Source organism: Pseudomonas sp. PME37.24/025 (assembly GCF_055556615.1).
Genome location: NZ_JBVHNK010000001.1, coordinates 230,686 through 685,199, shown reverse-complemented (window position 1 = coordinate 685,199; position 454,514 = coordinate 230,686). Strand labels below are relative to the sequence as shown.

432 protein-coding genes, 1 tRNA gene and 10 pseudogenes (1 of these 443 running past the window's edge) are annotated in these 454,514 nt (G+C 58.7%); 243 read left to right on the top strand and 200 right to left on the bottom strand.

The genetic code is table 11. From position 1 onward, the window contains the following. Positions 1-37 precede the first annotated feature (37 nt). From ACZ3HH_RS03070 to ACZ3HH_RS03055, 4 genes are all read left to right on the top strand, one after another. The gene (locus ACZ3HH_RS03070; RefSeq protein ID WP_123358313.1) at positions 38-517 is read left to right on the top strand and encodes a MarR family winged helix-turn-helix transcriptional regulator; all 480 of its coding nucleotides are present in this window, start codon (positions 38-40) and stop codon (positions 515-517) included. After that, complete coding sequence (locus ACZ3HH_RS03065; protein WP_465802691.1) at positions 507-1,976, top strand: efflux transporter outer membrane subunit; 1,470 nt, start codon at positions 507-509, stop codon at positions 1,974-1,976. The genes ACZ3HH_RS03070 and ACZ3HH_RS03065 overlap by 11 nt, the downstream gene beginning before the upstream one ends. A gap of 15 nt (positions 1,977-1,991) precedes the next feature. Continuing rightward, positions 1,992-3,194, top strand: a complete 1,203-nt coding sequence (locus tag ACZ3HH_RS03060) for an EmrA/EmrK family multidrug efflux transporter periplasmic adaptor subunit (protein ID WP_465802690.1) — start codon at positions 1,992-1,994, stop codon at positions 3,192-3,194. Positions 3,195-3,383: 189 nt separating this feature from the next. Next, positions 3,384-4,913: a DHA2 family efflux MFS transporter permease subunit gene (locus ACZ3HH_RS03055; RefSeq protein WP_465802689.1), complete on the top strand. Its 1,530-nt coding sequence runs from the start codon at positions 3,384-3,386 to the stop codon at positions 4,911-4,913. A 124-nt stretch (positions 4,914-5,037) separates the two neighbouring features. On the opposite strand, the gene lpxH is transcribed toward ACZ3HH_RS03055, so the two are convergent. Continuing rightward, complete coding sequence (gene lpxH, locus ACZ3HH_RS03050; protein ID WP_465802688.1) at positions 5,038-5,790, bottom strand: UDP-2,3-diacylglucosamine diphosphatase; 753 nt, start codon at positions 5,788-5,790, stop codon at positions 5,038-5,040. Further along, entirely contained in the window at positions 5,787-6,290 is a 504-nt protein-coding gene (locus ACZ3HH_RS03045) for a peptidylprolyl isomerase (RefSeq protein WP_465802687.1), read from the bottom strand. Before ACZ3HH_RS03045 ends, lpxH begins: the two co-directional genes overlap by 4 nt. Before the next feature lie 279 nt (positions 6,291-6,569). Here ACZ3HH_RS03045 and ACZ3HH_RS03040 point away from each other — a divergent pair, with 279 nt between their 5' ends. Next, complete coding sequence (locus ACZ3HH_RS03040) at positions 6,570-8,267, top strand: glutamine--tRNA ligase/YqeY domain fusion protein (RefSeq protein WP_465802686.1); 1,698 nt, start codon at positions 6,570-6,572, stop codon at positions 8,265-8,267. A gap of 24 nt (positions 8,268-8,291) precedes the next feature. Beyond that, positions 8,292-9,674 carry a cysteine--tRNA ligase gene (gene cysS, locus ACZ3HH_RS03035; RefSeq protein WP_465802685.1) on the top strand — a complete coding sequence of 461 codons (1,383 nt, stop codon included), beginning with the start codon at positions 8,292-8,294 and terminating at the stop codon, positions 9,672-9,674. A gap of 224 nt (positions 9,675-9,898) precedes the next feature. Here cysS and ACZ3HH_RS03030 read toward each other — a convergent pair whose 3' ends face one another. Next, positions 9,899-11,761 carry a sigma-54-dependent Fis family transcriptional regulator gene (locus tag ACZ3HH_RS03030; RefSeq protein WP_465802684.1) on the bottom strand — a complete coding sequence of 621 codons (1,863 nt, stop codon included), beginning with the start codon at positions 11,759-11,761 and terminating at the stop codon, positions 9,899-9,901. Between the two features lie 325 nt (positions 11,762-12,086). On the opposite strand from ACZ3HH_RS03030, the gene ACZ3HH_RS03025 reads away from it, so the two are divergent. From ACZ3HH_RS03025 to ACZ3HH_RS03000, 6 genes are read left to right on the top strand one after another with little or no spacing between them, the layout of a single operon-like run. After that, a complete protein-coding gene (locus ACZ3HH_RS03025) occupies positions 12,087-13,181 on the top strand; it encodes an ABC transporter ATP-binding protein (RefSeq protein WP_123358321.1) in 1,095 nt (364 codons plus the stop codon). Next, positions 13,181-14,278, top strand: coding sequence for an ABC transporter ATP-binding protein (locus ACZ3HH_RS03020; protein ID WP_465802683.1), 1,098 nt, complete (start codon positions 13,181-13,183; stop codon positions 14,276-14,278). Before ACZ3HH_RS03025 ends, ACZ3HH_RS03020 begins: the two co-directional genes overlap by 1 nt. Next, positions 14,275-15,141, top strand: coding sequence for a carbohydrate ABC transporter permease (locus ACZ3HH_RS03015; RefSeq protein WP_465802682.1), 867 nt, complete (start codon positions 14,275-14,277; stop codon positions 15,139-15,141). Before ACZ3HH_RS03020 ends, ACZ3HH_RS03015 begins: the two co-directional genes overlap by 4 nt. Before the next feature lie 8 nt (positions 15,142-15,149). Beyond that, a complete protein-coding gene (locus tag ACZ3HH_RS03010) occupies positions 15,150-15,950 on the top strand; it encodes a carbohydrate ABC transporter permease (RefSeq protein WP_465802681.1) in 801 nt (266 codons plus the stop codon). Between the two features lie 10 nt (positions 15,951-15,960). Beyond that, complete coding sequence (locus ACZ3HH_RS03005) at positions 15,961-16,233, top strand: DUF2160 domain-containing protein (RefSeq protein WP_032830117.1); 273 nt, start codon at positions 15,961-15,963, stop codon at positions 16,231-16,233. A gap of 47 nt (positions 16,234-16,280) precedes the next feature. After that, on the top strand, positions 16,281-18,023 hold the full coding sequence (locus ACZ3HH_RS03000; RefSeq protein WP_465802680.1) for an ABC transporter substrate-binding protein: 1,743 nt from the start codon (positions 16,281-16,283) through the stop codon (positions 18,021-18,023). Positions 18,024-18,222: 199 nt separating this feature from the next. Here ACZ3HH_RS03000 and ACZ3HH_RS02995 read toward each other — a convergent pair whose 3' ends face one another. The 4 genes from ACZ3HH_RS02995 to ACZ3HH_RS02980 form a co-directional block, all read right to left on the bottom strand. Further along, on the bottom strand, positions 18,223-18,537 hold the full coding sequence (locus ACZ3HH_RS02995) for a helix-turn-helix domain-containing protein (protein WP_465802679.1): 315 nt from the start codon (positions 18,535-18,537) through the stop codon (positions 18,223-18,225). Beyond that, complete coding sequence (locus ACZ3HH_RS02990) at positions 18,527-18,877, bottom strand: type II toxin-antitoxin system RelE/ParE family toxin (protein WP_095128979.1); 351 nt, start codon at positions 18,875-18,877, stop codon at positions 18,527-18,529. The genes ACZ3HH_RS02995 and ACZ3HH_RS02990 overlap by 11 nt, the downstream gene beginning before the upstream one ends. A gap of 230 nt (positions 18,878-19,107) precedes the next feature. Further along, on the bottom strand, positions 19,108-20,514 hold the full coding sequence (locus ACZ3HH_RS02985; RefSeq protein WP_465802678.1) for a heavy metal sensor histidine kinase: 1,407 nt from the start codon (positions 20,512-20,514) through the stop codon (positions 19,108-19,110). Beyond that, positions 20,511-21,185 (bottom strand): heavy metal response regulator transcription factor, encoded by a 675-nt coding sequence (locus ACZ3HH_RS02980; protein ID WP_465802677.1) that lies wholly within the window; start codon positions 21,183-21,185, stop codon positions 20,511-20,513. The genes ACZ3HH_RS02985 and ACZ3HH_RS02980 overlap by 4 nt, the downstream gene beginning before the upstream one ends. Positions 21,186-21,652: 467 nt before the next feature. On the opposite strand from ACZ3HH_RS02980, the gene ACZ3HH_RS02975 reads away from it, so the two are divergent. From ACZ3HH_RS02975 to ACZ3HH_RS02940, 8 genes are all read left to right on the top strand, one after another. Further along, positions 21,653-22,912: a TolC family protein gene (locus tag ACZ3HH_RS02975; RefSeq protein WP_465802676.1), complete on the top strand. Its 1,260-nt coding sequence runs from the start codon at positions 21,653-21,655 to the stop codon at positions 22,910-22,912. A gap of 49 nt (positions 22,913-22,961) precedes the next feature. Continuing rightward, positions 22,962-24,155 carry an efflux RND transporter periplasmic adaptor subunit gene (locus ACZ3HH_RS02970; RefSeq protein WP_465802675.1) on the top strand — a complete coding sequence of 398 codons (1,194 nt, stop codon included), beginning with the start codon at positions 22,962-22,964 and terminating at the stop codon, positions 24,153-24,155. 39 nt (positions 24,156-24,194) lie between these two features. Beyond that, a complete protein-coding gene (locus ACZ3HH_RS02965) occupies positions 24,195-27,347 on the top strand; it encodes an efflux RND transporter permease subunit (RefSeq protein ID WP_465802674.1) in 3,153 nt (1,050 codons plus the stop codon). A gap of 279 nt (positions 27,348-27,626) precedes the next feature. Beyond that, the gene (locus ACZ3HH_RS02960; RefSeq protein WP_460145349.1) at positions 27,627-27,827 is read left to right on the top strand and encodes a co-regulatory protein PtrA N-terminal domain-containing protein; all 201 of its coding nucleotides are present in this window, start codon (positions 27,627-27,629) and stop codon (positions 27,825-27,827) included. Positions 27,828-27,906: 79 nt separating this feature from the next. Beyond that, positions 27,907-28,239 (top strand): DUF2790 domain-containing protein, encoded by a 333-nt coding sequence (locus ACZ3HH_RS02955; protein ID WP_465802673.1) that lies wholly within the window; start codon positions 27,907-27,909, stop codon positions 28,237-28,239. A gap of 369 nt (positions 28,240-28,608) precedes the next feature. Continuing rightward, entirely contained in the window at positions 28,609-28,977 is a 369-nt protein-coding gene (locus ACZ3HH_RS02950) for a DUF6124 family protein (RefSeq protein WP_465802672.1), read from the top strand. 295 nt (positions 28,978-29,272) lie between these two features. Beyond that, positions 29,273-29,566, top strand: coding sequence for a type II toxin-antitoxin system TacA family antitoxin (locus tag ACZ3HH_RS02945; protein ID WP_223489909.1), 294 nt, complete (start codon positions 29,273-29,275; stop codon positions 29,564-29,566). Next, complete coding sequence (locus tag ACZ3HH_RS02940; RefSeq protein WP_465802671.1) at positions 29,524-30,045, top strand: hypothetical protein; 522 nt, start codon at positions 29,524-29,526, stop codon at positions 30,043-30,045. Before ACZ3HH_RS02945 ends, ACZ3HH_RS02940 begins: the two co-directional genes overlap by 43 nt. Before the next feature lie 197 nt (positions 30,046-30,242). On the opposite strand, the gene ACZ3HH_RS02935 is transcribed toward ACZ3HH_RS02940, so the two are convergent. The 15 genes from ACZ3HH_RS02935 to ACZ3HH_RS02865 form a co-directional block, all read right to left on the bottom strand. Then, positions 30,243-31,568 carry an OprD family porin gene (locus tag ACZ3HH_RS02935; protein ID WP_465802670.1) on the bottom strand — a complete coding sequence of 442 codons (1,326 nt, stop codon included), beginning with the start codon at positions 31,566-31,568 and terminating at the stop codon, positions 30,243-30,245. Between the two features lie 259 nt (positions 31,569-31,827). Continuing rightward, entirely contained in the window at positions 31,828-33,291 is a 1,464-nt protein-coding gene (gene nuoN / locus ACZ3HH_RS02930; RefSeq protein WP_465802669.1) for an NADH-quinone oxidoreductase subunit NuoN, read from the bottom strand. Positions 33,292-33,298: 7 nt separating this feature from the next. Beyond that, a complete protein-coding gene (gene nuoM, locus ACZ3HH_RS02925; RefSeq protein WP_465802668.1) occupies positions 33,299-34,831 on the bottom strand; it encodes an NADH-quinone oxidoreductase subunit M in 1,533 nt (510 codons plus the stop codon). Positions 34,832-34,870: 39 nt separating this feature from the next. Then, positions 34,871-36,724 (bottom strand): NADH-quinone oxidoreductase subunit L, encoded by a 1,854-nt coding sequence (gene nuoL, locus ACZ3HH_RS02920; protein WP_465802667.1) that lies wholly within the window; start codon positions 36,722-36,724, stop codon positions 34,871-34,873. Beyond that, the gene (nuoK, locus tag ACZ3HH_RS02915; protein ID WP_007946416.1) at positions 36,721-37,029 is read right to left on the bottom strand and encodes an NADH-quinone oxidoreductase subunit NuoK; all 309 of its coding nucleotides are present in this window, start codon (positions 37,027-37,029) and stop codon (positions 36,721-36,723) included. The genes nuoL and nuoK overlap by 4 nt, the downstream gene beginning before the upstream one ends. Before the next feature lie 2 nt (positions 37,030-37,031). Beyond that, the gene (gene nuoJ, locus ACZ3HH_RS02910) at positions 37,032-37,535 is read right to left on the bottom strand and encodes an NADH-quinone oxidoreductase subunit J (RefSeq protein WP_008014904.1); all 504 of its coding nucleotides are present in this window, start codon (positions 37,533-37,535) and stop codon (positions 37,032-37,034) included. 9 nt (positions 37,536-37,544) lie between these two features. Beyond that, on the bottom strand, positions 37,545-38,090 hold the full coding sequence (gene nuoI / locus ACZ3HH_RS02905) for an NADH-quinone oxidoreductase subunit NuoI (RefSeq protein ID WP_262117291.1): 546 nt from the start codon (positions 38,088-38,090) through the stop codon (positions 37,545-37,547). Between the two features lie 12 nt (positions 38,091-38,102). After that, the gene (nuoH, locus tag ACZ3HH_RS02900; RefSeq protein ID WP_258615899.1) at positions 38,103-39,110 is read right to left on the bottom strand and encodes an NADH-quinone oxidoreductase subunit NuoH; all 1,008 of its coding nucleotides are present in this window, start codon (positions 39,108-39,110) and stop codon (positions 38,103-38,105) included. Next, a complete protein-coding gene (nuoG, locus tag ACZ3HH_RS02895; RefSeq protein ID WP_465802666.1) occupies positions 39,107-41,821 on the bottom strand; it encodes an NADH-quinone oxidoreductase subunit NuoG in 2,715 nt (904 codons plus the stop codon). Before nuoG ends, nuoH begins: the two co-directional genes overlap by 4 nt. Before the next feature lie 137 nt (positions 41,822-41,958). Further along, positions 41,959-43,314, bottom strand: coding sequence for an NADH-quinone oxidoreductase subunit NuoF (gene nuoF / locus ACZ3HH_RS02890; RefSeq protein ID WP_465802665.1), 1,356 nt, complete (start codon positions 43,312-43,314; stop codon positions 41,959-41,961). Further along, the gene (gene nuoE / locus ACZ3HH_RS02885; RefSeq protein ID WP_367374938.1) at positions 43,311-43,808 is read right to left on the bottom strand and encodes an NADH-quinone oxidoreductase subunit NuoE; all 498 of its coding nucleotides are present in this window, start codon (positions 43,806-43,808) and stop codon (positions 43,311-43,313) included. Before nuoE ends, nuoF begins: the two co-directional genes overlap by 4 nt. Before the next feature lie 2 nt (positions 43,809-43,810). Then, complete coding sequence (gene nuoC / locus ACZ3HH_RS02880) at positions 43,811-45,595, bottom strand: NADH-quinone oxidoreductase subunit C/D (protein ID WP_123722022.1); 1,785 nt, start codon at positions 45,593-45,595, stop codon at positions 43,811-43,813. Positions 45,596-45,667: 72 nt separating this feature from the next. Continuing rightward, positions 45,668-46,342 carry a NuoB/complex I 20 kDa subunit family protein gene (locus ACZ3HH_RS02875; protein WP_008014893.1) on the bottom strand — a complete coding sequence of 225 codons (675 nt, stop codon included), beginning with the start codon at positions 46,340-46,342 and terminating at the stop codon, positions 45,668-45,670. Positions 46,343-46,352: 10 nt separating this feature from the next. Then, positions 46,353-46,766, bottom strand: coding sequence for an NADH-quinone oxidoreductase subunit A (locus ACZ3HH_RS02870; protein WP_007905050.1), 414 nt, complete (start codon positions 46,764-46,766; stop codon positions 46,353-46,355). 739 nt (positions 46,767-47,505) lie between these two features. Beyond that, positions 47,506-48,267, bottom strand: coding sequence for an SDR family NAD(P)-dependent oxidoreductase (locus ACZ3HH_RS02865; RefSeq protein WP_465802664.1), 762 nt, complete (start codon positions 48,265-48,267; stop codon positions 47,506-47,508). A gap of 396 nt (positions 48,268-48,663) precedes the next feature. Between ACZ3HH_RS02865 and ACZ3HH_RS02860 the strand changes: the two genes are divergently transcribed. The 10 genes from ACZ3HH_RS02860 to leuS all read left to right on the top strand — a co-directional run bounded on the left by ACZ3HH_RS02860 (position 48,664) and on the right by leuS (position 59,442). Further along, on the top strand, positions 48,664-49,902 hold the full coding sequence (locus ACZ3HH_RS02860; protein ID WP_465802663.1) for an aminotransferase class I/II-fold pyridoxal phosphate-dependent enzyme: 1,239 nt from the start codon (positions 48,664-48,666) through the stop codon (positions 49,900-49,902). Between the two features lie 9 nt (positions 49,903-49,911). After that, complete coding sequence (locus ACZ3HH_RS02855; RefSeq protein ID WP_465802662.1) at positions 49,912-50,739, top strand: HpcH/HpaI aldolase/citrate lyase family protein; 828 nt, start codon at positions 49,912-49,914, stop codon at positions 50,737-50,739. A 10-nt stretch (positions 50,740-50,749) separates the two neighbouring features. Continuing rightward, positions 50,750-51,274 (top strand): MaoC family dehydratase, encoded by a 525-nt coding sequence (locus ACZ3HH_RS02850; RefSeq protein WP_465802661.1) that lies wholly within the window; start codon positions 50,750-50,752, stop codon positions 51,272-51,274. Between the two features lie 217 nt (positions 51,275-51,491). Beyond that, a complete protein-coding gene (locus tag ACZ3HH_RS02845) occupies positions 51,492-51,644 on the top strand; it encodes a hypothetical protein (RefSeq protein ID WP_465802660.1) in 153 nt (50 codons plus the stop codon). Positions 51,645-51,687: 43 nt separating this feature from the next. Continuing rightward, entirely contained in the window at positions 51,688-52,677 is a 990-nt protein-coding gene (locus ACZ3HH_RS02840; RefSeq protein ID WP_465802659.1) for an ornithine cyclodeaminase family protein, read from the top strand. A gap of 60 nt (positions 52,678-52,737) precedes the next feature. Then, on the top strand, positions 52,738-53,715 hold the full coding sequence (locus ACZ3HH_RS02835) for a C-terminal binding protein (protein WP_465802658.1): 978 nt from the start codon (positions 52,738-52,740) through the stop codon (positions 53,713-53,715). Next, positions 53,708-54,451 carry a class II aldolase/adducin family protein gene (locus ACZ3HH_RS02830; protein ID WP_465802657.1) on the top strand — a complete coding sequence of 248 codons (744 nt, stop codon included), beginning with the start codon at positions 53,708-53,710 and terminating at the stop codon, positions 54,449-54,451. Before ACZ3HH_RS02835 ends, ACZ3HH_RS02830 begins: the two co-directional genes overlap by 8 nt. After that, positions 54,448-55,563: a pyridoxal phosphate-dependent aminotransferase gene (locus tag ACZ3HH_RS02825; protein WP_465802656.1), complete on the top strand. Its 1,116-nt coding sequence runs from the start codon at positions 54,448-54,450 to the stop codon at positions 55,561-55,563. The genes ACZ3HH_RS02830 and ACZ3HH_RS02825 overlap by 4 nt, the downstream gene beginning before the upstream one ends. Before the next feature lie 35 nt (positions 55,564-55,598). Continuing rightward, a complete protein-coding gene (locus ACZ3HH_RS02820; protein WP_465802655.1) occupies positions 55,599-56,768 on the top strand; it encodes an MFS transporter in 1,170 nt (389 codons plus the stop codon). Positions 56,769-56,850: 82 nt separating this feature from the next. Continuing rightward, positions 56,851-59,442, top strand: a complete 2,592-nt coding sequence (leuS, locus tag ACZ3HH_RS02815) for a leucine--tRNA ligase (protein ID WP_465802737.1) — start codon at positions 56,851-56,853, stop codon at positions 59,440-59,442. A 244-nt stretch (positions 59,443-59,686) separates the two neighbouring features. On the opposite strand, the gene aceA is transcribed toward leuS, so the two are convergent. The 9 genes from aceA to ACZ3HH_RS02770 form a co-directional block, all read right to left on the bottom strand. Then, positions 59,687-61,012, bottom strand: a complete 1,326-nt coding sequence (aceA, locus tag ACZ3HH_RS02810) for an isocitrate lyase (protein WP_007905048.1) — start codon at positions 61,010-61,012, stop codon at positions 59,687-59,689. A gap of 509 nt (positions 61,013-61,521) precedes the next feature. Beyond that, positions 61,522-62,283 (bottom strand): secretin N-terminal domain-containing protein, encoded by a 762-nt coding sequence (locus ACZ3HH_RS02805; protein ID WP_465802654.1) that lies wholly within the window; start codon positions 62,281-62,283, stop codon positions 61,522-61,524. 235 nt (positions 62,284-62,518) lie between these two features. Next, a complete protein-coding gene (locus ACZ3HH_RS02800) occupies positions 62,519-62,944 on the bottom strand; it encodes a GNAT family N-acetyltransferase (RefSeq protein WP_007905044.1) in 426 nt (141 codons plus the stop codon). Then, on the bottom strand, positions 62,937-64,106 hold the full coding sequence (locus ACZ3HH_RS02795; protein WP_465802653.1) for a ribosomal protein uL16 3-hydroxylase: 1,170 nt from the start codon (positions 64,104-64,106) through the stop codon (positions 62,937-62,939). Before ACZ3HH_RS02795 ends, ACZ3HH_RS02800 begins: the two co-directional genes overlap by 8 nt. A gap of 86 nt (positions 64,107-64,192) precedes the next feature. Then, positions 64,193-65,563, bottom strand: coding sequence for an adenylosuccinate lyase (purB, locus tag ACZ3HH_RS02790; RefSeq protein ID WP_050682723.1), 1,371 nt, complete (start codon positions 65,561-65,563; stop codon positions 64,193-64,195). Positions 65,564-65,690: 127 nt separating this feature from the next. Further along, positions 65,691-66,314, bottom strand: a complete 624-nt coding sequence (gene hflD, locus ACZ3HH_RS02785) for a high frequency lysogenization protein HflD (RefSeq protein WP_465802652.1) — start codon at positions 66,312-66,314, stop codon at positions 65,691-65,693. After that, on the bottom strand, positions 66,311-67,444 hold the full coding sequence (gene mnmA, locus ACZ3HH_RS02780; protein WP_201060924.1) for a tRNA 2-thiouridine(34) synthase MnmA: 1,134 nt from the start codon (positions 67,442-67,444) through the stop codon (positions 66,311-66,313). Before mnmA ends, hflD begins: the two co-directional genes overlap by 4 nt. Positions 67,445-67,503: 59 nt before the next feature. After that, entirely contained in the window at positions 67,504-67,950 is a 447-nt protein-coding gene (locus ACZ3HH_RS02775; RefSeq protein WP_038982519.1) for an NUDIX hydrolase, read from the bottom strand. A 231-nt stretch (positions 67,951-68,181) separates the two neighbouring features. Further along, positions 68,182-70,407 carry an NADP-dependent isocitrate dehydrogenase gene (locus tag ACZ3HH_RS02770; protein WP_465802651.1) on the bottom strand — a complete coding sequence of 742 codons (2,226 nt, stop codon included), beginning with the start codon at positions 70,405-70,407 and terminating at the stop codon, positions 68,182-68,184. Between the two features lie 493 nt (positions 70,408-70,900). Between ACZ3HH_RS02770 and icd the strand changes: the two genes are divergently transcribed. Beyond that, positions 70,901-72,157, top strand: a complete 1,257-nt coding sequence (gene icd, locus ACZ3HH_RS02765; RefSeq protein WP_123358348.1) for an NADP-dependent isocitrate dehydrogenase — start codon at positions 70,901-70,903, stop codon at positions 72,155-72,157. A 59-nt stretch (positions 72,158-72,216) separates the two neighbouring features. Here the strand turns inward: icd and ACZ3HH_RS02760 are convergent, their stop codons facing one another. Further along, positions 72,217-72,498 carry a cold shock domain-containing protein gene (locus tag ACZ3HH_RS02760; protein ID WP_465802650.1) on the bottom strand — a complete coding sequence of 94 codons (282 nt, stop codon included), beginning with the start codon at positions 72,496-72,498 and terminating at the stop codon, positions 72,217-72,219. 224 nt (positions 72,499-72,722) lie between these two features. Between ACZ3HH_RS02760 and clpS the strand changes: the two genes are divergently transcribed. Further along, a complete protein-coding gene (clpS, locus tag ACZ3HH_RS02755) occupies positions 72,723-73,106 on the top strand; it encodes an ATP-dependent Clp protease adapter ClpS (RefSeq protein ID WP_038982524.1) in 384 nt (127 codons plus the stop codon). Positions 73,107-73,136: 30 nt separating this feature from the next. Beyond that, positions 73,137-75,407, top strand: a complete 2,271-nt coding sequence (gene clpA, locus ACZ3HH_RS02750) for an ATP-dependent Clp protease ATP-binding subunit ClpA (RefSeq protein WP_038982525.1) — start codon at positions 73,137-73,139, stop codon at positions 75,405-75,407. Between the two features lie 231 nt (positions 75,408-75,638). Here the strand turns inward: clpA and infA are convergent, their stop codons facing one another. From infA to trxB, 4 genes are all read right to left on the bottom strand, one after another. Then, a complete protein-coding gene (infA, locus tag ACZ3HH_RS02745; RefSeq protein WP_002553999.1) occupies positions 75,639-75,857 on the bottom strand; it encodes a translation initiation factor IF-1 in 219 nt (72 codons plus the stop codon). 100 nt (positions 75,858-75,957) lie between these two features. After that, positions 75,958-76,665 (bottom strand): arginyltransferase, encoded by a 708-nt coding sequence (locus tag ACZ3HH_RS02740; protein WP_465802649.1) that lies wholly within the window; start codon positions 76,663-76,665, stop codon positions 75,958-75,960. A gap of 88 nt (positions 76,666-76,753) precedes the next feature. Further along, positions 76,754-77,434, bottom strand: coding sequence for a leucyl/phenylalanyl-tRNA--protein transferase (gene aat / locus ACZ3HH_RS02735; protein WP_201060921.1), 681 nt, complete (start codon positions 77,432-77,434; stop codon positions 76,754-76,756). Between the two features lie 68 nt (positions 77,435-77,502). Next, positions 77,503-78,462, bottom strand: coding sequence for a thioredoxin-disulfide reductase (gene trxB, locus ACZ3HH_RS02730; RefSeq protein ID WP_367374947.1), 960 nt, complete (start codon positions 78,460-78,462; stop codon positions 77,503-77,505). A 306-nt stretch (positions 78,463-78,768) separates the two neighbouring features. Between trxB and ACZ3HH_RS02725 the strand changes: the two genes are divergently transcribed. From ACZ3HH_RS02725 to cysG, 6 genes are all read left to right on the top strand, one after another. After that, the gene (locus ACZ3HH_RS02725) at positions 78,769-81,174 is read left to right on the top strand and encodes a DNA translocase FtsK (RefSeq protein WP_367374948.1); all 2,406 of its coding nucleotides are present in this window, start codon (positions 78,769-78,771) and stop codon (positions 81,172-81,174) included. Between the two features lie 68 nt (positions 81,175-81,242). Beyond that, positions 81,243-81,866, top strand: coding sequence for an outer membrane lipoprotein periplasmic chaperone LolA (lolA, locus tag ACZ3HH_RS02720; RefSeq protein ID WP_007904916.1), 624 nt, complete (start codon positions 81,243-81,245; stop codon positions 81,864-81,866). A gap of 173 nt (positions 81,867-82,039) precedes the next feature. Continuing rightward, a complete protein-coding gene (locus ACZ3HH_RS02715; RefSeq protein WP_460145366.1) occupies positions 82,040-83,362 on the top strand; it encodes a replication-associated recombination protein A in 1,323 nt (440 codons plus the stop codon). Further along, positions 83,362-83,736, top strand: coding sequence for a fluoride efflux transporter CrcB (gene crcB / locus ACZ3HH_RS02710; protein ID WP_465802648.1), 375 nt, complete (start codon positions 83,362-83,364; stop codon positions 83,734-83,736). Before ACZ3HH_RS02715 ends, crcB begins: the two co-directional genes overlap by 1 nt. Before the next feature lie 15 nt (positions 83,737-83,751). Further along, entirely contained in the window at positions 83,752-85,032 is a 1,281-nt protein-coding gene (serS, locus tag ACZ3HH_RS02705; RefSeq protein WP_050682726.1) for a serine--tRNA ligase, read from the top strand. Further along, the gene (cysG, locus tag ACZ3HH_RS02700; RefSeq protein WP_052967901.1) at positions 85,033-86,427 is read left to right on the top strand and encodes a siroheme synthase CysG; all 1,395 of its coding nucleotides are present in this window, start codon (positions 85,033-85,035) and stop codon (positions 86,425-86,427) included. It abuts the gene before it with no gap. Positions 86,428-86,557: 130 nt separating this feature from the next. Here cysG and ACZ3HH_RS02695 read toward each other — a convergent pair whose 3' ends face one another. The 9 genes from ACZ3HH_RS02695 to ACZ3HH_RS02655 form a co-directional block, all read right to left on the bottom strand. Next, positions 86,558-87,556, bottom strand: coding sequence for a glutathione S-transferase family protein (locus ACZ3HH_RS02695; RefSeq protein WP_465802647.1), 999 nt, complete (start codon positions 87,554-87,556; stop codon positions 86,558-86,560). A 90-nt stretch (positions 87,557-87,646) separates the two neighbouring features. Beyond that, positions 87,647-88,648 carry a glycosyl transferase family protein gene (locus ACZ3HH_RS02690; protein ID WP_465802645.1) on the bottom strand — a complete coding sequence of 334 codons (1,002 nt, stop codon included), beginning with the start codon at positions 88,646-88,648 and terminating at the stop codon, positions 87,647-87,649. Further along, complete coding sequence (locus tag ACZ3HH_RS02685; protein WP_095053183.1) at positions 88,645-88,980, bottom strand: TusE/DsrC/DsvC family sulfur relay protein; 336 nt, start codon at positions 88,978-88,980, stop codon at positions 88,645-88,647. Before ACZ3HH_RS02685 ends, ACZ3HH_RS02690 begins: the two co-directional genes overlap by 4 nt. Then, positions 88,977-89,270 (bottom strand): sulfurtransferase complex subunit TusB, encoded by a 294-nt coding sequence (gene tusB, locus ACZ3HH_RS02680; RefSeq protein ID WP_465802643.1) that lies wholly within the window; start codon positions 89,268-89,270, stop codon positions 88,977-88,979. Before tusB ends, ACZ3HH_RS02685 begins: the two co-directional genes overlap by 4 nt. Beyond that, positions 89,270-89,632 (bottom strand): sulfurtransferase complex subunit TusC, encoded by a 363-nt coding sequence (tusC, locus tag ACZ3HH_RS02675; protein ID WP_052967905.1) that lies wholly within the window; start codon positions 89,630-89,632, stop codon positions 89,270-89,272. The genes tusB and tusC overlap by 1 nt, the downstream gene beginning before the upstream one ends. A gap of 1 nt (position 89,633) precedes the next feature. Beyond that, entirely contained in the window at positions 89,634-90,026 is a 393-nt protein-coding gene (tusD, locus tag ACZ3HH_RS02670; RefSeq protein WP_064621317.1) for a sulfurtransferase complex subunit TusD, read from the bottom strand. A gap of 204 nt (positions 90,027-90,230) precedes the next feature. After that, on the bottom strand, positions 90,231-90,935 hold the full coding sequence (locus ACZ3HH_RS02665) for a YoaK family protein (protein ID WP_465802642.1): 705 nt from the start codon (positions 90,933-90,935) through the stop codon (positions 90,231-90,233). 28 nt (positions 90,936-90,963) lie between these two features. Continuing rightward, the gene (locus ACZ3HH_RS02660) at positions 90,964-91,293 is read right to left on the bottom strand and encodes a DUF6388 family protein (protein ID WP_123358359.1); all 330 of its coding nucleotides are present in this window, start codon (positions 91,291-91,293) and stop codon (positions 90,964-90,966) included. 2 nt (positions 91,294-91,295) lie between these two features. Then, positions 91,296-91,550, bottom strand: coding sequence for a hypothetical protein (locus ACZ3HH_RS02655; RefSeq protein ID WP_008008546.1), 255 nt, complete (start codon positions 91,548-91,550; stop codon positions 91,296-91,298). A 163-nt stretch (positions 91,551-91,713) separates the two neighbouring features. On the opposite strand from ACZ3HH_RS02655, the gene ACZ3HH_RS02650 reads away from it, so the two are divergent. Next, positions 91,714-92,064 carry a hypothetical protein gene (locus ACZ3HH_RS02650; RefSeq protein WP_007904889.1) on the top strand — a complete coding sequence of 117 codons (351 nt, stop codon included), beginning with the start codon at positions 91,714-91,716 and terminating at the stop codon, positions 92,062-92,064. A 148-nt stretch (positions 92,065-92,212) separates the two neighbouring features. On the opposite strand, the gene ACZ3HH_RS02645 is transcribed toward ACZ3HH_RS02650, so the two are convergent. Next, on the bottom strand, positions 92,213-92,635 hold the full coding sequence (locus tag ACZ3HH_RS02645; protein ID WP_465802641.1) for a GNAT family N-acetyltransferase: 423 nt from the start codon (positions 92,633-92,635) through the stop codon (positions 92,213-92,215). Between the two features lie 148 nt (positions 92,636-92,783). Between ACZ3HH_RS02645 and ACZ3HH_RS02640 the strand changes: the two genes are divergently transcribed. The 6 genes from ACZ3HH_RS02640 (at position 92,784) to ACZ3HH_RS02615 (ending at position 96,491) form a co-directional block, all read left to right on the top strand. After that, entirely contained in the window at positions 92,784-93,221 is a 438-nt protein-coding gene (locus ACZ3HH_RS02640; protein ID WP_048397272.1) for a hemerythrin domain-containing protein, read from the top strand. 176 nt (positions 93,222-93,397) lie between these two features. Further along, positions 93,398-93,898: a hypothetical protein gene (locus tag ACZ3HH_RS02635; RefSeq protein ID WP_465802638.1), complete on the top strand. Its 501-nt coding sequence runs from the start codon at positions 93,398-93,400 to the stop codon at positions 93,896-93,898. A 12-nt stretch (positions 93,899-93,910) separates the two neighbouring features. Next, positions 93,911-94,153, top strand: coding sequence for a hypothetical protein (locus ACZ3HH_RS02630; protein ID WP_019580101.1), 243 nt, complete (start codon positions 93,911-93,913; stop codon positions 94,151-94,153). 244 nt (positions 94,154-94,397) lie between these two features. Beyond that, positions 94,398-94,991, top strand: a complete 594-nt coding sequence (locus ACZ3HH_RS02625; RefSeq protein ID WP_465802637.1) for an NUDIX domain-containing protein — start codon at positions 94,398-94,400, stop codon at positions 94,989-94,991. Between the two features lie 136 nt (positions 94,992-95,127). Then, positions 95,128-95,667, top strand: a complete 540-nt coding sequence (locus ACZ3HH_RS02620; RefSeq protein WP_465802636.1) for a kinase inhibitor — start codon at positions 95,128-95,130, stop codon at positions 95,665-95,667. Between the two features lie 5 nt (positions 95,668-95,672). Beyond that, positions 95,673-96,491: a helix-turn-helix transcriptional regulator gene (locus tag ACZ3HH_RS02615; protein WP_465802634.1), complete on the top strand. Its 819-nt coding sequence runs from the start codon at positions 95,673-95,675 to the stop codon at positions 96,489-96,491. Positions 96,492-96,648: 157 nt separating this feature from the next. Here the strand turns inward: ACZ3HH_RS02615 and ACZ3HH_RS02610 are convergent, their stop codons facing one another. Then, complete coding sequence (locus ACZ3HH_RS02610) at positions 96,649-97,164, bottom strand: methylated-DNA--[protein]-cysteine S-methyltransferase (RefSeq protein WP_465802736.1); 516 nt, start codon at positions 97,162-97,164, stop codon at positions 96,649-96,651. Between the two features lie 151 nt (positions 97,165-97,315). Here ACZ3HH_RS02610 and ggt point away from each other — a divergent pair, with 151 nt between their 5' ends. The 3 genes from ggt (at position 97,316) to ACZ3HH_RS02595 (ending at position 100,850) form a co-directional block, all read left to right on the top strand. Next, complete coding sequence (gene ggt, locus ACZ3HH_RS02605; RefSeq protein ID WP_465802632.1) at positions 97,316-99,043, top strand: gamma-glutamyltransferase; 1,728 nt, start codon at positions 97,316-97,318, stop codon at positions 99,041-99,043. Between the two features lie 136 nt (positions 99,044-99,179). After that, positions 99,180-99,713 (top strand): cysteine hydrolase family protein, encoded by a 534-nt coding sequence (locus ACZ3HH_RS02600; protein WP_465802631.1) that lies wholly within the window; start codon positions 99,180-99,182, stop codon positions 99,711-99,713. Positions 99,714-99,827: 114 nt separating this feature from the next. Then, a complete protein-coding gene (locus ACZ3HH_RS02595; RefSeq protein ID WP_465802630.1) occupies positions 99,828-100,850 on the top strand; it encodes a helix-turn-helix transcriptional regulator in 1,023 nt (340 codons plus the stop codon). Positions 100,851-101,131: 281 nt separating this feature from the next. Here the strand turns inward: ACZ3HH_RS02595 and ACZ3HH_RS02590 are convergent, their stop codons facing one another. Beyond that, on the bottom strand, positions 101,132-101,488 hold the full coding sequence (locus ACZ3HH_RS02590; RefSeq protein ID WP_465802628.1) for a DUF6124 family protein: 357 nt from the start codon (positions 101,486-101,488) through the stop codon (positions 101,132-101,134). Positions 101,489-101,933: 445 nt separating this feature from the next. Between ACZ3HH_RS02590 and ACZ3HH_RS02585 the strand changes: the two genes are divergently transcribed. Both ACZ3HH_RS02585 and ACZ3HH_RS02580 read left to right on the top strand, forming a co-directional pair. Further along, positions 101,934-102,689 (top strand): zeta toxin family protein, encoded by a 756-nt coding sequence (locus ACZ3HH_RS02585; protein WP_465802626.1) that lies wholly within the window; start codon positions 101,934-101,936, stop codon positions 102,687-102,689. Beyond that, entirely contained in the window at positions 102,676-102,858 is a 183-nt protein-coding gene (locus tag ACZ3HH_RS02580; protein WP_008068377.1) for a hypothetical protein, read from the top strand. The genes ACZ3HH_RS02585 and ACZ3HH_RS02580 overlap by 14 nt, the downstream gene beginning before the upstream one ends. Before the next feature lie 84 nt (positions 102,859-102,942). Here ACZ3HH_RS02580 and ACZ3HH_RS02575 read toward each other — a convergent pair whose 3' ends face one another. After that, on the bottom strand, positions 102,943-103,533 hold the full coding sequence (locus ACZ3HH_RS02575; RefSeq protein ID WP_465802624.1) for a hypothetical protein: 591 nt from the start codon (positions 103,531-103,533) through the stop codon (positions 102,943-102,945). Between the two features lie 719 nt (positions 103,534-104,252). On the opposite strand from ACZ3HH_RS02575, the gene ACZ3HH_RS02570 reads away from it, so the two are divergent. The 5 genes from ACZ3HH_RS02570 to ACZ3HH_RS02550 all read left to right on the top strand — a co-directional run bounded on the left by ACZ3HH_RS02570 (position 104,253) and on the right by ACZ3HH_RS02550 (position 111,181). Beyond that, positions 104,253-106,121 carry an amidohydrolase gene (locus ACZ3HH_RS02570; RefSeq protein WP_465802623.1) on the top strand — a complete coding sequence of 623 codons (1,869 nt, stop codon included), beginning with the start codon at positions 104,253-104,255 and terminating at the stop codon, positions 106,119-106,121. 18 nt (positions 106,122-106,139) lie between these two features. After that, positions 106,140-107,882 (top strand): amidohydrolase, encoded by a 1,743-nt coding sequence (locus tag ACZ3HH_RS02565; RefSeq protein ID WP_465802621.1) that lies wholly within the window; start codon positions 106,140-106,142, stop codon positions 107,880-107,882. Positions 107,883-107,991: 109 nt separating this feature from the next. Next, a complete protein-coding gene (locus tag ACZ3HH_RS02560; RefSeq protein ID WP_465802619.1) occupies positions 107,992-108,732 on the top strand; it encodes a TorF family putative porin in 741 nt (246 codons plus the stop codon). Between the two features lie 220 nt (positions 108,733-108,952). After that, positions 108,953-110,365, top strand: a complete 1,413-nt coding sequence (locus ACZ3HH_RS02555) for a purine-cytosine permease family protein (protein ID WP_465802618.1) — start codon at positions 108,953-108,955, stop codon at positions 110,363-110,365. Between the two features lie 162 nt (positions 110,366-110,527). Further along, positions 110,528-111,181 carry a peroxiredoxin gene (locus ACZ3HH_RS02550; protein WP_038982589.1) on the top strand — a complete coding sequence of 218 codons (654 nt, stop codon included), beginning with the start codon at positions 110,528-110,530 and terminating at the stop codon, positions 111,179-111,181. A gap of 187 nt (positions 111,182-111,368) precedes the next feature. On the opposite strand, the gene ACZ3HH_RS02545 is transcribed toward ACZ3HH_RS02550, so the two are convergent. After that, on the bottom strand, positions 111,369-111,866 hold the full coding sequence (locus ACZ3HH_RS02545; protein WP_465802616.1) for a heme-degrading domain-containing protein: 498 nt from the start codon (positions 111,864-111,866) through the stop codon (positions 111,369-111,371). A gap of 10 nt (positions 111,867-111,876) precedes the next feature. Continuing rightward, entirely contained in the window at positions 111,877-112,878 is a 1,002-nt protein-coding gene (locus tag ACZ3HH_RS02540) for a LacI family DNA-binding transcriptional regulator (RefSeq protein WP_465802614.1), read from the bottom strand. A 200-nt stretch (positions 112,879-113,078) separates the two neighbouring features. On the opposite strand from ACZ3HH_RS02540, the gene ACZ3HH_RS02535 reads away from it, so the two are divergent. The 3 genes from ACZ3HH_RS02535 to ACZ3HH_RS02525 are packed head-to-tail and all read left to right on the top strand — an operon-like array spanning position 113,079 to position 116,636. After that, positions 113,079-114,245, top strand: a complete 1,167-nt coding sequence (locus ACZ3HH_RS02535) for a Gfo/Idh/MocA family protein (RefSeq protein WP_465802612.1) — start codon at positions 113,079-113,081, stop codon at positions 114,243-114,245. After that, positions 114,242-115,345 (top strand): sugar phosphate isomerase/epimerase family protein, encoded by a 1,104-nt coding sequence (locus tag ACZ3HH_RS02530; protein WP_465802611.1) that lies wholly within the window; start codon positions 114,242-114,244, stop codon positions 115,343-115,345. Before ACZ3HH_RS02535 ends, ACZ3HH_RS02530 begins: the two co-directional genes overlap by 4 nt. A 55-nt stretch (positions 115,346-115,400) precedes the next feature. Continuing rightward, on the top strand, positions 115,401-116,636 hold the full coding sequence (locus tag ACZ3HH_RS02525; protein ID WP_465802610.1) for a nucleoside permease: 1,236 nt from the start codon (positions 115,401-115,403) through the stop codon (positions 116,634-116,636). A 307-nt stretch (positions 116,637-116,943) separates the two neighbouring features. Here the strand turns inward: ACZ3HH_RS02525 and ACZ3HH_RS02520 are convergent, their stop codons facing one another. Further along, entirely contained in the window at positions 116,944-117,804 is an 861-nt protein-coding gene (locus ACZ3HH_RS02520) for a CAP domain-containing protein (RefSeq protein WP_465802608.1), read from the bottom strand. 251 nt (positions 117,805-118,055) lie between these two features. Here ACZ3HH_RS02520 and ACZ3HH_RS02515 point away from each other — a divergent pair, with 251 nt between their 5' ends. The 3 genes from ACZ3HH_RS02515 to ACZ3HH_RS02505 all read left to right on the top strand — a co-directional run bounded on the left by ACZ3HH_RS02515 (position 118,056) and on the right by ACZ3HH_RS02505 (position 120,535). Beyond that, the gene (locus tag ACZ3HH_RS02515; protein WP_465802607.1) at positions 118,056-118,868 is read left to right on the top strand and encodes an AraC family transcriptional regulator; all 813 of its coding nucleotides are present in this window, start codon (positions 118,056-118,058) and stop codon (positions 118,866-118,868) included. Between the two features lie 90 nt (positions 118,869-118,958). Then, the gene (locus ACZ3HH_RS02510; RefSeq protein ID WP_030130977.1) at positions 118,959-119,345 is read left to right on the top strand and encodes a cupin domain-containing protein; all 387 of its coding nucleotides are present in this window, start codon (positions 118,959-118,961) and stop codon (positions 119,343-119,345) included. A gap of 368 nt (positions 119,346-119,713) precedes the next feature. After that, a complete protein-coding gene (locus ACZ3HH_RS02505) occupies positions 119,714-120,535 on the top strand; it encodes a MinD/ParA family protein (protein ID WP_465802605.1) in 822 nt (273 codons plus the stop codon). A 201-nt stretch (positions 120,536-120,736) separates the two neighbouring features. On the opposite strand, the gene ACZ3HH_RS02500 is transcribed toward ACZ3HH_RS02505, so the two are convergent. From ACZ3HH_RS02500 to ACZ3HH_RS02490, 3 genes are all read right to left on the bottom strand, one after another. After that, complete coding sequence (locus ACZ3HH_RS02500) at positions 120,737-121,222, bottom strand: adenosine-specific kinase (RefSeq protein ID WP_465802603.1); 486 nt, start codon at positions 121,220-121,222, stop codon at positions 120,737-120,739. Between the two features lie 48 nt (positions 121,223-121,270). After that, positions 121,271-121,666, bottom strand: coding sequence for an SLATT domain-containing protein (locus ACZ3HH_RS02495; protein ID WP_465802735.1), 396 nt, complete (start codon positions 121,664-121,666; stop codon positions 121,271-121,273). Positions 121,667-121,831: 165 nt separating this feature from the next. Continuing rightward, positions 121,832-122,404 (bottom strand): thioesterase family protein, encoded by a 573-nt coding sequence (locus ACZ3HH_RS02490; protein ID WP_465802602.1) that lies wholly within the window; start codon positions 122,402-122,404, stop codon positions 121,832-121,834. Between the two features lie 111 nt (positions 122,405-122,515). On the opposite strand from ACZ3HH_RS02490, the gene ACZ3HH_RS02485 reads away from it, so the two are divergent. Continuing rightward, positions 122,516-123,481, top strand: a complete 966-nt coding sequence (locus tag ACZ3HH_RS02485; RefSeq protein WP_465802600.1) for a GlxA family transcriptional regulator — start codon at positions 122,516-122,518, stop codon at positions 123,479-123,481. A 111-nt stretch (positions 123,482-123,592) separates the two neighbouring features. After that, positions 123,593-124,225, top strand: a complete 633-nt coding sequence (gene yfcF / locus ACZ3HH_RS02480) for a glutathione transferase (protein ID WP_465802599.1) — start codon at positions 123,593-123,595, stop codon at positions 124,223-124,225. 17 nt (positions 124,226-124,242) lie between these two features. Here yfcF and ACZ3HH_RS02475 read toward each other — a convergent pair whose 3' ends face one another. Then, positions 124,243-124,713 (bottom strand): GNAT family N-acetyltransferase, encoded by a 471-nt coding sequence (locus ACZ3HH_RS02475; protein ID WP_465802597.1) that lies wholly within the window; start codon positions 124,711-124,713, stop codon positions 124,243-124,245. Positions 124,714-124,884: 171 nt separating this feature from the next. Continuing rightward, positions 124,885-125,682 (bottom strand): alpha/beta fold hydrolase, encoded by a 798-nt coding sequence (locus tag ACZ3HH_RS02470; RefSeq protein ID WP_465802595.1) that lies wholly within the window; start codon positions 125,680-125,682, stop codon positions 124,885-124,887. A 132-nt stretch (positions 125,683-125,814) separates the two neighbouring features. Here ACZ3HH_RS02470 and ACZ3HH_RS02465 point away from each other — a divergent pair, with 132 nt between their 5' ends. Then, entirely contained in the window at positions 125,815-126,204 is a 390-nt protein-coding gene (locus ACZ3HH_RS02465; protein WP_465802593.1) for a c-type cytochrome, read from the top strand. 158 nt (positions 126,205-126,362) lie between these two features. Here the strand turns inward: ACZ3HH_RS02465 and ACZ3HH_RS02460 are convergent, their stop codons facing one another. From ACZ3HH_RS02460 to ACZ3HH_RS02445, 4 genes are all read right to left on the bottom strand, one after another. Further along, complete coding sequence (locus ACZ3HH_RS02460; RefSeq protein WP_460145402.1) at positions 126,363-126,668, bottom strand: panthothenate synthetase; 306 nt, start codon at positions 126,666-126,668, stop codon at positions 126,363-126,365. A gap of 308 nt (positions 126,669-126,976) precedes the next feature. After that, positions 126,977-127,735 (bottom strand): sulfite exporter TauE/SafE family protein, encoded by a 759-nt coding sequence (locus tag ACZ3HH_RS02455; RefSeq protein WP_465802591.1) that lies wholly within the window; start codon positions 127,733-127,735, stop codon positions 126,977-126,979. Positions 127,736-127,870: 135 nt separating this feature from the next. After that, positions 127,871-128,146, bottom strand: a complete 276-nt coding sequence (locus tag ACZ3HH_RS02450; RefSeq protein ID WP_465802590.1) for a hypothetical protein — start codon at positions 128,144-128,146, stop codon at positions 127,871-127,873. Between the two features lie 107 nt (positions 128,147-128,253). Next, the gene (locus ACZ3HH_RS02445; protein ID WP_465802588.1) at positions 128,254-128,409 is read right to left on the bottom strand and encodes a DUF3077 domain-containing protein; all 156 of its coding nucleotides are present in this window, start codon (positions 128,407-128,409) and stop codon (positions 128,254-128,256) included. 106 nt (positions 128,410-128,515) lie between these two features. Between ACZ3HH_RS02445 and ACZ3HH_RS02440 the strand changes: the two genes are divergently transcribed. Further along, complete coding sequence (locus ACZ3HH_RS02440; RefSeq protein WP_465802586.1) at positions 128,516-129,445, top strand: LysR family transcriptional regulator; 930 nt, start codon at positions 128,516-128,518, stop codon at positions 129,443-129,445. 421 nt (positions 129,446-129,866) lie between these two features. Here ACZ3HH_RS02440 and ACZ3HH_RS02435 read toward each other — a convergent pair whose 3' ends face one another. From ACZ3HH_RS02435 to ACZ3HH_RS02420, 4 genes are all read right to left on the bottom strand, one after another. Next, the gene (locus ACZ3HH_RS02435) at positions 129,867-130,865 is read right to left on the bottom strand and encodes an NADP-dependent oxidoreductase (RefSeq protein ID WP_465802734.1); all 999 of its coding nucleotides are present in this window, start codon (positions 130,863-130,865) and stop codon (positions 129,867-129,869) included. 77 nt (positions 130,866-130,942) lie between these two features. Continuing rightward, a complete protein-coding gene (locus ACZ3HH_RS02430) occupies positions 130,943-131,803 on the bottom strand; it encodes an alpha/beta fold hydrolase (RefSeq protein WP_465802733.1) in 861 nt (286 codons plus the stop codon). Positions 131,804-131,894: 91 nt separating this feature from the next. Beyond that, complete coding sequence (locus tag ACZ3HH_RS02425; RefSeq protein WP_465802585.1) at positions 131,895-132,683, bottom strand: SDR family NAD(P)-dependent oxidoreductase; 789 nt, start codon at positions 132,681-132,683, stop codon at positions 131,895-131,897. A 69-nt stretch (positions 132,684-132,752) separates the two neighbouring features. Then, positions 132,753-133,853 carry an alkene reductase gene (locus tag ACZ3HH_RS02420; RefSeq protein WP_465802583.1) on the bottom strand — a complete coding sequence of 367 codons (1,101 nt, stop codon included), beginning with the start codon at positions 133,851-133,853 and terminating at the stop codon, positions 132,753-132,755. 148 nt (positions 133,854-134,001) lie between these two features. On the opposite strand from ACZ3HH_RS02420, the gene ACZ3HH_RS02415 reads away from it, so the two are divergent. The 3 genes from ACZ3HH_RS02415 (at position 134,002) to ACZ3HH_RS02405 (ending at position 137,059) form a co-directional block, all read left to right on the top strand. Beyond that, the gene (locus ACZ3HH_RS02415) at positions 134,002-134,589 is read left to right on the top strand and encodes a TetR/AcrR family transcriptional regulator (RefSeq protein WP_465802581.1); all 588 of its coding nucleotides are present in this window, start codon (positions 134,002-134,004) and stop codon (positions 134,587-134,589) included. A 909-nt stretch (positions 134,590-135,498) separates the two neighbouring features. Next, the gene (alaE, locus tag ACZ3HH_RS02410; protein WP_465802580.1) at positions 135,499-135,960 is read left to right on the top strand and encodes an L-alanine exporter AlaE; all 462 of its coding nucleotides are present in this window, start codon (positions 135,499-135,501) and stop codon (positions 135,958-135,960) included. Positions 135,961-136,342: 382 nt separating this feature from the next. Continuing rightward, positions 136,343-137,059 carry a class I SAM-dependent methyltransferase gene (locus tag ACZ3HH_RS02405; RefSeq protein WP_465802579.1) on the top strand — a complete coding sequence of 239 codons (717 nt, stop codon included), beginning with the start codon at positions 136,343-136,345 and terminating at the stop codon, positions 137,057-137,059. A gap of 114 nt (positions 137,060-137,173) precedes the next feature. Here ACZ3HH_RS02405 and ACZ3HH_RS02400 read toward each other — a convergent pair whose 3' ends face one another. Next, entirely contained in the window at positions 137,174-138,076 is a 903-nt protein-coding gene (locus ACZ3HH_RS02400) for a LysR family transcriptional regulator (protein ID WP_465802577.1), read from the bottom strand. A gap of 92 nt (positions 138,077-138,168) precedes the next feature. Between ACZ3HH_RS02400 and ACZ3HH_RS02395 the strand changes: the two genes are divergently transcribed. The 3 genes and pseudogenes from ACZ3HH_RS02395 (at position 138,169) to ACZ3HH_RS02385 (ending at position 140,322) form a co-directional block, all read left to right on the top strand. Next, a complete protein-coding gene (locus ACZ3HH_RS02395; RefSeq protein ID WP_465802576.1) occupies positions 138,169-139,176 on the top strand; it encodes an aldo/keto reductase in 1,008 nt (335 codons plus the stop codon). Positions 139,177-139,251: 75 nt separating this feature from the next. Beyond that, positions 139,252-139,509: pseudogene (locus tag ACZ3HH_RS02390) on the top strand (helix-turn-helix transcriptional regulator); the annotation flags it as partial. 117 nt (positions 139,510-139,626) lie between these two features. Next, a complete protein-coding gene (locus ACZ3HH_RS02385; RefSeq protein WP_465802574.1) occupies positions 139,627-140,322 on the top strand; it encodes a tRNA (adenine(22)-N(1))-methyltransferase in 696 nt (231 codons plus the stop codon). A 192-nt stretch (positions 140,323-140,514) separates the two neighbouring features. Here ACZ3HH_RS02385 and ACZ3HH_RS02380 read toward each other — a convergent pair whose 3' ends face one another. Together ACZ3HH_RS02380 and ACZ3HH_RS02375 are read right to left on the bottom strand one after the other, a co-directional pair. Next, positions 140,515-141,129, bottom strand: a complete 615-nt coding sequence (locus tag ACZ3HH_RS02380) for an alpha/beta fold hydrolase (RefSeq protein WP_465802732.1) — start codon at positions 141,127-141,129, stop codon at positions 140,515-140,517. A gap of 177 nt (positions 141,130-141,306) precedes the next feature. Then, positions 141,307-142,167 (bottom strand): LysR family transcriptional regulator, encoded by an 861-nt coding sequence (locus tag ACZ3HH_RS02375; RefSeq protein WP_465802572.1) that lies wholly within the window; start codon positions 142,165-142,167, stop codon positions 141,307-141,309. A gap of 191 nt (positions 142,168-142,358) precedes the next feature. On the opposite strand from ACZ3HH_RS02375, the gene ACZ3HH_RS02370 reads away from it, so the two are divergent. The 4 genes from ACZ3HH_RS02370 to ACZ3HH_RS02355 all read left to right on the top strand — a co-directional run bounded on the left by ACZ3HH_RS02370 (position 142,359) and on the right by ACZ3HH_RS02355 (position 146,307). Further along, on the top strand, positions 142,359-143,885 hold the full coding sequence (locus ACZ3HH_RS02370) for an MFS transporter (protein ID WP_465802571.1): 1,527 nt from the start codon (positions 142,359-142,361) through the stop codon (positions 143,883-143,885). Between the two features lie 124 nt (positions 143,886-144,009). Beyond that, positions 144,010-144,606 carry an eCIS core domain-containing protein gene (locus tag ACZ3HH_RS02365; protein ID WP_465802569.1) on the top strand — a complete coding sequence of 199 codons (597 nt, stop codon included), beginning with the start codon at positions 144,010-144,012 and terminating at the stop codon, positions 144,604-144,606. 159 nt (positions 144,607-144,765) lie between these two features. Further along, the gene (locus ACZ3HH_RS02360) at positions 144,766-145,602 is read left to right on the top strand and encodes an AraC family ligand binding domain-containing protein (protein WP_465802567.1); all 837 of its coding nucleotides are present in this window, start codon (positions 144,766-144,768) and stop codon (positions 145,600-145,602) included. A gap of 108 nt (positions 145,603-145,710) precedes the next feature. Further along, positions 145,711-146,307 (top strand): LysE family translocator, encoded by a 597-nt coding sequence (locus tag ACZ3HH_RS02355; protein WP_465802565.1) that lies wholly within the window; start codon positions 145,711-145,713, stop codon positions 146,305-146,307. A gap of 100 nt (positions 146,308-146,407) precedes the next feature. On the opposite strand, the gene ACZ3HH_RS02350 is transcribed toward ACZ3HH_RS02355, so the two are convergent. The 3 genes from ACZ3HH_RS02350 to ACZ3HH_RS02340 form a co-directional block, all read right to left on the bottom strand. After that, positions 146,408-146,968 carry a lipid-binding SYLF domain-containing protein gene (locus ACZ3HH_RS02350; RefSeq protein WP_465802564.1) on the bottom strand — a complete coding sequence of 187 codons (561 nt, stop codon included), beginning with the start codon at positions 146,966-146,968 and terminating at the stop codon, positions 146,408-146,410. Positions 146,969-147,436: 468 nt separating this feature from the next. Continuing rightward, positions 147,437-147,757, bottom strand: a complete 321-nt coding sequence (locus ACZ3HH_RS02345; protein ID WP_465802563.1) for an isochorismate lyase — start codon at positions 147,755-147,757, stop codon at positions 147,437-147,439. Positions 147,758-147,775: 18 nt separating this feature from the next. Then, positions 147,776-147,856: an epoxide hydrolase N-terminal domain-containing protein gene (locus ACZ3HH_RS02340; RefSeq protein ID WP_465802731.1), complete on the bottom strand. Its 81-nt coding sequence runs from the start codon at positions 147,854-147,856 to the stop codon at positions 147,776-147,778. 249 nt (positions 147,857-148,105) lie between these two features. Here ACZ3HH_RS02340 and ACZ3HH_RS02335 point away from each other — a divergent pair, with 249 nt between their 5' ends. From ACZ3HH_RS02335 to ACZ3HH_RS02325, 3 genes are all read left to right on the top strand, one after another. Further along, positions 148,106-148,501, top strand: coding sequence for a GFA family protein (locus tag ACZ3HH_RS02335; protein WP_465802562.1), 396 nt, complete (start codon positions 148,106-148,108; stop codon positions 148,499-148,501). 31 nt (positions 148,502-148,532) lie between these two features. Next, on the top strand, positions 148,533-149,687 hold the full coding sequence (locus tag ACZ3HH_RS02330; protein WP_465802560.1) for a winged helix-turn-helix domain-containing protein: 1,155 nt from the start codon (positions 148,533-148,535) through the stop codon (positions 149,685-149,687). A 172-nt stretch (positions 149,688-149,859) separates the two neighbouring features. Further along, positions 149,860-150,501, top strand: a complete 642-nt coding sequence (locus ACZ3HH_RS02325; RefSeq protein WP_052964729.1) for a LysE family translocator — start codon at positions 149,860-149,862, stop codon at positions 150,499-150,501. Positions 150,502-151,389: 888 nt separating this feature from the next. Here the strand turns inward: ACZ3HH_RS02325 and ACZ3HH_RS02320 are convergent. Beyond that, positions 151,390-151,767 (bottom strand): c-type cytochrome, encoded by a 378-nt coding sequence (locus tag ACZ3HH_RS02320; RefSeq protein ID WP_465802559.1) that lies wholly within the window; start codon positions 151,765-151,767, stop codon positions 151,390-151,392. Positions 151,768-151,896: 129 nt separating this feature from the next. Then, positions 151,897-152,481 carry a DUF6630 family protein gene (locus ACZ3HH_RS02315; protein WP_465802557.1) on the bottom strand — a complete coding sequence of 195 codons (585 nt, stop codon included), beginning with the start codon at positions 152,479-152,481 and terminating at the stop codon, positions 151,897-151,899. A gap of 262 nt (positions 152,482-152,743) precedes the next feature. Between ACZ3HH_RS02315 and ACZ3HH_RS02310 the strand changes: the two genes are divergently transcribed. Then, positions 152,744-153,073: a DHCW motif cupin fold protein gene (locus tag ACZ3HH_RS02310; RefSeq protein WP_465802556.1), complete on the top strand. Its 330-nt coding sequence runs from the start codon at positions 152,744-152,746 to the stop codon at positions 153,071-153,073. Positions 153,074-153,215: 142 nt separating this feature from the next. Then, positions 153,216-153,572, top strand: coding sequence for a VOC family protein (locus tag ACZ3HH_RS02305; RefSeq protein ID WP_465802730.1), 357 nt, complete (start codon positions 153,216-153,218; stop codon positions 153,570-153,572). A gap of 110 nt (positions 153,573-153,682) precedes the next feature. Here the strand turns inward: ACZ3HH_RS02305 and ACZ3HH_RS02300 are convergent, their stop codons facing one another. Both ACZ3HH_RS02300 and ACZ3HH_RS02295 read right to left on the bottom strand, forming a co-directional pair. Continuing rightward, entirely contained in the window at positions 153,683-154,105 is a 423-nt protein-coding gene (locus tag ACZ3HH_RS02300) for an MAPEG family protein (RefSeq protein ID WP_465802555.1), read from the bottom strand. An 80-nt stretch (positions 154,106-154,185) separates the two neighbouring features. Further along, positions 154,186-155,139, bottom strand: coding sequence for a diiron oxygenase (locus ACZ3HH_RS02295; protein WP_465802553.1), 954 nt, complete (start codon positions 155,137-155,139; stop codon positions 154,186-154,188). 198 nt (positions 155,140-155,337) lie between these two features. Between ACZ3HH_RS02295 and ACZ3HH_RS02290 the strand changes: the two genes are divergently transcribed. Continuing rightward, on the top strand, positions 155,338-156,294 hold the full coding sequence (locus ACZ3HH_RS02290) for an AraC family transcriptional regulator (RefSeq protein ID WP_465802551.1): 957 nt from the start codon (positions 155,338-155,340) through the stop codon (positions 156,292-156,294). 376 nt (positions 156,295-156,670) lie between these two features. Then, complete coding sequence (yiaY, locus tag ACZ3HH_RS02285; protein ID WP_008154762.1) at positions 156,671-157,819, top strand: L-threonine dehydrogenase; 1,149 nt, start codon at positions 156,671-156,673, stop codon at positions 157,817-157,819. Positions 157,820-157,914: 95 nt separating this feature from the next. Here the strand turns inward: yiaY and ACZ3HH_RS02280 are convergent. From ACZ3HH_RS02280 to ACZ3HH_RS02260, 5 genes and pseudogenes are all read right to left on the bottom strand, one after another. After that, a pseudogene (locus ACZ3HH_RS02280) lies at positions 157,915-158,010 on the bottom strand (isochorismate-pyruvate lyase); the annotation flags it as partial. 117 nt (positions 158,011-158,127) lie between these two features. Beyond that, complete coding sequence (locus tag ACZ3HH_RS02275; RefSeq protein ID WP_465802550.1) at positions 158,128-158,544, bottom strand: DUF6966 domain-containing protein; 417 nt, start codon at positions 158,542-158,544, stop codon at positions 158,128-158,130. Between the two features lie 1,419 nt (positions 158,545-159,963). Beyond that, positions 159,964-161,130, bottom strand: a complete 1,167-nt coding sequence (locus ACZ3HH_RS02270; RefSeq protein WP_465802549.1) for a PAS domain-containing sensor histidine kinase — start codon at positions 161,128-161,130, stop codon at positions 159,964-159,966. A 277-nt stretch (positions 161,131-161,407) separates the two neighbouring features. After that, positions 161,408-162,460, bottom strand: a complete 1,053-nt coding sequence (locus ACZ3HH_RS02265; RefSeq protein ID WP_465802729.1) for an alpha/beta hydrolase family protein — start codon at positions 162,458-162,460, stop codon at positions 161,408-161,410. 448 nt (positions 162,461-162,908) lie between these two features. Continuing rightward, positions 162,909-163,940, bottom strand: a complete 1,032-nt coding sequence (locus tag ACZ3HH_RS02260) for an IS110 family RNA-guided transposase (protein WP_465802548.1) — start codon at positions 163,938-163,940, stop codon at positions 162,909-162,911. A 209-nt stretch (positions 163,941-164,149) separates the two neighbouring features. On the opposite strand from ACZ3HH_RS02260, the gene ACZ3HH_RS02255 reads away from it, so the two are divergent. Continuing rightward, complete coding sequence (locus ACZ3HH_RS02255) at positions 164,150-165,508, top strand: MATE family efflux transporter (protein ID WP_465802547.1); 1,359 nt, start codon at positions 164,150-164,152, stop codon at positions 165,506-165,508. A 14-nt stretch (positions 165,509-165,522) separates the two neighbouring features. On the opposite strand, the gene ACZ3HH_RS02250 is transcribed toward ACZ3HH_RS02255, so the two are convergent. Continuing rightward, a complete protein-coding gene (locus ACZ3HH_RS02250) occupies positions 165,523-166,272 on the bottom strand; it encodes an SDR family oxidoreductase (protein ID WP_465802546.1) in 750 nt (249 codons plus the stop codon). 441 nt (positions 166,273-166,713) lie between these two features. Between ACZ3HH_RS02250 and ACZ3HH_RS02245 the strand changes: the two genes are divergently transcribed. The 10 genes and pseudogenes from ACZ3HH_RS02245 to ACZ3HH_RS02200 all read left to right on the top strand — a co-directional run. Beyond that, a complete protein-coding gene (locus tag ACZ3HH_RS02245; protein ID WP_465802545.1) occupies positions 166,714-167,505 on the top strand; it encodes a YfaP family protein in 792 nt (263 codons plus the stop codon). A 36-nt stretch (positions 167,506-167,541) separates the two neighbouring features. Beyond that, entirely contained in the window at positions 167,542-169,251 is a 1,710-nt protein-coding gene (locus tag ACZ3HH_RS02240; protein ID WP_465802544.1) for a DUF2138 domain-containing protein, read from the top strand. Further along, positions 169,248-169,886 carry a DUF1175 domain-containing protein gene (locus ACZ3HH_RS02235; protein ID WP_018925702.1) on the top strand — a complete coding sequence of 213 codons (639 nt, stop codon included), beginning with the start codon at positions 169,248-169,250 and terminating at the stop codon, positions 169,884-169,886. The genes ACZ3HH_RS02240 and ACZ3HH_RS02235 overlap by 4 nt, the downstream gene beginning before the upstream one ends. Next, positions 169,883-174,457 carry an alpha-2-macroglobulin family protein gene (locus ACZ3HH_RS02230; RefSeq protein ID WP_465802728.1) on the top strand — a complete coding sequence of 1,525 codons (4,575 nt, stop codon included), beginning with the start codon at positions 169,883-169,885 and terminating at the stop codon, positions 174,455-174,457. The genes ACZ3HH_RS02235 and ACZ3HH_RS02230 overlap by 4 nt, the downstream gene beginning before the upstream one ends. 1 nt (position 174,458) lies before the next feature. Further along, a complete protein-coding gene (locus ACZ3HH_RS02225) occupies positions 174,459-176,078 on the top strand; it encodes a DUF2300 domain-containing protein (RefSeq protein ID WP_465802542.1) in 1,620 nt (539 codons plus the stop codon). Positions 176,079-176,081: 3 nt separating this feature from the next. After that, on the top strand, positions 176,082-176,897 hold the full coding sequence (locus ACZ3HH_RS02220; protein WP_465802540.1) for a YfaP family protein: 816 nt from the start codon (positions 176,082-176,084) through the stop codon (positions 176,895-176,897). 115 nt (positions 176,898-177,012) lie between these two features. Then, positions 177,013-177,561 (top strand): SPFH domain-containing protein, encoded by a 549-nt coding sequence (locus tag ACZ3HH_RS02215; RefSeq protein WP_465802539.1) that lies wholly within the window; start codon positions 177,013-177,015, stop codon positions 177,559-177,561. 11 nt (positions 177,562-177,572) lie between these two features. Then, positions 177,573-178,208 (top strand): SPFH domain-containing protein, encoded by a 636-nt coding sequence (locus tag ACZ3HH_RS02210; protein ID WP_465802538.1) that lies wholly within the window; start codon positions 177,573-177,575, stop codon positions 178,206-178,208. Positions 178,209-178,323: 115 nt separating this feature from the next. Then, positions 178,324-178,869: a L,D-transpeptidase family protein gene (locus ACZ3HH_RS02205; RefSeq protein ID WP_465802536.1), complete on the top strand. Its 546-nt coding sequence runs from the start codon at positions 178,324-178,326 to the stop codon at positions 178,867-178,869. 198 nt (positions 178,870-179,067) lie between these two features. After that, positions 179,068-179,244, top strand: a pseudogene (locus tag ACZ3HH_RS02200) (PDDEXK nuclease domain-containing protein); the annotation flags it as partial. A gap of 164 nt (positions 179,245-179,408) precedes the next feature. Here the strand turns inward: ACZ3HH_RS02200 and ACZ3HH_RS02195 are convergent. From ACZ3HH_RS02195 to ACZ3HH_RS02170, 6 genes are all read right to left on the bottom strand, one after another. Further along, positions 179,409-180,347, bottom strand: coding sequence for an SdiA-regulated domain-containing protein (locus ACZ3HH_RS02195; protein WP_465802535.1), 939 nt, complete (start codon positions 180,345-180,347; stop codon positions 179,409-179,411). Further along, the gene (locus ACZ3HH_RS02190; protein ID WP_465802534.1) at positions 180,344-181,864 is read right to left on the bottom strand and encodes an ArnT family glycosyltransferase; all 1,521 of its coding nucleotides are present in this window, start codon (positions 181,862-181,864) and stop codon (positions 180,344-180,346) included. Before ACZ3HH_RS02190 ends, ACZ3HH_RS02195 begins: the two co-directional genes overlap by 4 nt. A gap of 3 nt (positions 181,865-181,867) precedes the next feature. Further along, on the bottom strand, positions 181,868-182,146 hold the full coding sequence (locus ACZ3HH_RS02185; protein WP_367375027.1) for a lipid-A-disaccharide synthase N-terminal domain-containing protein: 279 nt from the start codon (positions 182,144-182,146) through the stop codon (positions 181,868-181,870). After that, positions 182,143-182,883 carry a glycosyltransferase family 2 protein gene (locus ACZ3HH_RS02180; protein ID WP_465802531.1) on the bottom strand — a complete coding sequence of 247 codons (741 nt, stop codon included), beginning with the start codon at positions 182,881-182,883 and terminating at the stop codon, positions 182,143-182,145. Before ACZ3HH_RS02180 ends, ACZ3HH_RS02185 begins: the two co-directional genes overlap by 4 nt. Positions 182,884-182,932: 49 nt before the next feature. Next, positions 182,933-183,910 carry an NAD-dependent epimerase gene (locus ACZ3HH_RS02175; protein WP_465802530.1) on the bottom strand — a complete coding sequence of 326 codons (978 nt, stop codon included), beginning with the start codon at positions 183,908-183,910 and terminating at the stop codon, positions 182,933-182,935. Between the two features lie 274 nt (positions 183,911-184,184). Beyond that, on the bottom strand, positions 184,185-184,973 hold the full coding sequence (locus tag ACZ3HH_RS02170; RefSeq protein ID WP_465802529.1) for an alpha/beta hydrolase: 789 nt from the start codon (positions 184,971-184,973) through the stop codon (positions 184,185-184,187). 241 nt (positions 184,974-185,214) lie between these two features. Here ACZ3HH_RS02170 and ACZ3HH_RS02165 point away from each other — a divergent pair, with 241 nt between their 5' ends. Further along, positions 185,215-186,033 carry an aldo/keto reductase gene (locus ACZ3HH_RS02165; RefSeq protein WP_465802727.1) on the top strand — a complete coding sequence of 273 codons (819 nt, stop codon included), beginning with the start codon at positions 185,215-185,217 and terminating at the stop codon, positions 186,031-186,033. 236 nt (positions 186,034-186,269) lie between these two features. Here the strand turns inward: ACZ3HH_RS02165 and ACZ3HH_RS02160 are convergent, their stop codons facing one another. The 3 genes from ACZ3HH_RS02160 to ACZ3HH_RS02150 all read right to left on the bottom strand — a co-directional run bounded on the left by ACZ3HH_RS02160 (position 186,270) and on the right by ACZ3HH_RS02150 (position 191,305). After that, positions 186,270-188,090, bottom strand: coding sequence for a DAHL domain-containing protein (locus tag ACZ3HH_RS02160; RefSeq protein ID WP_465802527.1), 1,821 nt, complete (start codon positions 188,088-188,090; stop codon positions 186,270-186,272). A 164-nt stretch (positions 188,091-188,254) separates the two neighbouring features. After that, positions 188,255-190,081: an ATP-dependent zinc metalloprotease FtsH gene (ftsH, locus tag ACZ3HH_RS02155; protein ID WP_465802525.1), complete on the bottom strand. Its 1,827-nt coding sequence runs from the start codon at positions 190,079-190,081 to the stop codon at positions 188,255-188,257. A gap of 327 nt (positions 190,082-190,408) precedes the next feature. After that, positions 190,409-191,305 carry a DMT family transporter gene (locus ACZ3HH_RS02150; protein WP_465802523.1) on the bottom strand — a complete coding sequence of 299 codons (897 nt, stop codon included), beginning with the start codon at positions 191,303-191,305 and terminating at the stop codon, positions 190,409-190,411. Positions 191,306-191,393: 88 nt separating this feature from the next. Here ACZ3HH_RS02150 and ACZ3HH_RS02145 point away from each other — a divergent pair, with 88 nt between their 5' ends. After that, a complete protein-coding gene (locus ACZ3HH_RS02145; protein WP_465802522.1) occupies positions 191,394-192,725 on the top strand; it encodes an aminotransferase-like domain-containing protein in 1,332 nt (443 codons plus the stop codon). Here ACZ3HH_RS02145 and ACZ3HH_RS02140 read toward each other — a convergent pair. Next, entirely contained in the window at positions 192,716-193,594 is an 879-nt protein-coding gene (locus tag ACZ3HH_RS02140) for a LysR family transcriptional regulator (protein WP_465802520.1), read from the bottom strand. The genes ACZ3HH_RS02145 and ACZ3HH_RS02140 overlap by 10 nt on opposite strands. A gap of 119 nt (positions 193,595-193,713) precedes the next feature. On the opposite strand from ACZ3HH_RS02140, the gene ACZ3HH_RS02135 reads away from it, so the two are divergent. The 4 genes from ACZ3HH_RS02135 to ACZ3HH_RS02120 all read left to right on the top strand — a co-directional run bounded on the left by ACZ3HH_RS02135 (position 193,714) and on the right by ACZ3HH_RS02120 (position 197,181). After that, entirely contained in the window at positions 193,714-194,139 is a 426-nt protein-coding gene (locus tag ACZ3HH_RS02135) for a VOC family protein (protein ID WP_008013629.1), read from the top strand. Between the two features lie 113 nt (positions 194,140-194,252). Next, positions 194,253-195,512 (top strand): cation:dicarboxylate symporter family transporter, encoded by a 1,260-nt coding sequence (locus tag ACZ3HH_RS02130; RefSeq protein ID WP_465802518.1) that lies wholly within the window; start codon positions 194,253-194,255, stop codon positions 195,510-195,512. A 63-nt stretch (positions 195,513-195,575) separates the two neighbouring features. After that, the gene (locus tag ACZ3HH_RS02125; RefSeq protein ID WP_465802516.1) at positions 195,576-196,721 is read left to right on the top strand and encodes an alkene reductase; all 1,146 of its coding nucleotides are present in this window, start codon (positions 195,576-195,578) and stop codon (positions 196,719-196,721) included. A 79-nt stretch (positions 196,722-196,800) separates the two neighbouring features. After that, entirely contained in the window at positions 196,801-197,181 is a 381-nt protein-coding gene (locus tag ACZ3HH_RS02120; protein ID WP_465802514.1) for a nuclear transport factor 2 family protein, read from the top strand. A gap of 122 nt (positions 197,182-197,303) precedes the next feature. Here the strand turns inward: ACZ3HH_RS02120 and ACZ3HH_RS02115 are convergent, their stop codons facing one another. Beyond that, complete coding sequence (locus ACZ3HH_RS02115; RefSeq protein WP_465802513.1) at positions 197,304-197,993, bottom strand: hypothetical protein; 690 nt, start codon at positions 197,991-197,993, stop codon at positions 197,304-197,306. Positions 197,994-198,319: 326 nt separating this feature from the next. Between ACZ3HH_RS02115 and ACZ3HH_RS02110 the strand changes: the two genes are divergently transcribed. From ACZ3HH_RS02110 to mqo, 3 genes are all read left to right on the top strand, one after another. Beyond that, the gene (locus tag ACZ3HH_RS02110; protein WP_465802511.1) at positions 198,320-198,889 is read left to right on the top strand and encodes a YceI family protein; all 570 of its coding nucleotides are present in this window, start codon (positions 198,320-198,322) and stop codon (positions 198,887-198,889) included. A 60-nt stretch (positions 198,890-198,949) separates the two neighbouring features. Continuing rightward, positions 198,950-199,660 carry a GNAT family N-acetyltransferase gene (locus ACZ3HH_RS02105; protein ID WP_465802509.1) on the top strand — a complete coding sequence of 237 codons (711 nt, stop codon included), beginning with the start codon at positions 198,950-198,952 and terminating at the stop codon, positions 199,658-199,660. 317 nt (positions 199,661-199,977) lie between these two features. Beyond that, positions 199,978-201,624: a malate dehydrogenase (quinone) gene (mqo, locus tag ACZ3HH_RS02100; RefSeq protein ID WP_465802508.1), complete on the top strand. Its 1,647-nt coding sequence runs from the start codon at positions 199,978-199,980 to the stop codon at positions 201,622-201,624. Positions 201,625-201,919: 295 nt separating this feature from the next. Here mqo and ACZ3HH_RS02095 read toward each other — a convergent pair whose 3' ends face one another. Then, the gene (locus tag ACZ3HH_RS02095) at positions 201,920-202,282 is read right to left on the bottom strand and encodes a DUF6124 family protein (RefSeq protein ID WP_465802506.1); all 363 of its coding nucleotides are present in this window, start codon (positions 202,280-202,282) and stop codon (positions 201,920-201,922) included. Positions 202,283-202,954: 672 nt separating this feature from the next. Here ACZ3HH_RS02095 and ACZ3HH_RS02090 point away from each other — a divergent pair. Then, positions 202,955-203,422 (top strand): annotated as a pseudogene (locus ACZ3HH_RS02090) (IS66 family transposase); the annotation flags it as partial. Between the two features lie 576 nt (positions 203,423-203,998). Here ACZ3HH_RS02090 and ACZ3HH_RS02085 read toward each other — a convergent pair. Further along, complete coding sequence (locus ACZ3HH_RS02085; RefSeq protein WP_465802505.1) at positions 203,999-204,481, bottom strand: hypothetical protein; 483 nt, start codon at positions 204,479-204,481, stop codon at positions 203,999-204,001. A gap of 349 nt (positions 204,482-204,830) precedes the next feature. Between ACZ3HH_RS02085 and fabV the strand changes: the two genes are divergently transcribed. After that, entirely contained in the window at positions 204,831-206,027 is a 1,197-nt protein-coding gene (gene fabV / locus ACZ3HH_RS02080; protein WP_465802503.1) for an enoyl-ACP reductase FabV, read from the top strand. 226 nt (positions 206,028-206,253) lie between these two features. On the opposite strand, the gene ACZ3HH_RS02075 is transcribed toward fabV, so the two are convergent. Beyond that, a complete protein-coding gene (locus ACZ3HH_RS02075) occupies positions 206,254-207,681 on the bottom strand; it encodes a GGDEF domain-containing protein (RefSeq protein ID WP_465802501.1) in 1,428 nt (475 codons plus the stop codon). 102 nt (positions 207,682-207,783) lie between these two features. Between ACZ3HH_RS02075 and ACZ3HH_RS02070 the strand changes: the two genes are divergently transcribed. Further along, a complete protein-coding gene (locus tag ACZ3HH_RS02070) occupies positions 207,784-207,951 on the top strand; it encodes a hypothetical protein (protein ID WP_465802500.1) in 168 nt (55 codons plus the stop codon). Positions 207,952-208,314: 363 nt separating this feature from the next. On the opposite strand, the gene ACZ3HH_RS02065 is transcribed toward ACZ3HH_RS02070, so the two are convergent. From ACZ3HH_RS02065 to ACZ3HH_RS02050, 4 genes and pseudogenes are all read right to left on the bottom strand, one after another. Continuing rightward, positions 208,315-209,088, bottom strand: a complete 774-nt coding sequence (locus tag ACZ3HH_RS02065; protein ID WP_465802499.1) for a hypothetical protein — start codon at positions 209,086-209,088, stop codon at positions 208,315-208,317. 73 nt (positions 209,089-209,161) lie between these two features. Continuing rightward, positions 209,162-209,950, bottom strand: a complete 789-nt coding sequence (locus ACZ3HH_RS02060; RefSeq protein ID WP_465802498.1) for a nucleotidyltransferase domain-containing protein — start codon at positions 209,948-209,950, stop codon at positions 209,162-209,164. A gap of 39 nt (positions 209,951-209,989) precedes the next feature. After that, positions 209,990-210,592: pseudogene (locus tag ACZ3HH_RS02055) on the bottom strand (alpha/beta hydrolase family protein); the annotation flags it as partial. 220 nt (positions 210,593-210,812) lie between these two features. Further along, on the bottom strand, positions 210,813-211,697 hold the full coding sequence (locus ACZ3HH_RS02050; protein WP_465802497.1) for a LysR family transcriptional regulator: 885 nt from the start codon (positions 211,695-211,697) through the stop codon (positions 210,813-210,815). A gap of 107 nt (positions 211,698-211,804) precedes the next feature. Here ACZ3HH_RS02050 and ACZ3HH_RS02045 point away from each other — a divergent pair, with 107 nt between their 5' ends. Further along, positions 211,805-212,116 (top strand): muconolactone Delta-isomerase family protein, encoded by a 312-nt coding sequence (locus tag ACZ3HH_RS02045; protein WP_465802495.1) that lies wholly within the window; start codon positions 211,805-211,807, stop codon positions 212,114-212,116. A gap of 80 nt (positions 212,117-212,196) precedes the next feature. On the opposite strand, the pseudogene tnpC reads toward ACZ3HH_RS02045, so the two are convergent. Then, a pseudogene (gene tnpC / locus ACZ3HH_RS02040) lies at positions 212,197-212,930 on the bottom strand (IS66 family transposase); the annotation flags it as partial. On the opposite strand from tnpC, the pseudogene ACZ3HH_RS02035 reads away from it, so the two are divergent. Further along, a pseudogene (locus ACZ3HH_RS02035) lies at positions 212,930-213,066 on the top strand (DDE-type integrase/transposase/recombinase); the annotation flags it as partial. The pseudogenes tnpC and ACZ3HH_RS02035 sit on opposite strands and share 1 nt — an antisense overlap. 175 nt (positions 213,067-213,241) lie before the next feature. On the opposite strand, the gene ACZ3HH_RS02030 reads toward ACZ3HH_RS02035, so the two are convergent. Beyond that, positions 213,242-213,661: a DUF1330 domain-containing protein gene (locus ACZ3HH_RS02030; RefSeq protein ID WP_465802493.1), complete on the bottom strand. Its 420-nt coding sequence runs from the start codon at positions 213,659-213,661 to the stop codon at positions 213,242-213,244. Positions 213,662-213,893: 232 nt separating this feature from the next. Between ACZ3HH_RS02030 and ACZ3HH_RS02025 the strand changes: the two are divergent. Beyond that, positions 213,894-214,327 (top strand): annotated as a pseudogene (locus ACZ3HH_RS02025) (transposase); the annotation flags it as partial. A gap of 32 nt (positions 214,328-214,359) precedes the next feature. On the opposite strand, the gene ACZ3HH_RS02020 reads toward ACZ3HH_RS02025, so the two are convergent. Both ACZ3HH_RS02020 and ACZ3HH_RS02015 read right to left on the bottom strand, forming a co-directional pair. Then, on the bottom strand, positions 214,360-215,550 hold the full coding sequence (locus ACZ3HH_RS02020) for an MFS transporter (protein ID WP_465802492.1): 1,191 nt from the start codon (positions 215,548-215,550) through the stop codon (positions 214,360-214,362). Next, positions 215,547-216,740, bottom strand: coding sequence for a serine hydrolase domain-containing protein (locus tag ACZ3HH_RS02015; RefSeq protein WP_465802490.1), 1,194 nt, complete (start codon positions 216,738-216,740; stop codon positions 215,547-215,549). The genes ACZ3HH_RS02020 and ACZ3HH_RS02015 overlap by 4 nt, the downstream gene beginning before the upstream one ends. A 115-nt stretch (positions 216,741-216,855) precedes the next feature. On the opposite strand from ACZ3HH_RS02015, the gene ACZ3HH_RS02010 reads away from it, so the two are divergent. Continuing rightward, the gene (locus ACZ3HH_RS02010) at positions 216,856-217,773 is read left to right on the top strand and encodes a LysR family transcriptional regulator (protein ID WP_465802488.1); all 918 of its coding nucleotides are present in this window, start codon (positions 216,856-216,858) and stop codon (positions 217,771-217,773) included. Between the two features lie 132 nt (positions 217,774-217,905). On the opposite strand, the gene ACZ3HH_RS02005 is transcribed toward ACZ3HH_RS02010, so the two are convergent. After that, a complete protein-coding gene (locus tag ACZ3HH_RS02005) occupies positions 217,906-218,265 on the bottom strand; it encodes a hypothetical protein (protein WP_465802486.1) in 360 nt (119 codons plus the stop codon). A 421-nt stretch (positions 218,266-218,686) separates the two neighbouring features. Here ACZ3HH_RS02005 and ACZ3HH_RS02000 point away from each other — a divergent pair, with 421 nt between their 5' ends. Continuing rightward, the gene (locus ACZ3HH_RS02000) at positions 218,687-219,256 is read left to right on the top strand and encodes a DJ-1/PfpI family protein (protein ID WP_454248107.1); all 570 of its coding nucleotides are present in this window, start codon (positions 218,687-218,689) and stop codon (positions 219,254-219,256) included. A 208-nt stretch (positions 219,257-219,464) separates the two neighbouring features. On the opposite strand, the gene ACZ3HH_RS01995 is transcribed toward ACZ3HH_RS02000, so the two are convergent. Further along, positions 219,465-221,054 (bottom strand): winged helix-turn-helix domain-containing tetratricopeptide repeat protein, encoded by a 1,590-nt coding sequence (locus ACZ3HH_RS01995; protein ID WP_465802484.1) that lies wholly within the window; start codon positions 221,052-221,054, stop codon positions 219,465-219,467. Between the two features lie 245 nt (positions 221,055-221,299). On the opposite strand from ACZ3HH_RS01995, the gene ACZ3HH_RS01990 reads away from it, so the two are divergent. From ACZ3HH_RS01990 to ACZ3HH_RS01965, 6 genes are all read left to right on the top strand, one after another. Beyond that, positions 221,300-222,061: an SDR family oxidoreductase gene (locus ACZ3HH_RS01990; RefSeq protein ID WP_465802482.1), complete on the top strand. Its 762-nt coding sequence runs from the start codon at positions 221,300-221,302 to the stop codon at positions 222,059-222,061. Between the two features lie 82 nt (positions 222,062-222,143). Then, the gene (locus ACZ3HH_RS01985; RefSeq protein ID WP_367375070.1) at positions 222,144-222,557 is read left to right on the top strand and encodes a cupin domain-containing protein; all 414 of its coding nucleotides are present in this window, start codon (positions 222,144-222,146) and stop codon (positions 222,555-222,557) included. Positions 222,558-222,652: 95 nt separating this feature from the next. Next, positions 222,653-223,750, top strand: a complete 1,098-nt coding sequence (locus ACZ3HH_RS01980; protein ID WP_465802480.1) for an HlyD family secretion protein — start codon at positions 222,653-222,655, stop codon at positions 223,748-223,750. Continuing rightward, positions 223,747-225,342, top strand: a complete 1,596-nt coding sequence (locus ACZ3HH_RS01975) for a DHA2 family efflux MFS transporter permease subunit (RefSeq protein WP_465802478.1) — start codon at positions 223,747-223,749, stop codon at positions 225,340-225,342. Before ACZ3HH_RS01980 ends, ACZ3HH_RS01975 begins: the two co-directional genes overlap by 4 nt. 266 nt (positions 225,343-225,608) lie before the next feature. Further along, complete coding sequence (locus ACZ3HH_RS01970) at positions 225,609-226,373, top strand: tetratricopeptide repeat protein (RefSeq protein ID WP_465802476.1); 765 nt, start codon at positions 225,609-225,611, stop codon at positions 226,371-226,373. A 204-nt stretch (positions 226,374-226,577) separates the two neighbouring features. Further along, positions 226,578-226,799, top strand: coding sequence for a tyrosinase family protein (locus ACZ3HH_RS01965; RefSeq protein WP_465802474.1), 222 nt, complete (start codon positions 226,578-226,580; stop codon positions 226,797-226,799). Between the two features lie 6 nt (positions 226,800-226,805). On the opposite strand, the gene ACZ3HH_RS01960 is transcribed toward ACZ3HH_RS01965, so the two are convergent. Next, positions 226,806-227,699 carry a LysR substrate-binding domain-containing protein gene (locus ACZ3HH_RS01960; protein ID WP_465802473.1) on the bottom strand — a complete coding sequence of 298 codons (894 nt, stop codon included), beginning with the start codon at positions 227,697-227,699 and terminating at the stop codon, positions 226,806-226,808. 108 nt (positions 227,700-227,807) lie between these two features. On the opposite strand from ACZ3HH_RS01960, the gene ACZ3HH_RS01955 reads away from it, so the two are divergent. Further along, entirely contained in the window at positions 227,808-228,182 is a 375-nt protein-coding gene (locus ACZ3HH_RS01955) for a tautomerase family protein (RefSeq protein ID WP_465802472.1), read from the top strand. A 67-nt stretch (positions 228,183-228,249) separates the two neighbouring features. On the opposite strand, the gene ACZ3HH_RS01950 is transcribed toward ACZ3HH_RS01955, so the two are convergent. The 3 genes from ACZ3HH_RS01950 to ACZ3HH_RS01940 form a co-directional block, all read right to left on the bottom strand. Next, positions 228,250-228,483, bottom strand: a complete 234-nt coding sequence (locus tag ACZ3HH_RS01950; RefSeq protein ID WP_465802471.1) for a hypothetical protein — start codon at positions 228,481-228,483, stop codon at positions 228,250-228,252. Further along, positions 228,480-228,992, bottom strand: coding sequence for a type VI secretion system amidase effector protein Tae4 (locus ACZ3HH_RS01945; protein ID WP_465802470.1), 513 nt, complete (start codon positions 228,990-228,992; stop codon positions 228,480-228,482). The genes ACZ3HH_RS01950 and ACZ3HH_RS01945 overlap by 4 nt, the downstream gene beginning before the upstream one ends. Positions 228,993-229,169: 177 nt before the next feature. After that, positions 229,170-229,676: a P-loop nucleotide/nucleoside kinase family protein gene (locus ACZ3HH_RS01940; protein WP_465802468.1), complete on the bottom strand. Its 507-nt coding sequence runs from the start codon at positions 229,674-229,676 to the stop codon at positions 229,170-229,172. Positions 229,677-230,216: 540 nt separating this feature from the next. Here ACZ3HH_RS01940 and ACZ3HH_RS01935 point away from each other — a divergent pair. After that, positions 230,217-230,834 (top strand): LysE family translocator, encoded by a 618-nt coding sequence (locus ACZ3HH_RS01935; RefSeq protein ID WP_465802467.1) that lies wholly within the window; start codon positions 230,217-230,219, stop codon positions 230,832-230,834. A 97-nt stretch (positions 230,835-230,931) separates the two neighbouring features. On the opposite strand, the gene katG is transcribed toward ACZ3HH_RS01935, so the two are convergent. After that, positions 230,932-233,220, bottom strand: a complete 2,289-nt coding sequence (gene katG, locus ACZ3HH_RS01930) for a catalase/peroxidase HPI (protein WP_465802466.1) — start codon at positions 233,218-233,220, stop codon at positions 230,932-230,934. Positions 233,221-233,762: 542 nt separating this feature from the next. Here katG and ACZ3HH_RS01925 point away from each other — a divergent pair. Both ACZ3HH_RS01925 and ACZ3HH_RS01920 read left to right on the top strand, forming a co-directional pair. Next, a complete protein-coding gene (locus ACZ3HH_RS01925; RefSeq protein ID WP_465802465.1) occupies positions 233,763-234,134 on the top strand; it encodes a hypothetical protein in 372 nt (123 codons plus the stop codon). 3 nt (positions 234,135-234,137) lie between these two features. Further along, positions 234,138-234,320, top strand: coding sequence for a DUF1289 domain-containing protein (locus ACZ3HH_RS01920; RefSeq protein WP_465802464.1), 183 nt, complete (start codon positions 234,138-234,140; stop codon positions 234,318-234,320). A 141-nt stretch (positions 234,321-234,461) separates the two neighbouring features. Here the strand turns inward: ACZ3HH_RS01920 and ACZ3HH_RS01915 are convergent, their stop codons facing one another. Further along, positions 234,462-235,355 (bottom strand): LysR family transcriptional regulator, encoded by an 894-nt coding sequence (locus ACZ3HH_RS01915; RefSeq protein ID WP_465802462.1) that lies wholly within the window; start codon positions 235,353-235,355, stop codon positions 234,462-234,464. A gap of 128 nt (positions 235,356-235,483) precedes the next feature. Between ACZ3HH_RS01915 and ACZ3HH_RS01910 the strand changes: the two genes are divergently transcribed. The 3 genes from ACZ3HH_RS01910 (at position 235,484) to ACZ3HH_RS01900 (ending at position 238,923) form a co-directional block, all read left to right on the top strand. Continuing rightward, positions 235,484-236,905 (top strand): MFS transporter, encoded by a 1,422-nt coding sequence (locus ACZ3HH_RS01910; RefSeq protein ID WP_465802726.1) that lies wholly within the window; start codon positions 235,484-235,486, stop codon positions 236,903-236,905. An 84-nt stretch (positions 236,906-236,989) separates the two neighbouring features. Continuing rightward, the gene (locus tag ACZ3HH_RS01905) at positions 236,990-237,964 is read left to right on the top strand and encodes a quinone oxidoreductase family protein (RefSeq protein ID WP_465802461.1); all 975 of its coding nucleotides are present in this window, start codon (positions 236,990-236,992) and stop codon (positions 237,962-237,964) included. A 29-nt stretch (positions 237,965-237,993) separates the two neighbouring features. After that, positions 237,994-238,923, top strand: coding sequence for a LysR family transcriptional regulator (locus ACZ3HH_RS01900; protein WP_465802459.1), 930 nt, complete (start codon positions 237,994-237,996; stop codon positions 238,921-238,923). Between the two features lie 110 nt (positions 238,924-239,033). On the opposite strand, the gene ACZ3HH_RS01895 is transcribed toward ACZ3HH_RS01900, so the two are convergent. The 10 genes from ACZ3HH_RS01895 to ACZ3HH_RS01850 form a co-directional block, all read right to left on the bottom strand. Then, positions 239,034-240,497, bottom strand: coding sequence for a GDL motif peptide-associated radical SAM/SPASM maturase (locus ACZ3HH_RS01895; RefSeq protein WP_465802458.1), 1,464 nt, complete (start codon positions 240,495-240,497; stop codon positions 239,034-239,036). A 323-nt stretch (positions 240,498-240,820) separates the two neighbouring features. Beyond that, the gene (locus ACZ3HH_RS01890) at positions 240,821-241,402 is read right to left on the bottom strand and encodes a DUF1842 domain-containing protein (protein WP_465802456.1); all 582 of its coding nucleotides are present in this window, start codon (positions 241,400-241,402) and stop codon (positions 240,821-240,823) included. A 51-nt stretch (positions 241,403-241,453) separates the two neighbouring features. After that, positions 241,454-242,089, bottom strand: a complete 636-nt coding sequence (locus tag ACZ3HH_RS01885) for a DUF1842 domain-containing protein (RefSeq protein ID WP_465802455.1) — start codon at positions 242,087-242,089, stop codon at positions 241,454-241,456. A gap of 41 nt (positions 242,090-242,130) precedes the next feature. Continuing rightward, positions 242,131-242,319 (bottom strand): DUF1843 domain-containing protein, encoded by a 189-nt coding sequence (locus tag ACZ3HH_RS01880; protein WP_465802454.1) that lies wholly within the window; start codon positions 242,317-242,319, stop codon positions 242,131-242,133. 341 nt (positions 242,320-242,660) lie between these two features. Next, positions 242,661-244,226 (bottom strand): amino acid permease, encoded by a 1,566-nt coding sequence (locus ACZ3HH_RS01875; RefSeq protein ID WP_465802453.1) that lies wholly within the window; start codon positions 244,224-244,226, stop codon positions 242,661-242,663. A 157-nt stretch (positions 244,227-244,383) separates the two neighbouring features. Beyond that, entirely contained in the window at positions 244,384-245,544 is a 1,161-nt protein-coding gene (locus ACZ3HH_RS01870) for an iron-containing alcohol dehydrogenase (RefSeq protein ID WP_465802451.1), read from the bottom strand. Positions 245,545-245,547: 3 nt separating this feature from the next. Continuing rightward, a complete protein-coding gene (locus ACZ3HH_RS01865; RefSeq protein WP_465802450.1) occupies positions 245,548-246,939 on the bottom strand; it encodes an aldehyde dehydrogenase family protein in 1,392 nt (463 codons plus the stop codon). Positions 246,940-246,946: 7 nt separating this feature from the next. Continuing rightward, on the bottom strand, positions 246,947-248,320 hold the full coding sequence (locus ACZ3HH_RS01860) for a glutamine synthetase family protein (RefSeq protein ID WP_258615622.1): 1,374 nt from the start codon (positions 248,318-248,320) through the stop codon (positions 246,947-246,949). Between the two features lie 227 nt (positions 248,321-248,547). Continuing rightward, the gene (locus ACZ3HH_RS01855; protein ID WP_465802448.1) at positions 248,548-250,305 is read right to left on the bottom strand and encodes an L-lactate permease; all 1,758 of its coding nucleotides are present in this window, start codon (positions 250,303-250,305) and stop codon (positions 248,548-248,550) included. 444 nt (positions 250,306-250,749) lie between these two features. Beyond that, positions 250,750-251,688, bottom strand: coding sequence for a class I SAM-dependent methyltransferase (locus tag ACZ3HH_RS01850; protein ID WP_465802447.1), 939 nt, complete (start codon positions 251,686-251,688; stop codon positions 250,750-250,752). Between the two features lie 203 nt (positions 251,689-251,891). On the opposite strand from ACZ3HH_RS01850, the gene ACZ3HH_RS01845 reads away from it, so the two are divergent. Continuing rightward, positions 251,892-252,299 (top strand): response regulator, encoded by a 408-nt coding sequence (locus ACZ3HH_RS01845; protein WP_465802446.1) that lies wholly within the window; start codon positions 251,892-251,894, stop codon positions 252,297-252,299. Positions 252,300-252,420: 121 nt separating this feature from the next. After that, positions 252,421-253,089: an HAD-IA family hydrolase gene (locus ACZ3HH_RS01840; protein WP_465802445.1), complete on the top strand. Its 669-nt coding sequence runs from the start codon at positions 252,421-252,423 to the stop codon at positions 253,087-253,089. A 126-nt stretch (positions 253,090-253,215) separates the two neighbouring features. Here ACZ3HH_RS01840 and ACZ3HH_RS01835 read toward each other — a convergent pair whose 3' ends face one another. Further along, on the bottom strand, positions 253,216-253,875 hold the full coding sequence (locus tag ACZ3HH_RS01835) for a methyltransferase family protein (protein WP_465802443.1): 660 nt from the start codon (positions 253,873-253,875) through the stop codon (positions 253,216-253,218). A gap of 279 nt (positions 253,876-254,154) precedes the next feature. On the opposite strand from ACZ3HH_RS01835, the gene ACZ3HH_RS01830 reads away from it, so the two are divergent. Further along, positions 254,155-255,087 carry a pyridoxal-phosphate dependent enzyme gene (locus ACZ3HH_RS01830; RefSeq protein ID WP_465802441.1) on the top strand — a complete coding sequence of 311 codons (933 nt, stop codon included), beginning with the start codon at positions 254,155-254,157 and terminating at the stop codon, positions 255,085-255,087. Between the two features lie 69 nt (positions 255,088-255,156). Here ACZ3HH_RS01830 and ACZ3HH_RS01825 read toward each other — a convergent pair whose 3' ends face one another. The 5 genes from ACZ3HH_RS01825 to ACZ3HH_RS01805 form a co-directional block, all read right to left on the bottom strand. Beyond that, the gene (locus ACZ3HH_RS01825; RefSeq protein ID WP_008012177.1) at positions 255,157-255,453 is read right to left on the bottom strand and encodes a DUF2388 domain-containing protein; all 297 of its coding nucleotides are present in this window, start codon (positions 255,451-255,453) and stop codon (positions 255,157-255,159) included. A 138-nt stretch (positions 255,454-255,591) separates the two neighbouring features. Next, on the bottom strand, positions 255,592-255,963 hold the full coding sequence (locus tag ACZ3HH_RS01820) for a DUF2493 domain-containing protein (protein WP_465802439.1): 372 nt from the start codon (positions 255,961-255,963) through the stop codon (positions 255,592-255,594). Further along, positions 255,951-257,606, bottom strand: coding sequence for a Na/Pi cotransporter family protein (locus ACZ3HH_RS01815; protein ID WP_465802437.1), 1,656 nt, complete (start codon positions 257,604-257,606; stop codon positions 255,951-255,953). Before ACZ3HH_RS01815 ends, ACZ3HH_RS01820 begins: the two co-directional genes overlap by 13 nt. A gap of 135 nt (positions 257,607-257,741) precedes the next feature. After that, on the bottom strand, positions 257,742-260,462 hold the full coding sequence (gene mgtA / locus ACZ3HH_RS01810; RefSeq protein WP_465802435.1) for a magnesium-translocating P-type ATPase: 2,721 nt from the start codon (positions 260,460-260,462) through the stop codon (positions 257,742-257,744). 311 nt (positions 260,463-260,773) lie between these two features. Then, entirely contained in the window at positions 260,774-261,073 is a 300-nt protein-coding gene (locus tag ACZ3HH_RS01805; protein ID WP_465802433.1) for a hypothetical protein, read from the bottom strand. A 454-nt stretch (positions 261,074-261,527) separates the two neighbouring features. Here ACZ3HH_RS01805 and ACZ3HH_RS01800 point away from each other — a divergent pair, with 454 nt between their 5' ends. Together ACZ3HH_RS01800 and ACZ3HH_RS01795 are read left to right on the top strand one after the other, a co-directional pair. Next, entirely contained in the window at positions 261,528-262,631 is a 1,104-nt protein-coding gene (locus ACZ3HH_RS01800; protein WP_465802431.1) for an NAD(P)/FAD-dependent oxidoreductase, read from the top strand. A 149-nt stretch (positions 262,632-262,780) separates the two neighbouring features. Further along, a complete protein-coding gene (locus ACZ3HH_RS01795) occupies positions 262,781-263,287 on the top strand; it encodes a DinB family protein (protein ID WP_465802430.1) in 507 nt (168 codons plus the stop codon). 196 nt (positions 263,288-263,483) lie between these two features. On the opposite strand, the gene ACZ3HH_RS01790 is transcribed toward ACZ3HH_RS01795, so the two are convergent. Both ACZ3HH_RS01790 and ACZ3HH_RS01785 read right to left on the bottom strand, forming a co-directional pair. Next, positions 263,484-264,878, bottom strand: a complete 1,395-nt coding sequence (locus ACZ3HH_RS01790) for a sensor histidine kinase (RefSeq protein ID WP_465802428.1) — start codon at positions 264,876-264,878, stop codon at positions 263,484-263,486. Beyond that, positions 264,856-265,539, bottom strand: a complete 684-nt coding sequence (locus ACZ3HH_RS01785; protein ID WP_465802427.1) for a response regulator transcription factor — start codon at positions 265,537-265,539, stop codon at positions 264,856-264,858. The genes ACZ3HH_RS01790 and ACZ3HH_RS01785 overlap by 23 nt, the downstream gene beginning before the upstream one ends. Positions 265,540-265,699: 160 nt before the next feature. Here ACZ3HH_RS01785 and ACZ3HH_RS01780 point away from each other — a divergent pair, with 160 nt between their 5' ends. Beyond that, positions 265,700-266,023, top strand: a complete 324-nt coding sequence (locus ACZ3HH_RS01780) for a YdcA family protein (RefSeq protein ID WP_465802725.1) — start codon at positions 265,700-265,702, stop codon at positions 266,021-266,023. A gap of 105 nt (positions 266,024-266,128) precedes the next feature. Continuing rightward, positions 266,129-266,668 carry a hypothetical protein gene (locus ACZ3HH_RS01775; protein ID WP_465802425.1) on the top strand — a complete coding sequence of 180 codons (540 nt, stop codon included), beginning with the start codon at positions 266,129-266,131 and terminating at the stop codon, positions 266,666-266,668. Positions 266,669-266,867: 199 nt separating this feature from the next. Here the strand turns inward: ACZ3HH_RS01775 and ACZ3HH_RS01770 are convergent, their stop codons facing one another. Both ACZ3HH_RS01770 and ACZ3HH_RS01765 read right to left on the bottom strand, forming a co-directional pair. Then, positions 266,868-267,479 carry a glutathione S-transferase gene (locus ACZ3HH_RS01770; RefSeq protein WP_465802423.1) on the bottom strand — a complete coding sequence of 204 codons (612 nt, stop codon included), beginning with the start codon at positions 267,477-267,479 and terminating at the stop codon, positions 266,868-266,870. Positions 267,480-267,588: 109 nt separating this feature from the next. Continuing rightward, entirely contained in the window at positions 267,589-268,509 is a 921-nt protein-coding gene (locus ACZ3HH_RS01765) for a MurR/RpiR family transcriptional regulator (RefSeq protein ID WP_052966863.1), read from the bottom strand. Between the two features lie 311 nt (positions 268,510-268,820). Here ACZ3HH_RS01765 and ACZ3HH_RS01760 point away from each other — a divergent pair, with 311 nt between their 5' ends. The 14 genes from ACZ3HH_RS01760 (at position 268,821) to ACZ3HH_RS01695 (ending at position 287,148) form a co-directional block, all read left to right on the top strand. After that, positions 268,821-270,758, top strand: a complete 1,938-nt coding sequence (locus tag ACZ3HH_RS01760) for a bifunctional 5-dehydro-2-deoxygluconokinase/5-dehydro-2-deoxyphosphogluconate aldolase (RefSeq protein WP_465802421.1) — start codon at positions 268,821-268,823, stop codon at positions 270,756-270,758. Positions 270,759-270,960: 202 nt separating this feature from the next. Beyond that, positions 270,961-271,854: a myo-inosose-2 dehydratase gene (gene iolE, locus ACZ3HH_RS01755; protein WP_050681562.1), complete on the top strand. Its 894-nt coding sequence runs from the start codon at positions 270,961-270,963 to the stop codon at positions 271,852-271,854. Next, a complete protein-coding gene (gene iolB, locus ACZ3HH_RS01750) occupies positions 271,851-272,660 on the top strand; it encodes a 5-deoxy-glucuronate isomerase (RefSeq protein ID WP_465802419.1) in 810 nt (269 codons plus the stop codon). Before iolE ends, iolB begins: the two co-directional genes overlap by 4 nt. A 44-nt stretch (positions 272,661-272,704) precedes the next feature. Beyond that, positions 272,705-274,207, top strand: coding sequence for a CoA-acylating methylmalonate-semialdehyde dehydrogenase (locus tag ACZ3HH_RS01745; protein ID WP_465802418.1), 1,503 nt, complete (start codon positions 272,705-272,707; stop codon positions 274,205-274,207). A gap of 26 nt (positions 274,208-274,233) precedes the next feature. Then, positions 274,234-275,055, top strand: a complete 822-nt coding sequence (locus ACZ3HH_RS01740) for a TIM barrel protein (protein ID WP_465802416.1) — start codon at positions 274,234-274,236, stop codon at positions 275,053-275,055. Positions 275,056-275,202: 147 nt separating this feature from the next. After that, positions 275,203-277,134 carry a 3D-(3,5/4)-trihydroxycyclohexane-1,2-dione acylhydrolase (decyclizing) gene (gene iolD / locus ACZ3HH_RS01735; protein ID WP_465802414.1) on the top strand — a complete coding sequence of 644 codons (1,932 nt, stop codon included), beginning with the start codon at positions 275,203-275,205 and terminating at the stop codon, positions 277,132-277,134. Between the two features lie 31 nt (positions 277,135-277,165). Further along, entirely contained in the window at positions 277,166-278,191 is a 1,026-nt protein-coding gene (gene iolG / locus ACZ3HH_RS01730) for a bifunctional inositol 2-dehydrogenase/D-chiro-inositol 1-dehydrogenase (RefSeq protein ID WP_465802413.1), read from the top strand. Between the two features lie 143 nt (positions 278,192-278,334). After that, positions 278,335-279,195 carry a sugar phosphate isomerase/epimerase family protein gene (locus ACZ3HH_RS01725; RefSeq protein WP_465802412.1) on the top strand — a complete coding sequence of 287 codons (861 nt, stop codon included), beginning with the start codon at positions 278,335-278,337 and terminating at the stop codon, positions 279,193-279,195. Between the two features lie 212 nt (positions 279,196-279,407). Further along, the gene (locus ACZ3HH_RS01720; protein ID WP_465802410.1) at positions 279,408-280,460 is read left to right on the top strand and encodes a Gfo/Idh/MocA family protein; all 1,053 of its coding nucleotides are present in this window, start codon (positions 279,408-279,410) and stop codon (positions 280,458-280,460) included. Positions 280,461-280,827: 367 nt separating this feature from the next. Next, positions 280,828-281,754, top strand: coding sequence for a sugar ABC transporter substrate-binding protein (locus tag ACZ3HH_RS01715; protein WP_465802408.1), 927 nt, complete (start codon positions 280,828-280,830; stop codon positions 281,752-281,754). A 69-nt stretch (positions 281,755-281,823) separates the two neighbouring features. Beyond that, positions 281,824-283,389, top strand: a complete 1,566-nt coding sequence (locus tag ACZ3HH_RS01710) for a sugar ABC transporter ATP-binding protein (RefSeq protein ID WP_465802406.1) — start codon at positions 281,824-281,826, stop codon at positions 283,387-283,389. Between the two features lie 178 nt (positions 283,390-283,567). After that, positions 283,568-284,590, top strand: a complete 1,023-nt coding sequence (locus ACZ3HH_RS01705; protein WP_008012126.1) for an ABC transporter permease — start codon at positions 283,568-283,570, stop codon at positions 284,588-284,590. Between the two features lie 327 nt (positions 284,591-284,917). Continuing rightward, a complete protein-coding gene (locus ACZ3HH_RS01700; protein WP_007907888.1) occupies positions 284,918-285,322 on the top strand; it encodes a TraR/DksA family transcriptional regulator in 405 nt (134 codons plus the stop codon). A 221-nt stretch (positions 285,323-285,543) separates the two neighbouring features. After that, positions 285,544-287,148, top strand: coding sequence for a methyl-accepting chemotaxis protein (locus tag ACZ3HH_RS01695; RefSeq protein WP_465802405.1), 1,605 nt, complete (start codon positions 285,544-285,546; stop codon positions 287,146-287,148). An 88-nt stretch (positions 287,149-287,236) separates the two neighbouring features. Here ACZ3HH_RS01695 and ACZ3HH_RS01690 read toward each other — a convergent pair whose 3' ends face one another. After that, positions 287,237-287,476, bottom strand: coding sequence for a DUF2789 domain-containing protein (locus ACZ3HH_RS01690; protein WP_007907886.1), 240 nt, complete (start codon positions 287,474-287,476; stop codon positions 287,237-287,239). Between the two features lie 281 nt (positions 287,477-287,757). Between ACZ3HH_RS01690 and ACZ3HH_RS01685 the strand changes: the two genes are divergently transcribed. Both ACZ3HH_RS01685 and ACZ3HH_RS01680 read left to right on the top strand, forming a co-directional pair. Beyond that, the gene (locus ACZ3HH_RS01685; protein WP_465802403.1) at positions 287,758-288,390 is read left to right on the top strand and encodes a hypothetical protein; all 633 of its coding nucleotides are present in this window, start codon (positions 287,758-287,760) and stop codon (positions 288,388-288,390) included. After that, positions 288,383-288,961 (top strand): hypothetical protein, encoded by a 579-nt coding sequence (locus ACZ3HH_RS01680; RefSeq protein ID WP_465802402.1) that lies wholly within the window; start codon positions 288,383-288,385, stop codon positions 288,959-288,961. Before ACZ3HH_RS01685 ends, ACZ3HH_RS01680 begins: the two co-directional genes overlap by 8 nt. 157 nt (positions 288,962-289,118) lie before the next feature. Here ACZ3HH_RS01680 and ACZ3HH_RS01675 read toward each other — a convergent pair whose 3' ends face one another. Both ACZ3HH_RS01675 and ACZ3HH_RS01670 read right to left on the bottom strand, forming a co-directional pair. Beyond that, complete coding sequence (locus ACZ3HH_RS01675; RefSeq protein WP_465802400.1) at positions 289,119-289,349, bottom strand: hypothetical protein; 231 nt, start codon at positions 289,347-289,349, stop codon at positions 289,119-289,121. 157 nt (positions 289,350-289,506) lie between these two features. Next, on the bottom strand, positions 289,507-289,755 hold the full coding sequence (locus tag ACZ3HH_RS01670; RefSeq protein ID WP_465802724.1) for a hypothetical protein: 249 nt from the start codon (positions 289,753-289,755) through the stop codon (positions 289,507-289,509). A 410-nt stretch (positions 289,756-290,165) separates the two neighbouring features. On the opposite strand from ACZ3HH_RS01670, the gene ACZ3HH_RS01665 reads away from it, so the two are divergent. The 4 genes from ACZ3HH_RS01665 to ACZ3HH_RS01650 all read left to right on the top strand — a co-directional run bounded on the left by ACZ3HH_RS01665 (position 290,166) and on the right by ACZ3HH_RS01650 (position 292,658). After that, entirely contained in the window at positions 290,166-290,636 is a 471-nt protein-coding gene (locus tag ACZ3HH_RS01665) for a hypothetical protein (RefSeq protein WP_007907879.1), read from the top strand. Then, positions 290,636-290,839: a hypothetical protein gene (locus tag ACZ3HH_RS01660; RefSeq protein ID WP_030130591.1), complete on the top strand. Its 204-nt coding sequence runs from the start codon at positions 290,636-290,638 to the stop codon at positions 290,837-290,839. Before ACZ3HH_RS01665 ends, ACZ3HH_RS01660 begins: the two co-directional genes overlap by 1 nt. 119 nt (positions 290,840-290,958) lie before the next feature. Continuing rightward, positions 290,959-291,975, top strand: coding sequence for an ABC transporter substrate-binding protein (locus tag ACZ3HH_RS01655; RefSeq protein WP_465802397.1), 1,017 nt, complete (start codon positions 290,959-290,961; stop codon positions 291,973-291,975). Positions 291,976-292,220: 245 nt separating this feature from the next. After that, on the top strand, positions 292,221-292,658 hold the full coding sequence (locus ACZ3HH_RS01650) for a DUF3995 domain-containing protein (RefSeq protein ID WP_048397043.1): 438 nt from the start codon (positions 292,221-292,223) through the stop codon (positions 292,656-292,658). A gap of 125 nt (positions 292,659-292,783) precedes the next feature. Here ACZ3HH_RS01650 and ACZ3HH_RS01645 read toward each other — a convergent pair whose 3' ends face one another. From ACZ3HH_RS01645 to ACZ3HH_RS01615, 7 genes are all read right to left on the bottom strand, one after another. Continuing rightward, positions 292,784-293,146 carry a Na+/H+ antiporter subunit G gene (locus ACZ3HH_RS01645; RefSeq protein ID WP_465802395.1) on the bottom strand — a complete coding sequence of 121 codons (363 nt, stop codon included), beginning with the start codon at positions 293,144-293,146 and terminating at the stop codon, positions 292,784-292,786. Beyond that, positions 293,143-293,421: a K+/H+ antiporter subunit F gene (locus tag ACZ3HH_RS01640; RefSeq protein WP_008012107.1), complete on the bottom strand. Its 279-nt coding sequence runs from the start codon at positions 293,419-293,421 to the stop codon at positions 293,143-293,145. The genes ACZ3HH_RS01645 and ACZ3HH_RS01640 overlap by 4 nt, the downstream gene beginning before the upstream one ends. Continuing rightward, positions 293,418-293,906 (bottom strand): Na+/H+ antiporter subunit E, encoded by a 489-nt coding sequence (locus ACZ3HH_RS01635; RefSeq protein WP_258615581.1) that lies wholly within the window; start codon positions 293,904-293,906, stop codon positions 293,418-293,420. The genes ACZ3HH_RS01640 and ACZ3HH_RS01635 overlap by 4 nt, the downstream gene beginning before the upstream one ends. Continuing rightward, positions 293,903-295,588 (bottom strand): monovalent cation/H+ antiporter subunit D, encoded by a 1,686-nt coding sequence (locus tag ACZ3HH_RS01630; RefSeq protein ID WP_465802394.1) that lies wholly within the window; start codon positions 295,586-295,588, stop codon positions 293,903-293,905. The genes ACZ3HH_RS01635 and ACZ3HH_RS01630 overlap by 4 nt, the downstream gene beginning before the upstream one ends. Continuing rightward, entirely contained in the window at positions 295,585-295,929 is a 345-nt protein-coding gene (locus ACZ3HH_RS01625; RefSeq protein WP_008029186.1) for a Na+/H+ antiporter subunit C, read from the bottom strand. Before ACZ3HH_RS01625 ends, ACZ3HH_RS01630 begins: the two co-directional genes overlap by 4 nt. Next, positions 295,929-298,859 carry a monovalent cation/H+ antiporter subunit A gene (locus tag ACZ3HH_RS01620; protein WP_465802392.1) on the bottom strand — a complete coding sequence of 977 codons (2,931 nt, stop codon included), beginning with the start codon at positions 298,857-298,859 and terminating at the stop codon, positions 295,929-295,931. The genes ACZ3HH_RS01625 and ACZ3HH_RS01620 overlap by 1 nt, the downstream gene beginning before the upstream one ends. Positions 298,860-299,146: 287 nt before the next feature. Continuing rightward, positions 299,147-300,151: a DMT family transporter gene (locus ACZ3HH_RS01615; RefSeq protein ID WP_465802723.1), complete on the bottom strand. Its 1,005-nt coding sequence runs from the start codon at positions 300,149-300,151 to the stop codon at positions 299,147-299,149. Positions 300,152-300,166: 15 nt separating this feature from the next. Here ACZ3HH_RS01615 and ACZ3HH_RS01610 point away from each other — a divergent pair, with 15 nt between their 5' ends. The 12 genes from ACZ3HH_RS01610 (at position 300,167) to ACZ3HH_RS01555 (ending at position 312,282) form a co-directional block, all read left to right on the top strand. Then, entirely contained in the window at positions 300,167-300,730 is a 564-nt protein-coding gene (locus tag ACZ3HH_RS01610) for a helix-turn-helix domain-containing protein (protein ID WP_050681569.1), read from the top strand. A gap of 156 nt (positions 300,731-300,886) precedes the next feature. Beyond that, on the top strand, positions 300,887-302,089 hold the full coding sequence (locus ACZ3HH_RS01605) for an SfnB family sulfur acquisition oxidoreductase (protein WP_465802390.1): 1,203 nt from the start codon (positions 300,887-300,889) through the stop codon (positions 302,087-302,089). A 10-nt stretch (positions 302,090-302,099) separates the two neighbouring features. Further along, entirely contained in the window at positions 302,100-302,564 is a 465-nt protein-coding gene (locus tag ACZ3HH_RS01600) for an acyl-CoA dehydrogenase (RefSeq protein WP_465802388.1), read from the top strand. Further along, the gene (locus ACZ3HH_RS01595; RefSeq protein ID WP_465802387.1) at positions 302,564-303,976 is read left to right on the top strand and encodes an LLM class flavin-dependent oxidoreductase; all 1,413 of its coding nucleotides are present in this window, start codon (positions 302,564-302,566) and stop codon (positions 303,974-303,976) included. The genes ACZ3HH_RS01600 and ACZ3HH_RS01595 overlap by 1 nt, the downstream gene beginning before the upstream one ends. A gap of 238 nt (positions 303,977-304,214) precedes the next feature. Then, positions 304,215-305,120 carry an AMP-binding protein gene (locus ACZ3HH_RS01590; protein WP_465802385.1) on the top strand — a complete coding sequence of 302 codons (906 nt, stop codon included), beginning with the start codon at positions 304,215-304,217 and terminating at the stop codon, positions 305,118-305,120. Then, a complete protein-coding gene (locus ACZ3HH_RS01585; protein WP_465802384.1) occupies positions 305,117-305,893 on the top strand; it encodes an ABC transporter ATP-binding protein in 777 nt (258 codons plus the stop codon). The genes ACZ3HH_RS01590 and ACZ3HH_RS01585 overlap by 4 nt, the downstream gene beginning before the upstream one ends. Further along, positions 305,893-306,774 (top strand): branched-chain amino acid ABC transporter permease, encoded by an 882-nt coding sequence (locus ACZ3HH_RS01580; RefSeq protein WP_465802383.1) that lies wholly within the window; start codon positions 305,893-305,895, stop codon positions 306,772-306,774. Before ACZ3HH_RS01585 ends, ACZ3HH_RS01580 begins: the two co-directional genes overlap by 1 nt. 4 nt (positions 306,775-306,778) lie before the next feature. Beyond that, positions 306,779-307,828 (top strand): branched-chain amino acid ABC transporter permease, encoded by a 1,050-nt coding sequence (locus tag ACZ3HH_RS01575; RefSeq protein WP_465802381.1) that lies wholly within the window; start codon positions 306,779-306,781, stop codon positions 307,826-307,828. Between the two features lie 25 nt (positions 307,829-307,853). Then, a complete protein-coding gene (locus tag ACZ3HH_RS01570; RefSeq protein WP_465802380.1) occupies positions 307,854-309,194 on the top strand; it encodes an ABC transporter substrate-binding protein in 1,341 nt (446 codons plus the stop codon). 3 nt (positions 309,195-309,197) lie between these two features. Beyond that, the gene (locus ACZ3HH_RS01565) at positions 309,198-309,965 is read left to right on the top strand and encodes an ABC transporter ATP-binding protein (protein ID WP_465802379.1); all 768 of its coding nucleotides are present in this window, start codon (positions 309,198-309,200) and stop codon (positions 309,963-309,965) included. A gap of 14 nt (positions 309,966-309,979) precedes the next feature. Next, positions 309,980-311,407: an FAD/NAD(P)-binding protein gene (locus tag ACZ3HH_RS01560; protein ID WP_465802378.1), complete on the top strand. Its 1,428-nt coding sequence runs from the start codon at positions 309,980-309,982 to the stop codon at positions 311,405-311,407. Positions 311,408-311,922: 515 nt separating this feature from the next. Then, entirely contained in the window at positions 311,923-312,282 is a 360-nt protein-coding gene (locus tag ACZ3HH_RS01555) for a DUF6124 family protein (protein ID WP_465802377.1), read from the top strand. Positions 312,283-312,623: 341 nt separating this feature from the next. Here the strand turns inward: ACZ3HH_RS01555 and ppnN are convergent, their stop codons facing one another. Beyond that, entirely contained in the window at positions 312,624-313,997 is a 1,374-nt protein-coding gene (gene ppnN, locus ACZ3HH_RS01550) for a nucleotide 5'-monophosphate nucleosidase PpnN (protein ID WP_201121300.1), read from the bottom strand. Between the two features lie 227 nt (positions 313,998-314,224). On the opposite strand from ppnN, the gene ACZ3HH_RS01545 reads away from it, so the two are divergent. Then, positions 314,225-314,752 carry a DUF3087 family protein gene (locus tag ACZ3HH_RS01545; protein ID WP_465802376.1) on the top strand — a complete coding sequence of 176 codons (528 nt, stop codon included), beginning with the start codon at positions 314,225-314,227 and terminating at the stop codon, positions 314,750-314,752. Positions 314,753-314,902: 150 nt separating this feature from the next. Next, positions 314,903-316,480, top strand: a complete 1,578-nt coding sequence (locus ACZ3HH_RS01540; RefSeq protein ID WP_465802375.1) for a sensor domain-containing diguanylate cyclase — start codon at positions 314,903-314,905, stop codon at positions 316,478-316,480. Positions 316,481-316,495: 15 nt separating this feature from the next. On the opposite strand, the gene ACZ3HH_RS01535 is transcribed toward ACZ3HH_RS01540, so the two are convergent. After that, positions 316,496-316,879 carry a DUF2784 domain-containing protein gene (locus tag ACZ3HH_RS01535; protein WP_465802374.1) on the bottom strand — a complete coding sequence of 128 codons (384 nt, stop codon included), beginning with the start codon at positions 316,877-316,879 and terminating at the stop codon, positions 316,496-316,498. Positions 316,880-316,939: 60 nt separating this feature from the next. After that, positions 316,940-317,815 carry a 4-hydroxy-tetrahydrodipicolinate synthase gene (gene dapA, locus ACZ3HH_RS01530; protein WP_465802373.1) on the bottom strand — a complete coding sequence of 292 codons (876 nt, stop codon included), beginning with the start codon at positions 317,813-317,815 and terminating at the stop codon, positions 316,940-316,942. Between the two features lie 393 nt (positions 317,816-318,208). Here dapA and ACZ3HH_RS01525 point away from each other — a divergent pair, with 393 nt between their 5' ends. From ACZ3HH_RS01525 to ACZ3HH_RS01500, 6 genes are all read left to right on the top strand, one after another. Next, positions 318,209-318,907: an AzlC family ABC transporter permease gene (locus ACZ3HH_RS01525; protein ID WP_465802372.1), complete on the top strand. Its 699-nt coding sequence runs from the start codon at positions 318,209-318,211 to the stop codon at positions 318,905-318,907. Then, complete coding sequence (locus tag ACZ3HH_RS01520; RefSeq protein WP_162830927.1) at positions 318,907-319,218, top strand: AzlD domain-containing protein; 312 nt, start codon at positions 318,907-318,909, stop codon at positions 319,216-319,218. Before ACZ3HH_RS01525 ends, ACZ3HH_RS01520 begins: the two co-directional genes overlap by 1 nt. Positions 319,219-319,291: 73 nt before the next feature. Further along, on the top strand, positions 319,292-319,450 hold the full coding sequence (locus ACZ3HH_RS01515; protein ID WP_367375148.1) for a hypothetical protein: 159 nt from the start codon (positions 319,292-319,294) through the stop codon (positions 319,448-319,450). A gap of 338 nt (positions 319,451-319,788) precedes the next feature. Next, positions 319,789-320,736, top strand: coding sequence for an ABC transporter substrate-binding protein (locus tag ACZ3HH_RS01510; protein WP_465802371.1), 948 nt, complete (start codon positions 319,789-319,791; stop codon positions 320,734-320,736). A gap of 168 nt (positions 320,737-320,904) precedes the next feature. Then, entirely contained in the window at positions 320,905-321,804 is a 900-nt protein-coding gene (locus ACZ3HH_RS01505) for a polysaccharide deacetylase family protein (RefSeq protein WP_465802370.1), read from the top strand. Positions 321,805-321,938: 134 nt separating this feature from the next. Beyond that, positions 321,939-322,190, top strand: coding sequence for a DUF1652 domain-containing protein (locus ACZ3HH_RS01500; protein ID WP_465802369.1), 252 nt, complete (start codon positions 321,939-321,941; stop codon positions 322,188-322,190). Between the two features lies 1 nt (position 322,191). On the opposite strand, the gene ACZ3HH_RS01495 is transcribed toward ACZ3HH_RS01500, so the two are convergent. Then, positions 322,192-323,082: a LysR family transcriptional regulator gene (locus tag ACZ3HH_RS01495; RefSeq protein ID WP_460145550.1), complete on the bottom strand. Its 891-nt coding sequence runs from the start codon at positions 323,080-323,082 to the stop codon at positions 322,192-322,194. A gap of 129 nt (positions 323,083-323,211) precedes the next feature. Between ACZ3HH_RS01495 and ACZ3HH_RS01490 the strand changes: the two genes are divergently transcribed. From ACZ3HH_RS01490 to ACZ3HH_RS01455, 8 genes are all read left to right on the top strand, one after another. Further along, positions 323,212-324,372 (top strand): muconate cycloisomerase family protein, encoded by a 1,161-nt coding sequence (locus ACZ3HH_RS01490; RefSeq protein WP_465802368.1) that lies wholly within the window; start codon positions 323,212-323,214, stop codon positions 324,370-324,372. Positions 324,373-324,382: 10 nt separating this feature from the next. After that, positions 324,383-324,673, top strand: coding sequence for a muconolactone Delta-isomerase (gene catC / locus ACZ3HH_RS01485; RefSeq protein WP_465802367.1), 291 nt, complete (start codon positions 324,383-324,385; stop codon positions 324,671-324,673). A 55-nt stretch (positions 324,674-324,728) separates the two neighbouring features. Further along, entirely contained in the window at positions 324,729-325,658 is a 930-nt protein-coding gene (gene catA / locus ACZ3HH_RS01480) for a catechol 1,2-dioxygenase (RefSeq protein ID WP_465802366.1), read from the top strand. A 192-nt stretch (positions 325,659-325,850) separates the two neighbouring features. Beyond that, complete coding sequence (locus ACZ3HH_RS01475) at positions 325,851-326,810, top strand: AraC family transcriptional regulator (protein ID WP_465802365.1); 960 nt, start codon at positions 325,851-325,853, stop codon at positions 326,808-326,810. A gap of 276 nt (positions 326,811-327,086) precedes the next feature. Continuing rightward, entirely contained in the window at positions 327,087-328,451 is a 1,365-nt protein-coding gene (gene benA, locus ACZ3HH_RS01470; RefSeq protein WP_465802364.1) for a benzoate 1,2-dioxygenase large subunit, read from the top strand. Next, positions 328,448-328,936 (top strand): benzoate 1,2-dioxygenase small subunit, encoded by a 489-nt coding sequence (gene benB / locus ACZ3HH_RS01465; RefSeq protein ID WP_465802363.1) that lies wholly within the window; start codon positions 328,448-328,450, stop codon positions 328,934-328,936. Before benA ends, benB begins: the two co-directional genes overlap by 4 nt. A gap of 10 nt (positions 328,937-328,946) precedes the next feature. Beyond that, entirely contained in the window at positions 328,947-329,960 is a 1,014-nt protein-coding gene (gene benC / locus ACZ3HH_RS01460; RefSeq protein ID WP_465802361.1) for a benzoate 1,2-dioxygenase electron transfer component BenC, read from the top strand. Positions 329,961-330,152: 192 nt separating this feature from the next. Then, positions 330,153-330,926 (top strand): 1,6-dihydroxycyclohexa-2,4-diene-1-carboxylate dehydrogenase, encoded by a 774-nt coding sequence (locus tag ACZ3HH_RS01455; RefSeq protein ID WP_465802360.1) that lies wholly within the window; start codon positions 330,153-330,155, stop codon positions 330,924-330,926. Positions 330,927-330,970: 44 nt separating this feature from the next. On the opposite strand, the gene ACZ3HH_RS01450 is transcribed toward ACZ3HH_RS01455, so the two are convergent. Continuing rightward, entirely contained in the window at positions 330,971-331,333 is a 363-nt protein-coding gene (locus tag ACZ3HH_RS01450; RefSeq protein WP_465802358.1) for an NUDIX hydrolase, read from the bottom strand. Positions 331,334-331,554: 221 nt separating this feature from the next. Between ACZ3HH_RS01450 and ACZ3HH_RS01445 the strand changes: the two genes are divergently transcribed. Further along, positions 331,555-331,773 carry a DUF2188 domain-containing protein gene (locus ACZ3HH_RS01445; RefSeq protein WP_465802357.1) on the top strand — a complete coding sequence of 73 codons (219 nt, stop codon included), beginning with the start codon at positions 331,555-331,557 and terminating at the stop codon, positions 331,771-331,773. Positions 331,774-331,823: 50 nt separating this feature from the next. Here ACZ3HH_RS01445 and osmE read toward each other — a convergent pair whose 3' ends face one another. Further along, positions 331,824-332,183: an osmotically-inducible lipoprotein OsmE gene (gene osmE / locus ACZ3HH_RS01440; RefSeq protein WP_465802355.1), complete on the bottom strand. Its 360-nt coding sequence runs from the start codon at positions 332,181-332,183 to the stop codon at positions 331,824-331,826. Positions 332,184-332,194: 11 nt separating this feature from the next. Further along, positions 332,195-332,434 carry a hypothetical protein gene (locus ACZ3HH_RS01435; RefSeq protein WP_007895573.1) on the bottom strand — a complete coding sequence of 80 codons (240 nt, stop codon included), beginning with the start codon at positions 332,432-332,434 and terminating at the stop codon, positions 332,195-332,197. A gap of 91 nt (positions 332,435-332,525) precedes the next feature. On the opposite strand from ACZ3HH_RS01435, the gene ACZ3HH_RS01430 reads away from it, so the two are divergent. From ACZ3HH_RS01430 to ACZ3HH_RS01415, 4 genes are all read left to right on the top strand, one after another. Next, entirely contained in the window at positions 332,526-333,752 is a 1,227-nt protein-coding gene (locus ACZ3HH_RS01430) for an RtcB family protein (RefSeq protein ID WP_465802353.1), read from the top strand. Positions 333,753-333,850: 98 nt separating this feature from the next. Then, positions 333,851-334,087 (top strand): hypothetical protein, encoded by a 237-nt coding sequence (locus ACZ3HH_RS01425; RefSeq protein ID WP_038982782.1) that lies wholly within the window; start codon positions 333,851-333,853, stop codon positions 334,085-334,087. 76 nt (positions 334,088-334,163) lie between these two features. Continuing rightward, complete coding sequence (locus tag ACZ3HH_RS01420) at positions 334,164-334,499, top strand: hypothetical protein (RefSeq protein WP_465802352.1); 336 nt, start codon at positions 334,164-334,166, stop codon at positions 334,497-334,499. Between the two features lie 127 nt (positions 334,500-334,626). Next, a complete protein-coding gene (locus tag ACZ3HH_RS01415; RefSeq protein WP_465802351.1) occupies positions 334,627-334,857 on the top strand; it encodes a hypothetical protein in 231 nt (76 codons plus the stop codon). Positions 334,858-335,121: 264 nt separating this feature from the next. On the opposite strand, the gene ACZ3HH_RS01410 is transcribed toward ACZ3HH_RS01415, so the two are convergent. After that, complete coding sequence (locus tag ACZ3HH_RS01410) at positions 335,122-335,316, bottom strand: hypothetical protein (protein ID WP_465802349.1); 195 nt, start codon at positions 335,314-335,316, stop codon at positions 335,122-335,124. Between the two features lie 188 nt (positions 335,317-335,504). Between ACZ3HH_RS01410 and ACZ3HH_RS01405 the strand changes: the two genes are divergently transcribed. Together ACZ3HH_RS01405 and ACZ3HH_RS01400 are read left to right on the top strand one after the other, a co-directional pair. Further along, the gene (locus ACZ3HH_RS01405) at positions 335,505-335,699 is read left to right on the top strand and encodes a hypothetical protein (RefSeq protein ID WP_030130625.1); all 195 of its coding nucleotides are present in this window, start codon (positions 335,505-335,507) and stop codon (positions 335,697-335,699) included. A 730-nt stretch (positions 335,700-336,429) separates the two neighbouring features. Beyond that, positions 336,430-336,684, top strand: a complete 255-nt coding sequence (locus ACZ3HH_RS01400) for a hypothetical protein (protein ID WP_465802347.1) — start codon at positions 336,430-336,432, stop codon at positions 336,682-336,684. 141 nt (positions 336,685-336,825) lie between these two features. On the opposite strand, the gene ACZ3HH_RS01395 is transcribed toward ACZ3HH_RS01400, so the two are convergent. Both ACZ3HH_RS01395 and ACZ3HH_RS01390 read right to left on the bottom strand, forming a co-directional pair. Continuing rightward, positions 336,826-337,239 carry a CBS domain-containing protein gene (locus ACZ3HH_RS01395; RefSeq protein WP_465802346.1) on the bottom strand — a complete coding sequence of 138 codons (414 nt, stop codon included), beginning with the start codon at positions 337,237-337,239 and terminating at the stop codon, positions 336,826-336,828. A 140-nt stretch (positions 337,240-337,379) separates the two neighbouring features. Further along, positions 337,380-338,072, bottom strand: coding sequence for an SOS response-associated peptidase family protein (locus ACZ3HH_RS01390; RefSeq protein WP_465802344.1), 693 nt, complete (start codon positions 338,070-338,072; stop codon positions 337,380-337,382). A gap of 226 nt (positions 338,073-338,298) precedes the next feature. Here ACZ3HH_RS01390 and ACZ3HH_RS01385 point away from each other — a divergent pair, with 226 nt between their 5' ends. From ACZ3HH_RS01385 to ACZ3HH_RS01340, 10 genes are all read left to right on the top strand, one after another. Continuing rightward, a complete protein-coding gene (locus tag ACZ3HH_RS01385) occupies positions 338,299-338,742 on the top strand; it encodes a CopD family copper resistance protein (protein ID WP_465802342.1) in 444 nt (147 codons plus the stop codon). A gap of 117 nt (positions 338,743-338,859) precedes the next feature. After that, positions 338,860-340,206, top strand: coding sequence for an oxygen-independent coproporphyrinogen III oxidase (locus tag ACZ3HH_RS01380; RefSeq protein WP_465802340.1), 1,347 nt, complete (start codon positions 338,860-338,862; stop codon positions 340,204-340,206). A 22-nt stretch (positions 340,207-340,228) separates the two neighbouring features. Beyond that, positions 340,229-341,617: an oxygen-independent coproporphyrinogen III oxidase gene (gene hemN, locus ACZ3HH_RS01375; protein WP_465802338.1), complete on the top strand. Its 1,389-nt coding sequence runs from the start codon at positions 340,229-340,231 to the stop codon at positions 341,615-341,617. Positions 341,618-341,727: 110 nt separating this feature from the next. Further along, entirely contained in the window at positions 341,728-343,908 is a 2,181-nt protein-coding gene (gene nosR / locus ACZ3HH_RS01370; protein ID WP_465802337.1) for a transcriptional regulator NosR, read from the top strand. Positions 343,909-343,964: 56 nt separating this feature from the next. Beyond that, positions 343,965-345,884, top strand: a complete 1,920-nt coding sequence (gene nosZ, locus ACZ3HH_RS01365; protein WP_465802336.1) for a TAT-dependent nitrous-oxide reductase — start codon at positions 343,965-343,967, stop codon at positions 345,882-345,884. A gap of 27 nt (positions 345,885-345,911) precedes the next feature. Next, positions 345,912-347,204: a nitrous oxide reductase family maturation protein NosD gene (locus ACZ3HH_RS01360; RefSeq protein ID WP_465802334.1), complete on the top strand. Its 1,293-nt coding sequence runs from the start codon at positions 345,912-345,914 to the stop codon at positions 347,202-347,204. After that, entirely contained in the window at positions 347,201-348,124 is a 924-nt protein-coding gene (locus ACZ3HH_RS01355; RefSeq protein WP_465802332.1) for an ABC transporter ATP-binding protein, read from the top strand. Before ACZ3HH_RS01360 ends, ACZ3HH_RS01355 begins: the two co-directional genes overlap by 4 nt. Beyond that, entirely contained in the window at positions 348,121-348,951 is an 831-nt protein-coding gene (locus ACZ3HH_RS01350; protein WP_465802331.1) for an ABC transporter permease, read from the top strand. The genes ACZ3HH_RS01355 and ACZ3HH_RS01350 overlap by 4 nt, the downstream gene beginning before the upstream one ends. A 31-nt stretch (positions 348,952-348,982) precedes the next feature. Then, complete coding sequence (locus tag ACZ3HH_RS01345) at positions 348,983-349,510, top strand: nitrous oxide reductase accessory protein NosL (RefSeq protein ID WP_465802329.1); 528 nt, start codon at positions 348,983-348,985, stop codon at positions 349,508-349,510. A gap of 128 nt (positions 349,511-349,638) precedes the next feature. Further along, positions 349,639-350,382 (top strand): SDR family NAD(P)-dependent oxidoreductase, encoded by a 744-nt coding sequence (locus ACZ3HH_RS01340; protein ID WP_465802327.1) that lies wholly within the window; start codon positions 349,639-349,641, stop codon positions 350,380-350,382. An 896-nt stretch (positions 350,383-351,278) separates the two neighbouring features. Here the strand turns inward: ACZ3HH_RS01340 and ACZ3HH_RS01335 are convergent. From ACZ3HH_RS01335 to nirS, 11 genes are all read right to left on the bottom strand, one after another. Further along, positions 351,279-352,772 carry a cytochrome D1 domain-containing protein gene (locus ACZ3HH_RS01335; RefSeq protein ID WP_465802326.1) on the bottom strand — a complete coding sequence of 498 codons (1,494 nt, stop codon included), beginning with the start codon at positions 352,770-352,772 and terminating at the stop codon, positions 351,279-351,281. Beyond that, positions 352,769-353,608 (bottom strand): uroporphyrinogen-III C-methyltransferase, encoded by an 840-nt coding sequence (cobA, locus tag ACZ3HH_RS01330; RefSeq protein WP_465802324.1) that lies wholly within the window; start codon positions 353,606-353,608, stop codon positions 352,769-352,771. The genes ACZ3HH_RS01335 and cobA overlap by 4 nt, the downstream gene beginning before the upstream one ends. A 70-nt stretch (positions 353,609-353,678) precedes the next feature. Beyond that, entirely contained in the window at positions 353,679-354,857 is a 1,179-nt protein-coding gene (gene nirJ / locus ACZ3HH_RS01325; RefSeq protein WP_465802322.1) for a heme d1 biosynthesis radical SAM protein NirJ, read from the bottom strand. A 26-nt stretch (positions 354,858-354,883) separates the two neighbouring features. Further along, positions 354,884-355,387 (bottom strand): siroheme decarboxylase subunit beta, encoded by a 504-nt coding sequence (gene ahbB, locus ACZ3HH_RS01320; RefSeq protein WP_465802321.1) that lies wholly within the window; start codon positions 355,385-355,387, stop codon positions 354,884-354,886. Beyond that, on the bottom strand, positions 355,362-355,805 hold the full coding sequence (locus tag ACZ3HH_RS01315; protein ID WP_367375176.1) for an Lrp/AsnC family transcriptional regulator: 444 nt from the start codon (positions 355,803-355,805) through the stop codon (positions 355,362-355,364). Before ACZ3HH_RS01315 ends, ahbB (ACZ3HH_RS01320) begins: the two co-directional genes overlap by 26 nt. Next, on the bottom strand, positions 355,798-356,313 hold the full coding sequence (gene ahbB, locus ACZ3HH_RS01310) for a siroheme decarboxylase subunit beta (protein ID WP_465802318.1): 516 nt from the start codon (positions 356,311-356,313) through the stop codon (positions 355,798-355,800). Before ahbB (ACZ3HH_RS01310) ends, ACZ3HH_RS01315 begins: the two co-directional genes overlap by 8 nt. After that, positions 356,310-356,768: an Lrp/AsnC family transcriptional regulator gene (locus ACZ3HH_RS01305; RefSeq protein ID WP_465802316.1), complete on the bottom strand. Its 459-nt coding sequence runs from the start codon at positions 356,766-356,768 to the stop codon at positions 356,310-356,312. The genes ahbB (ACZ3HH_RS01310) and ACZ3HH_RS01305 overlap by 4 nt, the downstream gene beginning before the upstream one ends. Position 356,769: 1 nt before the next feature. Then, positions 356,770-357,948 (bottom strand): cytochrome D1 domain-containing protein, encoded by a 1,179-nt coding sequence (locus ACZ3HH_RS01300; RefSeq protein ID WP_465802315.1) that lies wholly within the window; start codon positions 357,946-357,948, stop codon positions 356,770-356,772. Continuing rightward, complete coding sequence (locus ACZ3HH_RS01295) at positions 357,945-358,271, bottom strand: c-type cytochrome (protein WP_465802313.1); 327 nt, start codon at positions 358,269-358,271, stop codon at positions 357,945-357,947. Before ACZ3HH_RS01295 ends, ACZ3HH_RS01300 begins: the two co-directional genes overlap by 4 nt. 16 nt (positions 358,272-358,287) lie before the next feature. Further along, positions 358,288-358,605 (bottom strand): c-type cytochrome, encoded by a 318-nt coding sequence (locus ACZ3HH_RS01290; RefSeq protein ID WP_460145589.1) that lies wholly within the window; start codon positions 358,603-358,605, stop codon positions 358,288-358,290. 24 nt (positions 358,606-358,629) lie between these two features. Continuing rightward, the gene (gene nirS / locus ACZ3HH_RS01285; RefSeq protein WP_465802311.1) at positions 358,630-360,312 is read right to left on the bottom strand and encodes a nitrite reductase; all 1,683 of its coding nucleotides are present in this window, start codon (positions 360,310-360,312) and stop codon (positions 358,630-358,632) included. 199 nt (positions 360,313-360,511) lie between these two features. Between nirS and ACZ3HH_RS01280 the strand changes: the two genes are divergently transcribed. From ACZ3HH_RS01280 to ACZ3HH_RS01255, 6 genes are all read left to right on the top strand, one after another. Then, positions 360,512-361,303 (top strand): CbbQ/NirQ/NorQ/GpvN family protein, encoded by a 792-nt coding sequence (locus ACZ3HH_RS01280; RefSeq protein ID WP_367375180.1) that lies wholly within the window; start codon positions 360,512-360,514, stop codon positions 361,301-361,303. Beyond that, positions 361,287-361,874: a cytochrome c oxidase subunit 3 gene (locus ACZ3HH_RS01275; RefSeq protein ID WP_465802309.1), complete on the top strand. Its 588-nt coding sequence runs from the start codon at positions 361,287-361,289 to the stop codon at positions 361,872-361,874. The genes ACZ3HH_RS01280 and ACZ3HH_RS01275 overlap by 17 nt, the downstream gene beginning before the upstream one ends. Positions 361,875-361,885: 11 nt before the next feature. After that, entirely contained in the window at positions 361,886-362,143 is a 258-nt protein-coding gene (locus ACZ3HH_RS01270; protein WP_465802307.1) for a cytochrome C oxidase subunit IV family protein, read from the top strand. A 262-nt stretch (positions 362,144-362,405) separates the two neighbouring features. Next, the gene (locus ACZ3HH_RS01265; protein WP_030130714.1) at positions 362,406-362,846 is read left to right on the top strand and encodes a c-type cytochrome; all 441 of its coding nucleotides are present in this window, start codon (positions 362,406-362,408) and stop codon (positions 362,844-362,846) included. Between the two features lie 3 nt (positions 362,847-362,849). Then, the gene (locus ACZ3HH_RS01260) at positions 362,850-364,277 is read left to right on the top strand and encodes a cbb3-type cytochrome c oxidase subunit I (protein ID WP_465802306.1); all 1,428 of its coding nucleotides are present in this window, start codon (positions 362,850-362,852) and stop codon (positions 364,275-364,277) included. 78 nt (positions 364,278-364,355) lie between these two features. Beyond that, the gene (locus tag ACZ3HH_RS01255) at positions 364,356-366,197 is read left to right on the top strand and encodes a nitric oxide reductase activation protein NorD (RefSeq protein ID WP_465802305.1); all 1,842 of its coding nucleotides are present in this window, start codon (positions 364,356-364,358) and stop codon (positions 366,195-366,197) included. A 23-nt stretch (positions 366,198-366,220) separates the two neighbouring features. On the opposite strand, the gene ACZ3HH_RS01250 is transcribed toward ACZ3HH_RS01255, so the two are convergent. Both ACZ3HH_RS01250 and ACZ3HH_RS01245 read right to left on the bottom strand, forming a co-directional pair. Then, entirely contained in the window at positions 366,221-366,421 is a 201-nt protein-coding gene (locus ACZ3HH_RS01250; RefSeq protein ID WP_123360743.1) for a protein DnrP, read from the bottom strand. Beyond that, a complete protein-coding gene (locus ACZ3HH_RS01245) occupies positions 366,418-367,101 on the bottom strand; it encodes a Crp/Fnr family transcriptional regulator (protein ID WP_008075049.1) in 684 nt (227 codons plus the stop codon). Before ACZ3HH_RS01245 ends, ACZ3HH_RS01250 begins: the two co-directional genes overlap by 4 nt. Positions 367,102-367,694: 593 nt before the next feature. Between ACZ3HH_RS01245 and ACZ3HH_RS01240 the strand changes: the two genes are divergently transcribed. Together ACZ3HH_RS01240 and ACZ3HH_RS01235 are read left to right on the top strand one after the other, a co-directional pair. Then, positions 367,695-368,885 (top strand): NnrS family protein, encoded by a 1,191-nt coding sequence (locus tag ACZ3HH_RS01240; RefSeq protein WP_465802303.1) that lies wholly within the window; start codon positions 367,695-367,697, stop codon positions 368,883-368,885. Between the two features lie 28 nt (positions 368,886-368,913). After that, complete coding sequence (locus ACZ3HH_RS01235; protein WP_367375187.1) at positions 368,914-369,351, top strand: hypothetical protein; 438 nt, start codon at positions 368,914-368,916, stop codon at positions 369,349-369,351. A gap of 75 nt (positions 369,352-369,426) precedes the next feature. Here ACZ3HH_RS01235 and ytfE read toward each other — a convergent pair whose 3' ends face one another. Continuing rightward, positions 369,427-370,101, bottom strand: a complete 675-nt coding sequence (gene ytfE / locus ACZ3HH_RS01230) for an iron-sulfur cluster repair protein YtfE (RefSeq protein ID WP_460145597.1) — start codon at positions 370,099-370,101, stop codon at positions 369,427-369,429. 154 nt (positions 370,102-370,255) lie between these two features. Between ytfE and norR the strand changes: the two genes are divergently transcribed. The 7 genes from norR to ubiT all read left to right on the top strand — a co-directional run bounded on the left by norR (position 370,256) and on the right by ubiT (position 377,100). Beyond that, positions 370,256-371,785, top strand: coding sequence for a nitric oxide reductase transcriptional regulator NorR (norR, locus tag ACZ3HH_RS01225; protein ID WP_465802301.1), 1,530 nt, complete (start codon positions 370,256-370,258; stop codon positions 371,783-371,785). A gap of 78 nt (positions 371,786-371,863) precedes the next feature. After that, positions 371,864-372,511 (top strand): pyridoxamine 5'-phosphate oxidase, encoded by a 648-nt coding sequence (gene pdxH / locus ACZ3HH_RS01220; protein WP_465802299.1) that lies wholly within the window; start codon positions 371,864-371,866, stop codon positions 372,509-372,511. Between the two features lie 229 nt (positions 372,512-372,740). Beyond that, the gene (gene moaB, locus ACZ3HH_RS01215) at positions 372,741-373,295 is read left to right on the top strand and encodes a molybdenum cofactor biosynthesis protein B (protein WP_008075064.1); all 555 of its coding nucleotides are present in this window, start codon (positions 372,741-372,743) and stop codon (positions 373,293-373,295) included. Further along, positions 373,292-374,527, top strand: a complete 1,236-nt coding sequence (locus ACZ3HH_RS01210; protein WP_465802297.1) for a molybdopterin molybdotransferase MoeA — start codon at positions 373,292-373,294, stop codon at positions 374,525-374,527. The genes moaB and ACZ3HH_RS01210 overlap by 4 nt, the downstream gene beginning before the upstream one ends. 212 nt (positions 374,528-374,739) lie before the next feature. Continuing rightward, positions 374,740-375,735 carry a ubiquinone anaerobic biosynthesis protein UbiU gene (gene ubiU / locus ACZ3HH_RS01205; protein WP_030130726.1) on the top strand — a complete coding sequence of 332 codons (996 nt, stop codon included), beginning with the start codon at positions 374,740-374,742 and terminating at the stop codon, positions 375,733-375,735. Between the two features lie 10 nt (positions 375,736-375,745). Beyond that, the gene (locus ACZ3HH_RS01200) at positions 375,746-376,636 is read left to right on the top strand and encodes a U32 family peptidase (protein WP_465802295.1); all 891 of its coding nucleotides are present in this window, start codon (positions 375,746-375,748) and stop codon (positions 376,634-376,636) included. Next, on the top strand, positions 376,630-377,100 hold the full coding sequence (ubiT, locus tag ACZ3HH_RS01195) for a ubiquinone anaerobic biosynthesis accessory factor UbiT (RefSeq protein ID WP_465802294.1): 471 nt from the start codon (positions 376,630-376,632) through the stop codon (positions 377,098-377,100). Before ACZ3HH_RS01200 ends, ubiT begins: the two co-directional genes overlap by 7 nt. Positions 377,101-377,984: 884 nt before the next feature. Here ubiT and ACZ3HH_RS01190 read toward each other — a convergent pair. The 4 genes from ACZ3HH_RS01190 to ACZ3HH_RS01175 all read right to left on the bottom strand — a co-directional run bounded on the left by ACZ3HH_RS01190 (position 377,985) and on the right by ACZ3HH_RS01175 (position 381,665). After that, a complete protein-coding gene (locus ACZ3HH_RS01190) occupies positions 377,985-378,383 on the bottom strand; it encodes a putative zinc-binding protein (RefSeq protein ID WP_465802292.1) in 399 nt (132 codons plus the stop codon). Between the two features lie 74 nt (positions 378,384-378,457). Further along, the gene (locus tag ACZ3HH_RS01185; protein ID WP_465802291.1) at positions 378,458-379,132 is read right to left on the bottom strand and encodes a Crp/Fnr family transcriptional regulator; all 675 of its coding nucleotides are present in this window, start codon (positions 379,130-379,132) and stop codon (positions 378,458-378,460) included. 86 nt (positions 379,133-379,218) lie between these two features. Next, positions 379,219-379,866, bottom strand: coding sequence for a two-component system response regulator NarL (gene narL / locus ACZ3HH_RS01180; RefSeq protein WP_465802289.1), 648 nt, complete (start codon positions 379,864-379,866; stop codon positions 379,219-379,221). Further along, on the bottom strand, positions 379,863-381,665 hold the full coding sequence (locus ACZ3HH_RS01175; RefSeq protein WP_465802287.1) for a HAMP domain-containing protein: 1,803 nt from the start codon (positions 381,663-381,665) through the stop codon (positions 379,863-379,865). The genes narL and ACZ3HH_RS01175 overlap by 4 nt, the downstream gene beginning before the upstream one ends. Positions 381,666-381,969: 304 nt before the next feature. On the opposite strand from ACZ3HH_RS01175, the gene ACZ3HH_RS01170 reads away from it, so the two are divergent. From ACZ3HH_RS01170 to ACZ3HH_RS01115, 12 genes are all read left to right on the top strand, one after another. Beyond that, positions 381,970-383,274 carry an MFS transporter gene (locus ACZ3HH_RS01170; RefSeq protein ID WP_465802286.1) on the top strand — a complete coding sequence of 435 codons (1,305 nt, stop codon included), beginning with the start codon at positions 381,970-381,972 and terminating at the stop codon, positions 383,272-383,274. Then, on the top strand, positions 383,252-384,649 hold the full coding sequence (locus tag ACZ3HH_RS01165) for a NarK family nitrate/nitrite MFS transporter (RefSeq protein WP_465802284.1): 1,398 nt from the start codon (positions 383,252-383,254) through the stop codon (positions 384,647-384,649). The genes ACZ3HH_RS01170 and ACZ3HH_RS01165 overlap by 23 nt, the downstream gene beginning before the upstream one ends. A gap of 69 nt (positions 384,650-384,718) precedes the next feature. Continuing rightward, positions 384,719-388,492 carry a nitrate reductase subunit alpha gene (locus ACZ3HH_RS01160; RefSeq protein ID WP_465802282.1) on the top strand — a complete coding sequence of 1,258 codons (3,774 nt, stop codon included), beginning with the start codon at positions 384,719-384,721 and terminating at the stop codon, positions 388,490-388,492. Between the two features lies 1 nt (position 388,493). After that, positions 388,494-390,032, top strand: a complete 1,539-nt coding sequence (narH, locus tag ACZ3HH_RS01155; RefSeq protein ID WP_038982852.1) for a nitrate reductase subunit beta — start codon at positions 388,494-388,496, stop codon at positions 390,030-390,032. Between the two features lie 2 nt (positions 390,033-390,034). Continuing rightward, the gene (narJ, locus tag ACZ3HH_RS01150) at positions 390,035-390,790 is read left to right on the top strand and encodes a nitrate reductase molybdenum cofactor assembly chaperone (protein WP_038982853.1); all 756 of its coding nucleotides are present in this window, start codon (positions 390,035-390,037) and stop codon (positions 390,788-390,790) included. Further along, positions 390,783-391,463, top strand: a complete 681-nt coding sequence (narI, locus tag ACZ3HH_RS01145) for a respiratory nitrate reductase subunit gamma (protein WP_465802279.1) — start codon at positions 390,783-390,785, stop codon at positions 391,461-391,463. Before narJ ends, narI begins: the two co-directional genes overlap by 8 nt. 10 nt (positions 391,464-391,473) lie before the next feature. Next, entirely contained in the window at positions 391,474-392,433 is a 960-nt protein-coding gene (locus tag ACZ3HH_RS01140; protein ID WP_465802278.1) for a peptidylprolyl isomerase, read from the top strand. Positions 392,434-392,458: 25 nt separating this feature from the next. Further along, positions 392,459-393,451, top strand: coding sequence for a GTP 3',8-cyclase MoaA (moaA, locus tag ACZ3HH_RS01135; RefSeq protein WP_465802276.1), 993 nt, complete (start codon positions 392,459-392,461; stop codon positions 393,449-393,451). Positions 393,452-393,898: 447 nt separating this feature from the next. Continuing rightward, entirely contained in the window at positions 393,899-394,258 is a 360-nt protein-coding gene (locus ACZ3HH_RS01130; RefSeq protein WP_465802274.1) for a DUF6124 family protein, read from the top strand. A gap of 413 nt (positions 394,259-394,671) precedes the next feature. Continuing rightward, on the top strand, positions 394,672-396,687 hold the full coding sequence (locus ACZ3HH_RS01125) for a ribonucleoside triphosphate reductase (protein WP_465802272.1): 2,016 nt from the start codon (positions 394,672-394,674) through the stop codon (positions 396,685-396,687). 32 nt (positions 396,688-396,719) lie between these two features. Then, the gene (gene nrdD / locus ACZ3HH_RS01120) at positions 396,720-396,887 is read left to right on the top strand and encodes an anaerobic ribonucleoside-triphosphate reductase (RefSeq protein WP_038982862.1); all 168 of its coding nucleotides are present in this window, start codon (positions 396,720-396,722) and stop codon (positions 396,885-396,887) included. Beyond that, a complete protein-coding gene (locus ACZ3HH_RS01115) occupies positions 396,884-397,579 on the top strand; it encodes an anaerobic ribonucleoside-triphosphate reductase activating protein (protein ID WP_367375205.1) in 696 nt (231 codons plus the stop codon). Before nrdD ends, ACZ3HH_RS01115 begins: the two co-directional genes overlap by 4 nt. A 16-nt stretch (positions 397,580-397,595) precedes the next feature. Here ACZ3HH_RS01115 and ACZ3HH_RS01110 read toward each other — a convergent pair whose 3' ends face one another. From ACZ3HH_RS01110 to ACZ3HH_RS01090, 5 genes are all read right to left on the bottom strand, one after another. Beyond that, positions 397,596-398,975 (bottom strand): 4Fe-4S binding protein, encoded by a 1,380-nt coding sequence (locus ACZ3HH_RS01110; protein ID WP_465802269.1) that lies wholly within the window; start codon positions 398,973-398,975, stop codon positions 397,596-397,598. Continuing rightward, on the bottom strand, positions 398,963-399,817 hold the full coding sequence (locus ACZ3HH_RS01105; protein ID WP_465802268.1) for an FTR1 family iron permease: 855 nt from the start codon (positions 399,815-399,817) through the stop codon (positions 398,963-398,965). The genes ACZ3HH_RS01110 and ACZ3HH_RS01105 overlap by 13 nt, the downstream gene beginning before the upstream one ends. A 21-nt stretch (positions 399,818-399,838) precedes the next feature. Beyond that, positions 399,839-400,171 (bottom strand): cupredoxin domain-containing protein, encoded by a 333-nt coding sequence (locus tag ACZ3HH_RS01100; RefSeq protein ID WP_465802267.1) that lies wholly within the window; start codon positions 400,169-400,171, stop codon positions 399,839-399,841. Beyond that, the gene (locus tag ACZ3HH_RS01095) at positions 400,172-400,702 is read right to left on the bottom strand and encodes an iron transporter (RefSeq protein WP_465802266.1); all 531 of its coding nucleotides are present in this window, start codon (positions 400,700-400,702) and stop codon (positions 400,172-400,174) included. It lies immediately after the preceding gene. 87 nt (positions 400,703-400,789) lie between these two features. Then, positions 400,790-401,149 (bottom strand): hypothetical protein, encoded by a 360-nt coding sequence (locus ACZ3HH_RS01090; protein ID WP_465802265.1) that lies wholly within the window; start codon positions 401,147-401,149, stop codon positions 400,790-400,792. A 158-nt stretch (positions 401,150-401,307) separates the two neighbouring features. On the opposite strand from ACZ3HH_RS01090, the gene ACZ3HH_RS01085 reads away from it, so the two are divergent. Beyond that, positions 401,308-401,544, top strand: coding sequence for a DUF3079 domain-containing protein (locus ACZ3HH_RS01085; protein WP_465802264.1), 237 nt, complete (start codon positions 401,308-401,310; stop codon positions 401,542-401,544). 77 nt (positions 401,545-401,621) lie between these two features. On the opposite strand, the gene ACZ3HH_RS01080 is transcribed toward ACZ3HH_RS01085, so the two are convergent. The 4 genes from ACZ3HH_RS01080 to ACZ3HH_RS01065 form a co-directional block, all read right to left on the bottom strand. Next, a complete protein-coding gene (locus ACZ3HH_RS01080; protein WP_465802263.1) occupies positions 401,622-402,296 on the bottom strand; it encodes a polysaccharide lyase family 7 protein in 675 nt (224 codons plus the stop codon). A 352-nt stretch (positions 402,297-402,648) separates the two neighbouring features. Beyond that, positions 402,649-403,194 (bottom strand): hypothetical protein, encoded by a 546-nt coding sequence (locus tag ACZ3HH_RS01075; RefSeq protein WP_465802262.1) that lies wholly within the window; start codon positions 403,192-403,194, stop codon positions 402,649-402,651. 102 nt (positions 403,195-403,296) lie between these two features. Further along, on the bottom strand, positions 403,297-404,088 hold the full coding sequence (locus ACZ3HH_RS01070) for an XRE family transcriptional regulator (protein WP_465802260.1): 792 nt from the start codon (positions 404,086-404,088) through the stop codon (positions 403,297-403,299). A 104-nt stretch (positions 404,089-404,192) separates the two neighbouring features. After that, on the bottom strand, positions 404,193-404,726 hold the full coding sequence (locus tag ACZ3HH_RS01065) for an HD domain-containing protein (protein ID WP_465802258.1): 534 nt from the start codon (positions 404,724-404,726) through the stop codon (positions 404,193-404,195). A gap of 296 nt (positions 404,727-405,022) precedes the next feature. On the opposite strand from ACZ3HH_RS01065, the gene ACZ3HH_RS01060 reads away from it, so the two are divergent. Beyond that, complete coding sequence (locus tag ACZ3HH_RS01060; protein WP_367375216.1) at positions 405,023-405,382, top strand: VOC family protein; 360 nt, start codon at positions 405,023-405,025, stop codon at positions 405,380-405,382. 161 nt (positions 405,383-405,543) lie between these two features. On the opposite strand, the gene ACZ3HH_RS01055 is transcribed toward ACZ3HH_RS01060, so the two are convergent. From ACZ3HH_RS01055 to ACZ3HH_RS01045, 3 genes and pseudogenes are all read right to left on the bottom strand, one after another. Further along, complete coding sequence (locus ACZ3HH_RS01055) at positions 405,544-405,744, bottom strand: hypothetical protein (protein WP_007895617.1); 201 nt, start codon at positions 405,742-405,744, stop codon at positions 405,544-405,546. A gap of 36 nt (positions 405,745-405,780) precedes the next feature. Further along, positions 405,781-405,867, bottom strand: a pseudogene (locus tag ACZ3HH_RS01050) (XRE family transcriptional regulator); the annotation flags it as partial. Between the two features lie 323 nt (positions 405,868-406,190). Further along, positions 406,191-407,231 carry a zinc-dependent alcohol dehydrogenase family protein gene (locus tag ACZ3HH_RS01045; RefSeq protein ID WP_465802256.1) on the bottom strand — a complete coding sequence of 347 codons (1,041 nt, stop codon included), beginning with the start codon at positions 407,229-407,231 and terminating at the stop codon, positions 406,191-406,193. A 191-nt stretch (positions 407,232-407,422) separates the two neighbouring features. Here ACZ3HH_RS01045 and ACZ3HH_RS01040 point away from each other — a divergent pair. Next, positions 407,423-408,140 (top strand): annotated as a pseudogene (locus ACZ3HH_RS01040) (substrate-binding domain-containing protein); the annotation flags it as partial. Here the strand turns inward: ACZ3HH_RS01040 and ACZ3HH_RS01035 are convergent. From ACZ3HH_RS01035 to ACZ3HH_RS01020, 4 genes are all read right to left on the bottom strand, one after another. Continuing rightward, positions 408,121-408,471: a hypothetical protein gene (locus ACZ3HH_RS01035; RefSeq protein ID WP_465802255.1), complete on the bottom strand. Its 351-nt coding sequence runs from the start codon at positions 408,469-408,471 to the stop codon at positions 408,121-408,123. The pseudogene ACZ3HH_RS01040 and the gene ACZ3HH_RS01035 overlap by 20 nt on opposite strands. Before the next feature lie 75 nt (positions 408,472-408,546). Continuing rightward, positions 408,547-409,050: an amidohydrolase family protein gene (locus tag ACZ3HH_RS01030; protein WP_465802253.1), complete on the bottom strand. Its 504-nt coding sequence runs from the start codon at positions 409,048-409,050 to the stop codon at positions 408,547-408,549. A gap of 144 nt (positions 409,051-409,194) precedes the next feature. Then, complete coding sequence (locus ACZ3HH_RS01025) at positions 409,195-410,403, bottom strand: alpha/beta fold hydrolase (RefSeq protein WP_465802252.1); 1,209 nt, start codon at positions 410,401-410,403, stop codon at positions 409,195-409,197. Positions 410,404-410,453: 50 nt separating this feature from the next. After that, entirely contained in the window at positions 410,454-411,377 is a 924-nt protein-coding gene (locus ACZ3HH_RS01020; protein WP_465802251.1) for a SphA family protein, read from the bottom strand. Positions 411,378-411,760: 383 nt separating this feature from the next. On the opposite strand from ACZ3HH_RS01020, the gene ACZ3HH_RS01015 reads away from it, so the two are divergent. Then, on the top strand, positions 411,761-412,672 hold the full coding sequence (locus tag ACZ3HH_RS01015) for a LysR family transcriptional regulator (protein WP_465802250.1): 912 nt from the start codon (positions 411,761-411,763) through the stop codon (positions 412,670-412,672). Between the two features lie 738 nt (positions 412,673-413,410). On the opposite strand, the gene ACZ3HH_RS01010 is transcribed toward ACZ3HH_RS01015, so the two are convergent. Next, positions 413,411-414,829, bottom strand: coding sequence for an IS1182 family transposase (locus ACZ3HH_RS01010; protein ID WP_465802248.1), 1,419 nt, complete (start codon positions 414,827-414,829; stop codon positions 413,411-413,413). Between the two features lie 619 nt (positions 414,830-415,448). Between ACZ3HH_RS01010 and ACZ3HH_RS01005 the strand changes: the two genes are divergently transcribed. Both ACZ3HH_RS01005 and ACZ3HH_RS01000 read left to right on the top strand, forming a co-directional pair. Next, positions 415,449-416,606 carry a response regulator gene (locus ACZ3HH_RS01005; protein ID WP_465802247.1) on the top strand — a complete coding sequence of 386 codons (1,158 nt, stop codon included), beginning with the start codon at positions 415,449-415,451 and terminating at the stop codon, positions 416,604-416,606. Between the two features lie 43 nt (positions 416,607-416,649). Further along, a complete protein-coding gene (locus ACZ3HH_RS01000) occupies positions 416,650-421,029 on the top strand; it encodes a response regulator (protein WP_465802246.1) in 4,380 nt (1,459 codons plus the stop codon). Positions 421,030-421,170: 141 nt separating this feature from the next. Here the strand turns inward: ACZ3HH_RS01000 and ACZ3HH_RS00995 are convergent, their stop codons facing one another. Together ACZ3HH_RS00995 and ACZ3HH_RS00990 are read right to left on the bottom strand one after the other, a co-directional pair. Further along, a complete protein-coding gene (locus tag ACZ3HH_RS00995) occupies positions 421,171-421,842 on the bottom strand; it encodes a hypothetical protein (RefSeq protein ID WP_465802244.1) in 672 nt (223 codons plus the stop codon). 701 nt (positions 421,843-422,543) lie between these two features. Continuing rightward, on the bottom strand, positions 422,544-423,239 hold the full coding sequence (locus ACZ3HH_RS00990; RefSeq protein ID WP_218433716.1) for a glutathione S-transferase N-terminal domain-containing protein: 696 nt from the start codon (positions 423,237-423,239) through the stop codon (positions 422,544-422,546). A gap of 99 nt (positions 423,240-423,338) precedes the next feature. On the opposite strand from ACZ3HH_RS00990, the gene ACZ3HH_RS00985 reads away from it, so the two are divergent. Continuing rightward, entirely contained in the window at positions 423,339-424,199 is an 861-nt protein-coding gene (locus tag ACZ3HH_RS00985; protein WP_465802242.1) for a LysR family transcriptional regulator, read from the top strand. Between the two features lie 189 nt (positions 424,200-424,388). Then, the gene (locus tag ACZ3HH_RS00980) at positions 424,389-424,598 is read left to right on the top strand and encodes a hypothetical protein (RefSeq protein ID WP_218433842.1); all 210 of its coding nucleotides are present in this window, start codon (positions 424,389-424,391) and stop codon (positions 424,596-424,598) included. 555 nt (positions 424,599-425,153) lie between these two features. Here the strand turns inward: ACZ3HH_RS00980 and ACZ3HH_RS00975 are convergent. Continuing rightward, complete coding sequence (locus ACZ3HH_RS00975) at positions 425,154-426,059, bottom strand: LysR family transcriptional regulator (protein WP_465802239.1); 906 nt, start codon at positions 426,057-426,059, stop codon at positions 425,154-425,156. Positions 426,060-426,153: 94 nt separating this feature from the next. Between ACZ3HH_RS00975 and ACZ3HH_RS00970 the strand changes: the two genes are divergently transcribed. Next, entirely contained in the window at positions 426,154-427,320 is a 1,167-nt protein-coding gene (locus ACZ3HH_RS00970; RefSeq protein WP_465802238.1) for an MFS transporter, read from the top strand. 285 nt (positions 427,321-427,605) lie between these two features. Here ACZ3HH_RS00970 and ACZ3HH_RS00965 read toward each other — a convergent pair. After that, positions 427,606-427,693, bottom strand: a tRNA-Ser gene (locus tag ACZ3HH_RS00965). 123 nt (positions 427,694-427,816) lie between these two features. Here ACZ3HH_RS00965 and ACZ3HH_RS00960 point away from each other — a divergent pair. Next, on the top strand, positions 427,817-428,488 hold the full coding sequence (locus ACZ3HH_RS00960) for a Bax inhibitor-1/YccA family protein (protein WP_034147218.1): 672 nt from the start codon (positions 427,817-427,819) through the stop codon (positions 428,486-428,488). A 95-nt stretch (positions 428,489-428,583) separates the two neighbouring features. On the opposite strand, the gene ACZ3HH_RS00955 is transcribed toward ACZ3HH_RS00960, so the two are convergent. Together ACZ3HH_RS00955 and ACZ3HH_RS00950 are read right to left on the bottom strand one after the other, a co-directional pair. Beyond that, positions 428,584-428,913, bottom strand: coding sequence for a YceK/YidQ family lipoprotein (locus ACZ3HH_RS00955; protein ID WP_460145670.1), 330 nt, complete (start codon positions 428,911-428,913; stop codon positions 428,584-428,586). A 57-nt stretch (positions 428,914-428,970) separates the two neighbouring features. Next, entirely contained in the window at positions 428,971-429,408 is a 438-nt protein-coding gene (locus ACZ3HH_RS00950) for an Lrp/AsnC family transcriptional regulator (RefSeq protein ID WP_008006559.1), read from the bottom strand. Between the two features lie 135 nt (positions 429,409-429,543). Between ACZ3HH_RS00950 and ACZ3HH_RS00945 the strand changes: the two genes are divergently transcribed. Then, a complete protein-coding gene (locus ACZ3HH_RS00945; RefSeq protein WP_465802237.1) occupies positions 429,544-430,437 on the top strand; it encodes a DMT family transporter in 894 nt (297 codons plus the stop codon). An 8-nt stretch (positions 430,438-430,445) separates the two neighbouring features. Here the strand turns inward: ACZ3HH_RS00945 and ACZ3HH_RS00940 are convergent, their stop codons facing one another. Together ACZ3HH_RS00940 and ACZ3HH_RS00935 are read right to left on the bottom strand one after the other, a co-directional pair. Next, the gene (locus tag ACZ3HH_RS00940; RefSeq protein WP_465802235.1) at positions 430,446-431,465 is read right to left on the bottom strand and encodes an FUSC family protein; all 1,020 of its coding nucleotides are present in this window, start codon (positions 431,463-431,465) and stop codon (positions 430,446-430,448) included. A 68-nt stretch (positions 431,466-431,533) separates the two neighbouring features. After that, positions 431,534-433,159, bottom strand: a complete 1,626-nt coding sequence (locus ACZ3HH_RS00935) for an NADP-dependent glyceraldehyde-3-phosphate dehydrogenase (protein WP_465802233.1) — start codon at positions 433,157-433,159, stop codon at positions 431,534-431,536. A gap of 215 nt (positions 433,160-433,374) precedes the next feature. Here ACZ3HH_RS00935 and ACZ3HH_RS00930 point away from each other — a divergent pair, with 215 nt between their 5' ends. The 7 genes from ACZ3HH_RS00930 to ACZ3HH_RS00900 all read left to right on the top strand — a co-directional run bounded on the left by ACZ3HH_RS00930 (position 433,375) and on the right by ACZ3HH_RS00900 (position 442,992). Continuing rightward, on the top strand, positions 433,375-434,262 hold the full coding sequence (locus tag ACZ3HH_RS00930; protein ID WP_465802232.1) for a Dyp-type peroxidase: 888 nt from the start codon (positions 433,375-433,377) through the stop codon (positions 434,260-434,262). A gap of 306 nt (positions 434,263-434,568) precedes the next feature. Further along, positions 434,569-435,186 carry a transcriptional repressor LexA gene (gene lexA / locus ACZ3HH_RS00925; RefSeq protein WP_465802230.1) on the top strand — a complete coding sequence of 206 codons (618 nt, stop codon included), beginning with the start codon at positions 434,569-434,571 and terminating at the stop codon, positions 435,184-435,186. Beyond that, positions 435,186-435,803 carry a translesion DNA synthesis-associated protein ImuA gene (gene imuA, locus ACZ3HH_RS00920; RefSeq protein WP_123722357.1) on the top strand — a complete coding sequence of 206 codons (618 nt, stop codon included), beginning with the start codon at positions 435,186-435,188 and terminating at the stop codon, positions 435,801-435,803. The genes lexA and imuA overlap by 1 nt, the downstream gene beginning before the upstream one ends. A gap of 7 nt (positions 435,804-435,810) precedes the next feature. Next, a complete protein-coding gene (locus ACZ3HH_RS00915; RefSeq protein ID WP_465802228.1) occupies positions 435,811-437,226 on the top strand; it encodes a Y-family DNA polymerase in 1,416 nt (471 codons plus the stop codon). Further along, positions 437,202-440,300, top strand: a complete 3,099-nt coding sequence (locus ACZ3HH_RS00910; RefSeq protein WP_465802226.1) for an error-prone DNA polymerase — start codon at positions 437,202-437,204, stop codon at positions 440,298-440,300. Before ACZ3HH_RS00915 ends, ACZ3HH_RS00910 begins: the two co-directional genes overlap by 25 nt. Before the next feature lie 131 nt (positions 440,301-440,431). After that, positions 440,432-442,543: a hybrid sensor histidine kinase/response regulator gene (locus tag ACZ3HH_RS00905; protein WP_465802224.1), complete on the top strand. Its 2,112-nt coding sequence runs from the start codon at positions 440,432-440,434 to the stop codon at positions 442,541-442,543. Between the two features lie 206 nt (positions 442,544-442,749). After that, positions 442,750-442,992: a hypothetical protein gene (locus tag ACZ3HH_RS00900; protein ID WP_465802222.1), complete on the top strand. Its 243-nt coding sequence runs from the start codon at positions 442,750-442,752 to the stop codon at positions 442,990-442,992. 261 nt (positions 442,993-443,253) lie between these two features. Here ACZ3HH_RS00900 and ACZ3HH_RS00895 read toward each other — a convergent pair whose 3' ends face one another. The 6 genes from ACZ3HH_RS00895 to ACZ3HH_RS00870 all read right to left on the bottom strand — a co-directional run bounded on the left by ACZ3HH_RS00895 (position 443,254) and on the right by ACZ3HH_RS00870 (position 449,817). After that, a complete protein-coding gene (locus ACZ3HH_RS00895; protein WP_465802722.1) occupies positions 443,254-444,297 on the bottom strand; it encodes an SMP-30/gluconolactonase/LRE family protein in 1,044 nt (347 codons plus the stop codon). A 38-nt stretch (positions 444,298-444,335) separates the two neighbouring features. Continuing rightward, positions 444,336-445,478, bottom strand: a complete 1,143-nt coding sequence (locus tag ACZ3HH_RS00890; protein ID WP_465802220.1) for a sterol desaturase/SRPBCC family protein — start codon at positions 445,476-445,478, stop codon at positions 444,336-444,338. A gap of 110 nt (positions 445,479-445,588) precedes the next feature. Next, positions 445,589-446,452, bottom strand: a complete 864-nt coding sequence (locus ACZ3HH_RS00885) for a LysR family transcriptional regulator (protein WP_007898206.1) — start codon at positions 446,450-446,452, stop codon at positions 445,589-445,591. Between the two features lie 123 nt (positions 446,453-446,575). Continuing rightward, positions 446,576-448,423: an amidohydrolase gene (locus tag ACZ3HH_RS00880; RefSeq protein ID WP_465802721.1), complete on the bottom strand. Its 1,848-nt coding sequence runs from the start codon at positions 448,421-448,423 to the stop codon at positions 446,576-446,578. Positions 448,424-448,727: 304 nt separating this feature from the next. Next, entirely contained in the window at positions 448,728-449,042 is a 315-nt protein-coding gene (locus ACZ3HH_RS00875; protein WP_123356684.1) for an SCP2 sterol-binding domain-containing protein, read from the bottom strand. A gap of 64 nt (positions 449,043-449,106) precedes the next feature. Then, positions 449,107-449,817, bottom strand: coding sequence for a histidine phosphatase family protein (locus ACZ3HH_RS00870; RefSeq protein WP_465802218.1), 711 nt, complete (start codon positions 449,815-449,817; stop codon positions 449,107-449,109). A gap of 202 nt (positions 449,818-450,019) precedes the next feature. Between ACZ3HH_RS00870 and sohB the strand changes: the two genes are divergently transcribed. After that, positions 450,020-451,042, top strand: coding sequence for a protease SohB (gene sohB / locus ACZ3HH_RS00865; protein ID WP_465802216.1), 1,023 nt, complete (start codon positions 450,020-450,022; stop codon positions 451,040-451,042). 191 nt (positions 451,043-451,233) lie between these two features. Next, positions 451,234-454,514: the 5' portion of a dermonecrotic toxin domain-containing protein gene (locus ACZ3HH_RS00860; RefSeq protein WP_465802215.1), read on the top strand. 661 nt of this gene lie beyond the right edge of the window; 3,281 of the gene's 3,942 nt are visible here — the first part of the coding sequence; it begins with the start codon at positions 451,234-451,236; the stop codon falls past the right edge of the window.

The following is a 454,514-nucleotide window of genomic DNA, read 5'->3' as shown; positions in this document are numbered from 1 at the left end:
CATACATTCTCTGCCTAGGCAGCTAATTGGTGGTCAGATGAAACATTTCTCCTCATACGATTTCCATAATTGCCATCTCGGCCTTTTGCTCGGGCGCGCCGCGCTGCTCAAGGACCGGATCATCGACACGCACATGGAACCCCACGGCATCACCGCCGCGCAGTTCAAAGTGCTGATCATCATGGCCCAGTTCGGCGTCGATACCCCGGCCGAGCTGTGCCGTCACCTGTCGCTGGACAGCGGTTCGATGACCCGCATGCTCGATCGTCTGGAACAGAAAGGTTTCCTCGCCCGCCAACGCTCCGAGGCTGACCGGCGTCAGGTTCAGTTGGTGCTGACCGAACAGGGCCAGCAGCTGACCGACCAGTTGCCGCAGATCGGCGCCGACGCCATGAATGAACTGGCCGGCGCCATCACCCCGGAAGAACTGAAAACCCTGGAACAAATCCTGAAGAAAATTCTGGTAGCCGCGGGTGACTCGATCACCCTGCTGCGGGTAGGTGGCCATGAACAGTAAAAGCCTGCGTAGCGGCCTGAGCCTGGTGCTGTTGGCCATGAGCCTCGCCGGTTGTGCCAGTTACAGCGGCCTGACCACCGAAGGCGTCAGCCTCGATGCGAAGAATCTCAAGGCCGGGCAATCCCTCAACGGCGTGACACTGTCGTCCGCCGCGTGGCCAAAAAGCGACTGGTGGAAAAGCCTTGGCGATCCGCAACTCGATGGCCTGATCCGCGAAGCCCTGCACGACAGCCCCGACATGCAAATCGCCGACGCCCGCGCCCATCAGGCCAGCGCCGCTGCCTATGCCGCCGACGCCGCGCGGATGCCGACCCTGGATGCCAGCGCCGGCGTCAGCCGTTCGCGTCTGGCTCGCGATCAGGACCCGAGCGGGCAGGGCGGTACCTATTCCACCGTGCGTAATCTCGGTGCGAGTTTCAATTACAACTTCGACCTTTGGGGCGGTCAGCGTGATGCCTGGGAAGCCGCATTGGGCCAGGCCCGTGCCGCCGAAGTCGATCAGCAGGCTGCGCAACTGACCTTGTCCGCCGACGTCGCCCGCGCTTACAGCGATTTGGGGCAGGCGCACATCATCCATGACCTGGCCAGCGAAGACCTCAAGCGCACCCAACAAATGCTCGACCTGAGTCAGCGTCGCCTGAGCTCGGGGATCGACAGCCAGTACCAGTTCCAGCAGACCGAAAGCCTGGAAGCCAGCGCCGAAGCCAGCCTGATCGACGCCGAGAAACGCCTGCAAAGCGCGAAAATCGCCTTGGCCGTGCTGCTGGGCAAAGGTCCGGATCGTGGTAACGAAATTGCCCGACCGAAAGTTCTTCAGGCAAGCGCCGTGGCTTTGCCGTCGGTGCTGCCGGCGGAATTGCTTGGTCGTCGTCCGGACTTGGTGGCGGCACGCTGGCGGGTTGAAGCCGCGAGCAAAAACATCGCGGCAGGCAAGACTCAGTTCTACCCCAACCTCAACCTGAGCGCGGCGGCGGGTGTCGAGTCGTTGCTGGGCGATGCGATGTTCGGTTCCGCCAGTCGCTTCTTTAACGTCGCGCCGACGATCTCGGTGCCGATTTTCGACGGCGGCCGTTTGCGGGCCGACCTCGATTCCCGCGACGCCGACTACGACCTCGCGGTGGCGCAGTACAACAAAAGCCTGGTGAAAGCCCTGGGCGATGTCAGCGACACCCTCAACCAATTGCGCGATATCGGCCGGCAAATCGGCGCCCAGCAGCACGCCACCGACATTGCCCAGGATTCTTACAACACCGTGGTCCAGCGCTACGGCTCCGGCATCGGTAATTACCTGGACGTGCTCAGCATCGAGCAGCAATTGCTCCAGGCCCAGCGTCAGCTGGCCAACCTGAATGCCGAGCAGATCGACTTGTCGATTCAACTGATGCAGGCGCTGGGCGGCGGCTTCCAGGGCGAAACCCTGACCGCAGCCAACGCAACCCCAGCCACGCAGCACAACTAATTCAAGGTACCCGTCATGGCCACTGTCGATACATCCCAAGCCCCTGACAACACTCAAGACACGAGCAATCCACGCAAACGCCAAGTGATGCTGTTTGTACTAACCATCGTGGTGATCCTCGCCGGACTCGGCGTCTGGGGTTATCACCAATTTTACGGTCGCTGGAACGAAAGCACCGACGACGCCTATGTGAACGGCAACGTGGTGGAAATCACCCCGCTGGTCACCGGGACCGTGGTCAGCATCGGTGCCGACGATGGCGATCTGGTCCACGAAGGCCAGGTGCTGGTCAACTTCGATCCGAACGACGCCGAAGTCGGTTTGCAAAGTGCCCAGGCCAATCTGGCCCGCACCGTGCGTCAGGTGCGCGGTTTGTACAGCAACGTCGACGGCATGAAAGCCCAGGTCAATGCACAGCAGGCCGAGGTGCAAAAGGCGCAAGACAACTTCAATCGGCGGAAAAACCTCGCCGCTGGCGGGGCGATCTCTCAGGAAGAGCTGTCCCACGCCCGCGATGACCTGACCTCGGCGCAAAACGCCCTGACCAATGCCAAACAACAGCTCATGACCACCAGCGCGCTGGTGGATGACACCGTGGTGTCGTCGCACCCGGACGTGATGTCCGCCGCCGCGCAATTGCGCCAGGCCTACCTGAACAATGCCCGCAGCACGTTGATCGCGCCGGTCACCGGTTATATCGCCAAACGCACTGTGCAACTCGGTCAGCGAGTTCAGCCGGGCACGGCGCTGATGGCGGTGATCCCGCTGGATCAGCTGTGGATCGACGCCAACTTCAAGGAAACCCAACTGCGTGACATGCGCATCGGTCAGCCGGTAGACATCGAGGCCGACCTCTACGGCAGCGACGTCAAATACAGCGGCACCATCGACAGCCTCGGCGCCGGGACTGGCAGCGCATTTGCATTGCTGCCGGCGCAGAACGCCACCGGTAACTGGATCAAGATCGTCCAGCGGGTGCCGGTGCGGATTCACATCAATGCCGAAGAGCTGGCCAAGCACCCATTGCGGGTCGGCCTGTCGACTCAGGTCGATGTGGACCTGCGCGACCAGAGCGGCCCGGTGCTGGCGCAACAGCCGCCGCAAAAGGCGTCGTTCAGCACCGGCATCTACGACCGTCAGTTGGCCGAGGCCGACGCGATGATCACCCAGCTGATCCACGACAACAGCGCCGCGGTCAGTAAAACCGTTCAACGCTGACACCGACCCTGGGAGCGAGCCTTTGTGGCGAGGGAGCTTGCTCCCGCTGGGTCGCGAAGCGACCCCAAAAGCTTTGCGACTGCTGCGCAGCCGAGCGGGAGCAAGCTCCCTCGCCACAAAGGCTCGCTCCCACAAGGTCAGCTGCGTCAGTAACAGGCGCTGCGCCAATCAGGTTTCAAAGGATTTGCGATGAGCAATAACGCGTCTTTCACGCCGCCCAGCCTGCTGCTCAGCACGATCGGCCTGTCGCTGGCGACCTTCATGCAGGTGCTCGACACCACCATCGCCAACGTGGCCTTGCCGACGATTTCCGGCAACCTGGGCGTGAGTTCGGAGCAGGGCACCTGGGTCATCACCTCGTTTGCCGTAAGCAACGCCATTGCGCTGCCGCTGACCGGTTGGCTCAGTCGGCGTTTCGGTGAGGTGAAGCTGTTTCTCTGGGCGACGATGCTGTTCGTGCTGGCCTCGTTTCTCTGCGGTATCTCGACCTCGATGCCTGAGCTGATCGGCTTTCGGGTGCTTCAAGGTCTGGTGGCCGGGCCGTTGTACCCGATGACGCAGACGCTGTTGATTGCCGTCTATCCGCCCGCCAGGCGAGGCATGGCCTTGGCGTTGCTGGCGATGGTCACGGTGGTGGCGCCGATTGCTGGGCCGATCCTCGGCGGCTGGATTACTGACAGCTACAGCTGGCCGTGGATTTTCTTTATCAACGTGCCGATCGGTGTTTTTGCGGTCATGGTCGTGCGCTCGCAGCTCAAGGCGCGGCCGGTGGTGACCAGTTACCAGCCGATGGATTACGTGGGTTTGATCACGTTGATCATTGGCGTCGGCGCGTTGCAGGTGATCCTCGACAAGGGCAATGACCTGGACTGGTTCGAGTCGAACTTCATCCTGATCGGCGCGGCTATTTCAGTGATTGCGCTGGCGGTGTTCGTGATCTGGGAAATGACCGACAAGCATCCGGTGGTCAATCTGCGGCTGTTCGCTTACCGTAATTTCCGCATCGGCACCATTGTGTTGGTGCTGGGTTACGCCGGGTTCTTCGGCATCAACCTGATCCTGCCGCAATGGCTGCAAACCCAGATGGGCTACACAGCCACTTGGGCCGGACTGGCGGTGGCACCGATCGGCATTTTGCCGGTGGTTTTGTCGCCGTTTGTCGGCAAGTACGCGCACAAATTCGACCTGCGCCTGCTGGCCGGTGGCGCGTTCCTGTGCATCGGTTTTAGTTGCTTCATGCGCGCCGGGTTTACCAACGAAGTGGACTTCCAGCACATCGCTTTGGTGCAGCTGTTCATGGGCATTGGCGTGGCGCTGTTCTTCATGCCGACCCTGAGCATTTTGATGTCGGATTTGCCACCGAGCCAGATTGCCGACGGCGCGGGGCTTGCGACCTTCCTGCGGACCTTGGGCGGTAGTTTTGCGGCATCGTTGACCACCTGGATCTGGATTCGCCGGGCCGATCAGCACCATGCGTATCTGAGTGAAAGCATTACCACCTATGAGCCGACGACCCGGGACGCCTTGAATGCGTTGGGCGGGGCGGGCAACCCAGCCTACGCGCAACTGGATCATGTGCTGACCAGCCAGGCGTACATGCTCTCCACCGTGGATTACTTCACGTTGCTGGGGTGGGCGTTCATGGGGTTGATTCTGCTGGTGTGGCTGGCGAAACCACCGTTTGCGGCGAAGGCGGGGCCTGCTGCTGCCGGTCATTGAGATAAACACAAACCCCTGTGGGAGCGGGCTTGCCCGCGATAGCGGAATCACATTCAACAACGTTGTTGACTGATCCATCGTCATCGCGGGCAAGCCCGCTCCCACAGGTTCTTGTGTTCGGCCGTTAGTTTGCGGGTGCGGCCAGCTGCGGCGGCGGGGTGAAGTCAAACGGCGCCAACGCAAACCCTTGCTCATCGACCTGCAACGCCCAACCCTGACGATCCCAATCCCCCAACACAATGCGTTTGGCCGCCTGCTCGCCAATCTGCAACTTGTGGATGGCGGGGCGATGGGTATGGCCGTGAATCAAGGTTTTCACGCCATATTGCTGCATGACCCGCGGCACTTCTTCTGGCGTGACATCGACAATGTCATTGGCCTTCATCCGCGTCTGTGCACGGCTTTCGCTGCGCAGCTTGCGCGCCAGTTTATGACGAGTGCGCAAGGGCAGATGCCGCAGAATGAACAGGGTGATCGGGTTGCGCAGGTAACGTCGCAGCTTCATATAGCCGACGTCACGGGTGCAGAGGCTGTCGCCGTGCATCAACAGCACTGGCTCGCCGTAAAACTGCACGACACTCGGGTCTTTCAACAACGTGCAACCGGCCTGTTTGCAGAAGGTCTGGCCAAGCATGAAGTCGCGATTGCCGTGCATCAGAAATATGGCCGTGCCGCTGTCGCTGAGTTCGCGCAGGGCCTGGCAGATGGAACGCTGGAACGGCGTCATGGCATCGTCGCCAATCCACGCCTCGAAAAAGTCGCCCAGAATGTACAACGCACTCGCTGAGCGGGCACGTCTAGCGAGCAAATCCAGAAACGCCCGGGTAATGTCCGGGCGCTCCTCTTCCAGATGCAAGTCTGAAATCAGCAGTATCACTCAATGATCTCGGCTTTCTCGATGATCACGTCTTCTGCTGGCACGTCCTGGTGGCCGGACTTCATGGTGGTGGAAACACCTTTGATCTTGTCGACTACGTCAGTGCCTTCGACTACTTTGGCGAATACGGCGTAGCCCCAACCCTGAGTGGTTTTACCACTGTGGTTGAGGAAGCTGTTGTCAGCCACGTTGATGAAGAACTGGGCGGAAGCCGAATGCGGCTCCATGGTGCGGGCCATGGCTACGCTGTACTTCACGTTCGGCAGGCCGTTGTCGGCTTCGTTCTGGATGCTTGGGCGCTTGTCTTTCTTTTCTTTCATGCCTGGCTCGAAACCGCCGCCCTGGATCATGAAGTTGCCGATGACGCGGTGGAAAACAGTGTTTTCGTAGTGACCGGCTTTAACGTACTCGATGAAGTTGGCCACGGTGATCGGGGCTTTCTCAGCGTTCAGCTCCAGGACGATGTCGCCATGGTTGGTGGTCAGTTTGACTTGGGTCATGATCATCACTCTTTATGAGGTAAAGCGTTTTCTATGAATTCGTGGGTTTCGGGGCGTTCAGGCCCTCAACCAGTCCGGCCAGTGTCGGCCAAGGCAGGCAGTTTAGCGTGCCGGGCGCGAATTTCGAGGCTGTTTTTCATTGCCAGCCGATTAAATGCAACCGATTGCCGGCCCGCTCTGTCAGCCACTTGACAGCATCGGCTATGATAAGCCCCTTTGATTTATAACAGCCGCTTTGATTTGGCCAACTGGCCGCGCACTTGTACGTTCAAGGATCCTATGAGCAAGCCCACTGTCGACCCTACCTCGAATTCCAAGACTGGCCCTGCCGTGCCGGTCAATTTCCTGCGCCCGATCATCCAGGCGGACCTGGACTCGGGTAAGCACACGCAGATCGTCACCCGTTTCCCGCCTGAGCCCAACGGCTACCTGCACATCGGTCACGCCAAGTCGATCTGTGTGAACTTCGGTCTGGCCCAGGAATTTGGCGGCGTCACGCACCTGCGTTTCGACGACACCAACCCGGCCAAGGAAGACCAGGAATACATCGACGCGATCGAAAGCGACGTCAAATGGCTGGGCTTCGAATGGTCCGGTGAAGTGCGCTATGCCTCGCAGTATTTCGACCAGTTGCACGACTGGGCGGTAGAGCTGATCAAGGCCGGCAAGGCTTACGTCGATGACCTGAGCCCTGAGCAAGCCAAGGAATACCGTGGCAGCCTGACCGAGCCGGGCAAGAACAGCCCGTTCCGTGACCGCTCCGTGGAAGAAAACCTCGACTGGTTCGCCCGCATGCGCGCTGGCGAGTTCCCGGACGGCGCACGCGTGCTGCGGGCCAAGATCGACATGGCCTCGCCGAACATGAACCTGCGCGACCCGATCATGTATCGCATCCGTCACGCGCATCACCACCAGACCGGCGACAAGTGGTGCATCTACCCGAACTACGACTTCACCCACGGTCAGTCGGACGCCATCGAAGGCATCACGCACTCGATCTGCACCCTGGAGTTCGAAAGCCACCGTCCGCTGTACGAATGGTTCCTCGAGAACCTACCCGTGCCGGCGCAGCCGCGTCAGTACGAATTCAGCCGTCTGAACCTGAACTACACCATCACCAGCAAGCGCAAGCTCAAGCAACTGGTCGATGAAAAGCACGTTCATGGCTGGGACGATCCGCGCATGTCCACGCTGTCGGGTTTCCGCCGCCGTGGCTACACGCCGAAATCGATCCGCAACTTCTGCGAAATGATCGGCACCAACCGTTCCGACGGCGTGGTCGATTTCGGCATGCTCGAATTCAGCATCCGTGACGACCTCGACCACAGCGCCCCGCGTGCCATGTGCGTGTTGCGTCCGTTGAAAGTCGTGATCACCAACTACCCGGAAGGCCAGGTCGAAAACCTCGAATTGGCGTGCCACCCGAAAGAAGACATGGGCGTGCGCGTTCTGCCGTTCGCCCGTGAGCTCTACATCGACCGTGAAGACTTCATGGAAGAGCCGCCAAAAGGCTACAAACGCCTGGAACCTGCTGGCGAAGTGCGTCTGCGCGGCAGCTACGTGATTCGCGCCGACGAAGCGATCAAGGACGCCGATGGCAACATCGTCGAACTGCGTTGCTCGTATGACCCGGAAACCCTGGGCAAGAACCCTGAAGGCCGCAAGGTCAAAGGCGTGGTGCACTGGGTGCCGGCCGCGGCCAGCGTCGAGTGTGAAGTGCGCCTGTACGATCGCCTGTTCCGTTCGGCCAACCCTGAGAAGGCCGAAGACAGCGCCAGTTTCCTGGACAACATCAACCCTGACTCGCTGCAAGTCCTCACCGGTTGTCGTGCCGAGCCTTCGCTTGGCAATGCACAGCCGGAAGACCGTTTCCAGTTCGAGCGCGAAGGTTACTTCGTCGCGGATATCAAGGACTCGAAACCCGGTCATCCGGTGTTCAACCGTACCGTGACCCTGCGCGATTCGTGGGGCCAGTGATTCAGCGTTAAGGAAGGAGCATTCGTGCTTACGATCTACAACACGCTCACCAAGAGCAAAGAAGTCTTCAAGCCCCTGGATGGCAATAAGGTGCGCATGTACGTCTGCGGGATGACCGTGTACGACTACTGCCACCTGGGCCATGGCCGCAGCATGGTCGCGTTCGATCTGGTGACCCGCTGGTTGCGGTTCAGCGGTTACGACCTGACCTACGTGCGCAACATCACCGACATCGACGACAAGATCATCAATCGCGCTCGTGAAAACGGCGAGTCGTTCGAAGCGCTGACCGAGCGCATGATCGCGGCGATGCACGAAGACGAAGCGCGCCTGAACATCCAGAAACCGGACATGGAACCGCGCGCCACCGGCCACATCGCCGGCATGCACGCGATGATCCAGACCCTGATCGACAAGGGCTACGCCTATGCACCGGGCAATGGCGACGTGTACTACCGCGTCGCCAAGTTCATGGGCTACGGCAAGCTGTCGCGCAAGAAGATCGAAGACCTGCGTATCGGCGCACGGATCGAAGTCGACGAGTCGAAACAGGACCCGTTGGACTTCGTGCTGTGGAAAGGCGCCAAGCCGGGCGAGCCGAGCTGGCCTTCGCCGTGGGGCGATGGTCGTCCGGGCTGGCACATCGAGTGCTCGGTGATGTCCACCTGCTGCCTCGGCGAGACGTTTGACATTCATGGCGGCGGCAGCGACCTCGAGTTCCCGCACCATGAAAACGAAATCGCCCAGAGCGAAGCGGCCACCGGCAAGACCTACGCCAACGCGTGGATGCATTGCGGCATGATTCGCATCAATGGCGAGAAGATGTCCAAGTCCTTGAACAACTTCTTCACCATTCGTGACGTGCTGGAAAAGTACCACCCGGAAGTCGTGCGTTACCTGCTGGTGTCCAGCCACTACCGTAGTGCGATCAACTATTCGGAAGACAACCTCAAGGACGCCAAAGGCGCGCTTGAGCGTTTCTACCACGCGTTGAAAGGCCTGCCGAACGTTCTACCTGCCGGTGGCGAAGCCTTTGTCGAGCGCTTCACTCAGGTGATGAACGACGACTTCGGCACGCCGGAAGCCTGTGCGGTGCTGTTCGAGATGGTCCGCGAGATCAACCGTCTGCGCGAGAGCGATCTCGATGCAGCGGCGGGTTTGGCGGCTCGTTTGAAAGAATTGGCCAGCGTGTTGGGTGTATTGCAACTCGAAGCCGATGACTTCCTGCAAGCCGGTGCCGAAGGGCGGGTTGATGCGGCCGAAGTCGAAGCGCTGATTGCCGCGCGTCTGGCAGCACGGGCCGGCAAGGACTGGGCCGAATCTGACCGCATCCGCGACCAGCTCACCGCCATGGGCGTGGTGCTGGAAGACGGCAAGGGCGGGACGACCTGGCGTCTGGCTGACTGATTGCTTGATTGGCTACGCCTTTCACAAAAACAGAAACCCGCCTTGTGCGGGTTTTTGTTTATGCGCAGGGTGTAAGTGCTGCGGTGCCCATGCTGGCGCCATCGCGGGCGAGCCCGCTCCCACAATGGCCGAGGTGAATTCCGATTCTGTATACGACACAAATCCCTGTGGGAGCGGGCTTGCCCGCGATGGTCTCAAGCCGAACACAATCCGTGTGGTCTTCGTCACTCAACCTGGCGCAATCGCTTGTAAAGGGTGTTGCGACTAACCCCAAGCCTGCGGGCTAAATGGGAAATATTCCCCCCAGCCGCCTGCAACTGCCGATTCAATTCCTCGGCATCATTCAAATCAACCACTATCGGCTCCGGCGAATCCACCGGCTCCATCTCCAGATCGACAAAAAAATCATCCGGCAAATGCTCCGGCCGCACGGGTTGTTCCTCGGCCATGGCCAGCGCCACCTGCATCACACTGCTGACCTGGCGCAAATTCCCCGGCCACGGATGACGACTGAACAGCTCCATCACTTCATGGCTCAAGCCAGCCCATTGGCTCGGTTCGCGGTGCTGTTCCCACAAACGCTTGAACAGCGCTTCCTTATCGCTGCGTTCGCGCAGCGGCGGCAGTTCCAGGGTCAAACCGCCGATGCGGTAGTACAAATCCTCACGAAACCGCCCCAGCTGAACCTGCTCGCGCAATGAGCGGTTAGTCGCTGAAATAATCCGAATGTCCACCGGGAACAACTCGCTGCTGCCCACCGGTTGCACGCAACGCTCCTGCAACACCCGCAACAGCCGGGCCTGGGTCGGTAGCGGCATGTCGCCGATTTCATCGAGGAACAGGGTGCCTTTATCGGCCTTGCGGATCAGCCCGATGCTGCCTTTCTGATTGGCACCGGTGAACGCACCTTTCTCATAGCCAAACAGCTCGGATTCCACCAGTTCGGCGGGGATCGCTGCACAGTTGACGGCAATGAACGGCTGTTTGCTGCGTGAACTGGCCTGATGCAGGGCTTTAACGAAAACTTCCTTGCCGACCCCGGTTTCCCCGTGGATTAACAGCGGAATGTCCTTTTCCAGCAAGCGTTCGGCCTGGCGCACGGCTTTTTCCACGCGGCTGTCGCCAAAATGCAGGGTATTGAGGCTGATCGCTATGGGAGCCGCCACGCGGGGTTCAGCACTCTTCGTTTCAGAACTCTTTATTTCAGAAAACAGCCTCGCCTGAATCGGCGCCTGTTTCGGCCGTTTCAACAGGCATTGAAAACGGTTACGCCCCGAGGCTTGCAGGGCAAACGGCAGGCCGTCCGGGTGGTTCAGCAGTTCCAGCAACGAGACTTTGAACAGGCTTTCGACGCTAACCCGTGACAGGCTGATGCCCAGCAGGTTGTCGGCCCGGCGATTGGCGGACAGCACCTGACCGGTTTCGTCGAAGATCAGTAACCCGGCCCATTGGCTGTCGAGGTTATTCAGCCCGGTGTTGAAGGTCAGCTGGAAATGCTGGCCATGGAACAGGTTGAGGATCAGCCGGTTCTCCACGGTCTGGCTCATCATTTTGACCATGCCCAGGGTGTGCGACGGCGGCAGATAGCTGTCGCTGGACACATCCAGTACCGCGATCACCTTGCGCTCGGCATCGAAAATCGGTGCGGCGGAACCGGTCATGAAGCGGTTGGCCTTGAGAAAATGTTCATCGTGCTCGATGTGCACCGCCTGCTCGCAGGCCAACGCGGTGCCGATCGCATTGGTCCCGCTGCAACGCTCAATCCAGCTGGCGCCGGCGCTGAAACCACGAGTCAGGCTCGGCTCGATGAAACGCTGGGTGCCCCAGGACGTCAGCACCTGGCCCTGATTGTCGGCGAGCATGATCAGGCAATTGGAGTTACTGAGGATGTTCTCGTAATACGGCAGGACTTCCTGATGGGTGGTCTGCACCAGTGAATGCTGGCTCTCCAGCAACTGGGCGATGCCATCGGCCGGCAACTGATCGAACGCCGGCGCGCTCTGATGATCGAGCCCGAACGCGCGGCAGCGAGACCAGGAGTCCTGGATGATGGCGTCGTGGGAGAGCGGCGGGGCAGGTGCGGCCATGGCATTCAGCCTCTGAATAATGCTTTTTATTGTTGTTATAGGTAGTTCCCTGTGGGAGCGAGCAGGCTCGCTCCCACAGGTTCCGCACGCTGGCATTGCTCCAGGAACGGTAAAAAGCATCCATAGAGTGTTGTTCACATTTGTTCATTGTCAATCTTTGAGCTGTTCAATTGTTCAGTCGTGGTTGTTCATTTCTGTTCAGCAACGAACGCTGTTTTCATCTCATTTGAAGGAATTTCAAGCCAGATCAACCGCTTGGGATTTCTGGCACGAATGTCGCTGTAGTGCTCCGGTCGCTTGACTCCAATAATAAAAAGGCCGAGCCATGTCACTAATCCTGGAGCACGTCAGCCGTACCGTCGAGGGTCAGACCTGGATCGACGATGCGTGCCTTAACTTCGAACCCGGATCGTTCAATGTTTTGCTCGGTCGCACGCTGTCCGGCAAAACCAGCCTCATGCGCCTGATGGCAGGTTTAGACAAGCCCGACAGCGGTCGCATCCTGATGAACGGCGTCGACGTCACCCAGCGCCCGGTGCGTTTGCGCAACGTGTCGATGGTCTATCAGCAGTTCATCAATTACCCGACCATGACGGTGTTCGAGAACATCGCCTCGCCGCTGCGTCAGTCCGGTGTTTCCAATGAGCTGATCCAGAGCAAAGTGCTGGAAACCGCGAAGATGCTGCGCATCGAGAAATTCCTCCAGCGCCATCCTTTGGAGCTCTCCGGCGGCCAGCAACAGCGCACGGCGATGGCCCGGGCGCTGGTCAAGGACGCCGAGCTGATTCTGTTCGACGAGCCGCTGGTCAACCTCGACTACAAGCTGCGCGAAGAGCTGCGCCAGGAAATGCGCGAGCTGTTCAAGGCCCGGCACACCATTGCGATTTATGCCACCACTGAGCCCAACGAAGCGTTAGCGCTGGGCGGCACCACGACCATTCTTCACGAAGGTCGGGTGATTCAGAGCGGCAAGTCATCCGAGGTTTATCACCAGCCGCAAACCGTGCTGGCGGCAGAGTTGTTCTCCGAGCCGCCGATCAACCTGATGCCGGGGCGTATCGCCGGCAACGAGGTCAGTTTCGCCAATTTTGTGCATTTCCCGTTGAACGTCGATCTGCGGCCAGTGGGCGAGGGCGAGTTCCGTTTCGGCGTGCGCCCCAGCCACATTTCGCTGGTGCCGAGCAATGACGATGACCTTGAGCTGGCGGTGACCGTCGAGGTGGCCGAGATCAGCGGTTCGGAAACCTTCCTGCACGTGCGCAACGAGTATTTCCTGCTGGTGCTGCACTTGCCGGGTGTTCATGAATACGACGTCGACGCGCCGATTCGCATCTATATCCCGACCCATAAACTGTTTGTGTTCGATATGCAGGGGCGGCTGGTTCAGGCGCCCGGTCGCCGCATTGCGAGGGTTGCCTGATGGCCGAAATCCGTTTGCAGAACCTTGCCCACAGCTACACTCCTACGCCGACCGGCCCCGAGGATTACGCGATCCGCGAGATGGACCATGTCTGGGAACAGGGCGGTGCTTATGCGCTGCTCGGGCCTTCGGGGTGCGGCAAGTCGACCTTGCTCAACATCATTTCCGGGTTGCTCAGCCCGTCTCAGGGCCAAGTGCTGTTCGACAGTAAAGTGGTCAACGAACTGACCCCGGAAAAGCGCAACATCGCTCAGGTTTTCCAGTTTCCGGTGGTCTACGACACCATGACGGTGTTCGATAACCTGGCCTTCCCGTTGCGCAATCAGGGCATGGCGGAAGCGAAAATTCACACCAAGGTGCAGGAAATCGCTGAAGTCCTCGACCTCCAGGCATTGCTGTACAAGAAGGCGCGCAACCTCACCGCCGATGAAAAACAGAAAGTCTCCATGGGCCGTGGGCTGGTGCGCGATGACGTGTCGGCGATCCTCTTCGATGAACCGCTGACAGTGATCGACCCGCACCTGAAGTGGAAGCTGCGACGCAAGCTCAAGCAGATCCATGAGCAGTTCAACATCACCATGGTCTACGTCACCCACGATCAGCTCGAAGCCTCGACCTTCGCTGACAAGATCGCGGTGATGTATGGCGGGCAGATCGTGCAGTTCGGTACGCCACGGGAATTGTTCGAGCGGCCGAGCCACACCTTTGTCGGTTATTTCATCGGCAGCCCGGGGATGAACCTGATCGAGGTTCAGCCGCAACCCGGCGGTGTCGGTTTTGCCGGAACCCACTTGCCGTTGTCCGACGCAATGCAGAAACGAATCGCCGAGTCCGAATGGAAAACCCTGAAAGTCGGCATCCGTCCTGAGTTCGTTCATGTGTGGGACGAGCCCTTTGATGACGCGATGCAGGCACAGGTCGTACACGTCGAAGACCTGGGCACCTACAAGATCATGACCCTGAACCTCGACGGCGCTGCGCTCAAAGTACGCCTGGCCGAAGATAAACCGGTGCCCGAAGGCACGGCGTACATCAGTTTTCCGGCGCAGTGGCTGATGGTCTATGCCGATGATTACCTGCTGGAGGTGCTGCCATGAACAAGGTGCAGAACAACAAGGCTTGGTGGCTGGTGTTGCCGGTGTTCCTGCTGGTGGCATTCAGTGCGGTGATCCCGATGATGACCGTGGTCAACTACTCGGTGCAGGACATCTTCGACCAGTCCAGCCGCTACTTCGTCGGTGCCGACTGGTACAGGCAGGTGCTGCTCGACCCACGGTTGCATGACTCGCTGCTGCGCCAGTTCATCTACTCCGGCTGCGTGTTGTTGATCGAAATCCCGTTGGGTATCGCCATTGCCTTGACCATGCCGACCAAGGGGCGGTGGTCGTCGGTGGTGCTGATCATTCTGGCGATTCCCTTGCTGATTCCGTGGAACGTAGTCGGCACCATCTGGCAGATTTTCGGCCGCGCGGACATTGGTCTGCTCGGCGCCAGCCTCAAGGCCATGGGCCTGAACTACAACTATGCATCCAACACCATGGACGCCTGGGTCACGGTGTTGGTGATGGACGTCTGGCACTGGACGTCGCTGGTGGCGCTGTTGTGTTTCTCCGGTTTACGGGCGATTCCGGACGTGTATTACCAGGCGGCGCGGATTGATCGGGCGTCGGCCTGGGCGGTTTTCCGACACATCCAGTTGCCCAAGCTCAAGAGCGTGCTGCTGATCGCGGTGATGCTGCGGTTCATGGACAGCTTCATGATCTACACCGAGCCGTTCGTACTGACGGGTGGCGGTCCGGGCAATGCCACGACCTTCTTGAGTCAGACGCTGACCCAAATGGCCGTAGGGCAATTCGACCTCGGCCCGGCGGCGGCTTTCTCGTTGGTGTACTTCCTGATCATCCTGTTGGTGTCGTGGCTGTTCTATACCGCCATGACTCACTCTGACGCCAATCGGTGAGGCCCGCCATGAGCAAGAGAAAGCTGATTCCACTGCTGATCTACATCCTGTTCCTGCTGGTGCCGATCTACTGGCTGCTGAACATGTCCTTCAAGAGCAACACCGAAATCCTCGGCGGTCTGACGCTGTTTCCCCAGGATTTCACCTTCGCCAACTACAAGGTGATCTTCACCGACCCGAGCTGGTACACCGGTTACCTCAACTCGCTGTATTACGTCAGTCTGAATACGGTGATTTCTCTGAGTGTGGCGTTGCCAGCGGCGTATGCGTTCTCGCGCTATCGTTTTCTCGGCGACAAGCACCTGTTCTTCTGGCTGCTGACTAACCGCATGGCGCCGCCGGCGGTTTTCCTGTTGCCATTTTTTCAGCTGTATTCCTCGATCGGGTTGTTCGATACCCACATCGCGGTGGCGTTGGCGCACTGTCTGTTTAACGTGCCGTTGGCGGTGTGGATTCTTGAGGGCTTCATGTCCGGCGTTCCCAAGGAAATTGACGAAACCGCCTACATCGACGGCTACAGTTCCCCCAAGTTCTTCGTGAAGATCTTCGTCCCGCTGATCGGCTCCGGGATCGGCGTCACGGCGTTTTTCTGCTTCATGTTTTCCTGGGTCGAGCTGCTGCTGGCGCGAACCCTGACTTCGGTGAACGCCAAACCCATCGCGGCGGTGATGACCCGCACGGTCTCGGCGTCCGGCATCGATTGGGGCGTGCTGGCGGCAGCGGGGGTTTTGACTATCCTGCCGGGCATGCTGGTGATCTGGTTTGTTCGCAACCATGTGGCCAAGGGCTTTGCCCTGGGTCGGGTATGAGGAACTGATGATGGAATGGATGAGTTGGACTGGCCCCACGGCGGCGTTCTTCAGCGTCATTGCCTTGATCCTGACGGGCATGACGACCTGGGAATTGCGTTCGCCGAGTATCCCTCGGCGTGGTTTTTTGCCGATTGCCACTACCCGTGGCGATCGGCTGTTTATCGGTCTTCTCGGCAGCGCCTACCTGCATTTGCTGGTAATCGGCGTCACCGACTGGAGCATCTGGGTAGCGTTCGCGTTGTCCCTGGTGTGGCTGTTGGCTGTGATGCGTTGGGGCTAGTCGAATCGCTCGGCAATGTTGCTCCGAAAATCAAACAGGAGGTCTCTATGTTCGACAAAAACAATAAGCTGCGACATAGCATTTCATTGGCAGCCATGCTGGCACTCAGCGGGTTGAGCGCTGCGGCCTGGGCTGATGCCTATGAAGACGCCGCGAAGAAATGGATTGGCAGCGAATTCAAGCCGTCCACCCTGACGGCCGATCAGCAGCTCGAAGAGCTGAAGTGGTTCATCAAGGCATCCGAGCCGTTTCGCGGGATGAGCATCAAGGTGGTTTCGGAAACCATCGCGACCCACGAATATGAATCCAAAACGCTGGCCAAAGCCTTTACCGAGATCACCGGGATCAAGCTGACCCACGACTTGCTGCAGGAAGGCGACGTGGTGGAAAAGCTGCAGACCCAGATGCAATCGGACAAGAACATCTATGACGGCTGGGTCAACGACTCGGACCTGATCGGTACGCACTTTCGCTACGGCAAGACCGAATCGATCACCGACCTGATGGCCAACGAAGGCAAGGCCTACACTTCGCCGACGCTGGACATCAAAGACTTCATCGGCATCTCGTTCACCACCGCGCCGGACGGCAAGGTCTATCAACTGCCCGACCAGCAATTCGCCAACCTCTACTGGTTCCGCGCCGACTGGTTCGAACGGGCGGATCTGAAAGCGAAATTCAAAGAAAAATACGGTTATGAATTGGGCGTACCGGTGAACTGGTCTGCCTATGAAGACATCGCCAAATTCTTCAGCGAAGACGTCAAGGAAATCGACGGCAAGCGTATCTACGGGCACATGGACTACGGCAAGAAAGACCCGTCCCTCGGCTGGCGCTTTACCGATGCCTGGTTCTCCATGGCCGGCGCTGGCGACAAGGGCATTCCCAACGGCTTGCCGGTGGACGAGTGGGGCATCCGTGTCGAAGACTGCCATCCAGTCGGTTCCAGCGTAACCCGCGGCGGCGACACCAACGGCCCGGCGGCGGTCTATGCCACCACCAAGTACGTCGACTGGCTGAAGAAATATGCGCCACCGGAAGCGGCGGGCATGACCTTCTCCGAGTCTGGGCCGGTGCCGTCCCAAGGCAACATCGCCCAGCAGATCTTCTGGTACACCGCGTTTACCGCCGACATGACCAAACCGGGCCTGCCGGTGATGAACGCCGACGGCACGCCGAAATGGCGCATGGCACCCTCGCCAAAAGGTCCGTACTGGGAGGAGGGCATGAAGCTCGGTTATCAGGACGCCGGTTCCTGGACCTTCCTCAAGTCCACGCCTGAAAAGCAAAAACTCGCGGCCTGGCTGTACGCGCAGTTCGTAACCTCGAAAACCGTATCGCTGAAGAAAACCATCGTCGGCCTGACACCGATCCGCGAGTCGGACATCAACTCGCAAGCCATGACCGACCTTGCGCCGAAACTCGGTGGTCTGGTGGAGTTCTATCGCAGCCCGGCCCGCGTGCAATGGACCCCGACCGGGACCAACGTGCCGGACTATCCGCGTTTGGCGCAACTGTGGTGGAGCCACATCGCCGAAGCGGCCAGTGGCGAGAAAACGCCACAACAGGCACTGGACGGTCTGGCCAAGGATCAGGATGCGATCATGACCCGTCTGGAACGCTCCAAGGTACAACCGACCTGCGGGCCGAAAATGAATCCGGAGCGGGATGCGCAGTACTGGTTCGATCAGCCGGGTGCGCCGAAAGCGAAACTGGCGAACGAGAAGCCTAAAGGCGAAACCGTGAGCTATGCCGAACTGCTGAAATCGTGGGAGGCGGCGCGTAAGTAAACAGCGAGACCGCGTGAGGCAAAACGGCACCGAAAGGTGCCGTTTTACTTTGTGCCAGTTCCACCGCCATCGCGGGCAAGCCCGCTCCCACAGTGGATAGGGGATGGTCATAAAATCTGCTACTAGCGCGAATCCTGTGGGAGCGGCGGTGCGGCGACCCGACTTGCCCGCGATGGCGTCATCGGACACAACAGTGGATTCAGGTCAGCGCCGCCAATTGCTCCACCGTCTCCGGAAAGCGCTCAACCAGCCGGATCAACGTTGTCGCCTGAGCATTAGGTTTCGCCCGTCCTTGTTCCCAGTTCTCCAGCGTCCGGGTATTCGTACGCAAATACATCGCGAATACCGAACGGGAAAGGTTGAGCTGTTGGCGTATGGCTACCACTTCCTCGGCAGTGATTGGTACCAGTTTTGGCAGTTTGACCTTGTGGCTCCGCAGCGTGACCTTACCTTGGCGCTCGTCGGCCAAGGCTTCGAGGCCCTCCATCAGTTCGGAAAAAATGTCACGTTTCATAGTGGGTTCTCGTATTGATTTCTCTATCCAGCGTTTGTCTGAAAAGTTTTTTCTGGGCAGGCGTCAGGTCGTCTTGCTCGTTTTTGCTGTACACCGTGAACAGCCAGAATTGATCGAAACCTGACCACCAGTAATAAATCACCCGTAATCCGCTGCGCTTGCCTTTGCCTCGTCGCTGGTCGGAGAAGCGGACTTTGCGCAAACCGCCCGTACCTTCCACGAGATCACCCGCTTCCGGGTTTTTCAGCAGCTCCAGTTGAAAGCTGCGAAACAGTTCGTCGTCCAGGTAGTCATTTCTGTGCTTTTGAAATGCGGGTAATTCGATAAAAAGAGCGTCCATGTTCTGTACGTTACCTGCGTATATTTCTATCACAAGAATCGAATAGGTCAAGGCTTCTGTTCCTGCCAATTCGGTCAAGTCATTACGTTAAAGTCGAATGCAGGATCGGGATGTAGGACGCGGCTGATTCACCCGCGAGGCGATTCTGGATATCGGGGAGGAGAGGGGGAGAAGCGGGCCAGCCTTATGACCTGAAACTTGCGCTTGCTCGGAGAGGTTCAAGACCGTATCTACATTGCATTTTCGTTTTTGGGGAACGCGAGTCTGAAGACGGTCATCGCACCGGGCAGGCTTTCAACTTCGGCCACCCCCTGATGCAAGCTCATGATCGAACGCACGATGGCCAGGCCCAGTCCGGTGCTGCCTTGTGAGCGGGAGCGGCTGCTGTCGACTCGGTAAAAACGATCGAATAGATGCGGCAGATGCTGCGCTTCGATGCCTGCGCCGGGGTTGCTGACCAGCAGTGAAACCTGCGTCGCGCCTTGTTCAATCTGCAACGAAACCGTTTGCCCGGCCGGGCAGTGGCGCAGGGCGTTAGACAGCAGGTTCGAGATCGCGCGTTGAATCATCAACCGGTCGCCCAGCACCCGAGCGCTGCCGACCACACTCAAATGAATCTGCTTGTCCTGCGCAGACAGGGAAAACAGGTCGGCGACTTTCAAGGCTTCCTCATGCAGTGCGACTGACTCGAATGGCGCAAGCGCCGCCGGGTGGCTGACCTGCGCCAGAAACAGCATGTCCGAGACAATTCGCGCGACCCGCTCCAGCTCCTCGGTGCAGGAAACCAGTACGTTCTTGTACTCCTCAGTCGTGCGTTCCCGGGACAGTGTCACCTGTGCCTTGCCCATCAAATTGTTGATCGGCGAGCGCAGTTCATGGGCCAGATCATCGGAGAACTGCGACAACTGTTGCACGCCGCTGTCGAGGCGGTGCAGCATGAAATTGATGCCTTGCGCCAGTTCGCTGAGTTCCTGTGGCATGTTCACCACCGAGAGTCGATGATCGAGGTCCTGTGTCGAAACCATCGCCGCCACTTTTCGAAACTCGCGCAGCGGCGTCAGCCCCCGCTGTACGGCGGCCCAGGCACTGAGACCGATGAAGATCAGCAGCAACGGCAAAGCAATCAGCGTCGAGCGCAGATAGGCGCTGAGCAAGGCCTGATTGTGGGCATCGTCCATCGACAGCAGCACCGGGACGCGGGTGCCGTCCTTGATGCGGATCAACCGAGAGACGGTCAGGTAGCGCTTGTCGTGATCGTCGGTGCTGCCGGAGAACGTCAGTTGTTCGTTGGCGACCAGCGCTGCCTTGCGTTCAAGACGCGGGTCGGCCATGCCGGAGCCGGATTTCAACAGCGGTGTGCGCAAGTTGGCGCGGTCATAAATCGTCAGGGTGAGGTTGTCATGGCCCATGACCTGATCGAGCAGAATGTGCGGCGCCGAACGAATTTCAGCGGAATCGGCGTACAGCGACAGGCTGTGTTCCACCTGTTCCATCTTCTGGGCCAGGCTGTCCCTGGATAACGCGTTCAGTTCATGGGTCAGGGCGAAATAGGCAAGGATCGCCAGAAACACCACCAGTAGCGCGCCGAGAATACTCACCGTCAGGCCGAGGCGCATCGACAGGCTGGCCGGCTTCATTCCCGCGCCTCCAGCACATAGCCGACACCGCGCAGGGTATGGATCAACTTGTTGTCGAACGGGTCGTCAATTTTCGCCCGCAAACGCCGGATCGACACTTCGACCACGTTGGTGTCGCAATCGAAGTTCATGTCCCACACCAGTGAAATGATCTGGGTGCGTGTGAGCACTTCCCCGGACTGGCGCATCAGCAGATGCAGCAGGGCGAACTCCTTGGTGGTCAGGTCGATGCGCTGCTCGCCGCGAAAGGCGCGATGGCGCCCAGGGTCGAGTTCCAGGTCGGCGACTTTGAGCACCTGCGGCACCGGGATGTTTTCGCTGCGCCGCATCAGGCTACGCACCCGTGCCAGCAATTCGGGGAACTCGAACGGTTTGACCAGATAATCATCGGCGCCCAGATCCAGACCACGAATCTTGTCGGCCAGACGCCCGCGCGCGGTGAGCATCATCACCCGGGTGGAGTGGGTGCGACGCAATTGTTCCAGGACTCCCCAGCCATCGAGCTCCGGCAGATTCACATCCAGAATCACCAAGTCATACGCCTGCTGTTGCGCCAGATGCAGTCCATCGGCACCGGTGGCCGCGTGGTCAACGATATAACCACTTTCCGTCAGTCCCTGATGCAAGTATTCGGCAGCTTTAAGCTCGTCCTCGACGACAAGGATTCGCATGATCTATCACCACTTTTATTCAATGGATATTTAATTAAGGTGGCCGGGAAAGTTGTTGTTTTTGTAGGGTCTTCCGGACGGTGTTTAATAGCGACTAGAGGTTGTGAGTTCCTGGTGTCCTACGGATATTTCCCTGTGTGATGGCGTGCAAGGTAAAGGCTGTAGTGGCTACAGAGTCAACTGAAATGCTGGGTCTTGAGCCCTGGGAATGGCGATCTGCGACAGCCCGTCGCAGCAGGCAAGCCCGACTGCCGAAGCGCCGCATTCAGACAAGTGCTGTTTGGCAGATAACTACCGTGTATTTGTTTCTATATATTGCTATGTCACCTTTCGCACTTCGCATCCTAGACTAAAACAACTTCCACAAATCGTGGATAACGGATTTGTAATGTTCCAGTCACCTTGCCGATAAGTTCAAAACCCTACCGTGGCGGCATCAAAGATTCTTGAATATAGGAAGTCTTCCATTGCCCGGTTTAAAAGAACTGACGGCGCGATCACGCCTGAAAAAAACAGCGAGGACAGTGACGGCCAGCGTTGTGTTACTGGCCGGCACGGGTCTTGTGCATGCATCGACCCTGACCCTCGATCAAGCCCTGCAAACGGCATTCGCCGGTAACCCGGATCTGGCGGCTGCGCAGTGGGAAATCGGCATCGCCGAGGGTGAGCGCAAACAGGCCGGTCTGATCCCCAACCCCGAAGTGTCGTGGGAGGCCGAAGACACCCGTCGCAATTCGCGAACCACCACGGTAATGCTCAGCCAGCCGATCGAACTGGGCGGCAAACGTGGCGCACGAATCGATGTCGCCAGCCGCGCGCAGGACGCCGCGGGGATCGAATGGGAGCGCAAGCGCAATGTCTTGCGCGCCGATGTGATTCAGGCGTTCAACAGCGCCCAGACCGCGCAACAACGCTTGCAGTTGTCGCGCCAGTCGCTGCAACTCGCCGAACACGGTTTGCGCGTTGCCCAAGGACGCATCAAGGCCGGTCAATCATCGCCAGTCGAAGGCACCCGTGCGCAAGTGCAACTCTCCGAAGTGCGTCTGGAATTGAGCCGCGCCGAACGCGATCAGGCCAACGCCTATCAGCAATTGGCGCAGGTCATGGGCTCACCGTTGCCAACCTCTACCACCGTGCAAGCGGCCACGCAAAGCATGCCTACCGTGCCACCGCCGACCCGATTGCTTGAGCGCCTGAACGAGACCGCCGAGCTGCGTCTGGCCAAATTGCAGATCGATCAGCGCGAAGCCTCATTGGGTGTGGAAAAGTCGCAACGCATTCCCGACCTGACCGTGAGCGTTGGCAGCCAATACAGTGAAACCGAGCGCGAGCGGGTCAACGTGGTCGGGCTGTCGATGCCGATTCCACTGTTCAATCGCAATCAGGGCAATGTGCTGGCAGCGGCGCGGCGCAGCGATCAGGCGCGGGATCTGCGCAACGCCACCGAGCTGCGTTTGCGCACGGAAATCCAGACCACCCTTGAGCAATGGCAGACCGCCAACGGCGAAGTAGAAGCGTTCAACCAGACCATCCTGCCCGCCGCGCAAAGTGCGGTCGACAGCGCCACGCGCGGCTTCGAAATGGGCAAGTTCGGATTCCTCGACGTGCTCGACGCCCAACGCACCCTGATCAGCGCGCGCAGCCAATACATCCAGGCCGTCAGCGAGACGACGGATGCGCGAGTACGCATCGAACGCATCTTCGGCGACCTCTCCGTCAGCCCTTGAATTTCATCTTTTAGATCACTGCGCGATGGCATGGCGCAGAGGAGTTTCCATGGAAAAAAAACTGTTCGTGGTTGCTGCGGCGACGTTGGCGCTGGGCATTGGGATTGGCTCGATGTGGCCGGGCAATGCGTCCATCGACGCTCACGCCGATGAAGCGGCGGAACACGCCGATCACGCTGAAGAAGGCGCAGCAGCCGACGGTGAACATACAGAAGAAGGGCACTTGGAGTTGAGCACCGAACAGATTACGGCGGCAGGCATTCAATTGACCGAAGCGCGGACGCAGAACATCAGCCTCGGCTTGCCGTTCCCCGGCGAAGTACGCTTTGACGAAGACCGCACCGCGCACGTGGTGCCTCGGGTACCCGGTGTGGTCGAGTCGGTGTCGGTCAATCTCGGGCAGTCGGTGAAGAAGGGCCAGTTGCTGGCGGTGATCGCCAGTCAGCAGATCTCCGATCAGCGCAGCGAACAGGCTGCCGCACAGCGTCGCCTGACCTTGGCGCGCACCACCTACGAACGCGAGAAAAAACTGTGGCAGGACAAGATCTCCGCCGAGCAGGATTTCCTTCAGGCACGTCAAGCATTGGAAGAAGCCGAAATTTCCCTGACCAATGCCCGGCAAAAAATCAGCGTGCTCAGTGGCAGCGTGGTCGCCACCGGCGGCAATCGCTATGAACTGCGCGCGCCGTTCGACGGCGTGGTGGTGGAGAAACACCTGACACCGGGGGAGGTGGTCGATGAATCCTCGGCGGCTTTTACGCTCTCCGACCTGTCGCGGGTGTGGGTGACGTTCGGCGTTTCGCCCAAGGATCTGAACAAGGTGCAAGTGGGCAAACCGGTCACCGTCAGCGCCCCGGAACTCAATGCCGAAGTCGTCGGCACCGTGGCCTACGTCGGCAGTTTGCTGGGTGAACAGACCCGCACTGCAACGGTTCGCGTGACCCTGGAAAATCCACAAGGCTCGTGGCGCCCCGGCTTGTTCGTCACCGCGCTGGTTGCTACCGACAGTCGCCAAGCCAAGGTCGCCATCCCCGAAACCGCGATCCAGACCGTCGAGGACAAACCCACGGTGTTCGTGCGCACCGACGACGGCTTCAAGGCGCAACCGGTGGAACTGGGCAGTCGTGCGGCCGGTTTGGTGGAAGTCACCCAAGGGCTGGAACCGGGCGTGCAAGTCGCCAGTGCCGGCAGCTTCGTCCTCAAATCGGAACTGGGCAAAGCCTCAGCTGAGCACTCTCACTGAAGACTCCCACTGATCCGTCCCCTCGACGAGAAGGTTCTCATGTTCGAACGCCTGATCCAGTTTGCCATCGAGCAGCGCATCATCGTGCTGCTCGCCGTTTTGCTTATGGCCGGCCTCGGCATCGCCAGTTATCAAAAACTGCCGATCGACGCCGTGCCCGACATCACCAACGTCCAGGTGCAAATCAATACCGGCGCCGCCGGGTTCTCGCCGCTGGAAACCGAGCAACGCATCACCTTCCCGATTGAAACCGCCATGGCCGGTTTGCCGGCGCTGGAGCAGACCCGTTCGCTGTCACGTTCGGGGCTGTCGCAGGTCACGGTGATCTTCAAGGACGGCACCGATCTGTTCTTCGCCCGGCAATTGGTCAACGAGCGTTTGCAGATCGCCAAGGAGCAATTGCCCGAGGGTGCGGAAGCGGTAATGGGGCCGATTTCCACAGGGCTTGGCGAGATTTTCCTGTGGACGGTGGAGGCGCAGGATGGTGTGCTCAAGGACGACGGCACGGCCTACACGCCGACCGATCTGCGGGTGATTCAAGACTGGATCATCAAGCCGCAATTGCGCAATGTGCCCGGTGTGGCCGAGATCAACACCATCGGCGGATTCGCCAAGGAATACCAGATTGCCCCCGACCCGAAACGGCTGGCGGCTTACAAACTGACCCTCACCGATCTGGTCACGGCGCTGGAGCGTAACAACGCCAACGTCGGCGCCGGTTACATCGAGCGCAGCGGCGAGCAGTTGCTGATTCGTGCGCCCGGCCAGGTGGCGAGCGTCGAGGACATCGCCAACATCGTCATGGCCAATGTCGACGGTACGCCGATCCGGATCAAGAACGTTGCGACCGTAGACATCGGCCACGAACTGCGTACCGGTGCCGCCACTGAAAACGGTCGTGAAGTGGTGCTCGGCACGGTGTTCATGCTGATTGGTGAAAACAGCCGCACGGTCTCCCAGGCATTGGCCAGCAAACTTGAGCAGATCAACCGCTCCCTGCCTAAAGGCGTGATCGCGGTTCCGGTGTATGACCGCACGCACCTGGTCGACAAAGCCATCGCCACGGTGAAGAAAAATCTGCTGGAAGGCGCGATTCTGGTCATCGCGATTCTGTTCCTGTTTCTAGGCAACATTCGCGCGGCGTTGATCACCGCCATGGTCATTCCGCTGTCGATGTTGTTCACCTTCACCGGCATGTTCACCAACAAAGTCAGCGCTAACCTGATGAGCCTCGGCGCGCTCGACTTCGGGATCATCGTCGACGGCGCGGTGGTAATCGTCGAAAACACCCTGCGGCGCCTGGCTCATGCGCAGCAGCATCACGGGCGATTGCTGAGCCGTTCCGAGCGTTTCCGCGAGGTATTTGCGGCGGCCAAAGAAGCGCGGCGGCCGCTGATTTTCGGCCAGTTGATCATCATGGTCGTGTACCTGCCGATCTTCGCCCTGAGTGGTGTCGAAGGGAAAATGTTCCACCCGATGGCCTTCACGGTGGTCATCGCGCTATTGGGCGCCATGCTGTTGTCGGTGACCTTCGTCCCGGCGGCCATCGCGCTGTTCGTCACCGGCAAAGTCAAAGAAGAAGAAGGCGTGGTCATGCGCGGCGCGCGTCGCGTTTATGCGCCGGCTCTGGCTTGGGTGATGTCCCATCGCGCAATGGCGGTGGGTGCGGCGTTGGCTGTGATTGTGCTCAGCGGCGTGCTCACCAGCCGCATGGGCAGCGAGTTTGTGCCGAGCCTCAGTGAGGGCGATTTTGCCCTGCAAGCGTTACGCGTGCCGGGCACCAGCCTGACCCAATCAGTGGACATGCAGCAGCGTCTGGAGACCTTGATCCTCAACAAGGTGCCGGAAGTCGAGCGAGTGTTCGCCCGCACCGGCACCGCCGAAATCGCCTCCGACCCGATGCCGCCGAACATCTCCGACAGCTACGTGATGCTCAAGCCGAAAGAGCAGTGGCCGGACCCTGGCAAGTCGCGCGAAACACTGATGGCTGAACTGCAACAAGCCGCCGCGATGCTGCCGGGCAGCAACTATGAACTGTCGCAGCCGATCCAGTTGCGCTTCAACGAACTGATCTCCGGCGTGCGCAGTGATGTAGCGGTCAAGGTGTTCGGCGATGACATGGACGTGCTCAACGCCACGGCGGCGAAGATCGCCGCCGCCCTGCAGAAGGTCAACGGCGCGTCCGAGGTCAAGGTCGAGCAAACCACCGGCCTGCCGGTGCTGACCATCAACATCGACCGCGACAAGGCGGCGCGTTACGGGCTCAACGTCGGCGACGTACAGGACACCATTGCGGTGGCGGTCGGCGGGCGTCAGGCGGGGACGTTGTACGAGGGGGATCGGCGTTTCGACATGGTGGTGCGATTGTCCGATGCCATGCGCAAGGATATTGAAGGTTTGTCGGCGCTGTTGATTCCGGTGCCGGCGCCACTGAATGGCGCTGCCGATCAGATTGGCTTCATCGCCCTCAACGACGTCGCCAGCCTCGATCTGGTTCTCGGGCCGAATCAGGTCAGCCGCGAAAACGGCAAGCGGCTGGTGATCGTCAGCGCCAACGTGCGCGGGCGGGATATTGGCTCCTTCGTTAAAGAGGCCGGTGAGGTGATCGAGCGCGATGTTCAGGTTCCGGCGGGTTACTGGACCAGTTGGGGCGGGCAGTTCGAGCAGTTGCAGGCGGCGGCCAAACGCTTGCAGATTGTGGTGCCGGTGGCTTTGTTGCTGGTATTCGGACTGCTATTCATGATGTTCAACAACCTCAAGGACGGCTTGTTGGTATTCACCGGGATTCCGTTTGCGTTGACCGGTGGCGTCATGGCGCTGTGGCTGCGGGATATTCCGCTGTCGATCTCGGCGGGCGTGGGGTTCATTGCGCTGTCGGGGGTGGCGGTGCTCAACGGGTTGGTGATGATCGCGTTCATCCGCAATTTGCGGGAGGAGGGGCGTTCACTCAGTGATGCGATCAACGAAGGCGCGCTGACTCGTCTGCGGCCGGTGTTGATGACGGCGCTGGTGGCGTCCCTGGGCTTTATTCCGATGGCACTGGCGACCGGCACTGGGGCGGAGGTACAACGTCCGTTGGCGACGGTGGTGATTGGCGGGATTCTGTCCTCGACCATCCTCACGTTGCTGATATTGCCCGCGCTGTACCAACTCGCCCATCGACGGGATGAGGAAGTAACTCCCACCCCCTAATCCAACTCTGTGAATACAACCCCTGTGGCGAGGGAGCTTGCTCCCGCTGGACTGCATAGCAGGCCCCGCTTTTCAGATGAAGAGCAAGGGCCGCTTCGCGCCCCAACGGGAGCAAGCTCCCTCGCCACAGGTATTTTTCAGTCTGCAGATTTTCTGAGTGATCAATACTCTGCAATGACTGCCCCTCCCACATAACGGATATGTAATCTCCACGCCACCGTCACGAAAGGTTCGGATTGTTACCTTGATCCCGTCAGTTAATTAAACGAGGAATCAAACATGAAACTTGCACAACTGAGTGCGTTTGCGGTGGCGTTGGTGATGTCTTCTGTGGTCTTGGCTGAAGGCGGCGGCGACCGGGCATTCGAAAAAATGATGGCGGCCAATGACCGGTCGGTAGAGAAATTTGTCGCCAAAGAGCAGGCGCGCGACCCCATCGTTGTGAATGAAAAGAAGGACGACAAGACCAAAGACCTGTAAGCGTGCCGCACTTGAACAAGCCCGTCATCGATTCCCGATGCCGGGCTTTTTTATGAGCCGGATTTTGAAGGAAGTGGATATGAAGTTCTTTAAGTGGATTACGTTTGCCGGGGTTATGGCGATGTCCCTGAATGTACTCGCTGAAGGTGGCGGTGACCGGACGTTCGAGAAAATGCTCAGTGCCAACACCAAAGCCATGGAGCAATACGCCGCCAACCAGGGCAAACCGGCACCGGTGGTGAAAGACTATGAATACGGGATGAAGCTGGATGTGGTGAAAGTGGTAAGCGTTGTGCGGCCGCAGGTGGCTTGCGCTGTGGTGCCCACCGCAATGACCTATGAGGATTCTCAGGGGCAACTCAACACCATCAAATACACCGTGGCAGGCGATTGCCGCCGACAGGGTGGGTGAGGGCACAGAGGGCACACCATCTACATTGCGTATTTCAATTCGGGATGTTTAACGGATGTGGCGCAAACACAGAACCTTCCCACAATGTTTTCAGGTTGTCCGTCGGACGTCCGCTCTCTAGCCTGTGTACGTCGCTGAAAATTCAGCGACCGGGCTTGGAAACCCCGGAGGTAAGAGAGCACAAAAGCGCCTTTCATAACGTATGCTTGCGCACCTTCATGGTGTGCACTCTGTTATGGCGGCTGTACGCGGGAGACCTTCGTGTCTGCCGGGTTGCTCTCTCCCGGGTTTCCAACCTGCGTACAGCTGCCACCCATTCGCTTGGAAACCGAATGGGCCAGCTGCAACTATCAAAGAGAGAAAAACATCATGAAAAAGCCAACACCCAACCCTCCCGAAACAGAAGCCGACGCAACGTCCCCCTACGCCTCCATCGACACCAAAAAACTCCACGAAGCCGCCGAACGTGCGCTCGATTACTACCTGAACCCTACCGCCCACGTCATGGCCACGCCCTACACCCCAAACCAGATGTATTTCGCCAATCCCAAAGCCGACACCGAATCCCTGCTGGCTAATGCCAGCGAGTCATTGTCCTCGGCCACGGTCATGCTCGGTGACTTCGCCGCGTTGCTGGAAGGCACTCATCGCAAGACTCTGTTGGGTATTGCGCAAGTGGTCATGTTGGGAGAGTTGGCGGTGAATCAGGCGTTGGATAACGTTGAGGTGACTGCCTAGGTGTTAAGCAATGTGGCGAGAGTTTTGTTTCTCGTCACATTTAGATTTGCGTCGACCGTATATCCGAAAGCTACACGCGTATATGCATTAGCTATACGGTCGGTATAGAATCGATTCCGACGCCGCCTTTATGGCTTCACACCTAAAACGTTAGATTTCACGTTAAGCAGCATGGCCCAAGTCTCTCCGGGCCACTCAAGGAGTCAAAAAAATGAAAAGCAAATACATGCTGATGTGCTAATGCCATAAGGAGGCTCCGGCTCCAACATCACCTACCCAGATGGGAAACAGAACAATGTCCACCACAGCCGAAAGCGTTGAAAAATCCAAACCCGTTCCAATCAACATGAGAGCGGACGAAAAGAAACGTAACCTGATCGATCTGGCAGCTGCCATGTCCGGTCGTGATCGCACAAGCTTTATCCTGGAAGCAGCGTGTCAAAAAGCTGAAGAAGTGATTCTGGATAAACGATTGTTCCTTCTCGACGACGTTGCATTTGACGCATTCGAACAGGCGATTGAAGCCAACCCGGCCCGAGGTAACGAATGCCTGCACCAACTGCTCGCACGTCCAAAGCGGTGGAGCTGACCGCACCCGAAAGACTTAACGATCGTCACGAGCTTGATGACTTCGATTCGGGTGAAGTGTCCATCGATCAATACCTGCAAAAGAAGGCACGAAAGGCGCAAGCCGCCAAACAGGCGGTTGTTTATGTCAGCTGCCGCAAAGCCACGTCGATCGTGATGGCTTATTACACTCTGTCGAGCGGTTCAGTAGCTCGTGCCAATGTCATGCCGAAAAGTCATCAACGCAATTCACCAAGCGTCCATCCAGTGACGCTGCTAGGGCGCATGGGAGTAACACGCGAAGCTCAGGGTGAGGGCTTCGCCATCGACTTGCTGCAGGATGCGATTGAGCGAGCCATCAACGCCTCCCAATCTATCGGCTCGAGCGCAATCATTGCCCACCCACTTAACGACCGTCTGTCAAATTTCTACATCAAGTACGCGGGATTTATTCCGTGCCCAGGCATTTCCCCTATTACCCTGATGCTGCCGCTGCGCTAGCACTCGATGTTGTCGCAATAGCGGGTTGATTATGCCGAGAGTGCAGCATGGGTACTGAGTCAGGTCGCGATCTACGGTAGCCTGCAGCTGGCAATCCTAGGGCCACAAAAAAGGCGCCCCGAAGGGCGCCAAAAGATTCACCTCTTACCAAAGGAGCAAGGAGCTTCTAAAGGTGAATTTGCATCAACCAAATGAAGTCAGAGAATCGCCAGCGGATACTCGACAATCACCCGTACCTCATCCAGATCCGACTCAAATGCCGTGGCGCGGGTTGTGGCCTGACGCAGGCGCAGCGACATGTCTTTCAGCGAGCCGCTCTGCACCACATATTTGACTTCGATGTCGCGCTCCCAGCGTTTCTGGTCGGTCAGCGGGTTGCCATCGGCATCGCGGCGCATGTACACGGAGTTGGCACTGGAATAGTCGGCGTCGGTGCCGCGGCCGTAACGGGTCATGAACGACAGCCCCGGAACGCCGTAGGTCGTCATGTCGAGGTCGTAGCGCACCATCCACGAACGTTCCTTGGGTGAGTTGAAGTCGCTGTACTGGATGGAGTTGTCGAGGAAGATCGAATCGGACTGGCGCAGATAATCGAAATCGTCATTGCCGTTGTTGCGCTGGTGCGACAGCGCTACGGAATGGGCGCCGAGTTTCACCCCGACCCGGCCACTCCAGATGTTGTTGTCGAACTTGCCGATCAACTGTTTGCCTTCGTCGACAGCCTTGTAATAGTTGAGGCCGCCAAACAGCGACAGGTCATCCGACAGCGGATACGTCCACGCGGTGCCGGCGTAATACTGATTCCAGGCATCCTTGAGGCGGCTGGAGTACAGGCTGAAACTGAGGTTTTTGTTCAGCGTGTAGTCGCCACCGAAGTAGCCGACCCATGGCGAATTGACCGGGCCGGCGTAGAAGGTCGCGAAGTTCTCGCGCATGTCGCTGGATACCGGTTGGCTCATCGCGTGCAACCGACCGCCCTGTACCGACAAGCCTTCGATACTGGTGTTGGTGGCCGTGACACCCCGGAAGCTTTCCGGCAACAGTCGGGAGTCGCCCGCCGCGACGACCGGGTTGGCGGGGAACACATCGCCAACCTTGATCACCGTATCAAAGGCACGCACTTTGGCGGCCCCGCCGACCTTGGAGTATTCGTCCCGGGCTTCGCCGTCACTGTTGACCGGCAGCACATCAAACGAACTGCGACCACCGTTGCGCCCGCCACCAGTGTCGAGTTTCAAGCCGATCATCGCAAATGCATCCACGCCGAACCCGACGGTGCCTTGGGTAAAGCCGGATTCGAACTTGCTGATGACTGCGTGGGACCAGGCCTCGGAATAACCATTGCCGGTGGGGCTGGACTGGCCGTTGCGGTGATCACGATTGAAGTAGAAGTTGCGGTTGAGCACCGTCAGGCTGCTGCCCTCGATAAACCCCTCAGCCTTATCTTCCGCAAACACCATGGACGGCCCGGCGCCGACAACCACCGCTAAAGCGGCCATCGACATTTTTGTGTTGTTAACCATCAATCACTCCTTGGGTTCGGCAGAACGTGAACGTGCTTCGGCGTGGTTTTATTGTTCGGCGGGCAAGGGCCCGCCGGCATGGTCGCCGGGTGACATCGTTGCAAGCTGCGGATAACGCCAAGGTGATGGGGGAATTACAATTTCGTCATGTGGGTGTGGCTGGCTTCAAAAGAGCAGGGCAGCAGTAACAAATCCCACAAACGCAAAAACGGCACCCGAAGGTGCCGTTTCTGTTTACTACCGAGTGTCGCTTAAGCGATCAACCCGCCAACCCCGACTGCTGAACCAGGTTCAGCAGCGGCTGTGGATACAGGCCGAGGAAGAACGCCAGTACGGCAATCGCCAGCAGCATCACGCCGCCTGCACGTTGCTCCCAGTGCAGCTGGGCATCGTGGCGACGCAGGTTCGGTTCCATCAGGTACAAGGTGACCATCACACGCAGGTAGTAGAAGACGCCGATGGCGCTGCCCAGTACCAGGGAGCCGACCAGCCACCATTGGTGCGATTCGACACCGGTAGCGATGATGTAGAACTTGCCGATGAAGCCCGCGGTCAGCGGGATACCGGCCAGGGACAGCATCATCACGGTCAGGACGGCGGTCAGGTACGGACGGCGCCAGAACAGGCCGCGGTATTCGTACAGGGCATCCGCGTCACGGCCGTTGTACGGCGAGGACATCAGGGTGATTACGCCGAACGCGCCGAGGCTGGTGATCACGTAGGTGACCAGGTACACGCCGATGGCTTCCAGGGCCAGGCCCTTGCTCGCCACCAGGGCGATCAGCAGGTAGCCGAAGTGGGCGATGGACGAGTAACCCAGCAGACGCTTGAGGTTGCTTTGGGTCAGTGCCAGCAGGTTACCGAACAGGATCGACGCGATGGCGATGATGGTCAGCACGTCGCTCAGCACACCACTGCTCGCCGCTGGCGAGATCTGGAACAGACGCACCATCACCGCGAACACAGCGACTTTCGACGCGGTGGCCAGGAACGCTGCCACCGGTGCCGGAGCACCTTCGTAAACGTCCGGGGTCCAGAGGTGGAACGGTACCAGCGACAACTTGAACGCCAGGCCGATCAGCATCATGCCCAGGCCCAGTTGAGCCAGAGAGCTTGGCAGACCGGTGGCCGCCAGGGCCTGACCGATGCCGTTGAAGCTCAGGCTGCCTGCGTCGGCGTAGAGCAGGGCCATGCCGAACAACAGGAACGCGGAACCGGCGGCCGACAGCACCATGTACTTGATACCGGCTTCCAGCGAGCGCTTGTTGAAGAAGGCATAAGCCACCAGACCGTAAACCGGTACCGAGAGCAGTTCCAGACCGACGAACAAGCCGGCCAGGTGCTGCGCGCTGACCAGTACCAGGCCACCGGCGGCGGCCATCAGGATCAGCAGGTAAAGTTCTTCACGGTTGCCCGGGTAACCCGAACCGCCATCGCCCAGGTAGGCGTGGGCGAGGGTGACACAAGCGAGGGTGGCGACCAGGATCAGCGCCATGTACAAGCAAGCGAAGGTGTCGATCTGCAGCAGTGGCGTCACGGCCAGCGGCGCGACTTTCAGGGCTGGCAGGATCGACAGCAGAGCCAGGTTCAGACCTGCCACCGACAGCAGGAAGGTCTGTGAGTGGTTGCGGCGCCATGCGATAGCCAGCATCACCACGATGATCGTGGCGCTGGTGATCAACAACGGCGCAAGCGCGATAAAGTGTTGAGTCGTGAATTCCATAGCGCTCTTACCGGGCCGAAGCGAGTTGAGTGAAGGCGGTGCCGAGCCACTGCTGCACGCCATGCATCGTCGCGGCAGAGGTATCGAGGAACGGCTGCGGGTACACGCCGATGTAGATCAGCAGCGCCGCAAGTCCAACCACCATGATCAGTTCGCGACCGTCCATGCCATGCAACACCGCGTCCGATTTCGACGGGCCGAAGTAGGCACGGTGGATCATGATCAGCGAGTAGACCGAACCGAACACCAGGCCGGACGTCGCAATCACAGTGATCCATGGGGCGCTGGCGAAGGTGCCGATCAGAATCAGGAACTCACCGACAAAGTTACCGGTCGCCGGCAAGCCTAGCGACGCGGCGGCGAAGAACAGGCTAAGGGCTGGCAGGTAGGCAATCTTCGACCACAGGCCACCCATCTCACGCATATCGCGGGTGTGGGTACGCTCGTACAGCTGACCGGAGAGGATAAAGAGTGCCGCCGCCGACAGGCCGTGCGCCAGCATCTGCATCACTGCGCCCTGCAGCGCCAGTTGGCTGCCGGAGTAGATGCCGATCAGCACGAAGCCCATGTGGGAAACGGACGAGAAGGCGATCAGACGCTTGATGTCGGTTTGCGCGAAGGCCAGGAACGCACCGTAGAAGATCCCGATCAGACCCAGGGTCATGGCGAACGGCGCGAACTCGGCCGAGGCATTCGGGAACAGCGGCAGGGCGAAACGCAGCAGGCCATACGCCGCAGTCTTCAACAAGATACCGGCCAGGTCCACGGAACCCGCGGTCGGTGCCTGGGCGTGAGCGTCAGGCAACCAGGAGTGGAACGGTACTACTGGCAGCTTGACCGCGAAGGCGATGAAGAAGCCGAGCATCAGAATGTACTCGGTGGTCATCGACATCTTGGTCTTCAACAGGTCGGCGTAGTTGAAGGTAATCACGCCGGTGTCGTTGAAGTTGACCAGGACCAGACCCAGGATCGCCACCAACATGATCAGGCCGGAAGCCTGAGTGAAGATGAAGAACTTGGTCGCTGCGTAGATCCGGGTTTTCTTGCCGTCCGAAGAACTGTGACCCCAGAGCGCGATGAGGAAGTACATCGGCACCAGCATCATTTCCCAGAAGAAGAAGAACATGAACAGGTCGAGGGCGAGGAAAACGCCGACGACGCCGCCCAGGATCCACATCAGGTTCAAGTGGAAGAAGCCCACGTGACGCTGGATCTCTTTCCACGAGCAGAGTACCGAGAGGACACCCAGCAGGCCGGTCAGCAGGATCATCAACAGCGACAGGCCGTCGAGGGCCAAGTGCACGTTGATGCCGAAGCGCTGGATCCAGACGTGTTTGAACTCAATCACCCAGGTCGGATCGGCGCCAGGCGCCGGAGCAAATGAATAGTCGCCATGGGCCCACAGCCAGAGGCCGAGAGCGAGTTCCAGGGACATGGTCAACAGCGCAATCCAGCGGGGGAGGGTAGCGCCGAAGCGCTCACCCATCCAGCACAGCAGGCCGCCGATGAAGGGGATCAGGATTAGCCAAGGCAGAATCATGACGGGCTCGTTTCCTTTCGCAAGTTCGCAAGGTTCATATCAGACCGCTACCAGCACGACGGCGCCGATTACCAGCACGGCACCAGCAGCCATCGAGGCGGCATACCAACGCAATTGACCGGTCTCGGTGCGGCTCAGGGCGGTGTGACCGCCTTTGGCCATACGCGGGATCAGACCGATAGTCTGGTCGAGCGGGTCTTTGCGCAGTACATGGCTGATCGCAAGGTAAGGCTTGACGAACAGTTTGTCGTAGATCCAGTCGAAGCCCCAGGCGGCGAACCACCAGGCCGAAAGGAAGCGGCCGACACCGCTGTTGGCGATGGCGGTGACGAAGCGGCGCTTGCCGAGGAACAGCAGCGCGGCCAGCAGGATACCGGACAGGGCGATGGCGCCCGAGGCGATTTCCAGACTGTGCTTGGCTTCGCCGCCGGCATGGCCGACGCTTTCTGGCAGCACACCGTGCAGCGGCGGAACGATCATCGCGCCGACGAACGTCGACAGTACGATCAGCACCGACAGTGGCAGCCAGTGAGCGATACCGTGACCGGCGTGCGCTTCGGTTTTCGCTTCACCGTGGAACGCGATGAAGATCAGGCGGAAGGTGTACAGCGAGGTCATGAAGGCGCCAACCAGACCTGCATAAAGCAGACCCTGGTTACCGCTGGCGAACGCTTCCCAGAGGATTTCGTCCTTGGAGTAGAAGCCCGCGGTCACCAGAGGCAAGGCCGCCAGGGCCGCGCCGCCGACGATGAAGCTGGCGTAGGCCAGTGGCAGTTTCTTCCACAGGCCGCCCATCTTGAAGATGTTCTGCTCGTGGTGGCAGGCAACGATCACCGCACCGGATGCAAGGAACAACAGCGCCTTGAAGAAGGCGTGGGTCATCAGGTGGAAGATCGCGCCGTCCCACGCACCTACGCCCAGGGCCAGGAACATGTAGCCGATCTGGCTCATGGTCGAGTAGGCGAGGATACGTTTGATGTCGGTCTGAACCAGTGCGGCAAAACCTGCCAGCACCAGCGTCACGCCACCGACAACACCCACCAGGTGCAGGATGTCCGGCGCCAGGGCGAACAGACCGTGGGTACGGGCGATCAGGTAGACACCGGCGGTTACCATGGTCGCGGCGTGGATCAGTGCCGAAACCGGAGTCGGGCCGGCCATCGCATCCGCCAGCCAGGTTTGCAGCGGCAGTTGCGCGGATTTACCGACAGCGCCGCCCAGCAGCATCAGGGTCGCCAGAACGATCCAGAAGTCACCGGCCTTGAAGTGCTCAGGCGCCTTGACCAGCAGTTCCTGAATGTTCAGCGTGCCCAACTGTTGGAACAGGATGAACAGGCCGATGGCCATGAACACGTCGCCGACGCGGGTCACGATGAAGGCTTTGAGTGCCGCATTACCGTTGTTGCGGTTGCTGTAGTAGAAACCGATCAACAGGTACGAGCACAGGCCCACGCCTTCCCAGCCGAAGTACACGAACAGCAGGTTATCGGCCAGGACCAGGAACAGCATGCTGGCGATAAACAGGTTGGTGTAGGCGAAGAAGCGCGAGTAACCGGCTTCACCGCGCATGTACCAGGACGCGAACAGGTGGATCAGGAAGCCGACGCCGACCACCACACCGAGCATGGTCAGGGACAGACCATCCAGGTACAGCGCGAAGTTAGGCGTGAAGCCTTCTACCGCCATCCACTGCCACAACACGTGGGTGTAGTGACCGCCTTCAGGTGGTGCAACGTTGAACTGCCAGATTATGTAAGCAGTGACGATTGCCGACAGGCCAATGGAGCCGACGCCGATCAGCGCCGAAAGGTTTTCCGACAAGCGACCGCGTGAGAACGCCAGCAGCAGGAAACCTATGAGAGGGAATACGAAAGTCAGATAGAGAAGGTTCATCCGCGCATCTCGCTGGCAGCGTCGATATCGAGAGTGTGGAAGCGGCGATACAGCTGCAACAGAATCGCCAGGCCAATACTGGCCTCGGCGGCTGCCAGGCTGATCACCAAGATGAACATGATCTGTCCATCCGGCTGCGCCCAGCGGCTACCGGCAACGATGAACGCCAACGCGGAGGCATTCATCATGACCTCCAGGCTCATCAGCACGAAGAGAATGTTGCGCCGGACCATCAGGCCGACCAGACCGAGGCAGAACAGGATGCCGGCAACCGCCAGACCATGCTCCATAGGGATAGCAGGCATCGTCATTGCTCCTTGGCTTCGTTGCGGCCCAAGTGGAACGCCGTGACGGCTGCGGCGAGCAGCAGCATCGAGGCGAGTTCGACCACCAGCAGATACGGACCGAACAGGCTGATGCCCACGGCCTTCGCGTCTACGGTGGTGTGGCCGATGGCCTGGCCGCTCTGATGGGCGAACAGCACATACAGCAGTTCAGCCAGCAGCAGGGCACCGAGTGCGACCGGGCCCAGCCAGATGCCGGGTTTGAGCCAGACGCGCTCTTGCTGAACCGAGGCGGGGCCCAGGTTCAGCATCATCACCACGAACACGAACAGCACCATGATGGCGCCGGCGTAGGCGATCACTTCCAGTACACCGGCAAACGGTGCGCCGAGGGCGAAGAACGTCATGGCCACGGCGATCAGCGAAATGATCAGGTAGAGCAGGGCGTGCACGGGGTTGGTGTTGGTGATCACGCGAAGCGTGGACACAACAGCGATACCCGATGCGAAATAGAAAGCGAATTCCATCTTTCTTCCTTAAGGCAGCAAGCTCTTCACGTTGATCGGCTGGGCTTCATTCTGCGCGGCGCCTTTCGGCTTACCGGCAATCGCCATACCTGCAACACGATAGAAGTTGTAATCAGGGTTTTTGCCGGGGCCGGAGATCAGCAGATCTTCTTTCTCGTACACCAGGTCCTGACGTTTGAACTCGGCCATTTCGAAATCCGGTGTCAGCTGGATCGCGGTGGTCGGGCAGGCTTCCTCGCAGAGGCCGCAGAAAATGCAGCGCGAGAAGTTGATACGGAAAAACTCCGGGTACCAGCGACCGTCTTCGGTTTCAGCTTTCTGCAGCGAGATGCAACCCACCGGGCACGCCACGGCGCACAGGTTGCAGGCTACACAACGTTCTTCGCCGTCGGGGTCGCGGGTCAGCACGATACGCCCACGGAAGCGCGGCGGCAGGTACACGGCTTCTTCCGGGTACTGCAGCGTGTCGCGCTTGCGGAAGGCATGGCCGAAGATCATCACCAGGCTGCGAAGCTGGGTGAAGAAGCCATGCACGATGTCAAAAATGTACTTCATGATTCTCTATCCTCACTGAGCCGCGACGGCGGGCGTGTTGAGCAACACGACCGCAGCGGTCACCAGCATGTTGACGAGGGTCAGCGGCAGGCAGAACTTCCAGCTGAAATCCATCACTTGGTCATACCGTGGGCGCGGAATCGAGGCGCGCAGCAGGATGAAGAACATGATGAAGAACGCGGTTTTCAGTGCAAACCAGATGAACGGGATCTGCGGCAGAATGCCGAACGGACCGTGCCAGCCACCGAAGAACAAGGTCACCAGCAGCGCTGAAATCAACACGATACCGATGTATTCGCCAACGAAGAACATGCCCCATTTCATGCCGGCGTATTCAATGTGGTAACCGTCGGCCAGTTCCTGTTCCGCTTCCGGCTGGTCGAACGGGTGACGGTGAGTCACGGCGACGCCAGCGATGAAGAAGGTCAGGAAGCCGAAGATCTGCGGAATGACGAACCACAGGTTCTGCGCCTGGTATTCAACGATGTCGCGCATGTTGAACGAGCCAACCTGGATCACGATGCCCATCAGCGACAGGCCCATGAACACTTCGTACGACACAGTTTGTGCCGAGGCCCGCAAGCTGCCCAGCAGGGCGAACTTGTTGTTACTCGACCAGCCGGCGAACAGCACCGCGTAGACCGACAGACCAGCCATGGCGAAAAAGAACAGGATGCCGATGTTGATGTCCGCCACGCCCCAGGTCGGGGTGATCGGGATGATCGCGAAGGCAATCAGCAAGGCGCTCATGGCCACGACCGGTGCCAACGTGAAGATCACTTTGTCGGCGAACGGCGGGGTCCAGTCTTCCTTGAAGAACATCTTGATCATGTCGGCCGCGATCTGGAACGCGCCGAACGGGCCGACGCGGTTCGGACCGTAACGGTCCTGCCAGAGGGCGAGCAGACGACGCTCGACCCAGCTCAGCAGCGCGCCGCACACCACGACGGCGAGCAGAATCACGATGGCCTTGAGGACCGCGATGATGATGTCGATCACTTCAGGAGTGAACCAGGTCATAGCGCTGCCTCCTGCAGACCGTCAACGGATTTGCCAAAGATTGCTGGCGGAATGCCGGCGATACCGGCCGGCAATGCGACCAGACCGGCACCCAGCTCTTCGTTGATGCGCAGCGGCAGACGCAAGGTCTGGCCGGCCACGTTCAGGCTCAGCAGGGCACCGTCATTGACGCCCAGGCGATCGGCTTCGGACTTGGCCAGCGACAGGTAAGCAGCTGGAATGCGTTCTTGAACCGGCGCGGCTTTGGAAGAGTTCTCTTCGCTGCCGAACAGGTGGAAGAACGGCACGACCTGCCAGGTGCCCGGAGCCGGGTTGAACGCGCGCGGAACACTGGCGAACCAGTTCAGCGAATCACCGGTGCTTTCGATCAGGCGAGTGCCCGGGTCGCCAGCGCGGATGTGACCACCGACTTCGTCCTGGAACTTGTTCCAGGCTTGCGGCGAGTTCCAGCCCGGAGACCAGGCGAATGGCACTTGCTGACGCGGTTCGACCGAGCCCGAGTAACCTTCCATGGAGAACGAGAACGCGGTGTCGTTGTCCTGGGAAGTACGCGGTTCGTGCACGCTGATGTCGGCGCGCATGGCGGTCCGACCGCTGTAACGCAGCGGTTCGCGAGCCAGTTTCAGGCCTTTGATGCGGAACGCGGCGGACGGTGCGGCATCGACGATGCGCGCCAGTTGCGGTTTGCTCGCAGCAACGGCAGCGGTGACGTGGTCCAGTTGGGTCCAGTCGATCGGCTGGTTCAGCAGGGTCGAACGCAGGGCATGCAGCCAGCGCCAGCCTTCGTGAACCAGAATGCTTGCGTCGAGGTAAGTCGGGTCGAAGACCTGGAAGAAACGCTGGGCGCGGCCTTCCTGGCTGACCAGCGTACCGTCGCCTTCAGCGAAGCTGGCCGCTGGCAGAACCAGGTGCGCGCGATCGCTGGTGGCGGTCTTCTGATGGTCCGCCACGATCACCACTTTCGCGGCGTTCAGGGCAGCATCGACAAGGGCTTTGTCGGTACGGGTGTACAGGTCGTTTTCCAGCACGACGATGGCGTCGGCTTTACCGTCGATCACCGCTTGCAGGGCTGCGTCGACCGAGTCACCACCGAGCATGGCCAGGCCGAGGCTGTTGGCCTCTGGCACGATCAGGCTGATGGAACCGTTCTTCTCGCGCAGCTTCAGGGCCTTGGCGATGTTCGCCGCAGCTTCGATCAACGCCTTGGAACCCAGCGAGGTGCCGGCAATGATCAATGGACGCTTGGCCGCGAGCAGGGCGTTGGCGATGCGCTGAGCCAGTTCGAGGGCTTCAGCGTCCAGACCTTCAACGGCCGGCGCGCTGGCATCGAGGGCGTGAGCCACGGCGAAACCGATGCGGGCCAGGTCGTCGGGAGCTGCGTGGACGCATTCTTCAGCCACGTCGTCGAGCTTGGTTTCAGCCAGGCTGGCGATGAACAGCGGGTTCAGCGCGTTCTGACCGATGTTCTTCACCGCGGCATCGAGCCACGGCTGAACGCGCATGGCGTCGGCCATGTCTTCGGCCTTGCCCTTGACCGATTGACGCAGGGCCAGGGCCATGCGCGCAGCAGTCTGGGTCAGGTCTTCGCCGAGGACGAAAACCGCATCGTGGTCTTCGATGTCGCGCATGTTCGGGATCGGCAGCGGGCTGTCTTTGAGCACCTGCACAACCAGGCGAATGCGCTCAAGCTCAGCGGCTTCGATACCGGAGTAGAAGTGCTCGGCGCCGACCAGTTCCAGCAACGCGTAGTTGCTTTCTAGGCTGGCGCGCGGCGAACCGATACCGACGATGTTGCGACCGCGCAGCAGGTCAGCGGCTTTATCCAGTGCTTCGTCGAGGCCCAGCTTGGCGCCGTTGGCCAGCAGTGGCTGACGCGGGCGGTCTTCGCGGTTGACGTAGCCGTAACCGAAACGGCCACGGTCGCACAGGAAGTACTGGTTCACCGAACCGTTGAAACGGTTTTCGATGCGACGCAGTTCGCCGTAACGCTCGCCCGGGGAAATGTTGCAACCGCTGGAGCAGCCATGGCAGATGCTCGGCGAGAACTGCATGTCCCACTTGCGGTTGTAGCGCTCGGAGTGAGTCTTGTCGGTGAACACACCGGTCGGGCAAACCTCGGTGAGGTTGCCGGAGAACTCGCTTTCGAGGGTGCCGTCTTCAACGCGACCGAAGTACACGTTGTCGTGAGCACCGAATACGCCGAGGTCGGTGCCGCCGGCGTAGTCTTTATAGAAGCGCACGCAGCGGTAGCAAGCGATGCAGCGGTTCATTTCGTGGGAAATGAACGGCCCCAGTTGCTGGTTCTGGTGAGTACGCTTGGTGAAGCGATAACGGCGCTCGTTGTGGCCGGTCATCACCGTCATGTCTTGCAGGTGGCAGTGACCGCCTTCCTCACAGACCGGGCAGTCGTGAGGGTGGTTGGTCATCAACCATTCAACGACGCTGGCGCGAAACACTTTCGCTTCTTCGTCGTCGATGGAGATCCAGCTGCCGTCGGTGGCGGGGGTCATGCAGGACATGACGATCCGACCACGCTTGTCGTTCTCGTCGGTGTACTGCTTGACCGCGCACTGGCGGCAAGCGCCAACGCTGCCAAGGGCTGGGTGCCAGCAGAAATAAGGGATATCGAGGCCTAGCGACAGACACGCCTGTAACAGGTTGTCTGCCCCATCGACTTCGAGCTCTTTGCCGTCTACGTGGATAGTGGCCATGGTTCAAAGTTCTTCGTTGGCCCGGTGTCAGCGGGCGTGGCTAATGGAATCTTGTTATTCGTCCGAATCCAAACAGCCTCGAAAGGCGTCATCGGACGAAAGGCGAACGGCACGGACCGTTCGCCTTTTTTAAAGCGTTAAGCGCCGACTACGATCGGCTTTGCCAGAGGCGGGACGACGGCGCTGGTGGGCGCGATGCCGGCTTCGAACTCTGGACGGAAGTATTTGATGGCGCTGCCCAACGGCTCCACGGCACCCGGTGCGTGTGCACAGAAGGTCTTGCCCGGGCCGAGGAAACCGACCAGACCCAGCAGGGTCTCGATATCGCCGGGCTGGCCTTCGCCGTTCTCGATGGCCATCAAGAGCTTGACGCTCCATGGCAAGCCATCGCGGCAAGGGGTGCAGAAGCCGCAGGATTCGCGAGCGAAGAACTGTTCCATGTTGCGCAGCAGGGACACCATGTTGACGCTGTCGTCCACCGCCATGGCCAGGCCGGTACCCATACGGGTGCCCACTTTGGCGATGCCGCCGGCATACATTTGTGCGTCCAGGTGTTCCGGCAACAGGAAGCCGGTACCGGCGCCGCCAGGCTGCCAGCACTTGAGCTTGTAACCGTCGCGCATGCCGCCCGCGTAGTCTTCGAACAACTCGCGACCGGTGACGCCGAACGGCAATTCCCACAGGCCCGGGTTCTTGACCTTGCCGGAGAAGCCCATGAGCTTGGTGCCCATGTCTTCGCTGCCTTCGCGGGCCAACGATTTGTACCAGTCCACGCCGTCGGCAATGATCGCCGGTACGTTGCACAGGGTTTCAACGTTGTTCACGCACGTTGGCTTGCCCCACACGCCCACAGCGGCAGGGAAGGGCGGTTTGGAGCGCGGGTTGGCGCGGCGGCCTTCGAGGGAGTTGATCAGTGCGGTTTCTTCACCGCAGATGTAACGCCCGGCACCGGTGTGGACGAACAGCTCGAAATCGAAGCCGCTGCCCAGGATGTTTTTACCCAGCAGGCCTGCTGCCTTGGCTTCTTCCACGGCACGGTTCAGGTGCTTGGCGGCGGTGGTGTATTCGCCACGCAGGAAGATGTAGCCACGGTAGGTTTTCAGCGCGCGAGCACTGATCAGCATGCCTTCGATCAGCAGATGGGGCAGTTGCTCCATCAGCATGCGGTCTTTCCAGGTGTTCGGCTCCATCTCATCCGCGTTGCACAGCAGGTAGCGGATGTTGATGGATTCATCCTTGGGCATCAGGCCCCACTTTACGCCCGTGGGGAAGCCTGCACCGCCGCGGCCCTTGAGGCCGGAGTCTTTCACGGTCTGGACGATGTCGTCCTGGGCCATGTCGGCGAAGGCCTTGCGCGCAGCGGCGTAACCATTCTTGGCCTGGTACTCGTCGAGCCATACGGCTTCGCCGTCGTCACGCAGACGCCAGGTGAGCGGGTGAGTCTCTGCGACACGCTTGATGCGGTTGGCAGGACCGAAGGAAGTCAGGGTCATACGTAGCCCTCGAGCAATTTGGCAACGCCGGCAGGCTGCACATCACCGAACGTGTCGTCGTCGATCATCAGCGCCGGCGCCTTGTCGCAGTTGCCGAGGCAGCAGACGGGCAGCAGGGTGAAACGACCGTCGGCGGTGGTCTGACCCAGGCCGATACCCAGCTTGCCCTGGATTTCGCTGACCACCGACTCGTGGCCGCCGATGTAGCAGACCATGCTGTCGCAGACGCGAATGATGTGACGGCCCACGGGCTGACGGAAGATCTGGCTGTAGAACGTTGCCACCCCTTCAACGTCGCTGGCCGGGATGCCAAGGATTTCGCCGATGGCGTAGAGCGCGCCGTCAGGCACCCAGCCACGTTCCTTCTGGACGATCTTCAGGGCTTCGATCGACGCCGCGCGCGGGTCTTCGTAGTGATGCAGCTCATGCTCGATGGCCGAGCGCTCGGTTTCGCTCAGGGCGAAACGGTCTGTCTGGATAAGCGGGCTGTTCATGCTTAGCGGTCCACGTCGGCCATAACGAAATCGATACTACCCAGGTACGCGATCAAGTCCGCGACCATGCTGCCTTTGATCACCGAAGGGATCTGCTGCAGGTGCGGGAAGCTTGGAGTACGAATCCGGGTGCGGTAGCTCATGGTGCCGCCATCGCTCGTCAGGTAATAACTGTTGATGCCCTTGGTCGCTTCGATCATCTGGAAGGATTCGTTGGCCGGCATGACCGGGCCCCACGAAACTTGCAGGAAGTGCGTGATTAGGGTCTCGATGTGTTGCAGCGTGCGCTCTTTTGGTGGCGGCGTGGTCAGCGGGTGATCCGCCTTGTACGGGCCTTCCGGCATGTTGCGCATGCACTGCTCGATGATCTTGAGGCTCTGGCGCATTTCTTCGACGCGAACGATGCAACGGTCGTAGGCATCGCCATTGGCCGCCAGCGGGATTTCGAATTCGAAGTTTTCGTAACCGGAGTAAGGGCGAGCCTTGCGCAGGTCGAAATCGCAACCGGTCGAACGCAGGCCGGCACCGGTGACGCCCCATTCCAGGGCTTCTTTGGTGTTGTAGGCGGCGACGCCGATGGTCCGGCCACGCAGGATGCTGTTGTCCAGTGCGGCTTTCTGGTATTCGTCCAGACGCTTTGGCATCCACTCGACGAAATCCTTGACCAGTTTTTCCCAGCCACGCGGCAGGTCGTGAGCGACGCCACCGATGCGGTACCAGGCCGGGTGCAGACGAAAACCGGTGATGGCTTCGATCACCGTGTACGCCTTCTGGCGGTCGGTGAAGGTGAAGAACACCGGGGTCATGGCGCCGACGTCCTGGATGTAAGTCCCCAGGAACAGCAAGTGGCTGGTGATCCGGAAGAACTCGGCCATCATGATGCGGATGACGTCGACCTTCTCGGGCACCTTGATGCCGGCCAGCTTCTCGACCGAGAGCACGTACGGCAGGTTGTTCATCACGCCGCCGAGGTAGTCGATACGGTCGGTGTACGGAATGAAGCTGTGCCAGGACTGACGCTCGGCCATCTTCTCGGCACCACGGTGGTGGTAACCGACGTCCGGCACGCAGTCGACGATCTCTTCGCCGTCCAGCTGCAGGATGATACGGAACGCACCGTGCGCCGAAGGGTGGTTGGGACCCAGGTTGAGGAACATGTAGTCCTCGTTCGGGCCGGAACGCTTCATGCCCCAGTCTTCAGGTTTGAAGCGCGCGGCTTCTTCCTCAAGCTGTTGCTTGGCCAGGGTCAGGCTGAACGGGTCAAACTCGGTGGCACGGGCCGGGAAGTCCTTGCGCAGCGGGTGACCTTCCCAGGTCGGCGGCATCATGATGCGGGTCAGGTGCGGGTGACCGGCAAAGTTGATGCCGTACATGTCCCACACTTCACGCTCGTACCAGTTGGCGTTGGGCCAGAGACCGGTAACGGTCGGCACGCTGAGGTCGCTCTCGGACAAGGCGACCTTGATCATTACGTCACTATTACGTTCGATCGACATCAAGTGATAGAACACAGTGAAGTCGGCGCCGCTTGGCAGCCCTTGACGCTTGGTGCGCAGACGCTCGTCCACGCCGTGCAGGTCATAGAGCATGACGTACGGCTTGGGCAGGTTGCGCAGGAAGGTCAGGACTTCGACGAGTTTGGCGCGGGCAACCCAAAGCACCGGCATGCCGGTGCGGGTTGGCTGGGCGGTGAACGCCTCCGGGCCAAAACGATTGTTCAGTTCGACGACCACATCCTGGTCGTCTGCCTTATAAGGCGGGATGTACAGAGCACTGCCTGTAGTCATGGTTATTTATCGCTTTCGGTCAACGTAAAGAATGAAGCCAGTTTCTCGTTTCTTTGTAAGAACAGATCTGGATCAGACTTCGTCGGGGCTGCGCAGGTTGGTTACCTGAATACGCTGTTCGCGGCGCTGTTCCTTTTGCGAAGGCATCTCGGCGCGGTAAACGCCTTGATCGCCAACGACCCAGGAAAGTGGGCGACGCTCCTGGCCAATCGACTCCTGCAACAGCATCAAGCCTTGCAGAAAAGCTTCAGGGCGGGGCGGGCAGCCAGGCACGTAGACGTCCACGGGCAGGAACTTGTCCACCCCTTGAACGACGGAGTAGATGTCGTACATGCCACCGGAGTTGGCGCACGAACCCATGGAGATGACCCATTTAGGCTCGAGCATTTGCTCGTAGAGACGCTGAATGATCGGCGCCATCTTGATGAAGCAGGTACCGGCGATAACCATGAAATCCGCCTGGCGCGGCGATGCCCGGATAACCTCGGCGCCAAAGCGCGCGATGTCGTGGGGCGCCGTGAAGGCGGTGGTCATTTCCACGTAGCAGCACGAAAGACCGAAGTTATACGGCCACAGGGAGTTCTTGCGCCCCCAGTTGATCGTGCCGTTAAGCACGTCTTCGAGCTTGCCCATGAAAATGTTTTTGTGGACTTGATCTTCTAACGGATCGGAAACGGTTTCCCGTTTGCCAATCGGATACTGCTCGTTAGGAGCATCGGGGTCGATCCTGGTGAGATTGTATTGCATTGCCAAAGCCTCATTGTTTCAGCTTCGCTTGCCGCTTACGACGAGCTTCCGGAGCCCAGTCAAGGGCGCCCACTCGGAATAGGTAGACAAGACCTGCCAACAGAATTGCTATGAAAACGAGAGCTTCGACGAATCCGGTCCAGCCGCTTTCGCGGACGGACACAGACCAGGCAAAGAGAAAAAGGGCTTCGATATCGAAGATCACGAAGAGCATCGCGACCAGATAGAATTTGGCTGAGAGCCGCAAGCGGGCGCCACCTGTAGGTAGCATGCCGGACTCGAACGGTTCGTTTTTGCTGCGGCCCCAGGCTTTTGACCCGAGGAGGCTGGATACGCCGAGCATGAAGGCGCAAAGGCCGCCGACACCCAGAAGGAAAATGGCAAAGCCCCAGTTGTGGGCCATGAGTCCGGTCGCTTCGGGCATGCTGGTAATCCTTAACAGAGAGCAAAGGTCTCTGAGCTTGAAAAGAAACAAAGCAGTGACGATATGTCGCAGCAATCAATCGCGGTGATTTTATGGCTAAACACCGAGCAAGTAAAATTCAGATAGCGAAATTATTTACAAGAATAAGGACATAGCGCGCCTCCAAAGCCCTGTAGCCCATGCCGCTCGGGCATTAGCGGGGGTTTTGTCAAATATGTTTTGTAGGGAATGTAACGAACATAGCTCTCGCTAAATGATAATCAATATTATTTGTCGCGGTTTTCAAACTGTTTAACGGGTGAGTGGCTGGGAAGTTGTCTTATATGCGTGTTACTGCAAGTAGCGAGCGTGGTCGTTTTACCTGATTTTCCGGGCCGTGAAACTGCTCTGGATCAATGTGTTTCGCAAAATTTTGTGGGTTGACGCGTTCCCTGTGGGAGCCGGGCTTGCCCGCGATGGCGGTGTGTCATACGCAGCAGATGTTGACTGACAGGTCGCCATCGCGGGCAAGCCCGGCTCTCACAGGGTTTCTTGGTGGCCGATAAATCGCAGGCAAAAAAACACCCCGAACCAGTCGGGGTGTCAGATGAGCGGCTTTGCGGTCGGCTCGTTGGATGAAGCTGCGAGGGAATCATTCGCCAAGTCTGAGAAAGACCAGTGGTGGCAGGTACCGCCGCGCTATGCCTCGTGCCAATAGGAATAAAATGCGTAAAGAGACTGCCGCGACTTTCCGGGCTCTCTAAATGCAGCTGTGACCCCCATCGATTACCAGATCGGCACCGGTCATCCAGGATGACTCATCAGATGCCAGCAGGATGGCAGCGCCTGCCATATCGGCAGGCAGTCCAGCGCGCTGCATGGGAATCTCCTTTTTTCTGTTCTGCCATACTTCTGGGGAGTCCCGCCACTGGTTGGCGTTACCACTGGTCGCGGTCAGCCCGGGTGAAATCGTGTTGACTCTGATCCCATAGGGTGCCAGTTCTACCGCGCAGCTTCGTGTAAGCATCGACAGCGCTGCTTTGCTTGCCTGATAAGCTGACATTCGGCTGACTGCCTTGAAGGCACTGACCGATGAAATGTTAATGATGCTGCCTCCCTGTTTGCGAGCGATGCAGTCTCTTGCAAAGCGTTGAGCCATAAAGAAGGGAAAACGGAGGTTGACTGCAAGGGTTTGTTCGTATTCGTCTTCGCTCAGCTCCAAAAATGGAGTGCGGGTTATGAATGCAGGATTATTGACGAGTATATCCACGGGGCCAATAGCTGCTTGCGCTTCTTCAAAGAGTGCGTCAGTGCTAGTGCTTGCGGCATCCATAAGGGTGAAGCCGGCTCGCTGACCAAGGTGTTCAGCTAATGCAATTACCGCACGAGCCCCAGCTTCATCGGTGCGGGCGGTAATGAAAACATCGGCGCCTTGGACAATGAAAGTTTCGGCTATAGCTCTTCCAATACCTGCCGATGCGCCTGTTATCAGAGCTCGTTTCCCTCTTAGTCTTCCATTCATGATGAGTTGATACTCCGTGGTGAGAGTTGGCTGGTCGTGTGCGTAAATGTGAATGTGGCGTAACGCTTGAATATAGAGGGGGCGTCGCTTTTTGCTAGCGTGAAGTATAATAATAGTATCTCTATTTGTTGCTTCATGTTGTGGGGCAGAGTTGGGGTTTTATTCCATGTTTGCGGAGCTCGGGCGCGATTATCTGTTGCGTTTTTAAGGTGTGCGGTAATTTTTCAGAAAGTTCCTACGGATCATTCATTTTAAAATGAACGATCTTTCTTAAGTGTTGGCGAAAATTGATTTTATGAGGTTGAAAGTGGGCTGCTGTTAGGTACATTCGGTAGCTAGATAGGTGGCATTGAAGTCGGTGCTGATCTGACTCTTCGTTCTATAGAGAGGTCATGTGTGTCTGAGCAAAAAAATAAGTATATAAATACCACCCGGTCCGTAGAGATTGGTAATCCCTCTTGGGCGCTTGCGCAAAATTCGGGGCTGACCGATTTGAGTATCACGCACGCTCAGCAGGGACGTATGCAGGATCAGAACGGTCATTTGTTCATGAATATGTGTTCTTGTTCATATTTGGGTCTTGAGGTCGATGAACGTCTGGCGCGACGTGCCGCAGATTATGTGTTGAGTTGCGGTACCGTGAATTTGCCCACCTCGCGTATCAGAATAAGGTTGAAAGAACTCGATGAGGTTGAAGACGCCTTATCGGCGCATTTCAATTGTCGAGCATTCACAGCGACTTCCTGCAGCGCAGGCATTGTCGCGTCTCTACCCCTGCTGGCAGCCGGTATGTTTACCGATGGCCAACGCCCGGTTTTGATCTTTGATAAACATGCCCATTTTGCATTGAATCAGGTCAAGGCTATCTGTGGTGATGAAACGCAGGTTGTCACTTGCAATCACAATGATGTCGATTTTATCGAGGACATGTGCAAGCGTCATCCTTTGGTCGCGTATGTTGCTGACGGTGCTTACAGTATGGGGGGAAGTGCGCCTATTGAGCGGCTGTTGGCTTTGCAGGACAAGTATGGGCTGTTTCTCTACTTCGATGACTCTCATTCATTGAGTGCTTATGGCGAGCGGGGTGAGGGTTATATTCGTACTTTTATGCCTGAGCTCAATCCACGGACCCTGCTGGTTTATTCACTGGCCAAGGCATTTGGCGCCAATGGTGGCGGTATATTCATGTCGGAGAAGGCCAACTATCAGAACGTTTTTCGCCGTTTTGGTGGGCCAATGTCCTATTCGCAATATGTAAATCCCGCCGCTATAGGCGCAGCCATGGCTTCCCTGGATATTCACAAGACCAGTGAGCTTGGCGCTTTGCAGCAGAAGCTTAGTGTCAATATTCATCTGTTCGATAGCTTGTTTGCGACTGAGCACGCGGGGTCGGGCCTACCGATTCGGGTTATTCCATTGGACAGTCCCGAGATGGCGATCGGCGTTTCCGAGGGTGTCTTCAAGCGTGGGTACTACACCTCTGCCGTATTCTTCCCCATCGTGGCCAGGAACAAATCCGGTTTGCGCGTGATGATGCGTGCAGACATGTCCCAAGAAGATGTCCGGAGCTTCTGCTCCGCTGTCCAGGCAGAGGTCGAAGAGGCCCGCCTGAACCTGAAACCTGTCCAGCGTTGAGAGGTTACGATGACCAATCCCACACCAAGAAGCTTGCTGTATTGCTCCGCGTTACACCCTGAGCAATACGCCAAGAATGCCCTGACGGATGTAATGGTGATTGATCTGGAGGACGGTGTTCCGCTCTCTGGGAAAGCTGAAGCCCGGTTGTGTGTCGAACAGTTCTATCGTTCCCGTGTTACGCAGCGTACAGCACTGCGTATCAATCCTCTGCGGGATAATCAAGGGTTGCTCGATCTGCTGCTGGTGCAGTCACTTGAACAGCGGCCCGAATTTATCGTCTTGGCAATGACCGAAGCAGCGGCCGAGATAGAGGTGGTGCGCGCCAATTTAAATCGCAATGGAGAAAGTCCGAAAATCCTGGTCACCGTCGAAACTCCGGCCTGTTTGCGGGATATTTACGCCATTGCATCCAGTGCCGACGGATTGATCTTTGGTTCCGCCGACTATGCGGCCAGCTTGGGGGTGCAGATCGGTGGCTGGAGCAACATGCTGCATGCACGTGGGAGCATCGTAGCGGCCGCAAGCGCCGCGGGTATTCCCGCGTTCGACACCGCTTACTTCAATCTCGACGACGAGGCGGGGCTGCTGAAGGAATGCCAGGACACCCGGGAATTGGGATTCAGTGGCAAGACCTCCATTCACCCAAGGCAGATTCCCATCATCAATGATGCATTCACTCCTTCCATCGCTGAATACGAACATGCCTTGGCAGTTGTGCAGGCTGCGCAGAGCAGTGGGGAAAAAATCACCAGGTTGAAGAACCTCATGGTGGGACCACCGTTCGTGAAGCAAGCCAGGAAAGTTATCCAGCGCGCCCAGGAACTGGGTCTTTAAGGGGAAAGATATGGAACCGATGATCCCTGCCCATGAACGGATCGGTGCTAATCGCTACCGTGAGTCTTATGGCCTGCATTACGAAGAGTTTGTGGTGGGTGATGTGTTCGAGCACCGCCCCGGCCGTACTGTGACTGAGCTTGATAACATCTGGCAGTCACTGGTGAACATGAACAACCACCCTGCACATATCGACGTTGCCTATGCACAGCGCACCGAATTCGAGAAGTTGCTGGTCAACAGCTCGGTGACGTTGTCGATTATCAGCGGCATGACGGTAGCGACAATGAGTGCCCGGGCGATCGCAAACTTGGGCTGGGACGAAATTCGTCTGCCAAATCCGGTTTACGTCGGAGACACTTTGTACGCAGAGAGTGAGGTTGTCTCCAAGCGTGAATCCCGATCGCGTCCGGGCCAGGGCATTGTCACCATCAAGGTGATTGGTCGTAAGCAGGATGGCACCCCCGTGATCACTTACCTGCGCACCTTTCTGGTTCCCAAGCAAGGGTATTCCCAGGACTACTCCGTCGGCTAGGCGTCTGTCTTCAGCGGTCTTACAGTCACAGAAAACACAATGGAACGATGCCATTAGCAAGCTGGCGGTGGTTACCGGTGGAAATTCGGGTATTGGCGAGGCGTGCGCCTGGCGCTTTATCAGGGAAGGGTTGAGTTAGCCGTCTGTGGACGCCGGGAAAGGCAGAACCGGGAGCTGTGCGAGCGCATTCGGGACGCCGGGGGACGAGCTCACGGGTATGCCGTCGATCTGCGTGATTCTCGCGCACTCGCTGAGTTTTTTCAGCAGATCGCCATGGATCATCCGCCAGTTGCTTGCCTGGTCGTTCGTCACCGGGATTGCGATGCCAGTGGATGGAGGCACTCAAGCATTAGTGCTGCCGGCTCGATGATGGCCGGTACCTTCGAAAAGCTTTGATAGAAAAAGGAAAAGCCATGCTGCTTCTTAATCGTGAAGACATCGGGCGTTGTGTCGATTTGCCAAAGCTTGTTCGCGCACTCGAAGCAGCTCACCGGGGTTTTGCATTCTCGGCTCCCGTGGTTCCGCAACGCTCGATCATCACTCACGAGCGACAAAAAGCATTCTCTTTGTTCATGCCGGCCTTTTTGCCCGCAAGCCAGACGCTGGGCGTCAAAGTGTCGTCGTTTCATCCCGGCAACGCTATACACGGATTATCGGCGATCAACGGTGTGGTCTTACTGATTGATATCGAAAGCGGGCGGTTGCTGGCGATGCTTGACAGTGCAGCCCTAACGGCGATTCGTACCAGTGCCATGAGTGCGCTGGCAACGGACAAGCTCTGCCTGCGGGTGCGACTCAATCTTGCGGTGATCGGTGCCGGGGCTCAGGCCGCAGCGCACGTCAAGGCGATGGCCGCTATCAGGGATCTGGGGCAGGTCAGGATATTTTCCCGCGGTCTAGCCCGAAGTGTCGCTTTGGCCGAGCGCCTGTCCATAGAGCTTTCGCTGCCGGTCGAGGCCGTGAACCGCATGGAGGAAGCACTGGCTGATGCGGACATTGTGTGCACTACGACGTCCCATGACAGTCCGTTGCCTTTGATAGGGGCGCATCAGCTCAAACCCGATGCCCATATCAATGCCATTGGTGGCAGTACGCTTCAGGCGTGCGAGATCGATCCCCGGTTACTGGGCAACGCTCAGGTTCATGTCGATCATTTGGACGCCGCATGCCGCGAGTCGGGCGAAATTTCTCAGGCGTTGGCGTTGTCGGTAATTGGTGTAAAGGACATCCGCGAAATCGGTGCTTTAGCCGTCGAACAGCCTTCGCCAGTAACGCATAAACAAGGTCTGAGTTATTTCCGCAGCGTCGGACACGCCAGTCAGGACATGGTGGTCGCTGCCTGCCTATATGACGCGGCCAGGACACGGAACATCGGCAAACACTGCGACTACCTCAGTGGCTGAGGACTGCCAGGCGCGAAATTTGAATTGGCAATGCTACTGCCAGGGAAAGAGGAGATGCTCATGAATATTCTGATGATCGATTCGCAGAGAGTGAATTATGTCGACCCTGGGGAGTATGTCCCGGGTTTGGAACATCAGCGATATAGCTTGGAGGTTACATCCCGGCCCTCGGATGAACAATTGGCCCGGGCCGACGGGATCATCGCCTTTCATTCGGTCGTCATCGACGCGCCATTGGTTGCCAGGATGCATCGATGTCGCGCGTTGGTAAAGGCAACCATTGGCCTTGATGATGTGGATGTCGAGGCTTTGAGCGCGAAAGGCATTCTCTGCTCCAACATCGGCTCTGTGGGGGCGGAGGAAGTTGCGGAGCACACCATGGCGTTGATCCTCTTTGCCCAGCGCAAGCTTCTCGACTATGCCAGGAACACCCGGCAGGGCGGCTGGAGCTGGCGAGCCCATACTGGCGAGGTCAAAGCCTGCGCAGATACGGTCCTGGGGTTAATCGGTTATGGCGCAACAGGGCGAGCATTGGCGCGCAGAGCGACGGCCATGGGTTACCGGATCTGTTTTTACGATCCTTGGGTCGAGAGCTGTGTCGAAGGTATTGCGCAGGGCGGCACGCTGGAGTACTTGCTCGATACGGCCGATGTCATATCGCTACATCTGCCTCTTAATCCGGACACTGGGCATTTGATGAACGATGCGCGATTTTCGCGGATGAAGCACGGTGCGACCCTGATCAATACCGCGCGAGGTGGCATCGTCGATACCAATGCTCTGCTTCGGGCCCTGCAGTCCGGGGTAGTGTCCATGGCGCTGCTGGATGTCGTGCAGGAGGAACCGGCACCTCCCCAGGCCCTGATCGAACATGAGCGTGTGTTATTGACGCCGCATGCCGCGTTTTACAGCGAACGCTCTCTGGCCGAATTGAAGGCCAATGCCCTGGAAACGATTCTGGGTCTGCTACAGGGGACAAATATTAAAACCGTGGTCAATCCCGATTGCGTATCGGGGGAGGCAAAGGGATATGCCTGAATTAAAACTGGCGGGACTTGAAACCTCACGATCCGGGTTGCCGGCCTGGTTCGACGTGGCGATTGGCAGCAGCATTCTTCAATACGGTCAGCGCTTGGCGGCGCGACAGCTGCTGGTCAATACACTAGGCAATATCGCTGTACGCAGCCGCTGCGCGTACTGGCAGCGCGAAGTGATCTACACCAAGCACCGCGGCGTCTCCCTGGAAGAGTGCGGTCTTGAACATCTGGCTGTGCTGGATATGCAATCCGATGAGCTTTTGCACGGTCATTTCAGACCCAGCCTGGGGCACCAGATGCACCGGGAAATCATGCGCTGTCGCGCTGATGTCAATGCCACGGTGCATCTTCATCCCAATGAAGTCATTTCCTTCTTCGCTGTCATGCAGTGGCGTGAGATGGAATACGTGTCGAACGACACGGCACTGGTGATGGGTAAGCCACCGTGCATCCTAGGCGAGGGTGTGAATGTCGAACTGGATGTCAGAGCCATTGGCCTCTGTGCCAATGACACCAACTGCATTGTCATGCCCGGTCATGGCATTACCTGTTTTGGCCGCGACCTGTCCGAGGCATTTCATCGTGCCGTGGCGTTCACTGCGGAAATCAGTCGATTGATTACCAGCCAATATTTGTCGGCGGCCACAGGGAAGTCGGTGGTGTATGCCAGCGACGAAGAGGTCAGGCAGATGTATGAGCTCGGCGAACAGGTGATCTACGGAGGGATGCACAAATGAAGTTTCACGAGCACATTTTGCATTCCGGATTATGGAAGGCGCCGGAACGCGATCTCTCGTCAGTGTTGCTGGATCTGAATGAAAATCAGTTTTTACATGAGTTTCTGGCGCGGTTCATTACCGCCGAACTGAAGCCAGGGGATCTGTTTACCTACCCCAATTATCAGCCGCTACTGAGCGCGTTGGCAAAGTACTGCAAGGTTTCGATCGACAGTTTGCTGCTGACCAATGGGGCGGATCAGGCAATCGATCTGGTAATACGTTCAGTGTTTTCGTCAGGGGATCGGGTGGTGGTTCCTTCTCCGGTTTTTTCCTTCTATTACCAGATGCTCGACGTCAATGGCGTTGTGCCGGTGATCGTGGGGTTCGAGAAACAAGCCCAAAGATTCGTGCTGTCGACCGAGGCCGTACTCGAATCATTGCATACCTGTCAGGGACTGATCCTGTGCAACCCCAACAATCCTCTGGGCGTACGAATCGATCCTGAGCAATTGAAAGTACTTGTCGACGCTTGTGTAAGGCAAGACAAGCCGATGATCGTTGACGAATGCTACTTTGAGTACCTGCAACACTCGTGTCTGGATACTTTCAGCGCAGTCAGGCAGTTGTTCGTCATTCGTTCGTTCTCCAAGTTTTTTGGTCTTGCCGGGTTGCGCCTGGGGTATGTGGTCACGCGACCGGAATCAATCCGTGAGCTGATGAAGGTCCGCGGACCCTGGGATGTAAATCATGTGGCGGTGAAGGCTGCGTTGTTCTGCTTGCAGAACCAGGAAGTATTGCAGCACGCTCACGATAAACTCGCGCAGATCAAGAGTGAAATAATTGAAGTCTGCCGGGCTAACGCGATCGTCGTATACGAAAGCGATACAAACTTTTTGCTGTTGCAGGATCAGCCCGATGGTCGTCTGGCCAGCGCTTTCGCTCAGGCCAAAATTCGCATCAGCGACTGTTCGCGGTACCCTCACAGCTTCGGCCTGCTTCACAATATGCTGCGTGTGGCCGTTCCTGCTTCGTCGGATCTCAAAAAATTCCTGAAGGCAATATTACTTGGGAGCGGCAGTGCTGCTGCCAGCGTTGCGTACTTGCGCAGCGTCGAGGTGAGCCTCAAGTGAGGAGATTGCTGAAAAGGATCGGTCTGGCGGCAGGGATGCGCAATATCGTTTTGCTCCGGTTGCTGTTCGTCATGGCAAATGCCTTGGGGCCTTTTGCGGCCTTGTTTTTTCAACGTCATTACCAGCTCGACAGTTCGGCGGTGGCCTTGGTGATCACGCTGATGTCGGCGTTCTATCTGGTGGGCAATCTGTTAGGCGGGGCGCTCGTCGGTCGTTACTCCTTCCGGGCGCTTTTGATCAGTACCTCGTCCTGTTCATCGGTGTTTTTGTTGTTCGCTGCCGTGTCCAGCTCATCGATCGCCTCCATTGCGATGGTGCTGTTGTTCATGCTGTGCGCGGGTCTGATCACGCCGGTATTCAGTGTCCTCACGTCCTTGGCGGCGGATGAAGGCAACCGCATCGCCTCCTTTGGCTATTTACATCTGGCCAGCAATCTTGGGGGCGCGCTGCTGTTCGTGATAGGTGGGTATTTGCTCGGCCTCGACAGTCACTACCTGATGCTTTTTGCGATGGTCGTGAGTGTGTTGTGCTTTTTGGCGAGTGTCGTTCTGGCACTGCCGGAGCGCCCGAGTGCTGTGCCTGAGGCCAGAAGGGCTTCCCTCGGCACGATGGTCGACGTGCCAAGGATCGTGATCGTTGCGGGCGCCATGTTCTTTGCGTTGTCGGTGCTGGATGCACAGCGTGAATATCAGCTGCCTCTATGGCTTGACATGGTGACGGCGGGCAAGGCCGCCAGCTTGTTCGGTGCTGTCGGTATCGTCAATGCCTTGCTGGTGATCTTGTTGACGCAACCATTGATAGCGTTGACGTCGCGTTTCGGGGCGCTTACCAATCTGTCCATGGCTGCGGTTTTTTACGGTATCGGATTTGGCGCCTACGCCTTTTTCGAGCAGATGATACTGATCTTGTCGTTTGTTTTCTTCTGGACGTTGGGTGAGATTCTCGGCATTACCTACATCACTGCGTTGATTTCTCAGAAAACCACATTGCAAACCCAGGCCAGTCTTTTTTCTCTTATTCCGACCGTGCTGGCGGGGGCGAGGATGGTATCCGTAGGGCTGGGCGCCTCGTTGATCGCCGGGGTCGGTTTCCAGCTGAGCTGGAGTCTCTACGGGCTGGTGGGCATCCTGTTTGGAGGCGGCTGTCTTTTGGTTGTGGCCAGGATGGCTGCAGCGCCCCGTGTTCCATCGCCAGACAGGAATTGAAGCATTAGACCGGCAACTTTTAAAGGAGTGTGAGCCGAGCGAATCATTTGTCGTTCAGCTCCAGCAATGTCAAGGAACCTCTATGCGACCGCAGTATGATCCAGCCTGGGTTGAAAGTACGGCGCAGGCCAAATGGCTTCAAGGTAATGTATTCAGGGCGGTCGAAGATGACAGTCGACCCAAGTTTTATGCCTGCTCCATGCTCCCTTATCCCTCGGGTAAGTTGCACATGGGGCACGTACGCAACTATACGATCAACGACATGTTGGCCCGTCATTTGCGCATGAAGGGATTCAATGTGCTAATGCCGATGGGCTGGGACGCTTTCGGTTTGCCGGCAGAGAATGCGGCCATGCAGTCGGGTGTTTCTCCCGCCGAGTGGACACGGCTGAACATTGCGGACATGAAGGCGCAAATGCAGCCGCTGGGACTGGCCTTCGATTGGTCGCGCGAGATTGCCACCTGCGACCCGCAGTATTACAAATGGAGTCAGTGGTTCTTCCTCAAGCTGCTGGAAAAGGGCGTGGCCTACAAAAAAAACCAGATAGTCAACTGGGATCCTGTCGACCAAACGGTGCTGGCCAATGAGCAAGTGATCGACGGTCGAGGCTGGCGCTCGGGGGCGCTGGTCGAGAAGCGGGAAATTCCCGGGTACTACCTGCGTATCACTCAATATGCCGATGAGTTGCTGTCTGCCATCGACTCACTGGATGGTTGGCCGGACATGGTTCGCACCATGCAGCGCAACTGGATAGGCAAGGCAAGCGGTGTTCGTCTTGCATTTACCCACCAGATCCGGGATGCGTCGGATCAACTGATCGATGCAGGCAAACTGTGGGTGTTCACAACCCGCGTGGATACGCTCATGGGGGTGTCCTTCTGTGCCATTTCTCCCGAGCATGTACTTTCCAGGCGTGCTCTGGAGCTCGATCCGAGCCTTGAGTCGCAGGTGCAGGCGTGTCGTCAAGCGACAGGCGCCGGTCAGGCCGTCAGCGCCCAAGTCAAGATCGGCGTTCCCTGCGGTTTGCACGTCGAGCACCCGTTGACCGGTAAGCGTGTCGCCCTTTGGATTACCAGTTACGTGCTCAGCGAATATGGTGAAGGCGCCTTGATGGCCGTGCCTGCCCACGATGAGCGTGACTTCGACTTTGCCAATCAATACGGATTGCCTGTTCGGCAGGTCATTGCTTGCGCCGATCAGGTGTATGACTTTCAAGTCTGGTCAGACAGCCATGCCAGTCGGGACGGTCATCTCATCAACTCCGGCGTCTACGATGGGCTGACAGTCGCACAGGCCACCCAGGCCATCGTCGCGGCGTTGGTTGAACGTGGGATGGGCGAGGAAACCACCACTTGGCGCCTGCGCGATTGGGGGATTTCACGACAACGTTACTGGGGGACGCCTATCCCCATTATTCTTTGTGAACATTGTGGCGACGTCCCGGTGCCTTACTCGGATCTACCCGTAGTGTTACCAACCGAATGCATTCCTGACGGCAGCGCAAACCCGTTGCTGGCGCATGACGGGTTTCGCCATGTGGCTTGCCCTTGCTGTGCGGCTCCGGCGCTACGGGAAACGGACACCCTGGACACCTTCGTCGACTCGAGCTGGTATTTCATGCGCTATTGCGATCCCGACAGTGATACCGCGATGGTCGGACCTGGCAGCCGATACTGGATGTCCATCGATCAATACATCGGCGGTATCGAGCACGCAGTGCTGCATTTGCTGTACGCCAGGTTCTGGACCCGGGCTATGCGGGATGAAGGGTTGGTGGCGTTCAGCGAACCGTTCAAGAACCTGTTCACCCAAGGCATGCTGTTGCGGGAAAGTTATTACCGCAACGCGGATGATGGCAGTCGGCGATGGTTTTATCCGGCGCAGGTGACGGTCGAGTGCGATGAAAAAAATCGACCGGTGAAGGCTACGGCGCTTGAGGACGGTTTGCCTGTCATCATTGGCGGCGTGGAAAAAATGTCGAAGTCGAAGAGCAACGTTGTCGAGCCGAAGGACATCATCGACAGGTTCGGCGCCGACACTGCCCGTTTGTTTACCATTTTCGCGGGACCTCCCGACCAGGACACGATCTGGAGCGACAGTGGGGTCGAGGGGGCTTATCGCTTCCTGCGCAGGCTATGGACGTTTGCCTGTGACAATCAGGCCCGGGACAGCAGGGACGATCGGGTTGAGGACGTTGCCGAATCCAGGCGCGTGCGCTTTGAGATGCATCGCTTGCTACGGCAGATCAACAACGATTACGAGCGGATGCAATACAACACAGTAGTGTCGGGTGCGATGAAGATGCTCAAGGTGCTGGAGGGGGGCAGGTCGGCCGGCCTCCAGGTGGCCCGCGAGGGGATGGCGATCCTGTTGCAAGTCCTGAATCCCGTGACGCCGCATATCACCCAGACACTCTGGTCGGAACTGGGGTTCCCGGGCGACATTTATGACAGTTCATGGCCTGTGCCGGACTATGAAGCCTTGAAACAGAATGAAGTAAGAATGATGGTGCAAGTCAACGGCAAGTTGCGTGGGGAAATCCTGATCCAGGCTGATGCCGATCACGACGTAATACGGATCCAGGCATTGGCTGATCCGGTGTTGCGCAGCTATCTCGAAGGCGCGAGCAGGATGATTGTGGTGCCCAACCGACTGGTTAACTTCGTTATCTGATTCTCGATCGCTTACTCCGCTGCCGCCCCTTGTAGGAGCTGGCTTGTCGGATCGCCGCACCGCAGCGAAGACGGCCTCTAACTTGCAGCGCCATAAAGACGCCTTCGCCGGCAAGCCGGCTCCTACAAGGGTGGGGTGAATTCCGGGCAAAAAAACACCCCGAACCAGTCGGGGCGTCAGATGAGCGGCTTTGCGGTTAGCTTTTTATTCGGTTCGCAAGGGCCGTTTGCTTAAGCGAAGCAGATCAGTGGAACTGTTCTTCTTCGGTCGAACCAGTCAGCGCGGTCACCGAGGACGTGCCACCTTGAATCACGGTGGTCATGTCGTCGAAGTAGCCGGTGCCCACTTCCTGCTGGTGAGCCACGAAGGTGTAACCCTTGGCGGCGTCAGCGAACTCTTGCTCTTGCAGCTTCACGTAGGCAGTCATGTCGTTGCGGGCGTAGTCGTGCGCCAGGTTGAACATGCTGTGCCACATGTTGTGAATGCCGGCCAGGGTGATGAACTGGTGCTTGTAACCCATGGCGGACAGTTCGCGCTGGAACTTGGCGATGGTCGCGTCGTCCAGGTTTTTCTTCCAGTTGAAGGAAGGCGAGCAGTTGTACGACAGCAGTTGGTCCGGGTATTCCTTTTTGATCGCTTCAGCGAAGCGACGAGCCTCGTCCAGATCCGGCTTGGCGGTTTCGCACCAGATCAGGTCGGCGAACGGCGCGTAGGCCAGGCCGCGAGCGATGGCCTGGTCGAGACCGGCGCGCACTTTGTAGAAGCCTTCCTGGGTACGTTCGCCAGTCACGAATGGCTGGTCGTACGGGTCGCAGTCGGAAGTCAGCAAGTCGGCTGCGTTAGCGTCGGTACGGGCCAGGATGATGGTCGGTGTACCGGCAACGTCAGCTGCCAGACGAGCAGCGGTCAGCTTCTGCACAGCTTCCTGGGTAGGAACCAGTACCTTGCCGCCCATGTGGCCGCATTTTTTCACGGAAGCCAGTTGGTCTTCGAAGTGAACGCCGGCGGCGCCTGCTTCGATCATGCTCTTCATCAGCTCGTAGGCGTTCAGAACGCCACCGAAACCGGCTTCGGCGTCAGCCACGATCGGAGCGAAGTAGTCGATGTAACCTTCGTCGCCCGGGTTCTTGCCGGCTTTCCACTGGATCTGGTCAGCGCGACGGAACGAGTTGTTGATGCGCTTGACCACGGTCGGAACCGAATCCACCGGGTACAGCGACTGATCCGGGTACATCGATTCGGCGGAGTTGTTGTCCGCAGCCACTTGCCAGCCCGACAGGTAGATCGCCTGGATACCAGCCTTGACTTGTTGCACAGCCTGGCCGCCGGTCAGGGCGCCCATGCAGTTGACGAAATCTTTCTCAGGACGGAAGGACGGCTTGGCACCCTGGGTTACCAGGTTCCAAAGCTTGTCGGCGCCCATTTTTGCAAAGGTGTGCTCAGGTTGAACCGAGCCACGCAGGCGGACGACGTCAGCAGCGGAGTAATTGCGTGTCACGCCTTTCCAGCGCGGGTTTTCAGCCCAATCTTTTTCGAGGGCTGCAATTTGCTGTTCGCGTGTCAGTGCCATGGGGATAAACCTCGTCGCGTCTTTAATCGAAAGTGGTTCTGGGTGGACAATTCCTGCGTGCCAAATACGCAATTCAAAGGGGCGTAAAAGGCTGCTCGCTGACCAGAAGCTTAGGTGGTCAAGTCGGGTTCGGCGGGGATGGCGACGGGATGAACGATGGGCTCGAGGGGAAGTGAGCAGGTAAGGGCGAACTGGCGAGCGCATTCGGGCGTCGTGGGCCTTGGTGCGAACTTCAGTGTGGAGCCGGGCTACCTATTACGCTTCCGTCCCTCGGGACAACTTCGTTCCAGTCGGCAACCTCGTCAAACACACCTTGTGGGCGGTACAGACACGAATCGGCTCGCGGGGTAGGTGCGAACAGCAACTCGAAAGCCCTTGCCAGGGCCTCTGATTAGCGGGAGCGAGGCCATCATGCCTTTGCTTTTTTGGCTCGTCAAACGTTTTGTAGTGCTTTTTTTCAAGCACTACATCTTTGGTCTAATACGACTAATCAGTCAGTTTTTGGTGCTTTAGTCCAACGTATCGACTTTCACTCGCAGAATCATGTCATCCCGGCCCTGAGTCGAGTAGCTGCGGGTCAGGCCCTGTTTGTCGGCCTGAGTCTGGCGATTTACGCCGGCCAGGGTGATCCACTCGCCCAGTCGACCGCTGACAGTTGTGTCGGTACTTTGCACGTTCACTACATCGGGACGTTCCTGGCTCATTCGGTCACGGTTAGTACTGATTGCCAGATGAACGATGTCGCCAGTGACGCTGGCAGTGACGTAGAAGCCTTGGGTGACATTGCGGTATTCGGTCTGGCTGCGCGGATCGCCGTAACTGTCGGTTTGGGTAGTGGTGAGCGGCACGCTTTGGCCGACCTGGATCAGCGCCGGTGTGCCTTCGCTGGCCTGAACCTGCTGGATACCGCCGTCACGGCTGTCGGTGCTGCGGTTGATGATGCGAGTCTGGCTCGGCTTGGCGCCATTCACCGAGTAACCCTGATCGCCCTGGAAGTTGTTTTCGTTGGTGTCGACGGTGATCAGCAAGCGCTTGGCGGCCACGTCGAGTTGGCTGATCAAGGCCTTAAGTTCGTCGATCTTGCGCTGTTCTGCGTTGACGATCAGCTGATTGCCATAGGCGCTGACCTGGCCGTCCTTGCCGATGAAATTCTGCGCCACCGGCAGCAGATCGTCGCTGGTGCGATAGTTCAGGGGCACGATCTCGGTGGCGGCCATGACCGAAATACTGCAGGTCAGCAGCAGCGTGGTGAGCAGGGTGCGTAGGGACATATCCGTTATCTCCGGCCTTCAAAGTCTTGATATTGCCAGTTTGTCGGCCCGTGGTGGGGCAAGTTGAATCGTAGACAGCAAAACGCCCCGGCATCGGTTGATGGCGGGGCGTTTTGTGGTGTTCCTGATGTGCATTTGTGGCGAGGGGGCTTGCCCCCGTTGGGTCGCGCAGCGGCCCCAAGATTTTTAGGGCTGCTGCGCAGCCCAACGGGGGCAAGCCCCCTCGCCACAGGCCTCAGGCGGAGTGACGCACCATGTCCACATGCGGAATCCCGGCTTCCAGGAATTCCTCACTGACCATGCTGAAACCCAAACGCTCATAGAACGCCGTGGCCTGCACTTGCGCGCTCAGCATCTGCTGCTTCAGTCCGCGTTCCTCGGCTTCACCGATCACCGCTTGCATCAGCGCATCGCCGACTTTCAAGCCGCGCCAGTCCTTCAGTACCGACACCCGGCCAATGTGACCATCTGGCAGCAGGCGGGCAGTGCCGATCGGGAAGTCGCCTTCAAAGGCCAGAAAGTGGACTGCCGTTGCGTCATCAGCATCCCATTCCAGCTCAGGCGGAACGGATTGCTCGGCGATGAACACCGTCTCACGAATGCGCCGGATCTCGGCGTTGTCCTTTTGCCAGTCTGCGACACGTACGTGAATTTTATTCATCAGCAAACCCCAGGCTGCCTTGCTTGACCAGCTCGCACAGCAGGCCGCGACCGTCTTCGTCGTTCAGCCACTCGCCAAGGTTGTCGGTGTGCAGGGCGTCGGCGGCGCAGATCATTTTCAGCAGCTCGCGCAGTTTGCCCGGCAGATAACGGCTCTGGCCGCTGGCGAACAGCAGAAGATCGTCATCGACTTCAGACCAGGCCATGCGCGCGCTCGGGTTGCGGATCAGCACCGCGCCTTGCTCAAGGCTGGCGAGGAAGTCTTCTTCTTCGACTTCTTCCGGGCCGACGACCAGCTCCGGGTAGCGCGGCTCGGTCATGTACTGGCCGAACCAGGTCAGCAGCAGGCGCTCATCGCTCATGTGCTCGGCCAGCAACGCTTTCAGGCGATCAAGGGCGTCGTGCTGAATCTGGTGCGGATCGACCGCCGGCAATGCGTCGGCATCGGTGTAGCGCTCTTCATCGGTCAGGAACTGGCTGAGGAAGTCGGTGAAGTGAGTCAGCACTTCAGAGGCGCTCGGGGCGCGGAAGCCGACCGAGTAGGTCATGCAGTCATCCACTGCAACGCCGCAATGGGCCAGGCGCGGCGGCAGGTAGAGCATGTCACCGGGTTCCAGGACCCACTCATCGGTGGCCTCGAAGTCGGCGAGGATGCGCAGGTCCGCGTGCGGCAGCAGCTTGCTCTCGGAATCGCACATCTGGCCGATTTTCCAGTTGCGCTTGCCGTGACCTTGCAGCAGGAACACGTCGTAGTTATCGAAGTGCGGACCCACGCTGCCACCCGGGGCAGCGAAGCTGATCATCACGTCGTCGACGCGCCAGCTCGGCAGGAAGCGGAAGTTTTCCAGCAGTTCGCTGACTTCCGGCACGAATTGGTCGACCGCTTGAACCAGCAGCGTCCAGTCGCGTTCCGGCAGTTTGCTGAATTCGTCTTCGGCGAACGGGCCGCGGCGCAATTCCCAAGGACGCTCGCCGTTCTCGATCACCAGGCGCGACTCAACTTCTTCTTCCAGCGCCAGGCCGGCCAGTTCATCGGCGTCGATCGGGCTTTCGAAATCAGGGATCGCCTGACGGATCAGCAGGGGTTTTTTCTGCCAGTAGTCACGCAGGAATTCGCGTGCCGTGATGCCGCCCAGAAGTTGAAGAGGAATGTCAGGATTCATGTGTAACCTATTGAAAAAAAGCACTTTTCAGACGGGAATAAAAACGCCCGGCGCTGCCGGGCGTCTCAAACGGGTAAAGCGGTCGATCAGATGCGTTTGGCTTGCGCTACAGCGTTGCCGATGTAGTTGGCCGGGGTGAGCAGTTTCAGCTCGGCCTTGGCGGCGGCTGGCATGTCCAGACCGTCGATGAAGGTCTGCAGCGCTTCAGGGCTGATGCCCTTGCCGCGAGTCAGCTCTTTCAATTTCTCGTACGGGTTTTCGATGTTGTAGCGGCGCATCACAGTCTGGATCGGCTCGGCCAACACTTCCCAGCACGCGTCCAGGTCAGCGGCAATCTTCTGCTGGTTGAGTTCCAGCTTGCTGATGCCTTTGAGGCTGGCCTCGTACGCGATCACGCTGTGGGCGAAACCGACACCGAGGTTGCGCAGCACGGTGGAGTCGGTCAGGTCACGCTGCCAGCGGGAGATCGGCAGCTTGCTCGCCAAGTGCTGGAACAGTGCGTTGGCGATACCCAGGTTGCCTTCGGAGTTTTCGAAGTCGATCGGGTTGACCTTGTGCGGCATGGTCGACGAACCGATTTCGCCAGCGATGGTGCGCTGTTTGAAATAACCCAGGGAGATGTAGCCCCAGATGTCACGGTCGAAGTCGATCAGGATGGTGTTGAAGCGCGCGATCGCGTCGAACAGCTCGGCGATATAGTCGTGCGGTTCGATCTGCGTGGTGTACGGGTTGAAGCCCAGGCCCAGCTCGTCTTCGATGAAGGCGCGGGCGTTGGCTTCCCAGTCGATCTCAGGGTAGGCCGACAGGTGAGCGTTGTAGTTGCCGACAGCGCCGTTGATTTTACCCAGCAGCGGAACGGCGGCGACTTGAGCGATTTGACGCTCCAGACGGTAAACCACGTTCGCCAGCTCTTTGCCCAGGGTGGTCGGCGAGGCCGGTTGACCGTGGGTACGCGACAGCATCGGCACGTCAGCGAAACGGATGGCCAATTCGCGGATGGCTTCGGCGGTTTGGCGCATCAGCGGCAGCATCACGTCATCACGGCCTTCGCGCAGCATCAGGGCGTGGGATAGGTTGTTGATGTCTTCGCTGGTGCAGGCAAAGTGGATGAACTCGCTGACGGCAGCCAGTTCTGGCAGCTTGGCCGCTTGCTCTTTGAGCAGGTACTCAATGGCTTTGACGTCGTGGTTGGTGGTGCGCTCGATCTCTTTGACACGCTCGGCGTGCTCCAGAGAGAAGTTTTCCGCCAGGGTGTTCAACACAGCGTTGGCTTCGGCGGAGAACGCCGGCACTTCGCTGATGGCAGGGTGAGCGGCCAGGCGCTGGAGCCAGCGCACTTCAACCAGAACGCGAGCACGGATCAGACCGTATTCGCTGAAAATTGGGCGCAGGGCCTGGGTTTTGCCGGCGTAGCGGCCGTCAACAGGGGAAACCGCAGTGAGCGAAGAGAGCTGCATGGGGTGTTCTCGGACAGTCGGGCAACGAAATGGGGCGCGTATCATACATGAAAAAATCCGCCGGTCCGTTGCCAACTGACCGGCGTATTACGCGTTACTGACTACAAAGCGGTATTGCGGGCGCGGTTCAGCTGCTGCGCATCAGCGGGTAAAGCTCTTTAAGCAATTTGCGCCGGCTAATCACCAACTGCCAGCGATGACCGCCCAGCTGCCGCCACAGGCGTGCCGAACGGATCCCGGCCAGCAACAGCGCGCGAATCTTCGAGGCATTGCTCGGTTGCTGCAGGTTGCGCATGTCGCCATGCACCTGAATCCGTTGGCGCAGGGTGCTCAGGGTGTCCTGATACAGCGCACCGCAGGCGGCGATTACGTTTTCATGAGCCGGGCCGAAGTGTTCGACCTGGGACTGGATCTGTGGCAAACGCTTGCCGATCACTTCCAGCATGTCTTCGCGCTTGGCCAATTGACGCTCCAGCCCCAGCATTGACAGGGCGTAGCGCAGCGGTTCGCGCTGAAGGGTGCTGGGGTCGCGCTCCAGGGCGCCGATCAATGCGCGGTAGCCTTCACGCAGATTGATGTCGTCACCGCCATAGACTTCCAGCGTGTCCTTGGGGTCGCGAATCAACAGGCTGCCGAGCATGCAGGTCAGGCCGGCTTCGTTGGTCTGGCCACTTTTGGCGATTCTGTCGACCAGTACGGCGGCGAGAAACACGCCGCCCAGGGCCGTCAGTTGCTCCTGAGTCGGGCTCATGAACGCTGACCCTTGCTGGTCCAGGGTTCGGCCACTTCGATCACGCCGCCGCCGAGGCAGATTTCGCCGTCGTAGAACACCACGGATTGGCCTGGGGTGACCGCGCGTTGCGGGTCATCGAAGGTCGCGCGGTAGCCGGTGGCAGTCTTTTCCAGCGTACAAGGCTGGTCGCTCTGGCGATAACGAACTTTGGCGGTCAGCTTGCGCGGCTCGGTCAAATCGATCGGGTTGACCCAATAGATGTCCGAGGCGAGCAAGGCGCGGGAGAACAAATAAGGGTGATCATTACCCTGGCCAACGATCAGCTCGTTGTGTTCCAGGTCCTTGATCAGCACGTACCACGGCTCGTCACCGGCGTCTTTCAAGCCGCCGATGCCCAGGCCCTGACGCTGGCCAATGGTGTGATACATCAAGCCGTGGTGACGGCCGATGACTTCGCCTTCGGTGGTCTTGATCTCGCCTGGCTGGGCCGGCAGGTATTGCTTGAGGAAGTCGCTGAAGCGGCGTTCGCCGATAAAGCAGATCCCTGTGGAATCCTTCTTCTTCGCGGTGGCCAGGTCGTGTTTCTCGGCAATCGCGCGCACTTCGGGTTTTTCCAGTTCGCCGACCGGGAACAGCGTCTTGGCGATCTGTTCGCCGCCGACGGCGTGCAGGAAGTAGCTCTGGTCCTTGTTCGGATCCAGGCCCTTGAGCAATTCGGTGCGACCATCGATGTCGCGGCGGCGCACGTAGTGGCCGGTGGCGATCAGGTCGGCGCCGAGCATCATGGCGTAGTCGAGGAACGCCTTGAACTTGATCTCGCGGTTGCAGAGGATGTCCGGGTTCGGCGTGCGACCGGCCTTGTATTCGGCCAGGAAATGCTCGAACACGTTGTCCCAGTACTCAGCGGCGAAGTTGGCGGTGTGCAGCTTGATGCCAATCTTGTCGCACACGGCCTGAGCGTCCGCCAGGTCATCCATGGCGGTGCAGTATTCCGTTCCATCGTCTTCTTCCCAGTTCTTCATGAACAGGCCTTCCACCTCATAGCCCTGCTCGATCAGCAGGAGAGCGGAAACGGAAGAGTCCACGCCGCCGGACATGCCGACAATGACGCGCTTCTTTTGTGTGTCAGAAGGGGCTGGATCACGCATAGGGATTCAATGAGTGTCTTGAAAAAGGACGCGATTCTAGCAGGCCGAAGCCCGCAAGGCTAAAGAGAAGGGCGGATCAGTTCGAGACCGAAGTGTTTGCCGTCCAGATAATCATCGATACAGCGGATGATCAGCTCACTGCGCCAGTTTGCGCGCTGTTGCAGCAGTTCGTCACGCGTCAGCCATTTTGCGCCGACGATACCGTCGTCCAGCTGATAGTCCGGATGGTGTTTGAGCGGTTTTGCGGTGAAGCAGACCCGTTGGTAGGTCACGCCGTTGCTCGGGGCGGTGTAGAGGTAAATGCCCACCACGCCAGTCGGCTCGACATCCCAGCCGGTTTCTTCGAGGGTTTCGCGTACGGCGGCCTCGATCAGGGTTTCGTCCGGGTCGAGGTGGCCGGCGGGTTGGTTGAGCACCGTTTGTCCGTGCTTGAGTTCTTCGACCATCAGGAAGCGACCATTGTCTTCGACGATGGTGGCGACGGTGATGTGGGGTAGCCAATCCATGAAGCTTCCTCGAATTTTGAATATTGAAACACGGTTCCTGTGGGAGCTGGCTTGTCGGATCGCCGCACCGCTGCGATGGCGGTGGGTCAGTCGAAAGCAATGTTGAATGATAAACCGCCATCGCAGGCAAGCCAGCTCCTACAGGGTCGGGTTCTGACAGATAAATATGTATGAATGCCAGAAACACAAACCCCGGCACATGGCCGGGGGTTGTGATGTTCCCTTACAACCTTAAACCAGCGCAGCGATCGCGGCGTTGAAGGTGTTGCTCGGGCGCATGGCCTTGCTGATCAGCTCGGCATTGGCGTGGTAGTAACCGCCGATGTCCACTGGCTTGCCCTGAACGGCGTTGAGCTCGGCAACGATGGTCGCTTCGTTCTCGGTCAGGGTTTTGGCCAGTTCGCCGAACTGCGCTTGCAGTGCAGTGTCTTCGGTCTGGGCGGCCAGGGCTTGAGCCCAGTACAGCGCCAGGTAGAAGTGGCTGCCGCGGTTGTCGATGTTGCCGACTTTGCGCGATGGCGACTTGTTGTTATCCAGGAACTGGCCAGTGGCCTGATCCAGGGTCTTGGCCAGCACCAGCGCTTTAGGGTTGTTGTAGGTGACACCCAAGTGCTCAAGGGAAGCGGCCAGGGCCAGGAACTCGCCCAGGGAATCCCAGCGCAGGAAGTTCTCTTCCAGCAGTTGCTGAACGTGCTTCGGTGCCGAACCGCCAGCGCCGGTTTCAAACAGACCACCGCCGTTCATCAGCGGAACGATCGACAGCATCTTGGCGCTGGTGCCCAGTTCCATGATCGGGAACAGGTCGGTCAGGTAGTCGCGCAATACGTTGCCGGTCACCGAAATGGTGTCCTTGCCTTCGCGAGTGCGGTCCAGGGTGAACTTCATCGCGTCGACAGGCGACATGATGCGGATGTCCAGGCCGGAAGTATCGTGATCCTTCAGGTACGCCTGAACTTTCTCGATCACTACGCCGTCGTGGGCGCGCATTGGGTCCAGCCAGAAAATGGCCGGCGTTGCGCTTGCACGGGCACGGTTGACGGCCAGTTTGACCCAATCCTGGATCGGTGCGTCTTTGGTCTGGCACATGCGGAAGATGTCGCCGGCTTCAACCGACTGTTCCAGCAGAGTGCGGCCAGCGCCGTCGGAAACCCGAACTACGCCGTTTGCCTTGATCTGGAAAGTCTTGTCGTGGGAGCCGTACTCTTCGGCTTTTTTCGCCATCAGGCCAACGTTCGGCACGCTGCCCATGGTGGTTGGATCAAAAGCGCCGTTAGCCTTGCAGTCTTCGATCACTGCCTGGTAGATGGTGGCGTAGCAGCGATCCGGGATCACAGCCTTGGTGTCGTGCAGCTGGCCGTCAGTACCCCACATTTTGCCGGAGTCACGGATCATCGCCGGCATCGAGGCGTCGACGATGACGTCGCTCGGCACGTGCAGGTTGGTGATGCCTTTGTCGGAGTTGACCATGGCCAACGACGGACGAACGGCGTAGACCGCCTGGATGTCCGCTTCGATCTGCGCTTGTTGCTCAGCCGGCAGGGCTTTGATACGAGCGTACAGGTCGCCGATGCCGTTGTTCAGGTTGAAGCCGATCTGTGCCAGCACGTCAGCGTGCTTGGCCAGTGCGTCTTTATAGAACTCGGCAACGATCTGGCCGAACATGATCGGGTCGGAGACCTTCATCATGGTGGCTTTCAGGTGAACCGACAGCAACACGCCTTTGGCTTTGGCGTCTTCGATCTCGGCTGCGATGAAGCTGCGCAGCGCTTTTTTGCTCAGAACGGCGCAATCGAGGATCTCACCGGCTTGCACGGTGGTTTTTTCTTTCAGGACGGTGGTGGTGCCGTCTTGAGCGATCAGTTCGATTTTTACGGCGTCAGCGGCGTCGATCAGGGCGGCTTTTTCGCTGCCGTAGAAATCGCCGGTGCTCATGTGAGCGACGTGGGACTTGGAGTCTTTGGCCCATGCGCCCATTTTGTGCGGGTGCTTGCGCGCGTAGTTCTTGACCGACAGCGGTGCACGACGATCGGAGTTGCCTTCGCGCAGAACCGGGTTCACGGCGCTGCCCTTGATCTTGTCGTAACGCGACTTGGCGAGCTTGTCGGCATCGCTGGTCACGGTTTCCGGGTAGTCCGGCAGTGCGAAGCCCTGGGCTTGCAGCTCTTTGATCGCGGCCTGCAGTTGCGGAACCGAAGCACTGATGTTCGGCAGCTTGATGATGTTGGCTTCAGGCGTAACGGCCAGGTCGCCCAGTTCGGCGAGGTGGTCGGCTACGGCTTTGTCACCCAATTGCTCGGGGAAGCTGGCCAGAATGCGCCCTGCAAGAGAGATATCGCGGGTTTCAACGGCGATATCAGCCGAGGCGGTGAAAGCCTCTACGATAGGCAACAGTGAATAGGTGGCGAGGGCTGGGGCTTCGTCGGTGAAGGTATAGATGATCTTCGAGCGGGTGGGCATATTCGGATTAACTCTCTCTTCTTTGCTAAAGCGTGCGCAGAAACTCGAGGGGCGCCGGGTAAGCGCGTTCGTTCAAAGTCATCCATGAGCCGAATGTCGAGGTTTCTTCGCGGTGATGTTGGGTGCATCAGTCGAGCGTCAAGCGGGTGGACTGCGGTAGCAATCCGGCTTATTCGGGCCCAACGTCTTGTGATAGAGCGGTCGGCCGTCGTGACTCTGTGGTCAGCGGCGGCATTATACATAGGTAGCTGGCAATCTGCCGATGGTTCATAGGCAACGTTTTTCGTCCATTGGTCTAAAGGTCGCAGGCCGGTGTGGGGCGTAGAGTCATTCGCCGTGCTTGAGTTTGGCGCTTTTCCCTTTGCTTTCAGGCTTGTACGTCGCGAACTGTGCAGCTTTGCGGCAGATGGGCGGAACATAGGGTTTGCGCGCCGATTTAACTGGGGTACGCTCGAACGCAGCCAGATGTTCAATCCAAACAATGGAGTACAGCATGGGATACAAGAAGATTCAGGTTCCAGCCGTCGGCGACAAAATCACCGTCAACGCGGACCATTCTCTCAATGTTCCTAACAACCCGATCATCCCCTTCATTGAAGGCGATGGTATTGGCGTTGATATCAGCCCGGTCATGATCAAGGTTGTCGATGCTGCTGTTAAGAAGGCTTACGGCGGCGAGCGCAAAATTTCCTGGATGGAAGTCTACGCCGGGGAGAAAGCGACTCAGGTTTACGATCAGGACACCTGGCTGCCTCAGGAAACCCTGGACGCGGTCAAAGATTACGTGGTTTCCATCAAGGGCCCTCTGACCACGCCGGTCGGTGGCGGCATTCGTTCGCTGAACGTGGCCCTGCGTCAGCAGCTCGACCTGTATGTCTGCCTGCGTCCGGTGCGCTGGTTCGAAGGCGTACCGAGCCCGGTCAAGAAGCCTGGCGACGTCGACATGACTATCTTCCGTGAAAACTCGGAAGACATTTATGCCGGTATCGAATGGAAAGCCGGTTCGCCGGAAGCGACCAAGGTCATCAAGTTCCTTAAAGAAGAAATGGGCGTCACCAAGATCCGTTTCGACGAAAACTGCGGTATCGGCATCAAGCCGGTTTCCCTGGAAGGCACCAAGCGTCTGGCGCGCAAGGCTCTGCAGTATGTGGTCGACAACGACCGCGACTCGCTGACCATCGTGCACAAAGGCAACATCATGAAGTTCACCGAAGGTGCCTTCAAGGAATGGGCCTACGAAGTGGCCGCTGAAGAATTCGGCGCGACCCTGCTCGACGGCGGTCCGTGGATGCAGTTCAAGAACCCGAAAACCGGCAAGAACGTCATCGTCAAGGACGCCATCGCCGACGCCATGCTCCAGCAGATCCTGCTGCGTCCGGCCGAGTACGATGTGATCGCGACCCTGAACCTCAACGGCGACTACCTCTCCGACGCCCTGGCGGCCGAAGTGGGCGGTATCGGTATCGCGCCGGGTGCCAACCTGTCCGACACCGTGGCCATGTTCGAAGCGACCCACGGGACTGCGCCGAAGTATGCCGGCAAGGACCAGGTCAACCCGGGTTCGTTGATCCTGTCCGCCGAGATGATGCTGCGTCACATGGGCTGGACCGAAGCGGCCGACCTGATCATCAAAGGCACCAACGGCGCGATTTCCGCGAAAACCGTGACCTATGACTTCGAACGTCTGATGGAGGGCGCGAAACTGCTGTCCTCTTCCGCGTTTGGTGATGCGTTGATCTCGCACATGTAAACCAGCTGACAAAAAAACCGCCTTCGGGCGGTTTTTTTATGACTGGATGACGAGCTGCGTCAGCTCGACACTGTCTCTTGCTGGGTGGCAGTGGCGCTCTGTTCGTTCGGGGAGGTGGCCGACGCGATATTTACTGCATGCAGCCCTTTGGGGCCCTGAACAATATCGAACCTAACGATTTGCCCAGCCTTGAGGGTTTTGTATCCGTCCATGTCAATGGCCGAGTAGTGGGCAAAGAAATCGATGTCCTTGCCATCCTCGTCACGACCTTCTCTGGCGTCGGTATTAATGAAACCGAACCCCTTGGCATTGTTGAACCATTTCACCTTACCGACAGCCATACCCATATCCCTCTGCAACAGACTCCATCACTGGAGTATCATCCAGTTAATCCGCAGTCTAATCTTGCAAATAGATTGACTCCGCGGACCTTTTTTACCCACTGTGGGCTCTATTGTTTGTAACACCGATTTTCCGATAGTCAAGGTGACCGGGCAGTCGGAGTTGAAAACGTTCATGAGCGCCCCCACCACTGTATTTGCACAACTGACGAACCTTTCTTTCCATGCATGCAATCAGCCAGATTCGACTAACATTCAATCAGGATCGCCCGGCTCTCCAAAAAGATCACCCGGAGGAACACGACGACGATTCCGCAGGCATTGCTGTTCAGGAGGCTAAGCCTGCTTTACAGGCGCCACCGATGTACAAGGTGGTTTTGTTCAATGATGACTACACACCGATGGATTTCGTCGTCGAAGTGCTCGAGGTGTTTTTTAACCTGAATCGCGAGCTGGCGACCAAGGTCATGCTGGCCGTCCACACAGAAGGACGGGCAGTATGTGGAGTGTTTACCCGCGACATCGCCGAGACCAAGGCCATGCAGGTCAACCAGTACGCCAGGGAAAGCCAGCATCCGCTACTCTGTGAAATCGAGAAGGACGGTTAATCGCCGACCACTTGGGTATGAGGTGAAGCTATGTTAAACCGCGAGCTCGAAGTCACCCTCAATCTTGCCTTCAAGGAGGCTCGCTCGAAGCGTCATGAATTCATGACCGTCGAGCACCTGCTGCTGGCCCTATTGGATAATGAGGCTGCCGCCACCGTTTTGCGTGCCTGCGGCGCAAACCTCGACAAACTCAAGCATGACCTGCAGGAGTTCATCGACTCCACCACGCCATTGATCCCTCTTCATGACGAGGATCGTGAAACCCAGCCAACCCTGGGCTTCCAGCGTGTACTGCAACGTGCTGTCTTTCACGTACAGAGCTCGGGCAAACGCGAAGTGACTGGCGCTAACGTGCTGGTCGCAATCTTCAGTGAGCAAGAGAGTCAGGCAGTGTTTCTGCTGAAACAGCAGAGCGTTGCGCGCATCGATGTCGTCAACTACATCGCCCATGGCATTTCCAAGGTTCCGGGGCATGGCGATCACTCTGAAGGTGAGCAAGATATGCAGGACGACGAGGGCGGTGAGTCTTCTTCTTCAGGCAATCCTCTGGATGCTTATGCCAGCAACCTCAATGAACTCGCGCGCCAGGGTCGTATCGATCCGTTGGTAGGCCGTGAGCTGGAAGTCGAGCGCGTCGCGCAGATCCTCGCGCGTCGTCGCAAAAACAATCCGCTGCTGGTGGGCGAGGCGGGCGTGGGTAAAACCGCGATTGCCGAAGGCCTGGCCAAACGCATTGTCGACAACCAGGTGCCGGATCTACTGGCCAACAGCGTGGTGTATTCCCTCGATCTGGGGGCCTTGCTGGCCGGGACCAAATACCGCGGCGATTTCGAGAAGCGTTTCAAGGCGTTGCTCAATGAGCTGAAAAAACGTCCGCAGGCGATCCTGTTCATCGACGAGATCCACACCATCATTGGTGCGGGCGCTGCGTCCGGTGGCGTCATGGATGCTTCAAACCTGCTCAAGCCATTGCTGTCTTCGGGCGATATTCGCTGCATCGGTTCGACTACGTTCCAGGAATTCCGTGGGATCTTCGAGAAGGACCGTGCTCTGGCTCGGCGCTTCCAGAAGGTCGATGTGTCGGAACCTTCGGTGGAAGACACCATTGGCATCCTGCGTGGCCTGAAAGGGCGTTTCGAAGCGCACCACAACATCGAATACAGCGATGAAGCCCTGCGCGCCGCCGCTGAACTGGCCTCACGTTACATCAATGACCGGCACATGCCGGACAAGGCGATTGACGTCATCGACGAGGCGGGCGCCTATCAGCGTCTGCAACCAATCGAGAAGCGCGTGAAACGCATCGAAGTGCCTCAGGTCGAGGACATTGTCGCGAAAATCGCGCGAATTCCGCCAAAGCACGTCACCAGTTCCGACAAAGAGCTGCTGCGTAACCTTGAGCGTGACCTGAAACTCACGGTATTTGGCCAGGATGCGGCGATCGACTCGCTGTCAACCGCGATCAAACTGTCCCGTGCCGGCCTCAAGTCGCCTGACAAGCCCGTCGGTTCGTTCCTGTTCGCAGGGCCGACCGGTGTTGGTAAAACCGAGGCCGCGCGGCAATTGGCCAAGGCGTTGGGAGTCGAACTGGTTCGCTTCGACATGTCCGAGTACATGGAGCGCCACACCGTATCGCGTCTGATCGGTGCGCCTCCAGGCTACGTCGGGTTCGATCAGGGCGGTCTGCTGACCGAAGCCATCACCAAGCAGCCTCACTGCGTGCTGCTGCTCGATGAAATCGAGAAGGCGCACCCGGAAGTCTTCAACCTGCTGTTGCAGGTCATGGACCACGGTACGCTGACCGATAACAACGGGCGCAAGGCGGACTTCCGTAACGTGATCGTCATCATGACGACCAACGCCGGTGCCGAGACCGCGGCGCGTGCTTCGATCGGTTTCACCTATCAGGACCACTCGTCCGATGCGATGGAAGTGATCAAGAAGAGCTTCACGCCGGAATTCCGTAACCGTCTGGACACCATTATCCAGTTTGGTCGCCTCAGCCATGAGGTCATCAAAAGCGTGGTGGACAAGTTCCTTACCGAACTTCAGGCGCAGCTGGAAGACAAGCGTGTGCTGCTGGAGGTCACCGACGCTGCTCGCAGCTGGCTGGCGGCCGGTGGTTACGACTCGGCAATGGGCGCTCGTCCAATGGCGCGTTTGATCCAGGACAAGATCAAGCGTCCACTGGCCGAAGAGATCCTCTTTGGCGAACTGGCCGAACATGGCGGTGTGGTACACATCGACATCAAGGACGGCGAGCTGACCTTCGAGTTCGAGACCACGGCTGAAATGGCCTGACGTTAAACCGCAACAAAGCAAAAAGGCGCCGATTGGCGCCTTTTTGCTGTCTGGTCGATTTCACGCAATAAACACAAAGGCGGCGGCACATTCAGCATCCAGGCAAGCAGACCCACCGCTATCGCGGGCAAGCCCGCTCCCACAGGATCTGTGCAACGGCTCGAAATGTGGTAGCTAACTCGCGCACAAACAAAAACGCCCGGCATAGCCGGGCGTTTTGTATTGACTTGATTAGCGAGCGCGGTAGGTAATGCGCCCTTTGCTCAAGTCATAGGGCGTCAGCTCGACGCGCACTTTGTCGCCGGTAAGAATACGGATGTAGTTCTTGCGCATCTTGCCGGAAATATGCGCGGTTACGACGTGCCCATTTTCCAACTCCACACGAAACATGGTGTTGGGCAGGGTGTCGACGACAGTGCCTTCCATTTCGAAGCTGTCTTCTTTCGACATGCAGTAAAGCCCTCGGTGTCCAATGAATGGCCCGGTGCAACTGCGCCAGGCAAAAGCGGCGTGCATTGTGCCCGAAAAATGGGGTTTAAGCCAAGGGGTTCTAGCTCAGGATGACCCAGCGCTGATTAATCAGCAGTTCGATAGGGCGATATTGGGTCTTGTAGCTCATTTTTTTGCAGTTTTTGATCCAGTAGCCGAGATAGACCGCTTCCAGCCCCAGGCGCCGGGCTTCGGCGATCTGCCAGAGAATCGCGTAACGCCCCAGGCTGCGACGCTCCTCGCCGGGCTCGTAGAAGGTGTAGACCGCCGACAAGCCGTTGGGCAGCAAGTCGGTGACGGCCACTGCCAGCAGTCGGCCTTCGAGACGAAATTCGTAGAAGCGGGAGAACGGCAGGTCACGCACCAGGAAGGTCGAAAACTGGTCGCGGCTCGGCGGATACATATCGCCATCGGCGTGACGTTGTTCGATGTAGCGCTGATACAGGTCGAAATACTCTTCGCTGAACTTTGGCCTGGCCGGACGCACCTGCAAGTCGGCGTTGCGTTTGAGAATGCGTTTCTGCTGACGGTTGGGGGTAAATTGCGCCACAGGGATGCGCGCCGGTACGCAGGCATTGCAATGCTGGCAATGGGGCCGGTAGAGATGATCGCCACTGCGACGAAAACCCATTTCCGACAGGTCTGCATAGACATGCACATCCATGGGCTGACTAGGGTCGAGGAACAGCGTGGTGGCCTGCTCCTCGGGCAGATAACTGCAAGAGTGGGGCTGAGTGGCATAGAACTTCAAACGCGCCAACTCGGTCATGATCAACCCTCGGGATAAGCTTTTTGATTAGGGGGCGTTCTCAATTCGTTTCCCCGCATTAAGTGTAAGCCACGCGCGCAAAAGTCGCTCAGCAAACCCAAGTGGCACGGCTGGGGTGATCCAGGTGCCGCGCAAGGTAGCCGGCAAATTCGCGGCGGGGAATCGCTCGGGCACCCAAACTGTGCAGATGATCGGTAGGCATCTGGCAGTCGATCAGCACAAAACCTGAGTCTTTCAGGTGTCGCACCAGTGTGGCGAAGCCATATTTGGAGGCGTTGTCGGCGCGGCTGAACATCGACTCGCCGAAAAACAACTGCCCCATCGCCAAGCCGTAGAGCCCGCCGACCAGCACGCCATCGTCCCAGACCTCCACCGAGTGGGCGTAACCACGCCTGTGCAGTTCGACGTAGGCGTCCTGCATCGCTTGGGTGATCCAGGTGCCGTCAGCGTACTCGCGCGGTGCGGCGCAGGCGCGGATGACCGCGGCAAAATCCCGATCGAAGGTCACTTGATAGCGCTGTTGGCGCAGCAGTTTGTTCAAGCTACGGGAGACATGCAGTTCGTCGGGAAACAGAACCGTGCGCGGATCCGGCGACCACCAGAGAATTGGCTGGCCCTCCGAAAACCACGGAAAGCAGCCGTGACGATAGGCTTGAATCAGGCGATCGGCGGACAAATCGCCACCCGCGGCCAGCAGCCCGTTGGGGTCGCGCATGGCTTTTTCCAGCGGCGGGAAGGTCAGGGTGTTGCGTTGTAACCAAGTCAGCATGGCATCCGGGCTTGCAGAAGGGGAGGGCGGTAGCGGGTCGTTGAACCCGCCTTGTAGGAGGTTAACCGTCAAACGGTGGGGATGTCATCGAGATACTTCTCGGCGTCCAGCGCGGCCATGCAGCCGGCCCCGGCGGACGTCACCGCCTGGCGGTAAACATGATCGGCCACATCACCGGCGGCGAACACGCCTTCGATGTCGGTGGCGGTGGCGTCGCCTTCGCTGCCACCCTTGACCAGCAGGTAGCCGTCACGCATTTTCAGCTGGCCCTGGAACAGGTCGGTGTTGGGCTTGTGGCCGATGGCGATGAATACGCCGGCCAGCGGCAATTCATTGGTTTCGCCCGTATGGCTGTGCCGCAGGCGGGCACCGGTCACGCCGCTGGCGTCGCCCAGTACTTCGTCCAGATTCTGGTTCCAGTGCAGGCGGATATTGCCGTTGGCGGCTTTTTCGAAGAGTTTGTCCTGGAGGATCTTCTCCGAGCGCAGTTTGTCGCGACGGTGAATCAGGTGGACTTCCTTGGCGATGTTCGACAGGTACAGCGCTTCTTCAACGGCCGTGTTACCTCCACCGATCACTGCGACCACCTGGTTGCGGTAGAAGAAACCATCGCAAGTGGCGCAGGCCGAAACCCCTTTGCCGGCAAAGGCTTCTTCCGATGGCAGCCCCAGGTATTGGGCCGAAGCGCCGGTGGCGATAATCAGCGCATCGCAGGTGTAGGTGCCGCTGTCGCCGATGAGCTCGAACGGGCGCTGTTGCAACTTGGCCGTATGGATGTGGTCGTAAACGATCTCTGTGTCGAAGCGTTCGGCGTGTTTTTGCATGCGTTCCATCAGTACCGGGCCGGTCAGGCCTTCGACGTCGCCGGGCCAGTTGTCGACTTCGACGGTGGTGGTCAGCTGGCCACCGGCCTGTATGCCGGTGATGACAACGGGTTTGAGGTTGGCGCGAGCGGCATAAACGGCTGCGCTGTAACCGGCAGGGCCGGAACCCAGAATGATCAGGCGGGAATGCTTCGCTTCAGTCATAAAAACACCTCATAAGCCTTTGTCACAAAAGAGAATGCATGCTCAAATTGGACCGCGCGTACTGTGCTGATGACTATGCTGCACCCAAGGGTCTCAAGCATGGCATCGGGTGAACAAACCCGTACAATGCTCGCTTGTAACAGTGTTTGTATCAAAAAAGCGGTGCGTGCCGTATTTCGAAAAACCGGGGCGCAGTGTTAAAAGTAGTCCCAGTTGCGCCTGTTAACTTTTTTACCTGCCTGGATTGGGCAGTTTTTATAGTCATTCAACAGATGGACGCGCCATGGGCGCAGGAAAAGAAGCGTTTTGAAGAAATCCACCGCAGCACCTAAAACAGTCGTCCCGCTCTGGCGCCAGCAATTGCACTACCGGCTCAAGGAAGGTGCATTGATCGCCATCGGCGCCTTGTGCCTGTTCCTGATGATGGCCTTGTTGACCTACGGCAAAGACGATCCGGGCTGGAGCCATAACAGCAAGATCGACGATGTGCAGAACTTCGGCGGGCCTGCCGGCTCTTACAGCGCCGACATCCTGTTCATGGTCCTGGGTTACTTCGCCTACATTTTCCCGTTGCTGCTGGCGATCAAGGCGTATCAGATCTTCCGCCAGCGCCACGAGCCGTGGCAGTGGAGCGGCTGGCTGTTCTCCTGGCGCCTGATCGGCCTGGTGTTTCTGGTGCTGTCGGGTGCAGCGCTGGCCCACATCCATTTCCACGCGGCGACCGGTCTGCCGGCCGGCGCGGGTGGCGCTTTGGGCGAAAGCCTCGGCGATCTGGCCAGGAACGCGCTGAACATCCAGGGCAGCACGTTGTTGTTCATCGCGCTGTTCCTGTTCGGCCTGACAGTGTTCACCGACCTGTCGTGGTTCAAGGTGATGGACGTCACCGGCAAGATCACCCTTGATCTGTTCGAACTGTTTCAGGGTGCGGCCAATCGCTGGTGGGCAGCCCGTATGGAACGCAAGCAACTGGTCGCTCAACTGCGTGAAGTCGACGATCGCGTGCATGACGTGGTCGCGCCGACCGTCACCGACAAACGCGAGCAGGCCAAGGTCAAGGAGCGCCTGATCGAGCGCGAGCAGGCCCTGAGCAAGCACATGTCCGAGCGCGAGAAACAGGTACCGCCGGTGATTGCCCCGGCTCCGCCCAAACCCGCGGCGCCCAGCAAGCGCGTCGAAAAAGAGAAACAGGCGCCGTTGTTCGTCGACAGCGCCGTGGAAGGCACCTTGCCGCCGATCTCGATTCTCGACCCTGCGGAAAAGAAACAACTCAATTATTCGCCTGAATCCCTGGCGGCCGTCGGCCACTTGCTGGAAATCAAGCTCAAGGAATTCGGTGTCGAAGTCTCGGTGGATTCGATTCATCCGGGCCCGGTCATTACCCGTTACGAAATCCAGCCTGCGGCCGGCGTCAAAGTCAGCCGCATCTCCAACCTGGCGAAAGACCTGGCCCGTTCCCTGGCCGTGACCAGTGTGCGTGTCGTGGAAGTGATTCCGGGCAAGACCACGGTCGGTATCGAGATCCCTAACGAAGACCGGCAGATCGTGCGCTTCTCCGAGGTCTTGTCGACCCCCGAGTACGATAACTTCAAGTCCCCGGTCACCTTGGCCCTGGGTCATGATATCGGCGGCAAACCAGTCATCACCGACCTGGCGAAAATGCCTCACTTGCTGGTAGCCGGTACGACCGGTTCCGGTAAGTCGGTGGGTGTGAACGCGATGATCCTGTCGATTCTGTTCAAGTCCGGCCCTGAAGACGCCAAACTGATCATGATCGACCCGAAAATGCTTGAGCTGTCGATCTACGAAGGTATTCCGCACCTGCTGTGCCCGGTGGTCACCGACATGAAGGACGCCGCCAACGCCTTGCGCTGGAGCGTCGCCGAGATGGAGCGGCGCTACAAACTGATGGCGAAGATGGGCGTGCGTAACCTGTCGGGCTTCAACGCCAAGGTCAAGGAAGCCCAGGACGCCGGCGAGCCGTTGAGCGATCCGCTGTACAAGCGCGAAAGCATCCACGACGAGGCGCCGTTGCTGCAAAAACTGCCGACCATCGTTGTGGTCGTCGACGAATTCGCCGACATGATGATGATCGTCGGCAAGAAGGTTGAAGAACTGATCGCCCGTATCGCCCAGAAGGCTCGTGCGGCCGGTATCCACTTGATCCTCGCGACCCAGCGTCCGTCGGTGGACGTGATCACCGGTCTGATCAAGGCGAACATTCCGACCCGTATGGCGTTCCAGGTATCGAGCAAGATCGATTCGCGGACCATCATCGACCAGGGCGGCGCCGAACAACTGCTGGGCCACGGTGATATGTTGTACATGCCGCCGGGCACCAGTCTGCCGATTCGTGTTCACGGCGCATTCGTGTCCGACGACGAGGTTCACCGGGTGGTTGAAGCCTGGAAACTGCGCGGCGCACCGGAATACAACGATGACATCCTCGCCGGTGTCGAAGAGGCCGGTAGTGGCTTTGAAAACGGCGGCGGTGGCGGTGACGATGATGCCGAAACCGATGCGCTCTACGACGAAGCGGTGCAATTCGTACTGGAAAGCCGTCGCGCGTCCATCTCCGCGGTTCAGCGCAAGCTGAAAATCGGCTACAACCGCGCGGCGCGCATGATCGAAGCCATGGAAATGGCCGGGGTCGTGACGTCCATGAACACCAACGGTTCGCGTGAAGTCCTGGCCCCTGGCCCGGTGCGCGACTGATCCGGTTTTGAAAGGGGCGGTGTCTTGAGACGCCGCCCGCACTCCCACGAATGTTTATGAGGACTCCCATGCGTCTTATCCGCATGCTGTTGCTGCCGGTACTGGCTTTGACCACGCTCTCGGCCCACGCCGATGACAAGGACGTGGCGCGTCTGACTCAACTGCTGGAAAAATCCCAGACCCTGACCGCGCGTTTCTCCCAGCTGACCCTCGATGGCAGCGGCACCCAGTTGCAGGAAACCGCCGGTCAAATGTCCTTGCAGCGCCCGGGCCTGTTCTACTGGCACACCGATGCGCCGCAAGAGCAGCTGATGGTGTCCGACGGCAAGAAGGTTTCTTTGTGGGATCCGGACCTGGAGCAGGTCACCATCAAGACCCTCGACCAGCGTCTGACCCAGACTCCGGCACTGCTGTTGTCCGGTGACGTGTCCAAGATCAGCCAGAGCTTCGACATCAGCGCCAAGGAAGCCGGTGGTGTGATCGACTTCACCTTGAAGCCGAAAACCAAAGACACCCTGTTCGACAGCCTGCGTCTGTCGTTCCGCAACGGTCTGGTCAATGACATGCAGCTGATTGATAGCGTCGGTCAGCGCACCAATATCCTGTTTACTGGCGTGAAAGCCAACGAGCCGATTCCTGCGTCCAAGTTCAAGTTCGACATCCCCAAGGGTGCCGACGTGATCCAGGAATAAAACGCAGGACCTGTGGGAGTGGGCTTGTGTGGCGAGGGAGCTTGCTCCCGCTGGGGCGCGAAGCGCCCCCAAAAATGGGACTGCTGCGCAGTCCAGCGGGAGCAAGCTCCCTCGCCACAGGATTTCGCCAGACTTGAGAACTGCGTAATAAAGCGAGGTTTCAACCGCACGTGATGGACCTGTTTCGCAGTGCCCCGATCGCTCAGCCTTTGGCCGCACGCCTGCGCGCGACCAATCTGGACGAGTACGTCGGTCAGGAACACCTGCTCGCTCGCGGCAAGCCTTTGCGCGAAGCGCTGGAGCAGGGTGCCCTGCATTCGATGATTTTCTGGGGGCCGCCGGGGGTGGGTAAAACCACGTTGGCGCGGCTGCTCGCGGAAGTCTCCGATGCGCATTTTGAAACGGTTTCGGCGGTACTGGCCGGCGTGAAGGAAATCCGCCAGGCGGTGGAAGTCGCCAAGCAACAGGCCGGGCAGTACGGTAAACGCACCATCCTGTTCGTCGATGAAGTGCATCGCTTCAACAAGTCCCAGCAGGATGCGTTCCTTCCGTACGTTGAAGACGGCACGCTGATTTTCATCGGCGCCACCACCGAAAACCCCTCGTTCGAACTCAATAACGCGCTCCTGTCCCGGGCTCGCGTCTATGTGCTCAAAAGCCTCGACGAAGCGGCCCTGCGCAAGCTGGTGCATCGCGCATTGAGCGAAGAGCGTGGGTTGGGCAAGCGGCAACTGACCCTCAGCGATGAAGGTTTCCAGATGCTGTTGTCCGCGGCCGATGGCGATGGCCGGCGCCTGCTCAACCTGCTGGAAAACGCCTCGGACCTGGCCGAAGACAACAGCGAAATCGGCGTCGATCTGCTGCAAAGCCTGCTCGGTGATACCCGTCGACGCTTCGACAAGGGCGGCGAAGCCTTCTACGACCAGATCTCCGCGCTGCATAAATCGGTGCGCGGTTCCAATCCCGATGGCGCGCTGTATTGGTTTGCGCGGATGATCGACGGCGGTTGCGACCCGCTGTACCTGGCTCGGCGCGTGGTGCGCATGGCCAGCGAAGACATTGGTAACGCCGACCCTCGCGCCCTGAGCCTGTGCTTGGCGGCGTGGGAAGTGCAGGAGCGCCTCGGCAGCCCCGAAGGTGAGTTGGCGGTGGCCCAGGCCATTACCTATCTGGCCTGCGCGCCGAAAAGCAATGCGGTGTACATGGGCTTCAAAGCCGCGATGCGCAGCGCCACCGAACACGGTTCGCTCGAAGTGCCGCTGCACTTGCGCAACGCGCCGACCAAGTTGATGAAGCAATTGGGTTATGGCGACGAATACCGCTATGCCCACGATGAACCGGATGCCTACGCCGCTGGCGAAGACTACTTCCCGGACGAGCTCGAACCGCAACGCTTTTATCAACCAGTGCCCCGTGGCCTGGAGCTGAAAATCGGCGAAAAGCTTAACCACCTCGCGCAGCTTGATCGTCTAAGCCCCCGACAGAGGAGAAAATAGTGATTCCATTGATCGTTGCCGTTTCTGTCGGCGGTGTCGCCGGTACGCTATTGCGCTTCGCCACCGGTAACTGGATCAACGCGAATTGGCCGCGGCACTTCTATACCGCGACGCTGGCCGTTAATATCGTGGGCTGTTTATTGATCGGCGTTCTATACGGCCTGTTTTTGATTCGCCCGGAGGTATCGTTTGCGGTACGCGCCGGGTTGATGGTCGGCTTCCTCGGGGGGCTGACGACTTTTTCATCCTTTTCACTGGATACGGTGCGCCTGCTGGAAACCGGGCAAGTGCCGCTGGCCCTGGGCTATGCGGCCATCAGCGTATTCGGCGGGCTGCTCGCTACCTGGGCTGGCCTGTCCTTGACCAAACTTTGATAACGAGAAACCGACATGCTCGATTCCAAACTGTTACGTAGCAACCTTCAGGACGTAGCGGACCGCCTGGCATCCCGTGGCTACACGCTGGATGTTGCGCGCATCGAAGCGCTGGAAGAACAGCGCAAGACCGTCCAGACCCGTACCGAGGCACTGCAGGCTGAACGTAACGCGCGCTCCAAGTCCATCGGTCAGGCCAAGCAGCGCGGCGAAGACATCGCGCCGTTGATGGCGGACGTCGAGCGCATGGCGGGTGAATTGAGCGCCGGTAAAGTCGAGCTGGACGCGATTCAGACCGAGCTGGATTCGATCCTGCTGGGCATCCCGAACCTGCCGCACGAATCAGTGCCGGTCGGCGATGACGAAGAGGGCAACGTTGAAGTGCGCCGCTGGGGCACGCCTAAAGCTTTCGATTTCCCGGTTCAGGACCACGTGGCCCTGGGCGAGAAGTTCGGCTGGCTGGACTTCGAAACCGCCGCCAAGCTGTCCGGTGCCCGTTTCGCCCTGTTGCGCGGCCCGATTGCCCGTCTGCACCGTGCGCTGGCGCAGTTCATGATCAACCTGCACATCAACGAACACGGTTACGAAGAGGCTTACACCCCGTACCTGGTGCAGGCGCCTGCATTGCAGGGTACCGGCCAGCTGCCGAAGTTCGAAGAAGACCTGTTCAAGATCAGCCGCGAAGGCGAAGCCGATCTGTACCTGATCCCGACCGCTGAAGTGTCGCTGACCAACATCGTCGCTGGCGAGATCGTCGATTCGAAACTGCTGCCAATCAAGTTCGTGGCCCACACGCCGTGCTTCCGCAGCGAGGCCGGTGCATCGGGTCGCGACACTCGCGGCATGATCCGTCAGCACCAGTTCGACAAGGTCGAGATGGTCCAGATCGTTGAGCCATCGACCTCGATGGAAGCGCTGGAAGGCCTGACTGCCAACGCCGAAAAAGTCCTGCAACTGCTGGAACTGCCGTATCGCACCCTGGCGCTGTGCACGGGCGACATGGGCTTCAGCGCGGTCAAGACTTACGACCTGGAAGTGTGGATTCCGAGCCAGGACAAGTATCGCGAGATTTCGTCGTGCTCCAACTGTGGCGATTTCCAGGCCCGCCGCATGCAAGCGCGTTTCCGCAATCCGGAAACCGGCAAGCCTGAGCTGGTTCACACCCTGAACGGTTCCGGCCTGGCGGTCGGTCGTACCCTGGTGGCGGTACTCGAGAACTACCAGCAGGCCGACGGTTCGATCCGTGTGCCTGAGGTGCTCAAACCGTACATGGGTGGCCTTGAGGTCATCGGTTAAATGGACTATCTGCCGCTGTTTCATAACCTTCGCGGCAGTCGTGTATTGGTCGTCGGCGGAGGGGAGATTGCCTTGCGCAAATCCCGCCTGCTGGCCGAAGCCGGTGCGCTGCTGCGGGTGGTCGCGCCTGAAATCGAACCGCAACTGCGCGAGCTAGTGGTCGGCAGCGGTGGCGAGTGCCTGTTGCGTGGCTACGCCGAAACGGATCTGGACGGTTGCGGGCTGATCATTGCCGCCACCGACGACGAGCCGCTGAACGCGCAAGTCTCCGCCGATGCTCATCGGCGTTGCGTGCCGGTCAACGTGGTGGACGCGCCGGCCCTGTGCAGCGTGATCTTCCCGGCAATCGTCGACCGTTCCCCATTGATCATTGCGGTGTCCAGCGGCGGCGATGCGCCGGTGCTGGCGCGGTTGATTCGCGCCAAGCTGGAAACCTGGATTCCTTCCACCTACGGTCAACTGGCCGGTCTGGCGGCGCGTTTCCGCACTCAGGTCAAAGGCCTGTTTCCGGATGTGCAGCAGCGCCGGGCGTTCTGGGAGGATGTATTCCAGGGGCCGATTGCCGACCGGCAACTGGCCGGGCAGGGCGCCGAAGCCGAGCGCTTGATGCTGGCGAAAATCAATGGCGAAGCCCCTGTCGCTACCGGCGAAGTTTATCTGGTGGGCGCCGGGCCGGGTGACCCCGACCTGTTGACCTTCCGCGCCTTGCGTCTGATGCAGCAAGCCGACGTGGTGCTGTATGACCGTCTGGTGGCGCCGGCGATTCTGGATTTGTGCCGTCGCGATGCCGAGCGGGTCTACGTCGGCAAGCGCCGCGCCGATCACGCCGTGCCTCAGGAACAGATCAACCAGCATCTGGTGGATCTGGCCAAGGCCGGCAAGCGCGTGGTGCGGTTGAAGGGCGGCGATCCGTTTATTTTCGGGCGCGGTGGTGAAGAGATCGAAGAGCTGGCGGCCCATGGCATTCCGTTCCAGGTCGTACCGGGCATCACCGCCGCCAGCGGTTGCGCGGCGTATGCGGGGATTCCGCTGACTCACCGCGATTACGCGCAGTCGGTGCGGTTCGTCACTGGGCACCTCAAGGACGGTTCCACCGATTTGCCGTGGGCCGACTTGGTCGCGCCGGCGCAAACCCTGGTGTTTTACATGGGGTTGGTCGGCCTGCCGATCATCTGCGAGCAGTTGATCAAACACGGTCGCGCGGCCGATACCCCGGCGGCGTTGATCCAGCAGGGCACCACGGTCAATCAGCGGGTATTTACCGGTACTTTGGCTGACCTTCCACGGCTGGTGGCGGAGCATGAAGTACATGCGCCGACGCTGGTGATCGTTGGGGAAGTGGTGCAATTGCGCGAGAAACTGGCATGGTTTGAAGGGGCTCAGGCGCAGGTCTAGAGACCGAGTCGCCCTCATCGCGGGCAAGCCCGCTCCCACAGGTTTTTGGTGAAGCTGCAATCTTTGGCATCACACAAATCCCTGTGGGAGCGGGCTTGCCCGCGATGAGGCCCTCAAAGCCTGTACGAATTCAGATCCTGCGCCAAACCCCTTTCCCATTTAACCGCGCCCGATCATGCGCCACAGTGAAGTCCTGCGCCGGCCCTTTAGGTACGATCCCGGTCGGATTGATGGTCTTGTGGCTACCGTAGTAGTGATTCTTGATGTGCTCAAAACTCACCGTCTCGGCTATCCCCGGCCACTGATAAATCTCCCGTAGCCAGTTCGACAGATTCGGATAATCGGCAATTCGCCGCAGGTTGCACTTGAAGTGCCCGAAGTACACCGCATCGAAACGAATCATCGTAGTGAACAGCCGAATATCCGCTTCCGTCAGGTATTCACCCGTCAGGTACCGGTTCGCGCCCAGCAATTGCTCCAGCCGATCCAGCTCGCTAAACAGTTCGTCGAACGCTTCTTCATAAGCCTGCTGCGATGTAGCAAACCCGGCGCGATAGACGCCGTTATTCACCGCTGGATAAATCCGCTCGTTCAGCGCATCGATCTCGGCCTGCAATGGCGCCGGGTAGAAATCCAGGTCATTGCCGGTCAACTCATCAAAAGCGCTGTTGAACATGCGGATGATCTCCGCCGATTCATTATTGACGATGCGATTTGTCTGTTTGTCCCAGAGCACCGGCACAGTGACGCGGCCGGTGTAGTCGGCGGTATCGGCGGTGTAGCGCTGGTGCATGAAATTGAAGTGATCGAGCTTGTCGCCGGTCGAGCCCAGGTTTTTATCGAAGGTCCAGCCGTTTTCCAGCATCAGCCAACTGACCACCGACACATCGATAAGATTTTCCAGGCCTTTGAGCTTACGCAGGATCAACGTGCGATGAGCCCACGGGCAGGCGAGGGATACGTAGAGGTGATAGCGACCGGCCTCAGCGGCAAAACCACCGACACCGGTCGAGCCTGGCTTGCCGTCGGCGGTCAACCAGTTGCGACGCTGTGCCTGTTCACGCTGGAACGTACCGTCCTTGCTTTCGTACCACTGATCTTGCCAGCGGCCTTCGACTAACAAACCCATGTTCAAAACTCCTCAACCGATAAGCGTTGGAGAGGAGTCTATGCGCATAGGTTCGAACAAAAAGCGCAAAGGTTGGGCGTTTATGATCGGTTAAATCGATCGGTCCCTTGCATCCCAATACTGCTGGGCGGTTTCGAACGCTTGCTCGCGGGTCTGGCCGAGGCCGCGCAACGCCAGGGCCATGGTCGAGATCAACGCCATCTGTGGATAGCTGTCGACTACATCGCCACGCCATACGGCTTTCAAATGCTCGGGATCAAGGCTCGCCGGTTTGACGTGGCGCTGGGTCGACAGCTGTGGCCATTCTTCATCCCAGCTTTCGCCGCCGGTGGTGCCATACAGGTGACTGTCGGCGTCCGGATTGATTTCAATCTCGCCGCCATCGCCCTTGATCACGATTGCGGTATCGCCCAGCAAGCCGCTGGCCTCGCGATGCACGGCCTGATAGCCGGGGTGGAAAATGCTTTGCAGGCCGCAGCGAGCGCCCAGCGGGTTGAGAATCCGTGCAAGGGAATGGATCGGCGAGCGCAGGCCCAAGGTGTTGCGCAGGTCGATCATTCGCTGAAGTGGCGGGGCCCAGTCCACCAATGGCATGAACGCCAGACCGCCCTGATCGAGCGCAGCGCCGGCCTGCTGCCAGTTGCGGCACAGTGGAATGTTCAGCGTCTCGAGCAGTTGTTCGCTGTACAGCCGACCGGCCGTGTGCGCGCCGCCGCCATGCATGAAGATGCGCACGCCGTTCTGCGCCAGGCACTTGGCCGCCAGCAGATACCATGGCAGGTGACGCTTCTTGCCGGCATACGTCGGCCAGTCCAGATCAACCGCCAGCGCCGGTGGATTCAGGCGTTCACGCAAGGCTTCGGTGAACCCGGCCATTTCCTCGGCGCTTTCTTCCTTATGCCGCAACAGCATCAGGAAGGCGCCGAGCTGGGTGTCCTCGACCTTGTCGTCGAACACCATGCCCATGGCCTCGCGGGCTTCTTCGCGAGTCAGGTCGCGGGCGCCGCGTTTGCCTTTGCCAAGGATCCGCACGAACTGGGCGAACGGGTGCTCGGCGGGCGTTTCGAGGGTCAGTGCTGGATAGTCGGTCATAAGCAATTCGTCGGTTTGGGCAGGCCCGCCAGTTTCGCGGCGAGTTTGGCAGGGGTGCCTTTGAACAGTCGGTTCAGGTGCAGGCTGTTGCCCTTGTCGGGGCCGAGTTTCAATGCGGTGTATTTGATCAGCGGACGGGTGGCCGGGGACAACTGGAATTCGTCGTAGAAACGGCGCAGCAGTTCGAGGATCTCCCAGTGTTCCGGGCTCAACTCGATGTCTTCGGCAGCGGCGAGGGCGGCGGCCACCTCGGCAGACCAGTCGCTCAGTTCGACCAGGAAACCGTCCTTGTCCAGTTCAATGGCGCGGGCGCCGACCGTCAGGGATTTCATAGCCAGCTGTTGACCTTGTCGTAGTGAATCGACAGCTCGACGAAGGCCGGGTAATCGATGGCCTTGGCCCAATCCGGGACTTGCAGAGCCCGTGCTTGAGCATCTTCGGCCAGCACGAACAGTTTCAGGCTGCGAGCATGCAGCGTGCGCAATGGTGCGGTGCCTGGCTGCAAGGCATAAGCCGCATCGCCACTCAGCAGCAGCGCATCGTTGGCGCCGATCACGCGCAGGCAACTGCTCAGGCGGTCGTCGCCGAAAGGGGAATGAGACAACACATGCAAAGTCGACATCAGAGGGTGATCACTTGGTCGTAACGGTCAATAAGGGCGGTGATTTCCTGGGCGGCCAACACCTGGGCTTCTTCAAGCGACAGACCTTTTGGGTCCAGACCACGGGCCGCGGCGCTTTCACCGCACACGAACAGGTCTTCGACACCAAACATCGGCAAGGCTTGCAGGTTGGCGCTCAGGTCTTTCTGTTGCAACGCCTTGGCGTCCTGTTTCGCGGCGAGCTGGAACACGCCGTCATCGAGGAACAGCAGGCCGATCGGCAGATCGAAGGCGCCACCGGCCAGCACGATGTCCAGCGCTTCCCGCGCATTCGGCCCGGACCACGGCGCCTGACGGCTGATAATCAGCAAGGATTTAGCCATCTCACGCGCCTCCGAAACAGATCAAACGGTCAGCGTCCTGCACCGCGTCATGCAACTGGCCGAGGCCGGACAATTCCCATGGCGCGCCCACCGCTACCGCTTCACGCTGATAACGCTGGGCTTCTTCCTCGTTCAACACCCCGCGGCGCAGGGCGGCGGCGATGCAGACCACGCCATCGAGTTGATGCTCGCTGACAAAGTTGCGCCATTGCTTGGGCAAATCCTGCTCGTCCTGAGGCGTGACCACGCTGCCGGATGCGTTGTAGACGCCATCCTGATAGAAAAACAGCCGGACAATCTCATGCCCGCCGGCCAGCGCGGCCTGGGCGAACAACAAGGCACGGCGCGAGGAGGGCGCATGGGCGGCGGAAAACAGCGCAATGGCAAACTTCATGACGGACTCGATCAGCAAAACTGCGGCCATGATAAAGCTTTATCGGCGGGGCGGCGAAGGGCGTTTACTCGTAGACCGAGTCGCCGCCATCGCGGGCAAGCCCGCTTCCACAGGTTATGTAGCGAAGCTGCAACCTTTGGCATCACACAAGTCCTTGTGGGAGCGGGCTTGCCCGCGATGAGGTCCGAACAGTCAATACAAGATTCAGCGCGGCATATACCCCAACTGCCAACGCCGCGGAATCTTCAACGACAGCAACCCCAGCACCCCGGCCAGCAGCCCGCTGACAAACAGGGCCTTGAGCCCAAGATGTTGTTCCAACAGCGCTCCAAGCACCGCGCCAGCAAACATCCCTGCCCACGGAATCAATTGCACCCGCCAGCCATTGCGCCGCTCGCCAAGCATCCACCGCCCCAGCCCACGACCAAACCGAGACAACGCGCCGGTGACGTAGGTCAGCCCGACCGGCAGGCCGTTCACTTCTTCCACGGCAGCATTGAGCATGCCCATGGCGATGATCGCCGCCAGCAGCGCCGGCAATTGCGTCTCGTAGGGCCAGGCTGCAGCGCCGCAGAGCAGGGTGGCGATGCACAGCAGCAACGGCAACGCTCGTCGGCCACCGAAACGGCTGACGACAATGCCCAAGGCGTTGCCGGCGACAAATGTGGCCACGAGGATTACCAGGCGCAGGGTCAGCCCGAGGTCGCCATCGCTGATCGCCACGGCCAGACGGGTGGTGTTGCCGCTCATGAAGGACACGAAGTCACCGCTGGCCATGAAGCCGATGGCATCGGTCATGCCGGCGAGCACCGACAAACCGGCGACCATCGACAGGCCGATGCGTCCGCGCCATTTATGGGTATGCAAATGGCCCGGTGTGGCCCGGGTACTTAAGGGCGAAGGCAGCATCGACGAAAGCTTCCTTGAGCAGCGATGATTATTTGGTTAACCCATATAACTCGCAATACTCCAGCCAGTCCATGCCGGCCATCTCCGCGACCTCCTTATGCACCTCCAGGCGTTGGGCCTGGTAATCCTCAGGTGTGGCGGCAGTCAGTTGCAGCGTCAGCTCCCAGGCAAACAAACCCAGGCGCTCAGCCTCGGCTTCGAACGCTTCATGCAAGCGCTCGTCGCGGTACTGCGCGACTGTCACGCCCTTGGCTTGGGCCAACAGTGGATTCAGGTTATCCAGTTCGATGCGCAGTTCAGGACGCTCATCGAGAAATCTTTTCAGCGCCTGCTCGTGTTGCTGTTCGGTTGCCGCCATGGTCACTCCTTAGAAGACTGCTTTTTGCTCGCCTTGGCGGCCGCGGCCAGACACTCCAGAGCAAATTGCTCGGGGTAGGTCATCTGGATGGGCGTGGTTTCGCCTTTGACGGTTCTTTCGCCATCAAGAATGTAGCGAATCCGCTTGTCGGTGACGCCAATTCGCTTGGCGATCCAGGAAGGCGTCTGACCGATCTGGCTGATCAGCTTGTCGGCGTATTCAGCGGTCGGTTTGTAATATTCGGCGTTGGGTGTCATGACCTTTCCAGAAAAATGCGCCCGGAAAAAATGGGCGATGCGGCGTTAATGGCGCGACAGGGTGCGCGAATCGTCGCGCGGTGTCGCGGTATAAATGAAGTAAAGCAGAACGATACGCCGCGCCGCGGTGATACAGTCCGCTTTTTCTTGATGAGCGAACGCAATGCGAATTCTGATGGTGGCGCTGGCCGCAACCTTGCTGGCGGGCTGCGCCGGATCGGCGATGAATGACGCCCGCACCAAAACCCCGTACAAAACCCTGACCTCGGACAAACCGGAAAAAGTCGTCGCCCAGTGCGTGCAATTTGCCTGGCAGGACGAAGCGGTATTCGGCGTCGATGCGGGCGCGTATTTGCAGCCCGGCAAGAAGGGTGGCTCGACGGTCTACACCCGTTCGGCCGAGTCCTTCGTGGACGTGACCACCGATGCCTCGGGCACAGCATTGAGCTACTACGCGCAGCACGATGATTTTGTCGCCAAGCGCCGTTTGGCGGCGTTGGCTACCTGTTTGTAAGCAGGCACCTCGTGCACCGGGTTGTTGGGCAGATGCAGTTTCTGTGGGAGCGAGCTTGCTCGCGATGGCGGTTTGTCATTCGACATTGATATCGACTGACCCACCGCTATCGCGAGCAAGCTCGCTCCCACAGGGTTTTGCGTTTTAATCAGCCCAAACGCTTCTGGAAAAAGAAGCGCTTGTGGCCCGGCGGGTAATCGGCAATGTGCCCCAACTCGCTGTAGCCGTGCTTCTTGTAAAACTCCGGCGCCTGGAAGTCGAAGGTGTCCAGCCAGATCCCCACGCATTCCTTTTCCCGCGCCAGGTCTTCGGCCATCTGCATCAGTTTCGAGCCCATCCCTTGTCCCCGGGCCAGCTCCGGGACTGACAACAACTCAATGAAAAACCACTGGTAAAACACTCGGCCATAAAGCCCGCCGAGAATCTCGTCGCTGTCATTGCGTACCAGCAAAGCAATCTGCTCCGACACCGTGGCCCCGGCCTTTGCGGCGTTGTAGGCGCGCAGCGGTGTAAGGATCGCTTCGCGCTCCTCCTGAGTGGCATTTTTCGACAATTCGATTCGCAGAGTCATAGGCAACACATCCTTATGGCAGTGAACACGGAGCCTATCCCGGTTGCGGCGATTGTTCTATCCCCCCAAAGCCCAAGGAACCCCCGGGGCTCCGGGAATGTCTAGCGTGAACAGCATCGTTGTTGAAAGCAGTCATTGAGGGCAACCCGTGAACATTTTTGAAGCCTTGCGCGAAAGCCACGACCGTCAGCGCCGCTATGCCGATGCACTGATTCAAACCAGTGGCGACACCCCGGAACGGGTCGAGGCTTACAAACGGCTCAAATCCGAGCTTCAGGCCCACGCAACCGCTGAAGAACGCCATTTCTACATGCCGCTGATGGAGTTCGACAACGGCGTGGATCTTAGCCGCCACGCCATCTCCGAACACCACGAAATGGACGAGATGATGGAAGCGCTGGATGCCACCGAAATGTCCAGTCCGTCCTGGTTGGCAACGGCGAAAAAACTCTCGGAGAAGGTCCATCACCACCTCAAAGAGGAGGAGCAGAAGTTCTTCCAGATGGCCGGCAAGTTACTCGACGACCAACAGAAAGAAACCCTCGCCGGGCAGTATCAGAAAGAATACAAGGCGCAACTTTCCTGAGGATGAAAGCGCCGCAATGCTGTTCACTCAAGAGCGTCTTGAGTCAGTAAGAGCTTGTGGCGAGGGAGCTTGCTCCGTAAGCGCCCGGCCAACACGCCTTGCCAGCAAGGTGAAATGATTTGAATCCAATGCGCTCCTTGTAGAGAATCGCCATCTTTGCCTCGAAAGGATGCGCGATGAAGTTCGAAGGGACTTACCAATACATGGGCAATCACGGGATCGTCTTCAACGTCTCGCAGATCACCCTCACCGACAGCGAACGCGGACGCCTGCGCGAGCTGCATTTTGGCGAGGCGAAAAGCGCCCACTATGAGGTCAACAGCAAGGTCGTCGAGGTGTACGACAAGATGCAGGCCAAGAGCCTGCCGTGCCTGATGATGATCGGCATCTCCAAGCCACTGACCCGGCAACAGGGCGATACCCTCAATGCCCAACGCACCAAGGTCGCCAACCTTGCCGCCTCCGCCTTCGGTGGCGCTGCCGGTACTGTGGGCGGTTTAGCCGGACCTGCAGGCAGTGTCGCCGCAGGTACTGTTGTAACGGCGGGTGTGCGCTCGTACGTCAATGACGCTCTGCCCACCTACCATGCTGGCGACGTAATCGTCAGCATCCAGGCGCAGGTCAATGGTGGGATTGGCCCACAGCGCTCTTCCGAATCCCTGATCATCAAGACCTGAGTGGGGCTGCACATGTCCGAAATTACCCAGACGGTCATCGTCGTGGCGCTGGCCTTTCTACTTGATCGGTTTCTTAAGCCGTACCCGCTGCGCAAGTGGCTAGGGGTGACGCTGGTGGTGGCAGGCGCAATCGGCTGCGTTGCAGTGAGCCAGACCCAGTTGCTGGGCTTTGACTTGGGATTGATGTCGGTCCTTGCCGTGCCGGTGGGCGCGGGGCTGTTCGTGACCAGGCGGCGGTTCGAGCAGATTGGCTGAAGGTCAGGAAGGTGTGTTGGCCGGACGGATACCTTGCTCCCGCTTGAGTGCGTAGCGCTCACAAAAATCGCAATGGTTGTCAGATTTTTGGGGCCGCTACGCAGCCCAGCGGGAGCAAGCTCCCTCGCCACAGGTTTCTCTGACTCCAGATTCTCTTAAATGAACAAGCATTGCAGCAGTCGCCGGGCTTTTCTGTTTTCGCCTAACATGGACGCTTTCTGACGAACATAAGGATGGGATTGTCATGTCGAATACAGCCGAGCGGGTCAACATCATCGAGTCCCAGGTGCTGTCCCACGACTGGTATCTGCTGAAAAAAATCACTTTCGATTACTTGCGCAACAACGGCGACTGGCAGCGTCAGACTCGCGAAGTCTATGATCGCGGCAACGGCGCGGCGATTCTGCTGTTCAATCGCGAGAAGAAAACCGTCGTACTGACCCGCCAGTTTCGCTTGCCGGTGTTCGTCAACGGCCACGATGGATTGCTGATTGAAGTGGCGGCGGGGCTGCTGGAAGGCGTTGCGCCCGAAGAGCGCATTCGTGCTGAGGCCGAAGAAGAAACCGGCTATCGCGTCCACCATGTGCAGAAGGTTTTCGAGGCTTACATGAGCCCCGGTTCGGTGACTGAAAAGCTGCATTTCTTCATGGCTGAGTACGACGCCTCTTCGAAGGTCAGTGATGGCGGCGGGCTGGAGGAAGAAACCGAAGAACTGGAAGTGCTGGAGTGGGCGTTCGACGACGCGCTGGCGGCGTTCTATCGTGGGGAGATCTGCGATGCCAAGACCATCATGCTGCTGCAGTATGCAGCGATGAAGGATGTCTTCGGAGCGGTTTGAGCCGGTGCGGTTTTACAATTGCAGTTCATCTGATTCGAGAGAGCGTTCAGGCACAATGGTCGAGCATTTCGGCACAGTAACCAGCCTTCGCGCTCTCTAGACTCGTACCTCACGCCAACACTCAGATGAGGTCACGATGAACATCAGAATAATCCTATCCGCATTGTCCATGGGGGTCGTCCTCACGGGGCACGCTGCCGACTTCTCGCTGACGAGCCAGGATATTGCCGAGAACCGCCCGCTGACCAGTCGCGAAGTGTTCCAGGGCTTCGGTTGCGAAGGGGGTAATACTTCTCCCGAACTTTCCTGGCGCAACGCCCCGGCGGGCACCAAAAGTTACGCGGTCACCGTCTACGATCCTGATGCGCCGACCGGCAGCGGCTGGTGGCATTGGACGGTGGTCAACTTACCCGCTTCAACCAGCAGCTTGCCAAGCGGGGTCGGCTCGAACCTGCCTGCCGGTGCAGTACAAGGGCGAACCGATTATGGCCAACCGGGATTTGGCGGAGCTTGCCCTCCTGTAGGGGATAAGCCGCATCGCTATCAATTCACCGTATGGGCGTTGAAAGTCGATAAGCTACCCCTCGACAACCAGGCCAGCGGAGCCCTGGTGGGCTATATGCTCAATGCCAACGCCTTGGCCAAAGCGACCATTACTTCAACTTACGGACGTTAAGAACGATGCGCCCTTGTTTCGGCATACAGCACCGGGAAAATATTATCGATGCGTGTGTCATACGGGCGCGACAGCCCCATACATTGCAACGGGTGTCGATATTCGCTACCGCGTTGTGTCGAGTGCGGCAGGGGGAAAAACTGCTGCAATGGGATGACCGGGAAATGCGTGCAGGGCCGCAACATCTGATTCTGATGCCGGCCGGGCGCGAGCTTGGCATCTCAAATTTCCCCGGCCTTCACGGTCACTACATCGCTGATGTGGTGACCTTTCCCGGTTCGACACTGCGTAATTTCAGCAGCCGATATGGCCAGCAGATCATGAGTCATCGCCGTGCCCCGAAGTCAGATCTATGTGTCCCTCTGGACAGGCATACAACACAGGCATGGGATCAGTTATTGGCCTCCATCAATGCGAACGCGCCGGATGCATTACGCACCCATTATGGGGAAGCGGTTCTGCTGAGCCTGTGCCTCGGCGGTCAGGCTGGGCCGCTGCTGATGGATCGCAACGATCCACTGTGCGAACGGGTGCAGCAGCTGGTGATGGGCAGCCCGGAAAGAGACTGGACTGTTGCGCACGTTGCACAACACCTGAACCTTGGCGAGTCGACTTTGCGTCGCCAACTGGCCAATGAAGGGGGCAGTTTCAGGAATATTTTGGAAAGTGTTCGACTGGCTACGGCGCTGCAATGGTTGCAAACCACGTCTCGCCCCATCGGTGAAATTGCCGGTGCCAGCGGTTACGCCTCGGCCTCACGTTTTGCAGTGCGCTTTCGCTCACACTATGGCTTGTCGCCACGGGAATTGCGGGCGGCGATTTAGGTAAGTCCTGTGGAATGTTCCCTGTCTTTTTGAAACTGCGAGTTCTGTGGCGAGCGAGCTTGCTCGCGTTGGGCGTGAAACGCCCCCTTGTCGAAGATTTTGCCAGCGCTACGCACTGGAACGGGAGCAAGCTCCCTCGCCACAAGGGCTCATTAGCTCAAAATAAATCACCCATGCTGCCGGCCCCGTGGCACTCGTACCCTTCGAGCGTCAGCAACCGCTCTTTCGCCTCAAGCCCACCGGCAAACCCCGTCAGTTTCCCCGACGCACCGATTACCCGATGACACGGCGCGATAATCGAAATCGGATTCTTGCCATTAGCTGCCCCCACCGCCCGAACCGCGCTGGGATTGCCGATCTGCCGGGCAATCTCGCTGTAGCTGCGAGTCTCGCCAAACGGAATCGTAAGTAGCGCCTGCCACACCTTTTGCTGAAATTCCGTCCCGGCAAAATCCAGTTCCAGCTCGAAACGGTTACGCGTGCCGGCGAAGTATTCCTGCAGTTGCTGTGCGGTGCGCACCAGGATCGGGTTGTCCGCCGCTTCAGTCATCGGCCCCAGTCTTACCCGGCCCGGTTTGTCGTTTTCCCAGAGGATGGCCGCCAGTCGGGCGCCTTTCGCCACCAGTTTCAATTCGCCGACCGGAGACGCCAGGGTGGTGAAGGTGTAGGACATGCCGACGGACTCCGTAAAAGTGCTGAACAGGGGGCCCAGCATACTGCCTCGTCGGGGAGGCGCAATACGCAATCCCAGCCATACTTGCCTACTGCTCTTGAACCGTTCCCTCTGTTTTTGACAGAGCCTAAAAACAAAAAGAGACCGACTCATGAAGTTCGAACCTTTTACCAAATCGCTCGTGGCAACCACATTGGCGCTGAGTTGCCTGACGGCCCACGCGGCCTCCGTCGCCCCGGTCGCGGCCGAAAACGGCATGGTCGTCACCGCCCAGCATCTGGCCAGCCACGTCGGCGTCGATGTGCTCAAGAATGGTGGCAACGCCGTCGACGCCGCCGTAGCGGTAGGTTATGCGCTGGCGGTGGTGTACCCCGCGGCGGGTAACCTGGGCGGTGGCGGTTTCATGACGATTCAATTGGCGGACGGGCGCAAGACCTTCCTCGACTTCCGTGAAAAAGCCCCGCTGGCCGCGACCCCCGATATGTACCTCGACAAAGCAGGCAACGTCGTCCCGGACCTGAGTACCCGCGGCCATCTTGCCGTTGGCGTGCCGGGCACCGTTTCGGGTATGGAACTGGCCCTGAAAAAATACGGTACCAAACCTCGCAAGGAAGTGATCGCCCCGGCGATCAAGCTTGCCGAAGACGGTTTTGTGCTGGAGCAGGGCGATGTCGACTTGCTGGAGTACGCCACCGACGTCTTCAAGAAAGACATGCGCGACTCGGGCTCGATCTTCCTGAACAACGGTGAGCCGATGCAGGTCGGCCAGAAACTCGTACAAAAAGACTTGAGCAAAACCCTGCGGGAAATTTCCGAAAAGGGCGCCGACGGTTTCTATAAAGGCTGGGTGGCCGACGCCATTGTCACCTCCAGTCAGGCCAACAAGGGCATCATCACCCAGGCCGACCTCGACAAATACCAGACCCGCGAACTGGCGCCGATCGAGTGCGATTACCGTGGCTATCATGTGGTCTCGGCGCCACCGCCAAGCTCCGGTGGCGTGGTGATCTGCGAGATCATGAATATTCTCGACGGCTACCCGATGAAAGACCTGGGCTTCCGCTCGGCTCAGGCGATGCACTACCAGATCGAAGCGATGCGCCACGCGTATGTGGACCGCAACAGCTACCTCGGCGACCCGGACTTCGTGAAAAATCCGATCGCCCATTTGCTGGATAAAAACTACGCGACCAAAATCCGCGAAGTCATCGACCCGCAGAAAGCCGGCGTATCCCGCGAGATTAAACCCGGCGTAGCGCCCCACGAAGGCAGCAATACCACCCATTACTCGATCGTCGACAAATGGGGCAACGCGGTGTCGGTGACCTACACCCTCAACGACTGGTTCGGCGCTGGCGTGATGGCGAGCAAAACCGGGGTCATCCTCAACGATGAAATGGACGACTTCACCTCGAAAATCGGCGTGCCGAACATGTACGGTCTGGTGCAGGGCGAAGCCAACGCCATCGCCCCCGGCAAAGCGCCGCTGTCGTCCATGAGCCCGACCATCGTCACCAAGGACGGTAAAGTCGTCATGGTTGTCGGCACTCCCGGGGGCAGTCGCATCATCACCGCAACCCTGCTGACCATCCTCAACGTGATCGACTACGGCATGAACATCCAGGAAGCGGTGGATGCGCCGCGTTTCCACCAGCAATGGCTGCCGGAAGAAACCAACCTGGAGAACTTCGCCACCAGCCCGGACACCAAGAAGATGCTCGAAAGCTGGGGGCACAAATTTGCCGGGCCGCAGGACCCCAACCATATCGCAGCTATTCTGGTAGGTGCGCCTTCGCTGGAAGGCAAGCCTGTGGGCAAAAACCGCTTCTATGGAGCGAACGATCCACGGCGTAATACCGGGTTGTCACTCGGTTACTAAAACAGGCGATCAGCGGCCACCTGAACTCCCCGGGTGGCCCTGATTCCCGATCCTCGAACGCAGCCTCGATAGCTGCTACAGACCAGAAAGGGAGTTGTAATCCATCGTTCTACCGACCTCTCTAAGGAAGGAAGCCATGAGCACCGCACTCCTGATCATTGATGTCCAACGCGCGCTGTGCACCGGCGAGTATGAATGCTTCGACATCAAGCGCGTCATCGACACCATCAACGATCTCAGCACCAAAGCCCGGGCCGCCGACATCCCGGTCATCCTGATCCAGCACGAAGAAGAGGGCGACCTGCTGCAATACGGCGGCGAAGGCTGGCAACTGGCCGACAGTCTGAAGACTTCACCCCAAGACCTGCGGCTGCGCAAAACCACCCCGGATTCGTTCTACCAGACCCACTTGCATGAACATCTGCAAGAACTGGAGGCCGACCGCCTGATCATCTGCGGTCTGCAAACCGACTACTGCATCAACGCCACCGTTCGTCAGGCGCATCAATTGGGCTACGACGTCGTGCTGGTGGCCGACGCCCATTCCACCATCGACAACGGCACGATGAGCGCCGAAGACATCATCGCCGAACATAACAAGGATCTGGCGCACCTGACCGGCTCCGTGGCACGGATCGATGTTATGCCGGCCAGTGAAATCAATCTCTGAAAACCACGCCAGCCCCGTGGCGAGCGAGCTTGCGCGCCTGGGGCTGGACGCAATCGCTGCGCCTATGGCATGGTCAAAAAAATAATACGCCATGCAGCGAGCAGGATCAGAACGATGGAGGAGGGTGATGAGGTCGGCGCCAAGGCGTCGATGGCAACGCTGCAAGCGTTCAACCTTTGCGTATTGCACCTGGGGCGTCTTGCCCGAGATCGCGGTGCATCGCAGTTCATTGCAGACGGCCTGCAGGCATTTAGCCAACTGGTGCCCTTCGCTTCGGCCTGGTGGGGCGAGATGTCTGCGTCAGGCGTCGATGTATCGCCCAGAAGCTGGATGCACGGGCGAATCAATCTACCCGAGTCGTTCGCCGCCGAGTGGCACACGTGTGCGCGCAACGACCAGTTCTCCCATGACACCTTGAGTCGACCCGGGGAGGTCTTGCGCGACAGCGGTTTCAACGACCCCAATGAAGAAGTGAACACGTTCGCTCGGCGCCACGACCTCTACTACCTGATGTGCATCACCTTCGAGTTACCCGAAAGCGGCTTGATGTTCTTTGTCTGTCTCTACCGGGGCATTGATGCCTCGGCTTTCAACGACAACGAGGCCGATCTGTTTTCGGCCTTCTGCGACCATCTGTTGCAGCTGTGGCGATTCCAGGTGCAGGACATGATCCGCTCCGACACGGGCAACGGGGCGTCTGACTTTGGCGTCGCGCGCATGGACGGCAGCTTGCTGTACGTGGGGGCAACGCTGTGTGCAGCCATCGAACGGGAATTACCCGGCTGGAACGGTTCAATGCTTCCCGCGCAGGTGATCGCGCAACTGCAAAAGGCACCCTGCGTCATGCGCCTGGGCCGCTGCGCCCTGACACTGAGCCCTAACGCCGAGCACGTCATCCTGTCGCTCGAAGCCCAGTCGCGCGGGGCGATGCTTGCGCCACGCGAGCGAACGGCAGCCATGCTGTTTGCCGCCGGCCATTCCTACAAGGAGATTGCCAAAATCCTGGAGTTGAGTCCTGCGACAGTGCGCACCTATCTGCGCAACTGCTATCTGCAACTGGGCGTGAAGAGCAAGGTGGAACTGGGTTCTGTGCTGCGTTCCGCGACTTCGCTCGCGGATACGACGCGCCGCGATTAAATCCGCCTACAACGCGTCCCCCTGTAGGAGCGAGGCTTGCCCGCGAAGAACGATAACGCGGTGTGCCAGACCTGACGCCTTCGCGGGCAAGCCTTAATGCCAGTCAGTGAAGTATCTGAACACTGCAATCCTTGTGGGAGCGAGCCTGCTCGCGATAGCGTCGGGTCAGCCAATATTGATGCTGAATGTACCGCCGTCATCGCGAGCAGGCTCGCTCCCACACGTTGCGCACCTTAACTGACTGGCATTAGGGCAAGCCTCGGGGAATGGAGTTCACATTTCTAAGGGGTATCGATTTTATCCAGCACCCGGTTCGCGGTGATCTCCGCCACCATGATGCTGTTTGAAATGCCCAGCAGGGCGTAGCGCGATTCACCCTCCAGATGATCCACCAACTGATGGACCATCACATCGACCGAGGCCAGCGTCTCGACCAAAAAAACCGCCAGGGTTTCGGTTGTGGCTTCTGGGTTCACTAAAAGCATCGTGCAGGGTGTACGCGCGGTGGCTTTGATGTCGGCATTCGATGGGAAGTGGAAGTTGAGGGCGCGTTCGGCGGCCTCATTGAGTTTTTTTGAATCGGCTTCGTACGGGGAGGCCGGATCGGTGTCCGGTGGGTTCGGTGTAACCTTGAACATATTCAATTCTCCAACACTGTGGAGCCGTCACCGAATCGCTGCTAAACGAAGGTGGCAGCTATACGCAGGTTAGCAGACCGGTGGAGACGAATCCGGCGCGCCCGAGGGCGCCCTGCGCACAGCTACCATAAAGTGCAGGCATGAAATGACCTGACTGTCTGGATGCAAATGCGCTTCGTCACCACGGGCTGCTAAACCCGATCACTGATGAGCAGTGACACGAGTCAAGTTACCGAGTGACCGCAAAGCGCACAAGCCGGCGGATTCTGGTGCAGCCGTAGGCAACGGCGCAAGGTTTTGTAGCTTTCAGGATGTAACTTTGAGGTCACTTAAACAAGGAGCCTCGGGCGATGTTGAATCCTCTTGTGCGCGAGTCGTACAGACAGGCTGATGGTCTAGAGGCGATCTAAGTGTTAGGTTGAGCCAAACGAATTGCGAGCTTCAAATGACCCCCGAAGAAAAAGCGACAGAAGAGGTTGCCTTTGAGTTTGCTCGGGCCAATAGGGCTTCTCTTGCAAGGGCAATTGCTGACACCAGCATCTTTGCACCAGAGGATTTCCCTATAACGGTTTTTATGGCCGGGTCGCCCGGGGCTGGGAAAACGGAGATTTCCAAGGCCTTCGTTGAATTTTTTGAAGAGGGTGATGAAGAATATGAGGCTCAACGGGTGCTTCGCATAGATCCTGATGACTTCAGGACCTTGATCCCAGGATACACGGGTTGTAATTCTTATCTGTTTCAGAGGGCGGTTACAAAAATTCTCGAAAAGGTGTTGGATCGAGCTTTTGAGAAACGAATTTCGTTCATTCTTGACGGGACGATGGCAAATATAGATGTCGCAAGACGCAATATTGACAGGGTCTTGGGTAACCGAAGGTTCGCCCAGATTATGTACGTTTATCAGAGGCCAGAATTGGCCTGGCAGTTCGTAAGGGCTAGGGAGATAACTGAAGGCCGCAACATTCCCATGGATGAGTTCGTCAGACAGTATCTGGCAGCTAGAAGGAACATTGTCGACATCAGACAATCCTATGGGGAGCATCTGGTCGTGAATTTACTTATCAAAAATACTGATGGGACTGATGCCGCGTACGCAGGTGATGTGACCGTCGACCAGATTGACGACCTGATACCTGAGACCTATGATCATCTTGAGCTTATCGAGCTCTTAACCGAGGCAGAGAAAAATGAGTGCAGCTAAGACCGGAAAATCCAGTCCTTTGGCTGAATTTTTCTGCAAGGCTTCCCCCGAGACCAAGCGGGACGTATTTATAGTGGCGATGTCTAAAGCGATCGCCTCTCAGCGTGATGTGCTGGATAAGGCGGAAGCTATCAAGATGGCGCGAAAAACCGAGAAGGCTTCTGCCTAAGACGAATGTGTCATTAACGAAAAAGCCCAGCTATCCGCTGGGCTTTTTCGTTTCTGGGGATTCGTACAGGCGAGAAGGGTCAGACTAAGCTTCGGCCAGCAGCTTCGCGAGGAAGGGAAACTCTCTACAACAGACCTCATCGATCTGCTTGCGGACGTGATCATGTGTTGAGCTATCGTGCGTAGTGACGCAGAGGTAGTAATTTTGACCTTCGTGCTTCGCAAAAATGAGCCATTCGCCTGTTATGGCCTGTGCTTCGGCGAGACGTTGTCGGTTTCCGCTAACGATATCATTTACGAGTGCAGGTACGTCTTCGGCAGTGAGAAAGCGCTCTTCACCAGCTTCCTCTGCTTCTCGAATTTTTTGCTCGAAAAATGGAATGCCATATATGTTTAAGCCCCTTTGGACATTGTGGGCCAGTGATCCTATCCCATCTTGCATGTAGTGTTTATGCCAAAGACCTTTCAGTGGAGGATGGCGGTTTTGGATCGGAGCTTTCAATTGGCCTGGCTGTCCTGCCTCTAGCTCCTCGATTTCCCTAATGACCTTCGCAGGGTTTTGATAGCCAGACAGGGACCCGCCAAGCAGGTGAAGAGCGAGCAGGGAGCTATAACGATGGGGCGCAGCTTTATCAAGTCCGATAGATTTCACAAAGTCTTTAAGATTCACTTCCATGCTGTGCTCTGTCATCGCTTGTGTCCCTAGTAGCGCTAATCGTGTGTTTCAACCTAGCACACAAGCAATGGTGCTCAGAAAAAACACCGTACAAATATCGATAGAGGCAAAGCCAACCCGCAGGGCTTTTTTGCAACTGGATGCCCGTCTAGTTGCTAGGGGCGGCTGGTCATCGACCACACGCAATACGACGCCCCGGCTGCCGGCTGGATCAAATCCCTCACGGCCACCGCCCAAGGCCTCATCGCCGAGCCCCAACAGATCGATGCGCCCTTTGCCGAGCAGTCGCCAAGGGTAGCTAAAAAAAAATATCTGCCTCGTTCTACTTCCCAGATGCCGCCAACAACCCCGTGCCCGGCGTCTACGACCTGCGCCACGTCGGCTTCCTCTGCGCCCAACCACCCTCAGTAAAAGGCTTACGCCTGATCGAGCTGACCGATGGCGAGCAAGGCGTCATCGTGTTCAGCGACGTGTCAGGCCATATCAATGTTGACTGTACCGCCGCCTTTGCGAGCAGGCTCGCTCCCACAGGTTCCGCGCCTTAACAGACGACTTGGCGAGAATCACCAGATCGGATCCCTGTCATTTAATGACCTCACCCCTCCTCATTTGTAGAGGTCCATCCGACGCCTGCGCCCTATAGGGTATGCCTGCATATCAGAGGCTTGCGGCCGTCTGTTCGGGCCACTTCCAAAACTATAAAAACAGAGGTGAGGCAGTTGAAATTTTCCAGGCTGTTTATCGCCGTTGCGTCGACAACGGCATTTTCCTGCATGGCGCTGGTGGGGTGTCAGACCCAGGGTTCGACACCGGCTGACATGGTGATGCGCAACGGCTATGTCTACACCGTCGATGGCAAGAACTCCGTGCAGCAGGCAATCGCCGTCACAGGCGGGAAGATCGTCTATGTCGGCAGCGATGAAGGCGTTGCTTCGTACATCGGCACGCAGACACAGCTGATCGATCTGGCGGGGCGCATGTTGATGCCCGGCTTCGTCGATGCGCACATGCATCCGGGGGACGGCGGTCGCGCCATGACGTTGTGCGACCTGAAATATCAGACGATGACCCGCAAGGTTTTCCAGGAAACCATTCAGGCGTGTCTGGATGCCGACAAGGGCAAGGGCCCGGATGTCTGGCTTGAAGTGGGCAGTTGGGACCGCATGGGCATGACCGGGCTCGATGGCGATCCGGACAAGTCGACGCTCGATGCACTCAAGACCGATCGCCCGATTCAGGTCCGTTCCACCGACTTCCATACCGTGCTGACAAACTCCCGTGGCTTGGCGGTCGCGGGTATCAACAAGCACACGGCCAATCCGGGCGATGGCAAGTACGTGCGCGACAGCGCCGGCAACCCGACCGGTATTTGCGAAGACGGTGCCGCCGATGCCATGGCCGCCGTGGTGCCGCCCGCCACCGACGCAGAAAAACTCAAGCAGACCCGCGCGGCGCTCGACGCCATGCGCCAGCAAGGCATCACCAGTTTCTTCGATGCCTTGTCGGGACCTGAAAATGGCAAAGCGTTTACCACCCTGCAACAGTCGGGCGAGCTGACCGCACGGGCCTTGCTGGCGATCAAGCTCGACCCTGCCGCCGCCGCTGCAGACCCGGCGAAAACCATTGCCGAGGCCAAGGCATTGGCCAACACCTACGACCAGGGCGAAGCCAAAGTCGCGCCGGGTGTGAGCATGCGCCACGTTAAATTGTTCATGGACGGCATCATCAACGCTCCAGCGGATACCGGGGCAATGTTGACGCCGTACCTGCGCAATGCCGGCACCGATGTCGCGCCGAAGTGGACGCCTGGCAAGAATACCGGTGAGCTGTACTTCCCGCCGCAAGTGCTCAATCCGCTGCTGTTGCAAGCGGTGCAGGCCGGTCTCGATCCGCACCTTCACGCCACCGGGGACCGAGCGGTGCGTGACTCGTTGAACGGTATCGAATACGTGCGCCAGCAACTGCCGGGCAATGGTTTTCGTCCGGCCATTACTCACGCCGAATCGGTGGACCCCGCCGACTATGCACGCTTCAAGGCGCTCGATGTGACCGCCAACATGTCCTTCCAGTGGGCTCAGCAGGCGCCGTCCACGGTTGACGGCACCAGCGATCATCTCGGGCCTGCGCGTTTTGCCCGCATGGAACCATCGGGCAGCATCAGCCGCGCTGGCGGCCGGGTTGCTTATGGCAGCGACTGGCCTGTCGACCCGCTTGATGAATTCCTGGCGCTGAAGATTGGGGTCACCCGTTCAGGCGATCCGCTGAACCCGCACAGCTACGGCCCCAAGTATGCGGGCAGGTTGAATACCGATCCGGCGCTGTCGCGCACTGACGTGCTGCGCACCATCACCATGAATGCCGCCGAGCAACTGAAACTGGACGCTGTCGTCGGTTCGGTCGAGGTCGGAAAATTCGCCGACTTGATCGTGTTGGACAAGAACTTCATGCAGGTGCCAGAGGATGAGCTGGGCCGAAACGACGTGCTGCTGACGGTGGTCGGCGGCAAGGTCGTGTGGGCCAAGGCGCCGTTCGTTGGACTTGATCCGAAGGCGTTGTCACAAGCGTCCACATCCCGAACCGCCCAATAAAAACAAGAGAGTGTTCCGATGCAACGATTCATTCCCAACCTGTTGGCCGCAGCCCTGGCCCTTTCCTCGGTGCAGGCCATGGCCGCCGCTGATCTTGTGCTGTTCAACGGCAAGGTCTTTACCGCCGAACCCGGTCAAGCACTGGTTCAGGCCGTGGCGGTGCAAGATGGCAAGATTCTAAAAGTGGGCAGCAATGCCGAGATCAACGCCCTGGCTGATGCCCAGACACAACGCATTGATCTGGCGGGCAAAGTGCTGATGCCTGGAATGATTGATACCCATAGCCACCCGGTCGTTGCGGCCTTCAACAGCCAGGGGGCCAACCTGCTGGATGAAGTAAAGCCGTTGCCGGAACTCGAACAATGGGTGATCGAGCAAGATAAGGCGGGGCGAGCACGGGCCGGTGACGTGATCAGCATTGCCGGGGTGAGTTCGGCCTATTGGGAGAAAAGCCGCGAGCTCGGTCAGCGCTTCAATCAGGGACGCTGGGCGGATCAACCGGTGGTCCTCAGCGGGATTGACGGGCATACCGGTTGGGCCAACAACGCGATGCTCAAGCGTCTGAAGATCGACGCGGCATTGGTAAAAGGTCTGTCGGAACAGGACCGCAGCTTCGTGGGGCACGCAGCGGACTTCACTCCCAACGGTTTGTTCGCCGAGTCGCGCTGGGACAAGGTGCGCAGTCAGATCCCCGCGCCCGGCAACGAGCTCATGCTCAAGGCTGCCCGCGAGGCGGTGAAGGTCAATAATCAATATGGCGTTACCGCCTGGATGGACGCGGCAGCGAATGCCGGAAGTGGTGATTCGCTGTTCGATTTCCGGGCCACCGAGCAGAGTTACGGTGTTCTACCGCTTTACCGTGAACTGGCAGAGAAGGGCGAGCTCAATGCCCACGTCGCGGCTCTGCTGCTGGCCAACCCAAAAAGCCGGCCGGCCGATCTGGAAGTGCTGGCCAAGGTGATGAAGAAATTCGAAGGCGTGCCCAATCTCAGCTTCCCTGGCATCAAGGTCTTCGCTGACGGCGTTCTGGAGTTTCCGGGGCAGACGGCAGCGGTGATCGTTCCGTTCACCAACAGTCACAAAAACGGTCAGTTGCTGATTGACCCGGCACACTTCGGTGAATTGGTGGTGGCGGCGGAGAAGCGTGACTGGATTGTGCACACGCATGCGGTCGGCGACCGTGCCGTACGTGAGTCACTCAATGGCATTGAATACGCGCGCAAACTCAACCCGGCACCGATGGCCCACAGCATTACTCACTTGCAACTGGTCAATCCAAAGGAATTCCCGCGCTTCAAGCAACTGGGCGTGATCGCTTCCATGCAGCTGCTGTGGGCTACCGGCGAGTCTTACACGGTGGAGTTGGTCAAACCGTATATCAGCGCGTTCGCTTACGGTTATCAGTATCCCGCCAGGTCCCTGCATAACGCCGGTGCGGTCATCGCCGGTGGCAGTGACTGGCCGGTGTCCAGCCCCAATCCGTGGAATGCCATCGCTCAGGCCAGCACCCGCAAAGGGCCGCTGGGTGTGTTGAATGCCAATGAAAGCATTGATCGCCAGACCATGTTCTACGCCTACACCCTCAATGCCGCCAAAGTCCTGCGGCTGGAGCAACAGATTGGTTCGCTGGCGCCTGGCAAACAGGCCGATCTGATCATCCTCGACCGCGATGTGTTCAAGGTCAGCGATGACGAGCTGTTCGACACCAAGGTCCTGAAGACCTTCTTCGCTGGCAAGCAGGTTTACGCCCCCGCGTCCTGACGACTACCCGCCGGCAGCACCAAAAAATGCTCCTGCTCCTCGCATGGCGAGGGGCTGGGCAACGCTACGCCCGAAATCACCCGCTGATCCATAAAAATAAGAGACTTGTATGAACGTACGCTCAGCATTGACCCTTGCCAGCCTTGTATTGGCTCCCCTGACCAGCCAGGCACTGACACTTGACGACAACTTCAGCCTGGACATGACCCTGGGCGTTGTCAGTGACTACCGCACGCGTGGCATTTCGCAAACCCTGGGGGATCCGGCGGTTCAGGCCGGCGCCACGCTGGTGCACAGCAGCGGCTTGTACGTTGGCGCCTGGACCTCGAATGTCGATTTCGGCGGCCCATACAAGACTCGGCAGGAACTCGAGTACTACGCGGGATTCTATTGGCAGGCGACCGAGGCAATCAGTCTCGATCTGGGGTACCTCAAGTACGACTATCCAAAGGAAGGCCAATTCAACATGAGTGAGGTCTACGCCATCCTTGACGTTTATGGCGTGAAGCTCGGCGCCAACTACTCAAACGATACGCCGAACTTCTTTGGCGAGGACCAGGACACCCTCTACACCTACCTCAGCTACAAAATCGAATTGCCGGCCGAGATCGGCCTGGACCTGCGCGTGGGTCGCAACGATGTCAAAGACCCGGCTTTCTGGTCCGCCAACGGTGAAAGCCGTGATGCCTACACCGAATGGGAAGCCAAATTGACCCGTGATTTCGTGGGCGTGACCTGGGGCCTCAGCTACATTGATACCGACCTGTCGAAAAGCGAATGCGCGAGCTGGTACGGCTATGACGATCTATGCACTGCCACCGTGGTAGCCAGTGCCAGCAAGGCCTTCTAAGCGCTAAAACCCTGCCAGTCAGTTAACAGAAACCCAGGGTCAAGCGATCCATTGTGGCGAGGGAGCTTGCTCCCGCTGGGCTGCGAAGCGGCCCCAAAATTCTGACAACAATGCGATTTTGCGACTGCTGCGCAGTCGAGCGCGAGCAAGCTCGCTCGCCACAAAACAGTGTTCGACTTGAAACCCTTTACCCGTCTGCCCCTCAGAAGAGAACACCGTAATGACCAAGGTCAGCGATAGTCAGCAGCGAAGTCCCCTGATCGAGACACGTTCGATCGATTACATTCCCGAGGCCGAGCGCCATGGCAGCCTCTACAGCCAGTTCACCCTGTGGCTCGGCGCCAACATGCAGATCACCGCGATCGTCACCGGCGCTTTGGCCGTGGTGCTGGGTGGCGATGTGTTCTGGTCACTGATGGGTTTGCTGATCGGCCAGTTGCTTGGCGGTGCGGTAGTTGCCCTGCATGCGGCACAAGGGCCGAAGCTTGGGCTGCCGCAGATGATCTCCAGTCGCGTGCAGTTCGGCGTCTATGGGGCGGCGATCCCGATTGTGCTGGTGTGCCTGATGTACCTTGGCTTCAGCGCTACCGGCGCGGTACTGTCGGGGCAGGCCATTGCCCAGCTGATCGATGTCAGCGACAGTGCCGGCATTCTTATTTTCGCCTCCTGCATCGCGTTTCTGACGATCTTCGGCTATCGGGTCATCCATTTGGTCGGTCGGGTGGCCAGCGTGCTGGGCATCATTGCCTTCGTCTATCTGTTTACCCGATTGATGACGCTCAACGACATCGGTCTATTGCTGGAAAATCGCCATTTCGGCTGGAGCACTTTCCTGCTGGCGGTGTCCCTTTCCGCGTCCTGGCAGATCGCGTTCGGCCCTTATGTGGCCGACTACTCACGCTACCTGCCGAGCAAGACTTCGTCCTGGAAGACGTTCACCGCCGTAGGCCTGGGGACGGTGCTGGGCGCCCAGGCGTCCATGGTGCTGGGAGTGTTCGCCGCTGCGTTGGCGGGCACGAGTTTTCGCGGTCATGAAGTCGCCACCATCGTTGGGCTGGGCAGTAGCGGGGTGATCGCCTCCCTGCTGTATTTGAGCGTGGTGTTCGGCAAGGTCACGGTGTCGACCCTCAACGCCTATGGCAGCTTCATGTGCGTGGCCACCATCATCAGTGGCTTCCGTCGTGGCTTCGAGATATCCGCCGGCAAACGCATGCTGTTTGTGCTGGCGATTGTCGGCGCGTCCACCGCGCTTGCATTGCTGGGGCAGCACTCGTTTCTCACGACGTTCAAATACTTCATTCTGTTTTTGTTGACCTTCTTCACGCCGTGGAGCGCGATCAACCTGGTGGATTATTACTTCATCAACAAAGAGCGTTATGACATTCCCGCGTTGTCCGACCCGGCCGGGCGTTATGGCCGCTGGAATGTGTTGGGGATCAGCGTGTATGTCCTCGGTGTGCTGGTTCAGCTGCCTTTTGTCGACACTCACTTCTATTCCGGACCGATGGTCGCGCAGCTTGGCGGTGTCGATATTTCCTGGATCGTCGGGCTGGTGGTGCCGGGCATTCTCTACTACTGGGTGGCCAGGACAACCGGGCTTGCCGTGTCGGTCGAAGGTAACTCGAAGGCTTGAATTCCCTGTCGTTCAAGGGCTGCAGAATGGGCGCGGCGATAACTACCTTGTGTTCAAGCGTCTCCTATACTGATCCGCGTTGACAGGTTCAACGCAGATCCTGAAGGCCGTTGGCACAGCAGCCAGCGGCGTCCCTGTGACTCAACAGTAAGGAGAACGAACATGGCAATCCGTATTGGCGACGAAGCACCGGACTTTACCGTCGAAAGCACCGAAGGCCCGCTGCATTTCCACGAGTGGATCGGCGACAAGTGGGCGATCCTGTTTTCGCACCCCAAGGACTTCACCCCGGTGTGCACCACTGAGCTTGGCTACATGGCAGGGCTCAAGCCGGAGTTCGATAAACGCAACACCAAGATCGTCGGTCTCAGCGTCGACCCTGTCAGTAACCATCAGACCTGGGCCAAAGACATCGAAGAGACCCAGGGGCATGCGGTCAACTATCCGATGATCGGGGACGAGAACCTGGTGGTGGCGAAGCTCTACGACATGATTCATCCGAATGCCAGTGGCGGCGCACGGACTGCCGTGGACAACGCCACGGTGCGTTCAGTGTTCATCATCGGCCCGGACAAAAAGGTCAAGGCGATGCTGATCTACCCGATGAGTGCCGGGCGCAACTTCGATGAAGTGCTGCGTCTGCTCGATTCTTTGCAGTTGAACGCCAAGCACACCGTCGCCACCCCGGTGAACTGGCGTCCGGGCGAGGACGTGATCATTCCCACTTCGGTCTCCGACGAGGATGCCCGGAAGAAATATCCGGATGGCTTCAAAACGGTGAAACCTTATTTGCGCACGGTGGCGCAACCGAAGTAACCGATCCGTCCAGTCAGTCAAGCGTGATACTGAACTTGTGGCGAGGGAGCTTGCTCCCGCTGGACTGCGAAGCAGTCCCCCTCTTTTTGGGGGTAAGGGGGGCCGCTTCGCGACCCAGCGGGAGCAAGCTCCCTCGCCACAGGTTACTCATCGCTTGTTCTATCTCTTAACTGACTGGCACTAGAGGCTACTCGCCCTCAAGCGCGAGTTCGCTCGGGTCGACCCCACACATCTGGGCCAATACCTGAACCACCAGGGCATGATCCTCACGCTGGGGCAGCCCTGAAACGGTGACGGCGCCAATGCACCCCACGCCCTTGACTGACACCGGGAAGCTGCCGCCATGATCGGCGTAATCACGCAGCGGCAACCCCATCAAAGCCTCGAGTGAATTGCCCTGAAGCTTAAAGGACAGGCCTACGCGATACGAACTGAGTTCCATCAGTTCTACGACATTTCGCTTGCGTCGTGCCCAGTCGGCATTGCTGGCGGAGGTTCCTGGCATCGAGTAGAAGAACACGGTGTCCCGCGCCAGCCTGACCTCAATCGTGGCGCACACGCCTTGCTCCTCGCAGGCGGTTTTCAAACGGGTGCCCAAGTCCCAGGCTGTCGCTTTGTCGAAGCGCTCAAACTTCAGGGTTTCTTCCTGGAGCGCGATACGTTGCAGGTCGATTTTGATGTCCATGATTTCTCCCTCATCCCTTTCGGGCGGTCGTACTGTTACGCACGGTTAATGTGAACGGCAGCACCACATGGCGGTCCGGGATGGGCTTTTTTTCAATGAGGGCGATCAGCATTTCAACGGCTTTTTGGCCAAAGATTTCGGCGGGTTGTGCAATGGTCGTCAATGCTGGATCACAGTAGGCCGCGAACGGAATGTCATCGAAACCGACCAACGAAATATCGTCGGGTACCCGCAAACCCTGTTGTTTGATGCGCTTCAATGCACCGATCGCCATTTCATCGTTTTCGCAAAAGAACGCGGTCGGACGGTCGGGCAGTTCCAGCAGCATTCCCGCGCCATCAAAACCGGCCTGCAACGTGAAGTCCCCGTGGCAGATCAATTGCGGATCCGACTCGATACCGGCCTGATGCAATGCATCTTGATAACCGGCCACACGGTCGCGTGTGAGCGGGCTGCTTTTCGGGCCTTTGATCAGGCCGATCCGACGATGGCCCAGATCGATCAGATGCTTCGTCATGGCCTTGGCCGCTGCCCGGTTGTCGAGGCTGATCGTCGGATGCCGCCCGCCTTGAATCACCTCGCAGGCGTTGACCAAGGGCAGTGACTCGCCGTGGGGGGAGGGCGATTCAAAAGGGTCGTAGGCGCGCAACTGAATCACGCCGTCGGCCTGGTGGGCGTACACCAGCGCGGCAAATTCCCGTTCGATTTCCTCGCGGCCCTGGGTGTCGCACAGCAGCAGGCGGTAACCGGCCGCCTGCGCGGCCTGTTGGGCACCGCTGATCACCCGTGCGAAAAACGTGTTGGCGATGGCCGGGACCAGAATCACCAGATTGCCGGTCCTGCGCGAACGAAACTGCACAGCCATGAGGTTCGGCCGGTAGCCGGCCTGTTCCACGGCTGCGTTGACCTTGTCCCGGGTTTCGGGGAGTACGCGCTCGGGTGACTTCAGCGTTCTGGACACGGTGGCCACCGAGACGCCGGCCAGCCGGGCTACTTCACGGATATTGGACAAGACAACCTCGTTATCGAACCGGCAGATGTAAACGTGGCCGGCGAGCTTACCGCAGTCCGGCCGTGCGCTGAAATGACCTTCATTTTTAATCCCGGGTTTGACACCTGAAGTAACTGAGCCTAAATTTCCGGCATGATGTAACCGGTTACATCATAGTCAAACCTGAGCGTTAATCTGCCCCGAACAAGAGAAAATTCGCGATGAATGTTGCAACGGCAAAAATAAGAATGGGGTTTGTCGGGGGGGGCGAGGGTGCCTTCATCGGCAAAGCCCACCGCCAGGCCGCCGGCCTCGATGGTCGTTTTGAACTGGTGTGCGGTGCATTCAGCCGAGACGCCCGCAACAATCAGGACACCGGCGCCGCGCTGGGATTGTCCGCCTCACGCTGCTACGGCGACTGGCAGCAGATGCTGGATAGCGAGCGCGCACTGCCTGCCGACCAGCGCATGGAGCTGTTGGTCATCGTCACGCCCAATCACTTGCACGCGCCGATCGCCAGCCAGGCACTGAGCGCGGGTTTTCATGTGTTCAGCGAAAAGCCCGCGGCACTCAATCTGTCCGAACTGCTGGCGCTCAAGGCAGTAGTGAAAAGCAGCGACCGCCTCTATGGACTGGCCCACACGTATCTGGGTTATCCAATGGTCTGGCAGGCGCGCGCGATGGTGCGTACCGGCGTGATCGGCGCTGTGCGCAAGGTCATCGTCGAATACCCGCAGGGCTGGCTGAGCCGGGATGTGGCCGGGCAGGGCAACAAGCAGGCGAGTTGGCGCGATCAGCCCGAGCAGTCCGGACTGGGCGGCTGCATTGGCGACATCGGCACCCATGCCTTTTCACTGGCTGAATTCGTCGCGGACCAACCCATCGAACAGGTGTGCGCAACCTTGGGTTCGCACATTGCCGGACGGCAACTGGACGATGACGCGGCGATGCTGTTCAAGATGGCCGCCGGGACCAGCGGGGTGTTGATCGCCAGCCAGGTCTGCGCCGGCGAAGAGAACCCGTTGAAGATCCGCGTCTATGGCGACAAGGGCGGGCTGGAGTGGCGTCAGGAAGAGCCTGCAAGCCTGATCCATCGTTCCCTTGATCAACCGTTGAGCATCCTTCGTTCCGGTGTCGGCCAGCCCTGGTTGTGCGAGGCCGCCAGTCAGCGCATGCGTTTGCCTGCCGGGCATCCCGAAGGTTATCTCGAGGCCATGGCCAATCTCTATGGCGATTTCGCCACCGCGATCCGCAGCAACGTCGAAGGCAACGATGCCCCCGGCGTGCCGGGCATCGACGTCGGGTTGCGTGGCATGGCGTTCATCGAAGCGGTGGTCGCTAATCATCGCGGCGACGCGAAGTGGACCGAACTGGTCTGCAACCCATGAATCCGGAGAACCCTCCCGTGAACCACACCTCCCCAACACCGGCAGGCCTGCGCGGCCCGGGTATTTTTCTCGCGCAGTTCATGTCCGTCGAAGCGCCCTTTGACACGCTCGCCAACATTGCTCATTGGGCTGCAGCGCAGGGTTACAAAGCCATTCAATTGCCGACCCTGGGCACGCAATACATCGACCTGGCGCGCGCCGCCGACAGTCAGGATTATTGTGATGAATTGAAAGCCGTCTGCGCCCAGGCAGGTGTCGAAATCAGTGAGCTGTCGACGCATCTGCAGGGCCAACTGGTGGCGGTGCATCCGGCGTTCGATACGTTGTTCGATGACTTCGCCCCCGCGCATTTGCGCGGCCAACCTCAGGCACGAACCGAGTGGGCCATCGATCAGTTGAAGCTCGCCGCCCGCGCCAGCCAACGGTTGGGGCTGAAGGCGCACGCGACGTTTTCCGGTGCGCTGTTGTGGCCCTATGTCTACCCGTGGCCGCAACGCCCGAGCGGTCTGGTCGAGCAGGGGTTTGCCGAACTGGCCAAGCGCTGGTTGCCGATCCTCGATTGTTTCGAGCAAGCCGGTGTTGACCTCTGCTACGAGATCCATCCCGGCGAAGACCTGCACGACGGCGCCTCGTTCGAGCGTTTCCTTGAGGCCGTCGATCACCATCCGCGCGCCGCGATTCTCTACGACCCGAGCCATCTGCTGCTTCAGCAAATGGACTATCTGGGCTTCATCGATCGCTACCACGAGCGCATCCGTATGTTCCACGTCAAGGACGCCGAGTTCCGGCCCGACGCCCGTTCGGGTGTCTACGGCGGCTATCAAGGCTGGGTCGAGCGGCCTGGCCGCTTCCGTTCCTTGGGTGATGGGCAGATTGATTTCAAATCGATTTTCAGCAAATTGACGCAGTACGACTTTGCCGGCTGGGCGGTTCTGGAATGGGAGTGTTGCCTGAAGGATTCGGAGCAGGGCGCCGCAGAAGGAGCGGCTTTCATCCAGCAGCACATGATCAGCAAAACCCGAAAGGCATTCGATGATTTCGCCAGTGTGACCTCCGACGAGCGTTTCAATCGACGGCTATTGGGTTTGCCCGACGCCTGAATAACCTGTTTGCCCCTTTCTCCCAAAAAAGAAAAACAATAAGACGGTGACTGATATGACCACGATGACTGCGCGATTAAGCGTAATGATGTTCTTGCAGTTCTTTATCTGGGGCGGATGGTTCGTGACCCTCGGCACCTTCCTCTCCAGTAATCTTGGGGCCAGCGGCGGGCAGATCGGCATGGCGTTTTCGACGCAGTCCTGGGGCGCGATCATCGCGCCCTTTGTGATCGGTTTGATTGCCGACCGCTACTTCAATGCCGACCGCATCCTTGCGGTGTTGCATCTGATCGGCGCGGTGCTGCTGTTGCAACTCTATCGAGCGCCTGACTTCAGCGCGTTTTACCCGTTCGTGCTGGCCTACATGATGATCTACATGCCGACGCTGGCGTTGGTGAATTCGGTGGCGTTCCGGCAGATGCGCGACCCGGCCCTGGAGTTCTCGCGGATCAGAGTGTGGGGCACCATTGGCTGGATCGTGGCGGGCGTGGTGATCAGCTTTGTGTTTGCCTGGGATTCGCAACAAGCGATCTCATCCGGTGGCTTGCGCAACACGTTTCTGATGTCGGCCATCGCCTCCCTCGTGCTAGGGATCTACAGCTTCAGCCTGCCGCGCACCGCGCCGCTCAAACCTGAGCCGGGCAGTGTCGGCTTAAAGCAAATGCTGGGGCTGGACGCCTTGGGTTTGTTGAAGGACCGCAGTTACCTGGTGTTCTTCATCGCCTCCATTTTGATCTGCATTCCATTGGCGTTTTATTACCAGAATGCCAACCCGTTTCTGGCGGAAATCGGCGTGACCAATCCAACCGCCAAGATGGCGATCGGGCAAGTCTCGGAAGTGCTGTTTATGTTGCTCCTGCCGCTGTTCATTCAGCGTTTCGGCATCAAGATCGCGCTGTTGGTGGGGATGCTGGCGTGGGCGTTGCGCTATCTGCTGTTCGCCTACGGCAACAACGGGGACCTCGCCTTCATGTTGTTCACCGGCATTGCCTTGCATGGCATCTGCTACGACTTCTTCTTTGTTTCGGGGCAGATCTACACCGATGCCAAAGCGTCGGAGCGTTTCAGAAGCTCCGCGCAAGGGTTGATCACGCTCGCGACGTACGGCTTGGGCATGCTGATTGGCTTTTGGGTGGCCGGGACGGTGACCGATCACTATGCGTCGGCTGAGAGCCATGACTGGAAAAGCATCTGGCTGTTCCCGGCAGGGTTCGCGTTGGTGATATTTTTCTGTTTCTCGCTGGCCTTCAAAGGGCGGCAACGCGTGGCCGCGCCGTCAGTATTTGAATAATGCCCCGAGTCTGAAGAACACCGTCGGAACCTGTGGGAGCGGGCTTGCTCGCGAAAGCGATGTGTCAGGCGACATCAATGTCGACTGTGCCGCCGTCTTCGCGGGCAAGCCCGCTCCCACAGTGGTCGGTGTTGTTTGCAAAATTTGTGTACGTCGCCAATCCTTTTGTGGGAGCGGGCTTGCCCGCGATGGCGGTGTGTCAGGTGACATCAATGTCGACTATGCCGCTGCCTTCGCGAGCAAGCCTGCTCCCACAGGGCTTGCGATTAACCGACTGGCATTTCAGGGGTTATGGAACGCGCTTCACTCAAGGCGCACCAAACAGCATCGTCCAATAAACACCCTCGTCGCTGCGCGAATCGGCGGCATAGGCCGCGCCCACGTGGGTAAACATCGGATTCATCAGGTTGGCGCAATGCCCGGGGCTGGCCAGCCAGCCGGCCATCGCTTTGTTCGGTGAGCTTTGCCCGGCGGCGATGTTTTCGCCAATCTGCCGGCCTCGATAGCCGGCGGCTTTGGCCCGATCCAATGGCATATCACCGTCAGGATCGCGGTGGGCGAAGTAATTGCCGTAGGCCATTGCCTTGCTGTGTCCTTGCGCGGCGGCCCCCAGGGCTGCATTCCAGGTCAACGGTCGTGCGGCGGCAAAGCGTTGGCGCCCGCACAGGCGCGGCCTGGCCCGTGCCGCATTGACCTGTGCCAGCAACGCCTTGCCTGCTTCTCGCGAATCACCGACACGTCCGTCGAGCACCGGTTGCGCCAGCACCACCTGCCATTCGCTACGGGAACGAGTGACGCCGATATCGGCGAACTGGGTATCGAGCAGCGCCCCGCAATAGTCGCTCTCAAGCATGTCAAACGCCTCATCGGCATCTTGCGCGCCGACCACGCGAATGGTGCGCACCGTCACCGCTTGATAGCCCTTAGCTTTCAGGGCGCTCCGCAAACCACCGCCATAGCCGACCGGTAACGCCAGGTTCGATTTCAGCGACAACGGCCGCAACGGCTTGACCGCACGCCCCGCACAGCGATCGGGATCGGCGCGGTAGTCGTTGATGACTTCCACCAGTTGCCGCTCCCCACTGGCATGGGCGGGGCAGGCGAGTAGCGGGAGCAAAGGCATCAGGCACAGAGAGATAAAGCGACAGCGGCGGACGATTGGGCGCATGAACGGACAGCTCTGATGAGATGATGACGATAGGGGGCAGGAACGAGCAATGACCGTAGGAGCGCTTCGTTGGGTGAGCTTCTTTTACGGCACGGCTAAGACTGCGGGTCTGAAGACTGGTTCACGAGGGGAAGAGACAAATTTAACGGCGCCGCCGTGGGGGCTGATTCAGGCTTGCACGGGTCAGCCCGCCGAGGACATCGGACACGCTGGCTGGTACCGTACTGACATCATTCAAGAGGTACAGGGACATGACGAAAACCAGGGGCGACAAGGATTGGGTAAAGCGCTCGGCTCAGCCGTTGAAGATGGAGCGTATCGAAGCCTTTTTTGGCGGCCATGGGTTTACGCCGCATCGCCACGACACGTACGCCATCGGACGAACGCTGTCGGGTGTTCAAAGTTTCCAGTACCGCAACACCAAGCGTCACAGCCTGCCCGGGAAAACCGTCGTATTGCATCCGGACGAGGTGCATGACGGTGAAGCCGGTACCGAAGCGGGTTTTCATTATCGGATGATCTACATCGAACCCGCTTTGATTCAGCAAGTATTAGGCGGCAAGCCCTTGCCCTTCATCGAGGGTGGTATATCCAGCGACCCACGGCTTTATGCCGCGACCCAGGTGCTGCTGCAAAACCTCGACGCTTGCATCGAACCCCTGGAAGAAGACGATGCCATTTACGATCTCGCGCAGGCGCTGGATGTGAACTCGGGGCAACGCGGGCGGCGCAAGTCGTTTGATTTCGCAGCGGCCGAACGCGCGCGTGCGCTGATTCATGAGTCGCTGGATCGAGTCATTACCCTGGAGGAGTTAGCGCAGGCCAGTGGTCGAGACCGCTGGAGCCTGAGCCGTGATTTTCGTGCGCTGTACGGTACGAGCCCCTATCGATACATGACGCAACGACGTCTCGATCTGGCAAGGGCACTGATGTTCGGGGGCCACTCGATGGCGGAGGCCGCCGTCTCCGCAGGCTTTTTCGATCAAAGCCACATGACGCGTCAGTTCACCCAGACCTACGGCGTCTCACCCGGTCGATGGATGAAAAGACTGGGCCTTGTTTAAGGGCGTTCGACTTGCACAATCATGCAATACGCAGCGCTGCCCATCTCCTAAAGTCAGACCTCGATAACTTGGCTAGTGAGGACGACTCAAATGCATTCCCAACCCGGCGTGACGACCTGCACCGCGATTAACTTTGCCGAAAAGTTTGCTTTGTTCAGCGAGCAATGGGCGCCCAAGGTCATTGCCGAAATGAACGACTACCAGTTCAAGGTGGTGAAAATCGAAGGCGACTTTGTCTGGCATTCCCACGCCGACACCGATGAAACCTTCATCGTCCTCGAAGGCGAGCTTCGCATTGATCTTCGAGAGGGCGCCGTGGTGGTCAGGCAGGGAGAAATGTACGTCGTCCCCAAGGGCGTCGAACACAAGCCTTATGCTGAGCGAGAGGTGAAGATGTTACTGATCGAGCCGCGTGGCGTGCTGAATACCGGCGATCAGGAAGGAGAAAGAACCGCAATCAATGATGTCTGGATTTAGACGCTTCAGTATTTTCTCCATTTTTGTATGGGTGAGCAGGGCTCAGGCGCCTTTAACGACAAAATAGCTGCCGAACAGGTTGCTGTAGAAGGACAGGTGTTCGCCCATGATCTGGCCCAGCGAAGTGCATCATCGATGAGGGCTTTGAGGCTCTATCGGTACATCTGCCAGCGATCGTTCAGGAGCGCAGTGTCATTCTCTGAGTCAATGAATTAGCGGCGTTTTCGTTGAAAAAGTTCGATGGCAGGTGGCGAAGTGCCTCTCGTCGGAAGACAACGCGGCTATTTCGCACTTTTCAGCTATTCTTGCGGCATCTGGACGGTGGCCATGACGTACTGGCACACGATGCGCAAGGAAGGGAAGACAAAATGGATGATGTGCATTGCGTGCAAGTTATCGCTGTGACTGGCGGTAAAGGTGGCGTGGGCAAGACAACGGTGGCGGTTAACCTTTCGTTGGCGCTGGCAAAAATGGGGCGGCGCGTCGTATTGCTGGACGCCGATCTGGGCCTGGCGAATATCGATATTCTGTTGGGGCTGACCCCGCGCTACACACTGGCCGATGTCATTGAAGGGCGTTGCGAGCTGTCCGAGGCATTGTTGCCAGGGCCTGGAGGCATTCGTGTTGTCCCGGCCTCTTCGGGCTTGCAGAGCATGATTCATCTGGAGCCGGCGCAATACCGTGCGCTGATCCAGTCCTTTAGCGATATTGGCGATAAGCTGGATGTGCTGGTGATCGATACGGCCGCCGGTATCGGTGGCTCAGTGGTCAACTTCATCCGCGCGGCGCAGGAAGTGATGGTGGTCGTGTGCGATGAACCCACCTCAATCAGCGGCGCCTACGGGCTGATCAAACTGCTCAACCTGAGCTACGGTTTGCACCGTTTTCGGGTGTTGGTCAACATGACGGGCAGTCCGTCGGAAGGCCGCAATCTGTTTGCCAGGCTGGAAAAGATTACCGACATGTTCCTGGATGTCTCGCTGCAATACGTCGGCGCGATACCCAACGATGAATGTGCGCACAAAGCCGTGCAGAAGGGGCGTGCAGTGCTTGAAGCCTTTCCCCGTTCCAAATGCGCTCAAGCCTTCCAGGCCCTGGCTCACAACGTCGACACCTGGCCTTTGCCGACTCATCCGAGAGGGCATGTGGAGTTTTTTGTTGAGCAACTCGTGCAGAATTCTGGCAGGTGAGTCTCAAGGCCTTGTAATGTTGTTCACTTAAGCGCTCATCAGTCATACCTGCCTTGTGGCGAGCGAGCTTGCTCCGGGCGGCGTTCCGACGTTGGGCTGCGCAGCGGCCCCAAAAATCTGACAACTATTGCCGATTTTTGTGAGTGCTATGCATTCAAGCGGGAGCAAGCTCCCTCGCCACAGGTTTCTCACTGACTCAAATCACAACTTGTAGCCGATCTGCCGCAACAAATTCTTGCGCCACAAAATATCTTCATCACCTTCAATGTCTTTGGCGCAGAAGCCATCCACCACGCCCAAAATCCCGCGCCCCTGTTCCGTCTCAGCAACAATCACCTCAGTTGGATTGGCCGTTGCACAAAAAATACGGCACACCTCTGGAACCATTTTGACGGCGTTCAACACGTTCAGCGGATAGAAACCGTCGCCCAGGAAAATGATGAAGCTATGGCCCGCGGCAATGGCTTGCGCATTTTTCTGCGCAAGTTCGATCATGGCGGTATCGGTGCCGGACCATCGCACCAGGCATTTGCCGGAGGCTTCACAAAAGGCCACGCCAAACTGGATACCTGGCACGGCGTTGACCAACGCTTCGTGGATGTCCTCGACGGACTTGATGAAGTGCGTCTGGCCCAAAATGAAGTTCGTCGCTTGCGGCTTGTCGATTTTCAACGTGATGAGTTGCATTTCAAACGCCTCCTTTCACGATGCTGCAAACCAGAGTCTGGCCTCTAATCAAGCCGGGACGGTGTCTTGCTCTGCTGGCGGTGTCTCTGTGTGGACGCGAACATCCCCCAGTTTTCTTATTGTCGACTTGGGCAAGGTCGGCGCATCAAGAAGAATCGAATCAATGCGCTTGCGGAGGTCAAAAACGATTGGGCCCAGGATAGCCTCGTCCTTGCCGCTGGCGATTTCGTCCTGAATCTCACGCGATATCGCCCCGAGTTTCTCGGCGGTGTCTTTGTGCCCCGCAGCCCGGGTGTCAAAGTTCAGGAAGGTCTGAACCGAACTCAACACCAGGGTCAGGAGTGACAGGACGCCGGCTACGTATTGGAGCCATACGGGCGAGGAATCACTGATTGAGCCAAAGACGCTGGCGCTGACGATCGCTGACAGCACAACGCAGGGGATACCCAGTTTTCAGCTGAACTTCTCGAAATCCCGGGCACTGATTTCATGTTCAATCTGCAACCGAACGATCATGCGATTCCATTTGGTCAGTAGCTCGAGCCGGCTCATGGTTGCAGTCCTTGGCAGGGGGATTCAGAGGAATATTAGCTTCTATTTGGCCGCCTGTTAGGGTTCGCAGACAGGATGAAGCTGAGGCGCCAGGCCTTCTTCCTCTCGCAGCTGGCGGCTCATGTCGTCGCAGCTCTGCGACCAGGCTGTCAGCCACGGCGACATCTCGGGTGACCGTTCAGCCAATCCCAGCTCCCGGACAAACTCGGCAGGTGAGACCGTGCCTTTGGCCCCGCGGAACAGCCCCCGCATGATGACGACGCCGATCACGCGTCCTTTGCTCACGAAGCGGTGTTCCATAAAGCTCCATTTATCGTCCCAGCCGAGTATTCGGGTATGAATCTCAAACGATTCGAACAGCTTCAGCTCCCGCCGAAACTTGCCCCAGATATCCCCAACAATCGGCACAGCTCTATGGCGCAGGGCCACTCGATAGGCACCGCTGCGCAGGACGAAGTCCATGCGGCCTATGTCGGCCATGGTGAAATAACGGCCATTGGTGACGTGCCGGTTGAGGTCGAGGTCGAGCGGCCAGACGCGCATGCGGATGACGGTAGTGGCCAGCCCATCAACCGGCTTGCGCCATGGGCGACGAAACAGCATGAGGAACAGTCGAAACCAGAGATTCATAAATACGCCGAGGGCTGAGTAGAGCGGTGCACTTTAGGGCGCAGAAATCGGATAAGGTAGGTGCACAAATGACTTTTTTCATGCGAAAAGCGCAATCCGGATCATTCATTCATGCACGTTACTCTGTTACTGGCTGATCAATGTTCCGCTGCCAGCGCCACCTTGGCGCTGGAGGTGCTCAGTGCCGCCAACCTGTTCGCCGACACCACCAGCGCGCCATTTGATGTGGTTGTCGCCTCATTGGATGGCGGTGATGTCGCCGCGTGGGGCGGGCAGACGCTACGCGTAGACCGATCCATCGCCGAAATCTGCCGAACCGATCTGGTGGTAATCCCGGGGTTCCTCTTCACCCTGAAGGATGCCTTGCCTGCATTTGCAGGTTATGGGCCGTGGCTGCGCCAACAGCATGCGCAAGGTGCCGTTGTGGCTTCAATGTGTACGGCGACGTTCATGCTGGCCGAGGCGAGAATGCTGGACGGTATTCGTGCCACCACGCACTGGGCCTTTGCCGATCTTTTTCGCCGTCGGTATTGCGCGGTCTGTCTGGAGGAGGCGCAGATCCTCTGTGAGGACAATCGCGTCATCACCTGCGGGGGCGCGAGTGCAGCCATGGATCTTTTGCTGCACCTCATCCGTCGGTTCGCTTCACTGGAGCTGGCGCAGAAGTGTGGCAAATACTTGCTGGTCGACAACGTGCGCAGCGAACAATCGGTCTATGTCATGTGGTCACTGCCGAAGAACCATGGGGATGGCGATATCCTGCGCGTTCAAGATTGGTTGGAGGATAACTTCCATCAGCCACTGTTGATCAATGACGTGGCCCAGCGATTCGGGTTCGGCGTCAGGAACTTCAAAAGGCGTTTCAAGGAAGCCACTGGGTACACGCCGCTGACCTACCTGCAAGCGCTACGAGTGGAGAGGGCAAAGCAGCTTCTTGAATCAACACGAATGACGCTGGACAGCATCACTTACAAAGTCGGTTACGAGGATGGCAATTCCTTTCGCAGGCTTTTTCGGCAACGAGTGGGCCTGCTTCCAGCGGCTTACCGGAAGAAGTTTCAACCGGGTGCGAGCTGAGCTGCTGTCAATCGCAGGTATTCCGTTCAGGAATGCCCCCATAAAAATCATGCATTTTCTTTATGGTATTGGATCTCGTAGCGTGTCTGCTCACCATATGGAGATGACCCCGTGAATGACTCCCGCCTGCGCCTGTACGTTGATGCTCAATTCACCAGCCCCTATGCCATGTCGGTTTTCGTGGCCCTTCGCGAAAAGGGCATCGAATTCGAACTGAGCCCGCTGGATCTCGACGCGCTCGAAAACCAGTCAGAAGACTATGCCAGCCTTTCACTGACCCAGCGCGTACCGACGCTGGTGCATGGCGACTTTGCCTTGTCTGAATCGTCGGCGATCACTGAATACCTGGAAGACGTTTTCCCCCAGACGCCGGTCTACCCACAAGACTTGATGCTGCGTGCGAAGGCACGACAAGTCCAGGCGTGGCTGCGCAGTGACCTGCTGCCCATTCGGCAGGAACGATCCACGCTGGTGGTGTTTTATGGCCTCAAATCAGCGCCCTTGTCGCCCGTTGCCGAGTCGGCCGCGCGCAAGCTGATCGGTGCCGCACAAGCGTTGCTGGCTGACGGCCGCGAATACTTGTTCGGGCAATGGTCGATCGCCGATGTGGACCTGGCCTTGATGCTCAACCGGCTGATACTCAACGGCGACGCCGTGCCCCCCGCGCTGGTGGAATACGCGCAGCGTCAATGGCAGCGGCCTGCGGTGCAGGAGTGGGTCAAACTGCAGCGTCCTGCGCTGTAGTCGGCGTACGCGTTGTTTTAAGTCGCAGGAGCGACTGGACGAACATAGTAATTGTCGAACTCGCCGCTTTCGACGAATTGGAAGCCATGACGGATGTAAAACCGATTCGAAGCGCTCTCTTTGAGAGCGCCTACCCTGATAGGGCGCGCGGCGGCGTCCGCTTCTTTGAAAATCTGCATGAGGACTGCAGAACCTACTCCTGATCCCTGAGCATTCGGTCTCACATACAAGTGCTCAAGCAGCAGTTCTTTCAGGTGATGCCTCACCACAACAAAACCGATCCGCTCACCGGCCACCTCGATGTGACGCGTGTTGCGGGAATCAAAACCGTTGAGAAAGCGCTCACGGGCACGCACCGGATCAAATCGCCCAATGCGTTCCAGACTTTCGCGCATGGCCTCAATTCGAATGGCCACAAGATTGTCCAAATCGCTTTGTTGAGCCGCGACCAGGATGACGGGAGGATTTTGATCAGGTATGACGGGCATCGTCTGCGCTCTAATTATCATCACGGGGAATCAGTATAGAGCGCCAGATACGTCGCTTCCGGTTTGGTTTCAGAGTCGATTCAGCATAGCGAAAAACGTCCGATACAGGGCTACCCCCAACGCGTGTCTCGGCGTTGAAGCCCGGGATGTATAAGAAATGCATGGCTCACATCAACTGCGCTCAATAAATTGCACGATGACCTGATTGACGATCTCCGGATGCGTAATCGGCCCCATATGACCGAGCCCCTCGAGCTCCACCACTTCAACGTTCGGCAGTGTGCCGGTCAGCAGCCGCGCCACTGCCCGTGACGATGCCGGTGAGTCCTTGCCGACCATGAAAAGCACCGGCAGGTTGAGCGAACGGAAGGCTAGCAACGGCGTCGGCTCGTTCAGCAGCGCGTGAGCCCAGCCCTGCACATTGGCCACCGCGGCGGCGATGGAGGGTTTGCGTTGTTCCGGGGTTTGCGCCCAGGCCCCGGCACCCATCCAGTAGTCAATGAAGTGCTGGGCCGCTGCGTCGAGGTTACCCGCCTCAAGTGCCAGCCCGGCGTTTGCGACGACTTCACGGATAGCGTCCGCTTCATTGGGTGGAGGCGATGCGGCGTCGAGCAGGGCAAACAATGTTGGCTCATACAACGCCATGGCGCGCACCCGGCCGGGGTTCTGCAACGCCGCGATCAACGCCACTGCCCCGCCATAAGAGTGACCGACCAGAATGAGCGGTTCGCCGGCGCGGGCGAGCACCGGCTCGGCGAAGCGCGCTTCTTCACTGAGGGTGACGATTCGATCGGTGGGCCACGCCGGGCTCTTGCCGGCGCCAAACGAATCGAGCGCCAGGACCCGAAACTTTGCGGCCAGGTGATCTTGCAGTCCACGCCACTGCACCGAGTGACTCGCATTGGCGTGAAAGCAGACAACGCCCGGGCCCACGCCAGCGTCCCGATAAAAGGGTTCGACGGGTTTCATACTGGCTCTCCTGCAACGACGTTAAAGGGAGAAGAGAGTTATAGATTAACTTCAAGGCTTCGGTGTAGCAGCCAGTCATGATGAAATAGCCGCCCGTTTTTGCTGCCTGCAACACCTGATTTGGAGCGCTACATGAAAAACGCCGTCGTACTCATTTTCACCTTGATGCTCAATGCCGGGTTCATCAGCCTGCAAGCAGAAGCGGCGGGGGATGCTGAAGCCGGTCAGAAGCTATTTAACCGTATCTGCGGCGGCTGTCATCAAGTAGGGACTTCGGCACGGGGTTCTTTTGGGCCGCAGCTCAATGCCATCTTCGGGCGCTCTGCGGGAAGCACGACGGACTATCAGTACTCAACCGCGATGAAATCATCAGGCATCATCTGGACCCGCGAAACACTCACCGCCTATATCGAAGCGCCAAAAGAAGTAGTCCCCGGAACTCGGATGATTTTCTGGGGGCTCAGCGATCCGGAGAAGATCGAAAACCTGTTGGCCTACCTTCAGACATTTCAGCCGCAATAATCTGTGTTTTTGGAATGCCGTGTGGCGAGCGAGCTTGCTCGCGCTGGGCTGCGTAGCGGCCCCAAAATACGACAGCCATTTGTCGATTTTTGTAAGTGCTACGCACTCAAGCGGGAACAAACGCCCTCGCCACAGGTTTCTCACTCATTGATCGCACCTCACGCCCATGCTTTACCGAGCTCCTCCAGACCCGCGTCTTGCAGGTTCTGCGCACTCATGACCACACGCAGTTTGCAGTTGGCCTGAAAGTTGAGAAAGAAGGGTTCGGCATAGCCGGGAATTTCGGAAGGGTCTTCTATATCGATCAGAAAAATTCCACTTCGCATTCCATCCTGCTCAGTGAAATAAGTTGCCTCCGGCTTAATGGTTTCCAGCACGCGGTTCATGATTTCGCCGATTTTCCCGGACCTGACAAGTGCGTTGAAAGGTTCATGGGGAAACTCGACCATCAGTAGCATTTTCATTATTCGATACTCTGTTGAGGTGGCGTGCTCCTTACCCGGATCCTTACTCCTGACGATGATGCCGCAAGCCGTGCATTCAGCCGTGCCAGCGGTGGTGTGTGGTTAAGAATAGCGAAGGGATCGAGGTTGCCGGGGCAGAGTTACGGACGGTTATTCTCCCCTGTTTCGAGTTCGCAGCTCCTCGCAATCCGTCTTGAACGCTTAGACGGAACTCCGTCTGCGGGCTGATGAATTTTCCAGGAGTCCTTCCTATGAAATGCATGAAAAAACCCGGCTGATGAGGCGTGACTATCGATGCTTCCTCAGGTTTACAGGAACAGGTCGTAGGACAATTTGCTGATCAGAATCCCCAGCAACACCAGGAACAGAGCCCGGACAAAGGGCACGCCTTTATGAACCGCCAGCCAGGTGCCGGTCAGTGCGCCCAGGATGTTGAATACCGCCATGGGGATTGCGATCAGGTAGAGCACGTTACCTGTGGGAATGAAGAATATCAGCGCCGCTACGTTGGTCGCGATGTTCACTAGCTTGGCCGACGCCGAGGCATGAAGGAAGTCGAAGGCAAAGCAGCGGATAAACAGGAAGATCAGGAAGCTGCCAGTGCCGGGACCGAACAGTCCGTCGTAAAAACCGATGGCACCGCCGATGACGATCGCCAGCAGTTTTTCCTGGGTGCCGATGCGCATGGGTTTGTGCAGGGCGCCGAAGTCCTTTTTCCAGAAGGTGTAGATCGCCATCAGCACGATCAACACCAGCACCGCCGGCCGGATCATCGACTGGGGCACGAACGACACCGTGGCCGCCCCGAAGAATGCCATGACAAAGGCCGCACAGGCGGCCGGGATCACCAGGCCCCAGTCGATCACCACCTTGCGCACGAAGGACCGAGCCGCGAATGCGGTGCCGCACGCTGCCGCAACCTTATTGGTACCTAACAGCGCCGCCGGTTGCGCCGTGGGTAGCACGTTGAACAGCGCGGGTATCTGGATCAGTCCGCCGCCGCCCACCGCTGCATCGATCAGGCCGGCGGCGAAGGCGAATACACAAAGGATGACAATATCGACCATGAAATCAGGCTCTGACGATGAAAGGGTGGTGAGGGTCCGGTGGTTTCTACGTGTTTCATAGCGCTCAAATCAGGGGCAGTTGGTCGCACCCTGCCGCCTCCCGTAAAGCCTCAATTGAGTCGTCGAGAGATTGGGTCAATCGTTCTGCTCCTTAATCAAAGTGAACCAGACCACGCCAACGCCACGGATCTTTGCCATATTTCGGGCAAAGCGCCCATCGGCGCTGCAGCGCATTCCGCGAAGCTCGTGCCCAAACTGCAGCGATAACAGCTCGATATTTCGTTGATCGACGAAAATTTTGTTATCGGCAAGCACCAACGCCTTAATTGCAATTCCCGCCTCACGCATGTCGCGAGTCAGGGCATTGAAGGCTGCCAGCTTTGCAGAAAACTCTTCGGTGAGAATGCTCAACGGCTCAGCCCCATCTTGAGTTTGGCCGCACTGGCGCCATGGGAAGTGACCCCCATGGAGATCAGGATGCTCCGAAAGCGCGGGGCTCATATCAGGGTTAATGGATGTTAAATCCCGGCTTCATCCTTCGCTTGAACAGGTCTTGGCGTAACCGCCTTCACCCCATCATCAATCACCGCCTTACCCATTGCCGTTAAATCATGCGCTGCCAAGGCATGTCGGTCGGTGTCTCTTGCGAAAGATGCGTCTGCTTGCTCGGTCATCTTTTGTTCCTGTTACTTACATCCTTGTGAGTTGAGCGGGAAGGTTAACGGAAGCGCTTTTTTTGTGTTGCAATGCCACGTTGTGAAAAGTGCAATGAGGTGGTCAGTGGCATTGAATATGTTGGGAGAACTTGAAGCCTTTGCGACGGTGGCGCGCAAGCGCAGCTTCGTCGCGGCGGCACGTACGCTGGGGCGCTCCCCCAGTGCGCTGACCCGTGCCGTTCAAGCCCTGGAGGAAAGTGTCGGGGTCAAGTTATTCAATCGCTCGTCCAATGTCGTGAGCTTGACTGAAGCGGGGGAGCGCTTGATGCCTCACGCTTACAAAATGCTGGATCTGCAACGTGAGGCGGATGAAGACTTGGCCGGTCTCAGCGGCCTGGCCTGCGGCTGGATCCGCTTTTCCGCCCCCGAGTTTCTCGGACACGGGGTATTGCCCCGATTGATCGCGCAGTACAGCGAGCGTTATCCAGACGTGAACGTCGATGTGATCTTCACCGATGAGACCATCGACCCGGTCAAGGGCAAGCTGGACTTCTCGATTCGCGGCGCGTTTGCGCAATCCAGTGACCTGATCGGCTATCCGCTCTGGAATTATTCACGCTACCTGTATGCCAGCCCCGGGTATCTGGAGCGGCGCGGGATACCCGATTCCATTGAGGCGCTGGAGGCGCACTCGCTGATCCTGCATACGGCGCCGCGGATTCTCAAGGAGTGGAATTTTCGCAGTGAAGAGCAGGCCATCAGCTTTCGGGTTCATCCAAAGTTTCGTTTCAGCTCCGGTTTGGCGGTATTCCAGGCGGCCCTGGCGGGCGTCGGGATCGCCCGTCTGGCGGACTGGATGGCGGAGCCCGAAGTGCAAGCGGGGCGCCTGCTGCGGGTCTGTCCCGAGTACAAGCTCACCTCCAGCGGCGGTGATAGCCCGCAGATGCACGCGGTGTACCCGGCCGGGAATCTACCGCTGCGGGTGAAGTCGTTGTTGGAGGTGATCCGTGGCTTTGGCGACAGCCTTGATCGAAAGCATGCGGTGACGTTTTAGGTGGCTGGACGCTGTCCCTCAATCAGCATCCTTGGTGCCGAATATGGATAGCTTCGCGATGACTTCGAAAAATGCATCCGAACGCACCCAGTAGTGTCGGTGGCGATCATGACGGATCAAGAACCTCGTGCAGCCATTGATAACTTACATACGCCGTCGAACGTCTTGGTAGCTATTACGAGGACCCCACCATGCGCAACTACCCCCTGCAATACCTGTTCAACGGCGAACCCGTACCACTCCTCATTACTGCTCAAGCATCAAGCTACGCCAAATGATTGTCTGCGGTTCTACAGGCGTGACATTCGGTTGCAGCTGTTCCTTCTTACTGGGGTTTTGCGGGGCCGGCTCAATTGGTTCCGGTGGCGGATTCTGATGCTTGGCAGGATGCGCTTTGTCTACTGGCATTTTATGTAAGTACTTATTTGATCTTGACGGTGACCTTGCCTTTTGATCTGCCCTGTTCAACATACCTCAAAGCATCTGCCGTTAATTCAAAGGAAAAGGATCGGTCAATGACCGGTTTGATAACGCCTGCTTCGATGAGCGTGGTGATTTCTTGTAGTTGCGTGCCATTTGCACGCATAAACAAAAATGAATAGCCGACACCCTGCTTGCGTGCCTTTCTTCGAATACCGCTGCTCAACAGGCGCATGATTTGCCTCAACCCCCAGGACAATCCTTGCTCTTGGGCGAACTGCGCCGTCGGCGGTCCCGAAATGGAAATGAGCTGGCCGCCAGGCTTCAGAACCTTGAGCGATTTCTCCAGTACATCGGCGCCCAGGCTGTTCAATACCACGTCATAATCGTGCAACTCGCTTTCGAAGTTCTGCTGTTTGTAATCGATGACCACGTCCGCCCCCAGTGCCTTCACCCACTCGACATTCGGGGTGCTCGTGGTGGTCGCAACAAAGGCTCCGAGGTGTTTGGCGAGTTGGATGGCAATGGTGCCGACACCGCCGGATCCGGCGTGAATCAATATCTTCTGGCCCTTTTTCAAGTGACCGGTTTCAACCAGCGCCTGCCAGGCCGTCAGAGCGACCAAGGGGATGGAAGCGGCTTCAGCCATGTTGATATTTGAGGGTTTCAGCGCGAGCACGTTTTCGTTCACAGCAATCAGTTCAGCAAAAGTCCCGATCCGTTCCTCAGGCGGGCGTGCATAGACTTCGTCTCCTGGCTTGAATCGCTTCACCGCCGAGCCTGTCCGAACCACGATCCCGGCCAGATCATTGCCCAGCACCAGCGGAAATGAATAGGGCAGGATCAGTTTGAATTCGCCAGTGCGGATCTTCGAGTCCAACTGGTTCACGCTTGCGGCATGCACTTGAACCAGGACGTCATGGACACCTACCGAAGGGTCGGGCACTTCGCCTATATGCCCATTCTGCTTGCCGTAGCGATCGATAAAAAATGCCTTCATGATGGTGCTGCTCTCGTCAGTTCGAATGAGGGAGGGAAGGGTTCCCTGCAAAGTTGATGCGATAAAACTCATTGCTGTCAGGCGTCGAGGAACGCCAAAGCCTTTGCCACAAAATCAGCATGATGTTGGAAAATTCCGCCGTGCCCCGCATCTTCGTAAATGATCAATTGCGCATTGGGAATGCGGTTCGCCAGCGCGATCGAGTTGACTGTGGGCACCATGATGTCTTTGTCCCCATTGGCTATCAGTGTCGGGATTTGCAGGCGGCCGAGGTCTTGTGGCGCCTGTTTGCCCCACGCGGTGATGGCTCTCAACTGCCGTAGAAAAGCGGTGGGCGTTGGGCCCTTGTCTCGATCTTTCTGGCGTTCTTTCAGACGTTTCAAAAACTCCGATGCGGCTTGGCGGCCGTTGGCCGTCGAGGTAAAGAACAGGTAGAACTTGGGATCTCGCAGCGTCAGCAAGCCTTTGATCATCAATGGCCATGCCACCGACCCGACCCTGTCGATACCTGCGCCACCGGCAGGTCCGGTCCCGGCGAGAATCATTCTGCGCACCAGTCCGGGAGCCTTCAGGGCGATGTCCTGAGCGACGAATCCGCCGAGTGAAAAACCGAGCAGGTCGACCTTGTCAAAACCCAGCGCACGAATCAGGCCAATTGCATCGTTAGCCATTTCATCGACGGTCAGTGGCGCGGTTCCACCCGAGCCACCGATGCCGCGGAAGTCGGTGGCGATGACACGCCGCGTTTTTGCCAGCCCGTCGATGATCCTGGGATCAAAGTTGTCCAGCACCGCGCCCCAATGATTGAACACAACCAGCGGCACCTCAGTCTTGGGTCCCATGTCACGATAGACGAATGGAGTCCCGTCAACCGTGATCGATTGGTTCGCGGCGTTGACGAACGGCGCCTGCGATCCAAAGCGTTTTTTTGTATCCATGAGGGTGATTTTCACTCCGTACAGATTGCGCGCACTCGACGCACTTGCATTCGCTCCTGCATCGAGGCGAAGCCGGCCTGCTACAAAAAGGTCACGCCTGGGCTTTGTATCGTTGCGCAACGGCGGACTGCCTTATCTGCGACAGCAGGCCCTGACGCGCTGTTTGAAGGGCATCCCAGCGCTCTCCTTCATGCAGCGGCGGAATGGTCACCGGCTCGCGACGATCGAAGCCGACCAATGCGGCATCGACCAGATCACCCACTTCCATGATTTCGCTCAAGGTATTGATGTCGATGCCGGCGCGATCCCAGATCTCTGTGCGGGTGGCTGCAGGCAGTACGGCTTGCACGTAAACGCCTTGGGGTGAAAGTTCCAGACTCAGCCCTTGGGAAAGGAACAGCACAAACGCCTTGGTCGCTCCGTATACCGACATGCCGAATTCCGGAGCCAGACCGACCACCGAGCCGATATTGATAATCGCGCCGTCACCCGCTTTGGCCAGGCGTGGGGCGATGGCACTGGCGAGCCGCACCAGCGCCGTGGTGTTAAGGGCGACCAGGTGCGCGACACTGTCGGTGCTCTGGTCGATGAAATTGCCGGACTGCGCCGCACCGGCGTTATTGACGAGAATGCCAATACGAGCGTCATCGCGCAGGCGTGCTTCGACGGTCGTCAAGTCGCTGAGTCGGGTCAAGTCAGCCTGAAGCACATCAATGGCGACGTTGTATTCGCTGCGCAACTTCGCTGCCAGTGTTTCCAGACGTACATTGTCACGGGCGACCAGGACCAGATCGTGCCCGCGTTGGGCAAAGCGTTCGGCGTAAACCGCGCCTATTCCGGTGGAGGCGCCAGTGATGAGAACGGTAGGGCGAGTGTTCATGGGGGGTTATCTCTTTTTCAAGGACATCGATAGGATTGATGTGCGACGGGTAGCACGTTCGCGTCATGCTCAATTCGCAGCAGCGCTCGATTCAGCGATCGTCGGGTAGTCGATGTAACCCGCTGCCCCACCGCCATAGAGGGTGGCGGGATTGAAGGCAGACAACGGCGCACCGATCTGGAGGCGCTCCACCAGGTCGGGGTTGCCAATGAAGGGACGACCGAAGGCGATCAGATCGGCCTGGTCTTCGGCGAGCCGCGAAGTCGCCAGATCCACGTCATAGCCGTTGTTGGCGATGTAGGTGTTTTTGAAGCGCTGGCGCAAGGCTCCGAAATCGAACGGTGCCACGTCACGCGGCCCGCCAGTCGCGCCTTCGACCACGTGCAGGTAAACAATGTCGAGGGCGTTGAGCTGGTCAACGATGTAATCGCACTGCGCCTGCGGATCACTGCTCGATACCCCGTTGGCCGGCGAGACGGGCGAGAGGCGAATGCCTGTGCGATCCGCACCGATCTCGCCTATGACAGCCGCTGTCACTTCCAGCAACAGGCGCGCACGATTTTCGATTGAGCCGCCGTAGGCATCGGTGCGCACGTTGGCGCCGTCCTTGATGAATTGGTCCAGCAAATAGCCATTCGCGCCGTGAATCTCTACGCCATCAAAACCTGCGGCAATAGCATTTGCCGACGCTTGACGGAAATCGTTGACGATCCCGGGCAGTTCGCTGATGTTCAGCGCTCGCGGCTCGGAAACGTCCACAAAGCTATTGTTGACGAACACTTTGGTCGCGGGCCGGAGTGCAGAGGGTGCCACTGGAGCTGCACCGTTTTCTTGTAGATCAACGTGTGAAACGCGGCCGACATGCCACAGCTGCAGGAAAATTTTTCCGCCTTTTGCATGCACGGCATCGGTCACGCTGCGCCAGCCGTCAATCTGCGCCTGCGTGTAAATCCCGGGAGTGTCCTGATAGCCCTGGCCCTGCCGGGAAATCTGCGAGGCTTCGCAAATCAGCAGACCTGCGGAGGCACGTTGGCTGTAATAGGTGGCAGCGAACTCGCTTGGCACGAAGCCTTCGCCTGCACGGTTGCGCGTCAGCGGGGCGAGGACGATTCGGTTCGATAGCGTCAGGGAGCCCAGCGTGTAGGGGGTGAACAGATTCTGGTCGGTCATGTGGTGTTTCTTCCGTGCCCGTTGAGGAATAGCGCTGTTGTCCGGGATTAGGATGATGATCGAAATCTAAACTGTCAATGAATTTGATTACGTCCAACATCTATGTATCATGGACGCATGATTTCCAAGCGCAAACGAGGTATTGCACGTGAGAGTGACCAAGGCCCAGGCACAGGCCAATCGCGAGCACATTGTCGAGACGGCCTCTGTATTGTTTCGTGAGCGAGGTTTTGACGGTGTAGGCGTGGCGGACCTCATGGCGGCTGCCGGATTCACCCACGGAGGTTTCTACAAACATTTCGGCTCGAAGGCTGATTTGATGGCTGAAGCCTCCGCCAACAGCCTTTCCCGATCGCTAGCCAGTGCTGAAGCGCTCGATATTCAGGGGTTTATCGATTTGTATGTGTCGAGGGATCACCGGGACGGGCGCGGCAGCGGTTGCACGATGGCTGCTTTGAGTGGCGACGCTGCGCGCCAGCCTTATGAGCTGAAGGCGGCGTTTGCCGAAGGCATCGAGCGCACGCTGCAAACGCTGGGAGAAAAGTATCCGTCGGGGCCAGATGCGGCACCTGGGGACGCGAGAGTGAAGATGATCGACATGCTGGCGCATGCTGTCGGCGCAATCGTGTTATCGCGTGCTTGTCCGGATGACTCGTCTCTGGCCGATGAAATACTCGAGGTTTGCCACGCTCAGATGACTGCCTCATTGTCTGTGCAGTCAGCCAGTGAACCGTAGGGTGAGGGATAGACGGGAGATTTCAAGGTGTGCCTGTTTCAGTGTCGTCACGACTTTGGTGCACACGTGCGCCGGTACACTCAGCATGCGAAGGCCAGGTGTTTCATCGGCACTCTCCATTCAGTTCACGTGTGGTGCGCACCAGATCCGGAAGTCTTTTTCAGTATTCCCTGGCGATAGTCGGGCACGCCTGCGCCGCATTAAAACTGATTTAAATCAGAGTTCAGTGTGAGAAAATTGCAAATTGCAGGCATTAGAGGGTGATTTGCGCCACAAGATAGAAGCTATCTTGAAGTTCTTGGTGAGTTTTATGATTTTCGGTAAATATCATCGTTTGGACTATAAGCGCTTCGCGATACTTGATCTCAGTTAAAATCAAGCAAACGGCGAGTGCTATTCGATACGGGCGCTAAGGGCCAAGGCGGAACAGGGGGAGTGAGGGGTAGACGACGCTATCTCCCATAGACTAGAGTACTGTCGTATCAGAGAGCATTGCTGCCATGGAGGCATTTGTGTGTATACGTCTTAACTCCCGCCAAAAACTTTACTCTGTTCCGCTCGTGCGTCCAGGTGTCAGATACTATTGCGCATGATCTCTAATTAAAAATAAACTTCTTGGTTTGACTATCTAAATACTCGACCGTGAACATGGAATTTTAAGTGCTACGACCGATGGAACAGTTCATTGCTTGTTGTTGCGCGTAATTTAAAGCCTGTGACGTTATAGCGAGGCTCGCTCTGCTGAGGGCGCTGGCGGAATATTGTTTTATGTTTAACGTGGCGTCCGGCACCATTTGACTACTAAAAATAACCTCTTATATATTTTGCCAATCAAAAAATTGAGCAGCATAGTGATCATAAAATCTCTCATTGCTGACCCCGTCACTCCAATTTAACCCATGATCAACTATGCCTTCTACCAACAATGATTTATCTATAAAGCAAAACGCCCAGTCTCTAAAAAATTTTTGGGCCGATACCTTCGCGCTAAATACGTTTTGCTACTTAATCTCCATACCTATCGAACTAGGTTTCGCGCAGATGACACTTGGCACACACCTGAGTGCTAGGCTCGTAGGGCTTTTCATTATCACCAGCACTGCTCGCCCCTTCGGTATATGGCGCGACTATGTCTTTAAAAAATTCAAGATTTCCGACAGGGATAAAGGTATAAAACCTTACCTTGTCGATACCTTGGCCTATCTCTCATTTGAGCTACCACTCTACATAATAAACATGAGCATAAGCGGTGCTACCTTAATGCAAGCCATCAAGGCTGCCTTGATATTTTGTATTATTGCAGGTTTTGTTGGCAGGCCTTACGGAATTTATAGAGCACTCATTAGAAAAAAACTATTTAACCTGAGTTGAGAACGCCAAATGGATATTGACTCAATAGTTCACATCATTACTTCATAGAAAAATCCAAGAGAAAACATTGTAAGTGACTTCGGTCGCACGACCATATTCTCATCTGGCCTCGGATCGTACGGGGATAGAGAGACTGATCGTGCATGGCACACTGTATATCCAGTCTCTGCGCACTCACTGAGTGAGTATTTTTGATCGACTGTTGCCTGTTGTGAGTGCCGCCATCTATCCGAAACTGACTGTCGCTACAAAGCGGAATCAGTCTGAAGGTGAGAGATTGTTTGAGCCGCACATTCCTTATGGGAATGTAGTGTATAAAATTAATGAATTGTTATTATGACTGCGTGTGGCGTAGCGTGATGTGAGGACATGGAGAACTGCCTTGAATTCATCCCCTCTCAATACTGCTGAAAAGTTTGATACCTCTCGAGCCAATGAGTACGGACGACAGAGCCGTATCGCACTAGCCGGATATGACGCCTGTCACGACCTGACTGCATGCATGCTGGCGGCAAGCCTTGGCAATTCAAGCTCGACAAAAATACTGGTAGTTGGCGCTGGCGGTACTGCACAGGAAATTATTGCTATGGCCAAACTTGAGCCGGGTTGGCGCTTCACTGCTGTTGATCCATCTGAGCCGATGCTGGAGGCAGCGAAGCAGCAGTTAGAGGCAAACAATTTACTTGAAAGGACGGCCATGCATCTTGGGCATGTTGAAGACCTGGCTGCAGACGCCTCATATGACGCAGCCACTTTGATCGGGGTACTCCATCATCTCGATGGCGATGATACCAAGCGGGAAATTTTACGATCCATTCGAGCTCATCTAAAGCCGGGTGCGCCGCTGATTGTCGCGGGGAATCAATACGCTTATGCCAGCCAGCCGTTACTGCTTGCTGCCTGGGGGCAACGGTGGCGGCAGCATGGAGTCAACCCGGATGAAGTGAAGGTCAAGCTTGGGAAAATCCTTCAAGGCGCTGACCCACCACATTCCGAGGCGGCGGTTCAAAAACTTTTGCATGACGCCGGATTCGGAGGCGCTACTCGTTTCTTCAGCAGCCTGTTCTGGAGTGCCTGGTTGACGTGTAAAACGGGTTGAGCCTGGAAGCGGGTGGCTGCTTCTGGCCGATTGTTGTTCGATCCGAAGGGCCGCTTTCGACTGTGGATTCAACCCGAAGCAGTCATCGAGACTGCCAGTCGCGATGGTTCTGAATCAGGTTCGCAAATCGCCCGCTCTGATGAATTCGATGAGGGCGTTCAAGGCCGGCGGCACATGGCGTCGGCTGGAGTAATAAAGAAAGAATCGGCTTGGCGGTGCTTTCCATTCCTGGAGTATTTCTCTGAGATGCCCTTTGCGGATTTCGTCACGCGCCAGCTCCTCGTAGACATAGGCAATCCCAGCGCCATCTTTCGCCGCCTGGATCATCAGCGCATCGTCTTCCAGAATGAGCGGGCCTGTGACGGATAACCGTATCGGTTGACCGTCTGCTTGATACTCCCAGGCGTAAAGTTTGCCACTGGGAAAACGCCTGGCAATGCACGCGTGCTCGAGCAAGTCGCGGGGGGCGTGCGCGATCCCTTTTTCGGCCAGGTAGGCATCAGCAGCGACGGTCACGAACGATTGAGGGGCGCCGACAGGGACTGCAATCATGTCGCCGGCCAGGCTTTCACCAAAGCGGACTCCAGCGTCAAATCCGCCGTTCACGATATCGGTCAATCCATCGTCGGTGATCAGGTCCAACTGAATACGTGGATACCTGGCCACGAAGGGCGCGAGCACTTTCGCAAAAACGATACGAGCCGCCGGACGCGCCACGTTGAGACGGAGTTTGCCTGCGGGCACTTCCTGCATCGAGGTCAATTGCGCCAATACATCGGCAACCTGGTGCAGCGTCGGTACCAGCGTTGCCAATAGCTGTTGGCCGGCCTCGGTAGGGGTCACGCTACGAGTGGTTCGGTTCAGCAGCCTGATGCCCAGGCGTGCTTCCAACGCTCGCAACGCGTGACTCAACGCGGAAGCCGAAACACCACGCTCGTCGGCCGCCTTGCGGAAGCTGCGATGGCGAGCGACGGCGGCAAAGGCATCGAGTTCAGAGAGATCGGGGTGATTACTCATGAATGTCGTTCAGTAGTTCAAATACGATTACCCATCTTATCGCCATCAGATCTCTCCCGGATACTTCTCACATCATTTGTGGAGAGATCGCTATGCAAAAGAATCGTCTTGGATCGTCGGATTTTCTGATTTCGCCTATTGGCTTGGGGACGTGGGCAATCGCCGGCACCGGCTGGGAGTACAGTTGGGGAGCGCAGGATGACAAGGACAGCCTGGGCGCACTTGAATATGCCGTCGAACGCGGCGTGAACTGGATTGATACCGCTGCGGTTTATGGCTTGGGCCATGCGGAGCAATTAGTGGGGCAATTGCTGCGTCGGGTGCCGGTCTCTCGGCGTCCTTTGGTGTTCACCAAAGGCAGCTTGGTCTGGGACCCGGTCACGAAGCAGATTTCGCACTCCCTGGCCCCCCAATCTTTGCTCGCCGAGATCGACGCAAGCTTGCGCAGGCTCCAAGTCGAGACTGTCGATCTGTATCAGATCCACTGGCCTGCCTTTCCTGCCGATGCAAGCAGTGAAGGTATTGAAATGGCGCTTTCGGCTTTGGCCGCCGCGCGCGATCAAGGAAAAATTCGCGCGATCGGCGTATCGAATTTCGATGTCGCTCAACTCAAGCGGGCGCAGGCGGTGACAGAGATCGTTTCGCTTCAGCCGCCGTACTCCGCCTTGATGCGGGACATCGAGAAAGACGTCCTGCCATTCTGCGAGCAGGCCGGGTTGGGTGTCCTTGCCTATTCCACACTTCAATCGGGGCTACTTTCCGGCAGCATGACACGCGAACGCATCTCGCAACTGCCCGAAGACGATTGGCGCAAGGCCCGAAGTGCTGATTTCCAGGAGCCCCGTTTGAGTGCGAACCTGACATTGGTTGACGTCATGGCACGCATTGGAGAAAGGCACGGGGTCAGCGCTGCGGCGGTCGCCATCGCCTGGGTACTTCGCCAACCGGTAGTGACGGGCGCCATTGTCGGAGCCCGCCACCCAGCACAAGTAGACGGACTGATTGCAGCCTCGGCGTTGCGCCTTAGCGCCGCAGAAATCGACGAAATTCGACCGTTCCTGCCGTCGGGCATGGGAACAAATGTCCCTGGTGCCGCCTGACACTGTTGAACAGAGGTGAGCGTTCGCCGGCCAGTCTTGTTGTTCATGAGTCCGATCATCGGCTGGTCGAATAACGCCCGGTTCGGGGGCGTGTCGCGCTCATCGCTGGAGTCGCGCTTTCGCAAAGTGCGAGGCTGCAGCGTGCATGAGGAGATCCTGCGCTTCAAACTGGCGGCAGCGACCAACGGGCTGGAAAACACCGATTCAGCGATTGCAGACATTGCGCACAACTGCGGCTTCAAATCTGCGCAGTATCTGCACACTGTGTGCCGCCGCGAGTTTGGCTGTACCCCCCGTGAATACCAGCAGGGCGCCAACGTAGCGATCCAGTAATCGTTGGGCCGAGTCATCGCCTGGTCGCGTAAATTTGAAATGCACGGCGTTGCTCGACAGAATCTCCCCCTGATCCGGCCAAAGGTGCCGGATTCGTGGTGAAAAAAGGAACTGCAGTTGAACGAACAGACATTGTCCATGCGCCTGGAGCGCGTGGCGGCGCATATACCAGCAGACGCACGCCTGGCCGATATAGGCTCGGATCACGGCTACCTGCCGGTGGCGTTGATGCGCCGTGGCGCCATCGCTGCGGCAGTGGCCGGCGAGGTGGCATTGACCCCGTTCCGCTCGGCCGAACGCACCGTGCGCGAGAACGGTCTGGAGCGGCGAATCACCGTGCGCCAGGCCAATGGCCTGGCGGCGATCGAGCCAGGAGACGGGGTCACGGCGATCAGCATCTGTGGCATGGGCGGTGAGACGATTCGCGACATCCTCGACAGCGGCAAGGCGCGCCTGAACGGCCAGGAGCGCCTGATCCTGCAGCCCAACGGTGGCGAGCAGCCACTGCGCCAATGGCTGATGGAAAATGGCTACCGCATACTCTGCGAAGAGCTGCTGCGGGAAAATCGCTTCTACTACGAAATCATCGTCGCCGAGCGCGCCGAGCCGGTGATGTATACCGCCGAGGAACTGTACTTCGGCCCGCTGCAGATGCAGGCACGCAGCCCGGCGTTCCTGTCCAAGTGGCAGCGCATGCTGCGCCATAAGCAGCAGACCCTGGCCAACTTCGCCCGGGCGCGGCAGACGGTGCCCGAAGAGAAGGTGCAAGATATCGCCCAACAAGCCCGGTGGATCAGCGAGCTGCTGGCTTGAGCTCACGGTGTTAGACGCTTTAGAGACCCCCAAAACCGATAAACCAGGGAAGCGTAGTCCCCGGCCATGGTAAAGAGAGGGTAGTAGGACACCACCGGTTTGCCACCAGTCTGTCCACCGACTGCTTTGTGATCGATTGCTGCCTGTCACGAAGGGGCTGCAACCGGCCCGCAGTGGCAACAAGTGCTCCGCTCACCAGCAGGCCAGATGTCTCTCGATCAACCTTGCCACTTCAACTGCGTGAGTAAAGCCCAGACTGTGATCGGCGCCAGGGAAAACGTGTAGTTCAGCGCGGGGTAACAGTTGAGCAAGGCGCTGGCCGACGCGAACGGGGCTGATCAGATCAGAATCTCCCCAGAGGAGCAGGACTGGCATACGCAACTCGACCAACCGGAGCGTGAGGTCGGTGTGGTCGTCGAGAAACCAACTCGGCAGTGTCTGGTTGGCGGCAGCAAAATCCGGGCGCCAGTCATGCGCGCCCAGAGCAGACATATCCACCCCGCCAGAGGTGACGGTCAGCGTCAGGTGCGTGATCAGCTCAGGGCGTTCAAGCGCTGCAAGCACAGCGACTATCCCGCCCATGGACTGCGCCACCAGCGCTGTGGGCCGGTCGATCTCGGCAAGCACGCGTGCCACCAGATCATCCATGCCGGTCACGCTAGGCAAGGGCGGAGTGTCTCCAAAGCCGGGCCAGCCGATATGGACCTGCTGCGCCGGGTGGGCCAGGCGCTCGGCAACCGGAAGCCAAAACCGGGTGTTACCCGATGCTCCGGGCAGGAAGAGGAGTTTGGCGGGGGAGGCGATCACAGGTTCGGTCCTTGAAGGTGGGATTGAAAGAGTCAGCAGGAGGGCAAAATGGATGCCGCAAGGTTCGATGACCACTTCGGAACGAGAGCCGCCGGTAGTGAAGGGCAGTTCGCGATCCAAAGCAACCATTCGCCAATCAACAGGGCACTTACCCTGGAATGCCAATGGCAGTTTGTTCTAGATCGATGGCGACTCAGACATCTCCACCAGCAGTTGCCCAAATGCATGGGCAGCAGGCGTCTTTCCAGTGACACTCCATATCAGTCGGAAATCAGCGTCCAGTAGCCGTGGCAGGCCATATTGCCCGTCAATCACCACCATGCCGGGCTCTAGATCTCCCAGCGGTAGCGCGGTGACGGCAAGCCCCGCCAATACCGCCGCCCGCAGCCCTTGTTGACTTGGAGAGGTAAAGGCAACTCGCCAATCCACGGTGGAACTTTCTAATGCCTCTACGGCCACCTGGCGGTGAACGCAGGGCGCTGGTGCAAACGCCAGCGGCAAAGGAGCCTCGCCGGTAAAGTCGAAATTCTGCGCTGCGGCCCAGACAAACCGGGTTTCGCGCAGCACGGTACCGCCGACCTGACTGCCCGGCAATGCCATAACCACGGCCAGATCGAGCCCATCGGCATCGACCTGCGCGCGCAGATCGAGGTAGGTGCCGACGGTTACATCCAGACGTACTGCGGGAAATTGTCTGGCGAACCGAGTCAGTAACGGCGGCAGGCCATCGCCGATAAAGTTTTCTGGCACACCGAAGCGCACGGTCCCGGATACCGATGACGCTCCGAAACGCCGGGAGAGGGCGTCTTGCGCTTTGAGGACGTGTTCGGCATGGCGCAGAAAATCTTCGCCATCTTCTGTCAGCGTCAAACGTCGGGTGGTGCGCACCAGCAGGGTGGTGCCGGCCTGTTCTTCCAGACGCCGGATCTGATGACTGATCGCTGACTGGCTCAAGTGCAGCCGCTCTGCGGCACGAGTGAAACTACCGGTCTCCTTGATCGCGACAAAAGCCCGCAACAGAGCTGGGTCGAAGTCCATTTAGTCAACTCATGATGAATATTAATAAAACTTACGAAATTAAATCATTTCTGTCATTTTTTAATTACTTCCAGAATGCGGCCGGTCACTTGGAGTTATGTCTGGTGACGCTGGTGAGGCTATCGCGCCAACTCCTTTGAGGGGGCAGAGCCGTCTTGCCAGTGCCCATCAACTTGATCTGGAAGGTCTCGATGCCGTTCTCTTCTTCGCAAAAGGATGTTTTCACAATAGTCGCCGTTTGCTTGGCCTCGCTGATGTTCGGCCTGGAAATCTCAAGTGTGCCGGCAATCCTGCCCACGCTTGAATCGGTTCTGCACAGCGATTTCAAAGATATGCAGTGGATCATGAATGCCTACACCATCGCCTGCACCACGGTGCTGATGGCCATCGGCACACTGGCGGATCGGTATGGGCGCAAGCGAGTGTTTATCATTAGCCTGGTACTTTTCGGCATTACCTCTCTGAGCTGTGGATGGGCGCAAAGCACCAGCGTGTTGATCGCAAGCCGATTTCTGCAAGGTATGTCCGGTGGTGCCATGCTGATTTGTCAGGTGGCAGTGCTGTCTCACCGATTCCAGTCGGGAGCTGCGCGCGGCAAAGCGTTCAGTGCCTGGGGGATCGTGTTCGGCATCGGTTTGGGGTTCGGTCCGATTATCGGCGCAGCTATCGCGGCATTGTCGAGTTGGGAATGGGTGTTCCTGGTGCATGCGCCCATTGCCGTACTTGCGCTGGTGCTGGTGCTCGTCGGTGTCGATGAATCACGTGATCCGCAGCGCCGCAGGCTGGATGTGTTGGGTATTATTTCGTTATCGCTGGCAGTGTTAGGCCTTTCCTGGTTCATCACTCAGGGAGCAGGGGAGGGTTTCTCCAGCGGTTCGGCCATCATCAGCCTGATTGTGGCGATGGTCAGCTTCATTGTCTTTGTCATCGCCCAGCGGCGCTATGTCGATCCCATGTTCGACTTCTCTGTATTTCGCATCCGCCGTTTCTCGGGTGCCTTGCTAGGGTCGGCAGGCATGAACTTCAGCTTCTGGCCCTTCATGATCTACCTGCCTCTGTACTTTCAAAATAGCCTGGGCTACGCCAGTATCGGCACCGGTCTGGCGCTACTGGCGTATACGCTGCCGACGCTGTTTATCCCGCCGTTGGGCGAACGCTTGGCATTGCGTTATCGACCTGATGTGGTGATTCCCGCTGGCTTGTTCACCATAGGTCTGGGGTTCCTCCTGATGAAATGGGGCAGCAGTGTCACGCATGCCAGCTGGCTGACGATGCTTCCTGGCTGCCTGATCGCCGGGATCGGACTGGGGCTGACCAATACGCCTGTCACCAACACCACCACTGGATCGGTGCCCAGTGAGCGTGCTGGCATGGCATCGGGCATCGATATCAGCGCTCGTATGATCAGCCTTGCAATCAATATCGCGCTGATGGGATTCATCCTGGTGGAAGGCATCCTGTCTTCCCTGCGCAACCAGTTATCTGGCGCGCCCGATGATGTGCAACTGAGGTTGCTGGCACAAAATATTTCATCCGGCAACTCTGCCCTGTTGGCGCAGACCGGACAGGGGGCTACAATTCCGGTCGATGTCGCCAACGCAGCTTTGGCACACGGGTTTGGCTGGGTGATGGTGTATGGCGGTATTGCTGCGTGGGTGTTAGTGGCGGCGAGTTGGGTGGTCTTTCGTTCAAGCAAAGCCGTGCATTCTCAGCAGTGAGCAGGTGGTCTGTCGCTTCCTGCGATTATCTTGGGGGCCTTGGTTCGGGACTACGCTAAAGCTACGCGGGTCGTCGATCAACTGTGACCCACCGTTTGCGCTGCATCCGTCCCTGGAGCGCCCAATGCCGCCCATCACCACGCGCCTGGTGGCGCTGTTTGTTCTTTGCCTGACGCTTGAAGTGCCAGCCCAGAACAGCACCTGTCCAGCGGGTGAGAAACAAGTGTGCCTGGACGGCTGCATCTGCTTGCCAGATGTGGGGCCGCTGCTCGGCCCCCTGCCTGATGGCCTCCACCAGATCGCGGCACCTGCCCTGGTGCTGTGGCTGACCCAAGCCCGCGCTGAAGCAGCCAGCGCCGGCATCCAACCCGTTCCACCGCACATCCGCGAACAACTGCTGCGCTGGTACGCCCCCAGCGTTCTCGATGCCGCGCACTACAAAGTGAGCGACGACGGCCAATTCAACGCCGCGACTGCCATGCTGCAAAACCCCGATGTCGGTGCCGTGACGCTGATCGACATCATCCTCTTCCGGGACGCTCAAACCGCAGAGCAGAACATCGCGCTCTGGGCTCACGAATTAAAGCATGTGCAGCAGTATCAGGAGTGGGGGGTAGAAGGATTTGCCCAGCGGTATACACAAGACTTCAATGCTGTGGAGGCACCGGCTTATGCCATACAGGCTGAGGTCAGGCGGTTGGTGCGGGAAGGGACTCACTGAAGGGTAGCGAAGCTTCCTGTCATTACAGGTAGAAAGCAGTGGTTTTATGGAATCGTGTTAACAACCAATCTGCACAAATCTTCTAAACGTTCTTTCCATTGCGCGGTAATTTGTTCGTCCGCACAGATCAACGCTGAACCATTACCGATGGAGCCTTCCGTGGATAGACGCAACTGGATTGAGCTGGCCCAGGACGCCGATACCGGGATTGAATCGATTCGTGCCCATTTTCAGGGGCATGCCTACGATCCGCATTGGCATGACAGTTTTCTGGTGGGGGTCACCGAGCAGGGCGTGCAGCAGTTCAATTGCCGGCGCGTTCGCCACCTCAGTACGCCGGGCAAGGTATTCATGCTGGAGCCAGGGGAGATCCACGATGGGCATGCGCCGACCGAGGAGGGGTTTACCTATTCCATGCTCTACCTCGATCCGCACTGGCTGGAGCGGGAGTTGCACGCGTTGTTCGAGCACGCGCCGGCCAACAGTCAGCCGGGTTTTGCCGACACCCTGAGCCAGGATCCGCGCCTGGCCACTGCCATTTTTCAAGCCTTCCACGCACTCCATGAGGGCGACTTGCGCATTGTGCGCCAGAGCGCCATCGACACCTTGTTGGGGGCGCTCACTTGCCACCTTGATTGGCGCAAGCGTCAGGCCTTTGATCCGCGCCTGCCGTGGGTGGCCCAGGTCGCGCGTGACTATTTGCATGCCCATGTCTATGACGACATCGGGCTGGATGATCTGGCCCAAGCCTGTGGAGTTGATCGCTTTCGTCTGACGCGGGCCTTCAAGGCAGCCTTTGGGCTGGCGCCTCATGCTTATTTGATCCAGCTGCGCCTGGCCAAGGCACGGCAGCTGCTGGCGCGGGGCGAGTCGCCGGCGCAGGTGGCCAGTGCTCTCGGGTTCGCCGATCAGAGCCATATGGGGCGCTGGTTTCGCCGTGCCTACCAGCTCACGCCAGCGGATTACCGCAAGCGCTGCTCAAACCTTCCAGACTGAATTCCGCTGATTCGCGACCATGGTTTCCTATTCGATCAAGGAGTCCATGCCATGTCTTTTTCGCTGTTCTTTTCTGCCCCTTCGCTGCGCCTTCAGGGAGTCTGAGTCATGGAGTCGTTGCTGCCTTTCCTCCTGTTTGCGTTCGTTGCCTCGATCACCCCGGGGCCGACCAATATTCTGGTATTGAGCCACAGTTCGCGGCGGGGGCTGGGTGCCACGCTGCCTATTATTTTTGGCGCATGTGTGGCGGCGGCGCTGATTGTGTTTGCAGTCGGGCTCGGCGTGGGCGAAACGCTGCTGCGGTTTCCGCGTGTGCAGCAGGCGATGGCCTGGGCCGGTGTGCTCTGGTTGAGTTGGCTGGCCTGGCAGATCTTTCAAAGCGCGCCGCCATCCCTGGACCCGACCACCCCGCGCGACGAGAGTCTCAGCGTGTTCGGTGCCGCCACTCTGCAATTGGTCAACCCCAAAGTCTGGATGATGGCGGTGGCGGTGGTCAGCGTATTTGTCGGTGGCGGCGACAAGACGCTGCGACTGGTGGTGTTGTCGCTGATGTTTCTGTTGGTCTCCGTGCCGTGCATGACCCTGTGGGCGTTACTCGGCGTGGGTAGTGCCCGGGCTTTTGGTTCGCCACAGGCGTTCAAACGCATGAACACTGCACTGGCTTTTTTGCTGCTGGTGTCGGCCTGGTTGACGGTGCTGGTATAGGTCGTTGACTGGGCAGAGCGCTTTAATCAGTAGCTGGACTGCGCATGGCTTCAAGAGGGCGCATTTATGGACTGGCGCATCCATGCGCCAAACACCGGTTTTAGCGTTTGATCAGGGAAATCTTGGTTCCTTCGATGCTGATCCCGGCCATTAATCCCTGCTGGTCGAAAATGAACGCGTAGGCATCGTCCTTCACTGTCGTGCTGGACAGATTCTTCGCCACCCCTTCATCAACCATAACAACGGTGGGTCCTACGCCGATTTCCCAACCCTTGGTTTTACGTACATAGTCCACGGCTTTGTCGGTCATCAGGAAAACCGCATAGCCATATGACTGGGCGCCTGCCTGCAGCCCCCAGGACCCGGTTACGGAGTTGTAATAATTCTCTACTTTCTTGCCCTTCAACAGTACGCCTTCGCCATAGCTGCCGCCAAACACAAGGCCCGCCTTGATGATTTTCGGGAAGACTAGAATCGCTTTGGCGTTGTGCGAAATGCTTTCAGCAAATGGCGTGGACTTGTAGAGCGTTTGCAGCGCTTGCCGAGAGTCGACATCCAGATCCTCGGCGGTTGCCGCACCCGCCGTGTTCAAGAAGCTGGCCGATGCCAGTGAAGCTGTCGCAAGGACGATCGATAGGAAGAACCGCATTGACTGAGTCATTTTAGTACTCCGATACGGGAACATTGGATGTAAGCAGCAGTCAGCACCTGCCCCTCGGCAGAATCCGAGCCTGCTGAGATTTATCCGGCGCACCCTAAAGTATGTGAGCTACTGACTTCGCCCTTGAATGCAGCAGGCCAAAGGCCTTTGCTCATTGGCGACGTCATCACCTGCTTTGACCTCTGTGTATCAGCCGGGTTCGTCGTCAGAAACTATTGTTAGTTCTGTGGAGTGTCGAAAGCAGCGGAGAGGTGCACTGTTTTATTGAGGAAACGACCAAGCTCCTAAAAGCCGCCCCAGGCAACTGTTAACAAAACGGACACCTGACAAGACGCTCGTTTTCACTTATCGAAATCGAAAGGCCAAGCCGATAATCGTGCTCTGTCTCTTCTTGCCGGGATATAAGTTCGATCAAGAAACCACGCCGTTCGAGTACTTTTGCCGAGCCGACATTTCCCGCGTTCAGAATCAGGTTTCGGATTGATGAGCCGTCCAGTGTTTCATCTCTTCGGCAATGAAGTGGTTCACCAAGTCGCTGTACATCTTCTCGATTGCATCCGGGCTCAAGCCCTCGGTCTCGGCCCACTCGCGACGTGTCGCCAGCATCGCCTTGAAACGCTCTGGCGCACGCACCAGAGTCGCTGATGTCTTGAACTTCGAGGCAGCCAGCACGTAATGAAAACGCTTGCCCAACAGCTTGATAACGACCTGATCAAGGGCGTCGATTTCGCGTCGGATGTCCTCCATGCATTCACACTCTGCGGGCTGCAACCGATTGATAACTTCCATGTAAGGGACTCCGGTTGGCTAACCATGGGTCATGAGCAACGGTAAAACGTTCGGAGTCGCAGAGCGAACCCGGATGAAGTGGATGTCGACGCCATTCATGGTGGTCGCGCAATAGGCCAAGACACCTTCTTTTGCTTGTCAGTTTAGAGTCAAAAATTGTTTTGCTTTGCGAGAAAGTCCTTTCGATACCGAGTGACCGCTTTTGGCTGTGGATTCAACCGGTCGCGAAGGGCTGCAATCGACCCAAAGCTGCCCTTGTCCATCTGAGGTACCTGAAGTTTTGGTAAAACACTCTTTCAACAGGTACTGTATTTATGTACAGTGCTTGTTTCGTTTTGAGAGAAAGCCATGCTTAAAGGTAGTTGCTGCTGCGGAGCAGTGAAGTTCTTGGTGTCGAGTCCTCCAACAATGATGGGAACATGTCACTGCTCTCGTTGCAGAAAGGTCGGAGCAAGTACCTTCGTCTTCGTAAAGCGCTCATCGTTCGAGCTGATTTCCGGCTCGGATTCCATCACCACCTTCAAGCCTGAAGGACCTTATAAGTACAACCGTTGCTTCTGTTCGCACTGCGGAACAGCATTGGGCGAGGTGACGTCAACCGCCGAGTCGTTTCCCGTGGCTGCGAACTGCATCGATGAGGCATTGACCATCACCAATCTCTTCCATGAGTTCGTCAAGGAAAAGCCAAGCTGGTACGACATCTGCGACAGCGCCAAGCAGTTTCCGGAACATCCACACCAATAAGACGGTGCGCGCACCCGACCAAGGCTTGAACGTGGCAACTCAATCTAATCCAACTTATTGGCGGCGACTGGCTCTGGATCATCAAGGACTAGGTTCGAGCAAGGCATTTGGCCATGGTCTTGAGGGCACGCTCCGCGCGATAGAGCATTTAGGTTATGTGCAAATCGACACGCTGTCTGTCGTTGAGAGAGCACATCATCACATCCTATGGAGTCGCGTGCCCGGGTATTCCTTGGACTATCTCAACCAGCTGACGTGTGCTGGGCGGGTTTTTGAGTATTGGTTTCACGCTGCCGCTTATCTGCCGATACAAGACTACCGTTTTGCATTGCCGCGCATGCTGTCTTTTCGGCGTGGTGAGAGCCCCTATTTCAGGAATGTCGACGCCAAGTTGATGACGGAAATCCTGGACCGGGTGCGAGGTGAAGGCATGCTGCGCACACGCGACCTCAGAGAGTGCGGCAAAGGCAAGGGTTCATGGTGGGACCATGGGCCTGGCCGACGCGCGCTTGACAAGTTGTTCATGCAGGGCGATTTGATGATCCGCGAGCGCAGGGGCATGGAAAAACTCTATGTGTTGCCTGAGCAATTGTTGCCAGATGGCCTGGATCTTCGAGAACCGTCAGCCGGTGAGATGGCTGCCTATCTGCTTGACAACACAGTCCGTGCCCATGGTGTCGTCACCTGGAAGCAGCTGATGCACTTGCGCACCGGACAACCATTGCGCAATGCAATGCGAGAGCTATTGCAGGCCCGTGTGGAGACAGGCGAATTGGCCCGCGTGAATGATCCAGCGATGCCCGACGCCTATGTCATCGTACAGGAGGGCGCGGGGTGTGATGCTAAAGCCAGTGCGAAAGTCCATCTGCTCTCGCCGTTCGACAACGCTGTGATCCATCGAGAACGCTTGGCGCAATTATTCGGTTTTGACTACCGGCTCGAAAGCTACGCTCCTGCGGCTAAACGGGTATACGGCTATTTTTGTCTGCCGGTCCTTTGGCAAGGAAATTTTGTTGGTCGAGTCGACTGCAAAGCTGACCGAGCTGCAAATCGCTTTGAGGTCATCAGCCTGCATGTGGAGAGTCGTGCAATGCCTGCCGCGCGGCTTCCAGCATTGCTGAATGACGCATTAAACAAGCTTGCCAGCTTCTGTGGCTGCGCTTATGTGCCGCGCGACTTTAGATGAAGGGCTCTGATTGTTTTACCTCGGGAGTGCCACGGACAGCTTTTGGCCGATTGCTGTCGGTGGGCAAGGAACGCTTTCAATCCAATTACCGTCTGGGAAGCCGAGCACCACTTAACTTGTTGTCCCGCTCGTTCCTGTAACATGCCAGCCCCCACCACCACGAGCTTTGAAAATGGATTCTCACTCGATTCTGACGTTTACATTGGTCGCCGCGATTGCCATTGCCAGCCCAGGGCCTGCGACCTTGATGGCGATCAACAATAGCCTGGCCCATGGGCAGCGCAGCGCCATATGGTCATCGCTCGGCAACGCCAGTGGCCTGTTCTGCCTGTCGTCCGCTGCCATGCTGGGGCTGGGGGCGCTGCTTGCCAGTTCCGAATGGCTGTTCAACGCGGTGAAGTTCATCGGCGCCGGTTATTTGTTCTACCTGGGCATCAGGCAATTGTTCAAAAAGGGCCCGATGCTCCCGGACGGGATTCAGGACGACTTGAAGGAAAGCCGGCCGACTCGTTCCAAACTGTACAAAGCGGCCTTCCTGACGGCGGTGACCAACCCCAAGGCGACGATGTTCTTCACCGCGTTGTTCCCGCAGTTCATCGATCAGAGTGCGGCATTGCTGCCGCAATTTCTGATCCTCACCTCGATCTTCATGGCATTGTCGGTGTCGTCCCTGAGCCTCTATGCCGCGCTCGCCTCGCGGGCCAAGGGTGTGCTAACCCGGCCTGCGCTGTCCCGTTGGGTCAGCCGGGTGGTGGGCTCGACATTCATCGGTTTCGGTGCTGCTATCCTGACCATGCGGCGGCAGGCGGCGTAGGGGAGTCGGGCTTGTAACTCCGGTAACAGGGAAGGCTGATAGGGCGAGAATGGTACGTCTTGAGCCGAGTCGAAGATGGCACACTTCAAGCCGTGGCCACGTCACCAAACGCCCTGAATGAAAAGAGCCCGCGCCACTGATGCCCATCTCACCGAATGGCGTTGATGGATCGTCAATACAACGTGTGCTCACTTAACCCCGAATGCTGGAATGCCCCGGTTAAAAAGTGATTCGATTCGATCGGGTCTTTTCGCCGAAAGCTGCCGATCATCCAGGGCAGCTTCCGACCCCAATGCTGCGGTCAGATCCCGTGGATGCGGACAAATAGCCCAAACGCCTACGGCATTCCCAGGCTGGTGTTTGAGAGGGTAACCTGAGCACCTTTCCATCTGTGTAGTACCGACATGGACATCAATCTACTGACCGAATCCATGCTTGGCCGCTGCCGTGCTCCCTCGGGTGTCTGGCAATGCAAAAGTCATCCCTTGGCTCGTACTGCTCCATGCAAACGCTGTGATCCTGGCACAGTTCATCTTCGTCGATCAGGATGCGATCCCAATCGAAGTCAGGGTTCTTGGAAATGGCGTAACTAGGGTAAGGACAAATCATCCCAGGCAGCCTTGAGCACGCGTTGACGACCTCTCATGCCCAAGCACTGTACCGCCTCGCAGATAACTAAGATAAATGGCTGAACACGATCGTCCGCTTCTGGCCGTTACTTGCCTGTCACGACCGCAGCCGACTGCTGCTGGATGCGAAGTGTATTAATCCGAGATTGTTCATTAGCGATGTGCCCGCGAGAGGTCGACTGGCTCATCGGCATTGCCCCACAAGCCCTCAAACCTGAAATGGCTTTTAGATTTCTGTGCCTGCCTCTCATCTCAAAAATCATCGACTTTTTGAAATCACACCACCCATGTATTGATTTAAATCGCGCAGATCTTTAATACTCCATGAGTACGGCGATAGCTTTACACCATTCTCTCGCAAAGTTTTTGGAATCAAGTCTCCATTTGGACGAAGTATTATCGATGATACAATTACGCCCGGATAATCATTTAATCGTTTTTTGAACGCGGATGTTGTTAGATCAGGTGTGGGAGGATTGCTTTTATTAGCCAATGGTCCTGTTGCTTTGAGATCTATTCCGTGACACATGATGCATCGCTGTAAATAGAGATTTTTTCCATTAATATTATCCGCGAAGGATAGTGATGTTTGAACTAGCGATAAAATTCCTAGCGAAGCGATGAATAATATTTTCATTGTTTTGTCTTCCTTGATGGGATCATACAGAAATGAATTGTTTGTTTTCTACTGCGCTATTTGCAGATGGGAGCAAGATGCCGCCCCTTCTTTGGTCCCCATCGAAAATCCCGACTTTGTTTTTTAAAGTTAGAAGTTATCCAGACTGACGTTAATGCCTGCGCGTTGGGCCAGTTCAATGATTTCTTCCACCCGTCCCGAGTCAACGATAAAACCGTCGTAATTTTCACCTCCTGAGTCCAGGTGAAGGTACCGCTTACCGAACCGAGTCAGCCATCTATCAAAGTCGTTAAGCACTTCAGACATCGATGAGGTGCCGTTATGCATGTAGGCGTAAGGTTCCTTCAGGCCTATGGCCTTTGTCAGATAGGGAGCCAGATACTCAAACCCGTCGTACCCTTTCCAATCGACACTTAGCAGAACGAGGTATTGAAGTTTCTGTCCCCTTGCATCATCAAGTAATCCATCTGAAAGGGCAGTACAGGCGCCTTCCCCCAAAGCGTGTTTACGCATGATGCGCCTGATAAGCCTGGTGCTTTCGTTTTCCGGAGCGAATGCCAACAGTGCTTGGGCAAGAGCCTTAAGGGCCTGCGCCTGCTTTGGATCTTGTGAGCCAGGCCGAAGCTCTTTCATGATCGCTGTAGTGCTGAGGTTGGTTTCATCGGGTGGAGGCATGGTAAAGCGTCCACCAAACAACCGATCAAAAATACCCATTTCATTCCCTTTTGTTAATCCCTTGCGGGAAATCCATCTGCTGTTTTTTACTAGCGGCAGTTGCTGTTTTCCGGCCTGTATCGCGGTAAAGCTTACTGCTCACAGATGAGGCCTGTCGATCGACTGCTTTTGGCCGAGAGCTTTCTCTGGCTTTCACGCTTGAGCGGGCGCCTGTATCTCATAAATGCGGGGCATCTGTGTCTATCGAAAGGATCACTGGATGGGTACGGTCCACAGACACCCTTTCATTGATGAGGCAACTATGTACCTGACCGCTGTTCCCTTTGGTACGACCGATTGGTCGACTGTCGAACCACTGGAGTATGTTGGACAGACGGGTACCGCCTATTGGCGAACCTGCCAGTTTGGTTCGACGCGTGTGCGGATGGTTGAATACAGTCCTGGCTATCTGGCCGATCACTGGTGCTGGAGAGGTCATATCCTGTTGTGCCTGGAAGGCGAGTTGCACACGGAGTTGGAGGATGGTCGTCAGTTCACACTCACCGCGGGGATGAGCTATCAGGTGGGCAGCAACGCTGAGGGGCATCGATCTTTCAGTACTACGGGTGCCAAGTTGTTCATAGTGGATTAACGCTGGAATTGACCGCTGTCGACCCTTAGCAGTCGCTCGTCAATTCCTGCAATGAACATAGACGGTAATAGCCACGCGCATGAACACATGTATGGCCGAATGCCCTAAACTCGCTTCCTCCCAATCAGCCAAGGAAGCGTCAATGGGCATTCGAGGAAAAGACCGTCAGATCGATAACATCGAGTTCAATGTCGTCGACATAGCTCGAAGCAAGGCCTTTTACGGAAGCGTATTCGACTGGAGTTTCGTCGACTACGGCCCGACTTATAGCGAGTTCAGCGACGGTCGTATGACAGGTGGATTCACTACAGGAGAACCTGTGCGGACGGGCGGGCCATTGATCATCCTCTACGCGGAAGATCTAGAGCGTACTGAGCTCAGGCTCAAGGCAGCAGGCGCTACGATTAGTCGTGAAGTTTTCTCGTTCCCAGGTGGGCGCCGTTTCCACTTCATCGACCCTGATGGCTATGAGCTAGCGGTGTGGTCGGCCTCTACATAATTTCGAGGCAGAGAAACCAACGTTACAACAGCAATGCTTGAGAAGGGCAGCGATCTGTTCGCCATTACAGATACGGTCAAGCATCGTTGTTGCTTTGTAATGTCTGCTTCTCATACGCCATAACTAGCGGCTATAACAATGAGCGCGAGAAAACAGACCAACTGAACGAAAAAGAAGGTAAACCGAACCGCCACGAACGTATTGGTTTGCACATGGGATACGTGAATCAGAGACTGACACACGCGGGCAATCAGGACGATTACGGACAAGTAGCTCACTGCAGGGCCGTCGACACCAAGAGTTGAAATCACCAACACAATGGCGCTAAAGACAGGCAGATTTTCCACACAGTTCGCGTGTGCTCTTATCCCACGCCGATACCAATCCTCGCCTTCGAGCTGATCGCATCGGAAAGAGGCAATCGGAACATTCGAGAACAAGATTCTGACCCAGCGATACACCCCGACGGTTGCCATCAACAGCAGCAAAGTCCAGGTCGCAAATCCAAGCAACATCCACATCGGTATTGTCATGGCTGCCGGCCTCGATAAATCATTTTCAGCACGTCATTCCACAGCCGCGCGGCCGACGCACGGTCGGCCGCCCCAGTCGATCAATTGCCCATGATTGGCGCCAGTGCGGTCTGAATCGTGGACATCTGTGCGGGTGTTGTCATGTGCGCAAGCAGCCGGCCAAAGTGTGGATGCTCCACGCCCGAGACTATGTATTGCCAGCGGTAGGCGCTCAGCACGCAGGCGTTGATTTGTGCTGTCTCATCGACACTGAATGATCGTGAAACATTGCGAATAAAGTAGTCGGCATCGGATACCGATTGTGCCTGCAGGATTCCATCGACGGCCGCCACCAGTGCAATCAGATCGTTCACTGCCTGGTCGCGCTCGGTTGGCGAGAGTTTCGCGTGCTCAGCTTTCCACTCCAGTTCATCGAGTACGACGTGCCGGCTTTCGTCCTTCCAGTGAAACTTGAAAACATCCTTGAAGAGTGGGCACAACTCCTCACGCGGGGCGATGCTTTGTACGTAGTGCGCCTGAACAAACAGCTCGATATGACAGGTCAGCGCGAGCACCGACCAGGTGCTGGCCGCCAGCACCGAGCGCGCCACATCGTTTGGATCGGCAACTTGACGATATCCCGCTGGCAATTGCGAACCTATCATCGTCTCCATGCGCCGGAACAGCTCCTGGTGCTTGATCTCGTCGTTAGAAAAGCGCACCAGCGCTTCGAGTGCGAGCTGATCGTCAAAGACATGGGCTCGACCTTGATCGAGCATTTTGGCGCTGATAAAACGCTCGACCAAGCCAAAGATATACGCATAGGTCCGGCCCTGAATCTGACTGAGCAGGCGCGCCTCGTCCGCGGCGAGAAAGGTCAGGCGGTCGATCCGCGATAGTCCGTCGGGCAAGAATTTGCGCGAGAAGTCGAAACTCCGGTCCTGTAGCAAATCACGATCGATCTGCCATTCTGCTTTCTTCGATGATCTGACAAGTTGAGCGTAACGGTCGGCATTGTCCGAATCAGAGCGGGGTAGGGTAGCAACGGTGTTCATATCGATCTCCTGCTTGCCTGGTCGAGTTGGAATGGGGCAATACGGTTAACGTCGGAGCCAATGACCAGCGGTGAAGCCTCTGGGGACAGTCTCGATCACGGAGTCCACGTTGGTGCTAATCTGGGCCTCGCAGTTCAGGCGGTGAATGACCAGTCCGCCTGATTACTTGCTCCGGACTCCGGAACGGAGGGCTGGCAATTGTTGGATGCGTTTTCTGATGTGTTGCGTGTGATTCGGCTGTCTGGAGGGGTCTTCCTCGAGGCGGAATTCACTGCGCCCTGGTGCATCAAGGGAAGAATCTCTGCGGACGATTGCAAACCGTTCCTGGCGGCACCTCGACATATCATTGCGTCGCATTTTGTCGCCGCGGGGCATATGCAATTGCAAGTCGACGGTGGTGCCGCCATTGACGTGCGGGCAGGCGAACTGGTTCTGCTTCCTCACAATGACGCTCATTCTTTTGGCAGCGACCTGAGCATTGCACCCATGTCGGCGGGCGAAGTTATTCAGCCGCCAGAAGTCGGCGCTATTTCACGAATCAAGTACGGCGGGGGCGGCGAGGTCACGCAGCTATTGTGCGGATTCCTGGGCTCTGAAACTCCCTTCAGTCCGTTGCTTTCGTCGCTGCCATCCGTATTGAAATTAGACTTGCGCGCGACAGCTTCGGGAGCCTGGATTGAAAGCTCCTTCCGTTTCGCTGTCAGTGAGATTGCGGCGGGGCGCCTCGGCTCGACAACGGTCATCGCCAAGCTCTCCGAATTGCTATTCGTCGAAGCCGTCAGCCAGTATGTCGCGAGCCTCCCCGCTGAGCGGCGCGGGTGGCTGGCGGGTTTGCGAGATCCACATATCGGGCGCGCACTGGCGCTGCTCCATGCTCGTCCAACCGAGGGCTGGACTGCAGAAGCCCTGGCGCTTGAAGTGGGCATGTCGCGCTCGGTATTCGCGGAACGATTCACGGCATTGGTCGGACAGCCACCGATGCAATACCTGACGCTCTGGCGTATGCACGTGGCGGCTCAACAGCTGCGCGAAGGTCGCGGTAATGTGGCGCAAATCGGCTTTGCGGTTGGCTACGAATCCGAAGCCGCGTTCAGTCGCGCATTCAAACGCCAGTTCGGCACATCCCCCGGCACTTGGCGCAGACAATCAGCGTGAGGTGGGTCCGGTGCTGATGGACACTCTGATCAAGCCAGGCAGCAAAAGTCTCATCACGGCCAATTCATCTACCCAGTCTCGCGACGGCCTTGTCGGGGCGCATTACCTCCCAGTACTAAAGGAGGTGCCAATGAAAGCTAAAGGACCATTCCAGTCTGGCGTCATGGGTTTAGGCTCAATCCCACGATCAAAAGATACCGGCTGCATTGGCCCATCCATCACTGCATCTTAAAACACTGTTCGCCTGAACACTTGATGCAGCACCGTCTGCCGCTGAACTTTGTCAATGATGACAATCAGACGAGCCTCACAGCCTGCGATATGAGTAGAAAACCTCACCTGATTTCCGGGTTTCCAGAATAAAAGAGGATTTATCATGAGCAGCACCTTCTTCATTCCATCCGTGAACATGATGGGCATTGGCAGTCTCGACGAAGCGATGCTCGCCATCCGCAAATATGGTTTCCGTAAAGCCTTGATTGTCACTGATGCAGGCCTGGCCAAAGCCGGCGTCGCCGCCAAGGTAGCCAGCCTTCTGGCCCGGCAGGACATCAACTCCACCCTGTTTGATGGCGCCAAACCGAATCCGACGGTCAGCAATGTCGAGAAAGGCCTCGAGCTGCTTGGCCGTAGCGATTGTGATTTCATTATTTCCCTGGGCGGCGGCTCACCCCATGACTGCGCCAAGGGCATTGCCCTGTGCGCCACCAACGGCGGACACATCAGTGATTACGAAGGCGTGGATCAATCCGCCAAGCCACAGATGCCGTTGATTGCGATCAATACCACCGCCGGCACGGCGAGTGAAATGACCCGTTTCTGCATCATTACCGACGAAGTCCGGCACGTTAAAATGGCCATCGTCGACCGTAACGTCACCCCACTGTTGTCGGTCAACGATCCTTCGCTGATGGCAGGCATGCCCAAAGGCCTGACCGCCGCCACCGGCATGGACGCGCTGACCCACGCTATCGAAGCCTACGTGTCGACTGCGGCAACGCCGATCACCGATGCCTGTGCACTCAAGGCCGTGGAATTGATCTCGGCCAACCTGCGCACTGCCGTTGCCCAGGGTGACGACATGACCGCCCGAGAAAACATGGCCTACGCGCAATTTCTTGCCGGCATGGCCTTCAACAATGCTTCGCTGGGCTATGTCCACGCCATGGCGCACCAACTGGGTGGGTTCTACGACCTGCCTCACGGCGTCTGTAATGCGATCCTGCTGCCCCATGTCGCCAGCTTCAACGCCAGCGTATGCCCGGCCCGGTTTAAAGACATCGCCAACGCAATGGGTGTCGACACCCAACATCTGGATGCGGAAAAAGGCGCCGCCGCGGCCATCACCGCCATCCGTAAACTGTCTTCGGATGTCGGTATTCCGAGCGGCCTCGCCGAACTGGGCGCCAAGGCCGACGATATCCCGATCCTGGCAACCAATGCCATGAAGGATGCCTGCGGCTTCACCAATCCGCGTCCTGCCAATCAGGACGAGATCGAGCAGATTTTCCATACCGCGATGTAACCGATGTGAAGTGACGCCAGCCAGCTCAAAAGCCCCGCCTTCGGTTGAAGTGCGGGGTTTTTTGCAGCCAGCACGTAATGAAAACGCTTGCCCTACAGCTTGATAACAATCTGATCAAGGGCATCGATTTCGCGTCGGATGTCCTCCATGCCTGCACACTCTGCGGGCTGCAACTGATTGATGACTTCCATGTAAGTAGCTACGTTTGCTAAAAAAGATCGTGGGCCTTCGGAAGAGGTATTGGTGGGTTATCTTCCGGCAGATCGGCGAACACTGAGTCGATCGCCAGTGACGGATTCTTTTTGCATTCAGTCTTGAGCACGTTTAATCGCATTGGCGAGCGTCGCGGCTTCGCCTCTTAGTGAATCGAACTTTTCGTTTAGCTCAACATGACCAGGTTTCCAGGCAAAAACACCATCGACGCTTCTTTGGCCAAGAATGAGGTCATTGAGCGAGCCCATCCCACCGTAGGCTGACAGCAGATATTCAATCCCGTAGTAATCAGAGTTCAGCAAGTGTGCTCTTGCTTTACGCATCCACTGGCTCCAGTGAGTGGCGCCATCGCTTTCAAGCACGACGGCGAGCTGATCGAGCACGCAAATCAGCTGTTCGGTCTTTGGTCCCATTTTTGAAATCACCCAAACTGAGGAACGATGGATTTGCCCAGATAATTGACTGCCGACACGTACTGTCGGCCATTGAGGCTGACCAACCTCGCGTGGCACTCGACACGCACTGTCGCGTGTCTGCTTTCGACCGCCCCTTGCGGCTTACTGCCGACTCGCGGGGATTAACGGACAAAAATCTCCGTTTTCTGCGTCCTCCCCGACTGGTGCGCTGTCGGCTGGACGGCACATTGTTACCAAAACAGCAGTAGACTATTACAAATTATGAGCTGGTTATCCACTGGCATACTTGGTATTTTTAAAAATTATTCATCAACTTTGAATCTGGATAATTAAGGGTTTTAATAAACTAATTATGCTGTAAGCGCTTAATATCTAAATTACAAATATATTGCTATAAATCAACAATCTGCTGTGCAGTCGCTCTAATAAAGCTTGCGTTTAAAAAATGCGCTCCTAAAGCTATATTGTGGAAGACAAAAATAAGCAATATTTTTTACAATTTGTTTTTTGTTGCATTTATGAAATTTATAATCAAAAAACCATGACAAACTTTGCAGAGATATCACTTCAATATCCTCGATGCTGGAGGTTCGATATAAATAATCGAATCCTATTCGATGGAGTCAATAAAATACACTTAACAAATATTGAGAGCATAATTGTAAGGAATATGCTCCTCAAGGAGGAGCGCGTAATCAGTAGGGCAGAGCTAATTAGTAGTATTGGGAGAGAGCCTGGCCTCTATCGTGGCCTGGAGATGAGTTTGAGCAGACTGCAAATAAAGTTCAAGAAAAGCGCTGGAGGAAGGTATCTCTTTCGCTCAGTCAGAAATCGTGGCTACTGCCTCACTCAAACCATACGTATTAATGGGGAGCCGTCTCGGGAATTTACGTGAGGTAAACGGCAATACACCCCTCGCATGGTCATATGGCTGATGATGACTAACGAACTTATGGATTTAGGGGGGGCGCAAGTTTACTTTTTACGATTGGCCTTGCGCTTTGATACTGGCGTAGCGGCTTTGAAAAAAACTGTCGCATAACTTTTGAGTTATGCGACGACTAATTCGGGCCTGACGGTAGTGGCTTTACGATGTCGCGTGAGACTGTCGCACGTACTCAATTATCTGCGACATGAGATGCACAGATGTGGCATTGAGAAAGAAGGGAGGTAAATCCGATACGCTCGGTTCCCACTCAGGGTAAAAATCTGGAGTCGCAGCGAAGCACGCTGACGAGTTTAGTCTGTCACAACTGACCGAAAATGGCCGCTTCTGGCCGATTTCTGACTGTCGTGACCGGCAGAGACCGACCCTTAGCGGACGTCATTGGCGAACATCTGCGAATGGTTGTCAGGGAGATTTTTTACACGGCAAAAGTAAGCACTCTTGTCTCTTCAGTATCCTCAATTAACGCAGCGACTTGCTCTTTTGGATGTGGGGAAAGATCGGGGTATTCATTTGCTAGGTATTCGGTAACCGTATCTTCATCCCAGGGACCGAGCGAAGTCATGTAGTCAGCGAGGAAAGGTTGCAGTGAATGTCGTTCCGCTCGTTAGAGAAGACGTTACAGCCACTTCGCCGTAGTGCGCCCTTGCGATCTCACGAACAATGAACAGGCCCAGCCCGACACTTCTAAGTTCAGCATTGTCATGACTGCCACGGATCATCGGTTCGAACAGGTCCTTGAGCAACTCCAGTGGTATGGGTGTGCCAAGGTTGTGCACTGCAATAATGACAGCTTGCTCTTCGAAGCTCGAAGAAACGGTGACTTCGCTATCGGCAGCACCGTAGGCTACTGCATTGGCGACCAGGTTGCCGATGAGCTGATACAGCCGATCACTGTCGGCAGTAAAGTCACCTTGTCCATAACGCAGGTGGATCAACTCATGCCCGGGGAAAGCCAGACCCAGCTCGTCTAGGCAGTCGGTGACCAGTTCGTGTAGATCGACTGGTTTGGGCAGGACCGCGATACCTCGCCCGACCTGCGTCAAGGTGAAATCCAGCAGATCGGCCACCAGACGCTGTGCGCGCTCTGCCGAGTGGGCGATGTGGCCAAGTATTTGTGCTTGTTTAGTATCCATCTCCCTGCGGCCCAGCAGTTCCGTTGCCATTTTTATCGCCGACAAAGGGTTGCGCAGGTCATGACTGACAATCCCGATAAGTTGCTCGGCGAACAGGGCCCTGTCTTCAGCCGCGGCGTAAGTAATGCGCAGTTTGTCTTGGGTAATATCCATTACCCGCTGATCCTTGAGGTGTTTTGCCAAATGTCTTTCGGCAAGCATTCGGGCATTGAGTAGTTCGCGCTCGTACCTTTGCCGATCTTCGACTTTGAACAGCGTCATTTCATGAAATATGCCAGCAGAATTCTCACAGCAGATGGCGCTGAGCATCATCGGAATTGAATGTCCGTTGTAGTGAACGAGATCGAACTTGACATCAGCGATCACGCCCTGGATTTGCATAAGGGGCGTCCAGTACATCCGATGAAACGTCCTCCCTTCAAGGCTCATCAGGTCTTGGATGTGACGACCGAGCAGCTCTGTCCTGCGGTAGCCAATCCAGCGGCAGAAGGTGAGGTTGACCTGTGCGATCTGGCCATTTTCTGCGGTAAGCAGTAAGCCACAATCAGCTTCGTCGAAGAGAATTTCAGAACCGGGCAGCGAGTCGTCATCTGTGGGCATTTGTATTCACTGACCAATGGGGCCGATATCTGGAAAATTATAGACACCACTCGCGCAAGGACCCTGAAAATGTACCCTTTTCGTAGTGATTGGCTTCGACATTCGGGGGGCTTCACCCGCTGTGAATGACCGTTTATGGCCGAAAGCAGCTGTTTGCGACCGACCGTTTCCGACCCAGAGCGCTCATCCCCGGCCAACCCATCTGACAGATCGCGCGGGCGCTGAAACTGCTCCCGCGGGTTTTTTGTTGAGCTGCGGCAGTTCTCGTACCACGAGTTTACAAACTGTCTTCTTTGTAGATAGATGACTGAAGAAACTCGTCGATCAGCGATGTAACCTGCTGTTGGATCACCTCTCGTGGGCGAGCGCCGTCGCCATCCCGGCAAATGATGCCATCGCCTGGTACGTCTTCTTCGAGCAGTACCTCCGCGCCAGGTTTGCACACCGACAAGAAGCTGAAATGGCTGGCGTCGCTGATTTCGACGTAACGGCTTGACGCCGCAGGCAGGCGTTTGGCCAGGTTGGCAGACTCCAACTCAGCGGGAAGCTCGCGCGACGGCACACCGGCAGCGATCACCAGCGCTGGTACCGGCAGCGCGGCCAGGCTTTCATCAGTCAGGCCCCGTGAAAGGCCCAGGTCCAATGTAACCACAGCAGTGACGCGTTTATCGCGCAAATCGGCGGTCAACGCAGCCTTTGATTTTGAGGTGCTTGCAGGGTTTATCTTTCCATAGACGGTGCAACTTGATAACTGCGGGTGGGCTTTGCAGTCATGGGCGAAGCGGTCTGGATCGAAACGAGCACCGGCGATCTCCAGGGCGGTCCAGCCGCCGACTGAATGGCCCACTACTGCAATTCGGCCATTGGCGACCGAACCGAATTTTTCAGGTTGAGTCGTGACCGTATCAATGGCTCGGCGCAAATCAACGGGCCGCTGCCATAACTGCGCCGCGGCTTGAGGGCTACGGTCATGGGTCGTGGTGCCAGGGTGATTGATTGCGGCGACGATGTAACCCCGATGGGCCAGAGCACTGGCAAGCCAGATCTGGTTGCTCCAGTTCCCCCTGTATCCATGGGAGAGCACCAGCAATGGATGCTTGCCCGCAGCGGGCGGCGCGTTACGAACGGCAGAAGCACCGACAAACACCGCATCATCGCCGATCAATTGCGTGGCTGCGGTAGTTGCACTGGGGTACCAAACGACCATCTCCAGTGAACGGTCATTGTGCGAGTCCGGCAGTGTGGAAGATTGGAAGCCGACAGGGTTCTCGTCAGCGAGTGCGAGAGTAGTCAGGCAGGTCAACAACAGGGCGGCGAAAGCTATTTTCAATGTCATTTCTTCCTTGATTGGACAAGTGCATAGCAACCTGAACCCGCCGTTAGGCGCATCCACCTTCGTACGGAGTCGAAGCTGATGTGGCTGCATATAAGCACGGACATTAAAGCCCACATTCAAACCGCCGCGCATCACTTTCATCGTTTACTCTGTTCGCGGTCTTTAGCGAGAAGGTTGAACGTCCGTATATGGACTCCTCCTCATTGCAAGCCTCCGTTGCTTTGGCGCCCGTGCCGACTGCACACGTATATTCGGCCTCTGACTGCGGCATCGTTTCGATGCAGGGCCATGATGGGCTATTCGCGCGTCGGCTCCCGATCGCTTTTACGTGCTTTATGCACCTGGACGTTAAAGGGTTTTGCCGACGCCGGTTCGACCGGTTTGCCATTGCTCGGGTTGCTTCGCAATCGTGGTGTATGGGGCTTCTTCCGGGATGAATGGGTCAGGCCGCTGCCCGATCCGGTTGGTAATCAGTACCGTTGCGCAGCATCGCCCAAGCCATGCGTGCAGTTTTGTTCGCCAAAGCGATAGCGGCGACATTGGGATGTGAGCGCTCGGCTAAACGGACAGCCCACTGGCTGAGCCGGTCATCTTTAAATTTGGCCGTGCGTAATGCCGATCGTGCACCATGGATCATCAGCGTTCGCAGATAAGCATCGCCACGTTTGCTGATGCCCAGCAGTCGATCCTTGCCGCCGGAGCTGTGTTGCCTCGGCGTCAGCCCTAACGAGGCGGCCAACTGCCGGCCATTGGCAAACTGTCGGGCATCACCAATGGCAGCAACGAGTGCGGTGGCTATCATCGGGCCGACCCCGCGCAGCTGCTGCAAACGAACGGCCGTTGGTTCACTTGCCGCGATTGCCGATATCTCGCTGTCGAGTTCGCCCACGCGTTCATCCAGTGTGCGAAGGTCGCCCCACAAGCCATCCAGCAGACGACGAAAACGTACCGTCAAACCGTTATCCGCCTCTTCCAACCAGCACGGTATGGCGCGACGCAGCATCAGTAACTCCTTCGGAGCAACGAGGCCGTACTCGGCGATCAGCCCACGAATCTGATTGGCTTTGGCCGTCCGCTGTTCGATTAAGCCGGCCCGGATGCGATGCGTCGCCTGGATATCCTGTTGTTCGATGGTCTTGACGGCGACGAAGCGCATGCTGGGGCGGCTCATCGCTTCGCAGATTGCCTCGGCATCGTTGGCGTCGTTCTTGTTGCTCTTGACGTACGGTTTGACGAACTGCGGCGCAATCAGCCTCACCCGAAATCCACGTGCTTGTAGTTGCCGCGCCCAATGGTGCGCACCGCTACAACTTTCCATGCCGATCTCACAGCCGGGTTCGATCTTCTCCAGCACCGTTTGCAGCCAGCGTTCGCGAGACAGACGCTGCCGCCAGACTGGCTGCTCATGACGATCCACGCCGTGGATCTGAAACACGTTCTTGGCCAAGTCGACCCCAATGCGCATAAGCTTCATGTGTGGACTCCTTCTCACGGTTGACTGCGGTTCGCACCTTCAGTCTGGCACTCAAGATGCCGAAGTGAGGAGGAGTCCATCCCATTGCTTTTGGGCCCGAAAGCAGACATTACTGCTGCTCCCCAAATCCGCAAAATAGGAGCGCGTTATTCCCAGTTCCGTAGCGTAGAATTTCCCAAACGCCAGTCCCCACCCGAGACGGAACCTCAATGCAAACCCCCACCACCCAACACCCCCTCTGGCAAACCTACCTCCTATTCCTGGCCCCCATGGTCCTCTCCAATTTCCTCCAATCCATGTCGGGCACGATCAACAGCATCTACATCGGCCAATTGCTCGGCACCCAAGCCTTGGCGGCTGTCTCGGGCATGTTCCCCGTGGTGTTCTTCTTCATCGCCCTGGTCATCGGCCTCGGTGCGGGCGCCGGGGTGTTGATCGGTCAAGCCTGGGGCGCTCGCGAGTTGCATTTGGTGAAGGCGATTGCTGGTTCGACGTTGCTGTTGGGGGCGATGATCGGGTTGGTGGCGGCGGTGTTGGGCAGTGTGTTTGCCCGGCCGGCGTTGCAGGGTTTGGGCACGCCGGTGGATGTACTGGACGATGCGGTGGCGTATGCGCATGTGATGATGTGGATCTTGCCGTCGCTGTTGGTGTTTGTGTTGTTCACGCAGTTGCTGCGTGGGGTGAGCGATACGGTGTCGCCGTTGTTGGCGCTGGTGGTGTCGACGTGCGTCGGACTGGCGCTGACGCCGGCGTTGATTCTCGGGTGGTTGGGGTTGCCGCCGATGGGGATTCAGAGTGCGGCGTGGGCGGGGTTGGCGGGTAACTTGTCGGCGATGGGGTGGCTGGCGTGGCGGTTGATTCGCAAGGGGCATCCGTTGGCGCCGGATCGGGAAATGTTTGCGTCGATGCGGCTGGACCTGGAGATCCTCGGCAAGGTGTTGCGCATCGGGCTGCCGACCGGGTTGCAGATGGTTGTGTTGTCGGTGTCGGAGCTGGTGATTCTGGCGCTGGTGAATCAGCACGGTTCCCAGGCGACGGCGGCGTATGGGGCGGTGACGCAGATCGTCAATTACGTGCAGTTCCCGGCGCTGTCGATTGCGATCACGGCGTCGATCCTCGGCGCGCAGGCCATCGGGGCCGGGCGCATCGAGCGCATGGGGCCGATTTTGCGCACGGGACTTTTGATCAACGTGTGCCTGACCGGTGGTTTGGTGGTGTTGGGTTACCTGCTGTCGCACTGGTTGCTGGGATTGTTCCTCACGGATGATTCCACGCGGGCGATGGCAGAACACCTGCTGCACATCATGCTCTGGAGCCTGCTGGTGTTTGGCTTTCAGGCGATCGTTGGCGGCATCATGCGCGCCAGCGGCACGGTGCTGGTGCCGATGGCAGTTTCGATCGTTTGCGTGGTCGGAGTGCAGTTGCCGGTGGCGTATCTGCTGGATGCGCGTTTTGGGCTGCAAGGTGTCTGGATGGCGTTTCCGGTGGCTTATCTGGGCATGCTGATGCTGCAGACGCTGTATTACAAAATGGTCTGGCAGCATCAGAAGATTGAACGGTTGGTGTAGGCCTCGTTTGAGTATCAAGCGCTGCTCTTGAGCCAGGTTTCGAAGCGCGTCGGCCCGATGATGGGGTGTTCTCCCGGCGTCAGCGAATGGTCATCGATTGGCGCACCGAAGTAGGGGACCGTGTCGTCCGCTTGGGCCTGGCGCGGGTCGTTGGTGTGTTGCAAAAACAGGCGCACGAACTCTACCAGCGGCCAGCGCTCTGGCCCGGCCACTTCCAGGGTCTGGTTGCTCGGCGCTTGCACGGCGACCTTCGCCAACGCCATCGCGACATCGACCGCGGCGATCGGTTGCAGCTCGGCGGAAGTCAGGCGCACGGTGTCGCCTTCCTGAACGCCCGAGTGCGAAATCGCCCCGATGAACTCGAAGAACTGCGTGGCCCGCAGGATGGTGTAGGGGATGCCTGAGTCTTTGATGAGTTTTTCCTGCGCCATTTTCGCCCGGAAGTAACCGCTGTCGAGCATGCGCTCGGTGGCCACCACCGACAGGGCGACATGGTGTTTGACGCCGGCGGTTATCTCGGCGGCAAGCAGGTTACGCCCGCAGGTTTCGAAGAACTCGAGCACGGCAGCGTCGTCGAAGGAGGGCGAGTTGGCCACGTCGACCACCACGTCGGCGCCTTGCAAGGCGTTTTGCAATCCTTCGCCGGTGAGGGCGTTGACGCCGGTGCTTGGTGACGCGGCCAGGGTTTCATGCCCCAGGTCTTGCAGGTTTTTGCACAGGTGTCTGCCGATCAGCCCGGTACCGCCAATGACGACGATTTTCATGACGAGTCTCCCGATGCGTGCGCAGAGGGTTGCGGTGGCTTGGAATCCTGCAACCATTAAAGACCCGGAATGCGCGAGAGGGTGGCGGGAGCGACGATCGGGTTATCGGGAAAAAAGCGCGGCTGGTTCACAAAAAGATCGGAAAACTGCACTGCTGGCAATGTTATATTGCCGGCCTGTGGCGTAATGCCAGTCAGTTTAGATGCGCAACTTGTGGGAGCGAGCCTGCTCGCGATAGCGGCGGTACATTCAGCATCAATGTTGGCTGACCCGCCGCTATCGCGAGCAGGCTCGCTCCCACAGGGGCTGCGGTGTTCAAGTCTTTAATTGACTGGCATTGGGCGTCTGGCTCTATCATTTTTTTGAAGGCCCAGCAGTCAGATCAAATAACGCGCCGAGGATTGGGCGCCAGGTTTCGTTATGCATGGCAGGAGGCGTTACATGCGTTGTGTTCTTTCACTGCTGATCACGCTGGTCTGCGCCCAAGTGGCATGGGCCGAGCCCACGGCCGAAATGTCGGAACCGGTGGGCGGCTGGCGCTATCACGGCCTGCTGGACCGCAGTGAAAATCCTCGAGTCGCCTATCCCACGCCGCCCATCGATCGGGGCGTGCAGCGCAATCGCACAATGATCGAAGGCCAACTCAAGGCCCTCGGCACGCTCCGACCGCCGCACAGCCTGGCGGTCAACGGCAATCCCCTGAATTTGTACACCGACGACCAAGGACGTTTTGCCCGGCCGTATGCGTTCGGCGCCGGGTCCAACAGCGTCGAAGTGCGCAGTTCCGAGGGCAAGTCGCTCAAGCGCGTTCAATTCTATGAAGCCAACAACCTGCGCACGCCGGCGCGAATTCGCGTGGTGCTGGGCTGGGACGATCCCAAGGCCGAACTCGATCTGCACATCATTACCCCCGACGGCCAGCATGCGTTCTGGGCTAGCCCGGCGATGAGCAACGGCGGCGGCCTCGATCCGGACGGGGTCGATGGTCCCGGCCCGGAAATGTTCACCATGACGGCGCCGATGCATGGCACTTATCTGGTTTATGTGAACTATTGGGGCAACTTCGGCAGCGGCGGCTATAACTTCGATGAGACCAGCAACCAGAACGAGGTGATCACCTCGCAAATCAATCTGGTGCTCAACGAAAACACCGTCGACGAAAAACGCGAGACCTTCATCGTGCCTTTGCGGGCGATCGGCGACCTGCTGCTGGTCAAGACTTTCAACTATTAAACATCCCGCACCACGGATGAACTGGGTTTTGTGAACATGAGTGATAACACTGTTTCCCCGGCCGTTTCCCCAGCCGCCAACACTTCCCGTCGCTGGCCGGCGCTGGTAATCGGGCTGTGCCTGGTGGCCGGCGTGGCAGGCGGGTTGGGGTGGTTCCTGAACAAACCCAAGGCTCCGCCTGCGGAACTGGCCAGTGACAAACTGGGCATGAGCCGCCCGGACGGTTTGCTCGAAACCCACTCCCTGAGCCAGTTGCCCAAGGATCTGCTGGCGGTGCCGTTTCTCAAGGAAACCCTGACCGAAGATTTCGTCTTCTATTACGAAGCTCACGCTGACCGTCTCGGCTTGATCGGCAGTCTGCGGCGGATCATTTACGAGCATGACCTGAAGTTGCAGGACAGCCTGATCGAGCAACTGTTCGATCAACCGGCGGATGTGGCGCTGTGGCGCGGGGCGGATGGGCGTCTCAAGGATTTTCTGTTGGTGATGGATCGCGGCGGGCTGGCCAAGGTGCTGGAGCCGCTGGCGAAAGTGGCGCTGGATGATACGCAGCTGACCAAGTTGGGTGACGTGAAAGTCGGCGCCGACGACGTTGCGCTTTATCAGCTCAACTACAACGCCAGCAAGTCATTGGTGTTCGCTTCCCATGGCGACAAACTGGTGGTGTTGTCCAATCCGGCCAAGCTCTACGATCCGGAAAACGGCGCCTCGGAGGACACCGGCAGCGTTTCGACCAAAGCCATCGCCGCACTGCTCAACGGCGACAAACTGTTCCCCGAAGCCTTCGGCCTGCCACCGCGTACGCCTGAGGTGAAACAGCGCCTCTCGGTCAATTCCAGCGTTCTGGCCATGGGTTACCAGCGCTTCATCCCAAACTTCGCCGGCCTGCGTTTCGACATGGACGACAAGGGCTGGCACAGCTTCCTCGCGATGGACGAACTGGACAACCAGCCCGACTTCGATTTCAAACCGATCTGGCAAGCCATGCCGATGGGCGCCAGCGCCTGCGTCGCCTTGCCACTGGCTGCCGAACAGCAGAAACCGCTGCTGGTGAAACTCGGTGCCGAAGAAGCCGTGGCCCAGGCATTGACCGAACACATGGCCGGTGCCGCCGGCTTGTGCTGGTACGCCGATTCGCGGCTGTACACGCCGCTGCTGGTGGCCAGCCTGAATGACGATGACAGCGCCAAACTCGACGGCGACTTGGGCAACCTGTTCGGCTCGATGGTCGGCGCCTATGAAGGCAACGTCGCCGATCACGCGTTCCCGGTGGTCGAGAAACAGGAAGGCCAGACCCATCAGTGGCAGCGCCAGGTCAGCTCCAACTTCGGCCCTTACAAGGCCAAAGATGCCGAGCAACCGGACGCGATCACCGGCAAAGCCTTTATGCGCGTAAGCCTGGCGCGTCACGGTTCGACGCTGCTGTTCTCCCTCGACGACAAGCTCGTCGACAAAGCGCTGGGCACCCTCGACAAACGCTTCCCGCCGCTGGCTGACGTGCTGCCGAAAGACCTGCTGATGCCGATCTATTTCGGCCCGGATTCCATGGCGCAACTGATGCAACAGGAAACCCTCGACAGCCTGCCTCAGGACATGGAGCCGGTGTTCTACAACGCTGCGCAAACCTACCTGATCCCGAAATTGCGCACCCTCGGCGGCTATGGCAAATACGCCCTGACCTTGCCCAAAGGCAGCGAGCCCGACGGCCACTGGCAGTGGCTGCCGCTGGAGTGGAAAGCCCTGTGACCGCACTCATCCGAGGCCTCGGCCTGTTGGCGTTGCTGCTGGGGACTCGCACCTTTGCCAGCGAAGCCGCAGCGCTCGACCCGCAGCAGTCCCAGGTATTCCGCGCCTGGTTCGTGCGCATCGCCCAGGAACAACTGACCCAAGGCCCGAGCCCGCGCTGGTATCAGCAGGACTGCGCCGGGCTGGTGCGGTTCGCCGCCAACGAAGCGCTGAAAGTCCATGACGACAAATGGCTGCGCAGCAATGGTCTGTCCAATCGCTATCTGCCGCCGGAACTGCAATTGAGCGACGCCCAACGCGGCCTCGCCCAGCAATGGCAGCAGGGCGGCGGCAAGGTCGGGCCCTACGTCAACGCGATCAAACTGATTCAGTTCAACAGTCATCTGGTCGGCCGCGATCTGGCCCAGGCCCGGCCCGGCGACTTGATGTTTTTCGATCAGGGCGACGACCAGCATCTGATGATCTGGATGGGCCGCTTCATCGCCTATCACACCGGCACTACCACCCCCACTGACAACGGCATGCGCTCCGCAAGCCTGCAACAACTCATGACATGGAAGGACACCCGATGGATACCCGACGCAGCCAACCCCAACTTCATCGGCGTCTATCGACTGAACTTCCTCTCCCAATGATCGGTGCCCGCATGCTGCGCATTTGCTCACGTATTCCATTGTTGTTGGCGTTGGTGCTGCCCTTGTCGGCGGTGAATGCCGAAGACACCGTCGAGCCGAGCGGCTACACGCCGGTGGCCGGTGAAAGCTTTTTCCTGTTGGCCGACAGCAGTTTCGCCAGCGACGAACAGGCGATGGTTCGCCTCGAAGCCCCCGGCCGCGATTACCGCCGGTTCCGCATGGAGCCTTACGGCGGCGCGGACATTCGCGTGTATCGCATTGACAAGCCACTGGACTTCCTCAAGCGCCAGAAGAACCTGCACCGCGTGGTCAGCGACGGCCAGTTCAAGGGCGAAGGCCTGTCGAACACCCTCGCGTACCTGTGGGATAACTGGTACCGCAAATCCCGTCGAGTAATGCAGCGGGCGTTTTCCTACGAGTCGCGTAAACAAGTCACCGAGGAAGTGCCGGAACTGAAGATGGGCACCGCCATCGCCGCGCCAACGCCTTACGACGCTCAGCCGCAGTTCGCATTGATTCCGGGCCTGCCGGTGGTCAGTCAATTCCGTTATCCGCTGTGGCAAGCCAAACCGATCCAGCCGCCTGAGGGCGTGAACCTGGCCGGTTCTTCCAGCGAGTTCGTCAGTGTCTCGCCGGGCAACGTGTACATCCCGTTGGGCAACCTGAAACCGGGGCTGTATCTGGTGGAGGCGCTGATCGGCAAGTACCGTGCGACCACCATGGTTTTCGTCTCCAACACCGTGGCCGTGAGCAAGATTGCCGGCGATGAATTGCTGGTGTGGGCCGCGCGCAAACACGAAGGCAGTTCGGTGCCCAAGGTCAATGTGCTGTGGACCGACGGCCTGGGCGTGATGAGCAGCGGTGCTACTGACGCCGACGGTTTGCTGCGTCTGAAACACGTCAGCCCGGAGCGTTCGTTCGTGATTGGCGAGGACGAAGAGGGCGGGGTGTTCGTCTCCGAGAACTTCTATTACGACAGCGAAATCTACGACACCAAACTCTATGCGTTCACCGACCGACCGCTGTATCGGCCGGGCGATTGGGTGTCGCTGAAAATCGTTGGTCGCGAGTTCAAGAATGCGCGGGATTCCGTGGCACCGACCGCTGCCGACGTCAATGTGACTGTGCTTGATGCCACTGGCACTGCACTGCAATCGTTGGCGTTGAAGCTTGATTCCAAGGCCGGCACTCAGGGCCGTTTCCAGTTGCCGGACAACGCAGTGGCGGGCGGTTATGAGCTGCGTTTCAGCTACAAGGATCAGGCCTACAGCAGCGCCTTCCGTGTCGCTGAATACATCAAGCCGCACTTCGAGATTTCCCTGAACCTGGCCAAGCAAGACTACCGCACCGGCGAACCGGTGAAGGGCAGTCTGGTGTTGTTGTACCCGGACGGCAAACCGGTGGCCAACGCCAAGTTGAGCCTGAGCCTGCGCGCCCAACAATTGTCGATGGTCGATAACGAGCTGCAATACCTCGGGCAATTTCCGGTGGAGCTGACCAGTGCCGAGCTGACCACCGACGCCAAGGGCAACGCGAGCCTCGACCTGCCCGCCGCCGAGAAACCGAGCCGCTACATGCTTACCGTGTTCGCCAGCGATGGCGCGGCGTATCGGGTCAAGACCACCAAGGAAATCCTCATCGACCGTGGCGCCGCCAGTTTCCGCTTGAGCGCACCGCAGCGGTTCAGCGCAGTGGGCGGCAAGGTTGCATTCAGCTATGCCAACGAAGGTGGCAGCGAGCAGAGCAAAGCGGTCAACCCGAGCAGCTACAGCTGGGTGCGACTCGAAGATCAAACCACTGGCGAAGGCAAACTCGCCGCCAAAGATAAAGGCTTCACCCTGACCTTCGACCGTCCGGGCACTTACAACCTGACGCTGAAGGATGATCACGGCCGCGTGCTTGGCGCGACCGGTCATTCGGTCACCGGCGATGGCGTCAAAGCCGTGCCCGGCACCGTGGAAATCGTCCTCGATAAACCCGAGTACAAGGCCGGCGACGAAGCCCTCGCATTGATCACTTTCCCCGAGCCGATTATCGATGCGTTGTTGTCGCTTGAGCGTGACAAGGTCGAGGCCACGGCGCTGCTGTCCAAAGGCAGCGACTGGCTGAAGATGGAAAAAATCAGCGACACCCAATACCGCGCGCGCATCGCGGTGAAGGATAACTTCGCACCGAACCTGACCTTCTCCGTGCTCTACACCAAGGGCGGTCAGTACAGCTTCCAGAACGCCGGCATCAAGGTGGTTGCGCCGCAGATCGACGTGGCAATCACCACCGATAAAGAGGCGTATCAGCCGGGCGATACCGTGTCGGTTGACCTGACCACCCAGTTCGCCGGCAAGCCGATTCCGGCGCACCTGACGGTCAGCGTGGTCGACGAAATGGTCTACGCGCTGCAACCGGAAGTCGCGCCGACCATCGACCAGTTCTTCTATCACCCACGCCGCAACAACGTGCGCACCAGCGCCAGTTTGTCGTTCATCAGCTACGACGTGGCATTGCCGGGCAGCCCGGGTGCACCGGGCAAAGCCAACCGCAGCGAGCGCGGCGTCAAAGTGCTGGAGCGACCACGTCGCGAAGACGTCGACACCGCCGCGTGGGAGCCTGAACTGGTGACTGACGCCAACGGTAAAACCCGCTTCACTTTCAAGATGCCGGACTCGCTGACCCGCTGGCGCATTACCGCCCGGGCCATTGCCGATGACGGCCAGGTCGGGCAGAAGAAGCAGTTCGTGCGTTCGGAAAAACCGCTGTACCTGAAGTGGAGCGGCCCGACCAAATTCCGCAACAGCGACAAACCGGATCTCGGCGTGTTCGCTTTCAGCCAGGCCGAGAAACCGGTCAAGGCTGAGCTGGTGATTCATTACGCCGGTGCCGAGCAACGGGTGCCGGTCACGTTGAACAACGGCATCAACTACATCGCCTTGCCAGCGTTCACAGTGGCCAATGGCGAGTGGACCGCCGAGCTGGTGCAGGACGGCAAAACCGCTGATGCCCTGGCCGTGCGCCTGACCGCGACCGGCGAAGGCTGGCAGGTGACTCAGAGCCAAAGCCTGGACGTGGCCAGCGGTGATACGCCGTTGACCTTGCCGGCAGACGCCACGGATATTCGCCTGCGTCTGGATGACAGCCCGCAAGCGCTGTTCCGTTCGGCGCTTGATGATCTGCTGAGCTATCCGTACGGCGGCGTCGAACAGACTGCCAGCCGTTTGCTGCCGCTGAGCATCGCTTATCCGACCTTGTCGTCGAACCCGCAGATCCGCGATCGCTTGCGTTTGATCATGCAGAACAGCCGCCTGCGCCTGGTGCAAATGGCCGGCCCGTCGGCGAGCTTCACTTGGTGGGGCTACGACGGTGAACCGGACGCGTTCCTCACCGCGTACGCCTATTACGCCGACTGGCACGCCAGCAAAGCGCTGGAACTGAGCCTGCCGCCGGAGCATTGGCAGCGGGTGCTGGAGGTGTATGCCAAGCAGTCGCAGAACACGCCGCTGTTGCAGCGGGCGTTGATTCTGTCGTTTGCCAAACAGATGCAATTGCCAGTGAACACGCTGCTCAGCGGTTTGATCGACGACTTGGTGAAAGCCGGCGCAGGCAATGCGGCGAGCATGATGGACGATGGCGAAGAAAGCCTGGTCATGAGCGATCCGGATTCGGCATTGGGGCTGGCCAGCGCTCGAGTGCTGACCGCATCGTTGGCGCGTCAGGCCAAGGTTAATCTGCCGGAGGCTTTCAATCGTCAATTGGACGCTGCGCAACAACAAGTGGCGGTCAGCTCGCAACCGTTTGTCGAAGCGCTGAACCTGTCGCTGCAAGCTTTCGATCAGGCGCATGCGCAAGCGTTGTTGCAACGCTTGTTGCCGCAGCAATCGACCCTGGAACGCGCCTTGGCGCTGACCTGGCTGCAACGCAGCATCGAACAGGCATCGCCCACTATCGCACTTGCGCCGGGTGAAGGCTGGAAGAAAAGGTACGGTGATAGCGGTGAGATGTATTGGACGTGGCAGGGTGCTGCGCCCGTGCCGGCAGTGTTGTCGCTGACCGGGGAGCAAGAGCGTCCGCTTCGCGCCGCGTTGAGCTTCCAGAGCAAGCAACCGCCAGTGGACCCGATGGCCGTGACCATCACTCGTCGCCTATCGCGTCTGGTGCCGGGTGACGAAGCGTTCGAATTCAAACTCGAAGCGGTCGGCAGCAAACCATTGTCCAGCGACAGCCTGTACCTGGACGAAGTGATCATCACCAGCAAGGCTGCGAAACCGCTGCGCTACGGCATGCTCGAAGTGCCGCTGCCACCGGGTGCGGATGTCGAGCGCACTACGTGGGGCATCAAGCTGATGGGCAAGGCCGGCACCGAGCCGACTTCGCTGGAGAAGGCCCGTTTCGAACCGGGGCAACTGGCTTACGCTATCCCGGTGGATGCCCTGAGCGGTGAATTGCGCCTGCGTCATCTGGTGCGCTTCTCGCAAAAAGGTCAGTTCAACCTGCCGCCGGTGCGTTTCACTCAGGTCTATGCGCCACAGCATCAGGCTCAGGAACAGAAACCGGCACTCGGTCAGATCACGGTCCACTGACATGACCCGGCGTCTGGTCTGGTGGCTGCTGTGTTTGATCCCTGCGCTGGCGACAGCGCAGGACGAGCCGTTGCGCCTGGGCTTCAAGGGTGAATTGCTTTCGTTGAACCGGGCGCAGGTGATCTCGCGTGAGCCATTGTCTGCTGATGTGCAGACGCCGCTGGGTAGTTTGTGGAAGCTGTTTGTCTACGGCTGGCTGGTGGACACCGGCGCGCGTGAACCGGCTTATGAGTGTCGCGGGCAATCGAAGGACGAAGTGTATTGCTGCACGGCGGGCGGCAGGATTGAGCGCGATCAGGCGTTGGTGAAATCTTGCGGGTTGTATTTCGAACCTGCGCGTCTGGGCATTGCTGGCGCTGATTGGCGCGAGTATTGGCAGGCGAGACAAGCGCCCGCGTGGTTGCTGGATTTGCCGTCGTTGCAACCGCAGACCCGGGTTTCGGTGGCTGAGTTGTTGAAGGCATTAGCCGTGATGCCGGCGCAGGATCAGGCGCGGCGGGTGTTGCTGGATGTGGTGTTGAATGCTGCTGATGGCAATGTCGTGGGTGAACTCGGTGGTCGGTTGCGGGTGAAAACCTGGAGCTGGCTGGGGGATCAGGATCCTTCGTCGCGTCAGGGCGGATTCGCTGGCTGGACGGCGGATGGCACGCCGATCTGGGCCGGTGGGCGCGGCACCAGTCAAATGGTCTTGCGCAATTACGGTCAGGCACTGGCGACGGTGCTGCCCTCGTCATGGCCAGCCGAGGCGGGGAAGTGCGTCGAGGTCGGCCTGTTTGCGCGTTATCCGCTGAAACGCGTGCTGTCGGGGGATCGTGTGTTAGCGCCCGGGCCCTTGCAAGGTGACTATCGCGTCGAGTTCGCCAACGGCAATCAACTCGATATCCATAGCGACGGCGAGTTGTTCTTGCTCAAGGACAAACTCGTCGCACGCCTGGACCGCGAGGAATACGTTGCCCGCGTCCTGCAGCGCGAAGCCAGACCCGAACCTGCCGAAGCCGCCAAAGCCCTGAGCGTTGCGATTCGTACCTACCTGCTGCAAAACGCTACCCGGAACGGCGACTGCCTGAGCATCGACGACAGCAGCAGCCGACAGCGCGTCGCCCCACGCCCGGCCGCGACCGAATCACGCAACATCGCCGCGTGGACCAGCGACCTGGTGCTCGCCGGCAGCAACGTCACCTATCACTCCGATCAACCGGCGCCGGACAAACTCTCCTGGCAGCAAGCCGTCGAACAGGCCAACGCCGGTCAACGCTATGACGCGATTCTGCTGCACGCCTACCCGCGCGCCAGCCTCAGCCGCTGGGACAACCCCGTCGCTTCCTGCGACGCATTGCCCGCCGCGCAAGACTGGCTGCAAAAGCAACGCCGCGGCTGGCGACCACGGCTGGAAAGCGAAGTTGGTTACAACGAAGTCAACACTTTCGCCGTCTGCCGCCTGGCTTTCGGCCGTCCTTTTGTCGACCGCGAACGCCAGCGCATTTACGTGCGCGGCGTGCTGTCGCTGCAAGACCGCCTCGACCTGACTCACGAATACCTGCACCTGGCCTTCGAAGCACACCCCAACGGCCAGGATGAAACCTACATCGAAGGGCTCGCCCGCCACCTCTTGCTGGAATAGGCCATGAAACTCCGTTACCCACAGGTCCTCCTGTTCCTTTGTTCTTTTTGCGTATGGCCGACCACGTTCGCCGCCGATAGTGCGGTCAAACTCGACACGCCCGTCGGTGGCTGGCGCACGGGCGCGCCCGAAGGCGAAGGCGAAAAATTTCGTCAGACGGTCAATTACCCGGCGTCGTCGGTCAACACACCGGTGGGGCAGGCCAATACCGCTCGTATCACCGGCCAGATCAAATCCACGCCCAAGGGCAATGAGCCCGGCAAGCTGATCGTCAACGGCGTCAGCATGCCGCTGAAAATCGACCCTGCCGGCCGCTACGATCGCCCGTTCTCATTCCCCAACGGCAGCAACAGCGTTGAGGTCCGCAGCCCCGATGGTCAACAACGCCACCGCACCCAGTTCCTCAACACCAGCGGCGGCGCCACCCCGGCCAAGTTGCGCGTGCTGCTGGCCTGGGACAGCGACGGTACCGACCTCGACCTGCACCTCGTCACGCCTGACGGTGGCCATATCTGGTACGGCGACCGCGTCGCGGCCAACGGCGGCGCACTCGACGTCGACGTCACCACCGGCTACGGCCCGGAAATCTTCGCCATGCCGGCGCCGATCAAGGGGCAATACCTCGTGTACGTGAACTACTACGGTGGCGGGTATCGCAGTGATGAGGAAGGGCAGGAAGAGGCTGTTCAGCCCCTGACCACTGCGCAGATTACGGTGATTACGGAGGAGGGGACGCCTGATGAAAAGATGGAGACGTTCCTGGTGCCGATGCGGGCGGTGGGGGAGTTGACGTTGGTTAAGGGGTTTAGTTATCCGTGATGGGGTAATTGTGACAGCAGTGCTGACACTATTTGGCATTTGTCGCAGCGCGCCTGCGACAAATCAAATTAGTTTGCATTATCTTGCTGTCCACGACTAAGTGCAGGGGTGGGAAGTGGTTGTTAAGTCTGGTTGCGTCAAGCGAATCGTTTTTTTATTGTTGGCGGCTTTAGTTGTTTTTGTCGCTAGCGAGTCGTTTTATACCATCAATGAACAAGATCGCGGTATCGTCCTGCGTAACGGAAAATTTTTGACCGAAGCCCAACCTGGGTTGGGTTGGAAGATTCCGCTTGTGGATGAAGTGACCAGTATTTCAATGCAAAGAAATCTCACCGGTTGGGGCGCTTTTCAAGCAAGAACTGAAGATTTGGATTTGATGGAGTTGGAGATTTCTATTGTTTGGCGCGTAGCGCCAGGCGAAGTTTTGAAAATGTATAAAAAATACACCACTCTCGAAGCCGTTGAAAATACCTTGCTTATACCTAAGGTGACGGAGCAAGCCAGGCTGGTAGTGTCTCATTACAGCACAGAACAGGCACTGAAAAATCGGCAGGCGTTTATTCGCAGTTTTTCTGCTGCGATCAGGGGGGCTATTGACGGGCCTGTCATAATTGAAAGTGTAGATGTTGGAAACGTGCACATGAAAAGCATACATATTGAATAGGGTGGCGGTGCATGCAAACTGCAAAAACAAAGAATCAAAGGCTATTTGCAATGCGTCGTACGATGTGTTTGATCGTCTCGTGGTTAGGCGGGGTGATGGCAGTGTGTCTATTTGCAGGTTTGTCTTTTTATACTGTCAATGAAAGGGAGTTGGGCCTGGTTTTGCGTAATGGCAAGATTCTTTCTGAAGTAGGGCCTGGGCTGGGGTGGAAGCTTCCGATTGTCGATAAAGTGTTCCGAATCTCAAGTCAGAATAATATTTTTCATATTGCAGATGTCCATAACTATACGTCAGATCTTCATGAGTTTAATGCTGATGTATCAGTTGTCTGGCATGTGGCGCCGGGCAAGATGTCGGATATATACACTCAATACAATGACCTTCAATCGGTCGAGCTGGCACTTATAAAGCCCCGCGTCACTGGGCAGATCGGGCTTGTTATGTCGCACTATAAAGGTAGTCAGATGTTCGACAGTCCTGACCAGTTTATAAAAGATTCTTGCGCAGCAATTAAAATGGCGGTAGGCGAGTTAGTGGTCATTGATAGCGTGAATTTTGAAAAATTGATTTTAACAGACCTGGATCGATCAGCTTCTTCCGAAGAAGCGGCCGTCGAGGCAGCCGCACCCGAAGCCGTCAGAAGATAACTGAGTGGCGAGTTATTCAAGTTTGGCTTTTTTCTGAGTTTCTTCTTTTATCCAAAAGGCAGAGAAGGGCACCCCCTAACTGGCTGATCACCGCCGTTTCTTGACAGGATTGGACATGCTAAAACGCTTAACGCTTTCTGGGTTATTTCTACTGGTAATGGCATTTGGGTATACGACCATCATGGGCCGCTTGGGCGGAGGTCCTGCTCCAGCGTTGGAACTTGATCAGCCAAACAAACAAGCTGATTTGATAACCGTCAATAAGCAGGAAAGGCGGATGTTCCTATGGCGGGAAGGTGTGGTACTGGCCGAATATCGTATAGCGCTTGGAGCTGCCGCGAATGACGGCGCAAAGCAACGAGAGGGGGATGAGAAAACACCTGAAGGACGTTATTTCATCGATTGGCGCAATCCCAAATCGATGGCGTATCTTAGCTTGCACATTTCATATCCGAATCCAGAGGACGAAGCATCGGCTCGTCATAAGGGGTATTCGCCAGGCGGCAACATCATGATTCATGGTCTGCCCAATGGATGGGGGTGGCTTGAACCGCTTCATCATCTGTGGGACTGGACCGATGGTTGCATTGCAGTAACCAATAGCGAAATGCGAAAAATCTGGACGTTGGTGCCTGACAGGACACCGATTGAAATCAGATAGGAGCGGACACTGTTTTACGCCGAAACACTTCGTGATTTTTATTATTTCAAGGTGAGGAGTACTAGAGAGCGTCGCCTACTGAACAGGAACGCCTTCACGTGAATGACCTCAGCGCTACTGCGCCGTCCGTTGGTGCAAGCTTTAACGAAATCACGCAACTGATCATCACTGCCCGGCAGCGAGCGGTGCAGGCAGTCATCGAGCCGGGAGCTCGAGCGCCAGTTCAAAGCCGCTCTGTTTGAGCGTAGCGTCATCAATCCCGCAAAAGTCTCATCGTTGATGAGGCAAACACATCCCGAAGCCTTGAGCGTGTTCAAGGACACCTACATGGTCGAATTTCTCGACTTGGCGCAAGGTCATGTCGAGGCTGAGCTGAAGAGTAAACCAGTGGTTATATATGAGGGTGTTCTTGCGGGCCTCATCGCGGGCAAGCCCGCTCCCACAGGTATCTGCTTTCACCAAAAGATTTGTGAACGACACTGATCACTGTGGGAGCGGGCTTGCCCGCGATGAGGCCGGCCCATCCAACACAAAACCCATTAACGCTTCTGCTGACTCTCCACCACAGCGGCCTTCGATTTGCTGAACCGGTAGAACAGGTTGGGCTCGCTCACAATGTAAAGCTCGCCGTCGGCATCCATGGTCATGCCTTCGGCTTGCGGTATGTTTTTTTCGAGGTCATCCGTCAGGCCAAGCAGTGAGCGGATGCTGACGAAATTACCTTTCTCGTCGAGTTCGGTCACGTTGTCGGACTGCTCGCTCAGTATCAGCAAGTGACCGGTCCGCGGATCGTAGTAACCCTCGGAAAGATCCATGCCGAAGACGCTGCGGTCGATCCAGTTCGTCAAATCCTTGATGCGCACCTGCAACGAGCCGTCGATGGACGCGAGCATGCCCGTGACCGAATACAGCTGCCGCGGATCGCGTTCCTTGATCGCGAAGACACGATCATTGACCGGATCATACGTCACGCCTTCAAAGCCCTTGTTGTGTTCGCTCAGGTTGATCTCGATGGCGAGAAACGGTGCATTTTCCACATGGATGGGGCCAGGGGTACTCGGCAAAGTGACGACGTACAGTCGCTGCATTATTTCATCAGCGATCACCACTCGCCCCTTACTCAAGTAAGCAATGCCTTCGGTGTCCTGGAACCCGATCAGCGGATAACGTTCGAGCAGATCGCCGTTACGGCTCAGCGCGACAATCGCTATGGAAGAACTATTGGTGATCCCCAACAGACGATCCCGGTCCGGGTCATAAGTAATGCCGGACAAATCGGTGACGCTTGCAATAGGCTTGGCCTGGATCACGGCTTTATAGTCCGGCAACCAGATGTTTTTGTCCGGCGCCTGATTGCCGTGCCAGCGGTTTTGCCAGTGCGCATACAGCTGCTGGTGGACCATGAAATGTGCGGAAACCATGTAGGCGCCAAGCAGTACAACAATGAAAAATATCCCTGTTCTCCATCTTTTGCTCATGACTTTTCCTTGTCCCAGCTGAAGCGATAGACCTTGGACGGCTGTCCGGGATGGCAACGTCCGTTATCGGCATCAACGCCTACAATCGACCACTGCGCACGAGACGTTTCGCCCAGCGCATGGGCAGCTTCAGGATTGAAACACTGGCTCAACACTGCGCCCGGGACCAAGGCGTACGCCTCACGGTGGTCACGCAGCCACTGCGCCGCTTGTTCGACCGAGGAGTTTCTAACGCCGAAATGCACGATCGGCTGTCGGGCGAATAACCAGTGGCCCTCGCGCCAGTTGACCAACACCAGGTCGGCGCCGTGGGTCATGGTCGCTGCCTGCGCCATGATCGCTTCATGGGGGTTGGGACCGTCCTTGATCGGCTCGACGAAACCGCGGGCAAACCATAGAACAAACCAGGTCACCATCAGCCCCTGGAATATTCGCCGACCGCGTGGGCGTTTGCCGAACCAGCGCTTGAGCAGCCAGGGAATCAGCGGCGCCGCCACCAGCACCAGCCCTGGCAGCGCCGGATAGATGTACAACTTGCGCTTGCCGCTGCTCAGGCAGAAGAACAGCACCACCAGCACGACCCAGCCCAGTAGCACCAGCACTCGACCGTCGTGTTTGCGCAGTTGTCTGCGCCAGGCCGGCACCAGCCACGGCAGGGCCAGAACCAATGGCAGCCAATATTGCGGGATCACGTGGACGAAGAAATACCAGAACGGTTCGCGGTGGTCCCACGCGGCGGCATAGCGTCCCGCCGTCTGGCGCAGCAGGATTTCTCGCGCATAGGCGACTTCTTGCGCAGTGCCATTGAGCACAATGGAAAGCGCCAGGGGCAGCAGCCAGATTGCGATGGCGCCGAGCGCGACCAGCAAGCCGAGGAACCACTTGCGCTTCTCGCCGGGCATGGCCACTACACCGGACCAGTTTTTGCGCACCGCGTAGGCATACGGAATCAGCATCAGGACCGGGACGAAGCCGACCCCTTTGGTAATCACGCCAATGCCCATGGCGGCGCAGCCCACATAGAACCAGCGCCAGGCCGGGCCGAGCAGCAGGTGCCGCGCCAGCCCGTACAGGCCCAGCGACGTGAACAGAATCAACAGGCTGTCGATCTGCCCGGTTCGCAGGATGCTGTAAGTCTGATACGTGGCCAGGTACAAGAGCGCCGCCGTCCGACCGATGCGCTGATTCCATAGCCTGCGACCCAGATCGTAGACCACCGCCGTGACCGTCGCGGCCGACAAAAGCCCCGGAATATAAAGGGCGAGGGCGGGCAGGCCGGTGAGCCACGCGAAGAACGCCACCGTCCACATAAAGATCGGTGGCTTATCGCCGTATATCTCTGCGGCGCGGTGGGGGATGAACCACGCGCCGTTGTGCAGCATTTCCAGCGCCACGCCGAGGAAGCGTTCCTCGTCGACATTCTGCGGTTGACGCAGCCCCAGCCCGGCGCCGATCAATAGCAAGGCAAGCAGCATCAGGCCCAGGCATTCGATCCCGGGCGACAGGGTTTTGCGCATGGCTCAGTCCTTTAAATGTCTGCTGCGGGCAATCAATTGCAAGTTGCGCAAATAGACGATGGAGCCAAAGGCCTGACCGACAATGAAGACCGGGTCTTCGCGGTAAATGGCATAAGCGAATAGCAGGGTGCTGCCGACGATACTCAGGTACCAGAAGCTCACCGGGATCACGCTGCGTTTCTTGTATTCGCTGTACAGCCACTGCAAGACGAAGCGACCGGTAAAGGCGATCTGGCCACCGAAGCCGATCACCAGCCACAGGGTTTCGCGGGAGAGGTTCATCCTTCGATCTCCTGTGCGTTGGTGTTCAACCGGGTGCGCTTGATCAGCCACCAAACGCCGAACAGGTCGAGAATGCCCACCAGGGCGCGGTCGATGTTGCCGTATTTGGACACCCCGGCCGTGCGGGGGCGGTGATTGACCGGATGGACGATCATGCGGCCGTTGTGACGCTGGATCAGCGCGGGAATGAACCGATGCATATGGTCGAAGTACGGCAAGCGCAAAAACGCCGCACGCTCGATCAGTTTTAGCCCGCAGCCGGTGTCCGGGGTGGCGTCGTTAAGCAGGCGACTGCGCAGGCCGTTGGCGAAACGCGAAGCCCAGCGCTTGCTCGCGGTGTCGCGGCGGTTGACCCGGTGCCCGGCCACCAACTGGACGTCGACCAGACCCTGTTCACCACGCACCAGCGCCAACATCCCGGGGATGTCCGCGGGGTCGTTTTGACCGTCGCCATCGAGTGTCGCCAGCCATTGTCCTTGAGCCGCGAGCGCCGCATGGTAGAGCGAGGTACTTTGCCCCAGCGAACGCTCATGACGCAGGATGCGCAATGTGCTCAGGCCGTTGTTTTTCATCTGCCGCAGTTCATGCAAGGTGGAATCGGTACTGCCGTCGTCCACGACAATGATTTCGTAGGCCTCATCGGCCAATGCGGTACGGATTTCCTCAAGTAAAGGTTTGAGGTTGTTCGCTTCGTTTTTTGCTGGAATCAACACAGATACAAAAATTTCTTGGCTCATAGAGTCCTCCCCCTTGCTCCTTGGTCTTTTATTATCAAGGGCTTACGTTTCATATCTGATAGAAGTGGCGATACCATTTCACAAATTCCGTCACGCCTGTTTCAACCGTCACCTGAGGGCTGAAATCGACCCACTCGGCCAATGCCGAAATATCGGCCCAGGTCTTGACCACGTCGCCTGCCTGTAGCGGCAGAAAATTGCGCTGGGCTTTGATGCCCAGTGCCGCTTCCAGGCAATCGACGAACTCCAGCAGCGGCACCGGTTGGCCACGGCCTATGTTGAAGATTCGGTTTGCGCCATCACCGGGCTCGCTCGGTACCGGTGGTTTTGAGCGCAGGCGAGCGATGCTTTCGACGATGTCGTCGATGTAAGTGAAGTCGCGCGACATCTGGCCATGGTTATAGATGTCGATCGGCAAGCCTTTAAGGATCGCCTCGGTAAACTTGAACAGCGCCATGTCGGGGCGCCCCCAAGGCCCGTAAACGGTAAAAAAGCGCAAGCCGCTGGCCTTCAGGCCATAAAGGTGGCAGTAGCTGTGCGCCAACAGTTCATTGGCTCGTTTAGTGGCGGCATACAGCGAAATGGGATGATCGACGGCGTCTTCGACGCTGAACGGCATTTTGCGGTTGGTGCCGTACACCGAGCTGCTCGAGGCATAGATCAGATGCGCGGGGCGGTGGTGCCGGCAGGCTTCCAGAATGTTCAGGAAACCCACCAGATTCGACTGCGCATAGACGTCCGGGTTATCCAGCGAATAGCGAACGCCCGCCTGGGCCGCCAAGTGCACAACCTCGGTGAAAGCATGGTCTTTGAACAACGCCATCAAGGCCGGTTTGTCGACGATGTCCAGGTGCTGGAAACGAAAGCCCGGCAAGGATTCCAGCTCCTTGAGCCGCGCATGTTTGAGTTCCACGCTGTAGTAGTCGTTGAGATTGTCGATACCGACCACTTCAAGGCCTTCGCGACACAAACGCTTGACGGTGTGATACCCGATGAAACCGGCGGCGCCCGTGACCAGAACCGTCATGAGGCCTGCGCCTGTGCGCGACCAATCCCCGCCCTCTGCAAAGGAGGCCTTTGCATAACAATCACCCCAGAGTGTGTGTTGATCAGCTTATTTTTTTGGGTTGATACCACTGTAGGCTCCATGCCTTGCTCCGTTGTTGATCCCAAGCCTGCGCGGTGCTCATGGGCGCAGTGCCTGCAGCCGTATACCGTGCCTGCTCATATGTAAAAAAAATGTTAAGCGTTGATGTCGATTTTGTGACCGTCCCCAGCTGCGCCTGTCGTCCTGCGGGCCCTCACAACGCGGCGCCCAGGAGTTTCAAGTACTGGGAACTCCCGGATATCGAATTGTGGCCTGTGCCCGGTATGACCTGCATAGAGGCCACGCCCTTGGCGAAATGTGTGTAGAGCCGCTCCGTGCTTGAGCGCGGTATGACTTCATCGTGCTCGGCGGCAATCAACAGCGTTGGGACCGTGATGTGAGAGGCGTATTTCCAGGATTCGAACTTGTCGCGAAGCAGCCACTTCACCGGGAAGCCGCGGAACTGGCGGGCAGCGAGGTCTTCAAGGCTGTTGTAGGGCGTGATCAGGATCAGCCGCGAGGCCGGGCGTTGACTGGCGAGGCGCACGGCAACGCCCGAACCCAGACTGCGCCCGACCACGGCGATAGAGGGATGGGTGTTGTAGACCATGTCGAACAAGGTCATGGCATCGCGCTGAATCGCTTCTTCGGACGGCGACCCGGAACTGCCACCGTAGCCTCGGTAATGCAGCAAATAGATCGCATGATCCGCAAAGGCCTGCGAAAACCCGGGCAGGCTGCGGGAAACGTCCTCGGCATTGCCGCCGAAGTAGATCAACGCCTTCGGGCCGTCGTGCGGCCTGACGGTCACCAGCACCTGCGCATCGGCGACTTGCAGCGTCAGCAGCGTTTCGGGCGCATCGATGGCGCGTGGTTGCGGGTAGTAAATGAGGGCGCGTTGAAACACGAACAGTGCGACGCAGAGCAGCAGGTACGCAATTGCAATGAAAGCGAAGAGAAACACCAGGGTTCGCGACATTCGGCTAAGTTTAGTGGACGACATTGACTGCTTTGGGCCTTGAGACAGCTATTGCTTGAGTGCCGCCAGAGTGTAGTACAGCAATTTCAGCTGTACAGGAGAGGTGCCAATGCCCGTCAGTCAAGCTGACTGGCATCGGTATTTGCCTATGATTGTTTTCACGCGCAGAAAACTGCTCACGCGGGCTGCCGGTGTTTCGGCAGTCTTCACCTTCGATCCGGCCTTTGCCGCATCGGCGTCGTCGACGGAAACAGGAGGCAAGAACATGCTGACCCGAGCCATTCCTTCCAGCAACGAGCCGTTACCCATGGTCGGGTTGGGCACGTATCGCGGCTTTGATGTCGCGCCTTCCGACGCCGCCTACAAGCAACTGCCCGCCGTGCTCATCGCGTTGTTTGAGAAGGGCGGTACGGTGATCGACAGCTCGCCCATGTACGGTCGCGCCGAGCAGACGACCGGTGAGTTGCTGTCGATCCATCGGCCTCGTTCGCCTGCGTTTCTGGCCACCAAGGTCTGGACTCAGGGGCGTGAAGAAGGCATCGCGCAGATGGAGCAGTCGTTCAAGCTGTTGCAGACCGACCGTATCGATCTGATGCAGATTCACAACCTGCTGGACTGGAAAACCCACCTGCCCACGCTGCGCCAATGGAAGGCAGAAGGGCGTATCCGCTACATCGGCATCACCCATTACACGGCGTCGGCCTATGACGAGGTGGAGGCTGTGTTGAAAGCCGAGCCGCTGGATTTTTTGCAGATCAACTATGCCCTGGACGACCGCGGCGTCGAGAAACGAATCCTGCCGCTGTGTCGCGAACGCGGTGTGGCGGTGATCTGCAATCGGCCTTTCGGTGGCGGCAGTTTGCTCGCGCGATTGAAAGGCAAACCGTTGCCGGGATGGGCTGCGCAAGTGGGGGTCAACAGTTGGGCGCAACTGGCGCTCAAGTTCCTGCTGGCTCATCCGGCGGTGACCTGCGTCATCCCCGGCACCAGCAACCCGCGCTACATGACGGAAAATGCCGGTGCGGGTTTCGGCCCGATGCTCACGGATGCGCAGCGTCAACAGTTGATGGCTCTGATTGGTTAGTCATGTTGGCGGGGCGATTAATGATAGTGAGTAAAACCACAATCCCTGTGGGAGCGGGCTTGTGTGGCGAGGGGGCTTGCCCCCGTTGGGTCGCGAAGCGGCCCCAAAACCTGCAATCGCGGTGTATCAGGTACACCGCATACAATGGTTTTACGACTGCTACGCAGCCGAACGGGGCGATGCGGCGTTCCGACAAGCCCCCTCGCCACACAAGCCCGCTCCCACAGGTTCTGCGCTTAATTGACTGACATTCCAGCGGTCGGCAATACGTCAGCAGTCTCCAGCGGTATCTCCAGCGTGAAAACTGCGCCATGACCCGGTCCATCGCTGTGGACGCGAAGATGCCCGTTCATCTCTACCGCCGCGAGCGCGCAACTGTGCAGGCCAAAACCATGACCTTCCTTGCGCGTGGTGAAGCCGTGATTAAAGATGCGAGTCATGTTCTCGGCAGCGATGCCTTCGCCCTGATCCTCTACGCTGAGGCGCAGCGTTGCGTTATCGATAATCTTGACGCCCAGCGTCATATGGCGTTGGCGGTCGCTGACCTTGGACATTGCATATTTGGCATTGCTGATCAGGTTGATCAGGATCAACAGCAGTCGGTGTTTGTCGCCAATGATCGTCGGCGTGTCCTGGTAATCCTTGGTGACTACGACATGGTGCCGACTCAAGGCGCCGGAATTCATGCGTAACGCATCCTCGAACAGATCGACGATGTTCAATGGTTCGACCAGCCTGGCGGCGCCAGCATAGGCCTGTTGAGTGGCAACGATGTCCTTGATGTGATCGATGCTTTTGGTGAGTTGTGACAGTTCGTCAACGATGCTCGATTGCTCGGCCGCGATGGAGTCGACCAACTGATTGAGGTAAAGGGGAAGCAATTTGCCCTTTTCATCGAACGTGATGAACTGCCCCAGGTCTTCTGCATGCTCGTTCATCATTTTCACCGCTTTACCCAGGCCAAGGGTTTTACTGGCCGCCAATTTGCGGGTAATCAAGTCTGCCGAGACGTTAACGCTGTTCAGCACATTGCCGACGTTGTGCAGCACGTTGGTCGCGATCTCCGCCATGCCGGCCATCCGCGCGGCTTCCACCAGTTCGCGCTCGGCTTCCAGCAGTTCGCGGGTGCGTTCCTCGACGCGTTGTTCCAGCCGTTCGTTTGCCGTTTGCAACTCATTGTTCATCTTGTTGATCAGGGCATAACTGCGAATCAGGCGGGCGGCCAGGTACAACAACAGCAGCGCCATGATGCCGGCGCATATTCCCAGGTAAAGGTGATATTGGCGGTCTGTCGCGCCGGTGCGCCGTTGTTTCTCGTTCAATAATTCGGTGATGCTGTCCAACTGCCGTCCGACCGGAATCACACTGATGCGATCAAGCAGATCATTGACGATGGGCTGCTCTTGAACGATGGCGTTCACGGCGTCTACCAAGGCAGTGAAAGGCGGACGTCGTTCAGGCGTCAGTTGATTGATGTACTCATTCAGAAATTTCAGATGTCCGGATATTTCCTCAGCCCTTTCGGTGGAGACATAGAGGGCGTATTCAAGGGTGTCCAACGTTAGATCGAACACCACTGAGGCCGCCACAGCATCCACCTTCGGGCGTTTGTCGTCGAAATCTTCCAGCAACACCCGAATGTTGTCTTCCAGCTCAGGCAGGGCCTCGAATGATATTCGCAAAGCCGTGTTGTGCTGTTTGAATTGCTCAACCAACCGGGTTTTGTTTTCTACCGCATCCAGATAACCCTGGCGTCGAGTTTGCCAAAGGGTCGAGAGGGGACCGGTCGCATTGAGGTTGTCGAGCTGCACCCATCGCTGTTCTGCTTCAGCGGGCGCCCCCAGAAACAAATTGTCGTTCAGGCCGATTTTGGCTCTCAGAATCTTCACGTTCCAATTGGCATCGAACTGCTTGAGTTGGCGAACGAAGTCGCGGGACTCGAAGTAGGTCGATGTGTCGTAGGAATAAGATTTGATCAGCAAAAATATCAGTACGCTGAAAAGGGTAAGCGCAATGGTGCCCAGGGCAGTCCACTTGTAATGATTGGAAAGCTTCATTGCGGCATTCCTCCCTGGGCCATCCTGAGAGAGAGGTTTTGCCAACGGTTAATGATTTCCATTTTTGCGCTCCCTGCAAAATGGCGATAATCACCACATTGTTTGTAAGCCTAGCGTTGTTGGCGAACAGTGTCGGAAAAAACACTGAACGGGGATCAGTGCCGTCACGGTCGCGGTAATGCCGGCGGTGGCTTCAACGGCAGCAGAGGCGGGAATTCCTCGGGGGTGAGGGTTTCCTTTTCCAGCAACAGGCGGGCTCCCTCATCCAGGTCGGCCCGGCGACTCTCCAGCAACGCCTTGGCCCGTTGGTAGGCTTCATCGAGCAGGGCGCGAATACCCAGGTCGATTTCCCGGGCGGTCTGTTCCGAATAATCCTTCTCGCCCACCGTGGCCATGCGGTCTCCCAGGTACGTCGCGTTTTGCCGCTCCAGCACCGATTGTCCGAGTTCGGCGCTCATGCCGAACCGGGTGATCAATTGGCGGGCGATATCAGTCGCGCGGCCCAGATCATCGGCGGCCCCGGTGGAGATCTGGCCATAGACAAGGTCCTCGGCGGCGCGCCCGGCCATCAGCACGACAATCCGGTCCTTGAGGGTCTGGCAACTGATCAGGAAATGATCCTCGGTCGGTCGCTGCAGGGTATAGCCGAGCGAGCCGATGGCGCGGGGCACGATCGACACTTTATGCACTGGATCCATCGCCGGCAGCGTGCTGGCGGCCAGGGCATGCCCCATTTCGTGATAGGCCACGACCCGGCGCTCGTCGGGATCGAGCAGGCTGCTCTTGCGTTCGAGCCCCGCGATGAGGCGTTCTACCGCCGCGGTGAAATCGTTCAGGCTGACCGCTTCGGCGCCGCGTCGGGTGGCGACAATGGCCGCTTCGTTAACCAGATTGGCCAGGTCGGCGCCGGTGAAACCAGTGGTGATCTCGGCGATACGCGCGCCATCGAGCCCTGGCTCCACAGTGATTTTCTGCAGATGAACCTTGAGGATCGCCTCCCGCCCTTTGCGATCGGGGCGGTCGATCAGAATCTGCCGGTCGAAGCGCCCGGCCCGCAACAACGCCGGGTCGAGGACCTCTGGCCGGTTGGTCGCGGCCAGCAACACAACGCCCTCACGAGGATCGAAGCCATCCAGCTCGGCCAGTAACTGGTTAAGGGTCTGTTCTTTTTCGTCATTGCCGCCCAACGTACCGACGCCGCGCATCTTGCCCAGCGCGTCGAGTTCATCGATGAAGATGATGCAGGGCGCCGCCTGCCGTGCCTGTTCGAACAGGTCGCGTACCCGGGCCGCACCGACCCCGACGAACATCTCGACGAACTCGGACCCCGAGATCGAGAAAAAAGGCACACCGGCTTCACCGGCGATGGCTTTGGCCACCAGCGTCTTGCCGGTGCCTGGCGGGCCGACCAGCAAGGTGCCCTTGGGAATGTGCGCGCCCAGGCGTGCGTATCGCTCCTTGTTCTTGAGAAACGAGACGATTTCCACCAGCTCGGCCTTGGCTTCGTCGATACCGGCGACATCGGCGAAGGTCACGCCGGTGTCACGTTCGACAAACACCTTGGCCCGGGACTTACCGACATTCATAAGCCCGCCAAGCCCTTGTTTGTCTGCCATCCCGCGAAACAGGAAATTCCAGAACACCATGATCAGGACAAACGGCAACAACCAGCCCAACAGGCTGTTCATAAAGGTGTTTTCGGTGGTTCCGGTAAAACCGACGCCCGATTGAGAGAGTTCTGTCGCCAGCGCCGGATCGACCCGCACGGTGGAGAACCGATCACGTCCGTCGATGGGCTCTTGCAACTTTCCGCTGATCTGGTCCTTATCGACCCGCAAATCACTGACTTTTTGCTCGTTCAACAGTTGCAGAAATTGGCTGTACGGGAGGGGCTGCACGGACTGGCGCTCGCCAAAGAATATCTGCATGAGGCTCAGCACGATAAAAGCGATCGCGAAGTAGGACAGGTTCCACTGGTCGTTCTTTTTCATGGCCTTGGCTCAGAGTGGGAACGCAGGGTCGTTCATACCGAGCCGCGCCCGTCTAATGCCGGTCAGTTAAGCACTTGAACACCGCAACCCCTGTGGGAGCGAGCCTGCTCGCGATAGCGGCGGGTCAGTCAACATTGATGCTAAATGTACCGCCGTCATCGCGAGCAGGCTCGCTCCCACAGGTTTGCGCACCTCAACTGACAGGCATTAGCCGCGCCCGCCCGGTTATTTGGTTAGACCACGACCAAAAAGCCCCGTGCCGGCTTCCCGACAAGGGGCTTCTTCGGCAGCGAAATGCTCAACAGTCGGTTTCTGACGGCGAGCCGTCTATTTCGAGAACTTGCGCGCACCGACCACGCAAAGGATCACCGCAACAGTCACACCCAACATGCCAAGGCTGACGTGCTCATGCAGCAATGTGGCCGCCAGTGCCAGGCCAAAAAACGGCTGTAGCAGCTGAAGCTGACCGACGGCGGCAATCCCGCCCTGGGCCAGCCCGCGGTACCAGAACACGAAGCCGAGAAACATGCTGAACAGCGAGACATACGCCAGGCTGAACCATGCGGTCGGGGTGATGCCCGAGAGCGACGGCGGGGCCAGGAACCAGGTCAGCGGAATCATGATGGGCAACGACAGCACCAGGGCCCAGGAAATCACCTGCCAGCCGCCCAGTGTTCTTGAAAGCTTCGCACCTTCTGCATAGCCCAGCCCGCAGGCGAGGATGGCCAGCAACATCAGGATGTCCCCCGCCGGAGAAGCGGTCAGGCCTTGAGAGACGGCAAACCCCACCACCAGCAGGCTTCCCAATACCGAGAAAAACCAGAAAACCGGCCGGGGACGCTCGCCACCGCGCCAGACCCCGAAGGCTGCCGTGGCCAATGGCAACAGGCCAACGAAGACGATGGAATGCGCAGACGTCACATATTGCAGCGCCAGCGCCGTCAGCAGCGGAAACCCGAATACAACGCCGAGCGCCACGATTGCCAGGGAGAGAAGCTGACGCTTGGCCGGTCGCTTTTCATTGAAAAGCAGCAGCATGCACAACGCCAAAATGGCAGCGATGCTGGCCCGGGCAACCGTCAAAAAGACCGGGTCAAATTCCAGAACAGCCATCCGTGTTGCGGGCAGCGAGCCGCTGAAGATGAGCACGCCAATGAACCCGTTGAGCCATCCGCTCGCGGCTTTTTCCGTGGTGTGGGTTTGCAGATTCGATGTGCCTTCCATTGAGGACTCCAATTATGCAGGTTGCATGGGAGGCATCGTATGGACGAAACTCAATACAATCAAAATATTGTCATGGATACACTTGCACATGCCTCGTTCACGCTACAAATCACTGGTGGATGAATTTGCGGCGGATATCCGTTCTGGACGATTGTTGCCGGGCACACGCTTGCCGACGCACCGTCAGTTGGCGGCAACCGAAGGGCTGGCTCTGGTGACGGCAACCCGCGTCTACGCGGAGCTGGAAGCCATGGGGCTGGTTAGCGGGGAAGCGGGGCGGGGGACATTTGTCAGGGAAACCTCGTGGTCACCCAACCAGGCTATCGATCAGCATGCCGTTGCCGCTGGCATGACGGACCTGAACTTCAACTATCCGGCGCTTCCCGGGCAGGCAGAACTGCTGCGAAATGCCCTGCGCCAGCTCGCATCGGCCGGCGATCTGGAGTCGCTGCTGCGCTATCAGCCACACGCGGGGCGCCCGCATGAACGCGCCTCTGTGGCGCGCCATCTGCGGGTCCGAGGTTTGACGGTCGAGGCGGAGCAGGTGCTGATCGTCAACGGTGCTCAGCAAGGGTTGGCTGTGACCCTGATGGCGCTGTTGCAACCCGGTGACGTGATTGCGGCGGATGCGTTGACCTACTCAGGATTCAAGGTGCTGGCCGACTCCCTGCACCTTGAAATCGTGCCCATTCCAGTGCTCGATCACGGCCCTGATCTGGAGGCGCTGGAAAACCTGTGCCGGCATAGACGCGTGCGGGCCGTGTACACAATGCCGACTCTGCACAACCCGCTGGGGTGGGTGATGAGTGCCGATCAACGCGACTATCTGGTGACGATTGCGCGCCGGCATGGGCTGCTGATCATTGAGGACGCCGCTTACGCCTTCCTGGCGGAAAATCCCCCCGCGCCGCTGGCGGTACTCGCCCCCGAGAGGACGATTTACGTGTCAGGCCTCTCCAAAAGTGTGGCCACTGGACTGCGCGTCGGCTTCGTCGTCGCCCCCCTTCAACACGTGCCCGCGCTGGAGCGCACGATCAAAGCGACCACCTGGAATACCCCAGGCGTGATGACGGCGATCGCCACTACATGGCTCGACGACGGCACCGTCATGCAACTGGAAGCTGAAAAGCGCCAGGACGCGCAAGCGAGACAAGTCGTGGCCGGCGAGGTACTGGCGGGGCTGCGCTGCATTCGCCATCCATCGTCGTATTTTCTTTGGTTGCCGTTGTCGGAAGACGCAAGGGCTGACCAGATCGCCATGGCGTTGATGCGGGAAAACGTCTCGGTTTCCACCGCCGAACCGTTTGCCACTTCGGCCAACGTTCCGCATGCGTTTCGCCTGGCGTTGGGCTCTGTGGAGATGGGCGCATTGCGCGAGGCGCTGGAAAAAGTGAAGTGGATGATTGGGGCTTATTCGTAACCGCTCTGAACCTGCTCAACGATCAGTTGGGCCAGTACCCGTACCGGCTCGGTAAAACTTTGCCGAGCTCGATGGACGAGGCCGATATCACGATGGAAGGTGTGTTGCCCCAGATCCAGCGCGCGCACCCCGGCGGGCCAGTCCTGATGGGTCGCCGTCTGCGGCACCAGCGCTACACCGACGCCATTTTCGACCAGCTTGATAATGGCCTCCAGTTCATCCAGCTCGCACACTTCACGCAAGGTGAAATGCATCTGTCGCAAGAAACGATCGACCTGCCTGCCGCCGAACGATGATCGGTCATAGCGAATGAAGGGTTGGCTGGAAAGCAGTGCCGACCAGTCTTCTCCGGGCACATCACGCGGAACGATCAGCCGGTAGGGCTCAAGTGCCAGAGTTGTCCAGCGCAGATCGCTTTGCAGCGAGAAGGGCGGACGGATGATAGCTGCCATGTCGATCTCGCCGGCATCCACCAGATTGACCAACTCCATCGACAGACCCGGGATCACACGGGTTCGGCATTGCGGACATTGTTGGTGAAATTTGGCGAGCGCATCCGGTAAGTACGAGCGCTGCACGGAAGCAATGGCGCCGATGTTCACCAGCACGCTGGCCGGCAGCCCAACCGTGGTGGACCCCAGATTGTCATAAAGGCGAAGCAGCTCCTGCGCCTGCAGAAGTATCTGATGCCCCATTCTGTTCAGGTGAGCCGAGCGGCCCTTGCGGTCGAAAATCTGGAAACCCAGCTCGGCCTCCAGACGCTGCATCTGGGCGCTCACGGCGGCCTGCGTCAACCCGATCCTGTTGCCGGCAGCGGCAAAGGTGCCTTCCCGTGCGACGGCGATAAGTGTTTTCAGTTCTTTGATCATTCACAAATATTAATTGTGTTTCTAAGAAATATATATTGATTTTTTTGCTTGGTCTGTGGCTCTACGATTGGCTCCGTAATCAAAAACAAAACCGATAAAACACCTTGATTGGAGTTCCGATGAGCCTTTCTCCTTTTCACCTGGCGATCCCTGTTTATGACCTCGCGGCGGCACGCACCTTTTACGGTGAAGTGTTCGGGCTGCAAGAGGGTCGCTCCAGTACGCAGTGGGTCGACTTTGATTTCTACGGTCACCAACTGGTTATCCATGAACACCCAAAAACTGCTTCTCAGGAGAGCGTGCATAGCAATCCGGTAGACGGGCACGACGTCCCCGTTCCGCACTTCGGCATCATCCTGGAGTGGCAGCAGTGGGAAGCCCTGGCCGAGCGGCTGAAGTCCTTTGGTACCGAGTTTGTGATTGAACCCTACATTCGATTCAAGGGGCAGGTCGGCGAACAAGCCACGATGTTCCTGTTCGATCCGTGTGGCAACGCACTTGAGTTCAAGGCGTTCAAGGATATGAGCCAGCTCTTCGCCAAGTAATAAAAGCAATGGCACAACCTTGTTGTGCCATTCGATTTCAAATGAGCTGGAAGCTCATGACTCTAGCAACTGCCATGTAACGCAGTCCTTTCATTCCAACAAGAAGGCTAGACATGAAACGTATCCCTTTGGTTTGGCAAATAGTTGCCGGGCTGTTGCTTGGCGTGCTCGTCGGTTGGTACTTCAATACACACCCGCAATATCAAGGCTGGATCAGTTCTGAAATCCTCAAACCCCTTGGCGATATCTTCATCAAAATGATGAAGATGGTCGTGGTTCCCATTGTGTTCTGTTGCATGATCCTGGGGATTGCCGGCGGCGGTGATAACAAGTCTTTTGGGCGCATGGGCATCAAGTCGCTGGGGTACTTCTTCGCGATTACCGGCCTGGCCATTGTGATGGGGTTATGTTTCGCCAATATCTTCGAGCCCGGCACGGGCACTGATATTTCGGGCATTTCCCACAGCACCGCTTCGGTCAACATGGAGCCTTCGAAGGGCGCTCTCGTCATCCTGCAGAACATCGTTCCCGATAACGTTTTTGTCGCGATGTCGGAAGCGAAGTTGCTCTCGGTGCTGTTCTTCGCCGTGCTGTTTGGCCTGGCATTGAACTCACTCCCCAGAGAAAAAAGCGCACCAGTGGTGGCGGTGGTTCAAGGCATCTCTGATGCCATGTTCAAGGTCGTCAGTATTGTCATGGCTTATGCGCCGATTGGGGTATTCGGCATGATCGGCGCTACCGTGGCGACCTTCGGTTTTGCCTCGCTATTGCCTTTGCTCAAGTTGATCGGTGTGGTTTACCTGGCTCTGATTGTCTTTGCGCTGGTGGTGCTGGGCGGTATTTGCTACTTGATTGGCGAGAATATTTTCAAACTGATCAAGTATTTCCGTAATGAGCTGATTCTGGCGTTCTCCAGCGCCGCATCGGCGTCGGTCATGCCACAGCTGATGAGCAAGCTGGAACACTATGGCGTGCCGCGCCGTATCGTCAGTTTTGTGGTGCCGGTGGGGTATGCATTCAACCTGGATGGCGCGTCGATCTTCCTCGGCGTAGCAACGATTTTTGTCGCGCAACTCTATGGGATCGACCTGTCGCTGTCCCAGCAGATACTGCTGGTGGTGACGATGGTGCTGACGTCCAAAGGGGCTGCCGGCGTTCCCGGCTTCGCCATCATCATTCTGTCCGCCACCCTGGCGTCTGCCGGCCTTCCACTGGAAGGGGTCGCGCTGATTGCCGGCATCTTCCGGATTATCGACAGCGGCACCACCACTCTGAACGTGCTGGGTAATGCGATTGCACCCTTGGTCATCGCCAAGTGGGAAAAGGTCAGCATTGAGCCTTCAGGGGGGGCTCGGGTGGTGCAGAAAACCTAGCCATGAAGAGCCGTCGGCCAACCCTGGGCGATGGCTCTGGCCTTTTTTTATTCGAGGTAAAACATGACCGATAACAGCCTGAGAACCGATCTTTTTTCTGCGTACCGAATGGGCGCATTCGATGTCCCCAACCGTATTGTCATGGCGCCAGTCACCCGTAGCCGCATGGGTGAAGACGGTGTGCCTGACGAACTGCATGCCACTTACTACGCCCAGCGGACCAGCGCCGGACTGCTTATCAGCGAGGCCACCAATATTTCCGCCCAGGGTCGCGGCTATGCCATGACCCCTGGTATCTGGACGCCAGAGCAGGTGGCTGGCTGGAAGAAGGTGACCGATGCCGTCCATGCCGCGGGCGGTCGAATCGTTTGCCAGCTGTGGCATGTGGGGCGCTTCTCCCACGTAGACCTGCAACCGGATGGCGCACTTCCGGTGGCGCCATCGGCGATCAAAGCCCAAGGCACCACCTACACCGCCAACGGCGTGGTTGAAGTGTCCATGCCCCGCGCTCTGGAGACATCGGAGATCCCGGGCATCATCGAGCAGTACAAGCACGCAGCCGAATGTGCAAAACGCGCAGGCTTCGACGGCGTTGAAGTTCACTCTGCCAACAGCTATCTGCTAGACCAGTTCTTGCGCGATTCCACCAATCAGCGCACCGACCAATACGGCGGTTCCATCGAGAACCGGACTCGGTTGACCCTCGAAGTCACCGAAGCCGTGGTCGCGATCTGGGGCAGCGACCGGGTTGGTATCCGCCTCTCGCCGGTGACGCCGGACGCGGGCAATACACCGCCCGACAGCAACGTCATGGCCACCTACGGCTATCTGATCAAGCGACTGAACGCGTTACAACTGGCTTATCTGCATATCGTCGAAGGGGCCACCGCCACATCTCGCGATGTACCGGAAGGCATTGACCTGGACGCGCTACGGGCGTTGTTCGACGGCCCGTACATTGGCAACAACGGTTATGACCTTGATCTGGCCGTTTCGCGGCGCGCGCAAGGCAAGGTCGATGCCGTCGCATTCGGCCGACCTTTTATCGCCAACCCGGATCTGGTCGAGCGTCTGCGCTTTGGCTTCGAGTTGGTCGTTGCACCCCGTGAGGCTTACTACGGCGGTGGGGCAGAGGGTTACACCGACTGGCCCACTCTGGGAAACGCTGAAATACGCGGCCTGATCCCCGAAACAGCGCCGGTTGAATGATTGCAGGCCGGCGCCTTGCAACAGCGCATGAGTGCGAAAAAAACCAATTCCGTGTCAGTTACTTATCAGGAGTCATGCAATGAGCAGTCTTACTTACGTTCAGGAATACAACGCGATTGTCGAGGTGCTTAACCAGTACAACGAAGGTGGCGCGAAGGCCGATAGCGCACTGATGAAGCCCGCCTTCAACGAGCAGGCCACCATGTTTGGTGTCGATGGCGACAAGCTCGTCGGCGGCGCGATCCAGAATCTCTATGACGTCATCGACACCGCGTTCCGTCCGTCCCCGGAAGCCAAAGCCGCCATCGTGCGCATCGACATCGTCGGCACGGCTGCCAGTGCGCGGGTCGATACCGACAACGTCTCGGGGTTCCGCTTCACCGACTTCTTCAACCTGCTGAAGGTAGAAGGCAAGTGGACCATCGTCAGCAAGATTTACCATACCCATCCGAGCGTCTGATCCCTCGGATGTCGTGGGTCGGTGGTTGTGCATCGTCTGCTCAAGCTACCGATTGAACAAACCAGGGAGGTCTTCGACATCGAGGACTTTCCAGCAACCGGTAAAGAACCCTTTCTCCACACCTAGCGCATTACAATCTCACTGAATTTGACGGTAAGCACCTCATCATTCCCATCCCGAAACACCAGCTTGATCGCCGGCGTTTTGCTTAGCTTGCTGTTGCTCTGCTGGAAGGTCAGCGTAACGCGTGTGGATACGTTGCGAATCAGGGGGAAGCGTAGCCAGGCGTCGTCCTCGACCTGGCCCACCCGAATCGACTCGAACTTGAGTGGACCGCCGGACTCGTCGAATAGCTGGGTGTTGTTGTCGAAGCGAAAGATGCGGTCCACATTCAGGTTGGTCAGTTCAAAAGTGCAGGTGGGCAAACGGCCGATATTTTCGCAGCCTTCCAGTTCGATGCGAATGTTGTCCAGCACTTCCATACGTTTGCCCAGCAGATTGTTGCCTTCGTTTTCGACGATCTTCGCTTGCAGTTTGGCGAACTCGAAAGAAGGCTTGGCGTATTCAGTGCCCAGGGTGAAAAAGCCGAAAGACAAGCCGGCAACCATGAAAAACTGTAATGCGCCACGGAGCATCGGCGTGAAGTTACGAATCTGCCAGCCGATTGAAACGGCCCCCAGAAACAAAAATGTACTCACCAGCAACACCACGTTTTTCCAGCTGATGAAGCTGAAACCGAACACGCTGGGGTCCGGCACGGCATAAGTGATCAACGCCCACATGGCGCCCAGCACGACACTGAGGCCTGCCATGCCGCGGGTGATCAATGAAGTGAATCTCTGAGTGCGGGTAAGCGGTATTGCTGAATCTTGCTGGGATATCACAGTGCTGAATCCTTGTTCCGTAGCTGATCGTCCATCCTTGAAGGCGACTGTCAGGCTGTAGCGATAGAAAACCTTGAAAAATCCAGGTTCGGGCCTGATTGTGGCGGGATGCCATTATCCAGTAATGGCGCTGTGGGTAAAGGCGTGCCGGCACGGCTGCGCTGGAATAACCATCGAATATTTGCTTAAGTCCACCTATCGCTGGCACACCTGTACCGCGCTTGAACCCCAAGGCGCTTCAACCAGAGAATCCCATGACCCCTCGATTCACGCGTTTCGCCGCATTGCTCGCCATCCTCACACTCGGCACTTTGCCCTGCGCCCATGCCGTCGAATACACCCAGGTCAACACCACCGCCAGCAAGATCTCTTTCACCTATAACCAATTCGGCTCCAGGGCGTACGGCACCTTCGGCAAGTTCGACGCCACGCTTGATTTCGACACGGCGAACCCCGCCGCGGCCCACGCCAGGCTGACCATCGACCTTGCCAGCATCGACGCCGGGGGCAGCGATGCCAACAGCGAACTGCAAAAGCCTGCCTGGTTCAACACGGCGGACTATCCGGTGGCGACCTTTGAATCAACCGGGGTGAAAGCACTGGGCGACCATCGCTACTTGATCACCGGCAACCTCACGCTCAGGGGCATGACGCGCGAGTTGCAGGTGAAGGTGCAGTTGAAGCCGGAAAAAGCCATCGGCATCTTTGATGGCGACATCGTTGTTAAACGCAGGGACTTCAAGATCGGAGAAGGGGAGTGGGGTGACACGGTTGTCTCCAACGACATCAACATCCGCTTCCGCATCGTCGCACCCGAACGGTGATTTTCCTGTGAGGGGCCCGATCTGTGACAATAGCGGGCTTAACCCGGAGTCAGAAACTCAATGCCCCAGCTCACCCACTTTGCCACCCCGTGCCCCGAGCCCATCAACAGCCAGATTCTGCAGATGGTCGTCGACAATTTAACCGACATCAGCATGGTGGGCATCGCGCCGAGCAACCCGTTGTACAACGTCTATCAATACACGGTGGGCTACGAAGTTCATCTCTACCTCGAAGCGCTCAGCGGCGCCAAAGGCATTGCGGTCGAACTGATCGTTGCAACGGATGACGAAGACCCCGAGACAGTCGTCGGCTTTCTGCTGTACCTGCCGGTCAAGGACGATCCCGAAGCGTGCGGCGTGGCGTATATGGCGGTGCAGGCCAGCCATCGGCGGCGGGGTGTCGCCCGGGCGATGCTGCAAGACATGCTCGGTCGCTACCCGCATGCCGAACTGACCTGCACGGTCGCCAAGGTGCCCTGGTTCGAGTCGATGGGCTTCCAGGTGCTGGGCGTGCGCGGCACTCAGGTGCTGATGAACACCCGTGATCACGGCACCGAAGGCTTGATGGGCTTACTGGATGTCACATCGATCTACAGTTCTCTGGAGGTGCGGCAGATACATACGTATCTGCTGCAGAAACACGGCAAGCGGGCGATGATCGATGCAGAGAAGCAGCGCGACCGGCACCTCGACCAGATGACGCGCAATGCCAAGGCGTTTGTGCTGGATCGTTTGAGCAAAGACGCCGATCGCGGACCCCGTCCCGTCTAGACTGTTGAGTCCTTTCGGGCTCGCAGGCTGGCCGAGGCGTGATATTCTGTCGCATTAACTTGGTTTGACTTATTCGGTTCGTACGTCCACAGACGTCCGACAGAATCAATGTCGCTCAAAGTAGCTGAGCCAATAATGATAAAAATCAGTACGCGAGGGACATATAACTGAGGTCGATGGAGTCACGTCGGCCTTGTGTGCCCACCTTCAAATCCTTGTAAGTGTAGGAACCCACGGCACGCTGCCTGCGTACCCGTACTCTTGGGTTGCTCATGTTGAGGATTGGGGGCGGATGGCGTTTATCATAGGTGCTACAGATGTTTAAGAAACTGAACACGGCCCTGCTGGGGCTGGCTTTGTCGATGGGGATCACGTCCGTTCACGCGGAAGAGGCAAAGAAAGTCGATGTGCTGCTCATTGGCGGCGGCATCATGAGTGCAACGCTGGGTGTCTGGCTCAATGAGCTGGAACCTGGTCTGTCGATGGAAATGGTCGAGCGCCTCGACGGCGTCGCCCAGGAAAGCTCCAACGGCTGGAACAACGCCGGTACCGGTCACTCCGCCCTGGCCGAGTTGAACTACACCCCGGAAGACGACAAGGGCAACGTCCAGATCGCGAAAGCCGTTGAAATCAACGAAGCCTTCCAGATCTCCCGTCAGTTCTGGGCCTGGCAAGTTCAGCAAGGCGTGCTGAAGAACCCGCGTTCGTTCATCAACTCCACTCCGCACATGAGCTTTGTGTGGGGCGATGACAACATCAAGTTCCTGAAGAAGCGCTACGAAGCCCTGCAAGCGAGCCCGCTGTTCGCCGGCATGCAGTACTCCGAAGATCCTGCTGTGATCAAGAAGTGGGTTCCGCTGATGATGGAAGGGCGTGACCCGAACCAGAAAGTCGCGGCCACCTGGAGCCCGCTCGGCACCGACATGAACTTCGGCGAGATCACCCGCCAGTTCGTCGCGCACCTGCAAACAACGCCGAAGTTCGACTTGAAACTGTCTAGCGAAGTGCAAGACATCACCAAGAACGCAGACGGCAGCTGGCGCGTCAGCTACAAAAACCTGAAAGACGGCACCAAAACCGAAACCGACGCCAAGTTCGTCTTCATCGGCGCGGGCGGCGGTGCACTGCACCTGCTGCAGAAGTCCGGCATTCCTGAAGCCCAGGAATACGCAGGCTTCCCGGTTGGCGGCTCGTTCCTCGTGACCGAAAACCCGACCATCGCCGAACAACACCTGGCCAAGGCCTACGGCAAAGCCTCCGTTGGCGCACCGCCAATGTCGGTTCCGCACCTGGACACCCGTGTTCTGGACGGCAAGCGCGTCATCCTGTTTGGCCCATTCGCGACCTTCAGCACCAAGTTCCTGAAAGAAGGCTCGTACCTGGACCTGCTGACCACCACGACCACGCACAACGTGTGGCCAATGACCAAGGTCGGCATCAAGGAATACCCGCTGGTCGAGTACCTTGCAGGCCAACTGATGCTGTCTGACGAAGACCGCATGAACGCCCTGAAAGAATACTTCCCGAACGCCAAAGCCGAAGACTGGCGCCTGTGGCAAGCCGGCCAACGCGTGCAAATCATCAAGCGTGATGAAGCTGCCGGTGGCGTGCTGAAGCTGGGCACCGAGATTGTTGCTTCTGCTGACGGCACTATTGCTGGTCTGCTGGGCGCATCGCCGGGCGCATCGACTGCCGCACCGATCATGTTGACCGTGCTGCAGAAAGTGTTCAAGGACAAGGTTGCGACCCCAGCCTGGCAGGAAAAGCTGCATCAGATCGTGCCGAGCTATGGCACTCAGCTGAACAGCAATCCTGCGAAAGTTGCGGAGGAGTGGGCTTACACCGCCAAGGTGCTGGAGCTGACTCCGCCGCCGGTGATTGGTCAGGTGGCGGCTCCGGCTGCTGCTCCGGCTGCTCCGGCCAAGGCGCCGAAGGCTAATGCTGCGACTGATATGGCTTTGTAAGTAGAAGCGTAATCGGAAAGCCCACTGATCGGTGACGGTCAGTGGGCTTTTTTGTGCGTGGGATTCAGTGCAGATGATTCGCGAGAGTCGCCAAAAAGAGATGCTTTTGTGGCGAGGGAGCTTGCTCCCGTTGGGCTGCGGAGCAGCCCCAGCGCGTGATCGACCGTTTGTTGGCCATGTCACCGCTGGCGCTTTTGAAGGGGGATTTGAGGGTGAAGCTGGATGCGCGCCCTTCGCATTGTAACTATCAAAGCCCTTTACCGAGGGGCAAACCTCTCGGTAAAGGGCTGAGTGATTACTTGGGTGGAACGAAGTTATCCAGCATTCGATTCACCGCCAGTTCCGCCAGCATGATGACCTGCTGAAGCGCCAGCAGGGTATTGCGGTGGGTGCCCTCCACCAATGCAGCAATGTCACTGGCCATGACACTGGCCGAGGCCAGGTTCTCACACGTTTGAACCAGCAAGGCTTCATGGCCGACATCCGGCGCAACCATGTACATGGTGCTGGGTTTGCGCGGGGTGTTGTTTATGACCGCTGCCGGGTTGAGGTAGAAATTGAGGGCGCGCTCGGCGGCTTCGTGGAATTTTTTTGAATCGTCAGATTCGTACGGGGATGCCGGATCAGTGTCTGGCGGGTTGGGTGTTACTTTGAACATAGATAAAACTCCTACTGCAGATTTTAAGGAGCCATCACCCTCGCTACCAAACGAAGGGTGGCGGCCATACGCGGGTTGGTAGACCGGCTGCAATAGGAAACCCGGCGCTCACAATGGAGCCCCACGCATGACCACCATATAAAGCCGAGTCCCAAAAAAGAGACTGCATAAGGTGTTGCCATACAGCTATTACAGACGGGCTACCAAACCCGATCACTGTTTTTCAGTGACAGGGAAACGATATAGCCCGCCCCACAGCCGCACAAGCCGGCGGATTCTGTCTTAACCGTAGGTAACGGCGCAAGGTCTTGTAGCCTTCGGGACGTAACACCGAGTGTCTTTAAACACACATCGTTAAACGTGTGAGCGCTTTCAAAAAAACGAGGAAGCGTCTGACATTTTTAGGGTTGTGTTGCGGCGCCGCCGCACCTGTCTTTGAAATACAAAACGCCCGATGCGGTGCATCGGGCGTTGGGGTGAAACAGGTGTAAACCTATTTCAGGACTAGACACAGGGGGTGAATCGCTCGCAGATCCACCTTGATCGATTTGGCGCGCACGATTCGGCGGAGCCTCTGATGGTTTCTGCTGCGAAACTGGCCTAGACATGGCATTGCCCAATGAGTCTGAGGGCAAGTATTTTATGCAGCATTCAGACCTGGAGCCGGATTTACGCCGCCGAATACGGCAAGAAAAAGCCGCACCGGTGATGGATATGCTGCACGTTTGGATGATCGCCCGGCGCGATCTTGTGCCTGAAGGCTCAGCCATCAGCAGAGCACTGGATTACAGCCTGAAACGCTGGGCAGCGCTGTCGCGCTACCTCGATGACGGCGCCGTACCCATTGATAATGACTGGGCAGAAAATCAGATCCGGCCATGGGTTCTTGGACGCAAGAACTGGCTCTGCGCAGGGTCGCTGCGCAACGGGAAACGGGCTGCGGCGATCATGAGCTTGATTCAGTCTGCGCGGCTTAACGGGCATGATCCGTATGTCTATTCGAAGGACGTGCTCACGCGGCTGCCGACGCAGCGGGCGAGTGAAATAGATCAGTTGCTGCCGCATCAGTGGAGTGAATCACGCTCGAACTGGACTGGTGATTGCAGCGTCTCGAATAGGGCTGCACCAAGCGATGGGTGACAGCAGGAATACAATGATAAGGAACGCCACCTGGGACAGGTAGAACGGCTCCAGCCACTGCTGCTTCAATGCGACGTAAAAAGTGTTATGAGCTACGTCGACCAAGATGATCGCTGCCGTAAGCACAATTCCGGCTCTTGGCTTGAGGAACAGGAGCAGAGCTGCGAGCGGGTCAAAAAATGTAAGCCCCCCCCAGAAAATACGGCTCACCAAATAAGCGCTAGGTCCGTATCCGTAGTCCCAGAGCAAACCATGTAAAGCATCTGCACGGATGTGATTAGCGGTGGCGACAAAAAGGCAACACGCAAACAAAACTCTGACGGCGAATGACAACCTTGGCATAGCTTTATCTACAGTCGTGATCTAAGCCCTGCATCATAGCGGGATCGACCAACGATACCAGCTGTTGCTAATTGAGAAGGCGTGATGGCCAACCGCTTACTTTCACTTTGACCTGGTGTGCCGGTCAGGTGGTGAGGGCGTATTTCATCACAGGCGGGGACTTACTCGTAGAGTCCCTAAGCGGATTCCACAACACATAGGCAAAGATGTTTTAGCTGGCCGTCCGGATATTTTTCACATGTCTCGGTCTTTCGTTACATGCCATACAAAACATTGCGCAAGACTACTAGGGGTGCCTTTGGCGTTTTCCTTGATCCATGAACTAATAATCTGCTCTTCATCAGACTTCGCCCCACCACTCCGCAGGGTTAGAAAATGATGGTTAACTGGACTTTCTGAATAAAACAAAAATGCAGGATCAGCATTGTCTGGAGCTACATACAAAATCGTCCAGCTAAGGCTTTTGAATGATTGTAAAATTTCAACATTGTCGACGTTTAACTGATGCCCTAATTCGATGCGCAACTTGGATGCCTCAGATGAATTTAAATGTCGATCAATACCATCACGGGGTGATTTAGTCCATGCGTTCAGTGTAGAGAACAAGCACAGAGTTGCAATTATGAAAATAATAATATTTGGCGTGTGCGTTGTATTAATTTTCTTTGTGGCGATGCCAAGTCGGTGTTCCGTACCAAGAACTATGAGCGAGGTCATTAGGAGTCCTCCTGTATGTGAGGCGCCCCATACATTTTTATTTGAGGCTCTAGTTTGCCCCCCCACTCAGAGTAGCTTGAGTATAGGCAACTCCGCCTGAATCGACCCTGACTCCATAGACTCATCTGAATGACCGTTTTTGGCCGATTGCTGTCCGTCGGGAGGGGCTAAAATCGACCCAAGGCGGTCGGTAAGAGTCAACGTAAGCGAGCGAGGTACCGCACATAAGGGGCCGGACGTGGGGAGGCCGCTGTCGCAGAAGATCATTCACCGTGACGCTTCAGCTTTCCAGGCGTCTACGACTTTTATAGCCAGTTGGCTCTCTACATCTTGGAAGAGGGAGATCTTTATGATTATCAAACCGCGCGTTCGTGGCTTTGTCTGTGTAACTACCCATCCCACTGGTTGCGAAGCCAACGTCAAGAATCAGATCGACTACGTTACCGCAAAAGGATTGATCACCGGAGGGCCAAAGAGCGTACTCGTGATCGGTGCATCGACCGGATACGGACTTGCTGCGCGGATAACGGCAGCTTTTGGTTGTGGCGCCAGCACTCTCGGTGTGTTTTTCGAACGTGAAGGCGATGAGGGCAAGCTCGGCACCGCCGGCTGGTACAACACAGCGGCCTTTCACACGTTTGCCGAGTCCGACGGCCTCTACGCCAAGAGCATCAACGGCGATGCTTTTTCCGATGAGATCAAACAGAAGACTATCGACGTTATCAAGCGCGACTTCGGGAAGGTCGACCTGGTTGTTTACAGTCTTGCCGCACCGCGCCGGACACACCCTAAGACGGGTGAAGTATTCAGTTCTACCCTCAAGCCGCTCGACAAGGCCGTGACCTTGCGGGGTCTGGATACTGATAAGGAAGTGGTCAAGGACACCACGCTACAACCCGCGACCCAAAGCGAAATCGATGGCACGGTGGCCGTGATGGGCGGCGAAGACTGGCAGATGTGGATCGATGCCCTGCACGAAGCGGGTGTTTTGGCTGATGGGGCGAAAACGACCGCGTTCACTTACCTGGGCGAAAAACTGACTCATGACATCTACTGGAATGGCTCCATTGGTGCGGCCAAGAAGGACCTGGATCAGAAAGTCCTTGGTATCCGTAAACGGTTGGCTGTGCTGGGGGGCGATGCGCGGGTCTCGGTATTGAAAGCGGTGGTTACCCAGGCAAGTTCAGCTATTCCGATCATGCCGCTGTATCTGTCATTGTTGTTTAAAGTCATGAAAGCGCAGGGCACACACGAGGGGTGTATCGAGCAGGTCTACGCGCTCTACAAAGACAGCTTGTACGGCCATTCTCCAGTTATGGATCAAGAGGGTCGCCTGCGCGCGGACTACAAGGAGCTGGCTCCCGAAATCCAGAATCGCGTCAAGCAACTCTGGGATCAGGTCAGCAATGACAACCTTTATGAACTTACTGACTTTGTCGGTTACAAGACGGAGTTCCTGCGTCTCTTCGGTTTCGGGATCGAAGGGGTGGACTACGAGGCTGAGGTCGATCCGGACGTCAAGATCTCCAACCTGGTTCAGGCTTAGGTCGCAAGTGTGGAAAGCTGCCTCGACGCCTCTGAGGCAGCTGCTGTCGTGGAGGGCTGTAAATGGATGTCTGCTTCTGGCCGATCTCTGCCTGTCATGAAGGGCAGCTATCGACCCTATGGGGACATTGAGACTGAGCGGCGGCGCTTGCCTATGCCCACCAGAAAACCATAATGCCCAATGCTGTGGCGCAATGCCGACGCTTTCAGAGACTTCGAGATGATGGTCAGGGCAGAGGTTGGAGGCTGGTTTTGATGGTAGTGACCACACGGTTACGACCTTCGTGTTTAGCGTGATATAGGCGTTGATCGGCTGCACGCAGAATTGCCTCGATGGTGTCGCCGTCGCGGCCAAATTGCGATACGCCGATGCTCACTGTGACCACGGTTAACCGCTGCAGGCCATGAAAAGAATTATTTGCCACGGTGCTTCGCAGACGCTCGGCAATTACGTGCGCGCCTTCAAGTGAAGTCTGAGGTAGCAGTATCATGAATTCTTCCCCGCCTACTCGGGCTACGCCGTCATACGGCCGGATGGAATCGAGGCATTTCTCCACGAAACTCTTCAGGATGTCATCGCCAACCTGATGCCCGAAGCGATCATTGATGGACTTGAAATTATCCAGATCGAGTGCCAACACGGAGAACGGCTCACCGCCGCGCTTGGTCCGGCCAATTTCGACTTCGACCCGCTCCATGAACCGACGCCGATTATCAGCGCCAGTCAATGGATCGGTCGCCGCAAGGTGCCCGAGTTCTTGATTGGTGCGCTGGAGCTCCTGCAGGGCGCTCTCGGTATACGCCATCGCTTCGGCAAGACGCACCATCAACTCCTCTTGGCTGTAAATCTTCGAGAACGACCGCGTGGTGAGGAACGCTTGCACTACCCCATAGCTCAACATGAAGAATCCGCCAGCGAAGATCGCATGAGCGAGCCACCACATGTGGTTCCACGGACGGGCAAGGATGAAGGCAAGAGATGACAGCGCGAACGCAGTGACCGAGATGACAAAAATCATCATCAGCGGCGAACGGATACGACGCAGCAGGAGCATTGCCACGGTCAACGTGGAAAGAACGAGGGCACCACCTTCCATCGAGAGGCGCACCGCGAGGTTACCGGCGATCGGCGAATTTGCGACGTACGCCACTGCCACGTCAACCAGCAGGAACAGTCCTATCCAGGTCAGCCACGGGCGGGACTTCATTCGTTGGTCCGCGGCATCAGGTGGGCGGTGGTACGACAGCATTCCGACTAACAGCAGAGTCGCCATGACCAGTCGAGAGGCCGGACCGTAAAGCAGGAAGAGCCAGATATTGTGGTGTGCGAGCCCGGTGAACGCACCATGCAACGCGTAGATCAGCACAAAACCGAGAAAGCCAAGCGTCATCCAGCGCAGCAGCGGGTCTCCCGATGACTGATAGCAGCGCCACGTTACGTACGTCACAAACAAGCCTTCCAAGGTGGCTGCCGTGATCGCAATGATATGGAACAGATGGTTCTCGAATATAAGGGTAGGGTCTTGAAAGACGTATAAGTAGCCAATCAAAAAGGCCGGAACAAACGCAAATCCGACGAGCAGCAGGTAGGCGTAAACCTTGACCATGACGCGAACGGCTTCAGGTGGCTCGCCGCTGGCGATGAGATTGCTCATGGTTCCCTCCAAGTTCAAATCCATTTAGCCAACACCGGTCCGGTGTTGGCTCCAAAGCCACCTACATGCCAACGGTCCCTCGCATCATTACGCAGATATGGGATGGAACCGATCTATGGCATTTCAATTTTAGACTCCCTACCAATTTCTGCTGCAGAAGCAGGTAAAAATGTTCACGCGAGCGCACAAACTAATAACGAATGTCTCGTTATTCTCATCGGCCAAGGGTTAGCTGTCCTTTCTCAAAATCAGGTGGACACCATGGTTTGACTAGCGGAGTTAGCTAGATGACTTTGCCGGACGCATACAGGTAATTGCCCCAGTTTCGCTAGACATAGGAAGATGTCTGATGGGGCAGCTTTGGGTTGTGGATTTCGGTCAGTCGTGAGAGGCAGGAATTGGCCGTTTTCTGCCTGTCGCGAAGGGCTGCAATCGACCAATATAGATAGTCCGCTCGAAATGGCGGTGAATCCACCGCCACCCGGCTACTCAGCAGCCGCTAGCTACCACTACCGGCCTGCACAACTGATTCTGAATGACATCTTCAACGATGTATGGCGCCAAAACTGGTGCTTCTGTTTTTGGAAGTTTCGGAGCCACAAGTTGACGGTCGATATGCGCTTTACGCATCAGTCATCCGAAACACTGGCTAGGTTGTGCGGCCAACTTCTGGAGTTTCTCCGCCAGTGCTTCGCGCTCGGCTTTTGGCGTAACGGGATCGAACATTTGATACTGGCGATCGCACCACAAGTTCACTTGACGAAGCCAGAAAGCCTGCAATGCCGGCTCTGTGTCCAGCCGACCCAGCAGGTACGCCAATTGCTGCCATCCCGGTAGCAACTGAAGTATCGCTTGGCGCCGCGCCGTTGGCAGGTCGGGCCAGTCTCGATCTAATTTAGCGCCCAATCTTGCCTTCAACGAAGTCCAAGGCTGTTTGTTAAATTGAGCGGTCGCGGCGAAAAACACTTTGTCCGACGGATCATCAAGCGCGGCGAACAACTCCTGCAATTGGTCATCCCTAAGTAGGCGCACGGCCGCTTGCCGCACGGTGGAGTACATAGAACGCAGCGCTGCTGTGTACCACGGTTGTGGGGGGTCAATATTTAGCTCCGCTGCCAAGCCAAGAATGCCAAGCCAGTCCCGCTTCGTTGTGGGCATATCTTGGTTCAGTTGCTCAGTGAGGACGACATGTGTATCGACTTTGCTATGTGGGGCAGCCCAGCGAGCTAAACCTCGGATCGAGGGTGAGATATCTATCAAAGCCTTGCGCAATACCGGCTTCGGATCATCGAGCAACGGGAGCAGCGCGCGCAGCACGCAAACTCGGACTTTACCACCGGGTCGTGTCAAGGCTTCAAGCAGTAACAGCCGAGCTTGCGCAACCGGCAGTTCCTGGCAAGTGGACACGGCTATCGCTTCAGTCCTTTCTGCGCACTTGTGTCGATTGCACTTTGGATGGATTACTCGGAGAGGTTGCCAGTCATCCCCAGGTGTCTTTCAACACAGAGCGGAACAATTCCGACAGTAACGGCTCGACTTCTTTGCGATCGCTACGGGTAGGCTTGATGGCATCCAGTCGATGCAGCTCACGCTCAATGAACTGCTGGATAGGCAAAATCTGTGGCGATAGCCCCATTTCTGGAGACGCGCGTTTGATTGCAAGTAAGTCATCGATAGCCTGCTGCAATTCGGACTCTCCATCGATGACTTCGCGCAATTTGTCAAATTCGATGGGGGCCGGTTTATCAAACTGTTCCAGCCATCGAACCGATAATAACGGGCGCAATACGTAAAAATATTTTTTCAATGGTACTTGAGGGCCCTGCAAATACCCCCTGTAGTTGGTTTTGGCCATGCTGCGATAATGGTAAATACCACTTTCAACTGAGTACACCAGCGGCAGTAATTCCTTTGCCCGCTCGTGAAAGGATCCGGAGTGCTCATAGATGATGGTGGACTGCACCCACTCGACAAAGCCTGGATTGGACTTCCAGAATAGCCTCAGTGCCTTGCGTAGATCCCAACCATTTATGTCCATGTCGTCAATGATCGGATACTCAACGACATCGCGTTGTTCTTCAAGCCCGACAGAGAGATACCACTCAGGATTATTGACGTAGATGAAACGGGCGTCGTAATCGCTGTTGGGAGAGGCGAATCCCCAAGCACGACTGCCAGATTCAACGGCTAGAAGAACCTTCACGTCATGTTCGTCTTCAGCACGGCGAAGGCGGTCTCGAACTTCTTCCTGCACAGCTTTAGAAACCATGGGTCAACTCTTATCAGATGATATTTTAGTCGCACGCTACTCAGTCAGGCCCCGTGAAAGGCCCAGGTCCAATGTAACCACCGCAGTGACGCGTTTATCGCGCAAATCGGCGGTCAACGCAGCCTTTGATTTTGAGGTGCTTGCAGGGTTTATCTTTCCATAGACGGTGCAACTTGATAACTGCGGGTGGGCTTTGCAGTCATGGGCGAAGCGGTCTGGATCGAAACGAGCACCGGCGATCTCCAGGGCGGTCCAGCCGCCGAGTGAATGGCCCACTACTGTAATTCGGTTATTGGCGACCAAGCCGAATTTTTCAGGTTGAGTCGTGACCGTATCAATGGCTCGGCGCAAATCAACGGGCCGCAGCCATAACTGCGTCGCTGCTTGAGGGCTACGGTCGTGGGTCGTGGTGCCAGGGTGATTGATTGCGGCGGGAACGGCAGAAGCACCGACAAACACCGCATCATCGCCGATCAATTGCGTGGCTGCGGCAGTTGCACTGGGGTACCAAACGACCATCTCCAATGAGCGGTCATTGTGCGAGTCCGCCAGTGTGGAAGATTGGAAGCCGACAGGGTTCTCGTCAGCGAGTGCGAGAGTCGTCAGGCAGGTCAACAATAGGGCGCCGAAAGCTATTTTCAATGTCATTTCTTCCTTGATTGGACGTAAGCGCCCGCGGAACACACCTTGCATAGTTAAACGGTCGCCCATTTATGCGGCAGTAACTCTGTAATAGCTTAGCCAGGATGCCTTCGGCGGGCGCTTACGGCAAAACGGCCAATGCGTGCGTTTGGCTCCAACACGCAGGCACGCATGTCCTCATGTGGAGATGGAGTTGAATCTAGTCCTTGCAGAATTAATGCTAGGCCGCCAAGAGCGCTTGCCGGAGCGTCGCGACAAGCGGCTTGGGGTCGTCCTTGCGCCAGATGGCATAGACCCTGACCCGTGAAGGAAACCAGGGCAGCTCGCGAAATATGACGCTATCTGCAAGAAAATTCCGAAGACTCGCCTGGACAAAGGTAATGCCCAAACCTGAGGCCACCAGCCGCAAGGCTGCCAGCAGGTCATCCGCCTCTACCTTGATGTCAGGCAAGAAACCGCAAGCGGAGCATTTCTCAAGAAAACGCTGGCGGGCCGCAGGATTTTTTGACCGGGCCAAGGCAACCCAACGCTCCCTGTTCAAGTCTTTAGGAGCAATGATCGCTTGCGTGGCCATAACATGTTTTTTTCCCAGAACAAGCAGTAGCGCTTCGCTTGAAACCTCCATGGACTCTATGTCTGCGCTCTCAGGAACTGAATAAACCAGCCCGAAATCGAGCGATCTACCGAGCAGGGCCTCGGATTGTTCTGAGGAGCCCATGGGACGGAGTTCGAAGGTAGCAGCCTGATGGCCTGATTGCAGACCCGCAAGGGCACGCGGTAATACATTGGAGTGCATGGCCGCTTCGACATAACCCACGGCAATATGGCCTGTCTCACCAAGAGCAATACTGCGCGCCGCTGCTTCGACTTCAGATGCATGGGCGACCAGGCTGCGCGCCTCCTGAAGGAAAAGACGTCCTTCGTCAGTCAGGCGCATGCGCTGACGTGCGCGTTCGAATAACCTCAGACCAAGCTGCGCTTCAAGCTGAATGATTTGCCGACTCAAAGGCGACTGCGAGATATGTAGACGGCTGGCGGCTTGACCGACATTTTCAGTTTCAGCGACAGCGATAAACGCAACAAGCAATCGAAGATCTAAGGTCATGTGAATCGGGTCTCAAGTCATGTAGAACGCGTCTTGGACCAGAATAGTATTTTTTGCAATTATCCGTGAACTGTTTAAACGACGAACGCCTTGAAGGGGATATATATATGCAGTTCATCACGCTTTCGCGTCGAGTCTCGGAGCGTTTTTCCGATGCGGATTTTGCGCCTCATCTCGAAGCCGAAGCTCAGCGTGCCAGGGCTCTCTATCTGGAGGGATTTATCCGCAACATCTGGCACCGTGGTGACATGGGTGGCGCCTGTCTACTGGTTGAAGCCGAAAACGAGACTGCCGTTCGGGAAAAGCTGGCAACGCTTCCACTGGTAAATTCCGGGATGCTGGAAGTTACTTCTGTTGTACCGTTGAAACCTTATGGTGGATTTGGCCCAAGAATCCAGTATCCGCTCTTCGTCCGATAATATTTAGTACAGCGCCCAAGGAGGCACTCGATGCAATTCGTCAAACTAGGGTATGCGTCCGGGCCTCCCGTCTTGCGTCACTAAACCGGTTGCCACCTATGCGGCGGCAGCTGCGCAATATCACTTGCCCGTTGCGTCGGTAGGCGGCCGTTGAACCGCGCCGACAGGATCAAACTCATGATCGCCGCCGCCCGTTTTCCGCTGCGCAGGGAACCTGCAAAGAGTCAGTTTTTTCGCCCGAGTGCCCACGGCCGAATCTGGTTCTTGGCCCAATTATTGTCAACGGGCAAGACCCCGTCATCGAGGTAGCGCGATAGCGCCGTCCAGCGTTTCAGGCTGTAGTCCAACGCTTTGCTGATAGTCGAACCATCGTGCACAAGATCACGCTGGGCGATCATCCAAGCATGTAGCGCCCCCATCACCGGCACCGCTTTACTTGCCGTATTCGGCTGCGTAAATCCGGCTCCAGGTCGCGGACTTCACCCTCAATTTCATACAGCAACTGAATGTAACGCAGGGCCTGCTCGGCGAGCTGGCTCTTGTTGGTGGCGCGTAGTTCGAAAAACTTGCGCCGCGCATGGGCCATGCAGCCGATCTCGGTGACGCCGAGTTCGAAGCTGGCTTTGTAACCGCCCAAATCATCACACACCCACTTGGCCTTCCAGTCTTGCAGGAAGTTGCGAGCATGCTCACTGGCGCGGCTGGGGCTGAAGTCGTAGACGGCAGCTGATGTTTCGCAGAATTGGCTGGTGGCGTAGGCCCAGACATAAGAACGGTGGGTTTTCTTCGAGCCTGGCGCGAGCATCTGCACCGGTACCGGCACCCAATCAGGTGTGGTGCGGCGACATCGCCTACATTCGGGCCCAGGGGAAATGGCATTATCTGGCTGTCGTGCTGGATCTTTGCGCGCGCCGGATGGTGGGCTAGGCATTGTCGGAAAGCCGGACGCCTAGTTGGTTATCAAGGCACTGGATATGGCCTACGAGCTGGCGCCAGCTCGGGCCGAAGAAAAACTTAACGTCGTGTCCGGGATTAGTTGACCACTACAGGTATCTCGCTGGCAAACCAGCGGTGACGGTCTTTGACCTCCCCCTCAAATCGAGGTGTAATCGAGTTGCGCATACTTTAACGCCCACGCATCAGGACAACTTGGCTCACACCAGCCTTGTTTCGAATAGCCGTCGCGCGCGTATAAGTGGAGGACTTGTACCATTCCTCCGCAATGTCCAAGGACGGAAACTCAATAATCGCAGCTCTATCCAAGGACGGAACGCCCTCAATTAGGCGCATATCATTACGACTAACCGCAGATATCACGCGACCTTGATATGGCTTTAGAGACGGAAGGACTAAGGATGCGTACTCCGTATACGCATCTGGATTGTTTACCTGAATAAAGAACACCGCATATCCAGGCTTGTTGGGGCTGGCCATTTCGGGTTGCGTCTGTCCCGACGCAATGCTAGCCGCGAGAGATGTCAAAGTAACAAACGCTAGAACTCCGCTGGCGATCATACGACGGGGACTCGACTTAGTCATTTTCATACTGACGTTCCTTTTCTGCTAAGTTGCAATCACAGTCAGCATTGCAGAAAACGGCGATACAATCTAAGACTGATATGGACACATTTAAGACCCTATGAGCATCACATGGATTTTAAGTTTCACTTTGACCTGGTGTGCCAATGACTGCTTTTGGCCGATTCTGTTGAAAAAGTAGCTCCCCTATCTGGCCTGCGGCAAAATATCTGCATTGGCCAGCAGGGAAGCACGCAGCATGATGGGACAGTTATCGAGTGGGCAGGATCGGCTGTTTACTCGTTGAACCTTGAAGATCACATTCCAGCCAATCACCTTCTGCGCAGCATTGATCGGTGTCTCGATCTGAGCGACCTGCACCATTACCTCGCCGATTTTTATAGCCCGACCGGGCGTCCGTCGATTGACCCTGAACTGATGATTCGCATGCTGATCGTGGGCTATTGCTACGGCATTCGCTCAGAGCGGCGGTTGTGCGAAGAGGCCCATTTGAACCTGGCGTATCGCTGGTTCTGCCGGTTAAGCCTTGAAGATGAAGTCCCCAATCACTCGACCTTTTCCAAAAATAGACACGGCCGTTTTCGGGACAGCGATCTCTTTCGCTGGCTGTTCAATAAAGTGCTACGTCGTTGCATGGACGCAGGCTTGGTCAAAGGTGAAGGCTTTGCCGTGGTTCGCCGCTGCCTGCTACCACATCAGCACATTCAAATTGCATCGGATTTCAGCCCCTGCACCACGGGAAACCCGCGCAGCTTGGCCGACCACGTCACCACCAGCGTGGTCACCAACAGCACCAGTAGTGCAGGAGGGAATGCTTCTACACCGAGTCGGTCGAGTAGCAGACCTCCCACTATGCCCCCACCAGCAATTGCGGTGTTCCAAGCAGTCACGAGCATGGATTGTGCGACATCTGACGCATCGCCAGCAGTTTGGGCCAATGCCGTTTGAAACAACGTTGCGGCGCCGCCAAAGGCTAATCCCCACGCGCCAATCGCTCCGAAAACGGCAACGGGTTCGGTGGCTGCTATACCCAGCACCATCGCTGAAATCCCAAACAATGCGGTACTCGCCAGGGTCAGCGCGCGCAGATACTGGTCGATTAACACCCCAACAATCCAGATGCCCAGCAGCGATGTGATTCCGAAGACCAGCAGTACTACATCCGTCTGCGCCCCCAGGCCGGCCACTTGCAGAAACGGGGCGATGTAGGTGTAGAGAATGTTGTGCGCAAGGACGAACGCCAGTACCACGAAGAGCACGGGGCGAATGCCCGGCAGTGTGAATACATGGCGCAGCGACAGACGTTTTTCTTCAGCCTTTCCGGCGAAGTCAGGCACGTTGAAGCGCACCCATGCCATCAGCAGCACGGCCAGCAGGCTCATGATGCCGAAGCACATGCGCCATCCCAGGACGTTGCCCAGAAAGGTTCCGGCCGGGATGCCCAACGAGAGCGCCAGTGGTGTGCCCACCATCGCAATCGCGATGGCGCGGCCTTTGCGGTGTTCGGGCACCAGGCGCGCGGCATAGCCGGCCAATAACGCCCACAACAGCCCCGCCGCAACGCCGGCCAGAAAGCGCGCCGCGATCGTCAACGTGAAGCTGGTCGAAAACGTCGTGACCGTGTTGGCAATGGCAAAGCCGGCGATGGCAGCGAGTAGCAAGGGACGGCGACGACATCCTTGTGTGGCCGCCGTTAACGGCATGGCGGCCATTAGCGATCCTATGGCATAGGCGGTGACGGTTTGACCGACCCACGCCTCGGAGACGGCCAGCCCCTGTGCCATCTGCGGCAGCAGACCAGCCGGTAGTGCCTCGGTAAGGATGGTGATGAAGGCGGCCATTGCCAGCGCCAACAAGGGTGCATAAGGCATGTGATCCTGCACTTCCGAGTTCATTGGCCTAGCTCCGCGACGCCGTATACCGCGTCCCGCAGGTCGGTTACGAACCGTCCCGACATGCCCTCGTACAACGTGTTGGTGAAGGCGACGACACTCAGCTTCTGCTGTCGATCCACACACCACGAATGGCCATAGGCGCCACCCCAACGCCAGGTGCCTGGCGACTCGGGGGTGACCGCCAAGGCCGGATCGCGCAGTACCGAGAACCCCAGACCAAAGCCGAACCCCGGTGCAGCGGGCAGTTCCCGGCCGCCGGTTTGATCGCGTGCCATCTCCTCGACGAGTGCAGTGGACAGCAGCTCACCGCCGCCGCGACGCAATGTTTCAAGGAGGCGCAGGAAGTCCTCGGCTGTTCCGGCCATGCCGGCACCACCTGACGCAAACGCCTGCGGGTTGAAGATGCGGGCGGGGCTGAACGGGATGCCGATCGCCCCCTCGAACGGCGAAACGATTTCGCCTTCGGCCAGCGCGTGGGGCTCGGGAGTCGCACTGACGTAGGCGGTAGGCACGCGCGATGGGTCCAACGCGGCAAAGCCGGTATCGGTCATGTGCAGCGGATCAGTCACGAGCTGGCGCACCGCATCAGCCAGTTGCTCGCCCTGCACCCGCTGAATCACCGCCCCTAGTACATCGGTTGCCACCGAATAGCCCCAGGCCGTGCCGGGCTCGTACAGCAGCGGCACGCTGGCGATGCGGCTCAGGTTCTCGGTGAGGCTGACGGTGGACGCATCCATACCGTCCGAGACACCGGCCTGTGCATAGGGGCCATGCGCATCGGCTTCGAAAAAGCGATAGCCAAGCCCCGCCGTGTGACTAAGCAAATGCCGCACCGTGATGCGGGCAGCACGTCCATCAGCCAACCGTGGCCGAAACTCGGGCAACCACCGCTCAACGCTGTCATCCAGACCGAGACGGCCTTGCGCTACCAACACCAGGGCCGCCGTCGAGACAATAGGTTTGCTGACCGATGCCAAGCGAAACACCGCCTCTACGCTCATCGGCAACCGCTTCTCGCGGTCGGCCCAGCCGGCCGCCTGGCGATGGACCAACTCGCCATCGCGGGCCACCAATACTACCGCGCCAACCAGTCGCTGCTGCTCCAGCGCTTGCTGGACCGTTGCTTCAATGCGCGCGGACAACTGACGTGAAAGCGTGCCCGTGGATAAAGCGATTTCGGGGAGGGTCATGCGCAGTTCCTTCTGAGAGTGGAGAGCCCCGCCACGATAGAAAGTCTAGGATTAAAGAAAAACTGGGGTAGAGTTCCATTTTATGCGGAGTAGAACGTCCGCAATGGAGGGCAGCTTGGACAGCTTGAATGGCTTTGTGGTGTTTGTGCAGGTCGCTGAAAATCGCAGTTTCGTTGCGGCCGGCCGAATGCTGGGGGTCTCGGCGTCGGCCATCGGCAAGAGTGTGGCGCGGCTGGAAGAGAAGCTCGGTGTACGCCTGTTTCACCGCAGCACGCGCAGCGTCACGCCGACTGCCGAAGGCATGCTGTTTCTGGAGCGCAGCCGTCGGATTCTGGCAGAAATCGAGGCGGCTCAACTGGAACTGTCGCAAGCCAGCGTCGCTCCACGTGGACGCTTGAGGGTCAGCCTGCCCGTGGTCAGTTCGCTGGTACATCCGGTGCTCGGCGACTTTATGCGTGAGTACCCGGCCATTGAATTGGACCTAGACTTCAGCGACCGCCTGGTCGATGTGATCGAGGAAGGTTTCGACGTCGTGGTCAGAACCGGCGCGCCTACGGATTCGCGTTTATCGGCGCGTAAGCTCGGTTCATTCCGTTCGTTGCTGGTCGCCTCGCCGGACTACCTGACAGCGCGTGGTACGCCAAAAGTACCAACCGATCTGCTGCAACACAGCTGCCTGCACTACCGTTTCCCCAATAGCGGCAAGCTGGAAACCTGGGCCTTGCGTCGTACCGCTGAGGAGCCCGAGTTAGCCTTGCCCATTTCGATGATCTGCAACACCATCGAAACCCGTTTGTGCTTTGCCTTGCGGGGGCTGGGCATCGCCTACCTGCCGGAGTTCTCAGTCAGGCAGGCGCTCGCCGAGGGGCAGCTGTGGACAGTTTTGCCAGAGCACACAGAGCGCAATGGCGAGTTCCATTTGCTCTGGCCTGCCAGTAAACACTCCTCTCCCAAGGTGCGGGTATTCGTCGACTTCCTCTGTGCCCGGGTATTTCCGGGGAGAAAGGGGACGGATTTATTTTCACTACTCTAAACGTCCGCTATTGGGCCGATTTCTGCCTGTCGCGAAGGCCCGCAATCGACCCGGAGGTGTCAGCAACCAGCGTCAGTACGGAAGCCGGGGCTCGCGCCCTATTCTCCACTGAGAGCCATCGCGTTCTTCCGGCTACCACACCAAGATGGGAAATATATCGCGCCGCGTACTCACGACATAAGACTCCAATCCATTTTTCTCAGGAAAGATTTTCAAGATCATTTTCGTACTGAAAGTGATGGTGAAAATCCCAAAATTATCAATTGAAAAACTTTCTACATCGAGGTTTAGAAAGTCGAAAAGTAAAGGGCTGGTAGCAGCGTCTTCACCATGCCCCCACCTGCATACCCTATTGATATCACAAACGAATGGGCACTGAATTAACACGCTAGCCATATCACCAAAAAGCAGGATCTGCGAACCGATCCCGACAGTTACACCTGTTAGCGCGGAAGGAATCATTTCGGCCAAATCTGAATCATTTATCATCATGCCGTGCTCTTTTCATACAGGTGGTTATTGAAGAATAATAGGCCTGAATCGGCTCTCATTTGGTAGGCCGATCATATCTCCATTTGTTAGGGCTGCCACCCAGGCTGACCGTCCGATTCTGGCGGAAGCGGCTCGGGCGAACGTCTGCTTCTGGCCGATTGCTGCCGATCACGAGGGGCTGCTATCGACCGAGGCTGTGTGAAAACGTTTTTCAGTGCGACAGGTACTTAAAACCGGACTGGAAATCGCGCTTCTACGCGAAATCCACATCTGCCTGACGTGCCGATAAATTTCAGATTTAACGTAGACGCGCACACTTCAATGTTGGCGAAGCGTTTTTACACACTCTGGACCCGAAGCATCCGTTGAGATCTATTTGTTATCGCTTTATGTTGGTCGTTTTCATGGAGGATTCTGACTGATGGCACGCGTGGGCTTGATACTGACACCCGGTTTTGCGGACTGGGAATACGCTTTCATTGCAGGGACCGCGTCCCCGTTTTACGGGATCGACGTCAGGTTTTTCGCCTCTGCTACGGGGCAGTTCCGCTCGCAGGGGGGGCTGGCTGTAACTGTGGATAGCAACTTGCAACAATGCCTGGACTGGAAACCGGACGTTGTTGTCGTCATCGGCGGAATGATCTGGGAGCATGCAGATGCACCGGACATTCGGGACTTTCTTCATGCTAGTCGTTCAAGTGGAGCGACAATTGCCGGTATCTGCGGGGGAACGCTGGCACTTGCGAGGGCCGGGCTTCTCGACACGGTTCCTCATACCTCGAACAGCGCTGACTTCTTACAACAGAATGTCGTAGGTTATGAAGGGCGCACGCTTTATCGAAACAGTCCAGTAGCTGTGATTGCAGACCGCATCATAACTGCTCCAGGCCCTGCGCCCGTTAGCTTCACCTGCGCAGTGTTCGAAGCTGCCGGGCTATCTTCAGAGATCATTTCTCAGTTCAGGTCAATGTTGGCAGCGGAACACGGGTGAATCGGGTATTGGATCAGGTCGATCCGCAGGAGTAGGTGAGGGCGTTGTTTCAACGTGATGTGTAGCAAGAAGCTCTGTCCCATTTAGGTGGGGCGGGGCTTTTTTATTTTTAGATCGAAAGATCAAAATATCGCAGCCTTCGGCAGCTCCTACGGTAGGAACTCCCGCGTCGTCTTTAGCAAGCAATCCGCAGTTCACCGAACCGCAGTCACTCCGGCAACCCAGCCAGCCGCAACCCATCAGCAAACCGCGCAAGATCCTCAGGACGCTGGATTGGCAACCAGTCCTTCAGGTTGGAAACACGCAAGGACGGATCCAGCTCATGCAAACGCTGCATCGCCTGCTTCGCTTTGTCCATGCGTCCGCTGAGCGCATGACTGGCCGCGATCAGGGCAACCGATGCCAGGAGGCAGGGCAGGTTCCCCAGCGCCTTTTCCGCCCAGGCAGCAGCGGCATCGAAGCGCCCGGCGACGAAGTGGGCGAGCGCCATCCCGACCTGCATTCTGAACATTTCCGGATCCAGCGGGCTCAAGCGAACGGCATGGGTCAGATGCTCGATGGCGGCGTCTGTTTCACCGCGCAGTGCGCGCAGGATACCGCCGAGGAACCAGGCGGGGGCGAGGTTGGGGTTGAGCAGGCGTGCCCTGTCGAGCAGGGCAATGCCGCCATCGACATCGCCGGCGAGATGGGCAAGTGCATGTCCGCCTCGGGTCAGCGCCACCGCATCATCCCGGCCGAGTTCTACCGCCAGACGCGCAAGTCGTGCGCCCTCGGCGATTTCTCGAGGCCGATCGGTCATCCAGCCATTCAATTTGCGCCAGAAGTGGCACCAGGCTGCCATGCCGTAGGCCGATGCGAACTCCGGATCGAGCTCGATGGCCTTGTAGAACAATGGCAGCGCTTGCTCGATGGCTTCGCGGGTGCCGTTGTGCAGTTTCGGCATTCCGCGCAGGTAATAGTCGTAAGCGTCCAGGCTCTCTGTCGGTTTGCGCTTGGCACGCTCGATTTCCGCCCGTTCCAGCTGCGGCGCTATGGCGCCGACGACACTCTCGGCGATTTGATCTTGCAACTCGAAGATGTCGTGGAGCATGCCTTCGAAGCGTTCGGCCCAGATATGCGTCCCGGTCGTCGCATCGATGAGCTGCCCGGTGATGCGTACCTTGTTCCCGGACTTGCGCACGCTACCTTCCAGCACGTAGCGCACGCCGAGTGTCTGGCCGACGCCTTGGACGTCCACGTCCCGACCCTTGTAGGTGAAGCTTGAGTTGTGGGCGATGACGAACAGCCAGCGAATACGCGACAGGGCGGCGATGATGTCCTCCACCATGCCGTCGGCGAAATATTCCTGCTCCGGATCGCCGCTCAGGTTTTGGAAGGGCAGGACAGTAATGGAGGGTTTGTCCGGCAGGACGAGGGTGGGCGGAGGTGTTTGCGTCAGGTCCACGGGTGTGGGTTCTTCGATGTCAGGCTGTCGCGTTTCCCCGACCTCATCCACCTTGATCTCGCCGACGAAGCGGTAGCCCTTGCGGGGAACCGTGCGCACCAGGCGCTGCTCCTCGCCGGTATCGCCGATGGCCTTGCGCACCGCGTTGATGTGGCTGGTGATCGTCGATTCCGAGACGATCCGACCGCTCCACACGGCGTTGAGCAGGTCGTCCTTGCTGACGACGCGATCGCGGTTGCTGACGAGCTGCAGCAATAGATCGAAGACCTGCGGCCCGACAGCCACGACTTGCCCGCGTAAGGTCAGTTCCCGGCGCTGCTGATCGAGCACGTAGTCTTCAAACACGAATGGCAAGGTGAGAAATCCCCAGGTCGAGCGCCCCCGACTCCGTGTCCGAGCAGGCGATTAGTAAGTGGTATCGAATAATACGACAGCGTGTAATCCGCTGCACCGTCCAGCAAGGGATGCCAGTCGTTGGACGAAAAACCAAGCTTCCTTGAAGGCAAACCCAAGGCCGGCACAAGGACTTGCCTGACACGCGCTGGCACTCTCGATCTACATCGACGGCAATGGTTGCCGTCGAGAAGCGGAGAGAAACCATGAAGATCGTCGTCATTGGAGGCACCGGCCTCATCGGATCGAAACTTGTGAATATCCTCCGCGAGCGCGGCCATGAAGCGCTCGCAGCCGCCCCCAGCACGGGCGTGAATAGCATCACCCGCGAGGGCCTGGCCCAGGCGATGGATGGCGCCGATATCGTCGTCGACGTGGCGAACGCGCCTTCGTGGGAAGACCAGGCCGTTCTCGATTTCTTCGAAACGTCGAGCCGTAACCTGCTGGCTGCCGAGGCGGCTGCTGGGGTTCGTCATCACGTTGCCCTGTCGATCGTCGGCAGTGAACGGCTCCCCGAGAATGGCTATTTCCGGGCCAAGGTCGCGCAGGAAAACCTCATCAAGGCGTCCGGCATTCCTTACACCATTCTGCGTGCCACGCAGTTCTTCGAGTTTGTCGGCGGCATTGCGCAGGCGGCCACCGTCGGCGAGGAGATTTGCCTGTCGCCGGCACTGATCCAGCCGATGGCGTCCGATGACGTGGTGGCGGCGCTCGCCGAGGTCACGCTGGCAGCACCGGTCAATGGCACGGTCGAAGTCGCCGGTCCCGAGGCCATGCCGCTCGACGAACTGGTCAGGCGCTTCCTGCGGGCCACCCAGGACACGCGCAAGGTTGTGCCGGACGTACACGCGCGCTACTTCGGTTCGGTGCTCGACGATCAATCGCTGACGCCCGGCAAGAACCCGCGCCTGGGCGCAATCCGCTTCGGGGACTGGCTCGGTCAGTCGACGGCCCAAGCGGCACGCTGAGGTTACCCAAGACACATCAGGAAAGCGTCGGCCTGGTAACGGGCCGCGCGTTCACAAAATCTACGCACCAAGGAGCATTGCCATGTTTACCCGATATCTCTTGGCCGCTGCCTTTGCAGTGCTGTCGATCAGCGCAGCGTCGGCCGCCGAGCCGCCCGCAGGCAAGGTGACGGTCGTGTTCGACCGCCCAATTCCCAACATCCCTGGCAAGAGCATGAAGGGCGTGGTGGTCGAGTACGGGCCGGGCGCCGCGTCGCCGTCCCACACCCATCCGAAAACCGCCTTCATCTATGCAACGGTGCTTGAGGGCTCGTTTCGCATCAAAGTCAAAGGCGAGCCGGAAAAAATCTACAACGTCGGCGAAAACTTCGTAGAGGAGCCGGGCTCCGTGCACGAAGTCAGCGCCAACGCCAGCGACACACAACCCGCACGCCTGTTGGCCGTGTTCGTCCTCGACACCGATGAAAAGACGCTCGTTACCCCTATCAAAAAGTGAGCCGATCACGCGCTCGTGAATGCTCGACAGCCCGGCGGCAGGCCACTACCGCCCGTGGCTGCTGTAGTCCCAGGCTTTGAACAGGAAACAAGAACATGAACGCGCTTCAGGACAAGGCCGCCATTGCCACCGGCGCAAGCGCCGAGATCCCTGTCATGGTGGTGCGGCAAAGCAAGAGAAAGATGATCGGCATCCTGCTGTGCATCGGCGCCGTGGTGGTCTTGGCTGGCGGATGGGCCCTGGCGCTTTCGAGCGGTGCGACCTCCACCGATAACGCTTATGTGCGCGGCGACCTCACCTCGCTCGCCGCCAAGGTTGCCGGCTATGTCACGGCGGTAGAAGTGGAGGACAACCAGACCGTCCGGGCGGGTGACGTCCTGTTCCGGATTGACGATCGGGACTATCGCGCACGGCTTGCGCAGGCAGCGGCCAATGTCAGCGCTGCCGAGGCTCGCCTGACCCATGTCGATGCCGAAACCCAGCTTCAGCGTGCCCTGATTCGACAGGCCGAAGCCCAGCGACGCTCGGCCTCCGCGCAGATGAATCTGGCGACCAAGACTGATGAGCGCAGTCGCAAACTTATCGTCAGCAACGCGGTCAGCCAGGCCCTCGTCGACGAAACCGGCACCGCACGATCCAGAGCCGAGGCGACGGTCTCGGCCGCTTCGGCAACGGTCGAGGCTCAACAGCAACGCATCGCCGTCCTTGTGGCCCAGCGAGAAGCTGCCGTTGCTGCTGTGGCGCAGGCACAGGCCGCGCGCGATCTGGCCCAGATCGATCTCGACAGCACCGTGGTACACGCGCCTGTTGATGGTGTTATCGGTAACCGTCAGGTCCGCGTCGGCCGGTTCGTTACGCCGGGTGTTTCGTTACTCGATATCGTGCCAGTCAATGATGTGTGGGTCGTGGCGAACTTCAAGGAAACCCAGCTCGAGAATATCCGCCCCGGTCAGCGCGTGCGCATCACAGTCGACGGTTATCCAGACAGTACACTTGAAGGCGTGGTCGACAGTTTTGCACCGGGGAGTGGGTCGGCGTTCAGCTTGCTGCCCACAGACAACGCAACAGGAAACTTTGTGCGTGTCGTGCAGCGGGTTCCGGTAAAGATCCGGCTTGCCCACAACCCGTTGCCGGGCCGCATCGTCCCTGGCCTGTCTGCGCGTGTCGAGGTTGTGCAAGGAGGCGGCTCATGAACACGGTCGCCAGCGCCACGCGGAGCAATGCCAGCACTACGACCGGTGTCCTGCTCATTGCCGGCGTCGTGCTTGCCACGCTGACGGAAGCGATCGCCAGCACCGTTCTGTCGCTCGGACGCAGCGACATCATCGGCGATACCTATGCAACGCCTGATGAGTTTGCCTGGCTGGATATCGGCTACATTGCGCTCAAGCTGATCGGGTTCATGACCGCCCCTTGGCTGATAAACCGTTTCGCTGCGCGTCATGTGATCATCAGCTCGACCCTGGTCATGGGCCTGGCGTGCGGCATTGCCGCCATCACCGCTCGGCTGGATCTGCTGGTTGCACTTCGGATGATTCAGGGCTTCGCCGGTGGCACTCTGCTGGTCGGGGGCCAGGCGCTCATATTTCGCGCTTATCCGCAGTCCCGTCAGCCAATCCTCCAGGCCCTGTTTGCCATGGGCTCCGTTGTCGCGCCCGCAACGCTCGCCCCGGCGCTTCAAGGGTGGTTGATCGACAGCCAATCCTGGACATGGATCTTCTTCAGCGTTGTGCCGATTGCCTTGGCGGCTGCCGGACTTGTGCTGATCGCAGACGGCCCAATACCCGCCAAAGTCCGGCGCCGTCCGTTTGACTGGATCGGCTTCTCGCTGATCTCTACCACCTTGTTCTGTTTCACCTACGTTCTCAGCCAGGGCAGCCGATGGGACTGGTTCGAGGAGCCTCGCATCCTGTGGCTAAGCGTGATCGGCGCCGCTGCTTTGCTGGCATTTCTCGGCCAACAAGTGTTGGCCAAAGGGCAGGGGATGCTCGACTTCAGCCTGTTCAAATCGAGCGATTTTTCCTTCGCCTTTATCGTCAGTTTTGTCGCCGGCGCCGCCTTGTTCGGCAGCGCGTTCCTGATTCCGGCGTTCGCCCTGTCGGTCCTCGGGTTCACGCCTACCGATGCCGGTCAGCTACTGTTGCCCAGTGGCGCGTTTTTTGTCGGCGCGCTGCTCATATCGGCTTGGCTCATGCAGGCCCGCGGCGTTGCGCCGTTCGCCACCGTACCCTTTGGAATCCTGATGATCATGGTTGCGATGTGGATGCTGTCCGGCTCGACCAGCGAAAGCGGCGCAGACGACATGATGGCGGCTATCCTGTTGCGCGGGTTGGGGCTTGGCTTCCTGTTTCTATCGATCACGCTGATTGCTTTCAGCCACCTCAACAGCCGAAACCTCGCTAGCGGAATAGGCCTTTTCAATACGGGTCGCCAGCTAGGTGGCCTTATTGGCGTCGCAGGGCTCCAGACACTGATAGACCATAACGTCGTCACCAATGCCGTGGTCCTCGGCGCCAACGTCACCCCAGGCGGGGCTGCGGTCATCGAGCGGATGATGACCACGACAGCCATGCTGAGCGCGAAAGGAATGGATACAGCGGCCGCTGGCCGGGCAGCGATGAGCCTTCTGGGCCGGTCAGTGACAGGTCAGTCCACGGTGATTGCCTTCGACACAGCATTCATCGCCGTGGCCCTGCTTTTTGTAATCGCTGCCCCCATTCTGGTCGGCATCAAAATCGGCTTCTCGCGATACGAGAAAGTGCGTGCTTCGCGAGCAGTAGCGTGAGACATCCCCGGCGGTCAATAGTAAGACAGGTTGGTGATCTGAAAAAGCGACTGGCTGCTATTGGCCGCTTTCTGCCCTGCGTGAAGTGCAGCAACAGATCATGCTTAGATGTTGGGGTGGTAAAAAATGATACTGGTTGCGACGGCCGCTGCAGCAGGAACTTCAGGGTATAGGCCAGGTCAATAGCGGCCCTGTATCGCAAGTGCCGAGCAGCGTTGTGGTCTGTTTTACGGCAGTGCCGTCCGAGTTCAGTCGAGTCCCCCCTGATGCCAACCAAGAGTTTTCTGCCGGGCCTCATCCTGGTGTTCTGCGCCGTCGCGTCGTTTTGTTCTGTCGCTGCGGAGCGAAGAGCGCCCGCGCAAAGCAACAGCGCATCAACCACCCTGATCGAAACAGCCTCGCGGCAGTATGAAAATGGCCAACTGGACCAGGCCGCTGCCACGCTGGAGCGTGCCCTGCATATCCAGCCGAACAATCCTGCGACTCTGCATTACCTAGGTGTGTTGCGTCTTCAGCAGGGGCAGTACCAGCAGGCTGAAACCTTGGCGGTGCGCTCGAACATGCGGGTTGGTCGCAACGTCGAGTTGCGCAACCGCAACTTCCAATTGATCCAGGCGGCGCAGCAGGGCCAGTCTTCGGGGGCCCCACCCAATGCCAAAGAGGATCTGGTCGCAGTACAGAAGGGGCTGGAAGAGGAGACCCAAAGGCGCCGCGAAGCGGAAATGGCGGTTGTTGAGCAATCCACTCCAGACACTGGGCGCGACGCTGGCAACTTCGCTAGCGCAGAGACAGATCGGGTTTCGGATGCACCGACGGCTGGCAGAGCCGGGCTCGAAGGAAAATTGCAAATGACTAATGTCGAGCCAGAGCGGGCGTACGCTGAGGTTGAGATTCCCCGCGGCCTTATGCCGCCTCCGGGCAAATGCCGAATTTGGTTTCCTGATCGTCCGCCGGGGCATCAGCCTGCACCCGGCAAATGCAAGAAGCTGCGATATCGGGTTCCCTCAGGAGCCTACCTGGTGCGCGGTTGAGTTTCTGAATGTCGACAGCCGATTGCAACCATTGGTGACGGGTAGCAATCGACCCAAAAAACAGGCGATCAGAAAATCTGGACCCGAGAAATTCAGTCATCTGGTCGGATGAGTACCTTGGACCGTTCGTGAATGGGACGTGGCGGGTGCGATTGACGGGTAATGGCCGCACCATGGAACTGGATGGGGTAAACGAACGACCCAGTGTTCTTTCTACATCATTGCAATGTCGATCGGCTCTGGGCTGCATGGCAAGCGAAGCATCCCGACGCAGCATACGTACCTGCGGGAAATGCCCCGGATACGCTCAAGTTCCATCGGATTGATGACCCGATGTACAGCCCTTTCCCGGAAAAGGTGACACCTCGAGATGTCCTGAATTACACCCAGTATTACAAGTACGACACCTTGGGTGATTTGCTTTAGGCCGCGTCAAATGGGGGCGCCGCCAGTGATACTGAACGCCTGCTCTTCCAGACTGGTCTGTATCAACGCAGCCAATTGTCGGGTGGCAGGCGTCAGGTGTTCTGCTCCACGGTAAAGCACATAGCCGAGAGTAGGCAGCGTGGGTAAGCCGGCAATGACGGCGAGATGTCCTGGCAGCCCAATGCGGGTTCGCAACGTGAGGCCCAAACCGGCGGCAACGGCCGCCCAGATTCCACCAACACTGGGGCTGGTCAGCGCGATTCGCCAGGGAATCCGCGCCTCATCCAGTGCCTGGGTTGCCGCGCTGCGCAACACGCAAGGGGCGTCGAACATGATCAATGGCAGGGGAGAATCTACATCGCAGTTGAGCGATGGCATGTCACGAGACCCAATCCAGTGCATCTGTGTTTCACCCAGGCGTGTGGCATAAGGGGACTTATGCCCTGTGTCCCAAGTCAGGGCCAGGTCCAGGCCACCGTTGTCGATCAACGCAAGCAATTCGGTATTACGTGCAATCCTGACTTCGAGGCTCACCCTCGGGTACATCTTGACGTAGCGTCGCAGAATGTCGCTGAGAAAGTGTTCGCCAAAGTCTTCCTGCAGCCCGAGGCGTACCGTTGCGGCGGTCTGGCTTTCGTGCAGGGTCTGGAAAATGCTGTCGTTCATTTCAAGTAGTTGGCGGGCATGGCTGAGCAGGGACTCACCCACCGGCGTCAACACCAGCCCTCGACCGGATTTGGACAGCACTGGCGCGCCTATCTGTTCCTCAAGCTTCTTGAGTTGTGCGCTCACGGCAGACGTCGAGCGGTTGAGCCGATCCGCCGCTTTGGCAAAGCTGTTGAACTCCACACCGGTCACAAAAGTACGCAGCACATCAAGATCGAAGGTCGGACGGCGCATCGAGTCATCCACTAATTCAGGACTATGGCCGCCATTAAATCGGATATTCGGAATTATCGCGACTTGATAGTTTTCGCCTGTCAGTGGGTTTTTCAGGAGTAGACCGTTATGCCATTTGCACGTATTTCATTGCACCGGGGAAAGTCGGCCGAGTATTTACAGGCCCTCTCACAGGGGCTGCACGACGCGTTGGTAGAAAGCTTCGAAGTGCCGATGGCCGACCGGTTCCAGGTCATTCACCAACATGAAGTGGGCGAACTGATATTTGATCCCGGCTACCTGGGCGGTCCGCGCAGCCATGACTTTGTGCTGATCGCGATTACTGCCGGTCGCCCTCGAGACATCGAGACGAAACAGCGTTTCTATCGCAACCTGGTCGAGAGACTGAGTCGAGCGCCAGGCATCGACTCTGAGGACGTCATGGTGGTGATTACCACTACCGCGGCAGATGAATGGTCGTTTGGGGGCGGACGGGGCAACTAGTTTTCTATCAGGTGGGCAACGACTCCGAGGAGGGCGGACGTCTACCACCACCGGCGAAGTTGTTCATTCAAACACGTGCCCTGCGCAGATATCGCCGATACAAAACAACACCCATAACAACAGAAAACAACCCAACCCCCGCATTACCCAAAAGCCAAATTGAAAAGTTCCGACTTTGATCCGCATCACCTTCGTAGAACGGCCCAAAGTAATCAGACACTGCCACGAATATCAAATTAAACGTCCCGACGGCCAAGGCAACGATAAGGATGACGAACAATATCCCTTTAACAATTTTCATACGACCTTCCAAAACCATATTTCCTTCGACTCGTGGTAGTCGGAGAAACTGCCCTCAATGGAAAACCCCAACTGAATACGAGGGTAGCTCAGCCAGTCCGTTAGTCTACGCCCGTTCCATAGGTCGATATGATCGCCGCTGCGATTGCCGATGGTCTCGTTTCCTCGGCGCCAGAAGTCCTTGAAGAAAATGATGCCTTGCTGCCCTTCAAGTTCATCATCGAAGTCCTTCGGATTTATCTTTTTGACGGCGTGCAGGCCGAGAATTTTGGCTTGGCTTAACGCCTGCGCTATTTCTTCTGCTGCCAATACATGCCCTTCGCTCTTGGGGTGCTGCCAACAGTGGCGGACACCCTTGAGTTTGTCGAGATCGGCACCAGCCCGGCGTAGTGCCACGCCAAGGTTGATAGCACACTGATCGCTGAAATTTTTGGCGCCGTTGGTTCTGCACGGAGCGGCGTCTCCAAATATTTCTGGGTGGCTTTTCCATAACTTGTCGAATGTGAGCATCCTGCCTTCTCCCTGTGGCCCTTTAACCCTGACGGCTAGCCTAGCAGAGGGGCCATATTGGCTGATAGAGACCTCTCAGAGGTCCATGGGGAAATCGGAAGGTTCCTACCCCCACGAAGTACGCCAATCGTAAGCGTCTGCTGATCACACCTTGCTACGTCGGGCTTTTAGCTGGCGCTACTCCCCGGATAAAAATCGTCTAGTGATCATTGCCACTGCCTCCGTCGGAGACGTCAGGGCTGTGTCTATATTAAACGGAGCGTTATCCCATGCCTCATACTCATGATCCAATACAGACTGCCAGGTGGGTGGAGTCAACCCGGGAATATCAATCTTCCTGGTTTCTACCCGTCGCTGGTGTTCATGTTTATCAGAGCAAATCACCTGGATATTCACTAATGGAGCACCCGCGCGTGTGGCGATTTCGCCCCACGCCCTTCGGCTTTCGATTACTGGGTTAACACAGTCAACTATGACCGTGCTGCCAAAACGAAGATTGCTCAGAGCAAGCTCATTAGCGACCATGTAACCGCTCCGTCCCACATCTTGTGCAAGAGCACCGGAATTTCGGATAGCTTGCTCAATCGTATCGATCCGCAGATACACGGCACTTGTTCTGGTGGCAAGATCACTTGCGATAGTCGTTTTTCCGGTACCCGGAAGGCCGCTGAAGACAATGAGCATTCTATTTCCTTCGGTTAGTGAGTTAACCCAGTCTAGGCGGTTGGCAGTTATGCGGCAGCACCTATGTGGTCGGGGAGGCGGCGTCGTGCTGATACGGTTTTTACATTGTTATCTGCATCTGTAATGGCATCAGCCTGCGGCTCACAATGACAGCACGGTCGGCAGTTGCGGTAGCCACTGCACCGCAAACTCATTACGTAGGAGGCCCCATGGGCAAGATGGCAATTTTCCTGGGTGGATTTCTGGTGTTGACCATTTTGATTGGCGCGCTTGCCACGATTTCTCCGGTGTAAGGAGAGGTGAGTTGCTCGTATTCCAGCGAGTTGCGCAGCGAAAAGCCCCGTCTCATTTTTAGGTGAGGTGGGGCTTTTTCTTTTTGAAGATCAAGCGCGGTCCGAGCGTGAAATGACTGCTCCTGGCGTAAAAACACAACTACGCCGAAAAGCCCTGTATCGAATTATTATTTCGTTGTACGTTGAGTCCGCGGGCGGCCTTGATCTGAAAGACCGTCCTTAGCTACAACACTCGCAAGGAATGCAGATGATCGATGGTCCCGCCGTTTTGACAGTCTTTCTGGTTTACCTGGCCGGTGTCGTTATTCCAGGGCCAAATTTCGTTGCAGTAGTCCACAAAGCGGTGGCGGCTACGCGGTCAGAAGCTTTGGCCTTGGTAGCAGGCATCGTATTGGTCAATTTATTCTGGGCCACCTGTGCAATCGCAGGTATCGGCGTTGTGTTTGCTGCGTTCCCTTGGGCGGCGCTGATCGTAAAAGTTCTGGGGGCAGCCTATCTGATATGGTTTGGATTCCAACTGCTGCTCAAGGCCGGGAAGAGCGCGCTTGCTCCCTGTAACAATGCTGTCGTCGGAAACTTCCGGCAGTCATTCATTCAGGGGGTCGTCACGAACATTGGCAACCCTAAATCCATGGCCTTCTATGCCGCTATTTTCTCAGCAGCAGCCCCCACCCATGTTTCACCAGGCACGTTTTTGTCGATGCTGGCGGTCGTAGTGGTGGTTTCGATGACTTGGTATGGAGTGGTGGCAATCGCTCTTTCGCAACCTGAGATCGCTTCAGCGTATCGAAGGAGGAAAAAAGCTATCGATCGACTGTGCGGCGGTTTGATTTTGTCTCTGGGGATTCGGCAGCTGGTGCAATAAGTCCACGATTGAGTATCTATCCTGGCCGATAGATCAGCAAAAAGCACAACGCCTCCACATAGGGAGGCGTTGCGGGTTTTCAGCAGTACCGTTCGCGTTATCTAAGATCAAACCGATCCAGATTCATCACCTTGACCCAAGCCGCAACGAAGTCTTTCACAAACTTCTCCTTCGCATCGTCGCAGGCATAAACCTCAGCCAGCGCCCTCAACTGCGCGTTCGAGCCAAACACCAGATCAACACGCGTACCCGTCCATTTAAGGTTGCCGGTTTTCCGATCGCGGCCTTCAAACTCTTCATTGGCATCCGACACCGGTTTCCATTCCACGCTCATATCGAGCAGGTTTTTGAAGAAGTCGTTGGTCAACGCTTCTGGCTGTTTCGTGAAGACGCCATGCTGGGTTTGTCCGACATTGGTATTGAGCACGCGCATCCCACCAATGAGGGCGGTCATTTCTGGCGCGGTGAGTGTCAGCAGTTGTGCCTTGTCGATCAGTAAGGCCTCGGCCGGTACGCTGTAGCGGGTTTTGAGGTAGTTACGGAAGCCATCGGCGGCGGGTTCGAGGAACCCGAAGGATTCGACGTCCGTTTGTTCTTGCGAGGCGTCCATCCGTCCCGGTGTGAAAGGCACCGTCACGGTCTGGCCGGCATTTTTCGCTGCTTGTTCGACACCGGCGCAACCGGCCAGCACGATCAGGTCTGCCAGCGAGATTTTTTTGCCGCCGCTGTTGAACTCGTTCTGGATGCTCTCGAGTTTCGCCAGTACGCTCGCCAGTTTCTCAGGTTGGTTGGCCTGCCAGGATTTCTGCGGGGCCAGGCGCAGGCGTCCGCCGTTGGCACCGCCGCGTTTGTCAGAGCCGCGGAAGGTGGAGGCCGCCGCCCACGCAGTTGATACAAGCTGCGAGACAGTCAGGCCCGAGGCGAGGAGTTTGCTCTTGAGTGCGGCGACGTCGCTGTCGTTGACCAGGGTATGGTCGACTTCCGGAATCGGGTCTTGCCACAGCAGTTCTTCGTTGGGCATTTCCGGGCCGAGGTAGCGGGAGAGGGGGCCCATGTCGCGGTGGAGGAGCTTGAACCAGGCGCGGGCGAATGCGTCGGCCAACTGGTCCGGGTTCGCCAGGAAGCGCCGTGAAATCGGCTCATAGATCGGGTCGAATCGCAGGGACAGGTCCGTGGTCAGCATGGTCGGATTACGCCGCTTCGACGGGTCGTGAGCATCCGGAATAATGCCCGCGCCAGCGCCGCCTTTCGCCGTCCACTGGTTGGCACCCGCCGGGCTCTTGGTCAGTTCCCACTCGAAACCGAACAGGTTTTCCAGGTAGTTGTTGCTCCACTTGGTGGGCGTGGTGGTCCAGGTCACTTCCAGGCCGCTGGTGATGGTGTCGCCGCCCTTGCCGCTGCCGAAGGTGCTCTTCCAGCCCAGACCCTGAGCTTCGAGGCCAGCGGCTTCGGGCTCGGCGCCGACGTTGTCGGCAGGGCCGGCACCGTGGGTCTTGCCGAAGGCGTGGCCACCGGCGATCAGCGCCACGGTTTCTTCGTCATTCATTGCCATGCGCCCGAAGGTCTCGCGGATGTCCACCGCCGCAGCGACTGGGTCCGGGTTGCCTTCCGGGCCTTCCGGGTTGACGTAAATCAGGCCCATTTGCACCGCGGCGAGCGGGGTCTCCAGGTTGCGTCCTCCTTCGGTGCGGCTGTCCTCATTTTCCCCCGGCTCAGCAACGAGTGGGCCTTCGCCGGGTTCTTGAGTGGGTTCTTTTTTGTCTTTTTCGTATCGGGTGTCGCCGCCCAGCCACTTGTTTTCCGAGCCCCAGTAGACGGCCTCATCCGGTTCCCAAACGTCTGGCCGACCGCCGGAAAAGCCGAAGGTCTTGAAGCCCATGGATTCCAGCGCGACGTTACCAGTGAGGACGATCAGGTCGGCCCAGGAGATGTTGCGACCATACTTTTGCTTGATCGGCCAAAGCAGCCGGCGCGCCTTGTCGAGGCTGACGTTGTCCGGCCAACTGTTGAGCGGTGCGAAGCGCTGCTGACCGGAGCCGGCACCGCCACGACCGTCACCGGTGCGGTACGTGCCGGCGGCGTGCCAGGACATGCGAATAAACAGCGGCCCATAGTGACCGAAGTCTGCCGGCCACCAGTCTTGCGAATCGGTCATCAGCGCGCGCAGGTCTTGCTTGAGCGCCTGAAAGTCGAGGTTTTTGAACGCTTCGGCGTAGTTGTAGCCCTCATCCGTGGGGTCGGACAGCCGCGAATTCTGGTGCAGGATCTTCAGGTTCAGTTGGTTCGGCCACCAATCGCGGTTCGTCGTACCACCGCCCGCGGCGGCGTGATTGAACGGGCATTTCGATTCATTTGCCATGTGTGCGCTACCTTTGGTCGTATTCATCCGGCTATCCGGCCCGGGGTGGGCGCGCAATAGCGACGAGCGAAATCAATGACATAGGCTGCAGGGCCAGCAGTTCGATCAATTGATCGTCGTGGTCACACGGGAAGTCTGGAGAGCAGCAATCGAGTTGCCAGCACGGTGGCCCACGGCAAGCCTAGTACGCTTCTGACTCATTCGTATCTTTTATCAAGTCTCAACCGGCCAGCTTACGCCGACGCTGCAATAAGGTTAGACGCCTATAAAGCAGTCAGCTAATAGGTGGAATATTGGGGGGTGATAGGCATTTTCTTTATCTGGCCCCTCGCAATATTCATCATCGGTGCTTCCAGGGCTGGGATTTGCAGTATGTGTTCGGGCCTCATCGCGGGCAAGCCACGCTCCCACAGGTTTTGTGTCGTTTGCATGATCGTGTTTCAACACAAAACCTGTGGGAGCGTGGCTTGCCCGCGATGACTGCAGCACAGGCACAGCAGCTCTTGGATCAGCCCGGTATCGTATGATGAGTCTTTTCCATCGACGCCCACCCCAAGGACCCTTCCCCGATGTCTCTAAACAAACGCGATCAGGCCCACATCGAACGCCGCCTGGTCGCCACCCTGACCGAGGCGTGTGAAACAGCCAAAGCGGGAATAGTCGGGTTCTGCTGGCTGACCCACGAAGTCGATTACGCGGTCTTTCCTTCCAGCCTGCGGGTGATCTGGGTCTTCGATACGCAGGCCAACAAGGATCAGGCGCTGGCGAGCGGGCAGGGCGGGCGCATGGTCGAACTGACGGCCGTGGCGTTAAGCGAGGCGGACGTTCACGTCAGCCCGGTAGCAGCCCATGTGCAGTTTGATTCTGAAGAACAATGTCAGCGCGCCAATGCCGGCAACTGGCAGCAACGCCTGGCGCCCAAGCGCTCGACACGGGGTTGAAACGTGGCCAAGGATATCGAAAATCCGTGTGTTTCCATTTGCCAGCTGAATGGTGAACTGTGTGTCAGTTGTGGCCGCACCAAGGACGACATCAGAAAATGGAAACGCATGAAGCGCCCGGAAAAAATGGCGGCGGCGCAACGTGCGAGTTTGCGGTTGAAGGGGCTTCAGAAGAGGAAGGTTTGAGGGTAATGCCCATCAGTTCGCAGGCTCCGCCAAAAGATCGCAGCCTGCGGATTTGCGTACGACGTCGATTTAACGGGGGTACCCGGTCGGCGTAGGCGCTGCCGCAGGCTGCGATCTTGGCGATCCACCGTCCTGGAAACCCTAGGGCTGCGCGCACACCTCCCGAACACATTCACGCAGCCATCGATGTGCTGAGTCGGCATCCATGCGTGGGTGCCAGAGCATCGAAATGGTGATCGGCGGCAGCTCGAACGGAAGGTTAAAACTGTGCAGGCCGGCGAGCAGGTTTCGGGTGTGTCGGGCGGGCACGGTGGCGATCAGGTCGCAGGCGCGAGCCAATGCCAGCGCGGCGGAGAAACCGCCGACAATGGTGGTGATCTCGCGCTCCAGTCCCAGCCCTTTCAAGGCTTCATCCATAGGCCCTTTATCGAGCCCGCGACGTGAGACCAGGATGTGCTTGCCAGTGGCATAACGGGAAGCGGTGACCTCGCCCTGGCTCAGCGGATGCCCCGTGCGCACGACGCCGATGAAACGATCTTCGAACAACGCACGGGTGCGCACTTCCGGGCTCGTCGTGCCGCCGACCACACCGGTTTCCAGGTCGACGGAACCGTCGCGAAGCGCGGCGCTATCCTTGTTCAGCTTCTGCACAAAGTGCAGGCGCACGCCGGGTGCTTGATCACCAACGCGGGCAATCAGCGCCGGGCCGAAGTTTTCGACGAAACCGTCGCTGGTGCGCAGCGTGAACGTTCGCACCAATTGCTTGAGGTCGAGCTGTTCGGCGGGGCGCAAAACGGCTTCGGCGTCTTGCACCAATCGACTGACCTGTTCGCGCAGTTCGAGTGCTCGGGGCGTCGGCACCAGCCCGCGTCCGGCTCGGACCAGCAGCGGGTCGCCCGTCGTTTCACGCAATCGCGCCAACGCCCGGCTCATGGCCGACGGGCTCAGGCGCAGTCGTTGGGCGGCGCGTGCAACGCTGCCTTCGGCGAGCAGCACATCCAGGGTAATCAGCAAATTCAGGTCGGGAGTCGTCATGCTTCAACGTTAGCACGGCGTGGGGATGACATGGCGTCAAACGCAACTATCAAGTGCAAGTGGTGCGCCTTCCGCCATATCACGGGCGGGCATACGCTGCTGATCTACCTTTCAGATGTGGCCAAACCATGAAACTCATCACCCAATCAGGCTCGGTTCGCTGGGCGCTCGCGAGCCTTTCGCTGTCGATGTTGATGCCCTCACTCGACACCAGTATCGCCAACGCGGGTTTGCCGACGTTGGCCCAAGCGTTCGAGGCTTCCTTTCAGGAGGTGCAATGGATTGTTCTGGCGTATCTGCTGGCGATCACCACGCTGATTGTCAGCGTCGGACGACTCGGTGACCTCGTCGGCCGTCGGCGTTTGCTGCTGGCGGGCATCGGCATTTTTACCCTGTCATCGCTGGCGTGCGGTGTCGCGCCGTCGCTTTGGTGGCTGGTCGGCGCCCGGGCGGTGCAGGGGCTCGGGGCGGCAATCATGCTGGCGCTGACCATGGCGTTTGTCGGTGAGACAGTGCCGAAAGCGCAGACCGGCAGCGCCATGGGATTGCTCGGCACGATGTCGGCGATCGGCACCACGCTGGGACCGTCGTTGGGTGGGATGTTGATTTCCGGCGTTGGCTGGCAGGCGATTTTTCTGCTCAACGTGCCGCTGGGTGTTCTGAATATCTGGCTCGCGTATCGCTATTTGCCGGCGGATCTTCAGCGGTCGAAAGCGCAGCGGGTGGGTTTCGACAAAGCAGGCACGTTGCTGCTGGCGTTGACGCTCGGGGCGTATGCGTTGGCCATGACAATCGGGCACGGTGATTTGGGGCCGCTCAATATTGCGCTGCTGCTGACGGCTGTTGTCGGCGCCGGGATTTTCATATTTGTTGAGGCCAGGGTTGCCTCGCCATTGATTAGATTGGCGCTGTTCCGGGAGCCGGGATTGAGCGCAAGCCTGGCCATGAGCACGCTCGTTTCGACGGTGATGATGGCGACGCTGGTGGTCGGGCCGTTTTATCTTTCGGGTGCGCTTGGCCTCGGCACGGCGTTTGTTGGCCTTGCCTTGTCGGTCGGCCCATTGGTGGCCGCACTGACCGGTGTGCCGGCCGGTCGGCTGGTGGACCGTTTTGGCACTCGGCGCATGACCTTCGTCGGGCTCGTCGCGATGGCGCTTGGTACAGGGGCTTTATCCATGATGCCGACGGGTTTCGGCCTCCTCGGTTACCTCGCGCCCATCGCGGTGATCACGGCCAGCTACGCGTTGTTCCAAGCGGCCAATAACACCGCGATCATGACCGACATCCGCCCGGACCAGCGCGGCGTGATTGCCGGCCTGCTCAGCCTGTCGCGCAATCTCGGCCTGATCACCGGAGCCTCGGTCATGGGCGCGGTGTTTGCCTTTGCCTCGGCGACGGCAGACATCACCTCGGCATCTCCCGCCGCCATCGCCAACGGTATGCGGATAACGTTTGCCGTCGCTGTAGCCTTGATCGTCCTGGCCCTTGTTGTCGCGCTGGCGCAGCGAGTTTCACACTGCTGCACTGCATGCAGTAATGAACTGCAGTGAAGGTGTATTGTTCACCTGAAATCGAATGCCGATACTTCCCGCACATTGCGCAGATGGGCTGCGCTGAAGTGAAGGAGTCAGGCAATGGTTTCTGTCGTTCGTATCGCACACACCGGCGCACCTGAGGTGATGACCATCGAGCAAGTGCCGGCGCGTGAGCCGGGGCCGGGTGAAGTCTGGCTGGAACAGGAAGCGATTGGCGTCAACTTCCTCGATGTGAGTCAGCGCAAGGGCGCCGTACCGCTGCCATTGCCGTCGGGTCTGGGCCTTGAAGGGGCGGGTCGGGTTGCCGCCATCGGCGCGGGAGTGAGCAACGTCAAGGTGGGTGATCGGGTGGCCTACGCAACAGGGCCTATCGGCGCTTACGCCAGTGCGCGGCTGTTTCCGGCTGATCGGCTGGTGCAGATTCCCGACGCGTTGACGGCTGAAGAGGCCGCCGCGGTGTTGTTCAAAGGCATTACCGCGCAGTACCTGTTGAAGACGACTTATCCGGTCGGCCCCGGCACCACCCTGGTGCTGTATGGCGTAGCGGGCGGCCTCGGGCAGATCATGGCGACGTGGGCCAAACACTTGGGAGCCTTTGTCATCGGCATTGTGTCCCGGGCCGAGAGTGTCGAGACAGCCAAGGCGCTGGGCTGCGATGCGGTGCTGGTGTTCAATGCCCAGACACTGGCCGCGGATGTGGCGAAGATCACCGACGGCAAGAAAGCCGATGTGATCTACGATCCCATCGGGCGGGTGTCGTTCGAAGCGTCGCTCGACTGCTTGCGGCCGCGTGGGTTGATGGTGTCTTTCGGGGCATCCTCCGGTGCGCCGACAGCGGTCGAAGTGGGCACGCTCAATGCCAAGGGCTCGTTGTTCCTGACCCGTCCTTCACTCGCCGCGCACACCACGGATATCGCCGAATACCGGCAACGGGCCGAGGATGTACTGGCCGCGGTCGAGGCGGGCATAATCAAGCCCGGCATCTGGGGCCGCTATGCATTGGCCGATGTGGCCAAGGCTCATGCCGATCTGGAAGGTGGCCAATCTCGCGGAGCGATCGTCCTCAAGCCCTGATCGTCTGTTACCTGAAAAAAGAGTGTTTTGTGAACCCACTGGACAGCCGCCACATCGATGAAATTGCAGCGCTTCTCGCGGTCGCCTCGGCGCATTCGTTCGTGGCTGCCGGACGGTTGCTGCAACGCCATCCGACGGTGATTTCAAAGCGCCTGGCGGCCATGGAAAAGCGCCTGGGCGTGCGGCTGATGGAGCGTACGACGCGACAAGTGCGGTTGACCGATGCCGGCAGCCGCCTCGTCGAACGCCTGCGCTCCGCCACGGGGTTGATCATCGAGGCCGAGCAGGAAGCGTCACTGGGCGCGGCGCAGGTTCGTGGCGTCCTGCGCCTGGCTTTTCCCGCCGCGATGGGGCGCTTGTGGCTGGCTTCGATGTTGCCGGAATTTCTGGCAGCTCATCCACTGGTCTCCGTCGAGGTGGATTACAGCGACCGCGTCGTCGACATCATTGGTGAAGGATTCGATGCGGCGATTCGTATTGGCGAATTGAACGACAACCGCCTGGTCGCGAAGAAGCTCAGCGATCATCGCCGCATTCTCTGCGCTTCACCGAGCTACATAGAACAGCATGGTTTACCGGCCAGTCCGAAAGAACTGACCGAGCACAACTGCCTGGGCTTTACCGGACTTGCGGCGTTTCCTGAATGGCGCTTGTCCAAGGGCGATCGGCAGGAAAGAGTCATCACCAGGGGAACCTTGACCTCGAACGACGGCGAAGCGTTGCTCGCCGCGGCCAAGGCCGGCGTCGGTATTTTGGGCGCTGGTGAGTGGCTGATGAGTCGGGAAATCGCCAACGGCCAGATGGTTCGCGTTCTGCCGGAGTGGGATCTGGATGCTCAGGGCGGGATCTATCTGGTGCGAGCATCCGCCGCTTTTACGCCGGCAACGCTCATGGCATTCAAGGAATGGTTGGAGGCCAGATTTGCAGAAGGGCCGCCTTGGCAAATGCCCGTCAGTTAAGCGTTGACGGCCCCAAAAGATCGCAGCACGCACCGAAGGTCACTGTCTTCGATTCGCCAATACAAAAAACGCCACTCCCCGAGTGGCGTTTTTTATGGGCGTGACGAAGGTCACATCAAGGTATTTTGCGGCATCCCCAGCAGCCCGGTCAGGGTGTTGATAATCGCTTGTTGCCGCGCACGGTCTGTCTGGTGCACGGCTTCAGCGGCGGCGACATCGGCATCACAGTGAGGGCAGGTCACTTCGTGTGCATGGATGTACTGCAAGCAACCGCGACACAGCGCCAGCTGCGGTGGAATACGTCCTTCGTCCGGTGATTTCTGGCTCTGGTTTGCCCAGGCCAGTTTGATCACCTGGCCGCTGTCACTGACGCTGCTGACCTTCTCGCCGGTGTCGATGCGTTCGGTGATCAGATCAAAACGTCCGACGGCGAAGGAAGTCTTTGCCGCGTCTTCGAGTTTGACGATGCGCTCGCGCAGCCCGCGTTTTTGCAGGTCCAGCGCGCGGTAATGGCAGTACGGGTTGTTGCCGGGTTTGCCGAGCAGGGAGTGCGACGTCCAGGTGCAGCCGCCACGGCAGACATCGTTGTAGTAACAGCTTCGACAGTAACCCCACAGGTCTTCGACGCCGCGCAGTCGGCCAAAGTGCATGCCTTCGCTGTAGTGCCAGATATCGTGCAGGCTCATAGTGCGTACGTTGCCGCCCGAAAACCCCACCGTTGCCAATGACGGGCAACCCTTGACGGTGCCGTCAGCCTCCAGCGCCAGCACGGTCTGGCCGGCGGCGCAGCCGCTCCAATGCACGCGCTCGTCGCCGAAACCACGCCACATGTGTTCATAAGGACCGTAGTAACCAATGTTGTTGCCCACGTTCATCAGCAGGCCGCGATCGACACCTTCGCGATACAGACGCGCCAGCAACGGCATCACTTCCAGCAGTTGATAAGGCTGCAATAACAGCTCCGGGTGATCGACGGCATTGCCCATGGCGACCGTCAACTGGATCTGCCAGTGAGTGGCGCCGAGGCCGATGATCAGATCCATCAACTCGGGCAGATCGGGCAACGTGGCCGCGCCGATTTGCGTGTTGACGCTTACCGCAAGCCCGGACTGTTTGGCGCGTCGCAGGGTATCCACCGCCTTATCGAACGAGCCCGGAACATTGCGCACTGCGTCATGCAGCGGGGCCAATCCATCCAGTGAAACACCGACGCCATTGAGCCCGGCATCCACCGCTGCCTGCATTTTTGCGGGCGTCAGGTTGCGTCCACCGGTTTGTATGGCGCAGTACATGCCGTGATCGTGGATGGCCTTGATCAGTTGCGTCCAGTCCTTGCGCAAATAGGCTTCACCGCCAATCAGGGTGATTTCGCGAGTGCCAAGAGCCGCCAGGGAATCGATGACGTCCAGGCATTCCCGGGTGTTCAATTCGTCGGGTCGTCGATGGCCGGCGCGTGAGCCGCAATGCAGGCATTTGAGATCGCAGGCCAGGGTGATTTCCCAGACCACATGCACGGGCACGTAGCGTTTGAGGTCGGTTTCACTGAGGTAGCGGGCAGGGCGACTGTCTGACATGGAAAATCCTTGCGCACAACGCGTGCGCGGCACGAATCCATCGAAGTGTTCGCGCCGTCCTTGGGGCAGTGGCGCGACCGGATTTACCTTTGTTATTGAAATGAGCCGAGGCTCTGGGCGCGACCCCTGTGGGAGCGGTGTGGCGAGGGGGCTTGCCCCCGTTGGGGCGCGAAGCACCCCTAAAATCAGTCGCTGCGATCTTGAATTAGAAAGCGGTGACTGGTTTACGACTGCTACGCAGTCGAACGGGGGCAAGCCCCCTCGCCACACAAGCCCGCTCCCACATGGATTGTGCTTGCCTGACTGGCATTGCCGGGTGCGGGTTAGCGAGCCTCCAGCCGGGCGATTTCAACGTTCAACTGATCCAGTGCATTACGCAGTGCACCGCTGTGGGCCAGTTGCTGTTCACCCTGGCTGACCACGGCTTTCAGTTGCGCCAGGTCACCGCTGGTTTGCGCTTGCTGGACCGCGACGGCGTAGAGCGGCACCGCATGGTGCGGATGCTCTGGGCGCACAATAACGGGGGCCTGGCTGACGGCGGCGTGTCTTACGGTAGTCCAGTGGTCCTGATCGAAGTATTTGTAATCGACAAAACCGCTGGCCCAATCGGCGCCTAAAATGCCCCGTAGGTCGAAGGTCTGGGCGATCTGGCTGTAAGGGCCGCTTGGGCTGCCATCCAGGGAGAGGAGGATATGGTTTTCCGCCTCGGGGATCAGTTTGGCCTCGGAGTAGCTACCCCATACACGGGCACGGAAGTTGAGTGGAGGGTAAGTACTTTGATAAATGCTGGCCATTCCGCTGACTTTCTTGTTTACGGTATCCACCAGCAGATCCAGGGTTAAAACCGGTGCGCCCAGTAGATGATTACTGACATTCAGGCGGGTATGAAAAAGTCCGATTGACATGGTGCTACTCCCTTATTTTGTATTCAGGACAATTCGGCATGTTTCGTGGGGTCAGCGGCGTTCCTGCCGGCTGATTTCGCCCTTGGCCGTTTCAAGCGCACTCTGCAGTTGGGGTTGCTGATCCAGTTGTTGTTGGGCCAGGCGCGACAGGTTTTTCATCTGGGCCAGGTCACCGCTGGCAATGGCACTTTGAATCGGTGCGGCGTACAACGGCATGATCGGTGGATATGCTGGAATGACCGGGCCGGGCTCCAAAGGCACTGATTTATAAGCGTTGGAGGGTACCGACTCGACAAGATGGGCGGGGGCATTGACCTGGACCCACCGCTGACCATTGAAGTACTCGTAATTGGCGACGCCTTCTTTCCAGTCGCTACCGACCACCAGATGCAACTTGAAATTCACGATGGAATTCGAGCCCGGGCCACCGTTATTGCCTTGGGCGGTGATCAGGATCTTGCTGACACCGGGTTTCATAACCGTCAGGTAGGTGTATTCGCCCCAGACATCGGAGTGCACATCCAGCGGCGGGTTGGTGGCCTGAGTAATTGCGGCAGTGCCGCTGACCGTTTGCTCAGGGGTAAAAACCAGAAGATTGAGTGCCAGACTTTGTGCGCCCGGTGCCGAAGTACCAATCCGGTAGCAGAGCGGGAACAAGCCGACAGGTTGCTGATTAGAACCAGACATAATTATTGCCTCCATTGCAATAAGGGGAGCGGAAATAGCTGTTAGTGCTTTTCCAGGCGTGCGACTTCCTTAGCCAATTGCTCGTAAGCGTTACTTAGCTCTTTGTTTTCTGGTGTGGATGCATCGCGTTGTTTCAATAGTGTCTTCATTTCCGGCAGGCTGCCTGCCTTGATCGCGTCTTGGATGGCCACCCCATAGGGGGGCATGCTATGGCGAATTGAACTGCTCATAACGATTCCTTCCGTGGTGTTTACGGGCACTGCTGTCATCAGCAGTTTTTGCAGTTAAGCAGGCGCGGATAAATATGCAATGGACAATGGAGGAGTAATTTTTAATATTATTTTATTAATCGCGATGGGTTAGGAGAGGGTATGTTCAATATTAAGAATGGCGATTAGAGAAGAGGTGTTCAATGACTTCTTCATAAGTATTAAGTTATTTATCGCCATTATTCGTACTTGATTAATTAGAGGCGCTAAGCCAAATAGTGCCGAAACCAGGCCAGTGTTCGGTCCCAGGCAAACCAAAAAAAGCGGGGCGCTCAGCGCCCCGCTGCTCATGGCTATGGCAATCAGCTTCCAACCTGTTTATTCAACGCCTCTTCCGCCGCTGCGATTTCTGCCTGACGCTTGATGATCATTTCGCCCACGGGCGGGCCCTGGAAGCGTCGGGCTTCAAAGGCGAACCAGACGATTGCCGTCAGAATCAGAAAACCAAGCGTGATGTACAGCGCCCAATCGTTCGGTGGCTGGATGCCGATGACAAAGATCAGCACCATCGAGAGGATCGAGAGAATGGCGAACAACGAGTACAACCCGCGCCCCATGTTCCATGGCCCCATATGTGGCCACTTCGGGGTCCCGTAGGTAAACAGGCCCAGCACGATGGGAATGATGAAAGAGAAGAACAGGAAGATCACCGTGCAGGAGACCACGATCGTGTAAACCGGCGTTTCGCCGATCGATACCAGGGACGATCCCCAGACGAACAGCACCGCGAGCGTGGCACCGGTCCAGATCGCCGCCACAGGGCTGCGATGGGTCGGTGAGACTGAGGCTAATGCTTTCGAGAAGGGCAGGCCGCCGTCACGGGAAAACGCGAAGATCATGCGTGAAACCGAGGTCACGGTCGCCAGCCCGCAGAGCACCTGCGAGATGAAAATCGCCAGGTAAAGCGCCATCTTGATCGCCGGGTTCACCTGAGTGTCCATCGCCCAGAAGAACACATTCCAACCGTGCTTCGCCGCTTCGTCCATGCTCGGCAACATCAGTACAAACGAGCAGAGCATGACCCAGCCGAACAGCAGCGACCAGGCCACCGAGCTGACCATCCCGACCGGTACCGACACGGATGCCTGATGGGTTTCTTCGGAGGTATGCGCCGAGGCGTCATAGCCGGTGATGGTGTAGATCGGCAAGAGCAGGCCGAGCATGAAAATCCAGCCGTTCGACACCTGTGGCCAGACGTTGCCGCCGGCCTCGCCGGAATAGTTACCGAAGGTCACCAACCGGACGAACTCATAGCTGGGTGCGGCGATCAGGCAGACGATGGTCAGCGCGAGCGCCGTGGCGAAGATCAGGTAGCCCGAGAAGTCGGTGAGTTTTGCGGTCAGGCCGATGCCGAAATGGTTACACAAAGCCTGGAGGCCAGTCAGGATAGCCAGGAAAGTGATCCGTGTGGTGATGGTGTCTTCCATGCCGAGAGCCGGTCCGAAGGCACCGAAAAAGAAGTAATAAGTGCCGACGTTGATCGCGCCGAGCACCGTAATCAGCCCCAGCAGATTGAACCAGGCCGTCAGCCAGCCGGTGAAGCGGTTACCGAGAATCGAGCCCCAGTGATAGAGGCCGCCAGCGGTGGGGTAGGCCGAGGAAATCTGTGCCATGGCCATGGCGAAAACTCCGGAGATCAGGCAACCGAGTGGCCAGCCGATGCCGATTGCCGCACCGCCCGCACCCGAGGTGCCCTGTGCCAGCGAGTTGATGCCACCCGAGAGAATGCAAATGATCGAAAAGGAAATGGCAAAGTTGGAGAAAACGCCCATGCGTCGCGAGAGTTGCTGGGCATAGCCCATGCTGTGCAACACCTTGAGGTCGTCGTCTTGTGGCGCGGTGGCGCCGGGTTGGCTTACTGGACTCATAGCGTGTGCTCTTGTTCAGGTTTTGATCCACATCCATCCGCGTGGTGCGTTGCCGAATGGGTTTGTCTTCAACCCCCTGTCGTACTGCTCCTGCCTCTAACGGTTGAAACCCATCCAGGTTGCGTGCTCACACGTTGGCCATGGACAGACGCTTGCTCTAGAGACGGCCGTGAAACGCCGCGTCGAAAATTTCTGCCGCGCCCGTTCGTGTCAATGGCAACGGGTTACCGCTGGCGCAGGGGTCGACAATCGCCATGTCCGCGATTAGATCGGCCTGCTTGTCATCCACCCCCAGTTCAAACAGCGTATGCGGTACGCCGATGTCTTTGCGCAGCTTGAGGACGAAGGCCAGAAAGCTGTCGAAGCCCGGGGAGGGCAGACGCAAATAAGCCGCCAGACGGGTGATACGTTCCTCGATGGCCGGGCGATTGAACTTCAGCACATAGGGCATGAAGGTGGCATTGGTCATGCCGTGGTGGGTGTCGTACAGGGATCCCACCGGATGCGAAAGCGCATGAATTGCGCCCAGACCTTTCTGGAAAGCGGTAGCGCCCATCGCGGCGGCCGCGAGCATTTGTGCACGCGCGTCGAGGTCGGAGGGGGTGTGTACGGCGCGTACCAGGGCGTTGGCCACCAGGCGCATGCCTTCCACCGCAATGCCTTCGGCCATCGGATGAAAACCGGGAGCGCAGTACGATTCCAGACAATGGGCAAACGCATCCATGCCGGTGCCGGCGGTGACTTTTGCCGGCATGCCGATGGTGAGGGCCGGATCGCTGATGACCACCCGTGGCATCATCTTCGGGTGAAAAATGATGCGTTTGGTGTGCGTGCGCTCGTCGATGATCACCGCTGCACGGCCGACTTCGGAGCCGGTACCTGCGGTGGTCGGCACCGCAATGACCGGGGCGATGCTGCTTTCGTCGGCGCGTGTCCAGTAGTCGCCGATGTCTTCGAAATCCCAAACCGGTCGGGTCTGACCGCTCATGAACGCGATGAGTTTGCCCATATCCAGACCGCTGCCACCGCCGAAGGCGACCACGCCATCGTGATTGCCGGCGCGCCAGGCGTCGAGCCCACCCGCCAGGTTGGCTTCAATGGGGTTGGGCTTGAGGTCGCAAAACAGTGCTACACCGAGGCCGGCAGCGCGCAACGATTCCAGCGCCGCCGTGGTGATCGGGGCACGCGCCAGGCCACTGTCGGTGACCAGCAACGGTCGCTGGATCCCTTGGCTGCGGCAGACCTCGGCCAGTTCGGCGATGCGGCCGACGCCAAAGCGGATGCTCGTGGGGTAGTTCCAGTTCGCGGTCAGGCTCATGGCTCAGATCTCGTGGCGCAGATGGAAGGATTTCGCGCGGGTCAGGTGTTCATAGCCAAGGCGCGACAGCGTTACGCCGCGCCCGCTGTTTTTCACCCCGGTCCAGGCCAGGGCCGGGTCCAGATAATCGCAGCGGTTCATGAATACGGTGCCGGTGGCGATCTCGTCGCCGATGCGTTCGGCGGCGGCGAGGTCTTGCGTCCAGATGGAAGCGCTGAGCCCGAACTCACTGTCGTTCATCAACGCGATGGCTTCGTCGTCGCTGGCCACCGGCATGATGCCGACCACCGGGCCAAAGCTTTCTCCGCGCATCACCGACATTTGGTGGGTGACGTCCACCAATACCTGCGGCGCGAGGTAGGCGCTGCCCGGTGCGTCGGCAGGAAAGTCCTTTGGATCGATCAACGCCCTGGCCCCTTTTGCCAGTGCATCGGCGATCTGTCCGCGAACGAATTCAGCAGCGCTCGGCGTGACCAGCGGGCCGAGGGTGGTGGCTTCGTCCAGCGGATTGCCGAGTACGTATTGGCGGGTCAAGGCGACGAAGCGCTCGACAAAGGCCGGGTAAATTTTCTCATCGACATAGATACGTTCGACGGCGCAACAGCTTTGCCCGGAGTTGAAGAAACTGCCGTCCACCAGGTTTTCCACCGCATGCTCAAGGTTGGCATCTGCCCGGACGTAGGCGGGGTCTTTGCCGCCGAGCTCCAGGCCTATGCCGAGGAAACCTCCGACGGCTGCGTGTTCCATGTCCTTGCCAGCGTCGACCGAACCGGTGAAGTTCACCTGCTGCACGCGTCCTGAAGCGATGATCGCGGCGGTCTGCTGATGATCGAGCAGCAAGTTGTGGAACAGGCCTTCGGGCAGATTGGCGCGGCGCAAGGCCTCGGCGAAACGTTCGCCAACCAGCAGCGTTTGTGACGCGTGTTTGAGGATGACGCTGTTGCCGGCCATCAGCGCCGGAATGATCGTATTCACCGCCGTCAGGTAGGGATAATTCCAGGGTGCGACGACCAGCACCGTACCCAGCGGTTCCCGTTTGATACAGCGCCGAAAACCGGCGATGGGCGTAGGTTCAATCGCTGCCAATGCCTCAGGCGCAATGGCGATCATGTGCCGCGCACGTTCTTCGAAACCGCGCAGTTCGCCGGCGCCGAAGCGTATCGGGCGGCCCATCTGCCAGGCCAGTTCCGGCACGATCTCGGCCTTCATCGCCAACATCGCGTCCACGGCGGCGCTGCAAAACGCGGCGCGTTCACTCAGTGGCCGGCGCTTCCATTGCGCCTGGGCGGTTGCGGCCGCCTCCAGTGCCTGGTCGAGCTGCGCTGCATCGGCACGGCGGCGTTCGGCGTAGACCCGGCCATCGACCGGGGAGATGAGTTGAACGATCTCTGTCATGGCGTGCTCAATAGCGCTCGAAGCCGCGCTGCAGTTCCCAGTCGGTGATTCGCCGGTCGTACTCTTTCTGTTCCCACTCAGCGGTATGCACGTAGTGGTCGATCACTTCATCACCGAACGCCTCGCGCAACATGCTCGACGCCTTGAGCGCGGCGCAGGCCTCGCGCAGGGTTTTCGACACTTCAGGCAAGTGCTCGTCAACGTAGGCATCGCCTTCGAAAGGCGGCGCCAGGCTGAGTTTTTCGTCGATACCGGCAAGGCCCGCAGCGATCAGAGCGGCGAAGGCCAAATAGGGGTTGAGGTCGGCACCGCCGATGCGGCATTCGATGCGAATGGCTTTGCTGCCTTCCGCGCATAACCGAAAGCCTGCGGTGCGATTATCCCGGCTCCATACGGCCCGCGTCGGGGCAAAGGTGCCGGCCTGAAAGCGCTTGTACGAATTGATGTAGGGCGCGAGAAAGCAGGTGATGTCGTTGGCGTATTTGAGCTGCCCGGCCACCCAGGAGCGCATTAGTTTCGACATGCCGAACTCGGCCTTGGGGTCAAAGAAAAGTGATTTTTTACCATTCTTGTCCCACAGCGAATTGTGCACATGGCTGCTGGAACCGGCGGCGTCATAGCGCCACTTGGCCATGAACGTGATCGCTTTGCCTTGCAGTTGCGCGATCTCTTTGCAGGCGTGTTTGATGATCACGTGGTGATCGGCCATGGTCAGCGCATCGGCATAACGGATGTTGATCTCTTCCTGACCCGGCCCCCATTCACCCTTGGAGTTTTCCACCGGAATGCCGCAGGCCTGCAAATGTTTGCGAATCGCCCGCAGGACTGGCTCCTCGCGGGTGGTCTGCAGGATGTTGTAATCCTCGATGTAATGGCCGGCCGTCTTCGGCTTGTGGTAGTTGCGCTCGTGGATCGCCTCATAGCTCTCGTCGAACAGATAAAACTCCAGCTCCGAGGCGAACATGCCGGTATAGCCGCGCTCGCGCAGGCGCTCGACCTGTTTTTTCAGGATCGCCCGCGGGCTGTGCGGCAGATCCCTTCTGTGGTGATGATCGAGCACGTCGCAGAGCACCAGCGCCGTGCATTCCAGCCAAGGCACGCGACGCAAGGTGGCCATGTCGGGTTTCAGGACAAAGTCGCCATAGCCTTTGCTCCAACTGGCCGCGGCATAACCCGGCACCGGTTCCATGTCGATGTCGTCGGCCAGCAGGTAATTGCAGCAGTGGGTTTCTTCGTGGCCGCTGTCGATGAAAAATTCGACCTGGAATCGCTTGCCAACCAGTCGTCCTTGCATGTCGACCATGCAGACCAACACGGTATCGATCTCGCCTGCGGCAGCGGCGCGCTTGAGTGCATCAAAGCTGAGGAGGGGCTCGGTCATCACGTCAATCCTGCGTGAAAGGTTTGGGCCTGTCTGAAATAGCTGTTGCAGACGCTCTCCAGAACAAACCAAAACCTGCAGAATCGAGCATCGTGAGCAATGAGCTGCTGAAAGCTTAGCCTACTGTTGCTATGCGCAAGTTTCGGCCTGATGTGAACGGCGGTTATCTGGCCTGAACCATGGCCCGGTTGGCGAACCCGGGCCATGGCCAACAGCAGTCGCCTCTATTAATGTCCGCCCACCACCATATGGCTGAACGGCGCCACATACGCCTGCAACGTCACCAGCCCGCCGACCAGAATCGCCAGCACCACGGAGTGGAAAAACACGTAGCGCAGGATTTCACCTTCATGGCCGTACCAACGGGTGGCGGTGGACGCGACCACGATCGACTGGGCGTCGACCATCTTGCCCATGACCCCACCGGAACTGTTGGCCGCGGCCATCAATACCGGACTCAGGCCCAATTGCTCGGCGGTTACCCGTTGCAAGCCGCCGAACAGCACGTTGGAGGCCGTGTCCGAGCCGGTCAGGGCAACGCCCAGCCAGCCGAGCAAGGTGCCGAACATGGGGTAGAAAATGCCCGTTGCGGCGAAGGCCAGACCCATCGTGGCGTCGAGGCCCGAGTAGCGAGTGATAAAACCCAAAGCGAGCATGGCCACAATCGTGATGAGCGAGTAACGCACCACCCATAGCGTTCGCACGTATTGGTGCAGCAGCTGCGGGATCGAATAACCCATCAGCAGCCCGCCGAGGATCGCCGCCAGCAAGATGCCGCTGCCGGTGCTGGTGAGCCAGGTGAACTTGTAGATCGCGTCCTCTTTTTTAGGCGTGGGTACCACGGGCGGGACCTTCTCAATCTGTTGGTGAATCGTGGCGAAGGTCAAGGTCGGGGCAAAGATCGGGTTGGCCTCACGCATCGGCTTGCCTTGGGGATCGAGCTTGGCCGAGTGGGTTTGCGGATCCATGACCGGGCGGGTGTCGAACAGGTTTTTGAAGCTTTGAGTGCCCCAGGCAAAGACGAAGACCGTGAGGATAATCCACGGCATCCATGCGCGCATGACGGCGGGTTTGGCGTCGCGGGCAAAGGTCGCGCTGGGTTTCTCGTCCGGGTCCGCCTCCACCGTGGAGTTGTCGGCCCGGCCTGACAACGCGGCAGAGGTATGCACAGTGGCCGGCTTCCAGACCTTGAGGAAACCGGTCAGGCAGGCCATGGAAATCAGCGCGGCGATTACATCCACCAGCATCGGCCCGTGGTAGTTGGAGACGAGGAACTGAGGTACGGCGAAACTCACCCCGGCAATCAGAATCGGCGGCCAGATTTCCAGCATCTTGCGCCAGCCGGCGAAGGCCCAGATCAGCCAGAACGGTACGATCACCGAGAAAAACGGCAGCTGCCGGCCGACCATCATCGACAGCTCCATTTCATCCAGCCCGGTCACTTTGGCCAAGGTGATGATGGGCGTGCCCAGGGCGCCGAACGCCACGGGCGCGGTATTGGCGATCAACGCCAGGCCAGATGCGGCCAGGGGTGAAAAGCCCAGCCCGATCAGAATGGCCCCGGTCACCGCCACGGGGGTACCGAAACCGGCGGCCCCTTCGAAGAAAGCACCGAAGCAAAAGGCAATCAGCAGCAGTTGTAAACGTCGATCGTCAGTGATGCGCGCCAGGGAATCCTGCAGCACTTTGAACGAGCCGTTCTCGGTAGTCAGCCGGTGCAGGAAGATGATGTTAAGCACGATCCAGCCAATCGGCAGCATACCGTTGGCGGCGCCGTAGAGCGCAGCCGAGCCTGCCATGTCCGCCGGCATGCCGAAGGCGAAGATCGCAATCAGCAAGGCCGAGCCCAAAGCCAACAACGCCGCCAGATGCGCCTTGATGTGGAAAAACGCCAGGGAGACCAGCATCACCACCACCGGCACCGCCGCCATGATGGTTGATAGCAACGGGTTGCCGAAGGGGTCGTAGATTTGCTGCCAGACCATGTTCCACCTCTGCTTTTTATTGTTGGTAGCGCAGCCCCCCGTGGGGGAAGGTGGTTTGTAGTATAGGTGGCGTTACGCTGCTGTCTTGGCTGGGGGTGTCTCACTCGGAATGAGCTGTTTTGCAGTCAGCATAAAAAACGAGAAAGCCCGGTCGGATGCCGGGCTTTAAATGGTTTGTGGAATTCTTACAGACAAAAAAAGAGCCTCGAAGCTCTTTGATGGGGAGGAAGTAGAGCCCAGAGGCTCAAGATGCGCATGAAACAAGTGGTGAGCTTATTGGGGTTCAGTTCACTCACCACCCACGCAACGGCTTAAACCTCCAACCGCTACGTATGACCATCGTAAGAATCCGGTGGCTGGCACTCAAGTACCATTAGTCTAATCCTCCCGGCCAGCCTGGCTGCTGTTGAATCAAAGTCAAAAGATCGCAGCCTGCGGCAGCTCCTAACCCTGCCTGAACACCAACGCCTTCAACCCGCACTCAACATCGGCATCGGGAAACTCCGGCGGATTTTCCAACCGCTGCTCAAACCGCAGGCTCGGCGCTTCGCGGGTGACGCCATCGATGAGAAAGTCCGCACCGAAAGCCGGATCGTTCATGCAGGCCAGCACCGAGCCCTGAGGGCTGAGCAGTTCCGGCAGGCGGCGCAGCACGCGCTGATAGTCCTTGGTCAGCAGAAAACTGCCTTTCTGAAAGGACGGCGGGTCGATAATGACCAGGTCGTATGGACCCTTGCCGATCACCTTGCCCCAGGACTTGAACAGGTCATGGCCGAGAAAACTGACCTTGCTCAGGTCATGGCCGTTGAGCCGGTGATTGTCGCGGCCACGGCTCAGGGCCGGGCTGGACATGTCCAGATTGACCACATGCAACGCGCCCCCCTCGATGGCCGCTACCGAGAAGCCGCAGGTGTAGGCGAACAGATTCAACACGCGTTTGCCCTGGGCATTGGCCCGCACCCAATCGCGGCCGTAGCGCATGTCGAGGAACAGGCCGGTGTTCTGTTTGCGGCCCAGGTCCACGCGATACTGCAGGCCGCCCTCGGTGATTGTCATCTCGTCGATCGGCTCCCCGAGCAGCCATTCGGTGGTGCTTTGCAGCAGATAGCGATGTTGCAGCAGCAAGGTCTGCGCGCCGGATTGTTTCCACTCCGGCATCTGAGTGATCTTCATCAGCAACCGCTTCAAATCCTCCAGCTGCGCAGGGTCTGGTTCCTTGAACAGCGAGACCAGCACCACGCCCTGCAGCCAGTCGACAGTCAATTGCTCCAGCCCCGGCCAGCAGCGGCCACGGCCGTGGAACAGACGACGGGTTTCTGCGGGCGCAGCCGCAAGCGCAGTCAGTAAATGGTCGTGGAGGACGGAGAGGGCATCTGGGTTCATCGGGTAAAGTCGGCCATGCATGGGGGGGCGGCATTTTAACCACAATTATGCGCTGACAAACGGTCGTATTTGTCAGCCTGGACGGCGAACGTCCACGTCAGGTGTATCAAAAATGAATTTTCCGCGAAGTCCGCTGCTCATACCTGTAGGTGGCGGATTTGAGCCCGCGCAAATCATTTACGTAATCAGGGAGTGGCACAGTCATGGGTCCAGTATCAGCGGCGGGCGCGCACTTGTCTGACGGATTGATTCTTGTGGTTGAGGATGACCCGTTGATCCTGGAGTTTCTTTGCGAAATTCTTCAGGAGGAGGGCTTTGCGGTTGAAGCACAGGTCAGCGCGGACGCCGCGTCGCAGTTTCTGGAGCAGCATGCGCCGGAGGTTGGACTGTTGCTGACGGACATCACCATGCCGGGCAAGCTCAATGGCGCAGACCTGGCCAATCAGTTCGGCGACCGTTGGCCGGACAAACCGATCATGATCATGTCCGGCTTCGAAACCCCGAAGAGCTCCGGGGTCAAACATCGGGTTGCGTTCATCAAGAAGCCTTGGGCGGTGGGGCAGTTGCTCGATTGTGTGCAAAGTGCTTTGCATTCAAACCGGACCGTGTAGGAGCTGGCGCAGGCTGCGATCTTTTGGAAGAACGAAGATCAAAAGATCGCAGCCTGCGGCAGCTCCTACGCGGGTGATGTACATTGCCTGACAACATTCGCCTGGTTCTGGAAATCGTCCTTTGTCAGTTCAAGCATCCGTGTTCAATACCTCGTACCGTGCCTTTCTGTTCGATATGGACGGAACTGTGCTCAATTCCATCGCTGCCGCCGAGCGGATCTGGACCACTTGGGCCTTGCGCCACGGCGTCGATGTCGAAACCTTCCTGCCGACCATCCACGGCGTTCGCGCCATCGACACCATTACCCGTCTGGCCTTGCCCGGGGTGGACGCTGAAGCTGAAGCCGCGTGGATCACCGAGGCGGAAATCGAGGATGTGGAAGGGATTGTCGAGGTGGCTGGCGCGGCGAGTTTCCTCAAGTCGCTGCCCGCCAACCAATGGGCCATCGTCACCTCCGCGCCACGGGCGCTGGCCCTGCGCCGAATGGCGGCGGCAGGCATTCCCGAACCTGGCGTGATGGTGACGGCCGAAGACGTCAGTGCCGGTAAACCCGACCCTGCGGGCTATCGGCTGGCCGCTCATCGGTTAGGGGTCGAGCCCGTCGATTGCCTGATCTTCGAAGATGCCGCCGTCGGTATTCGCGCAGGCGAAGCGGCGGGTGCCCACGTCATGGTTATCACCGCGACCCATGTTCATCCGCTTCAGACCCCGCATGCGACCCTGGCCAGCTACGACTTGGTCGAGGCCCGTACGGACGCCGATGGCCGAATCTGCCTGCATTCTTTCTGATCGACCGCGTCCCCTGTGGGAGCTGGGCTTGCCCGCGATGGCGTCGGCACAGACAACATAAATCCCTTGGCAGACCGCAGCGGCCCCATCGCGAGCAAGCTCGGCTCCCACTATGATTGATGTGAGTCAGTAAACCCCGGGGATCAACCGCCAAGTCCTGCTGCAATAAGCCTCGTATTCACTGCCAAACTGCGTGCGTAATAGCGCTTCTTCGGAGCGAATGCGAGCGATCAGCGGGATCAACATCAGCGCCACCAGCAGCAACCCGACCCCGGAACGAAAGGCCAGCGCCCAACCCACGCCATTGATCAGCAGTCCCAGATAGCTGGGGTTGCGCAAGGTCCGATAAATCCCGTCGGTGACCAGACGGTGCCCCGGCTGAATCGCCACCAGGCCGCTGAAGCGTTTGCCCAGCACAAACACCGGCCACATCCGCAGTGCGCCGCCGCCGATGAACAGCAACGCGCCCAGCCAACGCACACCCTCGCCACCGAAGGTCCAGAAGTCGATCCGGTCGGTGTAGGCCGGCAGATACCCACTCAACAATCCGAGCACCCCGAAGACCGGCAACACCCAACGATTGGCCTTGTCTTCACGCTCGCCGGAGCTCAGGTTGCCCTCGCTGAACAAAGACAAGATCGCCATCACCACGGTTGCCAGGGCAATGACCACCAGCGGCGGATGCGAGAAAAAAACTGTCAACCCGCCCAGCCCGAACACCGCAAGCGCGAGGTAGGCAAGGGTGCTGACGAGGGTGAAAAACGCGAGTTTGGCCGAGATTTTCATGACTGACTTCGCAAAGGATATGTAGGCGCTGCCGAAGGCTCGGGCCGCGTTCGGACGATCTTTTGACTTTGACCCTATCAATATCGCTCAAAAATCAAAAGATCGCAGCCTGCGGCAGCTCCTGCGCGGTTGTTCGGTCATTCGACGCAGTGCCGTGTGATCGCCAGGACGGTAGCCGGGGGGCTGGGTGAACTAAGCTTTGGATAAGGACGATTCTATCTATTGACTCCCGGCACGTTGCAAATCTCGACGAGCCGGGAGCGCCACAAGGAGCACACGATGCTTCACATCAGAACGCCCCTGATTCTGCACCCGGGCCTGTCGACCCCGGCCCGGCGAATCTGGCTCAAGCTGGAAAACCTGCAACCCAGCGGCTCGTTCAAACTGCGCGGCATGGGGCTGCTGTGCAGTCAGGCAGCGGAGCAGGGCAAGCGCAAAGTGGTCTGTCCTTCCGGTGGTAACGCTGGGTTGGCCACCGCCGTGGCCGCCGCCAGCCTTGGGCTTAAAGCTTGCATCGTGGTACCGAACACCACCCCGCAAACCACCCGCGACAGGATCAGGAAAACCGGTGCCGAAGTGATCGTCCACGGCAAGGTCTGGGACGAAGCCAATCAACGGGCGAAAGAACTCGCAAAGGGTGCGGACACCGAATACGTGCCAGCCTTCGATCATCCGGTGCTGTGGGAAGGGCACAGCACGATGGTCGATGAAATCCTCGAGGACTGTCCTCAGGTCGATGTGTTGGTGACGTCGGTGGGCGGCGGCGGTTTGCTGGCGGGCCTGCTCACTGGATTGATCCGTCATCAGCGCATGGATTGTCGAATCGTTGCTTGCGAAACCCAGGGCGCAGCGTCTTTCGCGGCCGCCGTGAGTGCAGGTCACCCGGTCAGATTGCCGCGCATCGATACCGTCGCCACGTCACTTGGCGCTGCGCAAGTTGCGGCCTGGCCGGTGCAGCACATCCTCGACTTTGCGCACGAATGCGTGGTGCTCAGCGATGATGAGGCGATCATGGGTGTGGTTCGTTACGCCAACGACCTGCGTCAGTTGGTCGAGCCGGCGTGCGGCGTTTCATTGGCGATAGCGTACCTGGACCATCCAGCGATTGCCGAGGCCCATGATGTGGTGATTGTGGTGTGCGGCGGTGTCAGCATCAGCGCGCAATTAGTCGCCGGCTGGGCGCGCCTGTCCGCGGGGGCGCAAGCAACCTAGGGCCCGAACACTATCTGGTGTTGCGAGCCCCACGGCTGACTTTTACAGGTTTTAGCGACCGATTGGACCTTATTGAGCGAGGATCGCTTTTGCCAAGTCCTCATCGCTTGCCTTGAGGTCGGGATGATTTTGTCGAATTTCCTTCAACACCGACTCCAGATAAACGCCGCGAATCGTACCGCCACTCGCCACGAAGCTAGAGGCATCATCCCGTGCTGGAATCACGATTTTGTCATCCTTGAACGTCGAGTACAGCGATGCGGAGACCCCAGCCGAAGTGGCGACATCTTTTGCATCTACATCGGCCATGGCCGAACCAACGGGCAAACAAAGCACTAGTGAAGATATGAGCAACAGACGGCGCATGACGGCGTCCTCCGAAAGCGTAAAGGAAGTAACACATAATTTAGGATGCCTGACGGTGCTCAGGAGTTCCCTGCCGATTCGATATATGCACAGGCATCCGCTCAGAACCGCACGGTTGCTCCGGTCGTCAGCCATTGATCATGCTCGCCCGTCAGATCGCGTTGACATCGAAACCGATAAGGTTTGCAAACCGGCCGCCCGGGCTTGGGCGACCAGTTCTTCGGTGTCTTCGCCGCCGGGCAGGGCGATCACTACGTCCGGTCGGCTGTCGAGCAGCATGAAGTGGTTGCGCAGGCGTTCGGCTGACTTGCCGTGCCGCTGCCAATTGGGTGGGTAGCGCACGATGTCGGCGCCTTGTTCCCTGGCCCACTCTTCTATTTCGCCGCCCAGAAAGCGGTTACCGCCATGAATCAGCACGTGCACCGGGTGCATGCGCTGGAAGGCGTCGAGTACTCGTCGGCACAGACGTTTATCGGCGTAATGACGCCCGGCACAGATCAGCAGGCGCATGACGGGTTTTCCTTTACCGGGACGATGTTCTCGATCGATCGCTCACCGGCACGTTCGAGCAGCGGATACGCCAGCGCGGCGATGTGGTGATGCATGCGTCGGTAGTCACGCAGCACCCGCTGGAAAATATCGCCGGATTCCGCCCAGGTATTTTTGTCTTCCTGCAACTGGCGAAAGTGCTCGTGGCTGGCTTCTGCTTCGAGTCTTCTGACAGTCTCTTTGCGTTGGATCAATTGGTGCGCGGTGGCGATGTCTTCGCGCAGGAACACGGTGATCGCCAGGCTCAAACTTTCAAGCAGGGCATCGTGCAGCGGGGCGATGTTGCCCAGTTCGAAGGCCGAGAACTGTTCACCCCGGCGCAAGCGGCGCATGGCCAACTGCGCGAGGCTGCTGGAAAGAATGTCCGCGGCATGTTCGAGGTTGATCACGAACGTGAGGATTTCCTGGGAGCGGTCGGCGTCGCTGTCACTGATGCCTTCCTTGCCGATGTCGGCCAGATAAGCCCGAATCGCCGCGCTGAGCAGGTCCAGGGATTGATCGATGCGCCGCACTTCATCGGCGCAGGCCGGTAGCGATGTGTGGAACAACTGGAGCATCCGGCCGAGCATGGCCGAGAGCATGTCTGCCATGCGCAAGGCTTCGCGGGCGGCATTCGACAAGCCGATGTTGGCCACTTCCAGACCGGCCTCATCCAGGTACTGCGGCATGCCAGGGTCGACATCTCGCTCAGGCGCCGGCAGCCATCGGGTGAGGGCATTGGCGAGCACATCGGTCAGGCCGATGAACACCAACCCCAGCAGCAGATTGAAACCGGTGTGCAGGCACACCACCAGCGTCGAGGGCGAGAGCGGCGCCTGAGCGAGCAATCCGGCAAACGGTAAGACCGCCAGGGCACCGCCCGCCCGCACCAGCAGATTGCCCAGCGGCAGGCGTCGGCCGACACTCGAACCGGCATTGATGACCGAAGGCAGCGCACCGCCGATGTTCACCCCCAATACCAGCGCGACAATCGTGCTGGCCGAGAGCATGCCGGTCGCGGCCAACGAGACGATCAGCAGCACCACGGCCACGCTGGAGTGGCAGAGCCAGGTGAGGATCAGCGCCACTAGCAGTGCAATCAGCAGGTCGCCATCGAGGCTCTGCATGATGAGCTGGAAGATTGGCGTGCTTTCGACTTCCGCCAGCGTCGAACCGAGCATGTGCAGGGCCAGCAGCATCAGCCCCAGGCCGATCAGCGCGCAACCGACGCTTTCGTAGCGCGAGTCATCACGCAGTCGAAAGACGATCAGCCCCGCCAGCAACACAATGGGTGTGAGCATCGACACATCGGCGCTGAGCAGTTGCACCACCAGGGTTGAACCAATGTTGGCGCCGAGCATCACCGCCAATGCCGGCGCCAGTCCCAGCGTCCCGGCAGCGGTAAACGAAGTCGCCATCAGGCTGACGGCAGTGCTGCTTTGCAGGACGCCGGTGATGCCGATGCCGGACAGCAAAGCCATCCAGCGGTTATTCAGGTTGTGGCCCAGCCACTGACGCAATGGCGTGCCGAAGCCGCGCAACAGCGCCGAAGAAATCATATGAGTGCCCCACAGCAACAGGGCGATGGAGCCTGCGAGGTTGATCAGTAGAGTAGTTCCCGACATGAGGACTCTCCCTTTTTGCATACTGCATTTATTGACGGCCCGGGAGCCGGAGGGATGGTGCGGTAAACACGAAACCTGTGGGAGCGGTGTTCAATCCATTAGGACTTGCCCACTCACCACAGGGCGTTCAGGCCATCAGAACCATTGCTTGAAGCGACGGATGTAGAGGGTTTTCATGACCTGCGCGAACACGCAGTAGCTGAGCAACGTACCCACCAGCCATGGGAAGTACGCCCACGGCAGCGGTTGCAGACCGACCAGCGTGCCCAGTGGCGAGAACGGAATGTAGATGCCCAGCACCATCACCAGCCCGGTCATCAGGATCACCGGCAACGCGGCGGTGCTCTGGAAGAACGGGATTTTCTGGGTGCGCAGCATATGCACCACCAAGGTCTGGGACAGCAGCCCTTCAATAAACCAGCCAGACTGGAACAGGCCCTGCATTTCCACGCTGTTGGCGGCGAACACGTACCACATCAGGGCGAAGGTGGTGATGTCGAAGACCGACGAGGTCGGCCCGATCCACAGCATGAAACGGCCGATGTTCTTCGCATCCCACTTGCGCGGCTTGCGCAGGAATTCCTTGTCCATCTTGTCCCACGGCAGCGCCAGCTGAGAGAGGTCGTACATGAGGTTTTGCAGCAGCAAGTGGATCGACAGCATCGGCAGGAACGGAATGAATGCACTGGCCACCAGCACCGAGAACACGTTGCCGAAGTTGGAACTGGCGGTCATGTTCAGGTACTTCATGATATTGCCGAAGGTTTCGCGGCCCTTGAGCACGCCTTCTTCGAGCACCATCAGGCTCTTTTCCAGGAGGATGATGTCGGCCGATTCCTTGGCGATGTCGGTGCCGCTGTCGACCGAGATGCCGACGTCGGCATCGCGCAGGGCAGGGGCGTCGTTGATGCCGTCACCGAGGAAGCCCACGGTGTGACCGTTGGCCTGCAACGCCTTGAGCACCCGGGATTTCTGCAGTGGCGTCAGCTTGGCGAACACCGTGCGTTCCTCGACCCGCACCTTGAGGGTGGCATCATCCATATTCTCGATGTCTTGGCCGAGCAGCGGCGTGCCGGGTTCCAGGCCGACTTCGCGGCAGATCTTGCAGGTCACCACGGCGTTGTCGCCGGTCAGCACCTTGACGGTCACGCCCATATCGCGCAGCGCGGCAATCGCCGGGCCGGCGGTTTCCTTCGGTGGATCGAGGAAGGTCAGGAAACCGCGAATCACCAGCTCGCGTTCGTCAGTGGTTGCGTACTGGTTTTTTGTCTGTGCCTTCGGGATCTCGCGGGTAGCGACCAACAACACCCGGAAACCGTCCTGGTTGTACTCAAAGGCCCGCGCCAGCAGCGCATGGCGACGTTGATCATCCAACGCCACGATCGTGCCGTTTTCATTGACGTGGCTGGCGATGGTCAGCATTTCCTCGACCGCGCCTTTGCACACCATCAGGTGATCGTCGCGGGTGTCCTTGACGATGATCGACAGGCGTCGACGCACGAAGTCGAACGGCAGTTCATCGACCTTGATGTAGGCGAACGGCACGCGGAATGTCGCGTTGCGATTGGCGAACTGCACCACCGCCTGATCCATCAGGTTTTTCAGGCCGCTCTGGTGATGGCTGTTGAGCCAGGCCAGCTCCAGCAGCGAATCGTCGCGTTGACCATTGATGTCGACGTGGTGCTCAAGAATGATCTTGTCCTGGGTCAGGGTGCCGGTCTTGTCGGTGCACAGCACGTCCATCGAACCGAAGTTCTGAATCGCATTGAGGCGCTTGACCACCACTTTGCGCTTGGCCATGGCCATGGCGCCTTTGGCCAGGTTGGCGCTGACAATCATCGGCAGCATTTCCGGGGTCAGGCCGACCGCCACTGCCAGTGCAAACAGGAGCGCATCGCTCCAGTCACCTTTGGAGAAGCCGTTGAGCAGGAATACGATCGGCACCATGACCAGCATGAAACGGATCAGCAGCCAGCTGACGCTGTTCACCCCACGGTCGAACGCGGTTTGCACCCGCGAGCCGACAATGGCTTTGGCCAGTGAGCCGAAGTAGGTGCGCGAACCGGTAGCGACCACCACCGCTTTGGCGGTACCGCTGACCACGTTGGTGCCCATGAAGCAGATGTTCGACAGGTCGAGCAGGTTGGATTGATCGGCTGCGCTGCCGGTCGCTGACTTCTGCGCCACGTCCCCCAGCGTGTCGTACTTCTCGACGGGCAAGGCTTCGCCGGTCAGCACGGCCTGACTGATGAACAGGTCGCGGGATTCGATCAGGCGGATGTCCGCCGGGATCATGTCGCCAGCGCTGAGCTGCACGATGTCGCCGGCCACCAGTTCGCGCATAGGCACTTCGCGCAGCACTGGCGGGCGGTCCTTTTGCTGGCGACGCAGGACGGTGGCAGTGGTGCGCACCATAGCCTTGAGGGTTTCGGCGGACTTGGCCGAGCGGTATTCCTGCCAGAACCGCAACAGGCTGCTCAGGCTGACCATGGTCATGATGATAATGACCTTGGTCAGGTCGGCGTCGTCGCCTTCACCCTGGCTGATCGGCAGCCAGTAGTCGGTGAAAAAACTGATGCCTGCCAGGGTCAGCAGTACATAGATGAAGGGATTGTTCAGGGCTTTGAGCAGTTGGACGATGGCGTGAGGCGGCTTGTCGTGGGCGACTTCGTTGTGACCCCCGCGAGCCAGACGGCCTTCAGCTTCGAGCTCGGTCAAACCGTCAGCGGTGGCGTTGAGGTTGGTGAGGGTTACGGCCAGGCCGTTTTGCGCTTCCCGGGCGGCACGCATCGACAGCTTGGCGTTGTCGCTGGAGGCGCCCCGGGTGGTTTTCTTTGCGGTGTTTACAAGGGTCATTGCTGTGCTCCTGCCGCAGGCTTGCGGCACGACACACAGGTACTCAGCTAATCAAAGACGAGCGCACGTATGTCGAGCCGCAAATAAGCGATCGAGTCGGATGATTGTGTTTTGATGTTTTAACGTTCGCTGTCCATCAACTAACACGTGACAGGCAGCGAACCGACTACTGGCTTCGTCCATAACTAATTCCAATAAAACTTGTTTTTAACAGGCAATAAGAAGTTGTCGGATTTCGTTTTAAGAAAGCCGTTCAGGAAGGACTTTGGAAGCTCCTTGAAATCAAAAGCTCCTTAAAATAAAAAGCGCCTTCAAATCAATTGAAAGTGCGCGCCCCGGTACAGGCCGAGCATCAGGCTCGCCTGCTGGAAGAGGCGCGCGATGCGCCGACTCGGTGGGTCCTGGCTTTCGTCGAAGCTCCAGCGTTGCTGAAGCCGGCCCGTTGTCGGGCAGACGCGCCAGTTGGCACGAGGTTGTGCCTTGGCGTGGGCAGAAGGGGCGGAAAACGGGGCGCTGGGCCGAGTCGTCAACAGACGCTCACGGCAACGCTTGACCCGCATGGTCGATGCAAAGGCGCGTACGCCTGGCATTACAGTGGTTTTGAAGTTCATAACATGCCTCTGGGCCGGACTGATTCCGGTGAGGCAAGTTACGGTGGAGCCTCAGGCTCTAGCGCAGCTCACCCGACCGAAAAGTCGAGTCCCGTCATTGTCTGGGTTATGTGCCAGATCCTGCATCTCTGCAGTCATCCGACAGCGACTAGATACTGTGTCCATTGGATTCTTTTGTGAGTTGATAAAAGGCCGTTGTTACCGGCCCGGGCAATGTACTGAGCGAGGCGAGTCAAGTCAATCGTAAAAGTGCACTTAATGGCCGGTTAAACGGGGTTCGGTTATTGAAGTATGCAGTGGTTCAGCTAATTGACAGTTAGTTGTCGTTTTGATGACTGTTGGATGGAACGGACCGCATGCAACCCGTGATGGGATCTTCGTGGTCATGCTGGCGATAATCTCCAGCGTGGTCGATTATCGGGAGCAAGGGATGGGTTGAATGTGTGGAGGGCAGGTGAGCGTCGATATCGAATGCGTGGTGGTCGGGGCCGGTGTGGTCGGGCTGGCGGTGGCCAGGGCGCTGGCCCGGACCGGGCGAGAAGTGATTCTGGTCGAGGCGGGCGAGGGGATTGGCGTGGGCATCAGTTCGCGCAACTCGGAAGTGATCCACGCCGGCATCTATTACCCGAGTGGCAGTCTCAAGGCGCAGTTGTGCGTGGAGGGCAGGCAACGGCTGTACGCCTTCTGCGATGAGCGCGGCGTCGATTACCAGCGTCTCGGCAAGCTGATCGTGGCCACCGATGACCACCAACGCCATGCCTTGCAGGCATTGCTGGAGCAGGGCCGGCGCAACGGTGTCGATGACCTGCAATGGCTGGATGCCGGGCAGGCGCAGGCGTTTGAACCGGCATTGTCCTGCGTCGCCGCGCTCTGGTCGCCGTCCACCGGCATCGTCGATTCCCATGCCCTGATGCTGGCGCTTCAGGCAGATGCTGAAGCGTGCGGGACTTCGATAGCCTTTCACACACCATTGGAATCGGCCCGTTGCACCGGGCACGGTTTCGAGCTGCACATGGGCGGCGCTCAGCCGATGACGTTGAGCTGTCGTCAGTTGATCAACTGCGCGGGATTGTCCGCGCCTGACGTGGCGAGCCGGATCGAAGGCTTGCCAGCGCAGCACGTGCCCAAGGCCTGGCTGTGCAAGGGCAGCTATTTCAGTTTCAGCGGACCGGCACCGTTCCGGCATCTGGTTTACCCGGCACCGGAAAGCGCCGGGCTGGGTGTGCACATGACCCTGGACCTGGGCGGTCAGGCGCGTTTCGGGCCGGATGTCGAATGGGTCGAGCACGTCGATTATCGCGTCGATTCCCGCCGCAGCGAAAGTTTCTATCAGGCGATCCGGCGTTACTGGCCGGCGTTGCCCGATGACAGCCTGCAACCGGCCTACAGCGGCATTCGCCCGAAAATAAGCGGGCCGAGCGAGCCGGCCAGCGACTTCGTTATCAGCGGTCCGGATGTGCATGGTGTGCAGGGATTGGTCAACTTGTTCGGCATCGAATCTCCGGGGTTGACCAGTTGCCTGGCGCTGGCCGACCGGGTGGTGCAGCGTTTGTCTTGATTTAATTCGCGACGACATCCTGTAACCGCCGGCGCTATGTGGGAGCGGCTACAAGGTCGCGTAGGGCGTGACCGATGATCAGTGTCTGCGATGCCATTCACCGCGAGGGCTATTCTTGGCAATGCGCCCATCCTCATGGGAGACCTCTGATGATCAACGTACGCACTGCCCGCATGCTCGCCGATTACAGGCGCTGGGCCGATCAGCGACTCTTCGACAGCCTCATGGCGCTGCCACCGGAAGAGCTCAACCGCAAACGGGTGTCGGTGTTCCACAACATCATTGGCACCTTGAACCACATCTACGTGGTGGACTGCATCTGGCAAGCGCATCTGGAGGGCCGAGGGCACGACTTCAAAACCTCCCATGACCTGCTCCATACCGAACTCCCCGAGCTGCGAATGGCGCAACAGGAGATCGATCAATGGTTCTGTGGATGGACCTCGGCACAGACCGACGACTCGCTGGATAAACCCATCGAATTCACCTCCGTCTCGGGGGAAAGCGGGATCATGAGCGCCGGCGCGATGCTGTTGCATGTGGTCAACCACGCCAGTTATCACCGAGGCTGGGTGGTCCAGATGTACGTCGAGATTCCGGCCCTGCCGCCGATCACTGATCTGCCGGTGTTTCTGCGCGAAGTGCCGGAGTACTGAATCGAGTTTCCCGGCCCAAGCAAATCCCCTGTGGGAGCGACCTGTGGTGAGGGGGCTTGCCCCCGTTGGGCTGCGAAGCAGCCCCAAAATCTCTGATGTACCAAAGATCTTGTGAGTGCTGCGCACTCAAACGGGGGCAAGCCCCCGCGCCACAAGCCCGCTCCCACAGGTTATGTGTCAGTTCAGGAGATTTGGGTCAGGCCTGAGGAATCAAATTCTGCCGGCAATCGAGTACCAACAGCGCGCCACCCAATTCGCTGCTGCCGACTTCCAGCGTAAACCCATGCAGGCTGACAATCGCCGCGACGATCGACAGGCCCAGTCCGAAACCGCTTTGCGGGTTACCGCCCTCGGCGCGATAGAAACGCTGAAACACCGCCTCACGTTCGGCCAGCGCAATGCCGGGGCCGGAGTCGAGTACTTCGATTCGTGTATGCCCGGCGTCATTCATCCCACGTAAAATCACCTTGCCACCCGGCGGCGTGAACTTGATCGAGTTGCTCAGCAAATTCGCCACGGCTTCGAACAGCAGCGCCCGGTCGCCGTTGAGTTGGGGCAGGGACTCGGGCAGTTGCAGTTCAAAGGTCAGTTCGCCTTCTTCCGCCAGCGGCAGATAAAAGTCATGCAACTCTTGCAGCAACGGCACCGGGTCCAGTTGCACGAAACCCGAACGGCGCTGGCGATCCTCCAGCTCGGAAATTCGCAACAGTCCACGAAAACGCGCCATCAAGGTATCGGCTTCGCCGAGTACCGAATCCAGTTGCACGGCCAGTGGCGAACCGTCATCGGCCTGCTGCTGAATCCGGTACAGCTGCGCCCGCAGGCGCGTCAGGGGTGTGCGCAGGTCATGGGCGATGTTGTCGCACACGCCCTTGACCTCGTTCATCAAGCGCTCGATGCGTTCGAGCATGGCGTTGACGATGGCGGCGAGCATGTCCAGCTCGTCACGGCGGTTGGACAGCGGCAGGCGTCGGGTCAGGTCTCCTGCGACGATAGCTTCGGCACTGGCCTGGATTGCCCGGATCCGCCGCAGCGGTCGCCGTCTCAATAAATGCCAGCCGGCGATGCCGGGCAGAATGGTCAGCGACACGCCCCACAGCAGCGCGTGCAGGATGATCCGGGTCACGGCAAACAGCGAACCGTTGTCCCGCACCAGCATCAGCCAGCGCCCGTCGAGGGTCCGGGTCGCCACGGCGTCGCAACTGTCGGCGGGCAGGGTCGGGTCGTCGGCATCGACGCAGTCGCTGAGGATGTGAATCTTGCCGTCCAGCGGCAGGCCTTGGGGGATCTGGCGCAAGGGGCCGCTGAGGTAGCGCTGCTGGTCATCGAACAGGCCATAGGCATCGATGCCGCGAATGTCGAAGGTCACGCTGGCGGCGAGGGCGTCCTCCAGTTGTTCGCCCTGGAAGCGTGAAAACAGATGCTGACGTTGCATCAGCGAATGCTTGGCCAGGGTGTCCAGGTAGCTGGACACCTCGTAATACATGACCCCCATGAGAATCCCGCTCCAGGCCACGAACAGCGAACTGTAGAGCGCCAGCAAGCGGCTGCTGGAGGAGCGCCAGCCTTTAGAGGGGTTCAGCAATGACATAACCCGAGCCTCGCACCGTCCGAATCAGTGGGACTTTACCTGGCGGGTCGATCTTTTTGCGCAGACGGCCGATGTGCACGTCGATCAGGTTGGTGCCAGGGTCGAAGTGATAACCCCAGACCTCTTCGAAAATCATCATCCTCGACAGAATTTGCCCGGTGTTGCGCATCAGAAATTCCAGCAACTTGTACTCGGTGGGCAACAGCGTCAGCAACTGGCCGTCGCGGCTGGCTTCGTGGCTGATCAGGTTCAGCTCCAGATCGGCCACGCACAATGTGGTGGCCTGGGCGGTCACGGTGTTTTGCCGGCGCAGCAAGACTTCGACCCGGGCGGCCATTTCATCGGTGGCGAATGGTTTGGTCAGGTAATCGTCGCCGCCGGCGCGCAGGCCGCGAACCCGTTCATCGACATCGGAGAGGGCGCTGATCATCAGGATCGGCGTGGCCACGCCCATGGTGCGCAGGGTGGTGACAATCGCCAGACCATCGAGCTCCGGCAGCATGCGATCGAGGGTGATCAGGTCGTAGTCACCGCTGACCGCGCGCGCAAGACCTTCACGGCCATTGTCGACCCAATCCACGTCGAGGCCGTGGCTACTCAGTTCGGCGACGATTTCCCGGGCGGTCACAGCGTCGTCTTCGATGGTCAAGATGCGGGTCATAGGGCTTGCCTGATAATCGGTTCAATACAAAGTGGGCTCATTTTGCCAAGAATTACGCGCGGCTTTTTAAATTAACTTTCATGTTGCCTCGTGAGCCTGGCTGGAACGTTGATATCATCCGGCCATAACTCTAAAGGGAAGCTGCACTGTGCGCACTTTAATGGTTCGTGGCTGGATGCCGATGTTTTTGCTGTTGTTGTGCATGTTCGGCTCCTCCGCCTGGGCTGCCAACACGCCATGTTCGGGGAAGAAGGGCGGCATCGATCGTTGCGACGGCGATCTGTTCCTGTGCAATGACGGCTCCATCAGTGGTTCGAAGAAAAGTTGCTCGGCGATGTTTGGCAGTAAAGACCAAGCGCGACCGCAGACGCTGCTGCAGGATGCCGATGGCTGCGCCTGCGGCACCGGTACGTTTTGCACCGGGCCAAGAGGCGGGGTGTATTGCCTGACACCCAGCGGCAACAAGAGTTACAAGCGCAAGTAATTCGTTTGCGTTTTGCTTTTAGAGCGCCGACGCAGCGAGAATCGTTCCCGCAGCAGCACATCCGCTCCCACTTCTAATTTGGTGTTGCCTGACAGGAGAAATACCTTGAACAAAAAGGAAAGCAAACGGCAACTGGTGGCGATGCTCGAAAGCGGGCATTCGAAGACCGAAATTTTCAAGACGCTGTCCGGCGGGGAGGTCAAGGATCGGGTGCTGGCATACTGGATAGGTGCTTATGCTGACCCCGCGCTGTGTCAGCGGCACTCCGGCAAGATCAAGACATTACTTTTCCTGACGATTGCTCAAGCGTTGCTCGGTGCAGTCCTCGGGTTCTTCCTCGGCTCGATGATCGGGCCAGGTGCCGCCGTGTTTTTCACTCTGTTTGCCGCCGTGGTGCCGCTGCTGTTCGCCTGGGGTTTTTATAAGAACGCTGCGCAGGCCTATACGATTTACGTGATTCTGTCCCTGAGCCAGTTTCCGCGAATGTTCCAGGGGTTTGAGGAGGATCCGCTGCTGACGCTCGTCGGTGCCGGGATCACCTTGGGCATGGTGTTTTTTGTCGCTTACCTCAAAACGCTGTTGTTCCCGGATCTGGGGTTTCTGGGTTCGAAGAAAGTCAAAGGGCACTACGTGTTTTCCAGCTGATAACCGAAGCCGAGCGCGGGGCGGATCGGTTTAGAGGTGGTGCGTGAACCTGATTTGAAGAAAATGGCCTGAGGACGCTATCGCGAGCAGGCTCGCTCCCACAGGGGTTCTGTGTCGGATACAGAAATATGCGGCCGATGGAGATCAAATTGTGGGAACGAGCCTGCTCGCGATGGGATCGGTACTGTCGACGCAATTCTCAATCGATCGGCGTACCGACAAACACCTCAAGCCCCTCGGCATACGCCGTGAACGCGCTGATCCGCGGAAACTGCGCAGCCTCCACCTGATCCGGCACCACCAGGTTGGTAAAGCTCCAGGCCACCGCCAGGGTTATCCCGTCTTGCGCAATCGAACCGTCGGTCTTCAGCGGCTGTTTTTCCAACTCTCGCTCCAGCGCCGAATACGCCGCGGCCAATTGCCCTTCGACCCGTTCCACCCAGGGCGCGTACTGAATCTGCGCTGGTCGCAGGTTGCGTTCGTAGTAAAGCTGCACCGACTTTTCGCACGCTGCCAACGCCAGGCCGATCAGCCGCAGCGAGCGCAGGCGTTGCTCCAGATTGTTGGGTATCAGGCTTTTACCCGGCGCGGCCAGAGCCTCCAGGTAGTCGATGATCAGCGTCGAATCCATCAACACCTCGCCATCATCCAGCACCAGTGTCGGCGCCTTCACCACCGGGTTGATCTGCTGGAACTGCTCGAAGTTTCTGAACACCGAAACCGACTCGTGCTCCAGCGGTATGCCCAGGCATTTGGCGGAAATGGCGACGCGCCGCACGTAGGGCGAATCCAGCATGCCGATCAGTTTCATTGAGCCTCTCCTTCAGACAGTCCTTGGGGATGGACAACCTTAGCTGAGGTTCAGCGACCTGCAAACGGCTTCGCGCTAATCCTCAAAGGCTATCGCTAATCCTCGAAGGCTAATCCTCAAAGCCTACCTGCTCATGAATCTCATCGACCTTCAATTCCAGCCGATAAGCCACGGCGATAAACAGCGCCTGGCACAGGCACAAAGTCGCACTCAACGAGCGGAAGGCAAACGAACTGCCCTCGTTGACCAGCAGCACGGTGTTGGCGCGCTTGGCCAACGGCGAGAGGTTGCTGTCGGTGATGATCAGGGTTTTCGCCTGATTGTGCTGGGCGATGCGCAGGCAGTGCTGGGTTTCCTTGCCGTAGGGCGTGAAGCTGATAGCGATCACCAGGTCATTGGCGCGCACGCTGCGCATCTGCTCGCGGTAACTGCCGCCAAGGCCCGACACTAAGTGGATGCGCTTGTTGGTGTGTTGCAGGTTGTAGACCAGGTAATCGGCCACCGCGAACGAGCGGCGCACCCCGACCACGTAGATGTTGTCGGCATTCACCACCAAATCTACGGCTTTATCGAAGGCTTGATCATCGAGTTCCAGCCCCAGCCGTTCGATGCCCGACAGGGTGGCGTTGATGCATTCGCGCGCCAGATCGCCGCCGCTGGCCTTCTGCGACTTGTTGGCGATCATGCTGCGGATGCGTTGCTGGTAGTTCTGCACCGGTGTGGTTTTGTGGGTGTAGGCCTCGCGGAACAGCGCCTGCATTTCGCTGAAACCACTGAAGCCGAAACGTTGGGAAAACCGCACGATGGCCGACGGGTGCACTTCGCATTCACGGGCGATGTCGCTGATGCGGTCGACCATGATCCGGTCGCTCTGCTGGCTCATGTAGCTGGCGATGCGTTTGAGCTGGCGCGGCAGGCTTTCGTATTCATCGGTGATCAGCTGCAACAAACGCTCGGCATTGATCGGAGGGCTGGCGAGATCGCTGTCGGGCGTACTCTCGGTCGTAGCCGGCTGATCGGTGCGGGACATAAGGAATCCTTCTGGCTTGTGCTTATAGAGATGACAGGTCGCGTCATCCCCTGACAATAGGTTGGCTGTGCGCAGTCTACAGGGTAGGCCGGAATAAAATCTTGAGCTTGCGCCCGCCTCGGGGTCTGCTGAAACGATGCACTGTGTCTGGAACGCTTGTGTGAAAGTTTATTGGAAAAAATATTCCACGTAAAAAATATTTAGAATAATTATTGATTGTTCGGTCCCGGTCGTTTTAGTCTGCATCCACCAAGAGTGTTCGGCGCCTTCATCGCCCCGAACGCAGGCTGATAAAAATAACAGGAGCCAGCATGGGCCAGACTCGTTTTGCCAGTGGGCGTCAATTGGATCTGATTTGCCTGGGGCGCCTTGGCGTCGACCTCTATGCGCAGCAAGTCGGGGCGCGGCTGGAGGATGTGAGCAGCTTCGCCAAATACCTCGGCGGTTCGTCCGCCAACATCGCCTTCGGCACCGCTCGGCTGGGCCTGAAATCGGCGATGCTGAGCCGGGTAGGGGACGACCATATGGGCCGCTTCCTCGTTGAATCCCTGACCCGCGAAGGCTGTGACGTCAGCGGCATCAAGGTCGATCCGGAACGCCTGACCGCCATGGTCCTGCTGGGCCTCAAGGATCGTGAAACCTTTCCTTTGGTCTTCTACCGCGAAAACTGCGCCGACATGGCGTTGCGGGCTGAAGACATCAGCGAATCTTTCATTGCCTCCAGCAAAGCCTTGCTGATCACCGGCACCCATTTCTCCACCGACGGCGTCTACAAGGCGAGCATCCAGGCGCTGGATTACGCCGAGAAGCACAACGTCAAACGGGTGCTGGACATCGACTATCGCCCGGTGCTCTGGGGCCTGGCCGGCAAGGCGGACGGCGAAACCCGGTTCGTCGCCGATCAGAACGTCAGCCAGCACGTGCAGAAAATTCTCCCCCGTTTCGATCTGATCGTTGGCACTGAAGAAGAGTTTTTGATCGCCGGTGGTTCCGAGGATTTGCTCACCGCGTTGCGCAACGTCCGGCAACTGAGCGCGGCGACATTAGTGGTCAAGCTCGGCCCGCAAGGTTGCACGGTGATTCACGGGGCGATCCCGGCGCATCTCGAAGATGGAGCGATCTATCCCGGCGTGCGCGTCGAAGTGCTGAATGTGCTGGGCGCCGGCGATGCCTTCATGTCGGGTTTCCTCAGCGGTTGGCTGGAGGACGCCAGCGACGAACGCTGCTGCCAGTTGGCCAATGCCTGCGGCGGGTTGGTGGTGTCGCGCCATGCCTGCGCTCCGGCGATGCCGACCCGCGCCGAACTCGACTATCTATTCAACAGCCCGGTGCCGATCACCCGGCCGGATCAGGACGCCGTGTTGCAGCGTCTGCATCAAGTCAGCGTGCCGCGCAAACAGTGGAAGCAACTGTTCATCTTCGCCTTCGACCATCGCGGGCAACTGGTAGAGCTGGCCCACAAGGGCGGGCGCGACCTGAGCGCTATCTGCGAACTCAAACAACTCTTTATCAAAGCCGTGGAGCGGGTCGAAGCGGATTTGCGTGAGCAGGGCGTCGACGCCGATGTCGGCTTGCTGGCGGATCAACGCTTCGGTCAGGACTCGCTGAACGCTGCCACCGGTCGCGGCTGGTGGGTGGCACGGCCGGTGGAAGTGCAGGGTTCGCGGCCATTGGCGTTCGAGCACGGGCGCTCGATCGGCAGCAACCTGATCGCCTGGCCGCATGAGCAGATCATCAAATGCCTGGTGCAATTCCATCCCGACGACGAGCCGCTGCTGCGTCTGGAGCAGGAGGCGCAGATCAAAGGTTTGTATCAGGCCTCCCAGGTCAGCGGTCATGAACTGCTGCTGGAAATCATTCCGCCCAAGGATCACCCGTCGACGCATCCAGACGTGCTGTATCGCGCGCTCAAACGCCTCTACAACCTGGGCATCTACCCGGCGTGGTGGAAGATCGAAGCGCAAAGCGCCGAGGAATGGAAACAGCTCGACGAACTGATTCAAGAACGCGATCCGTATTGCCGTGGCGTGGTGCTGCTGGGCCTGAACGCCCCGGCGGCGGCGTTGGCCGAAGGGTTTCAGCAAGCCAGCCAGAGCCAGACCTGCCGAGGTTTTGCCGTAGGCCGGACGATTTTCCAGGAACCTAGCCGCGCGTGGATGGCCGGTGAAATCGACGACGAAACGCTGATCCGCCAGGTGCAGGGCACGTTCGTCGAATTGATCGACGCCTGGCGCACGGCCCGCGCTTGAACAAACTGGCTGATTGATCGGGCTTTTGTGGCGAGGGAGCTTGCTCCCGCTGGACTGCGAAGCAGTCCCAAATCAACCGGCCCGGTGTATCAGGTAAACCGCATTTACAGGTTTGCGACTGCTTCGCAGCCGAGCGGGAGCAAGCTCCCTCGCCACAGGTGATCGGTTGAACATTTTAGTAAAAACAATAAAAGGTGCAGCCATGCCCGCTATCCGAATTGGCATCAACCCGATCTCCTGGAGCAACGACGACTTGCCGTCCCTCGGTGGCGAGACGCCGTTGAGCACCGCCCTCAGCGAAGGCAAGGAAATCGGCTACGAAGGCTTCGAACTCAACGGCAAATTCCCCAAGGATGCCAAAGGCGTCGGCGACGTGCTGCGGCCCTACGACCTGGCGCTGGTCTCCGGCTGGTATTCCAGCCGTCTGGCCCGCCGTTCCGTGGCCGAGGAAATCGACGCCATCGCCAGCCATGTCGAGCTGCTGGCGAAGAATGGCGCCAAGGTGCTGGTCTATGGCGAAGTCGCTGACTCGATTCAAGGCCAGCGCATTCCCTTGGTCGAGCGCCCGCGTTTCCACACCGAGCAGGCCTGGCAGGAATACGCCGACAAACTCACCGAACTGGCACGCTTCACCCTGTCCCAGGGCGTACGTTTGGCGTATCACCACCACATGGGCGCCTATGTCGAATCCCCGGCGGACATCGACAAACTGATGGCGTTGACCGGCAGTGAAGTCGGCCTGCTGTTCGATTCGGGCCACTGCTACATGGGCGGCGGTGAACCCTTGCAGGTGCTGCGCAAACACATCGAACGCATCTGCCACGTGCATTTCAAGGACGTGCGCAAACCGGTGGTGCAACTGGCGCGCAACAACCTGTGGAGCTTCCCGGACTGCATCATCAACGGCACCTTCACCGTGCCCGGTGATGGCGACATCGACTTCGGCGCCTTGCTCGACGTGCTGCTGGGCGCCGATTACCACGGCTGGCTGGTGGTCGAGGCCGAACAGGATCCGGCGGTGGCACCGAGTTACGTCTATGCCAAAAAAGGCTACGACACCTTACGTGCTCTGCTCAACGAGAGGACCGCGCGATGAGCCTGTTGGTCAAAAGCAATGCACGCGGGCGAACCATGGTTGAGTTGGGGCAAGGGGAGCTGGAATACGTCGGTTTCGCCGCTTACCGCCTGAGCCTCGGCGAAACCCTGCCGGTGTCGGCCGGTGATAAAGAACTGTGTCTGGTGCTGCTCAGCGGTCGGGTCAGCATCAAAGGCGAAGCGCCGGGGCAGGGTGCGTTCGATTGGGACAACATCGGTGATCGCCAATCGGTGTTTGAAGACAAATCGCCGTTCGCCGCGTACTTGCCACCGGGCAGTCAGGCGCAAGTGATGGCATTGAGCGACGTGCAAATCGCCGTTTGCGCCGCACCCGGTTCGACCGCCGAAAACCTCGGTCCACGGCTGATCAAGCCCGACAGCATGAAACGCAGCGTGCGCGGCAAGGGCGCCAACACCCGTTACGTCTGCGACATCCTGCCAGACACCGAGCCAGCCCATTCGCTGTTGGTGGTGGAAGTGCGTACGCCGTCCGGGCACTCGTCGAGCTACCCGCCGCACAAGCACGACACCGACGACCTGCCGCACCAGAGCTTTCTCGAAGAAACCTATTACCACCAGATCAACCCGCCTCAAGGGTTCGTATTCCAGCGGGTCTACACCGACGATCGCAGCATTGATCAGGCCATGGCCGTGGAAAACAGCGACCTGGTGGTCGTGCCCAAGGGCTATCACCCGGTCAGCGTGCCCTACGGCTACGAGTCGTATTACCTGAACGTGATGGCCGGCCCGAAACGCGTCTGGCAGTTCCATAACGATCCGCAGCACAGCTGGTTGCTGGATCTTTGAATTGAAAAGCCTGAATTCCCACATTCGAACGGAGAACAAGAACAATGAGCGACGCCCAGGTAATAGGCCATTACATCGACGGTCAGGTACAAGACAGCGGCAGCGAGCGGTTCAGCAATGTCTTCAATCCGGCCACCGGTAGCGTTCAGGCGCGAGTCGGGCTGGCCAGTCAGAAAACCGTGGACGATGCCGTCGCCTCAGCCCTGAAGGCGTTCCCGGCGTGGTCCGAGCAATCGTCCCTGCGCCGTTCGCGGGTGATGTTCAAGTTCAAGGAACTGCTCGACCGTCATTACAACGAACTGGCGGAAATCATCAGCCGCGAACACGGCAAGGTGTTCTCGGACGCCAAGGGCGAAGTGACTCGCGGCATCGAAATCGTCGAGTACGCCTGCGGTGCGCCGAACCTGCTGAAAACCGAGTTCAGCGACAACATTGGCGGCGGCATCGACAACTGGAACCTGCGCCAGCCGTTGGGCGTTTGTGCCGGCGTAACCCCGTTCAACTTCCCGGTGATGGTGCCGCTGTGGATGATTCCGATCGCGCTGGTCACCGGTAACTGCTTCATCCTCAAACCCTCAGAACGCGACCCGTCGGCCAGTTTGTTGATGGCGAAATTATTGACCGAAGCCGGGTTGCCGGACGGTGTGTTCAACGTGGTTCAGGGTGACAAGACCGCGGTCGACGCCTTGCTGCAACACCCGGACATCGAGGCGATTTCCTTTGTCGGTTCGACGCCGATTGCCGAATACATCCACCAGCAAGCGACCTCCCGCGGCAAACGCGTACAGGCGCTGGGCGGGGCGAAGAACCACATGATCGTCATGCCCGATGCCGATCTGGATCAAGCGGCGGATGCCTTGATCGGCGCCGCATACGGTTCGGCCGGTGAGCGCTGCATGGCGATTTCGATTGCCGTGGCCGTCGGTGATGTCGGCGACCAACTGATTGCCAAACTGCTGCCGCGCATCGATCAACTGAAAGTCGGCAACGGCATGCAGAGTGACAGCGACATGGGGCCGCTGGTGACCGCCGAGCACAAAGCCAAGGTCGAAGGCTTTATCGGCGAAGGCGTGGCCCAAGGCGCGCAGCTGATTGTCGACGGGCGCAACTTCAAGGTGCCGGGCGCCGAGAACGGCTTCTTCGTCGGTGCGACGCTGTTCGATAACGTCACGACCGAGATGAGCATTTACCAGCAAGAGATTTTCGGCCCGGTGCTGGGCATCGTGCGCGTGCCGGATTTCGCCAGCGCCGTGGCGCTGATCAACGCTCATGAGTTCGGCAACGGCGTGTCGTGTTTTACCAGCGACGGCGGCATTGCTCGCTCGTTTGCCCGCAACATCAAGGTTGGCATGGTCGGCATCAACGTGCCGATTCCGGTACCGATGGCCTGGCACTCGTTCGGCGGCTGGAAGCGCTCGCTGTTCGGTGATCACCACGCTTACGGTGAAGAAGGCATTCGCTTCTACAGCCGCTACAAAAGCGTGATGCAGCGCTGGCCTGACAGCATCGCCAAGGGCCCTGAATTCAGCATGCCGACTGCCAAATAATTCACTTGTGCGGAGAACAACAAAAAATGAGCAAACCCCTGCGTTTCGCCCTGAACCGTATGGTCGCCCCACGTTTGTCCCTGCCCGCGTTCATCGAGTTGGCGGTGACCCTCAAGGCCGATGCCATCGAGATTCGCAACGACCTCAAGGGCGTCGAGATCGAGGACGGCACCGCGCCCGAACACGTCCGTGAGCTGTGCGCGGCCAAAGGCATCACCGTGCTGTCGATCAACGCGCTGTATCCGTTCGATGTCTGGAATGACGAGCGCCGTGCACACGCGCTGAAACTCGCCGCTTATGCCCGTGATTGCGGCGCGCAGGGTTTGGTCATGTGCCCGTTGAACGACCGTGCTGATCCACGTACCGAGGCACAACGTGCTGCTGGGTTGCGCACGGCGCTGAGTGAACTGGCGCCGATCCTGCGTGATCACGGCATCCTCGGTTTCATCGAGCCGCTGGGTTTCGAAGAATGCTCGCTGCGGCGCAAACGCACCGCAGTCGATGCAATCAAGGCCATCGGTGGGCTGGATGTGTTCCGTCTGGTGCATGACACCTTTCACCATCACCTGGCCAGCGAACATGAGTTCTTCCCCGAGCTGACCGGGCTGGTGCACATTTCCGGCGTCGAAGATGCCGAGGCGCCGCTGGCGACTATCCGCGACGGCCACCGGGTGCTGGTGGGCGAGGGCGACATCCTCGGCAACGCGGCGCAGATCGAAACCTTGCTCGCTACTGGCTATAGCGGTTACTTGTCGTTCGAACCGTTCGCCGACAGCGTCCATGGCCTGGCGGATATCCAGACGGCGATTGGCGCGAGCATGGATCACCTGCAGAAATCCCTGGCCTGACAACGTTTTCGGGCTGATGGAGATCAACTGTGGGAGCGAGCCTGCTCGCGATGAGGGCGGCACATTCAACATTGATAGCGCCTGATTAACCGCAATCGCGAGCAGGCTCGCTCCCACAGGGTTTCTTCACGTATTGAAGGATCGGACATGACCACAACAAGACTGACCATGGCCCAGGCCCTGGTGAAATTCCTCGATAACCAGTACATCGAGGTCGATGGGGTTCAGAGCAAATTCGTCGCCGGGATCTTTACCATTTTCGGCCACGGCAATGTGCTGGGTCTGGGGCAAGCCCTGGAGCAGGACAGCGGCGACCTGATCGTTCATCAGGGGCGCAACGAGCAAGGCATGGCCCACGCCGCCATCGGTTTTGCCAAGCAACACTTGCGGCGCAAGATCTACGCCTGTTCTTCATCGGTGGGCCCGGGTGCGGCGAACATGCTGACCGCTGCCGCGACGGCCACCGCCAACCGTATTCCCTTGCTGCTGTTGCCCGGCGACGTTTATGCGTGCCGCCAACCGGACCCGGTGCTGCAACAGATCGAGCAGTTCCACGACCTGAGCATCAGCACCAACGATGCGTTCAAGGCCGTGAGTAAATATTGGGACCGGATCAACCGTCCCGAGCAACTGATGACCGCGGCGATCCACGCCATGCGCGTGCTCACCGACCCCGCCGAAACCGGCGCGGTGACCCTGGCCTTGCCGCAAGACGTACAGGCCGAGGCTTACGACTATCCCGATTACTTCCTGCAAAAACGCGTGCACCGCATCGAGCGCCGCCCGGCCACCGAAGCGATGCTCGGTGATGCTGTGGCCCTGTTCAAAGGCAAGCGCAAGCCGCTGATCATCTGCGGCGGTGGGGTCAGATACTCGGGCGCCAACGCGGTATTGCAAGCCTTTGCCGAGCGCTTCGATATTCCCTTCGCCGAAACCCAGGCCGGCAAAAGCGCGGTGGTGTCCAGCCATCCGCTGAACGTCGGCGGCATCGGTGAAACCGGTTGTCTGGCCGCGAATCTGTTGGCCAAGGATGCTGATTTGATCATCGGCGTCGGCACTCGCTACAGCGATTTCACCACCGCGTCGAAATCCTTGTTCAAACACCCGGACGTGCAATTCCTTAACCTCAATATCAGCCCTTGCGATGCCCTGAAACTCGACGGCGTACAGCTGCTGGCGGACGCCAAAGCCGGCTTGAGCGCCCTGGCCGATGTGCTGGGCGATTATCGATCCAGCTGGGGCGATCAAACCCGCCAAGCCAAGGCGCAGCTGGATGAGGAAGTGGATCGCATCTATCAGGTCGAGTACCAGACCCAGGATTTCGTCCCGGAAATCAACGACCACATGGACCCGGCGGTGCTGCGCGAATTTATCGAACTGACTGGTTCCTGCCTGACCCAGAGCCGGGTACTCGGGGTGCTCAATGAAACCCTGGCCGATGACGCCGTGATCGTCGCCGCCGCCGGCAGTCTGCCCGGTGACTTGCAGCGCAGTTGGCGCAGCAAGGGCGTGAACACCTATCACGTCGAGTACGGATATTCCTGCATGGGTTACGAGGTCAACGCTGCGCTGGGCGTGAAACTCGCCGAGCCTGAGCGCGAGGTCTACGCACTGGTGGGTGACGGCTCCTACATGATGCTGCACTCGGAACTGGCGACCTCGATCCAGGAGCGACGCAAGATCAACGTGGTGCTGCTGGACAACATGACCTTCGGCTGCATCAACAACCTGCAAATGGAACACGGCATGGACAGCTTCGGCACCGAGTTCCGTTTCCGTAATCCGCAAACAGGCAAGCTCGATGGCGGCTTCGTGCCGGTGGATTTCGCCATGAGCGCGGCGGCTTACGGCTGCAAGACTTACAAAGTGAACACCGTTGAAGAGTTGCAAGCTGCGTTGGCGGATGCGCGGTTGCAGACGGTGTCGACGCTGATCGACATCAAGGTCCTGCCCAAAACCATGATTCACAAATACCTGTCGTGGTGGCGGGTCGGCGTTGCGCAAGTCTCCACCAGCGCCCGCACCGATGCGGTGGCCAAGACCCTCAACGAACGACTGGCCAAGGCCCGTCAATACTGATTGCCCTGAACGAACCCACAGGAGTGTTTATATGTCTTTGCTTTCCAATTCGTTGCGGATCGGCGTCATCGGCACCGGGGCCATCGGCCAGGACCATATCCGTCGTTGCAGCCAGACCTTGCTCAATAGCCAGGTCGTCGCGGTCACCGACATCAATCTGCAGCAAGCGGCCAAGGTCGTTTCCGATCTGAAACTGACTGCCGAGGTCTATCCCGACGGTCATGCGCTGATCAAGGCACCGGAAGTCGAAGCGATCCTCGTGACCTCCTGGGGCCCGAGCCACGAAGAGTTCGTGCTGGCCGCGATTGCCGCCGGCAAACCGGTGTTTTGCGAGAAGCCGCTGGCGGTCACCGCCGAAGGCTGCCGCAAGATCGTCGAGGCTGAAGTGGCCCACGGCAAACGGCTGGTGCAGGTCGGTTTCATGCGCCCGTACGATGAAGGGTATCGGGCGTTGAAAGCAGTGATCGACAGCGGCCAGATCGGCGAACCGTTGATGCTGCATTGCGCCCACCGCAACCCGACCGTGGGTGAAAACTACAAGACCGACATGGCGATCACCGACACGCTGATCCATGAGCTGGACGTGTTGCGCTGGTTGCTCGACGACGATTATGTGTCGGTGCAAGTGGTGTTCCCGCGCAAGACCAGCAAGGCCCACGCCCATTTGAAAGACCCGCAGATCGTGCTGCTGGAAACCGCCAAGGGCACGCGCATCGATGTGGAAGTGTTCGTCAACTGCCAGTACGGCTACGACATCCAGTGCGAAGTGGTGGGGGAGACCGGCATCGCCAAACTGCCGGAACCGTCGCAGGTACAAATGCGCAGCGGAGCGAAATTGTCCAATGCGATTCTGATGGACTGGAAGGACCGTTTCATCGCCGCGTATGACGTCGAATTGCAGGCGTTTATTGATGGTGTGCGGGCCGGGCAGGTCGGTGGGCCGTCGGCGTGGGATGGTTTCGCCGCCGCCGTCGCTGCGGATGCCTGCATCGAGGCACAGAACAGCGGGGCGATCGTCAAAGTCGGCCTGCCAGACCGCCCCCGCTTCTACGGCTAACCCCGATCCCCTGTGGGAGCGAGCCTGCTCGCGATTGCGATCTGACAGTCACATTGATGTTGGATGTGCTGTCGTCATCGTGAGCAGGCTCGCTCCCACAGGAGTGGTAAGGCTAAGGACCTGGTTAAGGAAAACAAAAAAACATGCGCATCGCACTAGACCCCTACATGTACCGCAACCTGTCCCTGGGCAAGATGGTCGACAAGGTCGCCGAGCTCGGTTACGAACACATTGAGCTGTCGCCCCGGGAAGATTTCCTGCCGTTCTATAAAGCCCCACGGGTCGACAAGGCGCGGATCAAGGAATTTCGCAAAGCCCTGAGCGATACCGGGGTCAAACTCTCTTCCTTATTACCGATGTACCACTGGGCCGCCGCCGACGAAGGTTTGCGTGTGGCCGCCGTGCGTAACTGGAAGCGCGCGATCCAGATTGCCGTGGAGATGGACTGCGAACGGGTCAACACCGAGTTCACCGGCCAGTCGGACAACCCGCTGGTGTGCGAAAACCAGTTCATGCGTTCCATGGACGAGCTGATCCCCGAGTTCGAACGCGAAGGCATCAAGCTCGATATCCAGGCTCACCCTTATGATTTCTGCGAGCGCAACAACGAGTCCGTGGACATCATTCGCGGGCTGGACCGGGACTGGATTAACTACCTCTATGCTGCGCCGCACACGTTTTTCTATGACGACGGTGTCGGTGATATCGCCTCGATGCTCAAGTACGCCGGCTCAAAGCTGAGCCACCTGATCATCGCCGACACCTACAACCACAAGGCTTCCTCGGGCTTGCGCTACATCGTCAACCCGCCGGGCGTCACCGCCACCGTGCACCAGCATCTGGACATCGGCCAGGGCGAGGTCGACTGGGAAGCGTTTTTCGGCACCCTGCGCGAGATCAAGTTCGATGGCATCGCAACGGTGTCGGTATTCGCCTGGGAGGACCGACCGGATGAGTCCAATCGGATGATGCTCGAACGCGTCAAAAACGAACTCTGCCGCTGACCAACCTACACAAAACCTGTGGGAGCGGGCTTGTGTGGCGAGGGGGCTTGCCCCCGTTGGGGCGCGAAGCACCCCTAAAACCAATCACCGCGATCTTGAATTTAGAAAGCAGTGACTGGTTTTACGACTGCTTCGCAGTCGAACGGGGGCAAGCCCCCTCGCCACACAAGCCCGCTCCCACAGGGGCCGCGTTCTATAAGGAGAATACTTTCATGCGTATCGGACTTGTCGGTTACGGCCATGGTGGCCGGTTTTTCCATGCTCCACTGATCAGCAGTTTGCCGGGTGCAGCTTTCGTCGGTGTGGTCACCCGTTCCGCCGAGCGCCGGCAGTTGCTAGCCACGGAACATCCCGGTGTGCCGGCCTTCGACAGCATTGGCCAACTGGTCGAAGCCGGGGTCGATGTGTTGGTGATCTCCACGCCGCTCAAAGGTCGCCCGGCGCTGGTGCTCGACGCCATCGAACACAATGTGGCGGTGGTCAGCGACAAGCCGTTCGCTGCTGATGCGCAACAGGCGCAAACCCTGATCACCATGGCCGAGCGCCAAGGCGTGCAACTGAGCGTCTACCAGAACCGGCGCTGGGACTCGGACTTTCTCACCGTGCGCAAACTCATCGAGTCCGGTGCGCTGGGTCAGGTCACCCGTTTCGAATCGCGGATCGAGCGCTATTCGCCACAGTCGGTGAACAACGGCAGCGGCGGCGGTTTTCTGCGCGATCTGGGCAGCCATCTGGTGGATCAGGCGCTCCTGCTGTTCGGCCCCGTCACCCGGGTTTATGCCGAACTGGATTACCTCGAAAAAGGCCAACCCTTCGACAACGGCTTCTTTATGTCCCTGACCCATGCCAACGGTGTGATCTCGCACCTGGGCGGCAGTTGCCTGCAAAACACCCCCGGCCCGCGCTTTCGCGTGACCGGCACCCAGGGCTGCTACAGCGTCGACGGTCTGGACGGGCAGGAGGCGTCGACCCTTGCCGGGCTCACACCGAAATCCGAAGGCGAGCGCTGGGGCGTCGAAGAGCACCGGCGCTGGGGCTGGTTCGAGCAGGGCGAGGTGCGAGAGCGGGTGCCGTCCGAGCGTGGCTGCTGGAACCAGTTCTATTTGCAGCTACAAACTGCATTACAGAGCGGTGGCCCACTGCCGGTCGACGCCCGTGATGCACTGGCGACCACCCGCGTGCTAGACGCTGCGCGGCTCAGCTTCGAGCGGCATCAAGTGGTGGCACTGAGCCCGTTCGAGAGCCATGGAATAAAATCAGAATAAAATTCTAAAATGAGTTGATATAGAAATTATTTTCCAATAAAGTCATTTCCAGGTTGCCGACTATCAACGTCCGATCACGCTCAAGCAGGCCTTGAACGGGTGAAGGACGCACCAAAAACAAGAAACAAAAGCCAGGTACCGTCGATGAAAACCTTCAACTCTGCTCTGCATGCTTTACGTTCCGCGTTGCACCTCTCTCGCGACCTGCCTCGCGTCTCGTTTCATTCCTTCTTTCGCTTGCTTTGCGTCGAACGCAACGGCGCCCTGGTCTGCTGTATTCCGGGTGCACCGATTGTCCGCTTGCCCACTCACTGAAATCGTCACCCCTTATCCATAAAACCAACAAGAATGTGGAGAAAGACTTTTCATGAAGACCAAGATCCGTTTCGCCTCGCTGGCCTTGTCCCTGATGTTCGCCAGCGGCGCCGCACTCGCTGACATGAAGATCGGTGTCAGCATGTCGCAGTTCGATGACACCTGGCTGACCTACCTGCGCGAATCCATGGACACCAAAGCCAAGTCCTATCCCGATGGCGTCAAGCTGCAGTTCGAAGACGCCCGCAGCGACGTGGTCAGGCAGTTGAGCCAGGTAGAAAGCTTCATCAGCCAGAAGGTCGACGCCATTGTGGTCAACCCGGTGGATACCGCCGCCACCAAAAAAATCACTGAAGCAGCGGTCAAGGCCGGTATTCCACTGGTGTATGTCAATCGTCGTCCCGATGACATGAACCTGCCCAAAGGCGTGGTCACTGTCGCTTCCAACGATCTGGAGGCCGGCCAGATGCAGATGCAGTACCTGGCCGAAAAAATGGGCGGCAAGGGCGACATCGTGATTCTGCTCGGTGATTTGGCCAACAACTCCACCACCAACCGCACCAAGGGCGTAAAAGAGGTGCTGACCAAATACCCGAACATCAAGATCGAGCAAGAGCAGTCCGGCATCTGGTCGCGGGACAAGGGCATGACCCTGGTCAACGACTGGCTGACCCAGGGCCGCAAATTCGACGCGGTGGTCTCTAACAACGACGAGATGGCGATTGGCGCGGCAATGGCCCTGCAACAGGCTGGCGTCGCCAAAGGCAGTGTGCTGATCGCCGGTGTCGACGGTACGCCCGACGGTTTGAACGCGGTGAAGAAGGGTTCTCTGCTGGTCTCGGTGTTCCAGGATGCCAAGGGGCAGGCGGACGGTTCGATCGACACGGCGGTGAAAATGGCCAGGAACGAACCGGTCGAGTCGGCCGTGTGGGTGCCGTATCGCTTGATCACGCTGCAAAACGTCGACACCTTCAAATAGCCCGTCCGTTCGATAACAACAATAAGCACGCAAGGTTGCCACGCGACCTTGCTGATGGAGTACCTGATCATGTTCGCTTCAGCGACTGCTTCGAGCACCCCGTTAGTGGGTATCCAGCCAACTGCAACACCTGTCGATGAGCCGTACCTGCTGGAGATCATCAACGTCAGCAAGGGTTTTCCCGGTGTGGTGGCCTTGTCCGACGTACAACTTCGGGTGCGTCCCGGTTCCGTGCTGGCGCTGATGGGCGAAAACGGTGCCGGCAAATCCACCCTGATGAAAATCATCGCCGGCATCTACCAGCCGGACGCCGGCGAGTTGCGCCTGCGGGGCAAGCCGGTGGTCTTTGAAACACCCCTGGCTGCCCTCCAGGCCGGGATCGCAATGATCCACCAGGAACTCAACCTGATGCCGCACATGAGCATCGCCGAGAACATCTGGATCGGCCGCGAGCAGCTCAACGGCCTGCACATGATCGACCATCGCGAGATGCACCGTTGCACCGCCAAACTGCTGGAGCGTCTGCGGATCAATCTCGACCCGGAAGAGCAGGTGGGCAACCTGAGCATCGCCGAACGGCAGATGGTCGAGATCGCCAAGGCTGTGTCCTATGACTCCGACGTCCTGATCATGGACGAGCCAACCTCGGCCATCACCGATAAAGAAGTCGCGCATCTGTTCTCGATCATTGCCGACCTCAAGAGCCAGGGCAAAGGCATCATCTACATCACCCACAAAATGAACGAAGTGTTCAGCATCGCCGATGAAGTGGCAGTGTTCCGTGACGGCGCCTACATCGGCCTGCAGCGGGCCGACAGCATGGACGGCGACAGCCTGATTTCGATGATGGTCGGCCGCGAGCTGAGCCAGTTGTTCCCGGTGCGCGAGAAGCCGATCGGCGATCTGTTGCTGTCGGTACGCGACCTCAAGCTGGACGGCATTTTCAAAGGCGTCTCCTTCGACCTGCATGCCGGTGAGATCCTTGGCATCGCCGGGTTGATGGGCTCGGGGCGGACCAATGTCGCCGAAGCGATTTTCGGCATCACCCCAAGCGACGGTGGCGAAATCCGCCTCGACGGGGAAGTGGTGCGCATCAGCGATCCGCACATGGCGATCGAGAAGGGCTTCGCGCTGTTGACCGAAGATCGCAAACTCAGCGGCCTGTTCCCGTGCCTGTCGGTGCTGGAGAACATGGAAATGGCCGTCTTGCCGCATTACGTCGGCAACGGCTTCATCCAGCAGAAAGCCCTGCGGGTGTTGTGTGAAGACATGTGCAAGAAGCTGCGGGTGAAAACCCCTTCGCTGGAGCAATGCATTGACACGCTGTCCGGCGGTAATCAACAGAAGGCCTTGCTGGCGCGCTGGCTGATGACCAATCCGCGCATCCTGATTCTCGACGAGCCGACCCGGGGCATCGATGTTGGTGCCAAGGCCGAGATCTACCGGCTTATTTCCTACCTCGCCAGCGAAGGCATGGCGGTGATCATGATTTCCTCGGAACTGCCGGAAGTGCTGGGCATGAGCGATCGGGTCATGGTCATGCATGAGGGCGACCTGATGGGCACCCTCGACCGCAGCGAAGCGACCCAGGAACGGGTAATGCAACTGGCCTCGGGCATGTCCCAGCGTCATTAAATCAAGGGTGAACACAGTTCAAGGGTGAAAGGGGATTGTGTGGCGAGGGAGCTTGCTCCCGCTGGGCTGCGAAGCGGCCCTAAAAGAATGGGACTGCTGCGCAGTCCAGCGGGAGCAAGCTCCCTCGCCACAAGCAAGCTCCCTCGCCACATGGATTTCATTTGAAGGGTGAGTGGTTATGAACGCGATACTGGAAAACAAGCCTGCGGTGGCACCGGTCAAGAGTCGTCGGCGCTTTCCGACCGAGTTGAGTATCTTCCTGGTGCTGATCGGCATCGGCCTGGTCTTCGAAATGTTCGGCTGGATCGTGCGGGACCAGAGCTTCCTGATGAACTCTCAGCGTCTGGTGCTGATGATCCTGCAAGTGTCGATCATCGGCCTGCTGGCGATCGGGGTGACCCAGGTCATCATCACCACCGGTATCGACCTGTCTTCCGGTTCGGTGCTGGCGCTGTCGGCGATGATTGCCGCCAGCCTGGCCCAGACCTCGGACTTTGCCCGTGCGGTGTTTCCGTCCCTGACTGACTTGCCGGTGTGGATTCCGGTGATCGTCGGGCTTGGGGTGGGATTGCTGGCGGGTGCGATCAACGGCAGCATCATTGCGATCACCGGGATTCCACCGTTCATTGCCACCCTTGGCATGATGGTCTCGGCCCGCGGCCTGGCGCGCTACTACACCGAAGGTCAGCCGGTGAGCATGCTCTCGGATTCCTACACGGCCATCGGACACGGCGCGATGCCGGTGATCATCTTTCTGGTGGTGGCGGTGATCTTTCACATCGCCCTGCGCTACACCAAGTACGGCAAGTACACCTACGCCATCGGCGGCAACATGCAGGCGGCGCGCACCTCCGGGATCAACGTCAAGCGGCATTTGGTGATCGTCTACAGCATTGCCGGTTTGCTTGCAGGCCTCGCCGGGGTGGTGGCGTCGGCGCGGGCCGCGACCGGGCAGGCCGGGATGGGCATGTCTTATGAACTGGATGCGATTGCCGCAGCCGTGATCGGCGGCACCAGCCTGGCCGGTGGCGTAGGGCGGATCACCGGCACCGTGATTGGCGCGTTGATCCTCGGGGTCATGGCCAGCGGCTTTACCTTTGTCGGTGTTGATGCTTATATTCAAGACATCATCAAGGGGCTGATTATTGTGGTGGCGGTGGTCATCGACCAGTACCGCAACAAGCGCAAACTCAAGCGCTGAAGCCGGACTAAACGCGAAAATGCGCCACGCCTGACCCGCGTGGCGCAGCCGTTTGTCTTCTATATACAGCCGCTGGACTGAATTTCTTGTTATAAACGCACTCCGATAAGCGCCTCAAAGCCTACCCTGGCGCACTTTCAGGGCTTTGTCGGACAGATTTGCTGTCTTTTCAGTTGCTGAGGCCTCAAGTCGGCCTTAGACTGCCGCCCCTCGTAAATTGAGTGCCGGGTGGCGCTTGGAATAAACGGCGCCTTTCCAATGACCGCTTCAGGTTCAACGGATCGCTCCCTAATTCGCCTTAATGCACGTTTTTTTATAGAGATATCAATGACAAAGGACAAGTTGCTGGCCATGCCGGCGGATGACTACATGAATGCCGAGCAACATGCTTTTTTCTCCGAGCTGTTGCAGAACATGAAAGTCGAAACCCATGAGCGCATCGAACAGAATCGCATCGCCATCGAGAGCCTGGACACTCCGGCCGATCCGGCTGACGCGGCTTCCGTCGAAGAAGAGCGCACCTGGCTGGTAAACGCGATCGATCGCGACCAGCGCATGCTGCCTCAGTTGGAACAGGCCCTGGAACGTATCAAGGAAGACAGCTTTGGCTGGTGCGACGATAGCGGCGAGGCCATCGGCCTGAAACGCCTGCTGATCAGCCCGACCACCAAGTACTGCATCGAAGCTCAAGAGCGTCACGAACAGATCGACAAGCACCAGCGTCAGGCCTGATTCAGCAGCGCCCCCATCGCGGGCAAGCCCGCTCCCACAGGTTCAACACGGACCTTGTGGGAGCGGGCTTGCCCGCGATGCTTTTCGACGTCTGTGAAAACACCCGCGCACTTCTATTGATCTGCTTCAACCCCCCCCCACTACTAACGGACCATAGATAATGGCTTTGTAGTGGCGTTTAATGCGATCACAACAACTAGAAGACGCGTGGGGTGACGAAGATGACGAGGGACGGATCTCTGGTTGAGGCAATGCCTGCACCAGTACTTTTGCCGAAAAACCTTTGGCTGACGCCGACCCTGCAAAGCATCGCCCTGATGCTGTTGCTGTGCGGCATGGCATTGGCTGGCTGGTCGCTTTACCTTGGCCTGCCATTGGCCGTGCTGATTATCTGGCTGCCGCGCCTGCGCTCGCGCACTCTGCCTGAGGCAACCGCTGCGGACAGCACCAGCGCCATCGCCGGATTGACTCGCGACCTCTCTTACACCACCAGTCATAACGCTTTGTCAGCCGCCGGCGTGGCCTATTCGGTCAAGCAACTGGCGGACAAACTGCAATCGCAACTCAACGCCGCGGCGCAGATTGTCAGCAGCGCTGAAGTGATGATCGCCACCGAACACGCTACATCGAAACTCAGTCGGGAAGCCTTGAGCGCAGCCAGTGAAGCCCATCAGAGCAGCGCGGCCGGGCGCACGGAACTGGTCGAGTCCATTGCGCGCATGCATCAACTCAGTCAGCGCGCCAGCAGCAGCCGCGAGTTGATCGAAGCCCTGAGCCTGCGCAGTGACGATATCCAGCGGGTAACGCTGGTGATCCAGTCCATCGCCAGCCAGACCAATCTGTTGGCGCTGAACGCGGCCATCGAAGCGGCGCGGGCCGGTGAGCACGGTCGCGGTTTTGCGGTGGTGGCCGATGAGGTGCGGGGGCTGGCCGCGCGCACGGCGACGGCGACCGGTGAAGTCGGGGAGATGGTCGCCGACATTCAACAACGCACGGCGCAAGTGGTGGAACAGATTCGTCAACTGGCGAGCGATCTGAACACTGGCGTCGCGCAAGTCGAGCACACTGGACAGCACCTGGAAAACATCGCGCGCCTGGCCGCCGGCGTCGAAAGGCAGGTCGGGGAAATCGCTCAGGGCGCAGACACCAACCGCGAACAACTTGACAGTCTGTTCCACGCTATCGAACAGATGCGCAGCGATCTGGCGATCAGCGACCAGCAGACTCAGCGGCTCGCCCAGGCAGCGGTGCAGATGGAAGGGCAGGCCGAAACCATCAGCGAACGCCTCGCCGCAGTCGGACTGGATGATTATCACCAGCGGATTTACGACCTGGCCCGCGAAGGTGCGAGTCAGATCGCGGCACGCTTCGAAGCGGATATCGATCAGGGCCGGATCAGCCTCGATGACCTGTTTGATCGCAACTACCAAACGATCCCCAACACCAGCCCGGCCAAATACCAGACCCGCTTCGACCGCTACACCGATCAGGTATTGCCGGCGATTCAGGAACCGTTGTTGCCGCGCCATGAAGGCCTGGTGTTCGCCATCGCCTGCACACAGCAGGGTTATGTGCCCACCCATAACACCGTGTTCAGCAAACCGCTGACCGGTGATGTGCAGGTCGATACCCTGCAAAACCGCACCAAGCGCAAATTCGCCGACCGCACCGGGATCCGCTGCGGCAGCCATCAACAGGCCGTGTTGTTGCAGACTTACACCCGCGACACCGGTGAACTGATGCACGACCTGTCGGTGCCGATCATGCTCAAGGGCCGGCATTGGGGTGGTTTGCGTCTGGGTTACAAGCCGGAAAGTCCTCGCTGAGAGCTCGGGCAATTGTTGCCGGTCTTGCAACGAAGCTGTGCAGGGCCGTTAGCGCTGAAATGCCCGACAGCCTGCATTGAACCCCGGGCTAGTGGATCTGGTGCATGCGCAGGTTCAGGTCGTCGACCACATGCGCCCAATCGGCGTCTTCACGCAGTTGTTCCTTGAGGAAGCCGGCTTGTTGCGGGGTCCAGAACTCGGCATCGATGAGTTTCTTGTCGTCAGCCAAGGGTGAATGACGGGCAATGAAATCGTCGATGGCCTTCTCGCTGGAGTCCAGGCCGAGCTGGTCGAACAAGCCTTTCAAATCATGTGTGGGTGAATCCATCTTCATCTCCTTGCTGATAATCTGTCGCGCCAAGAGTTCGATAGGGGTTTAGCAGCTTTTTCCGGATTCGCCACCAATGATAGCGATGAGCTATTGCCTGTCGTTGTTCCAGCGATTACGATGCCGCGCGTTTTTGGCGTCACCAAGCAGCCCTTCAAAGTGTCCGTACATGGATGTTGTCGTCCCCGGCTTCAGCGCTTTGCGGTGCTGATCTGCCCATCCGTTGCGTGATCTCTTTCGAACCGATCCTCCCTCGATCCCGCATGAAAAGGATGTATGCAGTGAAGCGTCTTGTTTATCTGATGGCCATTGCACTTGGCCTGTCGTTGACCGGTTGTGTGTCTTTCACGCCGCTGGGTCCCATTGGCGAGCCCTTGAAGCCCGCGTCTTCCACCCTCGATCGTAGCGCCGAGATCAGTGAGGTGGTGATTTCCGCCCCCGATCTGGACGACAAGGTACGTGTCGCCGGCAGCCGACAACTGACCGAGCAGGTCAGCGCCTATGTCGATAAAAGCGACTACTTCAAGCGAATCGTGGTGTTCCCGGCCAAGGCTGGCGAAGACGACGTGGTGCTCAAGTTCAACCTGACCTCACTGGCAGGCAAACGTACCGTGCACCCGGCTTACATCCCCGGCGCGCTGGTAACGCTGACTATCTGGATTTGGGTTGATGGGCCGATTTACGTCGACAAATACGACCTTGCCGGCGAACTGATCATAGAAGACCGTCAGGGCAAGCAACTGGCCAGGTCGGTCGAGCAGGTCAAGCTCGACAAAAATGTCGGCTTGTGGAACGCCGACTACCTCAATCCGCGTCTGGGGGGTTCCCAGTTGCGCGATCTGATCGCCCATTTGCTGGCCAGTGCCACCCCTCAACTGCGTACTCCGTCAAAGGAACTGGCTGCACATGAATAAGTACCTACTGGTTTTGCTGCTTTTGGTCAGCAGCACCCTGACTGGCTGCATTTCTTACTCCCAACATGAGTTGGCGCCGTTGGACCAATGGCCGCCAGCGCAGGCCAGGCAGGACAAGCCCAGTGCTTATCTGCACGTGACCATCCAGCAGCAGTTCAACGGCGAACTGTCGGGTGGCGTCGGCAATACGGCGCTGGTGGAACAGAACATGCTGGAAACCTTCAAGGAGTCCGGGCAGTTCAAGAACGTGACCACAGACAAGGTCGACTCGAGCCTGTACGTGACGAGTACTTTGACCAATAACGAGCAGGGGAATGTCGCGAGTGCCTGGCTGACGGGCTTCACGCTCTTCGTGATCCCGACAACGTTCAGCAACACCTTCACGCTGGAAACAGTGTTCAAGGATCGGGAAGGCAACGTGTTGGGCAAAATCGTCAAGCAGGAGAGCACTCGTACCTGGATGCAGGTTTTGCTGATTGTCGGCTTGCCGTTCAATGAACGTGGGGACACGGTGCTCAAACACCTGACCCAAAGCACGCTGGATGAAGCGGTCAAGCGCAAGCTGATCTGACCGATTATCGAGATAAAAGGCGTGCTATCTGTGCAAGGCTGGCACGCCGCAGACACTTCAGGCCGGGATGTAGGCTGTTCACGCCTGACTCGCTGCGCTGGCGGCCATGAACATCGCGCTGGCTCCCGCTAGTACCTGAACGTCGTCGACACCCGTCTCAGGCTTTCAATGCCCCTTCATCGACGGCAAGCTTCAGGGCTTTCGCGGCTTCCTGGGCGGCGAGCGCCGCGACATCCGCGGTCTTGAACCAGCGATCCTTTTCGACCTGGTGATACGTCACAGTGGTCAACGGCGGTTTGGCGCGCATGATAATGACTGCCTGGAATTCGCCTTCGACCTCTCTGGCTTCGCCCCGGATAAAAAATTCACCGATATCAAATTCCGTCACGTAGCAGTCTTCCCTTGGAAATAGTTGTTGTGTTGAATGCCGTCCGCCCTGGGGACGGGTTTCATTGGTCGGGCAGTATGGCAGTAGTTGCCTGCCGGCGGCTGAGTTAAGTCGCCGGCATGACGAAACGTCTATGGAAGTGAATGCGGCAGGTGCCTCAGCTGTGTGCCTCGAGTGAACGGGCAAGGGCGCAGGCTTCGTTATGATTGCCGCGGAAACCTCTTACACGTCCGGTGGATATTTCCCTGATGTGGAAAAAGGCGTTGCCGGCCAATACCACCCGAAAACGCGGGAGCAGACGCTCTTCAGGCAGGAAGTCCTGCTGGCGGAGCCCCATCGAATGCAGAGGTGACGAGCCGTTTGTGTGCCGTGTGTGAGGCTGGGCAAAGTGAGTCAGTGTGCACATATGAAGTCCTTTTCGTGGTTTTACCGACGTGTGTACGTTGTTATGGGTAGTCTCGGTGAGCATGGCTGCTCTAGAATCGCCATCAATGGTTGGCGATTGATGCCCATCTAAAGCAATTTTTTACTGGCGATATGTCGGAAAAGTGCTTTTTTTAAAGAGATTTTTCCCTAAAGTTGGTAATCCGGTTTTCTCTGGCCGTCAGAAGGGCGTTTTCCTTCAACATCTGACGACCGCCAGGCAAGACGACGTGAGGGATGTTCCAGTAATCTTCTCAAACCTCGCGATGAATGAGCCCTCTGCTCATTCCAGGATTCGACCCGGGTCATTTGGCTACACCTCGGCATTGCCGCTTTTTTCTGCTGTGCGCGTTTCCCGCGTACGGCATCATTTTCAGATGTGGGGATGTTTCCTTGGCAGTAAGTAATCTCGATATGCATGCTTTGTTCGTACTGGGTGATTTGCGCGCAAAGCTGGTTAAACAGTTTCAGTCACGTTTCGTCTACATCACCGAACAGAACGCCGAAGGCATTTACATTGCCGAACTCGACACTGAATCAGCGCTGGTGGTGGATGACAAACCAGGGCTTAAACTCAAGGTCGGCGATCATTTCAGCGCCTCAGTACTGCCCAGTCGCGAAGGCGGCAAGCTGGACATCAAGTTCCGCGAAATCAAGCTGACGGTGTACGGGCTGGGGGATTACGCGTTCGTGACCACCGCAGACGGCCACGGCATTGTGTTCAAGGAAGGTCATAGCGTGGTGATGGTGTTCGCGGCCCATCAACAATTGCAGGAAGGCCTGACCAAGACCCTGAAAGCCGTGACCGCCAAGGCTGCCAAGTGGCGTAAAGGTGAACTGGTGACCTTCAAGGCCAGCGAGTAATGACCCTGACCCGCGCCGATTTCCACGAACAGAACCAGGCCAGTGCCCACGCCGAGGCGCAGCGCTTGTTGGCGCAAAAGGCCGTTCTACAGGGAACCTGGCTGAGTTGGGTGGCGTCACAGATCTACCTGTTGCGTCCGGCGGCGTACGCCAGCATGGTCAGAAGAGAGCTTGCGCGCTTGCAGGAACCTTCCGAAAATTAATCCTCGCCCCTCGAAAGCAGGAACCTCAACTACAGTCAGATGACTGAGTATTCAGAGGCTTGCGGTCTTCTTTGTCAGGCCATCCTGCTATTGCTGTGAACAGCACGAGGTGCAAAAGCATGAAGGGATTTCGACGGTTACTGGCCGCTACCCTGGCCACGTTCGGTTTATTGGCTTCACCCGTTCCGGTGTTCGCTGCCCAGGCGCCGATTCACTTCGCCGACCTGAACTGGGAAAGCGGCAGCCTGATCACCGATATCCTGCGGATCATCGTCGAGAAGGGCTATGGCTTGCCGACCGACACCTTGCCGGGGACGACGATTACTCTGGAGACCGCATTGGCCAACAATGACATTCAGGTCATTGGCGAAGAATGGGCCGGTCGCAGTCCGGTCTGGGTCAAGGCTGAGGCCGAGGGCAAAGTCGCGGCCCTGGGCGATACGGTCAAGGGTGCCACCGAGGGCTGGTGGGTGCCGGAGTATGTGATCAAGGGCGACCCGGCCAAGGGCATCAAGCCGCTGGCGCCGGATCTGCGCAGTATCAGTGATCTGCCACGCTACAAAGACGTGTTCAAAGACCCGGAAACCCCAGGCAAGGGGCGTTTTCTCAACAGCCCGATCGGCTGGACGTCGGAGGTGGTCAACAAGCAGAAGCTCAAGGCGTATGGGCTGGACGACAGCTACGTGAACTTTCGCAGTGGTTCGGGGGCGGCGCTGGACGCAGAAATCAGTTCGTCGATTCGTCGCGGCAAGCCGGTCCTGTTCTATTACTGGTCGCCGACGCCATTGCTCGGTCGTTTCAAGCTGATTCAGCTGCAAGAGCCACCGTTCGACGCCGAAGCCTGGAAAACCCTGACCGACGCCGACAACCCCAATCCAAAACCGACTCGCTCGCTGCCCTCGAAGCTGTCCATCGGCGTGTCCACGCCATTTCAGAAACAATACCCGCAGATTGTCGAGTTCTTCACCAAGGTCGATTTGCCGATCGATGCGTTGAACAAGGCCCTGGCTGACATGAGCGAAAAACACACCCCGCCACGTCAAGCGGCGCAGGCATTCATGAAGGCGCACCCGGACGTGTGGCAGGCCTGGGTGCCGAAGGATGTGGCAGACAAAGTCTCTGCCGCCCTGAAATAAACCGATTTATGTACGCCCGGGAATTCTCGGATGTACATAAACCCCGTAGGAGCTGCCGCAGGCTGCGATCTTTTGACCTGGCTTGAAAAAAAAAAAAGATCAAAAGATCGCAGCCTGCGGCAGCTCCTACGGGGGGAGCGCTTTTAATCGCGTTTGCAGCAGAGCTACCGTCTATAGCGAATACCCTTACAAAAACGCGCAAGGAAGTTCATCCTGCTGCGACATTTCACGCTGGATCTCTGAATATGAGCCTTTTGGTCGCGCAATGGATTGCTGCAATCTTTTTATTGATCAGCCTGGTGCATCTGTACTGGGCGGCAGGTGGCAAGTGGGGGAGCGAGGCGGCGGTGCCGCGCGTGCCCGGGGAGGGCGGTGAGGCATCAAGGCCCGCGTTCAAGCCGTCGGGCTTTGCCACGTTGCTGGTGGCGGTGGGTTTACTGCTGATCGCGATGCTGGTGTGCCTGCGGGTCGGGCTGTATCTGCCCACGGTGCATCATTGGTCGCTGCAATGGGTGATCAGCGCGATCGCGATGCTGATGTTCGCCCGGGCGATAGGCGATTCGAATTTGGTGGGGTTCTTCAAGCAGGAGAAGGGCTCAAGGTTTGCCCGGCTGGATACGTGGGCGTATTCGCCGTTGTGTGTGGTGTTGGGGGCCGGATTGTTGGCAGTGGCCTGGATCTGAGCGTACCTGACTATCGCCATCGCGAGCAGGCTCGCTCCCACATTGGATCTTCAGTGTTCGCAAAACCCCTGTGGGAGCGAGCCTGCTCGCGATGAGGCCAGCCCAATCAACAAAAACTTCTGAACTTAACTCCCGGGTTCCGTGCGCCGACTACTCACTTCCGCCGGCACATCATCCCCCGCCATGCGCTTGCGAAACAGCGCCGCCCGGGCCAGCAGCAGCGTGGTCACCGGTACGGTGATGGACAGCAGAACCGGGATCAGCCAGGCATGCAGCACCGGCGTCGAGTTGAGCGCCGAAAAGTAAATGATCGAAGCCAATGCCACGCACCACGCGCCCAAGGTCGAGGCCAGCGCCGGCGGGTGCATGCGCTGGAAATAATCCTTCATCCGCAGCAGCCCGACCGCGCCGATCAGCGTAAACAGGCTGCTCAGCACCAACAAAATCGCCACCGCAATTTCCACCCACAGAGACAGTTCAGGCCTCATTCGATCACCTCGCCACGCAGCAGGAATTTGGCCAGGGCAAACGAGCCGACGAAGCCGAACAGGGCGATCAGCAGCGCCGCCTCGAAGTAAGTGTCACTGGCATAACGAATGCCCAGCGCAAGCATCATCAGCATGGCGATGATGTACAGGTAATCGAGGGCCAGAACCCGATCCTGGGCCGACGGGCCCTTGAACAGCCGGATCAGGGTCAGAATCATCGCCATTGAAAAGATGAACAGACTCAGCAGGATCGCGTTCGACAGCAATGCGCTCATTCGAAGATCTCCATCAAGGGGCGCTCGTAGGTCGTCTTGAAGTGCTGGATGAATTGGCTTTCGTCATCCAGATCGAAGACGTGCAGCAACAGAATGCTGCGATCCAGCGCCAGTTCCGACCAGACCGTGCCGGGGACCACCGTGCAGATCATCGACAGCGCCGCCAGGCCGTTGGCATCGCGCAAGTCCAGCGGCACTTTGATGAACCGCGAGCGAGGCGCACGACGGCCCGCGTTGAGCACGCCCCAGGCCACGGCGAGGTTGGACACGAGCACGTCGCGTCCGACCAGCAAGAACAAACGCAGGATTACCCCGGGACGACGAATGCGGATCGGCAGCGGCCGCAGCTTGCGCATCATCAACGGTGCGCAGAATCCCAGCATGGCGCCCAGCAGGAGATTGCCGGGGCTCATCGACAGGTTCAACACCAGCCACAGCAACCACAACGCCAAAGACAGCCAAGGTGCAGGAAACAGACGCTTCATGGTTGCACCTCCAGCAGCGCTGTCGTGGCTTGCGGGCCTGGAATTACACGGGTGTCGAGTACCGCCATCACGTATTGCTGCGGGTTGTTCAATGCATCGGCCGCCGCTTGGGTGTAGCGCAGCAGCGGTTCAGCCTTGAACGTCAGCGCAATGCTCAACCCCAGCAGAATGACGATCGGCACGCATTCCAAGCGGCGCAGCAAGGGCGATGGGCGCTCTTGCGGGGTCCAGAAACGCTGGATGCCCAAACGCGAAAAAGCGATCAGCGAGGCCAGCCCGGACAGAATCAACAGGACGAGCAAACCCCATGCACCATTCGATATCGGTTCGTCGCTGCCATTGCCCAGACCCAGCGGATTGAGCAGGGCGCTGAGCAGGCTGAGTTTGCCGATAAACCCGGAAAGTGGCGGCATGCCGATGATCAGCAGGGCGCAGGCAATGAAACTCAAACCGAGGAAAGCCATGGTCCAGGGAATCACCTGTCCGACCACGGCTTTGCGGTCGTCATCGAGGTTGAAGCCTTTGGGCGGCTGCAAGGATTCCAGGGGCCGTGGCAGCAGCTCGCCGTCATCGAACAGTGGCATTTCGTTGGCTGAACGCGAGCGCTCGATCAACTCGGCCAGCAGGAACAGCGCGCTCAAGGCCAGGGTCGAGCTGACCAGATAGAACAGCGCCGCGCCGATCAGGTTCGGCTGGGCGAAACCGATGGCCGACAACAAAATGCCTGCCGACACCAGAATGCTCAGGCTGGCCATGCGTTCCAGGCGTTGCGCGGCGAGGATTGCCACGGCGGCGCAGACGATGGTCGCCATGCCGCCGTAGATCAGCCAGTCACCACCGAAGTACGCGGATGCCCCGGCCTGCCCGGAGAACAGCAGCGTCCACAGGCGTAGCAAGGTGTAGACGCCGACCTTGGTCATGATCGCGAACATCGCCGCCACCGGCGCGCTGGCCGCAGAATAGGCCGGCACCAGCCAGAAGTTCAGCGGCCACATCCCGGCCTTGGCCAGGAACGCCACCGCCAGAATCGCCGCGCCGGCATGCAGCAAGCCGCGATCGGCTTCCGGCACCAGCGGGATTTTCAGCGCCAGGTCGGCCATGTTCAGCGTGCCAGTAACGCCGTAGATCAACGCCGCGCCAATCAGAAACAGCGACGAGGCCAGCAGGTTGATCGAGATGTAATGCAGCCCCGACGACACCCGCGCCCGGCCCGAACCGTGCAGCATCAGCCCGTAGGAAGCGGCCAGCAGCACTTCGAAAAACACGAACAGGTTGAACAGGTCCGCCGTCAGGAAGGCGCCGTACAGGCCCATCAACTGAATCTGAAACAGCGCGTGGAAACTCGAACCGGCGCCGTCCCAGCGGGCCATGGCGAACAGCAACGCGCTGACGCCGATGATTCCGGTCAGCACCAGCATCAGCGCCGACAGACGATCGACCACCAGCACAATACCGAACGGCACCTGCCAGTTGCCCGGCAGGTACACACCGATGGAGCCGGGCACGCCGGTGGTTTGGGTCCATTGCAGCAGCATCACGGCAATGCCCAGCCCCAGCAGGCTGGAGAACAAATTGATTTTGGCCTTTAACGGACGGTGTTTCTCGCCCAGCATCAACATCACCGCGGCGGTCAGCAGCGGTAGCAGAATCGGTGCAGCGATCAGGTGCGCCATCGGATTCATTCTTTAGGCTCCCGGCCGTCCACATGGTCGGTGCCGGTCAGGCCCCGGGAGGCGAGCAGCACCACCAGGAACAGCGCGGTCATGGCGAAGCTGATGACGATCGCGGTGAGCACCAACGCTTGCGGCAGCGGGTCGGTGTAGTGCAGCAAATCCTGAGGCACGCCGTCCTTGATGTTCGGCTCCTTGCCGATGAACAGGCTGCCCATGCTGAAGATGAACAGGTTGACGCCGTAGGACAGCAGGCACAGGCCCATGACCACCTGGAACGTCCGTGGCCGCAGCACCAGCCACACGCCGGACGCGGCCAACACACCGATGGCGATTGCGATGACTTCTTCCATCAGATGGCTCCTTGCGTGGCAGCCGCTTTGGCCATGGGCTTGGGTTGCGCGCTGGTTTTATGACCGCGTACCGATTGGTGGGCGAGGGCGGTCAGGATCAACAGGGTCGAACCGACCACCACGGCGTACACGCCAATGTCGAAGAACAGCGCGCTGGCGATGTGAATATCGCCCAGTAGCGGCAGTGTGAAATGCCAGGTGTGGGTGGTGAGGAATGGATAGCCAGCCGCCATCGCCCCGAGCCCGGTGACCGTGGCGAACAGCAGCCCGGTGCCCATCCAGCGCAGCGGTCGCAGGCTCATTTGCGCCTCGACCCACTGGGTGCCGGCGACCATGTATTGCAGGATGAACGCCACCGACATCACCAGACCGGCGACGAAACCGCCACCCGGTTGATTGTGCCCGCGCATGAACAGGTAGACCGACACCACAAACGCAATCGGCAGCAGCAGACGCACCAGCACCGCTGGCACCATCATGAAACCGAGCGCGGTGTCGCTGGCGTGACGCGGGTTGACCAGATCGGTGACCACATCCGGCGCGAGCAAACGTTGCTGCGCCGGCAGCTGCAGGCTTTCTTTCGGTGGGCGGAAGCGTCGCAGCAGGGCGAACACGGCCAGGGCCACCGCCACCAGCACGGTGATTTCGCCGAGGGTGTCGAAGCCGCGGAAGTCCACCAGCATCACGTTGACCACGTTGCTGCCGCCGCCTTCGGGCAGTGCGCGACTGAGGTAGAACGAGGAAATGTCGTTGGGCGTCTGGCGGGTCAGCATCGCGTAGGACAGCAGCGCCATGCCGCCACCGACCGTGATCGATAGCGCCAGGTCGCGAACCCTTCGCACCCGCGCCTTGCGCAGACTGCTCGGTAACGGCGACACCTCTTCGATCCGTCGCGGCAGCCAGCGCAGACCGAGGAGGATCAACACCGTGGTCACCACTTCCACTGCCAGTTGGGTCAGCGCCAGATCCGGCGCCGAGAACCAGACGAAGGTCACGCAGGTCATCAAGCCACAGACGCTGACCATGGTCAGGGCAGCGAGCCGGTGATACTTGGCTTGCCACGCCGCGCCAAGGGCGCAGGCAATCGCCAGCAGCCAGAGGATCACGAACACGATCGAGCCCTGAATCTTCGGCCGGTCGCCCCAGCTCAGGCTGCTATGCAGCATCGGGATCAACCCGGCCAGCACCGCGGCGAGTACCACCAGGAACAGTTGGGTTTGCAGGCGCCGAGTGCTGATCCGTCGCTCCAGACGACGGGCCAGGCGCATCATGATCACCAGGCTGCGCTCGAACAGGCGCTTGCCGTTGAACCGGCCAATGATTGGCGGATAGACGAAGCGCCCGCGTTTGAGCTGATTACGCAGCAGCAGATAAAGCACAACGCCGCAGGACATGGCAATCAAACTCATGATCATCGGCGCGTTCCAGCCGTGCCAGATCGCCAGGCTGTACTCGGGCAGCGTGCCGCCCACCACCGGCAATGCCGCCGCCGCGAGCAACGGGCCGACCACTTGAGCGGGGAAGATCCCCACCACCAGACAGGTGAACACCAGCAACTCCACCGGCGCGCGCATCCAGCGTGGCGGCTCGTGCGGGGTGTGCGGCAGGTCGGTGGCGGTCGGGCCGAAGAACACATCGACGGTGAAGCGCAGGGAATAGGCCACGCTGAACGTCCCGGCGATGGTCGCGACGATCGGCAGGGTCATCTCGATCCAGGCTGTGGCGTTGATGAACACGGTTTCGGCGAAGAACATCTCTTTCGACAGGAAACCGTTGAGCAGCGGCACGCCAGCCATGGAAGCGCTGGCGACCATGGCCAGGGTGGCGGTGAACGGGATCAGTTTGATCAGGCCGCTGAGTTTGCGAATGTCCCGGGTGCCGCTTTCGTGGTCGATGATCCCGGCTGCCATGAACAGCGAGGCCTTGAACGTAGCGTGGTTGAGAATGTGGAACACCGCGGCGACGGCGGCCAGGGGACTGTTCAGCCCTAGCAGCAGGGTGATCAGGCCCAGGTGGCTGATGGTCGAGTAGGCCAGCAGGCCTTTGAGGTCGTTCTGAAACATCGCGCAGTACGCGCCGAGCAACAGCGTACAGGCCCCGGCCCCGCTGACGATGTAGAACCATTCTTCACTGCCGGACAGCGAGGGCCACAGGCGTGCGAGCAGGAAGACCCCGGCCTTGACCATGGTCGCCGAGTGCAGATACGCCGAAACCGGTGTCGGCGCCGCCATGGCGTGGGGCAGCCAGAAGTGGAAGGGGAATTGCGCGCTTTTGCTCAGGGCGCCGATCAGGATCAGGGGCAGCAGAATAGGGTAGAGGGCATGTGCGCGAATCTGATCGCCGGCGGCCAGGACCTTGTCCAGGTCATAGCTGCCGACCACATGACCGAGCAGCATGACCCCCGCCAGCAAACACAAACCACCGGCACCGGTGACCATCAACGCCATGTAGGCGCCACGTCGCGCATCGGCGCGGTGGTGCCAATAGCCGATCAACAGGAATGAGAAGAGGCTGGTCAGCTCCCAGAAAAACACGATCTGGATCAGGTTGCCGGAGATCACCAACCCCAGCATGGCGCCCATGAACGCCAGGAAAAACGCGAAGAAACGCGGCACCGGATCGTCCGGTGACATGTAATAACGGGCGTACAGAGAAACCAGCGTGCCAATGCCCAGCACCAGCATCGAGAACAGCCAGGCGAAACCGTCCATGCGCAGGACGAAGTTCAGGCCCAGGCTCGGTAACCAGAAGAACTCTTCGCGGATCACGCCGCCATGGGCGATTTGCGGGTACAAGAGGGCGACCTGGACGGTGCCGATCAGGGCCACCACGCCAGCCAACAGCGATTCGGTATTACGCGCGTTGTGCGGCAGCAAGGCTGCCAGACAGCTGCCGATAAAAGGCAGAAGCAGTAGAACTATCAGAGACATAGGCTTCTAATCTGCGGAAGTTTGTGAAGCATCATACGTGCCAGCTCCCGGATCACCAAACGCCAAGCTGTCGCAGAATCCTACAAGGTAAACGGAAAATTCCTGATTCACATTGTTTCAGGGAGGGCGATTTCGCCTGTCCCGGCCCCATCGCGGGCAAGTCGAATCGTCGCACCGCCGCTCCCACAGAGATTTTGGTTGTACGCAAATCGCGTGTACACCTCCAGACCCTGTGGGAGCGGGCTTGCCCGCGATGGCTGTCTATCAAGCAACGCAGATATTACGGCTTAACCCTGTGCTTCCTGCTCCAACTCTTCTTCAGGCGAAGCAACCTTACCCTTAGTCTTCAACTCACTGACAATCACCGCCGCCACAATCAACCCCGCCCCGACCAACGCAATCGCCGGCAACCGCTCCCCGGCAATCCGCCCGACAATCCCGGCCCACACCGGCTCCCCGGCATAGATCAACGTCGCCCGCGTCGGCGACACACTCTTCTGCGCCCAGTTCATCGCCACCTGAATCGCCGCACTCGCCGCGCCCAGCCCCAATGCGCTGCACAACAGCAACCAGGAGAACCCCGGAATCACTTCCTGAGTCGGCACCACCATCAGAAATGCCAGCACCGAAGTCACTGCCAGTTGCACCACCGTCACCCGGCGCACATCGACCTGGCCGGCATAGGTGCTGATCAGAATGATCTCCGCAGCAATCGCCACGGCACTGATCAATGTGGCGATTTCACCAGGGCTGAAATTGAACGAAGCGCCGGCAGGTCCCGACAGCAGCATGAGCCCGGTAAAGGCCAGCATGATCCCGATGCTCGGCATCAACCCCGGCCGCCGCCCCAGTACCAGCCATTGCAGCAACGGCACGAACGGCACATACAGCGCGGTAATAAACGCCGACTGACTACTGGGGATGCTCTGCAAACCCACGGTCTGCAAGCCGTAACCGAGCATGATCGCCACGCCGATAAACGCCCCGGCCTTGAGTTCGAACAGGGTCAGTTCGCGCAAATGACGCCAGGAGAACAGGGCAACGAGGCTCGCCGCCGCAGCAAAACGCAGACCGACGAAAAACATCGGCCCGCTGACGGTCATCGCATGTTGCACCAGCAAAAAGGTCCCGCCCCAGATCACGGTGATCAGCACCAGCACGCATTCAGCTTTGCTGAACCGTGAGAAACGGGAGGAAGCAGGGGAGGAGTTCACCGACGTCATGACCTTGCGCGCTACCTGAGGGAGACGCACAATGCGCCGGAAGTTGGGCAGTATACTGCGCAACACCATCAAGTGAGCAATATAGTGCACAAAGATTCCACCCAACGGGCTTCGGTTCTCCAGCACGTCAGCCAGAACGTCCGACGTCTGCGTCACGCCGCCGACATGAGCCAGACCGCCCTGGCCGAAAAGTCCGGGGTCAGCCGCCGGATGCTGGTGGCCATCGAGGCCGGCGAGAAGAATGTCAGCCTGACCACCCTCGACCGCGTTGCCGAAGCGCTGGACGTAGCCTTCAGCGACTTGATTCAGGCTCCCGACGCCCGCGACCCGAGCCGCATCAACGAACTGGCATGGGCCGGCACGATCCCCGGCAGTAAAGCGGTGCTGTTGTCGAAAGCCACCGCCACCCGCGAAGTTGAACTGTGGGAATGGCGCCTCGAACCGGGCGAGCATTACCCATCGGAACCGGATGCGGAAGGCTGGAGCGAACAGCTCTATGTGTTCGAAGGCTGCCTGACCCTGATGCTCGGCGACCAGCCGCAGCAAATCGCTGCCGGTGAGTTCTTCATGTTCGCCAGCAACCAGCCCCATTCCTATCGCAACGACGGGGAAGTGGCGGCGCGGTTTGTGCGTAATGTGGTGATCTGACTGTTTACCGACCAACACTGGATAAGCACTTTGCTGTTTTAAAGCTGCAAGTGTTTCTCGGATAGTTAATTAAGCTATTGAAATAAAACAAATTTAATTTCAGGCACGACTCCTGCAAAAGCTCTGGGGCATTCACCAGAATCCCGGAGTCGGCCCATGACAGCCTCTGCCCAACCCTCGCAAACCGCCCATGTGATCCACTCGGACGCCGAGGCGATTGCCGTCGCTCACAAGCTCGCCGCACGCTTCGCTACCGAGGCCAGTGCTCGTGACCGCGAGCGACGTCTGCCGGTCGCCGAACTCGACGAGTTCTCCGCCAGTGGTTTATGGGGCATCACCATTCCCAAAGAATACGGCGGTGCCGGCGTGTCCTACGTGACGGTCGCCGAAGTGATCAAGATCATTTCAGCCGCCGACTCATCCCTCGGCCAGATCCCGCAAAACCACCTTGGCGTGCTCGACATCCTGCTGCAAACCGCCACCGAGGAGCAGAAGCGCTATTACTTCGGCAAAGTCTTGCAGGGCTACCGCTTTGGCAACGCCTTCTCCGAATCCAAAAGCAAAAACGCCGGCGCCTTTGAAACCCGTATTCGTTTCGACAAAGACACCGCGCAAATCGACGGCGAGAAGTTTTACTGCACCGGTGCGTTGTTCGCGCACATCGTGCCGGCGGTGGCGGTCGATCAAGAGAACAAGGCTTTCATCGCCTTCATCGAGCGCGACAACCCCGGTCTGACGGTGATCGACAGCTGGGATGGTTTCGGCCAGCGCACCACGGCCAGCGGCGGCGTGACCCTGAACGCGGTGAACGTGCCTTTGAGCGCGGTGATCCCGGCCCACAAGGCGTTCGACGAACCCACCGCCGACGGCCCGATCTCGCAAATCATCCAGGCTGCCGTGGATACCGGCATCGCCGTCGGCGCCCTGGAAGAAACCAAGCGCTACGTCCGTGAAGCCCGACCATGGATCGACAGTCATCAGGATCATGGCTGGCAGGACCCGTTCAGCATCGCCGCGATCGGCGATCTGGAATGGCGGGTTCACGGCACCGAAGCGATCCTGAAAAAGGCCGGCCAAGCCATCGACGCTGCGTTGCTCAAGCCCAATGAAGACACGGTTGCCCGCGCCTCGGTGGTGGTCGCACAGGCGAAAGTCCTCTCTGCCGAAATCGCCTTGCTCACCAGCAGCAAACTCTTCGAACTCGCCGGCACCCGCTCGGTGCTCGGCAAGTACAACCTCGATCGTCACTGGCGCAACGCCCGGACGCACACCTTGCACGACCCGGCGCGCTGGAAATATCACTTGATCGGCAACTACCTGCTCAACGGCGTGAAGCCTGCGCGCCACGCCTGGAACTGAGGAGCGACCCATGAACGCCTTGACCCAACCGATTGTTGCCGGGCAGCCCCTGGCCAAGCCTCAGCACGACCTGCACAACGCTCGCACGTTGCTCGACGCGACCCTGCGTTTCGTCCGTCAGCAGACTAAGCCCTGGGCCGGCAGCGGCCTCGCCAAAGCCACCGATGATCCTTACGTTATCAGCCGTTTCGGCGACTTGCAGATCCGCATTGAAGTGGCAGCCGCCTTGCTCGAACGCGCCGAGGAGTTTCTGAACAGTGGTCAAGAGGATACGGAAACCACTATTGCCATCGCCGAGTCGCACCTCGCCAGCGCCGATGCTTTAAACGCCGTAAGCAACGCCGAATTCGAACTCACCGGCCAGCGCACGCCATTGTCGGGCTCAGTGACCGATCCGCTGCGCTGGAAACTTCACTTGATCGGTAACTTCCGTCTCAACGGTATCCATCCACCCAGCGTGCGGAGTGTCGTTTGATGGCCCGTGAAATTCGTCTCAACGCCTTTGACATGAACTGCGTCGGTCACCAGTCGCCGGGTTTGTGGGCGCATCCGCGGGATCGATCCTGGCAGTACAAGGATCTCGAATACTGGACGGATCTGGCGAAAATCCTTGAGCGCGGCAAGTTCGACGGTTTGTTCATTGCCGATGTGCTGGGCATTTATGACGTCTACAACGGCAACGGTGACGCGGCGATTCGCCAGGCGGCGCAGGTGCCGGTCAATGATCCATTGCAACTGATCCCGCCGATGGCGCTGGTCACCGAGCATCTGGGTTTCGGCCTCACCGCGTCGCTGTCCTTCGAACACCCGTATCCGTTTGCCCGACGCCTGTCGACCCTCGATCACCTGACCAAGGGCCGCGCTGGCTGGAACATTGTCACCTCGTATCTGGAAAGCGGTGCAAAGAACCTCGGCCAGAAAGCCCAGACCGAACACGACGCCCGTTATGACTTCGCCGAAGAGTACCTGGAAGTTTGCTACAAGCTGTGGGAAGGCAGTTGGGAAGAGGGCGCGATTCTGCGGGATCGCGAGCGGCGGATCTTCAGCGACCCGAGCAAAATCCACGAGATCCGGCACCTCGGCAAACACTTTCAGGTGCCAGGGATTCACCTCTGCGAGCCTTCGCCGCAACGTACGCCGGTGCTGTATCAGGCCGGCGCCTCGAGTCGCGGCAAGCAGTTTGCTGCCGAACATGCCGAGTGTGTGTTCGTCGCCGCGCCGTCGAAAGTGCTGCTGAAGAAAACCGTGGCCGACATCCGTCGCCGTGCGGCCGAAGCGGGGCGCGATCCGTCGAAGATCCTGATTTTCAATCTGCAAACGGTGATCCTCGGCGAGACCGACGCCAAGGCCAAAGCCAAATTCGAAGAATACAAAACCTGGGTCAGTTATGAGGGCGCCATGGCGTTGATCTCGGGCTGGACCGGGATTGATTTCAGCCAGTTCAAACCGGATGAGCCGCTCAAACACGTGCACACCAATGCCATTCAATCGGCGGTGGAGGCATTCTCCACGGCGGACCCGAACAAGGTCTGGACGCCAAACGAGCTGGCCGATTGGGTCGGGATTGGCGGTTTCGGGCCGCTATTTGTCGGCAGCCCCGAGACCGTCGCCGACCTGCTCCAGGAGTGGGTCGAGGAGACCGATGTGGACGGCTTCAACCTGGCTTATGCATTGACCCACGAAACCTTCATCGACGCCGTGGAGTTGCTGGTGCCGGAGTTGCAGAAGCGCGGGGTGTACAAGACCGACTATGCGCCGGGGACCTTGCGCGAGAAGTTGTTTGGCGAAGGGGCGCGATTGCCGGATATCCATCCGGGTGCCGGTTATCGAGACCTGGCGGGGTTGTGGCGGCAGGAGAAGAAAGTGGTGTCTGCGCAGAAAGCTTGAGCACAACACACATCCCCTGTGGGAGCGGGCTGCCCGCGAAGAGGCCTGTACATCCAACATCGATGTCGCCTGTCACACCGCCATCGCGGGCAAGCCCGCTCCCACAGGTGTTGAGGTCGTACCCAAATACAGCGCCCGGCGAAGATCCAATGTGGGGACGGGGTGTTTTAGAGATTGCGTTAATTCTTCAGCCCAGCGGACCACCGCACGCTTTTGCCCATGGATAAGAGGTAAGCCAATGAGCGTGCATGAACTCAAGCGTCCGCCCATCGCGGACACCGCCGAATGGCAGGTCAAGGCGCCTCGCGCCCTGGACCAGCTGCAGCGCTGGGCGCAGGTCAGTCCGTTGCAACCGGCCTTGCGACACAAGCGCCACGGTCAGTGGTTCGTCTGGCGCTGGATCGATGTTTTGCGCGATGTCGAGCGGTTGGCCGATGGTTTGCGTCAGCAGGGTTTTACCGAAGACTCGCGCCTGGCCTTGAGCGGTGCGTTCGAGCCAAATCTGTTGCTGCTCGCACTGGCCGCCCGGCACATTGGCGCCGAACTGCTGACGCTGTCGGACAACCTTGACTCCGAAGCCCTGCACAAAGCCCTGTGGCGCAGCCGTCCGACTCACGCGTTCGTCCAGGGACGACAGACGCAGCAACTCTGGATCAACCAAGGCCTGAAGCTGCTGAGTTTCGCCGATCTGTTTGGCCCGGTGGACCCTGCGCAACGCCTCAACCGCTGGAATCAAGACGCGCAACTGTGGAGCGAAGAGGGCACCCAGTGGCAGCACGGCCTGACGGTGCTGCTGGAACAATGGCTGGCCAGCGGCCAATCCCTGGCCTTCCCGGAAAGCCCTGGCAGTGCCGCCCGCGACCGTCGTGAAGTGGCGCCGTCCGGGCTGCTGCTGTCCGCCGAACGCCTGCAGCTATTGGCCACAGAAATCGACAGCCGCCTCGCCCCCAATGGCACTTGGCGTCGACGCCTCTGCGACTGGGCCATCGCCCATCCCGAAAAAGGCTTGCAACGGTTGATCAAGAACCGCGTTCGCCGCCTGTTGGGTTTCCACAATCTGCATTTCATCTGGCAAGCCATCCGCATTTCCGATGCTCAACCCGAGCCGACCTGGCTCGCCGAATTCAAACGGGACATCGCATGAGCTCGACCGACTCCATTCTGCAAGTCAGCGGTATTTCCCTGTCCTTCAAAGGCGTGAAGGCAATCAATGAACTGTCGTTCGATGTGCGCCGGGGCGAGATCTGCGCGCTGATCGGCCCCAACGGCGCGGGCAAGAGTTCGTTGCTTAACGTGCTGAACGGCGTGTACCACTTCGATGCCGGATCGATTGTGTTCGAGCAACAGCCGTTCAAGCGTATCGACCCGCTGAGCGCCGCACGCCGGGGCATCGGCCGCACGTTCCAGAACAACGCGTTGTTCAAGAAAATGAGCGTGATCGACAACATCCTCACCGGCCTGTCACGGCACCTGCGCAGCCGTTTCATTGAACAGGCGCTGAACCTGCCAAGAGCGCGGCGTGAGGCTGAAGACTTCCGTCGGCAGGCCCAGGGCATTCTCGAATTTCTCGAACTGCAAGCCCATCGCGATGTGCCGGTGGGCAAGCTGTCCTACGGCCTGCAAAAACGTGTGGAGCTTGGCCGTGCCTTGATCGCCGGCCCCAGCCTGTTGCTGCTCGATGAGCCGATGGCCGGGATGAACGCCGAAGAGAAGCAGGAAATGGCCCGCTTCATCGCCGACATCAACCGCGACCTCGGCGCTACGGTGGTGTTGATCGAGCACGACATGAGCGTGGTCATGGGCCTGTCCGACCATGTGGTGGTGCTCGATTACGGGCGCAAGGTCGGTGACGGCACGCCGGCCGAGGTGCAGGCCAATCCCGAAGTCATCGCGGCGTATCTGGGAGTGGTGCACTGATGACGTTCTTCTTCGAAACCCTGTTCGGCGGCTTGCTCGCCGGGACCATGTACTCGCTGGTCGCGATCGGCTTCGTGCTGATCTACAAGGCCAGCGGCGTGTTCAATTTTGCCCAGGGCGCGATGCTGCTGTTCGCCGCGTTGACCTTTGTCAGCCTGCACGATCAAGGCGTGCCGTTTGCCTTGGCGCTGTTGCTGACCGTTGTGGTGATGATCATCGGCGCGTTACTGATCGAACGGCTGGTGTTGCGGCCACTGGTCAATCGCTCACAGATCACCCTGTTCATGGCCACTCTCGGGTTGTCGTTCATCATCGAAGGCCTGGCTCAGGGCTTGATGGGTTCGCAAGTGCGGGCGCTGGATCTGGGCATCGACGACGTGCCGCTGTTCATCGGCGGGATGATGGTCAGCCAGTTCGACCTGATCGCTGCGGCTGCCGCCATTGTGCTGGTGACGGTGTTGGCGCTGCTGTTCAACAAAACCCGCATTGGCGTGTCCCTGCGCGCGGTGGCGGATGACACCACCGCCGCGCTGTCGATCGGCATCAACCTCAACCGCATATGGCAGATCGTCTGGGCGGTGGCCGGCATTGTCGGGCTGGTGGCGGGGTTGTTGTGGGGCGCGCGCCAAGGTGTGCAGTTCTCGCTGTCGCTGGTGGTGCTCAAGGCCTTGCCTGTGTTGATCATCGGCGGCTTCACCTCGATTGGCGGGGCGATTGTCGGCGGGTTGATCGTCGGTGCGGCGGAGAACCTCGCCGAGGTGTACATCGGCCCGCTGATCGGCGGTGGCATTATCCCATGGTTCGCTTACGTCCTGGCTTTGGCCTTCCTGTACATCCGTCCCGCCGGCCTGTTCGGCGAGCGCGCCATCGAGCGAGTCTGAACCCATGTCGATTTCCCTTACCCGCGAAACCGCGCCGGCGGTGTTGATTCAGCGCCGTGTGCCGATTGGTTTGATTGCACTATTGTTGATCGCCTTCGTGGTCGTGCCGCTGACCGGCAACGACTATTGGCTGAACGCGATTCTGATTCCGTTCCTGGTGTTGTCCCTGGCCGGGCTTGGCCTCAACCTGCTCACTGGTTACACCGGCCAGACCTCGGTCGGCGCGGCCGGTTTCATGGCGGTCGGCGCCTTTGCCACCTACGGCTTTCTACTGCGTTTGCCAGAGCTGGGCTTGCCGGTGGCGCTGGTCGGCGGCGGGCTGATCAGCGCGGTGGTGGGGTTTGTTTTTGGCCTGCCGAGTTCGCGGATCAAGGGCTTTTACCTGATGGTCACCACCCTGGCCGCGCAGTTTTTCCTGGAATGGCTGTTCGTCAAATTCCCCTGGTTCTACAACTATGGTTCGTCCGGGACCATTTCCGCGCCGAAACTGGCGTTGTTCGGTCATGACCTCAACACTCCATTGGGCCGCTATCTGCTGACCCTGACCACAGTGCTGCTGTTGACCTGGGTCGCGGTGAACCTGGTGAAAAGCCAGATCGGCCGCAACTGGATGGCGATCCGCGACATGGACACCGCCGCCGCCGTCATTGGCATTCCGGTGGTGCGCTACAAACACCTGGCATTCGCCGTCAGCTCGTTTTACCTCGGCATCGCCGGGGCGCTGTGGGCCTTTGCTTATCTGGGCACGGCCAGCGCCAGCAGCTTCGATATCAACCGGTCGTTCCAGATCCTGTTCATCATCATTATCGGTGGCATGGGCAGCATCGCCGGCAACTTTGTCGGCGCAGCGTTTATCAGCTTGCTGCCGATCCTGCTCAGCCATGCCGGGCAAGCCTTGTTCGGTGGTTCGGTGGACGCCGGCCAGTTGCAGAACCTGCAAAAAATCATCTTCGGCGTGCTGATCATCCTGTTTCTGATCAAGGAACCGGAGGGCCTGATTCGCCTCTTGAGCAACCTTCGTGAACGGCTGAGTCACTGGCCGCTGCGCTTCTGAATCCCCAACCTGGTAGAGAGACAACATGCGTGCATCCTTGAAACGTTCGTTGGCCGGCGTCGCTCTGACGCTCGCGGTATTGGGCAGTGCGGTGCCGATGGTTCAGGCCTCGCCGGACCAGCAGTTCTTCCCGTTGGCCACTTACCGGGTCGGCGCTTACGCCTCCAGCGGTGTGCAAGTGTGGGCCGGCATGCTCGATTACCTGAACTACATCAACGATGTGGAAGGCGGGATCAACGGCGTCAAACTGGTCTGGCAGGAATGCGAAACCGAGTGGACGGCGGAGAAGGGCATCGAGTGCTATGAGCGCTTCAAGAAAGGCCTGGATGGCGCCCCGGTGGCGATCTATTCACCCAACGGCGCACCGGCGGCGTATGCGCTGAGCGAGCGGGCGGAAGTCGACAAGATCCCGCTGATCACCCTCGGCTACGGTCGCACCGAAGCCACCGACGGCACGGTGTTCCCCTATAACTTTCCGGTGATGCTGACTTTCTACAGCGAGGCCTCGAGCCTGATCAACTACATCGCCCAGCGCGAGGGCGGGTTCGACAAACTCAAGGGCAAGAAGATCGCCACGGTTTATCACGACTCGGCTTACGGTCGGGAAACCCTCGGTCCGTTGAAGTTGCTGGCTGAAAAATATGGTTTCGAAAACATCCAGATTCCGGTGGCCGATCCGGGCAACGAGCAATCGGCGCAATGGCGGCAAGTGCGTCAGGCCAACCCGGACTGGGTGTTCCTGCGCACCTGGGGCGTGTCGACGCCGGTGGCGGTCAAGACGGCGGCGCGTTTCGGCTTCCCGGTGGACCACATCGTCGGCGACATCTGGGCCAGTTCCAGCGAAGACGTGTTGCCCGCGGGCGCCGCCGCCAAAGGGTATCTGGCGCTGACGCCATACCCGGCCGGCAGCGAATTCGAGATCCATAAACGCCTCAAGCAAGCCATCCTCGACAAAGGCAAAAGCGACCTCAAGGACCTGAAGAATTTCGGCAGCGTCTATTACAACTCCGGGCTGGTGAACGCGGCAGTGATGGTGGAAGCGATCCGCACCGCCCAAGGCAAATTCGGCAAGCGGCCGCTTAACGGCGAAGAAGGGCGCTGGGGCCTGGAACACCTGAACATCGACGACGCGCGGCTCAAGGACATGGGCTACTTCGGCCTGATGCAGAACCTCAAGCTGTCTTGCAAGGATCATGAAGGTGGCGGTTCGGCGCGGGTGCAACAGTGGGACGGCGCCAACTGGACGCTGATCAGCGACTGGATCCCCGCCGACCGCGCCTTGCTGCGGCCATTGATCGATGAAAAATCCGCCGCGTTCGCCAAGGAAAAAGGCCTGACGCCACGCACCTGCACCGGGGATGAATAACGTATGAGCCAAGCCGCCAGCGACATTGCCGCCAATGACCTGTTGCAAGTCAAAGACATCGAGGTGATCTACGACGGGGCGATCCTGGCCGTGGCCGGGGTGTCGCTGACGGTGCCCAAGGGCGGCATCGTCGCGTTGCTCGGGGCCAATGGTGCGGGCAAAAGCACCACGCTCAAGGCGATTTCCGGGTTGGTGCGGGCCGAGCGCGCGGAAGTCAGTCGAGGGACGATCGAGTATCTCGGACGCGATACCGCTGGGGTTAATCCGAGCGTTCGCGTGCGCCAGGGCATGGTGCATGTGCTGGAGGGCCGGCACGTGTTCGCGCAACTGACGGTGGAGGACAATCTGCGCAGCGGCGGCTTCGTTCGCGGCCTGAGCCGCAAGGACCTGGCGGCGGATCTGGAGCGCATCTACGCCTGGTTTCCACGCCTGAAAACCAAGCGCAAGACCCGGGCCGGGCTGACTTCCGGTGGCGAACAACAGATGGTCGCCATTGGCCGGGCGTTGATGACACGTCCTGGTTTGGTATTGCTCGACGAACCTTCCATGGGTTTGGCGCCTATTATCGTCCAGGAGATTTTCGAAATCGTGGCGCAACTCAATCGAGACGAGCAGGTGAGCTTCCTGATTGCCGAGCAAAATATTAACGTGGCACTCAAGTACGCCTCAAAGGCCTACGTCCTCGACACTGGTCGCGTGGTGCTGTCCGGTACCGCCGATGAGTTACTGGCACGGGGTGATTTGCACGACTTCTATCTAGGGAAACATTGATCAGTGAGCACGCCATGACTGACACCCCAAACGGACAGGCGACCGACGCCATCCGCCACGCGGACATCCTGATCATCGGCGGCGGCCTGAGCGGCGCGATGCTGGCGGCGCAGCTGCTGCGCTTGCCGGGCAAGCGGCAGGTGCTGGTAATCGAACCCCGCGCCGAACTCGGTCGGGGCGAAGCGTACAGCGCGGTGGAGTTGGGCCATACGCTCAACGGCAATGCGGCTCGGATGAGCGTTGACCCCGACAACGCTGATGATTTGACTCAATGGCTAACCGAGTACATCGCGGCGGGTGGTTGGCCGGAGTCGGATCAGCAGCATGTGCCGATCAGCGAATTGTTCCCGCCACGCGGGCTGTTTGGCGTTTATGTGCAGCAGCGTCTGGCCGAGGCGCAGGCGGTGGGCGCATTGAATGGTTCGAGTGTCGAGCATGTACGGGCCGAGGTGGTCGACCTGCAAGCCCGGGACAACGCTGTATTGCTGACCTTGAGTGACGGCCAACGTTTGCAAGGCGCCTATGCGGTGCTGGCCACTGGCATGTTCCCCGCCGCGCGCACGCCGCAAACCGAGTCCAGCGGCTTGAACGCAGCGGCGCTCGACCCATGGGATGTGACCGCCATGCGTCAGCTCGATCCGCAGTCGACGGTGCTGATCATCGGCTCGGGCCTGACCATGGTCGATGCCGTGGTGTCGCTGGAACAGGCGGGGCATCGCGGGCCGATCGAAGTGTTTTCCCGGCATGGCCTGCTGCCGCATGTACGGCGACAGCCTCCGGCCTGGGCCGATTTTTTGGCCGAGGATCACAGTATCCGCTCGCCGCGTCAGTTGATGCGCGAACTGCGCCGGCATTGCCGCGACGCCATCGCGCAGGGCATCGACTGGCAAGCGCCGCTCGACACCGTGCGGGCGCACATCGGGCGGTTGTGGAGTCAGGCGACGGATGTGCAGCGTCGGCAGTTTGTGCGGCATGTGCGGCCGTGGTGGGAAAGCCATCACCATCGCTCGCCGCCGTTGAGTGCGGAGTTGGTGACGCGGTTGCATGGGGAAGGGCGGTTGCGGATTCATGCAGCATCGTTCAAAGGGCTTGAGCCTTCGTTGAACGGGGAGGTCAGCATTCGCATCCGTCGGCGGGGCGAGGCACAGACTTGCGTCGTCAGCGGCGCGGCGCTGATCAACTCCAGTGGCATCGAATACGACTGGCGACGGGTAGCGCGTCCATTGCCGCAGCAGCTATTGGCGCGCGGGCTGGTACGGCCGGGGCCATTGGCGTTGGGGATTGCGGCGGCGGATGACGGCGCGGTACTCAGCGCCGATGGGCAGGCCGCCAGCCGTTTGTTCGCCATGGGCCCACCGTTGCGCGGGATGTGGTGGGAGAGCACGGCGGTGACCGACGTGGCGAGCCAGGCCAAGTCTCTTGCGGCGCGATTGGCGGATTGACCGAAAGGTGGAGGGTGTTTTTTCGGGCCTCATCGCGGGCAAGCCCGCTCCCACAGTGATTGGTGTCGCTCACAAATCCTTTGGTCACAGCAGATACCTGTGGGAGCGGGCTTGCCCGCGATGAGGCCAGCCCATCCACCACAAGGCTCAGCGTCAGACCACTAAACAAGCACTGTTTAAACGACACTTCCAGACACTCACTCAGGCTACACATTCTTGCGCCGTTGCCTACGACTGCGCCAGAATCCGCCGGCTTGTGCGCCTTGGGGGCGGGCTCTATCGTTTCCGGGTCGCTGACGAATCAGCGATCGGGTCTCGCAGCCTGTGTATCTCTAGACGCACAACATCCTCCGTTCGTGAACAGGTATGCCTGTCCGTTCATGTTATGGCGGCTGTACGTGGGAGACCTTCGGGTCTGCCGGTTCTAGAGTCCCGGTCTGCGACCTGCGTATAGCTGCCACCTCCTATCGTCTCGCAGCGAAACGTGGCAGCTCCATGACTCTAGGAGCTTCATCATGATCAAACCGACACCCAACCCGCCGGAAACCGATCCAACCTCCCCCTACGATTCCCTCGATTCAAAAAAACTCAACGAAGCCGCCGACCGCGCCCTCGATCACTACCTCAAGCCGCCCATCCCCAAAGACACCAAGCGCAAACCCAGCACCATTTACCATGTGGGTGAGAAGGTCGATAACGAAACCCTGCTGGTCAACGCCTGCGAAACCCTGGCGTCGGCGAGCATGATGCTCAGTGAGTTCGCCGGATTGATGGACATGCCTCATCGCAACATGATGTTGGGGATTCAACAGGTGGTGATGCTTGGGGAGTTGGCGGTGAATCGGGTGCTGGATAACCTCGATCCGCCTGTCTGACACTGGATCTGAAGTAATTGGTCATCTGTGGCGAGGGAGCTTGCTCCCGCTCGGCTGCGCAGCAGTCGAAAAACCGGCATATGAGGTGTGCCAGAAAAAATGCGGTTGCAGGATTTGGGGTCGCTTCGCAACCCAGCGGGAGCAAGCTCCCTCGCCACAATGAGGTCCACTGACACAGTCCCCAAAAACAAGAAACCCCGCATCATGCGGGGTTTCTTGTCAAAGTGTGGGAGCGAGCCTGCTCGCGATGAGGTCATCACATTCAACATCGCTGTTGTCTGTCAGTCCGTCATCGCGAGCAGGCTCGCTCCCACAAGGGGCTACAGCTCACATCAATATTGTTACGCCACCACCTGATAACACGGCACATACTCCGCGCCGCCCGGAAGTTTCATCCGGTGCTGGGCGACGAAGGCTTTGAGCAGTTTGTCCAGCGGCTGCATGACGGCGGCATCGCCACGGATCTGGTACGGCCCGTGTTCTTCGATCAGGCGGATGCCCTTGTCCTTGACGTTGCCGGCGACGATGCCGGAGAACGCACGGCGCAGGTTGGCGGCCAGTTCGTGGGACGGCAGGTTGCGGCTCAGTTGCAGGTTGGCCATGTTGGCGTGGGTCGGGTCGAACGGGCGCTGGAAGCCTTCGTCGATCTTCAGCAGCCAGTTGAAATGGAACGCGTCGTTGCGCTCGCGGCGGAACTGTTTGACCGCTTTGAGGCCTTGAGTCATTTGCCGCGCCACTTCAGCAGGGTCGTCGATGATGATCTCGTAGTGCTGCTGCGCGGCTTCACCGAGGGTGGCTCCGACGAAGGCATGCAACTGCTCCAGGTACGGCGCGGCGCTTTTCGGCCCGGTGAGGACCACGGGGAACGGCAGGCTTTCATTGTCCGGGTGCATCAGGATGCCGAGCAGGTACAGGAATTCTTCGGCCGTGCCCGCGCCGCCCGGGAAAATGATGATGCCGTGGCCGACGCGGACGAACGCTTCCAGGCGTTTCTCGATGTCCGGCAGGATCACCAGTTCGTTGACGATCGGGTTCGGCGCTTCGGCGGCGATGATCCCTGGCTCGGTCAAACCGAGGTAGCGGCCGCCGTGGATGCGCTGTTTGGCGTGGGCGATGGTCGCGCCTTTCATCGGGCCTTTCATCACGCCCGGGCCGCAACCGGTGCAGATGTCCAGGCTGCGCAGGCCGAGTTCGTGGCCGACTTTCTTGGTGTATTTGTATTCTTCGGTGTTGATCGAGTGGCCGCCCCAGCACACCACGATTTTCGGTTCGACACCGGGGCGCAGGGTGCGGGCGTTGCGCAGCAGGTGGAAGACGTAGTCGCTGATGCCCTGGGAGGTGCTCAGGTCGATGCTCAAGGCGTCGAGTTCGTTTTCGGTGTAGACGATGTCGCGCAGGGCGCTGAAGAGCATTTCCCGGGTGCTGGCGATCATTTCGCCGTCGACGAAAGCATCGGCCGGGGCGTTCAGCAGTTCCAGGCGTACGCCACGGTCTTGCTGGTGAATGCGGATTTCGAAGTCTTTGTAGGCTTCCAGAATGGTCTTGGCGTTATCGACGTGGGCGCCAGTATTGAGGATGGCCAGGGCGCACTGGCGGAATAGGGTGTAGGTGAGGCCGGTTCCGGCTTCGCTCAGTTGCTGTACTTCACGTTGGGACAGTGTTTCCAGGCTGCCTTTAGGGCTGACCGAGGCGTTGATTACGTGTCGTTGGGTCATTCAATGATCCTTAAAACGATGTCACTCGCCGGCAGGCGCATGGCATCCGAATAGTGTGTATCCATGATGAAGATGGCACGAACTGCGCTGTATCGCCATGTTCCCCGTTTGACGATGAAAAGATGAAAAGGAGCTCCAGCATAGCTAAATCTTTCGGGGAGGCGATAATGCCCCGCAGTCTTTTTGCCACAGAGCCTTTTACCATTGATGCAAGGAACCCCGTCGCGATGTTCGAAATCCAGCCAATGAATGCCGAAACCTATCGACGCCAGACACGACGCAGCACGGTGATCATCGCCCTGATGTTCCTGGCGCTGGCGATGGTGCTGTCCACGGCGGCGGTGGCGCTGTTCGGTGAGCCTGGCGGTGACAATCTGCGCTTTAACGTGGGCGGCGTATTTGCCGCGTTATTGCTGATGGCGGCGCTGATACGCGGCAAGTTCTGGACCCAGGAATGGATGGCGCCAGCAGTCTACGGTTGGCAGCTCAAACGCAGCCTGATGAGCATCACCAATGTCATGCACCAGGTGACGGCGGCAGTGGAGAAGGGCGATCCGAGCGCCATGAAGCTGCTGCGTTTTTATCACTTGGGGCTGAGCCAGATGCACCAGTTGGACGGCAATTCCAGCGACCATAGCCAGCTGACCCGTGAGATGGACCAGCACAAGGCGCGGATGGAAGTGCTGGGCATCGAGACTGAACAGACGCAATTGAACCCGGCCTGGCTTGAGGCGGTGAAACAGATGCAGATGTAGCCCTACGATCGTTGGAGATGAGCATTTTCGTGCAAATCACCTATCGTATTCGTTGATGAGTCATAGTGGTCCGAGCGCCAGCCATGGCTGGCTGGCGCTAAAAGGGCGAACGGGAAAATTCGCCATGTCATAAGGGATTCAGGGAGCGTCATGGGGCATCCGTTCGTCAAAGATCGTACTGAAAGCACTCGGCTCGCCACGCCTTGGGTACCCGAGCAGGTTGAGTCGAAACTCAAGGTTCGATACGCGGTTTCTCTGCTTATTGCAGTATGCCTGTCCATGACGGCCATTGTGATCGGGGAAGGCTGGAACGCGCGTCAGTATCATTTGCGCGGCAGCGAAGTGGAGATGTCCAACCTGGCGCAAACCCTGGCCTCGCAGGCGCAGGCCTCGATCAAGCAGGCCGACACATTACTGTTTGCCTTGGTGGATCGCCTCGAAAACGACGGCATGGAGCCGGCGAAATTTCCCAGATTGCAACGTTTGCTCCAGGCCCAGCGCGGTGAATTGGCACAGATCCACGGGTTGTTCGTTTTCGACGAAGAAGGACGTTGGCTCGCCAATGCCATTAACATCGTGCCGGCCAATGCCAATAATTCCGACCGTGAATATTTCATCTACCACCGTGATCATCCCGACCGTGGTCCTCATATCGGCCCGTCGATAAAAAGTCGCTCGACCGGTGAATGGATCATGACCGTGTCACGCCGGATCAATCACGCTGATGGCCGGTTCGCCGGGGTGGTGGTGGCTTCGATCTACCTCAATCATTTCCTGGACCTGTACAACAGCATCGACATGGGTAACAACGGGGTGATCAACCTGATCGCCGATGACGCCAGCATCGTCGTTCGCCGCCCGTTCAACGAAGCCGACATTGGCACCAGCGTCGCCAAGGGGCCGCTGTTCACCCAACTGTTGCCCAAGGGTGATTCCGGTACGGCAACGGTCAAGTCCTACGTGGACGGGGTGGAGCGGGTGGCAGGTTTTCGGCGGGTCCAGGGTTATCCGCTTATTGTCTTTACCGCGCTCGACAAGAATGAAGTCCTGGCCGGCTGGAAGCAGGAGTCCATACGCAGTGCAGTCATTGTGTCAGTGCTGCTGGGGTTTCTGGGTGTTCTCGGCTATCGCCTGATCCGCGTCATGAAGCAGCAGAATCATATTCAGAACGAATTGCTGGAGGCTCAGGAAAAACTCATTGAGGTCAACCACAGCCTTAAGTTGCTGGCCCTGGAGGATGCATTGACCGGTCTGTCCAACCGGCGTCAGTTCGATTTGTTCATCCTGGCGGAAATGGGTCGTGCCAGGCGTACCCACACTAGCCTTGCGTTGCTGATGATCGATGTCGACCATTTCAAGAGTTTCAATGATCACTACGGTCATTTGGCGGGCGATGAGTGTTTGCGCAAGATCAGCACCATCATCACCGACAACATCCAGCGCCCCGGCGATCTTGCTGCCCGCTTCGGTGGTGAGGAGTTTACGGTGGTGCTGCCCGGCACCGATTATGTGGGGGCGTTTCTGGTGGCGGAAAAGATCCGTCGCGCGGTTCAGCAAACGGACATCAAGCATAGCGGCAGTCCCGAAGGAATCGTCACGGTCAGTCTGGGGGTCTGTGCCTATAACCAGACGGTGCAGAGCCAGCCCGAAGACTTGATCGGCGCAGCAGACAAGGCGCTGTATGTGGCCAAGGCCAGTGGCCGGAACATGAGTGTCATTGCCAACTGAACTCAGCCAGACCGGTTACTGCCCTGAACGAGTCGGGTGTCGCCTCCATAAGCGGATGAGCCGCAGGTAGATCAGCACGTTGATCGCCAGCACCACGCTGCCCAGCCCCAGCTGAATCGTGGGTGTCAGCCCGGCCGGATAAATAATCGGCCATACGTAATGTTCAATAAAACCACCGCCATAACCGGTTTGCCCGGCCGCATGGCGCATGAGGTTTTCCCATTCGGTCAGTGGGCACGTCAGGTGGAAAACTTCCACGATGACGCCCCACGCGGCGGCGGGCAGGTGCCACCAGGCCAGGTGGTGCCATTTGAGCACCAGCAGCCCGCCGAACAGCACGAACAGAATGAACAGCAAGTGAGACAGCACCAGCCCGTCGGCGGCGATTCGGTAAAGCATGTCGATTCCCTGACGCGTTATGTGAATCGCTCCATGGTACTCGGGCTGGGCGCGTGTGCTCTATCGATTGCTGTTTTCGAGCACTGCCAATACTTCTTTCAAACGCACCGCCGTGGCTTCGCTGCTGCATTGCATCGGCGCGCGCAGCTCGTCGTGGATCAACCCCTCAAGGGCCAGGGCGGTTTTCACCGGGGCAGGATTGGGCTCGATGAACAGGCTGTGAATCAGCGGCAGCAACTGGAAGAAGGTCGTTCGGCCGGCCGCTAACTGGTTGTCGCGGATTTGTTGATACAGCGTCACGAACAGCTCGGGGTGAACATGGGCCGAGGCGGCAATCGCGCCTTTGGCTCCTAGACACAAAGCGCCGAAGATCTGGTTGTCTTCACCGCACAGCACATCGACTTTGCCGCTGGAGAGCAGCGCAAGCGTGGTGGCTGGATTGCCGCCGCAGTCCTTGATCGCGACGATCCGCTGATGGCCGACGATCCGGAGCAAGGTTGCCTGCTCGAAAGCTATGCCGGTGCGATAGGGAATGTCGTAGAGAATGACCGGGACACTGGAAGCATCAGCGACGGTCTTGAAAAAGGCTTCAAGGCCGGCCTGGGACGGGCGGATGTAGTACGGCGGCGGAACCAGCAAACCCGCCAGAGAACGTTTGAGGATTTCGCTTTGAAATGTCAGTAACTCGGCAAGGTTGTTGCCGGCCAGGCCCATGACCACACGTTCTGGCGGAACCAGTTCCAGCACCGCATCGAGCACCGCCAGTTGCTCATGTTTGCCCAGCGCCGCGGCTTCCCCGGTGGTGCCGCAGACCACAATGCCATCGACGCCTTTTTCCAGCAGATGACTGACCAGCCGCCGCAACCCGTCGAAATCGATCACGCCATGGTGAAACGGCGTAACGATGGGAACCCAGATACCTTGAAACGATGACATGCACTTTCTCCTGAAGGTTGACCGATTTCGTCACCGTCAGAAGCGTAGAAGGAAGTCAGCAAGAAGGAGGGAGTGTCCGCCGCGCTCAATGTCCTGTCAGCTCATCTGACGGGACAGCGCGCCCCGGTCACATGAGCGACTGTTTCTTTGATTTAAGGGTGTGCGCAACACAACCTTGCGCCTTGGCATTCAAGCCAATGACGACAGTGTTGAGGTTGAAGGTTGCGGACATGGTTGCTTACACCCTGAATGAGGTGCTCAGTTTTAAAAGTCGGCGCGATGTTTGTCAATCTCGAAAATCAGCACCGGTCGCCTGCAAGTGCGCAAGATTGTTCAAGCCATTCACCGCGACTGCTGGCACAGTCCGGAGTCTTTCCCTGGTTGTAGAGCGTTATGTCCAACTCACTCCTGCCGCGCAGTGCATTCCTTCGCGGTGCCGCGGCCATCATGCCGTTGTCCCTGGCGACCGCGCCCTGGGGGTTGCTGGCCGGTTCCATGGCCATCGAGGCCAATCTCACACCGCTGCAAGGCCAGGGGTTGTCGAGCATCGTGTTTGCCGGCGCGGCTCAATTGGTCGCCATCGGCATGCTCAAGGGTGGTGCCGGGGTCTTTTCGATTCTGTTGACCACATTGTTGCTGACCTCCCAGCATTTGCTTTACGGGATGAGCATGCGTTCGGTGATTTCCCCGCTGCCGGGCCGCTGGCGTGTGGGGCTGGGCTTTTTGCTCACCGACGAGTTGTTCGCCCTGACCAGCCAGCATGACAAACAGCAGTTCAATCGTTGGTACGCCCTGGGCGTGGGCCTGACGTTCTACATCGCGTGGAACCTCTTCACCCTGGCAGGCATTGTGCTGGGCAGCAGCATTCCGGGCCTTGAACACCTGGGACTGGACTTCTCTATTGCGGCGACTTTTATCGCCTTGATCACGCCAGTGGTGCGCAACGTTCCGACGGTGGTCTGCGTGGCGGTCTCACTGTTCTGTTCGGTGCTGTTCAGCTACTGGCAATGGGGTTCGGCGTTGGTGTTGTCGGGGTTGGCGGGCATGACCGCAGGCTTTATCTGCAACAAACTCTATGTGGGGCGCACATGATGGTCTGGGCTGTGATTATCGGGATGGGCCTGCTGGTATTCCTGAACCGCTACGTATTTCTCGAGCCTCGACTGCCGGTGCGCTTGAGCAGCAATGCCCGGCAGTTCCTCGGTTTCGCGGTGCCGGGCATGCTCACCGCGATCTGCGGACCCATCGTGTTCATGCCCGACAAACAGCTGAACCTGCAGTGGGACAATCCCTATCTGATCAGTTCGCTGGTGGCGGTGGGCCTGGTGCTTTACACCCGCAACACGTTGCTCAGCATGTTGTTGAGCATGGGATTCTTCTTTTTGCTGCGGTGGTGGCTCTGAGTCGTCCCATCCGAAACTGTTCTACGCTTAAAAATAGATGACTGATCTTTTTGAGAAAGGAAGGGAGGTGGACATGGCCACTGAACCAACGCGTCCGGACCCGGATGAGGACATCGATGAACCGACGGAGGAAGAGCTCGAGCAGCAGAGGCGTTCGACGCCGGACTGGAAGCATCCCGACGACGGTAAAGAACTGTCGGATCGCGACCAGGAGCGCCCGCTGAAGCCCTGATCGGCTTGTACATACCCAAAAGCCCCGCCATGGATAGCGGGGCTTTTTAGTTTCGCCGCCTGAAATGCAATCACCTGTGGGAGCGAGCCTGCTCGCGATGAGGCCATAACATTCAACATCAATGTCGGCTGTTACATCGCCATCGCGAGCAGGCTCGCTCCTCCCACAGGTAAGGCAATGTGTCGCTGGGAGAAATGCACCGGGAAATGCAGTCTGTTGATTCACTGTTGCTGGTTAAGCGCTCACTGTTTCCGGTCATGAGCTTATGCATAAATAGAATTTAAAATTGCCCCTGTAAGAGCGTTATGGTCTATAAAAATAACCCCCCAGGAGCCCCGATGAATCTCTCCCGATACCTGCGCGGTCTGTTGGCCAGCGCCCTGTTTGCCGCGCCTTTGACCTACGGCGCCGACCCCGTGGTGTTGCACGTCGGCGATCAGAACTACTACAACATTCGCGCATCGGTGGAGGCGTCGGGTGTGTTGCAAGGAGCGCCTTATAGCGTCGACTGGAAACACTTCCAGGCCGCTGCGCCGCTGGCCGAAGCGTTGAATACCGGCGCGTTGGACCTGGGTTTTCTCGGTGATTCGGGGTTTCTGTTTCTGGCCGCCAAACAGGCACCGGTCAAGCTGATCGGCGTGTCGCGGCAGAACCCGGACACCATCGCCTTGCTGGTGCCCAAGGATTCGCCGGTCAAGACCATCGCCGATCTCAAGGGCAAGAAAGTCGCTTACTGGCCCGGCGCCTGGAGCCAGCAGCTGACCTTGCGCGCTCTGGAGCAAGCCGATTTACCGGATAACTACGTCGACTTCATCAAACTGATGCCGATTGACGCTGCCGCCGCATTACCTCAAGGCAGCATTGATGCATTTCCGGTCTGGGAACCCTACATTTCCCAGCAGATTCTGTTCTCCGGCGCCCGACCGATTCTCACCGCCAAAAACCTGATGCCCGGCCTGAGTGCCATCGCCGCTTCGACGCCTTCGATCGACAGCAAACGCGAAGCCATTGCCGACTTCCTGGCCCGCCTGAAAAAGGCCCGGGCCTGGGTCGACAGCCATACCGACGAGTACGCCGATCTCTGGGCGAAAAAGGCCAGCCTGGACCAGAACGTCTCGCGCCATTGGTTGCGCCAGGCGCACATGACCGTCGGCCCGGTGGATCAACAAGCCGCGGCGGATCTGCAAAGCACCGCGGACTTCCTGTTCAAGGTCAAGGCATTGCCGGCCGCCCTGGCGACGGCACCGATTATCGACAGCTCGTTCCAGCAGGCGCTGGCGCAATAACCAAAAATTGAAGGCATAACGCGAGCCCGGGAGCGGGCGCCGGAACCAAACACTGTGTACCCTTATCCAACCTCGGCTCGCAGCGATCTGCGGGTCGGTCGAAGGATGAATGGGCGAGGGAATTTGCCATTAAACGTGATGACCGCAAGGTCTGGTCCAAGGCAAAACATGAAGCAGTTGGTTAAGGTTTTCTCCGCGTTCGCCATCGCAGTCGGGCTGTTTGGCTGCATCGCCGCGCCCATTGAAATGACGCCGCAGACGCAACAGGGTCTGCGCACGCAAGCGCCGATCCGCTTTTTGCTGACCTTTGACGACGGGCCCAGCGCGTCCGGTTTTTACAACCCGACGGTCACCGTGCTCGACAGCCTCGCGCGCAATCCGCTGCAACCCGACATTAAAGCGGTGTTCTTCGTACAGACCCGGGCCTCCCGCGCCGGCGGCAGTGACATGGGCCGGCAGATCATGCGTCGCGAGCATGCCGAAGGTCACCTGTTGGGCTTCCACACGGCCACGCCCCGGCACACCAACCATCGTTCGCTGGACCCGGAAGAACTGGAACAGTCGCTCACTGATGGCAGCGCAGACGTCGCCGCGATCACCAACGCCTCGCCGACCCTGGTACGCCCGCCGTTCTGGAACTACGACAAGCGCACCTTCGCAGCCTATCAACAGCATGGCATGCACGTACTGCTGACCGACCTGAGCGCCAATGACGGCAAGATCTGGGGCTTCAACGCCAGCCCCCGTCGACGGGCCAATATGCTGCGGCAGCTGTCCGAAGTCCGCGAGCGCATTGCCCTCGGCGAGTTGCCGACAGTGGACGGGGTGATTCCGGTGGTGGTGACTTTTCATGACCTGAATCGCTACACCGCCCGGCATACCCGGGAATACCTGCAAATCCTGCTCGACAGTGCCAGTGCCGCAGGTCTGGCCACGGCGCAGAAAGCGTTTTACGACGACACGGCAGCGCTACAGCGGGCGGCCATGGCGCGTACGGTCCGTGACAGTTCTGAGGCGGTTGAGTTGCCAGGGATCTGGAACTGGTTGTGGGACGGGGATGCTCACTGAACGATGCCGGACGATTGATTGTTCGAAGTGAGAAGTAGCTAACACTAATTGATAGCGTTCGCTGGCGCAGGATGATTGAAGTTGATCTACTCTGAGTGGATCCAATCGGGAAACCGTCAAGGAGGGCGTCCGCCATGGTTCTACTTGCGCAGCTTTGCCAAATAGTTGAATCCGGTTTCAAACCGCTGTCCTGCGAATGCACCGTGAATCGCGATGAAACGTTGCGGATCAAGGTCTTCGATCGCACCACCGGGCGGATTGAGCTGTTGATCACCGGTGTATCGCCCGAAGAGTTGACCAGTGTTCGCGATATTTCCAACCTGATCGGCGAACTTCGCACAGAAATGCGCGCCGGGCGTAGAGCATTTGCCGGTGTGATGGCCTGATTTACGAGTCTTCTCTCGGCAGCAGTTCATCGATCATCTGCAAACAATGATTCAACCCCGGCGATACATCGCCCACGCGCCTGCTGAGAATAATCGGCGAGGTCGCGTTGTCTTCCAGCACCGGGGTGAAGCCAATGTCGTCGCGGTGCAGCAACTGCACTGAGGCCGGCACCAATGTCACCCCGATTCCCGCACCCACCAGACCGATTGCTGTTTGCAGCTCGTTGGTCCATTGCGCCACGTTGATGTGTACGCCATAGGATTCAAACAACGCGATTACATGATCGGCGTAACTGGGGCGCGGGTTGCCGGGGTAGAGCACGAAGGGTTCTTTTGCCAGTTCACGAAGGCTGATGGGCCCGGCCAGTAATGGATGGCCGGCGGGGAGGGCGGCGACCAGTCGGTCTTCAGTCAAAACAGTCTGGATAATCGCCGGGTCGTCGATGCGGATTCGCCCGAAGCCGATATCAATGCGCCCGGCCTTGAGCGCTTGCACCTGCTGCAATGTGGTCATTTCCGAGAGCCCCAACTCTAGCGCCAGCGGCTCACCACTGCGCAGTCGGCGAATCAGTTCCGGCAACACGCCATAGAGGGTCGATGGCGCAAAGCCGATGCCCAGCCAGGTCTTTTCACCCAGCCCGATCCGCCGTGTGTTGTCACAAACCTTGCCCAATTGTTCGAGCAGGGCGGTGGAATGTTCATGGAAAAACCGACCCGCGTCGGTCAGCTTCAGCGGGCGGCCGCGCTCCAGCAGAAGCACCCCGAGTTCATCTTCCAGCTGCTGGATCTGCCGGCTCAGCGGCGGTTGGGCGATGTGCAGCAGTTCGGCGGCGCGGGTGAAGTTGAGGGTTTGAGCCAACACCTGAAAATACCGCAGGTGACGCAGTTCCATGAGGCCTCCGGACGTCGATCTGGTAAATACCTTAAAGGTATCGAGCCAGACCAATTCTATATTGGCTTCCCGAAAAAAGCCGTACCAGAATCGGTTCCAGAACTTTAAGAACCTGACGGGTATCGCGACATGCTTGCAACAGCCATTGAATCGATCGAGACGATCATCGTCGATCTGCCGACCATTCGCCCGCACAAGCTGGCGATGCACACCATGCAGAACCAGACTCTGGTGATCATTCGGGTGCGCTGTGCCGATGGCATTGAAGGTGTCGGTGAATCGACCACCATCGGCGGTCTGGCCTACGGCAACGAAAGCCCGGACAGCATCAAGACCAACATCGACAAACACTTCGCGCCATTGCTGATCGGCCAGGACAGCGGCAATGTGAATGCCGCAATGTTGCGCCTGGAACGCAGCATTCGTGGTAACACCTTCGCCAAGTCAGGTATCGAAAGCGCCTTGCTCGACGCCCAGGGCAAGCGTCTTGGCCTGCCGGTCAGTGAGCTGTTGGGTGGCCGCGTTCGCGATGCGTTGCCGGTGGCCTGGACCCTGGCCAGCGGCGACACCGCCAAGGACATCGCTGAAGCGGAAAAAATGCTCGACCTGCGCCGCCACCGGATCTTCAAACTGAAAATCGGCGCTGGCGAGGTCAACCGCGACCTGGCCCACGTCATTGCGATCAAAAAGGCGCTGGGCGATCGCGCCAGCGTGCGGGTCGATGTCAATCAGGCCTGGGACGAAGCAGTCGCTCTGCGGGCCTGCCGGATCCTCGGCAGCAACGGCATCGACCTGATCGAACAACCGATCTCGCGCAATAACCGCGCCGGCATGGTGCGCCTGAATGCCGTGAGCCCGGCGCCGATCATGGCCGATGAATCCATCGAATGCGTGGAAGATGCCTTTAACCTGGCACGGGAAGGCGCCGCTTCAGTATTCGCCCTGAAAATCGCCAAGAACGGCGGCCCACGCGCCGTGCTGCGAACTGCTGCGATTGCCGAGGCGGCCGGCATCGGCCTGTACGGCGGCACCATGCTCGAAGGCGGTATCGGCACGCTGGCCTCGGCCCATGCCTTCATAACGCTGAACACACTGAGCTGGGATACCGAACTGTTCGGCCCGCTGCTGCTGACCGAAGACATCCTCAGTGAGCCATTGGTCTACCGCGATTTCCAACTGCACGTCCCGCAAACACCGGGGCTGGGTCTGACTCTGGATGAAGAGCGCCTGGCGTTTTTCCGTCGGGACAAAGTTTCCACGGTCACATCCACTGCCGTTCATCAAGCCTGAGGAGGGCATCATGCTGTTTCACGTAAAAATGACTGTGAATTTACCGGTCGACATGAACCCGGAACGCGCCGCTCAGCTCAAGGCCGACGAGAAAGGCCTGGCCCAGCGCCTGCAAGAGCAAGGCAAGTGGCGTCATCTGTGGCGCATCGCCGGGCTCTATGCCAATTACAGTGTGTTCGATGTCGACAGCGTTCAGGAACTGCACGACCTGCTGATGCAATTGCCGCTGTATCCGTACATGGCCATCGAGGTCAACGCACTGTGCCGGCATCCTTCTTCCATTCGCGAGGATGATCGCTGAACCCAGGCTGTTCAGTTCGCTACGCTAATAATTACAAGATGAGGAACCCACCAAAATGAACGTCAAGATTTCCCACACTGCCAGTGCCCAGAAGTTTCTCGAAGACGCCAGCGGTCTGCATAACGAAGCCGGCGATCCGCGGGTCAAGGCGCTGATTTACCGCATCCTGCGCGATTCGGTGAACATCATCGAAGACCTGGCCGTGACCCCGGAAGAGTTCTGGAAAGCCGTCAACTACCTCAACGTGCTGGGTGCGCGTCAAGAGGCCGGGTTGGTGGTGGCCGGGCTCGGCCTGGAGCATTACCTCGACCTGCTGATGGACGCCGAAGACGAGCAGGCCGGTAAATCCGGCGGCACTCCGCGAACCATCGAAGGCCCGCTGTATGTGGCCGGTGCGCCGCTGTCGGAAGGCGAAGCGCGGCTGGATGACGGTGTCGATCCGGGTGTCGTGCTGTTCATGCAAGGCCAAGTGCGCAACACCGCCGGCGAACCGCTGGCCGGCGCGGTGGTGGATGTCTGGCACGCCAACACTGGCGGCACTTATTCGTACTTCGATACCACGCAATCAGAATTCAACCTGCGTCGTCGTATCGTCACCGATGCCGAGGGCCGGTATCGTTTTCGCAGCATCGTGCCGTCGGGCTACGGCTGCCCGCCGGACGGTCCGACCCAGCAATTGCTCGATCAACTGGGCCGTCATGGTCAGCGGCCGGCGCACATCCACTTCTTCATTTCGGCAGCGGATCATCGTCACCTGACCACCCAGATCAACCTCGACGGCGATCAGTACCTGCATGACGATTTCGCCTATGCCACCCGTGATGAATTGATTGCCAAAATCACCTTCAGCGATGATCCGCAGCGTGCGGCGGCCCATGGCGTGAGCGGTCGTTTTGCCGAAGTCGATTTTGACTTCACGCTGCAGTCGTCTGCCCAGCCTGAGGAGCAGCAACGCCACGAACGGGTTCGCGTGCTCGAGGACTGATTCCCTCGACCAGCCGAACCTTTGTGGGAGCGAGCCTGCTCGCGAAAGCGGAGTGTCAGTCAACGTTGATGTTGAAGCTGATGACCCTTTCGCGAGCAGGCTCGCTCCCACAGGTCGGTCAACCGACACATCGATGCGAGCACTGCTCTAGAATCGCCCGACGCACCCTATAACAACAATGAGAGTGATCCGATGATGCAAGCGCAATGGTTGAGTCATCGCAGCAGAGTCTTCGACCATGCCGACCCCTACGCGGTGTCGGGCTACGTCAATCAGCATGTCGGCAATCATTACCTCCGGATGCCTCGGGCCGGCCGACCGCTGGCCAGCCTCGATCATCGCAAATTCGCCAGCCTCGACCTGTGCCGCATCAGTTACGGCGCCAGCGTGCGGGTCACGTCCGGTGCGCTGGACAGCATCTATCACTTGCAAGTGCTGCTGCGCGGCAATTGCCTGTGGCGTGGCCATGGGCAGGAACATTACTTCGCACCCGGCGAGTTGTTGCTGATCAACCCCGACGATCCGGTGGATCTGACCTATTCCAGTGATTGCGAAAAATTCATCCTGAAAGTCCCCACGCGGCTGCTGGAGTCGGTGTGCGAAGAGCAACGCTGGCGATATCCGGGGCAGGGCGTACGGTTTCTGGAAAACCGTTATCAGCTCAATGAACTGGAGGGTTTTGTCGGTCTGCTGGCGATGATTTGCCAGGAGGCGGAAGCCGTCGAGCCGATTCCCCGCGTGCAGGAGCACTATGCGCAAATCATTGTCAGCAAGATGCTCGGCCTGATGAAGAGCAACGTCATGCGCACTGATCCCGGCTCAGCCTCGGCCACGTTCGAGGCGCTGGTCGATTACATCGCGTGCAACCTCAAGCAGGACATTGACAGCGAAGAACTGGCACGCCAGGCGCGGATGAGCCTGCGTTCGTTGTATGGGCTGTTCGAACGCAACGCGGGGGCCACCCCGAAAAACTACATCCGGCAGAAAAAGCTCGAACGCATCCACGCCAACCTGAGCGACCCGACCTGCAACGTGCGTAACGTCACGGAAGTGGCCATGGATTACGGCTTTCTGCACCTGGGCCGGTTCTCCGACAGTTACCGCAAACAGTTCGGGGAGTTGCCATCGGACACCCTCAAACGCCGCCACTGAGATCAATGAGAACCTGTGGCGAGGGAGCTTGCTTGTGGCGAGGGGGCTTGCCCCCGTCGGGTCGCGAAGCGGCCCCCGGCATTCTGTCAGGCACACCGCATCGATAGGATTTACGACTGCTGCGCAGCCGAACGGGGGCAAGCCCCCTCGCCACAGGTCCGTCATCGCATCACCTGCTGCACAAAACGGATACAGGTCTGCACCCCGCGGATAGTCCGCCCCATCCCCTCGTCCTAGCATGGCCCTGCCTGAATAAAAACAATGGAGGCGGCGGCCATGACCCTGCGACCTGAATACCTTCACTCCCTGCTTGAAGAAGACCCTGAGCAGGGCATCTATCGCTGCAAGCGCGAGATGTTCACCGATCCGCGGCTGTTCGACCTCGAGATGGAACACATCTTCGAAGGCAACTGGCTGTACCTGGCCCACGAAAGCCAGATCCCCAACAACAACGATTTCTACACCACCACCATGGGGCGTCAGTCGATCTTCATCGCGCGCAACAAGGACGGTGAACTGAACGCCTTTATCAACGCATGCAGCCACCGTGGAGCGATGCTCTGCCGGCACAAAACCGGCAACAAGAGCACCTACACCTGCCCATTCCACGGCTGGACCTTCAACAACTCCGGCAAGCTGCTCAAGGTCAAGGACCCGGCGGCGGCCGGCTACCCGGCGAGCTTCAATTGCGAAGGCTCCCACGACCTGACCAAAGTCGCGCGTTTCGAATCCTATCGCGGTTTCCTGTTCGGCAGCCTCAAGGCTGACGTGGCGCCGTTGGCAGAGCACTTGGGTGAATCGGCGAAGATCATCGACATGATCGTCGATCAGTCCGCCGATGGCCTGGAAGTGTTGCGCGGCTCCTCCAGCTACATCTACGAAGGCAACTGGAAACTCACCGCCGAAAACGGTGCCGACGGTTATCACGTCAGCTCGGTGCACTGGAACTATGCAGCGACCCAGAACCAACGCAAACAGCGCGAAGCCGGCGATTGCAATCCGACCATGAGCGCCGGCACCTGGGCCAGGCAGGGCGGTGGTTTCTATTCCTTCGACAAGGGCCACATGCTGCTCTGGACCCGTTGGTCCAACCCCGAGGACCGTCCGCTGTACGAGCGTCGCGACGAGTTGGCCCGGGACTTCGGCCAAGCGCGCGCCAACTGGATGATCGAGAACTCGCGCAACCTGTGCCTGTACCCGAACGTGTACCTGATGGACCAGTTCAGCTCGCAGATTCGCATCGCCCGGCCGATCTCGGTCAACCGCACCGAAATCACCATTTACTGCATCGCCCCCAAAGGCGAAAGCGACCACGCCCGTTCGAGCCGGATTCGCCAGTACGAGGATTTCTTCAACGTCAGCGGCATGGCCACCCCGGACGATCTGGAAGAGTTTCGCTCCTGCCAGACGGGTTACCAGGGCAGCGTCACCGCGTGGAACGACATGTCCCGTGGCGCCGAGCACTGGGTCGAAGGCGCCGATGACGCGGCCAAAGAGATCGACCTGCACCCGCTGCTCAGCGGCGTGCGCACCGAAGACGAAGGCCTGTTCGTGCTGCAACACAAGTATTGGCAGCAAACGATGCTTAAGGCATTGGCCGCTGAACAGTCCGGACTGATTGCAGTGGAGGCCGTGCAATGACCATTACCCATGACGCGGTGCGCGATTTTCTCTACCGCGAAGCACGCTACCTCGACGACAAACAATGGGACGAGTGGCTGGAGTTGTACGCGCCGAACGCCACATTCTGGATGCCGTCCTGGGACGACAACGATGAGCTGACTGAAGACCCGCAGCGGGAAATCTCGCTGATCTGGTACGGCAACCGCACGGGCCTGGAAGACCGCATCTTCCGCATCAAGACCGAGCGTTCCAGCGCCAGCGTGCCGGACACCCGCACCTCGCACAACCTCAGCAATATCGAGCTGATCGAACAGGCCGACGGGCTGTGCAAGGTGCGCTTCAACTGGCACACCCTGAGCTTTCGCTACAAGACCGTCGACAGCTATTTCGGCAGCAGCTTCTACACCCTCGATGTGCGCGGTGAAAACACGCAGATCTTGGCCAAGAAAGTGATCCTGAAGAACGATTACGTTCGTCAGGTCATTGATGTTTACCACCTCTGAGGCGGCCGTCATGACTCATTCCATTGCGTTCAATTTTGAAGACGGCGTCACCCGATTCATCGACGCCAATGCTGGGGAAACCGTGGCCGATGCCGCGTATCGCCAGGGCATCAATATTCCACTGGACTGCCGCGACGGCGCTTGCGGAACCTGCAAGTGCTTCGCCGAGGCCGGCCGCTATGACTTGGGCGAGGACTACATCGAAGACGCCCTCAGCGCCGACGAAGCGCAGCAGGGTTTTGTCCTGACCTGCCAGATGCGCGCGCAAAGCGATTGCGTGGTGCGAGTGCCGGCTTCATCGGATGTCTGCCGTACCCGTCAGGCCAGTTATGACGCGACCATCAGCGCCGTGCGTCAGTTGTCCGACAGCACCATCGCGCTGTCGATCAAGGGCGAGGCCCTGAGCAAACTGGCGTTCCTGCCGGGGCAGTATGTGAACCTCGGGGTGCCCGGCAGCGAGCAGACCCGCGCTTACTCGTTCAGCTCGTTGCAGCGGGACGGCGAAGTCAGCTTTCTGATTCGCAACGTGCCCGGCGGCTTGATGAGCAGTTTCCTGACCGGCATGGCCAAGACTGGCGACAGCATGAGCCTGGCCGGGCCATTGGGCAGCTTCTATCTGCGCGACATCCGCCGTCCATTGTTGCTGCTGGCCGGTGGTACCGGTCTGGCGCCCTTCACCGCGATGCTGGAAAGAATCGCCGAGCAGGGCAGCGAACATCCGCTGCATCTGATCTACGGCGTGACCAACGATTTCGACTTGGTGGAACTCGATCGACTCGAAGCCTTCGCCGCGCGAATTCCGAACTTCAGTTTCAGTGCCTGCGTGGCCAATCCCGACAGTCGGCACCCGCTCAAGGGCTACGTGACCCAACACATCGAGCCACGGCATTTGAACGATGGCGACGTCGACGTCTACCTGTGCGGCCCGCCGCCGATGGTCGAAGCGGTCAGCCAGTTCATCCGCGAGCAAGGCATTGCGCCTGCGAACTTCTACTACGAGAAATTTGCCGCCAGCGCGGCTTGAGCCGTGCTGGGGAAGAGCGATGAACGTCCTGTGGGAGCGTGGCTTGCCCGCGAAGAATGCACCGCGGTTTTTCAGGCATTACGCGTCATCGTTCTTCGCGGGCAAGCCACGCTCCCACAGGTTCTGCGTTTTAACTTACCTGGTTCGCTCCCACAGAACTAACTGGCCGGCATCCTTCGTCACGAGGTACACATGAACAGATTCCACGAAAAAGTCGCGCTGATTACCGGTGCCGCCCAAGGCATCGGCCGGCGTGTGGCTGAACGCATGGCCGCCGAAGGTGCGCGACTGATTCTGGTCGACCGCTCCGATCTGGTGTTCGAACTCCAGAAGGAATTGGGACAGAGCAGCCAGGTACTTGCCCTGACTGCCGACCTTGAGCAATACAGCGAATGCAGGCGCGTGATGCGCACCGCTGTCGAACGTTTTGATCGCCTCGATGTGCTGGTCAACAACGTTGGCGGCACGATCTGGGCCAAGCCTTTCGAACACTATGAAGAGGCGCAGATCGAAGCCGAAGTCCGCCGTTCATTGTTCCCGACACTGTGGTGTTGTCATGCCGCGCTGCCGTTCATGCTTGAACAAGAGAGCGGCGCGATCGTCAACGTTTCGTCCATTGCGACCCGTAGCGTCAATCGCGTGCCGTACGGTGCGGCGAAGGGTGGGGTCAATGCGCTGACCGCTTGCCTGGCGTTCGAAACGGCCGGTCGTGGCGTGCGGGTCAACGCGACCGCCCCCGGTGGCACCGAGGCGCCGCCGCGGCTGATCCCGCGCAACACCGCGCAACAGAGCGCTCAGGAAAAGCTTTGGTATCAGCAGATTGTCGACCAGACCCTCGACAGCAGTTTGATGAAGCGCTATGGCACGCTGGATGAGCAGGCAAGCGCTATTCTGTTTCTGGCCAGCGACGAAGCCTCCTATATCACCGGCATGATCATGCCGGTCGGTGGTGGCGATCCGGGCTGACGGGCTCGCAAGCAAAATTGGCCCGATTCTGGATAACCTGCCGCCTACAAGCGGCGCTGAAACGCTTTGACGATTCTGAGTGTGGCGTCGCTTGTGTTCAGGTTCTGTACCGCGTCCAGCGGATGCCAGATGCAGTCGAAGATTTCATTTTGTGGCCGAGCCTCTGCGATGTTTACGACCAGCGCCTCGTAGACATGGTGCCGGGTGCTGGGCGTTTCCCACTCCATCAAGTACAGCAGGTCGTCGACCTCAAGCCCTGTTTCTTCGTAAAGCTCTCTTGTGGCCGCGCCCGCAGCAGTTTCGCCAGGCTCGACTTTTCCGCCCGGCAGGGTCCAGCGCCCCCTGGGCTTGCGCACGAGGAGGATATGCCGGTCCTGCTCGCAAATGACGGTTGCACGTACTTTCATGGGTTACCCGACTTCCGCTTGTCACAAAACAGTCATAAAAATGCAATATTCGGACCGAAATCCGCAGAAGTGTCTGCTTCAAGGGTTGGAGTCGACACGGCGGCTGAAAGTGCAATGAAATGCCGGAATCCTGACGCGACGTCTGGTTGGTACTTCAGTGAAGGTCGGGTGTAAGGTAGTTGAGTCGATCCAGGACTATCACTGCCGAAATGGAGGTGACTATGAGCGTTCCGATGCTGACTAAAATGCACATGAATGGCTATGACGTACTCAGCGTGAACAACGGCCCTTGGCGGGTGTGCACCAAAGGTGACCGGCTTGGAGCCTTTGGCAGCAGAGAGGAAGCACTGGCCTATGCGGCTGCGCTTCCCGCCTACAGAGCCCAGTCGGGTAAAGCGTCGCGTAGCCACAAATCAGAAAGCCAGAAATCAGACAAGTAGTGTGCTTGAAGCCCCGGTTCGCCGGGGCTTTTGATATTTGCGGCAATGGACTAGTAACCGCCGCCCATCCCGCCCGTGGAGGGGGAATACTCTCTGGCTTTTTGTTGTATACGACTCCATTGCGCACAGGTCATGAAACTTTTATGGTCGACCCTGCCCGTCCCATCGAAGCTGACATTGTAGGGTTGCTGATGGCCGGCCTGCGTCAGCTTGTAGTCAAAACAGGTGCCAGGTTCCACCGTGCGTTGCGTTATCGATAAAGGCTGGCCGCCAATCTGCTGGACTTGATCCGTGCTCATGCCGACCTCGACCTTGGCGACCAGCGGTTGGTCTCGATAAACGTGTGATTCCGTGTTGCAGCCACCTGACGCCGCCAGCACAGCGATCAGCGCGCATAGAGGCTTGTTCATGACAGCGCTCTCTAGTGAACTTTCGTTCGAGTGATGGATTTTGCTTTTACTTCTTCAGCATAGCCCGCCAGTCGCTCTTCATCGCCCTGGAACAACGCGCACAGCCTTAGCGTTGCCTCTGCATCCACATCATTGCCAGCCTGGCGCAGCTGCTCTGCGATGCGCAAAAGCTCTACCGCCGACCACCTCAGGTCCGACGCCACGCCTTGCAGGTCGCGCCGAAGTTGCTGTTCATATTCGTTAAGCCACATGATGACCTCCTGCAATTCCCCGCTACGAAATAGTAATCCCATTTACCTCAATGGAGCGTTATGTTCGTCTGATCCGAAGAGAGTCAAAGCCATGCAACAACCTGTCTACCAACTGCTGGAAGTCGCCAACGGCAAGCCGATCAAACTCTGGACCGAGGGTGTGCCAGTTGAAAGCGAAGCCCGGCAGCAATTGATCAATACCGCGAAGATGCCGTTCATCTTCAAGCACCTGGCGGTGATGCCGGATGTGCATCTGGGCAAAGGGTCCACCATCGGCAGCGTGATCCCCACCGTGGGCGCGATCATTCCGGCGGCCGTGGGAGTGGACATCGGCTGCGGCATGATTGCCGCGCGCACTTCGCTGACCGCCGACGACTTGCCAGACAACCTGCACGGTCTGCGCAGCGCCATCGAAAAGGCCGTGCCCCATGGCCGCACGTTGAGCCGTGGCCGCCGCGATGAAGGCGCCTGGAATCACGTTCCACAGCAGGCCGATCAAGCCTGGGCGGCGCTGAGCTCGCGGTTCAAGGCGATCACCGACAAATACCCGAAGCTCGCCAGCACCAACAATCGTCAGCACCTGGGCACCCTCGGTACCGGTAATCACTTCATCGAGGTCTGCCTGGACGAGGCCAACCGCGTCTGGTTCATGCTGCACAGCGGTTCTCGCGGCGTTGGCAATGCCATCGGGACCCTGTTCATTCAGTTGGCCCAAGCGGATATGCGCCAGCACATCGCCAATCTGCCGGACCGCGATCTGGCCTATTTCAAGGAAGGCAGCCGGCATTTCGATGACTACGTTGAAGCGGTGGACTGGGCTCAGGACTTCGCCCGGCAGAACCGGGCGTTGATGATGCAGGCGGTGATTCAGGCCGCGCGGCAAGTGATTCGCAAACCTTTCGAGGTGGCGCTGGAGGCTGTGAACTGCCACCACAATTACGTGCAGAAAGAGCGGCACTTCGGTGAAGACGTCCTGGTCACCCGCAAGGGCGCGGTGTCGGCGAAGAAGGGCGAACTGGGGATCATTCCCGGTTCCATGGGGGCCAAAAGCTTCATCGTTCGAGGTCTCGGCAACGAGCAATCGTTCTGTTCCTGCAGTCACGGTGCCGGTCGGACCATGAGCCGCACCAAAGCCAAAAACACCTTCACTGTCGCAGACCAGATCCGCGCGACCGCTCATGTGGAATGCCGCAAGGATGCGGCGGTCATCGATGAGATTCCGATGGCTTACAAGGACATCGACAAAGTCATGTACGCCCAGCGTGATCTGGTGGAAGTACTGCACACCTTGCGACAGGTGGTCTGTGTGAAGGGGTAGGAAGGGAAGGGCTTCCATTGGTCGGGAACATTAACGCGAGTGAACAGCTCTGCTGTCGTATTGAGGTAATGATTTATTCGCTAGGGAGGCCATCTCAAATGACGACTACCGATGATTTCAGACACCACGCGCATGAGCTGATCGTTGACCTGGATGCGGCAACCACGGAAATGATGAAACTGATCTCGGCCCATCAGTTGAGCGGCCCGGAATGGGAGCGGGTCACGAAATGGCAGCATGAAGCGTACGAGCGATGGATGACGTACCTGAATGCGAGGTCGTATCCCGATTCCGGCTCGGGGGCCGAGCCGGGGCAGGGCGAAGCCCCTTTATAGAGACATCGCCGGCTGTGCGCTGGATGTAGGCATAAGTACAGGCTACATTTCCCGTTTTTCAGGATAAGGAAGCGTTATGCGCATGTTGATAGCGGGAATAGCGGTGGCTGTGTTGGCGGGCTGTTCATTACCCGCATCCGTGGTGCCCGGCGAGCCCAATATCAGCAAATACAGCGATAAGGCGCCCAAGGAATATGCCGCGTGTGTATTGCCGTTGTGGCGTCAGGACATTCCGGGATCGACGCAATCGGCGATTTCCAATGGCTACCGGATCACCGCGCCGAGCATCATCACGGCTGACGAAATTCTGGTTATCGTGAAATCGAAGGATGGCAGCCGGGTATCGCTTTACCAAGGACCACCGTGGGCCAAGTCAGGGGTACTGCGCCAAGCTGTTCGGGATTGTTTGTAACGCTCGCTTCGTTCGTTGTTCGTTTATGGTGACGGCCTGTGCCGTATGTCGCAGCCATATGTCGGAATTCAGGAACGGTCACTCCTCAACTAACTTCCAAGAGCAAACAGTCCTTGGGAGTTTGGCTATGAATGATGATCGAAAAAAGGCAGCCCTCGATGCCTGGTACCGGCTCTTGAGAGAACCGGAAGCCGGGATGGATTGTGAAGAACACTACGACAAACTGCTGAAAGTGGCGGATGAAATGGAGGGCGCCGGCCTCATCAACAACGCCGAATGGCGTGAGTTGGTGCGCGATGCACGGGGGGCTATTTGCGCTTCAATCGATGGTGTCGGGAGTGGAGTCGTCGATAGATGACTTAAAAATAGTGTGGATATTTAATGAGTTAGGAGATTTAGTAACTGGATAGTGAATCAGAATATCTTGTTACAAGTTGCGCGATTGGGTAATATCGCCCCGCGTTCACCACCACGGTTTATGCATTTTTAAAGCCCAGGCGTCCATCAGCTGCCTGGGCTTTTTTTTTGTCTGGAATTTGGAATGGCTTATGAGCGCGCTGCCGGCAGAGAGCCAGCAGCGTCGATGATGAGCGTGATGGACAAACGTTATTGATGCCTGTCGTTACCTGGCCGGATCAGCCCTGCGCCGATCGCTGCCAGATGGGTTGCCAGTGTCAAGAAGCCTCCTCTCGACCAGGACATTTTGCAGGGCCTGGCGTGCCGAAGGGCTTAACTGATCTTCTCTCTCCTTGAGTTCGAGCAAGATGGGGCTGGACCATTGACGATAGGTTTGCTCGGAAATTCGAGTAGATGTCATCTATCTCTCCTTTGATGAATCGCCCGACAACACAGTGGGCGAAGTCCTGTGCGCTAAAAATCCTAGTTGAGGAAACGGCTTGTCGCCAGTGAACGGATTGCAATGAGGTGCCGATCATCCTTCGCGACGCGGGTAGTCCACGATTCGGGCGTAAACTTAAGAGGCTACCTCATCAAAAGGAGCCGCATATGATCGCCGACCAAATGAATAGACAGGAGTCGGAGCAAAGTGCTGTTTGGGATCAATACTTCTGTGCCGCGTTGATTGCGGAAAGCAATCTGACGGCACCGGTGGTAGGAGAAGCCACCCACGAAGACAGGCAGAATCTGTTAATCCAAAGGGCCAAAGCACTCGCCGATAAGATGCTGGAAAACAGAAGATAACCGGAGCCCGGCCATTGCGCTGGGCTCTTCACTTTTTGATGTTCTTATCTTTCTTCCAAGTGAACGCTCCTTGGTCGAGGATCGTCTACAGTTGGTAATTCATGGATACGGAGATCGAACATGAAGTGCCTAATCTGTCAGGCTGTCTCTACGACTGTTCACGCGGCTGGAGACTGGTCAGAAGTTAAATGCCCGGCCGGATGTGGACACTACAAGGTATCGGCGAACCTTGTGGCGAAAATGAAATTCAAGAACGAGTTCTTTGACATCGAACGCACAAGACGATGGCTTAAAATGTCCCGCAATGACGAGCCGGTGCCGTTGATATCCACCTACGATTACAACGTTTCCTTATTGCATCGTGACACTGAGGATAGGTCGGGCATCGCGCCGATTCGCTCCAGGCAGCCGCTGACTTCGGATTAGAATCCGTCTGTCCTGGCTATAACCCTGTCCCCCCGTAGGAGCTGCCGAAGGCTGCGATCTTTTGACCTTCAGCGGCTCCTGAAAGATCAAGATCAAAAGATCGTCTGAACGCGGCCCGAGCCTTCGGCCGCTCCTTGGAGGAGCTCACGCAGGCATTGCTCGATCTATCGACAAAAAAACAAGCAACCTCCATGAATAGCCCCTGTCGATATCAACATGTCCCCGCTATTAGTTACCCTCCCATCCGGGTTGTCAGCATTGATGGCGGGCTGAAAGCGGCTAACTGAATGATCAGGAGGTGGCTATGAACTGTCCGCTGTGTGGAAACACTAATGCGCTGGAAGATCTTTCGTTCGGGGGCGGCTTGCGTATTTATTGTGAGCCGTGCGGTGGTTTCTATCGGATTTCAACAACCCTGAATGCCTTGGCCGGCGGAAAAACCTATGACACCGAGCGCGCTCGAGCCCGGCTGAAAAAGAAGCGTGAAACCGACAAATTGGAAGATCAAGAGCCGGCGCTAGGCGCAGAGGACAAAGACCTGCTCGTCGAGCCCAACTGATGTGTCGTGCAATCAACATGCGACCCAGCGAACGACGCACTGGGTGTGGGACGGTTATCCCGGCGAGACGGTTGCGGCAGGATTCGCCTGACCCTGAAGCCCGGGTTTCGAACGGGATCCCAGGCCAGGCGAGCGGCCCGGTTAATGAGCCTGTGCCACCCCGCGCAAAACCGTAGCAGCGGCGGTTTGAGATCGAGTGCTGGCTATGTTTCCCAGCGATACGACACCTACCAGACGCTTGTCTCGGTTGAGCACGGGCAGGCGACGCAGTTGCACGTCCGCCATGTTCTTTGCCACCTGCTCTATGTCTTCATCCTCAAAGCAATAGCGGATGCCGCCAGTCATTACTTTACTGATAGGGGTTTTGCCGGGGAGTCCTTCGGCTACGGCTCTAATGGCTATATCCCGGTCCGTGATCATGCCAATCAGACGCTCTTGCTCCTCAACCATGATGGCGCCGCTATCGATCCTGGCCATCATGTTTGCGGCCTCCTGGATCGTCTGGCTTGGCTTGGCTGTTAAAACATCTTTCGTCATAACTTCCAAAATCTTCATGAAAAGACTCCTTTAAAGTGATGCTTCAGTGATTAAGGGCTGCCAATTTTTTTGACTTTGGAGGGGAAGTGCGGGTTCAGATTGTTTTATCTCCGCTCGTCATGGTGGCGGGGCGTCACAGGAGATTCAGGCGGGGCGAGTCATGTGCGCGGGCCGTCGATAGGCTCTATCAGTTCTGAGCCCTGGTTCCTCACATTGCCCACGGCCAGGTCCACTTTGAACCATTCGAAGACGTCGCAAGGTTCGCTTTGCTGCAGAAGTATCTGTTCGGCGCGCTCCTTGGGCGTGTATGGGTCAATCCATTCCCGGGCCAGTTCGGGATTGAGCGTCACTGGCCGACGGTCGTGAATATCCACCATGCCACCCTGACTGTCCGCGGTGATGATCACGAAACCGTCATGCTCGTCCGGCTCCTTTTCGTACCTTGGATACTGACCAATGGCGGCGCACAGGATCGGTGCGTGATCCTTGCGGCGGATCAGGTAAGGCTGTTTCTTCGGACCGCCTTCGTAAACCCATTCAAACCAGTTGTCGATGGCAATAATTGCCCGGTGCGGCCATATCTCCTTGAAGAATGGGTCGTGGGCGACTTTCTCAACCCTGGCGTTGATCGGTGTCGCGTGATCCCTGGCCCAGTGCGGTCGCCAGCCCCAACGAACCCTGTCGGCGTGCAGCACGCCGCTTTCTTCGTGGAAGAGGGCGAGCTGAGTCGACGGCGCTGCGTTGTAGAGCTCGAGCGGCTGTTCGCCAGCATTATTGACCAAGGCGTTGGGCATACTCAGCGCCGCCACGAATTCGTGAACACCTCGATACTGCGAAAGTCGTCCGCACATGGCTGAGCCCTCATGCTGAAGCTTAAGCTTAGACAATAGTTTCAAGATGATCCTTGAGGCTGTCTAACCCGCAAGACCTTCAAAAAAAGGATCGCCGCTTGCGTTTCGCGACACGCGGCCAGGACGCATCCGGGATTCGCGGTTTTCTTGATTGATGTCAATCGCCTGAGTCGAGCTGCTCTGTATTCTCTGGAGAAACCGACAGCTGAATAGAGGGAGAACATTCATGCTCTATCCGCTGTTTCTAACCGTTCATCTGTTTGCCGCCCTGATCTTTATCGGCACGGTGTTCTTCGAAGTCCTTTTTCTGGAAAGCATCCGCAAACAGTTGCCCGCCAAGGCGATGCTGCTGGTCGAAGAGGGTATTGGCCGCCGAGCCCGCACCCTGATGCCATGGGTGCTGCTGGTATTGTTCGGCGCGGGCCTGGGCATGGTCTGGCTGCGCTATTTGCCCATCCTTGCAACGCCAATGGCCTCATCATTCAGCACCTTGTTGCTGTTGAAAATCATGGTCGCCGTGAGCGTGCTGCTGCATTTCCTGGCCGCCATGTTTTTGTTCAAAAGCGGCCGAATGAACGCTCGATACCTGCATTTCATCCATGCCAGTGTGTTCTGCCATATGGTCGTCATCGTACTGCTGGCCAAGGGTATGTTTTACCTGACGTGGTGAGCGGCCTTGCCCCAAGGTCTGTCCTGCAAGCACTTGGCCTGCGCTTGATACAAGTCAAGGAGCATTGATCGCCAATCCCGGACACTGTTGATCCGCAGCCAGTCTCGGAGACCTGTCATGCTCGATTTTTCTCACGCCCCCGGCGATCTGATCGCTCGGTGCGATCAGGGCGTACTCGACCCCAACTGCCATGCCGACACGCAAAAGTTTCATGACGGCATCGGCTCTCTGGATTTGCTTCGTGCCTTGCGCGTCAGCCGCCAGAAACGCCGCCCGATCGCCCTGAACGTGCAGTTGCCTTCCAGCCTCAAGCCAGCCTTTTGTTCCCCGCGCGATGTCGCCTGCGAGCACGGCGACATCGAACAGTACCTTCAACGCCTGGAACAGGAGATCGACCTCGTCGGTTGTCATCTGGGAGCGGAGCAACGGGTCGAACAATTTCATCTGAACGGCGGAACACCCACCATCGCTCATCTCGAGCGCCTGATGAATCATCTGCGTGGTCGATTCAACTTTCTCCAGCATGAGTGTGGCGACTACAGCGTCGACGTCGACCTTCACTCTACCGATTGGTCGACCATGGGCGCGTTGCGCAACCAGGGATTCAATCATGTCAGCATTGGCGTTCCGGATATCGATACCGACTGTGACATGTCGGTGGCCTGCTACCAGAACCCGGCACCCATTCATTCACTGATCGATGCCGCCCGCACCTTTGGTTATCGATCGATCAATGTCGATCTGGGTTTTGGTCATGCCTGGCAAACGCCAGAAAGCTTCGCGCTGAAGCTGGCGGCGATCATTGAGCTGGAGCCGGACAGGCTGATGGTGTTCGACTATGCCCGACCACCACGCCGTTATCGGCCAAGGCTCGGCGACAAGGTCAGGGAACTGTGCAGCCAGGACGATAAAGGTGCGATGCGCCAGATCGCCTTCGAACAGTTGATCGCCGTGGGCTATCACTACATCGGTATGGGGCAGTTTGTGCGGCCCGATGATGATCTGGCGATCGCTCAGGAGCGGGGCCGGTTGCGCCGCACCTGTGACGGTTTTACCCGTCACGGTTATTGCGACCATATCGGCTTCGGTTTGGGCGCCATCAGTCAGATCGACGATGTGTATACGCAAAACACCGATGCGATCGAGCGTTATCAGCAGCAGCTGGACCGGGGCCAATTGCCGACGTCTCGTGGCTGGCGTTTCGAGGCGGGGGATCAGATAAGGCACATGGTCATGGAGCGACTGGCGTGCGATCAAGAGCTGGATATCCGCGCCATCGAGCGGCGCTATGGGCTGATTTTCTCCAAGTATTTTGCATCTGTCTGGCCATTGCTGGAGCAATTGAGTCGTGACGGGTTGATTGAATTGTCGGACCGTTTCATCAGCATTCTTCCCGCCGGTCGGCCGGAAGTGGATGCCATCTGCAATCTGTTTGAAAAGGATTTGGGCAGTGCAACGCATTAACCCAACTGCGAGTTGATTGATCATGAAACCTGCATTCGATTTCGATCGAGCCCTGGTCGAAAAGTATGACCGCCCCGGGCCGCGCTACACCTCTTACCCCACGGCGCCGCAGTTTCATCAGGCGTTTGCCGTCGACGACTATCAGCGTGCCGCCTCCGACAGCAACCTGGCGGCGGTGCCCAAGCCATTGTCGGTGTATATCCATATTCCGTTCTGCAAAAGTCTTTGCTACTACTGCGCCTGCAACAAAATCATTACCCAGAAAACCCATCGGGCCGTCGAATACCTGACGTACCTCAAGCGTGAAATCGTGATGCAGGCCGCGTTGTTCGACAGCTCGCGCAAACTCACGCAACTGCACCTGGGCGGGGGCACGCCGACGTATTTGACCAGTGAACAGCTAGCGGATCTGATGGACTGCTTGCACCAGGCGTTCGACATGGACGACAGCGATGACCATGAGTTTTCCATCGAGGTCGATCCGCGCACCATCAGCACCGAGCAGATCCAGTCGCTGCGTCAATTGGGCTTCAATCGCTTGAGCTTCGGCGTACAGGACTTCGATCCCGACGTTCAAGCCGCGGTCAATCGGCAACAAAGTGAAGAGCAAATTTACGCGCTGGTCGCGGCGGCGCGCGAAGCGCAATTCAAGTCGATCAGCGTCGATCTGATTTACGGTCTGCCGCTGCAAACAGTGCAGAGTTTCGACGTCACCCTCGGCAAGATCATCGCCCTGCGTCCGGACCGGATTGCCGCCTACAGCTACGCCCATTTACCGGAGCTGGTGCGCGCGCAACGGCTGATTCGCCCGGCGGACATGCCGCCACCGGAGCGCAAGCTGGAGTTGCTCGAATTGACTATCCGCCGTCTGACCGAGGCTGGTTATGTCTATATCGGCATGGATCATTTCGCCTTGCCGAATGATGAACTGGCGTTGGCCCGCACCCATGGCACCCTGCAACGCAATTTTCAGGGTTATTCGACCCATGCCGATTGCGACTTGATCGGTCTTGGGGTGTCTTCGATCGGCAAGGTCGGCGACAGCTACAGCCAGAGCGTCAAGGAGCTTTCGCAGTACTACGCCCGTATCGATCAGGGTTTGTTGCCGGTGCATCGGGGTTACCGCTTGAGCGCCGACGACCTGCTGCGCCGTGAGGTGATCAGCGACCTGATGTGCCACGGCAGGATCGATTTCGCCAAGTTCGAAGCAGGTCATGGCATTTGTTTCACCGAGTATTTTGCCGATGCGCTGGCGCAACTGGACGAGCAGGTGCGTGACGGACTCCTGCAGATTCACAGCGACGAATTGGTGCTGTTGCCGCAAGGGCATTTGATGATGCGCAGTGCCGCGATGGCGTTTGACGCCTACTTGGGCGAACAGCAAAAAGGCCAGTTTTCCCGCACCGTTTGAGGTTACGGAGCGCTCTGGCGCAAGGAATGATATTGAGTTGATTTCAATCAAGGGCAGGGCGCACAACGCTGCCTAACATGGCCGCAAGCCCCTTTGAAATCAGCGAGTTCATGACAATCCATCAGCCTTCGACACATGGCAATCCACGCATCTGGAGCGTCGGGCTGATGGTGATGGTCTTGCTGATGATCGCAGCGTTCGCGACGGTGCAGGCCAAGTCATACGGCGACATCGAGCAGCAGCGCATCGAGAAGGTCTTCCCGCAAACCGATTCGGTGTCCGCAGCCGAAGGCAAGTTCAAGGTGCGTACGCTGTCGGCGGCCGGCAAGGTTATCGGGTATGTGTTCCAGAGCCTGGATGTGGTGGACATTCCGGCCTACTCGGGCAAACCCATCAACACCCAGGTGATCCTCGACACCGCCGGCGTGATTCAGGACGCCTATGTGCTGGAGCACCACGAACCGATTCTGCTGATCGGCATCCCCGAAGAAAAACTCCACGGCTTCAGCGCCCGATACAAAGGGATCAAGGTCAGCCAGCGGGTAGTCGTCGGCCATTCCAGCGACCCGAGCGCGGTCACCGTGGATGCCATCGCCGGCGCAACCGTCACCGCCATGGTCGTCAATGAGGTCATCATGCGTGCCGCCCACGAGGTGGCCGTATCGCTGAAGCTGATCGAGGACAAGGGTGGGGTGGTGAACAAGCCCGCCACCGTACGCCAGGACTTTTTCGAGCCCGCCACCTGGGAGCAACTGACCGGCAACGGCGCCATTCGCCGGTTGAACCTGACCCGTGGGCAGGTCGATGCAGCCTTCAAGGGCACCGAAGCCGAAGGCGTCGACAACGCCGGCCCGGATCAAGTCGATGACACCTTTATCGAGCTGTACACCGCCGACTTGAACCCACCGACCATTGGCCGCGCGTTGCTGGGCGACAATCAATATCGCTTCCTCATGCAGGATCTCAAACCCGGCGAGCAGGCCATCGTGGTGCTGGGCCGTGGGCTGTTTTCCTATAAAGGCTCGGGTTATGTGCGCGGCGGGATTTTCGATCGGGTGCAATTGCGCCAGTTCGGCAACGTCATCAGCTTTCGCGACATGGACCATCAGCGGCTCTCCGATGTATTTGCCAAGGGCATGCCCGAGTTCAATGAAATGTCGATTTTCATTGTGCGCAAACCGGCCGGATTCGATCCGGGATCGCCCTGGTCGCTGGAGCTCCTGGTGCGGCGTCAGACGGGACCGGTCAGCGGCACCTTCAGCAGCTTCGAACTGCCTTATCAACTGCCCGAACCCTACCTTGAGCGACCCGCGCCCAGTGCCGAAGAACAGGCGGCCATCGAGGAAGCCAGCCGGCCGATGTGGTTGAATATCTGGTACCAGAAACACTTCCAGATCGCCGTCCTCGCGAGTGCGTTGTTGCTGCTGACGGCCATCCTGTTCCTGCAAGACAAACTCACCCGCCGGCCACGCTTTTTGCACTGGCTGCGTCGTGGTTACCTGCTCTTTACCGTGGTCTTTCTGGGCTGGTATGCCTTGGGGCAATTGTCGGTGGTCAATGTCCTGACCTTTGTGCATGCGCTGTTCGAGCACTTTCGCTGGGAGCTGTTTCTCACCGATCCGCTGATCTTCATGCTCTGGGTCTTCACCGCCGCGAGCATTCTGTTGTGGGGCCGTGGCGTGTTCTGCGGCTGGCTGTGCCCGTTTGGCGCCTTGCAAGAGCTGATCAACGAAGCCGCGCGCAAATTGAAAGTTCCCCAATACGAATTGCCGTTTGCGGTGCATGAGCGGCTGTGGGCGATCAAATACATCATCTTGCTGCTGCTTTTCGGTATCTCCCTGGAATCGATGTCCACCGCCGAACTGTTCGCCGAGGTGGAACCCTTCAAAACCGCCATCACCCTCAAGTTCGACCGCCAGTGGTGGTTCGTGCTCTACGCGGTGGGGCTGCTGGTGATCAACATTTTTACGCGCAAAGTCTATTGCCGCTACATCTGCCCCTTGGGTGCGGCGCTGGCAATCCCGACCAAATTGCGCCTGTTCGACTGGCTCAAGCGCCGCAAGGAATGCGGCAGCCCTTGCCAGTTGTGCGCCAAGGAATGCGAGATCCAGGCGATTCACCCGGATGGCCGGATCAATGCCAACGAGTGCCATTACTGCCTCGATTGCCAGATGACCTATCACAACGAAGACAAATGCCCGCCGCTGATCAACAAGCGCAAGAAGCGCGGCAAGCCGGCACCCGTGGCGGTGCAACTGATACCTGTCGTGGAAGTGCCGGCTGTTGAATGAAGCTCGCGAGCGCACGTCTGCAGTGACCGTTTTAATCCCTTCAAGGAGTACGCAACATGACTGACACAGAATCCAAAAAAGCCATGCCGGAAGAGGAACAGACCGGACTCAGTCGGCGCGGTTTTCTGGGCAGCAGTGCCGTCACCGGTGCGGTGCTGGCGGGTGCCGCGACGTTGGGCGGCGCAGTGTTCAGCCGCGAGTCGTGGGCGGCAGCGGTCAAGGATGCGCAGGCGAAAATCCATGTCGGCCCCGGTGAGCTGGACGAATACTACGGCTTCTGGAGCGGTGGTCATCAGGGCGAAGTGCGGGTGCTCGGTGTGCCGTCGATGCGTGAGTTGATGCGTATTCCGGTGTTCAACGTCGACTCGGCCACCGGTTGGGGCCTGACCAACGAAAGCAAGCGGGTCCTGGGCGACAGTGCAAAGTTTCAGAATGGCGATTGCCATCACCCGCACATCTCCATGACCGATGGCAAGTACGACGGCAAGTACCTGTTCATCAACGACAAGGCCAACTCCCGTGTCGCGCGCATCCGCCTGGACATCATGAAGTGCGACAAGATCCTCACCGTGCCGAACGTGCAGGCCATTCACGGCCTGCGTCTGCAAAAAGTGCCTTACACCAAGTACGTGTTCGCCAATGCCGAATTCGTCATCCCGCACCCCAATGACGGCCGCACCTTTGACCTGCAAGACAAGAACAGCTTCACCATGTTCAACGCCATCGATGCCGAGAAAATGGAGATGGCCTTCCAGGTGATCGTCGATGGCAACCTGGACAACTCCGACGCCGATTACACCGGCAAGTACGCCGCGTCCACTTGCTACAACTCGGAGAAGGCTTACGACCTTGGCGGCATGATGCGCAACGAGCGCGACTGGGTCGTGGTGTTCAACATCCCGCGCATCGAGGCCGCGATCAAGGCTGGCAAGTTCATCACCCTGGAAGATTCGAAAGTACCGGTGGTCGACGGTCGTAAAACCGATGGCAAGGACTCCGAATTCACTCGCTATATCCCGGTGCCGAAGAACCCCCACGGCCTCAACACCTCATCCGATGGCAAGTACTTCATTGCCAACGGCAAGCTGTCGCCGACGGTCTCGATGATCGCCATCGACCGGCTGGATGACCTGTTCGCTGATAAATTCAAGGACCCGCGCGAAGTTATCGTCGCCGAACCGGAACTGGGCCTGGGGCCTTTGCACACCACCTTCGACGGTCGCGGCAATGCCTACACCACGCTGTTCATTGACAGTCAGGTGGTGAAGTGGAACATGGAGGAAGCGATACGTGCCTACAAGGGCGAGAAGGTCAATTACATCAAGCAGAAGCTCGACGTGCAGTACCAGCCTGGCCATAACCACGCCTCGCTGACCGAAACCAGTGAAGCGGATGGCAAGTGGCTGGTGGTGTTGTGCAAATTCTCCAAGGACCGCTTCCTGCCGACCGGGCCGCTGCACCCGGAAAACGACCAGTTGATCGATATTTCCGGCGAAGAGATGAAGCTGGTGCATGACGGCCCTGCGTTTGCCGAACCTCACGATTGCATCCTGGCGCGCCGGGACCAGATCAAGACCCAAAAGATCTGGAACCGCAACGACCCGTTCTTCGCCGCCACCGTAGAGCTGGCCAAGAAAGACGGGATCAACCTGGAGACCGACAACAAGGTCATCCGCGACGGCAATCATGTGCGGGTCTACATGACCTCCATGGCGCCGGCCTATGGTCTGACCGAGTTCACCGTCAAGCAGGGCAACGAGGTCACCGTGACCATCACCAACATCGACCAGATTGAAGACGTGACCCACGGTTTCGTCATGACCAACCATGGCGCCAGTATGGAGATCAGCCCGCAGCAAACCTCGTCCATCACCTTTACCGCCGACAAGGCCGGCCTGCACTGGTACTACTGCAGCTGGTTCTGCCATGCGCTGCACATGGAAATGGTCGGCCGTATGAAGGTCGAGCGAGCCTGACGGTTGCCAATCAACGGGAGCAGGCCGATGACCGAAATCAAGGAAAGTCCGGTGAAGGCCATTGCCCTTGTGCTCCTGTTGATGTCAGGCGGGGCACTGGCGGCGGTGCAACCGATCACCACGTTGCCGTTGCGGGTTGACGCGCAACAACGCTGGCACCTGCCGGCGGGCGAGTACCGTGGCTCGTTCAGCGTCGATCAACCGATGCAGATCCTCTGCGAGCCCGGCGCGGTGTTTCAGGCGCAAGGGCAGGGTAACGGCGTGATCGTCAGCGCGCCCGATGTGCGGATCGAGGGCTGTACCTTTCTGGATTGGGGGCACGACCTTACCGCCATGAATGCGGCGGTGTTCCTCCAGCCCAAGGCCCGTGGCGCGGTGATCAAAGGCAATCGTATGCAGGGCCAGGGTTTCGGTATCTGGGTCGACGGTACGCAGGATGCGAGCCTGATCGACAACCGCATCCAGGGGGATCCGGCGCTGCGCTCACAGGATCGCGGCAACGGTATTCATCTGTACGCGGTGCATGGCGCCCGGGTCATTGGCAATCAGGTGCGCGACACCCGCGATGGCATCTACATCGATACCTCCAACGGCAACTTGCTGCAGGGCAACACCCTGGAAGACCTGCGTTACGGCGTGCATTACATGTTCGCCAACGACAACCAATTGATAGGCAACACCACCCGCCGTACCCGCACCGGCTACGCCTTGATGCAAAGCCGCAAGCTTACGGTGATCGGCAACCGCTCCGAACAGGATCAGAACTACGGCATCCTGATGAACTACATCACCTATTCAACCTTGCGCGACAATTTCGTTACAGACGTGCGCGACGGCTCGACCGGCGACAGCATGATCAGCGGCGCCGAAGGCAAGGCGTTGTTCATCTACAACTCGCTGTTCAACAGCATCGAACACAACCACTTTGAGCACAGCGCCGTGGGCATTCACCTCACCGCCGGCTCCGAAGACAACCGCATCGCCGACAACGCCTTTGTCGGCAACCAACGGCAGGTCAAATACGTCGCCACCCGCTTGCAGGAATGGTCGGTGGATGGCCGGGGCAATTACTGGAGCGATTACCTGGGCTGGGATCGCAACAACGATGGCCTGGGCGATATCGCCTATGAACCCAACGACAACGTCGACCGCCTGCTGTGGCTGTACCCGCAGGTGCGGCTGTTGATGAACAGCCCCGGGATCGAATTGCTGCGTTGGGTGCAACGGGCCTTTCCGGTGATGAAATCGCCGGGCGTCCTGGACAGCCATCCGCTGATGAATCCCACCACACGACCCCTGACCCAGGAGCCCACCGCATGAACGTCATCGATATGGAAGGCGTCAGCCAGCGCTATGGGTACACCACCGTGTTGCATCAGTTGAACCTGAGCCTGGGCGAAGGCGAAGTGCTGGGCTTGTTCGGTCACAACGGCGCGGGCAAGACCACCAGCATGAAACTGGTGCTCGGCCTGCTTCAGGCCAGCGAAGGGCAGGTCAGGGTGTTCGGCCGCTTGCCCAGTGATCCGCAGGTTCGGCGTTTGCTGGGCTATTTGCCGGAGAACGTGACCTTCTATCCGCAGATGAGCGGCCTGGAGACCTTGCGTCATTTCGCCCGACTCAAAGGCGCAGCACCCGCGCAGGTGGACGTGCTGCTGGAGGAAGTAGGCCTGGCGAACGCGGCACATCGACGGGTCAAAACCTACTCCAAGGGCATGCGCCAGCGCTTGGGACTGGCGCAAGCCTTGCTCGGCGAGCCGCGCTTGTTGCTGCTCGACGAGCCTACCGTCGGTCTCGATCCGATCGCCACTCAAGACCTCTATCGGTTGCTCGACCGGCTACGCAGCCAGGGCACCAGCATCATTCTCTGTTCCCACGTATTGCCGGGCGTCGAGGCGCATATCAACCGTGCCGCGATTCTGACCCAGGGGCGCCTGCTGGCCCTCGGCAGTCTGCGCAGTTTGCGCGAGGAAGCCGGGTTGCCGACGCTGATTCGCGCCAACGGCCTCAAGCACGCCGGACCCTTGCAGGCATCCTGGAACAACGCCGGGCATGTCACCCAGCGCTGGGGCGTGGAGGGCCTTGAAGTGGCTGCGCTCAATGGCAACAAATTGGATCTGTTGCGCCAATTGCTCAATGAGCACGAGCCGGCCGACGTGGAAATCGACCCACCCTCCCTGGAGGACATCTACCGCTATTACATGGGCCGGGCCGGTGCGACCCCCAGTGGAGAGACCGTATGAACCCGATCTGGAACATGGCCCGCAAGGAATTCAATGACGGTTTGCGCAACCGCTGGTTGTTGGCGATCAGTCTGTTGTTCGCCGTGTTGGCGACTGGCATCGCCTGGTTGGGGGCGGCGGCTTCGGGGCAATTGGGCTTCACCTCGGTGCCCGCCACCATCGCCAGCCTGGCCAGTCTGGCGACATTTTTGATGCCGCTGATTGCCTTGCTGCTGGCCTATGACGCCATCGTCGGCGAAGACGAAAGCGGCACGTTGCTGCTGTTGCTGACCTATCCGCTGGGACGTGGGCACATTCTGCTCGGCAAATTCGCAGGCCACGGATTGATCCTGGCGCTGGCGACCCTCATCGGCTTTGGCTGCGCGATGCTCGCAATTGCCGTGCTGGTGGAGGACGTCGAACTGAACCTGCTGCTCTGGGCGTTTGGACGATTCATGCTGTCGTCGACGTTACTGGGCTGGGGCTTTCTTGGGCTGGCCTATGTGCTGAGCAGTGTGTCTGCCGAGAAATCCACCGCCGCCGGGCTGGCGCTGGGGGTGTGGTTCTTCTTCGTGCTGGTGTTCGACCTGGCGCTGTTGGCACTGCTGGTGCTCAGCGAAGGTCAGTTCAACCCGAAGGTACTGCCGTGGTTACTGCTGCTCAACCCTGCCGATGTCTATCGCCTGATCAATCTTTCCGGTTTCGAGCCCGGCGCCGGCAGCGCTGGCGTGCTGACCCTGGGCAGCGATTTACCTGTACCGGGCTCGATACTCTGGTTGTGCCTGTTGCTGTGGGTGGCGGTGCCTTTGGGCTTGGCCTGGTTGCTGTTCCGTCGACGGGCGACATGAATTCATACCTTGGTTTTTGGAGCATCTGACGATGAGTAATCTTTATTCGACGACGGTACGCGCCGTGGCGGGCCTGATGGTCTGTCTGCTGCTGGCGGCCTGTGACAAACCGGTGCAAGCCACCTACAGCGACGCCGCCGCTGCCTTCCATCCCAGTGATGAATGCCATGTTTGCGGCATGATCATCGACGGCTTCCCCGGGCCCAAAGGCGAAGTGGTCGAGCGCAGCGGCATCAAGAAATTCTGCTCTACGGCGGAGATGATCGGTTGGTGGCTGCAACCGGAAAATCATCATGGCGAGGCCCGGTTGTATGTCCACGACATGGGCCGCAGTCCATGGAACACCCCCAATGATGCCCATCTGATCGATGCCAAGGATGCGTTTTACGTGGTCGGCACCCAGCTCAAAGGCGCCATGGGTGTGGTGTTGGCGTCTTTCTCCAGCCAGCAGGCTGCGGAAAAACTGGTCGCCGACCAGGGCGGTCGTGTGCTGCGGTTCAGCGAGATCGATCAGGCGGTGCTTCAGCAGCAGACAGCGATGTCGCACTCGACTCATTGATCGGCCGATTATCCGACGGGTCATTGAGAAAATCTGATCGCCGTCAAGTCGGTATTTCTGCGTCTGTTCAAAGATAGGGGCTCACCACGTCACCAGTGCTTGGCATTAACGATGCCCAGGAGAACATGATGCAAACCGAGTTTCAGGATCGTCTGGCGGTGATCACCGGCGCCAGCTCCGGGATTGGCCTGGCGTTGTGCGCCGCGCTGTTGCCGCGTGGGGTCAAGGTGCTGGCGATGTCACGCACCGTCGGTGAATTGCCAGCCCTGCAGCAGATTTACGGTGAACGGCTGCAATGGTGCGCCGGGGACGTCACGTGCGAGGAAGACTTGCAAGGGCTGGCCCGGCGGGCGGCGGCGCTGGGGAGGGTGGATTATCTGGTGCCCAACGCGGGCATTGCCGAAATGGCCGACAGCCTGGACATGCCGGCCTTCCAGCGCCAATGGGCGGTCAACGGTGCCGGGGCGCTGAATACCCTGGCGGCATTGCGCGGTGAGTTGGCGAGTCCGGCTTCGGTGGTGTTTGTCGGTAGTTTTCTGACCGGTTCGAGCTTTCCCGGTCTGGCTGCCTGCATTGCCAGCAAGGCCGCGCTGGCGGCTCAGGCGCGCACATTGGCGGTGGAGTTCGCGCGTTATGACGTGCGCATCAATCTGGTCTCGCCGGGGCCGACCGCGACCTCGATGTGGGACAGCCTGGGGTTGAGCGACGGGGAACTCGATGACGTCGCTGATACCCTTGGCAAGCGTCTGCTGCCTGGTCATTTTCTCGATGCGTCGGCGGTGGCTAATGTGATTATTTTTCAACTGTCTCAAGGCGCACGGGGTGTCTATGGGCAGGATTGGAAGGTTGATAACGGTTATACCTTGGGGTGATGGGTGAACTCACAATTTTGCGGATGTTCCTGGAGCCCTTGTGGGAGCGGGCTTGCTCGCGAAAGCGGCGTGTCGGGTGACATAGGTTTTGATGGTGTACATATCCGTTGCTGCGGTCACGGCTACTTAGGGTTCCGCTCTTACAGCGGGTTACTTTGAAAAGCGCAAAGTAACCAAACGCTTTTCGCCCCTGACGTACGGTGGCTCGCCTAGGCTCGCCATACCCTCACTCCGGTCCTGCTCCGTGGGCCCGCCGCCATCGGCCATCCATGGCCGGGGGCGGCTAACCCGGCATCCATGCCGGGTTGCCCACTGCGCAGAACCTGCGTTCGGCCTTCCGACGGAGCAGGTCAAAATCAAAATCAAAAGCCAGATCAAAAGCCAAAGCGAGGCGGCCTGATAGCCGACCTGATGTCCGTCAAGGTCATCGGCGGTGGACACCTATGTCATGCCCGCCAGAAATCCAACTGTGGGAGCGAGCCTGCTCGCGAAAAACGTCCGGACACCGCGTTCATTCAGACAGCACGCGTTATCGTTGACGTCCTTCGCGAGCAGGCTCGCTCCCACAGGGGAGTGCGTACGCTTGAAATGATAGGCCGGCCGGTAGGCCGCCTCGCGGTGCTTTTGCGGTAGTCGCCCCCTCGAGAGGCCGAGTGGAGGTTCTGCGTAGTGGGCAACCCGGCATGGATGCCGGGTTAGCCGCGCACGGCCATGGATGGCCGATCGCGGCGGGCCCACGGAGCAGGACCGGAGCGAGGGCATGGCGAGCCTAGGCGAGGCACCGAACGAAAGGGGCAAAAGCGCTTTGGTTACTTTCGCGCTTTTCGAAAGTGACCCGCCGTAAGGGCGGAACCAATAGCAGCCGTTACCGCAGCAACGGATATGTACATCAAGACCTAATGCGAAGTCCCCTCCACAAACTCAATCTTGTTCCCCACATTATATTTGCCCGACGGCTTGTTCATCGGCAGTCGCTTAACCTCCTCAAGCGTATTGCTGTCATACACAATCAACGCGCCATCGGTGGCCCAGACGCTCAGCAACAAGTAGCGACCATCGCGAGTGAACTCAACGTGGGCGGCCGTCTTGCCAGGCATTGGGCGCAAGGTGTGGGCGATTTCCAGAGTCTGCTTGTCAATCAGGTGGATCGCATCGTTATCAGGGCCGAAGAACACGTCGGTCCAGGCATACCGCGAGTTAACGTGACTGCGCATAAAGAACCCCGGCCCCAAGGTCGGAATTTCCTTGATCAGTGTCCAGGTCTTGAAGTCGATGACCGAGATCAGTCCCTTGCTGATATTCGGCGTGGCGAATACCCACTCACCGTTACGTTTCCAGTAGGTCCCGGACCCCAGATGCGGCATGCCCGGCAGCGGTATGTCGGTGACCACCTTGCCACTGTCGAGGTCGATCACCTGGCCGCCCTTGGCCTTGCGTGATGTGGCCAGCAGTTGCTTGTAGTCCGGTGAAAAGGAAAAGTCGTCCAGCCTATCCTCGGCCTGGATGCGGCGCGGTTCGAAGTCCGGTGTGCCGGCGCTCGACAACTCCCAGACTTCCTTCACATCCTTGAGCGCCACGATGAAACTGTCCCGTGGCGGCGCGGTGTAGACCGCGCTGACCCGTGATGCGGTGCCGTCCTGGCCGATTGCCGGGATGGTTTTGACCAGCGACAGATCGCGAGCATCGAGCACCACCAGATTGCCCGGCAGATAGTTGCCCACCAGCACCCAGCGGCCATCCTTGCTCACCGCGAGGTTGCGGGTATTGAGCCCGGCGCGGACCTCGGCGATCAGCTTCAGGTTGTGCAGGTCGTACAGGCTGACCCAACCATCGCGTGAGGCGACGTAGACGAAGCGTCCATCCGGCGAGAACTTCGGCCCGCCATGCACCGCAAAGTGCGAAGCAAACCGCGCCAGCACGTCGAAACGATCGCCATCGAGGATATCGATGTGATGGTCGCCGGCTTCCACCACCACAAACAGGTTCAGCGGATCGGCACCATGCTGGGGTGTGTCGGGCAGTTTGCTGATATCGGCGAGGAGGGAATGACTGCCGCGAATGTCGTCGTTACTCCAGGTGGGCGGGGTGGCGGGTGGTTGCTGAAGGTAATCAACCAGCGCGTCGATCTGCGCGGGACTGAACACATTGGCATACCCGGTCATCTGGCTTGCGGTGCGGCCGTTCTGGATGACACTGCGGATTTCATCGGGTTTGATCCGGCTCAGACTCTCCGGCAGCAAGGCCGGCCCCGTACCGCCGAAACGGTTGGCGCCATGGCAGCGTTGGCAATGTTGTTGGTAGAGGTCGGCAGCCGCGTCGGAGGATGGAACCGTTGCGCCGGCATGGGCCGCGCCGACCCATAACAATGGGGCAAGCAGCATGCGCCTCATATCGCCACCTTGCCGTGGCGTTGCAACACGGGAGCAGAGTAAAAGCGCGCCGGGTATTCCTGCTGTTGGGTGGCGAACAGATCGACTACTTTGCCGATCACCGTCAGCGTCGGAATGCCCGGTGGGCAATCCAGCGCCAGGGTCGGCAGCTGGTGCAGCCTGCCTCGGGCGACGTGCTGGTCGGGACGCGTGCCATTGCTGATCAGCGCCGCCGGTGTATCGGCGGCCATTCCGGCTTCGATCAAGCGCTGGGCGATAATCCCGAGGTTCGATAACCCCATGTAAAACACCAGGGTCTGGCTACTGTCGGCGAGGCTGCTCCAGGGCAGTTGCAACTCACCGTCGCGCTGCAAGTGGCCGGTGATGAATCGACAGGAGTTGACCAGGTCCCGGTGGGTCAGCGGAATGCCCGCATAAGCACTGCAGCCGGAAGCGGCGGTAATGCCCGGGACTACCTGGCAGTCAATGTTGCGTTGCAGCAGATACTCCAGTTCCTCGGCGCCACGGCCGAAGATGAACGGGTCGCCGCCCTTGAGCCGGACCACGCGCTGCCCCTGATCGGCGAGGTCGGCGAGCAGTTCGTTGATTTGTTCCTGGGGCAGACTGTGGCAGCCGCTGGCCTTGCCGACGTAATGCCGGGCGCAGGTGAGGGGGATCAACGTCAGCAGCTCGGGGCTGATCAGGCGGTCGTAAACCACGGCGTCGGCCTGCATCAACAGGCTCCAGGCACGCAGGGTCAGCAGGCGTGGATCACCGGGGCCGGCGCCGACCAGGGCCACTTCGCCCGGTCTGAACGGAGACGCAAGTGCGGCCGGTAAAACAATCGATGGGTGCATGGGACGTCCTTGGTTCTTCATCAGGTTGGCCGGCCCCATCCTTTGCCGGATGGCTCGCCAGGCGGGTGCTTCAGTGCATGACGCAAGGGATGGTCATTAATGGCGGCATACCGATTTCTTCATCGCTGAGGTGGCAACCGGGGTCCTGACCCCAGAGGTCGCCTTCGGCCCAGGCGCGGGTGCGGGTATTGCCGTTGCAGATGTTCAACCAGCGGCATTGGCCACAACGGCCACCGACGGCGCGCGGATGCACACGCAGCTGCTGCAACAAGGCGTCCGGCTGGTCCAGCCAGAGCGTGCGAAACGGCGTGTGCCGGACATTGCCCACCGAGTGCTGCCACCAATAGGTGTCGGGGTGCACTTCGCCGGTGTTGTCGATGTTGGCGATGCCGCTGCCCGAGGCGTTGCCGCCCCAGGCCCGGAGCATGTGTTCCAGGCGCGGGTAATGTTCGGGTAGATGCAGGCCCACCCATTGCAGCAAGAGAATCGCATCGGCATCGTTGTTGCCGCTGACAAAATCGCTGTCGCGACCGTGCTCGATGTCTTCCCAGGCCTGTTCGAAGATCAGCGTCATCGCCTCGCGGCTCATCTGCTGTTGCGCGTCGAGTTTGCGGCTGCGTTTGCCGCGACCGCTGTAGTTGAGGTGCGACAGATAAAACTTCTGCACGTCGTACTCGCGCATCAGCGCCAGCAATTGGGGCAGTTGTTGATGGTTCTCTTGGGTCAGGGTGGTGCGCAGGCCGACGCGAATTCCCTGTTCACGACAGAGACGGATCGCCCGCATGGAACTGGCAAAACTGCCCTTCAATTGGCGGAAGGCGTCATGGGTGGCTTCCAGGCCATCGATGCTGATCCCGACATAGTCGAAATTCGCCGCGCGGATCTTTGCGATGTTCTGCTCATTGATCAGCGTGCCGTTGGTGGACAACGCCACAAAGAAACCCTTGTCGCGGGCGTAGGCGCTGAGCACAAACAGATCGTCGCGCAACAACGGTTCACCGCCGGAAAGAATCAGGACCTTCACACCGGCGTCGTGCAGATCGTCGATCACGGTCAGCGCGGCAGGGGTATCCAGTTCGTCGCGAAAGACACTGTCGGCGGACGTGGCGTAACAGTGTTTGCAGGTCAGGTTGCAGCGCCTGAGCAAATTCCAGATCACCACCGGCGGCCGGTTGCTGCCCGGTGGGCTGGTTCTGGGGGCAGGCGCCTGGCCGGTCAGGGCACGCAGGTATTGGCTGATCCTCAACATGCAAATCTCCTTGAACACGCGCGTGTTCAGCGTGGCACTGGCGGTAGCCGCAAACCGGTTTTCTTCAGGATGCGGCTGCTCACCAGCATCTCGTCGGCGGCGCAGGCGTCGCCCAGCAAGTAGCGCAGGTGTTCGCGGTAGCTGTCGATTTCCTCGCGGCTGCGACCATGAACCATGGCGAACAGGTTGTAGCGCCACGCGGTTCGTCGTGGGCGTCGATAACAGTGGCTGACGAAGGGCTGCGCACCGATCAGCGCGCCGAGGCGCGGCATGTCCGTGTCGCGCACATCCCAGACGGTCATGCCGTTGTAGCGATAGCCCAGGCGATAGTGGTTGGGGACGGCGGCGATGCGCCGGATGGCGCCCTCGGCCTGCAAGCGCTTGAGCAAATCCAGGGTGGATTCGATGCTCAGCTCCAGCTGTTCGGCGAGCCAGGCCCACGGGTCGTCCAGCAATGGCAGGCCGGCCTGGGTCAACTCGATCAGACGCTGAGCCAGGGTGTCTTCAGACCGGGAAGTACAGACCGACATGGTACGTCTCCTCTTTGGGCAAATTGAGCAGCGGCAGGCCGGTCAGGGTTTCGATGTGTTGCAGGGTCTCGGCGATACCTTGTTCGGTCGGGCAGCCGAGCACGAACCACATGTTCCAGGCGTGTTCGCGTCGGTAGTTGTGCGCCACTTCAGGCAGGGCGTGCAGTTGCTCGGCGACCTCGTCGAAACGTTCTTCCGGTACCGCCAGCGCCGCGAGGGTGAAGGCGCCGCCCAGGCGTTCGATGTCGAACATCGGGCCGAAGCGCGTGAGCATGCCGTCTTCCAGCAAATCATGGAGGCGGTCGAGCAGTTCGGTGCTGCTGCTCTCCAGTTCGGCGGCCAGTGCCTGCCACGGGTGGCGCACCAGCGGCAGGCCCAGTTGCAAGCGGTTGATCAACCGACGGTCGAGGTCATCCATGGGTAGGGGCTCCGGTTGGCGAGGGTGCGAAGCGGCCGCCGCACTGTTTGAACGCGTGAGTGCTGAACAGCAATTGGTGGGGCAGGTCGCTCAGCAGGTGTTCTTCCAGCAACGTCTGGATCTGCGCTTCGACCCGCTCACGTTGGCGCCCGTGAACCATGCAGAACAGGTTGTAGCGCCACTGCGGCAGACGCCGCGGCCGTTGGTAGCAGAGGGTGATGCCGGGCGCTCGCCCCAGGCGCTGGCCGACTTCGTCGATCAGCGCGTCCGGAACATCCAGCACCAGCATGGCGTTGGCGGTAAAACCCAGCGCGCGATGGTTGAGCACCAGGCCGATCCGGCGAAACAGCCCTTGCTCATGCCACTGATGCATTTGCGCGAGCACCTGGTTTTCGTCGGTGTCTATCCGTTCGGCAAGGGCCTGATAGGGACGCGATACCAGCGGCAATCCGCCTTCCAGATGCCGACGCAGCGCCAGTGCCTGTTTGGGACTCAACCCCGACGTCATGGGCTTTCTCCCAGGGCAAAACCAAGGTCGATGCGGTAAGCGGTCAACATCGGCAGATCCAGCGGCATGAGGCCGGTGTCTTTCTCGAGTTGTTCGAGAACGCGTTCGATGTGTTGGCGATCGGGGCCGGTCAGTACAAACCACAGGTTGTAGAAATGCTCCCGCGCGTAGTTATGGTTGACCTCGGGGTATTGGCTGACGTGCTCGGCGACCTGTTGCAAGCGTTCGGCGGGCACGGCGAGGGCGGCGAGGGTGCTGGCCCCGGCGCGACTGTGTTCGAACACCGGGCCGATCCGTGAAAGGGTGCCGGCCTGATCCATTTCTTCCAGGCAAACCATCACCTGGGCCACGCGGCAACCGAGAATCCGCGCCATCTCTTTGTAAGGTTCCGCGCACAGCGGCATGCCATGCTGGAAGCGGTCGATCAGTTGGCGGCTGAGCAGGTCGAGGTTCATTTCAATAGCCCATTTTTTGCGCGCGACTGCTGAAGAAGATGCCGCTCGGCGCGGTGGCGGGAAGGGTGCTCAGCTGCTTCAGGCTGTACGGGTCCCAGACCTGAACCTGATCGCCATCGCGTAACGACAGCCACAACTGATCGCCGCGAGCGGTGAATTCCATGTGCAGCACCGCCGGCCCTGGCCGCAGATCGGCGACCACGGCATGGGTTTCGCTGTCGATAACTTGAACCCGATCGTTGTCCGGGTAGGCGAAATTGACCCACAGCTGCCGACCGTCCGGCCGCGACGTGACGAACACCGGTTGGCCGGCCACCGGGATGGCAGCGGTCTGCTTCCACGTGCGCGAATCCATCACTAGCACTTGATGGCGACCGACTGCGGGCACGAAGGCCTGATTGTCGGCAACGGCCCAACCTTCCAGATGCGGCATCTTGTAGACGGGCAGTTTCGCCTGGCCGCGTCCGTAATCACCGAGCACTCGCTGCACTCCGCGCTCCGGATGCCAGAGGTCGAGTTGCGCCATGCCGTCTTCGCCGAACAGTCCCGCCATGTAATAGCGACCATCCGGGGTCACCAACGCGTCGTAGGGTTGCTGGCCGATGCCGGTGAAACGGCTGATCTGTGGCGTGTTGCCCTGACTGAAATCGGCGGTCCAGATCTCGCCGGTATCGAACAGGCTGAACACAAAACGTTGCCCGGGCGCATCGACCAGGCCGACCACCCGTGAGCGCTTGCTGCCATCGGCCAGGGGCGTGGCCGGAATATCGGCCACCAGTTGCAGGGTTTCGGCATCGAAGACCTTGACCCCGCCGGGCACATAGTTGGACACGGCGATGAGTTTGCCGTCCTGACTGATCGCGCCGCCGATGCTGTTGCCGCCCTGTATCACCCGTTGATCGATGCGTTGGGTCAACAGGTCGATCTTGCTCAGCCCACCGTCGCGGCCGAACACATAGGCATAACGCTGGTCGCGGGAAAACACCACCGAGGCATGGGACAGATCGCCCAAACCCTCGAGTCGGACCAGTGCCGTGCGGGTGTCGCTTTCGATGATTTGCACGCTGCCGGTAGCGCGCTCCACCACCACGCCCAGATTGCCGGTACCACGCAACGGTGGCTGAACACACGCGGACAACAACAGCCCGGTCGCCGCTAAAAGCAGGGTTGAACGGATCATGGTGCGGGATATCCCTGGAGAAGAAGATCGACCAGCCAACGGATGTCATCCGGGCTGAGCAGCGGGGCCCAACCGGGCATCGCGGTGCCGGGCCGGCCTTGGCTGACGGTGGCTATCAGGCTGTCCCTGGACTTGCCCGCCAGCGTTGCGCGGGTCAGGTCGGGACCCAGCCCGCCGGTCATGTGCAGTCCGTGGCAGGCGCCACAGTCCTGGGCCAGCAGGTGTTCGAGTTGTGCCTGACGCTTGGCGTCAGGCGCGGCAACCGCAGTTGCGCAAATGAGGAGGAGGGCCGCCAGAATCGCAGCGTGTCGATAAATCTTCATGACGCCCTCCAGTTGGCTATTTGAGACTCAGGACCCAGGTTGCAAGTGTCTTCGCTTCTTCATCAGTCACCGGGTTGGCCGGCATTGGCATCGGGCCCCAGTTGCCTTGCGTACCGTTCTTGATGTGGTTGGCCAGGGTGTCCACGGCCCCGGCCACGCCAGCGTTTTTGGCCGCGACATCCTTGAGCGCCGGGCCGACAATCTTGGTGTCGATGGAATGGCAGGCGGCGCAGGGTTTGCTCTTGAACAGCGCCGGCCCGTCCTCGGCAGCCATGGCCGGCTGTACGCTCAGCGCAGCGGTCAGGGCGAACAGTGAAAACAGAATATTTTTCATGATGGTTCCTTGCATTGATGGAGCTCAATAGATGTCGTGTTGGGTGTTGTAGACGTTGAATTTTCCGGTGGGAGTGATCAGTCGTTTGTCCTTTATGACTGATTTGAGCTTCAGCGTTTTGTCGTCGATCACTACCAGCGCCGATTCATCTGACTGGCCGCTCCACACGGAGAACCAGACTTCATCGCCGGCCTTGTTGTATTCCGGCTGTACCACCCGCATCGCGCCTTGCTTGATGCCGGCGTACTCGGCGATGGGCAACACGGTGTAGCCGGCGTCGAGTTTGTCGATGTTGAACACCGCCACCGACTGGCTCAGCTTGGCGTCGGGGTTGAGGGTGGTGTCGACATACAGGTGACGGGAGTCAGGGTGGGTTTTGATAAACAGCGATCCGCCGCCCTGGCCCTTGAGTGAGGCGACCTGTTTCCAGGCGTATTGCGGGTGTTTGACCGGGTCGGTGCCGATCAGCGAGATGCCGTCATCACCCAGATGGCTGGTGGCCCAGACCGGGCCGTAGGTCGGATGGTTGAAGTTGGCGCCGCGCCCCGGGTGAGGGGTTTTGCCGACCTCCACCAGAGCTGCCAATTTGCGATCTTTGGAGTCGATCACGGCGACTTTGTTGGAGTTGTTGGCGGCGGTCATGAAGTAGCGGTGGGTGCTGTCCCAACCGCCGTCATGCAGGAAGGGTGCGGCATCGATGTAGGTGATGGTGAGGTTTTTGATGTCCTGGTAGTTGACCAGCATGACCTTGCCGGTTTCCTTGACGTTGACGATGAACTCCGGCCATTCGTGGGAGGCGATGATCGCCGCGACTCGGGGTTCGGGGTGATATTCCTGCTTGTCGACGGTCATGCCACGGGTCGAGACGATCTGTTTGGGCTCCAGGGTTTCGCCATCCATGATGGTGAATTGCGGTGGCCAATAGGAGCCGGCGACGGTGTATTTGTCTTCGTAGCCCTTGAACTTGGAGGTCTCCACCGAGCGCGCCTCGATGCCCACTTTGACTTCGGCGACCTTGGTCGGCTCCACCGGCCACAGGTCGATCATGTCGATCCGCGCGTCTCGACCAATCACCAACAGATAGCGACCGGAGGCGGAAATCCGCGAGATGTGCACCGCATAACCGGTCTCGATCAGCTTGACGATTTTCTTGCTGTCACCGTCGATCAGGGCAATCTTGCCGTCATCGCGCAACGTCACCGAAAACAGGTTGGGCAGGTTGAGTTTGCTCAGTTGCTTCTTCGGACGGTCCTCAGGCTTGACCAGCACTTTCCAGGTTTTCAGCGTCTCGGCCATGCCCCATTCAGGCGGCGTCGGCGGCGTGTGCTGAACGAACTTGGCCATTGACGTGATCTGATCCTTGGTCAGCGCATTCGACGTTCCCCAGTTCGGCATACCCGCCGGTGAACCGTAGGTAATCAACGCCTCCAGAAACGGTTGCCCGCGGGATTGGGTGATGTCTGGCGTCAGTGGTTTACCGGTGGCGCCTTTGCGCAGAACGCCGTGGCAGCCGGCGCAACGCTGAAAGTAAATTTCCTTGGAAGCGTCGAACTCGGCTTGGCTCATGTCGGGAGCGCCAGCGGTTTTGACCATGGGGGGTGTGGTAGCAGGCTCGTCGGCCCGGGCCGCGTGAGTCACCGCAAGGGCCAGCGCCGAACACAATGTGGCGACAGTCAGAGCAAACGTTTTTCTATTGCTGATCAGCATTCCATTTCTCCTCAGGCAAGACCTTTGCGATGTGCTGAAACGGCAGCGCAGAACGCAGGTTCTTAGTGCCATGCAAGGCTATGCCTGAGCAGGCCAATGCTCGCTTGACCGCGATCAAGTTTGCCGGCCATGTCACTTGCCAGGTTGTCGCAGGGGCCCGTAGCGTGTGGCTTGAATCCGCTTTTGGAACAGACAGCCCATGGACCGAATCCAGTCTTGCGAACCCTTCTATCAACCGCTCAATAATGAGGAGGCGCTGTTCGAGCAAGCCTGGCGACACGGCATGCCGGTGCTGATCAAAGGCCCGACGGGGTGCGGCAAGACCCGCTTCGTCCAGCACATGGCCCATCGGTTGAAACTGCCGCTGTATACCGTGGCTTGCCATGACGATCTGAGCGCCGCCGACCTGATCGGCCGTCATTTGATCGGTGCCCAGGGCACCTGGTGGCAGGACGGGCCGCTGACCCGCGCGGTGCGTGAAGGCGGCATTTGTTATCTGGACGAAGTGGTCGAGGCGCGCCAGGACACCGTGGTTGTACTGCATCCGCTGGCCGATGATCGTCGCGAGTTGTTCCTGGAACGCACCGGCGAAGTGCTGCAGGCGCCGCCGTCATTCATGCTGGTGGTGTCGTACAACCCCGGCTACCAGAACCTGCTCAAAGGCATGAAACCCAGCACCCGACAACGCTTCGTGGCGATGCGTTTCGGCTATCCGCCGGTGGCCGACGAAGAGCGCATTGTCGCCCGGGAAGCGCAGGTTGATACCGCGCTGGCGGCGCAAGTAGTCAGGTTGGGGCAGGCCCTGCGAAGGCTGGATCAACATGATCTGGAGGAAGTCGCCTCGACGCGGCTGCTGATTTTCACCGCGCGAATGATCCGCTCCGGCATGAGCCCGCGTGAGGCATGCATGGCCTGCCTGGCAGAGCCGCTGAGCGATGATCCGCTGACGGTTGCGGCGCTGATGGGCGTGGTTGATGTCCACTTCGGCTGAGTCCAGACGCGTTGCACCGGGGCACTTGCCGGGCGATCTGGCAATGTGGTTTTTCATTCTGGCCGAGCTGTCGGTGTTCGCCATCCTGATTCTGGCGTTCGCCGTGACCCAGGCACTCAAGCCGCAGCTGTTCGGTGAAAGCCGTCTGTTGCTCAACACCTCTACCGGCCTGGCGATGACCCTGAGCCTGCTCACCGCCGGGCTGTTTGCCGCGCTGGCCCAGGAGCAAGTCAAGCGTTCTCGGTCTCGCCACGGCGCTGTCTACCTGCTGGCAGCGTTGCTCGCCGCCAGTGTCTACGTGGTGTTGAAGATCACGGAATACCGACACTTGCTGGCCTCGGGGCTGGGCATGGAGCACAACACGTTTTTCACCCTCTACTGGATCCTCACCGGTTTTCATTTTCTCCATGTACTGCTCGGCATGGTCATCCTCGGATGGCTGGCCGAGCGTTGTCGTCGTGGCTTGTACAACGCCGGCAACCGCAGCGGGCTTGAATCGGGTGTGCTGTATTGGCACATGGTCGATCTGATCTGGGTCGTGCTGTTTCCGCTGGTCTACGTGCTGAATTGACGGAGGTTCTGATGTCGGCTTCCAGGTTTTTGCTGGTCTGCTGGGCAGCGCTGGCCACATTAAGCGTGTGCACGGTGGTGCTGGCACAGGCGGGCGCGACGTGGCTGCTGTCGGTGGCCATTTTGCTGGTGGCGGTTGGCAAGGCCTGGTTGATTGCCGACGGCTTTATGGAGATGCGCCATGCCCCGCGATTGTGGCGCCGGTTGATGGTGAGCTGGGCGCTGGTGTTGGCCGCCGTTGTAGGGCTGACGCTGGTGTCGATCGGCTAGCCAACCTGTGGCGAGGGAGCTTGCTCCCGCTCGGTTGCGAAGCAGCCGTAAAACCTGTGCCTGCTTTCTATCTGAATATTCGCGGTGACTGTTTTAGGGCCGCTGCGCGCCCCAGCGGGAGCAAGCTCCCTCGCCACAGGTTGGTACCTGGGGCCCTGATGCCAATACCCGACCCAAACCATCTGCCTTTCTTGATCGCCATCAAGCAGGTTTCAACCCTTCGCTTTCTATCATGGGTACGCCAAGCAAAGAGGAAGCGACCATGTCAGAGACCTTCACCAAAGGCATGGCCAGGAATATCTACTTCGGGGGAAGCATCTTCTTCTTCCTGATATTCCTGGCCTTGACCTATCACACCGAACAGACCTTCCCAGTGCGCAGTAATGAAGCGCAGTTAACCGAATCAGTGATCCGCGGCAAGACGGTCTGGGAGCAAAACAACTGCATCGGCTGCCACACGCTGCTGGGCGAGGGCGCCTACTTTGCGCCTGAGCTGGGCAACGTGTTTCAGCGGCGCGGCGGGGAGGCGGGCTTCAAACCCTTTCTGCATGCCTGGATGAAAATGCAGCCGCTGGGCGTACCGGGCCGGCGAGCGATGCCGCAGTTCAAGTTGAGCGAGCAGGAGGTGGATGACATCGCCGAGTTCCTCAAATGGAGTTCGAACATCAACACCAATGGCTGGCCGCCAAACAAGGAGGGCTAAACGATGAGCATTGCTAATCCGCATCTGAAATTCGCCTCGCAAGCCGTGGCCAAACCGTACTTCGTGTTTGCCCTGATGCTGTTTCTCGGTCAGGTGCTGTTCGGTTTGATCATGGGCGTGCAATACGTGATCGGAGACTTTCTGTTCCCGATCATTCCCTTCAACGTGGCGCGGATGGTGCACACCAACCTGCTGATCGTCTGGCTGCTGTTCGGCTTCATGGGCGCTGCCTACTACCTGATTCCGGAAGAGGCCGACCGCGAACTGCACAGTCCGAAGCTGGCGATCGTCCTGTTCTGGGTATTCGCCGCGGCAGGCGTGCTGACGATCCTCGGCTACCTGCTGGTGCCTTATGCGGGCCTGGCCAAGCTGACTCACAATGAGTTGCTGCCGACCATGGGTCGGGAGTTCCTGGAGCAGCCGACCATCACCAAGATGGGCATTGTAGTGGTGTGCCTGGGCTTCCTTTACAACATCGGCATGACCCTGCTCAAAGGTCGCAAGACCACGATCAGCATGGTGATGATGACCGGGCTGATCGGCCTTGCGGTGTTCTTCCTGTTCTCCTTCTATAACCCCGGCAACCTGGCCCGCGACAAGTTCTACTGGTGGTGGGTGGTGCATCTTTGGGTGGAAGGCGTGTGGGAACTGATCATGGGTTCGATGCTCGCCTTCGTCCTGATCAAGATCACCGGGGTCGACCGGGAAGTCGTAGAGAAATGGCTCTATGTGATCATCGCCATGGCGCTGATTACCGGGATCATCGGTACCGGTCACCACTTCTTCTGGATCGGTGCGCCTGAGGTCTGGTTGTGGGTCGGCTCGATCTTCTCGGCACTCGAACCGCTACCGTTCCTGGCCATGGTGATCTTCGCCTTCAGCATGGTGAAGAACCGTCGCCGGCAACACCCGAACCGCGCCGCCACACTGTGGGCCAAGGGCACCACGGTCACCGCGTTCTTCGGTGCGGGCGTCTGGGGTTTTCTGCACACCCTGGCACCGGTCAACTTCTATACCCACGGTTCGCAACTGACGGCGGCTCACGGTCACCTGGCCTTCTACGGTGCTTACGCGATGATCGTGATGACCTTGATCAGCTACGCCATGCCGCGTTTGCGCGGGCTGGGTGAAGCCGCTGACGAGCGTTCGCAGACCTTCGAAATCTGGGGCTTCTGGTTGATGACCCTATCGATGGTGATGATCACGCTGTTCCTGACCGCTGCCGGTGTCGTCCAGGTTTACCTGCAACGCTGGCAGGCCGACGGGATTGCGTTGCCATTCATGTCCACGGTCGAACATCTGCAGGTGCTGTTCTGGGCACGTCTGGGCGCCGGTCTCGGGTTCTTCGCAGGCTTGCTCTGTTACCTGCTCAGCTTCAAGCAACGTGGCCGCGCGGCCTTGCGCGCCCCGGCTGCGGTTGTACCTTCATGAACGAGTGCAATGGCTAGAAAAGGTCGGCCCGGCTGATACAGCGGGCCGTTTTTTTGGTTTCCAGGAAGGGCAAGCATCATGGCGTTTACCGTCGAACTGGAAGAGTGGGTAGGCAGTGTCTGGCATCGTTTCATCACCCGGCGTGCCAGCCCGGACTTCCCTGAAGCACGGGTTGAACTGGCCAGCCAGCAACGCCCGTTGGCGCTGTTGTTTCGTGCCATGGGCGGTGCCAACGGCATCGGTGTGGAAGCCGCCAGCGACCGCGACCTGCTGCTGCGCCGAAACGTGTTGCAGCAGATCGCCGGCACCTGCAAACAAGTGCCGTTGGCGTGGTGTGACGCGAGTAATCTGCGGCTGCCATCGAGCCTGGCGGTCTTCCCTGAAGTCGCACTGAACGAGGAACTTTATCGCTGGCTTGCGTTGCTGGCGGCACAGGCCGGGCAGATGCGTCACTGGGGTCGGGACAATCAACGCTGGACGCAACAGCTGTTGCGACGCTATCCCGCGCTGCGTGCTCGTTACAAACGACTGGTCGATGCCCATCTGCAATTGCGCCCCGATCCGGCCTCGTTGAACGCCAGCGAAGCAGCACTGGAACGGGCGCTATGCCAGGCGCTGCGCGAACCCGGCAGTGTTGAGCATTTCCCTCGTAGCGAACGGGCCGCGTGGCCGCTGCCGCTGTGGTTGTACCCGCCGCAAAACCTCGCCAGCCCGCAGGCAGCCGATCTGGGCGATGAATCCGAAGAGTCTTTGACCACGCCGCCCGGCGAACAGAAAAGCGGGCGTAAACGCGCGACGCGAATCGATGAAGGCAGCCGCGACGGCGGGTTGTTAATCGTGCGCCTGGAGAACCTGTTCAGCTGGACCGAACACGTCGACCTGGATCGCTGGTCGGACGACAGCGAAGACCCGGACGCCGCCCGAGTCGCCGACGATCTGGACGAACTGACCCTGTCGCGCACCCGTCTGCGCAAGGGCGGTGGTCTCAAGCTGCACCTGGATTTGCCACCGGCCGATGTCGACGATATTCCCCTCGGCGAGGGCATCAAGTTGCCGGAGTGGGACTACCGCAAACAACAGATGCAGGACAGCTTCGTCAATCTGCAAATGATGGTGCCCCGCGACTGTGAGGCACAGCCGTTGCCATTGCGGCTGAAGGCCTCGGCGCACCGCTTGCGGCGCCAGTTCGAGCACCTGCGCAATGACCGTCAGTGGTTACGCCAACAACCTCAGGGATCAGAGCTGGACATGCAGGCCTGGCTGGATTTTCACGTTGAGCGCGAGCATGGCCAGTGTGCCGAACGCGGTCTGTTCATGGAGCAACGGCAGACCCGCCGCGACCTGGCGTGCCTGTTGCTGGCCGACGTGTCGATGTCTACCGACGCGCACCTGAACGATGAGCATCGTGTCATCGACGTCATCCGCGACAGCCTGCTGCTGTTCGGCGAAACCTTGTCGGTGCTGGGCGATGATTTTGCTCTGTACGGGTTTTCCTCGCTGCGTCGTCAGCAAGTGCGCATGCAGGAACTCAAGGCGTTCACCCAGCGCTATGACGACAACACTCGAGGTCGCATTCAAGGGCTCAAACCGGGGTATTACACCCGCATGGGCGCGGCCATTCGCCAGGCCACGCAATTGCTGGGCAACAGCAAGCGGCGCAGCAAACTGTTGCTGCTGCTCACGGATGGCAAACCCAATGATCTGGATCTGTACGAGGGGCGCTACGGTGTTGAAGACACCCGCGAGGCGGTGCTGGAGGCGCGGCGTCAGGGGCTGACGCCGTTCTGTATCACGATCGATCGCGAGGCCGGGGATTACCTGCCGTACATGTTTGGCGCCAATGGCTACACCTTGATCCGTCAGCCTGAGCAGTTACCCCTGCGCTTGCCGCAGTTGTACCGCCAGCTGACTCAACCTTGAACCTCGGTTCGATCAACGCAGCATCAGCTGATGCTGCGCGGCAGCCAGAAAAACATCGTCACGCAGAAGATTGTCAGGCCGATGCAGAACCACTTGAATCGGCGCAACCGACGTTGCGCCGCGTGTGCGGCCAATGCCGGCAGGGGCATGCCGCATTGGCGGCACTCGATTTCCTGTGGTGGGTTGGCGTGTTGGCAATACAGGCAGACGGGCATGGCACTCACTCGAACTGTTCCAGGCGCAAGCGATCAAGAATGGCGATCTGACGGCCGTCCTGAGTGATGATGTTTTCATCGATCAAGCGGCGAATGATCCGCGAAAAAGTTTCCGGCTGGATCGACAGATGCCCGGCAATCAGCTGCTTGGCCATCGGCAGCTCGAATTGGCTGTCAACGGTTTGCTGGCGCACCAGTTGCGTCAGCAGATAACGCACAACCCGGTGGGTGGCGTTTTTCAGTGACAGGGTCTCGATTTCGTTGACCCGTTGATGCAAGCGAACGCAGAGCTTGCCCAGCAGTGCAAAGGTCAGCCGGCTATTGCTCTGCAGCAGGCGCATGTAGGTGCTGTTGGATAACCGGTAGAGCTGGGTAGGGCAGATCGCTTCGGCCGAGGCCACATAGTTCGGGGTGTCCATCAGCATCATCGCCTCGGCGAAGGTTTGCCGATCGCTGATGACCTCGAACACTTTCTCCTGCCCATCGGGTGTCAGCCGGTAGATTTTCACCGCGCCGGCAATGATGAAATAGAACGAATCGGCCGGCTCACCCTGACGGAACAACGGCTCGCCTTTGTCGATGCTCAGCAAGTGGCTGGTACTCATCAATTCATCCAGCTGTTCTTCGTTCAACGGCTCGAACAAGTGATGACTGCGCAGAATCTGGTGGTGGACGCGATGAAGCACCATGAGAATTCATCCTGAAGATAGAGAAGGGGGGATCAAGTCAGACGAGAACCAGGGAAACGCCGCTGGCCAGGGCCAGGATTGAGGTCAACACAACAAACCAGGCCAGTGGCTGGATGACTTTTTTCATGACGACTCCGGGTAATCGAGAGGGATCCAGGATTTCTAAAAGGTTGCCCATGCAGAGCAAGACGCGGGCCAGGCTTGGAGGGCCTTGTTTATTGGGGGTGTCAGCGATCAGGGTAAAAAATACCGTGATGTTTAGGGTTTAAATGACCATCAAAGGGTCATTTGTACCCTGATCGGGAGTACCTTGTGGCGAGGGAGCTTGCTCCCGCTGGAGTGCGAAGCACTCCCAATACCGGCCATCGAAATTCTTCAGATACAACGCATCAGCCGGTTGACGGCTGCTACGCACCCGAGCGGGAGCAAGCTCCCTCGCCACAAAGGGCGCGCGCTCGGCATCGGGGCACGTCCCTTGCACACTTGATCTGTGACAAAGGCAATGGATCGGTAATACCCGATGATTGGCCCTGGATTTACCTCGGCGCGTGCGGGTTGGCGCCAGGTCGGCAAACAGGTAGAGGAGTGGCTTTATGCAAGTGCTTGACCGCCGTAAAGCGATGGCAATCGCGCCGCTGTTACGGCTGGCCTTTCGGCCGTTTTTCCTCGCTGGCGGCCTGTTGGCGGTGCTGGCCATTCCGCTATGGCTGGCCGCCTTCAGCGGTTCGATATCCGACTGGCAGCCGGCAGGCGGTTGGCTGGGCTGGCATCGGCATGAATTGTTGTTCGGGTTCGGCTTGGCAATTATCGCGGGCTTTCTGCTGACGGCCGTGCAGACCTGGACCGGTCGTCCCGGCATCAGCGGCAAACCGTTGGCCGCTCTGGCGCTGCTGTGGTTATTGGCGCGAGTAGCCTGGCTGGCCAATGTGCCGTGGCCGTTGCTCGCGGTGCTGGAAATGGCGTTCCCGTTGGCGGTGGCGGTGCTCATGGGCTTCACCCTGTGGAAGGTGCGGCAGAAACGTAACTACCCGATTGTGGTGGTTCTGCTGTTGTTGGCCGTGGCCGACGGGTTGTCCTTGTACGGCCTGGTCGAGGGGCATGAAGGTTGGCAGCGCCAAGGCGTGCTGACCGGCATTTGGCTGGTGGCGGCGATGATGGGGTTGATCGGTGGGCGGGTGATTCCGTTCTTCACCCAGCGTGGCCTTGGTCGGGTTGAAGGCGTTGCCGCCTGGCCCTGGCTGGATCGATTGTTGTTGGTAGGCTCGCCGCTGGTGGCGTTGTTATATGCCGCAGGACCTGCGCTCAACCCCAATGTCTGGGTGGGCCTGCTGTTCGCGGTGCTGGCGGCGGGACATCTGGTGCGACTGGTGCGCTGGCATGACCGGGCACTCTGGCACGTACCGTTGCTGTGGTCGCTGCACCTGGCTTATGGCTGGTTGGCGGTGGCGTGTCTCGGGATGGCGCTGTGGCATTTCGGCGCGCCGATCAACCCGAGTCTGGCGGTGCATTGCCTGACGATCGGGGCCATGGGCGGCCTGGTGCTGGCGATGATCGCCCGAGTCAGCCTCGGGCATACCGGCCGTGCGCTCGAACCGCCGTCGGGGATGACCCTGGCGTTCATCTTGCTCAATCTGGCGTGCCTGAGCCGGGTGGGGTTGATCGAGTTCTTTCCCTTGCCGGCATTGTGGCTGGCCGGTCTGTGCTGGGCGCTGGCGTTTGCGCTGTATGCCTGGCGCTATGGACCGATGCTGCTGCGGACCCGGGTCGACGGTCATCCGGGATGAGCACGCGAACTGACAGAGGCTGGCGCTGATGTATCCCTTTTTACTGGTCACGCATTTACTGGCAGCGATTGCCTTCATCGGCACGCTGTTTTTCGAGGTGGTCATCTGGCATCGAGCGCGCCAGCAGTTGGCGGATACCGCGCAATCCACGGCGGATCAGGCGATTGCCGTGCGCTCGCGCAAGGTCCTGCATGGCGTGGTGTTGCTGTTGTATGGCGCCGGCATCGGCCTGGCGTGGCAGTACCGGGGCGCATTGAGTCAGCCGCTGGCCAGCAGCTTTGGCACGTTGTTGAGCCTGAAAATCCTGTTGGCCCTGAGCATCATCGGTCATTACTTGCTGCTGGCCTATTGGCTGACCCATGCGCGCCTGACCGCGACTCGCGCCAGCTGGATTCGCCGCAGCATTCTCGGACACATGGTGTTGATCGTGATCCTGGCCAAGGCGATGTTCTATTGGCACGGTTGATCACAAGCAGTCCCGGATAAACAAAACCCGCGTCAACCGGTGGGCTGACGCGGGTTGGGTATGGCTGGCGATCGATCAGTGACGAGGGTTCAGGGCGTTGATGAACAGCACGTTGTTTTCCAGATGAATGTGTTGCATCAGGTCATCTTTGAATTCCAGCAGCCCGCGATAGAGGGCGCGCCAGGTGTTACAGGCATCGGCAGGCGGGATGATGTGATTGGTCAGGGCAAGCATCTTCTCCAGTGCTTCGCCATGTTGATCATGTTCGAAGCGCAGCACCTGGATCGGCGGAGCCGCTTGAGCACCGATGCCTTGTTGCAGCATCGGGAACAGCACCTGCTCTTCCTTGAGCATGTGGCCTTCGAGCTCTTGTTGCATGTCGGTCAGGAGATCGGCCAGGCCGTTGGGGCAACTGCTGCGCGCACCATGGACCTGCTCGACACGGCGGGCCAGACGGATCAGTTCCGGCAATTGCTCGCGGTGACGGGCGTGGTAGCGCGTCAGAAGGTGGGCGATCAACAGCTCCAAAGGTTCATTGCGCCAGTCGTGCTGGGTTTCGCCGGCGTCTTGCAGAATGTTCAGGGCGTCGGCAATCAGGACCGGATCGAGGTTTTTGCCAAGGGCCGCCTCGCGCAGGCTTTTATGCCCGCCGCAACAGAAGTCCAGTTTGAAGGTATGGAAGATCCGGGTGGCACCGGGAATGTCGCAGGCCAGTTGGCCGAGGCTTTGTTCCAATAGGGTCTGGCTCATCAGGGTTCCTTGTTTAGGTTTCAACGGTTCTCCAGGTCTATTGCATCCGGCATGCCATATTTAAGTGATTGAAAAACATCGATTATTTTTTAGTTGTGGTGATAGGCACCCTGACGCTTTAGGGTGAATCCAACCATAGAGGGTGATTACTACCATGCTGCGAGAAAGCCTGGCAGCCGACCTGATCGTCGAGTTGCCCAATGCCGTACGATTGCAACGATTGGTCCAGACCCTGCGCGAATATTTCAACAGTGGTGCCGTGGGCTTGTTGCGTCTGGATGACGACAGCCTCAGGCCCGTTGCGACGGTGGGGCTGGTTCATGAAGCGTTGGGGCGCCGGTTCGTCATCGCCCAGCATCCCCGGCTGGCGGCAATCATGGCGTCGCGCGAGCCGACCTGGTTCGAACCCGACAGTCGTCTGCCGGACCCCTACGACGGCTTGCTCGACAACCACGTTGGCGAACCGCTGCCGGTGCATGACTGCATGGGCGTGAGTCTTTATGTCGAGGGGCGGATCTGGGGCGCGATCACCCTCGATGCGCTGCACGCAGGGACCTTCGACAGTCGGGCGCGGGAAGAGCTCAAGCGCTGCACCTTGCAGATCGAAGCCGCCGTGCGGGTCACGCGGCTTGAGCAGGAAAACCGCAGCTTGCGTCTGTCCCGCAGCGATCCCCAGGATTTTCGAATGCCGGTCGAGGAGGGCGAGATCCTCGGGCAGAGTGAGGTGTTGCATCAGTTGCTCAATGAGCTGGATGTATTGGCCGACTCCGATCTGCCGGTATTGCTGTTGGGCGAGACCGGCGTCGGCAAAGAGCTGTTCGCCCGGCGCTTGCATCGTCTTTCAAGACGCCATCACAAACCGCTGATACACGTTAACTGCGCCGCTTTGCCAGAGTCGCTGGCAGAGAGTGAGTTGTTCGGGCATGTCAAAGGCGCCTTTTCCGGCGCCACCAGTGACCGTGCCGGACGCTTCGATGCCGCCAACGGCGGCACGCTGTTTCTCGACGAAGTCGGTGAATTGCCATTGGCCGTGCAAGCGAAGTTGCTGCGCACGCTGCAGAACGGCGAGATCCAGCGCCTCGGCGCCGACAAACCGCTGCACGTCGATGTGCGGATCATCGCCGCCACCAACCGGCACCTGCCGGACAGCATCCGCGACGGCTTGTTTCGCGCCGATCTGTATCACCGCCTCTCGGTGTATCCGGTGCCGATTCCGCCCCTGCGCGAGCGCGGTAACGATGTGTTGATGCTGGCCGGGCATTTCCTTGAGCTCAATCGGGCGCGGCTCGGCCTGCGCGGCTTGCGCCTGTCGCCGGCGGCTGAACGCGCGCTGCTGCTTTATACCTGGCCGGGCAATGTGCGCGAACTGGAACACGTGATCAGCCGAGCGGCGTTGAAGCAGCTCAGTCGCGGTACGAGTCGCGCGTTGATCATGACGCTGGAGCCTGAAATTCTCGATCTCGACAGCGCGATGGCGGCATCGGGGGCGGTGGTCGAACCATCCCCGGACGTTACGGCAGATCTGCCGTTCCAGCCCTTGGGCGAAGCCGTCGACGATTACCAGCGCAAGAAAATCCTCCAGGCCCTGAGCCTGTCCGGGGAAAACTGGGCCAGCGCCGCGCGAATCCTGGAAGTCGATCCCAGCAATCTGCACAAACTGGCGCGGCGGCTGCGTCTCAAGTAGGCGACAGTGTTGATGGCGGTCAAGGTGGCTTTGCGCAGTGCCTCGCACACTGCGTAAAACCTTCCGGAGATCACCGTCATGCCGCTTTCCCTGGCTCAGATGCGCCGTAACTACACCCTCAATGGCCTGCAAGATGAGGCTGCGCTGGACGATCCGCTGGCGATGTTCCGGCAATGGCTGCAACAGGCCCGCGACACCGAGTGCGCACCTGTCGAGGCCAATAGCATGGTGCTGGCGACGGTCGACCCTGAAGGGCGGCCGCACTGTCGGGTTCTGCTGCTCAAGGGGTTGAGTGATGAAGGTTTTACTTTTTTCGGCAATTATCAGAGCGACAAGGGTCAGCAACTGGCCGCCAATCCCTATGCCGCCATGACTTTTTTCTGGCCGGGACTGGAGCGTCAGGTGCGTATCGAAGGACAGGTGTCCAGGCTCGATCCGGCGTTGTCGGATGCGTACTTCGATTCCCGTTCCATGGCCAGTCGCCTGGGGGCCTGGGCTTCACCGCAGAGCCGACCGCTGGCCAGTCGTGCAGCGCTGGAATCCATGCTGGCTGAAACCATCAAACGCTTCGTTGGCCAGACCGTGTCGCGCCCCGAGCATTGGGGCGGCTACTGCCTGCACCCTGAACGTCTGGAGTTCTGGCAGGGGCGGGCTGACCGCTTGCATGATCGACTCGATTACCGTTTGCGCGATGGCGCATGGCATCGCAACCGCTTGGCACCTTGATAGCGATGGGGGACAGTGTGGGAGCGGGCTTGCCCGCGAAGGCGTCATTTCAGTCAATACATGTGTTGAGTCGAGTATCGCCATCGCGGGCAAGCCCGCTCCCACAGGTTTTGTGTGCCCGACACAATCTTCTTATGTCCCTGACGAGGTACCTCCTTGGAGGAATAGGCTCGCTCGCTATTCCGGTTCAGGCTTTGGGCCATACCCTCATCTACGGGAAGACCTGGATATGGCCCATCTGGCGCAACGCACGTTTGAACCCCTGAACATTGCCGTGCTGACCATCAGCGATACGCGCACTTTTGACACCGACACTTCGGGACAAACCCTGACGGATTTGCTGCAAACAGCCGGGCATGTGTTGATCGATCGCGATCTGGTCAAGGACGATATTTATCAGATCCGCGCCACCGTTTCCCGGTGGATCGCCGACCCCACGGTGCAAGTGGTGTTGATGACCGGCGGCACCGGTTTCACCGCTCGCGACAACACGCCGCAAGCAGTCTTGCCATTGCTGGACAAGCATGTGGAAGGCTTCGGCGAACTGTTCCGGCAGGTGTCTCTGGAGGAAATCGGCATGTCCAGCCTGCAGTCCCGGGCACTGGCCGGCATGAGTAACGGCGTGCTGGTGTGCTGCGTTCCAGGCTCGCCGGGTGCCTGCCGGACGGCCTGGAACAAGATCCTGCTTGAGCAATTGGACAGTCGCACCGGCCCGTGCAATTTCGCCCCGCATTTGAAACCGCAAGCGCAGCGGGTCATCGACGCCTGCGGGACACGCTCATGACCGGCCGGGTGTGCGACATCGGCAACCTGATGCCGGTGGACGAGGCCATCAGCCGTCTGCTGGACCAGGCAGCGCCGCCGCCCCTGGCGCAAATGATTCGTCTGGATCAAGCCATGGGGCGGGTGCTGGCGGCGGACATTCATTCCCCGGTGAACCTGCCGGCCTGGGACAACAGTGCCATGGACGGCTATGCCCTCAGGGCGGCTGACTTGCCTCAGGCGGGGGGCTCTTTGTCGATTGGCGGGCGCATTGCAGCGGGGGATCAAGCATGCACGCCCTTGCTCGCGCAGCAAACGGTGCAGATCTTTACCGGCGCGCCATTGCCACCGGGCGCCGATACCGTGGTGCCGCAAGAGCGCTGTCGGGTCGAGGGCGAGCGCGTCTGGTTCCCGCCTGTATCCGTTGGCGACCATGTGCGCAAGGAGGGTGAGGAAGTTCGCCGCGGGGATTTGTTGCTCAAGGCCGGCAAACGCCTGCGCGCACAAGAACTGGGGTTGCTGGCCGGCGCCGGGGTCGCGCGGGTCGAGGTCTATCGACCGTTGCAGGTGTGCCTGCTCAGCAGCGGTAATGAACTGCGTGAGCCGGGCGATCCGTTGGCGCCGGGGCAGATTTACAACAGCAACCGGTATTGCCTCGCCGCGTTGTTGCGCGGCTGGGGCGTCGAGGTGCATGACTATGGCGTCATGGTCGATGAGTTGGCGGCCAGCCGGCATGCCTTGAGCCTGGCGTCTTCGGAATGCGACTTGCTGTTGAGTTCCGGTGGCGTGTCGGTGGGCGAGGAAGATCACCTCAAACAGGCGATCGAGGAACTGGGCAACGTTGATTTCTGGCGACTGGCCATTCAGCCGGGCAAGCCATTGGCCTTTGGTGAAGTGGCCGGTAAACCGTGGATCGGTATGCCGGGAAATCCTTCGGCGGCGCTGATTACCGCGTTGGTGGTGGTGCGTCCGTTCCTGCTCAGGGCCCAAGGCGTGACTGACGTACTGCCGGTGCCCTTGACCGTGCCCGCCGGGTTCGACTGGTTGCAGCGTAACAAGCGTCGACAGTACCTGCGGGCCCGATTGACGCCCGGCGCCGATGGCCAGTTGAGCGTGGAACTGCACCCTCAGCAAAGCTCGGCGATGTTGACCGCCGCGTGCTGGGCCGATGGGCTGGCAGTGATCGAGTGCGAGCAGCAAGTGCTCAAGCACGACAACGTGATGTTCCTGTCCTTCGCCGACCTGATGCATTGATGGCAATTGATTGCCGTCAAGGCCGTGCCTGCCGGTCTGGCTAGACTGTGTGGCGAGGGAGCTTGCTCCCGCTGGGTCGCGAAGCGGCCCTGTTATTTAGGCCTGCTGCGCAGTCCAGCGTCGGAACGCCGCCCGGAGCAAGCTCGCTCGCCACAAGCGTATTCCGACCATGACTGATTAGGCCCGGGCGCGTTTTTTCATGAGGATTACCCATGCAACTGGTCTGCCCGGCAGGGAACCTGCCTGCGCTTAAAGCGGCGGTGCGCCAAGGCGCCGATGCCGTCTATGTCGGCTTTCGCGATGACACCAACGCCCGGCATTTCGCGGGGCTGAACATGGACGACAAGCAGTTCGACGCCGCGGTCGCCCACATTCGCCAACATCAACGCAAACTCTATGTCGCGGTCAACACGTACCCGCAACCCAAGGGCTGGGAGCGCTGGCAGCGGGCGGTGGATCGTGCCGCCGATTTCGGCGTCGATGCGCTGATCGCCGCCGACCCCGGGGTGCTCAACTATGCCAGCCAGCGCCACCCGCAACTGGCGTTGCACCTGTCGGTCCAGGGCTCGGCGACCCATGCTGCGGCGCTGGAGTTTTATGCGCAGCGCTACGGCATTCGACGCGCGGTGCTGCCGCGAGTGTTGTCGTTGGCGCAAGTACGCCAGGTCGCTGCCAGCAGCCCGGTGCCCATCGAAGTGTTTGGTTTCGGCAGCTTATGCATCATGGCCGAAGGGCGTTGCCATCTGTCTTCCTACATTACCGGCGAGTCGCCGAACCTGTGCGGTGTCTGTTCGCCGGCCAAAGCGGTGCGCTGGAGTGAGGACGCCGAAGGCTTGAGCGCGCGCCTCAGCGAAGTGCTGATCGATCGCTACACCCCTGACGAACCGGCCGGTTACCCGACCTTGTGCAAGGGCCGCTTCCTGGTCGGCGGCAAACGCTTTCATGCGCTGGAGGAACCCACCAGCCTCGACACCCTGGACTTGCTGCCGGAACTGACGGCCATCGGCGTCGAAGCGGTGAAAATCGAGGGTCGTCAACGCAGCCCGGCCTATGTCGAACAAGTCACCCGTGTGTGGCGCGCGGCGCTGGACGCCCATCGTGGCGCGCCGGGCAGTTTTCGGGTCAAGGACGAATGGCGTCAGGTGCTGGCCGGTTTGTCCGAAGGCAGCCAGACCACTCTGGGTGCTTATCATCGATCATGGCAATGAGGGATTCGACATGAAACTCAGCCTGGGACCGGTCCTGTTTTATTGGGACAAAGAGCAACTCAGCAACTTTTACGCCGAGATGTCGACCTTGCCCCTGGATGTGATTTATCTGGGGGAAACCGTGTGCTCGAAACGTCGGGCTTTTTCGCTGGATCAATGGCTGGGTTTGGGCCGTGAGTTGCAGGAATGCAGCCAGGCACAACTGGTACTTTCCAGCCTGACGCTGATCGAAGCGGCGTCCGAACTCTCTAGCCTGCGCCGGCTGTGCGACAACGGCCAATTGCTGGTGGAAGCCAACGACATGGGCGCGGTGCAGTTTTTGGCCGAGCGCAAGTTGCCGTTCGTGGGCGGCCCGGCCCTCAATTTGTACAACGGTCACTCATTGGCGCAATTGATCGACAGCGGCATGACCCGCTGGGTGCCGCCCGTGGAATGTTCGGCGGCGCTGATTGGTGATGTGATCGAACAGGTACGCGAACTGGGCCATGCAGTGCCGGAAGTTGAAATCTTTGCCTATGGGCATTTGCCGTTGGCCTATTCCGCTCGCTGCTTTACGGCTCGGGCGGAAAACCGGCCCAAGGATGACTGCCAGTTTTGCTGCATCAACTACCCCGACGGCTTGGCGCTGACCAGCCAGGAAGGGCAGGCGCTGTTCACCATCAACGGTATTCAAACGATGTCGGCCGAGGTGACCAATCTGCTGGCCGATTACTCCGGGCTGGTGGCCTGCGGTGCCGATCTGTTGCGCTTGAGCCCTCGTGCCCAGGGCATGGCCGAGGTGGTTGCGGCCTATCAACGGGTTCGTCTGGGCGAGACACCGCCGCTGTTCGTCGAAGGGTGCAATGGTTATTGGCATGGCCAGGCCGGCATGCTGCGTGTCGAGGAGGTCGGCCTGTGTTGAATCGAAAAAAGTGGCTGTTGAAAGGTGCCGACCGGTTGTTGCCGCTGGTACGCCGGGTGCCTTTTGCCGTGCAGCGTCTGGGGTTGCAGCAGGCGCTGAATCGTTGCCTTGCCGGGCCGTTGCGTGATGGCGAGTTTGAGGTGTTGCGTGGGCGTTGGTTGTGCCTGCGGATTCCGGATTTGGGCTTGTCCTGGTATCTGACGCTCAGTGGTAAAGGGTTGCGGATTGCCGAGCATGCCACGGCGCATGTGACGATTAGTGGTAATTGGCGGGAGTTTTTACTGTTGGCGAGCCGTCAGGAAGATCCGGATACGCTGTTTTTTCGCCGGCGTTTGGTGATTGAGGGGGACACGGAGTTGGGGTTGGCGTTGAAGAATCTGATCGACAGTCTGGATCCTGATGTGTTGCCTGTTTGGTTGTGGCGCAATCTGGAGCGGGCGGGGAAGGGGTTGGCGGCCGGTTAGCCGAGCTGTGTTTTTGGTCGGGGTACATATCCATTCCTGCGGTAACGGCGGCTTAGGGTTCCGCCCTTACGGCGGGTCACTTTGGAAAAGCGCCAAAGTAACCAAAACGCTTTCGCCCCTGACGTACGGCCCTTCGCCTAGGCTCAGGGTACCCTCGCTCCGGTCCTGCTCCGTGGGCCCGCCGCCATCGGCCATCCATGGCCGGGGGCGGCTACCGCGGCATCCTTGCCGCGGTGCCCACTGCGCAGAACCTGCGCTCGGCCTTCCGACGGGGCAGATCAAGATCAAAAGCAAGATCAAAAGCCAAAGCCAAATCCAAAGCCAAATCCAAAGCAACAGGAGCCGTTCCCACACTGATCGTTCCCACGCTCCGCGTGGGAATGCCGCCGGGGACGCTCTGCGTCCCGCTGTCGACGCAAGACTTGAGTCCTGCGCAATGGTGACGCGGAGCGTCACGGGATGCATTCCCACGCGGAGCGTGGGAACGATCAACACGCGCAGGCGTTGAGGAAACAGGCCGGCCGGTAGGCCGCCTCGCGGTGCTTTTGCGGTACTCGCCCCCTCGAGAGGCCGAGTGGAGGTTCTGCGTAGTGGGCAACCCGGCATGGATGCCGGGTTAGCCGCGCACGGCCATGGATGGCCGATCGCGGCGGGCCCACGGAGCAGGACCGGAGCGAGGGCATGGCGAGCCACAGCGAGGCACCGAACGACAGGGGTATGAGCGCTTTGGTTACTTTGGCGCTTTTCCAAAGTGACTCGCTGTAAAAGCGAAACCAATAGCAGCCGTTACCGCAGAAATGGATATGTACCCCGACCAAAACTATAGGTCAACGGTCAGACCGCCATCGCGGGCAAGCCCGCTCCCACAGGGTTCTTGTTGTTCTTCAGGCCATCGTTTCCTGCCGGCTTTCATGCTGCCGAGCATCACTGGCAATCAACTGGCTGATCCCTTCAAACAACTCATCACTCTGCGCCTGCGTGCAGTCCTCGCCATAGCGTTTGCGCAGCCCGTACTGACTCAAAATCAGATGCACATCAGCCTGCAGCCCATGCTGCTTGAGGCAGTTTTCAACACATTGCAACGGGCAGCCGTCCAGCGCGAAGATCCGGCGCCCCGAGCGCGCTTTGTTGACCAACGCCGCCACATGCCCGCCAACACCGACGATGCAGGACATTTCAGCCAGGCCGCTGCGGTCCAGTCGCACCGCCAGGGTATTGGCCAGTTGGGCGACATTGGAGCAACCTGAGCAGGAGTAAACCAAAGGCAGGGTTGAACGGGGCATTTGCACTCTCCGTGGATGGACTCTGCCAGTGTGCAAGGTGCGTGGCATTGCGCCTTGATGACGGTCAATTCCGACTATTGAAACGCCGCCAGTTCCTCCTCAGCGAGGATGCTGATATGGCGACGCTCCATGGCGATCAGGCCGCACTCCACCAGGCGATGCAAAATCCGCGAGAAGGTTTCCGGTTGAATGCCGAGTTTCGACGCCACCAGACGTTTGGACACCTGCAAGACAATCAGACCAGTAACCGGGTGGCGTTCCTGGAACAGAAAATTGATCACCCGACGGCTCGCACTGGCCATGGTCAGGGTATCGATGTCACGCAGACGCAGGTGCAGGTGAACGCTCATGCTCGCGAGGATCGCCAGACAGACTTTCGGCTGGTCCTCCAGGGCATTGCGGTAATGGTTGCCCTCGATACTCACCAGCACGCTGTCCTTCAGTGCGGTGGCGCTCACCGGGTAGAGCCGGGCCTGACTGAACAGCAGGGCTTCGGCAAAGGTTTGGCCGGGCTGGATGATCTCCACCAGATTCTCCTGGCCTTCGCCGGTGAGCCGGTACAACTTGACCTGGCCGCTGACCAACAGGAAAAAACGCCTGGCCGGATCCCCTTGATGCATGAGCGTGCTATGACAACTCAGGCGCTTGAGCATGGCCAGTCCACAGACTTCCTCGAAGATCTTCTCCGGGAGTTGGCTGAACAGATGATGACGGCGTAACGTTAAAACGATGGAAGGGTGGGTCAGCATGGCGTACCTCCGCTGACCGTCATAGTAGAGAGCGCAGGCCAAATGACCTATGCCTCTGCAGGCCTACCTCCAAAGAGGAATGCCTGTCAGCCCGCACTGCGCAGATGCTCCATGGCCCACACCGCTGCCTCCACTCGCGAGCGCAAGCCGAGTTTGTGCAGCAGGTTTTTCACGTGGACCTTGACCGTTCCTTCGGTGATGCCCAGCTTGTGCCCGATGACCTTGTTGCTGAAACCGCTGGCGATGGTTTTCAACACCTGACGTTCACGCTCGGTCAATTCCACCACGGCCTGGCGTGGCGGAGAACGCAGCGCCTGCGCCATGACTTGAGTCAGCCCCGGGCTGATCACCAAGGCGCCGTTCAAGGCATCGCGGATGTACTGGATCAACAGTTCGGGTTCCATGTCCTTGAGCAGATAACCGTCGGCATCCAGGCGCAGTGCATCGCGAATATCGTCTTCGGCGTCCGATACCGTAAACAGCAGCACTTTGCCGGTGTAGTGCATGGCCCGTAGTCGGCGCAGGGTTTCGATGCCATTCATTTGCGGCATGTTGTTGTCGAGCAAGACCAGGTCCGGTCGAAGCGGCTCAATCAGACTGAGTGCTTCTTCACCCTGGCTGGCTTCGCCGACGATCAGGAAGTCATCTTCGAGTTCGAGCATCTGGCGAATGCCGTGACGCATCATCGGGTGATCGTCTACCAGCAGGATTTTGTGTTGTGGGGACGGGTTCATGTGGCGCTACCTTCTGTTTGCTGCCCGAGAAACTCCGGGTGGAATTCCAGTTGGACACGGGTGCCTTGGGGTTTCCTGGAGATGATCTGCAGCTGGCCGTGCAAGCTGCGAGCCCGTTCATCCATGATGTTCAGGCCGTGGTGTTCGCGTTGGTCGACGTTGCCGCTGAAGCCGCGACCGTCGTCTTCGATCGACAATCTGACCGTCTCGCCGTCTTGGCGCAGTTGTAGCCAGGCGTTTTGCGCATGGGCGTGGCGCAGGCAGTTGGAGAGCGCCTCGCGGGTGATCTGCAGAATGTGGATCTGTTCGCTGGCCGATAACTGAAAGGCCAGCGTGTCGACGTGCAGATGCACCTGAAACTCGCCGCGACGGGAGAACTCCTCGGCGGTGTCCTTGAGTTCCTGCACCAGTCCCGCGTCGTGGATCTGCAAGCGAAACGTGGTCAGCAACTCGCGTAACTGGCGGTAGGCATTGTTCAGTCCCTCGCGCAATTCGGCGGTGACGGTTTCCAGGGTCTGGGTCGGTTCGCCCCGGCGCATCAGGGTCTGCATGCGGCTGACTTGCAGCTTCATGTAGGACAGGGCCTGGGCCAGTGAATCATGCAGCTCGCGGGCGATGATCGTGCGTTCTTCGAGCAGTAGCAGGCGATGATCCTGTTCCCGTTGGCGCTTGAGCGAGAGCGAGGTGCCGATCAGATTGGCCAGGGCCTGGATCAGCTGGGTTTCCCAGGCTTGCATGGGATGACCGTCGACAAAGTGCGCCTTGAGTTCACCCAGTTCACTGCCCTGGTTGCTGATGCTGAAGATTTGCGGGTTAGTTTTAGGGTGCCGCTCGCAGGTTGCACAGTCGCTACTGGCGCAGACTTCCCGGATGCTCGCGCCATGCAGGGCGAGCAACTGCTGGGCCGGTGCCTGCAGTTGGCCTTGCAGACACAGCGACAGGCGCAAGCCGGGCAGGCGTTGCTGGAAGCGTCGAATCAATTCATCCAGGCCTTCGGCATTGGCCAGGCGTGTGGCCAGGCTTCGGCTGGTTTGATACAGAAGCTCCAGGGCGGCATTGGCTTGTTGCAGGTTCAGGGTTTTTTGCAGGACCTGACTTTCCAGAGTGCGATGCGACTCTTCGATGGTCTCGGCCATGCTATTGAAACTCATGGCCAACTGACCCAGTTCGTCCTGGGATTGATGGTTGACCCGCACCTTGAAATCGCCGCGACGGAAGCGCTGGGTCGCGTCCACCAACTCTTTCAAAGGGGTGACGACGCCGTACTGCAACTCATATAACCCGATCAACAGGACGATCATGGTGGTGAACAGGGCCATGCCCTGAATCGCCTGTTGCCAGCCTTGCTTTTGTTCGCTCTGGCGCTGCAACAGATTGACGAATTGGTTCAGTTGCTCAACGAAGGAGTGGGCCTGGACCTGAAAGGCCGCAGCATCGCCGCGCTCAAGTGCCGGGCGTAAATCCTCGTTCCATTGTTGCTGGATTTGCCCATAGCTGAGTTGCAATGCGGTGGTCGGGCCATCTTCCAGCACGGCCTTGAGTGACTGGCTGGTGAGACGGGTTTGCAGGCTGTCGGTGATGGCGGTGATTTCTGAGGGCGTTGCACCCGCGGCGAGTTTCCAGCTCAGGTGATAGGTCTCCATGCGTACCGAGCCTGCGGTGTTGATGGCGGCCGCATCGCCCTGGCTGAACCAGGCGATCAGCCCGGCGCTCAACGAACTGGCGAGCGCCAGCACGGCGATCAGGATGACCGCCAGCCCGGCGCGAGCGGGCAGGGAGCTGCGCAACCAGCGCATCATCAGCGCAGGTCCCGGAAGAAATAAGGAAAACAGAGCATGTGCAGCACCAAAGTGGGTTTTTGCCGCCGATCCCGGGCGCGCTACCTCTAAAGAGTTGCCGACGGTTCCTTGTCAGCAAAAGCATCGGTTAAAACCCTTAACAAGCTGATAAATAAAGGGTTTTAAGGTTGTCTCGAACTACCTCCTTAGAGGTAGACCGCACAAGCATAGGCCTATGCCCCCTAGGGCTTCGTTGACATGGATCAAGTTTTTGCGGGGTTGGCCTCTCTAGTCTGCCGGCATGGCTAACTGACTGGAGAGCATTGTGAACCCACCGCGTGTACGACAAGGCTTGGTGCTGGGCATGAGCACGCTGGCCTTCACTGTGTGCTTCATGGTCTGGATGATGTTTGCCGTGCTCGGGGTGCCGATCAAGGAACTGCTCCAGCTCAACGAAACCCAGTTCGGCCTGCTGGCCGCGACCCCGGTGCTGACCGGCTCGTTGGTGCGTTTGCCGCTGGGTTTGCTGACCGACCGCTTCGGCGGGCGCAGCGTGTTCTTCCTGCTGATGCTGTCTTGCGTCGCACCGCTGTACTTGATCAGCCACGCCACCGCCTATTGGCAGTTTTTGGTGCTGGGCTTGTTCGTCGGCCTGGCCGGCGGCTCGTTTTCGGTCGGGATTGCCTACGTCGCCAAATGGTTCGACAAGGAGAATCAAGGCTTCGCCATGGGCATCTTCGGCGCCGGTAACGCCGGGGCTGCGGTGACCAAGTTTCTCGCCCCGGCACTGATTGCTGTCGGCAGCTGGCAACTGGTGCCGAAAGTCTTTAGCGCGATCCTCTTCATTACCGCGCTGCTGTTCTGGTTCCTCAGTGCCGAAAACAAGGACCACCGCAGTGCCACCGGCGCCAGCTTGCGTGAACAACTGCGCTCGCTGAAAGACCCTGCGGTGTGGCGCTACTGCCAGTACTACTCGATCGTCTTCGGCGGCTATGTGGCCCTGGCCCTGTGGATGACCAAGTACTACGTGCAGGAATACGGTTTCAGCCTGCAAAGCGCGGCGCTGCTGGCGGCCTGTTTTTCCCTGCCCGGTGGCGTGCTGCGCGCCGTCGGCGGCTGGATGTCGGATCGCTGGGGCGCGCAAAGCGTGACCTGGTGGGTGTTGTGGGTCAGCTGGATCTGCCTGTTCCTGCTCTCGTATCCCCAGACCCAACTGCAAGTGCAGACCATCAACGGCCCGCTGGATTTCCACATCGGCCTCAATCCCGCGCTGTTCACCGTGCTGCTGTTCGTCATGGGCATCGCCTTCGCGTTCGGCAAGGCCTCGGTCTTCAAATACATCGCCAATGACTACCCGAAAAACATGGGCGCGGTGTCCGGCATCGTCGGCCTCGCCGGTGGCCTGGGCGGTTTTGTGCTGCCGATCCTGTTTGGCGCCCTGGTGGACCTCACCGGCGTGCGCTCTTCCTGCTTCATGTTGATGTACGGCGTGGTCTGGGTCTCCCTCACCTGGATGTACTTCAGCGAAATACGCAAAAGCCCGGTGCTGGGTAAAGCGCCGCTGCTGACCCCGTCCCCGATTTCCAGCATTGCCCTAGGAGAAGAACATGTCCGTTCTGCAAAAGCCTGACAAAGGCCCGGTCATTCATGACTGGCGCCCCGAGGACCCCGCGTTCTGGGGAAGTAGCGGCAAACAGACCGCCACTCGCAACCTGTGGATTTCCATTCCTGCGCTGTTGTTGGCCTTCGCGGTGTGGATGGTCTGGAGCACGGTGATCGTGCGTTTGAACGCCATCGGCTTCAGCTTCACCACTGACCAGTTGTTCTGGCTGGCGGCGTTGCCGGGGTTGTCCGGTGCGACCTTGCGCGTCTTCTATTCCTTTATGGTGCCGATCTTCGGTGGCCGTCGCTGGACCGCCCTGAGCACCGCGTCGTTGTTGCTGCCATCGATCTGGATGGGCTTCGCCGTGCAGGACCCGAGCACCTCCTACAGCGTGTTCGTGTTGATTGCCTTGCTCTGCGGTTTTGGTGGCGGCAACTTTGCCTCGAGCATGTCCAACATCAGCTTCTTCTATCCCAAGTCGCAGCAGGGCACAGCCCTGGGCCTCAACGCAGGGTTGGGTAACCTGGGCGTTTCGGTGATGCAGTTCTGCGTGCCGCTGGTGATTACCTTCGGTGTGTTCGGCTTCATGGGCGGTAAACCGCAAGCACTGCCGGACGGTGGCCAGTTGTGGCTGCAGAACGCCGGTTTCATCTGGGTGCCGTTTATTGTCCTGGTGACAGTGCTGGCCTGGTTCGGCATGAATGATCTGTCCAGTGCCCGCGCTTCCTTCAGCGAGCAGGCCGTCATCTTCAAACGCAAACACAACTGGCTGATGTGCTGGTTGTACCTGGCGACCTTCGGTTCATTCATCGGTTTCTCCGCTGCGTTTCCGCTGCTGATCAAAACCTCGTTCCCTGATGTCATCGCGTTGAAATTCGCCTTCCTCGGCCCGTTGGTCGGTGCGCTGGTTCGTCCATTGGGCGGCTGGCTGGCGGACAAACTGGGTGGCGCGAAAGTGACCTTGTGGAACTTCGTGGCGATGATCGCGATGGTCTTCGGCGTGATGCACTTCCTGCCGCAGAACGGTACCGGCGGCAACTTCTACGGCTTCCTCGGCCTGTTCATGCTGCTGTTCATCACCACTGGCGTCGGCAACGGCTCCACCTTCCGGATGATCCCGGTGATCTTCCGCACCCAACATGAAAAAGCCTCGGCCGGAAAACCACCGGCAGTGCGCGAACAAGCACTGAAAAACGCCGGCAAAGAATCTGCCGCCGTCCTGGGCTTCAGTTCGGCCATGGGCGCCTTCGGTGCGTTCTTTATTCCCAAATCCTTCGGCTCGTCGATGGCCCTGACCGGCGGCCCGGAGATGGCCTTCTACATGTTCGTCGGCTTTTACCTGAGCTGCATCGTCGTGACCTGGTGGTGGTACGCGCGCAAAGGCGCCGCGACACCCTGCTGAGACGACCCGAATTCAACCATTGCGTGGGCGGGGCACAGACTCCGCGACAAAGCCTGAGAGGACTACACCGTGAGTCATTTACTGGATCAATTGCGGTTTTTCAACCGTAAGCAAAACGAGTTTTCCGACGGTCATGGAGAGACCCGCAAAGAGTCTCGCGACTGGGAGAACGTCTACCGTTCGCGCTGGCAGTACGACAAGATCGTGCGCTCCACCCATGGGGTGAACTGCACCGGCTCCTGCTCGTGGAAAATCTACGTCAAGAACGGCCTGATCACCTGGGAAACCCAGCAGACCGACTACCCGCGTACCCGCAACGATCTGCCTAACCATGAGCCCCGTGGCTGCCCGCGTGGTGCCAGTTACAGCTGGTATATCTACAGCGCCAACCGGCTCAAGTACCCGAAAATCCGCAAGCCGTTGCTCAAGCTCTGGCGTGATGCGCGGCAGACCATGGCGCCGGTCGAAGCCTGGGCCAGCATCGTCGAGGATAAGGCCAAGGCCGACTCCTATAAAAGCAAGCGCGGCATGGGTGGCTTCATTCGTTCCAACTGGGAGGAAGTCAACGAGATCATCGCCGCGGCCAACGTCTACACCATCAAGCAGTACGGCCCCGACCGGATCGTCGGCTTCTCGCCGATTCCGGCCATGTCGATGGTCAGCTACGCCGCAGGTGCGCGTTACCTGTCGCTGATCGGTGGCGCGTGCCTGAGTTTCTACGACTGGTACTGCGACCTGCCACCGGCCTCGCCGATGGTCTGGGGCGAGCAGACCGACGTGCCGGAATCGGCCGACTGGTACAACTCCAACTACATCATTGCCTGGGGCTCCAACGTTCCGCAAACCCGGACCCCGGATGCGCACTTCTTTACCGAAGTGCGTTACAAGGGCACCAAGACTGTCGCAATCACCCCGGACTACTCGGAAGTCGCCAAGCTCACCGACCTGTGGCTGAACCCTAAGCAAGGCACCGACGCGGCGCTGGCGCAGGCGTTCAACCATGTGATCTTCAAAGAATTCCATCTGGACAAACCGAGCGCTTATTTCACTGACTACGCCAAGCGCTTCACCGATTTGCCAGTGCTGGTGCTGCTCAAGCAAATGGTCGACAAGGCACCGGGCGCCGGTTACCAGCCGGACCGCTTCCTGCGCGCCAGCGACTTGACCGACAACCTCGGCCAGGAAAACAACCCGGAATGGAAAACCATCGCGCTGGATGTCAGCGGCGAACTGGTTTCCCCTCAAGGCTCCATCGGCTATCGCTGGGGCGAGAAGGGCAAGTGGAACATCCTGCCTCGTGAAGGCGGCGAAGGCCGTGAGATCGATCTGAAACTGAGCCTGATCGGCGATGATGTCGCCGAAGTGGCGTTCCCGTATTTTGCCGGCGAGTCCCACGAGCACTTCCAGCACGTGGCCGGCGATGCCGTGCAATACCGCCGCGTGCCGGTGCATAACGTGGTGCTGGCGGACGGCAGCGTGGCCAAAGTCGCCACCGTGTTCGACCTGTCGGCCGCCAACCTGGCGATCGATCGCGGCCTCGGTGGCGCCAACGTGGCCAAGGATTACAACGACGCCTCGGTGCCGGGAACCCCGGCCTGGCAGGAGCAGATCACCGGCGTCAGCCGCGAGAAAGCGATCCAGATTGCCCGTGAGTTTGCCGATAACGCCGACAAGACCAAGGGTCGCTCGATGATCATCGTCGGCGCGGCGATGAACCACTGGTACCACATGGACATGAACTACCGCGGGCTGATCAACATGCTCATGCTCTGCGGGTGTGTCGGCCAGACCGGTGGCGGTTGGGCGCACTACGTCGGTCAGGAAAAACTCCGTCCGCAATGCGGCTGGCTGCCCCTGGCATTCGGCCTGGACTGGAACCGTCCGCCTCGCCAAATGAACGGCACCAGTTTCTTCTACGCCCACAGTTCGCAATGGCGCCACGAGAAGATGAGCATGCACGACGTGCTCTCGCCATTGGCCGATAAATCACAGTTTCCCGAGCATGCCCTGGACTACAACATCCGCGCCGAACGCGCCGGTTGGTTGCCCAGCGCACCGCAACTCAACACTAACCCTTTGCACATTTGCCGCGATGCTGCCGCCGCCGGCATGGACCCGAAAGACTACGTGGTCAAGTCGCTGCAGGACGGTTCGCTGCGCTTCTCCTGCGAACAGCCGGACAGCCCGGTCAACTTCCCGCGCAACATGTTCATCTGGCGTTCCAACTTGCTGGGCTCCTCGGGCAAGGGCCACGAGTACATGCTCAAGTACCTGCTCGGCACCAAGAACGGGGTGATGAACGAAGACATCGGCCAGGTCGGCGATTGCAAACCCGAAGAAGCCGAATGGGTGGACGAGGGCGCCATCGGCAAACTCGATCTGGTCACCACGCTGGACTTCCGCATGTCCTCGACCTGCGTCTATTCCGACATCGTCTTGCCGACCGCAACCTGGTACGAAAAAGACGACATGAACACCTCGGACATGCACCCGTTCATTCACCCGTTGTCGGCTGCCATCGACCCGGCGTGGGAATCGCGTTCCGACTGGGAAATCTACAAAGGCATCGCCAAGGCGTTTTCCAGCATGGCCGAAGGGCACCTGGGCGTTGAGAAGGACCTGGTGACCATCCCGCTGATGCACGATAGCGTTGGCGAACTGGCCCAACCGTTTGGCGGCACCGACTGGAAAAGCGCCGGCGTGGCGCCGGAGCCGGGCAAGAACGCACCCAACCTGCACGTGGTGGAGCGTGACTACCCGAACATCTACAAGCAGTTTTCCTCGCTTGGGCCGTTGCTGGAAAAACACGGCAACGGTGGCAAGGGCATTAACTGGAACACCGAAACCGAAGTGAAATTCCTCGGTGAACTCAATCACAAAGAAGGCAATGCCGGTATCAGCCAGGGTCGGCCGAAAATCGACACGGCAATCGATGCCGCCGAAGTGATTCTGTCCCTGGCGCCGGAAACCAACGGCCATGTTGCCGTCAAGGCCTGGGCCGCCCTGTCGGAATTCACCGGCATCGACCACAGCCACCTGGCGCTGTCCAAGGCCCACGAGGCGATTCGTTTCCGCGACATTCAGGCACAGCCGCGCAAGATCATTTCCAGCCCGACCTGGTCGGGTCTCGAAGACGATCACGTCAGCTACAACGCCGGCTACACCAACGTTCACGAAGGGATCCCATGGCGCACCATCACCGGTCGCCAGCAGTTCTACCAGGATCACCCGTGGATGCAGGCGTTCGGCGAGCAACTGATGAGTTATCGCCCGCCCGTCAACACTCGCACCATCGAAGGCGTGAAAGGCAAGCGCAGCAACGGCGAGATCGAAATCGTCCTGAACTGGATTACTCCGCACCAGAAATGGGGCATCCACAGCACCTACAGCGACAACCTGCTGATGCTGACCCTCAGCCGCGGCGGGCCGATTGTCTGGCTCTCGGAGAACGACGCGAAACGCGCCGGCATCGAGGACAACGACTGGATCGAATGCTTCAACGTCAACGGTGCACTGACCGCCCGGGCGGTGGTCAGCCAACGGGTCAAGGACGGCATGGTGATGATGTATCACGCACAGGAACGGATCGTGAACGTGCCAGGTTCGGAAACCACCAAGACCCGTGGCGGCCACCACAACTCGGTCACTCGAGTGGTGCTCAAGCCGACTCACATGATCGGCGGCTATGCCCAGCAAGCCTACGGTTTCAACTATTACGGCACGGTCGGTTGCAACCGCGATGAATTCGTCGTGGTGCGCAAAATGTCCAAAGTCGACTGGCTCGATGGTTCAAGTGGCGATGACCTGCCACGTCCGCTGCCGACCGATATCGAGGAGAACTGAGATGAAGATTCGCTCACAAATCGGCATGGTTCTGAACCTGGACAAATGCATCGGTTGCCACACCTGTTCGATCACCTGCAAAAACGTCTGGACCAGCCGCGAAGGCATGGAATACGCCTGGTTCAACAACGTTGAATCGAAACCCGGGATCGGCTACCCGAAAGAATGGGAAAACCAGGACAAGTGGAAGGGCGGCTGGATCCGCAATGCCAACGGCACGATCAACCCGCGCATCGGCGGTAAATTCCGCGTGTTGGCGAACATTTTCGCCAACCCGGATCTGCCGAGCCTCGACGATTACTACGAGCCGTTCGACTTCGATTACCAACACCTGCACACCGCGCCGCTGGGCGAGCATCAGCCGACTGCACGTCCGCGCTCGCTGATTTCCGGCAAGCGCATGGAAAAAATCGAGTGGGGCCCGAACTGGGAAGAGATCCTCGGCACCGAATTCGCCAAGCGTCGCAAGGACAAGAACTTCGACAAGATCCAGGCGGATATTTACGGCGAATACGAAAACACTTTCATGATGTATTTGCCGCGCCTGTGCGAGCACTGCCTCAACCCGACGTGCGCGGCGTCGTGCCCGAGCGGGGCGATCTACAAGCGTGAAGAAGACGGGATTGTCCTGATCGACCAGGAAAAATGCCGTGGCTGGCGGATGTGCATCAGCGGCTGCCCGTACAAGAAAATCTACTTCAACTGGAAGAGCGGCAAGTCCGAGAAATGCATCTTCTGCTACCCGCGGATCGAAGCCGGGATGCCGACCGTTTGCGCGGAAACCTGCGTCGGGCGCATCCGTTACCTCGGTGTGCTGCTGTATGACGCCGATCGCATCAGCGAAGTGGCGAGCACCGCCAACGAGCAGGACCTGTACGAGAAACAACTGGAGATCTTCCTCGACCCGAATGACCCGGCGGTGATTCGTCAGGCCCTGGCCGATGGCGTACCGCAGTCGGTGATCGATTCCGCCCAGCGTTCGCCGGTCTACAAAATGGCCGTGGACTGGAAACTCGCACTGCCGCTGCACCCGGAATACCGCACCTTGCCGATGGTTTGGTACGTACCGCCACTGTCGCCGATCCAGAACGCTGCCACTGCTGGCACCGTCGGTATGAACGGGGTGATCCCGGATGTCGACAGCCTGCGTATTCCACTGAAGTACCTGGCGAACCTGCTGACGGCGGGCGATGAAAAACCGGTCAAGCGTGCGCTTAAACGCTTGCTGGCGATGCGCGCTTACAAACGTTCCGAGCAAGTCGATGGCGTTCAGGACCTGCAAGTGCTCAAGGATGTCGGTTTGAGCGTGGCCCAGGTCGAGGAGATGTATCGCTACCTGGCAATTGCCAACTATGAAGACCGCTTTGTGGTACCGAGCGCGCACCGTGAAGACGCCATGAGTGACGCCTTTGCCGAGCGCTCCGGTTGCGGCTTCAGTTTCGGCAGCGGCTGCAGCGGCAGTTCCGACACCAACATGTTCGGTGCGAAGAAAGCCAACCGCCGTGACATCCTGAAAACCGTCCAGTTGTGGGAGGAATGAGCATGCAAATTCTCAAAGTGATTTCGCTGCTGCTCGATTACCCGACCGAGACGTTGATTGGCGGTCGCGACGAACTGGAGCAGGCGATTATCCAGTCCCGGGAAATCAGCCCCAAACAGCGCGGCGCGTTGTTCGAATTGCTCGAGCTGATCTGCGCCAATGACCTGATGGACGGGCAGGAGCACTACGGTGCGCTGTTCGGCCGAGGGCGCTCGCTGTCGCTGTTGCTGTTCGAGCATGTGCATGGCGAGTCCCGCGACCGTGGTCAGGCGATGGTCGACATGATGGCGCAATACGAAGAAGCCGGTTTTGCCATCGGCGTCAAAGAGCTGCCGGACTATATCCCGCTGTACCTGGAGTTCCTGTCCACCCGCGAAGACATCGAGGCCCGCGAGGGCCTGGCGGATGTTTCGCACTTGCTGGCCTTGCTCGCTGCACGCCTGGAGGAGCGCGAAAGCGCCTATGCCAGTTGCTTCCGCGCGCTGCTGCAAATCGCCGGGGCCGAGCCGCATCAGGCGGTGGCCGACCTGCGAGCGCAGGTGGCGGCGGAACCTCGCGACGACTCCCTCGAAGCCCTCGACAAGATTTGGGAAGAGGAGGCCGTGGACTTCCTCCAGGCCGAACAGCAGGACCGTTGCAGTGGACTGCCAAGCGCACCGGGCAAGGCTCGGGAAGAAAGCGCGGTGCCGTTGCACTGGGTGGATTTTCAGCATGAAGGGCTGGCCGCCGCGCCAGCCAAGGAGGTCGGTAATGTCTAAATGGAACCTGTTGTTGTTCGGGATCTATCCCTATGTCGCTTTGGCCATTTGCCTGATTGGCAGCTGGGCACGCTTCGATCTGTCGCAATACAGCTGGAAGGCAGGCTCGAGCCAGATGCTCAATCAGCGCGGGATGCGCGTGGCGAGCAACTTGTTTCACATCGGTGTGCTGTTCGTGCTGGCCGGACACTTCGTCGGGCTGCTGACGCCTGCGTCGGTCTATCACCACGTGATCAGCACTGAGAACAAGCAGTTGCTGGCGATGGTGTCCGGTGGCTTCTTCGGTCTGCTGTGCTTGATCGGCTTGCTGATGCTGGTCAATCGGCGGCTCACCGATCCACGGGTACGTGCCACCTCCAGCCCTTCGGACATCCTGATTCTGCTGGTGTTGCTGGCGCAGTTGCTGCTCGGTCTGCTGACGATTGCGGCGTCCACCGCGCATATGGATGGCTCGGTGATGGTGATGCTCGCCAACTGGGCGCAGAACACCGTGCTGTTGCGGCCGATGGAAGCGGCGGCGTCCATCGCACCGGTCGGGCTGACCTACAAGCTGCACGTGTTTCTCGGCTTGACCCTGTTTGTGCTGTTCCCCTTCACCCGTCTCGTACACATGATCAGCGCACCGATCTGGTACCTGGGGCGTCGTTATCAAATCGTTCGTCAGAAGTACTGAGGAGACAATCATGTCAGGTGGATGTGGATGTGGTGGTGGTAACGGCGGCAGCGGTGGCTGCGGATCTTCCAAAAAAGCCGAGGACGTTCTCGACATCGCGCCGGTCGCAGAGGCGCAGTTTGAAGCACTCCCGACTGAGCCCGCGGCGGCCGATGACGCTCCGGCGCAGTTGATCGCCAGCAGCGAACAGGAGTGGCCGATCATCAGCGTCAATGAGGTGTCGATCACGCCGGAAGCGATGGCCCAGGAGCTGCAATATCACCCGGCCGAAAGCCGCGAAGAGGCGGTCTATCTGGCCGCGAGGGCATTGGTGATCCGCGAGTTGTTGCAGCAGCGCATTGCCGAACTCGGCGTTTCGCTGGAGATCGGCGCGGGGGAAAACGAAGAAGAAGCGGCCACGCGTTTGTTGCTCGAACGCGAGGTGCACGTGCCGCAGTGCGATGAGGAAACCAGTCTTCGTTACTACGAAAACAATCGTGGGCGCTTTCACAGCGCACCGTTGCTGGCGGTTCGGCACATCCTGCTCGAATGCGCGCCGGATGATATCGAGGCGCGCGCCGTTGCGCATGATCAGGCGGAAGTTCTGCTGCAACGTCTGGAGGATTTCCCTGGCAGTTTCGCCGAGCTGGCCGTGAAATATTCGGCCTGTCCGTCGAAGGCTCAGGGTGGTTCTTTAGGGCAGATCAGTAAAGGCCAGACCGTGCCCGAACTGGAACGTCAGCTGTTCACTCTGGCGCCGGGCCTGGCCAGCAAGCCGCTGGAAAGTCGCTACGGCTGGCATGTGGTCAGTGTCGATCAGCGGATCGAAGGCATGCCGTTGCCCTATGAAGTGGTGTCGACGGCGATTCGCACGCAGTTGCAGCAAGGCGTCTGGCAAAAAGCGCTGGTGCAGTACCTGCAAACCCTGATCGGTGCGGCGGATATTCGCGGCATCCACTTGCAGGGCGCCGACTCACCGCTGGTGCAGTGAGCATCTAGGCAAACCGGGAGATGTGATGAACGCTGTAATGCAGGATGGCTTTGGACGGCAGATCGATTATCTGCGGATGTCGGTGACGGACCGGTGTGATTTTCGCTGTGTGTATTGCATGGCAAAAAACATGACCTTCCTGCCGCGTCAGCAGGTGCTCACGCTGGAAGAGTTGCAGCGTCTGGCAACGCTGTTCGTAGGGTTGGGCGTACGCAAAATCCGCCTGACCGGCGGCGAACCGCTAATTCGTCCGGGCATTGTCGACCTGTGCCGCAACATCGCCGCGCTGCCCGGTTTGCGCGAACTGGTGATGACCAGCAACGGCTCGCAACTGAGCCGCCTGGCCCGGCCATTGGCGGAGGCGGGGGTCAAGCGGATGAACATCAGCCTCGATAGCCTGGACGGGCAGAAATTTCGCGCAATCACCCGCATCGGCGATCTCGATCAGGTGCTCAACGGCATCGAAGCGGCGCGGGATGCGGGGTTTGAGCGGATCAAACTCAACTGCGTGGTGATGAAAGGGCGTAACTTCGATGAAGTCCCGGCGTTGGTGCAATACGCCATCGATCAGCGCATCGATATCAGCTTCATCGAAGAAATGCCCTTGGGCGACGTCGGCCGTTCCCGGGGCGAATCGTTTTGTTCCAGCGACGAAGTGCGGGCGCTGATCGCCAGCCAGCATCGGTTACTCGACAGCACCGAAAACAGCGGCGGCCCGGCGCGCTATGTACGCCTGGAACGCCATCCCGAGACCCGGATCGGTTTCATTTCACCCAACAGCCACAATTTCTGTGGCAGCTGTAATCGGGTGCGGATGACTGTTGAAGGGAAGCTGTTGCTTTGTCTGGGGCAGGACGATGCCCTGGATTTAAGAGGATTGTTGCGGCGATATCCGTTGGATGATCAACCCGTGATCAATGCGGTGCAGAAGGCCTTGCGCGGCAAGCCATTGCGCCACGATTTCAGCCCCGAAGGGGAGGTGCAGATTGTGCGGTTCATGAACATGAGTGGTGGTTGAGCTGATTTATAAAACACAGCAAATCCAATGTGGGAGCGGGCTTGCTCGCGAAGGGGCCGGCCCATCCAACACAAAACCCAAAGTGAGACCGATAAACAGGCGATGTTTAATCGACATCTCCAGATACTCACTCAGGCTACACAGCCTTGCGCCGTTGCCTACGACTACGCCAGAATCCGCCGGCTTGTGCGTCTAAGGGCCGGGCTCTATCGTTTCCGTGTCGCTGAAAAACAGCGATCGGGTTTGGTAGCCCGCCGTCCACATGACGCATAGCGTCACCTTATGCAGATGCTTTTTCGGCATTTGTTTTATGGTGGCCATGCGTAGGGCGTCCTCGGGCGCGCCGGTTTTTCCATGTGGACCGGTCTACCAACCTTCGTATGGCCACCACCTCTTCGTTTGGTAGCGAGGGTGATGGCTCCTCTAATCACATATGGAGTTCCATCTATGTTCAAACCAACGCCAAATCCGCCGGAAACCGATCCAACATCCCCCTACGATTCCCTCGATTCAAAAAAACTCAACGAAGCCGCCGACCGCGCCCTCGACCATTACCTCAAGCCGCCCATCCCCAAAGACACCAAGCGTAAACCCAGTACCATTTACCATGTGGGAGCGAAGGTCGATAACGAAACCCTACTGGTCAACGCCTGCGAATCCCTGGCATCAGCCAGCGTGATGCTCAGTGAGTTCGCCGGGTTGATGGATATGCCACATCGCAACATGATGTTGGGGATTCAACAGGTGGTCATGCTCGGGGAGCTCGCAGTGAATCGAGTGCTGGATAACCTCGATCCGCAAGGCTAGCGAAGAACCTGTGGCGAGGGAGCTTGCTCCCTCTCGGCTGCGTAGCAGTCGTAAAAAGCCGATAAATGCGGTGAACCTGAAAACACGCGGTTGCAGGATTTGGGGTCGCTTCGCAACCCAGCGGGAGCAAGCTCCCTCGCCACGATGAGGTCCACTGACACAGTCCCCAAAAACAAGAAACCCCGCATCATGCGGGGTTTCTTGTCAAAGTGTGGGAGCGGGCTTCCCCTCAACCATAGAATCTCCCACATTAGATCCTCGCTTGCCACAGGGTCTGTGTCGTCATCGGACGGTTTTTTTTCACCGCCAAATCTTGATATCGATCAATTGCAGATCAGCCCTTTGTCCGTAGTCTTCACTGCATGCTGTGTTTGTTTGTCTATAAACATCTATATGTAGTATCTGGAGGCCGAATGCAGAGCACGCTGATCTCAGTAGGATGTAACCGCTTGCACAAGCGCGATGGCAGTCTGGTCGCCTTCGATGCCGACAAGATCCGCCAGGCGTTGATTGCCGCCGGCAAGGCAACCGGGGAGTACACCGAGGTTGAAGTTGAAGGTTTGCTTCAGGCGGTACTCGCTCGGCTGGACGGACTGCCAAGGCTGCATGTCGAGCAGGTCCAGGATCGTGTCGAACGGGTGTTGATGGACGCCGGTTTCTTCTTCGCCATGCGCGCCTACATCGTCTACCGCGAACAACACGGGCGTTTGCGTCGTGACCGCCGGACCATGGTCGAAGTGGCGACCTCGATGAACGAGTATCTGGACCGTGAAGACTGGCGGGTCCAGGCCAATGCCAATCAGGGCTACTCACTGGGCGGGCTGGTGTTGAACGTCTCGGGCAAAGTCACTGCCAATTACTGGCTGGACGAGGTGTACAGCGAGGCCATCGGCCAGGCCCACCGCGAGGCGGATTTGCATGTGCACGACCTGGACATGCTCGCCGGTTACTGCGCCGGCTGGTCGCTGCGCACCCTGTTGCACGAGGGGCTCAACGGTGTGCCGGGGCGTGTCGAAGCCGGTCCGCCGAAGCATTTGAGCAGCGCCCTGGGGCAAATGGTCAATTTCCTCGGCACCCTGCAAAACGAATGGGCCGGTGCCCAGGCGTTCAGCTCGTTCGACACCTACCTGGCGCCCTATGTACGCAAGGATCAGCTGAGTTATCAGGAGGTGCGTCAAGCAATTCAGGAGTTCATCTACAACCTCAACGTGCCGTCGCGCTGGGGCACCCAGACGCCGTTCACCAACCTGACCTTCGATTGGGTTTGCCCGCAGGATTTGCGTGAGCAGATACCCGTCATCGGCGGGGAAGAAATGCCGTTTGCCTATGGCGACCTGCAGGTCGAAATGGACCTGCTCAACCGCGCCTATATCGAGGTGATGCAGGCTGGCGATGCGAAAGGGCGAGTATTTACCTTTCCGATTCCGACCTACAACATCACCCATGATTTTCCGTGGGACAGCGAAAACGCCGATCGTCTATTCGAGATGACGGCGCGTTACGGCTTGCCTTACTTCCAGAACTTCCTCAATTCGGACCTGCTGCCCAATCAGGTACGTTCGATGTGCTGCCGGTTGCAGCTGGATGTGCGCGAGTTGCTCAAGCGCGGTGGCGGTTTGTTCGGCTCGGCGGAACAGACCGGGTCACTCGGCGTGGTGACCATCAACTGCGCGCGTCTGGGCTATGTGTTCAAGGGCAACACCAGTGGTTTGTTGCAGCGCCTGGACACATTGATGGAGCTGGCGATGGAGAGCCTGGAGGTCAAGCGCAAGGTCATTCAGCACCACATGGACGCCGGTTTGTACCCTTACACCAAGCGTTACCTGGGCACCTTGCGCAACCATTTTTCCACCATCGGCCTCAACGGCCTGCATGAAATGCTGCGCAATTTCACCAGCGACGAGGAGGGCATGCACACCGAACAGGGCCGCAAATTTGCCCTGAATATGCTGGACCATGTGCGCGCCACGTTGCTGCGTTTCCAGGAAGAAACCGGCCACATGTACAACCTGGAAGCGACGCCGGCAGAAGGCACCACTTACCGCTTCGCCAAGGAAGACCTCAAGCGCTATCCCGATATTCTCCAGGCCGGCAGTGTGCAAGCGCCGTATTACACCAACTCCTCGCAACTGCCCGTGGGCTACACCGAAGACCCCTTCGAGGCCCTGGAGCTTCAAGACGAGCTGCAATGCAAATACACCGGCGGCACGGTTTTGCATCTGTACATGGCCGAGCGAATTTCCTCGACCGAGGCCTGCAAGCAACTGGTGCGAAAAGCCCTTGGCCGCTTCCGCCTGCCGTACCTGACCGTGACCCCGACCTTCTCCATCTGCCCGGTGCACGGTTACCTCGATGGCGAACATGAGTTCTGCCCCAAGTGCGACGAGGTTCTGTTGCTGCAAGAACAGAAAGCCGGCGCCGTTCATTGATTTTTATCCACTCAACCGCAAGGAGCTTCACCATGACTGCATCGCAAACACTGCCCCAGGCTCAACGTCAACGCTGCGAAGTCTGGACCCGAGTAATGGGTTATCACCGTCCTGTGTCGGCGTTCAATCCGGGCAAACAGTCGGAGCACCGTGAGCGGGCGCACTTCACTGAAAGCGCGGCACTGGCCGGGCGCCAATGAGTCGAATGCTTCGGGTCGGGGGCATGGTGCCCCTGACCACTATCGACTATCCGGGACAGCTCGCCTGCGTGCTGTTTTGCCAGGGTTGCGCCTGGCGTTGTCGTTACTGTCATAACCCGCAGCTGATTCCCCCTCGTGGCAGTGAGGAAGTGGATTGGCGGCGGGTGTTGGCGTTTCTACAACGTCGTCAGGACTTGCTCGATGCCGTGGTGTTCAGTGGCGGTGAGCCAACCTTGCAGGACGGCTTGCTCGGTGCCATGGATGAAGTGCGGGACATGGGATTTCGCATCGGCTTGCACAGCGCCGGGATCAAGCCTGCAGCGTTCGCCAAGGCATTGACCGGCGCTGATTGGGTCGGTTTCGATGTCAAGGCATTGCCCGAGGATTGCCAGGCCATCACCCGGGTCGAGGGCAGTGGAACCGCCAATTGGCGCAGCCTCGAACATCTGCTGGCCAGTGGTGTCGACTACGAATGTCGCACCACCGTGCATTGGCATCTGTTCGAGCCGGCGCGTCTTCTGACGCTGGCAAAACGCTTGAATGCGCTTGGCGTCAAACGCTTCGCCGTGCAACTGGTTCGCACCGAGCGGATGTTCGATCCACTGCTGCCGAGCGCTCCGGCTCAAGCATTGCTGCCAGAGTTGTGGGAGGCCATGCGCGAGTTGTTTCCAGCCTTCGTGTTGCGCGGGTAACGGGGGCTGGGGGAACTCAAGCCCAGCCCCAGAATTGCAACCACCAGCCAAATCCCACCATGCCTTCGGCCAGGAGCAGGCAAGCGATGGCGGACCCGCGTCGCACTTGGGAAAGACCTTCGCGACTCAGCCGTTTCCAACCCAGTAGCAGGCTCCAGCCCATCGCCGCCAATAACAGACAGGCCCTGGCCGGTTGTACCCACTCCAGCAGCAGACCTTCATAACGCAGTAATTTGACGGTGGTGGACGACAGCCCGAGAAACAGTCCGGCAGCACCCAGAGGCGTGAGTGTCAGCGCCAAGGGCTGATACAACGTGCGATCTCGCGCCAGTCGGGCCGTCAGACGCAGAAGCAGCATCAACGCGGTGCCGAGCATGATCGAACTCAAACTCAGGTAAGCGACGATGCTGAAGCCGTCGAGCCAACTGAAGCTGTCGTTGAGCTGCGGGTAATGGGTCAGCAGCCACCAGGGGGCGTTGTCCTGCAGGGCCCAGAACTGGTTGTGTTCGATCAGCCACTCGGCCAGGTGTTGTTTGAGGGCGATAAACCATGGGCTGACCGTCCACTGAAACGCGCCCATGGCCAGGCCGATCACACCGAACAGCAGCAAGCGTGTATCCCAAGGGGACAGCGTCTGCGCCGTCGCGTGAAGAATCTCCTGATTGCTGGAGCGGGCGATCAGCTGAACGGCCCCGCGTTGTCCGCTGCAGCGTCCGCAGGCGTGGCAATCACTGGCGCCTTGCAGGCGGCGGATATCGAGCAGGGGAGCGCAGTTGGGCGGCGGCAGGCGCGGTGCGGCATTTTCTAGCCAACGTTGTTCATCGACCTGAAAGTGCACAGGGGCGAGCCTTGCGAGCAGGGCGAAGACGCCGCTGACCGGGCACAGGTAACGGCACCAGACCCGCTTGCCCCGGGCGAACAATAACCCGACGATGACCGCTGCCACGGTCGAACCGCCCAGAATCAACAGCGCGGCCTGGGCGTAGTCATAGACGCTGATCAACTGGCCGTAGAGGGTCGTCAGGCAGAACGCCAATGTAGGCCAGCCGCCCCAGCGCAACCAGCGCGGCACACCCAGGCCTTTACCGTAATGGCTGGCCCATTCACTGAGCGAACCTTCCGGGCACAGAACACCGCACCAGAGTCGGCCGAAGAACACCATCGACAGCAACACGAACGGCCACCAGATTCCCCAGAACAAAAACTGCGCGAGCAAGGTCAGGTTGTCGAGTATCCGTGCCTGGCTGTCTGGCAGCGGCAACAGCGCCGGGGTCACCAACAGCACCGCGTAAAACACTACAACAGCCCACTGCACCGCACGGATGACGGGCGCATGGCGACGCATCCCGTCACCCAGGTGCTGGAGCCATTGATTGCGCCGGCTCAGTTCAGGCATGGGACGCTTCTCGCAGTACGTTGCCGTAGCCAACCGCCGACAACCAGCCAGTAACCGACCCATACCACCAAGGTCATGCCGCTGGGCGTCGCGCGATAACCGGCAAACCCGGCCAGAAAACCACCCAATCCATGGCTGTCGCCGAGCAAATTGCTGCTGTCCCAAAGCGCTTCGCCAACGAGCCTGTAAACCACGTCCGGAAAATCCAGGGCGAGCAATTGGCCGCCGATTCGCTCGGTGCCGCTGACCAGCAACGCCGCGCCGAGCATGAGCAAGATGACTTCGCTGATGGCAAAAAATCGTTGCCATGAAATGAATCGGCGACTGCTGTGCAGCAGGGTAATGGTCAGCGCCGACAGCACCAGTCCCAATACGCCGCCGACGGCAAACAAACCAAGCTGCGGACCTCGCAACCGGGCGCCGGCGCCATAGAGAAAGACCACCGTTTCGCTGCCTTCTCGGCTGATCGCGAGCATTGCCAGCAGTAATAAACCTGCGCCACCTTGCCGAGCCAGATGGCTATCGGCGTGTCGTCGCAAGTCGTGGTTGAGGCTGCGCCCGTGGCGGCGCATCCAGCCCACCATCTGCACCATCAACAGGCTGGCAACCAGTGCGAGTACGGCCTGGAACCATTCGCTGGCCGACCCGCTCATGGCCTCACCGGCAAACAGAATCAACACCGCCAGCAGGCCCGAGAGCATCAACCCCAGCACCACACCCGCCCAGAGGAATTTGACCAGACGATTACGTTGGCCTTGCTGGCTGGCCCAGGCCTGGAGAATACCGATCACCAGCAACGCCTCGACGCTTTCGCGCCAGACGATGAACATTGATTGATTCATGAAAACTCCATGCGCTAACAGTTATTTCGCGAGGATGCCGCCCTCGGGCAATTGCGGATTGAACTCGTCGAAAAAGGGGTAGTGGCCGGGCCTCAGGGGGTGAATGACCACGAAGGTCGTCACGCCCGGCGACAGGACTTTTTCAACCCGCAACGGCGTGCTCTCGAACTCGGCCGGCCCTTGGCCGACGTTCGTCAGAATGATCTTGAAGCGCTGTCCGGCCGGCACCTCCAGCAAGGCAGGCGTGAAGTGGCCATCGCGAAGGCTCAGCTCAAAGCTGGGTAACTGGGCAAAAGCCGTCACCGGCACAACGGCTCCGGCGAGGATCAGCCAGGCAATGCGCAGGCGCTTCATTCAATAGCCGCCTTTTTTACCGATGCCGGCGTAGATGAATTCGTAGTGCAGTTCACAGCGTTCGAACCAGGGTGCTACACCGGTTTCCTTATCGGTGTGGCGCCCGAGGGAGCCATGACCGCCGGGTGGCAGGACGGTGAACGTCAGCTGATATTTACCGGGGCCAAGCAGCTTCACATTGTCGCCATAGTGCGGACCGTCATTGGCCACCATGGCGTGGAAATCGCCTTTGATCTCGGGGGCGTTGCCTTGTTTTTTCAGGTTGAAAGAGACGTTCAGGTAGGGCACGAAACTGCCTTCCTGAAAGCCCTGCCGATTGTCCGCAGTGGCCCGGATGTCGGCTTCCAGGTGGACGTCGGAATCCGCGGTTGCGCGCATCATCCCCGCAGGTGCCATTTCTATCGGCTGCAAATACACCGCCCCGACTTCCAGCCCGGGACACAACTGTGGTTCCCCGATCGGGTATTCCTTGGCGTGAGCCAGCGGCGATAGCAAGAGCAGGGCGAGTGATAGCGAAAAAGGGGTACGCATAATAGCTTCCTGAACACTGACGAGTAGGAGCCCGAGTCTAGGAAGCTTTGCTGCGAACAATAATGATTGTTATCAAGTTTTGAGCAATTAAACGGTTGGCTCGTCACGTTGGCGAAATCGCTGAGCGCGCTCAACGCTGTGGGTCATCTGTGCCGCCGCATGAACGGTCAAGGGATGCTGGGTAAAACCGGGTCTGGGGGAAATGTAGTCGGCCATTTCCCGGGCAATGGCGAGCTGACGTTCCGAAGCTTCTGCCAGCAGCGCGATGACCAGGTTTTCCAAGGCAATCACCCGGACACGCAAGTGAACCAGTTCGGCGTTGGTCAAGGCGGGCGGGGCGGTAAACGCGTCGCTATCGATGGATGTTACGGCGTTTTGATCGTCCCATGTCGACAGGGTTGGATGGTCCGGGGCCCCAACGCTTGGGAAAGGATTTTTATTGAGCATGAGCGACGTCTCCAAGTCTGTTCAGCCGTTAGAAGCTTAGCTGCAGGATCGCGATGGAGGAGGGAAGTCGCTCGATATCGATTCTTGATATGTATCAAGGCTGGTGTTGCGCAAGGGCTGTAGGTTGGAAGAACTCCACTCAATGATCGGAGATCGGTATGGCCAAGAACTTCCCCATCAACCCTAAGCACCCCGAGCGGATCTGTTGGGGATGCGACCTGTATTGTCCGGCGAAGTCCCTGGCGTGCGGCAATGGTTCCGAACGGACGATGCATCCGGCGGAGATGTTTGGAGAGGATTGGCACCTCCCAAGCGACTGGGGCATTGATGCGGTCATTACTACAGACAAGGTGGCGGATGACTTTCAATCACTGCCCGATGATGCGCTTTTGTAGGAGCCAGGCTTGCCGGCGAAGGCGCTCTTAAGGACGCCTTCGCCGGCAAGCCTGGCTCCTACAGGTCCGATTCGATATCAAGCGTGGGTGATGGAAAGATCGCTGATGATGCACACCGAACCGTCTTCGGGGTCGGTGGTGTCGGAGTAGTCGATCTGGTTGTACACACCACCGTGGAAGGCCAGCGTTTTCGTGTCCCAGGTGTTGTCGAGACGCATGATTGCGGAAGTCGATTTGACCCCGTTACAGCTCGCCGAAACGGACACTGCGCCGCTCGAATTGGCGTGAATGTTGATTTTGAACAGTGCCCCGAGCGGCACGTCTTCCAGAACCGTCGTGTTCACCGGGTCTTCTTGAAGATAGCTCGACCGGAACCCCATGGTGATTCGGCCTTTGTTCCAGAACACCTTTACAGGTGGTCGCTCTGAACCCTGCACATGAATCTGGCTGATCACGACCTTCTGCAGCGAGTTGACTTTCGTCAGCCGCATTTCTTGTCGGTTCCAGTGGTCGGCAGCGCTGGCGAACAGCCAATAACCCGGCTCCTTCCACTCGCAGCGCGTGCGCTGCGTGCTTTTGCTCGAAGCGCCGAGCGTCGGTGCCGTCATTTGCAGCGAGCCATCTGGAAGCATCGAAATGACTTCCGGACATTCAAGCAGTGCCCGCCAGCCGATGAGCTCAAGTGCGATGGGGTTGGTGTCGGAGATAGGAAGCGGTGTAGCGATTGTGTAGTTGCTGATGTCTACGGTCATGGTCATTTTTCCCTTAATTCATTGATGTCACCTTTTGCTCCATTGAGCCTTGCGCTTTTGATGTAGGCCTACATCCCACTGCCCACTCGATGAATGGGCAGAAGTGATGCTTTCGTTGTTGCTCGCGTCCGGTTCCGGGTCATGTGTCCGTTCGGTTAACACCTCGTCCGCCGTCGCAGATCAAAAGGGCGATGCGACTTTCGACCCTTGAAGATAAAAGTAGCAGTGCTTATATTTTATGTAAATAGCACTGCTAATAATATTTTTGCTGGGCGTAAAAAAACCCGCGCTGGCGGGTTTTTGATGCTTCGGCTTTTTAGCTGCAACCCAAACACATGTCGAGCGTGCCGGGTTACTTCGCCTTGGCGTTTTTAATGTCGCTTATGATTTGCTGCGCAATAGCTTCAACCTGCTTTTTGGTCATGGCTGACATGACACCCTCCCACGCAGACGATGACGTGTCATAGGTCCGGGTGCCAATCAGGCGGCCCGACTTCAAGTCTGAGTAATCTGCGCTTGAGTTGACCCAGGCGTTACCGACCATCACGCCGGCACCGTAGCGCGCACCTGGCGTCAGGTATCGAAAGTTGGTCACGTTGATCTTGATGTCAACACCGTCTTTGCCGGAGGGGCTTAATGCCTGAGTCTCGGAAAGGCTGTAGCCCGCTCGAGTAGCTTCGTTTTGCAGGGCCGCATTCCATTCCTGTTTTAAGCGAGGCCAGTCTTCGTTCTGCTGAACCTTGCTATTCCCTTGGAAGTTAACGACCAGGTTTTGCTTGGCTGATTCTTGAATAGCCAGCGTTTCAGTGCCGCCGCTTTTTACGGAAGCTGCACAGCCGCTCAGCAGCGAGATGGCAATGGCGCATGACAGGGAGAACAAAAGCTTAGTGTTTTTCATTGAATTTCCGTATCCATAAAGAGTGGGTTGCTTTCATAAAACTGCTGACCGATCCGGGCGCATCATTGCGTATACATCGCTTACCGGGCATGTGAACGTCAATCAGCGGGCAAACATCCCCCACCAGAACACGTGGCCCAGGATCACGATTTGCTGCTCCTGGATCTCTGCGAAGGTGTAGTCCTCATCCGGATGCTCGTCGCGATTGAAGCTGCGCAGGCGGATGCCCGACGGTAGGCGGTAAACCTGTTTCACCCGTAGCTGACCGTTGTGGTTGATGGCGTACATGTCGCCGTCAACGATATCGCCCAGTGAGCTCTTGCCTATGTTGATGCCCACGGTTGCGCCGTCACGCAGCACTGGCAGCATGCTGTTGCCGCTGACAACCACGCACTTCGCGTTGCTGAACTGAACGCCGTTATGGCGAAGGTCCTTCTTGAAAAAGCGCAGCCGGGCACTGTCGCTTTCCTCAATCACGAAACGGCCTGATCCGGCCGCCAGTTCCACTTCGCGCAAGAAGGGAACGTAGACCTCATCGTCATCCAGGGGAGTGTCGTCATCCCAAGGCTGGATGTCCGACATCAATACGCTTGGCTGGATGCGCGCGGAAGGCTGGACGCTGGCAACGGTCGACATCAGGCGCTGGCTTACTTCACTGGCATCGAAGCGCAAGGCTTTTGCCAGTTTCAGGAGTGCCTCGACGTTCAGTGGAACCTTGCCGGTTGCATATTGACTGAAGGCGCTTTGGCCAGACCATCCGCAGGCCTCAGCCACGTCCGCTTGAGTGAGATTTGATCCAGCCGCTTTGGCAGCAGACTTTCGCTGGTCGTAAATAGCCTTGAGCCTGGTGCTTTCGGCGACTTCTTCAGGGGTGAGGGGGCGGCGTGTTTTCATGGCGACAAGAGTATTAGCAGAACTGATATTTTTGCAAATAGCTCTGCTAGTAATTTGTTGTTCGTAGGAGCAGCGCTGCTGCTATCAAGGGTGAATTATTACATTCAGAGTCGCATCATTGGCAGTGGACTCAGTGGGTTCGTTAGCAGTCGCTTGAGCGAAAGCTGAACTAAGCGAAAGTGAAATCCGGCATCAGGAAAGGCCGAAAACACCTCACGTCGCTTCTGTCGCGAGAGTCCAAAAGCAACCACTCCGTGGGATACGTCGATCCAGTCGGCTTTCCGAAAAACCTCTGCAAGGTTCTGTGGATCGCTATGGGACCGAGTTATTTTATGGTGGTTGTGAATGATCGAGATAATTTCTTCCGCCCAACCCAGCTTATCGATTTCCCGAAGGAAGTCTTTTGCCAATTGCTCTGACGGGGGCAAATAATCAAACGTCTTGGCCGTCCATATGCCAAGGTCATGAAATACCCCGGCCACAACTATTTTTTCCAGGTCTACAGCATCCAGCATGTTGAGCGAGCAACAAAAGTTGATGACTCGGTACACATGATTTCGGTATCCGGTGAAGTCATTGCCGAGGTATCCGGCATAGCGCTGAAGCAGCTCGTCCAGCAGCTCAATTTTGATGAGCAATATTCCATCCTCCTTGTTTGGAGGTGACTACTTTATAGGCTTGGACGCGCACCTGCACGGATCCCCCAACTGACGACAAAGCCGCATCAGGTTTTCCGCCTTCGCTTCCAGCCAATCAATCCAGCCAGGTCGTCTTCGCTCACCGCAGGCAGCAGAAGGTCGTCGTATTGGAACTGAGCCTTGCGTTGTGCCGACATGGGCGCCTCCAGGGTGGCGGGATGAGTTGGATGGTGGCGTGTTGAGAATTTACATCTAAGATGGCTAGCTGATTTGAGTGACCAACCAGGGAGGGTGATATGAAGCCAGCAATCAATGCGGTGATCATTTATGCGAAGGATGTCGCGAAGACATCTGATTTCTACACGCGGCATTTTGGGTTTTCCGCATTGCCGGAGCTCAATGGCATCACGGAACTGACTTCGTCGGCGGGTGGCGCCAAGCTACTTCTGCACAAGGCGGCCAAAGGCCTGAAGAACGGTCAGGCGTGCGTCAAAATCGTTTTTGACGTGGATGACGTTCAGGCTTTCAAGGAGACCTCGGCAGAAAGGGGGCTGCTTTTTGGCCCGACACACGAGGCAGAGGGGTACAGTTTTTCCAATGCCAAAGATCCGGACCAAAATAATGTCAGCATTTCCAGTCGTGCATTCAGATCGTGACCTGATCCAAAATCACTCGGCTGCTTTCATCCGTTCCGCTGGTTGCCGGTGGGCGCGGAGGGGAGTGCTGGTGTATTGGGTTTGGGGCAGGAGGAAAGCAGCCCCATCAGCCATCTACCTCGCTGTGTATACACCCAGCCTTCAGCCGGGACGTGTGCGTTTCAATGAAGAACCCTGCGGCTCTCTCCAATCCTGATCCGATCCAACGCCCGGTTTAACGCATCCAAGGCATCGAGGAGGGCTTTCGCCTCGGCTTCCCGGCCATCGCCCCAGAGGCGTTCAGCCATTTTGTTCAGCGCCTGGATAGAGCGCTCAATGTCAGCAGCAGTCGCTGCTTTGCTTTCCTGATGTTTCTTTGGCATTGATCAACCCTTCTTCAGGGCGTTGCTTCATCAGCTTCAGTGCGAATACAGCGCCCACCATAACATGTGTCCGATGATGCTGATCTGCTGCTCCTGGATCTGTTGGAAGGTGTAGTCCTCGTCCGCTATTGCTGGGCAGTCTCATCGTGTATGGCCTGGCGACCATGGGTTGCCTGTTCGCCTGCAGGTGCAGTGGAGATTGCTGCTCAGGCATGGCGAGCGAGAGGTCATGGTCTGTCGCTATCCTGGTGTGGTCAGGGCCGGGTTGGTGACAGCGCATATCACGGCGCGATTTGCCAGGATGATCGGTAGTGCGCTGGCAGAGATCAGATTGCAAAGGCTATAGCTCATCGTTCGGCTGTGAGTCGGTAGGCGTCCCGCCGTGGTCCCTATGCAGATGGCCTTGTCCCGCGTGCCAGGCCGCACGGAGGACATGGGCTCATGATTTAGAACTCCGTTACGACGGTTACGCCGGCCGTCTCGAACCGGTCCATGTTCATCAGCGCGTCGATGGACTGCTCCAGGCTGATGGTTTTACCAACGAGTTTTTCTGGGGCCAGTTTTCCGGAGGTGATCATCTCGATCATGGCATCATAGCGATGTGCTTGCATGCCATGGCTACCGTAGATCTCCAGCTCGTACGCGATGACCTTGCTCATCGGGATCGGCGGCCTGGCGTGGTCGGCGAGCATCAAGCCAACCTGGACGTGTTTGCCGCGACGGCGAAGGTTGTTAATGGAGTTGAAGCAGGTGGTCGGGTGCCCCAATGCATCCAGCGATACGTGGGCTCCGCCCTTAGTGATTTCCAGCACGGCCTCAGTGACGTCCGCAACGCAGTTGGCATTCACGGTTGCAACGGCACCGAGCGAGCGCGCCAGCTCGAGTTTTTTCTCCGAAATATCGATGGCGATGACGTTCGCGCCGATAGCTTGGGCGATCATAATTGCAGACAGGCCCACCCCCCCACAACCATGAACCGCTACCCACTGGCCGGCGCTGACTTTGCCTTGGTCAACGACTGCACGGAACGAGGTGGCAAAGCGACAACCCAGACTGGCGGCAGTAGCAAAGTCCATGCTCTCAGGCAGCGCGACCAGGTTCAGGTTGGCCTGATGTATACCGACGTATTCAGCGAATGAACCCCAGTGAGTGAAGCCGGGTTGGAACTGCGTGTAGCAGACCTGCTGGTTGCCGCTGTTGCACTCGGGACAAGCACCACACCCACCCACGAACGGTACGGTCACACGGTCGCCGACCTTCCACCTGGTGACGTCCTTACCCACTTCAGCCACGATGCCCGCAAGCTCGTGTCCGGGGACATGTGGCAGTTGGATGTCCGGATCATGCCCCTTCCAGCCGTGCCAGTCGCTGCGGCAGACACCCGTGCCCCGCACCTGTATCACAACGCCGTGACACTCCGGGGTCGGGTCTTCGACGTTCATCAGACGCGGCGGCTTGGAAAAGGCTTCGTAAACGACTGCTTTCATGAAAGTCACCTCTGCTTGGATAATAAGTCCTCACACCTCTAGCGGGTGCGAGTTCAACTTTATTCTTAATGTCCATAATGGCGATTAAACTCAGCCATTATTTGTATGATGAAACTCAACATACATAGCTGCGTACAGCTCAAGCCCTCAAATTCGAGGCCCCATTAATTTTTGATTAATCTGTTGTGTGGAGCAGCACGGCGCGCTTGGGCTTCCATGCCAAAGGGGTCATCGAACAACGCGTGGTGAACGACAAACCGACGGTGCGGTTGGGGTTCCTGCTGCAGAAGAGTGGGGTGGCGTTCTATCAAGGTCTTGCCCAAGCACTGTCCAACGCCTCGGCCACGTTCGCGCGAGCGCGCATCCGCGTGGTCATCGGATATCTGGACGACCTTGACCCGGGAACGGTGGCCCAGCGCATCCTGGCGCTGGGTGATCAGGTCGACGGCGTGGGAGTGGTGGCGGTCGATCACCCGCTGGTGCGTGAAGCCATCGCCCGCTTGCAGGCCGCGGGCGTTCCGGTGGTCGCGTTGATTTCGGAACTGGCCAGTCCAGCGTACGTCGGCCTCGACAATCGGTTGATGGGGCGCACGGCGGGGTGGTTCGTCACCCGATTGGCAAGGCAGCCGGGCTCGGCAGCGGTGATGGTCAGCAGTCAGCGTTTCCAGTGCCAGGAGTTGTGCGAGTTGAGCTTTCGCAGTTACCTGTCGAATCATTGCGTCGGATTGGGAGTTGCTCGCCTCACGTCTGACGCTTGAGGACGATGATTTCGCGTATGGCAATGCGCTGGATTTGCTGAGTGGAGAACCCGATCTCGCCGCCTTGTACGTGGCCGACGGCGGTGTCGCAGGGGTACTGCGCGCACTGCGCGAGCTCAAACAGCAGCAGATCAGGCTCCCGGTACAGGTCTCGCGCCAGGCAGCGCTGGCAGCATTGAGGGTGTAACCCGGAAAAACTTGGCCGAATGCAACGACACCCAGTCGCCCTGGTAGGTGTTCCTCAGTGAGATTAATTCCTCGACCTGCTCGGCCAACGGCTTGTGCGCGAAAATCTTGGCGGTGCCGCAGACACGCAGGCTCAAATCGCCGCGCTCATACGCGGTCTGATAGTTCTGTAACAGGTTGCGGTTCACCATCGCATCCAGAACCCCGGTGATGCCTCGGCTATTGAAGGCGCGGCTGTATTGCTTCATCGCAACCAGGTAGTCCTCTTCGCTGTAGGCCGGAGCAAGACGGTGCATGGCCCAAATCGCATCTTCACTCAGCCAGCCCTTGGGGCTACCGTCCTCCAGGCGCAGGTAGTGGCCGTTTTCCGGCTAGGGGCTACCCGGCTTTACATCGGCCAGGGCAAATGCGGCGCTGTTGGCCCAGCCGTTGTGGTAATCATTGGCGAAGATCAGCGCCGGGCGACTGCCGGTGACGCTGTCCAATAACTCTTTAGTCAGTTGGTGTGGGCTGAACCGCGAGGAGGAAAAACCGACCCCTCGAATCCACGGTTTTTGCGGGTGAGCGTCGGCAAATGTCTTGATGAGACGAAGCAGGTCTTCAAGGCTCTGCGCTTCATAAAGCGATGCGCTGTGGTAGAAATCCGCGCTGCTCAATTGAAAGTGCACATGGGTGTCTTGCAGACCTGGCAGTATGACCCGGCCTTGGGCGTCAATGCGCTGGGTATGCGCGTCCGTGAGGCGCTCGATATCGGCATTGCTGCCCACCGCGAGGATGCGACCGTTGCGCACCGCGATGGCCTGAGCCACGGGGTTATCGACGTCCATCGTGTGGATTTTCGCGTTGGTGATCACCAGTTCGGCCATCTGGGACATACAGGCTCCGTTCAAGCAAGCGGCGCTGCGGGCTGAAACAACTCAACGTTGTGAGCCTGAGCGCAAGGCTGATGACCCACGGGCCATCAGCGGGGATGGACGAAGCAGGCAGCACTTCGTCATCGGTTGCAGGGGGCGTTTGGGTCAGTTGGCGCAGGCCCCGGTTACGGCCTTGCCGGCAAATCTGTCCTTGATCCACGCCGTCACGTCGGCGAGCGATGTTTGAAGCATCCCCACATGATCGCCAGGGTACGAGCGCAGTACGAGGGAGTTGCCTGCTGCGCAGGTCTTCTTTGCCTGAGCTTCAATCACGGCAGGCGGCGTGGCGTCGTCAGCTGTGCCGATGGCAACCAGCAAGGGGCCGGCAGTGGCCTTGTTACCCACCTGGTTGATCGCAAAAAAATCAGACACATAGGGTTGGCGGGACCAGTCTGTCTTCAGCACACTGCCGGGCTTGGCCTGTGCGAACGCCGCTTGCGCATAGAAGTAGCAACCCTTGTTCACCAGGTCGTCGTACCGTGCCGCCGCGTCAGGGGTGAGCATCGTGTTGATGTCAAACTTTGGAAATTGCTGCTTGATCGCCCGGGCCATGTAAACGGGGTAGAACAAGGCGCCCGGTTGTTGGGCGTTAGCCTCAAGCAGATCGGCTCCGCCAACCGCTGGCGCGAGGGCCACGGAAGCCAGGTAATGAGGATCCTTGCGCGAGGCTTGCTGCTCGGCAACCCCCCACACCGCCTGACCCCCTTGTGAGTGACCGATCGCGACCCATTTCTGCGTAACGCCTTTCACCGCAGCCTGAGCCGCAGGCACCGCGTTGATGACATCCGTGGCGTTGACGATTTTGTTCATGTAGCCGTGGCCGCCTTTGGTGGCCAGGCCTGCATAGTCAACGGCCAGCACTGCAAAGCCCTGTGCCAGGAGTGGCATGACGTTGTAGCCGATATCAACCGAGTTCGAGGCGCCACACATTTGTCCTACGCCCATGGTGCCGTGAGCCCAAACCACCAGCGGGAAACCGCCCTTTGGCGCGGCGCCGGCCGGTTTGATCAGCACGGCGGAGGCGATCGTAGGGCTCTCATACAGGTCGTTGGACCAGTAGAGAATGCGGGTGGCGGACGCCCCCTTGGGAAGATGGTAGTCCTCAGCCTGCTCCGAGCGGATCAACTGACCTGGCGCGCCCGGTGCTCCCGTGGGCTTGTCCCAGAATTTGCCGGTCGGAATAAAAAGCGAGGATTCAAACTTGACGGCGTCCTCGACGCTATTTATGGGTGGAAGCCCGGCAAACGTAGTCGACAGCCAGAAAGAAGTAACGAGTGCTGCCAATGAAGCCGATAGTGATTGGCGTCTGTTCATAACATTCTCAAGAGTCAAAGTGTATGGGGTTTTAAGAACAAGAGATTGGCTTAAAACGAATGGGCGAGGCGGATGGCCGCTGTATAACCCTGCGCTCTATTTTCGGCGTCGAATTCCTTGTAGACATGAAACCAGACTGGAATGCTGCCGGGCTTGAAGTAAGAAATGGCAGGGCCGACAGCAATGACTCTGGAGCGGTTGCCATTCTCCAGGTTGGGCGCATTGTCATCGCTGAGCTGCCGGTAATAATAACCACCGAGGCCTACCGTCCAGTCGTTGATGTGCTGGCCTACGGCAAATTCATGGCGATATTCCACGCCGGATTTATAATCGGTGTCATGGTTCCTGGTATTGAAGTCCAACTGGAAACTTGATGAAACTTCCAGTCCGTGTTCAGAAATCCAAGTACCGTTGAGAATAGGCGAAAACGTCCAGTGATTGACCCCGGAGTTCATAAAGCGGTCTTTATCATAATCCCCTGTGGGCGCTTGAATTTGTAATTGCGCGTTGATGCCTATATTCGGCGCTACATGCCACTGAAGCATGATGGGCAGAATTTGTAGATCCGCCTGCCTGAATATATCCGACTTGGTTTCAAAAACGGTCTGCCCGCCGGCATTGACTTTCAAGTCACCGTTCATCTTGAAAAACGGCGCCACCGCGCCAAACCCATAGTTGGCGCCGAGAATCGTCGCATCGGTCATGCGCAAATAAGCCAGCGAAAAAGACAGCACACTGACGGAAATGTCATTGCCGGTGTCTTTACCGTGACTGTCTTTCTGCAACGTTGTTTTATAGAACGCGGATCGACCGGCAATTGTCCCATTGGGCGTGGGAGGTGGTAAAAAGCCGGCACCGAAATCGTACACGCCATAGGCGGTAGTGGGAACGCCACTTTCTGTCGCATACGCTGCGCTGCCCCATACTGCAAAGGACAACACAACAGCGGCCCGAGCACTCATGCGGATCTTCATAATTAGTCGCCTGTAAGGATTATTATTGTTCTTCTTTCGCCACGGCTTTGTTGTTGTGGTTGCTCATTGAACGGCGAAGAAGCATGCATGCAAAAATAAAACATGGCCAACAAAGTTGGGTTGGTTTTACCCCGTGCTGTACCTGATGCAGGTTAGTTGCGAGGGTTTTTGGCAGTGGCTTCTAAGCGTTATCGATTTTAGTTGCCTTGTATAAAGGTCTTCTTTTGATGTGTCATGAGCCAACAATTATTGAGGCATCATCTAAGCATTTAGGGCGTTGCATACCCCGGTCGGTTGTGTACAGGGTGTGGCTATAGTACAAGAGAAAAAATCACCGTGAAGGCTAGCCTTGCTCACAATGCTTTTTCCAAAACGGAAATACCATGGATAAATTGGGTGCGTTCAGTACATTTTTGGCCATCGCTGACAGTGGCAGTTTTAGCCGGGCGGCCAAACAGCTAGGCAAAACGCCGTCGGCGATCACCAAAACAATAAGCCATCTTGAGGAGGACCTCGGCGTAAAACTGTTGGTGCGCAGCACGCATCACACAACCTTGACCGACGCGGGCTTTATCTACCTGAAGACGGCCAGGCAACTGGTGCTGAGCCTGGAAGAGGCGGAGGAAGAAATCAGTCAGTTGCGCGGAGGCATAAACGGGCCGCTTCGCATCGCTTCCCCGATGGCATTCGGCAAAGCTTTTCTCGCCGATGCCTGTGCCGATTTCATTGCCATTTATCCCAATATTCAATTGAGCGTGACCCTGGGGGATGTGCCAATAAACTTGGATGAAGGGGGGTATGACTTGGCACTCAGGGTGGGCGAGAGTGATCGAATCATTTCAAAAGTAATTGCGCGCAACACGGTTTTTCTCTGCGCCAGTCCTGCTTATCTGGCGCGTAAAAACATCACCATCAATCCCGATAATGTGCACACCCAAGATTGGTTGCTCTACAGAAACCCGCTGTTGAGCAGGAGCTATTGGCGTGCCAGTTATCAGGGTGAGCAGTTCAAGTTTCCATTCCCCAAGAAGCCCCTTGTGGAATGCGATAATTACGATTTTTTATTGACCCAGGCACTGGCCGGATGCGGTCTGTTAATTGTGCCGCAATGGAGTGCTGCGCCTCTGATTGCTCAAGGTCTGCTGGTTCAAATCATGCCTGACTACCTGATTGATCCCGAAGCCTTCGGACCCAACCTCGTGGCGGTGTACCCGAGCCATCACCGATCAACCCGCAAGGTCATTGCGTTCATTGAGCACGTGAAAAACTTTATAACCAGCCGGGCGTTGGATTAGCCGTTGCAATTGGTGTCGGATGGGGTATTGGCCCCGGGGAAACTCGCCGCTCACTGAGCGGCGTTTTTGTTTGCGCGTAGTTTGTTGGGCTGCGTCGAAAGAGAGATCAAAACCTCTGTTTTCCGTTCCGGCGCTTCCTGCGGAAGCTGCCTCTAAACCCGTTCTTCAGGCCTGTAGGTGTAGGCAAGAGACCATTCGAAAAGTTAGCCGCTGGTCGAAAAGCGATACTTCATCCAGGGTGTGGGCTGAAGTGTGGGCTGGCAGGTTTTTCCAAACCCCAGAAACGACAAAGCCCCGAATAATCAAGGCTTTGTCATATAAAGATGGCGGAGGCGATGGGATTCGAACTCATGGACCTGTTACAGTCGACGGTTTTCAAGTCCGAAGATTAATCCTTATATTTCAATATTTTAAGTTGGATTCGTTTCCGCAAGGCAGTATTCGTTAATGCTCTGGAGGCCTCTGAAATCAAGGGGTGGAAGTTTATTTGCGGAAACGAATTTGGCCGGTTTTTTGGCTTTCTGGGTGGGCTCATGATCGCCCTAAATTTCGTAGTTGCAACCGAGAGACTGCGCTTGGCCCAGAGTGTGTAAAAACGCTCTGACCTCATCGTCTTGGAACATCGACCTTTGGTGGCTGAGCGATCGCACGGTCAATGCGGCGGGTCGCATCGGTCGCGACGTGGAACAAGTCAACACCGTTTTTACAGTCTCTGGGATGGGCCAAAATCAGCCTTTTTTAGGCTAACAGCGCCTTCATCAAACCGTTGGCACCGATGATTTTCATGACCCGTTTCAGGTTGTAGGCGAGCACATTCAAGCTCATCTCCGCACTAACACCGGCCAGCTTCCGCGTCAGGAAGTGCGTCGCACCCATCCATTGTTTGAGCGTTCCGAAGGGATGCTCAACCGTCCGTTTTCGGACCCGCATCATCTCCGGGGCTTTGCTCAGCCGAAGCTGCATTTCCTCCAATACGGCTTCATGTTCCCAGCAGCGAATTCGTCGTTGCGTGCTCGGTGTGCACTGCGACTTCATGGCGCAGCCTTGGCAATTCGAACTCCAGTAGCGGTGTAACTTGAGGCCTTTTTCAACGCTGGAAAAACGCCAAATCAATGCCTCTCCAGCCGGACAAATGTATTCATTTTTTGAAGCGTCGTAGATGAAGACATCATTGTTGAAACGCCCATCGGCTTTGGCTGCTGAGGTCATCGGCTTGGGCACATAGGCGGTGATGTCAGCATCGTGACAAGCCAGGATTTGTTCGCTTTTGAAGTAACCTCGATCAGCCACTGCCGACAGCGTTTCTGACGCCATCGCCTCGCGGGCCTGCTTGGCCATCGAGCTGAGTTGATCGCGGTCGGAACCGACGTTGGTCATCTCGTGCGCAACGATCAGATGGTGCTGAGTATCGACCGCTGTCTGCACGTTGTAGCCAACGATTCCCGTGCCGCGCGTCATCATGGAGCGGCTGTCTGGATCGGTCAGTGAGACCTGTTTATCCGGAGATTCCTTGAGCTGGATTTCAATCGCTTGAAGCTCCTTCATTTGCGTTTTGAGCTTGGCGATTTTCTCTTCCAGCCGCACGGCAGTGGGCTCGGAAGCTGTGGGTTCCTGCCGATCGGCAGCATCGAGTGCCGTCAGGTAACGGTTGATGCTCGATCCAATTTCTTCCATTCGCCGCTTTAGTTTGGCGCTGGTGAAATTGCGGTCGCGGTTGTTGACTGCTTTGAATTTGCTGCTGTCGATGGCCACCAGATTTTCTCCGAACAATCCCAACTGCTGACACAGCACAACGAACTGGCGACAGACGCCTCGGATGGCCTTGCTGTTGTCTTTTCGGAAGCTGGCGATGGTCTTGAAGTCCGGCATCAAGCGCCCGGTCAACCACATCAGCTCAACGTTGCGTTGAGCTTCTCGTTCCAGCCGCCGGCTCGACTGAATGCGGTTGAGATAGCCGTAGATGTAGATCTTCAGCAGGATCGAAGGATGGTAAGCAGGCCGGCCTGTGTCAGCAGGAATAGCACCGTCAAAACCCAGATTGACCAGGTCGAGTTCATCGACGAAGACGTCGACTATGCGCACCGGATTGGTATCGTTGACGTAGTCGTCGAGGCTTTCGGGAAGTAAGCGATGTTCACCTTGGATGAAGCGCTTCATGGGCGATCCCTGCGATGAAATCCTCAGAAATTATAGCAGGGCTAACGGCGGTGTTTTGTTCAGGCATTGATGCGTTTTTCGACCGCCTGTAGTTGCCTTACCGGGTCCCAACCACTCGGTGACGCTTGAGCTTTGCTCCACCAAAGCATCCCTTTAGAGACCCATAATCTCCGTAAATCAGCATGAGCAGAAGTCGCGTCATCATAGCCAAACTGCGTACCGCAGGACGGGCAGATGCCAAACGAAGAGCAACCAACCTCGTCGTATGGAGGCTCTTCAAGCCCGGCGTATCCACAAACTGGACAAAGATATGAAACGTTGCCTGCAATCATCCAACCCCCGGATTTCTAGCCTCTAGCCCACGTTGTCGGCGTGCCTGCTGATCTCTGGAATTTTATTCTGATTCTGAGCAACTGACGTCCGACCTAGGCTGAGTAGAGCAAAACATTCCGGAGTGGAAGCTGCTAACAAGGGTTTTGACACACTCTGGACCAGAAGCGGACACCCATAAGCCTCCGACTTTCTCCTAGCGATTGCAGATTTTCTAGCTACGCTTTCCAGCAAGGGAATGGCGTAGATGCGGCCTCTCCTTAATTGTCAGGCAAGGGAGCCAATTTCTATGGATAGCATGCAGAACGTTTATCCATCAGCCACCGTCCTGGTGGTCGACGACACCCCCGACAACCTGATGTTGATAACCGAGTTGCTCAAGGACAGATATCGGGTCAAGGCAGCCAACAGCGGCGAGAAAGCGTTGCGTCTTCTCCAGGGCGACCCACTTCCCGACCTGATCCTGCTGGACATCATGATGCCGGGCCTGTCCGGCTACGACGTTGCCGAGCAGCTCAAACTTGACACCCGTACTCGCCACATTCCGATCATTTTCCTTACCGCCATGGCTGCCACCGAAGACGAGATTCGGGGCCTGACCCTGGGCGCTGCGGACTACATCACCAAACCGATTATCCCCCCGGTACTCGTGGCCAGGGTCGCGACCCAGATCAAGGTCAAGGCGGCTGCGGATTTCCTGCGTGACAAGAACGAATTTCTGGAGCAGGAGGTGCAGCGCCGCACCCGCGAGGTGACCGCTATCCAGGACGTCACCATCCACGCCATGGCATCGCTGGCCGAAACCCGCGACAACGAAACCGGCAACCACATTCGTCGTACCCAGCACTACATCAAACTGCTGGCCGAGCTGCTGCGCGAGCATCCACGCTTCCGCCACTTCCTCGACGAGGAAACTATCAAGCTGCTGTTCAAGTCGGCACCCCTGCACGATATCGGCAAGATCGGCATTCCCGATCGCATCCTGCTCAAACCGGGACGTCTCACCCCGCAAGAGTTCGAGATCATGAAGACCCACACTACGTTGGGGCGCGATGCCATCCAGCACGCCGAGGATCAGTTGGGGATAGGCGTCGACTTCCTTCTTCTGGCCAAGGAAATCGCCTACGGGCACCAGGAAAAATGGGATGGCAGTGGCTATCCGCAAGGGGTGGGCAACGACGACATCCCCATCAGCGCCCGTTTGATGGCCGTGGCGGATGTCTACGATGCGCTGATCAGCCGCCGCGTGTACAAGCCCGGCATGCCCCATGCGCAGGCGGTGGAAATTATCCGCGAAGGCCGCGGTTCGCATTTCGACCCAGACATCTGCGACGCCTTTCTGGCCAATGCCGAGCGGTTCCGGGAAATTGCCGCACGGTTCGCCGATAGCGACCAGGACATGGCCAAGCAGTTGGCCTCACTTGAGCAGATCGCTGAGCAGCCCTGAGCCCTTTGCATCATTCTGCACATCAAGCTAAACGAGGCGGTATATGAACAGACTGTTCGAGCTGCTCGAGCGCTTGTCTCTGCGCAGCAAATTGATCATCGGCTTCGCTGCGTTGCTGATATTGATCCTGATGCTGGGCGTGCAAAGCCTACGCACCCAATATTCACTCAGGTACGAAATGCAGCAGTTGTACCAGCAGGATTTGGTCGGTATCCAGCATGTGCAGGAGGTTCGGGTGCAGCTGCCGCATCTGTTGCTGGCACTGCAACGCGCCGTCGCTACCAGCAACGCGGACATCCGCATCAGCGCCAGGGCCCAGATGGCCGTCGCCCAGGAGCGTCTGCACGAGGCTCTGGAGCAGGTTCGCCCAACGCTGCGGCGACAAAGCAGCCTCAACAGCTTGTTGGCGTTTGAGGTGGTATTGCAGCGCCTGCAAAAAAATGGCGATGAAGCGTTGGAGTTGGCCGGCAAGGGTTCCCTGGGTCAGGCGTTGACGTTGCTCAACAGTAAGGAATTTCTCGCGCTGGAGCAGGAAAGCGATGGACTGCTCATCCAGATAGAGAAAAACAAAGAAGCCGACATCCACGATACGGCGAAGAATCTGGCCGAGTATGCGCAACGCAGCAGCACGATCACTTATGTATTGCTGCTGGGAGGTTCGACGCTGGCCTTGCTGCTGACCTGGCTGGTCAGCCGCTCCATCCGCGTGCCGCTGAACCGCGTACGCGCGGCGGTTGACGAGCTGGCATCCGGCAAGTTGGACAGCCAGATCCCTCACACCGACCTGCGCAACGAAACCGGTGACCTGGCGCGCGCCATCGCCACGCTGCAACTGGAGGCTTGTCAACTTGAGCGCCAGCGCTGGGTCAAAGCCCATGCCTCGCTCCTGCAAGTGGATCTGCAACAGGCGGAGACGCCGCAGCAGTTGGCCCAGGCTTTCTTTTGCCGCATCGCGCCACAACTGGGCATGTGCCAGGGGGCGCTGTACGTTCTCTATGAAGGTGCGCCACGCCTGCAATTACTGGGTGGTTATGCGGCGGACAGTGAGCACCCACTGCGCGCTGAGCTGGAACTCGGTGAAGGGCTACTTGGCCAGTGTGCATTGGATCGCCAACCCCGCCAGCTCAACGATCTGCCTGAGCAGTTCTGGCGTGTGCGCGCACAGTTGGGCGAAGCCCCTGCCAGCCATCTGCTGGTTCAGCCTGTGCTGCGTGGCGAGCGTCTGCTCGGGGTTGTGGAAATGGCCGGCTTTCGCCCGTTGGAAGAGAACGAGGCATTGCTGCTGCAGGAAGTGCTACCGAGGCTGGCCGGTGCCATGGCCATTATGGAGCGCAGCGAGGCGGCCCAGGCACTGCTGCAGGAAACTCGTCGCCAGGCTGACGAAATGGGTGCCCAGGCCCTGCAACTGGAACTCCAGGCCCAGGAGCTGGAGGCTCAGCAGACGGCACTGCGCGCCACCGAGGCGTGGTACCGCGGCATTATTGAGGCGGCACCGGACGGCATGCTGGTGCTGGGTGCCGACGGACGCATCCTGATGACCAACCCGCAGATGGATGCCCTATTTGGCTACGAACACGGCGAACTGATCAGTGCCAGCATCGAGCGTCTGGTGCCGCAGGCCGCCCGCGAGCGGCATGTTCGGCTACGCGACGGGTTCATTGCCAGCGGCGGAACCCGGCAGATGGGCGGCGATTTGAATGACCTGCATGGCGTGCGCAAGGACGGCAGCCTGTTCTCCGTGGAAATTGGTCTGTCCCATCTGCCCCGCTTGGAGGGGCGTGGCGTCTGTGTTTGTGCCTCAGTGCGCGACGTGAGTGAGCGCAGGGCGATGGAGGCCAAGCTACGTACTGCCAGCGATCGCCTGAATCTGGCGCAAGAGGCCGGCGACATCGGTCTATTCGACGTTGACCTAGTCAGCGGTAAAAACTATTGGACACCACAGCTCGAAGCGCTGTTCGGGCTTGAGCCTGGCGAATTCGGTGGCACTCTGGAGCACTGGAAGGCGTTGGTGCATCCCGATGACGTGGCGCGTATCAGTAGTACGTTCGAGAGCGCAGTCCAAAATGGCGATGACCGCGTCGAGTTCGACTTCCGCATCGTGCGGCAAAACGATGGGCTGGTGCGCACGTTCAAATCGCTCAACCGATTCTCACGCACGCCTGACGGCAAGCCATTGCGCGCAACCGGCATCAACATCGACGTGACTGCACTGGCAGAGGCAAGGGCGGCGGCCGAGGACGCGACCCAGGCCAAGAGCGAGTTCCTCGCCAACATGAGCCACGAGATCCGCACGCCAATGAACGCCATCATCGGCATGAGCCACTTGGCGCTGCGTACCGAACTGGATAATCGCCAACGCAACTACATTGAAAAGGTGCACCGCTCGGCGGAGAACCTGCTGGGGATCATCAACGACATCCTCGACTTCTCCAAGATCGAGGCCGGCAGGATGAACCTCGAACAAACCCCCTTCCGCCTGGAGGACGTACTCGACAGCTTCGCCGCCATGATCGGCCTTAAGACCGAGGACAAGGGCCTGGAGTTGTTGTTCCAGACCCAGCCTGAGTTACCCACTGCTCTGCTCGGAGACCCCTTGCGCCTGGGTCAAGTGCTAATCAACCTGGGCAACAACGCTGCCAAATTCACCGAGCGCGGCGAGATTGTGGTCGGCGTGGAAGAAGTTGGCACGCACGAGGAGCGCGTGCAGCTGCATTTCTGGGTGCGCGACACTGGCATCGGCATGACCGTCGAGCAGTGTTCGCGCATGTTTCAGTCGTTTAGTCAGGCCGACAGCTCGACCACGCGCAAGTACGGTGGCACCGGGCTGGGCTTGTCCATCTCGAAGAAGTTGGTGGAGTTGATGGACGGCCACATTTGGGTTGAGAGCGAGCCAGGGGTCGGCTCCACGTTCCATTTCCAGGTACGCATTGGCGTGCAGCAAGGCGTTCAGCCGCGTCGCATGTTCAAGGCCGACGAACTGCTGGGTATGCGGGTGCTGGTAGTGGACGACAACGCTAGTGCTCGTGAAATCCTCTCGGGCATGGCGCGCAGCTTCGGCCTGGAGGTGGATGTCGCGGAGAACGGTAGCCTGGCGCTGCACATGCTGGCCGATGCCGAGCATAAGGTGCTGCCCTACGATCTGGTGCTGATGGACTGGCGGATGCCCGGCATGGATGGCATAGAAGCCGTGAGTAGAATGCATTCCGCCAGCCTGATGCATACGCCGTCGGTCATCATGGTCACCGCCTTTGGCCGCGAAGAGGCACGCGAGGAAGCCGAGCGCCAAGGCATCCAGTTACCGGTGGTGCTGACCAAGCCAGTAACACCGTCCTCTTTGCTCGAAGCCATCGGTGTGGTGCTGGGTAAAGGCCCGCAGGGCGATACTCGGGCCGGCGAACGCTCCCAACAGAATGCCAGCACCGCAGCCAGCCTGAATGGAGCCCGGCTGCTGCTGGTAGAAGACAACGAGCTGAATCAGGAACTGGCCTGCGAGCTGCTGGAGAGTGTCGGAATACAGCTGCGACTGGCCAGGCACGGCCGGGAGGCGCTGGACATCCTGGCCGAGGATGGCAGCTTCGACGGCGTGCTGATGGATTGCCAAATGCCGGTGATGGACGGCTACACCGCCACCCAGAGGATTCGCCAACAACCGCGCTTTAATGCTTTGCCGGTGATCGCCATGACCGCCAACGCCATGGACGGTGATCGCGAGCGCGCCCTGAGCAGTGGCATGAACGACCATATATCCAAGCCACTCAATGTCGATGACATGTTCGCCACACTGGCAAAATGGATCAGGCCACAAGCTGCTCCAGCATCGCCAAATGTAGGCCTGTCGAATGGGCTGCCGGATCGTCTTGAGGGCATTGATATGGTTGCCGGCCTGGCGACCTGTATGGGCCGGCGAGAACTCTATCTGCGCCTGCTCTGCAAGTTTCGCGACACTCAGACAGGTTTTGCCGAGCAATTCCAGGCCGCACTGGCCGACTCGGATGATAGCGCGGCCGGACGTGTGGCCCACAGCCTGCGCGGCACGGCCGGCAACATCGGTGCCAGGGCCGTGGCGCAGGCCGCCGCGGTGCTGGAGCTGGCATGCCAGAGCGGCGAGCCCGCTATGGTGGTGCAAGAGCTGGCGACAGAGGTCGAGCGTTGCCTGCTGCCGACATTGACCGCTCTGGCCGGCCTCGCCGGAAACGCCCCAGCATCGATGGGCGAGGCCCAGCAGGATGGCCCCGAGGTGAGCGAGCAGTTGAACAGGCTCAAAGGTCTGTTGGCCGAAAGCGACACGGCAGCCATGGACGTGCTTACCGAGCTGCGCAATCTGTCACTCGATCGGACCTTCGCCAAGCGTCTGACTCTGGTCGCGGAGCAGGTGGAGCTGTTCGATTTTGATCGCGCCCTGGAACTGTTGCAGGACTGCTGAGTTTTACCAGGAAAGGAGCTACTGACCTCTTCTGGTAGCTAGAGACCGACTGGCTGGTTTGGGTCGGTTGCAGCCCTTCGCGACAGGTAGCAATCCGCCCAAAGCGGCCGCTTAATGGCAGGCGGGGGCGCTTGTCCAGGGTTACAGCATCCTGTATGGGATTTTAGAAGACATAATGTCTATATATGGAAATGGTCTGCAATCGCCGGATTTGACAACTGCATTGTTGAGCAAGGACTTCAGAGAGCTAATTGCCAACTCTTGATGTTTCATCGGGCCAACGTGTATAGCTTTGATGGCTTCAATTGGAAATGAAAATTTTTGAAAAGGTATAATCAAATCATTTTTCGTGCGATAGTAGACCTCTTTGTTATCAAGGGTTGATTGGGTGATCAGTCGCGCCCCACTCTCTTCTTTAAAGCTTTCGTGTTTGAAAAGGCATACAGAGTCTCCCAACTCCCAGATAACTCTTTGTTCTTCAATTGCGAGAGAATTGCTCCCAGATCGGGATACTTCTTTTAGATTATGTAGCGCCATTTCGATGAGTTCGTTCGCTAGTTTCTCCTTGGTTCCTATGTCGTAAACGCAGTCGTGAATATTTGGATTTTCTTCAAAGTGTTTTTCCTCGAATTCAATAGCATACAATCCGTATGAGCGCCATTGACTTAAACTATCGCGAGTGCGACTAAAAGATGTGACGAACATTTGCATATCGTCAAAGTCTGACAGTACATTGGATAGAGAAAAATCTGCTAATTTTCGTTTGGCATTTTTGTGGGCCTCATCATCTGTGTCTGTTAGCTCACGAATCACTGCCTCTATATGTTTCGCGCCGTCCGCTGCTTCCTCTGAATCATTTAAAAATCGAATATCCGTCAGCCAAAGCTGCTGGTCTCAACAATGCGTTAGCATCCGTATAATGAAAGAGAGACATGACTGTCCTTGAAAATTAGGTAGAGGGTGGCTAAGAATCATCGCGAAGAATCTCAGGAAATAGTTGCGCGTGTCCAATTCCTGGAGATTTTCTGTCAGTGGGGCGAAGAACATCGGATCTTCCGCTTTCCGACTGATGGATTAAGGCTGTTTCCTCTCGGTTCGTCCGGATTTAAGGTGATATTTTCGCTCATTCGCAACCTGAGGCGTCCGGAAAGGTGATGGGTGTCCTTGATGAGTCAATGGGAGATCGGGACGCGGCACGTTGTGGCCGATTACTGCCTGTCGCCGCCATCAGCAGCAATGTGTAGTTCTCCGACGATTATCGTTACGAAGCATGATCGTCAAATCCAATGCAATCGGTGGTCAGATGCAACGTAAATGGCTGGTCAGATCGAATGCAAACGAGTGAACAAGTCTGTGCAACACCCCTGCACCGGTCAGCAGTTAGCCGACCGAAAGGGCAGCCGCCTGCGCGATCTGTCTTCGCGACATGTGGCGATGATCCGCATTGATGCGATCTGGCTCGCCACCGACCCCATGATTATGCGCGCAGACACCGAAACCGCGCTGGCGCGGGTCTACCCACGCAACGTGTGTTGGCGGCCCGAGGCTATGTGAAACTCATCTCCAGCAGGTCGCAACGAATGGGGCGGCCCCTCTATTCTTATCGTTTTTTGCACCGAATCCATCGATGTCACCCTCGTCGCGAATACTTCGAGGTTTGGCCATGGTGCAAGATCAAGTCCGATGCGACGCGCCCAACTCAGCATTACGAATAGATAAGCGTCCGGCGCTGTAAAAGTCTCACCCATCAGGAAGCAACGGCCTTCTAGGCAGCGGTCAACATAGGCGAGGCGCGGTGATACGTGAACTTGGGTCACCGCTTGCCCCTCGACCGTCTTCGACAGAAAGTTGGCGGCTACGCCGCCGTGACGCTCAGGCGTGATGAAATTCTTGTGCAGCTCGGTTGCGATAAAACTGAGCCATTCCATTTCATGGTAACGCCGGACATCGTCTGGTGACGCAAGCAATGTTTTTGCGGGGGCAAGGTCAGCAATATAGGTGAGAATGACTAGGCATTCCGTCAGCATGTCACCGTCCTCTAGGCGCAGGGCTGGGACGTAAGATTTCGGGTTGATCAGGTTGTAATCGCCGTCAGTCCACGTTTTGGATGCCAGATCGACCCGTTCGGCTCGAAACGGCACGCCAGCCTCATGAAGCAGAATATGCGGCGCCATGGAACTCGCGCCAGCAGCATAGAATAAGGTCAACATCGTAGATCGCTCCTAAGTAATGACGATGTCATCTTCTCAAGCATCAAGAGCCGATAAAATGCGTGAAATCACAGGCGAAGCGTGCGGAAACACACCTATATGCTGAATTGGCAGGATCTCCAGTATTTTTTGGCTGTGGCGCGTCACGGCTCTCTGTCCGGTGCGGCGAATGAGTTGCGGGTTGACCATACGACAGTAAGCCGTCGCGTCTCGCATCTTGAAACTGCTACAGGACTCAAGCTTATTGATAGATTGCCTCGGACAACGCGATTGACCGAACAAGGTCGGTCTCTTGCTGACGTTGCGGCCTCAATGGAGGGTATTGCTCAGGATATTCAACGCCATGTGCGTGGGCAAAGCTCGGACGTTTCGGGAACGGTTGTCATCAGTGCCTTGCCGGTTCTTACTTCATTCGTCATCGCGCCTAGCTTGGCAAGCCTACGTTCGAATTACCCAGAACTGCATGTCGTCCTGAGTGCGACATCAGCAGTTGTGTCACTCGAACGTGGTGAGGCGGATATATCGTTAGGCTTTGTGCGACCAGATACGCAAAGCCGTATCGTCAGAAAAGTGGGGATGCTGCCGCTGGCCCTTTATGCCCATGCTGCAACTGAAAATACGTTGCCCGACACTTGGTCCTTCATCTGTTTTGAAACCAGCCTCGACCACATCCCCCAGCAGCGCTGGCTTCAGGACTTCGCTGGCGTGCGTCCTTTTGTGCTGCGGACGAACGACGTGCTGACGCAATATCAGGCTGCGAGATCGGGCCTCGGCCTTAGCCTGCTACCTTGCCTGCTCGGCGACGCGGATGCGGAACTGGTCAAAGTATCCGTGGATGCTCCCCCTTCACCACGTCCCCTATGGATGTCGGTGCACGCCGACATTCGCAAGTCTCCTGCGGTGCGGGTGGTGATGGATCACCTGGTTGCTACGTTTGCCGAGTTGCTGCCTGCCAGATAAGTGGACACCCGCGCAATTATGCAAGGTGCGACGGACGCTTCCTCCAGGTCGCACGCTACAACGCGTTCGGGGGGTAAGCAATGGTTAGGCGCAAGCCTGCACCTGCAACCCTAACCGGGCTTCTATACTTCCCCCCCGCCCTTGAGATAGTAGGTCATGGATGAAGGTCTTTAAGCACGCTACAAAGGCATGACCTCAAGAGAGCTGGGTAGCGACGTCAGCGCCGCCGATGAGGTCATGCAGCAAGCCATCGATACCTTGCGCCGATACCACGAAGCGCTTTCCTGCGCATCGTTAGGAGAACTCGAACGGCTGAAGGCAGATGCTGAGGCAAAATTCGCCAGTGTCAGCTTGTGCCAACAGCGCATCCTGTCCGGGCTCACCAAGCGACTGCATTGAGTCCAATGACCCTTCTGGTTTAACAATAACTATGACTGCTTCGTGGGCGAAGGCGCCGGCTCCGCTTTTCGCCTCAATCCGTCCTTGACGGCAGCGAGCCCATCGGCAACGACAAATGGTTTGATCGCGGGATGTCATCCAAAGTAATTAAGTCGTGGCGGAAAATATGCCGTCGAGTATGCCTTGCGAGCCACGCTGAACAAGGTGCTGTTTCGGGAACCTAATTTTCACCGGCTGCTTCTGGCCCAGAGTGTGTAAAAACGCTTCGCCATAATTGAAGTGTGCGCGTCTACGTTGAATCTGAAATTTATCGGCACGTCAGCAGATGTGGATTTCGCGTAGAAGCGCGATTTTCAGTCCGGTTTTGAGTACCTGTCGCGCTCAAAAACGTTTTTACACACCCTCGGCCGAAAGCGGTCTTTCACGACGGCCATTTAAGACGTGCAGACGATCCATCAATGCCAGAGCTCACGATTGTTCCAGTAAGGCAAACCACCTATTGATAGTGCACCCAAAATGTTGTGGTCACTTCAATATCACGACTACCCGGAAGTATCAGCTTACGCCTCCGATCCGGTGATGTTCCAGCAAGAAGTCCACGAACAATCGCACCCGCGCCGGCATTGCCGCCCCACCGACGAACACCGCATGAATCGGTTCCTGGTCCCTGGGGTTCCAGGCTTCCAACAGCGCAATCAGGTCGCCGCGCTGCAGATCCTCGCTCACGCTGAACTCACCGATACGTGCAATGCCGGCACCGACCCGCGCGAGTTGTGCCAGCGCTTCACCACTGCTGCATTCGATGTTGCCGCTGACCTTCAGGGAAAACTCTTTTCCATCGCGGATGAACGGCCAGTTGGGTTCGGCACGCCGGAAGTTGAAGCGCAGGCAGTTGTGCTGTAGCAGGTCTTCCGGTTCCTGGGGGATGCCGTGGCGCTGCAGATACCCGGGCGATGCCACCACTACCTGGCCGGTGTCGCCGATCCTGCGCGCGGTCAGCGGGCTGTCGGGCAGATGGCCAAAGCGGACCGCGACGTCGGCCTGCCCGCCGAGAATGTCGACCACTTCGTCGCCGAGGGTGAGGTCGACGACGATGTTCGGGTAGCGGGCGCTGAATGCTGCGACCAAGGGGACGATGGCGAGCCGCCCGTGGCCAAGGGCGGCACTGACCCGCAATCGCCCCCTGGGTACGCCCTGGTCGGCGATGGCTTCTTCGACCTCGTCCATGTCGGCCAGGATACGCCGGGCGCCGCGCAGGAACGCTTCGCCCTCGGCGGTGAAGGTGATCGCTCGGGTGGTGCGCAACAGCAGGCGGGTGCCAAGACGTTGCTCGGTACGCGCGATGATCCGACTGACTGCCGAGGGTGTCAGGCCCAGTGCACGCGCGGCGGCCGACAGGCTGCCTTCCTGCGCCACGGTGGTAAACACGCTCATTTCACCTGACCTGCCGTTGAAATCCACTTATGCCTCCTGCGCAAAGGTGATTACCAAAAATGCTATCTACCGCCTGAAAAGACTGGATCGTAGCATCAGCGGCATAGATAAGGAGCCTTCCATGCGTATCAATCCACCACTTGTCGCACTCGCCATCGGTGCCTTTGGCATCGGCGTAACAGAATTCTCCCCCATGGGCATGTTGCCGGGTATCGCTGCGGATCTGGGCGTTTCCATTCCCGCCGCCGGTTTGCTGGTCAGTGCTTATGCGCTGGGCGTATTGCTCGGCGCACCGCTGATGACCCTGACGACCGGCAGGATTCCCCGGCGCTATCTGCTGATCGGACTCATGGCGATTTTCACCCTGGGTAATCTGATGTCAGCCCTGGCCACCGATTACTACAGCCTCATGGTCGCCAGGGTGGTGACCTCACTGAACCATGGTGCATTTTTTGGCGTTGGCTCCATCGTCGCCGCCAGCGTAGTCGCCCCGGAGAAACGTGCAGGGGCGGTGGCGGCGATGTTCATGGGCCTGACCCTGGCGACCATCGGCGGTGTGCCGCTGGCCGCCTGGTTTGGCGAACTGTTCGGTTGGCGCACCGCTTTCTGGGGTGTTACCGGCCTGGGCGTGTTGACCATGGCCGCGTTGTGGTTCGCCCTGCCTAACCTGAAGACGCCGCAAAGCGTCGGTGTAATGGCGGAAATTCGGGTATTGGGGCGCGGCCCGGTGCTGGGCGCGCTGGCCCTGACCGTAGTCGGCTCGAGTGCAATGTTCACCGTCTTCACCTACATCGCGCCGATCCTCAGCAGCGAGACCCATGCGTCCACCGCCTTCATCACCGCCATGCTGGTGCTGTTCGGTGTCGGGTTGACGCTGGGCAACATGTGGGGCGGCAAGGCCGCTGACCGCTCAATAGATCGCACTCTGATCATCTCGCTGAGCGTGCTGATTCTCGTCTTGTTGGCGTTCACCGTACTGATGCGTTGGCCGCTGCCGGCTGCCGTAGCCATCCTGATTTGGGGTATCGCGAGCTTTGCCCTGGTGCCGCCGCTACAGATGCGCGTCGTGGAAGCAGCGAAGGACGCGCCCAATCTTGCCTCTGCGGTGAACATTGGCGCCTTCAATTTTGGCAACGCGATTGGCGCAGCGCTGGGCGGAGCGGTGATCAACGCGGGTCTGGGTTATCCGGCGATTTCCCTGGCCGGAGCGGCGATGGCAGGCCTGGGGCTGCTGATGGTGTTGGCTTTTGCCTGGCGCTCCAGAACGATTGAAGCAGCAGTGGTGTGACGAAGATGAAGGGGGAGTGATTCGTTACCATCGATGAGTGGCGGCAAGTGGTAGATTTCTGCCGTTGCTGACCGGCAGATACGGCCGAAAGCTGCCTACCACCCAATCTCAAACGCATCCTTCACTTTTTGGTCGAGCTATTTAATTTGGGGGGAGGAGGGGGCGGAGAGGTGGGTTGCGGAAATGGCCGAAAAGATGCGGAAACGATCCATAAAAAGAGGAGCAAAATTCCTGAATGCCAGAAACGACAAAGCCCTGAATAATCAGGGCTTTGTCGTATAAAGATGGCGGAGGCGATGGGATTCGAACTCATGGACCTGTTACAGTCGACGGTTTTCAAGACCGTTGCCTTAAACCACTCGGCCACACCTCCGTTTGCGTTGCGGGCGCCATAATACCTGAATGAAACACACTGTCAAACTCTCTGCATAGCTTGTTACAGAGCGTCTGTTATGATCTTTGCGACTGAACGTTTCAAACCAACAGGAGTGTCGCCATGCGCGAACAGGATTACGCAGTTAATAACAGCGTGCAGGCTGAGCAGCTAGAGGTTAGCCGCGTCCTGCGCAACACTTACGGCTTACTCGCCCTCACCCTCGCATTCAGCGGCGTGATGGCGTTTGTCGCGCAGCAGATGCGTGTCGGCTACCCGAATATCTTCGTGGTGCTGATCGGCTTCTACGGCCTTTTCTTTCTCACCAACAAACTCCGTGACTCGGCGTGGGGCCTGGTGTCTGCGTTCGCGCTGACCGGTTTCATGGGTTTCCTGCTCGGCCCGATCCTCAACCGTTACCTGGGTATGCAGGGCGGCGCGGAAGTGGTCAGTTCGGCCTTCGCGATGACCGCACTGGTGTTCGGCGGCCTGTCGGCTTATGTGCTGATCACCCGCAAGGACATGAGCTTCCTCGGCGGTTTCATCACAGCCGGTTTCTTTGTGCTGCTGGGTGCAACGCTGGCGAGCTTCTTCTTCCAGATCAGCGGTCTGCAACTGGCGATCAGCGCAGGTTTCGTGCTGTTCTCCTCGGTGTGCATTCTGTTCCAGACCAGCGCCATCATTCACGGCGGCGAGCGCAACTACATCATGGCGACCATCAGCCTGTATGTATCGATCTACAACCTGTTCATCAGCTTGCTGCAGCTGTTTGGCATCATGAGCCGCGATGATTAATCGTCGGCCTTGAGTAAAAAAACCCGCTTAGGCGGGTTTTTTATCGTCTGAAAATCGGGTCGACGTTCATCAAAAAGTGCTTGGCAGACCGACCATTATTCGGCAATGACGATGCTGCCATCAGCCTGCTGCCGATAAATGGTGTAGGGCAACAGCATGGTGTCGAGTGCGCCCGAAATAACTACGTCGATCAGCACAAAGGGCGTGGCATTGTTGTATTGATACTCATCGATGCCTGGGCCTGGAGGCGCATGCAGCCTGCAAAAGTCATACGTCACGCCGCTATAGATCCGTGGAACCGCACCGCAGTAGGTTTTCTGTTCCTTGAGATGTTTCACCGCAGCCTCGTCACTGCGCACTACCGTCTCGAACGTACCGCAGCCGGCAAGCATCAGCGCCGCCAGTAACATGACTTGAGTTTTCATACCGCCAATCCTTCGCCGGAAAAAGATCAATCTACGCCTTTGCGAACAAAACAGCACTCAAGCCATCGGCGGCAGCCGGCGCTTGACCGGGGTCTTCTTGACGATGGCGGTGTTGGTTTCGGCGTGGCTGTTGAGGCGATCGAGGAGGGTGTCCAATTGTTCCATCGAGCGCACATGCAGGCGGGCGATGAAACAGTCGTCGCCGGTGACTTTGTCGCACTCGGTGAATTCGGGGATGGCCTGAATCTGTCGCTCCACTTCCTGCAATTGACCCGGCAACGGGCGGATGCGGACGATGGCCTGGAGTTGGTAGCCAAAGCATTTGGGGTCGATCTCGACGGTGTAGCCCTTGAGCACGCCACGTTCTTCGAGGCGGCGCAGGCGCTCGGCGACGCTGGGCGAGGACAGGCCGCTGATCTGTGCCAGGGCCTTGAGCGAGCGGCGTGAGTCTTCCATCAGCGCGCTGATCAGCACTTGGTCGATGTCGTCGGTCATGGCGAATCCCCTGTTAGGCAATCGGCTGAATAAGCCTTGATAAAAAAGGCAGAAGCCGAGTTTAGCCTGCTTTTTGCGCTGGAGAAGCCCCTCGATGGATTGGCATACTTTGGGCTCAAACACAGGAGGTTGATGATGGACAAAACACTACGTCGCGGCTCATTCGAAATGACCGCCGCCATGCTGATTTCCGGGACCATTGGCTGGTTCGTGCTGGTGTCCGGGCAACCGGTGCTGGACGTGGTGTTCTGGCGCTGCGTGTTCGGTGCCGCCACCTTATTGCTGATCTGCGCGGCGTTCGGCTTTCTGCGCCCTGGTATTTTGACGTCCACCACCTTCTTGCTGGCGGTACTGAGCGGTGTGGCGATTGTCGGTAACTGGGTGCTGTTATTCGCGTCTTACTCCCGCGCCTCGATTGCCATTGGCACGGCGGTTTATAACGTCCAGCCGTTCATGCTGGTGGGGCTGGCCGCGCTGTTTCTGGGGGAGAAAATCACCCTGCAGAAACTGTTCTGGCTGGGCATTTCGTTTCTCGGAATGCTGGCGATTGTCAGCGCACATGGTGAGCAGGGCGAGGGCGGCAACGATTACCTGATGGGGATTGGTCTGGCGCTGGGGGCTGCCTTTCTGTACGCGATTGCCGCGCTGATCATCAAACGCCTGACTGGTACGCCACCGCATCTGATCGCGTTGATCCAGGTCTGCACCGGCATTTTGTTGCTCGCGCCCTTTGCGCATTTCTCGGCGATGCCGCAAGCGCCCAGTGCCTGGGCCAGCCTGGTGACCCTGGGGATCGTGCACACCGGTTTGATGTATGTGTTGCTCTACGGCGCGATTCAAAAACTGCCGACAGCGCTGACCGGCGCGCTGTCGTTCATCTACCCGATTGCGGCGATTTTCGTTGACTGGTTCGCCTTCGGCCATCGCCTGGAGCCGCTGCAATGGATCGGTGTTGCCGCGATTCTGTTGGCCGCCGCCGGGATGCAACAGGGTTGGGGCCTGAAGCTTCGGCGGGTGGCTACACAATAAACAACCTCTCAGATGTTCCAGCGCGCTGCGGTCTTCGCCAGGCGCTGGCGCATCTCGCCGATGTTCGCGTTCAATTGTCGGGTCAGCAATCGATAGCCATCCAGCGGACTGTAGACCGGCGCATCGAGCGTTGAGTCCGATGGCAATTCGGCTGGCCGGCTGAGCCGTTGCGAAGCGCCCGATTTCAATGCCCGGGCCATACCGATCAGTTGCACCCGAATCTGTCGGTGTTCAGCTTTCAATGCCAATTGCAGATGGGCCATTACCTCGGAGTCCTCGGCATTCGGCCGGCTATTGCCGAGAATTTCCAGGATGCTGACGCACATCCGCAGATTGCGCTGAATCGCATCGAGTTCGGTCATGGAAACTCGCACTTCCTTGGACACCGAGGGCATCAATGAGCGCAGTTGTATCATCACCGTGTTCAAGCGATTCATGAGTTTCAGGTGTTCGTCAGCGGTGACGGACTCACCCTTGATGATGCGGCCGTAGATTGCCGCGCAGTCGCGCAACGCATCGGCCAGGTTGTAGCGCCAGGAGTACACCGCATAGAGCGGCAGGGCGAAGGAGAAGGCCAGTGCCAAGGCGATGCCGATCAGAATATCAACCCCGCGCCACAGGCCATCGGTGACCGGGTTGTCTCCGTGCCCTGCGACGATAAATACGGTGATCGCCGACAGCAGCGCCGTATAACCGCCCTTGCCGATGGCGTGGTACGAGAAGAATCCGCATACCACCGACATCGCGAAATAGGTCAGCCACGGCATCCCGAGCCAGGCCTGTTGCGCCACCAGCAACAAGCCGACTCCGGCTCCGATCAAGGTGCCGATGGCCCGCTCGGCGGCTTTCTTGCCGATATTACCGTGGTGTTGCAAGCCACCGATCACCACCAGCATGGTCACCGATGCCCATTCACCGTGGGGCAGGTTGATACCGGTGGTCAGCAGGATCGTCGCCAGCAAGCCCAACGAAACCCGCACCGCATGGATCAGTTTGGCGTGGCGGTAGCGCCGGTACGGGTCCAGCAAGGGACGCAGTATCCGGCGCAACAGCGGTGGCAGTCGAAGGCCTCTGATGATGCTCAGGCTCGGTGTCCTCAGAAGATATAGTCGGTGGTCAGGAAGCTCGAGTTTCGTCCACTGATAATCTCGCTGAGAAGCTCTTTGCTGCTCTCCTGGAACTTGGTCGCCACCAGGGTCCGAATCGAAAACACTCGCAGTGCATCATGTACCGACAGCGTGCCTTCGGCGGAGTTCTTGCGACCGTTGAACGGATAGGTGTCAGGGCCGCGCTGGCACTGGGCGTTGAGGTTGATCCGGCCGACCTGGTTGGCGAAGGTGTCCACCAGTCTGCCGACCGCCACCGGGTTGGTGCCGAAAATGCTCAGTTGCTGGCCGAAGTCGGATTCCAGGACGTAATCGATCACGGTGTCCAGATGACGGTAGGGCACGATCGGTACGACCGGGCCGAACTGTTCTTCCTGATAGACGCGCATCTGCGGTGTCACCGGGTACAACACGGCCGGGTAGAAGAACGATGCGCGGGATTCACCGCCGTTGGGGTTGATCACGGCTGCACCTTTGCTGACCGCGTCCGCCACCAGCGTATGCAGGTAATCGACCTTGCCTGACTCCGGTAATGGCGTCAGGGCCACGCCACTGTCCCACGGCATGCCGGGTTTGAGGCTGGCGAGTTTGGCGTTGAATTTTTCGATGAATGCCTCGACCACATCTTCATGGACGAAGAGGATTTTCAGCGCGGTGCAGCGCTGGCCGTTGAACGACAGGGAACCGGTGACGGCTTCGCTGACAGCATTGTCCAGATCGACTTCTGGCAGAACGATGCCGGGGTTTTTCGCATCCAGGCCCAGCGCCGCGCGCAGGCGGTGAGGCCTTGGGTGGAGTTTTTTCAGGTCGCTGGCGGCCTTGTTGGTGCCGATGAACGCAAAGATATCGATCTTGCCGCTGGCCATCAGCGCACTGACGGTCTCGCGGCCGCTGCCGTAAATGACGTTGATCACCCCGGCCGGGAAGCTGTCGCGGAACGCTTCGAGCAGCGGGCGAATCAACAGCACGCCAAGCTTGGCCGGTTTGAACACCACGGTGTTGCCCATGATCAGCGCCGGAATCAGCGTGGTGAAGGTTTCGTTCAGCGGGTAATTGTAAGGTCCCATGCACAACGCCACGCCCAACGGAACGCGGCGGATCTGGCCGAGGGTGTCCTGTTCCAGTTCGAAGCGGCTGGAGCGGCGGTCGAGTTCCTTGAGGGCGTTGATGGTGTCGACGATGTAGTCGCAGGTGCGATCGAACTCTTTCTCCGAGTCCTTGAGGTTTTTGCCGATCTCCCACATCAGCAACTTGACCACCGCCTCGCGCTGTTCGCGCATGCGAGCCAGGAAGTTTTCGACGTGCTGGATACGCTCGGCCACGCGCATGGTCGGCCACAGGCCCTGGCCGCGGTCGTAGGCGCGGACGGCGGCGTGAAGCGCGGTCAGTGCAGTGTCGGCATCAAGCAACGGCGTGCTGCCCAGAATCACTTGTTCATCGCCATTCGCGCCGCTCAGGTACACCGGGCTGCGGACTTGAGCGAGGGGCCCGGACCAGGTTTTCAGTTCACCGTCGACCAGGTATTCGCGCTGTTCGGTCTGGCCATTGAGGCGGTACTTTTCCGGGACGTTGTCGGCGGTGGGAAACAGGTTGCCAAGGATTTGTGCTGTGGTCATGTCGCTACCCCGTCTGGATTCAGTAATGCACTGATGAATCGTTTTAGCAGACCTCGGACTCGCTTGTCATGGCTCATCTTATGATTTTTTGGCTTGGCGTTGTGGATCGGGAATCTGCGGCTCATCCCGGTCATGAAAGCTGCGATCTTTTGCCCTGAAAACACACAAGTAACGATCCCCCGGTTAAACTTCACGCTCTTTCTGAAGGAGTTCATATGAGTTATTACCAGCCGGGCATTCTCGCCACCCCTGTTCCGCCTCAAGCTCGTCATATGTTCTTCGCCCTCGAATCCGCCGAGGCACTGCCGGCTGCGCTGGATAACCTGATGCGCCTGGTGGACGGAAAGTCGGCGGTCGTCGGTTTCGGTGAATCCCTGGTCAAGGCGCTGCACGCGCAGATCGACGGGCTGCGCGCCTTTCCTGCGCTGGTCGGTGTCGGCGTCGACAACCCGTCGACCCAACACGCGCTCTGGTGCTGGCTGCACGGTGTTGACCGTGGCGAACTGCTCAATCGCAGTCATGCGATTGAAGCCGCGCTGGCACCGGCCCTGCGTCTGGTGCAGATGAACGAAACCTTCCGCCACATGACCGGCCACGACCTGACCGGTTACGAAGACGGCACCGAAAACCCTCACGACGAAGCCGCTGTGGCCGCCGCTTTGCTGAGCGAAGGCGCGGACGGTCTGGTCGGTGGCAGCTTCGCCGCGATCCAGCAGTGGCTGCATGACTTGAAAGGCTTTCATGCGATGCCGTCCCATGAGAAAGACAACATCATGGGTCGTCGCCTGAGCGACAACGAAGAACTCGACGACGCGCCGATCTCTGCCCATGTCAAACGCACCGCTCAGGAAAGCTTCACGCCCGAAGCCTTCGTGGTCCGCCGTTCGATGCCGTGGATCGAAGGCGATCGCGCCGGCCTGATGTTCCTGGCTTTCGGTTTTTCTCTCGATGCGTTCGAATCCCAGCTGCGGCGCATGAGCGGTCTGGAAGACGGCATCACCGATGGTTTGTATCGCATCAGCCGACCGATCACCGGCGGCTACTACTGGTGCCCACCGCTCAAGGACGGTCGCCTCGACCTGCGTGCATTGCGTATCGGTTAAACAGCGGGCCAGATCCTCAAGCGAACCTGAAAGAAAAAATCGCAGGCTTCGCCAGCCTTGTGTCAGGCGTTGCAGGACCAAGCCTGGCGAGTACGCGAAGAAGCCGCCACCACGCTGTGCAAGGTCGAACACGCCGATGCAGGTTTTGCGTTGGTCGAAGTCCGGGTTAACCCCACCCCTGTAGGAACGAGGCTTGCCCGCGAAGGCGGTGTGTCAGGTAAAGCGCTTTCGCGGGCAAGTCTCGCTCCTACAAAAACTGGCAAGCTGACTGGCGGTCCTTGTCAGGAAAAACCCGAAAGAGTACAAATGTACTCCATGACGACTTTAACTCCCCGCCGTACCGCCATCCTGACCTTTATCCGCGATCGAATCGCCGAACACGGTCAGCCCCCGAGCCTCGCTGAAATCAGCGAGGCCTTTGGCTTCGCCTCCCGCAGCGTGGCGCGCAAGCACGTGCTGGCGCTGACCGAGGCCGGTTTTATCGAGGTCAATCCGCATCAGGCGCGGGGCATCCGGCTGTTGAATCAACCGCCACGGCCCGAGCTGCTGGACGTTCCGGTACTTGGTCGAGTGGCGGCCGGTGCGCCGATCGGTGCCGATGCCGATGTCCACAGCCGTTTACTGCTTGATCCGTCGATCTTCTCGCGGGTGCCGGATTACATGCTGCGGGTCCAGGGCGATTCGATGATCGAGGACGGCATTCTCGACGGCGACCTGGTGGGCGTGCGGCGCAATCCCGAAGCGGTCAACGGCCAGATCGTCGTGGCGCGGCTCGACGGCGAAGTCACCATCAAGCGTTTCGAACGGGTCGGCGATTCTGTTCGCCTGTTGCCACGCAATCCGGCTTACAAGCCAATCATTGTTCGAGCCGATCAGGATCTGGCCATCGAAGGCGTGTTTTGCGGTCTGGTGAGGCAAGGGTGATGGGCGCTGTCGTTGCGTTGGATACGCTGTTCAATGGCGGCCAGGTCTGGAAGGGCCGGCCTGCGCCACCGGCCGTCAGCCCGCAACCCACGGGGCATGCGGCGCTGGATGCGGCGTTGCCCACTGGCGGTTGGCCGGAAGCGGCGCTGACTGAAATTCTGCTGGCCGGGCAGGGCGTAGGTGAGTTGCAACTGGTGTGGCCGGCGCTGGCGCGGCTGTCGGCGGCGGGGGAGCGCATTGTGCTGGTGGCGCCGCCTTACGTGCCGTATCCCCAGGCCTGGCAGAACGCCGGGGTTGATTTGCGGCAACTGTCGATTATCCAGGCCAGTGAGCGCGATGCGCTGTGGGCGGCGGAACAATGCCTGCGTTCGGGCAGTTGCGGGGCGGTGTTGTGCTGGCCGCACAAGGCCGACGATCGAGCGTTGCGACGTTTGCAGGTGGCAGCGGAAACGGGTCAGACCCTGGCGTTCGCCTATCGCTCGATCAGTGAAGCCATCAACCCGTCGCCAGCGGCCCTGCGCATCGCCATCGACGCCAAACCTGCGCAATTGCGGGTACTCAAGTGCCGGGGCGGGCTGGCCCGCTCGGCGCCGATTGCCTTTGCCGTCGGGCATTGAGGTTGCCATGCGCTGGGTTTGCATTCTCTTCCCGCAATTGGCGCTGGACGCGGTACTGCGTCAGCGCCCCGACCCCGATGAGCCGCTGGCACTGCTGACCGGTCCGGCCCAGCGTCGGGTGCTGCAAGCGGTCAACGGTTCGGCGCGGGCGCTGGGCTTGCGGCCCGGCCAGTCGATGACCGCCGCTCAGGCCTTGAGCAAAGGTTTTGTCACCGCCGAATACGACGCCGCGGAGATCGAACACTGGCAGCAGTTCCTGGCTGCCTGGGCCTATCGGTTCAGTTCCCAGGTCAGCGTGCATTACCCGCGAGCCGTGGTGTTTGAGATCGAATCCAGCCTGGGCTTGTTCGGGCCCTGGCCGCAGTTCGAGGCACGGTTGCGGGCGGAACTCGGCGAACTGGGGTTTCGTCACCGGATTGTCGCCGCGCCCAATCCGGTGGCGGCGCGGGTGCTGGCCAACGTTTATGACGGTCTGGTGGTGCCGGACAATGACGCTTTGCAGCACCACCTCGGGCAGTTGCCCGTCGACCGGATCGCTCTGGAGCCAAGCGTTGCCACGGCGTTATCGCGCATGGGGCTGCGCACCTTGAGTCAGGTGCAGGTGTTGCCACGACATAGCCTGGCCCGGCGCTTCGAAGCTCAGGTGCTCAAGCATCTGGACACCCTGTTCGGCGAGCGACGGCTGGCGCTGGCGTTTTACCTGCCGCCGGACCGTTTCGATGTGCGCATCGAGCTTAATTTCGATGTGCAATCCCATCAGGCGTTGCTGTTTCCGTTGCGCAGGCTGACCGGCGATCTGGCGGCGTTCCTCTGCGGGCGGGACAGCGGTGTGCAGCGTTTTGATTTGCACCTGGAGCACGCCGGGTTACCAGACACACTGATCAAGGTCGGCCTGCTCAGCGCCGAGCGCGATCCGGCGATGCTGTTCGAACTGGCCCGGGGGCGGCTGGAACAGGTTCAGGTCGAAGCGCCGGTGCGCGGTTTTCGTCTGCGCGCCGAAGAGCTACCGGCCTTTGTGCCCCAATACCAGGAACTGTTCGATGATCGTCCGCAGCAATCCTTGCCTTGGGAGCAACTGCGCGAACGCTTGCGCGCGCGATTGGGGGATGACGCGGTGCAGGGCTTGCGGTTCCAGGCCGATCACCGTCCGGAATGCGCGTGGCAGGCCAGTGTCGACAGCCAGGCCTGTGGGGTGCTGCCTGCCGTGCAACGCCCGGGCTGGCTACTGACTGAACCGCAGGCGGTACACGAAGGTTCGACGCGCATCCTCATGGGGCCGGAACGCATCGAGTCGGGCTGGTGGGACGGCGACGACGTACGCCGCGATTACTACCTGATCGAAACCCGCTTCGGTCAGCAGGGCTGGGCCTATCGGACGGTGGGTGAAGGCGGTCCGTTGTGGCTGCAAGGCTGGTTCGCATGAGTGTCGATTATGCCGAACTGCACTGCCTGTCGAACTTCAGTTTCCAGCGCGGTGCTTCCAGTGCGCTTGAGCTTTTTCAACGGGCGAAAAAACAGGGCTATCAGGCGTTGGCGATCACCGACGAATGCACCCTGGCGGGTATCGTTCGCGCCTGGCAGGCGGCCAAGGCCGTGGAATTGCCGCTGATCATCGGCAGTGAAATACGCATTGAAGACGGCCCGAAACTGGTGCTGCTGGTGGAAAACCTCGAGGGTTACCAAACCCTGTGCCGACTGATTACCCGGGCCAGACGCCGCACGCAGAAAGGCCAGTATCAGGTGCTGCGGGAGGATTTCGGCGAGCCGTTGCCGGGGTTGTTGGCGTTGTGGGTGCCGGACGCCGTCGATGACGTTGAGCAGGGCCACTGGCTGAAGCAGACTTTCGCCGAGCGCCTATGGCTGAGCGTTCAGTTGCACCGCGGGCAGGACGACACCCGGCGACTGGCGGCGCTGCTGACCCTGGCGCGGGAATTGCGGATCCCGGCGGTGGCCAGCGGCGATGTGCACATGCACGCCCGCGGCCGGCGTGCCTTGCAGGACACCATGACCGCGATCCGCCATCACCTATCGGTGGCCGAGGCCGGGTTGCGTCTGCACCCTAACGGCGAACGGCATTTGCGCAACCTCGACGCCTTGCGCGATCTCTATCCGCAGGCACTGCTCGACGAAACGCTGAGCATCGCCCGGCGCTGCACGTTCGACCTCGGTCAGTTGCGCTATCAATATCCCCGGGAGCTGGTGCCTGAAGGTCACACGGCCACGTCCTGGTTGCGGGAGTTGGCAGGAAAGGGTGTTCGGTGGCGCTGGGAAAAAGGCCCTAAAGCCGAGGTGTTGGCGCAGATCGACAAGGAGCTGGAGCTGATTGCCGAGTTGGGGTACGAAAGTTATTTCCTGACGGTTCACGACATTGTGAATTTCGCCCGCCAGCAACACATTCTCTGTCAGGGACGCGGTTCTGCCGCCAATTCGGCGGTGTGCTACGTGCTGGGCATCACGGAGATTGACCCGGAGCGGAGCACGTTGCTGTTCGAGCGTTTTCTCTCCAAAGAGCGCAACGAGCCGCCGGACATCGACGTGGATTTCGAGCACGAACGGCGTGAAGAAGTCCTGCAGTACGTATTCCAGCGTTATGGCCGGACCCGTGCGGCGCTGACGGCGGTGGTCAGCACTTACCACGGTGCCGGCGCAGTGCGCGATGTGGCCAAGGCACTGGGTTTGCCGCCGGATCAGGTCAACGCCCTGGCCGACTGTTGCGGTCACTGGAGTGATCAGGCGCCGCCCGTCGAGCGTCTGCGTGAAGGTGGTTTCGATCCCGATAGCCCGGTGTTGCGCCGGGTGCTGAGCCTGACGGGGCAGTTGATCGGTTTCCCTCGGCACCTGTCCCAGCACCCTGGCGGCTTTGTGATTTCCGAACAGCCCCTGGACAGCCTGGTGCCGGTGGAAAACGCCGCCATGGCCGAGCGCACCATCATCCAGTGGGACAAGGACGATCTGGACGCGGTCGGGTTGCTCAAGGTCGATATCCTCGCGCTGGGCATGCTCAGCGCGATTCGTCGTTGTTTCGATCTGCTGCGTCGGCACCGTGGCCGTGACCTGAGTCTGGCGACGGTGCCGGCCGAAGACCCGCAAACCTACGAAATGATTGGCCATGCGGACACCATCGGGGTGTTCCAGATCGAATCCCGGGCACAGATGTCGATGCTGCCCAGGCTCAAGCCCAAGAACTTCTACGATCTGGTGATCGAGGTGGCGATCGTTCGGCCGGGGCCGATCCAGGGTGGGATGGTGCATCCCTATCTGCGGCGGCGTAAGGGCGAAGAAGAGGTGATCTACCCGTCGAAAGAACTCGAAGCGGTGCTGGAGCGTACGTTGGGCGTGCCGCTGTTCCAGGAACAGGTGATGCAGATTGCGATTGTCGCCGCCGACTACAGCCCCGGCGAGGCCGATCAATTGCGCCGTTCCATGGCCGCTTGGAAACGCCACGGCGGACTGGAACCGCACAAGGAACGTCTGGCGGACGGAATGAAGAAAAACGGCTACACGGCGGAGTTCGCCGCGCAGATCTTCGAGCAGATCAAAGGCTTCGGCAATTACGGTTTTCCCGAATCCCACGCCGCCAGTTTCGCCTTGCTGACCTATGCCAGTTGCTGGTTGAAATGCCATGAGCCGGCGGCCTTCGCCTGTGCGCTGATCAACAGCTGGCCCATGGGTTTCTACAGCCCGGACCAGATTCTCCAGGACGCCCGCCGCCATCATTTGCAGATTCGCCCGGTGGACGTGCGAGCCAGTGATTGGGATTGCAGCCTGGAACCGATCACCGGTGCGCAGCCGGCCATTCGCATGGGGTTGCGGATGATCAAAGGCTTTCGTGAGGACGATGCCAGGCGCATTGAAGTCGCACGGTCGAAAGGGGCGTTTGCCGACATCGCCGACCTTGGCGAACGGGCGCGACTCGATGCCCGCGCCCAGGAGCAACTGGCCGATGCCGGTGCACTGCGCGGGCTGGCCGGTGACCGGCATCGGGCGCGCTGGGAGGTGGCGGGGGTGCAGAAGCAGCTCGGCTTGTTTGCCGGTCTGCCGAGCCAGGAAGAGCCGGCGGTGTCTCTGCCCAAACCCACCGTGGGCGAGGACCTGCAAGCTGATTACAACAGTGTCGGTACCACCCTCGGCCCGCATCCGCTGGCATTGCTGCGGAGTGAATTGAAAGCCCGGCGTTGCCGCAGTTCGAAAGAACTTATGGATGTCGAGCACGGCCGACCGGTCAGCGTCGCCGGGCTGGTCACCGGCCGGCAACGCCCGGGCACCGCCAGCGGCGTGACCTTCGTGACGCTTGAAGACGAGTTCGGCAACGTCAACGTGGTGGTCTGGCGCGACTTGGCCGACCGGCAACGACAGGTACTGGTCGGCTCGCAATTGCTCAAGGTCGATGGGCGCTGGGAAAAGGAAGGCGAGGTGCGGCATCTGATTGCTGGGCGCTTGAGCGACCTGAGTTCATTGCTCGACGGTATCCATGTGCGCAGCCGGGATTTCCGCTGAACCGGCGACATTCAGCTATACCTCTATGAAACCATTGGCGTCGGCGGTGCTCGAAACAAACGGGCACGCACCGTCTCCTCACGCCGTTGCACTGCCTGAAAACATGTCATTTACAGGACATAGGCCAGTCGATGCAGTTTCTAGACAATAGCCACGGATGTACCGGCTGGAGCGGCGAAATGGCCGGACGCATTCGCGCGTTCGACTGGAGCCTGACCGAGCTTGGGAGCATCGATACCTGGCCCGGGAGCCTGTGCAGCGCGGTGCAATTATTACTCGCCTCACCCCTGCCGATGGTGATGCTGTGGGGTCGACCCGGTTACATGATCTATAACGATGCCTACTCGAGGTTTGCCGGTGGGCGCCATCCTTACCTGTTGGGCTCCCCGGTGGAGCTGGGCTGGCCAGAGGTCGCCGAATTCAATCGGCATGTGATGGATATCTGCCTTGCGGGCGGTACCTTGTCCTATCACAACAAAACCTTGGTGCTGTTGCGTGATGGCGTACCCGAAGACGTCTGGATGGATCTTTACTACAGTCCCGTCGCCGACGATGACGGGCACCCCGCCGGGGTCATGGCGATGGTGGTCGATACCACTGACCATGTGATTTCCGAGCGCCGCCGCCAGGAAGCCGAAAGCGCCTATCGCGCCGACAACGAAAGAGTTCGCCTGGCTCTTAATGCCGGAGCTTTGCTCGGCTCATTCGTCTGGGACATCAAGGCTGATGTGCTGTCTGCCGACGAACGCTTCGCCCGCACGTTTTCCTATCCTCCCGACCAGGACCTGGCCAACCTGCCACCGCTCATCGCCGAAATGCAGATTCATCCCGACGACCGTAGCTGGGTTCAGGAGCGGTTCAATCAGTCGGTGGAAACCGGCATCCCCTATAACGCCGAATACCGGGTTCTGCGTCCCGATGGCAGTTACCTGTGGGTGCTGGCCAGCGGATGTTGCGAGTTCGATGAACAAGGCGAGGCGTTCCGCTTTCCCGGGGTGTTGATTGACATCCACGAACGCAAGATCGCCGAAGAATCGTTGCTCAAATTCACCCGCAACCTGGAGCAGCGAGTCGCCGACGAAGTCGAAGCGCGGCTGGCAGCCGAAGAGCAGTTGCGTCAGTCACAAAAACTCGAAGCCATCGGCGGTCTCACCGGCGGTGTGGCCCATGACTTCAACAACTTGTTGCAAGTTATCGCCGGCAACCTGCATTTGCTGGCGCGTCACGAGCCAGACAACGCCAATGTGCAACGTCGGGTCAGTGCGTCGATTGCCGCGGTGGAGCGCGGTGCCAAACTGTCGTCACAGTTGCTCGCATTCGCCCGCCGTCAGCCTTTGTCGCCGGCGGTCTGTAATCCACGGCAGATTTTCGAAGGGCTGGGGGAATTATTGCAGCGGGCGTTGGGGGAGACTATCCAGATCAAGGTGACGGCGCCTGACGATCCATGGCATCTGTACGTGGACCGCAATCAACTGGAAAACGCCATTCTCAATCTCGCGATCAACGCCCGAGACGCCATGAACGGCGAGGGGACCATTGCCCTGAGTGCCGAGAACATTGCCCTGGACCGCAAGTTTTGCGCAGGCAAGGGCATCGTCGCTGGCGACTATGTTTGCGTTGCGGTGGCTGATACGGGTGTCGGCATGCCGCCTCAAGTGCTCGCACAGGCCTTCGAACCGTTTTTCACCACCAAGGCCGATGGTCAGGGCACCGGCCTGGGTTTGAGCATGGTGTTCGGTTTCGTCAAACAGAGCGACGGGCATATCGAGATTTCCAGCGTCGTCGGACAGGGAACTCGGGTGCAGCTGTATTTCCCGCGCAGCTTGCGCCCGTTGCCCAGTGAATCAACTCGCCATGATCCGCAGCACCGGGGCGGGCACGAAACCATTCTGGTGGTCGAGGACAACGAAGCGGTGCGTGGCTCGGCGGTGGACTTGTTGCGTGAAGAGGGCTATCAGGTTCTGACCGCGGCCAACGGTGACCTGGCCATGCAGATGTTGCTCGATGGCGTGGCGGTGGACCTGATCTTCACCGACGTGGTCATGCCCGGTCTGATCAAAAGCTCCGACCTGGCCGCCTGGGCCAAGGTGCAGAATCCTCCGGTGGCGGTGCTGTTTACCTCCGGCCACACCCGGGACATTATTTCGCGCAATCACCAACTCAGTCCCGACACTTATCTACTGAGCAAACCTTATGGCCCTGAAGCGCTGTTGAACATGATTCGCAGCGTGTTGGGTGGTTGATTCTGGATTTTCATTGACCGCGTTCCCACAGAATTCCGCACCTTGTCTGACTGGCAATATCCGGTTTTATCGCATTTGCGACAGGACGACGAACGGACACCGCTGGTCTGATAGACGGTCGACAGAACACGGTAAGCAAGGCCATTCTGATAGCTGGTGAGCGCAATCGATCGCGTTTGCTACCGATTAACCAACGGAGGTGTTCCATGCCGGTGACTCATGATCTGTATCAGGATCTGAAGCTTTCGAAGGAAGAGATCCAGCAAAAACGCACCAAGGATCCGTTACTGGATTCACTGATCAACAAGTATTCTCAGGCGGACGCCGAGGTGGTAAAGGCTGAGACCGCCCAATCGGACGCGCTCAGCGATGACGAACTGAAGAAACTCAAGAAGAAGCGCGTGCTGGTCAAGAATAAGATCGTTGAACGACTCCAGACGCCGTCCTGACTTCTGTATCAAGCCACTGACGACCGGCGGCTGAAAAATTGGAACGGGGATAAATACCGGCACCTCGAACGATCAGAGCCCGACGTTACGGCTCCATGCGAGGTGCCCCATCCAAAACTCTCCAAAACGAACCTAAATCTAATGTGTGCGGGCTTGCTCGCGAATGAGGCCATGCCAGTCGACATCAATATTGAATGTCAGTCCGCCTTCGCGAGCAAGTCGGATCGCCGCACCGCCGCTCCCACAGTTTGATCGCTGTTACTACTGCAATGCCGTACTCAACGGCAATCGCGCCATGTGCCGCGCTTTCAGCGACCCCAGATACAACCAATCCCCATATTCGCGCACGGTGGTGATAGGTGAATAGTTGCCGCTGCTGGCGTCCTGCAGATTGGCAATCACTTTACCGTTGAGGTCCAGGCCGAGGGCGAAGGCGCGTTTCTCCACCGGTTTGGGCAGTACCGTCATCGCGCGCACGATCATTTTGCGCACCAGAGGGTAGGGCGCCGTGGCGTCGAGCAGTGCATTGCGCGGTGTATACAGCGCCACCCAGAAACGGTCGCGACCATTGAATGCCAGGTTGTCCGGCAGCCCTGGCAAATTGTCGATGAACAAATCGTGGGTTCCGGCTTTCGGCCCGGTCAGCCAATAGCGGCTGATGCGATAGGCGCCGGTTTCGTTGACCAGCACAAACGCATCGTCAGGCCCCAGGGTCACACCGTTGGCGAATTCCAGTTTGTCCAGCAGGACCACCGTCTTGCCGGTCTGGAAGTCATAGCGCAGCAATCGGCCGTCGCCGCCGTGCTCGATGATTGCCTCGCCATCGTTGCCGTAACCCCAACGGCTGGAAGCATCGCTGAAATAGGCGTAATGCCCGGGCTTGTCGATGGCCACGTCATCGGTAAAACCGAAGGGCACGTTGTTGGCCGTGGTGCTCAATGCAATCAACCGGCCCTGGGCATCGAGCGACAGCAAACCCTTGACCCCGTCGGCTATCACCAACAAACCATTGGGGTGCCGCGCCAGGCCCAATGGCCTGCCACCGGTATCGGCCAGCACCTTGGTGGTTTTGCCGTCGAGGCTGGTGCGAATCAACCGGCCGTCATGCAGACCGGTGATGAGGACGTCTTCCTCCAGCAGCAACGCCTCCGGGCCGTCGATGTCAGCGGCGCCGACTCGTTCCACGCCTTTGAGGCGCTGATTGTCTGTGTAGATGCCATCGATGAGGGAGGGCGCCGGTGACGGTGTCCAGGCGATCGGCTGGACTTTGGTGGGTAATAACAACAGGAAGCCGCCAATCAGCATGATCAACAGCAACAACAAATGCCGAAACTTGAGGGCGCTCACGCGGTGACTCCTGTCGAGGCCAGATGTTTTTGCGCCATCTCGCGTAACGCCAGCATCGATTGTGCCGATTCACGCTCGATGCGCCGCTTGAGCAACAATCGATTGGCGATGCGCATCACCACACCGCCGAAGCCATATTCCAGGGTGCGGATAAACCGCGTGCCGTCGCCCTCAGCCTTGCATTCGTAAGTCACCACCAACGACAGTCCATGATCGCCCTCGGCCCGAGCGCTCCAGCGGCGACCGGGTAAGTACTCGTCGACCTCCCAGCGCAAATGCCCCTCACGCCCGCCAGCCCGAATGTCTTCTTCGAACCGCGCCCCGGCATACAACGGACCGCTCTGGCCATCGACCTTGAGGGAGGACGGATGCCACTCCGGCCAACGTGTCGCCGTGCTGGCGTAGGCGAGCACGGCGAGCGGATTTCCAGCGATGTCGATCACGTGCTGCAGGCGGGTGGGCGTTCTCGTCAGGTGAGGAGGCGCTTGTTCAGGTTCCCAGTACAAGGTTCCGAACAGGTAATCCATCAATGGAAACACGATATTGAAATTGCGCTCCTGCATCAGCTCACGGCGATGGTGCAGTTCGTGCAGACGGCGCATCTGGCGAATCCACGGCAGACGTGTCAGCGGGTTGCCGGGCGGTAAATGTTCGCAGGCATGGAACACTTCATAAGTCAGGTAACCGAGGACCATGCAGCCGCCGAACAGCCCCGCGACGTTGCCGTTGATCTGAGCCGACAGCCACCAGGCGGGCGCGGTGATGACGAGGGTATGCAATACGATCAGCCAGGCCGGAAACAGAATCACCCGCCAGTCGCGCGCATTGTCGTAGGTCATGTGACCGGGGGTGAAGAAGCTGTGATGGTCACCGGCGTGACGGGCGTAGAACATTCGCGCCATGCGCTTTTTGTGGTGCCCCAGATGCCGATGCACGACGTAGACGCCGAAGTTGAAGAACAACAGGGTCAGCGGCACCGCCAGCCATTCCAGGGGGTGTACGTGATGCACGGTGCTCCAGAACGCGCCGACGGCCAGCAACCCGAACAGCAACACAAAGGCGCCATGCAGCCAGGGGTTGTAGAGCGGATGAATGTTGGCACGGTAGCGCGCGCGGAATGCTTCGGTGGTCTGCCTCACTGCGTTCACCTGTGGTTATTGTTATAACCAGCAGATTAGTCGATCCCGCCGTAGAGGCTGGCCCGAGCTTGAGGACACAAGCGCCATGCTCCGGTGCAAGACGCCTGGCGTCAGGTCAACGGGTTCCAGCGCTGGGACCAGTCGTCGTCCGTCTTGATCACTTCACGCAGCAAATCGAAGGCTCGTTGCAAGGTCGCCGAGTCGCGGTCCCGGGAGTAAACCAGGTAAGTCGGATAGCTGAACTCCGGGGCTTTGGGCACTGGCTCCAGCACGCCGCTTTCCAGGTAGCTCTGGACCACGCGGGTACGGAAATAGCCGCTGCCGCCATTTTCCAGGATGTATTGCAAGGCCAGCGGTCCGAGGTTGAAGCTCAAGGCCGCCTTGGCTTTTTCTGGCAGTGCGGCATCGTGCTGACGACGGAAGTCCGGGCCCCAGTCGATATACACATAAGGATCAGGCTGTCCGGCCAGGCGTACCAGGATGAGTTTTTCTTCCAGCACCTGCTCGACTTGCAGGCGTGGCCAGTACTCGGGCTGATAGACCAGCGCCGCATCCAGCACCCCCAGCTCCAGTTGGCGCAGCAGGTTTTCGCCGTCGCGGATTTCCATGCGCAGGGCGTGGCTGGGGATTTTCTCGCGCAGTTCGCCGGCCCAGCTGAGCATCAACGGGTTGCACAGACTGACCTCGCCACCGATGTGCAGCACGTCGCGGTAGCCCTCGGGCAGCGGCAAGTCCCGACGCGCTGCTTCCCAGGTCTGCACCAGTTGATTGGCGTAAACCACAAAGGCCTCACCATTCGGTGTCAGGCGCGCACCGGCGCGGTTGCGCACGAACAACGTGCTGCCCAGCTGACTTTCGAGCTTCTGCACGCGGGCGGTGATCGCGGTCTGGGTGACGTGCAGCTTTTCAGCCGCCGCGGCCAGGCTACCGTGGCGGACGATTTCCAGAAAGGTGCGGGCGAGATCGATGTCCATGGGCTGGCCGATGTGGGAGGTGCGGGCATTGTAAGAGCAGCATTTGTCTTCCGATACCGCGTTTCGTTCTTCGCGAGCAGGCTCGCTCCCACATTGGATGGATAATGTTTGGAAATATTTTGTTCAGAACGCAAAACACGAACAGCCAAACGCCCCCCAGAACCCTTGAAAGTCACTGACTGGCGCTGACGACAACCGCGCCCGCTCATGGCTGTGGGCATGCACCGCGCAAGCGCCCACGCACTGGTGCACTTGCGCGGTCAGCGGCGCCAGTGGTTTCCAGTGTCCCGGTACATTCACCACGGGCGACCACTCAGGCACCACCGGGATGGGCGGCGGTCCCAGTTTTTCGAACTCGACGCTGCCGTAGACAATCTTGCCGTCGACAATGGTCAGCACCGACTCGATCCATTTGATGGCTTCGTCTTCGATGTGAAAGTAGTCCGCTGACAACGCAATCAGGTCCGCTAGTTGCCCGACCTTGATCTGGCCTTTCTTGCCTTGTTCGGAGGAAAACCAGGCGCTGCCGTGGGTGAACAGTTCCAGAGCCGTATCGCGGCTCAAGCCTTGCGGGTACAGCGCCAGCCCGCCGACGGTGCGACCGCTGACCAGCCAGTACAGTGAGGTCCAGGGATTGTAACTGGAGACCCGCGTGGCATCGGTGCCAGCGCCCACCGGCACGCCTTCGGCGAGCATGCGCGCGATCGGTGGTGTCGCTTCGGCCGCCTTCGCGCCGTAACGGTCGACAAAGTATTCGCCCTGAAACGCCATGCGGTCCTGGATGGCGATGCCGCCACCGAGGGCTTTAACCCGTTCAATGTTGCGTGGGGTGATGGTTTCGGCGTGATCGAAGAACCATGGCAAGCCGTCGAACGGAATATCCCGATTGACCTTCTCGAACACGTCGAGCATGCGGCTGATGGATTCGTTGTAGGTGGCGTGCAGGCGGAAGGGCCAGCGCTGTTCCACCAGATGCCGCACCACCGGTTCCAGCTCCTGCTCCATGGTTTGTGGCAGGTCGGGACGGGGTTCGAGGAAGTCTTCGAAATCCGCTGCCGAGAACACCAGCATTTCCCCGGCACCGTTGTGCCGCAGGAAGTCGTCGCCTTGGCCGTAATGGGAGGTACTGGTCCAGTTTTTGAAATCGGTCAGCTCCTCCTTGGGTTTTTGGGTGAACAGGTTGTAGGCAATGCGCACCGTGAGCTGTTGGTCTTTGGCCAGTTGCTGGATGACTTGATAGTCGTCCGGGTAATTCTGATAACCGCCGCCGGCATCGATGGCGCTGGTGACGCCCAGCCGATTGAGTTCGCGCATGAACTGACGGGTCGAGTTGACCTGGTATTCCAACGGCAGCTTCGGCCCCTTGGCCAGGGTCGAGTAGAGGATCATCGCGTTGGGGCGGGCGATCAGCATGCCGGTGGGGTTGCCATTGGCATCGCGCTGGATCTCGCCGCCCGGCGGGTTCGGTGTGTCGCGGGTATAACCGACCACTTTCAGCGCGGCACGGTTGAGCAGGGCGCGGTCGTACAAGTGCAGGACGAACACCGGGGTGTCCGGCGCAGCCTTGTTCAGTTCTTCAATCGTCGGCAGACGCTTCTCTGCAAACTGAAATTCGTTCCAGCCACCGACTACCCGAACCCATTGCGGCGTAGGCGTGCGATCGGCCTGATCCTTGAGCATGCGCAAGGCATCGACCAGGGACGGGACGCCTTCCCAGCGCAGCTCGAGGTTGTAATTCAGACCTCCACGGATCAAGTGCAGGTGGGAGTCATTGAGTCCCGGAATCACCGTGCGGCCGTGCAAGTCGATGATCTGGGTGCCGGGACCTTGCAGCGCCATGGCCTGGGCATCGCTGCCGACCACCACGAAGCGCCCGTCCTTGATCGCGACGGCACTGGCCTGGGGTTTCTTGCGGTCGACGGTGTGCAGGCGTCCGTTGTACAGAATCAGGTCGGCTGGAGTTTCAGGCATGGTTTTACTCCCTGCGAATAGTGGGCTGACCCAGGCACCGACGGCGCCTGCCGAAAGGCCTTGCAGTACACGGCGACGACTGAAGTCGTTGTGCTCGTCAGGTGGGCTCATGGCAGCGCTCTCCAGAAAGTTCTTCACAAAGAAGCGGGGGTCAACAGCCGATGTCTGACGCATGCGGCCAGAAGGAATATAGTCGGCAAATCCGCAGATAGCCGTTTTCCGAGGGCGAAAACGACGAATCCCGCCACGAGGGGCGGGATTCGTTTGCAGCCAGACGTGCTCCCGAAAGACGGGAGCGGCGTGCTTAGGCCGGGAACAGCTCGGACAGTTTCATCGCCAGCATCATGTCGCCTTCAGCGCGCAGTTTGCCGCCCATGAACGCTTGCATGCCGTCGGTCGAACCGTCAACGATGCCTTCCAGGGTTTCGCCGTCCATCACCAGAGTGACCTGAGCGTCCGGGTTCTCGCCTTCTTGCAGTTCGCAGGTGCCGTCTTTGACGATCAGCGAGAAGTTCTTGGTGTCGTCGATACGGAAACCGAATACCAGGTCCAGACCGGCAGCAGCGGCTGGGTTGAACTTGGCTTTCATTGCTTGTACGGCATCAGCTACGGAGGTCATGGTTCGATCCTTTCTTGGGTAATTAGAGCTGGGTGATTACAGCCAGGGTCACAATAATCCGGACTCAGCGAAACGTGATGAGTTCCGGGGCCTTCAGCAGTTGCAGATGCGCATGACTGTTGAAGGAAGCCAGGGCCACCTCGCGACCGCGAAACTTAAGCAGGTTGAGCGAGGTGTTGACGATTTGCCAGTTCAGTTCAAAGGCCTGTTTTGCAGGCATTTGCGTAATGAGGTGGAGCAGGGCAGTGATGGTGCCGCCGGAAGTGAACACGGCTATTTTCTGTGTGTTGTCGGCTTGCTCGAGCAATCGATACAGACCGGCCTGCACGCGTTCGACGAAACCCAGCCAGCTTTCAAGGCCAGGTGTGTCATAGGTGCCGGCAAGCCAGCGCTCGATGATCAAAGCAAAGATGCGTTGGAACTCGGCACGGTTTTGTGCGGCGTTGCGCAGGATATCCAGCGCTTGGGGCTCGTCCTCCAACATGGCCGGCAGCAGGGCACGGATCACTGCGTCGGCATCGAATTCGTTGAAGGCGGAATCGATTTCCAGCACCGGCACCGGCATCCCGACGGCGGCGAATTGTTCCAGCGCGCTGTTGGCGGTGTGTTGCTGGCGGCGCAGGTCGCCCGATAGGCAGCGATCGAAGCTGACACCGAGTTCGGCCAGGTGCTGGCCGAGGAGTTCTGCCTGGCGAATACCGGTCGGCGACAGAACGTCATAGTCGTCTGCACCAAAGGAGGCCTGGCCATGTCGAATCAAGTAGATGCTGCCCACGTCCGCGTCATCCCGGTACGTTGAAGGTTTGGCGAGGTTATGAGGATGGCGATGAGCTGTCAATGAAAAAACATACGCTTGTTTGAAATGCCCGTTACAGGCCTGTTGCCAGAGGTTTCACGGCTGGTCGTCAGGCCGGTGGATGGGTATGCTGGAGGTATCCCGCGCGTGTTTAACCCGCGCATTGATTGAAGGAGTCCCTGTGGAGCTTTTGTTCGAGTACGCCATTTTTCTGGCCAAGACCGTGACTCTGGTGATCGCCATTCTGGTGGTCCTGGCCAGTTTTGCGGCGTTGCGCAGTAAAGGTCGGCGCAAGTCGGCCGGGCAGCTGCAAGTCAGCAAGCTCAATGATTTCTACAAAGGGCTGCGCGAACGCCTGGAGCAAACCTTGCTCGACAAGGAGCAGCTCAAGGCCTTGCGCAAGTCGCAGGCCAAAACCGAGAAAAAGCAAAAGAAGAAGCCCGAGGCCAAACCCCGGGTGTTCGTGCTGGATTTCGACGGTGACATCAAGGCGTCGGCCACTGAAAGCCTGCGCCACGAAATCACCGCGCTGCTGACCCTCGCCACGCCGAAGGATGAAGTGGTGCTGCGCCTGGAAAGCGGCGGCGGCATGGTCCACAGCTATGGCCTGGCGTCTTCGCAACTGGCGCGGATTCGTGAAGCCGGTGTGCCGTTGACCGTGTGCATCGACAAGGTCGCGGCCAGTGGCGGCTACATGATGGCGTGCATCGGCGAGAAGATTATCAGTGCACCGTTCGCGATCCTCGGCTCGATCGGCGTGGTGGCGCAGTTGCCCAACGTCAATCGTCTGCTGAAAAAACACGACATCGACTTCGAAGTGCTGACGGCCGGCGAGTACAAGCGCACCCTGACGGTGTTTGGCGAAAACACCGAGAAGGGCCGGGAGAAATTCCAGGAAGAACTGGACATTACCCATCAGCTATTCAAGAACTTCGTTTCCCGCTATCGCCCGCAACTGGCCATCGACGAAGTGGCCACCGGTGAAATCTGGTTGGGCATCGCGGCTCTGGACAAGCAATTGGTGGATGAACTCAAGACCAGCGATGAATACCTCGCCGAACGCGCCAAGCAGTCCGAGCTCTATCACTTGCATTACGCCGAGCGCAAAAGCCTGCAGGAGCGCATCGGTATCGCGGCCAGCGGTTCGATCGATCGCGTATTGCTGAGCTGGTGGAGCCGCTTGACCCAGCAACGCTTCTGGTAAGCCTCTGGCAGGCGTCTCCGGAAAAAATCAAACCGCGGATTTCCGCGGTTTTTTTTCGTCCGGCATTTAAGACTGTTCACTTTCCTGCGGACTCTGCGAAACGTCCTAACTGGCCTGCCGATCATTCCGACTTACGCTTGAGTTGCGGCTGGGTATTCTGGTGATTCCCAATAGTTTGCAATGGAATGCACATGAATGATCACGCCCATGGCGATGCCCCAACGCCCAATATGCTGATGCACAACGAACTGAAGGCCGCGGTGGATGCCGCACTACCACAAACTCCCGCCCAGTTTGGCGAGCGCTTGATCAAGGAGAAGTGGGGAGCCGACATTGATCCGCAGACAGCCCTGCTGGTAACGCTCGACTATAACTACCATGGGCATCCTCCAGAGAACGGTGTCCATCAGGGGCAGGTGGGGAGTTCCCGCACCCTGATCCAGGCGCTGCTTGGCAATTATCAGACGGTGGGCGATGGGCGCTTCGGCGAAACGGTGTTTGGTTTGTACACGCCGCCGGACATCGGGCCGTCAGTGCGCATTGTCGAGAAGGTCGACGAGTTTGCCTATGTGGGCAGTGGCAACCACGACACTTATGAAGGCATTTATCGCGCCACGGTTCCGCAATCCTATGGCCCGCACACGCAAATCAATCTGCGGCCTGCCGATTTCAAACAGTGGGTCTGGGGGGTGTTTCTTTCCGATCGATACCAGACTTATCTTGATCAGGCCTGGCCGTCGGACGCAGTCATCGCTGCTCCCGGTCCTTATGCCCTGAGGACATCGGTCAAGGCCGCTTTCGTCATGGCGGCCCGGCTGCAATATCAAGAACGGTGCCTGTCCCGAAATGGGCTGGAACTCGCCATGCAAGCCGCCGGGTTGCCCGCCGCTCAGACCTGGGAAGCGCTGACGATCCAGCAATTGCAAGCGCCGACAAAAATGCCCCCGGGTGTCGAGGCGAGTCGGTTGAAACTGTACCGTTATACAGCGACGGATATCTGGTGCTTTCAAGAGCGATCAGGTTCCAGTGTCTTGCTGTACATCCCCGGCAACTCTTCGCCATTGCACGAATTCACCGACAGTCGGCAGTTGCGCCAATGGATCGTGGCTCAGGGCAGTGGCGTCGATACGAAACATGCATTGGCGGCTCATTTCACCGAAGAGGATCGCGAGGACGGCACCTTTCATGCGGGTGTACTGACCGCGCTGGAGGGCATGGCGATTTATCCCAAAATGCACAGGCTGACGAAGAATGCCGGGTTCTTCAACGATGATGGCCATTGGGATCCGGGCGATTACATCGAGTTTGATCGCTCACCCAGCGCAACCGACCCTTTTGCGCAGTTGGTGAAATCCATGAAGCAGGCGGCCCAGGACAGTATCAAGACCATCCGCGACGATGCCCAGGTCAACCGTGACAATCTGAGCGCTTTCGTTGAACCAGTCGTGCAATGGATCAACCGGTTCGGGCCACTGGCGTTGTTTGTGCCCGGAGGTGAGGGATTGTTGGTGCTGGCCGGGCTTATTGACGCCGGTTACGGTCTGGATGAGGCCGTCGAGGGGCAAACAGCCAGTGAGCGTTCGGAAGGCGTGACGCGAACCGTGTTCGGCTTGCTCAATGCATTGCCGCTGGTTGGGGCTGTCGCTTCGTTAAAAGGCGAAGGCGCCGAGGTCGCCGCGCTGACCAGGACCGAGCACGAGACTGGCGAGCCCGATGTGCAACCCGGCGGCAAACCGGCGGGTGATCTGTCCGCTCATATCGCTCCCCCGGAACCGACCACGCAGATGCCGAGTCGTCTGAGCCTGCTGCGAGGGATAGGCGCCCCGGTGGACGCTTTCAGCGATGAAGTCCTTCTGCAGATCGGCAAGGTCAGCGCCATTGATGACGATCTGCTGCGAATGATGCAGGCCGGTCGTCGACCCCCTCCTGTGTTGGCCGACACTATCAGCCGCTTCAAAATCGATCAGGACGTCGTGGAGGCCCTCGACAAAACGCAGGCTGACGGGAACGAGGCGTTGCAGGCCCGTCGAGTGGAGTTGTTCAACACTCGCTATCAGGCACTCCAGCACTCGGAGCATGAATGGGTCCGATTGTTTCAACAGCAATATCCCGGCCTGCCGAAAAGTGCGGTGGAGCAGATGCTTGATCGCTATGGCATAGAATTCACGGCGACGCCGGATGCGATCCAGGCCAAGGAAGTGTTCAGACAACTGGACAGCAAGGCCCGTCAGTACCAGCAGCATGTGAGGCTGACCCGTGCTTATGAAGGCCTTTATCTGCGCTCCCTGGCCCATTCCGATTCGGACACGCTGGCCTTGCATTCGCTGAAAAATCTGCCCGGCTGGCCAAAAGGCCTGCGAATCGAGGTGCTGGACGGCTCGCTGCACGGTCGGGTGCTGGATCGTTGCGGTTCGCTTGATGCGGCTGATTGTCGTCGTTTGATCAAAATCGATGACCACTATCAATACGTCGATGTGCCCGCCCAAACCATCGTACGTGCGGACTTTTACGGGGCCGTCAACGGTGTGTTGTCCGCGGACGAGCGGGCGGCGCTGCAGTTGCAGTCGCTGAACCCGGCCAACGAACTGAAGCTCAACCTCCGCGATCGGGCGCTGTCACGCGCCGAGTTCGCCCTGGGCCTGGGCAGAATGGACGGGGGGCTGCCTTTCGAAATGCAGGGCTTGAGGGGCGGCGGCTTTCCGACGACCCCGCAGGCTGCGGCATTGACTCACGAGACGATGAGGCTACAAGTCAGGGAGCTCTATCCCGACTTCAGCAATGTGCAAACTGATGAATGGCTGCAACATGCCGGGGCAAACGCTCAGTCACACCTCGATGGTCTGAAGCAACAGTTTGAGCAATTGAGTACGGATCTCACTGGTTGGATCGACCAGACCCTGCAGGATCTCGATGGCATGGACATCGACTTTCTGGCCGCTGGCGACGAGGGCGCCGCGGGCATGAATCATGCGCAAATCGCGGCGCATAACGTCGCGCTGGTGCAGTACACGATGGAGTACGAGCGCGAGACCCGAATGGAACTGGCTGACGAGTTGATCTCTATCTGGCAAAAGTGCCCGCCGCAGGCCAATCGTCTTTATTCCGGGGAGACGTTAACGGGATACAAACTGGATCTGGACTTCGAGGACTACCACCGTTTGCCGGTCATGAATGTCAGGTTCAACGAGGTGATAGAGCTGTCGATGCGCGGACTGCACCTGATTGAACGTGAGAGTTTGAACGGCTTCCTTGAGTCTTTCCCCAATCTGCGCGTCTTGAGTCTGGAAAAAGTCGATCTGCGGCTGCCTGATGCCATGGGAGGGCTGGAGGGTGTTCTGCCGTCGGCGATCCCGCGAATGAGCCATCTCACGACGCTGAATCTGAAAGCCACGTTTGTGCAATTCAGGGAGAACACGGCGTCGCAACTGTGTGACTTGATCAACTTGCAATCGCTGGATCTAAGTGAAAACCC

Bases quoted from the DNA above. Each gene is read 5' to 3' on its own strand.
- ACZ3HH_RS02270 (WP_465802549.1), bottom strand. From the start codon at position 161,130: ATGCCCACAGATGACGACTCGCTGCCCGGTTCTGAAATTCTCTTCGAC.
- ACZ3HH_RS02980 (WP_465802677.1), bottom strand. From the start codon at position 21,185: ATGCGAATCCTTGTCGTCGAGGACGAGCTTAAAGCTGCCGAATACTTG.
- ACZ3HH_RS01600 (WP_465802388.1), top strand. From the start codon at position 302,100: ATGAACGCCTTGACCCAACCGATTGTTGCCGGGCAGCCCCTGGCCAAG.
- ACZ3HH_RS01165 (WP_465802284.1), top strand. From the start codon at position 383,252: ATGTCCGTTCTGCAAAAGCCTGACAAAGGCCCGGTCATTCATGACTGG.
- ACZ3HH_RS01385 (WP_465802342.1), top strand. From the start codon at position 338,299: ATGCTCTATCCGCTGTTTCTAACCGTTCATCTGTTTGCCGCCCTGATC.
- ACZ3HH_RS02185 (WP_367375027.1), bottom strand. From the start codon at position 182,146: ATGAACCTCTCCCGCGAAACCCTGTGGCTGGTGATCGGCTTCGGTGGC.
- infA (WP_002553999.1), bottom strand. From the start codon at position 75,857: ATGTCGAAAGAAGACAGCTTCGAAATGGAAGGCACTGTCGTCGACACC.
- ACZ3HH_RS02990 (WP_095128979.1), bottom strand. From the start codon at position 18,877: ATGGACGCTCTTTTTATCGAATTACCCGCATTTCAAAAGCACAGAAAT.
- nosR (WP_465802337.1), top strand. From the start codon at position 341,728: ATGACAATCCATCAGCCTTCGACACATGGCAATCCACGCATCTGGAGC.
- ACZ3HH_RS01825 (WP_008012177.1), bottom strand. From the start codon at position 255,453: ATGCGCCGTCTGTTGCTCATATCTTCACTAGTGCTTTGTTTGCCCGTT.
- ACZ3HH_RS02760 (WP_465802650.1), bottom strand. From the start codon at position 72,498: ATGGCTGTCGGTAAGGTGAAATGGTTCAACAATGCCAAGGGGTTCGGT.
- ACZ3HH_RS01870 (WP_465802451.1), bottom strand. From the start codon at position 245,544: ATGAGCCTGACCGCGAACTGGAACTACCCCACGAGCATCCGCTTTGGC.
- ACZ3HH_RS01880 (WP_465802454.1), bottom strand. From the start codon at position 242,319: ATGAGCAGTTCAATTCGCCATAGCATGCCCCCCTATGGGGTGGCCATC.
- ACZ3HH_RS02960 (WP_460145349.1), top strand. From the start codon at position 27,627: ATGAAACTTGCACAACTGAGTGCGTTTGCGGTGGCGTTGGTGATGTCT.
- ACZ3HH_RS01540 (WP_465802375.1), top strand. From the start codon at position 314,903: ATGGGGCATCCGTTCGTCAAAGATCGTACTGAAAGCACTCGGCTCGCC.
- ACZ3HH_RS02130 (WP_465802518.1), top strand. From the start codon at position 194,253: ATGAAACGTATCCCTTTGGTTTGGCAAATAGTTGCCGGGCTGTTGCTT.
- ACZ3HH_RS01590 (WP_465802385.1), top strand. From the start codon at position 304,215: ATGAGCGTGCATGAACTCAAGCGTCCGCCCATCGCGGACACCGCCGAA.
- nuoG (WP_465802666.1), bottom strand. From the start codon at position 41,821: ATGGCCACTATCCACGTAGACGGCAAAGAGCTCGAAGTCGATGGGGCA.
- ACZ3HH_RS01125 (WP_465802272.1), top strand. From the start codon at position 394,672: ATGCAGAGCACGCTGATCTCAGTAGGATGTAACCGCTTGCACAAGCGC.
- benC (WP_465802361.1), top strand. From the start codon at position 328,947: ATGACTCATTCCATTGCGTTCAATTTTGAAGACGGCGTCACCCGATTC.
- ACZ3HH_RS01905 (WP_465802461.1), top strand. From the start codon at position 236,990: ATGGTTTCTGTCGTTCGTATCGCACACACCGGCGCACCTGAGGTGATG.
- ACZ3HH_RS02525 (WP_465802610.1), top strand. From the start codon at position 115,401: ATGACCACGATGACTGCGCGATTAAGCGTAATGATGTTCTTGCAGTTC.
- ACZ3HH_RS01955 (WP_465802472.1), top strand. From the start codon at position 227,808: ATGCCATTTGCACGTATTTCATTGCACCGGGGAAAGTCGGCCGAGTAT.
- nuoH (WP_258615899.1), bottom strand. From the start codon at position 39,110: ATGACCTGGTTCACTCCTGAAGTGATCGACATCATCATCGCGGTCCTC.
- ACZ3HH_RS01640 (WP_008012107.1), bottom strand. From the start codon at position 293,421: ATGAGCGCATTGCTGTCGAACGCGATCCTGCTGAGTCTGTTCATCTTT.
- ACZ3HH_RS02355 (WP_465802565.1), top strand. From the start codon at position 145,711: ATGGAGTCGTTGCTGCCTTTCCTCCTGTTTGCGTTCGTTGCCTCGATC.
- dapA (WP_465802373.1), bottom strand. From the start codon at position 317,815: ATGTCATCGTTTCAAGGTATCTGGGTTCCCATCGTTACGCCGTTTCAC.
- nuoE (WP_367374938.1), bottom strand. From the start codon at position 43,808: ATGAACAGCCCGCTTATCCAGACAGACCGTTTCGCCCTGAGCGAAACC.
- ACZ3HH_RS01645 (WP_465802395.1), bottom strand. From the start codon at position 293,146: ATGAGGCCTGAACTGTCTCTGTGGGTGGAAATTGCGGTGGCGATTTTG.
- nuoK (WP_007946416.1), bottom strand. From the start codon at position 37,029: ATGCCTGCTATCCCTATGGAGCATGGTCTGGCGGTTGCCGGCATCCTG.
- ACZ3HH_RS00970 (WP_465802238.1), top strand. From the start codon at position 426,154: ATGCGTATCAATCCACCACTTGTCGCACTCGCCATCGGTGCCTTTGGC.
- ACZ3HH_RS02305 (WP_465802730.1), top strand. From the start codon at position 153,216: ATGGGCATTCGAGGAAAAGACCGTCAGATCGATAACATCGAGTTCAAT.
- ACZ3HH_RS01445 (WP_465802357.1), top strand. From the start codon at position 331,555: ATGAGCGTTCCGATGCTGACTAAAATGCACATGAATGGCTATGACGTA.
- ACZ3HH_RS02095 (WP_465802506.1), bottom strand. From the start codon at position 202,282: ATGTTCAAAGTAACACCCAACCCGCCAGACACTGATCCGGCATCCCCG.
- ACZ3HH_RS02715 (WP_460145366.1), top strand. From the start codon at position 82,040: ATGGACCTGTTTCGCAGTGCCCCGATCGCTCAGCCTTTGGCCGCACGC.
- nirJ (WP_465802322.1), bottom strand. From the start codon at position 354,857: ATGTTGAGGATCAGCCAATACCTGCGTGCCCTGACCGGCCAGGCGCCT.
- ACZ3HH_RS01185 (WP_465802291.1), bottom strand. From the start codon at position 379,132: ATGCTGACCCACCCTTCCATCGTTTTAACGTTACGCCGTCATCATCTG.
- ACZ3HH_RS01620 (WP_465802392.1), bottom strand. From the start codon at position 298,859: ATGTCTCTGATAGTTCTACTGCTTCTGCCTTTTATCGGCAGCTGTCTG.
- ACZ3HH_RS02840 (WP_465802659.1), top strand. From the start codon at position 51,688: ATGCTGCTTCTTAATCGTGAAGACATCGGGCGTTGTGTCGATTTGCCA.
- nuoL (WP_465802667.1), bottom strand. From the start codon at position 36,724: ATGAACCTTCTCTATCTGACTTTCGTATTCCCTCTCATAGGTTTCCTG.
- ACZ3HH_RS02205 (WP_465802536.1), top strand. From the start codon at position 178,324: ATGCTAAAACGCTTAACGCTTTCTGGGTTATTTCTACTGGTAATGGCA.
- ACZ3HH_RS02685 (WP_095053183.1), bottom strand. From the start codon at position 88,980: ATGAAATCCCTGACGGTCGGCGCCCGCGCCATTGAACTGGACAAGGAC.
- ACZ3HH_RS01605 (WP_465802390.1), top strand. From the start codon at position 300,887: ATGACAGCCTCTGCCCAACCCTCGCAAACCGCCCATGTGATCCACTCG.
- ACZ3HH_RS02075 (WP_465802501.1), bottom strand. From the start codon at position 207,681: ATGAGCAATCTCATCGCCAGCGGCGAGCCACCTGAAGCCGTTCGCGTC.
- ACZ3HH_RS03000 (WP_465802680.1), top strand. From the start codon at position 16,281: ATGTTCGACAAAAACAATAAGCTGCGACATAGCATTTCATTGGCAGCC.
- narJ (WP_038982853.1), top strand. From the start codon at position 390,035: ATGCAAATTCTCAAAGTGATTTCGCTGCTGCTCGATTACCCGACCGAG.
- ACZ3HH_RS02300 (WP_465802555.1), bottom strand. From the start codon at position 154,105: ATGACAATACCGATGTGGATGTTGCTTGGATTTGCGACCTGGACTTTG.
- ACZ3HH_RS02535 (WP_465802612.1), top strand. From the start codon at position 113,079: ATGAATGTTGCAACGGCAAAAATAAGAATGGGGTTTGTCGGGGGGGGC.
- ACZ3HH_RS00960 (WP_034147218.1), top strand. From the start codon at position 427,817: ATGCGCGAACAGGATTACGCAGTTAATAACAGCGTGCAGGCTGAGCAG.
- ACZ3HH_RS02460 (WP_460145402.1), bottom strand. From the start codon at position 126,668: ATGAAAATGCTACTGATGGTCGAGTTTCCCCATGAACCTTTCAACGCA.
- ACZ3HH_RS02340 (WP_465802731.1), bottom strand. From the start codon at position 147,856: ATGAATGGCGTCGACATCCACTTCATCCGGGTTCGCTCTGCGACTCCG.
- ACZ3HH_RS01575 (WP_465802381.1), top strand. From the start codon at position 306,779: ATGTCGATTTCCCTTACCCGCGAAACCGCGCCGGCGGTGTTGATTCAG.
- catC (WP_465802367.1), top strand. From the start codon at position 324,383: ATGCTGTTTCACGTAAAAATGACTGTGAATTTACCGGTCGACATGAAC.
- ACZ3HH_RS01045 (WP_465802256.1), bottom strand. From the start codon at position 407,231: ATGAAAGCAGTCGTTTACGAAGCCTTTTCCAAGCCGCCGCGTCTGATG.
- ACZ3HH_RS00945 (WP_465802237.1), top strand. From the start codon at position 429,544: ATGGACAAAACACTACGTCGCGGCTCATTCGAAATGACCGCCGCCATG.
- ACZ3HH_RS01760 (WP_465802421.1), top strand. From the start codon at position 268,821: ATGGGCCAGACTCGTTTTGCCAGTGGGCGTCAATTGGATCTGATTTGC.
- ACZ3HH_RS00930 (WP_465802232.1), top strand. From the start codon at position 433,375: ATGAGTTATTACCAGCCGGGCATTCTCGCCACCCCTGTTCCGCCTCAA.
- ACZ3HH_RS02595 (WP_465802630.1), top strand. From the start codon at position 99,828: ATGGAGGAGGGTGATGAGGTCGGCGCCAAGGCGTCGATGGCAACGCTG.
- ACZ3HH_RS01000 (WP_465802246.1), top strand. From the start codon at position 416,650: ATGAACAGACTGTTCGAGCTGCTCGAGCGCTTGTCTCTGCGCAGCAAA.
- ACZ3HH_RS00875 (WP_123356684.1), bottom strand. From the start codon at position 449,042: ATGACCTCCGTAGCTGATGCCGTACAAGCAATGAAAGCCAAGTTCAAC.
- ACZ3HH_RS03030 (WP_465802684.1), bottom strand. From the start codon at position 11,761: ATGGCCGCACCTGCCCCGCCGCTCTCCCACGACGCCATCATCCAGGAC.
- ACZ3HH_RS02310 (WP_465802556.1), top strand. From the start codon at position 152,744: ATGTACCTGACCGCTGTTCCCTTTGGTACGACCGATTGGTCGACTGTC.
- ACZ3HH_RS02615 (WP_465802634.1), top strand. From the start codon at position 95,673: ATGCGCCCTTGTTTCGGCATACAGCACCGGGAAAATATTATCGATGCG.
- ACZ3HH_RS02825 (WP_465802656.1), top strand. From the start codon at position 54,448: ATGAAGTTTCACGAGCACATTTTGCATTCCGGATTATGGAAGGCGCCG.
- ACZ3HH_RS02005 (WP_465802486.1), bottom strand. From the start codon at position 218,265: ATGATGATAAATGATTCAGATTTGGCCGAAATGATTCCTTCCGCGCTA.
- ACZ3HH_RS01500 (WP_465802369.1), top strand. From the start codon at position 321,939: ATGGTTCTACTTGCGCAGCTTTGCCAAATAGTTGAATCCGGTTTCAAA.
- ACZ3HH_RS02255 (WP_465802547.1), top strand. From the start codon at position 164,150: ATGCAAACCCCCACCACCCAACACCCCCTCTGGCAAACCTACCTCCTA.
- ACZ3HH_RS02970 (WP_465802675.1), top strand. From the start codon at position 22,962: ATGGAAAAAAAACTGTTCGTGGTTGCTGCGGCGACGTTGGCGCTGGGC.
- ACZ3HH_RS01130 (WP_465802274.1), top strand. From the start codon at position 393,899: ATGTTCAAACCAACGCCAAATCCGCCGGAAACCGATCCAACATCCCCC.
- tusD (WP_064621317.1), bottom strand. From the start codon at position 90,026: ATGAAGTTTGCCATTGCGCTGTTTTCCGCCGCCCATGCGCCCTCCTCG.
- ACZ3HH_RS00985 (WP_465802242.1), top strand. From the start codon at position 423,339: ATGCTGAATTGGCAGGATCTCCAGTATTTTTTGGCTGTGGCGCGTCAC.
- ACZ3HH_RS01850 (WP_465802447.1), bottom strand. From the start codon at position 251,688: ATGAACCCAGATGCCCTCTCCGTCCTCCACGACCATTTACTGACTGCG.
- ACZ3HH_RS01975 (WP_465802478.1), top strand. From the start codon at position 223,747: ATGAACACGGTCGCCAGCGCCACGCGGAGCAATGCCAGCACTACGACC.
- ACZ3HH_RS02740 (WP_465802649.1), bottom strand. From the start codon at position 76,665: ATGACCGAGTTGGCGCGTTTGAAGTTCTATGCCACTCAGCCCCACTCT.
- ACZ3HH_RS02180 (WP_465802531.1), bottom strand. From the start codon at position 182,883: ATGAGCCAAGAAATTTTTGTATCTGTGTTGATTCCAGCAAAAAACGAA.
- alaE (WP_465802580.1), top strand. From the start codon at position 135,499: ATGCCTTCTACCAACAATGATTTATCTATAAAGCAAAACGCCCAGTCT.
- ACZ3HH_RS01435 (WP_007895573.1), bottom strand. From the start codon at position 332,434: ATGTGGCTTAACGAATATGAACAGCAACTTCGGCGCGACCTGCAAGGC.
- narH (WP_038982852.1), top strand. From the start codon at position 388,494: ATGAAGATTCGCTCACAAATCGGCATGGTTCTGAACCTGGACAAATGC.
- ACZ3HH_RS02600 (WP_465802631.1), top strand. From the start codon at position 99,180: ATGAGCACCGCACTCCTGATCATTGATGTCCAACGCGCGCTGTGCACC.
- ACZ3HH_RS02295 (WP_465802553.1), bottom strand. From the start codon at position 155,139: ATGAACACCGTTGCTACCCTACCCCGCTCTGATTCGGACAATGCCGAC.
- ACZ3HH_RS01580 (WP_465802383.1), top strand. From the start codon at position 305,893: ATGACGTTCTTCTTCGAAACCCTGTTCGGCGGCTTGCTCGCCGGGACC.
- ACZ3HH_RS00990 (WP_218433716.1), bottom strand. From the start codon at position 423,239: ATGTTGACCTTATTCTATGCTGCTGGCGCGAGTTCCATGGCGCCGCAT.
- ACZ3HH_RS02645 (WP_465802641.1), bottom strand. From the start codon at position 92,635: ATGACTCTGCGAATCGAATTGTCGAAAAATGCCACTCAGGAGGAGCGC.
- moaA (WP_465802276.1), top strand. From the start codon at position 392,459: ATGAACGCTGTAATGCAGGATGGCTTTGGACGGCAGATCGATTATCTG.
- ACZ3HH_RS02995 (WP_465802679.1), bottom strand. From the start codon at position 18,537: ATGAAACGTGACATTTTTTCCGAACTGATGGAGGGCCTCGAAGCCTTG.
- ACZ3HH_RS02145 (WP_465802522.1), top strand. From the start codon at position 191,394: ATGCCTCGTTCACGCTACAAATCACTGGTGGATGAATTTGCGGCGGAT.
- ACZ3HH_RS01505 (WP_465802370.1), top strand. From the start codon at position 320,905: ATGAAGCAGTTGGTTAAGGTTTTCTCCGCGTTCGCCATCGCAGTCGGG.
- ACZ3HH_RS02365 (WP_465802569.1), top strand. From the start codon at position 144,010: ATGCCGCCCATCACCACGCGCCTGGTGGCGCTGTTTGTTCTTTGCCTG.
- ACZ3HH_RS02345 (WP_465802563.1), bottom strand. From the start codon at position 147,757: ATGGAAGTTATCAATCGGTTGCAGCCCGCAGAGTGTGAATGCATGGAG.
- ACZ3HH_RS01455 (WP_465802360.1), top strand. From the start codon at position 330,153: ATGAACAGATTCCACGAAAAAGTCGCGCTGATTACCGGTGCCGCCCAA.
- ACZ3HH_RS01680 (WP_465802402.1), top strand. From the start codon at position 288,383: ATGAATAAGTACCTACTGGTTTTGCTGCTTTTGGTCAGCAGCACCCTG.
- ahbB (WP_465802318.1), bottom strand. From the start codon at position 356,313: ATGACGTCGGGGTTGAGTCCCAAACAGGCACTGGCGCTGCGTCGGCAT.
- aat (WP_201060921.1), bottom strand. From the start codon at position 77,434: ATGCTGACTTGGTTACAACGCAACACCCTGACCTTCCCGCCGCTGGAA.
- ACZ3HH_RS01105 (WP_465802268.1), bottom strand. From the start codon at position 399,817: ATGAATCAATCAATGTTCATCGTCTGGCGCGAAAGCGTCGAGGCGTTG.
- ACZ3HH_RS02195 (WP_465802535.1), bottom strand. From the start codon at position 180,347: ATGAGCAAAAGATGGAGAACAGGGATATTTTTCATTGTTGTACTGCTT.
- ACZ3HH_RS01740 (WP_465802416.1), top strand. From the start codon at position 274,234: ATGAGCAAACCCCTGCGTTTCGCCCTGAACCGTATGGTCGCCCCACGT.
- ACZ3HH_RS01395 (WP_465802346.1), bottom strand. From the start codon at position 337,239: ATGAAGATTTTGGAAGTTATGACGAAAGATGTTTTAACAGCCAAGCCA.
- ACZ3HH_RS01940 (WP_465802468.1), bottom strand. From the start codon at position 229,676: ATGCTCATTGTCTTCAGCGGCCTTCCGGGTACCGGAAAAACGACTATC.
- ACZ3HH_RS02845 (WP_465802660.1), top strand. From the start codon at position 51,492: ATGCCGTCGATCTGCGTGATTCTCGCGCACTCGCTGAGTTTTTTCAGC.
- ACZ3HH_RS02455 (WP_465802591.1), bottom strand. From the start codon at position 127,735: ATGGTCGATATTGTCATCCTTTGTGTATTCGCCTTCGCCGCCGGCCTG.
- ACZ3HH_RS02950 (WP_465802672.1), top strand. From the start codon at position 28,609: ATGAAAAAGCCAACACCCAACCCTCCCGAAACAGAAGCCGACGCAACG.
- ACZ3HH_RS01265 (WP_030130714.1), top strand. From the start codon at position 362,406: ATGTCAGAGACCTTCACCAAAGGCATGGCCAGGAATATCTACTTCGGG.
- ACZ3HH_RS02520 (WP_465802608.1), bottom strand. From the start codon at position 117,804: ATGCGCCCAATCGTCCGCCGCTGTCGCTTTATCTCTCTGTGCCTGATG.
- benA (WP_465802364.1), top strand. From the start codon at position 327,087: ATGACCCTGCGACCTGAATACCTTCACTCCCTGCTTGAAGAAGACCCT.
- ACZ3HH_RS01035 (WP_465802255.1), bottom strand. From the start codon at position 408,471: ATGCACCGTCTTGCTCCGGCCTACAGCGAAGAGGACTACCTGGTTGCG.
- nuoC (WP_123722022.1), bottom strand. From the start codon at position 45,595: ATGACTACAGGCAGTGCTCTGTACATCCCGCCTTATAAGGCAGACGAC.
- ACZ3HH_RS01795 (WP_465802430.1), top strand. From the start codon at position 262,781: ATGATCAACGTACGCACTGCCCGCATGCTCGCCGATTACAGGCGCTGG.
- ACZ3HH_RS02610 (WP_465802736.1), bottom strand. From the start codon at position 97,164: ATGTCCTACACCTTCACCACCCTGGCGTCTCCGGTCGGCGAATTGAAA.
- ACZ3HH_RS02560 (WP_465802619.1), top strand. From the start codon at position 107,992: ATGAACGTACGCTCAGCATTGACCCTTGCCAGCCTTGTATTGGCTCCC.
- ACZ3HH_RS03010 (WP_465802681.1), top strand. From the start codon at position 15,150: ATGAGCAAGAGAAAGCTGATTCCACTGCTGATCTACATCCTGTTCCTG.
- ACZ3HH_RS01875 (WP_465802453.1), bottom strand. From the start codon at position 244,226: ATGAGTCCAGTAAGCCAACCCGGCGCCACCGCGCCACAAGACGACGAC.
- ACZ3HH_RS01270 (WP_465802307.1), top strand. From the start codon at position 361,886: ATGTCGGCTTCCAGGTTTTTGCTGGTCTGCTGGGCAGCGCTGGCCACA.
- ACZ3HH_RS01380 (WP_465802340.1), top strand. From the start codon at position 338,860: ATGCTCGATTTTTCTCACGCCCCCGGCGATCTGATCGCTCGGTGCGAT.
- ACZ3HH_RS02635 (WP_465802638.1), top strand. From the start codon at position 93,398: ATGAAGTTCGAAGGGACTTACCAATACATGGGCAATCACGGGATCGTC.
- ACZ3HH_RS01745 (WP_465802418.1), top strand. From the start codon at position 272,705: ATGAGCGACGCCCAGGTAATAGGCCATTACATCGACGGTCAGGTACAA.
- ACZ3HH_RS01885 (WP_465802455.1), bottom strand. From the start codon at position 242,089: ATGTCTGGTTCTAATCAGCAACCTGTCGGCTTGTTCCCGCTCTGCTAC.
- ACZ3HH_RS01660 (WP_030130591.1), top strand. From the start codon at position 290,636: ATGACCCTGACCCGCGCCGATTTCCACGAACAGAACCAGGCCAGTGCC.
- ACZ3HH_RS03060 (WP_465802690.1), top strand. From the start codon at position 1,992: ATGGCCACTGTCGATACATCCCAAGCCCCTGACAACACTCAAGACACG.
- ACZ3HH_RS01555 (WP_465802377.1), top strand. From the start codon at position 311,923: ATGATCAAACCGACACCCAACCCGCCGGAAACCGATCCAACCTCCCCC.
- ACZ3HH_RS01245 (WP_008075049.1), bottom strand. From the start codon at position 367,101: ATGGTGCTTCATCGCGTCCACCACCAGATTCTGCGCAGTCATCACTTG.
- ACZ3HH_RS02030 (WP_465802493.1), bottom strand. From the start codon at position 213,661: ATGAAAATGACTAAGTCGAGTCCCCGTCGTATGATCGCCAGCGGAGTT.
- ACZ3HH_RS01425 (WP_038982782.1), top strand. From the start codon at position 333,851: ATGACGACTACCGATGATTTCAGACACCACGCGCATGAGCTGATCGTT.
- ACZ3HH_RS02475 (WP_465802597.1), bottom strand. From the start codon at position 124,713: ATGCCCGTCATACCTGATCAAAATCCTCCCGTCATCCTGGTCGCGGCT.
- ACZ3HH_RS03015 (WP_465802682.1), top strand. From the start codon at position 14,275: ATGAACAAGGTGCAGAACAACAAGGCTTGGTGGCTGGTGTTGCCGGTG.
- lexA (WP_465802230.1), top strand. From the start codon at position 434,569: ATGTACTCCATGACGACTTTAACTCCCCGCCGTACCGCCATCCTGACC.
- ACZ3HH_RS02555 (WP_465802618.1), top strand. From the start codon at position 108,953: ATGACCAAGGTCAGCGATAGTCAGCAGCGAAGTCCCCTGATCGAGACA.
- ACZ3HH_RS01210 (WP_465802297.1), top strand. From the start codon at position 373,292: ATGACCGGCCGGGTGTGCGACATCGGCAACCTGATGCCGGTGGACGAG.
- ACZ3HH_RS01630 (WP_465802394.1), bottom strand. From the start codon at position 295,588: ATGAATCCGATGGCGCACCTGATCGCTGCACCGATTCTGCTACCGCTG.
- ftsH (WP_465802525.1), bottom strand. From the start codon at position 190,081: ATGAAAAAGAACGACCAGTGGAACCTGTCCTACTTCGCGATCGCTTTT.
- ACZ3HH_RS00885 (WP_007898206.1), bottom strand. From the start codon at position 446,452: ATGGACATCGATCTCGCCCGCACCTTTCTGGAAATCGTCCGCCACGGT.
- ACZ3HH_RS01080 (WP_465802263.1), bottom strand. From the start codon at position 402,296: ATGACCGTAGACATCAGCAACTACACAATCGCTACACCGCTTCCTATC.
- ACZ3HH_RS01690 (WP_007907886.1), bottom strand. From the start codon at position 287,476: ATGGATTCACCCACACATGATTTGAAAGGCTTGTTCGACCAGCTCGGC.
- ACZ3HH_RS02070 (WP_465802500.1), top strand. From the start codon at position 207,784: ATGGAACCGATCTATGGCATTTCAATTTTAGACTCCCTACCAATTTCT.
- clpS (WP_038982524.1), top strand. From the start codon at position 72,723: ATGCATGCAATCAGCCAGATTCGACTAACATTCAATCAGGATCGCCCG.
- purB (WP_050682723.1), bottom strand. From the start codon at position 65,563: ATGCAGCTCTCTTCGCTCACTGCGGTTTCCCCTGTTGACGGCCGCTAC.
- ACZ3HH_RS02485 (WP_465802600.1), top strand. From the start codon at position 122,516: ATGCACGTTACTCTGTTACTGGCTGATCAATGTTCCGCTGCCAGCGCC.
- narL (WP_465802289.1), bottom strand. From the start codon at position 379,866: ATGAACCCGTCCCCACAACACAAAATCCTGCTGGTAGACGATCACCCG.
- leuS (WP_465802737.1), top strand. From the start codon at position 56,851: ATGCGACCGCAGTATGATCCAGCCTGGGTTGAAAGTACGGCGCAGGCC.
- ACZ3HH_RS01635 (WP_258615581.1), bottom strand. From the start codon at position 293,906: ATGAAGCGTCTGTTTCCTGCACCTTGGCTGTCTTTGGCGTTGTGGTTG.
- ACZ3HH_RS02775 (WP_038982519.1), bottom strand. From the start codon at position 67,950: ATGGATTGGCTACCCCACATCACCGTCGCCACCATCGTCGAAGACAAT.
- ACZ3HH_RS01005 (WP_465802247.1), top strand. From the start codon at position 415,449: ATGGATAGCATGCAGAACGTTTATCCATCAGCCACCGTCCTGGTGGTC.
- ACZ3HH_RS01100 (WP_465802267.1), bottom strand. From the start codon at position 400,171: ATGAAGCGCCTGCGCATTGCCTGGCTGATCCTCGCCGGAGCCGTTGTG.
- ACZ3HH_RS02985 (WP_465802678.1), bottom strand. From the start codon at position 20,514: ATGAAGCCGGCCAGCCTGTCGATGCGCCTCGGCCTGACGGTGAGTATT.
- ACZ3HH_RS01725 (WP_465802412.1), top strand. From the start codon at position 278,335: ATGCGCATCGCACTAGACCCCTACATGTACCGCAACCTGTCCCTGGGC.
- ACZ3HH_RS01820 (WP_465802439.1), bottom strand. From the start codon at position 255,963: ATGCGCCTGCTGATCTGTGCCGGGCGTCATTACGCCGATAAACGTCTG.
- ACZ3HH_RS02050 (WP_465802497.1), bottom strand. From the start codon at position 211,697: ATGACCTTAGATCTTCGATTGCTTGTTGCGTTTATCGCTGTCGCTGAA.
- ACZ3HH_RS02400 (WP_465802577.1), bottom strand. From the start codon at position 138,076: ATGAGTAATCACCCCGATCTCTCTGAACTCGATGCCTTTGCCGCCGTC.
- ACZ3HH_RS01670 (WP_465802724.1), bottom strand. From the start codon at position 289,755: ATGTGCACACTGACTCACTTTGCCCAGCCTCACACACGGCACACAAAC.
- ACZ3HH_RS02170 (WP_465802529.1), bottom strand. From the start codon at position 184,973: ATGTCGTCCACTAAACTTAGCCGAATGTCGCGAACCCTGGTGTTTCTC.
- ACZ3HH_RS01845 (WP_465802446.1), top strand. From the start codon at position 251,892: ATGGGTCCAGTATCAGCGGCGGGCGCGCACTTGTCTGACGGATTGATT.
- ACZ3HH_RS01405 (WP_030130625.1), top strand. From the start codon at position 335,505: ATGATCGCCGACCAAATGAATAGACAGGAGTCGGAGCAAAGTGCTGTT.
- ytfE (WP_460145597.1), bottom strand. From the start codon at position 370,101: ATGAGCCAGACCCTATTGGAACAAAGCCTCGGCCAACTGGCCTGCGAC.
- ACZ3HH_RS02445 (WP_465802588.1), bottom strand. From the start codon at position 128,409: ATGACCGAGCAAGCAGACGCATCTTTCGCAAGAGACACCGACCGACAT.
- iolB (WP_465802419.1), top strand. From the start codon at position 271,851: ATGAGCCTGTTGGTCAAAAGCAATGCACGCGGGCGAACCATGGTTGAG.
- ACZ3HH_RS01025 (WP_465802252.1), bottom strand. From the start codon at position 410,403: ATGAACAGACGCCAATCACTATCGGCTTCATTGGCAGCACTCGTTACT.
- ACZ3HH_RS01335 (WP_465802326.1), bottom strand. From the start codon at position 352,772: ATGAGGCGCATGCTGCTTGCCCCATTGTTATGGGTCGGCGCGGCCCAT.
- ACZ3HH_RS02240 (WP_465802544.1), top strand. From the start codon at position 167,542: ATGAGTGATAACACTGTTTCCCCGGCCGTTTCCCCAGCCGCCAACACT.
- ACZ3HH_RS01615 (WP_465802723.1), bottom strand. From the start codon at position 300,151: ATGGTGTTGCGCAGTATACTGCCCAACTTCCGGCGCATTGTGCGTCTC.
- ACZ3HH_RS01495 (WP_460145550.1), bottom strand. From the start codon at position 323,082: ATGGAACTGCGTCACCTGCGGTATTTTCAGGTGTTGGCTCAAACCCTC.
- ACZ3HH_RS02175 (WP_465802530.1), bottom strand. From the start codon at position 183,910: ATGACGGTTCTGGTCACGGGCGCCGCCGGTTTCATCGGGTATCACACC.
- ACZ3HH_RS01255 (WP_465802305.1), top strand. From the start codon at position 364,356: ATGGCGTTTACCGTCGAACTGGAAGAGTGGGTAGGCAGTGTCTGGCAT.
- ACZ3HH_RS02695 (WP_465802647.1), bottom strand. From the start codon at position 87,556: ATGGGTTTGTTAGTCGAAGGCCGCTGGCAAGATCAGTGGTACGAAAGC.
- ACZ3HH_RS01935 (WP_465802467.1), top strand. From the start codon at position 230,217: ATGATCGATGGTCCCGCCGTTTTGACAGTCTTTCTGGTTTACCTGGCC.
- serS (WP_050682726.1), top strand. From the start codon at position 83,752: ATGCTCGATTCCAAACTGTTACGTAGCAACCTTCAGGACGTAGCGGAC.
- ubiU (WP_030130726.1), top strand. From the start codon at position 374,740: ATGCAACTGGTCTGCCCGGCAGGGAACCTGCCTGCGCTTAAAGCGGCG.
- ACZ3HH_RS01030 (WP_465802253.1), bottom strand. From the start codon at position 409,050: ATGTCCCAGATGGCCGAACTGGTGATCACCAACGCGAAAATCCACACG.
- ACZ3HH_RS01890 (WP_465802456.1), bottom strand. From the start codon at position 241,402: ATGTCAATCGGACTTTTTCATACCCGCCTGAATGTCAGTAATCATCTA.
- ACZ3HH_RS02105 (WP_465802509.1), top strand. From the start codon at position 198,950: ATGCCCCAGCTCACCCACTTTGCCACCCCGTGCCCCGAGCCCATCAAC.
- ACZ3HH_RS01770 (WP_465802423.1), bottom strand. From the start codon at position 267,479: ATGAAACTGATCGGCATGCTGGATTCGCCCTACGTGCGGCGCGTCGCC.
- ACZ3HH_RS01295 (WP_465802313.1), bottom strand. From the start codon at position 358,271: ATGAAGATTTATCGACACGCTGCGATTCTGGCGGCCCTCCTCCTCATT.
- ACZ3HH_RS01980 (WP_465802480.1), top strand. From the start codon at position 222,653: ATGAACGCGCTTCAGGACAAGGCCGCCATTGCCACCGGCGCAAGCGCC.
- osmE (WP_465802355.1), bottom strand. From the start codon at position 332,183: ATGAACAAGCCTCTATGCGCGCTGATCGCTGTGCTGGCGGCGTCAGGT.
- katG (WP_465802466.1), bottom strand. From the start codon at position 233,220: ATGAATACGACCAAAGGTAGCGCACACATGGCAAATGAATCGAAATGC.
- ACZ3HH_RS01805 (WP_465802433.1), bottom strand. From the start codon at position 261,073: ATGAACTTCAAAACCACTGTAATGCCAGGCGTACGCGCCTTTGCATCG.
- ACZ3HH_RS02530 (WP_465802611.1), top strand. From the start codon at position 114,242: ATGAATCCGGAGAACCCTCCCGTGAACCACACCTCCCCAACACCGGCA.
- ACZ3HH_RS02435 (WP_465802734.1), bottom strand. From the start codon at position 130,865: ATGAAGGCATTTTTTATCGATCGCTACGGCAAGCAGAATGGGCATATA.
- ACZ3HH_RS02820 (WP_465802655.1), top strand. From the start codon at position 55,599: ATGCGCAATATCGTTTTGCTCCGGTTGCTGTTCGTCATGGCAAATGCC.
- ACZ3HH_RS01430 (WP_465802353.1), top strand. From the start codon at position 332,526: ATGCAACAACCTGTCTACCAACTGCTGGAAGTCGCCAACGGCAAGCCG.
- ACZ3HH_RS02935 (WP_465802670.1), bottom strand. From the start codon at position 31,568: ATGGTTAACAACACAAAAATGTCGATGGCCGCTTTAGCGGTGGTTGTC.
- ACZ3HH_RS01115 (WP_367375205.1), top strand. From the start codon at position 396,884: ATGAGTCGAATGCTTCGGGTCGGGGGCATGGTGCCCCTGACCACTATC.
- ACZ3HH_RS02315 (WP_465802557.1), bottom strand. From the start codon at position 152,481: ATGGGTATTTTTGATCGGTTGTTTGGTGGACGCTTTACCATGCCTCCA.
- ahbB (WP_465802321.1), bottom strand. From the start codon at position 355,387: ATGTCGGTCTGTACTTCCCGGTCTGAAGACACCCTGGCTCAGCGTCTG.
- ACZ3HH_RS01510 (WP_465802371.1), top strand. From the start codon at position 319,789: ATGAATCTCTCCCGATACCTGCGCGGTCTGTTGGCCAGCGCCCTGTTT.
- ACZ3HH_RS02465 (WP_465802593.1), top strand. From the start codon at position 125,815: ATGAAAAACGCCGTCGTACTCATTTTCACCTTGATGCTCAATGCCGGG.
- ACZ3HH_RS01095 (WP_465802266.1), bottom strand. From the start codon at position 400,702: ATGCGTACCCCTTTTTCGCTATCACTCGCCCTGCTCTTGCTATCGCCG.
- ACZ3HH_RS01860 (WP_258615622.1), bottom strand. From the start codon at position 248,320: ATGACCGAGCCCCTCCTCAGCTTTGATGCACTCAAGCGCGCCGCTGCC.
- ACZ3HH_RS01650 (WP_048397043.1), top strand. From the start codon at position 292,221: ATGAGCCTTTTGGTCGCGCAATGGATTGCTGCAATCTTTTTATTGATC.
- nuoJ (WP_008014904.1), bottom strand. From the start codon at position 37,535: ATGGAATTCGCTTTCTATTTCGCATCGGGTATCGCTGTTGTGTCCACG.
- ACZ3HH_RS02190 (WP_465802534.1), bottom strand. From the start codon at position 181,864: ATGCGCAAAACCCTGTCGCCCGGGATCGAATGCCTGGGCCTGATGCTG.
- ACZ3HH_RS03065 (WP_465802691.1), top strand. From the start codon at position 507: ATGAACAGTAAAAGCCTGCGTAGCGGCCTGAGCCTGGTGCTGTTGGCC.
- ACZ3HH_RS02865 (WP_465802664.1), bottom strand. From the start codon at position 48,267: ATGAATGGAAGACTAAGAGGGAAACGAGCTCTGATAACAGGCGCATCG.
- ACZ3HH_RS00895 (WP_465802722.1), bottom strand. From the start codon at position 444,297: ATGCTGATTGGCGGCTTCCTGTTGTTATTACCCACCAAAGTCCAGCCG.
- ACZ3HH_RS01595 (WP_465802387.1), top strand. From the start codon at position 302,564: ATGGCCCGTGAAATTCGTCTCAACGCCTTTGACATGAACTGCGTCGGT.
- ACZ3HH_RS01085 (WP_465802264.1), top strand. From the start codon at position 401,308: ATGGCCAAGAACTTCCCCATCAACCCTAAGCACCCCGAGCGGATCTGT.
- ACZ3HH_RS01520 (WP_162830927.1), top strand. From the start codon at position 318,907: ATGGTCTGGGCTGTGATTATCGGGATGGGCCTGCTGGTATTCCTGAAC.
- ACZ3HH_RS02855 (WP_465802662.1), top strand. From the start codon at position 49,912: ATGACCAATCCCACACCAAGAAGCTTGCTGTATTGCTCCGCGTTACAC.
- ACZ3HH_RS00905 (WP_465802224.1), top strand. From the start codon at position 440,432: ATGCAGTTTCTAGACAATAGCCACGGATGTACCGGCTGGAGCGGCGAA.
- ACZ3HH_RS01625 (WP_008029186.1), bottom strand. From the start codon at position 295,929: ATGGAAGAAGTCATCGCAATCGCCATCGGTGTGTTGGCCGCGTCCGGC.
- ACZ3HH_RS02470 (WP_465802595.1), bottom strand. From the start codon at position 125,682: ATGAAACCCGTCGAACCCTTTTATCGGGACGCTGGCGTGGGCCCGGGC.
- ACZ3HH_RS01545 (WP_465802376.1), top strand. From the start codon at position 314,225: ATGTTCGAAATCCAGCCAATGAATGCCGAAACCTATCGACGCCAGACA.
- ACZ3HH_RS02260 (WP_465802548.1), bottom strand. From the start codon at position 163,940: ATGAAGCTTATGCGCATTGGGGTCGACTTGGCCAAGAACGTGTTTCAG.
- ACZ3HH_RS02545 (WP_465802616.1), bottom strand. From the start codon at position 111,866: ATGGACATCAAAATCGACCTGCAACGTATCGCGCTCCAGGAAGAAACC.
- ACZ3HH_RS03055 (WP_465802689.1), top strand. From the start codon at position 3,384: ATGAGCAATAACGCGTCTTTCACGCCGCCCAGCCTGCTGCTCAGCACG.
- ACZ3HH_RS01020 (WP_465802251.1), bottom strand. From the start codon at position 411,377: ATGAAGATCCGCATGAGTGCTCGGGCCGCTGTTGTGTTGTCCTTTGCA.
- ACZ3HH_RS02420 (WP_465802583.1), bottom strand. From the start codon at position 133,853: ATGACCGACCAGAATCTGTTCACCCCCTACACGCTGGGCTCCCTGACG.
- ACZ3HH_RS01235 (WP_367375187.1), top strand. From the start codon at position 368,914: ATGTATCCCTTTTTACTGGTCACGCATTTACTGGCAGCGATTGCCTTC.
- ACZ3HH_RS02135 (WP_008013629.1), top strand. From the start codon at position 193,714: ATGAGCCTTTCTCCTTTTCACCTGGCGATCCCTGTTTATGACCTCGCG.
- ACZ3HH_RS01950 (WP_465802471.1), bottom strand. From the start codon at position 228,483: ATGAAAATTGTTAAAGGGATATTGTTCGTCATCCTTATCGTTGCCTTG.
- ACZ3HH_RS01855 (WP_465802448.1), bottom strand. From the start codon at position 250,305: ATGGTCTGGCAGCAAATCTACGACCCCTTCGGCAACCCGTTGCTATCA.
- ACZ3HH_RS02620 (WP_465802636.1), top strand. From the start codon at position 95,128: ATGAACATCAGAATAATCCTATCCGCATTGTCCATGGGGGTCGTCCTC.
- ACZ3HH_RS01720 (WP_465802410.1), top strand. From the start codon at position 279,408: ATGCGTATCGGACTTGTCGGTTACGGCCATGGTGGCCGGTTTTTCCAT.
- nuoM (WP_465802668.1), bottom strand. From the start codon at position 34,831: ATGATTCTGCCTTGGCTAATCCTGATCCCCTTCATCGGCGGCCTGCTG.
- ACZ3HH_RS00880 (WP_465802721.1), bottom strand. From the start codon at position 448,423: ATGCCTGAAACTCCAGCCGACCTGATTCTGTACAACGGACGCCTGCAC.
- ACZ3HH_RS02940 (WP_465802671.1), top strand. From the start codon at position 29,524: ATGCCTGCACCAACTGCTCGCACGTCCAAAGCGGTGGAGCTGACCGCA.
- ACZ3HH_RS02665 (WP_465802642.1), bottom strand. From the start codon at position 90,935: ATGCTGCCTTCGCCCTTAAGTACCCGGGCCACACCGGGCCATTTGCAT.
- pdxH (WP_465802299.1), top strand. From the start codon at position 371,864: ATGCCGCTTTCCCTGGCTCAGATGCGCCGTAACTACACCCTCAATGGC.
- benB (WP_465802363.1), top strand. From the start codon at position 328,448: ATGACCATTACCCATGACGCGGTGCGCGATTTTCTCTACCGCGAAGCA.
- ACZ3HH_RS02630 (WP_019580101.1), top strand. From the start codon at position 93,911: ATGTCCGAAATTACCCAGACGGTCATCGTCGTGGCGCTGGCCTTTCTA.
- ACZ3HH_RS03020 (WP_465802683.1), top strand. From the start codon at position 13,181: ATGGCCGAAATCCGTTTGCAGAACCTTGCCCACAGCTACACTCCTACG.
- ACZ3HH_RS02150 (WP_465802523.1), bottom strand. From the start codon at position 191,305: ATGGAAGGCACATCGAATCTGCAAACCCACACCACGGAAAAAGCCGCG.
- ACZ3HH_RS01415 (WP_465802351.1), top strand. From the start codon at position 334,627: ATGAATGATGATCGAAAAAAGGCAGCCCTCGATGCCTGGTACCGGCTC.
- ACZ3HH_RS02140 (WP_465802520.1), bottom strand. From the start codon at position 193,594: ATGATCAAAGAACTGAAAACACTTATCGCCGTCGCACGGGAAGGCACC.
- ACZ3HH_RS02230 (WP_465802728.1), top strand. From the start codon at position 169,883: ATGATCGGTGCCCGCATGCTGCGCATTTGCTCACGTATTCCATTGTTG.
- ACZ3HH_RS02795 (WP_465802653.1), bottom strand. From the start codon at position 64,106: ATGAATCCTGACATTCCTCTTCAACTTCTGGGCGGCATCACGGCACGC.
- ACZ3HH_RS01695 (WP_465802405.1), top strand. From the start codon at position 285,544: ATGACGAGGGACGGATCTCTGGTTGAGGCAATGCCTGCACCAGTACTT.
- ACZ3HH_RS01060 (WP_367375216.1), top strand. From the start codon at position 405,023: ATGAAGCCAGCAATCAATGCGGTGATCATTTATGCGAAGGATGTCGCG.
- ACZ3HH_RS01780 (WP_465802725.1), top strand. From the start codon at position 265,700: ATGGTTCGTGGCTGGATGCCGATGTTTTTGCTGTTGTTGTGCATGTTC.
- moaB (WP_008075064.1), top strand. From the start codon at position 372,741: ATGGCCCATCTGGCGCAACGCACGTTTGAACCCCTGAACATTGCCGTG.
- ACZ3HH_RS01790 (WP_465802428.1), bottom strand. From the start codon at position 264,878: ATGTCATTGCTGAACCCCTCTAAAGGCTGGCGCTCCTCCAGCAGCCGC.
- ACZ3HH_RS03025 (WP_123358321.1), top strand. From the start codon at position 12,087: ATGTCACTAATCCTGGAGCACGTCAGCCGTACCGTCGAGGGTCAGACC.
- iolE (WP_050681562.1), top strand. From the start codon at position 270,961: ATGCCCGCTATCCGAATTGGCATCAACCCGATCTCCTGGAGCAACGAC.
- ACZ3HH_RS01350 (WP_465802331.1), top strand. From the start codon at position 348,121: ATGAACCCGATCTGGAACATGGCCCGCAAGGAATTCAATGACGGTTTG.
- ACZ3HH_RS02325 (WP_052964729.1), top strand. From the start codon at position 149,860: ATGGATTCTCACTCGATTCTGACGTTTACATTGGTCGCCGCGATTGCC.
- ACZ3HH_RS01290 (WP_460145589.1), bottom strand. From the start codon at position 358,605: ATGAAAAATATTCTGTTTTCACTGTTCGCCCTGACCGCTGCGCTGAGC.
- ACZ3HH_RS01835 (WP_465802443.1), bottom strand. From the start codon at position 253,875: ATGAAAATCTCGGCCAAACTCGCGTTTTTCACCCTCGTCAGCACCCTT.
- ACZ3HH_RS01090 (WP_465802265.1), bottom strand. From the start codon at position 401,149: ATGCTCAATAAAAATCCTTTCCCAAGCGTTGGGGCCCCGGACCATCCA.
- ACZ3HH_RS01355 (WP_465802332.1), top strand. From the start codon at position 347,201: ATGAACGTCATCGATATGGAAGGCGTCAGCCAGCGCTATGGGTACACC.
- ACZ3HH_RS01525 (WP_465802372.1), top strand. From the start codon at position 318,209: ATGTCCAACTCACTCCTGCCGCGCAGTGCATTCCTTCGCGGTGCCGCG.
- ACZ3HH_RS01910 (WP_465802726.1), top strand. From the start codon at position 235,484: ATGAAACTCATCACCCAATCAGGCTCGGTTCGCTGGGCGCTCGCGAGC.
- ACZ3HH_RS02850 (WP_465802661.1), top strand. From the start codon at position 50,750: ATGGAACCGATGATCCCTGCCCATGAACGGATCGGTGCTAATCGCTAC.
- ACZ3HH_RS02015 (WP_465802490.1), bottom strand. From the start codon at position 216,740: ATGACCCTCCCCGAAATCGCTTTATCCACGGGCACGCTTTCACGTCAG.
- ACZ3HH_RS01945 (WP_465802470.1), bottom strand. From the start codon at position 228,992: ATGCTCACATTCGACAAGTTATGGAAAAGCCACCCAGAAATATTTGGA.
- nrdD (WP_038982862.1), top strand. From the start codon at position 396,720: ATGACTGCATCGCAAACACTGCCCCAGGCTCAACGTCAACGCTGCGAA.
- ACZ3HH_RS01895 (WP_465802458.1), bottom strand. From the start codon at position 240,497: ATGTCAGACAGTCGCCCTGCCCGCTACCTCAGTGAAACCGACCTCAAA.
- ACZ3HH_RS02425 (WP_465802585.1), bottom strand. From the start codon at position 132,683: ATGAACACTCGCCCTACCGTTCTCATCACTGGCGCCTCCACCGGAATA.
- cysG (WP_052967901.1), top strand. From the start codon at position 85,033: ATGGACTATCTGCCGCTGTTTCATAACCTTCGCGGCAGTCGTGTATTG.
- aceA (WP_007905048.1), bottom strand. From the start codon at position 61,012: ATGGCACTGACACGCGAACAGCAAATTGCAGCCCTCGAAAAAGATTGG.
- ACZ3HH_RS00915 (WP_465802228.1), top strand. From the start codon at position 435,811: ATGCGCTGGGTTTGCATTCTCTTCCCGCAATTGGCGCTGGACGCGGTA.
- ACZ3HH_RS02375 (WP_465802572.1), bottom strand. From the start codon at position 142,167: ATGGACTTCGACCCAGCTCTGTTGCGGGCTTTTGTCGCGATCAAGGAG.
- ACZ3HH_RS02805 (WP_465802654.1), bottom strand. From the start codon at position 62,283: ATGTCCCTACGCACCCTGCTCACCACGCTGCTGCTGACCTGCAGTATT.
- ACZ3HH_RS01915 (WP_465802462.1), bottom strand. From the start codon at position 235,355: ATGACGACTCCCGACCTGAATTTGCTGATTACCCTGGATGTGCTGCTC.
- tusC (WP_052967905.1), bottom strand. From the start codon at position 89,632: ATGGCTAAATCCTTGCTGATTATCAGCCGTCAGGCGCCGTGGTCCGGG.
- ACZ3HH_RS02550 (WP_038982589.1), top strand. From the start codon at position 110,528: ATGGCAATCCGTATTGGCGACGAAGCACCGGACTTTACCGTCGAAAGC.
- ACZ3HH_RS02210 (WP_465802538.1), top strand. From the start codon at position 177,573: ATGCAAACTGCAAAAACAAAGAATCAAAGGCTATTTGCAATGCGTCGT.
- ACZ3HH_RS03040 (WP_465802686.1), top strand. From the start codon at position 6,570: ATGAGCAAGCCCACTGTCGACCCTACCTCGAATTCCAAGACTGGCCCT.
- ACZ3HH_RS01560 (WP_465802378.1), top strand. From the start codon at position 309,980: ATGACTGACACCCCAAACGGACAGGCGACCGACGCCATCCGCCACGCG.
- ACZ3HH_RS02655 (WP_008008546.1), bottom strand. From the start codon at position 91,550: ATGACACCCAACGCCGAATATTACAAACCGACCGCTGAATACGCCGAC.
- ACZ3HH_RS01200 (WP_465802295.1), top strand. From the start codon at position 375,746: ATGAAACTCAGCCTGGGACCGGTCCTGTTTTATTGGGACAAAGAGCAA.
- ACZ3HH_RS02830 (WP_465802657.1), top strand. From the start codon at position 53,708: ATGCCTGAATTAAAACTGGCGGGACTTGAAACCTCACGATCCGGGTTG.
- tusB (WP_465802643.1), bottom strand. From the start codon at position 89,270: ATGTCGACTTTGCATGTGTTGTCTCATTCCCCTTTCGGCGACGACCGC.
- narI (WP_465802279.1), top strand. From the start codon at position 390,783: ATGTCTAAATGGAACCTGTTGTTGTTCGGGATCTATCCCTATGTCGCT.
- ACZ3HH_RS01010 (WP_465802248.1), bottom strand. From the start codon at position 414,829: ATGAAGCGCTTCATCCAAGGTGAACATCGCTTACTTCCCGAAAGCCTC.
- ACZ3HH_RS02110 (WP_465802511.1), top strand. From the start codon at position 198,320: ATGACCCCTCGATTCACGCGTTTCGCCGCATTGCTCGCCATCCTCACA.
- ACZ3HH_RS01390 (WP_465802344.1), bottom strand. From the start codon at position 338,072: ATGTGCGGACGACTTTCGCAGTATCGAGGTGTTCACGAATTCGTGGCG.
- ACZ3HH_RS00935 (WP_465802233.1), bottom strand. From the start codon at position 433,159: ATGACCACAGCACAAATCCTTGGCAACCTGTTTCCCACCGCCGACAAC.
- ACZ3HH_RS01055 (WP_007895617.1), bottom strand. From the start codon at position 405,744: ATGCCAAAGAAACATCAGGAAAGCAAAGCAGCGACTGCTGCTGACATT.
- ACZ3HH_RS01190 (WP_465802292.1), bottom strand. From the start codon at position 378,383: ATGCCCCGTTCAACCCTGCCTTTGGTTTACTCCTGCTCAGGTTGCTCC.
- lolA (WP_007904916.1), top strand. From the start codon at position 81,243: ATGCGTCTTATCCGCATGCTGTTGCTGCCGGTACTGGCTTTGACCACG.
- mgtA (WP_465802435.1), bottom strand. From the start codon at position 260,462: ATGACCCTTGTAAACACCGCAAAGAAAACCACCCGGGGCGCCTCCAGC.
- ACZ3HH_RS02000 (WP_454248107.1), top strand. From the start codon at position 218,687: ATGGCACGCGTGGGCTTGATACTGACACCCGGTTTTGCGGACTGGGAA.
- ACZ3HH_RS02870 (WP_007905050.1), bottom strand. From the start codon at position 46,766: ATGCCCGAAGCGACCGGACTCATGGCCCACAACTGGGGCTTTGCCATT.
- ACZ3HH_RS02020 (WP_465802492.1), bottom strand. From the start codon at position 215,550: ATGAACTCGGAAGTGCAGGATCACATGCCTTATGCACCCTTGTTGGCG.
- ACZ3HH_RS00980 (WP_218433842.1), top strand. From the start codon at position 424,389: ATGACCTCAAGAGAGCTGGGTAGCGACGTCAGCGCCGCCGATGAGGTC.
- ACZ3HH_RS01400 (WP_465802347.1), top strand. From the start codon at position 336,430: ATGAACTGTCCGCTGTGTGGAAACACTAATGCGCTGGAAGATCTTTCG.
- ACZ3HH_RS02045 (WP_465802495.1), top strand. From the start codon at position 211,805: ATGCAGTTCATCACGCTTTCGCGTCGAGTCTCGGAGCGTTTTTCCGAT.
- ACZ3HH_RS00950 (WP_008006559.1), bottom strand. From the start codon at position 429,408: ATGACCGACGACATCGACCAAGTGCTGATCAGCGCGCTGATGGAAGAC.
- ACZ3HH_RS02770 (WP_465802651.1), bottom strand. From the start codon at position 70,407: ATGCCCACCCGCTCGAAGATCATCTATACCTTCACCGACGAAGCCCCA.
- ACZ3HH_RS02800 (WP_007905044.1), bottom strand. From the start codon at position 62,944: ATGAATAAAATTCACGTACGTGTCGCAGACTGGCAAAAGGACAACGCC.
- ACZ3HH_RS01535 (WP_465802374.1), bottom strand. From the start codon at position 316,879: ATGCTTTACCGAATCGCCGCCGACGGGCTGGTGCTGTCTCACTTGCTG.
- ACZ3HH_RS01655 (WP_465802397.1), top strand. From the start codon at position 290,959: ATGAAGGGATTTCGACGGTTACTGGCCGCTACCCTGGCCACGTTCGGT.
- ACZ3HH_RS02835 (WP_465802658.1), top strand. From the start codon at position 52,738: ATGAATATTCTGATGATCGATTCGCAGAGAGTGAATTATGTCGACCCT.
- nuoI (WP_262117291.1), bottom strand. From the start codon at position 38,090: ATGAAGTACATTTTTGACATCGTGCATGGCTTCTTCACCCAGCTTCGC.
- ACZ3HH_RS02510 (WP_030130977.1), top strand. From the start codon at position 118,959: ATGCATTCCCAACCCGGCGTGACGACCTGCACCGCGATTAACTTTGCC.
- ACZ3HH_RS01015 (WP_465802250.1), top strand. From the start codon at position 411,761: ATGGATAAATTGGGTGCGTTCAGTACATTTTTGGCCATCGCTGACAGT.
- ACZ3HH_RS02945 (WP_223489909.1), top strand. From the start codon at position 29,273: ATGTCCACCACAGCCGAAAGCGTTGAAAAATCCAAACCCGTTCCAATC.
- fabV (WP_465802503.1), top strand. From the start codon at position 204,831: ATGATTATCAAACCGCGCGTTCGTGGCTTTGTCTGTGTAACTACCCAT.
- mnmA (WP_201060924.1), bottom strand. From the start codon at position 67,444: ATGCGTGATCCAGCCCCTTCTGACACACAAAAGAAGCGCGTCATTGTC.
- ACZ3HH_RS02225 (WP_465802542.1), top strand. From the start codon at position 174,459: ATGACCCGGCGTCTGGTCTGGTGGCTGCTGTGTTTGATCCCTGCGCTG.
- ACZ3HH_RS01490 (WP_465802368.1), top strand. From the start codon at position 323,212: ATGCTTGCAACAGCCATTGAATCGATCGAGACGATCATCGTCGATCTG.
- ACZ3HH_RS02395 (WP_465802576.1), top strand. From the start codon at position 138,169: ATGCAAAAGAATCGTCTTGGATCGTCGGATTTTCTGATTTCGCCTATT.
- ACZ3HH_RS00900 (WP_465802222.1), top strand. From the start codon at position 442,750: ATGCCGGTGACTCATGATCTGTATCAGGATCTGAAGCTTTCGAAGGAA.
- nirS (WP_465802311.1), bottom strand. From the start codon at position 360,312: ATGCTGATCAGCAATAGAAAAACGTTTGCTCTGACTGTCGCCACATTG.
- ACZ3HH_RS01240 (WP_465802303.1), top strand. From the start codon at position 367,695: ATGCAAGTGCTTGACCGCCGTAAAGCGATGGCAATCGCGCCGCTGTTA.
- ACZ3HH_RS02125 (WP_465802516.1), top strand. From the start codon at position 195,576: ATGACCGATAACAGCCTGAGAACCGATCTTTTTTCTGCGTACCGAATG.
- ACZ3HH_RS01420 (WP_465802352.1), top strand. From the start codon at position 334,164: ATGCGCATGTTGATAGCGGGAATAGCGGTGGCTGTGTTGGCGGGCTGT.
- ACZ3HH_RS02160 (WP_465802527.1), bottom strand. From the start codon at position 188,090: ATGAAGCTTTCCAATCATTACAAGTGGACTGCCCTGGGCACCATTGCG.
- ACZ3HH_RS02370 (WP_465802571.1), top strand. From the start codon at position 142,359: ATGCCGTTCTCTTCTTCGCAAAAGGATGTTTTCACAATAGTCGCCGTT.
- ACZ3HH_RS02590 (WP_465802628.1), bottom strand. From the start codon at position 101,488: ATGTTCAAGGTTACACCGAACCCACCGGACACCGATCCGGCCTCCCCG.
- ACZ3HH_RS01990 (WP_465802482.1), top strand. From the start codon at position 221,300: ATGAAGATCGTCGTCATTGGAGGCACCGGCCTCATCGGATCGAAACTT.
- ACZ3HH_RS01830 (WP_465802441.1), top strand. From the start codon at position 254,155: ATGCTTCACATCAGAACGCCCCTGATTCTGCACCCGGGCCTGTCGACC.
- ACZ3HH_RS02500 (WP_465802603.1), bottom strand. From the start codon at position 121,222: ATGCAACTCATCACGTTGAAAATCGACAAGCCGCAAGCGACGAACTTC.
- ACZ3HH_RS01140 (WP_465802278.1), top strand. From the start codon at position 391,474: ATGTCAGGTGGATGTGGATGTGGTGGTGGTAACGGCGGCAGCGGTGGC.
- ACZ3HH_RS03070 (WP_123358313.1), top strand. From the start codon at position 38: ATGAAACATTTCTCCTCATACGATTTCCATAATTGCCATCTCGGCCTT.
- ACZ3HH_RS01110 (WP_465802269.1), bottom strand. From the start codon at position 398,975: ATGCCTGAACTGAGCCGGCGCAATCAATGGCTCCAGCACCTGGGTGAC.
- ACZ3HH_RS02320 (WP_465802559.1), bottom strand. From the start codon at position 151,767: ATGAAAATATTATTCATCGCTTCGCTAGGAATTTTATCGCTAGTTCAA.
- ACZ3HH_RS02580 (WP_008068377.1), top strand. From the start codon at position 102,676: ATGAGTGCAGCTAAGACCGGAAAATCCAGTCCTTTGGCTGAATTTTTC.
- ACZ3HH_RS01985 (WP_367375070.1), top strand. From the start codon at position 222,144: ATGTTTACCCGATATCTCTTGGCCGCTGCCTTTGCAGTGCTGTCGATC.
- ACZ3HH_RS01175 (WP_465802287.1), bottom strand. From the start codon at position 381,665: ATGATGCGCTGGTTGCGCAGCTCCCTGCCCGCTCGCGCCGGGCTGGCG.
- mqo (WP_465802508.1), top strand. From the start codon at position 199,978: ATGTTTAAGAAACTGAACACGGCCCTGCTGGGGCTGGCTTTGTCGATG.
- ACZ3HH_RS02575 (WP_465802624.1), bottom strand. From the start codon at position 103,533: ATGGAAGTGAATCTTAAAGACTTTGTGAAATCTATCGGACTTGATAAA.
- ACZ3HH_RS01700 (WP_007907888.1), top strand. From the start codon at position 284,918: ATGACAAAGGACAAGTTGCTGGCCATGCCGGCGGATGACTACATGAAT.
- ACZ3HH_RS02490 (WP_465802602.1), bottom strand. From the start codon at position 122,404: ATGAATCTCTGGTTTCGACTGTTCCTCATGCTGTTTCGTCGCCCATGG.
- cobA (WP_465802324.1), bottom strand. From the start codon at position 353,608: ATGCACCCATCGATTGTTTTACCGGCCGCACTTGCGTCTCCGTTCAGA.
- ACZ3HH_RS02690 (WP_465802645.1), bottom strand. From the start codon at position 88,648: ATGACCGACTATCCAGCACTGACCCTCGAAACGCCCGCCGAGCACCCG.
- ACZ3HH_RS01715 (WP_465802408.1), top strand. From the start codon at position 280,828: ATGAAGACCAAGATCCGTTTCGCCTCGCTGGCCTTGTCCCTGATGTTC.
- ACZ3HH_RS01260 (WP_465802306.1), top strand. From the start codon at position 362,850: ATGAGCATTGCTAATCCGCATCTGAAATTCGCCTCGCAAGCCGTGGCC.
- hemN (WP_465802338.1), top strand. From the start codon at position 340,229: ATGAAACCTGCATTCGATTTCGATCGAGCCCTGGTCGAAAAGTATGAC.
- ACZ3HH_RS01710 (WP_465802406.1), top strand. From the start codon at position 281,824: ATGTTCGCTTCAGCGACTGCTTCGAGCACCCCGTTAGTGGGTATCCAG.
- iolG (WP_465802413.1), top strand. From the start codon at position 277,166: ATGTCTTTGCTTTCCAATTCGTTGCGGATCGGCGTCATCGGCACCGGG.
- ACZ3HH_RS01960 (WP_465802473.1), bottom strand. From the start codon at position 227,699: ATGCGCCGTCCGACCTTCGATCTTGATGTGCTGCGTACTTTTGTGACC.
- ppnN (WP_201121300.1), bottom strand. From the start codon at position 313,997: ATGACCCAACGACACGTAATCAACGCCTCGGTCAGCCCTAAAGGCAGC.
- ACZ3HH_RS00955 (WP_460145670.1), bottom strand. From the start codon at position 428,913: ATGAAAACTCAAGTCATGTTACTGGCGGCGCTGATGCTTGCCGGCTGC.
- ACZ3HH_RS01345 (WP_465802329.1), top strand. From the start codon at position 348,983: ATGAGTAATCTTTATTCGACGACGGTACGCGCCGTGGCGGGCCTGATG.
- ACZ3HH_RS01865 (WP_465802450.1), bottom strand. From the start codon at position 246,939: ATGACAGAGATCGTTCAACTCATCTCCCCGGTCGATGGCCGGGTCTAC.
- ACZ3HH_RS02115 (WP_465802513.1), bottom strand. From the start codon at position 197,993: ATGGCAGGCCTCAGTGTCGTGCTGGGCGCCATGTGGGCGTTGATCACT.
- nuoF (WP_465802665.1), bottom strand. From the start codon at position 43,314: ATGACCCTGACTTCCTTCGGTCCTGCCAACCGCATCAAGCGTGTCGCA.
- ACZ3HH_RS01275 (WP_465802309.1), top strand. From the start codon at position 361,287: ATGTCCACTTCGGCTGAGTCCAGACGCGTTGCACCGGGGCACTTGCCG.
- ACZ3HH_RS02875 (WP_008014893.1), bottom strand. From the start codon at position 46,342: ATGCAATACAATCTCACCAGGATCGACCCCGATGCTCCTAACGAGCAG.
- ACZ3HH_RS01570 (WP_465802380.1), top strand. From the start codon at position 307,854: ATGCGTGCATCCTTGAAACGTTCGTTGGCCGGCGTCGCTCTGACGCTC.
- ACZ3HH_RS02220 (WP_465802540.1), top strand. From the start codon at position 176,082: ATGAAACTCCGTTACCCACAGGTCCTCCTGTTCCTTTGTTCTTTTTGC.
- ACZ3HH_RS01075 (WP_465802262.1), bottom strand. From the start codon at position 403,194: ATGAAAAACACTAAGCTTTTGTTCTCCCTGTCATGCGCCATTGCCATC.
- ACZ3HH_RS02965 (WP_465802674.1), top strand. From the start codon at position 24,195: ATGTTCGAACGCCTGATCCAGTTTGCCATCGAGCAGCGCATCATCGTG.
- ACZ3HH_RS01970 (WP_465802476.1), top strand. From the start codon at position 225,609: ATGCCAACCAAGAGTTTTCTGCCGGGCCTCATCCTGGTGTTCTGCGCC.
- ACZ3HH_RS01360 (WP_465802334.1), top strand. From the start codon at position 345,912: ATGACCGAAATCAAGGAAAGTCCGGTGAAGGCCATTGCCCTTGTGCTC.
- ACZ3HH_RS02505 (WP_465802605.1), top strand. From the start codon at position 119,714: ATGGATGATGTGCATTGCGTGCAAGTTATCGCTGTGACTGGCGGTAAA.
- ACZ3HH_RS01925 (WP_465802465.1), top strand. From the start codon at position 233,763: ATGTCTCTAAACAAACGCGATCAGGCCCACATCGAACGCCGCCTGGTC.
- iolD (WP_465802414.1), top strand. From the start codon at position 275,203: ATGACCACAACAAGACTGACCATGGCCCAGGCCCTGGTGAAATTCCTC.
- nosZ (WP_465802336.1), top strand. From the start codon at position 343,965: ATGACTGACACAGAATCCAAAAAAGCCATGCCGGAAGAGGAACAGACC.
- imuA (WP_123722357.1), top strand. From the start codon at position 435,186: ATGGGCGCTGTCGTTGCGTTGGATACGCTGTTCAATGGCGGCCAGGTC.
- ACZ3HH_RS01815 (WP_465802437.1), bottom strand. From the start codon at position 257,606: ATGTCGGGAACTACTCTACTGATCAACCTCGCAGGCTCCATCGCCCTG.
- ACZ3HH_RS01585 (WP_465802384.1), top strand. From the start codon at position 305,117: ATGAGCTCGACCGACTCCATTCTGCAAGTCAGCGGTATTTCCCTGTCC.
- ACZ3HH_RS02660 (WP_123358359.1), bottom strand. From the start codon at position 91,293: ATGGCGGCAACCGAACAGCAACACGAGCAGGCGCTGAAAAGATTTCTC.
- catA (WP_465802366.1), top strand. From the start codon at position 324,729: ATGAACGTCAAGATTTCCCACACTGCCAGTGCCCAGAAGTTTCTCGAA.
- ACZ3HH_RS01765 (WP_052966863.1), bottom strand. From the start codon at position 268,509: ATGTCCCGCACCGATCAGCCGGCTACGACCGAGAGTACGCCCGACAGC.
- ACZ3HH_RS01300 (WP_465802315.1), bottom strand. From the start codon at position 357,948: ATGATCCGTTCAACCCTGCTTTTAGCGGCGACCGGGCTGTTGTTGTCC.
- ACZ3HH_RS01315 (WP_367375176.1), bottom strand. From the start codon at position 355,805: ATGGATGACCTCGACCGTCGGTTGATCAACCGCTTGCAACTGGGCCTG.
- ACZ3HH_RS02585 (WP_465802626.1), top strand. From the start codon at position 101,934: ATGACCCCCGAAGAAAAAGCGACAGAAGAGGTTGCCTTTGAGTTTGCT.
- ACZ3HH_RS02250 (WP_465802546.1), bottom strand. From the start codon at position 166,272: ATGAAAATCGTCGTCATTGGCGGTACCGGGCTGATCGGCAGACACCTG.
- ACZ3HH_RS01410 (WP_465802349.1), bottom strand. From the start codon at position 335,316: ATGACATCTACTCGAATTTCCGAGCAAACCTATCGTCAATGGTCCAGC.
- ACZ3HH_RS01070 (WP_465802260.1), bottom strand. From the start codon at position 404,088: ATGAAAACACGCCGCCCCCTCACCCCTGAAGAAGTCGCCGAAAGCACC.
- ACZ3HH_RS02245 (WP_465802545.1), top strand. From the start codon at position 166,714: ATGCGTTGTGTTCTTTCACTGCTGATCACGCTGGTCTGCGCCCAAGTG.
- clpA (WP_038982525.1), top strand. From the start codon at position 73,137: ATGTTAAACCGCGAGCTCGAAGTCACCCTCAATCTTGCCTTCAAGGAG.
- ACZ3HH_RS01340 (WP_465802327.1), top strand. From the start codon at position 349,639: ATGCAAACCGAGTTTCAGGATCGTCTGGCGGTGATCACCGGCGCCAGC.
- norR (WP_465802301.1), top strand. From the start codon at position 370,256: ATGCTGCGAGAAAGCCTGGCAGCCGACCTGATCGTCGAGTTGCCCAAT.
- ACZ3HH_RS02955 (WP_465802673.1), top strand. From the start codon at position 27,907: ATGAAGTTCTTTAAGTGGATTACGTTTGCCGGGGTTATGGCGATGTCC.
- ACZ3HH_RS02165 (WP_465802727.1), top strand. From the start codon at position 185,215: ATGCTGACCCGAGCCATTCCTTCCAGCAACGAGCCGTTACCCATGGTC.
- ACZ3HH_RS03005 (WP_032830117.1), top strand. From the start codon at position 15,961: ATGGAATGGATGAGTTGGACTGGCCCCACGGCGGCGTTCTTCAGCGTC.
- nuoN (WP_465802669.1), bottom strand. From the start codon at position 33,291: ATGGAATTCACGACTCAACACTTTATCGCGCTTGCGCCGTTGTTGATC.
- ACZ3HH_RS02515 (WP_465802607.1), top strand. From the start codon at position 118,056: ATGACGAAAACCAGGGGCGACAAGGATTGGGTAAAGCGCTCGGCTCAG.
- ACZ3HH_RS02430 (WP_465802733.1), bottom strand. From the start codon at position 131,803: ATGGATACAAAAAAACGCTTTGGATCGCAGGCGCCGTTCGTCAACGCC.
- hflD (WP_465802652.1), bottom strand. From the start codon at position 66,314: ATGAGCCCGACTCAGGAGCAACTGACGGCCCTGGGCGGCGTGTTTCTC.
- ACZ3HH_RS02335 (WP_465802562.1), top strand. From the start codon at position 148,106: ATGCTTAAAGGTAGTTGCTGCTGCGGAGCAGTGAAGTTCTTGGTGTCG.
- ACZ3HH_RS01565 (WP_465802379.1), top strand. From the start codon at position 309,198: ATGAGCCAAGCCGCCAGCGACATTGCCGCCAATGACCTGTTGCAAGTC.
- ACZ3HH_RS01305 (WP_465802316.1), bottom strand. From the start codon at position 356,768: ATGAACCTCGACCTGCTCAGCCGCCAACTGATCGACCGCTTCCAGCAT.
- ACZ3HH_RS01475 (WP_465802365.1), top strand. From the start codon at position 325,851: ATGATGCAAGCGCAATGGTTGAGTCATCGCAGCAGAGTCTTCGACCAT.
- ACZ3HH_RS01280 (WP_367375180.1), top strand. From the start codon at position 360,512: ATGGACCGAATCCAGTCTTGCGAACCCTTCTATCAACCGCTCAATAAT.
- trxB (WP_367374947.1), bottom strand. From the start codon at position 78,462: ATGACTGAAGCGAAGCATTCCCGCCTGATCATTCTGGGTTCCGGCCCT.
- ACZ3HH_RS02565 (WP_465802621.1), top strand. From the start codon at position 106,140: ATGCAACGATTCATTCCCAACCTGTTGGCCGCAGCCCTGGCCCTTTCC.
- ACZ3HH_RS02350 (WP_465802564.1), bottom strand. From the start codon at position 146,968: ATGACTCAGTCAATGCGGTTCTTCCTATCGATCGTCCTTGCGACAGCT.
- ACZ3HH_RS02625 (WP_465802637.1), top strand. From the start codon at position 94,398: ATGTCGAATACAGCCGAGCGGGTCAACATCATCGAGTCCCAGGTGCTG.
- ACZ3HH_RS03045 (WP_465802687.1), bottom strand. From the start codon at position 6,290: ATGACCCAAGTCAAACTGACCACCAACCATGGCGACATCGTCCTGGAG.
- ACZ3HH_RS01450 (WP_465802358.1), bottom strand. From the start codon at position 331,333: ATGAAAGTACGTGCAACCGTCATTTGCGAGCAGGACCGGCATATCCTC.
- ACZ3HH_RS01515 (WP_367375148.1), top strand. From the start codon at position 319,292: ATGGCCACTGAACCAACGCGTCCGGACCCGGATGAGGACATCGATGAA.
- ACZ3HH_RS01705 (WP_008012126.1), top strand. From the start codon at position 283,568: ATGAACGCGATACTGGAAAACAAGCCTGCGGTGGCACCGGTCAAGAGT.
- ACZ3HH_RS02085 (WP_465802505.1), bottom strand. From the start codon at position 204,481: ATGACCTCGCTCATAGTTCTTGGTACGGAACACCGACTTGGCATCGCC.
- ACZ3HH_RS01785 (WP_465802427.1), bottom strand. From the start codon at position 265,539: ATGACCCGCATCTTGACCATCGAAGACGACGCTGTGACCGCCCGGGAA.
- ACZ3HH_RS02650 (WP_007904889.1), top strand. From the start codon at position 91,714: ATGCGAATTCTGATGGTGGCGCTGGCCGCAACCTTGCTGGCGGGCTGC.
- ACZ3HH_RS02060 (WP_465802498.1), bottom strand. From the start codon at position 209,950: ATGGTTTCTAAAGCTGTGCAGGAAGAAGTTCGAGACCGCCTTCGCCGT.
- ACZ3HH_RS02120 (WP_465802514.1), top strand. From the start codon at position 196,801: ATGAGCAGTCTTACTTACGTTCAGGAATACAACGCGATTGTCGAGGTG.
- ggt (WP_465802632.1), top strand. From the start codon at position 97,316: ATGAAGTTCGAACCTTTTACCAAATCGCTCGTGGCAACCACATTGGCG.
- yiaY (WP_008154762.1), top strand. From the start codon at position 156,671: ATGAGCAGCACCTTCTTCATTCCATCCGTGAACATGATGGGCATTGGC.
- icd (WP_123358348.1), top strand. From the start codon at position 70,901: ATGGGATACAAGAAGATTCAGGTTCCAGCCGTCGGCGACAAAATCACC.